Here is a 461,373-nt window from a genome sequence, read left to right as displayed (position 1 = left end):
CAATACCGTAGTTACAAGCGCAGTTGAGATACCACCAGCCATTAGTTTCGGGTCACCAGTACCAAACAGTGTAATTGCTTGGAATGTGTTGATCATACCGGTTACCGTACCAAGTAGACCTAGCAGAGGGGCAACCACTGAGATGATTTTAATCAAAGTTAGGTTGCGAGTGATTTTTGGCATTTCACGCAAAATTGCTTCACTCAATTTAAGCTCAAGCGTGTCGTAAGCAACATCAGGGTATTGGTCTTTGACTTTCATAACGCGACCCAGCGGGTTGTCGTCTTTAGCAACATCTGATTTAAGCTGGCGTTTGATTTTGGCACCAATCAGCATCAGTGAAACAAAACGCTCTAGTGCAATAAGGAGTGCTAAAGCACCAACTGCTAAAATGACATACCCAACTACACCACCTTGCTCTACCTGTTCTTTACGATTAGGTGCCTGTACTAATAAACCCAAGATAGAACCACCAGTTGGGTCTAATGCAAAGTCAACAATGCCCGAGTTTGCAGCCTGCAAGTCACCCGCACTTTGTTGGAAACGAGATACAGGTTGACGTGTCAACTCCGAAATAGTATTGGTTTCAGGGTTGTAATTTAGGTATTGTCCGTCGGCAATTAGGTTAAATGCACCAACACGTACAACTTCTTTGTTGATCTTCTCACCACCAGCTACAATGACATCCGTGTTATAGCGAGTCACTTTGCCTTGCTCGGTCATTTCACGTTGTAGTTCAAACCAAACTTTTTCAATATCTTCGATAGATGCAAGCTTAGATGTTGAGCCCATTTTCTTGGCCATTTCATCCATCACGTCGCTACGATTTGGAATTTGAGCAGACACAACAGAGGTCCTGAACTTTGAACTCGCATCACCAGAAGCTTGCTGAAGCACACCAAACAGCTCTTTTAAAGAACCCATACGCTTGGATAACGTGTCGCTTAAGTTACCCAGTTTGATTTCGTTTTCTTCAAACTGTGTTTCCATGCGCTCAGAACGGTTAAGCTGATTGTTTCGGTCTGACTTTAAGTCATTTAGCATTTGTACTTGCTGATTTTCGCGCGCTTTAAACTCAGCTTCACGTTGCTGGTTTTGTTGTGTTTGCGCAGCCTGACCAGATTCTAGCGTTTTCAACAAAGAATCTAGATCCATTGCTTCATTTGCCAGAGCTGATGCACTTAAGGCCATTGAGGATACAAGTAATGCTTTGCGACTAAATGATTTTAAAAAGCTCATTAGTTATACCTCTTTATTGAGCAGCTTGAATTGGCAGAGTTAACATATCTGGGGCTAGTTGTTTGCGCGCAATGCGAACCCCTTTATTGATTTGGCTGATGTTGGTATTAGGCAAAGCTTCGAATTGCTTTGACTCTCGGTTCCAACTACCTGCTTTTGCAGAGTCTTTAGTGACGTATAACAGCTCAAGGCGTCCGATACGCAACATATCGACTTCACGCTCTTGTCCATCAATAGTGAGTAGTGTTGAGTATGCTTCGATTGTACGTCCGTACTCTACTTCGACTTGATAGGCTTCAAGTACACGTCTGAATTTTTCACTGGATGTGATATCGGCTCTGTCCATCAGGGCTCTAAGAGAGGCGATTCGGTTTGCTCGCTCTTCAGGTAAAAATGGCACATCTAAAGCAACAAATTGCTCAAGGCCAGTGATCATGCGCAGCATTAGTGGAGTGATCTGACGTTCTATTACCGATACTTGGTCCATTGAAGCGTTGATAGCTGCCATTTCTTCAAGTTGGTTATTAACTTGCTTTTCTAATTGGCTGTTATAAACAACAAGACCTTCGATTTCCTTATTCAACGTTCTAAATTGCTGCAGACGAGACTGCATACTATCTGAAATCGCGTCGATTTTATTTTGAGAAGTTAGCGCTGAATTATTGATTGCAGAGCTAGAGTCTATTACTTGATTGAGATCGTTTGCCTGCGTACTGCTTGCTACTGCAAACGCGCCCGCTAAAAGCAATTGGTTAACGCACTTCATCTCACACACCTTTTATAATATTTGCTTGTTCCAATTTTGAAGTGTGTGCAGTTTAAATATGAAAAATGACAGCCGTGTTGCGCAAATAATACGTTAATGTTACAGCTGTAATATTATTTTAAAGGTGGGTTTGTGCTATTTAGTTCAACATTTAAAAAAGGGCTGTATTTATACAGCCCTAATATAATTATACTTTAAATTTATTCATCATGTTTTCTAATTCATCAAATTGCAATTTTAGTGTTTTGCATTCATCTAAGGTTTGCTGCAAGCTCGCACTCCCCTGAACACATAAATCACTTATGCCGTGGATATCACTATCCAATGATTGAATTACTGTATTTTGCTCTTGTGTCGCATTAGCCACCGCATGGTTCATTCCATCGATCGATTCAATTGCATGAGACACCTCTTGCATTTTTGTGCCAGCTGACTGCGCTTGCTCTGCACTCGCGCTGGAGTCTTCAATACTGAGCTTCATAACAGCAACAGCTGACGCTGAGCCTTGTTGTAACTCAGCAATGGTGTTTTCAATTTCTTGTGTAGATTCTTGGGTACGTTGTGCAAGCTGCCTAACTTCGTCGGCAACGACTGCAAATCCACGCCCAGCCTCACCAGCACGAGCAGCTTCTATCGCAGCATTGAGTGCCAATAGGTTTGTCTGCTCGCTGACTCCCTTAATAACTTCTAATACTTGTCCGATACTGGCTGTCAGTCTATCAAGACCGTCAATAGTTGACTGAGCTTCTTGCATTTTTGAACTCAACGCACCGATTTCTTCAATATTAGAGTTTAAAGCAGATTGGCTTTCATCAGACATTGTATTTGCGCCAGTTGCTAACTCAGATGCGTGCTTGGCATTGTTTGAGATTTCAATAGCACTAGAAGACAACTCATTGATTGCTGTTGCGACATTGTCGGTACGTTTAGTTTGTTCAGTATAGATATCCAATGCATCTTGAGTTTGTCTTTGCAGACCTTCCATAACATTCTCTAACGCATCTGTTGTACTTTTAACCTTGCCTATACTTTGATGAATTTTTTCTACAAACAAATTGAAGTAGTTTGAAAGCTCTCCAAATTCATCGTTATTTTCCACAACTAAGCGCCGAGTCAAATCACCCTCACCTTGAGCAATATCTTTGATCGCCTCATTGAGATGGGTCATTGGTCTCATTAGATATTTCAACAGCACTTGCATCATAACGACAATTACGACTACACCCAATAACATGTAGATCAGAGCCATATTTCTGAATGATGAAATCGAGGAATAAGCAATTTCTTTGTCGATAACAACGCCAAGGTACCACTCAACATTTTTGATACCGTGCATTTTGACAAACGATACGAGTTTTTCTGTTCCGTCGATTTCTATTTCGACAAAGTCTTCTTGCAAGTTCAGCTGCTGGCCGAATAAGTCACGCATATTTTTGTCGTTCATTTGCGTATTTGGGTGACTTAAAATGCGCCCTTCTCCATCGAGTAAGAAACCGTAACCAAAACCTAAGAAATCAATCTCATTAATGATCTGAGTAATAGTGGCCATATCTATGTCACCACCTGTTGCTCCAGACAAAACTCCGTTGCTATAAACTGGTACAACCGCAGTAATCGTCAGCTCATTGGTAGTTGCATCTGTATATGGTGTGGTAAAAGCGGTATCTCTTTTCCGCATTGCCAATTGATACCAAGGACGCGTTGTCGCATCAAAGTCGCTCGGTAATACAATAGAGGCGTCATTTAATACAAATTGGCCGTCTGGTGTACCAATAAAGGTATTTTTGAAGTGGCCAGCTTTAGCTGCTGTTTGCAGCCTTCTACGTACCTCTTCATTACTGTCTGACTTAAGGTGACCTTGTGCAACCGACTGCACGATGTCTAATCTATCATTTAGCCAATTAGCAATATTTTGCGATACGGACTGGGATATCTCTTGTAATACAAGTGTCAACTGATCTTGAGTCTGTGAACGCATCAAGACAAAGTTATTCACTGTAAATAGACTTAAAACGATAACGAGCACGACCGAAGCCGCAAGGGTAATTTTGGTGGTAAATTTAAAGGCGCTAAACATGCAGATCCTGTTTTAATTCTTATCTACTTCTAAGTAGGTTGTATCAAATCTTTAAAGCTTTGTCTTATGTTATCGGCAGTTTTTATCTTTCTATTATAAATTTATTGAATTATTTTTAATTGGCACAAAAAAAGGCAGGTATGGCCCGCCTTTTAGCTAGTAAAAAAGAACTAATATTAGAGTTTACTTTGATAATCAGACCAAGCCGTATCCAAGCTGATTTCCAGCTCAGAGGAGAAGGTTTGCCAAGTCCACTTTTTATTATCAGAGGGATCTAATTGGGCGTTTAGTTCTACCAACAAGTTAGGGTGATGATTCTCTTCTAACCAGTGCAAGAAAAATGCGGTTGTTTTATAACCTGAGTCATAATTGCCTCCGGTCTTTCTATGTGCAAAATCGACATACCCACCTTTCATTCTCACCACATCCGCAATGCCTTCAATGATAGGTCCAATCTCTTTATAATTGTGATCGTCCAATTGATAGGCATGTGCAATTTCATGGTAAAGCACGCCAATGAGCTCATCATAAAGCGCTTGCTCACTATGGTTTTCAGCAAATTTATTGAAATACTGCGCACTGATATGTATTTTTGCGCCGTTAAAGTCACCTTCTTTGTAGGCAACTCCTTTCATATCTTCAACGATGATCTCCAGTAGAGGCAGCTGAGGCGCTCGATGCTTCTGGCTATATAAAATACGCGCGACGTTGTATGAAATTTGCTTGATCAGCTTAACGTTAACATGCTGCCATACAGGCACTGCTTCTTTGCTAAAGTTACGTATTTGAACGTTGGGTAACGAAAAGTTTTGCCAGGCAATGTCTGCATCAAATTGAATCGGTTTGATGTCTGTATTGATATTCTCTAACGCTGATGCGCTGTGAGCCAATAGGCCCACAGCCACTGCAAGCGTAGTGATTGCAGTCTTAATTGTCATACTTAGTGATACTCCGACATTGAAGGCGGACGCGCGGTAATATCGCTACCCCACGCCTTATTAGGCTTGTCGCTCATAACATACTTTAATTCACCACCAGCCATGATATCGTCATGAGTCAGATAGTTACGTGTTAGCGGCTTACCATTTAAACTAACAGACTGAATATATTTGTGTGTTTTGCTCAAACCTTTTGCCGTGGTTGTAAACGTTTTACCGTTGGCAAGTTTAAGTGTTACTTTTGGCGTTTGAGGCGCACCAATTGCATAAGCTAAATCACCCGGCGCGACAGGGTAAAAGCCCATTGCAGAGAAAATATACCATGCTGACATCTGACCTACGTCATCGTTACCAGCCAAGCCATCTGGTTTATCAGAGCTCAATGTATCCATGATCTGACGAATACGTTCTTGTGTACGCCAAGGCTTACCTGCATAGTTGTATAGATATGCAATATGGTGGCTTGGTTCATTACCATGTGCATAGTTGCCGATAAGACCTGCAATATCTTCATGCTCTTTAATCATGTCAGCGGACAAGTGTGTATCAAATAGATCATCGAGGCGCTGCTCAAAGGCATCGTCACCACCCATTAAGTCAATCAGACCTGCGACATCATGTGGCACATAGAAGCTGTATTGCATTGAGTTACCTTCTGTGAATGCACCCATGTACTTTGCTTCATACGCATTGAACTCTGGATTCCAGTTACCTTTCGTATCACGACCACGCATAAACTTGGTTTGTGGGTCAAATACATTTCGATAGCTCATTGCACGTGCATAGTAATCTTTAGCCAGTTCAGTTTTACCCATGGCTTCAAACATGCGTGCAATCGCATAGTCGTCGTAGGCATATTCTAAAGTGATCGACACAGATTCTGGCAGCACATCCATAGGTACATAACCATACTTTTTGTACTCAGGTATCGCATCGTATACTTTGTTGTTCGCCGTATTGGTAATCGCTTCAACTGCTAGGTCAATGTCGTAATCTCTAATGCCTTTTAGGTAAGCGTCCGCGATAACCGATACCGCGTGGTAGCCAATCATTGTCCAAGTTTCATGAGCATGGAAAGACCAAATTGGCAGCATTTTTTCATAGCTTTGCTGGTAGTGAACCAACATGGACTGGATCATGCCCGATACACGGTCTGGGTCAATATATGTTAATAGCGGGTGCAGTGCTCTGTACGTGTCCCATAAAGAGAATAGAGTGTAGTGTTCAAACCCTTTACCTTCATGAATTTCACCATCAACGCCACGATATTGACCGTTAACATCTTGATAGATGCTCGGTGCTTGAAGTGCGTGATAAAGTGCGGTGTAGAATTGACGTTTTTCAGAAACCGTACCTTCTACGTCAACCTTGTCTAAATAATTTGCCCAAAGTTGTTTTGAGTCTGCACGCACTTTGTCAAAGTCCCAATGTGGGATCTCTGCATTTAAGTTTTCAAGGGCGTTTGAACGGCTAACAGCTGAAAGACCAACTTTTACGTAAAGAGGTTTGTCTTTTAAGCCATCGAATGATGCAACAAATTTAACCGCTTTACCTGCGGTCATTTTTACCGCTTTATTTTCAATTGTTGAATGTTTTTGCTTTGTATTTAGGCAGTTCATGCATCTGTAACGCATGTTGTCTTGATTGATAAATTGATAGTCCTCAATTGGTTGAGAGAACTGAATCGCAAAATACATTTGTCTATTTCTAGCCCAACCGTTTGTGGCGCGATACGCAACTAGGGTTCTGTCATCAACCTTGCGAATATCACTCCAAATCACTTTATTTTCAAAGTTATAAATAGAGCTAGTTAAATCAAACAGAACATGACCACTATCATGACTGTTAAAGGTGTATTTGTGCATGCCCACACGTGCTGTTGCGGTGAGTTCAGCCGTCACATTGTAGTCTTGTAGTTCGACACCATAATAACCTGGCTCTGACCACTCTTTGTCGTGAGAAAAGCGAGAGCGATAACCTGTGTCAGGTTTTTCTGCTGTACCCGCATCTAGTTTGACATCACCTGTTATAGGCATGACTAAAAGATCACCTAGGTCAGAGTGTCCAGTACCTGAGAAATGTGTATGGGAGAATCCCACAATGGTGTGATCGTCATAATGATAACCTGCACAACGTTTGTATATTTCTGGTTGTGGTGAAACGCCGCGCATCGGGTTATCGGTATCAGGGCTTAATTGCACCATACCAAATGGAACCACTGCGCCAGGGAAAGTATGACCATCTCCCCCGGTACCAATAAATGTATCAACCCACTGCGTGTTTGACCCGCTAGCGACACTTACCGACGATGCAGTGGTAAGTGACAGCATAGCTGCTGCCCAAATAGAGCGATGCATGTGCCTCTCCTTTATTCTAAATTATGATTGGATCGTTCCAACTGAGTTTAATATACAACGTCTATGAATACGTATTCAATAGTTATGAGATAGAAATTTATAAATTTAAGATGAAAAAGGCAAGTGAACACTTGCCTAATTGCAGGGGGTGCTTGAGCGCTAGGCTACTTTATCATGCCATTGTTTAGATAACTTAACGACGTTAAGTCCGTACCATGCAATAAACACATAGCACACCAGTGGTACAATAAAACTAATTTGAATATGCATGCTATCCGCCACAACACCTTGTAACAACGGAATAATTGCACCGCCAACGATAGCCAAACACAACCAGCCAGAACCCTTACTGGTCAACGAGCCTAGGCCCTCAATCGCGATTGTAAAGATAGTTGGGAACATAATGGAATTGAATAAACCAATTGCCAAAACAGCAACCATTGCGACATTCCCTTCTGTTGACATTGTTACAACCAGCAACAACATCACAAATACAGAATTAAAGATCAGTGCCTTAGATGGCGCTACATATTTTAGTGCTTGCGAACCGATAAATCGGCCTACCATGGCACCACCCCAATAGTAGCCTAGTAGCTTGGCTGCTGTAGGCGCATCCAAGCCACCGATATGCGCTTCTGCAAAGTAATTTACAATAAAACTGCCAATAGACACTTCTGCGCCTACATAACAAAAGATTGCGACAACCCCCATCATCAAATGCGGGGCTTCTTTAAGATTTTTGTCTTTAACTTTGCAGTCTACAGTTTCAACATGTGCCTCAATTGTAGGTAGCTTTAAAAATGCGAATACCACGGCAATAGCAACCAAAACCCCTGCAATAACGAGATATGGTACTTTTACCGAATCTGCACTTGCAGCTTCTACAGCCATTGCACCACCAGCGCCAAAGAGCAGCATACCGCCTGCGATTGGGCCGAGTGTTGTGCCGAGTGAATTAAGTGCTTGGGCTAAGTTTAAGCGGCTTGAGGCTGTTTTAGAGGTGCCCAGCGCTGCAACATACGGGTTGGCAGATACCTGTAAGATCACAATACCTGACGCCATTACAAACAGTGCAGTCAAGAAGATCCAGTACTGGTGTACAATCACTGCGGGGTAAAACAATAGGCAGCCACACGCGGCGACAATCAAACCAATGATTATACCTTTTTGATATCCAAATCGTTTTACTAAAGAGCCAGCTGGAAGGGAAACGACAAAATAGGCAATGAAGAAACAAAATTGAATTAACATTGCTTCGGTGTAGTTTAAGTCAAAGACACTTTTTAATCTCGGAATTAATACATCGTTAAATACAGTTATAAAACCCCATAAGAAAAACAGGGTTGTCATTGCTGCTAACGGAAAAAAAAAGTTTTTTTCGTTGTTATGGGTGCCAGCAGCAATGCTTTGATTCATGTTGATTTCACTCACTCGGATTACTCCATGTTAAAGGATGTAATGATTCTACACATTGTTACAAGAAAATCACAAATGTTTTATTGGATCGTTCCATTATTTTTTTTAAGATGCTAGAGTAAACGAATAAATGAAAAACAACGGTTGATGCACTTCCCTGAATTAACAAAGCTAAAAGAAAAACGTTTTGATTCAAAAACACGCTAAGCTTGTTAAGCATTTACCGCTACGCGATTAGAGAGTGGAGCACGAATTTATGTCGCTAGATTTTAAGAGTAGAGATTTTTTACAGCAACATATTGATAGAACGATGGATTTTTATCACCCAAGATGCGTAGACAGCCAAGGCGGGTTTTATCAATTTTTTAAAGATAGCGGTGAGGTGTATGACGCCACAACCCGACACCTAGTTTCAAGTACACGATTTGTTTTCAATTATGCAATGGCGTATATCCATACAGATAAAACCGAATATTTAGATCTAGCACGTCATGGGCTTGATTACCTTGAAAACGTACATAAACAAGAAAATGGCGGTTATGCTTGGCTAATTGAAAACGGTGTAGCCACTGACCTTACCAACCACTGCTATGGCCTTGCTTTTGTACTTTTAGCTAACGCCATTGCGCACAAAGCCGGCATAAACTCAGCAAGTGACACTATAGAGCGTGTATGGTCACTGCTAGAAGACAAATATTACGATACTCAGTTCGAGCTGTATTTAGATGAGTTTGATGCAAGCTTTGAATATGCAGATCAATATCGTGGCCAAAATGCCAATATGCACATGTGTGAAGCGCTGCTGATGTGCTTTGAAGCCACCAATGACAGTAAGTTTTTGGAAAGAGCCTATACCCTTGCCCACAATATGACGGTTCGTCAGGCTAAACTGGCAGACGGACTGATTTGGGAGCACTACAACACAGATTGGGAAATTGATTGGGATTATAATAAAGACAACCCGAAACATTTGTTCAGACCCTGGGGTTTTCAGCCAGGTCACCAAACTGAATGGACCAAACTGTTATTAATTCTCAACAGACACAAACCAGAATCTTGGATGGTAGAAAAAGCCAAGTTTTTATTCGACCAAGCACTAGATAACGCGTGGGATGAAGAACATGGCGGTATTTGCTACGGATTCGCACCGGATAAAACTATCTGTGATGGCGACAAGTACTTTTGGGTTCAAGCAGAAAGCTTTGCGGCGGCCGCACTTCTCGCTATTGAAACCAATGACGAGAAGTATTGGCAGTGGTACGACAAAATTTGGCAATACAGCTGGCAACATATGATTGATCATAAATATGGTGCGTGGTATCGAATACTAACACAAGACAATCGCTCATATAGTGATGAAAAAAGCCCCGCAGGTAAAACTGATTACCATACAATGGGCGCATGTTACGAAGTACTTAGGGCCTACAATATAAGCGAGAAAAGCCAATGAGTGTAGTTTGTTTTGGCGAAGCATTAATTGATTTCTTATCCGATGGCGGCACGCCAGAGTCATTTACAAAATACGCAGGCGGCGCCCCCGCTAACGTTTCTGTCGCGGTGGCAAAGCAAGGTGTGGACAGCGCATTTTGTGGCATGTTAGGAGATGACATGTTCGGCCATTTTCTCAAAGAAGAGTTATCTCACCAACAAGTAAACACGCAGTACGTTAAATTTACGAAAGAAGCGAAAACGGCCCTTGCGTTCGTATCATTGGATGCTGGCGGAGAGCGAAGCTTTAGCTTTTACAGACCACCAGCCGCTGACTTATTGTTTCGTGCAGAGCACTTTGAGTCTGAGATGTTCGAGCAGGGAAAGATTCTGCATGTTTGCTCAAATAGTTTGACCGAAAAGAATATTTATTTAAGTACAGTCACTGCAATGGAACAAGCTAAAAACCACGGTTTGATCAAAAGCTTTGACATGAATTTGCGAGAAAATTTATGGCCATCCATGAATCATTGCTTGGATAGAATTTGGCATATCATGACTCAGGCAGATATTGTTAAGCTTTCTAAAGAAGAATTGGAGTTTTTGAATACCCATGCGCACCCTTCACAAGATGAGCAAACAACGATAGAAGCAATTCTCAATAGTCGTGTAAAGCTGTTGCTCATTACAGATGGGGCGAATGATATCCGCTATTTTAGCAATCAATTTTCAGGTTACATCTCTCCACCAAAGGTCAACGCCGTTGATACAACAGCTGGTGGAGATGCTTTTGTCGGCGGCCTACTTGCGGAGTTGACCAGAAAGCTCGAGTCAATAGCATTCAATGAAATCGTCAATAACGAAGCACAAGTTTTAGATTTAGTTAACTTCTCGGCAAAATGTGGCGCATATGCGGTGACTAGATATGGCGCGTTTGCTTCATTGCCAACAAAACACGATATAGGCTAGAACATTTTCCTAAGTGTGAGACAGGCTCATGGAAGAGCCTATTTAAATTTAAAGATGTGCTAGATATTCACTATAAAACCAAAATACCACTGGGCTGCAAATTACCCACCCCACCAAAAACGGTTTGAAAAACCCGACCCGTTTAGCGTTGAGTTCCTCAACAATAGACTGAAACTCAGATGGCTTGTAAGGAAACACTTTTCGATACATTTTAAAGATTGCGAGCCCTATTAAAAACGGTACTATTATTAAAGCAAAGAACAACAATACAGCGTACCAAGTTTCATCTGACACTCGTTCCATAATACTCCCGTAGCGGTTTAACATTGAATAAGACAAGCTATTTCAGTCAATGTCAGAATAGAGACAGAAAGCCATAATTACAACAAGATTTGAATACCCATGATAAACAAATACCTACCATTGCCAATGTGCATCTTACTTGCTAGCTGCGCCACCCCAAACAATGTCAATCGTTTAGAGCCATCTCAAGAGATAAAATATAAGTCTACCGAAGGATACACACATCAATTTGCTAACAGCTACAAAATGCCTGAGACTTACCCCCATACCTGTGTAGAAAATTGTTACCCTAAGAGTCAATATATTGAATGTCAAAACGATATGGAAACATGTCAATACATCGGAGAAAACCCCGCTTTCTCTATCAATGAACAGCATACATTTGACGTAAAATGGTTAGGACATGCCAGCTTTTCAGTCACAACTCCCACAGGGGAAACCATTTTGATTGACCCGGTAACAGGACAATTCGATTGGCCAGTAGATTGGGCTTTTGTGCACCTAGCAGGCGGATTTTATCGCAATGAACCAACCGCGTACCAAAAACAAACTTTGAACGATGCCAAGGCAGTCGTTTATTCACATATTCACTACGATCATTTTAGTAAATCTGATATCGAAAAAATCGGTAATCAACCTACCTATCTTACTCCACTAAACTTTGCCGACTACTTTCCAACTGGCGGATACAATATTGTTGAAATGCCTTGGTATACTCAATATGACGTAGGTCAGACTGGTGTTCACTTTGTTCCAGCACACCATTTCAGCAACCGTGTAGTTGTGCCTATGATCACCAATGATGACGACGAAACTTTGTGGGGTGGATGGGTATTTAAAAGCGCTGGCAGACAACTGTTTTTCGCCGGTGATACAGGGTATTCAGGACACTTTAAAGATATTCATGCACAGTACGGCGATATGGACGTATGCCTCATTCCAATTGCGTCATACCATCATGAAACACATGGAAAATGGTATCGTAATGTCCATTTAACACCCGAAGATGCGCTTTTAGCTGCCAAAGAACTCAATTGTGGGGTAATGATCCCATGGGGTCATGGCAATATGAGCTGGAAAATGGGAGATCATTCCTCTCATTCTGCGCTATTTAGACTACTCCATATGAAAACCCAGCTAAAAAGTACAACTCCACTATATATTTTAAATGAGGGTGAGCAAGTTAAGCTATAGTTGCATATCCTATTGATAGCGAGTAATCATTACTTCGCTAGCAACAGCAGACTAATTAGGGCTTAATGGCCCATGTTTGCTACAACTAAATAAACTTTAAAAGTAAAGGCACAGCGCCAGTGCCTTTTACACGTCTACATAAATTATCCAATTAGCAGGCTTAAATTTCCCACTTTTTAAGCGCATCACCAATGATTTCTTTGCGCCAACCTTGAAAAAGGTCAGGTTTAATCATCACTTGCCGTTGTGTATCGGTAAGCTTCCAATTCCAACTTATTACCTGATTAATTTGTTTTTTGGACGCGATCACATCCACTGGTAAATTGCGCTCTTTCGCAACTTGGGTGATGTCAGATTTAATCTCTTTAGCTGCTCTTTTATACTGCGCAAAATCGATTAACCGCTTAACTTTGGACGGTAATGCATCTTCCTCAACAGCTCGACCCGCTTCAATACATGCTAAGATTTCTTTACCAGAACGGTTCACTTCCATCGCTTCAACTTCAGGAATATTGCGCATACTTGCTAATGAAGTAGGTCTTCTTTTCGCAATTTCAACCATATTGAGCTCTTTGAGTATGAAGTTTACTGAAATATTCTTTTTTTCAGCCTTATTCATACGCCATGCAGCAAGCTCTCTCAACACAGCCAGATCGCGACTGCGCAGTTGCCATACATTTTTGATGTTAAGATAAATGTATTCGTCAGGGGTTCTGAATGCACGCTTTTTAGCGATGAGTTCACTTTCAGAAATCACGATATCAAACAGTTGCTTTTGTTCTATCTGCTCAATGATTTTTTCGAAACAGGGTAATAAGTAAAATACATCAGCAGCTGCATATTCAAGTTGCTTATCCGACAGGGGCCTTTTCAACCAATCTGTACGAGACATGCTTTTATCTATCTCAATATCTAGCAATGATTTAACCATATTAGCAAAACCAACGCAGTTGCCCTCCCCTAAAAGCTGTAAGGCAAATTGAGTATCAAAAAGAGGCGCCGGTACTATACCTGCAAAGTTTTGAAATACTTCAATATCTTCCGAAGGAGAGTGGATCACTTTAATCACATCAGGTGACGTAAATAATGCCCACAACGCCGAGAAATCCATGTCTACCAAGGGGTCTATTAACGCCAAATGTTTACCATCATAGACTTGCAATAAGGCATTTTCCGGGTAAAGCGTTCTTCTTCGCATAAACTCGGTATCTATTGCCAAAATTTTACTATCCGAAATGAGGCTTACAAACTCATCTAATTCAGCTTGGTATTGAATAAACTGATACTGCACATTGACTCCTTCGCATTTAGCGAAAAAAAACCGGCTGCTGCCGGTTTTTTCTTATTTTAACGCCCTACGTAATATTTTTCCTACGTTTGTCTTTGGTAGTTCATCTCTAAACTCAACCATTTTAGGAACTTTGTAGTTTGTTAGGTTTTCACGACAATGCGCTATTATATCTTTTTCTGACAGAGATTGATCTTTTCTTACAACAAAAACTTTTACTTGCTCTCCACTTACCTCATGAGGTACGCCAATAGCGGCAACTTCAAGAACGCCATCATGGCTGGCAACGACTTCTTCAATTTCGTTCGGGAACACATTGAAGCCAGAGACTAAGATCATGTCTTTTTTACGATCAACAATATAAAAGAACCCTTCATCATCATATGTCGCAATATCTCCAGTAGCGAACCAACCATCTTGCAAGCAATCAGCTGTGGCATCAGGCCTGTTGTAATATCCAGCCATGACTTGTGGGCCTTTAACTAACAATTCACCCGGCTCACCTTTTGGTGCTTCTTCACCGTTTTCAAGCACAACTTTTAGATCCGTGCTAGGTGCAGGTAGGCCTATCGAGCCATTGTAACCTTCAAGGTCTAGCGGGCAAATCGTGACAAGCGGCGCACATTCAGTCAGGCCGTAGCCCTCAAGCAATCTAGAATTGGTGACAGATTGCCACTTTTCAGCCACAGGTCGTTGTACCGCCATGCCACCACCTAAAGACACTTTTAGATTTGAAAAGTCTAACTGTGCAAAACCTTCAGTGTTGAGTAGACCATTAAATAAGGTATTTACACCCGTAATAACGGTAAACGGATACTTAGCCAAATCTTTAACAAACCCAGCCATATCACGAGGGTTAGTGATCAAGATATTGTGACCGCCGTATTTCATAAATGTCAGGCAATTCGCAGTGAGCGCAAATATATGGTAAAGCGGTAAAGCCGTGATGACGACTTCTTTGCCCTTATCTAGAACTTTGTCCAAACAGCCTGAAACTTGCTCTAAATTCGCAACCATATTGCCATGGGTCAGCATTGCACCTTTCGAAACACCTGTAGTTCCACCAGTGTATTGCAAGAAAGCCAAATCAGTTTGGCTAACGTCTGGCTTTTTGTAGCTATTGGGATCTGCGTTTATTGCCTGAGCAAACGGAATGGCCGATGGTAAATTATACGCAGGTACCATTTTTTTAACTTTCTTGACGACAAAATTCACTAAGTGTTTTTTAACACCACCAAGCAAATCCCCAATCTGCGTCATCACTATGTGTTTCACAGGTGTCGAAGGCAAAGCCTTTTCTAGCGTACTAGCGAAGTTCGCTAGAATAAAAATCGCTTTAGCTTCTGAATCATTAAGTTGATGCTCCAACTCACGAACCGTGTACAGAGGGTTCACATTTACAACCGTGCAGCCCGCTCTGAGTACACCTAAAATGGTGATCGGCGTTTGTAGTAAATTCGGCATCATGACCGCTACTTTATCGCCTTTCCCAAGTTTCAACGTATTTTGAATATAGCTTGCAACTGCTTTAGTCGCATTGTCTATTTCTTTGTATGTCAGTGTTTTGCCCATATTTGAATAAGCGGGTAACTGAGCATAATTGGTAAAACATTCGTCTATTAGTTCTAGCAGCGAGTTGTAGTGCTCTGGATCAATCGTCGCCGGCATGCCTTCTGGATAGCGTTTTAGCCAGATTTTTTCCACTCTTAGCTCCTGTATTCTCGTTCTTTTTTTACACTTACCTTAAAGCAAATAAGGCACTTAAACAATTGAGTAATTACTCTAACTGAGGGATATTCCCATATTTAAAGCAAACTTACAATCAACTAGCCCCTTGCTTTTTCAATATGAGAGACGATCTCTTTCAATATTTCTTTTGGGTATTGCATATGGCAGTGATGCCCTCCTTGAACTTTTGAAACGCTAAGCGTATCAAAACATGGAAGAAATTGTTTCATGTTATCACGCATTTGAGCATATCCTTCATTTGGTAAGATAAGCATAGTGTCTACTGTGATTTTATCTAATAAACTCATCGCTTGTTCTTGGCCTAGCCTAATCGTAGAGGGCAATTTTAATTTAGGATCAGAGCTTAGCGTGTACCTCCCCTGCTCGCTGATTATTGTACGGGCCATTAATATCTCTGCGATATCATCACTAAACTTGCCGACTGTAGCCCGTGTTCTGACCATTGATTGTCTATCGTCAAACCAACGTTTTGGCTGAGCAGCAAGCTTTTTTCTCTCTTCAAAGGCTTTAATCAAGTTTGATTTCACATGCTCAGGACTTTGATACACGAGCCCTATACCATCCACTAAGCTCAATGACTGCACCATATTTGGGAAAGTGCTAGCCAGCAAGTTGGAAATAAACGCCCCCATTGAATGACCCACAAAATGCGCCTGCGGCAAGTTTATTGCGTCCATAAATCGGATCACGTCGTATATATAGTCAATAAAATAATATTGTGCATCCGCCGATTTCCACTTTGAACGACCATGGCCTGGTAAGTCCACCAGATACCAAGTATGCATTGCTAAGTGCTGCTCGGATAATAGCTCTGCCATGGGCTTAAAACTGTTACTGTTGTCCAGCCAACCATGCAAACACACCACTGCATTAGGACCATGACCAACTTGCTGCCACGCAAAACCATTGCAAAAATAGTCTTTCATCTCATTTTTTTTATTAATCGACATTTATTGATATTCTTCACAATCACATTTAGTTAAGATCATACGCGATAAAACTTAAGCGTTTAAGGTAATAATTATATCAATTATTACAAAACTCGTTTAAACCAAACACGGGAAATCAAAGGAAAAACTATGTCACGCAAAATTTCGGCAGTTGCAGCGGCTATCTCTCTCTTGGCAAGTAGTCAAATTTACGCTGCACCAAAAAATATCATTTATATGATTGGTGACGGTATGGGTCCGGCATACACAACTGCGTATAGATACTACAAAGACGATAAAACAACAAAAACTGTAGAACCAACTGTGTTTGACTCTATTTTAGTTGGCATGGCGCATACTTACCCAGACGACAACACGGTTGTTACGGACAGTGCAGCAGGAGCAACTGCGCTAAGCACAGCTATTAAAAGCTATAATGGTGCAATCGCGGTCGACACAAAAAAGAAGCCGTTAAAAACCATGCTGCAAATGGCAAAAGAAAACGGAAAAACCACAGCGCTAGTCGCTACCTCTCAAATAAACCATGCTACACCAGCCAGCTTTGCAGCACATAATGAATCTCGTCGTAACTACGATGAAATTGCTGACGACTATGTTGATGTAAAAGTTGCAGGTAAGCTGCCTGTTGACCTTATGCTAGGGGGTGGTACTAAGTATTTTATTCGCGAAGACCGTAATATTGTCTCTGAATTTAAACAGGCTGGCTATCAATATATTGATAATTTGAACAAGCTAAATACCATTGAATCAATTCCAGCAATTGGGCTTTTTGCAGAAAAGGGCATGCCTTACGCTATAGATGAAAGTCCTTTGCGCCTGACACATATGACAAAAAAAGCACTGTCTTTGCTGAACAAAGACAAAAACGATAAAGGCTTTTTTGTCATGATCGAAGGAAGTCAAATCGACTGGTGTGGTCATGCTAATGACATTGCCTGTGCCATGAAAGAAATGGAAGATTTCGCACAATCTATTGAACTGGCTAAGGCTTATGTTGACAACAACCCCGACACGCTACTTGTAATCACAGCTGACCACTCAACAGGCGGTTTAACTCTTGGAGCTGACGGCGATTACAAATGGGAACGAGACGTCGTAGCAAATGTAAAAAACTCTGTCAAAACAATCACGAAAAAGCTTAAAGATAGCAAAAATATTGAACGTGACTGGGTAGAGCTGACCGGATTAGAATATTCTGAAGACATAGCTAAAAAGCTCACTGAGGCAAAGCCTAACGGCGATAGAGCAATTTTTGACGTCATCAATGGATACATCAACCAAGCAAGCTATACAGGTTGGACTACTGGAGGCCACACAGCAATTGATGTGCAAGTATTTGCCCACGGAAAAGGCCGTGAACATTTTATTGGTTCGCAAAACAACACCCAAATTGCTGAAAAGCTAATTTCTTTTATTGAGTAATTAGTTTGTTTTAAATATGAAGGTTTGGCGGTACTAAAACCGCCGAACTTGACCATCTAAGTCATTTTTTAGCGGCTTTTATTGCAAGGGACAAAACACATAGTCCGCAGTTCCGTGTCTCTCAAGTGGCCGCTAAATCTTATTGAGAAACTCCTCGTAAGCTAAGCGTACTTGCTTATTATCAAACATTTTGTAGTGACCAGCCTCTTCAGATATCACTATCTGTTTATCAATACTTTGGCTTGCGTCGTATAGTCTATGTGACAAAGATACTGGTGTTTGCTTGTCTTTTGATCCGCCTATCACTAGCAGTGGACCCTGATAATAATCGCTAAGGACTTGCGCATTATTGACCGAAAAAAACACATCATCGACCTGCACATCAACCCACATTTTTTTGTACCAAGGAATGGCTTCGTCGATCCAATCAGCAACGTTTGTCGCAGAACCCTGCATTACTAGGCCATCAATTGAGTTACTTTTGGCAACTTGTGCCGCAATAAAACTACCAAGAGAAAAGCCATGAACTATTAATTTTTCAGCACCCAATTCATTTTTACTAAATTCGTAACTTAATTGTGCATCGCTGATTAAGGTTGAAATCGTTGCACTTCCATTGCTCGCACCTAAGCCTCTACGGTCAAATACAACAATATCATAATCGTACTTCACAATATCACTAAGTTCAGTACTCACTGATTTTTCAACGCTCATACCATTGCCGGGAATATATAAAATGGTGTCTTTTGTATTTGCATGGTCAAAGTGTAGACCGTGTAATACGACAGCCTCTCCATTGACTTGAATTGAGATTGGTCTAATTTCATGTTCAGGCGTCTTAGCGTTCAGCTTTTCAACAAAATCACGACTATAATAAGTGACCACCTCGTCTTGGCTAATAAAGTTTGATTCCTTAATAGACACCGAGCAACCCGTTAGCGCTGTTGCAAGCCCCAGGGCTAATATTGTCTTTTTCATCGTATTGTCCTTATTATTCTTTAGCGATGGAGTGATTAATTTAGCAGAAACTGACAAGCCATTGTCAGTCCCATCTTGTAACTAAAAATAACTGAGTTATACAAAACCCTTAGGCTAGTAGTAATTATACCCGACACTTAGTGAGTAATACGTTTCCTAATAAGGCTTTGAAAAGCACTAAATAGTGAACACACCTTTTTCGTTTTTTGGAAATCAGCAAGATACTCGTTTTAGTCCGCTCTTGCGCCATTAAATAGAAATTAAGCCGCCAGAAAACGACAATGACCAATTAGATCATTATGTGATTTTTTTGCTAACCAAAATCATGCATCAGCGACCTAACTCTTAATTCATCGGGAGTAATAGCCTGTCGAAAGATCCGCTTAGCCGGCAAGACGTGAATGCGATGCTTTTCAGTGCGTGTATTGTAACTTCTGTATAACTTACCTAATACTCGCATTGTTACCTAAGTGTCTTTCTTATCCTAGTAATACGACTCAACTTACTTTGGTTCGATGTTTGAAAATATAAGTTCAACCCACCCGGTTTGAGCCCTATAAAAAATATACGAAGATACTTCCTGTATGTGTGGGTTCCGATTCAGAATAATTTGCAAGGGTATTCTTTTCAACCCAAGTTGCCCCTCCTCTATTGCACTGTTCATGTTTCATTAATCTAGGATCTATAACGTGTATTGTTTTCCTAGTCGATGCGCATTCATGCCTTACGTGTATATCGACTAAAAATTGAAAAACACTCTAATTTGAATCGCTAAAACACTTGGAAACAAAAAAGCAACAAAAAAACAACGTTGAATTTTTCGACGTTTGAAAGTTTCAAATTTACTTACCATTTACACAGAAGAAAAATAAAAATCTGCAATTTATAGTTCATAAAATCAACCCGTTAAAAGAATGCAATATTAAATTCACAGTAAAAGCACCAACCAAGAATAAAATAAATTGAATTTTATCTCTTTCGCCCTGACCTACCTTATCAAAGCACTGCAAACGTTAAAAAATAAGAAGGTAAATCATCAAATTCGAAAAAATCAAAATAATTCACCCTCAATAGCTTTAGATAAATTATCCGACTTATAAGAAAAATCTAGTTACTTAATAAGCAAGAACAGACAAATCAAAGAGAAATTCACCCTATTGACTCCAGTTAGAGTTGTTTACTACCTTGTTATTGCGCTGATGCGCAACATTAAAAAATATCAATAAACAGGAATTTAAAATGAAAACTACTTTAAAAGCTCTTACGCTAATTGCTGGTACTTTCTTCGCGGGATCTGCTTTCTCAGCTCAAGTTGTATGTGACGTCTATGCTAAAGGTGGCGGCCATTCATGGGGTAATGGCACTCAAAATTGTATGGCGCTCGATTTTTCGTTCGGTAACTCAACGTCAGGCCGCTTTTATCTCAAAGATGTGACGAAGGATATTGAAGAGGTTCGTTGGGACGGTATTGCAAGATGTAGCGGTGGTACAAGCTGTAATGTTACTGTTAGAGCTTATTCAGGCGGCAATACGGCATCAGCACTTATTCTTTATAAAGATGGCACTTGGGAAAGAACAAATACTGCCAGAGCGTCGTACGAAACAGGCCACTAAAATTTAGGGCTTTTTAAAAACAGCAGCGCCTTGTCTAAATTTAACGGGCGCTGCAAATTGATTAGCCCCCAATAAGCTTTTGGTTTTTTAGTTATGTCTTTTGGAAAAACGACAAAGTAGGTTTAATACATAATGCCCAGAGTTAAAAATACTATTCTTACAAATATTGAGAACCCATAAAAAGTACATTACCTATCAAAAACTTAAAACCAGTCACTTACTTTCTGAGTATTAATCCCGAACCACACTAGCGATATTCGAATGACCAGTACTTTGTAAGTAGCTAACATTGTTCAGAATCGACCAAGTTCATAGAAAACAGTTTAATTACTGCTATACCGCTATACTCAACTCCATTAACTTATCGTAGTAGCCTAGTTCATACCGAGCAGGTGAAACATGGCTAATTGAAAACAGCACATGTTTATTATCAGCCTAATTTCTCACGTATTGAGCTGTATATATGACAACTTCAACTCGCACTCAAGGCTTATCCCTATTGGTGAACTGCGAATTAAATAGTCGTTTCTTGTCGCAGCAATCGCGTTTTCATGCGAATTTAGGGCATCGAATGTTGATGCTTGGCTCTCTCTTTCAGCAAAATAGTCCTGTGTACCTAATAAACAAATACTGACTGCCCCTATCGCTCAGAGTATTTGGCCCCCTTAGGTGACTTCATTTCCAAGCTGTTTGTTCTAACAAACCATACATGAAGCAAATGTGCAGAGATAACTCCTCGAATTTTTACCAAAAGAACATTCCACCCCAAGTGGATTAACCCAAATTTAACAACTACAATGTAGTTTTGGCTCATTATTAGAATTTTTCATGTTGATAAAAAGTGCATACTTAACAATAGCTTTTAGCTTAAATTTTAGCCATACAAGGTACAACTTGGCGTATTGAAGTCAGTTTCAGAGTTGCGGTTAGACCGTTCCAAGTGTAAGGTTGTTTAAAAAACACACAAGATGTAACTGATATGTTTAACTTAAGTCAATTTTATGAAATTGAAAGAGCAGTTAAACCACTTTTATGCTCTGTTTTTTAGTGCTGATGTTTAAGTGAGTTATCAGTTCAAAACAACCGTAACTAAAGACAACAAGGAACAAACATGAGTATCAAGCGATTTAAACTTTCTACAGTAGCAACCATCATGGTATCAGCTATGAGTTTTCCAACTTTGGCGGACGCCCCTGTGCTGCAAGAGCAACAACTAAAGCAGCTAAGCGCTTTTAAGTTAGAGGAAAAATCAGCAACCAACAACCGCTACATCATTAAATTTAAGAGTGAAAAAACAGCCGAAAAACGAGTCTTTAATGACTTTATTGCTATGAATTTCCTGTTTACAGCTGGTGCTGAACCATTATTCTCGCTTAATGGTCAACAAGCCATGGTTGCCGAACTAGACGAATATAGTCTGGAAACATTGCGCGGCTTGTCATCTATTGAGTCGATAGAAATTGACCCAAAGCGTTTCTTATTCGATGCCACTAAATCTGACGGCGTAATTAGCCCTTACGCACAAAGTACGCCATACGGTATCAATATGGTGCAAGGACACTTACTGTCTCAAAATAACACCTCTGCAAGAAAAGTCTGTGTAATTGACACAGGTTACAATCTAGGGCACCCAGATTTACCTTACGGTAACGTCACAGGCATTGCGAACAATAATGCCGTCGGTAGATGGAATAATGACGGAAATGGTCACGGAACGCACGTTGCCGGTACCATTGCGGCCGAAAACAACAGTCAAGGTGTGGTAGGTGTTTACCCTGGCGTAGACCTTCATATCGTTAAAATATTTAACGATAATGGTCAGTGGACACACGCGTCGAACCTCATTAATGCTATCCAGCAATGTAAAGACGCAGGATCTCATGTTGTTAATATGAGCTTAGGCGGGGGTAACTATTCGAGCAGTGAAAATACGGCGATGCAAAACTTCGTAAATGGCGGCATGATGCTTGTGGCAGCTGCAGGCAACGACGGAAATAGCTCTAAGTCTTACCCAGCATCTTACAATTCGGTCATTTCTGTTGCGTCTGTAACATCAAGCGAGTCTCGCTCTTCTTTCTCTCAATACAATGACCAAGTCGAGGTTGCAGGGCCAGGTTCGAATGTAAACTCAACTTATCCAACTAATACTTATAGAAGTCTAAGTGGTACATCTATGGCATCGCCTCATGTTGCAGGTGTAGCAGCACTAGTTTGGAGCCATCACACGCAATGTACAAACCAAGAGATCCGTGCAGCCATTAACGCTACAGCAAAAGACAAGGGCGCAGCTGGCCGTGACAATTACTATGGACATGGTATCGCCCAAGCGAAAAGTGCATCAGATTACCTTTCTGCAAATGGCTGTCAAGGTGGCGGCGATCCGGGCAACCCAGGTGATGTTAAACCAGTAAACGGGTCTTTACCAAACTTGCAAGGTAATCAAAATGGTTGGACCCACTACACATGGAATATTCCACAGGGAGTGAAAGAAATGAACTTGGCGATCACAGGAGGCACAGGTGATGCTGACCTTTACGTGAGATACAACGCTCAACCAGACGCTAACAACTATACTTGCCGTCCATGGAAAAATGGTAATGAAGAGCAGTGCTCATTTACTAATCCAAATGCGGGTACATGGCACATCAGCCTATATGGTTACAACAATTACAATGGTGTAACGTTAAACTACTCATATAAATAAACACACGTAAAGTGAGTCTCACCTCACTTTACTTTACTTTTCTCATTGAGTCGGCTGTGATTGCGTCGACTCACTTCTGAAGAAGTGAAATCAAACCCTCAATAATTAAATTAAATATAGCAACAATAAAGCAACCTGCCGCGTTATTGTTTTTAAATATATATTATCAGCTATTAACAATTTATAAATATAAAAACATCACCAATTCGAGGTATTGAGATACCATAACTCCACCATGCACCACTCAAATTCTTTTGATAAAACCAGCTAATACCTAAAAACAATTAATAGCTTTATTAATATACACTTAGGTTACTCAATCAGTAAAAAACTCTACATTGCGCATATTTCAAACCAACTACTGATTACCTATACAGCAACTTTATCCTTTGGGGTAAAACCACCTCTCCTTTTGTGCAATATTTATTCCATTGAGTAGTAATATCTTTGATAAGTTAATAAACATTGCGCTATAATGCGCCTCAACAATTGCAAAAATCCAAAGGGTTCTTCTCAATTGCGCTGCTAGCGCATAGGACTATAGCTTAAGTAAAAGAGAAGAATAAAACACATTGTTTTAAGTACACAGGATGAATGTCCTATGGAAACTCTATTTCGTGCTTAACAACGTCAAAAACCTTTTTTAACGATGATTTGGATAAACTAAAACGTGGTAATTCAACACACAATGCTGTTACAAGCTCAAAAAATGACTTTGGTCGACGAACTTTTGAGTGATTCAACAATCCGCTTGGTAAACTCGCCGATATTAAACCATCGTAATCACAATGCCCTTTGGCAATAGCATCAACTTCTAGTTAGTAATTCCTATCGATTGTACTTTACTGCATCAACTCTCAAGGTTAGTCCTAGCTTAGAATCTAACCATGTTTTGGTGTGAGAAATAAAGTCGTTCGAAGGGGCAGTTTGTTTAAGTCAAATATGCATTGAGCTGAGATTCAAGTATTTGACCTTATTAATTTTTAAATACAAAACACACGGGAAACAACACAATGAAAAACGTTCGCTTAACTAAAGTGGCCGGCGCCTTAGCATTAGCTATTGGCGTATCAGCAAGCGCATTCGCTTCTGATACATCGTCTGCAATGCGTGGTAAAATCACCACACCTAACGGAGATGCGGCAGCTAATGTTAAAGTTACAGTTATTCACGAACCAACTGGCACTATCAGCACATTTACTACCAATGAAGCGGGTGCTTTTATTGCCAAAGGCTTACGCGTAGGCGGTCCTTACCGCGTAGTGCTGGACTCTGACAAATACCTAGATGCAGAGCTTGACAATATCTTCCTTCAATTGGGCGACACGCACAGAATCAGCAATCAATTAAAGCCTCTACAAACCATTGAAAAAATTGAAGTAAGTGGTTATAAGTTGGTACAACAGGCTGGCGGATCAAGTAGCGTATTTGGTGAAGATGCAATCAATAATGTCCCTAGCTTTAACAACGATATTAAAGATGTTGCGCGCCTAAATCCAATGGCAAGCATTAACGGTAACGGCGAACTGACCATTGCTGGTAATAACCCAAGAACAAACAGTTTAACTGTAGACGGTATTGGTCAAAATGATGATTTTGGCTTGAACTTCGGTGGCTACCCTACTTCACAACCTCCTGTTGCTCTAGATGCTGTTGAGCAAATCTCAGTAGATACATCTCCGTTTTCTGCGAAAAAAGGTAACTTTGGTGGCGGTACCATTAACGCGGTTACTAAGTCTGGCTCAAATGATTACACGTTTACTGGTTTTTATGAAACCAGTACGCCTAGCCTGACAGGTAAACTAGACAATATTTCTGAAGCTAAATACAAAGAAGATGTAAAAGATGCGAATGGTGAAACGATTCACCGCGCAGGCTCGAGCATTCTTGATGAGAATGGCCATAAAACGTTTGAGATTTCTAGTACAGATCCTATCGAAACTGAGTCTCGCATGGGCTTCAGTACTGGTGGCGCAATTGTCAAAGACGAACTGTTCTATTTTGTGAACTACAACTCTTGGAAGCAAGAGATGGACATGGATTACGGCTTTGACGGTTCAGGTACTGCACATGAATTCGATATCACTGAATCTGATTACAACACATTTGTTAACACGCTAAACAACACTTACGGTATTCAAGATGAACTAGGCGGCAATCCAGAAGATAAGAGTGAAAGCTTACTAGTAAAACTGAGCTGGAATATTAGTGATTTACACCGCGCCGATTTCACTTACCAATGGCAAGATGAAAAAGACGACAGAGGTTTTGCAACTGGTGGTAACTCACTAAGCATGGCGTCTAGCCGATATGAGTACACAACTAAGTTCGACAACTTTGCAACCAAGCTATATTCTGATTGGTCTGATGAATTCTCAACAGAAATCGGTTTAGCGTACAAAAATGTTACCAATGACAGTATCACAAACTCTGATTTAGGCTCGATTGAAGTATTTATCGACGGTGGTAGAGGTGAATCATTTGAGTTTGGCCGTGACAGATACCGTCACGCAAACAAAAGTGAAACTGAGACTTTCGCGCTGACATTCGATGCTACATACTTCATGGGCGACCACGAAATCAACTTTGGTGCGCAACTAGAAAGTAAACGTCTATATAATGTTTTCGGTGAAGGCTCAATGGGTACTTGGACATTTGGTAGCCTTGAAGACTTTGCAAATAAGAAGCTGCACGTTATTAAAGACAGAAGAACCGAAGTTGAAGATTATCAGTTCTCATATACTAATGCATACACTAATAACGTAAATGACCTTGCTTATGACGCAACTCGTGAACAGATCGCATTATATATTGAAGACAAGTTCTATCTAACTGATGACCTAGAAATCACTGCGGGTGTTCGTTATGAGCGTTTGGCTTCAAGCGATGAGCCAAGACTTAACGCAGCATTCCAGAATACTTATGGCTACACAAACCAAGAAAACCTAGATGGCGCAGATATCATCCTGCCTCGTATCGGATTCAAATACTATGCGACTGACGCCTTGACTATCAACGGTGGTATTGGCCGTTTCCAAGGTGGTATTCCAAATGTTTGGTTTAACAACCCTTTCCAAAAAGACGGTTACACACAAGTAGCTGCGACGCAAGCTGCAATCAACGCACACTTTGCTGACGTTGAACAGGTGGATATTACAAAAGTACCTCAAGGGATCCAAGATTCTTTAAAACCAGGTACTGGCAGCACGGCATATACTGATCCAAACTTTGAGTTGCCTTCAAGTATTCGTGCGCAAGTAGGTTTTGAATATGAGTTCGATTCAGAACTACTAGGTGATGGCTTTAAATGGTCTGCGGAAATTGCATACCAAAATAAACAAGACGAAGCAGTATGGCGCAACACATCTATCAAGCCCCAGTTAGATGAAAGTGGAAACATTGTTCGCTCTGCAACAGGTCGTGTAATCTACGACAGCATTTACTCAGGTGATCTGCGTGATAACTACGATATCATGATGACCAACTCTGATCTTGAAGCCAAATCAATCATCATCTCAACAGCAATTGCGAAAGAGTTTGAAAACGGCCTATATATCTCTGCAAGCTACACAAACCAAGACGTTGAAGACATCGTGCCTGGCGGCGCATCGCAAGCAGATGGAAACTACAAGCATACAACTACACACAGTCGTAATGTTGACCTAGTCGGTCGTGGTCACTATGAAGTTGAGCACAGCTTCAAGCTGAACCTTCGTTACCAAACAGAATTTATTGATGGCTATGCATCTAAGTTCAATGTTTTCTTCGAACGTCGTTCAGGCCGCCCATTCAGCTACACAATGGGTTCATACAATGACAGCGACTTTGGTGATACACGCGACTTTAACCGCACGTCAGCATACCTAGCTTACATTCCAACTGGTGCCAACGATCCAAAAGTAAATTGGGATGAATCTGGCCTCAACTGGGAGCAGCTAGAGGCACTTCTTAACCGTGCAGGCATTTCTGAGCGCGGTCAGATCCTTGACAGAAATACGGGTACTCAACCTTGGGTTACAACTATGGATGTCAGCTTTAAACAAGAAATTCCAGGTTTCTATAAAGAGCACAAAGGCGAGATCTATTTCATGATCGAAAACTTTGCAAACCTACTTAATAGCGACTGGGGTATCGAGAAGAAGCTTAGCCACAGTGACCAAAAACTGTATGACTTTGGTGGTTTAGAAAATGGTCAGCTTGTGATAGATGAGCGTTACAAAGGCTCTGATGTTCGTAACTACTCTCAAATTGATAAAGGCTCGTCAGCTTGGCAAGCTAAAGTTGGTATCCGCTATACATTTTAATAGTTGAAACTAACTACATAACTTTATGATGGCCAACAATTGTTGGCCATTTTTATTTATATGGTATATCACTTATTCTTAGGTGTGCTCTATGGTAGATTAATATTTAATCTACCAGTAAGGCAACTGTTTACTTATAGATAAATTGGCTATAAAATTTAATTAGCCGGGATTTTAATCAACATAATTTTTTATTTATAACCACACACCCTCTCTAACCTAATTTTAAAATAAAGACAACCCCTACAGCGGGTTAAGCACCACAACCTTAACCTGATTATAATTAAAACAAGAAAATATAAATCACTTAAAACTCATTTGCATTAAAATATTAATATTTAAACTATATTAACAACACCTCTATATTAATTATAAAAATAGTGTACTATCTACGAGAAAATTAAAACTTCAATAAAAGGACTACAATGAACCAACGCAACTCAATATTCTTGTTAAGCTTGTTATCTTCTTCCGCATTTGCTTTTGATGCTAGTGTAATATCAATTACAGATAGCCGTTTCGGTGCAATTGCAAATGACAATATTGACGATACAGTTCAAATTCAAGCTGCTATAAATTATGCTGTAGAAAATAACAAAAGCGTATATATTCCTGCGGGTACTTTCAAAGTTTCAAATACACTTGATGTAACCCAGCGCAAAGGAAATCATAACTCTAGAATTAAAATATATGGTGAGAAACGTAACTTATCAAAATTAGAAACTTCCGCTGACATAGCTTTATTTAAAGTAGCACACGGTGTGGAATTACATAATTTATCTCTGTCTCAAACAGCAGGTTATAAAAAAGGCACTGCAATCGACATTCCGTTTGCAAGTTATAGATCAAATTTCTCAAAACTAGATATATCCGGGTTCAATACGGGTATTAATGGCAAGTGGGTAATATGGAGTCGCTTCGAAGATTTATTTATCGCCAATGTAAACCTTGGTATTCATTTACATGGTAATGGTGAAGCGCCAGCTTATTGGAATACAGAACCAAATGGCTGGTTTAATAACGTCAACATCTTTGACAATGTATATGTAGAAAAGTCAGATACTGGCATAAAGTTAGCAGCGATGGGCAGCGACATTGCAAACTCTACGGTACAAAACTCACGAGTTGGTATCGAGATCTATGGACCTGCAGATCATAGAACATGGAATAACCAAATAAGTAACTTTTATGCCGAAGGTGTAAAGACAGTATTTAAAGTGAAAAACTCCAGAACATTGGATATTAACGGCGTGTTTGCCCAAGGTGGTAAAAGCAGCGATCGAGCGTACGCTGTTATAGACGCCGAAAATGGTGGTGTAATTAATGTCAAAGGTATGACAGGTCAAGACTGGTGGACTCACAGCGTAATCCTGAAAAATACAAACTTAACTGGGCACGTTGCGGCAGTGGGAGGCACTCCAAGTATCGATGCTCAATCGGTTTACTCCAGTAAACAAACCGCTGGTATTAGCCTACCTGCCAACAGCAGCTGGGTTGCGCTTCCTAGCAGTGTCGCAGTCTCTCTCAATAGTACTTACAGAGTCACCGTTACCGGGATCCGAGATGGCTACGAGCCCGTTTTGGAGGAGTACACTATATTCAATTGGAATGGCGTAAGTCGTTATGGCAAAATCGTGCATAACTCAGGAGTTGGCCGTGTAAAGCTTAAAGTTGAAGGTGGTCGACTCTACGCACAATTAGCCTACAATGGCGGCAATGGCTTAAGCGGTGGTAAAGTTACTATCGAAAGGCTTCACTAAACATTTGTGTGAATCTGTGGGTGAGCTTATTGGCTCACCTTCAGTAAGCAATAAAACTGATTATACCACCTTGAAATACAGCAGTTTTCTATATCCCCCAAATTGCAGTGAAACAATTCCCACAAACGGGTTAATTTCATCCCCCGCTTACCCCCAACTTTCGATCCTTCATTCAAGCAGGCTCAATTGAATAACACATTTGTATCACTATACTATTGAGGTTCAACTTAACGAAAAATAATAAGCCCCGAGCGGGAGCTTATTAAGTTGTACTAATTCACTCTATATACGCTAAGAAACTATCTGTAGTATATTTTTTGAATTCTAAATTGGCCTCCCTCTGCGGTACACCTTTGGATAATGCTTCTTATCTGAGAGCTTGTATCCGCAATTTCATACCACATCATATCGCCAGAACTTGTCGCATAGCAGCCTACATGATAATACGCGAAGTCGGTAACTGACTTCGCAGACACAGGTGCTGCAGCGCCGAGTGTAATTGCCGCACTCAGAAATAAAGATGCTAATTTCATTAATTATTCTCCTTTTATAGATTAGCATCTATTTTTTATACCTAAATTTACAAAATGTAAAGAAGCTTGTCACAATTATGTTTCTTTTAATAGTGCGCTAAATCTCCTACAAAGCGGGTAAACTTTGAGCCAAGCTTAATGTTAAGCAATTCGCTAAAATAACCTTTATTGACGTCTCGTTTACGTGTATATCTTACTGTCAAACAAACATATACCAAGTTGCTCATTTAAAGATAAAACACCTAAAGCTCTGTTTATATTGGAATACCCATTTCAGAAACTGAGTGTAGATACACGTATCCAAAGAGGACTTTTTAGACGTTCTCCAAAACTCCGTCGGAATGTATTGAAATATATAAATTTGAATTGTTTAGATAAATAGCAATGCGTAATAAATGGGATCAACTTGTCTCTGCTTGACCACTAAATCGCACTTGGTTTCGACCATTACTTTTGGCTTGAAACAGGGCCATGTCTGCGTCATCAAATAAAGTTTGAAGATTTACTTCATTTGTATGGCTCCAACGGGCTCCTCCAATACTAACGGTGACAAATTCACCTTGTCCTGCACAGTGTGGTATTTTAAGTGCACTGACCGCTTTACGTATTTTTTCAGCTAAACTTTGTGCCGCTTTTTGACTTGTGTTTGGAAGAATAATGGCAAACTCCTCCCCGCCTATTCGCGCAAGTAAGCCATTTTTTACCGTTAACTTGCTCGACAACGCCTGACAAACATTTTGTAAGCAATAGTCTCCAAGTTGATGACCATAGTGGTCGTTATATTGTTTAAAATTATCTACATCGATCACTAAAAGGCAAAAATCTAAACTCGACTTTTTACTTTTTTCCAAAGTCTCCGAAAGCACATTTTCATAGACGCGGCGATTAGCTATCCCAGTTAAAGGATCCAAACTTGCAAGGCGTAGTAACTCTTCCTCTCGCGCCTTAAAATGCCTACTCGTATGATCTAATAGGTAATTGTAAGTCATGCATAACGACGCGTTGTTTGACCCATGTTCAACGTTAAGATGCTGGGGTGTATTCTCATTTTTAGCGATGTTGTCGAATTGCTCCATTAAGTCTATCAGCTCATCTTTCATGCCATGTTCGCCAAAGTTCAAGCCTATCGTTTCCGTCTGAGCGGAGACCCGCAGAGGGTGTACTTTATTTACTAACCACAAAAAAACTAAACCTATGGAGCAAACCCAGATAGCGCACGCCGCGACCCCTATCAACTGCACGATAAGCTGCTCTGAGTGAGTGTCTAGCTTTAGTTTTTCCAATGGCACAAACAATGCCACTGCGACAGTACCCCAAATACCGCCTCCCAAATGAACTGGTACTGCACTTACAACATCGTCTATTTTAAACTTCTCTAATAGATCGCCAAGCAATACGCTAATACAGCCAGAGATTGCACCAATAACAATCGCCGAAGGTAAATTTACTAAATCTGCACTGGCAGATATTGCCACCAGCCCAGCAAGTAGTCCGTTCAATACATAACGTATTCCTTGCATAGAATGTAAATTCCAAGACAATAGTAGTGCACTCACACCACCTGCACATGCTGAAAGAGCTGTATTTGAAAACACCCGAGCCAACTCAGTGCTAGGTGTATGTATGCTACCTCCATTAAACCCAAACCACCCAATAAAAAGTAAAAAAGTCCCCAGCGCTGACAGAGGTAAGTTTTGGCAATACATTTCTTTTGGTTCACCTTCTCTAGTAAACCGCCCTAACCTAGGCCCCACAACAACAAGTGCAATTAAAGCTATCCACCCACCAACAGAATGAACAACGGTTGCGCCAGCGAAATCGATAAAGCCAAGCTCAATAAGCCATCCCATTGGTGCCTGTTCGAAATGTTTACCATGCCAAATCCAATGGCCAACGATAGGAAATAATGCTGTTGCGGTTAAAAAAGAGCAGATAATGTAACCGGAAAATCGCATTCTCTCTGCCACTGCACCCGATAAAATAGTCGCCGCAGTGCCACAAAACATCATTTGGAATAAGAAATACGCTAAGATTGAGGGGTTGTCATAGCTATCCAAGGCAAATTGATTGGTACCGAAGAACCCACTTGCACTCGCGCCATACATCAACCCATACCCGACTAACCAAAAGCAAACGCCGCTAATGCAAAAATCTGCAACGTTTTTCAAAGCGACGTTAATGTTGTTTTTGCTTCGAACCAATCCACTTTCTAAGCAAGTAAACCCAGGCTGCATTAGCAGCACAAGCGCGGTGCAAAGCAACGTCCACGTAATAGATATCGTATGTGGGTCGATCTCAATATTTAGCAAAGATACCCCAAACGTTTGGTGACTCGTATAACGAGCTTAGACAAGCTCCTTATATTTCTCCACACAAGCTCACAATTCTGTTATTAAACAGTCTAGCTAGACCTGATTTTGTGCAAATTGTGCATGAACGATAGTTCAGAACTTCGCGTTTACCCACATGTTACCTATCCATATTTTAACCCAGCAAGATAAGCGCGCCGTTTTACCCAAAACTCGGCTTCCAGCCAACGTTGTTCCTGCCCATAGAAATAGTCCCTTTGCTCAAGGTAATTGACAAAGTCTTTGACGACTTTATTGCGATACTCCGTCAGCCCATTGGCGTCGCTATTTAACCAAAGCGCAATAGCCTTAGCTGCCTGTAGGCCATTTGCAAGTGCTTTGTATATACCTTGAGAGCTAATTGGATCATAGCAAGCAGCAGCATCGCCCACTGCAAGCCATCCGTTTCCAGCAGGAGGGCTCAATAAACTAGAGGGTGTTTTCCAACTATTTAGTCGATTAGGGAACGCTGAACCTTCAATTCGATTGTTGATATGTTTGCTATGTTTGAGTAATGAATACCAGTTTTCAGGCTGTTTTAACTTGAGCTTTTTTGCCACCGCAATATCCGTGGTCAAGCTAACAACCTGTAAATTGTTGGGTATTGAAGCACAATACCACCAACCTTGCTCAACCGCCTCTAACAGGGTCAGCTTATTCTCATTCAAGTGGGTGTCTTGACAGTCAAAATACGCAGCAAAACTCACCATTAAATCTTGCATACTCACCGCTGCACCAAACTTTCTCGCAACTTTTGCGGACTGCCCCGTTGCATCTACAACAAAACGGCAACAAACATCAGGGTGGTTCTCAAATGACAGCTTGATGGGGTATAGGTCATTTTTCATGACAGATAAATTGCTAAACCGTGTGTTGTCGACTAGAGCGCCAGACAAGGCTTTAAATTGTCGAGCCATAAACAAATCAAATCGGCGTCGATCTAAATGCCAGCCTGCTCCGTAAGGATTAAATAAGTTGTCATTAAATCCCAATTGGGTGCTTCCCCAGCACGAATAACTACCTAAACACGGTTCATGATGTTGCGAAGAGAAAGCATCAAATATATTCAAACGCTGGAACAGAGTTTGGGTATTTGGCGGAATACTCTCTCCTATTTTAGGCTTTGAATAGGTGCCTGCTTCAACAATAAAAACACTATCAATGCCCAAGTTCTTAAGCGCGATCCCTGTTGCTGTACCAGCAGGACCGCCACCAATAATGGCAACCTCGAAACAAAAATCGCGCATGATCTCTCCTTACTTCTTGCGAGTCGCAGTACCGCTACCACCTAACAAAGGCCATGGCTTAGGCGCTGCTAACTCAGGCTCATCTCCATGCAGCATACTTTCGACTTCGAGATAAACATGCTCTGAATACTCCCTGCCATCGTCAATGACAGTTCCTTGAACAACAACGCCAATATCATCCCATTTAGTCAACATTTCTCGGTATTCCCAAAAGCGACCAGCATTGGCTAAATCATGTTTATCAGTTGGCGTATTCTCCAGCGGGTAAGTTCCTTTTCCTCTAACGGAGTAACGCTGTGCAGGTAGATCTTTGGCATTAATATCATAGTCATGCGCAACATATACGGTTACAGGACGCTGGGCTGGCCAAGACCAATAAAGGGTTTCTGAATTCAAGTCGTTGGGAGACGTTTGGTGAATTGCACAAGAGTTGTAATCGGCATGCCAAGGCAACGCCATAAATTTAGTCGCGTCACCTGGCTCCAAACCTAAATGCTCCACATCTTCGTGTCTTGGTATCCAACCTAACCCTAAAAACGCTGTGTTGGCATTATTTATCGCAGCATAGTTAAGTAGTTTATGCTTTATCCGAAATGGACCTGCGCCAGTTTGCCAATCCTGATACATGGCTGTTTCTCTAATTATCCATGTCATATCGATTCCAGGGCTAAACCGACCCCCCAGACAGTTTTGCAATGTAGCTCGGTCGAGATACTCTCCTTCACCTAACTTTTGTGCATTGCTGTCTACATAATTGTGATTCGACCAACTATGTAAGAACTGGTATTGCGTGACCGTTGGCGTCAAAAACGGCTTTCCTCCCGCTTCGCTCGAATCCCCGAGCGATAACGGCATGAGTGGTGCACCTTCGTCAATTGACTGCGATCGCCACGTCGCCTCAGTACCGGGATTAGGTTGGCGGATATAGGCTAAACCAGCAAGAATTGTCGTGTCGGGATCATCGCTAGCGGTGATCTCATCCACAGATTTATGTGCTTGTATCGCAATTTCCGGAAGATAGGCATTCCAAAGTTGCTGCCCTGTCGCTTTAAAAATAGGCCGTATATGGTCATCAAATGCAGGTTTGTACTCTGGGTTAAAGCGACCATTGCAAAACACGTCAGGTTGCAAGTTTAGCTTTCTCACAAATGTGTCATACGCTTCGTCAAAAAGTGATACTACGTTTAACGTTTGAGGCGCATAACTCGGATCTGTCACAACGACCCAGCCGCCAAATACTTCTTCGCAAGAGCCATCTTCAAACTCAATCACAGCTGTAACTGGGCCGTCTGATGTGTCATCAAACCATTGATCATTATTAACCGGCCCATCGATAGGGACAGGGTTATCTTTGTTGTCTAACCGCCAGCCAACAGCTTTACCATACCCACCCGCCACGATTAGCCTACCGCAACTGTCTGTTAGCATGTTTCCTAAGCTGGTTATCCCCCTTGCCTCTCTACTTTTTTGAAGTGGCTTTCCGGTACATCGTTTGGTGTCTTCGCCCTTTTTTGGAATATCTAAATGGTCAAAGTGCATATAAGGAAAGGAAAATGGATAATCCGCAACACTGACTGTTTCTGTGCCTTTTAAATATGCAGCCTGTGTGTGGCTTTTGCTGTCAAACTGTGCAAGGTCACTGTTTTGATCGACCACTCTGGGCCCTGCATCAATTACCAAGCGGCGTAAACGGCTCTCATTGTATGGGTCTAAGCCTTCAGGTAAATTTCTTAATACCGGAAAGTTTCCGTTTTCATAAGCAACAACACCATGATCATCGTCGTTGACAAACCATGCCGATTTTTTATTGGCTAAGTGCACACACCATTTAATATTTTTAACCGTCTTCCCTTGGATCTGAGACCCTATCGTCACTTCTTGTTCAGCACCCTGTTCGGGGTAGCTTGGCTTATCAAGGTCGCTATATGCAAAGACTCTGAAACGCGCAGCTTGTCGCTTAAATGCACCTTGTTGATCTCTCAGCTGGCTACTTTTTATGACTTCTCCAGTGTCTGGGTCGAGCGGCAGTCCGCCCGTTGTTTTATCTTCAGGCTTTCCTGGTTGAGGCAACGCTGCGATAGACTCTGGTGCAAGGTAATATTCTTCACTGTTACCAACACGTGCAATGCCTATAGCTGGATGAACTCTAAATATTGTTTTAGACATACTCATGTTCCTTATGATTCATTGGACATCGAAAAAACGGGTAGTACACCGTTTTGCCAACATGCAGATATCGCCGCGCCATTTTTGTACATCACAGTGGCAAAGTCTTTGGGCGTGTTACCTGTGGTGAATGTTTCATTCATAATCAACAGGAACTCATTGAAGTGAGACAGTTGGATTTCCTGTAACTTTTTCTGCCGCTCGCCATAGGGTTCTATTGCAAATGTTTCTGGTAGCGGCTGCTTGAGCATATAAGTGAACTTCTCATAGTGATCCCACGTTGGCTGAACGTCATCAACACGGTTCTGATATTCAGGGGGGACATATTGTGCATCCTTGGCAACACCCTCCCCTTGATCGACGATCAGATCGATTAGGTTATTCACTTGAGGTAGTCCCTGCTCATGAGACTCAGTAATAGTCAACTGCGTATCTGGATAGAAGCGCTCAAAATGATTAACTTGTTTATGGTTACCTTGAATACATTCTCTTAATTGATGGCAACCGTTTGCTATTGCACTATACAGCTCACCAATTGAACCATACTCATCGGATACCTGTTTGCTATCAGGCACTGACCAATCCGGATACTCAATGATACACATGGTATTTAATCTTTGAATATCAAAAGCACCAATGGCTGTTGAATAAGGGTAGTAAATATCTTTGGGGTTAGGTGTATCTAAATCAAAGTCTAGATGTGGGATCTCTCCTCCATACATTGGGGCACATATTTGAAGTTCTGTACCATAGGCATTGGCGATGTTGGCGGCACTTTGCATATGCAGCATTTCTTGATTAACGATAGACTTAATAAGTCGCCCAGCTTCGGTTGACTGATCCTTTATCGAATACATTGCCGCCATATAAAACGGGATTGTATACAGTTCAACATCAACCGCCCACTGGAGGTGCTCGTGCAGAGCCTTCAATGTCCAGAGGTCATCTCGGGTCACTTTTTTGGGTTTAATGAGCTTTTTTGCCTTCAGCAAGGGCGAAGCATTGACAAGTTTTATCATGATAATTCCTTTATGGGTTTAGCTTGTCGCAAACCCACTTAATGCCATCCCCAGTCGCATCTATGGAGCAATACAAACTCTATAGGCATCGAGCGTAACTTTACGAACAAACTTTGACGGTACATAAGGAGTAAATGAGGAGCGAACTACGTTGACAAGATCAAAAATGACTGTTCAAACAACACACGAAACAACAAATAGCATACTTGTTGAGTGACACCAATTTAGCCAAAATTGTATCGAGTAAAGTAGATACGCGCCCCTCGATTGCTACTTACCTCACCGAAACCTTAGATCCGATCTATCAAAATGCCAGCCAATTAACCTTACACTTTATTACACCTGCTGACTGATTTGATGTAACAGGATGTAATACCTTAAATCAGGCGGTGCGATACGCTTGAATGGGGCTGTTCTTAGCAAGAATGGTTTGATTTGAGACACAAAGAGCAAGAGACTATGATGAAACACCGTCTAAACACATCAAGGGTCACGCTAAAGCTGGGTGCAATTTCTGTTGCATTAGTAAGCACTGTCGTTGGCTGCAACGTATTTACCAATCAAGAGAAGCCTAAAGAGTCGAATATATTTCAATTTTCGAATTCTGGGATACGTAAAATTTCACCGGATCTCTACGTCGCTTTCCCAAAAGGCGGAAGTGAGACCCCACAGCGCGTTCCGAGTATTGATCAAGATACGCTGCTGGCAGGTGGATATTCCCTAAATGAATTACTAGAGGCTGGACAAAACCAGTTTAATGTTCCTTTTGACCCTGCCAATGGCCATGGTGAAGGCGCAAAGGGACCAAGATCTAAGCAAAGGTATATATGGAATAACCGTGGTGGTACCGATAAAGACCCTGCAGCGTGGCCATTTTTAAGAGTGAATGGTCTTGATTCACAAAGCTGTTTTGAATGCCACAACACCATTGGTCAATACACTCCAAATGGCGCTAAAACAATCGCTCAGGTTAGAAAGCCAGCGGCACAAGGAGGCTCAGCTGCTGTAGCCAGTAATGCTTTTATTAATGACCAGTTTCCAGAGGAGCTCTATCAACTACTGGGGACAGATCCAAAAAACAAAGCTGTAATGACCAAGTTTGTACGCAATCCTCCTCATGTATTCGGTTCGGGTTATACCCAGCGGTTAGCGACAGAAATGACAACCGAATTACAAGCACAAGTAGAAGCCACCAAAATGGTTGCTCTATTGTATCGAAACAACACTCAGAGTATTCAATTGACATCAAAAGGCATTAAATTCGGTCGTTACTCAGTGACCTGTGCAAAGGGCGGAATTGATAACTGCGATGAAAATACTTTAGAAGTTGTGGGCGTGCAGAAAGACTTTGTTGTTCGCCCGTTCCAATGGGGTGGAATTTCCTCCACAGTCAGACATTTTGCCCGTGATGCATTAGATTTTCACTTCAGTGTGCAGGCTGTTGAGAAAGTCGGCAACAAGGATTGTGATTTAGATGGTCTTATTAATGAGATCACAGTAGGTAACGTGACCGCTCTTACGGCATATGTCAGTATGTTTAGGCCACCTATTCAGCTAGCTAACAACGACAAAGGTGCACAAAAACTACCAGGCAAAGCACTCTTTGAGCAGGTCGGCTGTATAAACTGCCACACTTCAACTTTGACAATGGACAATCCGACACTGACTATAATGACCCCCCCTGATGTGCCTGACGATAAAGCATGCCCTCCGGAAGTAGCACAACTGATCAACCCAGCAGATCAACTTTCAGGCGCCGCAAAAGAAGCTAAACTACAAGTCAAACATGCATTTCAAAACCAGTCAGTATTAGCATTGACTCGTTCTAATGAGCTAATCACCCCTGAAAAACTGTATCAAACCGCATTGCCACACCTTCACACCACTAACGTCAAACATTTAGCCGAAGGTAACTATCAAATAGATTTGAATCTCACTGGATATGCGCACAACCAAGTCCCTGATTATGTGTGGCCTAGGTTAATTAGCAAAAACGGGGCTACAACTTCAGTACCTTTATACAGTGACTTGAAACTCCATTTTATGGGTAAAAAACTGTCTGATAATTATCCACAGCCAACGGATACTGAGGGGTATGCTGCTCAACCAGGTGTCTATGTGACACGTCCACTTTGGGGAGTTGGTGACACAGCTCCTTACATGCACGATGGTCGAGCGAGGACTTTATTGGAAGCCATACAGTTGCACGGTGCCGAGGGTAGTGAGGCGAAAAAAGAATTCATCAACTTCAACAATCTATCAGCGAACGAGCAACAAGAACTCATTGAATTTTTAGAGAGCCTTAGACTCCCCATACAAGACGGTGTCTCCGAAATACAGTACGTTAATAAGTAGACACGCAATTAGTGAGTATTGCAGAAGCAAAGTGAGGTCAGATTAGACCCTGTGCCTCACTTTGTAAGTACAAGGGCTCGTGAATGAATTGTACATACACATATAGCATTACGTTGATAAAAGGCGATCCAGATGGTTTAAGATACATTACACGTAATCGATAAAGCTAGGTTAAAAAACATAGCTTCGTCTAACTTTAATAAAGTGTTTATTAAATACTTTTTTTAGTACGCTCTTTTTGTAACGCTTGCTTATGTTGATTGAAAACATTTAGTGGCTAATAAAAATAGCCACTAAATCAAGGCGATTTACTTGCCTATATCATTACTTTAAGCTGATTGACCTAAAGTTAGTTACGCCGGTGTAAATAGAACACCCATCGTAACCTGTGATAGTTACGCTTCTTCCTGACGCATATGCGGTCAGGATCATGCTCATATACCGCTCACCAGAAGCAGTAGAAGTATCTAACACATAGTCAAAATTTGTATTTGTATGGCAAGAAGATTTTTTGATTAGTGAACCTTCAACCTTTATAAATAATTTGTCACCATACACTGGCCCAGATAATATAGATGTTATTTTCCCAGTGTGACTCGGTGTCGCAAAACTCAACCCACTATATAGTGCCAATAGCACAATTAATAATCTCATATACATACCCCCTCAAAAAAGGGAGATTATATCCACAAAGAGATAAAAATCAAAATTGATTTTCATAAAGAAATTAATGGCAACTAAAAATAAATAAATTCATTTAATAACGCCTCAGCAAGAGAAGAAATAAAAAATATAATACGAGCTTATAAAGAAAAGCCAAGTTTAAAAATAGTGAGAATAGTTAGTAGCGTTTTAAGTTTATGCTAGTAATTCACAGCACTGCGTTAAATTCGCTTACCGTTTTAACTTTTTGGTCGCATCATGCGTGGAAAGATACAGCGATAGTTCTTGGCATCAACCCAGCTCACTAGTCATTTCCGTACGATTGCCATCATGAATAGTCCACACTTTAACCTTCAGAAGAAGCTCCTCTATTGAGAACACCCATTCAATTCTAACTACAAATTAACGAAGGCATCATGTTAATTCTTCTTGTAGTCTTCATAGCCTCAAGTTAATTAGTTCTAAAATTGTGCTTTCAGTTGCCGTCAATACAAACATACAAGTGCACTTTCCGAACAAAGCGTTTGTTTATTACCCATTTGGAAATTAAATCAATAAATTATGCTGTTCAATTATTTCGAATAACACACAAACGATATAAAATCCCACTTTTACTGTCTCCCCTTTAATGGAAAGGTCATTAGGTATCAATTCATGATAAAAAAAAGCTTAATCGGATTATCAATACTTGCGTCAACTACAGTAATCGCTGATGACTCTCTTGATATATGTTTAATCACAGGCGAGCCATCTTCAGATGTATCATTTGAGAAAATTCATAAAATTAAATATGGAAAAGGAACATATGGTAGTGTCTCAGATATTTTGCCGCACCTTGCAAGAAAAGCAAACGCAGTGAACGCCAATGCTGTGGTTAATTATGTTGGTTCGCAAAGATTTGGATTTTTCCCATGGCGTTTTGTCCGCCCGGTTGTAAGGGGGGAAGCTGCCAAGCTATATCTGCGTGACGGACAAACCTGTGCAAGTATTGGCGGGGCAACCGTCAGAGAGGTTATACAAACTAATCTAGAGCCTCATCTAATACAAAGGTAGCCAACTAGTTAATATACAAGCGCAGCAACTTTTAGTTGTTGCGTAACTACTAAAAGCAAAATGACTCTCTAACATCTAAACAGTAGGTGTCAGTGAAAACGCAACTCTTTTATAACTACGGTGGTATTAGAGTCCAGTATTACATAATTAAATTTGCTCTTGTTCGACGTGTCAAGCACTCTCACATTTGTCAACATCTTCTCTCTTTGATGGATGTAACTTGAACGTGGTGATCGCGTTAATTATATTGCTGTCAATTCCGTTTTTTATAAACTCCATTGAAAAACGAGACTTAAAGCGCAACCTTTGATCTTCTTCCTTGCTCAGCCTCATTACCTGTCACCGCTATTTTGGGCTCCTCAATAGAAGCATCTCGGTTTATTGTTTCTGGCTTCTTCTCAGCGGCTTGCATCCTCTTTTTTATTGCACTTTAAAAACACGCTACGCGTATCATTGAAAGTAACAATATGTAGATATTCTTCATCTAAAACAATTCGGGGTCGATTTGCCCTATTGCCATATACAAAAGCTATAGCGCCATTTACTATGTGCACCAGTACGTTAACAGAATTCTTTATCTATTTTATTATTCGATATTCACAGCTCACCTCTTTTCGCGGTTCTTACCTATTTTCGCGACTTTATTTACATACTATCAAACCTAAAACATAAATTTGGCCAAACAATTAACATGCAGTAACATCATTCAATTGAGTGGGTTTCACACAAAAATGGGAGAAAGGAATTGTTTAGTAAATGGTTTCAAAGCACTAATATAAAAGGTGCAGAAATACAAAGCTATGACGACAGAATGTTAATTGTAAGGTTGGGCCGGATATTTCATTGGCTACTAGTAAGTACCTTGGTTGTTCCGCTGTTAACCTTAGTCATTCAATGTATCTTTACATGGGATCAGCTACACTATGACCCAACTAAGCTTGAAAACTGGACAGGTGTTCACGAAACCTTTTCTTTGCCAATTGGGGTATTCACGCTATTCATCGCCCTAACCTCTTTAGTTGGGCTATATTGGCGCGGCCTTAAGATGCAAGCCCAATTAGAAGTCTCGCACAAGCAATATAACTTAGCACAAAAAAAAGAAACACTCGCTTTCTACATCGGTCATAAAAACCTATTTGGTGATCATGTCGATCATTTACTCATGCAGTATGCTAGTTATTCTAAAGAATTTGCTGCCAAAGTGACGATAAATCAGGGCAAGATGTATGAAAGAACATTTCCAAACAACTCTCACGAAAAAGTAGAAAACTTTTCGATGTCAGCCTCTGCCCCAGTACTGAATCATTCGAGAGTGCAGTCTGATATTAAAATCAGCCAGTTAAATGACTTTGGAAAAGCAACCAGTCACTTTGGTGAAATCATGGTTGTTATTTCAACCTTTATAAGCCCGACTGGGCTCATTGTAAATTCAGAGTTGGGGCAAGGTTTCGATAAAGAAGGTGAAGATGGTAAAAATACCGTGATATTGGCTCGTAAAAAAGCTTTTTTAAAAGAGTTAACCTTAGCAATGAGTATTCTCCGAGAGGTTAACCTAATCGATGAAAAAGCCTATCAATTTTTTACAGATTCGATTCAAAATGCACACCAAGACTGTTTAGTACAGGAGGCGAGCGATGCAAAAAGTAAGATAGAGTCTACACCACACGGTACCTGCTCAGTTTAACCCTTGTATTTATTGTCTAATTCACAGCAGACAAGCTTAATATTGAGAGGAAGGCGTGTTTAACGCCTTCCATATTGCTATTAAGCGCAAAGCTTTTGGTCTAATTGCTCAACGAAATTGCATTCTGTTTAGCTAGTTTGGTGAGCTCTAAAGCTATTTGACGACGTAAATTAAGTCTCCACCTGTCGACGTGTCGTTGTTTAAGTTGACAAGATCTTTTGCCAGCACAATCATTTCTTTCGGCACTTACATGCTCAAAGCTAATCTCTTTGTCATTATAAAATATCATTGAACGAAGAAGGTAGCCTTTATAATCTAGCTCAGCCTTGATAAAACCCTCACCGCTTTCTTTTATCTTCCATTGTGCTTTATTGATCCCTCTTTCAGCTGCTTTTTTTGGTTCTTTTACATAATCAGCAAGTTTAAATGGGTCATTATAAAAGGTATAGTTGTTGCCGCTAACTGAGCGTAAATTCAGATCGCCTTTAGCCATTACAACAGGACTTGTCACGAGCAGTGAAGAAATTATTATTAAATATTTTAACATGACAATCCTTTAAAGTTCACTTAATTCTTTACGAAGTTGCTCAACAAGCGAGATGTTATACTTATAATATCTACGGTGGGTATTATAGCAATATCCATCCACGAGTAACTTACATTTGTAGTCATGTACGCCACCATCATATTTTATTTGCACCGCTTTGTCGTTGTACTCGATACGATGAATGATGGCGTGCCCTTTGTAGTCCCAACGAGCAAGGATGTACCCATCCCCTTCACCTTCAAGAAGCCAAGCTGGTCCTCTTGTTTGTGACATTGCATTTAGAATAGCCCACCTTACTTTGTGCTGGTTGTCACTTGAGTGTTGAATAAGACTATAGACCGCTCGCATTCTCTTTTCAGAAACAGCCTTGGGGTGATGTTTGTATTCAAATGGCGTTGGTGCTGCGCTCGATATAGACGAGTATGACAAAACAGCCCCACCCAATAATGCAAATAAACGTTTCATTCCTTTACCTTCAGATTAAAATAGATGCAAAGGGTACATCTTTAATAGGATATAAGTCTAGCTGCATTGTAAATCCTTGTAATTTTGTCAAATTAATATTATTGAAATACGAGCGCCCCTATCAAAAAAACCTCTACACCACCAAAATCTGAGTTATTTAACCTAACTAAAGTATTCTGCTACTTTTATCTTACGTATATCTACTCTCTTAATTACTTAATTGAATAAAAAGTATGCTACATTCTCTCTAATTAAATCTATAAATAAACTTGTTGCGCCCTACATGATGAGGATTTCAGCGTTGAGGGCGCAATAGCAGGGCTTTTTATGCACTTTTTAGGGAGAATCTTGTGAAATTAGAGTCTATTGCGTTACATGAAGGTTATACATCAGAGCAAACAACTAAGTCTGCTGCCGTTCCTATTTACCAAACGACTTCATACACCTTTGATAACACCGAGCATGGCGCTGACCTTTTTAACCTTGCGGTACCAGGCAATATTTATACCCGCATTATGAATCCAACGAATGATGTATTGGAAAAACGTGTTGCTGCAATGGAAGGTGGTATAGGCGCTTTAGCTGTCTCATCTGGTATGGCAGCCATTACCTATGCGCTTCAATGCCTTACAAAAGTTGGTGACAATATTGTCAGCACCAGTCAATTGTACGGCGGTACCTACAATTTATTTGCCCATACCTTACCTAGGCAAGGTATAGAGGTCAAAATGGTTTCGTATGATGATTTTGATGGGTTTGAAGCTGCGATAGATAGAAACACTAAAGCTATTTTTTGTGAGTCTATCGGCAATCCTGCGGGCAACATTGTGGATATTTGCCGTTTAGCAAAAATAGCACATAAACACGGCGTACCTGTGATAGTTGACAATACTGTCGCAACGCCCTATCTATGCCGCCCGTTTGAACTTGGGGCGGATATTGTCGTACACTCTTTAACGAAATACATTGGTGGTCACGGCACGTCAATTGGCGGTATCATCGTTGACTCTGGTAAGTTTGACTGGATTGCCAATAAGGAGCGTTTTGCAGTTTTGAACGAACCAGACCCATCATACCACGGCGTGGTTTACACTGAAGCTTTTGGCGCGGCAGCTTATATTGGACGCTGTCGCGTTGCGCCTCTAAGAAACACCGGAGCAGCATTGTCGCCAATGAATGCCTTTCAAATTCTCCAAGGGCTTGAAACATTGGGCTTAAGGATGGATCGCCACTGTGAAAATGCAGAAAAGCTCGCCGCGTTTTTAAAGTGCCACCCAAAAGTAGAATGGGTAAACTACGCTGCGCTCAATGACAGCCCGGATAACGAGAATTGCCATAAGATAACAAGTGGCAAAGCGTCAGGTATACTCAGTTTTGGAATTAAAGGTGGTATGGAAGCATGCTCAAAGTTCATTGATGCACTCAATATGATCCTTCGTTTAGTTAATATTGGTGATGCAAAGTCATTGGCGTGTCATCCAGCATCCACAACACATAGACAGCTAAACCAAGCGGAACTTGCTTCGGCTGGTGTAAGCGAAGATCTAGTTCGTATCTCGGTTGGTATTGAGCATATCGATGATATTATTGAAGATGTTGCTCAAGCATTGGACAAGGCTTAGTAACACAACAATTGATAGTGATTTGTAAGGTTGGGCTGAATCAGTTTAATTGGTTCAGCCTAGCAAAACCTTTTTAAAATGGCTCTGCAGCCCCAGAATTTGCTGGTTGTTGATTAAATATTAGGGCTTAGGTTAACGTGATTACATACGCCTAGCTACAGGTGTCTACCAAACTGACTATTACTTTCCGTGCCATAGAAATAAACTAGCCGCGTTAACTTTAACCTTAACTAAGACACATGTAACACTTTTGTCTAATTACAAACAAAATGTAGATGCCACGCGCCCCAACCATTTTATATTGTATACAATATAAAATATATTTACATGAGGTTTTCAGCATGTTAAAGTGGCCTCGATTTTTTAAACTAAAAGGAAATTTGAAAATGAAAAAACTACTCTTAACCGCTTTTGCTTTTGCATCACTATCTTCACAAGCAGCACAACTTGAATTTGTTAGCGAATTAAGTGTTCAAGAAACTCAATCTATCAGAGAAAACTTATCCAGCGAGCAGTTATACGCATTTGATAATGCTATTAATAACCAAGCTGGAATGGCTATTCTTTACAAAGATAGAGATTATGGCAATGAATATCGTATCGTAATCGGCAATGTTAGTAACTTTAGAGATATTGGTTTTAACGACACAGTTTCTTCAATCAAGGTCATTAACTCGACTGGTGTAATTCTTTACCGCGATAGGGATTTTGGTGGTGACTACCGAATTGTACTAGGTCAAGAAAACAACTTAGTTAATATTGGTTTTAACGATGCGGCCTCTTCACTGAAGTTTTTCTAAATAATTAAGTCTGAATTAATTAGAAAATATCGATGAAAAGCTTCTTAGCACTTACGGATGTTTCCACTTACCTGTAAGTAAAACATCTGTAATCTCTAGTTATTAGCCTGGTAAACAACCAGCGACTGATAAATAGAGCCTTCATGTGTGCGTTCTTCGTTGTAATCCAAACGATAGAACCACACTATTTCTGTCAACAAATTGAATGTTTCAAACAAGTAAGCACCTCAAAATTCATGCAACCTTGAATGACACCCAGCCATAAAGGTATTGCTATTTTATAAAAACTAAAAAAGGAACAGCCCCTTTCTTTTCAAATGTTGTTTTGTAGAAAATGAGCGTCACAGCACTATCAAAAATTGCGAGAGCTCTGGAAAGGTTTAATACTCAATTACAATATAACACGCCTCTAAAACGAAAAGTACTCCCCCCATATGCGCTTCACTTACTTCCCCTCCTAAAAACCATAAGCATTAAATTAATAATAAAAATGAGGAAACCTAAAACACCTACAAAAACTGGCTGCCCGGTTTTTCAAAGAAGAGTTCCACTATAAATAAGCTTGTATATAGCACAATAAATTGAACAATATATATGACTCTATATCTTCCACAATCAGCTAATAATTTAAAGTAAAAACGTAAGCCAGTTAATCTATTACTATTGAAATTAGCAAGATTTCATATATACCACCACCCGCTACCAAGCTTATGTGTACACCCGCAAGTGCCAAAAGAAACTTATTAATAATCACCTCTCGAATAAGAAAAGCTCTAACTAAACTTAAAAAAGGTTGAACAAATAAAATTATGACCTTGCAACTTTAAAACCTAGAATTTGCTTGTTTATAACGCTATTTAAAGCCTAGAAGGGTACAAAGTTTCTATAGTCCATATTTAGTGAAAAGATATAGCGAAGAATAGTTAAAATAGTGAATTTAAAGGGCACGCTGTTTCATATTTACGGTGCCCACGATTATGTTTAATTACGCCTTTTTAGTGCTACCACACAAAAGTCCCTTGAATTGGATAACTACCAGACATTTCAATCTCACGTGAAATAGTGAACGTGTCTAGATCAATTTCAAGAATACGGCCATCATCACTGGCAGCGGTATAAAAATATCTATCATTTTTTGGATCAAAAGAAGATGTATGTGACTGAGTTTTTCGGCTTTTTGAAGAAGCTGGTGGGCTCACCTCAATGTCAGTCACTTTTTTGTGTGTAGTTAAGTCTATCACCGTCATAAAGGTATCTGTGTGATTGGTTGACACAGCTAACATGCGACCAGGGATCATTGTTGTATGACCATTTCCTTTCCCCGTTTCGATAGTTGAAACTACTTCCATAGATACACTATTGATGACAAAGGTTTTGCCCTCGTTTGATCCTAAGTAAATATGAACGCCGTCAGGGTGGAAAGAAGCATGATGTGCTCCCATTGTCCCAACATTTGTAGCAGTTGCTGGCATATGTTTGATCTGCTTTTGATACAATTTATTATCAGACAGCTCAAACGCCATAATACCTGGAGCGACACCATTTTTTGGCGAGCCTTCTAATACTGCATAGAAAACATTTTTACTCCAACCAGTTGCGTTAGGTGTCGACATAATGTGATGCACAGATGTAGGTGTCGCAAGAGTGTATTTATGCGAAATGACATGACTGCCTTGCTCAACCCCTACCTCATAGAGCTCTAACGTTCTGCGTGCTCTGTCCAAAATCAAAAACTGCTTTTCACTTACCCAAAATGGATGCCCGGTAGCAAGGCCCCCACCAAAGTCATTGACTGTTAGAGAAGTTTCGTTGCCAACTGTTGCAATCACTTCGTTGGTCTTTGTATCAATGATGCTTGTTACCGCTTTCTTGGTACCCGACACTGCCGCCAGCTTTTTACTTTTGTTATAAGTTACAGAGCGAGGAAAGTGGTTTAGAGGGATCACACCACCTATTTCTAACGTTTGGCTAGAAATTACATCCAAAGATTGCGTGTTTCTGGTAGTCACGTACACTTGTCCATCGCCAGCTTTGTCGATAGGGTATGGGCTATCCCCTATTGAGTTGATGACTTCTTTGATTTTCATCGATTGAGGCTCAAATGTCAGTACTTGGTTGTTATCTTTATCTGCATAAAACCCGGTGCTGTGCGCCATCGCCACTTGAATGTTCAACGCTGAGAGCATGGAAAGTAGTAGAGTTGTTTTTTTTCCCATTGCGATTTCCTTTCTTATTTAGATTGTTAGAGTAATTGTGGAAGTCATTGTTTAATTCAATAACTTTTCCCTTCTGGGTGTACTGTATATAATTAGCACTACTTATCAACTAATAAGAAAGTACCTTATACACATACAGATAGATAATATTAGATTTTCATCACCTACATCCACTAATTTCCGCAATAAAGGCAATAAAATGAAATTTAATCATGTTGATTATTTAGTTTTATTTATTAATGATTATTTTATTATATCTCATCACAACCTTTTAAAATCACTTAAATACAAAAGTGGCTATAGATATAACCCCGCCTTTTCAAGCCAGAATTAGTCAATACAGCATCGAAGCTTTTAGTCTTTACTTACGCGACTGTATCACTCGCTATAATAGATATATTACACCTAAGCTTGGGTCCAAAAGCATAGTTAAAGCAACGCTATGTAAATCAGTTGAGCGGGAATCATTACACAAAAATCGCACAAAAATCGGACAGGCAAATTTTAAAAAACGAGTAACATTACAACCAAACAACGCTACCGTTAGAGCTACCATATAAGCATGCGTAACAGATTTATGTTCTTTACTAGAAATAAACTCACAATTAGGAATATTTTCATATTGATAAACAAGTGAAAATTTAGGTTCGCAGAGAACGAAAACTCAAACCAATACTATCCAACACCTTTATACCAACTTACATCATTTTTAGCAGCATGTGCCTTCAGTTTTGACCGTGCACCTACAAAGTTTGCATAATGCCGACCATAGCTTTTTACCATATCCAGCCATGTTGCTTCTTTTATATTCAATAATACCAAGATATTTGAAACTTCCTTTTCTATATACCCGCTCTGCTTTAAGTAAATGTGTCGCCCAGTCCAATCAACCAGCGAGAAATAACTCAACAAAGAAAATGGCAAGGTGTTCCCTTTATTGTAGCTACCAAATGGCTTTAGCAACTTAGGTTGAGATGGGTTTCGTTCTGCTTCTCTATGTTTTTGTGGTGAACTGCCGGTTCTACTCACCTCAAATTGTTTTAATCGCTCTTGAATTGATGTGAAATCACTCTCTTCAAGCTTTTTTGCTGTATGCGCTCGTATTGGGTTCAAATCTACATAGGCCATACAGCTTAGTAGGGCAACTTCATCCAAAAGCGCTTGTGATTTATATCGCCCTTCCCAGTACTTGCCCGTACAGTCATCCTCCTTGTTTGCTTTCTTTGCAATATATTCATTGAGGTTTTTCATATACCAACTAATGTCATATAGCCTCGCACGCCACTTAGTAATCAATTCAGATACCAGCGATTGCTCTGCGTCGCTGAGCACTTGCTCTTGTAAATATTTATCAATAACTGGGCTGCCTTTGTATAATCGGTACCATCTCGTTATTACTTCATCATCTGACCAATTTATTGCTTCTTTTCTATTCACTTTTACAACCATATGATAGTGATTGCTCATGATGGCATAAGCCGCTATATCTATCGCGAATACGCTACTTAACAATTTCATCCGCTCGACCAACCACCTACGTCTATGGTCAAAGTTTTTTCCGGTATACTTATCCTCCCCACACAAAAAAGCGCGACGTACACATCTCGCTATTAAGTGATAATAAGACGTCGACGATAAATCTATTAAAGCCTTCCTTGCTCTGGTCATTCTTTTTACACCCCGCTTTAAACTGGATAAATAAACAGTAGTAGACGGAACCTGTTTGCGCAATAAGTTTGTGCCTGTCCAATGTTAGTTCATGTTATTTACCTAAGTACCCAAACTTATCCTGCCTCAGCACTATTGGGTGGTAGCCGAGTTTCAGCACATCTAGGTACTTTAAATTCATGCCTGTCCTTTCTTACATTTTCTTGCAATCCCACCATGCGCTATCTGTTATCTTGTTTTTAACGTTTAGTTTGAAAAAAAGCACTTAAAAGTTAGGGTTTGCTTTAGGTACTCAACTTCATTCAACTTATTAATCGTATGATGAGGTTTCAACTTCAAAACCCCGAGTTATCTGTTGCACTAGCGCAAATACGAGAAACTCAAAAAATAAAAGTCTCCCGGAGATAAGCTTACTCACAATTTCAATTCCTTATAAAACAGCCTGACCTTACTTAATCAAAGCAAAGGCAGACTGCTCAACATAATAAAATTACTTAGTGATTAGAACGGTATCCAGCCTAAAACCTCCTTTTTTGTCAATTACCTTCAAGACTATTTCTTCTTTTCCATCCTGATTAATATCATAACTGTAAATATCATCCGAAGAACTTGGTAACGAACGTTTAATTCGTTTAGGTCTACGCGATAACCCTCTTCTTTCATCACCAAAATAAACTTTAAGCTCATTGGTATCTGCCCTTATCAATAAATCAGTTAATCCATCACCATTGAAGTCTTCAAAGATAATACCTTTGCCAGCCCCGCTGCTTGATTCGTTCATATTCATCGTTATTTCGAAACTTTTCTTTGCAGCTGCTTTTTTCTCAAACTGATTATCGTTTGTTCCTTTAAAAATACTAATTGTACTATCAAGCGTAACGTCTTTATTTTCCATCGCAGCACTGGCAATTGAGATAATATCCATAAAGCCAATGTCAAAAGAGATCACCGCCAAATCATCCAGCCCATCACCGTCAAAGTCACTGATATTGGCAATGGCACTAGTTTCCTCCAAAGTAAGTTTAATATCTGGGCTGTCTTTGAAAACCAGTCCGTTACTCGTCTGCTCAGAAAAGAAAACCCTATGAATGCTTTCGCTGTCTAAATCCTTCTCTTCATCACCACTATCAGAGAGACTCTCTATCGTATGAATATCTGGATAACCATCATTGTTAAAATCGCTAAACTTCTCGATTTTCTGTTTACTACTTTCATCAAAAGTAATGAGCGTTTGCTGTTTTTTGCTGGGCCCTTGAGGGGTTGCCAAAAAATACTGCACCTTTTTTGGCTCATAAAACACTAAGTCATCGATGCCATCTCCATTTATGTCAGCCAAAGTAGGAGGTCGAGGCAGTGTATGACTGATCGTCAAGTTTTGATCTGACGCATGAGTAACTGTTTTAGCCTTTAATGGAAGTGTAATGCGCCTAAACTTGCCAGTATCGAGTTGGATATAAATGGTCTGCTCTTCAATGCCGGGGAAATAAAAGTCTGTTAAATCATCACCATTTGCGTCTAACGTAAACGTTTGATGTTTGAAATACGAGAAAGTGTCAGGCTGAAACAAAGTCTCAGCTTCTATCAAATTATTTATTTTATTTGCATCAGCGTGGAACACGCCCCGCTCAGTTAACACAAATGCTTGGCTCCCTTGATGATTTTTAAGTTTACCAACGCTATACATAATTGGCTTATCTGGTACAGCTAACAAAGAGACTTGTTGAGTTTTAAGATCGATTTTTTGTAAATAGGCAGATTCACCATTACCGGCTACAAAAGCTGAGTCTGTATCTGCCATGATAAGTTTGTCATCGGCTTTGTATTGTAAATCGATTGAATCATATGCGTAATTCAAGCTACTGAATAAAACAAAAGGAAGTAATCTTTTCATAGTAGAAGTCCATTAAAATATTTTTTAATTGCCTGAAAGATATAGATATAATTTACTATTACGATTTGGCTAAGCTACTTTTTACGCCTATGCTTAGCTCATGTTTTCGGTTTTTGGCCACTTCCATGCGTGCCAAATTGTCATCAAAGACAACACAACTTCCAGCCCGGTCAGATAAAGATAAAAGCCCCACACGGTTTCTAAATTGATGGATACAAGTAGCACAACAAATAAGCTAGGGATGATGAGATTCAATCTTCGATTGATATTAGGTTTTAGTGTCAAGGTTAGAAAAATCATGACACTTGGTATCGACATTAATAGCGCGACGGCAAAAAACTCAAATTGAATACCTTCCTTTTCTGCACTCACGAGCAATGCCTCGGACATGATACCAGGCACAAACACTTGAATGTAATCACCGTACACATAGCAAAACATCACTGCGACCCAAAGTGCTGAAAGCTTTAGCTTTACGTTTATTTGGTAGTCCTCAAAAGGAATGGAGATGTCCTTTATCGTATTCATATTAACTCCGTTGTTTAAATTAAGCCCTTGGGAAAGGGGTTGTTGACGAAGTTAAACGATATAACTTATAAATAGTTAGGTCGTCCGAGACTATAAGTACGGACACTTATTTATATTTGAGTCACTCAAAGAAAAGTAATAAAAGGAACAGAGTTTGGTCGACCCTATCGAAATTATTCTCACTATGATAATTGTTGGGCAAGTTTGTATCAGTGTGCCTATTCTTTTATCAAGAGTGGTGAAGTGTGCGATGAATTTGCCATTGGCGTTGTTTTTAATCGCCAGTGCTGTTTTGGCGTTAAATTCAACGATATCTTCTGTTTTACCTGATTACTATGCTTTGTACACAGCCTTTGCTTTTCCAGTGCTATTTTTACTTTCCCCATCACTATGGTTTTATGTTGAAGGACTTACAGCTGATTCACCTTGGCAATTGCATCATAAGCAGCTTGGCCACTATGTGCTATTAGCGCCAGCCTTACTGATCTCCGTGATGATTATATTTTTACCCAAAGACATTCATAATGCCATTTTCATCCTTGATGAAGAGGTAAATGATCCCTTTGTTAGCACATTACTTCTGGGAATTTTGATCATGATGACACTTTGGCTGATCCAATGTGCTTATACACTATTAAAGATTGTACGTAGATTGAATCAATATCGTAAAAAGTTAAAAGACATTTATTCCAATCATGATAAAAAAGAACTCAACTGGATGAATTGGCTACTTTTTATTTCAGTAAGCGTGTGGCTATCTTCTTTAGTGACAGTATTTTCCTCAAGCTTATTTGACCATGCCTTATTCAATAGTAATACGGAGATGAGCCTGTCTGTTCTATTAATCTGGTGCATAACCCACTTTGGCCTGCAACAAAAGCCTGCGTTCACTGATCTAGACGATGGAGATATCCAAGATATGAGCAAAGAACACGACAACCCTTCCAATGATACGCACTCCCCCTCTAAAAAATATCAGCGCTCCGCTTTAGGTCAAACACAATCAGCCCGGATTGCAATAAAAATAAACTCAGCAATGGAGCAAGACAAACTCTATTTAGACTCAAACCTATCCTTACAAAAACTGTCAAAGCACCTTAATATTTCGCCAAACTATATATCACAAACGCTGAATGAAACGTTATCCGTGAGCTTTTTCGATTTTGTTAATCAATGGCGTATTGAGGCTGCCAAACCTAAAATATTGGCCAATAATAGTACCGTGCTCGATATTGCATTGGAGGTGGGGTTTAACGCACGTTCATCCTTTTATAAAGCATTTAAACAAACAACAGGACAAACCCCCAGTGAGTTTCGAAAGGGCCACGCAAATAGTTAAGCTTTGAGCAGAACTCAACTGGCTTATTTGAGAACAGACGTCCGTTGAACTCTGCGACCTAATAAGGGCTACTCTTATCAGCCCTATATAAAGCTTAGAAAATTTAGCGTAGACGCGGATATACTTCAGGAATAACGACCTCATTTAGCGATATCATTTGATAGTAAGCCGCTATTTCTTCTTCAGTAAAGTCTCCAAGTTGTATTTCGACAAACATTTCATAGCCATGAGACTTTTGCGTACTGGGCACAGCTCCAAGCTGATAAATGTAATCCAAATAATGGACAGGGTCCACATCAGAGCCCAACAATGCGTCCTCCAGAATAATTGGAGTGATACCCGCTTCAATTAATTTATAAACAGCGTCATACAAGCCAAATTGAGAAACTACGCCAGATATAACAGCTTGAGTCTTACCTGCAGCTTTAATATCAGCAACCACTGGATCAATTTTTTTGTAGCTGACCACATTGGCATTTTTACGATATTTGGATGTATAGGGCTTTCCTTTTTCATTAACATGAAAGTTCGGCATATAGCTAAATAAAAACTCCTGCTCTAAGCCTAAAAATGTAAGTCTCGGCTCTGTCGCTAATTTGTTGTCATGCTCAGCCATCGCGAGGCTAGTGTCATCCATATTAAAATTAATCATCGCGGTTTTATGACGATCGCTTTGGTGAAGCTCATCACGTTCACCCACTGCGTAGCGTGGGCTATAGACCAATTTGTCCTTAGATTCCATTGATTCAATAATTTCACTGGCCGTTGCCAATTTTACGCCCGCTTGTTGTAAACGCTTAAAAGTGGGTCGCTCATAGATTTCGGTTGAAAACGTTGCGTCACTTGCTAAATAGACATCGAAGCCCATTTTCTTGAGCCCTAAAACGGTTTGCATAACACACACATCGGTTTCTGCACCTGCGACCACCACTCGGGAAATACCTGCATCAGACCAAGCTTCCATGGCGGCATGAATGTCAGATTCTAGTGTTGAGTTAAACGTTTGTTTGAAGAAGCTTTGTGTATTTTCATCAAGTGCTTGAGCAATACGCGTTATATAAGCCGAATAATCTAAACCTTGATCGGTGTTGGAGGCTTCGTAAGTAATGGTTGTTGGCATATTTAAATCATTGGCTTTTTGTGCCAGTTGTGCAATTCGGTCGATGCTAGCGTGCAATTGCGGGTCTACATTTTGCGCTGGTATTTGATACTCAGGGTAAAAAACTTTAACCCAGAATATATCGCTGTCCATCACATATTCTTCCTGAGCATCAATAATCAGTAAGCCCGTATTTTGGGCACTCAGATAAACCTGCTCACTCTTTTTGGTTTCTGAAGCAAATTGCAATCTGTCATCGATGTTACAAGCCGACAGTCCAAACGCCAACGAAAGTACTAATAAAGACTTTTTCATAAATCACCTGTTTAATTATCCTTGTTTCAAAGCAAATGAATTGACTGGTTATTTTTTAACCAAAGCGATATTTAAACGTTTTATTAACAAAGTCAATTGAGGATAAATCAAGCATCATACTTGCATCTATTCCTGGCTAATTTAAAAGTGATATATGGGAGTAGTCTGGGGATAATTTTCTGGGACAGGGGGATAATTTTCTGGGACAGGCACATAGTCTTAGTTCCTATAAGAAAAACCGCAAAACTCTTTTAGTGGTGTGGCTTAAAATTGATGGCAACATCAACGAAGCTTATTAAACTGAACAGAGACAAAAATGCGCCTGTCCCATATTGTCGCTCCATTAACCTTGAGCAAATACCCGCTTGGAGCCGTATTGCTCTGAAGGTTTTTTAACACGATCTATTGTGGATACACCAATGTGAAGTCCTCAGCGCATACATATCTCCACAACCCTTAACATGAGGCATGTTAAAATAAAGTGCTCTGCCATATCGAGAGTAATTACGGGAAAACCAAAAAGTGACTGTTCCAAACTAATTACAAAAAAGTGACTGTCCCAAACTAATTACAATATCAACTGACTTTATAAAACTGGGCAGGACAAAAATGTGCCTGTCCCACGCTAAGACCTCTAAATTAAGGCTAAAAAGTCCAAATAGTAGGCCTCAATGATCAACCTAGGTGGCAAAAAAGTTGTTGAAACGCTGTCAGAAATGGAAAGGTATCGCAGATGATGCATTGGCTAATATAGAGAGCAGGAGCAAAAAGCGCCAGCCTTTAACTATTTTTATCTATCAGTCAGTACGTAAGTCTTGTAACAATTGACTTAACCATCTGGGTGCAGATTTATGGCTGAGTATATAGACATGCTCAGTGTACTCTAAATTTTCAGAGCATTTTGGTAATTCAAATAACTGCCATTCTCTCACGATGTAATCAGGTAAATATGCCAATGCCAACCCACTTTTAACTAGTTGGCCAAGTACGGCATAATCATTAACCACCCACTTTATATTTCTAGCAATATTTGGTGCCAGCCAACCATCACATCCAACACCTCTTTGCTCTCCGCAAAACGGTGATGTATCAGGCGCTGCAAAAGAGTAATTGACGAGTTGTTTTAAGCCGGTGCTTGTTTGTTTGCGCAAAGGGTGACTCTGCCCCATTGCAATCTGCATCGTTAGTTTACCTAGCTCTGTTAATTGAATGTCATTTGGCAGATTTTTTACAACTTCACCGGTTACTATTGCTAAGTCCACTTCACCTGCGAGCAGTTTATGTAATGCATTTGATTCATATTGTGTGTCAAAAGTCAGTGTAATGTGCTTATTCGTGTTGGATTGACGTGCTAAAACACTTGCCCACTTGAATTGTAAAATGCTAGGAGCAGCAACAACACAGTTAATCGCTTTACTTCCCTGTTTTAACTGTGCTTTGGTATCTTCAGCTAAATTTGTCAAAGCTACAGCTCTAGGTTGCAACATCGCACCATGTTCATTTAAACGCAATGACTTTCCTACTCGGTCAAACAATTTTACTTGTAGAGAGCTTTCTAATCGTTTTAATGATTTTGATAATGCACTGGGTGATGTATCAAGGAGCGGAGCCGCTTTTTGCAAACTTTGTTGCTGCGCGATAACTAAAAATTTGCGTAAATCTGCTATTTCCATTTTGGAATCTAAAGCCACATTTTAGAAACGATTTAGAATCTAAAATAACATATTCTAGACTAACTCCACACTTTTTAATTTAATAGTTTGCTATGAAAAACACTTTTATTTTTTTACTACTTATCTGCTGTGGCTCTATTCGTGCACATGATCACTCAATAGGCTTACACGGCATGGTTCTATTTGCAATTAATGACCGTATATACGCATCCCACCTCCCGATGCCACATGGAAAACATGCCGTACAGTTCATTTTTGAAACGCAGCTGCCAAGTCAATACAAAGCGCAACTAATTCCTTTTTTAAAAGCGCATGAGCTCATAACCGTCCGACCAGAAACCTTCTCTTTAAACAAGCTAAGAGCTGGTCAACTTACAAAGTTTTCAGGAGATATCTTTATCGGTCACTTTGAACGCTCTGGCAAAATTAAGCACACAGATATCACATTTAAAGTTCAAAACACGATATTAAATAAGGACATAAACTCGTCTCAACGCAATGGGCAATTTTATACACTAGGGCTGGGCAACAACACCTGTTTGCTCGTACACAAGATTGGGAGATCACCAAGTTTTGACCAAATAGCAACGGCCAATTGTGACTATCGTGCAGGGAAAATTGCTGAACTAAACAGCTCAATGAACGGACCAGTTAAAAGATTCGAATTGACTGATATTAAAAATACTAACACCCTTTACTTAGAAACCAATGACTTTAAATAAGGACTCACCATGCCCTCACTAGAAATACTCGCGGCCTTTTCTGTCGTTTGCTTTTTACTGAGTATTACTCCAGGCCCCTCAATTTTGTACATAATAGCGCGTAGTGTTAGTCAAGGACCAAGCGCAGGTGTATCAGCAGCAAGCGGGATGGCCTTAGGATCTTTTGTATATGTTATTGCGACAGTATTAGGGTTAGCAGCCATTTTTAAATACTCCCCTATTGCTTACACAGGGTTAAAAATTGTTGGGGCTGTGTACTTGGTATATTTGGGCTGGCAGTATTTTAAACCTGCTGAACAATTGACTGGTACTCCCTCACTGAGCAACGCAAATAACTTTGCCATCATGAAACAAAGCTTTGTGGTGGAGCTCACAAACCCAAAAACAGCACTGTTCTTTTTAGCTTTCTTACCTCAGTTTGTAAATAACGAAGCAGCACAAGTATCAACGCAGCTATTCGTACTCGGGGCAATATATACCTTAATCACGCTATGCTGTGATATTTCGATTGCATTGCTCTCTGGTAAACTTGGGAGTTGGCTTAATAAAAACAATAACCAAAGTCATTGGCAAGACAGGTTAGCAGGCTGTGTAATGTTTATTTTAGCCGGGGTAATAGGCTATGAGACAATTAAATAAACGCATTAGAAAGGGTTGGTCGTTACATGCATTGAAAGCAAACCGACTATAAATTTAATCAGTTTACTAAAAAACATCAGTTCATTCCATTTAGCTAATTAGATTGTTTCAACACATGAATAACAGTTATAGCATTTTTATATAACTCGACATTTACAAAAAATGGCAGCATACATCAACCAAACCGTATTGCTTTATTTGAAAAATAAAAAAGCCGCAAAATAGCGGCTTTTTATATAATTATATTTTATTCGAGAATTATTGAGAGTTCGCGATAATACTCGACACTTTGCTATTGGAACCATATTGCCAACCTGCTGGGTTTTCAGAAACAGCATGACCATGAACATAAATCTGGTCTCCTGTTGCTTTAGCAGTTAGAACTATCGACAACATTGCAGCAGCATAATCACCTTCAGGTTTAAACCAAAAGCCTCGACAAACAGAAGAATCAGAGTTGCAAACAGCAAACTTTACAATTCCACCCTCTATTGAATACTTTTTAACTTGACCAGTATAGCCTACCGAAGCGCTCGAAAAAAATGGAATTAAAAGCAAACACAATGCTACTATTCTTAACATCATTAAGTCCCTATAAATAATAGAAAATAAAAAATGCATTGTACAATTAAACCCAACAATAAACAAGTACCCAAGAACAAAACAAAAGAAAATATTTAGAAAAAATTTACAGCTTTCCCTGAGAGTAAAGTTATTCAACTAAAATGAAAGCCATTAAAGGTTTATATATCGCTTTCCTTCCGAGCACAAAGTACTCACCTTACGCTTCAAGGTATACAGTTATTTTCTTAACACATACAAAGCTAGCTTTTCTTCTCTGTGCCGCCACCATAAAAAGCAACCCAAAACTCACCTCCTATTAACGTTCAAACAAGTTATTAAACTTTATCTAAATTAATATGAGTGCCTTTACCCCTCTATTCCCGAAGAGATGCCAATGTAAGCCAACCTATGCAACGACTATCGGGCCAGCCCAAAAACAAATTTGAAAATGGGTTAATAGTTAATGCCAGTCTGCTAAACTTACAGTACAATGGCCTTGCTAGCCTCTCCTTAAGAAGAGATTAGCAGTCAAAAGTTCTCCCTTTACTCGTCAAGCTGAATGCAGACCAGAGTATTTCTTGTTTAAAGGCAATTATGAAAAAAACATTTGAATTAACTCACCCCAAAATCAAACTAGCAAGGCGTGTAGACGCAGTTAAATATGAAATAAAAAAGTACCTTAAACGGGAGCGCAGCAAAACTTTGCCTGAAGGTGCAGATTTTTGGGACTTTGATTGTAAATTTGGTAATACTGAGGCAGAGGCTGAAGCCGTTCATGTATCTCAAATCAATAAACTCATTGATCAAACCCAACAAGAAAATCTAACTTCATTCTATGTTGAAATCTTGGCGAGAGCCGCCCACAGGCAAGCTAAACCGCAATCAGATGACGCCGATTTGAGCGACTAACTACGAAAAAGTGGGTCGGCAATGCTGACCCGGCTTTACCTACACTCAACCTATTTTATTTCCAAAGTTTCCCAACATTAAGCTGAGCAAAGCGCTTAATTTTAGTGTAATTTTCACTTTTATAGGTCAGTTATGTCGGTAGTCCAATGTTGATCCAAATGATAATCACGCGGGTAAAGTTGCATATTAATATTTCATTTCTCGCAATAGCCATTAATATCTAGACACATGCCCTGCTATTTTTAAATCAGCAAACCATCGATTGTTGATCTGACAAATTTTGACAATTCCAAAATAGTCCTTTGCTTCTAAGTACAAGCTTGGGGCACTTTTTCATTTTACAAAAGATGAAACACTCCAATAAGCATCATAAGACACCATTAAAAACCTAATTAAGATTTTTTAATAACACTCTTCAAATAAATAGAATGAGTTTATACCATATTTTCTTAGGTTGATACTTCAACACTTATAATGGTGGCTTTTTGCACAGCCTTTATAGGTAGTCTGCTGGTGTCGCCTGAGAGGCCTTAATCTAAATAGGTGCTCACTATTTACTGATGGTGATGGCTCTCACCGAGATTAGAAATACACTGAATATAACGACAGCACCTGGTTTTTCATGAATGCGTTAAAATTTATTAACTCCATTCGACACGTTGATTTTTGGTTGGCACAGTAGTCGACCGACATTGGTAAAATTAAGTTGTTTTACGTTACCTATTCGTTTCACTCTATTTTTAAACAGGTAACGCATGGCTTATACGATTAATTACTTAATCTAACCATCAGAGAAGGTGTACTTGTATCGTAGTTAGTGCAGTTATAACCATCAGGAAAGCGCAGAGTAACAGGTTTATCTTGTGCATGAGCATACATCAAAACCGACAATTTCATCTCGGTAGCGGGGTGATCATGATTTCCTACCAAGTGCCAATTTGCTCCCTCTAGATTAACCAACACCTTAGTATTCTCAACCTGAACATTAATAACTTTACGGGGTTGACAGTCAACTGCCGCAAACGAATTAATAGAAAATAATGCCATAAAAGAAATTAAAAAACCTTTGAATTTCATTTTACCTCCTAATTAAACAAAATTAACATTCTTATCACCCCTCACATTAAAACATATAAAACACAAAAACAACACAATTAAATCACATACATAATAACTTAAGTTGTTTTTTAAAAAATATATTAAAATGAAGTATATGGACACTATATTTATGTCATCTATAAACTTTAATATTTAGAACGCCACTTATAAAATGCACTTTTACCAACGCCATGTTTACGACATATTTCCGTTACAGGCACTCCAGATTCAGCTTCTTTGATCATGCCCACGATATGTGTTTCAGTGAACTTACTTTTCCGCATCTTAAATTTTCCTTCTTATATTGAAAGAAATTCTACTTATGAACTGTTTCAGTTTATTACAAGATAGATGCGACCATCTAGGTCAAATAGACGTGACCAAAAAATCGGCGAAACGCGACCAGAAACAGAAAAGCCCCAGCAAATGCTGGGGCTTAGGATTGGGTGTCATCTATATTACTATCTTACATAAATAGAATGCCCATATACATCATGTTAATTTATTAACAATCATTTATAATTCTCTAGACATGCTCTGTATATCGAAGCTATGATCAAAATTGAAGACAAAGCAAAAATAGCTTCTACTCCCCAACCAAAGTCAGTTCTCTCATAGCTTGTTGAGTGAATGCCCAGAGTGCTTACACCTAATATAAACATCCTGCTATGAAAAAGTTGCCTTAATACCTTTAAAACCACTTTGATACCTCATTACTGTTCTACTCATTACAACTCCGCTTGAGTTCACAAAAGATTGTAACACTAACCATGACACCCATTTATATTTATACCATAACCATACTTCAGTGAGTGTTAAAACAGAAACACTCGAATCCACAACCCCATATTTACTTTTTTACGTAGGAAATTTTCTCGAATTTATGCTTGTGGCAGGATTTCAGGCATGAGTAGCCTAGTAACTTTTAATTGGTTATGGTTAAAGTGGGTGTTTTAATTCGTATTACAAGCTAAGCAAGCAGTTCACTACACTTAGCCAAGTTGGCTCGTCGCTTTAATTTTAAGTGTTCACAGTATTTTTGTTTGCACCTGGCCTGCCTGCAAAGAACTTGTGTCTGTCCCATTTGGTTTCTTTTAATTTGCATTGTTATGTGGCTAGCTCAAAGTCATAACTGGTAACTAACTTATCAAGGAAAGTGCTTATCCCATTACTCGAATCACTGACAATATCTATATCACCAGTATCAGCACAGTATTGCAGTGTTACCTCAGTGTCACCGTAATTATAAACTTCAGTAAACTCTGTAAACGGTAATAATTTGGAACTGGTTTTATGCGATGCAATCTCGTTAGCAACACTTTTCAGACTCTCAAATGCCACCCAGCCATCGTAATCATTATTTTTATCTTCAATGATTACAGCTAGCAACCGACCATCTGTTTCGTACTTCCGAATGTTGATTTTCAAAATAGTCACAAAAATAAATAGGACAGACTCTTTTCTTTATTCCGTTGGCTAAGCTCTTTTTTTCAATAAAAGTGACTGCTTGTCACCCAATACTGAATCGAACATGCGTATGGCTTCGGCTTGATGCGAGCCACACAGTTTAGCATCAAAATGTTTTAGCCAATACATTGCCGTGCTCGCCATCATATGATTTGCAAAGGCACTGCCTGGACACTTTGAGTTTCCTACACCATATACAAATAGCGACGGGCGCTTGTTACTTTTTGTATGACCAAAGGCCTTGCAAAAACGTGATGGGTCAAATTTGTTTGGATCACTAAAAGTCTTCTCGTCTTGGTGGTGTATTTGCGAAATAAAACCCAACCAATGTCCCTTAGGCACGACAAATTTTTTTCCATCAGTTCCTTGAATCTTGATATTAGATTCTACCAACCTGTAAATGGGTTTATTTCCACGCAATCTAAGCACTTCTTTGATAAGGGGCAACATATCAAAACTGGGGTTCGCTCTAATTTCATTAACATAGGAGGGGTGCTGGACAAGTGTTCGATAAAACGATTGCATCGAAGGCAATATATTCGACAGCGAACCCCATAAAAAATATAGCAATACCTTTGCCTTGTCCTCTTGATTTATCATTGGGCTGCTAAACAACCCTATATTTAACGATTGTATAAGTGGAGTTTGCGCTTCAGCAAGGACTTGTTCAAACAGTAAAAGCAGCTTTTCTTTGGCGCAGCTTACGTCATTTGCAGCTTGCTTACAATCAGAAACGGTCGGTGACAAACTTTCACTAAAGCTAAAATATTCAGCAATAGCTTGGTCGCTCGCTAAAGGTTTACCAAAAAGTGAATATAGGCTTGCCTTTATCATGGTTTTAAGTTGCAGTTCGGCCAACTCAACTTCACAATAATTATGTGTATTTAAATAGCGCTCAGCAAATTTCTGACATTCAAAATTGAGTCTTTCATCATAACGTGCTTTTGTGATTGCTAACTTTTGCCCTTTTAGTGCGAGTACAAAATCTCGATTCATTTGTGCAATTTGTTGCTCATCGCAAAATACATTGTCAATTTCAAATTGACTCCTTACCTCCACAAGCTCAGGGTTAATATGCATCTTATTTTTTGCCACGACGTCACTGAACAGATCTGACTCCTGAACTAATGTGATTTTCGGCCCACCAAAAATAGACAATGTGAATATGTTTCCAAACTGAGCCACGCACGATTTAATATAATCAACCAAATTTAGGCCATTCATTTGGCTTACGTCGGTCAATGCAACATGCACTGGTTGCTCAAAACTATTTTGATTTTGTTCAAGTAGATTCACAGCTAACTCCATTACTTATATCAAGTTTTTTGGAGCACTAAGCAACAAAGCTTTTTTCAGCTACAACAAAAATTTGTGCCGAAGCATTGGTTAAAGCTGAGCCTGCCCAGTCGCCGTGCCATTCCAAAGGTACTAAGCCACACATTTCGAGCATGTGAGTTAGTTCAGAGGCATTATAGAGACGCACCTTAAACTCATAGCTATATTCTTCGCCTTCTATATTAAGCACACGATTGGTTGTTAATATTTTACTTTGTGGATCGTATTGCGTATCCAAGTCTTTAAATTGGCGCGCAATACCATTTTCACTGCCCTTTACTGCCGCTGACTCACCGTTGAGAACATTTAACAACAGACGTCCACCGGGCTTAAGTGCGGATGACATTTCTTGCATCACCTGCAAGTTAGTTTTATCGTCAAAGTAGCCAAACGAACTAAAAACGTTAAATATTCTGTCGTACTTTTCTTTAAACCTGAGATCACGCATATCTCCTTGCATAAAATTGACAGAAAGACCGGCTTCTTTTGCAAACTGTTGGGCTCGTTCAATAAACAAAGCATTGTAGTCTAATGCATCAATTTCAAACCCTTGCTCAGCCAATAACTTTGCATGACGCCCAGTACCACAGGGAATATCAAGTATTTTCATACCCTTTTCTAATGCAAGAAAGCTCTGAATTTGCTTCGCTTGTTGCTGGTTTAGCATTAGGTCAAAAGAGGCACTTTCTAAATGGCCTGTAATTAAGGGATTAAAAGCACGCTCGTAATCAAAAAGAAATTCAGACAAATTCTACTACCTCTTACAATTATCATTGCAACCAGCAATAGGCTGTACCAATGTGGCACAGCCTCATTCAATTTATTTGTTTTTTGGGCCAACACCAGGCTTTCTATCAACAAGACAAATAACGCATCCACAGAATCTTGCGCCCTTGTTACGCTCTAGGTTTTTGTTTACAAGTGAATTGATGATTTTTGATTTATTCATGATCTCTCCAAAAAATGGTTGATTAGTACTTTCTAAGGTTTTTAATATTTTGCTCAGAGTAGGTTTCTGGATATTCTTGATACCACTTGAGCAAAGTGTTTTCGCCCAGAGCATCATAAACGTACGAGTATTGAGCCTCTAGCTCAGCCTTACGCTCGCTTAAAAATACACTTTGGGCGTTATCATAGTCACTTTTCATTTGCTCTTTTTCGCGTAATGTTGTCGGACTATGATGTAAAAACTCACCAAAAAATTGAAGACAAAAAGCCTCATAATCTCGAGTAAACAGAATAAAGGTGTGCCACATTTCATCGATGATTAAAATTTCCTTATGCACATAGATTTCTGGGCCTGACTCATTTGAAGCTTGGTGCATTAACCACAGTAACTTTTTCATCTCTTCGAAAATGGCAGCGGACTCATCTCTGGACACATCGAACGATTCAGTAAATTTGTCAATAACATTGTCATTTTGATATGACATTACGTTTGAATATCGTTGTCGCTTGTCGATCGATTGAGGGAGGTTGTATAGATTATCCATGTTGTTCTGTTGTATATCCTTTCGTCTTTACGGGTCTACTCTATCATTCAAGGAGCGCGGTCACAACTGGAAAAAAATGACAGTTGTGAGAAGTAGTTAGACAAAGGCTGGCTTAATAGGTATTTGAGCACTCATGTACAAAAACAGCGCAGAAAAAATAGAGAAAAAAGAAAAAATAGGACAGGCACTTTTCTTCTTTTCTTTTTTAAAGTTAGAATTGATTTGTAGAAATGTATTTCCAGCCTAAGGTTTTCTGAGCAGCGGGATTAAAACCCGCCTTATGGTAGAAATAAATATAATTTAGGAATATATTCATTTTATTAAACAAGAAGAGTCTAGATTGATAAGCAAGGATAAAATTACTTTTTACTAACCAACTCCTTTATACCAATTCACATCATTTTTAGCGGCATGTGCTCTTAACACAGTTTGCGAACCCGCAAAATTACCGTAGTGACTGCTAAAACTTTGTATCCTATCCAGCCAAGTTTCTTCTTCAATTTTCAGTGATATTAGAATATTGGGCATGCTCTTTGGTATGTATCCTCTCTTTTTGGGGTGGACATGGCGACCCGTCCAGTCAACTAGCTCAAGATAATCTAAAAATAGAAAAATAGGACAGGCACTTTTCTTTTTTAAAGTTAGAATTGAATTGTAGAAATGTATTTCCAGCCTAAGGTTTTCTGAGCAGCGGGATTAAAATCCGCCTTATGGTAGAAATAAATATAATTTAGGAATATATTCATTTTATTAGACAAGAAGAGTCTAGATTGATAAGCAAGGATAAAATTACTTTTTACTAACCAACTCCTTTATACCAATTCACATCATTTTTAGCGGCATGTGCTCTTAACACAGTTTGCGAACCCGCAAAATTACCGTAGTGACTGCTAAAACTTTGTATCCTATCCAGCCAAGTTTCTTCTTCAATTTTCAGTGATATTAGAATATTGGGCATGCTCTTTGGTATGTATCCTCTCTTTTTGGGGTGGATATGGCGACCCGTCCAGTCAACTAGTTCAAGATAATCTAATAATGAAAAGGGCAATGTGTTTACATGCTCCCTCACACCAAACGGTTTGAGTGATTTAGGTTGTTTAGCTTGGCTCTTGGCTTCATTTAGATTTGATTTCTTTGCGTTTGATTTGGTGTTTTAAAGTGCTTTATGCGCTCTTGAATCGATGTAAAGTCGCTATTCTCAAGATTATTTGCCATGTTGGCACGAATTGGATTTAAGTCTACATAGGCCATACAACTGAGCAGCGCTGTTTCGTCGAGTAAGGCTTGAGACTTATATCGCCCTTCCCAGTATTTACCCGTGCAGTTATCTTCTTTGTTTGCTTCTTTTGCAATGTACTCATTAAGGTTTTTCATAAACCAACTAATGTCAAACAGCCTAGCTCGCCACTTTTCAACTAACTCAGATATAAGCAGTTGATCTGCCTCACTAAGCGCATCACCGTTTCGTTGCTTATCTATGATTGGACTACCCTTGTACAATTTATACCATCTAGATATTACCTCGTTATCTGACCAACTAAGTGCTTGCTGCCTATTCACTTTTACCACCAAATGATAGTGATTACTCATGATGGCATACGCTGCTATTTCAATCGCAAATACACGACTTAGCAGTTTTACTCTCTCGACTAACCATGTCCGTCTATGGTCAAAGTTTTTGCCTGTATACTTATCGTCTCCGCACAAAAAAGCACGGCGTACACACCGTGCTATCAAGTGATAATAAGACGTCGACGACAGATCTATCTGTGCTTTCCTTGCTCTTGTCATATCTATTCAACTCAAATGTAGCTGGATATTTAAACAGTAGTCAAGCAACGTAATTTATGCAAAGAATTTGTGCCTGTCCTATTTGGTTCTTCAGATATAAGCAGTTGATCTGCCTCACTTAGCGCATCACCGTTTCGTTGCTTATCTATGATTGGACTACCCTTGTACAATTTATACCATCTAGATATTACCTCGTTATCTGACCAACTAAGTGCTTGCTGCCTATTCACTTTGACCACCAAATGATAGTGATTACTCATGATGGCATATGCTGCTATTTCAATCGCAAATACACGACTTAGCAGTTTTACTCTCTCGACTAACCATGTCCGTCTATGGTCAAAGTTTTTGCCTGTATACTTATCCTCTCCGCACAAAAAAGCACGGCGTACACACCGTGCTATCAAGTGATAATAAGACGTCGACGACAGATCTATCAGTGCTTTCCTTGCTCTTGTCATATCTATTCAACTCAAATAAAGCTGGATATTTAAACAGTAGTCAAACAACGTAATTTATGCAAAGAATTTGTGCCTGTCCTATTTTGGTTTCCGTGCTATCAAGTGATAATAAGACGTCGACGACAGACCTATCAGTACTTTCCTTGCACTTGTCATATCTATTCAACTCAAATGAAGCTGGATATTTAAACAGTAGTCAAGCAACGTAATTTATGCAAAAAATTTGTGCCTGTCCTATTTGGTTTATTTAATTATTTAACCTTCTATACTAAATCTCACTCGGAAAATGTATTATGCACAACAGCCTCCAATTTATTCACACTTATATCTTCAAATAATATTTCGAACATAATTAGATTAACATAAACAATATAAAGTAGATCACTTTCATCTATACAATAGTTATACAATTCGACAAATGGAGCAGAAAGTATCCCAAAGAAATTCCATAATTCAAACTGAACTAGTGATTTTGGTATGTTTGTTTTTGCCCCCCGATTAGAGTTATTTATTATACCAAAATGTGAAGTTATACCAATTCCTCTAAAGCTATTTTTATTTTCACGAAAAATCAAACATACCTTATAATCATCTGTTAGATTTTTTGATATAATATGTACTTTTTTAGTGGATAGGCTTCGATCATAAGTAAAGCCATAAGCTTCAAGTTGAGTTTCAAAGAGCAACTTCATTACATTATCTTTACAAAACTTCTTATCATACCCTTCCAATAAAACTACTCCGCTTCTGTGAAGCATTTCCTCATATTCTATTAATGTTTTTTGATACCAGTCAGTATAGTGTTCACTCTGGCTAATAGAACGAATTTTCCTTTGTAATTCAGAAGAGACTAAATCTAATGGCTCTTTACTTTCTTTATACTTATCTTTACAGCGTAGTTCTAGTTCATTAATGTAAGGAGAAGTATATCCTCCCATAGATGCTCTAACTTTAGTATCCTCTATTTTGTATTTTTGATGAGCACTCTCATCCAGGTTAAAGTCATCAATAAGGTATTTATAGGCATCATCTAGCAACATGTAGCTAGATATTCCACGCTCTAGAAGTTGATTTTTCCTTGCCTTTGCATCATCAATTAATGGCAAAAAAAAATCTGATAATTTATGGTGATAATATAGGAGGTTATTCAAATTCATTCACATACACACTTTCATTCTAAATAATATCAAGGATAAAAGAAAAAACATTTATTACTCGACTTAAATTTACAGTCATATTATTAATTATTCTTCAACTCTTAAAATTTATGTACTAACTAAAAAATAGTGAAGGATAATAAAGTTATGTAACTAAACCATACTATCCTTCCAGAGCTTTTATAATTTTCAATTAATAACAGGGCAAGATCGGATACTACTTTGGTTACTGTCACTATTGATAGCAGGAACAGTTTTATCAACTGCTCTCTGATAGTTCAACAAATTTTGCGCTGTCATCTTATGTGCATCATAATAGAATACCCCACTGTGGTCATTCGCATACAACACTATTTCATAGTATGCATCTTCAAAAAACATTGCTCCGGCTCCCATTAATTCTGTACCAAGGAGTTCAACACCCGTACCAGCAACAAATGGGGATCCGCCTGATGTATAACTTGACAATTGCTTTTCAGCAAGGACATTCAAAGGGCCACTGGAGTAACTAATTGGCTTCAGTTCCCATACTTTATTTCCTAAAGTATAATCTGGACGACCTTTTAAAAAACTGTAGTTTTGATCATAGGAGACTGGTATACCTCGCCCCCTCAGAACACTGAATACATGTTTATGAGTAGCACTGCCAAAATGCATGGCTTTCCATTTAGCTGCTCCCCAATCCGGATCTACATACAACCCCCAAGTATCCGAAGATTGAACTGGATTTCCTAGTACATAACCATAGGTATTAACCCCACCGGCCAAGCCAATAGGATCAGACTGGATATACCGGCCAATACTTGGATCATAATCACGGAAGTAATTGTAACTGTAGCTAGACTCACCATCATGATATTGACCTGGGAACCCGAAACCTTGCTCACTTTTCACGGGTTTGTAACTTTGCCCAAATGGTAACGTATGGCTTTGCCAAGTTAATTCACCAAATACATTGGATTGTGCCATAGGAGACCCTAAATGGTCATTGTGCATGTACTCAATCACATGAGAGCCACCTATAGTTCTGATGCTGGCAACTCGTTGCTTGTTTAGATACACATATTCAACAAGAGGTTCCCCATCTGCATTTGATTCTGCTACGAGTAAATTATCTTGGTCAAAATGATAGTGTGTCGTGGTTTCCTGACCGTTAACTGCAACCAGAACTTTAGCCACTCTTTGTCCTTTAGCGTTATAGATATACTCAACGTGTGAGCCATCATTAAAGGCTATTTTACTTAGTCGATTGGCTGCATTATAAACCAAAGACTTACCCTTCAAAGTATCCAGTATTGTCTGACCATTTTCATTATAATTGAATACGCGTACAGGTTTAACGCTCGGTGCAATCAGCTGCAACTGGTTACTGTTCATCGCATACTGATAGGTTTCATCTTCAAGTACTTGTCTATCTTTTGACACCCACTTGCGATTGAGTCTGTTGCCCACTTGGTCATAGCCATAGGTCAATTGACCGTATTCGCCTTGAGCAAACGTGAGTCGACCTAAGTTGTCGTACTCAAAATGTTGAGATACCCCATCATTTTTAAGGCTAATAATATCGGTAATTTGGTCTGCTGCATTGTAAACATATTGTCTATTTAACAGACTGTCTAAACCATTAACAAGCTGGATAGATTCAAACTGACCATCCAAATCGTAAGTGTTTTGTTGACTAACACCATTGCCAAATGTGATGACTTCAGGCGCTTCCAATGCTAGATACTCTACATCTGAAACAAAAGAAGTTTTGCTGCCCTCAAATGAGTTACTAGAAATAGCATTCACACGACCAGCGTTATCATAATTATAACGAATGACCATACCACTCGGGTAAACTCGCGATTCCAACAGCCCATCATCTGCATAATTAAAATACTGAGTAAAGCGCTTACCTTGTACTTGATAGGTGTGTTCCACCAATTGACCAAGTGCATTGTATTGATATTGATTGCTACCGCTATTGTCAACGACATTTGTTAATTTCCCTATTGCGCTATGTTTAACTCTTTCTTTTGAAGTTAAATTACTGCCTTTTGAAGGCTCATCGTATCTATAATATACATTCTCGTTGGCAGCTTCAGCGTAGCTAACATGGGTAATGCGCCCAATTGCATCATATTCATAGCTAACCTCTTGTCCTGAATTGTCAACTTTTTCGATGACTAAGCCCGCAGCGTTATGTTTATACACGGTAGTACCTGTATCAGGACTTATCTGCTTAACTTTCTCACCAAAGCCATTGTATTGGTACTCTGTGGTTAATCCACGCTGGTCTGTAACTTGGGTAACTTTATCTTGTGCACCATAGTATTGATGAACTACACCACCGTCTGAGTCGATTGTTTGTACAAGCCTGTTTAAAGCATCAAACGCATGATGTGTCGTATTACCCAGACCATTTGTCGTTGAGGCCACCTGTCCATTTCCGTTGTACTGATGAGAGACTTGAGAGTTCACGCCAACTTGTGCAATTAGCTGGCTAAGTTCATTGAACTGTTGCCTCTGCTGCTTCACTAGTTCGCCGTTACGATTTAAGACATTTTTCTCAATAGGATTGCCTTCAGGATCTCTGACGTATTCAATTGTTTCACCTAGGTGATTACTCATTGTTTTGACACGATAAGCTTCATCATAAGTGTAGCGTGTTACCCCTCCATTAGGGTGTGAAATACGCTCAATCAGGCCTTGTCCTGAATTATCACCACTATGGGCATACTCATAACGCGTTGTAGCATCTACTCTTTCTCCGTCAACAAATGTAACGTTTGTTTTGCTACTGACCCAGCCACTCTCGTTATAAGTAAGCTCCGTAATAGAACCATTCGCGTGAGTAATTACTAAAGGACGCCCAGATGGATTGTGTTTAGTCACTTCAGTTTTATGTCCCAGGGCATTCGTTATTGAAATCTGGTTACCCAACTCATCATATTCGTACGTCGTAACGTCAGCAACATCCGTACGCGGCCCATCTACTTCAACAACTAAACCTCTTGAGTTGTAATCATAGTTAGTCGTACGACTCGGAAATATTTCCATCAGATTTTGCAACCAGCTTTGCTCTGCAGTTAAATCAAATATTGTATGACTCAACAGTAAACCTGAATCCGAATATTCAAACACTTGCTTAGCTTTCTCTGTTTGGATGAGTTTCTTTATCGGGTATACGTCATGCCATTCCGTTAAAGTCACGCGTTCAATATCTGTCCCTAACGCTTCCGTCCTGCTGATTTCCAGATCTCTGTCATTATACGAGTATGTGGTTACTACGCCGTTCCAATCTGTACTTTTTATGACATTTCCACGGCTATCATATTCATATTGCTGATTAGTAGACAGACAACTGGTACCACCATCTCCAGCTACATTTAATGGCTGATTACTATCATTGAATGTATAGGTCGTTTTGTAACCGAGCGAATTTGTAACAATACTCTGGTTGTTGGGCAAAAACCTGATGTTTACTTTCTCAATGTCACTGCCTAACGCACTGGAAACAGCTCTTCCATTATCATCATATCTCACTTTATGAAGAATATTCCCTTGTTCATTACTTATATGAGTGATAGCAGATCTGTAATCATAGTTTCCGTAATGATACTTTTTATAGCCACGTTCGCCACCTTGGCTGGCAGGTCGCAACGCTTTTACTAACGTTCGATTAGCTAAGTTGTACTCATATTCAAACGTACCTTCAGGCGTTTCTAACTTAGTTAGTAAACCTGCAAGATTATATTCTAGATGGATCTCTACACCCATACTGTCTGTTACTGAAGTCAACTTGCCGTTGTTGTACTTCAAAAACTGTTGATACAAGCCTATCTCGTGAACTTCAATCAAACGCCCTTGTTCATTGAAGATCTCTGTAGTCCCGTCAACTAACTTTAACGCCCAACCGCTATCGATTTGCTGTAAATGCTCTGAGCTATTGGCTGTATTCTCATAAGAATCATGTTTGTTATTTTTGCGACTAAAGGTTAGCTCTTTCTTATTTAAACCCAAGTATCTAACAAGCTGCTTATTGCCTTTGATGAACTCAAGCTTCCTGTCAAAATTGTGGCTCCAACCCATGCCTAAGCTAGATTTAGTCCTAGAATAGCTAAAGTAATATCGCTCGAACTTAAGTCGGCTATTTCCTGCTGCTTGATAGTCTCGCATGGTGAAATACTTTTCACCTGTGGAAATATTAATCGGATTTGGTGAACAAATTGAACCAGCTCTGCCATTATTGCCGCTTTTTGAGTCAAGCAAACTCCAATCCTGCACCATAGCACTCGTAAACGCTGCACTATAAGCGCCGTTAGCAAACTTGCCTCCTGTAATTTCCGAAATTGTGCCACCGACAACGGCTGATATTGCCACATTGGCAATTGGATTGGATGTAAAGCTAGAGCCGCCTACCGCAGAGTTTAAACCAGCCGCCCAAAAACCATGACCAAAATTACCCCCATTAATGTCTGCTGCAACGCCTCCTACCAAACCTTGAACTACAAAGCTACCTACAGGGCCGAAGTTTTGACCTCCCATATATGAACTCGCAGCAGAAGTTAAGCCTGCTTTAAGTGCCTGGGATGAACTCCCTCCCATTGCTCTCGTAAATTCATAATTCCATGCGGCTGCACAGGCTGATTGAGCAGGACCACAATAAGCAGTAAGCATATTCCCCACAATACTAAGCAACTCTGATCCAAGAAACTGGGCTGCTGCTCGTATCACTCTTCGACCTACGCTTTTCAATGGATTTGTGATTTTATCCCACAAATACCCACTCGGATCCGTAAACGACAGCGGATTATTCAGCACATAACTATATCGGTTATAGTTCTGCAAATTACTCGGCGCTTGTACAAACGGATCGGTTTGCATAAACCGGCCAGTATCTGCATCGTAAATCCGACCATTCATATGAATGATGCGCGTATCATCACCAAACTTAACGGGTTCGTGGCCTGTGTACGCTCTTTGGTTACTTGCTACAGTCCAAAAGAGTCCTGTTTCAAGCGCCCAATTTAGTTTGTCTATGTCATTGTTTGGCATCAAGACTTCTGATTGCTTGCCAAATACGTCATAGCTAAAACGCTTTAAGAGCTTACCACTATGGTTAACCACAGCAACAACTGAGCCTTGATGGTCTGTAAACAACCACTGTATGCTCTCTTGACCATTCTCATGGTAAGTTTTTACCGCATCGTTGCCAATATTTCGACGAATGTAAGTTTGAGCAGATAAGGCCTCTGAGCCACTTTCTTTGACTATCTCAAGTGCACCCACATAGAAAATGGTTTTATTGCGTTCAACACGTTTAAAGCGTCGGTTATTGGTATCGTAACTAAATTGAACTAACTCGCCATTGACCGTAATGTGCGTTGCCTTATTACGTGCAGAGTACACCACATCGCGTTGATAGTCAGTGCTGCCACCGTTTGTCCTCTTCGCGCTGATTTGATTACCATTTTGGTCGTATTTAAACGCTTCAACCTGACTGCCTTTCACACGGCTTGAAATTGCATGAGGCCTTGTATCTTCATAGTGCTGCGTCCAACCAGACTTCGTCGTCAGATTGCCATTTGCGGTATAGGCAAATTCAGTCTCACCATTAACTGTGGTGACGCGATTTAAGTCGTCATAGCCAAATTGGCTTATCTCAATTTGCCCACCATCTAATGAAAATGCGCGTGATGTGAGATTCCCTAAGCCATCAAATTGATAACTATGTGATTGAATATAACCATAGCTGCCTTGCACAGCCAAGTCGCTCAGGAAACCCATATCGCCATAACCAACCGACATCGCAAAGCGACCCTTGCTATAGTGAGTAACACGTCCAGCGCTATCCGCTTTCGAGAATTGGTAGTAGAGTGTGCCGTTAGTACCTTCTCTCGCTTCTTTCTTTGTGACTACTTGGCCCGCTCGATAGGTTAAATGAACTCCTTGTGCTTCTATATATTCATTTCTATGTGCGAGTCGGCGGTAGTCATCAAATTGTTGGAACACCCTGCCAAATTCATCAAACGTTGTCAGTTGAACAACACATTGGCTGCTATCGACTGATGCGAGGTCAGTGGATATTCGCACATCTTTACTTGAGGGTTCGTACCAAACATGGTCTGTGCTTTTGCACTCAAGCGCAGTGCTATCAAAGTCGGTTACCGAGGCGACATTGCGGCCAAATCCATCGTAAATATAACCTTTTGACCAGTCACGGGTATATTCGTAGGCTAACCGATGCTTTTTCTCAGTGTCATACACCCAAGTCGCAACGCGCGCTCCGTTAACATCATGAGATACTTTTCGGCCAAACACATCATAGCCAAAAGTCTGTACATTACCGTTGGCATCTGTTTGTTTTATCAAATCCCCAAAGGCGTTGTAGTCATATGTCCACGTACCGCTGTCTAGGTCGGTTTGGCTTACCTTCAAGCCAGTAAGTAAGTTATAGCTGTTTTCAATCAATACTTTGTTGTTATCAGCACTTGACTTCACTTTCACCACTTTGCCAAGCACATTGTATGTGTAAGTTAACACATTGCCAGCATTGTCGGTTTCCGTTGCTTTTTCACCGTATACGTTAAACGTTGTCGTTTGCGTTTGTGAATCACCTGGCACATTGCCTGTGACAGTACTCGTCGCCGTACGACCCGCTTTAGTCAGTGTCGTCACAAGGCCCGTTTGATTGTCTGTCACCTTCACCGGATTATCAAACACGTCATACACGGTCTCTGTGCTCTGTAACCCCGCCGGTAGCTGCTTAACCACTCGACCCCATGCATCATAATGCTGCTTTGAGTAAAGCCACTGACTGCCAGGTGTTTGCACTTTACTGCCAATTTCTCGACCGAGTTTATCTAAAAACGTCTGGCCTAACAGCTCGTGATTCTTGTAACTGTTAATTGCCACAGCACAATTGTCGACCTCAAACGGACACGCAGTGCGCACGGTGTACTGCTGAGCACCTGTTGCTGAATGACTGCCAATTGCCTCACCAAAATCGTCATATTTGGTGTATTGACGAACGCCATCCGAATTGCTTGACTCCGTGACTTGCCCGAACTTATTACGACTAATTACATTGAGCGTCGTTATATCTGCCGTAGAGTGTGAGTCTGCCTGTGATGAGGGGTCAACAATGACCTTACTTTTTACATAGCGACCATCTGCGTCATAACGCGTCTGCGTTTTTCGTGTGGTATTACCTGAGCAACCTTGCGTTTTTCCACTGGTTTCTTTACTAACCACATTGCCCACTGCATCGTAGCTGTAACTGGTTTTCAGATACTCATTACAGTTGCCTTGCGGGTTTATCACCTCTGATATCAGCATGCCATCGAGGGGGCCCCCAGCGTGGTAAGTAAACTCACTACGTTTTTCCAACTGCGCTGACCCATCGGTGCGGGTCGTTGTGACATCCACCTGATGTAAACGCCCTAACTCTAGCCAATCATCACTGGTGTAATACGTATTGTTCGTTGTCACAGACGACAACAATTGACCGCTGGTGTGACTTATAAAGTCACTGGCGTTTGCTGCATCGTATTGGTCTACCTTTATGCTTGTTACATTGGCAAACGGGTCTTGCTGGGTCGTGGTGATACTACAGTTATAACCAGAAACCCCATATTGAATCGCACCCGCGTACTTTACATCCATGCGCGCAGCGCATTCACGACTACGATGTGCATATACAGTAAAATAGCCTGGCTTCTTGTCGTTGTTGTCCGCACATGTGTCAGTTGTATTGTCACAGCCATTAACATGGTATTGATAGTCATTTTTTGCATCGCTTATCACCACATTGGTGTTATCAACCGTCATGGTTTTAAGCGTGCGGGTTGGCATACCAATCAATGGAAACGCTTGGCTGTACTCTGTTCTGGTTTTAAAGGTGATACCGTCTTTTTGCGTTGTCGTCGTCAACGCTTCAAAGCCCAATGAGCCTCTGCCACCAAATTGTATACGAGCGCCTTCGTAATGATAATCAACTGCCAAGTCGATATTTGAAGTCACGTCATCAATCGTTTGTAGCGACCCCGTTGTTACGCGCTCGACTAAAAAGGCACCGCCATATAAATCATCTACGCGTGCATTTGATTGCAGGCCAAGTGCCTCTGTTTTACTGTGCTCTCCGAGTGTATACAGGGTAGGATCTGACGCTAACCCATAGTTAATCTCGGTTTGGTTACCGTAACCTTGGGTAACCCGCTTTAATATATTCGGTGGATCAGCGCGATATAATGCCTCTTTTACCTTGAGCTGATTGCCTATACTCAATATCAGTTCTTCAACACCATCGTGGTCATAATCCAAGAAGAAAATACTATCAGTCACCGAAAGCTGTTCACCTAACTCATATACTGGCTCATGGTTGGGTATCTTGAAGGTAGAATCGGCTGGATCCCACTCGTAACGATACAAATAGTAATGTCGGGTGAGGTTATCTTTACCCACGACATACAGTTCAGGCATGCCATCTTTATCGAGATCTGCCTGAATAGGCGCTATATGCGTGTCTTCCGGTTTGATATTGGCACTCGTTGGTGATGGCAGAGTTATCTCTGTCCCCTGAGAGTAAAAAGTGCCTGAGTACGGTTTTACCAGTGAAAAAGCCCATTGTTCATCCGCATTAACATAACCATAATCAACAATCCCATCGGCGTTGACGTCCATTGGCATCAATCGGCTATGGACTAGTTGGAGCGACCGGCTATCTCCAAATTTATGTTTATCGGCACGGGTGTCATATTGATTGAAATGTACCAACACAACATCTCGTTTACCAGGTGTGCGACAACCTGAATAAGCGCAATCCGACGTCACCACATCAGCTAACCCATCAAAGTTGACGTCCATTAAATAGAACGGTTTGTCATCGTCAATATAGTCCAGTGAAACGGTTTCTTGGATAGGTGACACGTCTTTATCCGTTTGGCTCCACAGCTGTCTGTAGGTGTTGTAATTTTGCCCACCTGTGTATAGCAAGTCAGTAAATCCATCCCCGTTCAGATCACCAAGACGCAAATTATGCATGGTGAGCGTGTTGATCATCGTGCTGTTGTGCCAACGACTCCCGTCGTAACTAAAGTACTCCCACTTGTTATGTGCGTCACTTCTGCGGTTGGCTGTTCTGATCACAAGCCCTTGTCGACCATTGTCCTCTTTGTCAAACGCATACATTTCGATATTATCAGCGGTACTATTGGTATCAATCAGCGTACAGTTTTGTACAGATTGAGATTCAATAACACACAATTGATGCTGACGCGCATTGTTGGTTTGTGCCAAGCTGACAAGGGTTGCTTTGCCGTTACCTAGTAAGTCGACAAATGAGGTGCCAACCACTTTTTTGTTGGCTGGGGCACTAACAAGCGTCGTTGGGGCCAATAGCTGAGGCTGAGCAAAGCTTTGCGTATAGTCAAATGTCACTGGCTTTTTACATACTTCCAGCCTGTTGCTTGCACACTCTCTCACACTTTTTAGCAAGCGTGCGCCATTTGCTGCTGACTCAAACCCAAGGTCAATATGTCTCAGTGTTTCACTGCCTTTATTGATAGAAATATAGGTCAACTCAGCTTGTGACACCATGGTTTTATTCACCGCGGAATAGTCAAATGCGACTTGGCGAGCTGCGCCCTTTTTGTAGCCAAACTTAACGCTGTATTTTTCAGTGCCATCTTCGTTACCGCTGTATTCAATTTTACTCAGAACGGTTTCAAGATTACCTAAAACTTGCTGACTCTCCCCCCCTTTACTGTAGTGATAATGAACAATATTGGGGGCGGTGCCATCACCACGTGCTGCTATTCGGTCCATACTTTGGCGCAGCAACCAACCGTGGGATGACGTACCGCCTAACTCACTGTCAGGCGAGCCGCCGTAAATACGTTTACTGCCATCTTTACCATACACTGCAAACTGTTTAGTACCCGATAGTGCCGGTGCCTCAACCACAACTCTAATTTGTGAGTCCACTTCACTGCGATACTCTGCACCAACTTCGCCCTCAGTGACATCATTGGTCAAAATAAGTCGACTACCATCTAGGCAATACCTGTCGTTACCTACACGCCATGGTCTGATTGCTTCAAACTGACCATCGTGTAATTTTGTCTGTCTGCAACGTGTAATACTTGACCCTGTGGATAACTGCCAACCAAATGCCACCGATGACGGGCCTGACTGACTGTTATACGTTAACGCAACCTCAGGTGTTACGCCTGCAATACCTGCTGGTAGTGGTAGCGGTATTGAATAGGTTGCAGCGCCTTGTTCATTCACCCTAAAGTGACCGGTTGTGGTGGCTAAACTGTGATGCTCTGCAAGCTGATCTACATTTGGCCCGTGATAATTCGCGGCCCGATTAGGGACAGACAGTGGATGAATTTGTCCTTGAATCGTACTGTTTGAGATCTCAATAACCTGTGTGCCAGATGGGTTAGAACAAGCACGGTGAATACGGGTGTCTCCCTCAAAGGTTATTTCGCGTTCTATACACGCCTTAGCATAAAACGTATGGCTACCATTGGGGTAAGCCGAACTGGTGGTCGCTGTTTTATTACGCGCTGCCAGCACGGTTGGCCCCGTGTTATCCGCTGGGTTATGAAATTCAAAATAGTCAATATTTTTATGGTATGTCATGGACGCTGACAGCATGCCAGCCTCTACTTGACTTAAAGTCAGGGTTGGCGATTCGAGCAAACCATCTCTAGGGTCGTATACACGTGTCCCCATCACCCTTTCTATCGCGTCACTCACACCATCGCCGTCTGAGTCAGTTGTCAACTTACACTGATTAGGGTTATGACAGATACCGTAGTAATAAGATAGCGAACTTATCACAACGGGTTCATATCGCTCAGCCACTTCAATAGAGCGAACCAACTGAAGAATTAGCTCCGCTCTTGACAAGCCAGCATCCAGTTCACTGACCCACTGAGCGCGGCTTTTACCTGCAATTTCAGCCCTCACCGTGAAAAACAACATATTACTGATTGAGTCGTAAAAATAGAGGTTGATTAAACTGTCTGGATGGTTCCACTTGCCCTCTGGCGATTGCAACATTGCCTCAGCCACTTCCAACAAAGTCACATTATTGTGGCGCACTGCGTAGGTCAAAAATGACAGCTCAAAGCGACTCAATTCACGTTGTAAAATAACATAGCCGAGCCTTAACAATGGGTATGTTGCTTCATGATCAGCATTGGTCGGAACCCAACCTGCCGGGATGTCTTTATTAAAACCGTCAAGTAATGGCGAGTCTTGTAAGTCGCCCCAAAGGAGCTTATCGACCCCTGCACTGCCTCGCTTTATAACATGAAGCTGATCGCCTGCTGTAGTAACCCATATTTCATTATCACCCACCAACATGGGTTTTTGAATGGTACGTGCACCTAATTTATATACGTATTTGGTGTTACCATCTAATGCGTTAAGCGCATATAAAGCCCCATCATCAGAGCCATAAAACAGCGTGGCATCGTTTTGCGTTTTACCAACCAGTAAGCCTTCGGCTTCTATGGCACCTTGCGTGGTATTTTTCCATAGCTGCGTGCCATTTTGGCTCCAAGCATAAATGCTATGATCACGAGATCCGGCAAAAATCACATCGGTGCCAATTCCAGCAGTTGTGGCCACAGCACGAGAAGACAAAAACCCGCCCGTTGCATTACACCACTGACGGTTTTGGCCGTCAAAAGCACATAATTGATTGCCCATCCCCACATAGATTTGACCACTTTGCCCCAATGTTGGGGTGTGGTTGAGGGGGTCAATCACTTCGCCAATGTTCTCGCCAGTGCTGTATTCAGCCATTGGGCTGTTAATCAACTGGTTTTTTACACCGACTGAGATCCCACCTTGGTAGTACGCACTATCAGCTCCCTTAGGCAGCGGGAACCTTAAGGTTTGAACACCATTTGCGGCTGTTGTAAGGGACACTTCACTGGCATCTATTTGATGTGGAATTGCTGTGAGATTTTCTTGGATCGAAATTTGGCCTTGCTGATGAAAGCCAGTTCCCTGCACCTCTAAACAGCCCGCTGATGCACACATTTTAGCGAAACTAATCACTGGTGGAGCATGCTGAAGAGTTAATATGCCCCCTTTGATACACTGCTTTGATTCATCAGCAATATTCACATTACACGAGCTAATCATGTATGTTACGTTATGCGTTATCGCAGGGTTCTGAATCTGAAAAGACGTATCTTTAGAATTGGATAACAGCGTTTGCCATACATCAACTGCGATTTCTTTTTCTAACTTAAACCTTACATAGTCGCTATTTTGATCTTCAGACGTCCAAGACAAAGTATAAGGGCCACTTGGCGCCTCATCAATATTGGTAAATCTTGGCGTTAATGGTAGACCACCGCCATTGTTATTGGTGTATGTCGCGCACTGGTTTTTGATTTCATTGTAGTCAGTACTACTCTTTAAGCTCCCATTAAGCGCTACAGCACAATAAGTAAAGGTTTGGTTAAAAGTATTTGAAGCTTTTTGTACAGACTTTGTAATTGTCAGGTTATCACTACTAAAGTGAATATCCCGTAACGGAGTCCATTGCTGCGCATCATTCAGGTCATTACCTGTATTCTCGCTTGCGCGCTCAAATACTTCGTATCTGTCAGCAAAGTTTACTAGCGGCATTGTGATGGTAAAATGCCCAGGGGCATCTGCACTGGGTGTAATGCTCAGTGTAGGTGTCGATGGTGGGACTGACTCAATTTTAAAAAAATAGCTGCTTGCACTGTTGTACTCAAACTTTTTGTTATTGACTTCTATTTGCGCTCGTACATAAAAATTTTGCTCATCGCTGAGTGTGTCGCCGGGTTTCCATTGGAGAGGGAACACTCTAGCCGCCCCTTTTTCAGGTACTGAACCGGGATTAGACACGCTGGCTACCGTATGGCGTTCGCTGCCGCCTAATATTTTGTACATCTCTATAAAGTCAATTTTCGCACCTAGGTGTGAGCGGTCCAACGCACCCAATTTCACATTATATGTATATGTCGTGTTTCTATCATGAATGGTACTTTTAGGCGGATCATCTAAAAGAATACCTATCGGCACAAAAACTGTTAGGTCTAAAGTACTGGAAACCACATCATTTACATCGTTATCCTGCACCAAAATGACTACTGTATAGCTGGTTGTGCTGGTCTCCGCTGCTGGTGCTGTAAAATCAACCGAGTACTCCCCCTCTTCAGCAGAAACGCCACCTAAGCTGATTTGAGTATTGTTACCACAACTGCTAATGTCAGACTGTTTACCCGGTACAATACAGATATTGATTTTATCTTCATTTACCCCACTATTTGCGTCCATGGCTTTAAAGCGCAACGTCACTCTCTCACCCGCTGTCACCAAATCGCTGGATAAGCTAGTATCAGTAATGTTCGGTAAAGACGGTACCTTGATGCGGATAGCATTTGATGTGCCATCACCGGAAGTTGCGGTAAATGTCGTATCTTTAGTCACTGAAAAGGTTTGATAACATGAGGTTGTCCGTTTTTTAGTTCCGTTAAAACATGGAAATTCATTGGGGAAACCTGAGAATGTCAGCGTCCCCTCGCCAGCAGCATCACCGTTTATTGATGCACTGTTTGGCCAGTTTGATGACTGAATATCCGAGTCATTGATATTGATCACCGCATGCACTTCTGTTTCTGCTCTTACTACGGTGTCGTTAGCAAGCTCATCACCATTGGAATCATAAATTGTTAAAGTGATTTGTGTTGTGGTGTTTGGCTCATCTGCGCGGGCTACCGCTATGGTTTTTACTTCTTCTCTATCAAAGACATTTATTGCAACAAATGTAAAGTATCTTGGATTTTCATAGTCAACAGTCAGCGGGATCGTTTGGTTTAAGCTATCATTTGGGTCGAAGTGATTGCTATAGCCACCTCTGTTACAATCACCTGAACGATTACTTTCGCACACGTAAAATGATTTAAGTGGACTGACCGCATCCGTCGCGCTGACAGTCAAAGTCACGTTTCTTTTGTCATTGTTGTCGCGCGTTTCTCTTACACTTATAGTCGGCTTTGAATAGGGCTTAACAATGAGTGTACGAGCACAGTAAACGACGTCTTCCTCCTGGTTTATTTTCCAGCTGTGTTCAGAATTAAACTCATACCGCCCGACGCCAAATTCTCTTGTCACTCGATAAGTATGATTACCTGAGCCTGATGCAACTTGCGTTGTTTCACCACCTGATCTCATAGTCACCTTGGCAAATAAAGACGCCATTGAGGGGTTGGCTAATTCTATGGTGTGCTTTTTGGTTGTCTCATCGAGTTCAAGGGATATAGTCTGCGGTTTAGTGTAACAATAATCAGCATTACTAGCTTGAGCAGTAAAACCAATACACATTAATAAATAAAAACAGAAGGTGTTAAATTTACTCATGCTGACCTCCTGTCTGTTCGGTGTCATCAAGCACTGTGGCTGTCCATTCCACCTCCAACATAGTGTCGTTATTAGCCGATTGCTCATTAAATTCAGCAACCTCCATCTTAGAAGGTGCTCTCAATGGTACAGCTACAGAAAAAAGCACTGGCGGGTCAATCGGTCCAACAATTGGATCATCTCCAGGATCACCACCTGGGTTACCGGGATCGATGGGCTCTGCACCACCAATGTAATTTGAAAACTTAATAGAGGTTAATTTGGTCTCCTGTGAACTCGCATCTTGGTATTGGAAGTAGACTCTGCCTTCTCGGCGATTAATAGCCGGGGTGGCAATAATTGACTCCCCCAGCATAGACACAGGTAAGCTTGACGTATTACGCAACTCCACCAATTGTGGCGCATATTCAAGCACGCGCCCTTTGTGGCTAACAAATACAATACTACTGCCAACGACCCGAGGCCCTTGGTACAGGTCCATAGCAAGTGCGCCAGCTATCACGGCATCCGTTGTTGTTTTACAAGATTTACGCGTTGCGTAGCTGACATTTAACGAACACACATCTCCTGAGCCGTCAATTTTACTGACGCCAAAGTATAAGATCCCCTGCTCGACTAAGGGTTTATTGACCACTTTACCACCCAAAGGAATTGACCAAATTAGTTCGGGGGTGGTTTTTGAATAATCCACTTTATGCAGATTGTTAGCTTTGTCGACGACAAATAAATAGCGATCGCTGCCTCTAACTAAAGTGCGTGGAATAATGTCTATCCCCAAATTGCGCAGTGGCATTAAAAAGCCACTGTCATTAATGGGTGCCTCAATTTTGGCGTGTTGATATAGTAAGGTTCGCGATCGTGTTCTTACACTACCAACACCTATGGTTTGAATTGTATATTCGGTGTTATCGTTTATGCGTACGGGTACACTGCCACTCGATGGTAAATTTGTTAAATAGGTTTGGCCATTTTTTAACAGGTTAACAGTATGAGCACCGCTGCTTTTCCAGCGTATTGTTGAAGATTCCCATGGGTAGACTAAGCTTTTACTGAAAGAAAACTCTTCAATCGCATGCAGATAAGTTGACGCATGTATACGCTCCGCAATAATGCCGTCAGTACAGCCAAATTGATTACAGGGTATAACTAAATAACGCACATCCGATCTGGGGTTGGTAATTTCAATCGAACTTGAATACGATTTGTATTTTTGAATAAAAATGCTGTCAACACCACTAAACTGGCTAGCTTCGCTCATTGGTCCCTGACCAAAGCGGGCTTGATAAACGAGATCTCCTGGATATGCCTGAACGGAATATTCAGTTGCACCTTCAACTTTTGTCCAGGATATTTTATCTGTTTCACCTTTTAGATGAAATGCTAACTCACCATCAGTTAACCGAGGTTTTTGGGATGAAAACCCCAAACATGCAAAGCTAACAAGAGAAAGTAGCACAATATTTGCACACTTAAACTTTAACAACTTTCATTTCTCCATTTAATAAAAGCCGCGAGAAATTAACATAAACGCGCATATTAAAAAAATAAAAATCTCATAAAAGCCTTAAAATGAATATAATTATATTTTTAGTATCAAAGTGGACGTAAAATCAGTAATAAAGTAGTAATTAATAACATTTATTTAAATCAATTGACTGCTTAAAACTTCACCCAATCGCAATGTTAAAAATTTATGAAAGAAGCCCTTGCACTGAAACCAAGTAAAAATATTACTATTCAAGCTGCAAATATAACAACGCTTACCGCACTAGAGTACAAAACGGGCCTAAAAAGCCCTCAAGATAATACCCATGTATACTATAATTCGACTCGGATTAGCTTCAGAACAGAAACACACGGATCAATAACCCCGATTTTAATTCTCTACGCAGGAAATTTTCTCATATTTGCGCTTACGGAAGGATTTTAGACATGATTAACCTAATAACTTTAAAGACACCTTGATACTGGATTTTTAGTGCGCCTTACTGACGAAGCAAGCAGTTCACTACACTGCGCAAAGTTGGCTTGTCGTTTTAACTTTAAATGTTCACATATTAGTGATTTCATCATCTGATGATCGTTTACATCCGCAGCAATAAACATGGCGGCTTAACCCTGCCATGTCATAAGTAAATAGCGCACTGCTTTTGCTGCTTTGATTACTTCCAATACTCGATTATTTTTGACACTTTGTGACCCCTAAATTCGAATACCGATAAGTGCTTTACTATTTCCCCTTCAAATATTTCTTGCCTTTCTACAGAAACAGCATTGTGTCCGACAATCACAGCTGTAACCTTATATCGATCATTTTTACGCTGATAGTTACCTGCTTTAAGGAATTTGACATAATTATTGTAAAGGTGTTTGCGCGTATATGTTCCGCCATATACTTCATGGATATACACAAAATCTTCTGTGTAGTGGGAAAAAAGAGTGTCGACATCACTGACCTGTGAGCCCGCCATCAAGATTTTATTTTGTAGTTCATTTATGAAGTTGACAGCTTTTTTTAACTCACTTGCTGTCAAAGTTTCAGCTTCTGTAGCTTTGGCTGATATAAAGAAAAAACTTATTAAAATTAGTAACGTGTATGCTATCTTCATTTTGCTTCCTAACCTCTAGTATTTAAATAAAGCTAAACCAACGAATCGACTTTTTGTGCTAAATTGACATCAACTTCAGCTATCACACAATTTTTGTTTGGAAAACTATACATCTAAATTTATTGGCAAAGATATAGGTGGGAAAATTTGTCAGCTAAAAGTCATAAAAACCATAATATAAGCATATAAATCAAAATGTTAAATTTAATAAGTTGACTCATAAAAACCTGATTGATGTCAAAAATAAATAGCATTGCTTTAACCTACACACTTGTTCACTAATACTATGTGGTATTTGGCCTTGTACGTACATATAGACTTACGAGTGCTATTACTTCATGTACTTACCAGGTGTCGTCCCGATGATTTCTTTGAAATCACGGATCAAATGGGATTGATCCGTATAATCGAGCAGTGTGACAATGTCTTGAATATCAGCTTCTTTATTTTCTAGTACCTGCAAAACATGATGTAAGCGATACTTTCTAATTAACCATTTAGGACTTAAGCCTATATACTTGCCAAAAAGGCGTTGAATAGAGCGCTTTGAGAGGTTTGCTTTAGAGGACAACTGTTCAACAGAGAATATAGTGCCATCACTCTTAATTAGATTATATATTTCAAGTGCTTGGATTTGCGTTCTAGAGACTGGCATTACATAATCACGAAAAAACGTATGTAAAGCATCCACAATATTCGCATCATTGTGCATGAAGGACAGTGCCTGCAACTCATTATCAAGTCCAGTACTAAACACCTCAGTCAATGTGCATTCTTTATCTATATAATAATCAGGAGGGTTTTTAAGCAGTGGAGCAATCATGCCAATGTTAAATTTTGTGCCAATTATCCGCCCCTTGCCTCGCATAGTATAGGTATATACTTTACTGACAGGCCCAAGTACCTTGACCCCTTCCTTTTCGATGATCAAATGAAAGTTTGGATCAGGTAAGTTTTGTTGAGTGTGTGTTGCCAGATTGCACAAATCCCAGTCAACTATCCAAAATTGTTCAATTAAGTCGGTAAAATATGGCTCAGGAAAGTACCTCCTCAAATCATAGTTTTGCTTACTCTTTGTATGGTGTAAAACACCCGAGATCGCATTTGTATTTTCTTTCAATAGCAGCTTTCCTTTTTACAAATTGGCGCGTTTATACAATATCAATTGTATAAAGAGATGATAGTGTATGGGAAGTTTCACAATAAAAAGAGAAAAAACATGGCGATCACAGGCACTTTTCAAATTAATAATTGGCAAGAAAACGTAACCACCAACATGGAAAATAACTGCAAAATTAGCAGCGCCGCTGTTGCACAAAGTTATGATGGAGATTTGGTCGGCACTAGTCAGATACACTACCAACTTTATTATAATAGCGAAGGCAATGCGCTGTTTACAGGCTATGAAGTGATCTCTCTGTCTGAAGACCTTAGCAAAAAGATCATTTTACAACACCAAGGTAAATTCGAAGGCGGTTCTGCATCTGCCCAGTTCGAAGTTATTGAATGTAATTTTGACGCAAATTTAATTGGTAAAACCGGCAGCTTCATTTCCAAAGAAGGCGGACAAGCAGATTATAGAATTGGCTAGTAAATAGTCTACGCTTCGATTGACATACAAACCTATGCCCCCCTGATAATACTGTTCGTTGTTGAGTCAAGTACATACTTGGCTCGTCATTATCACTTAGACATAGACCTCTTGGGAATAGGCCATACACAATATGGCCTAGCAAAAGACTAAATGAAAAATAGGTATTCATATAATTTTTAACTCTCACCAGCTTTAGCGGGCTAACAATATAGATAGCGCTATCGCTGGATCATTGCTACCTCGAGGTTTTGTCTCCTGAGCCCCTTAATAACATCCATTTCTATCTCAAAATAAACTTAGAGTGCGTGCCAGATAGTTCAATTTTGCAGTGATACACGGGGCTTATAAGAATAATAAATCCGTTTAGATTGAACCTCCTCGATATTTGGAACTTACAAATGATCATGATATCGCCAAAACCTGTACTGATAGTGTTATTTGATAGAAACAAATTAATTTAAACAGTGACCTCTTTCTCATCGTTTGGGCAAACAAGCTACTGCTTGTAAAAATCAGACATACGAACTAGTGACTGAACATCAATCATAGGGTTTGCGCCTAAGTTAATAAATAGAGGGTAGAAACCGCAGACAAGCTTATCAAAGCACCTCAAAATCAAGTATTAAGGTCACAACTACACTTGGGGACCAAATTTAATAACAAAAAACAGATTCAAAAAGTCGGCATTCAATTCACCATAAAAATGGCTTCAAGCGACTCGTAATTTTTGGTAGTCAATAAATATCCTCTGGCCACCTGTAGTATATTAATTGCTGAGTTTGCCACAGTGAAATATGATTAACGCTCTCTTACTAAAAATAAAAACGACAGTTTACAGCCGTTCCAAAGCTAATGGCTGTAAATTCCTTATCAACTAAATAAAAAGTAGGACAATCATGTATAAATTATTTGGGCTACTCGTGGCATTGTGTAGTTTAAGCTCAGTGCTAGAAGCTAAAGAGTTTGCGCAAGGACGCCAAATTACCGAAATGCCAGCGGTGCTTACCTTCAAAGAACGTGTCAAACCAGTTAATAATATGGTTGCAGATAGACTCGATAATCTCCTGCCAAAACTGATGCAAGAAGCTGATTTAGACATGTGGCTAGTGATAAACAGGGAGTATGGTGAAGATAAACTTTTTTACACTCTGGTCCCTCAACCCACCTTTGCAGCGAGACGTACTACTTTACTGGTGTTTTCTAAAAACTCAGATGGCAGTGTTGAGCGCTTTAGTGTTAGCCGCTACCCAATAGGAAAACTTTACCCAACAGTATGGAAAGGTGGTAGTAACGAGCAACAATGGCAAAGGCTAGCTGAAGTCATTACAAAACGTGATCCAAAGCGCATTGGGATAAACATGAGTGAAAATTGGGCCCTCGCCGATGGTTTAAGCGTTGGACTACACAAACAACTACGCAAGTATTTACCCAATAAATATCAAAATCGATTAGTGAGCGCTGAAAACTTGGTGCTCCGTTGGCTAGAGACTAGAAGCGAAAAAGAGCTTAATGTATACCCTCAAGTAGTCACGATTGCTAGACGAGTTATTGCAGAAGCCTTTTCCAATAAAGTCATTACACCAGGTGTTACAACGACTACCGATGTTGAATGGTATCTGAGAGAACGTTTCGAAGCACTGCAATTGCGCCCTTGGTTTCAACCTTATGTCAATATTCAACGCCGTGGCGACAATCCTGCAAAGGATGAAGTCTTCATGGGTAAATACAACCGAGTCATTCTACCTGGTGACATCATTCACACAGATGTCGGGATCTGTTACCTCAGCCTTTGTACTGACACACAAGAGATGGGCTATGTATTAAAAATGAATGAAAAAGAGGTTCCCACAGGACTACAAAAAGCACTGGCCATTGGTAACCAGTGGCAAGATATTTTAACCAGCAACTTTAAATCTGGTTTAACTGGCAATCAAATCTTGGCCAACACAATAAGACAAAGTAAAGCCGCCAATATCATTAGTAGCACCTACACTCACCCGCTCGGGTTTGTTGGCCATGCTTCAGGCCCTACCATTGGAATGTGGGATAATCAGGGGCCTACCCCCATCCAAGGTGACTGGAAACTTTTCCCCAATACGGTCTATGCCATTGAAGGCAATATCAAGACTCAGCTGCCTGAGTGGGACAATCAGTGGATTCAAATAAAATTAGAACAGGATGCAGTATTTGATGGTAAAAACGTATGGTATCTAGCTGGTAGACAAACACAGTGGCATATCATCAGATAACGCCTTATGAGAAACCTGTTAAACATGAAAATGTCTAACAGGTTACTTTGAAAGCGTTGTAATAAGCGCAGCTTTACGTAACTTTTTCAGTTCCAGTTGAACTTATGTAACCCATAGATTTAAGCTCTTTTATTAAACGATACAACGTGCCTTGTTCCTGCTCGTGAGGTGCAAGTGTAGAGCTCGCAGTTTTCAAATGTTTTAGTGCGACCAGCACTGCATGACTGTTATTTTCTGAATAAATGCCATTGCTTAAGATTTCACTGAGAATATAAACAGCTAACTCTTTGATTAGAATTTCCCGTGGCATGCCTGTTTTTGTACAAACACCAAATGTACCAGCTAAAAAGTGATGCCACTGAGATTCAATGAAATTATCAAAGTTTGCGTTAAACTGTGTATCTGTGCTCCAAAAACTCTTTGCTAACAGCGCCTCTTTCACAATATAAAATTGTCTCGAAAATGATTTAAATGCTTCTTTTTCCTCTTTGAACAAACAACACTGTTTGAGCCAATCTGTATACGCTTTCGGGTAAAACTCTATCAATTCTCGTTCTTCGAATTTGCCAAAATATGAGGTGCTCGCTAGCGATATATCAAGTTTATAGGCAGGCATTGGCATCATTTTTCTAGATTGAAAATCTCTAAGTTGTATGGCTGATGTATCGCTGCTGCGTATAAGCTGGTTTTGAGTGTAAAAGTGGCCACTTAAGTAGGTGATTAGCGCCATGCTAAAGCCACCTTTATCAATCTGCTGAGTCATAACTCTCCCTTCCTAGACACATTCCGTAATCTCTGGATACATGAGCCACACGTAAACGAAAATCTTCAAACAACTCTGATTTGCCTTTTTCCTGTGCCTGTTTGTGCTCTAATTGCTCACGCCACCGTAAAATAGCTTGTTCATCTTGCCAAAAGGACAGTGACAAGAAGTAGCATGGATTTGAAACGCTAACAAACCGTTCAATAGAGATAAAACCCGGTTGCTTAGCCAACAGAGTTTTTAAACTCGCTGCGATATCTAGGTATGTGTCTTTCCCCTGTGGTTTCAAAGTGACTTCAAAGATAACCGCTATCATTTATAAAACCTCTGTAAGCTTGAGTGTTTCAACTACACCGTTTAAAAAGTAGCGTTTTTCATGCAAAATGAATTTTTCTTCCTGCGCAAATTCGAAGTTTGCTTGAGCTTGCATGTCTGCTTTTAGCCTAATGCGGTAAGCTTCATAATCGGCAAGGCTGTTAAAAGCAATCAGCCCATAGGCACGTTTATTGTCACCTTCATACGGCGTAAAATACCCAATTAACTCTCCGCCAAGACGCGGGATAATAGCGCCCCAATTTTTGGCATATTGATTGAACTGCACCAGCTTTGTTGGATCAAGTTCATATTCGATAAAACATGTCATGTACATTCGATTTGCTTCCTTTTTTGTTTTGAGGCAGTCTATCGCGCTAAAAAAATGATGCTTCGATGTACATCGAACTAAATGGAAATTATGGAACCTGATATCTCAACGGTAGCGGGGCTAATAGCCGACTCTGCTCGCTCCAAAATACTGACTGCACTTATGGGTGGTCAGGCCCTTACGGCCACAGAGTTATCTATAGAGGCTGATGTCACGCCACAAACCGCTAGCAGCCACCTAGCTAAATTACTCGAAGGGGAGCTACTACAAGTCAGAAAACAAGGACGGCATAAGTACTTTCAGTTAAAGGGTCCACATGTCGCCGCGGTTCTGGAGCAATTATTGGTGCTTACCGCATTATCGACTCCTAAAACCTCTACAGGCCCCAAAGATCCACGCTTGAAACATGCGAGGGTGTGTTACGATCATTTGGCCGGGGAGCTGGGGGTTCAGTTATACGACGCGCTGGTCAGTGCAAATATGCTTGAAGATTTTGGCGAACTAACGCGCCTGACTGAAAAAGGAAAAACCTACTTTATGAGCCTTGGGGTAGACTTTCAACAGTTTAATAAAAACAGCCGCCCCGTATGTAAATCATGCTTAGATTGGAGCGAGCGCCGGAACCATATCGCGGGCCACTTAGGAAGCTGGATACTCAATTATATCTTTGAGCAAAAATGGGCAAAACAAGATTTAGATGCACGTTCGATTACTTTTACCAGCAAAGGGCTTAAAGCATTTAATAGTACTTTTTTGATAAAACAATGAAGCAATTCAGCTTCGTAGAATGTGCCGATTAATACTAAATACAATTAATCTGGTCCAGTACTACAGCCTACCAATTAATGAAGTGGGCAATTGCGCCAATGCATATGAGAGAATTCAATAAACACTTCTACCTCTAATAGGGTTTGTTTTTGTTCCTAAAATCGTGCTACAAAATAGAAAGTAACCTATTTAATTAAATATACAAAGGATGTGTTATATGCGTTTTGGGCTTTTACTCAAACTATTTGCATTATGTGGGGTGTTGATCAGCAATAATGCAAACGCTTCTAATATAGAACTACCAACGTCTATGGGAATAAAGAACCAGCACTCCTGCTTTCATGATGTCTTTTCAGATTATGACTCTTGGTTCAAATTTGTTTATGCAAAAAATGAATCCAACTTCAAACGCAGAGGCATCAAAGACTACTCGAAGCCCCTTAAACAGTTTGAAAAAAGGTTTAATACCATGTTTCCCAAAACTGATTTTGATGCTGCAAAAAAAGCTTTGGACTGCCAACGATTTACATATAGCGTGAATGGCCAAGAAGTTGATGGCCTACTTATAGCACCAAAAAAAATGACATCAACCCAGTCAAAAGTACCAGTTGTTTTATATAACCGGGGCGGCACAAGAAATTATGGCGACTTAGTATTTGGCCATGTCGTTTACTCACTGTTCCCTGTTGCAATGCAAGGGTATGCAGTCATCGCAAGTAACTACAGAAATGACGAGCAATATGGCGCAGATAACATTGATGAAGTCACTCGTCTAATCGACATTGTTGAAAACATCCCTCAATTAGAGTCGAATAAGGTCAACGTCTATGGCGCTAGCAGGGGTGGTCTTACATCTATGCAATTGGCTCGGGAAAGGCCTAATAAAATTGCTTCAATCGTTTCTGTTGCCGGAGTAATGAATAGTGAGCTTTGGGCTCAAAACCGAGCAGGCATACGAAACAATATTTCTTTGATTGATGGATATACAAAAAATGCCAAAGCTATCCACAATAAATTATCGCCTGTTCAGTGGGTAGATGAATTGCCAAATGTGCCAGTATTATTAATGCACAGTAAAGACGACACTAAGGTGAGTGTGAAACACTCATTGCAAATGGTTGAAAAACTAAAACAGCATGACCGCCCCCACAAAGCAATTATTTTTCCAGATGGTGGACACGATATAATTGGCTATAAAGATAAAGCGCTTAATCATACTATTCAGTGGTTTAAGTCTGCCGCAATACGCAAACCTAAAAATGATTCAATTTAAGCATTACCGGTTTATCCCTAAGTAATTAATTTGCGATGGCAGTATTTCATGACCCATTCGTCAAGTCAGTTCGTGATTGTAGCTAGCTGCGATAACATGCAGGATCAGCGCGAATGGGTTTCATAGATTTATGCATAACCTTGCGTTAACTCAGCTTTTGGAATAACACTAGACACTAGGTTATGCATAAAACTGGGCACCGACTTTTAACAAGTGTCTGCTTTTCAAACTTTTCTAATTCTTTGAAAACAACACTTTAAAATTAATTACGTCATTTTCAGCCTTTTGTGATGCAAATTTAACGTTACCCGCGTATATTGCTCAGTTCTATTTATTTTGTATTAAATGATTTATGCGTACTTATTTATTCTTAGCCATCTTGGCCCCTTTTTTCGCGTATTCGACGCCAATGAAACTAGCGTTTTTGGATGAGTTTGTTGTTCCTGCTGATCTACGTGTAAATGGTGATAAAGTAGGAGGCCTGTCGAGCATTGAGTATACAGGTGACCAATATTTACTGATTGTTGATGATGCCAAAAATCCGCGATACCTTGACGCCACCATCAATATTAAAGGTAAAAAAATTGAACATGTGCGTTTTAACAAGTCAACAGCGCTTGTTAAAAAAGGCTCAAAGGCCGGTGTTGTAGATCCTGAGAGTTTAAGAGTATTACCAAAGACTAATAGTTTGGTTTGGTGCAGTGAAGGCAGTGTTAGATATAAACACCCACCGGCAATATTCCTGCAAAACGAGCAAGGTCTGGCACCATTTACACTCCCTAAAATGTTTGAGATCCAAGACAATTCTGGTCCAAGACACAATGCCGTTTTTGAAGGTATCACCGTCACTCCTTCGGGAAAAGGTGTCTGGGTATCAATGGAAGGGCCCTTAAAGCAAGATGGTAAAAAAGCCACGGTACAGCATGGTAGTATGGTGCGCATTTCATACTTCGATTTTGCCTCTAAACAGATGCAGTACCAATTTGCATATTACCTCGAACCGCTTGTCAATCGCACCGAAGCCAAACCAGATGCATTTCGTACCACCGGCCTAGTTGAAATACTGCAAATCAATGAACACCAATTCTTAACAATGGAGCGCTCATTCACTGCTGGGATCTCTGATGGCGGTAATAGCGTCAGTATTTACCTTGTAGACATGAAAGAAGCAACAGATATCAAAAATCTCGCGTCTCTAAATAAACAACAATTCCGTCCAGCCAACAAGACCTTACTGTTAGATATGGAGACAATAAAGCAACAAATTGGCTCCAAGCATATTGATAATCTCGAAGGCATTACTTTTGGACCCGTTTTAGAAAACGGCAATCAAAGTTTGTTGATGGTGTCTGACAACAATTTTAATGTGCACGGAAAGCAATTAAGTCAGATTTTACTGTTTGAAGTTATCACTGGCGGTAACGCAAGTTAATTTTGTGGGTGGCTAGTACATTAATCCTAGCCACTAAATACCCATGTCTCTATAAACGCAACTGTAGCCAAACTATTACATGTAATTTGACATTGTCACATGGCGAGTTTTGGTATTTATTTCAATTCAATTACTTTGATTTCATTATCTATACCAGTGAAATGTGTGATACCAAACACCCTACTATCTTTTAAAAGTACTTGAAACTGGAGTACATATTGGTCTGGACAATCTCGTCCAGAGTCTGTGTTTATCCACTTCATATTGACATCTAGTTGATAAATATCAGCAATGTCATTTGGCTCTATAGCATGCATGGGTTTCAATATTTTCACGATTTCATTCTTCGACTCCTTTAGGATCCCTTCAATGTCTGGGCGACAAGCAAGCGCTGGACTAATCGAACTACAAAACAAAATGAACATTACTAGGGCGCTAATATATTGCTTCACTAAAAAACACCTTTTATTAAAACCAAGCCTTAACCACACACGTTATTGATTTCACTGGTGGAGCATATAAATTAATTACAAAGAGTATCAATTTGGTTCCCACATTAGCCTGATCTATTTATCAAATTTGCGATTTTACACTTTTCAGGTACGCGTTTTTGACGCTCATCCTTGCTTGAAAACTCTGCTACTAACTCAGATCTCTCTGGCAAATGTTCTGGTAACTTGATATGAGTGACAACTCCCATGTTGCTCAGCGCATTTAAAACCCACCACCCGGGATCTGGCTCGTCTTTGTATAGACCTAGCATAGCTGAACCGGGAAATGCATGGTGATTATTGTGCCAAGCCTCCCCCATGGAAAGAAATCCGGCTAAACGGATATTATGCCCTTGCACCGCAGCGCCTTCGACTTTCCATGTCCGCTCACCGTGATTGTGAGCAAAGTAGCCAATTAACCAATGACCGCCAATCGAAACAACTACGCGTAGTGAAACGCCATACAGCACCCAACTCAACCCGCCAAACCAAAATAGCGGTATTGCTAAGACTAATTGTTGGCAAAGCCAACTAGATTCCATAAATTGATAAAAACGGTTACCCACGACACGCGACTCAATATTAAATATTGGCGGGTGATCCAGTCTCAAATCACAATTTAATTGCCACCACCCATCTTTTAGAATTTTTGATCCGTGCAGTAAAAAATCATGACACCGATTTTGCCTTTGCGCCCAATCACGCAGGTCATGTTGCTTAAGCATACCGACGGGACCAGCCATCCCAACCAAGACTCCTAGATAAACAAAAGTGTACTCCATCCACTTTGGACATTGATAAGAGCGATGAATCAGCAACCTATGCATGCCCAATGAATGGCCAAAGCACAATGTAACAGCAGTTAATACAAGAAAAGCAGCCATCGCAGACCACGAAAAGTAAAACGGCGCGACAAATAGCGCCAGGCATAAGTTGAATAAAAACCAAATTGACTTTATTGGGCTCCAAACAACGGTGCCTTTGTAGGCACTATCTGGGTGGGTTGATATAACTCTATCGCTGTTCCTCATCGCTTTTCCTTAGTGCTTCTGACTCCTAGTTATCCTATCTAACAAATGGGGCAATTGACCTCGTTGGCATAAACGCGCTTTCTTAAAATAATATGAAATCTATCAACTACAGCTTCACTAATAAATACATCTTAAAGCAATGCCTTACTGAGGCCACTTAAAATTTGCCATAGTTAATTCATGAGTGAAATCGCATCTTTTAACAACTTATCTGTTTTAGGGCCGACACTTCCAAGCAATGACGTTAGCTTGCTTTGAAACTCTCTTTGTTTGTTACCTGGCACAAACGGAGCAAGGCCTTTCAATACCAAAGCCAGATTGAACTTTCCCGAGTCTGTTGTTGAGTCATTCCACAGCGCTAATGTCGCGTTAAATATTTCAGGATCGCCTAAATCATATAAAAATTCTGCAGCATGTATATGGACCATTCTATTTTGGTCAATTGCGTGCTCTAACAAAACCTCTAGATCATCAATGGTCAATAAGCTGCTAATTTGCCGACGGTTACTTTTGTTTTTTCGCATCATCTCAGTAAGTGCAATCAACAAACCTAATCGTTTTGCTTTACTATGGGAGCCTGTTCTTAACTCAGCCATGACAGGACGCACAATAACAAGCCCCCTATCGCCCAGAGCTTTCTGCGCTCTTTGACGAATGGCGTCGCTGTCATCATCTAATAAATTAATTAAGCTCTGAATATCAAGAGTAGACATAGAGTAAGGAGCTGACTGCACTGACGCCGCGCTTTCAACAAGCAGCCTCGCTTGTGCTTGCGCAACAGCAATTTCGGTCGCAGTACTTTTTTCGTTGGTTGCCTTTGTGATCGCATCAACCACTGCAGCTCTCTTTTGTTCTCGCAAATCGTATAAATGTTTCAAAAAGCCTTCCCAGCGAATGCGTTCTTCTCCCTGATCTGAGAGATATGCGTAATATTCAGCCAATACAATTCGCTCATCGAGATTTGAACTTCGACCTTCTTCCGCTATTGAATCAAGAAACTTACGATTTAAGGTAGTGCCCGTTAACTGCGCTTCGCGCAGCGCTGTGTCTAAAGCGGCTTGTTGTTTCATCGTTTCAATTTTTACCGAAAAATACACCGTTGCGTATTGCTGTGCGAAAGGAAAAAATGCAGCAGCGATTCCTACGAGCGCGGTTCCAAGAGCTACTTTCCAAACCCCTGCCCGTATTTCGTAGCGCTTTATTTCGGCCTCAATTTGAGCCTTTTCTATATCCACTTCTTCTGGCGTCATCGTATACTCCTTATTCAGATGTATAATGTCATACCATGTACATCATCACCAATTGGAAACAATAAGCTAACAGAGTGTACGAAAAATGAAAGTATAGTGATGAGTGATCGATAAAATATAAAGTAAATGGCAGATTAAAAAATCAACTACCCAGCAGCTCAAAACATACATCTGGGCAGTTGACAATATAGGGGTACTTAAAGCTTAAATGGCAATGACGAATGGTGTAGGTTTATTTTGACGTTACCTTCTTTATCTTTGATATAAGCAAATGAATACTCTACTTTAATTTCTTCACCCTTTTTATTAGTGAAATAGTAGTTACCCATAGATATAGCCGAATCACCATCAGTGATGATCCCTTCATTTTCCCAACGCACCTTGACGTAAGGCGCTAGAGCAAAGCCTTTATCTTCAGCCAAATCTTGACCCACAAAGTAAGACAACGCTTCTTTTTTAGTGCCTCTGAATTGGTCTACCGATGCTAAAGTTGGTTTAAACAACACTTGTCCATAATCAAACGCATAAAACCTTTCCAAATGTTGAATAGCAGCTTTTCTTGGGTCTTTTGATTGGCCAATTTTAACAATCCCTTCACCCCAACCTTTTTGTGCAGCCTCTACTTCAACAGTAGAAATGGGCCCTGCATTTGCGTTTATTGAAGCCAATGAAGCAACTACCAGTGAGATTGCAGCTAACCTTTTCATACTTTTTCCCTTTAATCCAAAAATTAATTTTTCTATAAATTACTGATCTAAATAAAGTTCAATTAATTAACAGAGTCGACTTGCTCTTTCGTGATGGGTGCAAACATTACTGTCTGACTTTTAAGGCCATCAACAAAAGATATGATTACTACATCATCATTAAGTTATAAAATAATTAAGGAATTGTAAATTTATAAAGTTTCAAGTAACTTGCTAATTCGTCATTTGTCATAGCAGTGAACTAGTTGAGGCTTTAAGAGGTGATCCAGTGGGTTTCACTTTTCCTGCCGTATTAGCCTTGTATTTGCGTCTCTGCTATCTCGTTGATATTACAGCAAATAGGCTTGCGCCTTTCGCTCGCACAATCACATTCCACAAGACTCGATTTTTATAAAACAACCTAGCGGTATTGTTAAAGACAGCGCAGAGTAACCCCCTACGTTAATAAATTACACAGAACTTCTCTATCCAAAGCTCAGGCAATAGAAAAAGTTAATGGCTATAAAATGCAGGCAGTTTTGGTGGGTGAGTACATCAGCTGTTTTATTCTTCCGTCTCTTTGGTTTTTGTTGCGTCCTCTGCCTGCTGTGTAGCTCCTTTAGTCATGAACAAATAAATTGCCTCTTCAACAGGCATCGCTTTAAAGTATAGAAAACCCTGCACACACTCGATATGAGATTGTTTTACAACTTGTTCTTCGTCTGTAGTTTCCACTCCCTCTGCCACCAGCTTGAACCCCAGCTTAGAAATCATTTCAGATAAATTCGTATATAGAGAAATAGATTTACTGTTTAATTGATCAGGTAATAGACTTCGATCAAGCTTTATAGTTTCAATATTAAGCTTTGATAAAACAGACAAACAAGAGTAGCCAGTACCAAAGTCATCCATTGCACAATCAATTTTATTCTTCTTGAGCGCATCAACAATCGTCACTGTCTTATTAAAGTCTTCTATATAACTAGACTCCAATAGCTCAACTTCTACTTGACCAGGAAATTTGGCAAATGCTTTGATAATTCGTCTATAGCCTCCAGTAAGGAGGTTTTGCGGTGAAATATTAAAGCTAATTTTTGGTTTTAACCCATGCTTTGAAAATTGCTCCAGATCTATTTCCAATTGGTCAATCACATAATTATCAATGATATGTAATAGATTATGTTGCTCAAGAGTTTCTAAGAACCAAGGCCCGGATACAGTGCCATCTTTATTGGTTAGCCTTAATAAGGCTTCAAAGCCAACTACTTGTTTGTTATACGGGTTAATTTTGGGTTGATAAAACAGTGTCAATGCACCTTGATTAAGCGCCTCAGTTACTTCCTTTAAGCTATGTGCATTAATTTGCTCTTTTCTTTGTGTTGCACTAAAAGAGCCCTCTGCTCCTTCCTCAATCATACGGCCAGCTGTATAACGCTTCATTAGTACATCTAGCGCTTTTCCAGATAAATTATTGTCTCGGTTAGCCTTCAAGAACGGAAAATATATTAGGGCGTTGATCAAAACCAGTGCAACTTGTAAAAAAACTCCTTTTACGCTTTCAGTTAACAGCCAACCATTAATAAATATGGGCGTAAACCAAGGTATTTCTTCAATATATTGAATAGAAATAAAGCCACTATAAAAAGCAAAATATGCAATCGATGCATTCACTAAAGGGCATAATAAAAATGGCAATAAGATGTAAGGGTTAAATACAATTGGTAATGCATAAATCATGACCTCACTAATGTTAAACATAGCCAAAGGTGAGGAAATAATTGCTATACGCTTTTCATGTTGCCCTTTTTTTAAAAACAAAGCCGCAACGATTAAGCCCCAAATGCAACCAGTGCCACCCAAAATAACAAACCCAGTAAAAAAGTTGTAGCTGATTAAGTCCGGAAGTACGTAATAACTAGTTAATTCACTCGACACCAGAATATGGTAAGTATTATCCCCATGAACACCGATAAACCACAGCAAGTGAGATATCAATAACTGCATGGAGAGCTTTTCAAATACATTCCAGTGTGGGTTTAGAGATCTCAGCCCTTCAACTATGGTTTCAGCGGCCAAATCAATATAGGGGAATAACAGCAGCACCACACTGGTCACAATTAAGTAGGGTAAAATTAGGTTTAAATGTTTACGTAAAAATAAGCTGATTGAGCTTACGCCTACTAGGCGGAAAACTTTTAAGCGCTCTAAATAAGATAAAGAGTAACAACACACCACTGGCATTAGCAGAGAATACAAGGCACCCATTCGGTGATTAATTGCTAAGTCACTACCAGAAATTGTAATGTAACCCGTTGTAGCCGTAAAACAAGTGAAAACTAAAATAGGGCTAGCAATAGTATGAACTTTGAGGTTTTTTGATAGGTAGTAACTAAAGGACATCAAGGTGAGTACAGGGAAAATGCCCCATACTAGCGTGTTGAAGTCCTCTAAAAATTGATGCTCAACGCCTTTCATGGAGATATTGAGCCACTGATTGATTAGTGTGATAACAGAAGCAACTATGAAGAAAGGAATTAACGCAATATAGCCCTCACGCAGCGAAAGTATCACAGTGTTAGAGGAAATTTTAAATGCATATTGGTTAAATTTATTCAGCAACGTTCTTGTCACAACTCAGTTTTTCTTTTTACATTACCCCAATAAAATTAGAATACAATCGCTTATTGCAATTTTTTACTGAAAATAATTCAACCTGATCAGGCGTATATATCAACACCTATTAAAGACTGGATTTCCGAGCGGCGGCTGTCATTTTGCAAGGCTGAATAGGCTTGAACAGCTTTATTTGAGTTGAAGGAAGGTTGATCGTAAATAACCGAATTTTTATCTTGTCGAAACTGCTCTGCTAGTTTGACACCTTGCGAGCTGAACTTTATATCACTGACTTTCTGATTGTTTTCGGTTGGGCGCGAGTCGTTTTGAGTTTTTAAAACCTGAGATCTAAGCTGGTAAGTATCTCTATTTTGAACAACTTGATTAATTTGCATCACACGCGCCCATCATTGTGCCTAATTTAAGGATAGCTTTCTATTCTCTACCAGGCAACTTTTTCCACGTTACTGTGTCTCTCACATAGTGTGGTTGTGCATCTTGAGCCGAGACTGTATCACCAGTGGCAAAAGCGATATCGCCAAGTTCTAACATATAGGCTGCATTTGGCAAAGAGATTGAGTCAATGGTAGACACATTAAGTCGCTTTGCATCATCAGAATAAGTTTGCCAACCAGTTCCAACCCCTGAGACTCCATTAAAGTCTCCTGTTATTGTATCAGGCTTAATGACTATTTCATTTTGTTTCGCTACTGCATTACCTTGCGCGTCTTTGATAAAGTGCCCCAAGTAAATTTCACCCATACGCGCATCAATTGCGCTGATCACTTCATTACACCCTTTTTCCTTGATGGCCTCATGTGCCATGGCTTGAAGCGTAGATATACCAGAGAGTTTTAAACCCGCTGAATATGCTAATCCTTGAGCAACAGCAACACCAATCCGAACACCAGTAAAGCTGCCTGGTCCACGACCATATACGATCCCATCTAACTGTTGAAGCGTACAATTTGCTTTAGACAAAAGCGCATCGACAAGCGGAAGAATTTTCTGACTATGCTGTTGGGGACACACTTCAAAATGAGTAAACGTGTTGCCTTCGAAATATAGGGCAAGACTTAAGGCTTCAGTAGAAGCGTCTATTGCTAGCAAATTATGTTTCATGTTTATCGATGTTCTCTAAAAATTTCAATGCCTTCTCCAAGTCTCTTGTGCGAGTCATTGGTGGTAAGCTTTTAATAAACGTTTCACCGTATTTTCTCGTAACTAAGCGATTATCGCAAATAATTAGCACACCTTTGTCGGCTCTATCACGAATTAATCGCCCGACCCCTTGCTTCAGGGCAATCACGGCTTGAGGTAGCTGAATATCATCAAAAGGCTCTTTTCCGCTCAATTCAGCGTCTTTCATTTTGGCTTGTAGCAGCGGATCGTCTGGTGAAGTAAATGGTAATTTATCTATCACAACACAACTCAGCGCATCACCTCGGACATCAACACCTTCCCAGAAAGAGGCTGTACCAAGTAACACCGCATTACCATGACGAATAAACTGCTCCAATATAATACGTTTCGACGACTGCCCTTGCATAAATACAGGGTACTCGGTCGCAGTGCTGATCCCTTCATACACTAGATGCATAACACGGTAACTGGTGAACAGCAAAAACGTGCGCCCTTGGGCTGCATTTATTACAGATTTTGCAACCTTCACCAGTGAATGCGGCATCAACTCGTCTTTGGTTTCGGGCAAGTATCTTGGAAGGCAGAGCAGCGCTTGTTTTTGGTAATCAAACGGGCTGTCGACGATTTTGTGAAAATCAGGCTCTAAGCCCAGACTAGAATTAAAGTGTTCTAAGCGATTATCAACTGACAAAGTAGCCGAAGTAAACACAAAACCAGCTTCTGTTTTCTTGATTATTTCTCGAAATCGGTTCGACACATCCAGCGGCGTAATATGAATTGTGACAAAACGACGTGTTGTTTCAAACCAATAGCTGTATCCTGTCTGCGCTACATCAAACGCCCGTTCCATCTGGCCTTTAAATGCCATAACGCGCTCAAATGGATGTTCAATTTTGTCACTTCTATCAAGGCAAAGTTTCAATACTTTATATAAAAAGTCTAAATTACCAATAACTCTGTGAAGTGCCTCACAAATAACCTTGTCTTTAAGTGCTTCTCGCCAATCTCCGCGCGCGCCATCCCCACCAAAGACCAATCGCAGATCTGCAATACTGGTTGCTAACTTATTGAGCGTCTTGCCCAGCTGCAGCATGTCGGGCATATCACTTAGATAGATCACTCGGATGTCATTCACCAAATCATTAAGTTGTTTTGTGCTGATGGACTCACCAAAGTAGTCACTTGCAATTTCATTAACTTGATGTGCCTCATCAAAGACATAAGTATCTGCGGTAGGCATTAACTCGGCAAAACCAGAGTCTTTTACCGCCATATCCGCAAAAAACAAATGATGATTAATCACAACCAAATCCGCATCCATTGCTTTAAGTCTTGCTTTGCGAATATAGCATTCGGCAAAATCTGGACACTCTTTCCCTAAGCAATTATCAGCTGTGGAACTAACATAGGGCAGTACTTTGGCATCTTCTTCTATACCAACACAATCAGCCAAATCACCAGTTTGAGTTTCAGTTGCAAATTTTGCAACCATAGCAAGCTGGTGCATCACATCAGGATCGTCCGTTGGAACGTGCGCAACATGCTGATTAAGTCGATATGTACATAGATAGTTAGCACGCCCTTTGAGCAACGCAGTTTTGCGCCCTTTTTCGAGTGCTTTTACAAGATTTGGTAAATCACGGTGATACAGTTGCTCTTGAAGTGCTTTTGAGCCTGTAGAAATGATCACTTTTTTCTGGTTTATAAGTGCTGGAACAAGGTAAGCAAACGTCTTACCCGTGCCTGTACCCGCCTCAACCACACACTGACCGCCATTTTTGACAATTTCATCAATTGCAATAGCCATTTCAATTTGAGGCCGTCTTGGCTGGTAACCGGAAAAATGGCGTGCAAGCGGACCGGAGGACGAAAAGTACGGTTCTATAGACAAAGAAAAATATTACCTGACTAAATAAGTCAGGCAATTCTAATTTCAAATCTAAATGAGAGCAAGCCAACCCTGCACACTGTTCCGTATTTTATGCCTAGTTAACCCCGTAAACCCCCTATATATATTGAGCTTAACTGACTCAAAGCTGCCTTATTCATGCCCAAGTATCCAAATGAGATTCGTCTTCTTCACTTTTAACATCTTCCTTGTCTTCATCTTCAGGTAAATCCCGTTGATGTTTAAGTTCACTATCGACATTATTCGCTTGAGACTTGCCCTTTATTTTCTCAGCTTTGTTATCCAATACACCTACAATCTTAAATGGACCATTGTGCGCAATTTTCAAGCGAACAATCGGAGCCATGAAAGGTTTAAATACATCCATATACACACCTCCTCCAAAGTAAACTACTGACCTACATACTTATTATCGGCTGATATAAATTATTCTTTATTTATTTTTAAAAAGTACTTGCCAGCTTTGGTAATTTCATGATTATCTATAAAAAGTTAATCGAATTACAAAAAATTTTACATTACAGGTAAGAACATGTTTTTAAATCTGACAGCAGTACATCATCACCATCATACATCGGGATAGCCTGTCAGGTATTTCGCTGGTGGGTTATTCCTAAAAGGAACCTCCGGCGAATCACTCAACGTATTTAAAATTTATTTCGCCCCGAGGTTCCCTCGGGGTTTTTCGTTTTTGAATATTAGGAAATAAATTATGAATACAACTAATCGCTTACGTATCGCAATCCAAAAGTCAGGCAGACTATCAAAAGACTGCCAATCCTTGTTAAAACAACTGGGCGTCAAGCTCAATCTACGTGAGCAACGCCTCATCGCTCACTCAACCAACATGCCAATCGACGTACTACGAGTGCGCGATGACGATATTCCGGGATTGGTAATGGATGGCGTATGTGATTTAGGAATTGTTGGTGAAAATGTACTTGTCGAAACACAAGCTGAGCGCGAGCGAGTTGGTCAAGCCAACGCCGTAAAGAAGCTATCTAAACTAGATTTTGGCTATTGTAGGCTCGCACTTGCATGGCCGCAGGAGCTAGGTCAACAATCCAAAGATTGGTTTAACGGCAAGCGCATCGCTACAACCTATCCTGAAATATTAAAACAGTACCTTGCTGACGAAAATATTGACGCAAGTGTTGTCATGTTAACGGGCTCCGTTGAAGTCGCACCACGTGCAGGCCTTGCTGATGCAATTTGCGACCTAGTTTCTACTGGCGCAACTTTAGAAGCCAACGGCTTAATGCAAGGTGACACCATTTTGGAGTCTAATGCTTGCTTAATCCAAAATGCTAATCTCAACGATGACAACAAGCTTTCTCTGATCAACAAGTTACTCCCGCGTTTGAAAGGCGTTAGACAAGCGAAAGAAAGTAAATACATCATGTTACACGCCCCTAAAGCAAAACTCGAAGAAGTCTGCGCGCTGCTTCCAGGCACTGGGCAACCTACTTTGCTCTCTCTTGCTGGCAGTGAAGACTACGTGGCGCTACACATGGTAAGCAGTGAAACGCTATTTTGGGAAACCATGGAAGAGTTAAAAGCCTTAGGGGCCAACTCAATACTCGTCATGCCAATAGAAAAAATGATGGAGTAAACCATGCTCGTTTGGAATCAACTAGACCAACAAGCACAGCTCAAATTGCTCACTCGCCCTGCGGTTAGCGCAGGGGCGGGAGTGCAAATTGCTGTTGAAGGTATCATTGAGGAAGTACGCCAAAAAGGCGATAAAGCTCTATTTGAAATGGCTGAGCAGTTTGATAGTCGTCAATCGGATAGATTGCGCGTAACTGAAAACGAAATCGCGCAAAGCGAACTTCAACTCAGCAGCGAGCTAAAAAATGCAATTGACCAAGCGTACAACAATATTCGTGCCTTCCACGAGCTGCAACTGCCTGAATCAAAAATGCTTGAGACACAGTCTGGTGTTGTATGCGAATTAAAATACCAAGCCATTGATGCTGTTGGAATTTATGTACCAGGCGGAAGTGCGCCACTACCCTCTTCTGTGCTAATGCAAGGTGTATGTGCGCAGTTGAGTGGTGCAAAAACAGTCGTGCTCGCAACACCGGTTAAAGGGGATGAGCGAATCCACCCTGCTATTTTATATGCAGCTAAAAAGTGCGATATCAACATCATCGTTGAAAGTGGTGGTGCAGGCGTTATCGCCGCGATGGCACTGGGAACAGAAAGCGTCCCAAAAGTAGATAAAGTTTTTGGTCCAGGTAACGCATTTGTCACCATGGCAAAACAGTTACTGTCGCAGTCTGTGCCAGGATTCGCTATCGACATGCCAGCCGGTCCTTCCGAGGTGCTTGTTATTGCCGATGAACATGCCAACCCAGCTTTTGCGGCAGCCGATTTATTATCTCAAGCAGAACACGGTGCAGATTCTCAAGTATTGCTCCTCTGCGATAGCGCATCATTTATTAATGAAGTTGAAGCCGAGATCACTAGGCAGTTGGCGGCACTATCAAGGGCAGACATTGCCAAAAAAGCAATGGAAAATAGCGCGCTAATACTTGTTGAATCAATAGAGCAAGCGTTTGAACTTTCAGCTGAATATGGCCCAGAACATTTAATACTGCAAATACGAGATGCGCAATCCCGAATTGACTTAGTCAAAAATGCAGGCTCAGTATTTGTCGGCGACTATACACCAGAATCAGCAGGCGACTACGCATCGGGAACTAACCACGTACTACCAACGTATGGTTACAGTAAAACCTATTCCAGTTTAAATTTAATGGACTTTTTTAGAACCTACACAGTTCAATCCATTACTAAACAAGGTTTACTTGATTTGAGCAAAGCGATTTTACCTTTGGCTGAGGCTGAAGGGCTGGATGCGCACGCCAACGCCGTTGCAATCAGAATAAATGGTGGGAAATAACAATGTCTAATTCATTACTACCGCAAAATATTGCGAGCTTAAAAGCATATAGCTCTGCAAAAAGTGAGAAGCTCACAGGCAGCACTTGGCTTAACGCCAATGAAAGCCCGTTTAATAAAGCCGTTGAACTGTCACTCGATGAGTTAAATCGATATCCAGAGCCACAACCTGAAGCAGTGATAGATGCGTACAGTAATTATGCACAACTTGCTCCAACACAGGTTCTGATGACCCGAGGTGCAGACGAAGGCATTGAACTGTTAATGCGCACATTTTGTGAACCTGCAAAAGACAGCATCGCCATTTTCACGCCAACCTATGGAATGTACAAGGTATCTGCTGATACGCAAAATATCGCTATTAACGAACTTTCACAAGCACAACTGCAACGAGATCAAATCAGTGAATTGAGCGAGCGTATTGGCAGCGCTAAGTTAGTTTTTATTTGCAACCCAAATAACCCAACAGGAAGTTTAACACCTGTAGACAAAGTAGCCTCTCTGGCAAAAGCACTCGAGAACTCAGCGTTGATTGTTGTGGACGAAGCGTATATTGAATTTGCGCCGGAACAAAGTGCCGTGTCTTTGCTGCAAGACTTTAATAATGTCGTAGTCCTTAGAACTCTGTCTAAAGCATTTGCACTAGCAGGTCTACGTACCGGGTTTTTACTTGCCAATGACGCAGTATTAAATCCTGTGAGAAAAGTCATTGCTCCCTACCCTGTTTCAACTGCGGTTGCGAAAATCGCAGAGCAAGCATTGACGCCAGATGCGGTCACACAAATGCGCCGTCAGGTAAGCATTTTAAACAGCAACAAATCCAAACTGGAAGCATGGCTAAGCAAATCTCCCCTTGTCACTCAATTATTATCTGGTGAGGGCAATTTTATCACTTTGCAACTGAGCGACAAGACACTGATTAGTAACGCAATGAAAGCAGGCACCATCATGCGACCATTTACGCTATTTGGTGAAGACAACTGGCTGAGAATATCTATCGGCAGCGAGCAAGAGTTAGAACAAGTCAAACTTTGGTTAGAGCAAAGCGAGTAAGGAAGTAAAATGAGTACGCCATATCTATTCATCGACCGCGATGGCACATTAATAGAAGAACCAGTGACAGATAAACAAGTAGATAGCCTAGAAAAGCTAGCTCTACTACCCAATGTTATTCCAGCTATGCTGGCGTTGCAAAGTGCAGGATACCGTCTGGTTATGGTGTCTAATCAAGATGGATTAGGCACTGATAGCTTTCCCGAGGCAGACTTTGCCGCCCCGCACAATAAAATGATGGAGATCTTTTCATCACAGGGGATCAAGTTTGACGAAGTATTAATTTGCCCGCACTTCGACGAAGATAACTGTAATTGCCGTAAACCAAAAACTGGCCTGCTGACGTCAATTATGCGCTCCGGAAAAGTAGACTTATCTCGCTCTTATGTCATTGGTGACCGTCATACAGATATTCAGCTCGCTGAAAACTTGTGTATTCAAGGCATTCTTTATGATGGTGATTGGAACAAAATTGTCACTGAGCTAACGACACAAAATCGTCAGGCAAGTGTAATAAGAAACACCAAAGAAACACAAATCGCAGTCGCAGCTAACTTAGATCAAACAGCTAACGGCGAAATCAATACAGGCCTAGGCTTTTTTGACCACATGCTAGACCAAATCCGCACTCACGCAAATATTGGCTTGGAAATAACAGCAAAAGGTGACCTGCACATTGACGAACACCACTTGGTAGAGGATGTGGGTATCGCGCTTGGTCAAGTACTTCGTGAGGCCTTGGGCACAAAGTCCCAAATTGCACGTTATGGTTTTGCCCTACCAATGGACGAGTGTAAAGCAGAGTGCCAAATTGATTTATCTGGTCGCGCGTCTTTTGTGCTCAACGCCAACTTTAGTCGAGATAGCGTAGGTGATTTAGATGTGCAAATGGTCGAGCACTTTTTTAAATCTTTGTCAGACAATGCGCAAATAAGCCTGATTTTAAGCGTATCTGATGGCAACTGTCACCACCAAGTTGAAGGGCTATTCAAAGCATTTGCTCGTGCATTACGCATGGCAATAGCTAAAGATCTGTCTCAACTCACAGCTAGTTCAAAGGGGTGTTTATGATCGCCATAATTAATACTGGTTGCGCCAATATCAATTCCGTTCGTTTTGCGTTTGAACGCCTCGGCGTCACTCCCGAAGTGCTATCAGACCCAAGTCAGTTAAATAAATTTGATCGCGCTGTACTGCCGGGTGTTGGTCATGCCAACGTCGCAATGAAACGCCTAATTGAGCAAGGATGGCAGCAAGCTATTAATGAATATAACAAACCTCTGCTGGGCATTTGTCTCGGTATGCAGATGCTATGTGATGACAGCGAGGAAGGTAATGTCAAAGGACTAGGAATTATTGACGGCAGCATCAAGACGTTGCAAACAGGTAATTTAACGAGCCCACATATGGGGTGGAACAACATCAAAGTCAGCAAAGAACATCCTTTGACAAAGGGTATTACAAGTGACGATCAAGTTTACTTCGTACACAGCTTTGCCCATGAGGTAAATAGTACGACGTTGGCAAGCTGCGAATATGGCCAACCCTTTTCAGCAATTATCGCTAAAGACAATTACGCTGGCATGCAGTTTCACCCTGAAAAAAGCGCCAAAGTCGGTGCACAACTTTTAACTAATTTTATGCAATGGTAAGTTTAATAAGGAACGAACATGATAATCCCTGCACTCGATGTTTTAGATAGCCAAATTGTTCGCCTTTATCAGGGCAAATATGATACGGCTCAATTTTACCCTTTTGACTTGCAGTCTCGCCTTCATCAATATCAAGATGCCGGCGCCATAAAATTGCACCTAGTTGATTTAGAGGGGGCACGAGATCCAAATAAAAAACAGTGGCAACAAATTCAAAACGCTACCAGTGAATTAGACACTCCCTATCAAGTTGGCGGGGGGATCCGTGCATACGAAGACATTAAGCAATGGCTCAAAGCTGGAGCAAACCAAGTGGTAATAGGGTCTTTGGCCGTGGACCAAAAAGAGCAATTGGCCGAGTGGATCCAAGAATTTGGTGCCGAACGTTTTGTCATCGCATTAGATGTGAATAAAAGTGCCGACGGTTGGTCTGTAGCGACTCACGGTTGGCTAAGTGACTCTAGCGTTTCCTTATTTGAGCTCATTGATTTCTATTTGAACCTTGGTGTATACGACTTTTTGTGTACGGATATAAGTAAAGATGGCACTATGACGGGCCCCTCTTTTGAACTGTATCAACAAATAGTTGCACACAGTCCAGCGGCAAAAGTACAAGCTTCTGGTGGCGTCAGCTCTTTGGAAGATATAAAACAACTCATCAAGATCGGCGTAAGCGGCATAATCCTTGGTAAGTCATTATTAGATGACGCATTTACAGTTGAGGAGGCTATCGCATGTTATCGAAACGCATAATTCCATGCCTCGATGTCAAAAACGGCCAAGTCGTCAAAGGGGTGAAATTTAAACAACATGAAGTCGTTGGTGACATCATCGACCTTGCTAAGTTATACAGCGAACAAGGTGCCGATGAATTGGTATTTTATGAAATTAGTGCCAGTGTTGAGAAACGATTGCTCGACTTAAACTGGGTCAGAGATATCGCCAAAAATATCGACATCCCTTTTTGTGTAGCCGGCGGGATAAAGTCGGTTGATGATGCTGCTAAAGTACTAGAACAAGGCGCTGACAAAATATCTATCAACAGCCCAGCAATCGCCAGGCCTGAGTTGATCAAGGAATTACATGACGAGTTTGGCAAGCAGTGTGTTGTGGTAGGCATTGACAGCTTCTACGATGAACACAGTGGGGAGTACTTAGTGTATCAGTTAACTGGTGACCCTAACGCAGCGAGTCAAACTAGATACAAAACTCAAGAATGGATCCAGCGAGTACAAGATTTAGGTGCTGGTGAAATTGTTTTAAACTGTATGAACCAAGATGGTGTACGCAAAGGCTATGATTTATCACAACTGAAGCAAATGAGGGCACTGTGTGACATCCCCCTAATAGCGTCTGGCGGTGCTGGTAAAGAACAAGATTTTGTCGATGTATTTAATCAAGCCAATGTCGATGGCGCCTTAGCTGCAAGTGTCTTCCATAAACAAGTCATTGAGATACCAAAGCTAAAACAATACTTAAAAGATAATAAGGTAGCGACAAGATTATGCAATTAACACCAGAAAACCTCAGCACTGTCGACTTTGGTAAATCAGAGTTGATCCCAGCCATTGTGCAAGACTACGCGACAGGTGTGATCTTGATGCAAGGATTTATGAACCTTGAAGCACTGCAGGTGACTTTCGAAAAAAAGCTCGTCACATTTTACTCAAGATCTAAATCTAGACTGTGGACTAAAGGCGAGTCATCAAACAATGTGCTTACGCTCGTTGAAGCGCACACTGATTGTGATAAAGACAGCATCTTAATTTTAGCAACGCCCGCTGGACCGACTTGCCATTTAGGGACTGAGAGCTGCTTCGAAGGTGCAAAACCAGAGCTTGCTTTTTTAGGTACTTTACAAAAAGTCATCAGTGAGCGAAAAAATGCAGATCCAAAATCCAGCTATACCGCGTCATTATTTGCCAAAGACTTAAGCCGGAGCTGTCAAAAAGTCGGTGAGGAAGGCGTTGAAGTCGCTCTTGCAGCCATGAAACAAGATAAAGAGGAATTACTTAACGAATCTGCTGATTTAATTTACCACCTGTTAGTACTTTTACAACGAAGTGAGCTCAGTTTACCGCAAGTTGTAGAGACATTAGCCAAAAGGCACCGCTAAACTATCTCATCCGAAATGACCATGGTATGCTTAGGAAAAATTTAAAAAGGAAGCTGCCATGGTTGTTCGCCACCTATTATATTCTATCGGGTTTATAACGCTAGTTGGGTGCAATACACTCCCCAGTGACGTAGAGAAAAAAGTTGAAAACATGACTGACTGTGAAAAAGTTAATGCACTGATCACAGGGGCTGGTGACGGCTTTTCAATACTAAAAGGTAGCGAAATAAACGGCAAGCTAATGAAAAGCTGGCAACCTAAAGCCCATTTAATTGAAGATAGCTGCCAGATCAACTTATATACGAGCGGTAATACTGCGTATGAGTGCAATAAAGCGTTTTCAGGGAAAACTGCTGCTTTAGTTAGATTTGAACAAGTAAACGAAAAGCTAAAAACATGCCTAAGCCCAGATTGGGAAGAAAAACAGCATTTTGGCAAAGAAAGTAGCCGTTCAACATTTACCAGTGACCTATCAGATACGAAAGTAGCTGTGAATTTTGGTACTACCTTAGACAAACAAAAACCATGGGCCGTCAGTTTGGAAATTGTCAAATAAACGATCATAGAATTGTGTTGGTTTAGCGGTGAGAGTAGATAGTTCTCTTATAGTAAGATTTGATCTATCTACTTTTAGCTAAAATAGAAACCAATCAAGCGATAAAGTGTCGTATCAATTATATTAAACTGCCCTTTCATCAAGCGTGCCTAGATAGCAATTAAAGTTGTTCTACCCACATACTGCCAAATTGATCCTATAAGCCTTCAGTTCATTCTCTGTACCACTTTGCGACTACTAGTTCAAAAATAATCAATAGCGCAGATGTTGAAGGGAGGATAATAGCCATCAGAGTGTATGCATTTGATGGACAAGGTATCTCTTACAAATACTTTTGCTAAAACTCATTTTTTTTAAGTCCAATTTTGATATCATTCGGCACTTAAATTTGTGAAAACGATTATAGAAGGCAACTTCGAATGAAAAACGCTCAATACGACTATCTAATCGTCGGTGCTGGTTTATTTGGTGCTGTGTTTGCTCGAGAAGCTACGGATCAAGGCAAGAAAGTTTTAGTCATAGACAAACGTGACCATACCGGTGGCAATATTTATTGTGAAAACATTGAAGGAGTCAACGTTCATAAATATGGCGCACATATTTTCCATACCAGCAATCAAGAAGTGTGGGATTATGTAAATCGTTTTGTATCATTTAACCACTATGTCAACTCGCCTGTTGCTCGATATCAAGACAAGCTTTATAACCTACCTTTTAATATGAATACGTTTTATCAGTTGTGGGGAGTGACTACACCTCAAGAAGCAAAAGATAAAATCGCGCAGGAAAGAGCGCCTTATGCTGATATTGACCCTCAAAACCTTGAAGAGCAGGCTTTGTTCTTAGGCGGTCGCGATCTTTATGAAAAGCTCATCAAAGGGTATACAGAAAAGCAATGGGGACGCCCTGCTACGCAAATCCCTTCGTTTATAATTAGAAGACTGCCATTTAGATTTACCTTTGATAACAATTACTTCAATGATCTTTATCAAGGTATACCAATGGGTGGCTACAATGCATTGACAGACGCATTACTTGAAGGTGTAGAAGTGCGCACTGGTGTAAACTATTTCGACAATAGTGATGAGTACAATCAGTTAGCTGATAAAGTGCTTTACACAGGTAAAATCGACGAGTTTTTCGATTGTCAGTTCGGCAAGTTGGAATATAGAAGTTTGCATTTCGAAACTGAAGTACTCGAACAAGATAATTACCAAGGCAATGCAGTAGTAAACTATACGGAACGTGAAGTACCTTACACTCGTATTTTAGAGCACAAGCATTTTGAGTTCGGTACTCAAGAAAAAACGGTAGTGACCAAAGAGTATCCACACGAATTTAGTAAGGACAACGAACCTTACTACCCAATTAATGATGAAACGAACAACGCATTATTAGCCCGTTATCAAGAACTTGCTAAAACGGAGCCATATGCTAATAAGTTCATTTTTGGTGGCCGCCTTGCAAACTATAAATACTACGATATGGACGACACAATAGAAGCTGCTCTAGCACTAACCGATAGGGAATTAGCATAAATTATGAGTAACAAAGTTTATATTGCTCGAAACTACCGCTCAAAATTTGATGCCGCAGGAAAAGCTAAAATGGATTGTGAAACCATATTAGAAAACAACGGCTGGAAAAATATTGGGTTTAAGCAAACTTGGATTGCCAACTCTATTTTGGGCACTTTGATAAGTGCCCTAGGCGTCACTTGGGCTATTTTAAGGCTGAAATCTGGAAGCACCGTTTGTTTACAGTATCCATTCAATAAGTTTTATGGCTATTGCTTGTGGGGTGCCAAACTTAAAAATAGTAAAGTACTTACGCTTGTTCACGATTTAAAGAGCTTAAAAGGTAAATACGGTCACTCCGATAAAGAAGTTAAACTACTGAAACAGTCTGATCAGCTAATTGTTCACAACGACAAAATGGCGGCGTGGTTTCATGAGCAAAACTTTAACTCTGAAATTACAAACATAGAAGCATTTGACTATTTACATACTGATAACCCAAATGCAAAACGTACTCAAACAGACTATGAAAATATTCGCGTTGTGTTTGCCGGTAATATGGGTCCGTTTGTCTATGAACTTGATGGCCTTGAACGCGGCAACTTTAAGTTTGATTTATACGGTGTTGGATATGATGCAAAAAAAGTCAAAGACATAAACAACACCATTTTAGATTACAAAGGCTGCTTTCCATCAAACGAAGTCATTGACCATATTGATGGTGACTTTGGTCTTGTTTGGTATGGCAATACACTAGATTCGTGTGACGGTGTTACTGGTAAGTATTTAATGTTCAACAACCCACACAAGCTATCTCTGTACTTGCTGTGCGATATGCCGATCATCATCTGGGACAAGGCAGCTATGGCTGACTTAGTTGAGAAAGAAGGTATTGGATTTAGCATCAGCTCTTTGCGAGATATAAAAGATCGTTTGGCTGAACTTACACCGGCTCAAATTGAGCAAATGAAGCAAAATGTTCAACGTGTTAAAGCTGATGTTCAATCTGGACAGTTTTTAACAAAAGCATTAAACAGATTATCTTAATATATAAACTGTATTTTTTAATCATCGTAACCCCTCTTTTATGAGGGGTTACTTCTATTTTTGTCTTGCATTAATCTCGGTCAAACATTAAATATTTGCGCATTCAAATATTAGATATAAGCTCTAACCCTACCTAAAGCCCCATATCAACTGATACCTAACCATCACTACCCACCTCATACGGTGCAATAAATAATACCTGTAATCTACAAATCTAATTACGACTGTTTCAAATTACGGAGACCACATAGTTTAGATTTAGCGAGCAGCTAGAACTGATAAACTTCAAAAGAAAGAAGCCCCTATATTCAATGTAATTCCTATTTAATATGAGCTTTTACATTCTCTGTTCAATATATAACTATCCCCTTTATCGCATCAACCTTTAAGTACCCATATTGGGCACTTAAGATAAACCTATAACAATTTAGAATAAACCTTTTGTTGAAAATATGTACACAAGTGTTAAGTTGGGTTTGCACTACTCGTTTTAAGGAAAAAAGCAATGAAACTAAAAATGAAAAAACATAACCTGAAGTCTCTAAGTACTAATAATGCTTCACAGCAACTAGATAAGCAAATGACGCCTCTTGTTGCTGGTGGTAAACCAGAGCTTACCCACCCATTTGTATGTACATCTTTTGTAGGTTTTACTTGTTAAAATTAACTCTAAAAAGGAAATAGCTATGCTGAAATTAAATAAGAAAAAACTAAAAAACTTAACAGACGACAAACAGCAATTAGATAACAAGATGACGCCATTTATTGCTGGTGGTGTAACAACTAGCCGTTCATGGTGTTGGACTACTGGTCTATGTACTGACACTCAACTTTGCTAATTTTATCAAACGATAAACATGTTACTAATTGAAGGAGGTTAACCCTCCTTTTATTTAAAATTAAATAACGTCAACCTCTTCTAGATCATGCACACAGCACAAAATAAAGCCATTATCTCTTCAATATAGAGTTGATCAATCAACATGTAATATAGCGCCTAGCAATGTACCTAAAATCAACCCGCTTAGCGCCAGCCTCCAAAAAAATTTAAGCACCTTTTGTGCGTTCCGAGTAGCTGCGAAATATGTACTAGACAACATCATGTTACCTCGATTTAAGCACAGCAAAATAACAGTTCAACTGCTTGTAAATCCACCAAATTGAGATTTGTAGTTTTACAAAAAGGTCTAAAAAAATGAGAAATAGTAAAAATATCCCTCCAAAAATTTAATTTTTTACTAAGATATTTATGTGGTTGAACACAACATCACCAATCTTTGACTTTTTTTCAATTATTGTTAATTTGAGCTTAAGTTAGTGAAGATTTAATGGCATAGTGTCGTTACCAAAGTGGGTATTTACATTCTTTGAAATACCTGACGGATATAAAAATAAACAAAGAGCGTAAGGGAGAAATAATGTCCATCCAAGTAAATTTTGAACTCACTGATATCGATTTAGAACATTTCCGCACAATGATGCAATCTGCAATTGAGCGCAGCAGCCATTTAAGTGAAGAAGACATTATCAGCAAAGCTCGCGAGCTTGTGCAACAAATGGAAGGCACAAACGTCCCTGAGTTTGTTAGAACACGTATGATGTCATTGTCAGCACTGATCGACGCGGTTCAAGATGACGAGTGGCAAATGCCAGAAGATGAAAAGAAAGAAATCATGCTTTCTTTGGCATATTTCGGTGAACCAGAAGATATTGTTCCAGACAATGTCCCAGTACTTGGATACATTGATGATGCAATTATGATTGAACTTGTATTGCAAGATCTGTCATTAGACCTTAAAGCATATCGAGAGTTTTGCGGCTTTAGAGCAACAGAAGAAGCCAGACGCGGAGAACATGCAAAAGTAAATAGAGAAAGTTGGCTGGCAAGCACTCGAGCACAAATTCGCTCTTCAATGCGTAGAAATAGATCAGGCGCTAAGAGTTCGCGTTTTTTCTCTCGCATCATGTAATATCCATTTGATGAATATATAAAAAAGGGAGCTAACCAGCTCCCCTTTTTTATTGGTTATTGACTATTAGGGTGTTCAACTCCAAGCCATGCTTTATACAGATTAGCTTGGCGGCTTGAAGGAGATGATATTGCGCGGATAACTTTGCTTCTATTTGCTTTCTCGCCCAGTTGCAATTGCACTGTCATTAATTTATGTCGTCGAATAAAGCTTACTTCTACGATTTCACCCGGATTAAACAAAGCTAAGGTACTTGGTAAATCTTTGCGAACGTGATGTTTGTTGAGCGCAACGATTTTATCACCCGCAGTTAAACCGGCTTGCCAAGCATTACCGCCTCTTGCTACATGAGTCAATTCAAGCAGTTGGCCTGCATTTTTAGTGCTGCCATCAATACTTGCCACTTTCACTGTGCCTGATGGATAAACATGTTCCAACCCAACTTTTTCAACCAAGCCATCAAAATCAATGATCGCAGGATTATCAACATAGGTTTGCCACCATTTTGAATAATCGTTGCCGCTAATCTGCTTTAGGATCCGTTTTACATCGGCACTGTTAAATGAGTTGGGTAACTTATGTTGTTTATACAGCTCGCTATGCACATCTCTATAGCTAACTTTACCTTCACTTTTATCTATCAGATCGATATCCAACGCCATAGAGACTAACGCTCCCTCTGAATAGATATTGGTGCTGTAATTCTTGCCGTGATCTCCACCTTGGTTTATCCATTTATCAAAACTGGTATCTGCTACTGATTGCACTTCCCTACCAGGCGTTTGCAAATGGCGATTAAGTGTTCTGGTCAACGATTTATAAAACTCTTTGTTGGTCGTGATCCCTGCACTAAGTAAAAGATAGTCTTCCAAATAGCTGGTTGAGCCCTCTACTAGCCACAGCAAATCGCTGTAATTAATATCAACGTAGTCGTATGGAACTAACCCATCCGGGCGGTAGTTTTTTACATTCCATGTATGTATGAATTCATGTGCAGCGGTGGAGATAAAACCAATATAATCATCTCTGGAAGCAAATTTATCGCGGTGCCTTTGAATAATAGTGGAGTTTAAATGCTCAGTTGCCCCTCTTGCTCCACTGGTCGCATGTACCATAAATACATATCTATCATATGGATAATCATGCCAGATCAAGCTCCCTGTTTTAACAAGCTTTTTTAAATCTCGTAGCATTAAGTCAACGTCGTAATTTCCCTCTCCCCAAATCACCAACTCATAGTCTCGGCCATCAACCGTAAACTTGTGCAATTCATTGATACCGGTTTCAATTGGGGAGTCTAGCAATACGTCATAGTTCGCCGCTTTAAAACTATGTTTGGAATTGGCAAAGTCCATACCCGATACCGAGCGCCAATTATCCGGGACGTCTAAGCTTACTGTTACTGGTTCTTGTCGAAATGAATCGCTGAACATAAAAAAACCAGAAGCATCGATAAACGCATGGCTATCATCAATATGTCTTGATCTAAGGGCTAATTCATTGGCATATACTTGATAAGATATAGATACTTCGGTGGGTTCATTTAAATGGACTCGCCAGGTATTTTTATCTGTTTTCTGCCATTTTAACTGCTTCCCGCTTTCACTGCTTGCAGCAAAAAAGCGAATGCCATTGGCCATATCCAGTATCTCATAGCGGCCGGTACGCCAGTCAGGTAATTGAATATCAACATAAGATTGCGCAGATTTCGGAAAAGTAATTTCTACATTACCCAAATGGTGTTGTGGTTGTGTAATTGAGAGTTTGTACTCGACATCAGCGAAGGAAAATTGACTTAAAAGTGCCAAAGAGATCAGTGAGAGATTTTTTTTCATACTATAAAAAATTAAAGAGTTTTCTTAAAATTAGCAAAATTCCTTACACTTGAGTTAATAAATTCGTTGAACCTACATGATAAAAAGCCAAGTTGATAATTAAATTCTCCCACATTTTTCAGTAATTTGATGTAAACTTGCAATTGGATATAGTAAAAAAAGATGTTGGATTTTTGTGACTGATAAAACCGTACTCTTGGAAAAAAAACTCTCTCAAGCTATTTCAGCAAGAAAAACTCTTGAAGAAGCAAAAAAGACGCAAGTCTCGATGCTGTCTGACTTTGCGACAAGATTGTCTTTTAGCTGTAGAGGACAAGATGTAGCCCTAGATAATCAACTTGCGAAGTTTCGAAGTGCACTTAACAAGGGCATGGAAATAGAGCAACTTACTCCGTTGATTGAGACCACGATAGCTCAATTAAAACAGCAAGAAGCCGTTTATGAAGCTAATGAACGAGCTTTAACAACCCATATTCAGTCTGCTGGAAAACAATTACAAAAACTAAAAGGTTTACCAGATGATACCAGACGCAAACTGAGACATGTGCTTGATCATGAACTTGGTGATATCAAAGCTGTTTCGGAATTTGTTCCTTTACTCGAAAAGATTTTGCAGTTTTATATGCAAACACTGCAAGCAAAAGCAGCGCCAGAGTTTAGCTCTTCGACTCGCAATCCAGAACTGGCCATTGAACTGTTATCTTTAACAAACGAGCTGGTTTTTGAAGAGGACGTTTCAGAGCAAATCAAGCAAATCAAACAGAGCTTGTCCGCTGATGATTCGGTTGATTCATTGCTGGATAATTCAGTCAGCATTATTCGTATATTCGCCAAATCTATCGCCCGCGAGCGTCAGTCTGCTCAAGGCTTTCTAGTCTCTTTGAACCAAACACTTGAAGAGCTTCATAAATCGATTGTCGAAACCACAAATCAGTCCAAGTCGGTCAATCACGAAGTCTCAGCACTAAACAAGCGTATTGAAGAAAAGATCTCAACGCTGAATCATCAAACACAACAAGCAACTTCTATCACTGAGTTAAAGCAGCTCGTAGACAATGAACTGAAAGAGCTTAGTAAAGACTTGATTGAACGCGAAAACATTGAGCGCCGAGACAAAGAGGTTCTGCTTCAAAGCTTTGACAAGATTAATGACCGTATCAATTTACTCGAAACTAAAGTAACAAATTATAAAAAACGCTTAAACGAGCAAAAATTTAAAAGCCTGCTAGACGGCCTAACTAAATTGCCTAATCGAGCCGCTTTTGATGATAGATACAACCAAGAATTTCATCTGTTTGAAGTTCACAACAGTGATGTCACACTCGTCGTTATTGATGTTGACCACTTTAAATCAATTAATGATAAATACGGACACAGTGCCGGTGATAAAACACTGCAGGTAATTGCCAGAGCACTTAAAAAGTCAATTAGAAAAGCTGACTTTATCGCTCGATATGGTGGTGAAGAGTTCGTGCTGCTTATGCCGGGTATGCCACTGAGCTCAGCGCAGAGCCCGCTTGAAAAAATACGCAATACCGTAAAAGCAATACCGTTTAGATTTAAAGAAAAAGAAGTACAAATTACAATTTCATTAGGTGCAACACAGCTTAAAAAGGGCGATACACCGCTTACAGCATTTGATCGTGCTGATAATGCGCTGTATGACGCTAAAAACTCAGGCAGAGACAAACTTTGCATTAGAGAATAACAAGGAGAATGCCTATGCATGTACAGCTAAACCCAACTGGAGTTCTTAATTTATTATCACAATTAGAAGTCGACTTGTTACAACAGTCTTCAACTTTCGAAAGATATCAATTATTCCGAAACTGTGTGTTGGCTGTTCTGAACGTAGGTAGCCACACAGATTCAAGTTATGAGATCTACCGAAAGTTCGAGGATTTTAATGTTTCTCTGGTCGCAAGAGAACGCGGCATAAAAATTGAACTGACCAATCCGCCTGAATCTGCATTTGTTGACGGCACAATTATCAATGGTATTCACGAACATATCTTCTCAGTCATCCGGGATATTTTGTTTATTTGTCAACGGCATCAAGATACGCTGATCGAGCCTAAAGAAATTACACACATGGTTTTCGATATGCTGCGAAACGCAGGCGCTCTTGAAGTAAATACCGACCCCAATATGGTCGTTTGCTGGGGGGGCCACTCTATCAATGAGCAAGAATATAAGTATACTAAGGAAGTAGGCTATCAGCTCGGTCTTAGAGGGTTAAACATTTGTACAGGATGTGGTCCTGGTGCGATGAAAGGACCAATGAAAGGCGCAACCATAGGCCATGCCAAACAGCGTATCACTAACAATCGATATTTGGGCCTGACAGAGCCAAGCATTATCGCCGCAGAGCCACCAAATCCTATTGTCAATGAACTGGTGATCTTGCCTGACATTGAAAAACGCCTCGAAGCGTTTGTTAGAACCGCCCACGCCATTATAATCTTTCCCGGTGGTGCAGGCACTTCAGAAGAGTTGCTTTATCTACTTGGTATTTTGCTCCACCCAGAAAATGAAAAACAAGTGCTACCCGTTATATTAACCGGACCAGAGTCAAGCGCAGCTTACTTTGATGAAATATCCAAGTTTGTTGAAAAAACACTTGGTAGCGAAGCGCTTAACAAATTTGAAGTGATCATCGATGATCCTGAACGCGTCGCAAAAACCATTAAATCCGCAATGCCAAAGGTGCGAGAGTACAGAAAGTCTGAGGGAGACGCTTATTACTTCAACTGGACGCTAAAAATCGAAGAGCCGTTCCAGCAACCATTTGAGCCGACCCACGAGAATATGTCGTCTCTTGATTTACACTTAAGTCAACCTAAAGAAATACTGGCAGCAAATTTACGGCGCGCTTTTTCAGGGATTGTGGCAGGTAATGTCAAAGACAATGGCGTTAAAGCAATTAAACAACATGGTCCGTACGTGCTTTCTGGCGATAAATCACTCATGTCAGATATGGACAAACTATTGCAAGCTTTTGTTAGCCAAGGTCGTATGAAGTTACCTGGCAGTAAATATGAGCCCTGCTACAAAATCCAGTCATAAAGCAAACTACGACCGTATAACTTAGATAGTTATTTAATTAAAACAAAAGCTTTTAGGGGCGATGAACTCTCATCGCCCCTCTGTTATAATCCTCAAAAGTACCAACAAAAATTTGTTTTATATACATTTATGGCCCAATTACTGCTGATTGACGCACTTAACTTAATTCGTCGTATATACGCTGTTGATTGTGAACAATCAGGGTTGACTGATGAGCAAATCATTCAAAGCTGTTATCAACGCGTAAAGAACGCAACCCGAAAACTACTTAAAACATCCCAAGCAAGTCACGCAATTGCAGTATTTGACGGGGACAAAAGCTGGCGTTATCACCTTTACGCGCAATACAAAGCCACCAGAAAACCAATGCCACAGCAGTTAAAAGATAACCTTGAAATTGTTGCCCGAGGCTTTACTGAGCAAAATGTAAAAGCATATTTTCCAGTTCAAGATGAAGCAGATGATATATTGGCAACGCTCGCATATAAAGCGTCAAATCACGGTGTTGCGTCTACGATTGTATCTACCGACAAGGGTTTCTTGCCATTAATTGGCGAACACATTAATGTCTACGACTATTTTAAACAACAAGTTATATCATCAGATGACGTAAAGTCGAAATTTTCCTTAGATAAAAATCAGCTTCATGATTTCTGGGGATTAATGGGTGACAAAACCAATGACATTCCGGGTGTAAAGGGAGTTGGGAAAAAAACCGCGGTTGATGTATTGAGCCAATTCAGCTCAGTAGAAAATGCACTGAACAGCCCTAGCCTTCATGGAACAATTAGAAAAAAAATAGAAACTGATATTGATAACTTTATTTTGAGCAAAGCACTAGTAGCCCTTAGAACAGACATTGAAGTTGGTTTTACTCTAAAAGAGCTGCGTCTCTGATCATTGCATTAATCACAAATTACTTGTTATGGATACACGCTTCAGATAGTCTTACCGAGCTGTATTTAGGTGACTTAAATGATAAAAAAAGTTCTACAATATATATTTCTGGGCCTCGCGGTTTACGCCGGGATTGTCTATCTTGTGATCAACTTTTATAAAGACGACCCCAGAGCAATGCTCTGGAAAGACAGGGAAGCTTTTAACAAAAGGTTTATTAGTAAGCTCAAGCCAGATACAAGAATGGATTTAGATTCAGTGCTCGACAATTTAGGTAGTCCAGATCTCACCTATGTGAAATCAAATGATGATACAGTCTTTCAAATTGTCTTTTACCGCACGCAATTGATGAAACCAGACGGCATAACAACACAAGATGAGTGTACTGGTTTGTTATTCAAAAATGGTCAGCTAATTTTGTGGGGGGCTGGTGCAGTTGTGGCCTATGAGAAAGCGCTAAATAATGACGAATAAAGACATATCAAAGCAACTCTTCGAACTGGTAAATAAAACCGAGCAGACACTTAGGCTCTATTACAACAAACAAAAATGGCCTAGTATCTTTCCAACCCTAGCGGAGCTTGCTCAGTTATACACGCACACCTATCAAAGCGCCCCAAATGCACTGCATAGCTACCTAAACTTTAACTTTCAACAACTCTCCCCCACGACAAACTTGGTCGTTAAGAAATGCATTTTGGTATGTATTATTTCAGAGGGTCATGGCTATTCGAATAATATTCGTCAAGAATTACTCGTCGCTTGTTTGGCCAGTTTTTTGTGCGTAAAAAAAGAAAGTGACAAGTTACTTAAAGCACAGCCCCTGACTGAACAAGGTAAAAAAATATGGAAAATCAGGTATCAACTCGCTGTTAAGGTGCTCGAACACGGTGGCTCCGTTAATAAACAGGCAACGCGTATGATGTCTCGACTTCAACCATACTGTGAGACCTTAAAGAGTAAGCGAGTAGCTCCACTATACGACAATACCACTTTGGTTGTGGCCATTGCACAGATCATTGCAATGGCTTTGGTCAAAACTCCGACTAAGTCTAATACTTTGGCTTCTGTTGTGAAAAAGCTCTACTTATCTAGTTATGATGAGTTTACTCGAGACACCTTAAACAAGCTGTCACTACAATTCAGTCACTTTGCTGTTGGTTGTGTAACTGTATATCGCGGTCAAAAAGCGCTTCTTTTGCAAAGAAACGAGAAAAGCCAAGTGATTTGTACATTTGAAGATAATAAGGTTGATCGACTAGTCAAGACACAGAGCTCGTTTGAGTTTGAGTACAGATCTATCTCCACAGCAGACAAACACCTTCTTTTCAAAGTATGGGGACACATAGAAGCGCAAGAAATCGCCCCCACGGAAGACTCGTTTGAAGCGACTTACACTGTAATAGAAAAATTGAGCAGAAATAGTTTTGCTAGCTTTAGAGCTATTGAAAAAACAATTGAGCCGTTTCCGTACATAGAGCAAGCACTTCAGCAAGCCGCGAAGCAATACAATAGAGAAGCTCAAAAAGGTGCAAATATTCGACACTGTTTGACTATGGTCGGATTAAACACAGCAAGCTTGCTCTGTCAGAGAGTGCTTGTTGAACAGGTGATCTCTCAATTGCGTCACCCATTCGCCCTTAATATTTGGCATAAGTACCAGCAGCTTGCACAGATCTTAGCAACTTTAACCAAACAAGCTTATGGGCAAGAGTACGAGAGCATTCTTTCTCCAATCAGTGCTGTCGTTGCCTTTATGCTAAAGCATCATGATATTGATATTAAACGCTTCACTTGTGTCAGTGAACAAGCGGATTCATCAACACCTTATTCTCTTGCAAGATTATTTGGCTTTATGGAATTCAATACAACACAGCTAAACGATTATTTTTCCCACCACTTCGATAACAGCCCTCCGCACACTGCTTTCATGCAATCCGAAAAGGAAAAAGACGATTCATTGAGCGAAGAGGCCAAAACCTTTGTTGCCATTAAAGTTCTGGCAATGCAATGGAGCAGCGCCCACTTTACACCTACAGCTTGGCAACATCATGTTTTGCAAAACCAAATAAAGAAATTTGGCTGGGATAGCGAAATGCAACTGAATGACGCTATCTTAGCATTATCCTTACACAGTATGATTGAATAATATTTATTCTATAAATGCAGGATATAACAAACATAAACTAAATTTATGCCCTTTTATCATTCCTTGCTGGAATATCTATGAATAAATTGCTATAAAACGCGCTTAATTTTTCAAGCGAACACACACTTTTTATTTGATTGACTACAATAAATAGATCCTTCTTTTATGTGTGTACAATTTATTTTGATAAAGGAAAACTAAATGGCTAAGCAAACAGTTACCGTTATTCGCGGCGATGGTATTGGTCCAAGCATCATTGACTCTGCAATTGAGATTTTAAACGCAGCGGGCTGTGATTTTGAATACGAGTATGTTGACGCAGGTCTTGCAGCGTTAGAAAAAACTGGCGAACTGCTTCCACCTGAGACATTAGAAGCTATCGAGCGTAATAAGCTTACCCTGAAAGGCCCTTTAACAACACCTGTAGGTGAAGGTTTTACATCTATCAACGTTACTTTGCGTAAACAGTTTGGCCTATATGCAAACGTACGCCCAGTTAAGTCTTTCGAAGGTACTCAAGCACGCTACGACAACATTGATATCATTACTGTACGTGAAAATACACAGGGCATGTACTCTGGTCTTGGTCAAGTAACGTCTGAAGACGGTACAGAAGCTGAAGCAATGTCAAAGATCACTCGTGAAGGCGCAGAGAAGATCGTGACTTTCGCTTATGAGCTTGCACAGCGTGAAGGCCGTAAGAAGGTAACAGCGGTTCACAAAGCGAACATCCTAAAGTCAACTTCAGGTCTATTTTTGAAAGTGGCTCGTGAAGTAGGTGAGCGTTTTCCTGATATCGAGTCAGCTGAAATGATTGTAGATGCGACTTGTATGAAATTAGTTATGAACCCGGATGAGTTCGATGTCGTAGTAACAACTAACCTATTTGGTGACATCATTTCTGATCTGTGTGCTGGCTTAGTTGGTGGTTTGGGTATGGCTCCTGGCGCAAACATCGGTGAAAATGCAGCGATTTTCGAAGCTGTACATGGTAGTGCGCCTGACATTGCAGGTAAAAATCTAGCAAACCCTACGTCTGTTATTCTTGCATCTATTCAAATGCTTGAATACCTAGATATGGGTGAAACTGCTGAGCGTATCCGCAGCGCTGTTGCTGATGTTATCAAGTCTGGTGATCGTACTACTCGTGACCTAGGTGGCAACCATGGCACCACAGACTTCACACAAGCAGTGATCGAACGTCTATAATTGGTACGCAGAAAGATAGCGCAAATTGCGCTATCTTTATTCTTCATCTAAATCTCTACGCGACATCCCCTCTGTCTCCTCCACTTACAAAGTTTTTATATTTCAGACTTTTAACTTCTATTGATAGCTTTGCAATTGACAGCCCCTATTACGCTATAAACCTATTCACTATTTTGGCTTTGTGAATATTTTCCCGATACATTTATGCATAGCGCCCTATTTTTATAAATTGAAACATTACATTTCAAATTTATCAACGCCAAAAAGGGTTATATTATGCATATCTAGAGCCTAGCTTCTTGACAGAAACATCGATTGCCCTTTAAATTAAAACTGTTTAAATAATTTAGTAGATTTGAAATGAATTTAGTTAAGCTTGCAAAATTGGTTCTCGTGGTGGTCTTAGTATTAAGTCCATAGGGGCCTGTGTGAGTATACGCTTTCATCGACCCCGCAAAATGCGGGGTTTTTTTATGCCAAGATTTAACTTGGCTGAGGAATGAGGTAATGAATGAGCAATTTAATGGCTCCGAGTTAGTTGTAAAGGCGCTAAAAGATTTACAAGTACAATACATTTTTGGCTATCCGGGCGGATCTGTTTTGGATTTGTACGATGCTCTTTTTGAGCAAAGTGATATAGAACACATTCTCGTCCGACACGAGCAAGCTGCAACTCATATGGCTGATGGATATGCTCGGGCTACAGGCCAAACAGGCGTGGTGCTCGCCACTTCTGGCCCTGGCGCAACTAATTGCATTACGGGTATAGCAACGGCTTACATGGACTCTATTCCAATGGTTGTACTTTCTGGGCAAGTTCCTTCAAATTTGATTGGTGATGACGCATTTCAAGAGACTGACATCGTTGGCTGCTCAAGGCCAATTGTCAAACATAGCTTTAATTGCCGAAATGCAGAAGATATTCCAGCTATTTTGGCTAAGGCTTTTTACCTAGCAAGTTCAGGAAGACCAGGGCCGGTCGTTGTTGAATTGCCAAAAGACGTCTTAATTCCACAAACTAAATTCAATTATATTATGCCTCCGCAACTAGATATGCGGACATATAACCCAAGTACTAAAGGCCATTCGAAGCAAATCAAAAAGGCGGTAGAGGCGATTTTACAAGCTAAGAAGCTGGTCATTTATTCAGGGGGTGGAATCGTTCTGTCGAATACCTCTGACAAGCTTACTGAGCTAGTTGAAAAGCTCAATGCGCCAATTACGAACACGTTAATGGGTCTTGGCGGGATCAGCGGAAACCATCCTAATTTTATCGGCATGCTGGGAATGCATGGCTCCCTTGAAGCCAATAAAGCGATGGCTAACGCCGATACTATTTTAGCACTGGGAGCCAGATTTGATGACCGAGTGACAAATAATGTTAAGAAATTTTGTCCCAATGCTAAAATCGTTCATGTAGATGTAGACCCAACTTCCATCTCAAAAACAATTCAGGCTCATATCCCTGTAGTTGGCTGTTTAGATACAGTACTTACACAGCTATTAGAGGGTATTGATAACAGCAATATCGCCATTGACCGCAGTGCACAGGAAGCTTGGTGGAAAGACATTACTCAATGGCGAGAAAAGAAATGCTTGGACTTTGAAACCACTGGAGAAAAGATCAAACCACAGACTGTAATTAAAAAGCTCTACGACATTACTCAGGGCAACGCATATGTTTCCTCCGATGTGGGGCAACACCAAATGTTTGCAGCACAATACTACCCATTTAAAAAACCTCGTCAGTGGATAAACTCTGGCGGACTTGGCACCATGGGATTTGGATTGCCAGCAGCTATGGGCGTAAAAGTTGCTTACCCACAAGAAGAAGTCGTGTGTGTAACAGGAGATGGTTCTATTCAAATGAATATTCAAGAGCTGTCAACCTGCCTACAGTATGGTTTAAATGTGAAAGTGGTATCATTAAATAACCGCTCACTTGGCATGGTTAGGCAGTGGCAAGATATGCTTTATGACGGCCGTCACTCTAGCTCCTATATGGAGTCCTTACCTGATTTCGTCGCATTAGCTGAAAGTTATGGCCATGTTGGGATCAGAGTAGATCACCCTAACGAGCTAGAGTCAGCCCTAGAAAAAGCGTTTTCAATACAAGATCGTTTAGTGTTTTTAGATATCCGAGTTGATGAGAGCGAACATGTATACCCGATGCAAATTAAACATGGTGCCATTGACGAAATGTGGTTGAAAAAAGGAGTAAAGGTATAATGCGCCGTATATTAGCAATTCTATTAGAAAATGAACCAGGTTCACTGTCACGAATTGTTGGGCTTTTCTCTCAAAGGGCCTACAACATAGATAGCTTAACTGTAGGTACGACTGACGATAAAACTCTTTCTCGTATTACTATTACTACCCACGGAGATGATAGAGTCGTTGAGCAGATCACAAAGCAAGTTAACAAACTCGTCGATGTGTTGAAAGTATTTGACTTAACGGAAATCAATCACATAGAAAGAGAACTATTAATGGTCAAGGTGTTTACTCGAAATGAAGCGATGAGAGCGGCAGTTACCAGAGTAAGCGATGTATTTGGTGCAGCCATTGTTGACATGGGAAAACAAAGCTACACACTTCAGTTAGCCAGCAGTACAGATAAAATTGAGAGCTTTTTGGATATGCTGCGCCACGAAAGTGACTTGATTGAACTCGTTCGCTCAGGAGCTGTTGGTATAGGCCGGGGTGATAAAGCACTCAAGAGTTAAATACACTAGATTAATTATTTGGGCCTTAGCGCCCATTAATTATAATCACCCTACTGTTATTTATATATTCAAGTTTTTATACAAATAAAAAAGAGCCTTTTGGCTCTTTTTCTAGTTTATGTCCACGAGATAAATCTCACAGTCAATTATATTCGTCATTGAATTAAAGGTTTACTTGATCCTTTAAGCCTTTACCAGCTTTGAAGCTTGGAATATTTGCTGCTGGAATTTGGATTTCAGCACCAGTTTGAGGGTTGCGGCCTGTACGTGCTGCGCGCTCTTTTACAGAGAAAGTACCAAAACCAACTAGTGCTACTGAGTCACCTTCTTTTAGAGCTTCAGTTACAGCACTAGTTAAAGCGTCTAATGCACGGCCAGCTGCCGTCTTAGAGATATCAGCGTCGTTCGCGATCTTTTCAACTAGTTGAGCTTTGTTCATTTTAAAAATTCCTATATTTTTTTATTTTCTGCCGGAGCAAATTCTATGTTTATTCATTTTAAGCATGAGTGCAAGCCAAAATTCAACTATATTCGAAATTAATCTGACAAATTGTGCTTGTATCGCATATATTTAGCTAAAAGAGGAACGATTTAGCTCAATACCTCATCATTCCTTCTTACAAAGGCGTGTGCGTCAAGCCACCTCAGCACCTCAAAACCAATAAGCCATATAGCACCGTAGATAACCCAAAATAACCATAAAGGTTCTAATGTAGATAATATCCCGGCTTTCGAACCAGCATAATAACTGGCCGGTGTACATAACCAAACAATGGGCGCTCTGTACTTTATGGGGAGATGAAAAAGTTTGCTTAGTGACTCTCTAAACGAAAATAGTAACGCTAGCCATAGCAAGACTAGCCAAACCGGGAGCATGTCATCTCCATAGTCAATAACATTGACACTCACCGCAACTAACTCAATAGACAAACCAACCCACAGCCCTATAAACACAAACTTTGTATCTTGCGATTTATAAGGGCTCGAACAGAACATTAGCGCTATTGCAATGCCAACTGGCAATAACGCATCAGACTGCAAGAAAAACACGGAAAACCAAGCAAACTGGAATAGCGCAAAGTTAATAATGACAGAATGCTTTTTCATCATCACTAAAATGCCTAGGCTTTCTGGCAACTAGGTGCACTGCGCTCGTTGCTCTTTGCTTAAACCCGCCTTCACAATAACAAAGATAAAACTCCCAAAGACGATAGAATTGCTGGTCAAATTTCTTATTATCCAGTGACGGCCAAGCTTTATCGAACCTATCGCGCCAATCGTACAGAGTTTTTGCATAATGCAAGCCGATATCTTTAACCGAGTGAACAACTAAATCTGTGCTGTTGCAGATCTGCTTGCTCATTTCTGTGATCGAAGGCAGACACCCACCTGGAAAAATATATTGTTGAATAAAATCAGAGTTTTTTAAGTAATGATGGTATCTTTGGCATGCAATAGTAATTGCTTGGATCAACATAACACCATCCGGCTTTAACAGCGCGCTGCATTTTTCGAAAAAACCAGCCAAATAATCATGTCCTACCGCCTCTATCATTTCGATTGAGACTAGCTTATCAAACTTACCACCAAGCTCTCTGTAATCGTCCTTCAACAGTGTGATCTGTTCTTGTAAACCAAGTTCATTTATTCTTTGACTCACATAGGCGTATTGCTCTTCGGAGATAGTCGTTGTGGTGACCTTGCACCCATAGTTTTGCGCAGCATATATCGCAAAAGCGCCCCATCCAGTGCCAATCTCAATTACATGATCTGATTTATTTAGGTCTACTTGCTCACATATTTGTTTTAGTTTGTGCTGTTGAGCGGCTTCAAGCGTTGCGTTGTGTGTTGGATAAACAGCGCTAGAATAAAGCATTTCCTCGCTCAAAAATGCACTATACAAGTCATTACCCAAATCGTAGTGAGCAACAATGTTTTTCTTTGAACCGGCTTTAGTATTGCGATTTTTAAAGTGCGTTACTTTGTTAAACAGTCCAGAGATAAGCGCAAACTTTTTCTCGAATTGGTCTAACACGTCTTGGTTTACGACAAATATCTCTATAAGCTTGGTTAAATCTGAACAAGTCCAATGTCCTAAGATATATGATTCACCCGCCCCAACGCTGCCACCAAGCGCAAATTTGGCATACATTTGTCCAGACTGAACGTGTATTGTCGTTTTGTCTGCGCTTTTTTCGTTTCCAAATGAAAACTCTTGATCCGCGTCAATTAGCCTTATATGACCCCACGTAATTTGTGCTAGCGCTTTTATAACTAATGACTTGCACACCTTTACTAAAAAGCCGTCGCTGTTCTCACTGCTAAATGATTGTGTCGTTTTTTCCATCTTACAAACTTCCGGGATGACTGATAAAAGGAACTCGCTTAATAAAAAGCTTTAACGCGTGCCAGTAAATGCCTTTCAAAATTGAAAAAGTCATCGCTGGAAACTGCTTCAACAAATTACTGACAGCGTGTCTTTCTAGAGGTACTCGCTGCAGTCTTAATGTGGCGTCAAATAAGAGTTCACGCTCTTTTTTATTCTCGATATGGACAAAGGCATGTTGCTTAGGTGCTTTTATATGCCAATGATATTCCATATCTAAATTCATAAAAGGTGATACGTGAAAAGTCTTTTCAAAGTTCACTTTTTTTCCAAGTGGAACAAGATAATAATGGCGCTCGTTCCATGGTGTATTACTAACCTCAGCAAGCATATGCGTATATTCGTCGTCTTCCTTGGAAAAAAAATAAAAATTAACAGGGCTAAAATAATAGCCTATGCAGCGCATTTGTCCCATTAAATATACTTTGCTACCAGAAGCATCGACACCCAATTCAAGGCTTTTATTTAACGCTCGTTGCTTTAAAGGCTCCTCAGTTCCAACTAAATAATCGGCCTGTTCAAACCGAAGTAATTTTTTGCCTCTGGTGCCAAACATTGGATGAATATCATCCAGTAGGTGCAGCTCGTCCAAATCAATACACATCATGTACATTGGATATTTAAAATGATGTTCTGCGACGGCATAGCGGCGGTGCCTGACATCACCTAAATAGATGGCACTATTCAAAACTCAACTCCGAGCTGTTTAGCAACGTCTACTGCGCTTTTGACTCCGTCTTCATGAAAACCGTTGAACCAATAAGCCCCACAAAAATAAGTGCGGTTAACGCCATCTATTTCCGACTTTCTTTTTTGTGCTCGGATACTTTGCGTGTTAAATACGGGGTGATAATAAGTAAACTGATTAATTATTTTATCCTTATCTATCTGACCATCATTATTTAATGTCACACAATATTGCTGTGCAGATGAAATTCCCTGAAGTATATTCATTTGATATGTTACACTTGCAGGCCTTGTTTGACTCTCATCTAACGCATAATTCCAACTCGCCCAAGCAGCCTTGCGCTTTGGCAGTAACGATATATCTGTGTGAAGTACAACGCTATTTGGTGTATAAGGAATAGACCCCAGTACGTCCAGTTCAACATCGGATGCATCTTTCAACAAAGTCAAAGCTTGGTCAGAATGACAAGCAAAGACAATTTCATCAAAATACTCTACGCTTCCATCGTCAAATGTTACCTCAACGTGCTCATCAAAACGCGCAACCGACTTAATATGAGCGTTTAAGCGTATTTTATCTTTAAATGACTCAGTCAAAGGCGCAATATATTGTTTTGACCCGCCAGGGATAACATACCACTGAGGTCTGCCTGCAACGTCTAATAAACCATGATTGTAGAAAAACTGAATGAAGAACTGAATTTCAAAATCTAGCATGCCTTTTAAGCTGGTCGACCATATCGCTGCCCCCATAGGTAAAATATAGTGCTTTTTAAAAAATTCATCGAAGCCATGTGCATCTAGAAAGTCGCCTAAGTTCGTATGCTTTGAATAATCACCGCTATGGTATAGTGCTTTAGAAAGTCGATTAAACTTAATAATACTGTAAAGAAAACCCCAAAATTTTGGCGACAATATATTGCGTTTTTGAGCAAACAGTGAAAAAAGCGTGTGACCATTATATTCAAAATCTCGGCCTGCCGTTTTAACGCTAAAGCTCATTTGTGTCGGCTGACGGCCAACCCCTATTTTATCCAACAATTTTTCGAATAAAGGATAAGTGCGGTCGTTAAAAACAATAAAGCCAGTATCAATACCCTTTAGACCTTCTGGTGTATCAACATCAATAGTAGCTGTATGACCGCCAAGCCTATCTTCTTTTTCAAATACGGTGATATCATGTTTGTTGTTAAGCAAGTAAGCCGCACTTAATCCTGAGATACCAGACCCAATTATTGCAATATTTTTCAACGTTTTATCCTTTTAGCTATTGGCGACCAAAGTTTGAATGGAAGAAGAGAGAAAAGCTTTAAAAACAAAGTAAAGCGCTTTGGAAAATGGATTTCATCACAGCGATTTAAAACCCCGTTATAAATACGTTCTGAGGCCTGTTCGCAGCTAACTAAACAAGGCATAGGGAAATCATTTTTATCAGTTAGAGGTGTCTCTACAAAGCCGGGGTGTACCAGTGTGACATGTATATCTTGCAGCTCTACTTGCATGACACGCGTTAAATAGCTTAATGCCGCCTTAGATGCGCCATAGGCTTGCGCCCTTGGCAGCGGCAAAAAGCTCGCGCTAGAACTGACTATAACAAGTTGTCCACCTTTTTTAATCATGGGTATAAATGCTTCTAGACAGTACCCAGTGGAAATCAAGTTGGCATGGATAACCCGTTCAAATAACGCTGAATCAAATTGATTTGCGTCATCTATATATTCACATACACCAGCGTTTAAAATTACAATATCTACGTTATCAATGCTGTTTGCTGCGTCAAAAACTTGCTGCTTTGACGTTATATCAAACTTCAAAGTTTCAATGCCTTGTGTTGCGAATGAAGCGAGCTTTGACTCATTTCGGCCACATGCGATTACATTATGAGATAACGAATAGCGTTTTACCAACGCTTCACCGATACCCGAAGTTGCGCCAGTTATGACTACATGCTTTGTCTCAACAGTCATGATACAGCTCGCTTTTCAAGTGTTTTTATAACACTGCCAAGCAGTGGAATATTTCGATATAATAAAGCGCCCACATCAAAATAGTCTCGGTGATTAATCACTTTTTCACCTTTAAAGGTAAGTTGACTATGTCCTGCTACAGTAATGCTTTTCCTATTATTGAGCTTATTATGAGAAAAGTGCATATCCCAATATAAAAACCCCTTGTCGTCTATTACGTAGTGCTCTTTGATATCAAACGAGATGGAGTTAACATTGGCGTACATATTTTCAAAATACTTTGTTAAATCCTCAATGCCTTCGACTTTATGTAGTGGATCAGAAAAAACGATGCTATCGTCATAAATGCTTCGTAATAGATTTAAGTTTTTGTCCGAGAGTTGATTATATATATCAACAAAATTGCTAAGGTGCTGTTCCATTCCTATACCTTAAATGCATCAAGTGCTCTTGCTCTTGCTTCTTTATGTTCAACGATGGGCAAAATGTAGCACTGTTTCCCCACAGCTCTTATATAGTCATGAGGGAAGTGAATATATTTAGCTGGCACCCATTCTAATTCATGTACATATTTACGAATAAAAGTACCATCAGGATCAAATTTTTCGCTCTGTGTTATCGGGTTGAAAATTCTGAAGTACGGCTGTGCATCACACCCAGTGCTGGCCGCCCACTGCCAACCGCCATTATTGGCTGCCAAATCGCCGTCAATAAGCTTATTCATAAAATAAGCTTCTCCTTTACGCCAATCGATTAATAAGTGTTTTGTCAAAAAGCTTGCCACGATCATTCGAAGTCGATTATGCATCCACCCTGTTTGATTTAGTTGCCGCATTGCCGCATCAACTATGGGATACCCTGTGTTACCCTCACACCAAGCTGTAAAAGCAGTTTCGTCATCTAACCAAATAACCGCATCGTACTTCTCATTAAAGTTTTTCCCCTTGCACAGTTTAGGAAAAACATACATCAAGTGGCGGTAAAACTCTCTCCAAAGTAATTCATTGATATATACAAATGCCGAAGTTTTTGTCCTTAATAATATGTCAGGAATGCGTTGTTGTATTCTAGCAATCAAATCTGTGGCACAAATGAATCCTAGAGCTAAGTATGGACTTAACCCCGAAGTTCCTTTAATACTTGGAATATCTCTATATTCACTATAATCGTTTAATTTACTCTCTAAAAATAGCTCTACAACTTGTGACAGTGTATTGTCATCCACAGGCCACTTTTCTGATTGCCCATCAGATTTTAAAATATCGGGTGATTGCCACTTTGTGGGTGTAAAGCTTGTATGTAGATACTTACCCAGAGGGAAGGTGCGCTGTGAAAACTCTGATAGCCAAGCTTTTTTAAACGGGGTAAATACTTTAAACATCTCACCGCTTTTAGTCACTACACTCCCTGGCTGACATAAAACATCTCCATCATACAGGCGCAATTCAGCGTCAAATTCAGAGCACTGAGCATCTCGATTTAGTTCATTAATTTCATACTCCCTATTAGCGTATACGTGCGTAAATCCGTGTAATGTAATGAACTCATTGAATTTGAGTGGCAATTGTTTGAAGTCGACCGCATCTACAACATGCAGTTTGATACCAAGTTCCGCCAACTTTCTGCCCAAATAGTCAATTCGCCTCTTCAACAAATCAATTTGAATTTCACTGGTTTTGTGAATTTGCCACTGTTTTTCACAGACAAAAAACAGCGCCTCGCTGGCGCCGTTGTTCACTGCATCTTGAAGTGCTTGGTTACTCGCTAACCTAAGATCGCGCCTAAACCAAAATAGTACTTTGCTCAAATTGCAAACCTTAGTTTTAAATCATGAGGATATGGGTCGAAATATACTTGCTGCTCTAAATAGGCTTTGGGGTGCACTCGCAAGTGGTGTTTCAAAAGCGTCAAAGGCACATTTAACGGTACCAAGCCCGTTCGATATTCATCAATCGCCTCCACCATTTCTGCTTTTTCGACTTGAGACAATTCGTTTTTGAAGTAGCCTTGAAGGTGCGCTAACGTGTTTGCTTGCGCCTTGCGACTAGCTGGCTTCTTCAGCGCTTCCATAAGGCCTAGTATATACTCTTCAGCCCCCTGTTCTATCGTGTTGGCCTCTACCTCAGCAAGCAACCTACCAAGCTTGCGATAAGCTTCATAGTTATGACTCATAAGCAAGTATTTATGCTTAGCGTGAAACTCGGTCAGTTTATGCTTGCTCAGCTTTTGTTCTGTTAACTCCTGCCAGGATTTATAAACAAACACCCGCATTACGAAGTTTTCCCGCAGATGCACATCGTTCAAACGACCGTTTTCTTCGCATGGCAATAATGGATTGTGACGCATGATCTCTGCTGCAAATGCTCCGACCCCCTCAGCTGTCGCGCCTGTACCTGCGTCGTTATAAACTTTAACACGCTCCATACCGCAGCTAGGACTCTTTGCGCAAAATACAAAACCAGATAGCTCTTTCGCTTTTGTTTGAGCAATCTTTTTGCCGTACTCAGTTAGCCTAGGACCAACATCTTGAGACCCATCTGGGCGGCATACTTTTATGGTGTCACCGTAACGCACTTGCCTTATCGTTTCACGTGGTATCGGCATGCCAATCGCAACTTCTGGACAGAATTTAACGAATTCGACATATTTACTGAATTCGTCCATACAAAAATTTGAGCGCTTATGACCCTTATCAAAACGAACCTTGTCCCCGCCAAGACAAGCACTTAATCCGATTTGTATCGGTGATTTAAATTGCATACTCGACTCCCATATTAATAGATAAGATTACCAATTGGGTTTAGCAACTTGCTAAGGCCTTTATTAAAGTGCAATGCACTGTCTACTAAAGTAAAGCACAAACAACCTTCTTCTGTTTTTGGTGTGTGGTTATGCCTGCCGTCTAACATAATAAAGTCGCCAGGCACATATGAGCCGCTCTCGTCTTCGAAAGACCCATCCAGCAGTAGCGTCAATTCAAACCCAGTATGTGTATGTTCGGGGATCTCTCCGCCTGGTTTTATATGTAATAGGCTGCTCCGCAATGGGCCTTCGTCCAATTCAAAACGAGCACGAGACACCTTTCCTGCATTGATAAAACTGCCTAGCTTTAGGGCTGCAATTGCTCTGGGCAACTGAACGGATTTGTCCTGATAGTCAAACATTTGAGGAACTCGAGGCACCATTTCGCTACTCATGTCGAGCTGGGTGATATCGTTCATCATAGCTTCAAATGCCAAGTCTTCTTCTGTGCTTGATTCCGCTGCTTCTTCTGAATAGCTGCCACTATTCGTAAATGCAGCTTCAGCTTGCTTTGATTCCAACGCGTCGAGTTCCAGTTTGCATGCGCCACACAACTCTATGTGTGCAGCAATCGCTACACTCAAACCAACAGGTAGCTCACCCGCAACGTGTTTTTGCATCAACTGTTTTGAAGGGTGATATTTAATCATGCTGCTCTCCCAACTCGACTTTCAACTTTTTAAGTGCCAAGCGTAATCGTGATTTGACTGTTCCAACAGGTATACCTAAATGCTGTGCCAGCTGTTCTTGTGTCATATCCTCAAAATATACGCCAACTACAACATCGCGCTGCGCTGCGGGCAAACTCTTAATTTTTTCTTTAAGTTGGTTTGTTTGTAAATGATCTTTAAAGCTTTTCTCACAAACTTGCTCATCGTGAAACAGAGGCCAAATCTCTTCGCTGAGATTATCTTCTTTATTGCTTTTCACTTTTCTCAAAGCGTCAAAGGATGCGTTTCTCATTATCGTGTACACCCACGTGGTAGCCGCGCCTTTGTCTTGATGATAAAGTTTCGCTTTTCTCCACACCGATGTCATGGTGTCTTGAACGAGTTCCATCGCCATCGCCTCTGATCCAAACTGCTTTATGCCGAAACGCTTTATTTTCGGCGCGAAGTATGAAAACAGGTAGGCGTACGCTTTTTTGTCTGCGTTGTTTGCTACGTTCACTAATGCTGCCGTTAGCTGCTCTGAAGGGGTTTCTTGCATCCCTACGTTTTTACCTTTTATTGTACGGCAATCACTTGATTGCTCTAAACTAACCATAATTTAACGCTCTGAGTCAGTAACATAGTAGTCTATACGGGTAGGTTTGACATTTAGATCACGCTGGTTCATCAAAAATCTCAAAAAGAACGTTGGCAACAGCTTGATAAGATTGGCAGCTCTGTATTTTTTGCTTTTGCTCTAGGGTCAGCGGTAACAACTCTAACCAGCGCGCTGCTACCCAAATTGGGTCGGCATAGTTCTTTTTCTTGTACAAGTCGTTCAACTCGGTATTGATAACAAATAGATCTCTTAATAGATCAGCAAGACGCTCATGGTAAATAAAGTTGCCGTCTTGCAAATCCCACAGCGGTTCATTTATTGGCTCACACCAAGCATGTTTCAAGTTTAAATCATCGACATCAGTATCTAAAATATTCACCCTACACCTTGCGTACACATCAATTAATAGCTGCCCACCTTGGTCTTGTGAAAAGTCGACAATTTCTACATAGACACCTTCAGCAGACACTTTAGAAGGGCGCGTTTTATCACTATGGCAAAGCACAAAGCCGTTCTTCTCTTTCATCGCTACCTTCACCATATGAAGATAGCGCGGCTCAAAAATACGTAGTCGCGTGTATCCTTGCGGCAAAATATATATAGATAAAGGGAAAAGTGCTCGTTTCATATTGACTTAGTTGTGTTAATTTCTAAGTATGTTTACGCCTCCCAACTAAAATCCGATCAACTCAAAGTTTGAAATTCCCCGCCATATGTATCTTTTAAAGGTAAACGTCAGCGCCAAAGGTATTTTTTAAGTGCTACACGTCCTGAATTTATCGTGACGCCCTCAGCTTGTAGTTTTCGACTCTGAGCCTGAAACTTGTCACTATCAAGAGGAAATGAGATCTTTCCTTGGCTATTTATCACTCTATGCCAAGGCAGAGAGCTGTCCTTTGGCAACTTTTTCAGTAAATAGCCAACAGCCCTCGCATGTTTAGGTGCACCTGCCAGCTTTGCGATTTGTCCGTAAGTTGCTACATGTCCTTGGGGAATTGCACCTATTAATGTATATACATTTTGTTTAAATTCATCGTTCACTGTATTGCTTACCTAACTCTTTAAACCCAGCCCATAGATATTGAGCCACCGAACCTTGATGTGGTAAATGCCGTCTGAAAGCATGAATATCAACGGTAAACTGGTCTTGCTTATCAGTCACCCTAATTTGTTCCAAAAGCCCTTGCTGGAGCTCTTTTTCGCAGTGATTAAGCGTCACTATCGCAAAACCCATGCCCTGTAAAAGAAACATTTTAATAGTTGCAATATCATCTAACTTCATCACGCTGCGGCTTTTAGAATACTCTAGACGATCGCTATCAAATTCAAAGCCACTCTCAGTCATCGCCAAACAGGGATATTGGTTTAACTCATCAAATGTTAGCTTGTTTGGTATCAAACCCTTTTTAGCGACTAATCCAAGAGTGACTTCACCAATTGCAACCGACTCCAAATCTCCCGTTGCATGGAATAGATTAAACCATGGGCCAACTCCAATATCGGATATCCCTTGATTTACTCTATCTAAGGCGACAAAACGCTTTCCACTGGTGATCTCAAACGCTGTTGAAGGAAACTGCCTGAATGTTTTTTTTATCAGTTCATTGCAATTATAATCATAACTCATTGCCTCATAACATATATTAAATTTAGGTTCATTGCCTTGCGCAAAGTCCGCAGCCATTGCTTTGAGGTTCTCATGATGTTCAATTAATTTAACAGCCTCCTTATAAAATCGCGCTCCCTGCTCCGTTAACTTAATCCGGTACTCTTCTCTCGTAACCAAAGGAAAGCCCAGTTCTGCGCTCAACCTTTTTAGTGCCTGAGTGACAGCTGGCTGTGTTTTGAACAGTCGTTTGGCGGCATCATTGAGACTTTGAGAATGCGCCACAACGTGAAGTACTTCTAAATCCGACAACTTCATAAACTTTATTTATTAAAACCTTAATTATTTATAATTTTTATTTTAGTACTATTTTATATATCCTGCACTACATTATCTTAGGAGTCATACATTTCGGAGTAACTTAAGTGTTTAAACGCGTACTCGTATTATCATCCGCACTTTTCCTTGGTGCCTGCCAAGATGAAGTTATCCAATCACCTACTGAAGACTTGGTTAGACCTGTAAAGTTGCATACTGTGAGTGATCCAGCTGCCGCAACTCTCAGGCACTTTCCTGCTGAAGTCGTTGCCAACCAAGGGTCATACCTTGCTTTTCGCGTTAATGGCGAACTGATCGACTTCCCAATCTTAGCTGGGCAAGAAGTTAAAAAAGGGCAATTACTGGCTAAATTAGATCCCGAAGATTTTGAGTTACAGTTCCAACAACGCAAAGCACAATACGAACTTGCAGCACTGCAATTAAACAGAATTGAATCATTATTTAACAAATCGACTGCAAGTAAAGCTGAATATGATCAGGCCCTTGCAAATAAACAAGTAACTGAATCAGCATACCGAATAGCGCAAACCAATTTAGAAAATAGCGAACTTCGAGCCCCTTTTGATGGCACGGTCGCAAAAGTATTTGTAAAAAACTTTGAAAATATTGTCGCCAAGCAAAACATCTTGAGACTTGAAACCCGTGACCGCATGGATGTCGTGATTCAAGTACCTGAGAAACTTGTTGCCCGTGTAAACAAAGATCTCGACTATCATCCAACCGTTGTATTTGACGGATTTCCTGACAAGTCATATACACTCACAATCAAAGAGTGGGATACACAAGCGGATCCAGTTACTTTGACTTATAAGGTCGTATTTTCTTTACCGATCCCAGAAGACTTTAACCTGTTTGCAGGCATGACAGGCCACGTATATATTGACCCAAGCAAAGTGATGAACCTCCAAAAGAAAACGCTGTTAATTCCCAATGAAGCGGTGTTTTCTGTTCAAAATGAAAAGATCGACAACAACCATTATGTTTGGGTCTACAACTCTGAGACAAGCACTGTCACAAAACGCCATATCACGCTGGGTGAAATGAGAGAATCCAGCATTGAAGTTGTGTCCGGTCTAGAGGCAGGCGAAATTGTCGTTGCAGCTGGCGTACATTACCTTAAAGAAAACCTGAAAGTGAGACCTTGGACTAAAGAGCGAGGCTTATAATTATGAGCTTAGCAAGTTGGTCAATCGAAAATAAGGTCATCAGTGCGATGTTCGCTGTACTGCTATTTGCAGCAGGTGCAGTGTCTTACTTTGGTCTTGGACAATTAGAAGACCCTGAATTTACACTTAAAAAAGCAATGGTGATAACCGTCTACCCCGGTGCATCACCACAGCAAGTCGAAGAAGAAGTTACATACCCCATTGAAAATGCAATACAAAGCCTGCCATATGTCGATTACGTAACATCTATTTCATCTCCGGGAAAGTCGCAAATTTCTGTTGAGATGAAAAGTACTTATCGAAAGGAAGACCTCAAACAAATATGGGATGAGCTGAGACGAAAAATTAATGACCTCAGCCCGCGTTTGCCGGCGGGTGTTCAGCCCCCGACAATCATGGATGATTTTGCCGATGTATATGGCATGTTGTATGGCGTAACAGGGGCAGGCTATACCTATGACGAGCTAAAAGATTATGTCGATTTTTTACGCCGCGAATTAGTTTTAGTAGACGGTGTTAGCAAGGTCACAGTCGCAGGTGAGCAACAGGCACAAGTTATCGTTGAAATATCAACACAGAAAATGTCACAACTAGGCATATCACCTAATCATATTTTTTCCCTGCTACAAACTCAGAACACCGTGTCCAACGCAGGAAAAATTCGCGTTGGTAACGAATCTATACGCCTACACCCAACAGGTGAGTTTTCTGATGTATCTGAGCTTGAAAACCTGCTTATTTCTCAACCGGGTGCAAGAGAGCTAATCTATCTAGGTGATGTCGCAACTGTTTCAAGAGAGTATCAAGAAGTACCAAATCATATTACCCGCTTTAACAATAACAGAGCCCTGTTGGTTGGCATTTCATTTACATCAGGTGTAAACGTGGTTGATGTCGGCATAGCTATTAATAAAAGGTTAGCAGAGCTTGAATACCAAAAGCCATATGGTATCGAAATCAATAGCGTTTATAACCAACCAGCAGAAGTTAAAAAATCAGTAGATGGGTTTATCGTCAGCTTACTGGAAGCGGTCGCGATTGTTATTATTGTGCTGCTTATTTTTATGGGCGTTAAAAGTGGTATTTTAATTGGTGGTATTTTACTGCTGACCGTGCTTGGCACATTTATCTTTATGAAATTGTTTGCAATTGATTTGCAACGTATCTCACTTGGCGCACTTATTATCGCCCTTGGCATGCTAGTCGATAATGCTATCGTGATCACCGAAGGTATCCTGATCAACCTCAAGCGAGGTCAAACAAAAATTAAAGCGGCAGTGAATATTGTTGAGCAAACCAAGTGGCCACTGCTAGGGGCTACGGTAATTGGCATCACCGCGTTTGCGCCGATAGGGTTAAGCTCCGATGCCAGTGGTGAGTTTGCAGGCTCTCTGTTTTGGGTTCTCTTTATTTCACTGCTTTTAAGCTGGGTAACAGCCATCACGCTTACACCATTTTTTGCGAATATGTTGTTCAAAGAAGAAATCAAAACAGGCGAAAGTACTCAACAAAGCGATCCATACCAAGGTGCGATATTTACAGCCTACAAAGCCTTGTTGGGCTTCAGTCTGCGTTACAGGTGGACCACTGTTATCTTCATGGTTGCTTTATTAGGTAGTTCGGTTGTCGGATTCAAGTCGGTTAAACAATCGTTTTTCCCAGCATCGAATACGCCCATGTTTTATGTCGACTACTGGAATTACCAAGGCGCCGATATTCGTTCAACATCTGAAAATGTGAAGAAACTAGAAGCCTTCTTAAAGCAGCATGACGCCGTCACCGATGTTACAGCAACTGTTGGCCAAGGTGCACCAAGGTTTATGCTGACATACAGTCCTGAAAAGCAATATGACGCTTACGGTCAGCTCATTATTCGCGTAAAGACTCGCGAAGACGTTACTGACATGATTGCTAAAGTCCGCCGCTTTAGTGCTGAAAATGAGTTAGATGGTCAATTAAAAATTAAACGCATGGAGATTGGACCATCTACCGATGCCAAAATCGAAGCTAGATTTTCTGGACCGGACCCTGTCGTATTGCGTCAATTGGCCAATGAAGCGAAATCAATCTTAGCGCAAGACGCTGGTGCACATAGCATTAAGGACGACTGGCGACAACGTAGCAAGGTATTACAACCTGTTTTCAATGAGCAAAAAGCACGTCGATTAGGGATCAGCAAGTCTGATTTAGATCAGCTTCTGCTCACAAGTGTCTCTGGCAAGCAGGTTGGCTTATACAGAGACGGTACGCAAATGCTACCAATTGTTGCTCGCTCACCAGAAGCGGAGCGATACAGTGTTGAAAGCTTGCAAGATTTACAGGTGTTTAGCCCAGTATTAAACGTGTATGTACCTGTAAGCCAAATTGTCGACAAATTTGAAGTTGTGTGGGAAGACAGTTTAATCATGCGCCGGGATAGAAAACGCACCATTACTGTTATGGCAGATCACGATGTTATTGGCAATGAAACACCTGCCAAGCTCTTTGCACGCATCAAAGGGGATATTGAAGCAATTGAGCTACCCGTCGGCTATAAAATGGAATGGGGTGGCGAGTATGAGTCTTCTTCAAAAGCTCAGACTGCAATATTTGGTTCGTTACCTCTTGGCTATCTAAGTATGTTTATGATCACCGTATTACTATTCAATTCAATCAAAAAGCCTCTGGTAATATGGAGCACGGTGCCGCTGGCTATTATTGGTGTAACCGCAGGGTTAGTGGTATTCCAAGCCCCATTTAGCTTTATGGCTCTATTGGGATTGCTGAGCCTGTCAGGTATGTTAATTAAAAACGGGATTGTTTTAATGGATCAAATCAATCTTGAAGTAGATAGTGGAAAAGCGCCATATCAGGCAGTCTTTGACTCTGGCGTTAGCCGTGTAAGGCCTGTTTCAATGGCTGCTATCACCACGATACTTGGTATGATCCCATTGCTATTCGATGTGTTCTTTAAGTCTATGGCCGTAACCATCATGTTTGGACTAGGGTTTGCGACAATTTTAACGCTCATCGTTATCCCTGTAGTTTATTGCTTAGTATTTAAAATCAAAGCGCCTAAAGCTGCATAACCGAACAAATAAAATGGCCGCATTAGCGGCCATTTTTTTTGTTTAAAGACAGTGTCCCTTTCATTCGTTCAGGCTTTTTCCCCGGCTTACGCTTTCCTTTCTCAGGTCGAGTTTGCCTACTTTTATCTTTCGTTCGTTGGCTGTCTGATGAATTGCGTTTTGGAGAGAGCTTTTCTTTGGAGCCAGCTCTTTTTTTATCATCTACGGACGCTTCTTCTGTTTTTGATGAGCCTTCAATAGACGCATTAATTTCAGCCATTTCAGCCTCACTTAAATGTCGCCATTCGCCAGCCCTTAGTCCGTTCAGGTTGACACTCATGATGCGAACACGTTTAAGTGTTTGCACTTCATAGCCAAAATATTCACACATGCGACGGATTTGTCTGTTCAGCCCTTGCGTTAACGTAATGGTGAACTTCTTGGCCCCTGTTTTTTTAACAAAGCATTTTTTAGTTACGGTACCAAGTATAGGCACTCCTGAACGCATGCCATTTATAAACTTATCGTCGATGGCTTTATCAACCGTGACAATATACTCTTTCTCATGGTTATTTCCTGCGCGCAATATTTTGTTAACGATATCTCCCTCATTGGTAAGAAAGATCAATCCTTCTGAAGGCCTATCTAATCGGCCTATTGGAAAAATTCGCTCTGGGTAGTTTATCGCACTAACGATGTTGCTTTTTATCTTGCGCTCAGTCGTACATGTCACACCAACGGGCTTATTGTAGGCGATATAGACACGCTTTGGCTTGGATTTTAACGGCTTGTTGTCAACCAAAATGTTATCGGAATCAGATACTTTCAACCCCATTTCAGCAACCTGCCCATTGACAGAAACCCTGCCATCACTGATAAGTGTGTCGGCTTCTCTTCGGCTGCAAAATCCGGTCTCACTGATATACTTGTTTAATCGTTTTGGTGTATCCACGCCATTCTCAATGTTCTAAAAAACATAATTGTATAACGATTCAAGCATAAAATGAATCACATAGCTCAGACGTGCTGCACTTGAAACACCTTTACGGCAAGTATCCAAGCACTATTTGATTGTTTCCGCTCTTTGGCGCAATTGATTTGGTGAAAAATCATACTCTTTAATCTTCGTATCTAAAATACTTAAACCTCTATAGTTTACTTTTGACCAATCTGGGGTTGTGGATATCCACAAATACTCGTTCACATTGTCTTTGGTAATAGATGATAAGTTAAAGGTAATTGCACTGTTTGTAAGCCAATACGGGACGCCGTGGTGAAAGTCAAATAACGAGACGAGTGCCCAACCGCCCATCATAAAATGCCCCCCGACAGAGGCACTCAAAATATCCTCATCAATTAACGATAAACTATCAGATAACCAATCAAAACCGCCAATAGCCACCTTTTTAGAGCTATCTTTTACCAGCTGCCTAACCGCCGTTTGTGCACCCATTGCCATTAAATCTGATGCACTCCATATTAAATGGGTGTCGGGATAGCGTTTGAATAATCGCTTCGTTTTCGAATAAGCTTGTTCTTTTGACCAGCTGGCGTGCACCGTTTGTTGCAAATTGATTTTATGTTCTCGAAAGTAAGCAGCCGCTCCCTGATTTCGCTTATCTGATTCACTGCCATAGTGGCCATTTATCGCTAATCCATTGACCTGGCCTTTGTGACCACTAGCGACAACACTGAGGTGCAGTGCGCGAGCGAGGTCATAACCAGCTTGATAGTTATCAAAATACACTTCACCTAGCCAGTGTTCAAATCGCTTTTTGGGAATACCTATTTCTTCTTTTTCTAATCCGGTTATTGTTTGCTCAAGGGTGATGAACTTGATCCCGTAATTGTTGAGCATACTCAAAGTTTGTTCGGCTCCACCCGGGTAAAGCATCAAAATGACGTAGTCAGGACTTGCTCGGTAATCTAAATACTTCTTTAGCTCTGCCAGCTGTATATGCCGATTACCATCTCCATAAATTACGTCAATATTGATGTCTAGCTGCGCTGCCGCCTCTTCCGTTATTTTTTGCACTTTTCCCCAAAAGGGTTCTCCTTCTAGGGATGGGTTAACAAACAACACTGAAAAATTGCTCTTGGCCATAGGAGCCCAAGACAAGGTCATCACAAGTAACAGAAACACGACTTTAATCGGCGACATTTATGACTCTCTTTTATTTAAATAATCCTGGCAACTGGCAAACACTATCTCAGCTGGCCCTCTGATGGCGTTTCTTCGAAACCACCACACTAATGCTAATTGTAGAATAGTCAAACCAATAAAAAGCAAAAAATAGTCTGTTTGGGTAAAATTAGCTCTCCACATGGGGTATGCAAATTGGAACAGCCAAACCCCTACCACTGACTGCAATAAATACAGGGATAGCGTGTATCGACCTACAGCCGATAACATAGAGCGCCACTTTGAAATTTGTTCAGCGTGGTTCAGACCAATACATACAAGAGCAATACTAAATGGGATGGCAAACAGCCAATTAAATAAGTCAAAAATTAGGATTTTGCTTTCTGTAAATGTCAAACGAGCCCAAGCAGAGCCAAGAATTGAGAATGGTATGAGCACCAAGAGGCTAAAAGGTGTCGAAAAGCCAATATTCTCTAACCAATAAGCACGGTAAACTAGCACACCTATCACCATTAAACCAAATATATACCACACAGTGACGGTGGGTAACAGCGCCAACATGCCAATGTAGTTATAAAAATTGAATACCAGTAATTCAAAGACACCGAATGGTGCCATATCAACCTGAGGTGGTTGAGTAAAGTCGGCGCCACCACTTTGATAGATAAGCAACATAAGAATAAAGATTGGTATAAATACGGCGCAAATAGCAAGCTTTAACAGTGTGGCGCTGTCTAGCCGCAATACATATAAAAGTAATAAACCTGATATTGAATAGTTAAGTAGGATATCACCTGGCCAAAGGACAACCCCATGAACACACCCAAATGCCCCTAAAACCAATAACCTATTTCTCATTTTTGATATGCAATGAGGGCCGTACTTTTCGTAAAATAAGCACAGCGACAACCCAAAAAGAATACTAAAAATAGTTCTAAATCGACCGTGTGCCAAAACATCAGCTGCAAAGCTTAAACTGGCCCCTATTTTGTCACTGCTATCTACTACAGAGCCAGAAGTAAAATTAGCCATATACATCAAATTTGTAAGAGGCAAGCCTAATAAAGCCAGACCTCTTAGGACATCAATTGACTTTACTCTACTCATCAATAGACATGTTCACGGTACATGTCTGCCCAATTCACAGCCTGAGCATGAAATTCAGGTAAGTTTTCATCAGATATATTCAGCATAGTACAAGCTTCTTGCATCGCCCACCAGCTCCCACTCTCATATGCTTTTACTATATTCAATATATAAAACAGTGTATTAGGTTCACCTACTAGTGCATCTCTCAGTAGTTCAGGAAAGGGTAAACGTTCAACTACGACATCCATTGGTTTATCTAGAATCGCATCAAGCAACGAAAACAACCCGGTTAAAAAGCTCATACTTGTAAGAGAAGGTGCTACCTGCCGACTCAATAATTCACAAAACCGTGAACGAACAATGCTCAATCGTGTCAGCTCCGTCGGTTTTGTCTCCGCGACATGCGCTGTCATTATTAAATTCACAAATTTAATAATACGCTCATGACCTAGGTATACTAGCGCCTGCTTTAAAGATTCAATGCGGTTTTTAATTGGAAATACACCCGAATTAATTAGCCTGAGCAATTTGTAGGCTAACGCAGTATCTTGTGCAAACAGCTCTGCAATTTTGGGTATATTCATATTGGGTTTTAATGCTTCTGCGTAAATAAGCATGACTATCGCATAGTTTATTTCGATGTCATTTTGCGCAATCATCGTCGGCTTTGCGAAAAAGTATCCCTGAAAAAAGCTAAAACCCATGTTACGGGCAGTTATAAACTCTTCTTCGGTCTCTACTTTTTCAGCCAACAGCTTCAAGTTTTTTCGCTTTTTAAGCTGATTTACCAAGGGCTCAATTTGATCTAAGGGTGTTTCAACCAAATCAAACTTAACCAACCTAGCCAATTTCAAGAATGGCTCCCACTCTTTTGAATAGTTGAAGTCATCCAATGCTAAACGGTAGTTGCTATGAAAAAGTTGTCTAACTTTTTCGTAATTGGCGCTAGTAGGAGGGATAGTTTCCAATAGCTCTAAGATAACATCATCAGCGGGTAAAAACTGCGCAAGCTCTTGATTTAAAGAGTCTTCACCTATATTTATGAGTGCTTTTTTTCCAGATGTCAGATAACGAGTACCCAGGTTTAGTTGGTTATCCATAATTAACTTTGCTGTAGCAGCGTTTTCAGCGACATTAGGAAAGCTGTTTTTGGTGCCATCACGAAACAATAGCTCATAAGCTACTACGTGCTTTTTGCGATTAAAAATGGCCTGTCGGGCCACAAACACTTTCAAATCATCGCTCCTAGCTATACTGTTAAATTAACAGCACTTTTGTTCTATTCTTTTTAATTATTTTAACCCGAAATTCTGATAAATAAAATAAAACTAAAACATTAAAGTACTAGATCACAACACTAGGATGAGTAGGTTACCCTACTCATATAAATTTTCCTTGTACTGAATTGCGCTTTGGTCCCATGTAAACCTTCTTTGAGATGCGCATGTAGCAATCCTATTATACTCATCTCTATGGTGAATAAATACATCAACACAAGCTTTAAATCTATTTACTAGATTATCAACCTGCTGTTGGATATTTTCTCCACAAAATACAAAGCCGCTTTCATTGTCTGACACAGTATCAGCAAGGCCTCCAACTGCATTTACTAGGCAAGGCTGCCCGGCTCTCATAGCCAACATTTGGCTAATACCACAGGGCTCAAACGAACTTGGCATTAAGAATAGATCACCCAACTCATACATCAAATCGCCAACATCATGCCCATACCCGTTTAAGTAAAGCACATTTTCATTGCGAGCCATAACTTGAGAAAATAAATATTCCAACTCATGATCTCCAGAGCCAAGAATGATTATTCGACCCTGTTGGTCGTGTAGCGACCTTGCAATCCGATCCAGCGCCATTTCACTGCCAATCATTTGCTTTAGCAATAACACTTTCTGATCCGTTAGTCGCCCTATACTGGTAACTAGTGGGCCACTACAGGGGTTGTTTCGCCACGCGAGGATCCGTTGATGAGCAATATAGTAGACACTTTTCAATTCAGATGTTTTTGCCATCCAGTTGAAAACATTTGCCTCGGCACTGTTCATCAAGTCGTCCCAACTTGGTTCTATTGGTGTGTGTTCGTACTCACAACCGTTTAAAATTCCGAACAGTTTATTTTGACTAGCAGCAATTTGCATATCATGCTCTAGGCCTTCTCCTCCAAAAAAGCCAGCCTGATGATCACTGCTTTTCTGTACTTCCTCACGGTAAGTCGGTGAAACTAGATGCACTTTATCAACAAGGTTAATCGCAGCCCTCATTGGGTTAAAACAGTGGGGGTAAAGATGGTCGCAAATTTGCTGGCCGTCATAACTCATTGTTGGGAACCAAGCTTCTAGACTCGACTCATCTCCATTAAAAGGCCTTACTCCCTGTAGAGCGAGATTATGCACCGTAAAAACAGTTCTAATCTGTTTGAGGAGGTTAAACCTGGGACTAAATTGACGTAATACAGCAACACAAGCAGCGTGCCAATCATGCAAATGTAAGACATCTACATCACCAATAAACCCATGCTCAATCACTTCACACACAGCTGCACTAAAAAATGCAAATTTATTTGCGTCTGTGAAAAACGGCCTATCTCTATCATTACAATAGATAGCCCCACCATGCTCCGAGAAAAGAGAATGTGAGATAACGTACTGCGTAACCCCACCACTCTTTTCTACTTGCCACAAAACAGCCGTTTCTAGATGCTGTTTAAAAGGCACCGCAATGTCTGCAACAAATTGGCGATCCATAGCGGCTTGACCATAATCTGGCACTATAACGGACGTATTTATATTAATACGTGACAAAGCGTAGGGAACGTCGCGAATGACATCTGCGACCCCCCCGACCTTGCAATTTGGCAGCTTGTCATTTTCAGCTGCTACCATCACTACATGCATAACTCAACCTTAAGCGCTTTGCAAACTCGATTCTTTTGGCTTTTGACTTGCTTGCAAAGCTACAAGCATATCTCTTGTTACAAGTACAATGCCCTTGTTAGAAACTCTAAAGCCATTACTGCGGTCTTCCTCAGGATCAAAACCTATCCTCATCCCTGTTGGTATTTCACAGCTTCGATCTATGATCGCATTTTTAATTCTACAATGGCGATTTATTTTAACACCTGGGAGCACAACCGCGCCTTCAATTTCACAATAAGAGTGGACATGAACATTTGAAAATAATAGAGATTTACGTACAACCGAGCCTGAAATTATACATCCTCCTGATACTGTAGAGTCAACCGCCATACCACGTCTATTTTCATCATCAAAAATAAACTTTGCAGGAGGAAGCTGCTCTTGATACGTCCAAATTGGCCAAGACGGATCATAAAGATCAAGCTGAGGCTGAACCGACACAAGTTCCATATTAGCTTCCCAAAACGAATCTATGGTTCCCACATCTCGCCAATATGGCTGGCCTGGGTGACTGGGATCCCTAAATGGAAACGCATATACATTGTGCTCTTCAATTATAGACGGAATGATATCGTGTCCAAAATCTCTTCCTGATCCTTCCCTCTGCGCATCTCTTTTCAATTGTTCAAACAAAAACTCAGTGTTGAATACATAATTACCCATCGACGCTAAACAGGTACCTGGTTTACCAGGAATAGAAGTTGGCTCCGCGGGCTTTTCGTCAAAACGACGAACTCTTTTTCCCTCGTCAACAGTCATAACGCCAAACGTGTTTGCCGCTTCATCACAATCTACTTCGATGCAGCACACCGTCATATCAGCACCCGTTTCAACATGTTTTGCGATTAGCGCACCATAATCCATCCGATAAACATGGTCGCCTGATAAGATCATCACATATTTCGGCAGTTCATGACGTATTATGTCCATGTTTTGAAACACGGCATCAGCCGTCCCACAATACCACTCATCACCATAGCGTTGAGAAGCTGGCAGAATTTCAACGGATTCTCCTAGTTCTTTCTTAAAGTGTCCCCACGCTCTATTTACATGCCTGATCAATGAATGCGACTTGTATTGTGTAGCAATACCCACTCGGCGGATCCCAGAGTTGATACAATTAGACAAAGGAAAATCAATTATTCTGTGCTTACCACCAAAGTATACCGCTGGCTTAGCACGCCAGTCGGTTAATTCGTGCAACCGACTGCCACGCCCACCCGCAAGGATCAGAGCATACGTATCTCTTGTCAGGTTACTTATATAACGGTTTGCATAACTCGGCATTTCTTATCTCCATATTTATGTTCATGGCGGCTACTGCATTGGTTTTAATCGCCAAATCTCTTCGCTGTATTGAGAAATAGTACGGTCGCTAGAGAATGTCCCACTAGCTGCTGTATTTAGAATACTCATACGATTCCACAGTGTTTTATTTGTATAACTTTGCGCTGCTCGCTGCTGTGCTTCGAAATAGCTTTCAAAGTCTTGAGCGACCAACCAAGGATCATTTGGACAGGTAATTGAAGCGATAATATCGTTGAAAATATTAGGCTCAAATAAATTAAAATAGCCACTTTCAAGTAACTTCATTGTATTTTTGAGTGGTTCAAACCCATCTATAATAGCTTTAGGGTCGTAGTGCTGCCTTACTTGGTGAGCCTGCTCAGCGGTAACACCAAACAAAAAGAAGTTATCATCGCCAACCTGTTCGCGTATCTCAATATTGGCACCATCCAAAGTCCCAATAGTTATGGCACCATTCATCATAAATTTCATGTTTCCGGTACCGCTCGCTTCTTTACCTGCTGTAGATATTTGTTGTGAAAGATCCGTCGCAGCGCAAATGGTCTCCATCGCGGTTACATTGTAATTCGGTAAAAATGCAACCCTCAGATATGGTTTGGCTGCGCTGTCTTTGTTGACAACATTTGCGACATTATTAATAAGCTTAATGACTAACTTAGCCATGTAATACCCGGGTGCAGCCTTACCACCAAACAAAACACATCTTGGCACAATGTTTTTGACGTCACCTCGACGGATTTGGTCATACAGCGCAATAACATGAAGTATGTTGAGTAGCTGGCGCTTATATTCATGAATGCGTTTGACTTGAACATCAAACAACATGCTGGTGTCAAACTCCACATCGCATCTTGCTTTGACAAGCTCAGCTAACTTGGCTTTATTGTCTTGTTTTACATTTTGCCACTGTTTATGAAATGCTGGTTTGTCATAAAAACGTCTAATTGCGCTTATACCAGAAAAATCGGCTTGCCATCCGTCACCTATTTTTTCTGAAATTAAGTTTGCAAGGTTAGGGTTGCAATGTGCCAACCAACGCCTAGGCGTCACGCCATTGGTTTTGTTGTTGAACTTTTTCGGCCACAAATTGTAAAAGGTATTGAACAAACCTGATTTCAACAGTTCAGTATGCAGTGCTGCAACGCCATTGACTGAAAAACTGCCAACAATCGCTAAATAAGCCATCCTAATTTGTGGCTCTGGCCCTTCTTCAATCAACGATAACTGTCTTTGTTTTTCAACGTCACCTGGCCACTTAAGTGCAACTTCAGCCAAGAAACGGGCATTGATTTCATAAATGATTTCCAATACCCGAGGCAATAAACGACTAAATAAAGACACCGACCACTTCTCTAGTGCCTCTGGCAATAGAGTATGATTGGTATACGCCATCGTCGTCGTTGTTATTTCCCATGCTTGATCCCACTCGAGCTCATATTCATCGAGCAGTAAACGCATCAATTCAGCTACCGCAACACTAGGGTGTGTATCATTGAGCTGAAACACATGATATTGCGCAAAATCACTAAAGTCGGTGCCGTGTTGCTCCGTCCACTGATGCAAAATATCTTGTAAACTCGCACTAGATAGAAAGTACTGCTGACGTAACCGCAATTCCTTACCATTTTCGCTGGCATCATTGGGGTAAAGCACCATGGTAATTTGCTCAGCTAAGTTTTTCTTTGCAACTGCCTCAGAATAACTGCCTGCATTGAACTCTTTTAAGTTGAACTCGTCTGTGGCCTCAGATTTCCACAACCTAAGGGTGTTAACTACGCCATTGCGATACCCAGGAATTGGTACATCAAACGGTACGGCCAATACATCTTGAGAGTTGACCCATTGATGATGAGTGCGGCCATGTTTGTCTGTATGTATTTCTACGTTGCCAAAAAACTTAACTACTTTTGCTTGCTCCGGAGCACTGAGCTCCCATGGGTGACCTTCACGTAGCCAGTTATCGGGTTGCTCTATCTGCACGCCTTGGTCAATCGACTGGTTAAACATGCCGTACTCATAGCGGATACCATATCCAACAACCGGTAGCGCTAGCGAGGCACAACTGTCTAAAAAGCATGCCGCTAAACGCCCTAGACCTCCATTACCAAGCCCCGCATCATGCTCAGCTGATTCTAACTCTTCGAGCTGCGTGCCATATTCTTGCAAAGCCGATTGCACCTGTTCTTCTAGGTCTAAATTTAAAATTGCGTTGCCCAACGCCCGTCCCATCAAAAACTCTAGCGACAGATAGGCTGCTTTTTTAGTTTTTTGTTGTGATAAATGCTGATTTGTAGCTCTGCAACGAGCAACCAGCCTGTCTCTAATCGTCAACGCCAGCGCTTGAAACAGATAATGCTTTGATTTCCCGACTCGATCTCGACCGAGGGTATAGTAGAAGTGTCGATTTAAATCATCCGCCAATGCACTCTCATTGAGTTTTGGCGCATCCTGCCAGTGTTTAACAATACACACATTAGACTTTTTATCAGTCATTCGTGTTTTCCTCTAAGTTTGACACAAGTACCCAAGCACTTTGTCCTGTGAGACAAATGGAGATAGGAAGCACATTTCGCTCTGACTGCGACTCTGACGAAAAAACACATTCCCAGCAATTAGAAAAAGGTGGAGGTGGAAGCGTAATGGTGAATTGCTCAGTATCTGCATTTAAAATCACCATCACTGCATTTGACTTGAGCTTGTCGGCAAGCACATACATCAGCGTTTTGTTGTCTTCATCATGCCAGTCACTTTCACTCATATCTTGCGATTCTTTATTGAGCCATTGGACTGAAAAACGTTCATCTTCCGCATGCACAAAAAAAGGGTGCTCAAAAACGCTCAGATTATTTCTTAGCCTGATCAATTGAGCTATTGGTTCTATTAGTGTCTGCTGGCTACCTGTATTAGACCAGTTCAACCAACTCACCTCATTATCTTGGCAATAGGCGTTATTGTTTCCCTGCTGACTATGATTCAACTCGGTCCCCGCCGCAATCATTGGAACCCCTTTTGACATAACTAAGGTGACAAGCGCATTAACTTGCATCTTATAACGTGAAGCTAATATTTCAGGGTCGACAGTCTTGCCCTCCTGTCCACAGTTAAACGAGTAATTTTCACTGTGGCCGTCGCGATTACCCTCACCATTAGCTTCATTATGTTTGTGCTCATAACTTACCCAATCAGCTAGACTGTATCCATCATGGCTAGTCAGGAAATTAATCGAATTGAGCGGCCCACGTTGATTGTGCTCAAATAAATCATTGGAGCCATGTATCCGTTTTGCGAGCTCAGGGAGTGTTCCACTATCTCCACGCCAGAAGCGCCTAACAACATCTCTGTATTTATCATTCCATTCACGCCAAGGGGCGGGAAATGCACCTAGTTGATACCCTCCTGGGCCAACATCCCACGGCTCTGCTATTAGCTTCACTGTAGAGAGAACTGGATCTTGGTGAATTGCTTGAAAAAACGAGTGGCGACTTGAAAAACCATCCGCAGTGCGTCCAAGTATCGTTGCCAAATCAAATCTAAACCCATCTACCCCCATAACTTCAACCCAATACCTCAGGCTATCCATTACGAGCTTTAAGGTGATTGGATCATCAATATTAACGGTATTCCCACACCCAGTATCATTAATATAAACAGATTCTGGCGAGCTTAAAGTTCGATAGTAACCATTATTATGAAGCCCTTTAAAAGAAAGCATCGGACCGTCTACTCCACCCTCTGCTGTGTGGTTATATACTACGTCAATGATCACCTCTATATTGTTGTCATGGAATTGTTGAACCATATCTCTAAATTCGGTAACACTGCCATCTACGCAATACGCTTTGTGAGGAACAAAAAAGCTTAGCGTATTATAGCCCCAATAATTTTGAAGCCCTTTAGTTGTTAGGAACTGTTCACTGACAAAAGCATGGACGGGCAACAGTTCAATGGCGGTAACACCTAAATGCTTTAAATGTTGTAAAAACTGAGGCTCAACTAACGCGGCAAATTTACCTTTTTTGGTGTTATCCATTGTAGGGTGAAGTTGTGTCGTGCCTTTGACATGACACTCGTAAATAAACGAATTTTGCCAAGGTGTATTCGGTTTTTTGCCACCGAATGGAGTTGTTTTAACCACCTTGCTCTTAGGCATATCAATGGCATTGTCTAAGGTATTGAACTCACCTACCGGGAGGTGGCAATAATGGCGTTCACTCCATGTAAAATCGCCACTAAAGTCTTTCGCATATGGATCAAGCAAAAGCTTATTTATGTTGAAAAAAAGACCAGACGACAAATCATACTCTCCGTCAGTCCTGTACCCATATAGAGCACCTTCAACCAAAAACTCAACAAATATGCTCCACACACCACCCTCGTGGCTATACATTTCGACACGATGCTGCTCACATCGACCCGCGTCATCAAACAAACACAACAATACACATCGTGCATATGGTGCATACACAGCAAAGTTAACACCGGTGTCGCTCACAGTGCTGCCCAATGGCAGCACTGAGCCTTTTTGAAAACTTAACATACTTATGCCGAAATATATTTCAAATACACGGTGCTCAGAGGTGGCACTGTGATTTCGATACTATGATCTAGGCCGTGACTAGTAATCTCTTTACTTTGCACCAGCTGCTGTTTATGGGCAACGACCTTCACACCACTTCCATAAAATTGCTCATCATCTGAGTTAAAGATAACTTGATAAGCACCGCCTTTTGGTACACCTAAGCGGAAATGGTGGAACACTTGTGGCGTAAAATGACATACAACTACAACAAGCTCTGAATGTTGTTTACCGTATCTTACAAAGCTCAATATGGATTGCTCATTGTTATCACAGTCTATCCATCTAAAACCAGCAGGAGAACCGTCAACCTCATAAAGCGCAGGAGTAGAGTGATAGACCTGATTCAACGATTTGACTGAGTCAAAAATTCCTTTGTGTGCTTCGCTTTGCAAGAGCGACCAATCTAGCTGTCGATTATGATCCCACTCATCTCTTGGCGCTAACTCACTCCCCATAAAGAGTAGTTTTTTACCAGGGTGTGCAAACATAAAACCATAATATGCGCGAAGGTTTGCAAATTGCTGCCAATCATCGCCAGGCATTTTACTCAATAGAGACCCTTTTCCGTGCACAACTTCGTCATGGCTCAATGGCAATATATAATTCTCAGAAAATGCATAAGCCATTGAGAAAGTCATTTCATGATGATGAAATTTTCTATGAATTGGATCACGTTGCATATAACCTAAGCTGTCATTCATCCAGCCCATGTTCCATTTATAGCCAAATCCAAGTCCGCCATTTTCTACGCTTTGGGTAACACCCGGCCAGGCAGTTGACTCTTCTGCGACCATCATGGCGTGTGCATTATTTTTATAACAGCTTGCGTTACTCTGCTGTAAACAGTCTATCGCCCCTAAGTTCTCTCGACCACCATATTGATTTGCGATCCACTCACCATCATTACGTGAATAATCCAAATACAACATGGACGCAACAGCATCAACTCTCAACCCATCTAACTGAAACTCGGAAATCCAATAATTAGCGTTTGAAAGCAAATAGCTTTTAACTTCTGGCCTATCGTAATTGAATACACACGTATTCCAGTCTGGGTGAAACCCTTGACGTTTATCAGCATGCTCATATAGATGCGTTCCATCAAAGCGGTTGAGCCCGTGAGGATCTGTTGGAAAATGGCCGGGCACCCAGTCCAACAATAAACCAATCTCCAAGCGTCTACAGGTTTCGCTGAAATGCAAAAAGTCAGCCACTGAGCCAAAGCGACTAGAAGGAGCAAAAAGGCCTACTGGCTGGTAACCCCAAGAGCCATCAAAAGGAAACTCACTAATGGGCATAAGCTGAATATGTGAGAAGCCTAACTTTTTGACGTAGGGCACTAAATCATCCGCAAGTTCTCGGTAAGTTAAATAACGCCCCCCCTGCTCATCCCGCCTTTTCCACGACCCCAAATGTACTTCATATATTGAAATCGCCGCCTCGACGTGATTGCGCAACATCCGTGCAGTCGATTCATTACTCTCTATTGGATTCGTACGATAATTACTTTGCAAAATGCTGGCAGTTCCAGGTGCCTGCTGCATTTTCTTGGCATAAGGGTCAGACTTTTCTAACATTTCTCCATTTACAGTCGTGATGGCAAATTTATAGCACGTATCAGGTGATAGCCCTGGAACAAATAAATCCCAAACTCCACTTGCAGGATGAAACCTCATAAAATGCTGGCTTGGCTGCCAATAGTTAAACTCTCCAATAACGGAGACACTTTTCGCATTTGGTGCCCAAACACTAAATTGAACACCTTGCACACCTTCATGATTAATAAACCTCGCCCCAAAATGCTCGTAGCCATGCTCCAATGTACCTTCATTAAACAAGTACATCGCTTGTTCATCTAATGCGCTGGAAAATCGATACACGTCGTCAAAGTAAAACTCTGTATTTTCAAAAGTGACTTTTAATCTGTAACTTTTAACATCTAGCTCAGCATCAAGCTGGAGCGTAAATAGGTCGCTCCCCGAGTAACGCTCCATTTCCTTTGCGGTATTTTTAAAAATAACAGCGACAAAAAGGGCGCTAGGAATATAAACGCGTAACACCGTATAGCGCTTTGGTCCAAATTTAACTGAATGCGGACCTAAAAAGCTGAAAGGATCTGAAAACGACCCCACAGACAAAGCCGCCACCTGTTCGGTATAGTCTTCGATGTTCTCTACATTCTTATTCACGGTGTTCATGATTGCTTCCTGATAGCATTAAGTTGCTGAATAAAGTTTTGATTAAAAGTGAAAAGTTCAGACAACTCATGATTTAGTTTACGGCGCCAGTTGGGGTACTCTTTATGTGTGCCCGGAATGTTTACTGGAAATTCTTGTAGGTCCAAATCATCCAATTGTATTGCCAATAACCGACTTCCGCTCTTGGCAAGTATAAACATAACGGCTTGATAGACGTCTTGGCTTGGAGAGTTAAGGTCAATATTCGAAACCTGATGTTGGGACACCCAATTGATCAGGCGCTCTTTTTCGGTATCTCTAGCGCTCTTTGACTGCTCATATTGAGGTGTATCAATGAGCTTGTAACTCAGTTTGATATCCAAGTCTTTTCCATTCCACCAGCCATGAAACGGCGGGACATCATGATTGGCAACCATAATTAGCGCATTCTTTCTCAGCTGCTCACTGGGCTTAAAATCACCGTTGTCTGTTTTTTCAAAATAGAAAAGTGTATTGCCAAATATTGCCGAGTCTTCTAACGCACGCGTCACTTCTGGAGGCACAACCCCTAGATCTTCACCAATCACTATGGCGCTATGCAAATGTGATTCAATTTTTAGCACTGCCAATAAATATTCAAATGGATAATAAACATAGCAACCTAAATCCTGTTCATCTTTGGTGAAGCACCACCAGAGACGCCTTAGGGACATCACGTGATCGATACGCAACGCTCCGACCTGACTCAAATTTGATTTCACCAATGATCTGAAATATCTAAATTGATCTTGTTTCACCTTAACAGGGTTAAGCGCTGGCATACCCCAATTTTGCCCTTGCTCCGCCCAGGGATCTGGCGGCGCGCCAATATTGGCATTCTGACTAAAGCTTGACTGGTAGCTGTTGTATTCAAGTCCGCTTTCAGTGCACCCCACAGCTAAGTCATTCACTAAACCTATTTCCATACCTTTAGCAATACACAGCGCTTGACAGCTCGCTATTTGTTCGAACGCCAGCCACTGTAAAAACCAATCAAACTGGCTGAGTATAATCTCGCCAAGAGCCGCTTTTTTGTCGTCGATAAAGTCTTGCAAGAGGGATTCTTGATAAGGTTTTTGCCGCCAACATTCATATAGATGCCTGAACAGTTTATATTTCACATGCGACGTTTTTGTGTAATCTATAAAAGTTTCTGACATCGATATTTCTGACTGTACATCAGCTATCAACGCAAATCGTTGCACACAATCGCTTCCAACCCATTGCTCAATATCATCAAGCGCAATATACAAAGGATTGATTAAACAGCGGTGTGAAGGGCTGTAAGGACTCGCTTCCTCAGGATGCTCGGCAAAAAGCAAATGCAAAGGGTTTAACAGCACAAAATCACCACCCTGTTGCGCAAATAATTCAATTAAGTGCTTTAAATCGGTAAAGTCACCTACCCCATAATTGCGATCACTCTTGAGTGTATAGAGTTGCAGTGAGATACCCAGTGGTTTTTTGTCAGTATTATCATCATAGGGGTTAAAGCATCTTTTCGGTACCGACCACAACTCTGAAGACACCTGTCCAAACGCGCCCTCTAAGCTGAAGTTAAAATAGCCTATAGGCATAGCGCCAAGGTCTATTTCTATCGCTATATACCGATTATTGTCATGAACGTAATCACCGACTTCCGGGTACTCATTAAGTCGTACAGTTGTATCAATACCTATTTCAGGAATTTTGATACTCATTCCTGTGTATTTATGTGACTCATGAACTTTGATCACAAACTTTCCGTGTTCGCTATTGCCTAACGTCACCTCTTCAACGACTCTAGTCCATGGCGCAATATCCAATTCAAAGTTGATTTGTTCGACCTCGTGAAGATTTTGCGGGTCGACGCCGCAGCACTCTATGGCCGTTTGTCTTGTTACTTCATCAAAAACTACGTAAGAACCATCGTATTTAACGAAATCAAAACCAACTCCATGGAGGTAATATAACTGTTGTAAGCCCGTCATTGACATCTATGCCAATTTTTGTGTGTCAACGATGCTGTTTTCACTGCCAAAACCGTTGGCAGCATATCCATCAGCACAGTTATCGTTGTCCCATAAATTTCCGTCTATCAAATATCTGAAGTGATATTTTCGATCAGTTGGTAGTCTGTGTTTGAGTTTAAAGCGCTTCTCTTTCTTATTGAACCTCATACTAATAGGTTGCCAATCGTTAAATTCGGCAACTAGTTCAACTTTTTTCGCTTCAGGGTGAGAGAATTCAAATGTGATTTCGGCTTCGTTTTTCGTTTTGAAAAAACGTTTTGTTAACATTTTTGGCTCCAAAAACCTAACTTGGTTGGTGTTCCTTGCCACAAAACTATGTCGTATAATATATCGCTACACGTACACATTTTGTGAGAATAGTTTAGTACATAAAATAATCTTGTACGCCTCACAACAGTGCAATACAGCAAACTTTTGCACCAGAAAAATACATTTTTGGACAGAAGGCCCGTTTCTTTTTATTGCCCAATAGGACTGAGCAAATATTAGGCCAATGACTTAAAAAAGTAGATAAGAATCATTATCGTGTAAAGTGAAATATATTGATAATTGATCTTACTCAGTGAAAGTTAACTTATTGTCCCTAAATTAAATTGAAATAATTTTGATAATTGCACTTGTAAACAAAAGTGTGTAAAAGGTTGTCATCCCTGGCGTCAATTTGATGTATACTACAGGGACATGAAGGATCCGTTTTTCGGTTAATTGTGGATTGTCTAAGTCATGCAGAATGTATTTAAAAATTTAGCTTATGCAGTAGTGGGTTTTGTAGTAATGGGAATTGCTGCAAATCTGACTTTTGCTAAACACGTCCTGAATGCACAATCTGGATTGTTATCCCTACAAACGCAAATCACTGACGCCAATAAAATTGAAGCAACCGCGCCTTGGTATCAATTTATCTACTACGACCAAGAGTTTGTTAATTTAGAAAGCCAGACATTCGTTGTTATCGCAAAACAAAAGGCCGATTACACAATAGTACCCAGCTCTCGCATCTTTAAATTGGTGTGGTCCTCGCCGACTTTACTAATGATTCTAGTACTTGCCATTTTGTTGGTCATTGCCCAAGCAAAAGGCAACCGCAGAGAAAAAGTACAACATGAAGCGCTCAAAGCAATCAATAATGATCTAAATGCATTATTGAAAGGTTTGGATATTAAGCATAAAGAACTCCATTCTGGTGGACCTGTTGCACAAATTTGCTATGCTGTTCAATCGCTCAGTGACAACCTCCAGCGAATTAAAATCCAATCTGACAGTCACGTTTACCAAGATAAATTGACAAAGCTCATAGATAGACATGCCTATATTGAACATATCAGTGAACAACTAACTATTGCTGACCAAAATAAATCTAAATGCGGCTTGTTATTTATCGATTTAGATGGCTTTAAACAAGTCAACGACTCTTTTGGACACAGCTTCGGTGATGAAATATTAATTCAAGTTTCGGGGCGTTTAGAACAAGTTGTCAGACAGTTTAAGCTCAATGATGCGCACCCTGTCCATGGACTCGACCAGAATTTATCTCGATTAGGCGGTGACGAGTTTTCCATTTTTATCCCGAATTTAAGAGACACCAGCTTTTGTACCGAAGTTGCTCAGATGATACTGAGTGAGGTTGAGCGCGATTTTGTGCTTGGTAACAAGCTTGTCAAAATTAGTGCAAGTATCGGTATCGCAGTGTTCCCTGATAGTGCTTCAACACCGAACGCACTTTTGCAAATGTCTGATGTCGCTATGTATCGTGCAAAAACAGATGGCCGCGGTATTTTCCGAGTATACTCCCCTGAAATGGGCAATAAGATCAGGCGCTATCACTACCTGCTAGAAGAGTTGAGACTTGCTATAGCCTCTCAAAATTTTCAATTGTCTTTTCAACCAATTGTGCACGTTGAAGATTGTTCAATAGACTATTTTGAAGCGTTAACAAGGTGGCACCATCCGATTGAGGGGGTTATTCCACCATCCGAGTTTATCCCTATCGCTGAAGAGTCTAATTTAATCTTAGAGCTTGGTGACTGGATCCTTTTAGAGTCCTGTCGACAAATGTCTGCGTGGCACAACGCCGGTATGAAAAAGGTCAAAATATCCGTCAACGTGTCGGGGATCCAACTCAAGCATCGACCAGTTTACGATTGGATACTAGAAGCGTTAGAAAAGTCTGGACTGCCAGCTACTTCGCTCATGATTGAAATCACAGAGTCGACGCTTATCACTGCCAGTGATGAGATCATTGCACAATTGGAGCGCTGTAGAAGCGCAGGAATTACGATTGCGATTGACGACTTTGGCACCGGCTTTAGCTCCTTAAGTACTCTGGCTGATTTACCGATTGACGTAATTAAAATAGATAAGCTATTTATCTCACAGGCAAAAGATAACCCGAAATACTTCAAGATACTCAACTCAATCAGCGAACTCGGTGCGCAACTCGGGCTAAAAATCGTCGCAGAAGGCGTAGAACAACTCGACCAGTTTGAGCTGGTAAAGAATATGGGAATTTGCTGTGTGCAAGGTTATCTAGTTAGCCGCCCAGAAACATCACGTAATGTCGGTGATAAAGTGCTCAAAGGTAATGTCAACCACATAGCCTCTACTGGCACCAGTGTTTGGTTACCAAAAGCAAACTAGATACGGCACTATCGCTGGAACTTAGTTTCCAAAATTACAGCAGAATTGGTTCTCTCAACCCCGTCTAAATTGCCTATTTCATCGAGTAGCTGACTAAGCTGCTCTAGGCTCTGCGCCTCTACGATTGCGATCATGTCATACTCGCCACTGATTGCATATAAGGCTGCGATATTTGAAAGTTGTTTCAGTGCAATGTTAGTTTTCGCTGTCAATTTTTGTTTTACTTTAATGGAGACATGTGCAGAAACAAGGTTACCTAAATAGTCCTGCCCAAAGTCCACTTTGTAGCCTTGTATAACACCACTTTGCTCTAGCTTTTGTAGCCTTGACTGAACTGTAGTCCGTGACATGTCTAGCATTCTTGCTAGCTCAGAAATACTTGCCCGTGCATTACTGCGTAGTACAGAAATCAGTCTCTCATCTTGTTTACTTATCATTTTGTCAAAAACCCATGTCATTTTGACGAACATTTTACTCATTTTAAATAAAATTACACTGCAAATTGTCATCACATCACGCAATAATGTCAGAATAAAAATAGGCACAGTCAAATGTGCACTTGAAGTTGAAGTTATAAGAGGACGAAGTCATGCAAGTGAATCGCGAATTATTTGATGAAGTAATGGTACCTAACTACAACCCATCAGCAGTTATACCTGTTAAAGGTAAGGGTGCTCGAGTTTGGGACCAAAATGGTGATGAATACATCGACTTCGCAGGCGGTATTGCTGTAAATTGCTTGGGTCACAGTCACCCTGCACTTGTTGGTGCATTAAAAGAGCAAGGCGAAAAGATCTGGCACTTGTCAAATGTCATGACTAATGAACCGGCACTACGTTTAGCGAAAAAGCTGACTGATGCAACATTTGCTGACAAGGTTTATTTTGCAAACTCAGGCGCGGAAGCAAATGAGGCTGCTTTGAAATTAGCGCGTCGTTTTGCATTGGATAACTACAACGAAGAGAAGACACAAATCATTGCCTTCAACAAAGGCTTCCATGGTCGTACCTTCTTCACTGTGACAGTAGGCGGACAAGCAGCCTATTCTGATGGCTTCGGTCCTAAGCCGCAAGATATTACACATATTGACTACAACGACTTAGAAACTTTCGCAAAAGTTATTTCTGACAAAACCTGTGCAGTTATGATGGAGCCTTTACAAGGTGAAGGCGGGATTATTTCTCCAACTGTTGAATTTGTTCAGGGCGTAAGAGAACTGTGTGATAAGCACAATGCACTGTTGATATTTGATGAAGTTCAAACAGGTGTGGGTCGTACAGGTGATTTATACGCCTACCAAGGTTTAAATGTAACACCTGATATCCTGACAACCGCAAAAGCGCTCGGTGGCGGCTTCCCTATCGGTGCTATGATCACGACAACAGAAATTGCCAAACATCTGAAAATTGGTACTCACGGCTCTACATACGGCGGTAACCCGTTGGCATGTGCTGTTGCAGAAGCAGCTTTTGACACAGTAAATACTCCTGAAGTATTGAACGGCGTTAAAGAAAAAGAGCAAATGTTCCGCGACGGATTGAATGCTATCAACGAAAAATACAATGTATTCAGTGAAGTTCGCGGTAAAGGCTTATTGCTAGGCGGCGTGTTAAAAGGTGATTACGAAGGCAAAGCACGCGACTTTTTAGTGGCAAGTGCGAAGCACGGTCTTATGACACTTGTTGCTGGTACAAACGTGGTGAGATTTACACCTTCACTAGTGATCACTGAAGAAGAAATCAAAGCGGGACTAGCACGCTTTGAACTTGCTGTGGCAGACGTGGTAAACGCTTAACCGTTTGGGCGACACGTCGCCCTCGAAGATATTTTTATGCAAGTACTTAGACCGATCAGCAGCAATGACTTTGCTGCTTTAAAAACCATCGCAGTGGAATCTGGGCACGGGTTTACCTCGTTGCCCGTTGATGACGAGCTATTAGCGAGTAAAATCCAGCGCTCTCAAGAAAGCTTCGATAAAACATTGAGTGCACCATCTGATGAGGGTTACCTTTTTGTTCTTGAAGACCTTGAAACAGGTGAAATAAGTGGTACTACGGCGATTGAAGCTGCTGTAGGAATGCAAGTACCTTTGTACCATTACCACCAAGGTAAAACAGTCCACCATTCAAGTACTCTGAAGGTATACAATACCGTTGATATTTTATCAATGTGCAATGACTATACTGGTAGTTCAGAGATATGCACCCTATTTTTGCGGGAGCAATTCAGAAGAGGACTCGCCGGCCGTTTCTTGTCTCGGATCCGCTTTTTATTTATGGCAGAGCATACTGAACGATTCAGCGATCGCATCATTGCTGAAATGCGTGGTGTGAGTGATGAACATGGTCACAGCCCTTTCTGGCAGTGGCTGCAAGAACACTTTTTCAGTATTGAATTTCCACAAGCTGACCACTTAGTCGGCCTAGGAGACAAAGTGTTCATTTCAGAGTTAATGCCTAAATACCCGATTTACGCTAATCTGCTCAGTCCCGAAGCGCAAGCTGTTATTGGCCATGTACACGAAAAAACCAAACCCGCGCTACGCTTACTTGAAAAAGAAGGCTTTGAACACAGAGGCTATGTTGACTTATTCGATGCAGGCCCCACTGTAGAAGCGCGACTGGAAAATATTCGTACAGTGCGTGAAACCCAAAATGGCACTTTGATTATATCAGAGCAAGTTACTGAGGGAGAAAGCACTTGGGCACTGTCAAACGGACGCTTAGAAGCATTTAGAGCCACTTTTACTACATCAGTAGTATGGAATGAACAATCAAAAACATTCACTGTTGACCCAAAAACTGCACAAGCACTGCAGTTAAAAGAGGGTGATAAAGTCAGTGGGTTTGTTTTATAACAATTAATTACGTCGTGCTTTGTCGTAACATTAACACGCGGCCAAGCCGCTATATTAAGGAATTGCCATTATGCACAACAATGTAGATAGCTTATTCGAACAATTATGGAGCAACTATTTAGAAGTGACTCCATCAGCTGTAAAAGTACACGAGCTATTGGGTTCAACGCAGCAAGATGATGTCATCAATGATCATATCGCGCTACGTACATTCAATCATGAAAAAATTGGTCTCGAAAAACTAGCTGCGCATTTTAAAGCAGTTGGGTATAAAGAGTGTGGTGAATACCACTTCGAAGCGAAAAAACTATACGCAAAGCACTATGAGCACAGCGATCCAAGTAAGCCGAAGGTATTTATCTCTGAGCTATTACTTGAAAAGTGTTCTGAGGAATTACAAGCAATCGTTGCAAAAATGATTGATGGAATCGATGAAAGTGCAGTTACTGCTGAAAACTTCTTATATTCTGGTACACATTGGCAAGTAAGCCATGAAACATACAAGAAGCTACTTGAAGAAAGCGAATATGCCGCATGGATGTCTGCTTGGGGCTATCGCGCAAACCACTTTACAGTGAGCATCAATTACCTTGCTAACTTTGAAACGATTGAAGCAGTAAATCAAGCGCTGAAAGATGCTGGTTTCCCACTTAACACTTCAGGCGGAGAAGTAAAAGGTTCTCCAGAAGTATTGTTGGAGCAATCTTCTACACTGGCAGATCACCACCCAGTTGAGTTTTCTGACGGCAAGTTTGAAATTCCTAGCTGTTTCTATGAATTCGCGCTTCGTTACAACAAGCCGGATGGTGAGTTGTATACAGGATTCGTCGCTGCTTCAGCAGATAAAATCTTCGAAAGTACTAACGCAAGATAATCCTATTTGCGTTGATACTAAAAGAAGTAAAACTAACTTAAACACCCAAAGCAGCTCTTCGCTGCTTTTTTCTTGCTCAAAGTATAGAATGAAGATAAATTGAACATCAAAGTCCAAACAAAATTTGAAGAATAAACAGGCATCAGTTACGCCTACAAGGAGTGAGGTAAACGTGTACACAATTATCCCCCCACCCCCTTCACTGGCCCCCTACGTTCTTAATTTTTGGCATTCCTATTCACAAAATTTGGGCACTCAAACGCTTCATAGTGACGGGTGTATCTCTATTTTGTTTGTCATCATTGGTAACTCCGCCATTGATAATACGACGCTGAGCAACTCTGGCTACCTAGTTGGGCCACACACAAAATCTTTAAGGTGGTATTTTTCATCACAATGCCAGTACCTTCTCGGTGTGAGGTTAACCCCTTTGGGCGCAAGAAACTTCACGAAAATCCCCCTAAATGAGCTAAAGAATCAATGCATTGAGCTCCAAGACGCAGTTCCAGCATGTAAACATGTGATCCACGATTTAATAGGCCAAAGCAGTCCTATCAATGACAAAATTAGGGTCTTATTACAATGGCTAGAGACACAATTACAATCTGGTACGCATTACCTTCCCGATGCGTTTTTAAAAGTGAACAAACACATCAATTTGTCACCAAGATCAATAAAACTCTCTGAGCTTTATGACACTCTAAACATAAACAGTCGACGTGTTGAGAGAGCTTTTAGCCAAACAATGGGGATCAGCGCTAAAGAATTTGCAACGCTGATAGAGGTATCACGGGCAAGAGATCTGATAAAGGCAAATCCATCGACCCCTCTCACCGAGATTGCACATCAACTTGAGTATGCCGACCAGTCACATTTCATTCGGCAATTTAAAAAAGTTATGAATATAACACCTAAACAGTACAGAAAGAGGACCTGAATTTGAAACCAAATTCCATCAACAATCTGCAAATCAGCCCGCCTCCTTCTTTGCAAGGCATCCATGAATACCCCGCCATTGACGATAAAAAAGTTTATAAACAAGCATTAAAATACTGGCAGACGCAGCTCCTCCACGCTCAACAAGCATACTATCATCAGGGGCATAGAGCCGTTATTGTATTAGAAGGTTGGGATGCAGCAGGAAAAGGGGGCGCAATCCGCAGGGTGACTGAAAAGTTAGACCCCAGAGGCTATCAAGTTTATCCTATCGCCGCCCCTACTGAAGATGAACAAGGGAAGCATTACCTCTATCGCTTTTTCAATAAACTGCCCAGCCCCGGCACACTGACCATTTTTGATCGTTCCTATTACGGTAGAGTTTTAGTTGAGCGCATAGAGGGTTTCGCTACGACTGAACAATGGCAACGTGCATATCGTGAAATTAACGAATTTGAACAACTTTTACGCGACGATAATATTAAAGTCATAAAACTGTTTTTACATATAAGTAGTGATGAACAACTTAAAAGATTTTCTGAGCGACTCAACAATCCATACAAACAATGGAAACTGACCGAAGAAGACATCAGAAACAGACAAAAACGATGTGAGTATAAAACAGCCATTGAAGAAATGTTTAACAAAACGCATACCCAATGCGCACCATGGTCACTTGTACTTGGTGAACATAAATGGTTCGCACGGATAGAAGTGTTAAAACAAATAACTGCAGCACTCACCGCGAATGTACAGGTTGAGCCACCAGCGCTCAACCCAAAAATTGCGCAGCTTGCTGAGCAACAACTCGGAATAAAGCAACAGAGGACATAACAATGAATCGCGAAAAACAGCTCATAAACTACTTTGAGCGCCACGACGGTACTGCACCGTCCATTGACTTGAACAAACATGAAAAAATGTCCACCAGTGCTTTTCACTTTTTTCGAGGTTCAGCCCCGCTGATGTATAGCGACATTTTTGACGGAGCAATTGCTTTTCCAAAATCAGCTTACGATGTTCCCGTTACGAGTATTATGGGAGATTGCCATACGAGTAACTTTGGCTTTCTCAGCGAAGAAGGCTCCCACGGAGAGACACTCGTATTCACACCTAATGATTTTGACGATGCTTGTATCGGCCATGCTGTTTGGGATCTATTCCGTTACTTGGTGAGCCTAAACTTGGCGCAACAGGCTGGCTTTGCGACAAAGGAATTGGCTGTTTCGCTCAATGAAAAACAAAAACCGGCAGTGTCCGCACAAGAGGTGCCACAAGCCCAACTAGCCTTTTTACAACACTATGTTGCCACATGTGAAGCGTCGCTGCGAGGCGAAAACAATAGTCAAAGTGCGTTAACCGAGTTCGATAAAGACCATATCCTGCACAAACGCTGGCAAAAAGGACTGCAACGACTTGTTGGCGGTTCCGCTTTCAATGTGAAAAGCAGTTTGGCAAAAGATGTTGATTTGGCCTCAACACCTTTGCAATTTAAACCCGATCCCATGAAGTTTGAAGCGATTCACACTGATATCAAAACCAACCTGATTGCGCAGTTTAGACCCTACGTTGATGACGACATTATCGACTGTGTTGAAAGATTAGATGCGGGTACAGGTAGCAACCATTTAAAACGTTACTATTTACTGGTAGGGCCAAGTACCCAGCAAGCCCCCGAGCTTTATCAACCCGAGCTTTATCATATTGTCGAAGTCAAACAACAAGCCTTAGCTGCGCCTTTACACTACTTCAAAGATTTAAGCCCCGTGAATCGCCTGAATCACGCCCATTTGACGGTCAATTGCCAAAGAAAAATGCAGCGTCGACCAGACTTAATTATCGATGATGCGCTTTGGCAGGGTCTGCATTGGCTAGTCAGATCTCGTCATCACGCTCGCGTTGGCATTGACCCTGAGCATATTACTATAGGAAAGCGCGCTGCCCACAAAGGCGGCTTTGCGCAATATGCACAAAGCTGCGCACAAGTGCTGGCTTATGCACATATGAGAGGCGATAGACGCTCAACCAGCTTTCAACAGAGTTGCGTAGAAGTACTCCCTGATCTACTTGAGGCGCTAATAGAACAAGCAAACCTGTATGCCGACCAAGTTAACCAAGACTGGGATTTATTCAAATCACTCAGACAGTAACTGTTTGGGGATATCTAATATCAGCCCATCATTCGCAAGGACCAACGAGCCTTTGTAATAGGAGTGCGCTTCATTTTCTAGGTTTTCAAGTAAACCAGGACCATGGTAGCGCACACTAAAATGAGTCAAAACAAGTAATGGGATTTGTACGTGCTCTGCAAATTCAGCTATCCGTTTCGCATCGCTATGGCCGGTATGATGGCCCACTTTTTTTAAGTCTTTGTGCGTGAACGTTGCTTCATGGACAATCGCATCAACTCCCTCAACATAAGGTTTCAACAAGCTTGGTTTTTCGTTATCTCCACATACAATTATTTTCCGAGGCTGCCAACTTGGAAATGCATAGCGCTGCGACTGTAACACCCTCCCCTGATATTCAACATCTAGCCCTTTTTGCAATTGATTGAAGTGCTTGCCAGTGGCGATCCCGTGCTGTTGCAGCAACTTGATTCTTAGCTTATTGGGGATCTGTGTTTCCGTCACTTTAAACCCATAACTCGGCACTCGATGCTTCAATTCCATCACCTCAATTTCGCAATAGCTGAATTTTAGCACCGAGCAAGCTTCTTCTATCGCAATGGTTTTAAAGTCAAACGGTAAGGTCAAATCGGTTAAGGAAAATGTTGCATGCAAAAATTCAATGACTTTCTTGGGTGCGACCAAATACACAGCGTCACTCCTGCCTGACATTGCCATAGACGCGAGTAAACCAGGTAACCCATAGCAGTGATCGCCGTGCACATGACTAATACAAATGACACCGAGTTGATAAAGAGTAAGCTTTGATCTCAAGATTTGATGCTGCGTGCCCTCTCCACAATCAACGAGCAGCCACTGTTTTGACTTCTCAAATTTGACGGCCGTAGCTGAAACATTGCGATACGTAGTCGGACTGCCTGAAGACGTCCCCAAAAACTCCAATTGCATAACAAGCTAATATCCATAATGATAAATACTACAGCAACTAGTTTAAGTGATGTTAGACAATAGCTAAAGGAATAAACCATGTCCGAACAACCCGTTTTTCAAATTCTTGTCGTTGATATACAAGAGAGTTTTCAGCCTCATATCTCGCAGTATCAACATATTGTTGATACTGCGCACAAATTACTCAGCGCTGCTGAGCTGTTGTTAATTCCAGCTGTTGTTTTTGAACAGTACCCAAAAGGACTTGGCCATACAGATAGTTCACTACTGCAATTCAATTTAGACCGATATGAAAAAACGACATTTAGTGCCGTAGGGAGTTCTTCACCTAACCCAGCCATCAATATGGACCCAAATGTGACTAAGGTTGTTATCGGACTTGAGTCACACGTTTGCGTATACCAAACAGTACGTGATTTGTTGACGCTGGCCCAACCGGTTATTGTTATCGCCGATGCAGTAGGCTCAAGAAATACACAACACAAACAGTGGGCGATTGAGCAGCTCAGATATCAAGGCGCCGTCATCATGAGTTTAGAAACCTTACTATTTGATATCATGAAAGATGCAAAACACCCGCAGTTTAAGGCAGTTTCGAAACTGATCCGTTAGTATGTTCTGCGAGTAACATTAAGCAATAGACCCAATAATTCGGTGCGATATGAAAAATGAGCTAAGTAGTAACCTTGTCCTAAAAGTATATGAGTATATCCAACAACATGGAGAAGATTATGAGCAGGGAAAACAATGTGAGGGGCTCACAGCTTTCTCAGATCCCGATGGTTATACTATTTATCTTCAAGGCAGCGGCGTACTCTTGCGCTTTGGCTTTCACAATACCTATCAGTTTGACTATGATAAAGAGTCGCAAAAAGCCGACTTTATGAAAAAGTTACATTACATCGCGGCAATGCTTAATGACTAGAACTAGAAAACGAATAAATAGCCAATCATCACAAGAGTACATGGAGCAAGTCGTCACCTCTCTGCTGCAAGACCCCGCATTACTCGAAATCGTTAAGGCCAATTGCAACTATTATCAACAGCAACAGTTTTTAAAAAAAGGGCTGAAACGTGCGATAGAGCATCTGGAGTGGGTGCTCGCTGCTGATGACGATATTACGCGTATTTGTCAGCAAATTATGGCAGATGACCATATTGGCATGAAATTTAGACAATACCCCTTACTATTCAAAGGTGTAATTCTTGCTGGCAAAAACAAATAAATCATTCGGCATCCCCATTAAGAAATGAATAGTTGGATATTTGCGCAACCAAAACCAAGTACTTACTAACTATATATACGTACATTGTCCTTCATCAGTAATACTTGTAATTTTATCTCATTTTCACCTTGAGTTAACTTTTATAAATGACCACTGAATGAAAAAGTGATATGGTATGCCGCATTTTTTGGAACCGAGAAAACTTGCTATGTCGAATGCAGTAGAGACTAAAGCGAATAAAAGCTCTCAATCGCCAGAACAACAAAGCGGCCTATTTAATCGCTTTTTGGCAACGGTTGAGTTTTTAGGGAATATGCTTCCCCACCCAATCACTCTTTTTGCCATGCTATGTATTGTAATCGTAGTATTCAGTGGTATCGCTGATTGGATGGGTTTGAGCGCAATTGACCCTCGTCCAGAGGGAGCTAAAGGGCGTGACGCTGATGGTGTCATTGAAGTCGTAAGCTTATTAAGCGCTGAAGGCTTACAAAGAATCATGACCGGCCTTGTCACTAACTTCACTGGATTCGCACCTCTTGGTACGGTACTTGTTGCCTTATTAGGTGTAAGTGTTGCCGAGCACTCGGGTATGCTTTCCGCTGCTATGCGTGGAATGGTCATGGGTGCATCAAAACGACTAGTGACATTTATGGTTGTGTTTGCAGCTATTCTGTCAAACACTGCTTCAGAGCTGGGATATGTTGTACTGATACCGCTTGCTGCAATGATCTTCCACAGCCTAGGTAGACACCCGCTAGCAGGTTTAGCAGCGGCGTTTGCAGGGGTTTCTGGCGGATACAGTGCCAACCTATTACTAGGGACAATCGACCCTCTACTTGCTGGTATCACAACACCTGCTGCGCAAATGATCGACCCCACTTACCACGTTGGCCCTGAAGCAAACTGGTATTTCATGATGATTTCTGTTTTCTTGATTGCCATTGTTGGTACTCTCGTTACAGAAAAGATTGTTGAACCTAGACTTGGTAAATACAACCCAGATGAAGCAAGTATTGACCTATCTGAGAACAACATTGAGCACTTAACTGCGCTTGAGAAAAAAGGCTTAAAATGGGCTGGTGTGTCACTGCTTGTGGTTTGCAGTATTTTAGCTTTAACCATTGTTCCTGAAGACGGTATTCTGCGTCACCCTGAGACTGGTGCTGTTGCGGGATCTCCATTCCTAAAAGGCATTGTTGTTCTAATTTTCGTTACTTTTGCTATCCCAGGTTTTGTATACGGCCGCGTTGTTGGTACGATGAAATCAGACCGCGATGTGATTGATGCCATGAGCAAAAGCATGAGCTCTATGGGTATGTATATCGTACTTGTATTTTTCGCTGCGCAATTTGTTGCCTTCTTCAAATGGACCAACCTAGGTACTATTCTGGCGATCAACGGTGCCGCTCTATTGCAAGCGCTTAATTTAACAGGACCTGAAGTTTTCATTCTGTTCATCATGATGTGTGCAATGGTTAACCTATGTCTTGGTTCTTCGTCTGCACAATGGGCTGTAACCGCACCTATATTCGTACCTATGCTTATGCTGGTTGGCTATGCACCGGAAACAATCCAAGCAGCATACCGTATTGGTGATTCAGTCACTAACCTTATCACGCCTATGATGAGTTACTTTGGCCTTATTTTGGCCGTCGCAACTAAATACAAAAAAGATATGGGTATCGGTACCTTAGTCGCAACTATGTTGCCTTACAGCATGTTCTTCTTTGTCGGTTGGGTTGCTCTGTTTTATATTTGGGTATTTGGTTTTGGTCTTCCAGTAGGGCCGAACTCTCCAATATATTACACGCCTTAAAAAAATAATTGTGAGCATTTTTGTTAGTCAAAAATGCTCACCTCTCTATATCAATTCAAACCTACCTCATTAATTACTTTATTCATTATTTCTATAAAATGCTTTTAAAGTCGTGCACTGCATTTCCTAATTAAGGTAAAATCATTAACGGCAGAGAAATCCAAGGTTAATCCTGTTAACTTGCTTTAGACAATTTAAATTTTTGAATAAAAATACGTCATGCTATTTGTTATTATTCAAATGCTGTCCTAAAGTCCTAAAGGAATAACCGTAAAAGGAGCTTTCTCACCAATAAAAAACTTGATGATAAGGCCAGTTATGTACACTTTGTTTTATTACCCTCGCAATGCCAGTCTCGCTCCACATTTTGTTTTAGAAGCACTAAAAGTTCCATATCAATTAGAAATTGTCGACCGTAAGAAAAATGCACAAAAATCAGCGCAATATTTAAGTCTAAACCCAACTGGAAGGATCCCCACACTGGTCGATGACGAATTTGTGTTGTTTGAAAGTGGCGCTATTTGTCTTTACCTTGCTGAAAAGCACCCTGAAGGGCAATTAATTCCATCGGACCCAGTTCAAAAAGGTGTTTTCTATCAATGGCTAATGTACTTCACGACGACGATACAGGCCGAGTTAATGATTTACTTCTATCCTGAGCGCCATACCCAAAGTGCACTCATGTATGACGATATCATTAAAACACAACAAACTCGCTTAGCTGACATGTTTGCTATTGTAAACCGTCATTTATCGGGAAAAAGCTATGTCGTCAATGAACAATTTACAATATGTGACTGTTACTTATTTATGTTGTGTATATGGGCGGATGAATTAAACACACCACCATTACAATTTGAACACTTAGCAAAATACCTACGCGGGATGGCAAAACACCCTGTTATAAAAAAAGTCTGCGAAGCCGAGCAAACAGACTTGAGCCCATACAAATAAGGTTTAAATTTTAAAACTCAAGTAAGAAGGTAGATTGGGACAATACAATACTAAAGCCAATTTTACATAATATATGTTTATTTGTAATTGGCTTTAAATACTACGCATGTGAAAGACATAACTTTACGGATAATTCAATGGCTCTGTAAGCAACACGCTTTATCTCTGACCTAACAACCCGTATTATATCCACTAACTTTACCTACCGTCCCCTTTATGCATCACCTTTTAGAACAATATAACCAGCTTATTAAAAGCAACGCTTTATCCTACGACCCCAAACAACAAGACGCCATTGGCGAGTTGGATAGATTGTCAGAGCAAATTCGTTTAAGTGGCAAAGCCAAAGGGATCTACTTATTTGGCCCTGTTGGCCGTGGTAAGTCAATGTTGATGGATATGTTTTACGAATCCCTCACCATAGATACAAAGCAAAGGTTGCATTTTCATCATTTCATGCACAAAATCCACCAGCAGCTGGCTGATATTCAAGGAAAAAAAGACCCATTAAAGGTTATAGCAAAACAGTGGGCAAAACATACAAAGGTGCTATGTTTTGACGAGTTCTTCGTAAAAGACATTGGTGATGCGATGATATTAGCGGGTCTTTTAGATGCATTTTTTAAAGCAGGTATTATTTTTGTCACAACATCGAATTCTCACCCAACCGAGCTATACAAAAATGGGTTACAAAGAAACCGCTTCGAACCAACCATAGAGTTGCTGTTGGCTAATTGCCATGTTGTAAGTGTGTGTGGCGAACACGATCACAGATTTAGCAATGGATTTTCAGCCCAGTTTTACTTCGAAAATAACATTGCAGGCTTTCAATCTCTGTTTAACACTTTAGGCGGATCTTACAACCCCACAGAAATAGACATATTGAATAGGCCAGTCAATATTCTGGGGCAAGCATGCAATGCATTGCTCATTGATTTTATGTCTTTATGTACCTCACCCAGAGCAACTTCAGACTACATTGAGCTCGCCACCGACTATGACGCAATTTTCGTTCAGGACATTCCTAAAATGGGCTCTTCTCCTGTTCTTCAGAGCGTTACTCAGGGTATCGAGGAAGGCTATATAAGAGCAAAACCCCTACTTGAATCTCGCAACCTAGATGACGAAGCGAGACGTTTTATCGCTCTCGTAGATGAATTTTATGATCGAAGAAAGTTGGTCGTTATTTCATCAAGCTTTTCATTGCATGCCCTTTATGCAGGAGAGCTACTCGATTTCGAATTTGAGCGTACCCGAAGTCGATTAGCTGAAATGCAATCATGGCAATTGCCATCAAACAATTAACTTTGCTGTTAAATCCAGGCGACTGTTCAGCGAAAACGGTACTTTGCGCACTTTCGCTATCTACTTTTTGATAGCGGGCTATTAGTCCTCATTGGTGCAACGAATACAGTTTTTTGCCAAAAGCGGGTTTTGGTTACACACTCCTCAAGTCACCCACATAAAATACAACACTAAATCATTAACAAAAGCTACAGTCGCAACCCTTTCAACCCATAAATACAGCAATTTTTATCTATCTTATCAAGTTCCGTAGATAAAATATGGACAAACTATTGTATACAATATATGTTATACATGAATTATCGATGACACACCGTCTGAAATAGAGGTGATAACTCGCCTAAGGTGTCTATTGCTAATTGAAAAAACAACAATAAATCAGCATCAATAAGGAAAACTATGGACCTCTCTAAGTTCAAACTAAATCAGTTTAAAAAATCATTCATTGCATTAAGTGTTAGCTCTGTATTGCCACTGGTTCCTTCTGCTGCAATCGCGGCGGATGAGTCAGCCGATGAGATTGAACGCGTTCAAATTACAGGTTCGCGTATCCAACGTACCGATTTGGAAAGCGCGCTTCCCGTTACTGTTATCTCCTCTGTCGACATAGCCAAAACAGGCTTAAATGATATCGCAGGTGTTTTGCGACAAAGCGTCTTCAATAGCGCGGGTAGCAATATCAATACAGGTAACTCAACAGATGCAAACCACTCTGGCTCTGGGTTACGTGGCCTTGGCGCCAACAGAACATTGACCTTGATTAATGGCCGTCAAGTGGCACCGTCGTCCGCTTTGTACGGAAGTAGTACAAACTTAAATATGATCCCAATTGAAGCAGTAGAGCGAATTGAGATCTTACGCGATGGGGCTTCAGCAATTTATGGTTCCAATGCGATCGCAGGGGTCGTGAATATCATCTTGAAAAAAGATTACGATGGTTTAGGGTTTAAATTGCATGGTGCTGATACTTCGCGTGGTGGTGGTAGCGAAAACGGTTTTTCAATGAGCTTTGGTCAAGTGACCGACAAATCTTCCGTCACACTTATATACGAACACCAATATCAAGAAGGTTTAAAAGGTGGTGAGCGTGACCATATTGACGGAAAAGTAAACCCAAGAAGAATATCAACAACGACCCCATGGGGTAACTGGCGTACCCATGAGGCTGATGGAGAGTTTGGACCATGGAATCCAGGGAAGGAATGCCCTCAAGAAAATATTAGAGATGAAGGCGAGGATGGAAAACGCTGTACGTTCGACTTTTACGAAGGCAAATTGTATTACCCAGAGCGTAAAAAGGACTCAATTTTTACCAATTTTACGTACAATATCTCTGATGAGTTGGAATGGTACGCGCAATCTTTAATCTTACGTGATGTCACAGACACAGCAGCGAGTTCAATTTGGATGACTGCTGACATGGCGGCAGACAACCCAAACAACCCTACTTTTGGCACTGGTAATGCTAAAGATATCCAAGTAACACACCGCATGGTTGGTGATGCAGACCGTGCCGTGCAATTTGATACGACACTCATCGACTTTAATACCGGTTTTGAATGGGTAACTGATGCTGGCGCATTGGCCGTAAACATTGGACTAAGCCGTGAAAAATTCCACCAAGTAACAAAGCATTACGCTTTCAAAGACCGGTTCCAGGACGCGGTAAATGAAGGTGAATACAACCCGTTAGTTCCAGGTGGCAATGCAACACGCCAAACATTAGATAACATTCGTCACACTGCTTATCGCAGCGGTGAAACAACGTCAAACGGTCTATCTATTAGCTGGGCGGGCTTGTCAGGCATGGAATTAGCTGGTGGTGAAATTGGCTATGCAATTGGTGCCGAATACAGAAAAACCGAGTTGGCTGATGAAATGGATGCCCAGTCTAACGCAGGCCTCGAAAATGGAAATGTTGTCAGTTCATTTGGTGGTGACGTAATCGGTGAACGAGACTATAAAGCTGCGTATGTCGAAGTCGAATTACCTGTGCTTGAAGAACTCGTTGTTAAAGTCGCTAGCCGTTATGATGAATATAGCTTACCTGATGCAGGCGAGCTATCGAGCAGCATCAATGTGCGTTATGAAGCGTCAGACGATCTTGTTTTACGTGGCGGTTTCAGCCAAGGCTTCCGCGTGGCGGGTTTGAACCGCTTGGTCGGAGATGCAGCAACTGGTTATTATAACTTGACGGACTGTCCTGACTCGACATGTGATACACAAAATATCCCAGCGACAGCAATCGGTACGCCAAACCTAAAACCCGAGACTTCAGAGCAATTTTCTGTCGGTGCAGTCTGGAATATTGCTCAGTATACCGCGGTCACTGTCGACTATTGGAATATTGAAATCACAGATCAGATTTCTAGAATTGAGCCACAAGATGTAATCGATTTAAGCCATGCTAATGCACTCGATGGTTACAACCCTGAGCAGATATATGTGAATCGAGATGCAGATGGGAAACTTACCTCTGTGGGTTATGGTTACATCAACATGGTTGGTGCAGAAACTTCGGGTATTGATATTGCGTTCAATACACGTTTCGACTTCGAAGATATGGGTGAGATCAGATACACCTTAGATGGTAGTTATACCTTTAACTACGATAGCCGAGCTAACCCAAATCAACCAGAGTACGATCGTGTCGGCTATGTCAGTAGAGCACAATACCGTGTTAATTCTCAAGTTACCTATATTCTTGACGAGTTCAGTGCAAATATTGCCCTCAGATATCTTGACCGTTTTAAAGGCGTGACCAATGAAGATGAAGTGGCAGGCCGAGAGTATGACGACTACGCTTCGGCGACAGAAGTGGACCTTGGTTTTAACTATCAAACTGACAGCTACGGTAGCTTCACAATCGGTGCGCGTAATATCTTTGACAGAGTACCTGAAGTAAGGCTTGAAAGATTTGTTGGATTTAACACCACCAACCACAACATATATGGTAGAACGCTCTTTGCTGATTACACTATTCAGTTTTAAGTAGTACTACCTGCTTATTCTCCCAACAAGCAGCCACATGTTTTCTGTTGGCTGCTTTTTAGATCAATCGTATCAGCAATACGATTTTTGCATCCTCCCCCAACCTCTTTCACTAAACCAAATCTACCAAATTAAGGGGCGTAATTTATAAAATTGGTTTGCTGGTACTATCTTGCGCAGATAAGCTGGATAAACAACATAATTGTGCATGTACTAGATTAATTTAGCATTCAATAAGGTACGAAACTGTTTTAAATTTGGGCGTAAGCTTAAACGCCTTCTAAAAACAAAAAGCGAGCTAATCAGCTCGCTTCAAGGTAAATATCTCAGTCAGTTCGAAATTACTTGTCCAACTTAAGTTTAACGCCTTTTAAGCGGCTTCTAACTGAGCTAATTTTGCTGCGGTTTTTTACTCGTGCTTCACCGCTCGCTTGGTTGCTAGGCCTATTGGTGCGGGCTTTACGTCTTTGATGGCTAGGTTTTTTACTCAGGTTATCAATCAAGTTGTCTCGACTTGCAACTTCGTAACCTGGTAAATAGTAACGCTTAATCTTTTGACCAATTAACGCTTCGATATGCAGTAAAAACTGCTCTTCTTCTCGGCTTACGAACGATATTGCCTGGCCCGTATTACCAGCGCGGCCTGTACGACCAATCCTATGAACATAATCTTCTGGTAAATAAGGCAGGTCATAGTTTACAACTCGAGGGAGCCCCTCGATATCAATACCACGTGCAGCAACTTCGGTTGCAACAAGCACACGTACTTTGCCTTCCTTAAACTCTCGAAGAGCACGACGCCTTGCACCTTGCTTTTTATCTCCATGACAAACAGTCGCAGCAATACCGTCAAGCTCTAACTCTTCGACAATAGTGTCAGCGTCATCTTTCATGTTTACAAATACAAGGACTTGTTGCCAATTTTTCTTGCCTATCAACTCTGATAACAGCTCTTTTTTACGCTGTTGTTCAACCGGATAAACAACATGACGAACCGTTTCTGCTGTCGTATTTTCAGGTGTGGTTTGAATAAGTTTAGGTTCTTTTAAAACCTTTTTAGCGAACTGTTTTACTGCCGATGGAAAAGTAGCAGAGAACAGCAACAACTGTTTATCTTCCTTCGCGAGAGATATAACACGCTGCATCTCATCAATAAAGCCCATATCTAGCATACGATCGGCTTCATCCAGTACCAGGTGTTCAATATTCGCTAAATCAACACTACCCAGTCTGACCAGATCAAGTAATCTCCCAGGAGTGGCGGCAATAATATCAGCGCCTTGGGATAAACGTTGCGATTGCCCTTCAACATTTACACCACCAAATACAGCGACAGTGCGCAGCTCGGTGTGCTTTGTAAACGACTCGCAATTGTTAGCAATTTGCTCTGCAAGCTCTCTGGTAGGTGCTAGAAATAGAGCACGAGGTGATTTAGATGGTGTGCCTTTTAACAGGTTATGTATAACAGGCAAGGCAAACGCTGCGGTTTTTCCTGTACCAGTTTGTGCAGTTGCCAGCACATCATGACCTTTTCTGATCACAGGGATGGCCGCCTGTTGGATCGGAGTGAGCTCTTCAAAGCCAATCTCATCCAAGGCTTTTAACAACGGCTCTGGAAAACTAAAAGATTTAAAATTCATAACGACAAACCTGCGACCAATACTGAAGGGCCGCAGATTATACGCCAATTCTCAGCATTAACAAAGCTTAAGTAGTGTCTCATCGACTAAATTAGCTTTTCCACCAACAATATATTGCTCATCGAGTGCATTAATTAGCTGTTGCCCCTCAATTTGCTGTGCTTTAGTCAATGGTACATAAGGCAGCCTAAATACGGGGTTAACTGCGCCTGTCATAATAAGTGCAGTGTTAATTGCAATTGGGTTTGGTTCGCAAAACAGCCAACTCATAAGCGGTTGCAATTCTTTGTTGAGCGATTCATTAGGACTATCCATTAGCTGTCTAAACAGTCGAGGTACTATGTTTGACGTGACAGAGATCACTCCATGAGATTGAAACTTATGGCGACCGTCATGAGCTTCATCATCATTTCCCGACCAACAGGCAATTCCCTGCGCTTCATAATGGGCTATGCGCTCATTACCCGCACATTCCTTAACACCGATAAAGTGCTTATGTTTAGCCAAAGGCTCCATAATATCTGGCGTTATATCTTGTCCAGTTCTACCGGGTACATTGTAAATAAACGCAGGTCCTATTTCTAAAACACGTTCAAAGTGTTCGACCACACCAGCATCCGATGTACGGCCATAATATGGGTTGATCTGTAGCGCAGCATCCATACCTGACGCGAAACCATATTCAGTCGCTTTGATAGCTTCCCTCGTATTGTTACTTCCGGTATTACCAACAATAATAAGCTTGTCTGAAAATTTGTTAACGCTGTGGGCGATCAACATTAAATGCTCTTCCCAAGTCATTAACTGACCTTCACCCGTTGTGCCGCCAACGATGATACCATCAACACCTGCTGCGATTTGGGTTTCTACTAAAGCATCATATGCCAGAAGATCAATTTCACCTGACATTTGATATGGAGTTTTGATCGCCGTGATTAAGCTGGCTTGTTTTATTGTTTGTATACTTCGCATGCAATTTCTAGCTAGTTGTTTATATACGACATGTTTTAACACAATTGACCTTGTATGCCGAGGGTAAAAAGCTCAGTTTTATAAAATTTCTTGCTTATAAACCAAAAATCATACAAACTCAAAATAACTGTATAAATAACCAGTATCAAAAATGAGATTAACTGATTATCTAAAATCTAACTTTTATGACGCTCATGAGCTTTGTAGTTTGCTGAAGATCTCACTTGAGCAGCTACAGCTGTGGCAAGAAAGTAGCATCTTCCCTAACGCCAGTTACAGCATTGATAACCTAATCAAGTGCAGCTCTTACCTTGGATTATATGAATGTGTTGAAGTAACAGATTATTACCCCAGAGCTGCCCTAGACTGGGCACAAATGCTGATAAAACATGAGGTGCAGCACTCTAGTCATGCATATGAATTATTTCAAAATAAATACATTACTACTTTAAAAGCCTGTGCAGACAGAGGCATTGTAAGTGATGATGATAAATTTGGTGATGATTTAATTGAACATATCCAACAGGTTTGGCAGCAATATTTATGCAGCAAATATGGCGTAATAAGTCAAAATGGCGCAGTTGAAGAGGTTGTGTATATAGACCTCGGACGCTCTTTGGTAGATGCACTAACAGAAGATAGGACGAGCAACAGTGTGCCTCCTGAAGATAGAGCTTTGTTACATGAAGCACTTAAATTATTGAATAGAGCTTTGAGTCATAATGCATCTCACGAGAAACATAATTCGCTTAGGTATCAATACATCGAAAGTGTAATGCAAAAATATGACTTATCCACACGCTAGCCTCATTGTATCTAATCTATTTTTTACAGGCTGCTCTGCTAAATATTTACCCAGATAGATAAAAGCCACCTAAATTCACATTAAGTGGCTTTTATGAAATGAGTTTTTTAATACGGGTTTTGCCTAATTGACTTCACCATTTTCAGCAGATACTAACCGCTCAAAATGTGCTCTAAATATTTCAAACCCTTTTAACACTCTTAGTTTATCTTCGCACAAGCCGTCATACCAAGAATCAAATTTTTCGTCATCATCTTGCTCACTTAAAACCTGATATTGGGCCAGCAGTTCTACAATGTCACTGTGTTCGCAAGTTAGCTCGTCCAACTGCTGAGCTAGCGACGAATGATCCTCGTTTTGCAGCTGTGCAATGACACTGTTGTCTAATTGTTGTGATTCTTCGCTCACAGTGTTGTCCTCTTTCTCAATCTCGACTCTAGTTATAACAGTCTGATATTGAAGATCCAGTAACAATTTGCTTATTCGTATAATCATTAGACAAAAGTGTAAAAAAAATTTCAGACAAGCAATTGAAAACCATTCTCAAATAGAATAGTATTTGTGACGTTATCACATTTCGTAAGGTTTAATTTTACTATGAAAGCAAATATCCACCCGGATTATCAAGCTGTTGCATTTCATGACACGGCAGTAGACAAATACTTCATCGTTGGCTCAACAATCAAGTCTGACAGAACCGTTGAAATCGATGGTGTTGAGTACCCATACGTGCCAATTGATGTTTCAAGTGCATCTCACCCATTCTATACAGGTAAGCAGAAAATCGTTGCAAGCGATGGCCGTGTTGCTAAGTTCAACCGCCGTTTCAAAAACCTTTCTGCTACAACTAAGTAAGTATTGGTTATTAGTTTACATCGCAACTTTGTGTAGCGATGTAAACTCACCCAAAAGGTGTTTAAACATATTAAGGAGCATAAGTTGAAAGTTCTAAGTTCATTAAAGAGCGCGAAGAATAGACCAGGTTGTCAAGTAGTTAAGCGCCGTGGACGTGTTTACGTTATCTGTAAAACAAACCCAAGATTTAAAGCTGTTCAAGGCAAAAAGAAAAAGCGTTAATCGCTACAAAGTATTTATGAGTGCTTTGCGCGAAAAGTACTCATCACTATTTCACCTCTTACCCCCTCTAATCCCGATTACTTAAATGATTGAGCCACAGTTGCATAAAAAAAAGCGACTCTCGCCGCTTTTTATAATTTTATTTTACTTTAGCGCTTACGCCTTCTAAGGAGTGCAAGCGGTGCACTCAGTAAAGTCAGCCAGCCAAATGAACCTGAATCACCATCTTGGTCATCGTCGTCATCTCCCCTGACATCAATGAGATTAACTCTTACTTCAGTATACTCAGATACATTGCCGAACGTATCCTGAGCCCGTACACCAAATCGAATCACATTTTGGAACTCGTAATCCAGCTCACCTTGAACAATAATATCGCCATTACCAGCTATGCTGAACGGCGCACTACCTATCACCATAAAGGCGTCAACTGGTGAAGTATCAGCATCCGGGTCCATAAATTCTAGGCGGCCAATTATGGTTCCAAGCGCTGCATTCTCTCTCACTTCAAAAATCTGACCACTGGGGATATTAGGTGTTCGGTCAGGGACATCTTCGTCATTGGGGTCATCCACAACATCAATTTTCACTTCGACAAAGTTAGATTCATTCCCATCTGAATCAACGGCTTTGACGACAAAAACAAACGCTTGATGAACTTCGTAATCGACTAAGCCAGTGACCTTAATACTGCCATCAGCATCAATCTCAAATGGAACATCTCCCAAAATTGTGAATGATTCTACCGGAGACTCATCCGGATCTGGGTCTTCAAACTCGAGCATGCCAACAATCGTACCGACTTCCGAGTTTTCGCTAACTTCAAAGCTCTGCTCGTCTTTAATGACAGGTGCGACATCGTCATCACCCAGCTCATCCAATACCTCGACATTTACTTCAGTATAATCAGATGTATTGCCCATTGAGTCCATTGCGCGTACAAAGAAGCTGTATTCACTTTGCATTTCAAAATCCAGCTCTGTAGTGACAATAATTTCACCTGTAGGATTAATCATAAATGGCACTTCATCTAAGATCATAAAGCTTTCCACAGGTGATACATCCGGATCCGGGTCGGTAAACATTAACATCCCGATAGACGCGCCAGCTTCATTATTTTCCATTACTTCAAATGATTGGCCCTGATCAATCACTGGATCTCTATCAGGTGGAACTGAAATAGTCATATTAAACATTTGTTGACTTTCAAGTTCGCCATCACTTACTGTCAAAGTCATCTCGTCATCAAATGACGTATAAGGCCTTCCTGATAGCACGCCATCAATAAACGACATGCCCGGCACCGAAGGTTCTAAACTTAGGGTAAGTTCACTTCCTTCAATATCTTCTACCTTATCGTTAAAGTCTAAAACAGTCAGCTCACCTATGAATAACCCTACGTCTTCAATAGGTGCAATCACGGGTGCATCATTAACCGCATTGATAGTAATTGTTACAGCAAATTGCCCATCCGGCAGTGGGTCATTGTTTGGTGCTGTTTGACTATCAGTCATGCCCTGGAATACAAAGTTATCTTCGCCAACGTAGTTTTCGTTTGGCATGTACATCACATTTGCAAAGTCTTGCGCTAATACTTCAGTCCCCTGCTCCAATGTGTTCTCACCATTAAGCAACATACCATTGTTTGGAACCTGAATTATTTCAACTGAATCAAACGCATTAGACAAATTGTCTGCAAAGGCAGAACCAACTGCCACTTTCATGTCTTCGTCAGTAGTAAATTCTCGGTCTGATTGCGTTGAAATTGCCACTTTGTAAGCACTGCGCCCATGAGTAAAGGCAAACAGCTCGTTCCCTTTAATCGCAAGCTTAGCGATATTTGTATTCGCCAACCCTAGACCATCAGCCATCCAATTTTGGCCACCGTCAGTTGATACAAACACCCCGAGATCTGTTCCGACAAATAACCTCTGGGTATTGTTCGGATCTACTGCAATTGTCATCGCAGGAATATTTGGAAGACCGGTGTCACTGGCTTGCCAGTTTTGCCCACCATCCGTTGTTTTCCATACGTGTGTCGCATCAAAATTGGAGACGGTTGCATAAATAATTTGATTGTCTGTAGGGTCAAATGCGACAGAGCTTATCGTTACCCCTGACTGAATGGTTGCGGTTGTCCAATTCGAAGCTGTTGTAGCTTGATCTGCTTGATATGATACGTAGATAGCGCCATTATTTGTTCCCGCTGCAACCGCGGTTTCTGTATTTGGTGCGATCCCAATTGAATATACAGAGCCATCTAATGCCGCAGATGCAGCTGACCAATTCGCTGCTTGGTCATCTGTTCTCCATAATTGACTACCGCCTATCCATAAGACTTGTGGGTTTGATGGCGCCATTTCAAAACGGGTTATAAATGGAAAACCATTGTCACCAGTAATACCATTGACAGCACTGGTAAAGCTTTGTCCGCCATCTGTAGACTTTCTTAATGATAGGCGCGTAAATTCGCCAAACATAATATCAGGATTGGTCGGATCGATGGCCGTCCATCCACCATCACCACCAAGAATTTCTACCCAGCCATTAAAACCATTGTCCACTCCGACCAAAGTACCGTTATCTTGAGTTCCGCCAAAGTAACTTGTGCCATTGGGCTTGACCGTACCATGATAAAACTGAGTAACTGCATATCCATTGTTAAGCGTTGACCAGCTTACTCTTTGTGTTGGATCTGCCGTTGAATTACCGCACACTTCGCTTACCGTTAGTCGACCAGACAACGCACTGTCTGTTTTTTGGATCCCGCCATCATTGGCAACAAACATGGTGGTATTCGTTGTACCGTTATAATCTGGATGAAAAACAATTTCATGTTGATCCGCATGTGCATACTGTGGGCTTGTGGGGTTTAGCCACCAAATACTGGTCGGTACGAATGTTTGGGCACCATCGTCAGAGCGAAAGACATCTATACCACCTGTCCACACTACGTCTGGGTTAAGAGGATCAACCGCGATAATATTGTCATACCAACCCTGATTGAAAAACTGCGGCGTGCCACCAGTACATTGATCTAACAATCCAAAATACGTATTGCTGAGCAACAAGCGAGTAAACGCATCGGCAGTATCTTTGGTCACTGTTTGGGTCCAATTCACCCCCATATCTGTGGACTTGTAAACAGAGTCCATCCCATGATCATTGCGATTGGCAGCCAGCGCATAAATAATATTGTTATCTGATGGCGCAACAGCAATAGTAGTTCGGCCTTGTTCGGTGCCAGCAATGACTTGAGACCAAGTCTCTGCGGCATCAGAGCTGCGATGAACTCCGCCAGCATTAAAAGAACCACAAGCCGTCAAAAGTACATCCGTACCTGACTGGGATAATACAGTTAAATCAGTACAGCCTACTGAGGTACCTTGAGGCACAAATTTGGTTTCCCAAGAAGTACCACCATCTGTCGACTTATGCACACCCGTTCTCGTTGCGGCGTAAATCGTATTCGACTCATTTTGACTGAACTTAATCTTATTTACATATTGAAAATTAGCATTGCTTGCAGTGCTCGAAATCTGTGTCCAAGTCATCCCCGCATCTTCTGATTTAAATAAACCGTCACCGCGCAATGCGTCGAAATTAAACAGGCCTTCACCAGTACCAGCGTAGAGAATATCTGCATTACTTGGATCAAACGTTAAAGTCGTTACTGCAAGGTTTGTCGCCAGATCGCTAAGTGGCTGCCACGACGCACCCGCATCGGTTGTTTTCCATACCCCACCAGCGACACCTGCTGTATACATAATATCGTGATTTGTAGGGTGAATGATGAGAGTCCGAGTTCGACCGCCAATATTTCCCGGACCTAATTCCTGCCACTGACCAAGCTCTTGATTTTGCCCGTCAGGTGCATTTAAGTTGGGCTGAATTTCTGACAGCAATGCATTATTTGCTATTGAAAACTGCGGCATCTGTTTAATGTGCTTTAATGCGTCAGAATACTTTTCAACAGGCAGCGAGGTGGCACCTACTGGCAGCCTTTGTTGAACGTAAAATTCTTGTGCCTCTTTCGGTTTGTCGTAGCGCTTTGGCGATTGCGACTTTTTCTGTGCTTTCTTTTCTAAAAACTCAGCTTTACGCTCATAAGGTGTCAAAGCTTGATCTTGCAGCGCAACGTATGATGCACCACCAAGCGCAATGGCGACAGCAATACTCACAGGGTGGAGAAGTCTCATTGGTTTATCCCTTTTCACTTTTTAATGTTTAGAGTGCCTATCAACCTTGGAGTCGAGACTTCTTAAATATGACTACAGACAATTTGAATGACAACGCACCAAGCGCTTCACCCTAGCACGCGCAGAGTACGCTTTGTTATCTCAACACTTAACATCGTTCTCTTTTAGATAGGTATCCGACTAGAGTGTAGTAACAAACGCACATTAAACATAAAAAGTTTTTTAAGAGAGGTGAAAAAAAACAAAAGTTTGAAGATGAAGATATAGCAGCATTGACATACTGCGATGACTGAACCACAAGTTTAGTGGCTCACTCTAGCTGGGAGAATTACTTCTGTTTCTGTGAATTTTATAACCAGTCAATATACTCTATTTACCAAATAGCAGTTCCCAAACACTCGGAGGCTCATGTAATTGATGGTATTCCTCGCGAAGTGAATTAATTTCTTTAAGTGCTTTGCGTGCTCGATCTGATTGACCTTTGTTAGCCATCACAATCGCGCTCTTAGCGACAGCTATAGATTTATTCAGGCCTTCAATTGATTGGGCTTTTTTATCTGCTTGAAACCCCGCGTTTTTTGCCTGCTCGATCAACAGAATAAAGCGTTCCAAATGACTAATCATTTGTTCTCTATTCTCAGCCTTTATCGCCAGTTTATACTCGTGACCCATTTTTTTCATGATCTGGTTGAGATCGCTCGACTCTGCATATACTGAAAAGCCCAAAAACACAGCTATAACCAAAACAAACTTCATGACGCCCCCTTAAAGTTTGCGCTAGTATATATAAATAAACTTTGCAAACAAGACCAAATATACGTAATGGGAAAATTGACTGTAAGCTGTCGAGAAGTATTTGTATTCATTACTTTATTTTGCGTAAGCTACCTAAATCCAATCAGTGCTGTCGCGGCTCAAGACTCACTACCCTTAAAAGTGACATTTGTAAACCCAGGCTCAAGTGGTTTAAACCCGACAGGTAACTTTTGGCTTAACGTCTCCAAAGTAATGAATGCCGTTGCACAAGATACCAATATTGAACTCACTATTTTATACGCCGAGCGAAATCATATTTTGATGAAAGAGCTCACTAAGCAAGCGCTAGAGTCTGATGCTGATTACCTTATTTTGGTTGATGAAAAACGTGTTATTACAGAAGCCTTGCTCAACTCACCCAAAGTCCACCCAAATATTTTATTTTTATTGAACAGTCCTAATCAACTCGAAATAAACAGACTGAGCGCAAAAGGTTTTGGCATAAAAGCAGCCATCTTACCTGACAATTATCAAGCTGGAAAAGAACTTGCACGAGAGCTAGTAAAAAAGGTGCAAACAGATTTATCAGCCGATGAGTCGTTTTCTATGCTGGCGTTTCTCGGCGATATCGCAACAAACGCAGCCTTAGAGAGAGAGCAAGGACTACTGAGTTACACAAATCGTATTTCAAATGTAAAGGTTGTAGATAAAGTTGATGCCCATTGGTCTAAGCAAAGAGCCCATCAACTAGCCAGAGGGCTGTTACGGCGACATAGGAATGTGGAACTTATTTGGTGCGCGAATGATGCAATTGCGTTTGGTGTTAACCAAGCAGCAATTGAGCTTGGCGTCAGGGATAAAATAAAAATTGGCGGAGTCAATTGGGACAGTGGGCACGAGAATAAATTAGATGTATCCATTGGTGGTCACGTCTTCCTAGGAGGCTATCTGCTTATTGAGCTTAAAAAATACCAGCGTGGGTTAGTGAAGTACATCGGTACCCAAAAAGTAGCTATATTTCGCCCCTATAGCAGTACTTTCGAACCAGTTTACAAAGCTATACATGAAGATAACTTAAATCAAATAGACTTTTCACAATTCGTTGACGGAAAGAAAAGTTACACTATTATGACCTTAAACAAAGAATTAAATTTTTGACCGATTTTTAACCAAAAAATGAATTATTTAAATACCACAAAGCAATAAATGAAATTCATAATCTAAATTAAGATTTTATTATAAATTTATTAACCCCTTCTGTTTTTAGCGTATTTTTTGCACTGTTGACAGCCTCCCAAATACCTGTTTTAGTTAAATTGGTTAACAACATGTAACTAGGACAAACAAAATGAAACATAACATTCTAACAAGCACGAAACACACATTACTTGCCCTTGGCGTTGCGTCTGCGCTTGGTGCTACAACTGCACATGCAGCAGCATCTGAACGTATGATTGTCACATTAAAACAAGAATCGATGGCAAACGCACTACCAGTTGCGTTATCACAAGCTGAGATGGCTGACTTTAAATCTCAGTCTCTTGAACTTTTCGCAAATGACATCAATGCACAAGCGATTAAAACACTACCTAACATCAACGCTGTTGTTATGGAATTGACTCCTGAACAGCTTAAACAACTAGAGGCTGATGGTAATGTGGCCACTGTAGAAGTTGACCCTAAGCGTTTCGTTCCTGAAGCGATTGACGCGAGCATTGCACCTTTTGCTGAGTCAACACCTTACGGTATTACAATGGTTCAAGCTCAATTAGTCAGCGATGCTGCAGCAGCTAACCGTAAAGTATGTATCATGGACACAGGTTACCACCGTGACCATGAAGACCTTGTCAGTGTTGGTGTGACGGGTGATGACGGCTATGGTTCAAATGATACTGGCCTTTGGCACAATGATGGACACGGTCACGGTACTCACGTTGCAGGTACTATTGCAGCACTAGGCGGCAATGGTACTGGTGTTGTAGGTGTGAATGCATCTGGCAACCTAAAACTACATATTGTTAAAGTTTTCAATGATTCAGGTCGTTGGGCTTATGGTTCAGACCTCATTGAAGCAATTAATCAGTGTGAAGCAGCTGGTGCCAACGTTACAAGCATGAGCCTTGGCGGAAGCGGCAGCTCAACGGCTGAAAGAAATGCGTTTGACCAAAGCTACCAGCGCGGCATGCTACACATTGCAGCAGCAGGCAATGGTGGTAACAGTGCTCTGAGCTACCCAGCGTCCTATGACAACGTGGTTTCTGTTGCAGCTGTTGACAGCTCAGAAAACAAAGCGTCTTTCTCGCAATATAACAGCCAAGTTGAAATCGCAGGCCCAGGTGTTGGCGTAAACTCAACATGGAACAATGGTGGCTACAGAAGCATTAGTGGTACATCAATGGCTACGCCACACGTATCAGGTGTTGCAGCACTCGTTTGGAGTAACTTCCCACAGTGTTCTAACGCTCAAATTCGTGCAGCTTTAAATGCAACAGCTAAAGACAAAGGCGCTGCAGGTCGTGATACATCATACGGTCACGGTATCGTTCAAGCAAAAGCTGCGTATGATTATCTAGCACAAAGCTGTGGTGGTGGCGTTGATCCTGCACCTGTTGCAAACTTTACATTCTCAACTTCGGGCCTAACTGCAACATTCACAAATGGCTCAACCGCAGGCACGTACAACTGGACATTTGGTGACGGCAATTCAAGCTCACAGAGCTCACCAAGCCACACTTATGCTCAAGCAGGTTCGTATGACGTAACACTTAAAGTTACTAACTCTGCTGGTGACTTTGATACAGTTGTTAAGCAAGTAACAGTTGAAGATGCAGTAACACCTCCAGGATGTTCTGGCTTAAGTGCTTGGAGTGCATCAACGTTCTACCGTGTCGGTGACCGAGTGTCGTATAAAGGTTATGAGTACAAGTCAACTTGGTGGTCACGTGGTGCTCAACCAGACATCTTCAGCAATGTTTGGAACAAAGTAGGTAAATGTAATTAATTCATAACCTATTGCGAGAATAAAGCACTCGTACACAATATAACCCCAACACAGGTCCACTGAGTTGGGGTTAGCTTTTCTTTGAATACATAAACTCCGATTAAACCAGCCCCGATTATGCCAATTGCTCTTTTAAGCGCTTCTAAAATGCCAGGTTGAATGGATTGCAAAGCAATGAACTGCAATGTAACAGCTAATGAGAAACACAAAGCGGCTAATACCCACATTGCTTTGTGCTTGCTAAGTTTATCAAGTGACAATGACGGTCTAAACAAAATAGAATTGAGTACTAACACGATAAACGTGACATAGAGAATATGAAAATCCACCGGGCTATGTTGCAAAGCTTGCTTATCAAAAACGATACATAGGCCCCAACAAAACGACGTTACCAAGATATATCCGGCGCCAGGTTCTTGAACCGACAACCTTCCTCCTTGCAAGATGAATGACGCTAGTACCAATACTGCGACCGCAACCGTTTCTGTTAGACTTAACGCTTCTCCCATCCAAACCCAAGCCGCAGAGCCTGCGATCACAGGCGTCAAACATAACATAGGTAGCATAACAGCCACCTTACCTAGCGCCAAAGCCCGGATAAAACACACACTTCCCACGCCAGCCAATACACCGCTGATTGTTGCCGGATAGAAGTAGTCAAACTGTGGCAGTGTTCGGCTGAAAGACAACCAATAAACAACGTATACAGGTAACACGGTCGCGCTAAATACAACCGACATTGCTGGAGCAGAAAAAAATGCGGACAATCGTTTTCTGGCATAGTCAAATCCAACCCAGCATAAGGCACTTAATAGGGCAAACTCCATATTTGTGACTAACTTATAATTTGCTAAGCGCGAGTTGCGTTTGGGTTTTCATATATTGATTGATCTTAGGGTGTTCAGGCTTCCAACCTGCCAAAAAACGATGAAAATCGGCCCATATAAAACACCAACTTTCTCGCCACTCATTTTCCAAAAGATCAACCTCAATTGTCACGTTTTGATTTTTAATCTGCTCTCTTAACTCTGTAAAGTAGATATCTAAAAGATTTGATGCACAAGAGCTGAGTTGCTCTGAATCTAACACAGTTGTAAATAACAACATCACATCAGAGAGGCCTAATCCAATACCTGTATGTTGAAAATCGTAACCGATCACTGACGTATCATTGAACGCAAAGTTTGCCAGTTTAGCGTCGCCATGGATCAGCGTTTTAAATGTCACCGCATCGAGCTTTTCATTGATTGCATGGGCCGCACTCTTTAATGACGAAGCTGGCATCTTTTCAAATTCGTCAGGTCGAGTTTTTAAATGCCAGTAATTACCATAACCCAATAAACCAAATGAAGACTCACCTCCTCCAACACGTAGCCAATTTGCATGAAACCCCGCTAGCCATTTTAGAGTACGCTCAATATCACCACTATTTGCATCAGCCTTATTATGAAAACCTCGTTGCTCAAAATCTTCCAATAACGTGACAAAAGTCCCATCAAATTCATGTAGCTCAATTACCTTCGGTGTGTGACACGTCATAGGCAAGCTTTCGACATAATGCGTGTAAAAATACTGCTCTTTAACATAACTCCGTACTTTTCTTTGCAACGAAAAGGGAGTCTGTCGAATATTTACATGTTTGAGATCATCAGGTACCTTGCTCAGCTTAACCGCATATTTACAAGAACCAATTTGGAATTTATCCAAGAATCCACAGCCATTCCATAAGGCCTGAGCACTTTGTTCATGTGTTTGGAGAGAGTTAAGGTAGTGTGAGTAAAGAGAATGCTGCATAAAAAAACCGTTCGCTTTTTTATGCAGTTTATATGATACGCCCAATTATATAAATAATTTGGGCGTATGTTCTTATCGTTTATTGATTAACGACAGATTTAACAGAGTCTACTTCCTTTGAGTCTTGGATTAAATTTAAGTCAAAATCAAACTCATCCACTCGAATCGCTTTTTCACGCTTGCGATTATAATCTACCAACTTCACATATTCTTGCTCATTGATGATATTCGCAACAAAGGCATTGTTTAATGTATCACCGAAACTAACACCCGCCTTTATTTCACGTTTTTTAAGTGACTTCTTCACTTTAGCTAGCGACTCCAAACACCCCATCTTTGCTTTATAAGCCTGTTCATTGATATCGTGTCCGTCACCTTCAGTTGGCTTAACCAAATGCGTTAGTTGCTGTTTAAAATCAGTGTCTAATTGTGCGGCTTTTGCTAGCTCTCTGATCATATCGTCGCTAATTTTTGGCATACGATGCGAAAAGTTCATGGTCGCAATACGCATAAAACGTCTTGCAGCTTTGCTCGGGAAGTTATCCAAGAACTTATGAAGTGCCTTTTCCGCTTCCATCAATGCATACCGTGTCGCATAGTGAAAATAAGGTGCAGCTTGCGCCCTATCTTGCTGTGACACTTTTTGCTCATAGTATCGAATTGATGCCATTGCAGCGTAAACAAAGCTCATCACATCGCCAAGTCTTGCTGATAGTAATTCGGCTTGCTTTAACTTACCACCTAGAACGAGCAACGAGAAATCTGCATAAACAGCAAGTTTGGACGCCAACTGCTGTGCTGCTTTTTCATATTGAACAACTTCCGGTAAAGAAGATGAACCTGACGCCAAAAATGGAAACGCGCCAAGTTTGAATGCACGAAATCCATTGCCGATACTGTAGCCAACCGTTTTTCTTAAAATTTTATTGAATTCTTTGTCTGCATTTGCCTCTTCACTGTGGATAGACTCGACCATTGTTTGCAAATAAGGGTGGCACCGCATCACACCTTGGCCAAATATCATCAAGTTACGAGTCAAAATGTTCGCGCCTTCGACTGTAATCGCGATAGGCTGTGCAACATAACCGCTTGCCAAAGTATTTTGTGGCCCCGTTTGAATTGCCTTACCTGCAAGAATATCCATAGCAGAATCAAGCACATCACGACCCAACTCCGTCATATGATACTTGGCAATAGCTGTTACAACAGACGGTTTTAGACCCATGCCTAAGCCTTCAGTTGTTAAAACTCGCATTGATTCTTGTAAAAAAGCCTTACCAGCAATATCTGCTAACTTCTCTTGGATCCCTTCAAACTGACCAATTGCCAATCCGAATTGCTCACGTACCGCTGCATACTCAGATGCCGACTTCAATGCCACTTGGCTCGTCGAGACACCTAGTGCAGGCAACGAAATACCGCGACCAGCTCCTAAACAACTTACTAGCATTTGCCAACCACGGCCGATATTCTCTTGTCCACCGATGATGAAATCCATCGGAATAAATACTTTGTTACCACGCGTTGTACCGTTGTAGAATCGAATACCCATAGGATCGTGGCGATTGCCAAGCTCTACACCCGGGTGAGATTTAGGGATTAAAGCACAGGTGATGCCCAAGGATTCCTTGCCTCCAAGTAAGCCATTTGGATCAAACACTTTAAAGGCTAGGCCAAGTACCGTAGCTATCGGCGCGAGTGTGATATATCGCTTGTCCCAAGTTACTTCTAGACCAAGTACCTCTTTGCCTTCAAACATACCCTTTGTAACAATACCCTGATCAGGAATGCCACCCGCATCAGAACCTGCTTCTGGACTAGTCAAAGCAAAACATGGAATGTCACGGCCATTGGCAAGTCGTGGTAAATAATGCGCCTGCTGCTCAGCCGTACCATAGTGCAGCAACAACTCACCTGGACCGAGTGAATTTGGTACCATCACTGTCACAGCGACCGCAGAAGATTTGGTTGCGATCGTACCAACAATGGTTGAGTTGGCGTACGGGCTAAACTCCAGGCCGCCATACTGCTTTGGAATAATAAGAGAGAAAAAGCGCTCTTTCTTCAAAAACTCTAAGATATGTTCAGGTAAGTGCTTAGAATTTTGGATATGATTTTCATCAATCATCGCCATTAGTTCTTTAACAGGACCGTCTAAAAACGCCTGTTCGTCAGCCGACAATTTCGCTTCGGTCACAGCACGTAAAGCGGAAAAATCTGGTTTTCCTTGATAGATAGAGCCTTCTAACCATACATCCCCCGCATCTAAAGCTTCTTGCTCTGTAACTGAAATGCTTGGCAAAATTTTTCTTAGTTGTGTTCTTAAACTCATAATTAACTCATCCGACCAGATAGATATACCTACATTACGTCATAAAAATCAATTTAGATCAATTGCTCAAATGAAAAAATTAACGATATTTTTACTGCCCAAAGAGTTTTTTGCTTAAAAGCTACTGATAATTAATAGCTTACACGTGTGCGCTGAAATAATTTTTTTTGTCTCTAGGAAGATAAAATTTGAGATGTAGAAATGTCGAGACTAAAAAGAGCCAAAACTTGCCTGCGTTATAGTCATAAGTGTTTGGGGACAAATCGAGATTTCTAGTCCTCTTTTACCACCACTGACATAAATTTGCTGATGCTGCTTCGCACTTTCATGCAATATAACCGGGATTTTACGCTTATGAGCAAATGGGCTGATCCCACCAAGCAAATACCCAGTTGCACTTTGCGCCCTGTTTTTGTCAGCCATTTGCGCTTTTTTACCAGACACAGATTTCGCAAAAGACTTCAGATCTACCTGCTGTGTCGCTGGGGTTATACCAATAAATAAGTCACCATCTACCTCAATCACCAAGGTTTTAAATACTTTACACTCTTCAAGATTTAATTTGCTTGCAGCTTCTTGTGCATAGTTTGGCGATTTTGGATCATGCTTAAACTTTAAGACTTCAAACTGGACTTTACTTTTGGTCAATAAGTTAATTGCAGGTGTCATATTAAATCCTTACTAATTATGGCTTTACAAAAAAATAACGTGCTTTCAATAGAGCTTAAGTACTAAAACAACGACACGTTATTCGCAATTTATTATCCAAGATATTTTTACTATAAATTGTACTAAATTATGCTCGACAATACTGAATTGTCGACTAAAGTAGTATATACCAGCAGATTCAATCTGCGTTGGTAGTTAGAAGCGAAAACTTGCTGTAACAGCGATGTTGAGTTGTGCCATTTATTAGTAGGTGCGTCGCATGTATACAAGCTTAGCGCAAGGTATCGGTGTAACTTTGAGTATTTTGACCGTCATTTTTGTTTTACACAGTGAATACAATGCTTGGTCAGACAAGCTAGCGTGTAATGAAAAGTGCGAGCTATTAGGGTGTCATTCAGGAACACTGATTTCAGGAGAAAGCCGACCGGATTTAGTTTGTCGGTGCAACGATGATATGGATTATCTCGTAATATTAGACTGAGAGTAAAACGGCGCCATTGGCGCCGTTTTGATTTATTCTGACAGGTTAACCAAACTATTTGGTCAAATCATCAAAAAACTTCTTTACGCCATCAAAGAAACCTTGCGCTTTAGGACGGTTTTTACTGTCTCCGCTCATGCTTTCTTCAAGCTCTTTCAATAGCTCTTTTTGACGCTCATTAAGATTAACAGGCGTTTCAATTACAACCTTACAGATTAAATCGCCAACAGAGCCACTGCGTACTGACTTCACGCCTTTGCCGCGCATACGGAACATCTTTCCAGTTTGGCTCTCTGAAGGGATTTTAAGATTTGCTCTGCCATCTAAAGTCGGAACTTCAATCTCGCCGCCTAGCGCCGCGGTAGTGAAACTAATAGGTACTTCACAGTATAGATTGTTACCATCACGAACAAAGATTGGGTGTTCTCTCACGGTTACCTGAACATACAAGTCACCTGCTGGCGCGCCATGCATACCGGCTTCACCTTCACCAGATAATCGAATACGATCGCCAGTGTCAACACCTGCCGGAATTTTAACCGACAGCGTTTTGGTCTTCTCTACACGACCTTGACCATGACAGCTGTCACATGGGTCAGAAATAACCTGACCTGTACCCTGACAAGTTGGACACGTCTGCTGCACAGCGAAGAAACCTTGACGCATTTGAACTTGCCCCGCACCGTGACATGTCGAACATGTCTTAGGTTTAGAACCAGCTTTAGCACCACTGCCATCACATGGTTTACAACTTACCCAAGTAGGCACTTTAATTTCTACGTCTTTACCCTTAACAGCCTCTTCAAGCGTTAAGTCTAAGCTGTAGCGTAAATCCGCTCCACGTTGCTGTCTCGATTGACGACGGCCACCACCGCCACCAAAAATATCACCGAATACGTCCCCGAAAATATCGCCAAAGTCGGCTCCGCCTCCGAATCCGCCATGGCCTCCACCACCGTTTTGTTCAAACGCTGCATGGCCGTATTGATCATACATCTGGCGTTTCTGACTATCCGTTAGGACCTCGTACGCTTCTTTTACTTCTTTGAACTTAGCTTCTAAAGCTTCATCACCCGCTGTACGATCTGGGTGATACTTCATTGCTAGGCGCTTATAGGCCTTTTTTATATCACGTTCACCGGCGTCTTTTGTTACACCTAATACTTCGTAATAATCACGTTTGGACATAGTTATCACACTACTCTTACAAGACAACTCTCCGAAACCTACGTTCGGTTGTGAGCCAAAATTTAAAAACACGAAGGGCGCGTCAAGCGAAGTCGCCGCGCGCCCTTAACAGTCAACAATTACTTGTTGTCTTTAACTTCTTCAAACTCAGCATCAACAACATCATCGTCTGCTTTCGCTGAACTTTGTTGTGCACCTGCATCAGGACCTGGTTGCTGTGCCTGTGCATTTGCTTGTGCGATTTCCATTAGCTTTTGAGATTTCTCTGCAAGCGCCTGAGTCTTCGCATCGATGTCTTCTTTGCTGTCGCCTTTGATAGCTGCTTCAAGTTCAGTTAAAGCACCTTCAATTGCAGTCTTGTCTTCAGCTGGAAGTGCGTCACCCGCTTCTTCAACTTGCTTACGAGTAGCGTGAACAAGTGCATCAGCTTGGTTACGTGCGCCAACTAGCTCTTCGAACTTTTTGTCTTCTTCCGCATTTGCTTCTGCATCACGTACCATTTTTTCTACTTCATCGTCACTTAGACCAGAAGAAGCTTGGATAGTGATTTTCTGTTCTTTACCCGTATCCTTGTCTTTAGCAGATACGTGTAAGATACCGTCCGCATCAACATCGAAAGTAACTTCGATTTGTGGTGCACCACGTTGAGCTGGGCGAATACCTTCAAGGTTGAACTGACCAAGTGATTTGTTATCAGTTGAACGCTTACGCTCACCTTGCAGTACATGAATAGTTACCGCAGACTGGTTGTCTTCAGCTGTTGAGAACACCTGTGACTTCTTAGTCGGGATAGTTGTGTTTTTCTCGATAAGCGCCGTCATTACTTGGCCCATTGTCTCAATACCTAGAGATAATGGAATAACGTCTAGAAGAAGTACGTCTTTAACGTCACCAGAAAGTACACCACCTTGAACAGCTGCACCTAGTGCTACCGCTTCATCAGGGTTAACGTCCTTACGCGCTTCTTTACCAAAGAACTCAGCAACTTTAGACTGAACTAGTGGCATACGTGTTTGACCACCAACTAGGATGATATCATTTACGTCGCTTACAGAAAGGTCTGCATCAGCAAGTGCACGCTTTAGCGGCTCAATTGACTGATTTACTAAGTCTTCAACCAAAGACTCAAGCTTAGCACGCGTTAGTTTAACGTTCATGTGCTTAGGACCAGTTGCATCAGCAGTTACGTATGGAAGGTTAACTTCTGTTTGCTGTGCAGAAGAAAGTTCGATTTTCGCCTTTTCAGCCGCTTCTTTAACACGTTGCATCGCTAGCGGATCTGCTTTTAGGTCGATGCCTTGCTCTTTTTTGAACTCTTCAACTAGGTAGTTGATAACACGGTTATCAAAGTCTTCACCACCTAAGTGCGTGTCACCGTTTGTCGCTAGTACTTCAAATGTGTGCTCGCCGTCTACTTCGTCAATTTCAATGATTGAAATATCAAATGTACCACCACCAAGGTCATATACCGCAACAACGTTGTCACCTTGTTTTTTGTCCATACCGTAAGCAAGTGCAGCTGCTGTTGGCTCGTTAATGATACGTTTAACGTCTAGACCCGCGATACGACCCGCATCTTTAGTTGCTTGACGCTGTGAATCGTTAAAGTATGCAGGAACTGTAATTACCGCTTCAGTAACTTCTTCACCTAGGAAGTCTTCTGCTGTCTTTTTCATTTTCTTAAGAACTTCTGCAGAAATCTGTGGTGCAGCACGTTTTTCACCGCGTACTTCAACCCATGCGTCACCATTGTCAGCTTTTACAATGTTGAATGGCATGATGCTGATATCACGTTGTACTTCTTCATCTTCAAAGCGACGGCCAATTAGTCGCTTAATTGCATATAGCGTATTTGTAGGGTTAGTAACTGCCTGACGCTTTGCCGGTTGACCTACTAGCGTTTCGCCTTCTTCTGTAAATGCAATAATCGACGGGGTAGTGCGATCGCCTTCAGCGTTTTCAATAACGCGCGTATTCTCACCATCTAAAACTGCTACACAAGAGTTAGTAGTACCTAAATCGATTCCAATAATTTTACCCATGTGAATCTTCTCCGACCTCAAAAAATTCGTTGTTCTGTTAGATGACTTGATAAATAGGGGCGGCAAATTCTAATTCAACCTTAAAGTGGAAAAAAATTTCATTTTTTTTCAATTTTTTTTATTTTTAGGATGAACAGAGCAAAAAGCAGGCAAAAAATCTGTATTTATCTATTTAGAGCATATATTCTAATTGAGTAAAAATAACACATGGACCCACTATGGACTTTGATACCTTAATTTCGTCTTCTCAACTACAGGCACAAGAAAGCACGTTAAGCGTCCCAAACACTTGGAGCCAAGGCCGAACCGTTTTTGGTGGATTGAGTGCTGCGTTGATGCTAAAGCAAATGTATTTGAAACTAGATGACGTCACGAGAAAACTGCTTTCTTTCAATTGTAATTTCGTCGCGCCACTAATAACTGACACTCCATTTACGATTAACACCACGATATTAAGGCATGGCAAAAACGTTACCCAGATTGAAACTCGAATTACGCAAAATGACACTATATGCCTCATAGCTCTTGCCTGTTTCGGCACACAAAGGCAATCTAAAATACAAGTAGATTCAAATCAGCAACCCCGCATACTTAAACAAGAGCGAAAAAGCAGTCAAACTCTCAAATATGTTGAAGGTTTGTTTCCTGCGTTTATTCAAAATATCGAACTCAATATTCAAGCCGGAGCAATGCCCTTTAGTGGTTCTGACTCAACAGAAATTCATGGTTGGATGAAATTCAAACACCCCGCGAAGAGCTTGTGTCCTGAATTAAGTATCTTAGCATTGGCAGACGCATGGCCACCGACCTTATTGCAACTATGCGACAAACCGTCTCCTGCAAGTAGCGTTTCTTGGTACGTAGAGTTTCTTCAACCCTTAGATATGAACCTATCTGATTGGTTCGGTTATGAGGCAATTACACATCAAGCAAATAGCGGATACGGTATTGAAGATGCAAAAATTTTCTCCAGCAGTGGAGAGCTAGTTGCACTGAGCCGGCAAACTGTGGCGGTATTTGATAGTTGATATTCTTTGAATGCTGGAACACAATAGAGGTATATATCTCTATTGTGATTTTATATTGTGATAACTGCTTGCCAACATTGTGATTATTTAGTGTCTATCGCACACATGGACAAGCATCAAAGAGCCATATGTCCGCATTGTGGAAACACCTTGGCTCACTGTCAGGTCAACTACAACCAGAGCATAAATGCGTTTGGTTTATCATCTATTCTTTTTTTGATAGTGAGCTTGCACCCTCATTTTATTTCTTATGCACAACATGGTTTAAAACAATCCATTAGCTTGATCGAAGCAATCTCACTCCTCGCCACCAACTTTAGTACTCTACTGGCCGGGTTACTCGCTTTTACTATCTTGCTGATGCCTTTACTTGCATTAGTGCTTATTATGTTGGCTCATTCTCCGCTATGGAAACACCTAAACCCACACAATGCACGCGTCATAGTACGGCTTTTGATGCTACTAAAGCCACTTAACCTTGCTGATATTTTTCTTGTTGCTGTGCTGATCAGTGCTTTCAAATTGACTGAGTTTGCAGAAATAGAAGTTGGGCTTGGTTTTTGGTCTTATATTCTCTTCGTTTTATGCTTTATTGAAACGTTATCCTTGCTGAGTAAAGAACAGCTTTGGGAAAGAGAGCAAATAACTTATTGTCCAGATGAACAAACTTGTGCGCCCAGAGCACAACAGCAGTCCTTAAAGAAATGCCATGTTTGTGGTCAACTCAGTAATGCGGCACGTTGCCCTCGATGCACATCAAAGTTAAAATTCCGCAAAACCAACTCGCTAGAAAAAAGCGCGGCATGGATGTTAACTGCCATGGTTTTATTGATCCCTGCTTTGGCGCTTCCAATTATGGACACCATCAACCTCGGACTCCATACCAAAGCAACGATCTACAGTGGTGTTGAAGTTATGTGGCATGCTGGCTCCTACCCTGTTGCAATACTTATCTTTGTCGCCAGTATTTGTATTCCCATTATCAAAGGGATCGCCCTCTTTTATTTACTTTACCAAGTAAAAGCATGCACTCAGCCTAAATTGGCAAGCAAGCTGTATAGAGCACTTGAATTTATGGGAAAATGGTCGATGATCGATGTGTTCGTCGTTATTTTATTGGTTTCTCTGGTACAACTTGGTACTGTGTTAAGTGTTGAACCCCAATCAGGTATTGTGTTTTTCACCGCTATGGTATTATGCCAAATAATCTCTGTAAATCATTTCGACCCTAGGCTATTGTGGGATAACTTAAATAAACATGAATGAGAAAGCTTATATAGAATCCAAACCTAAATTTTCTGTCATTTGGATTGTTCCTATTATCGCTGTTTTAATAACCGGATGGATGCTCTATCAACACCAATCTAATAAAGGCCACACTATTTTCCTAAAAATGGATAATGCCGACGGCATCATTGCAGGAAAAACTGAGGTCAAAGTCAGAAGTGTACAAGTTGGCATTGTTGAGTCTCTTAAATTACAGATAGAGCAAAACGCAGTTATTGCGACCATTCGCATATTTAAAGACTATGATACTTTGCTCACTGAAGACGCCAAATTTTGGACCGTAAAACCACGGGTAGATGAAACCGGGATCTCTGGATTAAACACTTTGCTTTCAGGTGTTTACATAGAGCTTTTACCTGGTGAGCAAGGCAACTTAGCTAATCTTTTTACCATGCAAGACCAGCCAGCACTCATTGCCCCCGATATTGAAGGTGTTAGATACAAATTAAAAGCGGCAAACGCCGAAGTGCTGGACGTTGGTACTGGCATCTTTTTTAGAAATTACAAAATTGGGCAAGTTGAAACCGCCAGTTTTAATGAAAAAACACTAGAAATGGACTACGGGGTTTTTATTAACTCCCCTTATGACGAGCTCATCTCTAACAATGTGATTTTTTGGGTTAACTCAGGCGTAGAAGTCGACTTGTCCACCGAAGGGATCAAAGTTTCAACTGGTTCATTGTCAAAATTGATCAAAGGTGGGATCTCTGTGGATTACCCGCCCAACTCTGTCGCAGACTCTATCGCACAGCAGTACACTCAGTATAAATTACATAAAAACTTTGCTGTTGCATTGGAAAGGCGATTTGACTTATTTGATCTTTACCTTGTTGAATTTGAACAATCCATTAAAGGCTTGAAGCCAGGCGCGCCTGTCGAATATCGAGGAATGCGAATCGGCACTGTCGAGCAAGTACCTGCGCAGCTTGTTCGAGATGGGCAACCTTTATACTTCCAGCAAAATAATACATCGATTCCTGTGTTAATAAAGGTAGAATACGGCAGAATTTATGAAGTAGATGAGCAGGCCAAACAGTACTGGCAAGGAAACATAGAAAAATGGATTGAAAACGGGCTGCGTGCATCGCTAAAAAGTGGTAATTTATTAACCGGTGCGGTATATATAGAATTAGATTTTTATAGTGCAGCCAAGCCGGAGTCTATTGCCAAACACTCAGTCTATCCTGTATTACCTAGTGTACCGAGTGGATTTACGGCTTTATCTGAACAGGTTATGGCACTGCTTAATAAACTAAATGGTTTGCCATTAGATGCAGCTTTAGTTGAAGCCACAGACATGCTCACTGCATACAAGCAATTGGGTGCTGAAACTGAGCAGCTTATAAAAGATTTAAACAACAAAAAAGTACCAGAAAAAGTGGAAAAGAATTTAACTCAATTACAGGGCACGTTGACTCAGCTAACATCAAGCTTAAAGCAATTTGAAAAAACCCTGTCAACCTATCAGCAAGGCTCTGGCGTGATGGATCAGTTGACCGATACACTGAGTGAGCTAGAAAGCTTGTCCAACACATTAAAGCCAGTAACTAAAGGGCTAAATGAGCAGCCTAACATGCTGATTTTCGATAAAAACGCGTCCGAAGATCCTGTGCCGAGGAAGCGTTAATGAAATCGCCATTGCAAATTTGCCTTTTAGCAATGCTAATAATGGGCTGCAGCAGTAACTCAAGTGGCCACAAATACTATAAATTCTCTGATCAGACAGAGGCAATAGAAAAACAAATTCGTGCGCCAGAAACACCTATTTACTTAGATCAGGTATCTATTTTAGGCGTTTCTAACCAGCAGGCATTTGTACAGTTTACTCAACCAAATACTGTTAATATTGCGAGCTTCCACTTCTGGGCAGAACATCCAGAAAGCATGCTGACACAGCTAACTCTTAGTTATTTAAATAATCGAGGCTTGACGGTAATTCCTAGGACGTTAGCAGGCGATTTAAATACAACCCGTTACAGTTTAAAACTTGTAGTAGATGAGTACGCAGGCCACTATGAAAAAGGTGCTATTCTCAGTGGTAATCTGTATTTTTACCAGTTGCAAAACGGCAATACACATTTAGTTCAAACAAAACGATTTTCATTTGAAAACCAGCTGCAGGACGATGGTTTCGATGCTTTAGTAGCAGCTCATAAAAGCAACTGGCTACTACTGTTAAATGATGTTGAGCAAATACTTACTGGCCAACTCAGGCAAAATAATAAGTAAACAGACAATCAGCTTTGGTAGGTGACTGGCTATAAATCTTTCCGTTGCCTTCAAAGCCGAGCCTATTTAATAACTTTTTGCTGTTGTGATTTTGGACATCTGTTATCGCATGTAGCTTGGTTATGTTTAGATGTTTGCGCGCCATAGCGATAAGCTGTTCACAGGTCTCAAAAGCTAACCCTTGACCTGTAAACTCATCTAAAAACGCATAACCTAAATCAGGCTCTTGTAGATAAGGACGCTGGTAAAACCCCGCAACACCAATGGCCTGCCCAGATTGTAAATAAACAATATATGGGGCACTGAGACCTTCTTTATAAGGAGATAAAAAAGAGCGTTCGATATATTCAATCGCAGTCTGGTGGTTGTTTACTTTCTTATCACCAATATACTCAATAAAGCTCTGTTGATTGAGCAACTTTATAATAAAATCAGCATTATCAAGCGTCGCTTTTCTAATTTCACACCTTTCAGACACTGTAATTATATTTCCAGGCATCATAAACTCCCCTGACACATATTGTTATTCCATTGCAAAGCTGTAACCTCTGTTGTAGACCCTAGCTTTATATTAGTTTTGCTACCACAACATCGAAGATGTCGTAGTAGCAAATACTGGAGCTTACTCGTAACTGACTTTTTTATACAAGTCTTCTAGAGAGCTAATCTTCTTTTGATTAGGTAAGTCTGCAAATGGTTTATCGGAAAACTTATTGCCTCTCAATTGAATATTTAACCTAGGGGCGCTCTCATTTAACAGTGTGTGATGTAGATAAGATTTAATATCTTGCATTGTGATCCGTTCAGCCGCAGCGATTAATTGCTCTTTTGAGTCAAATGACAATTCATTTTTATACCAGTCCGTCAGAATAGGCTGCGCTTCCTCTGCCAAGTTCTTTGGCTCTTCCCTTAGGTTCGCAAGTGCCGACGCTTTGATTTGCTCAAACTCTGCTGCGGTTAAATTTTCCAGCTCTTTTGCATATTCCAACTTAAATGCGTCAAAACGTGCTTGCATAGACTTCACGTCTTTGACTGGTGTTTGAATAAATAGTGCTATTGCTGAGTGTTCATCAATACTGGTCGCTATAGCTCCTACGGCATAAGCCAACTGCTCTTCAGTACGCAGTATATTGAAAGCTTTTTGCCGTAAGTGCGACTTCAAGATCAATGCGGCTGCTTTCTGTGCATACCCAGGCTCCGGGTGTACCACAACATCAATAACAGCAACGTCAGCTACGTCAGTATCTTTTTGTAAGACAATCACTTCGCCTTGTTTTGGCTGCCAAAAGCCAGCCCTAACATAATCTACTTGGCTTGCCTCGCTTCCTATATGGGTCTCTAAACGAGATACAACATTAGTTATGTCTTGCTTATTGTAGTTACCGTATCCAAATACACGCACTAAGTTATTACTGAGCAATTCACCTTGCGCTTTTTTAAAGTCATTGGTAGTCATGCTTTTAGCTGCTTTAATCAAGGCCTCTGAGTCAAAACTCCCCTCTCGAGTAACCTGTCTATATGCGCCAAAAACTTGATAATATGGGATCTGTTTTGCTTTATTTTGTAGTGTGCGAACATATCGATCAATTGCTTGCTCTAGCTGTTTTTCGTTTGGAGTTACAGCTAACCCTTCAAGCGCTTTTTCTATTAACACTGGCTGCTTGTCCGTAAAACCAGAAACAGACATTACCAAACCATTAGCGTAACTAAGCTCCAAGCCCATTCCTGCAACGTGTGCTTCAGTGATCAACTTCGCTTTTTCAATTTCATAGAGATCAGCCCAAAGATTAGCGGCGACCTGCGTATTGATGTCGTTAAGTGGCAACGCGCTGTTTAAAACTATTTCTAACTTCCCTTTTGGTTGCTCACCAAAACGCTTGCTCGGTTTAAGCCACGCATGTATACGCTTGCCTTCATATACCTTTTCAACCACTTTAGATTCCGAGCTTTTTAGCTCAAAGTTTTCCGGAAGCAGTCGATTGACACTCGGTAACGATAAAGCAAACTGACTTGGCTTAGACCAAGACTCTATTTCACTTGCTCCGATAGGCTCAACCTTATATTTTCCATCATAAAAGTGAAGCTTGCTATCAACAGGTTCATCTTTACTTATGTACCAAACACGCATTGTATTCGAGTTAAGCTGTTGTAGGACTCTGTCGACTGCATTCGGGTTAAACTGTGCAAAATGATAGTTTGCATTAATAGCGTGTGTTAATGGATAGTCCTGCATATTAGCAGCCAATGTACTTACATATGAGAACTCATCACTCTTCTCCAAGAACCTAAATTGGTTATTTAATGATGTTCTTATCTCTTCGAAGTACTTACTATCAACCCCCTGCTCTTTAATGAGGTTTATGTACTGCATAATTGTTGCAACTATGGTTTCACGTTGTTGCATACCCTGATCAGTTAATTGAACATCAATTGTCAATGCACCGTAATTACCGTAGTGATTTGGCGACGCGTTTGCTGTCAACGAAGAAATTAATCCTTGCTCTTTCAACACTTGTGCTGGACTACCCTGCATCTCATTGCTCAGCAAGTAGCTTACAAAATAGTTAGGTTTGACAGCAAAATCAGACATATTATTTTCAATTATAAACTCGACATTAAGCGCTTTAACATCTTGATTCGGTCGATAATGAATACGTTTTTTGCCTACTTCACTAAAGTCTATGGTTTTAGTTACTTCTGGTTCGGCGATATTTTTATTTTTGATTGTACTAAAATGCTTTATCGCTTTTTGTTCCATCTCTGCCAATGGCATATTTGAAACCATCGCAAGCTTCATAATGTTCGATGAATAGTATTTATTATAGAAAGCGACTGTTTCTTGATGTAGGTTACTATCCTTCTTGTCACCGAGTGTTTCCAAATTACCTATCAAAAACCGATTAGACGGATGGTCACCTAAAAGTTGCCTAGCCAACTTGAACTGCCCAAAAAAATCCATCTCTCTGCGCATCGACCATTCTGCATTTACAGCATTTTTCTCTTTATCGGTATATTCAGGGTAGAGTTTTGCTGATTTAAAAAAGTCTGAAAAACGGTCTAATGCCTCGTCGTAAGCATCATTATTTATTTTAACCATATAGTTGGTCACATCTAACCAAGTATACGCGTTATTGGCTCCGCCATTATTTTGCACAAATTCCGCATACCCATCTGGATCTGGAAATTTTTCAGTACCTAAAAACAACATATGCTCTAAGTAGTGTGCCATTCCTTGCTGGGACATAGGGTCATGAAGCAAACCAACACCAACGCTAAGGGCAGCAGCTGATTTTTCAGCGCTAGGATCAGAAACAAGTACAACATCTATGCCATTTTCAAGGGTCAGTACTTTGTATGCGCGGTCGTCATTGGGACTCACCACAAGCTGGTCAGAAATAAGTTGTACGGGTTGGTTGTTGAAACTCGTCGTCGAGCACGCAGTCAAAATGCCAAGCGAGATAGCGCCTAGTGCCATTAGTTTTTTCATAAAGTTCCCAATATAAAGGGCGTATTTGCCGAGTAACAATACTCAAGGCAAATAGCCTTTGATTATCTCTTTGAATGTACTGTCATATACTGATAGTAATGTCCGATATGTACAAGCACAAGCCAAAAAAAAGTGTAACTGATTGTTAAATATAGACAAGGTAACGCTATCAAAAGTTCTTAACTAAGAATCTTTTTATCACCACTTAAAAAACCAGTCCAATCAATGAGCAGAAAAGTTAATTTTTATGATTAAAAATGTTTTTTTTAAGTCAAAAACACTCTACACTGCGTGCAAATCGCTCAGTTCTCAAACTGGCGTTACAAGGCAAGTATATAAAAATCAACAGGGGCTAAAAAATGAATGAAGAGCAAATTTGTGATTTTGGTATTCATGCAGGCGAACCATATAGCAAACTGCCCGCATGCTTTTTAAATTGGATGGTTGAAACTAACCATAAAAAACGGAGCTTTGCTAAAAACGAACTCAACAGAAGAGAAGAGGCAGTGCTAAGTTCTCGCAATACCGCAAACCACACAACTTTGTAATGTCATTTTCGTGCAATTGCTTTAAACTACGCGCATAAATAAGTTCAGATTTTTATAATAATTTATGCGCATAATTATTTCTTTGTTTTTGCTTTGTTTTTTAGCAGCATGCCAATTACTGTCAGTAAAAGACGATGCACAATATTTAACAGTCCTACATACCAATGATAACCATGGTCGATTTTGGCACAATGAGAATGGTGAATATGGTATGGCTGCACGGAAAACCCTTATCGACCAATTACGCAATGACGCTTTAGAACAAGGCCATAGTGTTATTTTGCTATCAGGTGGGGATATAAACACGGGGGTTCCCGAGTCGGATTTACAAGTAGCTGAACCCGACTTTAAAGGGATGAGTATTATTGGTTACGATGCAATGGCCATTGGTAATCACGAGTTTGACAACCCATTGAGCGTTCTAGACAAGCAAATAAAGTGGTCTAATTTCCCTTTGCTCTCTGCCAACATTATTGACAAAGAAACCAATAAGCCAGCTTATCAGGCGTACACTATTCTCGAAAAAGGGCAACTAAAAATAGCCGTTATTGGGTTGACTACAGTCGACACCGCAAAAATCGCCAATCCACAGTATATCGGCCATTTGGATTTTATCACGCCAGCAGTCGCCACACAGCCTCTGGTAGATATGATCAAATCAACGTATCAACCTGATGTAGTCGTTGCTGTGACGCACATGGGCCACTACCACGATGCCAAGCATGGAATAAATGCTCCAGGCGACGTTACTTTGGCAAGGGATCTTAGCCCGAACTCTTTAGATATGATTATTGGTGGTCACTCTCAAGAACCGATCTGCGTAGATGAAACTGGTAAGCAAGATCCTTCATTTTCACCAGGTAAAGCTTGCTGGCCAGACAGACAAAATGGCACTTGGATTATGCAAGCTCATGAGTGGGGAAAATATGTGGGAAAAGCAGTCTTTAAGATTGAGAATGGTATTAAAGAGCTACTAAGTTACGAGCTAGTTCCCGTCAACTTAAAAGATGAACAAGGCAATTTCATCACAAACGAAATAACAAAAGATACAAGCCTATATAATTTCTTACTTCCCTACCAAGAAAAAGGTGCAGAAAAACTCGCAGGGGCGGTCGGTAATGTAGATGACTTCCTCGATGGCCGCAGAGACACAGTTAGATTTACCCAGAGTAAGTTGGCAGATCTTATCATCAATGCACAAACGGAAGCTGTTGGAGCAGACTTTGGCATCATCAGTGGGGGTGGTATTCGCGCCAGCATAGAAAAAGGCGATGTAAACTACAAAGACATTTTAAAAGTCCACCCGTTTAGAAATCGCGTTGCATATATAGATTGGCAAGGGCCGGAATTAGTGGACTACATTAGTGTCGTAGGAAGCTTTCCAGCGGATGCAGGTGCTTACCTACAGTATCATAAAATCGACTTTAGTATTGAAAATGGCCTTGCCAATATTAAGACAATTAATGGTAAGCCATTTGATATCAATGGCATTTATAGAATGAGCATCAATAGTTACAATGCCGCAGGAGGCGATGGCTATCCGATTATTACCGAAAAAGAAAGCTATCAAAATACCGACAGTACGGACGCACAAGTCTTAAGAGCCTATATCGAAAAATATTCGCCAATAAAGACAGGTAACCTTTAACCTGAAACTTGAATATAAGATGAGGGCATAAAGCGACTAGCTGAATGCTCCCTCTTTACTTACCTATTATTTCTATGTCTTCTTCATTTATTTTCGTCAGAGCATAACTATGGAGTTTTGAGCGAGACCCTTCACCATGTGCTTTAGGTGGATAATACTTAGCTTTTAATTCTGGAGTTGCAGATAACAGCTCATCAAGCGCAGCCCGTATTTCACTGAGCGTTTTTTCGAGACTATTCGAAAAGTTAGGTCTTTTTCTAATTGTGTGTCCGAGTGAAACTAAACGGTGAAAATATTTGTCTGCCAAGTCCAATAACTCTTCCGGCAAGTCTTTGTTTTGATTTAGTGACGCTTCAGGATACGTCTTACAATACTCGAGCAGTGCTAGGTAAAAGCACAGGGGTTTATTTGCTAACTGCACCTTTAGTTCTGTATTAGAGGTAAGGTGTAATGTTTTGGAGTATAAATCAATTTTAAGAATTTCCAGAGTAGGTAAAATAACCTTTTTATCTTCATGGACCTGCTGTTTATACTTTATTCTCGAAATATTTTTTAGGAGTGCAAAATTAAACATTGCAAATATCAGCGGAAAGATAAGCAAAGCGTAATTGTGACTGTAGTCCGCCTTTAATAATAAGTACGTTCGACTCCCAGGCGCTACAAGCTGCTCAACACTCTCCCCTTTCGCTGGCGATATCGGTTTATTCGAGATGGCAACAAGCGTTACTCGGCTGTTTTGCTGCAATAAATAGTGGTTCACACCCTCAATATATGCCTCGAGTGCTTCTGGATCTCCTGAGTAATTCAACATAGGATCGGCTAATGGTAGCTTGTGCCTATCTAGCGAAACTCTCAGTTTAATCTCTTGCAGGTCATGATATACAACATCATCAATTGTATATTTGGACATTGTAATAAAAACAAATAGAAAGAATATTAGATATACAGAGAACACTAACGCTTTTTTCAATTCCTTCATTCGCGTTCTCCTAAAAACTCATAAGGAAACGTATTACACTGCCAATACTCATTAACACTATCAAAGTAGCTTGAGCCAGTCTCCTGGGCTACATGATGCAATAGACTTTGCAATGAACAAGCAAGCTCAGTGTTGTCACTAACCATTTTTAAATACCATTTACTACCGCTGATATTACTCCCTGTTGGAGTTATATAATTTTTTGAGAAATGGACTTCGTCGTCTTCATTCCAATATGTCGCTATAATATCTAACTCTCCCGATGAAAGCTTATCGCGCAAAATTTTATGAGACGTCACATACTGTATGTTTAGCGCGTCAATATCTATGTCTAGAGCTTTGAAGGTCTGCTTTGGCATAATATGGCCAGAGCGACTAGTCGGATAGTCTAGTAGCCCAATTTTTTTATCTAAAAAGTACGCTTTCTCCAGCTTAGGCTTTTCTCTATTAGATATAAAAAACGAAGTGTACTCGGGGTAGCCAATAACTGCCTTATAACTGTATGTGGATTCTGCCATTAAAGCCTTCATCACGTTGTCTTTTGATAACGTCAAGTCTGCTAGGCCTTTGGCAATAAAATCTATTTGCTCCGCTAGGTTGCCACTCCAATAAACATTAACCAAACCAAACTGTTTTGCTAGCACAGGATCTGAGCATAGCTTTTGAGCTAGCGCTTCTGCTAACTTTTTTACCGGGACATGCACATTGAACGACTGTGTATTTGATACAGAGCGAGTTTGACATTGAATATGTTTTTCAAGCAAATTGGGAAGCACTACCACAGAAGGGCTATTGAGCGCCTTTGCCAAGTAAAAACATGCCAAAACAGATAGAAACAAAACTGTAACAATGGTTGTATTATTGCTTAATTTAAGATTGTATTTCACATCAATTAGATTCTTTTATTTCCTACAGGCTTATTAGATCAACTTTCTTTACTTATTGCAATAGGTAATTTTACCAATAGACCGTAAACAATTGATTTTAAAACTTTATTAATAGGAAATTATGAATACTCTTGACTCCTTTTATTTTCACTAAAAACCCGGACAATTGACCTCATTAGAATACTTGGTAATTATCTGATTTACATTTAGGTGAGTAAGTGATGTTTAGAGGTTCAATTAAAGTTTTTGCACTCTCTCTTGGCTTGGTGAGTAGTTCCACTATTGCGTGGGGTCAAAATGGGCACAGAGTGATCGGTGAGTTAGCTCAGGGTTATTTAACGCCAGCTACTTCATCCCATATTCAATTGATCCTTGGTGACGACACATTGGCTGAAGTATCCACTTGGCCGGATGAAATGCGCTCTGACTCCGCACACTTTTGGAAAAAGCAATCAGGTAAATGGCATTACATCAATATTGAAAAACCTGAGCATATGCATCGCCACAGCAACCCTGCTATCTCAAACAAAGAAGAAGTAAAACACATTCTTGATGGTATCAATTTCACCACCAATGTACTTAAAAACTCTTCCTCAGATATAAAAGACAAACAATTTGCTTTAAAGTTCCTTGTACATTTAGTTGGAGACGCACACCAACCTTTTCATGCTGGACGAGCCGAAGATTTAGGCGGAAATAAAATTGATGTAGAATTTTTTGGAAAGTCTACTAATCTTCATAAAGTTTTTGACACGGAGCTAGTGGAATACCAAAAGTTATCTTTCACAGAATTTACTCGCTTCATTACTACCTCAGACAAACAGTTAATCGCTAACTATTTAAACAGCACACCTTCTGATTGGTTATTGGAATCCAATAAAATTGCTGAGGACATATACGAAAGCAATGAAACTGAAATAAGTTGGGGTTATATATATAAACACACACCGACAATTAAAATACGCCTCCAACAAGGTGGATATAGATTGGCTGGTTTGCTAAATCAAATTTTTGACAAAAACTCAAAGCCTTTAGTTAATGCGCTTGCTAATAAATAAAAGCTTTGAAAAATGATATTTAAACTAACTGATAAACCTAATAACACGGGAAACAACATAATGAAAAACGTTCGCTTAACTAAAGTAGCTGGTGCTTTAGTCTTAGCCCTAGGCGTGTCTGCTTCAGCTTTTGCTTCTGAAACATCTTCATCGATGCGAGGTAAAGTAACTACTCCTGAAGGCAATGCCGCCGCAAACGTTAAAGTAACTGTCATTCACGAACCAACTGGTACTGTTAGCCAGTTTGTTACTAACGACTCTGGTGCATTCATTGCTAAAGGTCTTCGTGTAGGCGGTCCATACAAGGTTATCCTTGACTCTGACGCTTACCGCGACTCTGAGCTAAACAACATTTACTTAGACTTAGGCCAAACTCGCCGTGTAACTTCTCAGTTAGAACCAAAAAAAATTGAGACTATCTCAATTTCAGGTTACAAAATTGTTCAGCAAGCAGGTGGTTCTTCAAGCGTGTTTGGTGAAGAAACAATTAGAAACATGCCTAGTTTCAACAACGACCTGAAAGACGTAGCTCGTTTAAACCCGCTAGCTTCTGTAAACGGCGCTGGTGAATTAACCATTGCTGGTAACAACCCAAAAACAAATAGCTTCACTGTTGACGGTATTGGTCAAAACGATGACTTCGGCCTAAGCTCTGGTGGCTACCCTACTCAACAGCCGCCTGTTGCACTAGACGCAATTGAGCAAGTTTCTGTCGACGCAGCACCGTTTTCTGCTAAAAAAGGTAACTTCGGTGGTGGCCAAATTAACGCGGTTACAAAGTCAGGTTCGAATGATTATACGTTCACTGGCTTCTACGAATTCTCGAACCCGAGCCTTGCAGGTAAATTGGATTCAATCAACGAGATTGCAGGCGAGCGAGATGAAGCTGGTCACCGTACATACGAAACAGTTTCTGATGATTCTATCCTGAACGAAAACCGTTATGGTTTTAGTACAGGTGGTGCAATCTTAAAAGATGAGCTTTTCTACTTTGTTAACTACAACTCATGGACTCAAACTAAAGAACTTTCTTATGGTTGGGAAGGTGCTGGCACAACTCATGAGCACGATATTGCTCAAGCAGATTTTGACCGCTTCAACAGCATCTTACAGAACACATATGGCTTAGATGGTGGCCTAGGTGGTGATCCAGAAAGTACAAACGATGCTCTACTTGTAAAGTTAAGCTGGAACGTCAATGATGCACACCGTGCAGACTTCACTTACCAGTGGCAAGATGACAATCAAGATCGTGAATACTCTGAAGGTGGTGATGAGGTTTTACTCGCTTCTCGTCGCTTCACTGAAGAGAAGTCATTCAATAACTTCTCAACAAAAGTTTATTCAGATTGGACTGATAGCTTCTCAACTGAAATCGGCTTCGCTTATAAAGATGTTAAAAGCGAAAGTATGAATAACTCAGACTTAGGTACTGTTGAAGTTCACATTGATGGTGGCCGCTCACCAAGCTTTAACTTTGGTCGCGATGAATTCCGTCACGCAAATATTTCTGAGACTGAAACAGCAACGTTCACTTTTGATGGTACTTACTTCTACGGTGACCATGAAATTAACTTCGGTGCTCAATTAGAAAGCCTACGCCTGTATAACTTATTCGGCGCGAACACAAAAGGTTCTTGGACATTCAACTCTCTAGATGATTTCGCTACTGGTACATTAGACGAATTCTCTTACCGTAATGCATATACAAATAATGTAAATGACTTGGCATACGACGCGACTCGTAAGCAAGTTGCTCTATATATCGAAGACAAGTTCTACCCAACTGACGATTTAGAATTAAATGTTGGTCTACGTTATGAGCGTTTATCTTCAAGCGATAAACCTACATTGAATGCAGCATTTACTGAAACGTACGGTTTCTCTAACCAAGAGAACTTAGACGGCATCGACATTATCCTTCCTCGTATTGGCTTTAAGTACTATGCAACTGAAGCACTAACAATTAATGGTGGTATTGGTCGTTTCCAAGGCGGTATTCCAAATGTTTGGTATAACAACCCTTACCAAAATGATGGTCTAACATACGTTACAGCTTCTAATGCAGTTGTTGACCAATATGTAGAAGTTAACAACAACCGTGCGCAAACAGACTCTCTAAGAGTTAACAACGCAGGCTTTGCTTCTGTTCCTGCAAGTGTACAAGAAACACTAGCTAAAGGCGCTGGCAGCACAAACTATACAGATCCTAATTTTGAACTACCTTCAAGTATCCGAGCTCAAGTAGGTTTTGACTACGAGTTTGACTCAGAGCTACTAGGCGATGGATTTAAATGGTCAGCAGAGCTTTCTTACCACATCAAAGAAAACGAAGCGATTTGGAAAAACACTGCACTTAAGTCTAACGGCACTTCTAAAGATGGTCGCGTTAAATACGAGTCAATCTACGATGGCGATGCAGCTGAAAACTTCGATATTATGATGACAAATGCATCAGAAGATGTTCGTTCTATCATTTTCAGTACATCACTAGCTAAAGAGTTTGATAACGGCCTATACGTGTCTGCAAGTTATACACATCAGGACATTGAAGATGTATCGCCAGGTTCATCATCTCGTGCGCAGAGTAACTATAAACATGCAGTCACACAAAGCCGTAACGTTGACCACGTTGCAACTGGTTACTATGAAATTGAGCACAGCTTAAAACTGAATGTTAGCTACACGACTCAGTTCTTCGACGGCTATGACTCTAAGTTTAACCTATTCTTCGAGCGTCGTTCAGGCCGTCCATATAGCTATGTTATGGGCTTCTTTAGAGATGGAGACTACGGTGATACTCGTGACTTCAACTCGAATAGCGCATACCTAGCATACATTCCATCAGGTCCTGATGATCAGAATGTAGAATATGCTGAAGGTTTCAGCTGGTCACAACTTGAAACTTTATTAAACCGCGCAGGTATCTCTGAGCGTGGCCAGATCCTTGACCGCAACACGTTCAGACAACCTTGGGTTACAACTATGGATGTCAGCTTCAAACAAGAGATCCCAGGTTTCTACAAAGACCATAAAGCGCAGTTTTATGTCATGATCGAGAACTTCGCGAACATGCTAAATAGCGACTGGGGTCAAGAAGAACGCTTGAGATTCCCTAACCAAAGTATCTACGACTTTGGTGGTCTAACTGACGACGACAGAATCATTATCGACAATAAATTCGGTGGTGCGGATGTACGTAACTACAACGAAATCGATGAAAACAAGTCAGCTTGGCGCGCTAAAATCGGTGTTCGTTACACATTCTAATATCTAACTTAAACATGTAATTAGATGTCAAGGCCAACTTTATGTTGGCCTTTTTTATTGGCTACTTACTGATTAATTATCCTTTTCTACAGACTCTATTTAAGGCCTCACATAGTAAGACGGCAGCATCTTTTAGTGTGACTTCAGTCAAACATAGAGATATTTAAAGTGTTGGCTGATTTAGCTAATCGTCCAGTAAACGGGCTGTATAAAAGGCCGTGTAGACACGTTATTCATACACAGCAAATAAATTAGGTTTGTTAAAAAAGCAGTAGAACCTTAACTCTGGTCAATGACTTTACTATCGCTATCAAGAGACAGGTGGCATCAAGGGTAGACAAAGCAGTTTAAACCAACACAGGTTTTGAGGAGGTCGTTTATGAACATGAGTCATAAAAACGCGCTTCATTTTATCTCGAAGCAATTACGATGATTGTAAAAGCAAATACGTTATCTGCCTGTCGCTTTTCTTTCAACGGACAGAGAAAGCTTTTCGATCAAGGTTTTTAAGGTAACCTTTTCACTCTCACTAAAGTTTGACAATAAAGCCTGCTCCCACTCCTTCGCCTTTGGTGTCAACATCTCGTATAAATTGATACCACTTGGTGTAGCCTGCAAAACGGTTGCGCGTTTGTCATCAGGATGTTTGTTCAACCCGATTAACCCTTTTTCTTCAAGCTGTTTTATCGCGCGCGATACGGTTGATTTGTCCATATTTGCCAGCTCACAAATCTGCCTAGCCGTTGCAAACTCTATATTAAGCACATGAGACAGTACGCGCCATTGGGCTTGTGTGAGTCCCGCTTCCTGATTATAAACTTGAGCAAAGTCTTCACTCACTTGTGCGGATAAAGATACCAACTGATAAGGTAAAAACTGGCTAATATCTAAAATAGTTGGTTTACTCACGGTGCAAAGTACCTCTCACTTTTGTAATTATTTATTTACAGTACATCTTTATCAGGATGTTTGCAATTACTCTCACATGAGAGTATCTTACAGGAAACATCAATGGAGTCTACGTAAAATGAGTACAGAATTCGACTATTTGACAGGATTTGGTAACGAATTTGAAACCGAAGCCCTGCCCGGCGCATTACCGGTTGGACAATTTTCACCTCAAAAAGTGAAATACGACCTATATGCGGAGCAATACAATACCACTGCATTTACAGCACCGCGTGCTGAAAACCGCAGAAACTGGTTCTACCGTATACGCCCATCTGTATTACAAGGTGAATACCAACCAATGGACAATGGTCTGGTAAGAACAGGTCCTATTACTGAAGTACCAACGCCACCGTCAATGCTGCGTTGGAACCCAGTAGAAATACCCGCAGAAAAAACTGACTTTATTGATGGCCTTGTGACTATGGCTGCCAATGGTAGTGCTAATGGCCAAGTTGGTATCGGCATTCACGTATACGTCGCAAACGCATCGATGGAAGGTAGATATTTCTACAACGCTGACGGCGAGTTATTGTTCGTCCCACAACAAGGCGAACTTGTACTGCACACAGAGTGTGGCAAGCTTGCTATTAAACCAGGCGAAATCGCTGTTATTCCTCGAGGTTTGAAGTTCCGTGTTGAACTAATCAGCGAACAAGTTCGTGGATATATTTGTGAAAACTACGGTCATCCATATATTTTACCTGAGCGCGGCCCTGTCGGCGCCAATGGCTACACCAACGAGCGCGATTTTCAGTATCCAGTAGCTGCTTTTGAAGACCTTGAAGGCGACTTTGAGCTTGTAGCTAAATTTAATGGTAACCTATTCCGCTGCGATATCGGACATTCACCACTAGACGTAGTTGCTTGGACAGGTAACAGCGCACCATATAAATATGACTTGTCTCGTTTTAATGTAATAAATACAGTGAGCTTCGATCACCCTGATCCATCAATCTTCACAGTATTAACGTCTCCATCAGGCCAAGAAGGTGTTGCAAATGTCGACTTTGTGATTTTCCCTCCTCGATGGATGGTTGCTGAAGACACGTTCCGCCCACCATATTACCACCGTAATATTATGAGCGAGTTTATGGGTCTTATTGAGGGTGTATATGACGCAAAAGAACACGGCTTTGTGCCTGGCGGTATGAGCTTGCACAACTGTATGTCTCCGCACGGCCCAGAAGCTGACGTATTTGAAAAAGCCTCAAATGCAGAGCTTGAACCACAGCGCTATGAAAATACATTGGCCTTTATGTTTGAATCACGCTATGTAATTTCACCAACTAAATATGCACTTGAAGGCAAAGAGCGCCAACCTAACTACTCGGATTGCTGGAAAGGCATTAAGAAGTATTTCAAGGGCGCATAATTGCATAACATGCATTAAGCAATCATATTTTATATTGGCCACTTTATTGTGGCCTTTGTCGTGAATAAGGATTTAACATGAAACTTTATACATACTTTCGCTCATCTGCTGCGTACCGCGTGAGAATTGCCCTTAATTTAAAAGGCATTGTTCATCAGCTTGAAGCCGTTAACCTATTAAAGTCGGAACAGCAACAGACGCCATATACAGCTAAAAACCCGCAGGGCTTGTTGCCAGCAATGGAGACAGAGCAAGGTACTTTGGCACAGTCTTTGGCTATTTTGGAATGGTTGGAAGAAACGCACCCAGAAACACCTCTTCTACCTTCTGATCCATGGCAAAAAGCGCAAGTTCGTAACTTTAGTTATGCCATTGCCTGTGATATCCACCCTATTGATAACTTACGTGTTCTTAAATACTTAAGCAGTGAGCTAAACGTTACTGACGAACAGAAGACAACTTGGTATCAACATTGGATCATTGAAGGGTTCAAAAAATTAGAGCCAACACTCACAGACGGCCCTTTCTGTTTTGGTGACCAACCTACACTGGCAGATTTGTGTTTGGTTCCGCAAGTATTTAACGCGTTGCGCTTCAAGGTGGATATGTCACAATTCCCTAAAATTGCAGCCGTTTATGAGCACTGTAATACTCTAGAGGCCTTTATTAAAGCGGCACCCGAAAATCAACCGGATGCAGCTTAAATACGTATTTATGTATGGGGTATTATTTTAATGCCCCATGAACTTGGTCAATATGAGCCAGTAAATCGTGTCCCAAATCTGTTAAATAACCGCCATCGGGCCTATCTATCACCCCTTTGGCAAACAACCGCTCTGCCGCAGCTAAAATACTTTGATCCGCATTGCTGTGTATTTTAAGGCCTTGGTGCAAACTACTCCTTGGAAATTTTGCCAATAGTTCCAACTCCGCCATCAACTGAGTGTCAAATGCCATACTTCCCCCTAATTACAATCAAGCTACCAATTGGGCATGACTTGTGCTTACATTTAAATATACTGGTCAGACGGTATTGCCGCTGACAATCCTTTAGAACAGCCGTTTAAGCTAGCTAAGGTAAACACTACCTTTAATGCCGATAAACGTACTTCGACCTAATAAACATTAGCCCAGACTATGAGTAATGCCATGTATAAGATCAATTTTTTATCATTTTTAATAATTTTTTTATGTTGTCTGCCGATTAATGCAAAAGAAAACTCTCCAAGAGTGTTCATTGATTCTCCGCAGCGAGTTTGTTGGTTTAATTCATCTCAGTATAGCGAAGGCGCTTTGATAAAACAGTTTGACCACATATATGTATGTAGCCATAAATATGGCAACCAGCCACAAAGCCAACTCGTATGGTTAAAGCTTGATGAGAATGGAGAGCCGAAAAGGCTAGATCTTAGAGGTAAGATACGAGTACACTAGCGCGTCGCGAAAATTAGGTTTTAAATATGAGTACACAACAACCAAATAATCCACTGCACGGTGTTAAATTACAAGACATTGTTGAAAAGCTTGAATCTGAGCTAGGTTGGGAAGAAATGGCGCAAATCGTCAATATTAATTGCTTCAAGAAAGACCCTTCCGTAAAGTCCAGTCTAAAATTTTTGCGAAAAACACCTTGGGCTAGAGAAAAGGTAGAGCAGTTGTACCTAGATACATTTCACGGGTTTGCCTGGCCATCCAACCCTCAATCTAAGAAGTAATAATTAAGGTAAGGGGAAAAGCTCCTCTTGCTGTTTTTTATTTAAACCCCAGTTGCTTATAACTGTTAACTATTTTTTTTGTCACATGAGGTGACAAGTCTTTGTTGCACGCAAAGTATAATTCCATATCCAAGTTACGCAGCGTCAAAACAGGTTCAAGCAATTCACTTACGGGCTCGTGTTTTCTTTTAAACTCAAACTGATCATCGCTTAATATCACAAGGTCAACAAATTTACGTCGTGTTGCTAGTAACTCAAAAACACGCTCAAATGAGTTGATAAGCACGAGATTATATCCCTCGATAAAGCCATTTTTCACTAAAAACTGATGGCTGTAGTTATCTTTGATAACGGCAACTTTGTATTGCTTGGCTTCTTCTATTGAATCAATCGAGATCTGAGACGACTTTAAAGCGTAAAAAGAGGTGATAAACTTACTAATGGGAAACACCCAATTGAACTTTTCGCCTCGTTGCTCATTTTTAGCCATAGAAAAGATACAGGTATTCTCATCTCGAGCAGCTGTATTGTAGGCTGTAGTCCAAGTTTCTACCGAGATCCGATAATTGATCTTTGACTTATCCAACACTGCTTTTACTTTGTCCACGGCAGTACCTACTAGCTCCCCTTCTCCATTAATATACTGAAATTGTGGGAAGTTCTCCGTAACAATATGTAAGGTATAACTTGCATGAGCAAAACTCAATGTTACTAATAAACAGCATCCAAGCATCCATCGATACAATACTTATCTCCTAACATTTCACATTTAGTAATACAAACTATAGGTAACAATTGCAGGTCTGTGAAATTACAACACGAAGAGCTGATCAGCAGCGCCTATAAGGCATTTTGTAAAGTAAGAATGGATTAAAATAAAAAGTGAAAAGGGGCTGATTAGCCCCTCTTAATATCTCAGTTATGCTTTATTCATCGCATCAATTAAGAACGCTGAAATCTTCGCACCTTCTCTCAAGGTGGTTTCTGAGCTTGATTGACCAGCAAGAGAGCTATCGGTAAATGGCGCAATTTCCATCATATCCGCGCCAGTGATCGGGAACTCTTTTGCAAGAGCTTTAAGGATTATCAAAGCCTCTTCAGGTGTTAATCCACCTGTTTCAGGCGTGCCTGTTGCCGCAGCAAATTCTTCATCCAGCGCATCAATATCAAAGCTTACATATAACTCATCGACATTGTCCACTTTAAGCTGCTCAATTACACCAGCAACGATAGCATCAGCACCTTGCTCTCGAATTTCATGGGCCCAGTGTTGCTTAACGCCAAACGTACCTTCCCAATGCTCCTTTGCTTTACCGCTTGAGCGGATCCCAAATTGGATTAAGTGATGAGGAGCTGGTAAAAACTCAAGAATATGTGTGCACCAAGAGCCAAAACATAGGTCAATACCTAGTCTTTCAACCAACAAATCTGTGTGGGCATCAAAGTGAATAATCGCAGTGCGTTTGCCTTGTGCTCTTTTCGCTTTTAAATATGCCTTTGTTAGTGGGTAGCTAATAGAGTGGTCACCACCAATACCAAACACACCTTTATCAGGGTAATGCTTGTAGAAGCCATCACACACATCTTCGGTGATCGACAAAGGCGCTACAAAATATTCGCTATTCTCGTCTTGATAAAGGGCCTTCTGACAATTAGAGATAGTCCCTTCATTTAAATACTTGTCATGTAGTAAATGAGGAATAACACGCACATCTCCTAAATCAAACGCCGCTGTTTGCGGCTGCTGTTCAATTAGTGTGCTACGTAAAAATAGTGGGCCCCAGTTTGCGCCACGTAAAATACCACCGCCACAATCAGAGCTAATACCTAAAATAGCAGCTTTATGTTCGCTGTTTTCAATATTTTGCAATGAATCTTTCCAAAGGACATCGACGCCTTCAGTTTGACCATATAGCTTTTGTCTCAGTGCTTCTTTGCGCTCCTTAGCTGTATTCACAGTGAATACACCATCACCTGGTGGGCACAGACAATTTTCTAGTTTTTCAAGGTATTGTGATTTGCTGTTGCTCATAGCGTGCTCCTCAATAATTTGCATAATCATGCTAAATTAACTCTACTTCAAAAACGTAACCCGCTAATGAAATCAGCTCACTTTTGACCAATTTGAGTTTGATTACAATAAAACCCTTACAAACAAAAATTAGCTTAATCAATAACTTAATTGATTGTAAAAATGACCTACGAGAAAATTACAATTAGAATAACGCTGATATAACATGGTAGGAATATAAGTCAACCGCTGGATGCTAATCACATAAATACACCAGCGGCTGAATATTCACAGAAGATGTCTAGTTATTCGTATCCTCTGGGCTTTTTGGTCTTGATGATCGCGATATATCCATGCCAACTGGCATAAGCAAGTAGCGGCATAATAATGATGAAACCAGCAGCGCCTGTCAAAAACCCTATTATCACCATGGTGACTATGGTCAACCCCCACACGATCATGGCTGGTACATTAGTACCAACCGCGTGAATCGATGACACTACCGCTGTCATAATATCGACTCTTCGTTCCATCATAATTTGAGGCGTAAATGCAGAGATTGCAAAAACAGCCATCATCAATACACCACCAACAATGGAGCCGAGTGTTAGAAATGCTGATAGCTGTTCAAAGTTGGGGTTTGGCACATTCGGATACAATGCATGTATCAATGCCGCTAGTCGCATCCACACTATCATGATAACCATTAGTAGAATGGCGAACCCCCATTCTCCTGCGGGGTTTCTAAACATAGACTTCAAACTGTGCATTAATGTTGGCTTGTGACCTTTTTCTAACTCCCAAGCAACATCATACAAGCCTGCTGCGAACGCGGGACCGATTAAAGCGAATGCTACTGAAGCAGGTAAAATAACGAGGTGTGTGCCAGACTGAAAAACAAGCCACATAATAAAAGCGGGGATAATACTAAATACTAACCCGTATATTAGACTCAGGATTGGTGCCCTTACAATGTCTTTGCAAGCTAATGATAACCAGTGAAAAGGGGCTAGTGCACTAATTTGATTGCTTTCCAAGCACCGTGCGAATTCTGGGGTTTTATCTACCGAGTGAGATGTTGGCATAAAGGTGTCCTCTCTACATTGCTATATTAAGGTTTAGATGAGCTGGGCCTAACATGCAAGCATTGCAATAGTACACTGTTATATTTGTTTTCAAATTCGTTAAAAATTGGTTTTGTGTTACAACTTTACCCGTAATCAAACCATGCTCGTTTTATAAGTAACCAGTCAGTTAGCTTGGTTTAGCTCAGAGGACATGTGTCCTGTACTTAAACCTCTTTAACTTTAACCATTACGTTTTAGAACATAAAAAGGTTTTTTATGGAAAAGGTATTTCACTTGGGATTAACTCAAGCAGATCTTCAAGGTGCTAAGCTAGCGATCGTTCCAGGCGATCCTGAACGCTCCAAACGAATCGCCCAGCAGTTAGACAATGCGATTTGTCTGGCACAAACGAGAGAGTTTCATGTTTACCTAGCCACAATTAAAGAGCAACCAGTGGTTGTATGCTCTACAGGAATTGGTGGCCCGTCTACTTCAATCGCTGTAGAAGAGCTCGCTCAACTCGGGATTAAAACATTTCTAAGAATTGGAACCACAGGGGCTATTCAACCACATATTGATGAAGGTGATATTCTAGTCAGTACAGCATCAGTGAGACTAGATGGTGCAAGCCAGCATTTTGCTCCTTTAGCGTATCCGGCGGTTTCGGACTTTCACAGTACTCAAGCTATGGTGCAAGCTTGTGAATTTGAGAAGGTTCCTTATCACACAGGTATTACAGCTTCGAGTGACACATTCTACCCAGGACAAGAGCGTTACGACACTTTCTCCGGTTATGTATCCAAAGCATTCCAAGGGTCATGCGAAGAATGGCAAAAGCTTAATGTCATGAACTATGAAATGGAGTCAGCGACTCTATTCACTATGTGTGCAGCTCTAGGCCTAAAAGCAGCTTGTGTAGCCGGCGTGTTAGTAAATAGAACAAGGCAAGAAATTCCTGATGTTGACCACCAGCTGGTTGAGAAGCGTGCCGTATCAGTGGTAATTAAAGCCGCCGAAATCCTTATTACTCAATCAAAGTAGGCTTGCGCCTACTTTAGATTAAAATACGTGGTACTCCAAAGGCGCAGCGCCTTGTAAGTTGGTCAATACAGCTTGTGCCACGGATTTTTGATTTTCAAAACCCGCTTTCTCTACCAATGTAATGCGCTCTACGCTGGCATCTTCTAACTTAATACCAGATAGCGCCAATTGACTTAAAACGCTGCTCATGGGTGATAGGCTAGGACTGTAAGCTGCATTTTCTGCGTATCTGCCATAAAAAGCTCGCCCATCTTTCAAAACCAGCTCTGCCGCACTCAAATTGCTTGTATAGGGCACATAAGCATGACGCAAGTGTTGCTTCAGTGCGTCGGATATAGGTAAGTTAACATCAACATCGGCCGCTTCATTTGACATCAGTGACGCACCATTACCCAAATCACTCGGACCAAAGTCACAGGGCAACAACTCAGTTAAGGTAAATCTTCCATTTGGTAGTAGTATTGACAAAGTACCAGCCGAGCTCAGCTCATTCATAAACTGACGACAAAATCCACAGGGTGCTGCGTTAATGGCAATCGAAGTGATTTCTTGCGCACCATTTATCCATGCGTTATTAATTGCAGCTTGCTCTGCATGAACTACCAAAGATAGTGCCTGACGTTTAAACTCTAAATTAGCGCCCAAATACATGCAGCCCGTAATTTTATCAAAAACCACAGCACCAACATAAAAGGAAGAGATAGGAGCTTGAGCAAATTTTGCTGCAATTGGTAACAAAGCCTGCTGAAGTTGCTCTTTGTCACAATTGAGTTGACTGATAAGTTCAGATACGACATTCGCCTTAAGTACACCATGTGTTTGCTTAGCGACATCGTAAATATATTCTTCTATTTTGCTGTCTATTATTACCATAATTTAATTATTATAGAATATGGCATGCCAGTTTACGCAGGTTTCACGCGTTACTCAACCATTCCTTTGCAGTTTTAAAACATTCAAAGTTTTCCGCATGAATACCAAATCTTTTTACTTTTTGTAAAAATAAGTCGTGCATATAACCTTCAAAACCAACGACACGAGCGATTTGCATATTAGTCAGGTAATGAGCAACCTTAGGCATTACATTGACAATATCAATGGCAGCAAATTTATGCTCTAACTCCGATACGTCAATGAGCACTTTTTTACTACCGTGTTGCTCTGAATACGCCTTGGCTGCTTTATACGCATTGACCACATCTTCTGCTCCGGCTTTACCACGCACTGTCATTAAAATTAAAGACGTTGTTTGGTCATAAGTAATACTGGTTGATAGTACTGACATATAGAACTCTAAAAAGATACCGACATAGAAATTAATAAAGAGGGCAAGGATTTTAGTTTAAAGCGTGGCGCTGTCAACAAAATAGGATTTAAAAATGAGTAAAAAATAAAAAACCAACCCTTTATGATTGGTTTTTTATTTCATCGCGTTATAAAAATGTATTTTAAAATTACATTTTAGCACATAAGTATTAGCCAGTATTACGTAATCCTGCGGCGATCCCCATCATAGTGATCATCAGTGCACTATCTAGATTTTGATCATCTGCAGCACGGGTACGTTTTAATAGCTCTACTTGCAATAGGTTCAGAGGATCAGTGTAGGGGTTACGTAACGCAATTGACTCTTTTATCCAGGGCTGTGCAGACAATAAACTCCCCTTGGGTGCAAGTCGCAATACTTCATCCATAGTCTCTTTCAGCTCAGATCTGAGTTTTTCCCCAATAATCTGAAGCTCTTTAGGCACTAGGCGTTCGTCATAATACTCCGTTAGCCATAAATCAGCTTTGCAAAACACCATTTCTAGCATTTCAATTCTAGTTCTAAAAAAAGGCCACAGCTCGCTCATTTCTTCAATTAGTGATTCGCCACCTAAGTTGAGTACGGCTTTAATCCCCTCATTGGCTCCAAGCCAAGCAGGCAGCATCAAGCGATTTTGACTCCACGCAAATATCCATGGTATTGCGCGTAAGCTTTCAATACCCCCTTTTGGATTACGCTTAGCTGGACGAGATCCGAGTGGCAACTTAGCTAACTCTATTTCTGGTGTTGCACTTCTAAAGTATGAAACAAAATCTGGCGTATTGCGGACGTATTGGCGATATCGTTCACATGATGCTTCACTGAGCATATCCATAGCCTCACGCCATTGTGACTTTGGTTTAGGCGGTGGGAACAAATTATTCTCGATGATCGCACTGGCGTATAACGAAAGGCTTTGAATTGCGACCGGAGAAAGTCCAAATTTAAATCGGATCATCTCCCCTTGCTCCGTCACACGTAAACCGTGTTTAAGCGAACCTGGTGGTTGCGAACGTAATGCTTGACGCGCTGGAGCGCCACCGCGACCAATGGTCCCACCTCGACCATGAAATAGCTTCATTTTAATTCCGTGTTTATCTCCTAATTCAATCAGAGACTCCATGGCTCGGTATTGCGCCCAACCAGCCGCCATCATTCCCGCATCTTTTGCCGAGTCTGAATAGCCAATCATGACATACTGTTGATGTGACAAGTGGCCTTTGTACCAACTTGAGCTGAAAAGTTCAGTCATCACTTTATCTGCTCGATTTAAATCGTCGAGCGTTTCGAATAATGGTGCGACAGGGAAATTAAAACCGACGCCACTTTCTTTGAGCAATAGTTGAACAGCCAATACATCAGATGCATATTGCGCCATAGATATAATATAAATCCCCAAAGCCGCGCTATCCTGTTGTGCAATCACATCAAATGTATCAATCACCTCTTTTACTGATTCGTTTGGACGCCAGTGCTTTGGTATAATCGGCCTCCTTGAGCTTAGCTCAGACAACAAAAATGCCTGTTTGTCTTGCTCAGACCACTGTGCGTAGTCGCCGACGCCCAGATATCGAGTAAGCTCAGATAGCACCTCTGTATGGCGGGCAGAATCTTGACGAATATCTAATTGGCATAAATTCACACCAAAACAATTCAAGCGGCGAAGCACATCTAGCAGCAAACCATTGGCTACAACTTCCATCCCCAGCTCATTGAGAGAATTGAAGCAAACTAACAGAGGCTCTCGTAGCTGTGCTGTGAATTTAATTTTATCGCGGCAAGATGTTGGTGTCCCTTTGATTTTACTCTCCAAAAAGTCAATGGTTTCACGCACTTCTAGTTTGAGATTTTTCAATAACGTACGATATGGCTCACTCGTTTCACCTGTTTGCGCTAATAACACCTTATTTGCACCACTCATAGATAACTCTGCACTTAACTTATCCAGGTCTCGGTAATACAAGTCAAGCGCCATCCAACGACCGTGATCGAGCACGCTTTGTGTTACCGTTGCGGTTACATTGGGATTACCATCTCTATCTCCGCCCATCCATGAGGCAAGCTTCACTGGTGAAAAGCTCTGAGGTAGCTGAATACCCAGATACTGCTGTGCCATCTTGCCTAGTTCACCAACAAATTGTGGAATTGCGTGCCACAAGCTGTTTTCCACCACGGCAAATCCCCATTTTGCTTCTTCTAAAGGTGTCGGTCGCTTATCTCTAATTTCATTGGTATGCCAAGCCTGACAAATCAGCTGTGCTATCCGGGCTAAAATGGTATCTCTTTCTACGCCTGTACACTCAAGGCTCTCTAGTTCTTTAAGGCAATCACTTAATTCAACGTGTTTGCTGATTATTGTGCGGCGAGTTACTTCCGTTGGGTGTGCCGTGAGCACTAATTCTATTTGCAAAGTGGACAGCGCCTGTATTGCATCCTCTTGAGAGCACTCTTCTTTTGCAACGCGATCGGCGAGATCTTTGATGGTGTTTTCAATCGTTTCGAAGGCTCCCTCTGGTGAGCCTGCTTTGGAAGTCGTATGATACTGCTCTGCAACGTTTGCCAAATTCAGAAAGTGGTTAAACGCTCTACAGACAGGCAAAAGTTCTTCGTTGCTAAGTGCCTTTAGCGTATTAATTAGGGCCTCTCTCGCTTGATGATCTCCGCTTCTAGAGGCTTTGGCAAGATGTCTGATCTGCTCTACTTTTTCAAGTAGGTCTGAACCCAGTGCATGCTCGATGGTTGCCCCCAAACACTCACCTAAAAGACTTACGTTGCGACGTAGATTTGTATATTGCTGGTCCATACACTTTCCTTTGAATACAATTTATCCAAACCAATATACTGTTAAACATACATAAATGAAAAGACCATTTCGTTACACTTTTTTAATCTTAGCCTCGTCCATTTTTGTCATTTTAAAGCAAAATGTCCTTAAATTGAGGTGATCCAAACTCCGCTCAGTGTCGTTTATATCTAAATTATTTTCACAGCAAAAAGTCTTTATGGTGCAAAAAACAGCCGTGGTGATCGGTGCCAATGGCGCGATCGGTAAAGCACTTGTCAATCAGTACTTGCGCCTAAACTATCAGGTCGTTGCAATAAGCTCAGTTAAGTTAAACGTGGCGCATCCCATGTTGAACAAATTTATAACTGATTACTCAAGAGACAACATACAGGACCTGTCTAATCGTATAGCGCGAATATATCCTGGTACCGCATATATTACGGTGTGTAATGGTCTTTTACACACCAAGAACAATATGCCCGAAAAGAAAATCGAAACATTTGACGAGGCTTATTTCAGTGCGCTTTTGCAAGCCAATGCAATGACGCCTTTTTTATGGCTGCAAGCATTCATGCCTCACCTGCTCTCAACCAAGACACCGTGTGTGTTCACCGCATTGAGTGCCCGCGTTGGCAGTATTTCTGACAATCAGCTCGGTGGCTGGTATAGCTACAGGGCATCCAAAGCAGCGCTCAACATGCTATTTAAAACAGCCAGTATTGAACTGCAAAGGCGTCGATGCAATGTTAAGTTAATGCTTTTCCACCCTGGTACTACCGACTCCGCACTGTCAAAACCTTTTCAAAATAATGTTCCAATAGACAAATTATTCAAACCAGAATTTGTCGCACAGCAACTACACGAGCTTCAAACTAATCGGGTGTTTGATGGTGATGTTGACTATATCGATTGGCAAGGCGAAAGCATAGAATGGTGATCTCATGATATTTAATACTCAAGATTTACTTAACTTTCCAGATAGGTATCGCGCACATTTTATTAATAGCCTGTCTGGCTATAAGAGCGCAAACCTTGTTGGCACACGAAGTCCAAATGGCGAAGAGAACTTATCAATTGTGAGTTCGGTATTCCATTTAGGCGCACATCCGCCGTTAATGGGTGTCATTTTTAGACCGCATAGTGTCAGGCGAGATACATTAGAAAATATACTGCAAACAAAAACATACACAATCAATCACGTTAACTCTTTAATTTGGAAAGAAGCCCACCAGACTTCTGCGCGATACGATGAACATCAGTCAGAGTTTGACGCAACGGGCCTAACGCCCTATTACCACGATAATTTTGGTGCCCCATTTGTTGCACAAAGCCAACTAAAAATAGGCCTGGAATTATGCCAGCATCAAACCATTGAGTTGAATAAAACCGTACTTGTCATTGGCAAAATTGTGCATGTAGAGGTTGACGACAATGCCGTTGCAGAAGATGGGTTTATCAACTTGGAACAACTTGATACCATTGCCGTCTCCGGTTTAGATTGCTATCACACGACAAGCAAGATAGCGAGGCTTGAATACGCTAAACCAAACAAGCCCGCAACAACAAAAGCGTGATGGTCAAATATACTGCAAGGTGAAAGTATAACTTCAATGTTCATAAAAACGGTGCTGAGTTGTTTTACAGTTTGGCGCCGTTAAACTCTGCCAGTATATATTCCAAGTCTTTTAGATAATCGACAAACGCGGCTTGTTGATCGGTAGAGAGTGTACTTCTCAGACTTATCAACAAATCAATTTGATTCACAATGCGTTGAACTCTTTGCTGTTCAATGTGAGCTGGTAAATCATTTGGAGAGTTAACAATATACCTTGTCAGTTCTTCCATTTCTGCCTCAGTGAGCAGTCTTCTTTGGAGCAGTGCTTCTATTTTCGAAAGCCGTTTTTGATTGTGTAGTACCTGCACTTCTCTGTAAAACGCAACGTTATCGTAATGGCGACTGATCATTGCTTTCTGCTGGATATTTAGTTTCCCTAAAGCGTCTTCAAATCGCTCAAGCGAATTCTCGATTCGCTCATTTCGACTTTTGTACTTTCCCATTTCACCTTTGATATTTGATATAAGCTGTTTTCTTTGTTTTTGGTCAAGTGAAACCAATAAAGGAACAAGTACGGGCCCAGCGTCTTGTATCAAGTCATACCAATGCCCCCTCACTTGCTGACTGAGCTTGAAAATCTGCTTTTTATCCATCGTTAACCAGTCAGCTTCAATGGTTTTAAGCCAGCTAGAGTACATTGGTAAATATTGAGCTTGATGCCGCAACTGCAGCTGATGAAAGCCTTTTAAAAACACTTCTTCTTGAGAACGAGTTAATGTAACAAAATCTTCAAGTTTATTGAGTACAAGCCTGTCTGCATTTTTATAAATTGTCTCATACATACAAGCAGTTAAGGATAATATTAACAACAAGACAGTAACTATTTTTGACATAAAGCCACCATAAACGCAATTAATTATCATTTGCAGTTGACAATCACGCCACAGTAATTGATAATTATTCTCAATGAAGCGAACTAGTTGATTATACGCACAATGAATGCTCGCTTCATATAGTGAATTACTACTCGACCCAGTAATTTCACACACTCATTTACTTGCTACATTGCTCATATCGGTGACGGTAGATATGAAAATTAAAAAGCCCGAAAGGGCTTTTTTTATTTCCCTTCATAAACTTATAGTCTAAACTGCGTTATTAAACTAGGTGCATTAAGCTAAACACACTCCCCTGTAACATAAGGAGAAATAATAATGCGGAAAATAACTCAAATACTTCTATTATCGGGCCTCATAGCATACTCAACTCCCTCTATCGCAGGATTGGAAGAAGGCATCGCGGCTGCGAATGCTGGCCAGTTTGATGTTGCTCTAAAGGAGTTTCAATACTTAGTCGATATGGGTTTCGCCCCAGGTATGTACGAGCTTGCAAAAATGCATGAAGGTGGATACGGCGTCCCGAAAAACCCTAGAAAAGCAGCTGAATTATTGCAACGCGCAGTAAAATTAGGTAGTGCTGATGCTATGTTCGCACTTGCCGTTTTGTACCAAGATGGCAGAGGTGTGAAACTAGATAAACAAAAAGCTGTGGATCTTTTCACTCAAGCGGCAAAAAAGAGTCTTCCAGCAGCCCAATTTAATCTAGGTGTTATGCATGCAAATGGAGATGGTGTTGTACAAGACTACTCCCAAGCACGCTTTTGGTATGAGCGCGCCGCTGCCAATAATTACACGCTTGCAATGTACAACTTGGCGTTATTGTACTACCAAGGTTTAGGTGTACAAAAGAATGTTGAGCGCTCATATATTTGGAACTTACTCGCTGAATTTAACGGTTACGCACAAGCCGCAGAAAGCAGACAGCTTGATGAGCAAAGCCTGTCTCGCTCGCAATTGGAGCGTGGACAACGCATAGCAAATGAGATCTATCATAAAATTCAGGCCAAAACCTATATCGCAGGTAGTGGATTTGCCGAATAGCTGAGCAAATCTAACGTAAATATAGCCATGTCAAAACATGTTTTATGATATGGCTATAACGGTCAAACAGCTGACTACGCCATATTTTATCGCTAGATTTGAAAATAGACTTACCGTGGCTCAATGCAATAAAGCCTTCTTTTGCATGATACTGCCCCATCCCCGAACTACCCAAACCACCAAAGGGTAAATCAACTACGGCAACGTGTAACAACATATCGTTGATACACAATGATCCTGCTTGCAAACTACGACGAAGCATGGCCTCAGACTTTTCGCTGTTTGTATATAAATAACATGCTAAAGGTGTGCCAAGAGATTGCACTACACGCTTGGCATGTTCAAGGTCTTGGACCTTTAATACAGTAACAATAGGTCCAAATACTTCTTCTTGCATTACGCGAGCTTTCAGTGAGGGCTCGATGATTATGTGAATCCCAAACTCTTTGGCCGTCAAACTTTCTAGCGGCTTAGAGGAATACACTTCAGTCCCCTGACCTTGTGCATCACTTATCAGCGACATTAATCTGTGGGCATGATGCTGGTTCACAATACCCGTGTGACCTTTTGAATGGCTACTTTCTCGTACCTTATTTTTAAGCTTTTCAATAAACTCATCAAATATAGACTCAGTAACAAGCACATAATCTGGTGCCACACAGATCTGCCCCGCATTCATTGTTTTCGCATGTATAATATCTAATATCGCTTTGTCTTGATTAGCATCATCTAACACCACCATGGGTGATTTGCCACCTAGCTCTAACGTTACAGGGACCAAATTTTTTGCAGCCGCTGCGTAAACCTGTTTGCCAATATGAGTTGAGCCGGTGAAAAATAAGTGATCAAAAGCTTGTTGGCTGAATTCAGACGCGACATACGCGTCTCCTTCTATAACCACACAGTCTCCTTCCAACGGTTCCAACACATCTTTAATTACTTGATTGATAGTCGGCGTAAGTTCACTGAGTTTAAGCATTACTTTATTACCAGCTGCAATTGCCGTGGCGAGCGGAACAAGCGCTAGCTGTATAGGATAATTCCAAGGAGCGATAACACCAATAACGCCTTTTGGCACGTACTCTATCCACACTTTAGAAGGTAAGAATTGCCAGCCCGCTGATCTGCTGTGAGGTTTCATCCATGAGTCAAGGTGCTTAGATAAATACTTGATATGACTAATAGTTGGTATGATATCAGCCACTAGGGAATCATAATCAGAACGCATACTGAAGTCAGCCTTAGCCGCGTCTACAAGGCGTGATTTATTTTCAATAATTGCTGAACTCAATTTTTTAAGTTGCTGTTTTCGTAACTCGTTCGACGGATATGGCGTCGCCAAATATGCAGCCTTGAGTGTAGCAAGTTTATCTCTAATGGAGCTATTGAGCGCTTCTGTCACATTTGCTTCCTTAACTATTCGCAATGACCATTACCACATTATACGTATTTTTAACCACTAGTTAAAAATAAATTAAAAAAACAACACCAAGCCGAGACCCCAACCACGACTTTTGAATATAATTAATATCAAACTTCGATTAACTATAACGCATCATTTACATTCAATAGCCAACAGTATCAATTTTCAGATCGCCATTATAAAATAAATTAATCATACAACATTCATTGACAGAAACGATTTAAAATCCACCACCTTAGTTTAAAAAACAAATAAATCATGTTTCTAATAAACAGCAAAAACCATAACACACTGATATAAATGCCTATATTTCACTCAAAACTAGAGCGAACGCACTCACCTGTTTACTATCATTTACAAAAAAAACACTTAACTTAATCATTGTTATATTAGGAAAAAATAACAATTTGGATATTAAACAAACAAAATCCAAGCAGTTATTTTACCCGATATGAATATTTTCCTATTCTTTTATGTTTTAATTTCGCCCGATAACTAAGTGATAAAATTAATACAGGAAGATATTAATGTTTAAATATTCAAAAGTCGCACTTGGCTTAGCTACTTGTTTCGCTCTAACAGGCTGTTTAAAAGTTGAAGATGATGGTAACAAAGAAATTTCAGACCAGCTGAATAGTCAAAATGAGCTATTACAAACACAAGTTAACTTGTTAACAGAGCAACAAGAAAACGCTAAGGCACCAGCAGCAATTAAAGGTACAGTGGTATCTGTATCTGAAGGCGTTTCTGCTGCTGACGCACAAGTAAGCGTTTTTGTTGATAATGCATGGACGGAAGCTGTCGCAGTTGCTGAAGATGGCTCATTCAATATTGGAAACCTACCAGCTCATCGCAGTATCGTTATTAAAGTTTCGAGTGAAAGCGGCGTATTTCTAACTCGTCACTTCACAGCGAGAACAACAGGTAATGTTGCCAACGGTGTTCAAACTGCTGATCTGTTTAACCTTGAAGTATCTCAGGGTTATACCAAAGAAATTAAAGTTCTTGACTCAGAATCCAATGAAGCAATTAAAGACCTAACTATTTGGGCTGAAGACGTTATTGGTATAGATCGTTACTGGAATGCTGATAACTTCAACAAAATGGTTAAAGACAACTATGCGACTAAAGCTGTATATAACGAAGAGAAAGATGTCTACGAAATTCAATTAGCTAAAGATTTGCCTGTTGACTTATACTTTAACCCAGATCTAAATGGTGACGGTAATAATAACTACGTTCCTGAGTCGGGTAGCTACTCAGGTATTGATGGCGGAATTCAGCTTTCAGAAGCCAACTTGATTGAATCAATAGATGTCATGTACATGAAAGCGGTTAACACCCACGAATTTACCATTGCACTTACGGTACTTGACGAAGAAGGTAATGCAGTTGAAGTTAAGCGCGTATTTGCAAATGACAATGATCGTGGTGAGAAGTATGCAACTTACAACGAAGACACAAAGCAGTATGAGCTCGATGCCAACTTCTTTTATAGCTTAAATATCGTTATTCCAGGTTTTCAAAAAGATGACCTAGTTTACGGCAGCGCAAACGTTGGAATTAACTACAACACGGCTCTTTCTGCGTACAACGTGGATAACGGTAATAACTTTTCTATAGTTGAGCTATCGAATAACACATTAAATCTAGTTGTTCACCTACAAGGCGAAGAAGTGAGCGAATCAACAGTATCAACCATTGCAACTGTTGATGCAAAAGACACTGTTGACAATGACGTACAGTTATACTTAAACGTACCAGTTGAAGTGGCAGCAGCCAACGTTCAAGCAGTAGCTGTAAATCACGTTTTAGAGTCAAAAGATGGCTTTACAACATTGAACACTGTTGAGACTAATGTTGAACATGACATTACGCTAGATTTGGACAACACTCGTATCACCGTCGCACCAAAAGCAGAAGTGACAACAAACTATAGATACCGAGTTTCTATCGATGAGGTTGTCAATACTATCTCAGGTGAAACTGAGCAGCTAAGCTTCAACAAAGAGTATAACTTACCAGTTAGCAACGCTGTTTTTGATATCAATGAAATTACAGCTGATAACCTTAACCATACTACAAATGGTCAGCCAATTGTCGCTAAAAACTCAGCTGGCGTCGACGATACTTGGGCATGGGATCATGATGGTTACATTAGTTTCATTTTACCAAAACACATGCACTTGGTTGAAAAGTTCAGCTTCGAAATTGTTAAATATACGCGTAACAATGAAGAAACTGTGATCAACGATCCTAATACGAGAACAGTTATTGGCGATACTTGGAATAACTATTCTACAGATTTCTTTGCAAAAATAGCACGTAATGAAAACTGGAGTGGTAATTTCACTACGGGTAGTGCTGTAGACAGTGGTTATCACTCAATAACCACCAACAACGTAGCTCTATATTTAAACGACGACAAAGAAGGCTTTAAGAACACAGTTACTATTAACTACAGCTACCAGCTGAAAGACAGTAAAGATGTGATCACAGGCACTCTAGAGTTACCAATTCAATAAATTTGAAGTATTTAAAAAGGGCTTGGTGTTAACCAAGCCCTTTTTTTTGAGAATAATTTCAGTGCTGATGTCTAACGACGATACATACGATGTGCTGGTATCGAGATAAAGACGATAACCAAAATACACTCCTTCTAATAAAGCTTCTTGAACCCGCTCATATTACTAACAATTCGCGTGACAGATGTAACTCGTTTTCATCTTTTATAGCGCATTCAATCCCACTCGCGCTGCCTAGTGATTGGGCAACTCTCTTATAAGTGACTGGCACCTCCTTGTTCGTAGCATTATGTGACCAACGAATTATATCAGCTGGCCTCATTAACCCCATATTCACGAGGTATTTATCAAAGCTTTATTGCCGCAGCCCCACCACTATGGTTTGCAGATCGAGCACATCACGTCCATCTATATCAACTGTTGTTATCGCAATTAAATAGCTCGACTAATAATTAACGACTTTGCCTGTATCAACAGCGCCCAAAAATGTTGTCGTACAAACCAAGATACATTAAGCAATTTGGTATTTATTATGGCAGGTAACAGGTAATCTTCGCTGATGCATTTCGCAAGGGGAAAAGGACATGGAGGGTTTTATGATTTAAATAGAAACGCCAAGCTCCCCAAAACTGAACAGCTTGGCACATGATTTAGTTAACTAGAATACAAACACCCAACGAGCAACGGTTAATGTCAGAATGCTCAGTATTGCTATTGCTATAAGGTTCATTACAAATCCAGCTTTGATCATATCTTTAATTTTGATCTCTCCAGAACCAAAAACAATCGCATTAGGCGGTGTAGCAACTGGCATCATAAAGGCACAACTGGCCGCCATAGCAGCAGGGATTATCCATATTAAAGGCGTACCGGTAACCTGCTCTGCAACAGGACCAAGCAATGGTAAAAAGCCTGCCGCGGTTGCTGTATTACTGGTTAATTCAGTTAAAAAAGTGATTAGAGCAGCGACCGCAATAACACTTAATACCAGTGGAATTGCGCTGGCACCCGCAAGCAAATTGGCAATATACTCAGCCAGCCCTGAGCCCTTAATTTGACTGGCTAAGGTTAGACCGCCACCAAAGAGTAATAAGATCCCCCAAGGTACTTCTTTTGCGGCTGGCCAATCCATTACCTTTTGCTCACCTTGTTTGTCAGCTGGCAACACAAACAACAGGATTGAGGCAGCAACCGCAATCCCGGTATCTGTGATATTTAAACCAGTCCAAGTTTGCAAGTAGGGTCTTAACAACCAACCAAATACTGCAAACAAAAATACATACATGACATTCTTTTCAGCGATTGACATCGACCCTTGATCGCTCAACTGAGCAGAGAATATCTCAGTCATTTCAGTATTGTTTTGCTGTGGTGCAAGTTTAAATGCAAACTTTGTAAGCCATAACCAACATAAGATAATCATCCCAAATGTAAATGGCACAGCCACAATCATCCATTGACCAAAGCCAATTTGTATTTGATGGTTGTCCCATAAATACGCAACCATTAACGCATTGGGCGCAGTGCCTATAATAGTTCCAACCCCACCTAGGCTGGCACTATAAGCAATAGCCAATAGCAAAGCTTTTGCGTAGTTATCACAGTGCGCACCATTTTTTTGTAAAACGTGGATAACAGATAATGCAATGGGTAACAACATCAAAGTTGTGGCAGTGTTATTGATCCACATAGACAAAAAACCACTGACTAACATCATTGCGAGCACTTGATACTTGGGATTTGTACCACTTTTCAACATGGTTTGCAGTGCAATTCGTTTATGTAACTGAGACTTTTCCATCGCAATGGAAATTAGAAAGCCACCTAAGAACAGAAATATAAGCGGGTGAGCATACGCTGATGAGGTACTTTTTATATCATTGATACCCGCCAAAGGCACTGCTAGTAGAGGCACTAGTGAAGTTACTGGAATTGGCACCGTTTCGCTCACCCACCAAACCGCCAGCCACATGGCAAGACCAGCAGTACGCCAACCTTGTTCTGACAAACCTTCAGGGCTTTGAGTGAAGCATGTTAGTAGAAAAAGAAAAGGGCCTAAAAATAGCCACAACTTATTGTATAGGGAACTGCCTTTAACCATTGTATCCGTCATTTATCAATTTTTTGTAATTATGAATGCTAATTAAGGAGGCAGTATGAATGAGCATGCTGTAATCTACAAGACACCAAAAGCCTTAGGCAACACAAAAGCAAGCTTTTGCTCACTATATAGTTATACCAGTAATCAAAAATAGACCGCTGTGCTCTATGAATACAGCGGCCTAGGCTTACATTTTTAGTTAGCAGTAATATTAAGCGTTACGCCAGATGCCTGCGTATAACCACGCAAGTCAAAGTACCAGGTTCCCGCCTCTGGCAATGACAATGTGCAAACTTCATTGTTTCCATAACGATATGGACGACAGCGATATTGGGATGTCGTTGATTGACTACCAAAGTTCACATACAGATCGGCATCGCCGGAACCACCTGAAATGGTCACTTTGAGCTCTTTGTAGCCACTACCGATTGGTAAATTAGTACGCCACCATTGCCCAGACTCAACACTCACATCGGTAAATGTTTTTTGTATTGGTGTTGGATCTGTAGGTGGAGGAGGTGTACTGCCTGCGGTTTTTGCCAGCTCAGCAACATAGGCACTGGCCAACTTGGCAAAATTTAAAGAGTGCTCCGCATTGTATTCCGTATCATTTGAAGAGTGGATCAAACGATTTGACTCTCTCATTCGAGACTCAAAAGGAAATGACGCAGGAAACCCTTGTTGATACCAAGATGCATGATCTGAGCAACCATAGCCACACCTATCATAGCCATAGCTAATGGTGCTCAAGTATGTATCTATTAGCTGGCTCATAAATGTATTTTGGGCACTGTTGGTATAGTCAGTGATGAGTACAATGTCATATTGACCACCTTTGTGGCCAGACATATCAAATTGTGCCATGCCAACGACATTTTTCCCTGATGACTTGTAATCCTGTGCAATTGCTTTTGACCCCCTCAATCCCACTTCTTCCGCAGCGTACCCCATAATTTGCACGGTTCGCTTGGGTTTATAGTTGGTCTCTACTATCGCTTTGAGCACCTCACTTAGTACAGCTATACCAGACGCATTATCATCTGCACCTGGCGCACGCCCCCCACTCGGGTTAGAGCCATTGATTGAATCTAAATGTCCGCCAATAACCACGATTTCATCAATTAACTCACTGCCAGGGATAGTGACAATAACAGATGGCTGAGCCCACGAATGGCCGTAGGACTCTACGGTGATATCAGCTCTTGAACGAGCCAAATCAGTCCAATGCTGTTTGACCCAGTTGGAGGCATCGACACCTGACTGCTGAGTGTAATATCGGTTATAAAAGGCCGTCATTGCACTTACAGTGCTATCCAGCCCAGTTGATGAAACCTTACTCATCAGAGCTTGCACGGTTTGTGGGTTGTCTATGGTATAAGCTAGCTCAGGCTGATTTGCGTGAGCATGTGCCAAAGCGCTCAAGTATGATTTGGCTTCTTGCTCACTTTCATGAGCGACAAAACCACCACATCGATGATAGTTTTCGTGCATAAAATGACTGACATTAACATGCTCTGCTTCATCAAGTAGCAATAAGTTCACCTCGGCATTATTCGTGGTGGACTGTGGGTATACTCGCCCTTTAATAGAGTTTTCTAATTGGTAATGCTGACTTGCTGGTGCGCCTAACGTTATCCATTTTTTTTCAGATGGTTCGCTTGAGAAACTAGGCTGTGAGAGGCACGCCAACAAACACATAAATGCTTTTGTACGCATAATGTCTCCTTTACATGACTTCGAGAAAAGGCGACACGAGGTCGCCTATCATTAAGAACTAACTAGTTGGCTTTGATATTTAGAGTTACACCGCTTGCGCTTGTATAACCACGTAAATCTATGTGCCAAGTCCCTGCCTGAGGGTTAGTAAATGAACATGACTCACTATTGCCATTTTTGTATGGGCGACATTGATATGTTGAAGTGGAAGAGGCTGAGCCAAAGTTAACATACAAATCTGCATCTCCGCTGCCACCAGAAATTGTAACGGTAAGATTTGAATAACCCGCATTCAAAGATTGGGTATACCTTGCCCACTGACCACTAGAAACTGATATATTACTTTCAGTTCTATCAATTGGAGGCGTTGACCCGCCGCCTGTTGAATAACTACCTGTCAGCGTCACACCAGAGATTTGGTTCCACGCTTCCACCATCACATAGTAAGTACCAGCTTGAATTGTATTAATGGCACAAGTCTCGTTACTCGTTGACGAAGTACTCTTACAGTCGAAGCTTTGTAATGTGGGTCTGCTACCAAACTTGACGTATAAGTCAGCATCACCGGTGCCACCAGCAGTTTCGAATTTTAAGTTAGTCGCATCAGCAGGTACATTCAGCACAAAAAATTGCTGTGCCTTCGCTGCCCCACTGATGCCGGTGCGAGGTACGCCATTGCTTATTTCCTCGTCCGTTGGGGGAGTGCCACAATTGCTGCCTGAACTCAGTTGAGAATTTACACCGACTTGTGCCAGAGCAGCTTTAACGTCGTCAGGGCTGTAACCTAAATCACATGCAGCATCCATTACCCCATTACCAGCCAGATCCCAGTCGGTGCTCGCCGTCCAATACATCTGATTTGCCTTAGCCATTACAAGAAATGCTTTCTTTGTATCCCAACCCGTTGTGGTAGCTAAGTGATAGAAAGCTTTATTAAAAACACCTGACGAATGGTGTACATCCATACCTGAAGTAAAGTTGTTTTGATGATCAATTGAACGGCCATCTTTCGTCGGGTCGTTCATATACCTAAGCGCACCAGTCGCTTTGAAAATATCTTGCCCAACTAGCCAGTCATTAGTGCCTTTCATGTAAAATTCAGCGGCCTCACCGGCCATATCTGAAAAGGCTTCATTCAGTCCACCAGACTTATTGCGGTATACAAGGCCCGAATTCTGCTCCGTGAACCCGTGACTGACCTCATGCGCCGACACATCAAGGCTGACTAAAGGATAAAATCTATCCTTGCCATCACCAAACGTCATCGAACGCCCATCCCAAAATGCGTTTTCGTAATTATTGCTATAATGCACTCGCATTTGTAGTTGAAATGAGAGTGGCGCAGTGCCTAGCCAATCGTTGTACATATTGAAGACGACGTTACCAAAATAGTGCGCATCATTAAGCGGCGAATATGCACCATTAATTTCTTTCACAGTATTTTCTGGGCAAGTAAAGGAGTGGGCACTAGAACCACTGCTACCATGGTTAAGGTGAATAGTCTTAACGTTGGCATTGTTCATTGTACAGGTATTGCCTGATTGACTGACGTCTAAATGACCGTAGTCTGTGCCATAGTTGTATCGCCCAGTTTTTTGGTTTCCACCAGGGCCTGTTGCATTTGCATGCTGAATATTATCATAGCTAACCAATAACTCCCCCGTATTAGCATCAATGATCTGATACGGTCTAGATGGCGATTCCCCATAAGTTACATAAGACACCTCATACACTAATCGAGCCTGATTGTTCTTGTCTATCCAAACTCCGAGTTGGTCTGCTTCGTGGAACTTTTGCAGTGCTTCTTGTGTACTTGATTGATTCGCATGTAGCATTGTTTTTGCTTGCGCTAGCTGTAAGCTTGGCTTAACAGAAGACAAATCTCCTTCAATACCATATACCGCTGCACCGTGAGCATGCTTGAACAATCCCTGCTCATCAAACGTCAAGCTCACAGTATCACCAATGACTGGGAGTCCTTGATACATTTGCTGATAACGATGTGTAACAGCCCCATTTTTGTGTTTAAACGTTTTTAGTACTTTTAGAGAGTCAGTTGCCGAGAGCCCTATCAATTGAGCAGCAGGTGTTGACAACACGCTCGGTGAGCCCGATTGCAACATAACATTCAAATTGTTCTGAATATTTAAATACTGCTTTTGCGCAGCGCCTGCTGTACAGCTTAATACAGCCAATGTGGCGAGAGTTAATTTAGTTATTTTAGGTAGTTTCACTTTATGCTCCTTGATTGTGTGTGTTTTGTATTCGGAACTAATCCGAATGTGCACCATTTCATGGGTGCACAATTGAGCCTAGCCAAACGGAACAAAAAATAAACCATTAATTTACATATGTTAAACCTTTGCGCTAACTCAATTTTTAATCAAAAGTTTCAGGTGGTTATAAAAAATCAATTTAGCTACACGGCTTGAATACGCCTTAAATGTAAACAAATTACTACAAATAGAGTAAATTATTGTTAAACTTGTGAGTGTTTAGAGTACAAATTGCCTTCGAAAGAAAAAGTAAAACCAATTAAATAAGGGAATAAGTCAGAAATAAACTTAGCGCAATTACATGCTACGTAATGTTGATGACAATTTTACATGCGCGTTTAAACATAGTGGGGGGCAATATTAACTAGGTAAAATGAGTTTAAAATTCCTAGATTTGCTTGTGGACGAGTTGATTTCTTACCTGAAATATCAGTCAGACTCGCAGCCTTTATTTAGTGAGGACCGTATATTTCAACTTAATTTGGTGAGATATACTCAACAATCTTCAAAACAAGACTTGTGCATCCGCTTTCGTATAATCGAACATATCTCTAATTGGTATAAGCCCAAGGTCTGGGCGGAAGGTCAATCAAAATATACACCTACTCCGTACTGCAACACGAAGGTTATGAAAACATGCACAACGCTAAGTTAGAATTCGTAAGTATATCTCAGTCTTATTTGCCTTCCTCTTTGGGGTACCCTGCCGTCATACCTCCTTGGGTCAAACGCATCAGTGGACTTGTCAAAGATATTTTGTACCTGTAGAGCGACGCCTTGCTCGCTATCTACTTTCCAGCTAATAGTCGCACCTAACAACCAATGACTTGGCTGATTGTACGACGAAAACTCGGGATCATCTGGCAGAACTTCCGGTACTACTACAACGCCATCTCTCCATATGCCGTTTAGAGAGTACTGCATGTCACCTCGAGTATAGTTAAACACAACAGAGCCAAACTTTTTGTAACTCGGGTTAAAAGGTAGATCAATATACTGCGTAAATGTAGTCGACAGCCATGCGGTTTCACTAATATGCAAAGTGCCACTGAATTCATAGCCTTGCATACTTGTTTCAAAAACATTATCAAACGTAAAGCGTGATTGCGCCTCATCAACAGGAATAAGGTTGATGAAATCTTCTAATTCATTGTCAAAAATAACTAAGTCAAATTGCCAGTTGTCATCTTTTGCATGCCATACTAATTCAGTTGTTTTTAAGTACTCAGCTTTCAACTCGGGGTTACCCAAGGTCACTTCATCATTAGAGTTGAGCTCATTACTGACCGGTACTCTAAACGCTTCGCCGTACTGTAACTTAAAAGTGTGAACCGGGTTGAATTGATATATAACCGCGAGCCTCGGTGAAAGTTTGCGATCGATGTCAATTACATCATCATATCTCAACCCAGTAAACATAGTGATAGATTCAGACAGAGTATATTTTACTTGGGTGTACACTGCATATGAATCAAAATCAGCCTCAAGTGATTTAAATGGCTGATAATCGTTTATTACTTGGAATCCACCTAGATAATATGGTTCATCTACGAATACCTCTCCGGTTTGAGGATTATAGTAGTTGGTATAGACGTCCGCACGAGATTGCTCTTCCCATGAATACTCTGCGCCAATAATAATGTTTAGCGCTTCGTTGTACTCATAAATTGTTTCACTATTTAGAGTGATATCTCTTGATTGCCATCGCGGACCAACAAAAAAATCATGCGCTAATTGCAACTCTTCTGCACTGGCTATAAGGCCTGCATTTTTAATATCGTGTTTAATAAAATCGAGTCGAGTTGTATTTTTTATCGAGTCTTGCCAGGTTGAGTGAACTTCCAACTGTACACCTAAGTTTCTGCTCGTGTGTTCATTATCGCTAGATTCACCGGATAGGTTAATAAACTCATTCAACCGAGTCTCAGTATTATGCACAGCTAGTCGCCAATTTCGCCAATTGAGCTCTACTTCAACAAACCGGCCATCAATTGGGTCTCGAATTTCACTGTCAAAATACTTTTGTCCGTCATCTCGATACAATGACGTATTTGCCTGCAAAGTTAAACCATTTTCAAAGACATGATGCGCACTTAACGCTGCTTGATACATGCTGTTATTGCCCACAGCCGCCATCAATTGATTGTCATTTTTTTTGGTTACTATGTTCATCACGCCCAAAAATGCATTACTGCCATAAAGCGCAGAACCAGGACCTCGAATAAACTCCACTCTATCTACGACCTCAATTGGAATAAACGGTGCGTAAACAGAAGCCTTACCAAATGATGCGTCATTGAGTCTCTGACCGTTGAGCATGACCAATACATTACCACTATCTAAATATATGCCTCTCGCGTGCTCTTTTGGCACAGCACCAACCCAATCACCACGGGTAGACTGCATTCCAGGTACAAAATTCATTAATTCATACACGTTTGCCACACCGAGCAATTGAATATGTTGGCGATTAAAAACGGTCGTACTAGAGGGAACTGTGGTGGGTGTTTCTACGGTTTTAGTGGCGAGAGTGATATTTACATCCAGTAGCTCTTCAAAGCTCAGTTCAAACAGCTCTTCTTGCGAAGCGATTGCATTTAAACTGTAAAACGAGATAAAAATAAGCGGGACTGTTTTTTTCATATTGAGCCTGACTACTGATACCGCAACAAGCTCAATTTAAGTGAACTAATTCACCAAATATTGCTTACACAGTTACCGTTCATACAACTAAATAATACGCATGAAATGTAACTGTGCAAGTTTTTACTTAAGTTTTATGCCGCCTGTAACTTCTTTGCCTTGAAATACTTATACAATCCAATCATGGAAGCCGCTATCCAGAATAGCTCGATCACAAAGCTCGCCAAGTTAAAGTTGTAGCATAAACTTATAAGTAACAATATTGCACCAGAAAGGTTCATGAGGTTATATTTGAGGCCATCTGGTGTGACTTTTTCTAATTGCAGTAAGAAAAATGCACCAACTACAAGAAAAGTACCTGTCATACCAATTACGTCAAATAAAATATCAATCATGTTTTTGTCCATATATTTTGTGGATACTCACCCAAACACGCTGGCCCTTTTCCATGGGTAGGGTGACTTTCAATCGTTGAAACAGCACAAACTCTGTAATTATCTTAAAAACATGCTTGCGGTTACAGGATAATTGTCCTTAGTTTGGCAGTCGCTATTTAAAGGTTACTTTATTGCCAACAATTTTAAGTGCTGGTGCGCCTCTGATGAGTGTTTTTCTGGAAAATTCTTGCTCACATTGAGGGCAATGGGTTTGATTAGTTGTGTGGTCTACACTAATTCGCTCTACAAAACACTTTATCAGACTGCCTTTGCCTCCTTTTCTATACTTAAACAATTTCGCTTTACACTTCGCACAGAAAATATCTACGGTTCTGGTAGGCCCTTTCTTATTTGGCTTAGCCACCTAGTTTAAACTCCCAATAACAAACCCAATTAGCGTAAATTGTAACGTGTGATACCCTGCATTCACCATAAATAATTTAAGCGGTCTTTGCTCAAACAAATAGCTAATACCAAAAGAGGTTGCAACAAATATAACCCCTATTGATAATCCAAGCACCATGGTATCCAGCACGGATGGGCCTTTCCCAACCACTACAGCCATCCCTATAGAAGCAACAATACAAAGCAGGAAAGATCCAAAAAAAATGACTTTATGATTCGCACTTTTTAAATCGAGCTCAGTTAGCCCAGCACCTTCTAACCAAGCCTGTTGAAACATCAAAGGCGAGTACCACAACCCTCCTAATAAAAAGGAGCTTAATGCAGCTAACACTACTGCCACTATGTTGACTTCGAATACATACATTAGCTGTTGTCCCATTGTTCCACTAATTTCAATTTAGTTAAAATCTATCAATAGAGCAATGTCTAGCCCCACCCGCTACTTTGAGACAGGTCGTTTTTGCAACTTTCGCTGTAGCGTTCTTCTGTGCATATTGAGCTGACGAGCGGTCTCTGAGACGTTGCCGTCATTAGCTTGAAGCGTTTGTTGAATATGCTCCCACTCCAATCGCTCTGGAGACATTGTCGACTCAAACGCGTTTTCCAGTTCCACATCTTCACCGCGTAGTTTTTTCGCTATCAACTTGGTATCGGCGGGTTTGGTTAAATAGTCATCAGCGCCAAGCTTGATTGCTTCAACGGCTGTCGCGATACTGGCAAAGCCTGTCAATAACACGAGTTTACAATTAGGCAAAGCAGCTCTTATTTGTTTGATGTGCTGCAACCCCGAAGAGTGCTCCAGCTTCATATCTAGCAATACATACTGAGGTGAAAACGCATTGCATGTGTCCAATATAAACTGCTCTTGATTAACGCATTGACATTCGAACCCCATTTTAGACATACGGCGAGCGAGCGTATTCGAAAATGCCACATCATCCTCAATGATCAATAATTTCATAGTTCACCTATTATTGGTAATACAACGGTAGACAAAACGCCCCCCTCATCTAAGTTCTCTAATTGCAGCTCTCCATCTACTCTTTCAAGGGTTGCATTTGTCAACAGTAATGCCATACCAAATCCGGTATCACTCTCGACCACGAATTTTCCCAAGTTTTCCAATTTTTGCTGAGCTATCCCTTTGCCTTGATCTTTAATCAGCAAATGCCAATTTCCTCGCTGGGCATATGCTGTTAGCTCAATTTTGCATTTGCCAGCTCGTTCATTCGCCTTAGCTGCATTTACAATAAGATTGAGTAAAGCTGGTACAAGCATAGGATCGCCATTGACAACAACTGGCGAGGTTTGTTCAGAAATCGTGAGTGACTGCTCCGGGTATTGCAGCGTCATCAACTCCTCTAGTTGCTCCAAAACATAACTTGACGACTGAGACTGCTCCTGACGTTTTAACTTGAGCAACTCAGTCTGTGCCCTAAAGCCCTCTAACTGCACCCGACATTGAGATATTGGTGAATTCATTTCTGCAACAGCTGGGTGTTCAGGGAAATCTTCTTGAAGCTCTTCCAAAAGTAAGTTCAAATGCGCGATTGGCGTCGCTAACTGGTGTGTTACTTGAGCGGCAGCGCTGCCCAGCGCCAATAGTTGCTCTTGTTGTAATTGCTTTTCTCTTGTTTTTGCAAGTAAAGCCTCTCGCTCTCGTATCCTTTTAACCAAGATAGCGACAACACCAACGGTTACCACAACCATGAATACAAAGTTCACAAACATACCCAGTAAATGCTCTCCCATGTGCATACCATGGTGATGCATTGGCATAGTCACTGCCACATACAAATATCCGTATGCCAACAAAGCACTACTAGATACAAACAGCACATAACCTATAGACACTGTGACCGCAGCGATTATACAAGGCAGGAGTAACAATGAGACAAACGCATTACTCGCCCCCCCCAAAAAGGAGAGCAATAATGATAAGAAGACAATATCGGCCACCAACTGGAGAGTCATTGCTCGCTCAGATATTTCTCTATTGCGGCGGTACATTATAATACTGAACAGCTGAAACAATGATTCTAAAGCAATAATTGTAAATACGGGTTGGTGCGGGATATTCTTATCCAGTAAAACTATCGAAATTAGTACCAAAATGAGTTGTAAAACTATCGCAATAGAGCGCAATAACAACAGTTGGCCGAGTGCCGATTGGGGAGAAAACGCTAAAACCATTGAGTCAGCCTAATTACAAATGATGCGTACTTTACCCTATAGATGAACCAACTGAAAGAACGTTTACATCAATCAATGTTTAGTCGTATTTCAGCACGAATTCAGGGCTAGGTGTCCCTTGATGAAATAGTAACTGCCAACCAGAAACATTTTGCCGCCAAAGAGACATCCGCAATGAGAATTGCAAATTACTATAGGCGTTTCTTCTATAGGCAGCTTGATAGGTTAACTGAGCTAATGTGTCACTGAGCATTTGTCCGCGGAAGTCCTGATTATAGAATTGCGGTACCTTTTCACTGGGCAATCGAGACAGAACATGCCGCTTATCAAACAGTAAGCCATTAGCCGATATTTCGTAAAAATCGTCATCCAACAACATAGATAGCCTTTCTTTTGACTCTCTCACATGCGGCTCGAGCAGCAGTCGCTCCAACGCGATAAGTTCATCAAGTAGTTCCTGAGTGATTTTTCGAATCATAAACAGCTGATATCTGACCTGTTTCTCACTTAATTCTAGTCAATTGCACTAAATCAACAAGGTATTCTTTGTGTGTAAATCAATAGTTTGTTATAAATATGCAACTCACCAAGTGGTCGGATTTGATAAAGAGACACTATGATATATGCAAAAATTACAGGTTGGGGAAAAGCGATACCACCTGCTTCTATCAGCAATGACGAAATCAGTAACATTGTTGATACCAATGACGAATGGGTCACTACAAGGACAGGTATAAAGTCCCGTCGCGTTAGCCATGTTAGTACAGCCGAGCTTGCGACCATAGCCAGTAAACAAGCGCTAGCCTGTGCTGGTGTCGATGGAAAAGACATTGATTTAGTATTACTTGCTACTTGCACCCCCTCAACCATGGTGGCAAACACCGCATCATTAGTGCAAAAGAATATTGGCGCTTCTGGAGCCGCAGCCTGTGATACCAACGCAGCATGTTCAGGTTTCCTTTATGCATTACAAAATGCGACCGCGCAGATACAAGCCGGCATGATCAAAAAAGCTGTTGTAGTTGCAGCAGAGCGCATGACTTGGTATGTAAATTGGGCAAAACGAGACAGTGCCGTTTTATTTGGCGACGGCGCAGGCGCAGTAATTTTAGAAGCGAGCGATGAGCCAAGCGGTCTAATGGGCACTAAAACAGGCTGTGACACTGAAGATCGAGATATTTTACATATTACCAACTATGGTACCGACTTAAATAAGTATGAAGCAGTTGGCCCTTCCGATCTACTATTCGAAGGTAGAGAAATATTCAAGCGTGCTGTCACTGGTATGAGCATTGCCTGTGATGATGTAATGCTGAAGGCAAATTTAAATCTTGACGATATTGACGTACTTATTCCGCACCAAGCTAACTTAAGGATCATTCAGGCGATTCAAAAAAAGCTGGATATTGAAGATGAAAGGGTCATGGTCAATATCAATCACTACGGGAATACATCAGCAGCCACTATTGCTATAGCCCTGTGTGAAGCAGTGGAACAAGGTATGATAAAACCACATGCAAATATTATGTCTGCGGCGTTTGGAGCTGGACTTACTTGGGCTGCCAGCTATATTCGCTGGGGTGAGCGAGTCACACCAATCGCAACATCTGACTATACCTTTCCAAACTGCGAGAAAACCGGCCTAGAGCTAGTCAAAGACGCAGTGCTAGCTTGCCAAAATATTGATTAACCAAGCCTAATAAGCAGCAACCCAGGGTTGCTGCTCGATATACCCCTAAATAGCTGTTAAAATACAACGAATACAGCAAAAATGTGTGTTCGTTAAAAACATGTCACAGATCTCTGAAAACCATCAGAAATAATGCCTATCTAACTAATTTTAAAGATGAGTACTCGTCTTAACAATTGTAAAATGCATTTGACTCATTCAAGATCACAGCTGTGACAAAGCAACTGATATTTGCTACCAACATTAAATTACTGACAACAAACGAGTTAATTAGGGGAATATGGTGTTTAAACCTCATTCAGAGATAAGCCAACTTGAACCACAAGTCGTATGGAAATTTTTTGATCAAATTTGTTCAATTCCACACCCATCAAAGCATGAAGAAGCGTTAGCACAATTTATCGTTAACTGGGCAACATCCCAAAATCTAGCAGTTCGCAGGGATAAAACAGGTAACGTATTTATCAAAAAGCCAGCGACATCTGGCATGGAAAACAGAAAGCCAGTTGTACTGCAAGCACATATTGACATGGTGCCACAGAAAAATGACGATACTGACCATGACTTCGTCACCGATCCTATCAAACCATATGTTGACGGCGAGTGGGTAACCGCTGACGGTACAACGCTGGGTGCGGACAACGGAATTGGTATGGCATCTTGTCTAGCTGTGTTGGCTTCAAATGATGTGGCTCATGGGCCACTTGAAGTCATATTAACTGTCGATGAAGAAGCTGGCATGACAGGTGCCTTTGGTTTGGAAGCTGGATGGTTGGAAGGAGAAATCCTGCTAAATACAGATTCAGAGCAAGAAGGCGAGATTTACATGGGCTGCGCTGGTGGTATCGATGCAAGCCTTACAATAGACATTCAAAGGCAGCCTGCATTGGCTGAACAAGTATATTTAGAGATCTCTTTAAAAGGCTTAAAAGGTGGACACTCTGGTGTAGATATTCACACTGGGCGTGCAAATGCCAACAAACTGCTTGCTCGTACTTTAAAACACCACCTCAATGGCATTGACTTTCAAATTGTTGAATTTAGAGGCGGTTCATTGAGAAATGCAATTCCTCGTGAGGCGTATACCACTATTGCAATTAATGATGCTGATGTTAATAAAGTCGCTGAGTGTATCGAGCATGTGCAGACTCTTATAAGCCAAGAGCTATCCGCGATTGAAACGGGCCTCACATTTACAACAACACAAATTCAACACCCCCTTTCACCTTTGACATCTGCATGTACTCAACAGCTACTCTCACTCCTTAATGCCTGCCCGAACGGTGTGGTTCGCATGAGCGATGATATTAAAGGTGTCGTTGAAACATCGTTGAATCTAGGCGTGATCACCACTGACAAAGACAGTGTTGAAGTTCTCTGTTTGATCCGCTCATTGATAGATTCAGGAAGAAAAGACGTCGAAGGAACTTTAGCATCTCTAGCTGAGCTAGCTGGCGCTAAAATTGAATTTTCAGGTGCGTACCCGGGTTGGAAACCTGAGCCAGAATCAGAACTAATACATATCTTCAGAGACATGTATGAAGGGATTTATGGCAAGAAACCGGATATCATGGTGATCCATGCGGGGTTAGAATGTGGCTTATTCAAAGAGCCTTATCCAGAAATGGATATGATTTCATTCGGCCCAACAATTAAGTTCCCTCATTCCCCAGATGAAAAGGTACACATCGAGTCAGTTGGCTTATATTGGCAGCAAATGAAAGCCTTGCTGTCAAATATTCCGTTAAAAGCTGCTGAATAATACATTAAAAAACGGCTCTAAAAGAGCCGTTTTTTGCTTTCAGTTATCCAAATCGTTTTTGCAAGTAAGAGAAGGTTGCCCTCAATCCAAGGCCTTCACCACCTACTGGTCTGCCCGGCAAATGGCGAACATTCCACGCCATCACATCAAAGTGAAGCCAAGGTGTTGTTTCTGGTTCTACAAACTCTTTTAAATACAAGGCTGCGGTGATTGAACCACCAAAAGGTGTCGAACCGCAATTTGCGATATCAGCAATATCGCTTTTAAACAGCGCTTTGTATTGGTCAAACAATGGTAATTGCCAAACAGGGTCATTGAGCTCGAGACCTTCAGCAATGATGTCACTGGCAATTTGCTGGTCAGTACTATAAAAACCTGGCAATTCAGTACCTAGTGCAATACGACAAGCACCCGTCAAGGTTGCAAAGTCAATCAATAAATCTGGCTGCTCTGCTTGAGCTTCGGCCAATGCATCACATAAAACTAAACGTCCTTCAGCATCAGTGTTGTCGATTTCTACTGTAATACCTTTGCGCGTTACAATCACATCGCCAGGTCTAAAGGCATTTTTTGACACCGCATTTTCAACAGCCGGAACCAATACACGTAATCTAACAGGTAAATTTGCCGCCATGATCATATGCGCAAGACCAAGCACATGTGCCGCACCACCCATGTCTTTTTTCATATTACGCATCCCAGCAGCTGGTTTTAGGTCCAAGCCGCCCGAATCGAAACATACACCTTTACCGACCAATGTTAATTTAGGCGCATTTTCATCACCCCAAGTTAGGTCTAACAGCCTAGGCTTATTGTCACTTGCTCGTCCAACCATATGGATCGTCGGGTAGTTATGCTCAAGTAACTCATCACCGATAAATTGCTTAAACTCACCACCAAACTGTTCACTAAGCTCAATAAATGTTTCCGCCAAATGTTGCGGCATCATGTCAGCCGCGGGCGTATTTACCAAGTCTCGAACTAGGTAAATACCAGCGGTAATATCTGAAACTTTTTTATATAACTTTGGAGCAGAAATGGCTAATTTAGCTTGAATGGGCGCTGTCTTTTTGTAAGCGCTATACTTATATGCGCCAAGGATATAACTAGTCGCAGCCCTTTCAATCAATGCTTCGTCGCCGATAAATTGATACACTCCTTGTGGTAGCTGCTTGGCTAAATCACCAGCTAGCCATTGATCATCAAGCGAATCAACTACACAGACAACACTTGATAGCGCTCCACTGGTCAAGTCCGGTATCAACAACACATTTTGACCTTCTTGGCGTGTCGCTAACACAAAGCTCTTCGTTGTTTGTGCATTTTCCGACAGCCAACCATCTAGTTGCGGTTCAGTGGTTAAATGAATTGGTGTTCCTTCTTGGGAGTGAACGAGTAAAGTACTCATACGTGCCTCTTGTTCTAAGTTGTATTGCCTCAAGGATAACAATAACGCGCGCACAATTCACTGTCATAAGGGTAAGTTTTTTCTGTATTTTTGTAAACGTAATGTCAAAAATTAACTGCCTGATAGCAAAGCACTTAATGGGACCAAGCAAGGGTTGTACTATTTCTTTCGAGACTCTTTTTTATCAGTAAATGAACTCGGTAAAACCTCAACACCAAACTTGTTACCAAGTGCGATAATTAGCGGGATCGTAATAGGGGCAAAAGGTAATATAGCAAAAACCCCTAAACCCAAGCCTTTGAGCACATCTACAAATTGCTTGTTGGCAATTTTTAACTCTGATTTAGACGCATTCCCTAGCGTGTACCTTTTATAGATATCAAGCATTTCCTCTGTCTCTTGCTTCTCTTGAGCAAGCGCCCCTTTTAAAGCAATCAGCGTACGCCTTATTTTAAGCCTCTGCCTTCTTCTGCTAATCCGTGCAACTCGAATTGGCGCTTTGTGAACGACTTTTATTAATCGCATCGATATCCGAAATTAACTTATTTTTTGTCATTCTAGCAAAGTTCTATATAAAAAGCGTGTTGATATTTGGTCCAAAATACCGCTCAAACATACCCCACAAAGCCATTTACATTGTATTATCAAATTAATAATATCCCGGCCTTTTTGTGTTATAAAATCCCGCTATAATCAATATTTATATTGAATGTTCAGACAGTCTCCCCGCCTCACATTTAACAAAAATTACAAAATATACCCATCCAAGAAACAACACCGCTCAATTTACAGGCTAAAAAGACCTAAAATCGTCACAAATCAGAAATAAATGCAATTAAATCAAACAAAAGATTGAACTTAGCAAATTGGCTGCTATTTTTATAAATGTGTTAATCATTTGAATAAGTTCTTGAGAAAGCACGTTATTGCATATTGCAATTTAGTTTACAAAAAAAGTTTAGAAAAACTGGGGAAACAGGATGAAACTACAGAGATGCAAACTAAGAAATGCAATTCGATTTGCGATTTCTACAACTGCAGCAACCACAGCTTTACTTGCATTTGGCGTTCAAGCAGATGCCAGAGAAGAAGGAGCTAACAAAGACATTGAAAAAATAGCCGTGGTAGGTTCTAGGGCCGCACCGAGATCCGTCGGTGAATCACCAGTCCCGATTGATATCATTGGCGGTGATGAACTAAGCAAAGCTGGCGGTGACGATATGCTTGAGCTGTTGAAAGGCTCTGTACCATCGCTCAACGTCCATGCAAACCCTATCAGTGATGCTGCTAGCTTAGTTAGGCCAGCCAACTTAAGGGGTCTGCCAGCAGATTCAACTTTAATACTGCTCAACGGTAAGCGTAGACACCGTTCTTCTGTCATTGCGTTTTTAGGTGGTGGTATTAACGATGGTGCACAAGGGCCCGATATTTCAGTTATTCCAAGCGTTGCATTAAAACAGGTAGAAGTACTTCGTGACGGTGCAGCAGCGCAATATGGTTCTGACGCCATTGCTGGTGTTTTGAACTTTGTATTGAAAGACGCGTCAGAAGGCGGAAGCTTCTCTGTCAAACAGGGTGAGTATTACGAAGGTGATGGTGATACCACCACCTTTGAAGGTAATGTTGGTTTACCATTTACCGATCAAGGGTTTGCTAATTTAAGTTTCCAATACAAAGAAGCAGATGCCACTAGTAGAAGTGTCCAACGACCAGATGCTCAAGCATATGCAGATGCCAATGTAGAAGGTATTAGAGACCCTGCACAAATTTGGGGTGCTCCAGAAATTAAAGACGACATTACGCTGTTTGGTAATGTCGGCCTTGAGCTCAGCAATAGTTCTGAGTTTTACATGTTTGGTAACTACTCAGAAAGAGATGTAAAGGGTGGTTTCTATTATCGTAACCCTCAAACTCGTCCTCAAGTTTATTCCAATGACGGCGGCAATACGCTGCTTGTAGCTGACTTAGATGGCGTAGGTACAGGCATTGGCTGTCCAACTATTAACCTTAAAGACGCTGATGGCAATCGCATTCAAAATGTTGCAACCATTGCTGCATATCAACAAATTGCAGCAGATACGGAACTAGGCCGTAACTGTTTTGCCTTTAACGAGATACTGCCAGGTGGTTTTACTCCCAACTTTGGCGGCAATATCACTGACACGTCTTTAACCATAGGTACCAGAGGTGACTTCACTGAAGGCTTCATGGAAGGCGGTTTTTATGACATCAGTGGCTCTGTAGGACGTAACGAATCACGCTACTTCATCACTAACACAGTGAACGCATCACTTGGTGCTGAAACACCAATGGAGTTTAGTCCTGGTAAATACATTCAATTAGAGAAAAACTTTAACTTAGATGTTTCTAAAGGATTCGATTTTGGCCTCGCATACGATGTGAACGTTGCTACAGGCCTTGAATGGCATGAAGAAACATTTGAAGTTATAGCCGGTGACGAAGCCTCCTTTATTGCAGGTCCATTGACTCAACAAGGCTTTGGTATTGGCTCTAATGGCTTCCCAGGTTTCCAACCTTCAGCCGCAGGTGAATATTCTCGTCGTAACTACGCTGCATACATTGATATAGAGACGCCATTCACCGATGATTTTTTAATGGGTTGGGCACTTAGATTTGAGGATTATGACTCATTTGGTTCTACAACCAACTTTAAGATTATGGGTCAATATCAACTGACCGACGACTTATCAGTGCGAGGCTCTGTCAGTACAGGTTTCAGAGCTCCAACAGTTGGTCAAGCAAATGTGAGTAATGTTCAAACAAACTTAAGTAGTGGCGTACTAGTTGACTCGGCATTATTACCACCGACAAACCCAGTTTCAGAAATACTTGGTGGTACAGAATTACAGCCTGAAGAATCAGAAAGTTACACATTAGGTTTTGTTTATCAGACTGGAGATTTATTCTTAACGATCGACTACTACAACATCCAAGTAGAAGACAGACTTAGTCAATCTGAAAAAATCAACCTGACACCAGCACAAAAAGAAGCTCTAAAAGCTGATGGTGTGCCTAATGTGGATAGCATTGCTCAAGTGTCGTTCTTTACCAATGACTTTGATACCACAACACAAGGTGTGGATGTGGTTGCAAACTACTCAATGGATTTACTTGGTGGATTTGCCACGTTTAGCATGGCATACAACTGGAATGAGACCGAAGTTGATAAGTTCTCTGCAATCACTGGCGAATTTAAGGTAAAACGTTTAGAAAATGATTTACCTCAACATCGCGCAACTTACACTTGGACTCAACAGTGGGAAGACTTCTCAGGCTTTATCCGCTACAACTACTTCGGAGAGTATCAAGGTGTGCACGTCGACTATGATGCTACTGCAATCATGGCTGACCCAACATTCACAATTGATGCCGAGCTAACCTACTATGCGACTGAAAATATCAGTCTCACAGCGGGCGCTAACAACATCTTCGACCAAGATGCTGAAAAAGTTATCAACTTTGCTGAAGACGGTGCAACAGAGTTAACGCCTTCTAACAATTGGGGCGGGGTATATTATGAGACATCGCCATTTGGTATTAATGGTGGATTCTACTACGTCAAAGCAACTTATACGTTCTAAACTTTATCTGTAACCCAGAAGCAAAAGAGGAATTAGCGATGGCTTTTTCCTCTTTTTATTTTTATCATGAAAATAAACAGCTTAATACCATGTTACTTTTAGACCGCGCCACAGAGCTACTCTTAGAAAATAGGCTTAGAGAAGCTGAGTTTATGTTCAAGCAAGTGCTTAAACAAAACCCTAAAAATGGCAAAGCTTTATTTGGCTTAGGGCGCATATGTATGCGCTTAGAGCAGTACGACAATGCCATATATTACTTAAAAAGAGCATGTGAACACCTGCCAAAAATGCTCGACCCACTGTATGCTTTGGCTGATGCTTTTATTGCTGTAGGCTCCCCAGTAGATGCCAAGACTGTATTAGAATATGCGCTCAGCGTAGCCAGACACAATGCGCAAGTTCATTACCACTTAGGACAATTTTATTTAGACCATGGCTTTATCGACAATGCGTATCAGGTTTTTCAAAAAGGATTAGAATGCCCTTCTACTGGGGTTTCTATATTCATTATATTCGAGCTGATGCAGTTGGCACCAACCAACGAAATCCCAGCATTAATGGAAAAGCTAACTGAATTTGAGGGAAAATACGAACACCCAAAATTTCAAATTATCGCTTATCATGCTTTTGCCACCGCACACCAAGCGTTGGGAGAATATAAAGAAGCATTTGAGTTTTACGATCAGGCTAACAAACTGCAACTCGAACAGTGTGAATTTAAAACAGCAGACATGGTTCCTTTTTTCAATCGTCTACTTGAAACTTGTAACAGCGACTTTTTTGACAAGCCAATAGACAAAGTGAAATCGACGTTTACGCCTGTCTTCATCGTTGGACTGCCTAGGACGGGGTCAACACTACTTGAACAAATACTTACACAGCACTCTCAAGTAGGCTCAATAGGAGAAAGTATCATAATCAGCGACAAGATAGTCCCCTACCTTGAAATGCGAACTGAGCGTGATTTTCCTGAATGTATATATGAAACAACAACATCTATGCTGGACTATTGTCGCAGTGTATATGTAGATGAAGTGAAAAAAAACAGAGTGCAAGAAGAGGCGGTAATAAACAAGCTACCAGCCAATTTTCAAAATATAGGGCTAATATACAAAATATTCCCAAATGCGCGATTCATACACTTAACACGCGACTTTAGAGCTAATGCGTGGTCTGTGTACAGCAATCATTTCGCAGAAAATGAACCTTACTTTTGTTCGTTAACTGAATTCCAGCTCTATGCAGACATTGAGCAGCAAGTTATGGAGCATTTTTCTTCTCATCTTAACAAAAGCATTTTTCATGTTAGTTATGAGACCTTGATCGATGACCCAGAGCGTACAATCCAAAAGCTTTTAAACTTTATTTATTTAAAATATGAACCTGAATGCATGGACTTTTACAAAAGCCGAAGCAAAGTTTCCACGTTGAGTAAAACTCAGGTGCGGCAACCTATCCACAGCCGTTCCCTAACACGCTGGCAAGCTTTTGAAACATACATTGAAAAAGAGTTGGGGCAACTCACCCCCAAGAAAAATTAACGTTATTAAATCAGCGTTGATGATCCCGAAACCAATTTAGCACGTCTTGAAATTGCTCTGTTACTGCATTTGGGTGCGTCAACATATCAATATGGCCATAATTATGTGTATGGCCATACTTTTTACCATATATATTTAGCGCTTGAGTGCCTATACCAGATTCTTTCATAAACATTTTTATATCAATTGGTTGGGCCAGAGCTTTATCGTTCACTCCTGCAATGTGTAAAGTCGGTGGCAGCTTTTTGTCACTTAATTCATAGGCGTAATCAAAAGCATCATCACTATCTACCCAAGGGCTTATTTTTGCCCACTCAGCGCTTTGCCTATGTGATTTTGCGGTTTCACTATCGGAACCCCAACGCAGCTTTTTAGCTGGTAAATAACCATGCTTTTTTGTGTAGTAGTACGCAAGCCGATACCACATTACATTAGCCTTTAGCAGCTTCTCCGGATGATTGTTGTATAGACTGCGTTTTGAGCCAAAGTATGCACATGCATCAACGTATTTTATTTCTTCCGGAAAACGCGCAAATACACTATTCATAATTACGCCCCCCCACGAGTGTGCAACCCAGAATTGGGGGCGCTCACCGAGCTGATTTGAAATAAACTCTACGGCAGTAGGCACATCTTCAACAATGGACTCAGTTTGACCATAATCATGGCCTCTGGAGATTGGCGGTACGCTTTCCCCTCTTCCACGTAAGTCTAATACAAAGCACCTGTAGCCATGAGTCGCTAAAAATGGCGCCAGCCCCTTATTATTGTGAGTATAAAAAATCTTACCATTCTCCACCGCACCATGTAGAAGCAAAACAATCGGTCCCGTCTTCTCGGTGTTGTGTATATACCTCAAGTGCAAAGATGTTCCTGCATCAGCTAACGGCACTTGCATTGATTCTTGATTTATCATTGTATATCCAAGGCTTTTTACTCATCGTACCAGTTGCAAGTTAAAAAAGTAACCCCAATAGTGAAGACATTGAATTTAGGGTATAATTCTTACTAGTCATTCTGTGAGACACAATTTCAAACATGCACCCTAGAAACAAACACGCCTCAGGCTATGATCTTCCTGGACTAACAAAAGTAGTTCCTGAACTTGCAAATTATCTAGTTACAAAACAAAACGGTGAAGATACTGTCGACTTCTCTGATCCTAAGGCGGTGATACTCCTTAACAAAGCATTACTTTTTAAACATTACGGTATTGCTTTTTGGGATTTGCCTGACCAATTTTTGTGTCCCCCAGTTCCCGGCAGAGCTGATTACATTCATGCACTTGCCGACCTACTTGCCGAAGAACACAATGACATTGTACCTACAGGTAAAAAGGTAAAGTGCCTAGATATTGGCACAGGCGCCAATTTGATTTACCCGATCATAGGTCAATCTGAATACAAATGGCAGTTTGTAGGGAGTGATATAAACCCAATTGCAGTAAAAGTTAGTCAAAGTATTGTCAAAGCGAATAAGCTGCCTATAAAAGTAAAGCATCAACCTAATAGCGATGCATTTTTTACAGGGATCATTGGTAAAAGCGACTATTTTGATATCACCATGTGTAATCCGCCATTCCACGCAAGTGAGCAAGAAGCAAAAAAAGGCACTGACAGAAAGTGGAAAAACCTAGGTGTTGCCAAAACATCACAGCACCTTAATTTTGGCGGCCACGCGCCCGAACTTTGGTGTAAAGGCGGCGAGCTGGCATTTATTCGGGGCATGATTAATGAAAGTGCACAATTTAGAGACCAAGTAGGCTGGTTTACAAGCTTAGTCTCCAAAAAAGATAATTTGCCGGCTTTGACCAAATGCCTATCGAAAATCGGTGTTAAGCAACATAAGGTCGTAAAAATGGTACAAGGCAACAAACAAAGCCGCTTTATTGCTTGGCGCTTTGACTAATCAACCTGCTATTGAGCTAATCTGCGTAGTTTTTTAACACACCATATAAATTTCTCAAATCTACGGGTTTGCCGATATGAGCGACAAACCCCTGAGCTAAATACTTTTTCACGTCACCTGTCATGACATTGGCAGTCAGCGCAATAACTGGCATACTTGCACAATGTTTGTTGATTATTTTTTGTGCTTCTACGCCATCCATTTCTGGCATATGAATATCCATTAGAACCAAGTCATAAAGATCATTTTGACAAGCTTCAACAGCTTCTACGCCATTTTCTACGAGCATCAACTCAGCATAAGTATCTTTGAGCATTGTTTTTATCAAAATTTGATTTATTTTATTATCTTCCGCAATCAGTATTTTTTTCCCTGCTAGATTTGGTGGTGATAAAGATCTGCACTGTTTGAGATTAGATTCTTGAGATGACTTATCCAATGGTAGCCAAAGATCGATGCTTGTACCTTTTCCTTGTTGGCTCGTTAGTTCAATTTTCCCTTTCATTAGCTGCACTAAACTTGCCGTAATAGACATACCTAAACCTGTACCTCCATACTTTCTGGTAGTTGAAGTGTCAGCTTGGGAAAACCGGTCGAATATACACTTTTGAGCCTCTTCACTCATACCTATACCAGTGTCTGTAATCTGTAAATTAACAGCTTCTTTTTCATCATAATTACCAGATCTGACCGTTATTTTTACTGAGCCTTTGTCGGTAAACTTTACCGCATTTGAGGTAAGGTTTAATAAGATCTGCTTTACTCTAACTAAATCACCAAGCCACCTGTCGTCGAAGCTGTCCTCTATCGTGACAATAAACCCAATTCCTTTATTACTAATGACTGAGTCTAAGTCATACTTAACAGACTCTATTATTTCTTTGAAAGATAGTGGCGCTTTTTCTAGCTCCAGTTTATTTGACTCTATTTTGGAATAATCCAAAATATCATTAATGATTGTGAGTAAACTTTGCGCGGAAAAAGATGCGTTTGACAGTATTTGTCTAAAATCTTTACTTAATTCAGCGGTTTCAAGCAACTGTAGTCCGCCCAATATGGCATTCATAGGGGTGCGTATTTCGTGGCTCATATTTGCGACAAAATCGCTTTTGGCTTTGGCTGAATTTTCTGCTTCAGTTTTTGCCGCGGCCAGCTTTTCTATCACATTGACTTTATCAGTAACATCATAGTTAACCCCGATAACCTTGATTGCTCTACCTATTTCATCTTTTATAACTTCGGCACTTGCTTTCATTGTCCGAACCACGCCATTAGGGTGCACAACTCTAAATTCAGGTTCGTACACGCCCTCTCCTTTTACAGCTGCTTCCAACTTCGCACTCGCGAAACCAATGTCATCAGGGTGAACGCTATTAACCCATGCTTCATAGACACCAGAGAATTGACCTTTAGTTACGCCATATAGCTTAAACATCCAGTCATCCCAAATTAACTCATTTGAAACAAGATCCCATTCCCATACACCTATCTCCGCAGAGTCATTCGCTAATTGCATGCGAATCGCAAAAGAATCCGCAGCTTCTTTTGCTTTTTGTATTTGTGCTTCAATCGCTTTTTGTTGTGTCGTGTCTTGTACCACGGACCATATAAAGTCCTCGCCGTCACTGTCTGTGATTTTTATTCCTGACAGTAAAACGGGAAAAGTACTCCCCGCTTTATGTATGTACTCTTTAGCGTAAGGACCATATCGGCCTTGTTGTTTTAAGTCATCCAGCTGCTTGTACTCTTGCTCTTCATATTTACGCGGAGTTAGCTGCCAATAATCCATATTATTCAGCTCTTCTACTGAATACCCTGTCATATTGCTAAACTCATGATTAACGTATTGAAAGCTGCCGTCCTTCATATAATTAATAGCTATTCCCACCGGCGCTAGATTAACAAAATGCTCAAACTTTTCTTTTTCCCTTTGATATGCTTTTTTATAGCGTTTCAAATCTGAGTGGGCTTCATCTAGCTGCTTCTGAGTTCTGACAATTTCGGTGATATCTCGGCCTATTGCCAAGATCAAATCCTCGCCATGCGATTGAATCGCCGTAAGTGACACTAAACAAGGAAAAGTCGACCCATCGAGGCGATTATGTGTCCATTGAAATAGCTGCGCTCCTTCATCACGCGCTTTTGTAATAAACCCTTTAGCCAAGGATTCTGATAGCTGGCCACAAGGTTGATACTTAGGCGAAATATCTGCAGGACCAAGCTGTAAGAACTTGTCCTTATTCTGAACACCGTGCATTTCAACTGCTGCCGCATTGCATTCGATAAACTTTCCGGACTTTAGATCGATAATGGATAATGCATCCCCCGATGCATCAAAGAGGTTTTTGTATTTGTCTCTTTCAGATGTGACCTTTTCAAGCGCTAATTTTAATTTCTTATTTTCGCTTTCTAAGTCGGTGCTGCTGTTTTGTGACATTATGACTTCCTGTGCTCAACAGAGTTAACCATTTTAGCTTGCCTAATTGAATATAGAATATGATCTTCCGCAATGAAATAAAAATGGCTCGAGGCCAATTGAAAAACGCCCAGTAATGCAGAGAGTTAGCTTCGAATCAATGATTTATTAAGAGCTTTTCAGCTTGTTTTTACTGGAATACGGATTTCAAAACAACTCCCTTTACCCAACTCAGACGTCGCGATTAACTCTCCATGATGATTTTTAATTAGCATCAAGGCAATGGTAAGTCCTAAGCCAACGTTCTGCCCCACGGGCTTACTTGAATAAAAGGGATCGAAAATGTGGCTCAATTTTGTAGGCTCTATACCAACCCCTTGATCTTTAAAAGAGATAGACACGTTTCCCCTACCCAAGCGTACTTTTACTGAAATATCACGTGGCAGAGCGCCAGATTCAATTGCATTGGTATGTAAAATATCAAAGACTTTTAAAAGCTGCTCTCTACAGCAAAGCAGCGTGATGTCACTATTAGGCTCATTATCAAAAACGATTTGTGTACTAAGATTACTGACAAAACATGTGAATATTTCTGTTAAATTATGCAACTGCGCCCGTTCATCTGATACTCCATTAAATACGGACAATGCAGCTACTATTTGCTCAATTCTATTTAAGTCAATTTCATTGTCTTCAAGCAGCTCAAATATATCTATTAAATCACCGTTAAGTGACTCATTGTTTAGCACACTAATATGGTGGCTGAGACCTTTAATATAATCCTTTAGGACCGTAAAGTTACATTTCATTGCACCCAGCGGGTTATTAATTTCATGCGCCATACCCGACGCCAAATAACCAACAGATGCCATTTTCTCCGATTGAAGTAGTGAATTTTGCTGCTCTAAGATTTTTTCATTTGCAGCAATAAGAGATTGATTCAGCTGTGTTAACTCGGCGGTCCTTACTGCAACTTTGGCTTCAAGATTATCATTGAGGTCCTTCAACTCTGAGGCCAGCTTAGACTGCTTTTTAATATCACAATATGCCCTTAACGCACTTGTCATGGTGATGTATAACTTCGATTTCGTTAGATCAACTTTGTTTTTATAGTCATTGATATCGTACTTCAACATGACTTCATGTTCTGGGATCGTACTCGGTTGCCCTGTTCTTAAAATAATCCTCACATCATGGTTTTTGAGTTCTTGTCGTATTTGATGAACGCACTCCAACCCAGCATTATCTGTTTCCATAATAACATCGAGTAACACAACACAAATATCTTGCTCATCAAGCATGTATTTAATAGCTTCTGATTTCGAGTAGGCATGAATGAATGACAACTCCCTATCTTCATAGGCAAACCTAGATAACGCCATTTTGGTGACATTGTGAATCTCAGGCTCATCATCAACAATTAAAACCTTCCATGGAGACAACTTCGTCCTCTCCACATTTTGTGAAGATTCACTTGCAAGAAAAGAAAAAGGTGAGTTAGGCATGGCTACCAAATTTGTCTAATGATAGCCTTAAGCATGGCAAAAAATGTTAAAATTACAACCTATTAAGTTCTGTTTTATAGTGTTTTCTGCATACTGAAACGTAGCGGTCATTACCACCAATTTCCACTTGATCGCCATCGGCGATGGCATTACCCTGCTCATCCAATCTCAAGACATGGTTGGCTTTACGACCACAATGGCAAACTGTTTTCAATTCAATCAGTTTGTCGGCCCATGCCAGTAGGTATTGCGCCCCCTCAAACAACTCGCCTCTAAAGTCTGTTCTAAGGCCATAACACAAAACGGGAATACCGAGTGAATCGACAACATCCGTTAATTGAGAAACTTGATCCTTTGATAAAAATTGACTTTCATCCACTAAAATACAATCTAACTTGTGTCGATTATGTTCATCCTGAACCAATTGAAACACATTGGTTGTAGGTTCAAACGTACTCGCATCGGCCTCGAGACCTATTCGTGACGCAACTTTGCCAACACCTGAGCGGTTATCTATAGCAGCGGTTAAAATAAATGGGGTCATACCTCGTTCTCGATAATTAAACGCGGACTGAAGTAAGGTCGTGGATTTACCAGCGTTCATCGCCGAATAGTAAAAATAAAGTTGTGCCATAATAACGATAGGATATTCTAGAGTGCACGCTAGTCTACAGAAACTTCTGCATACTGACCATATTCAATATCTGGGAATTTTATGTTCAACAGGGTTTTTGATGTAATCTAAGTAATATTCATGCAATGGCATAGCACCCAACCCTCGCCACAAAGTTTGTGCTACTTCAGGATTTTGCTGCAAAAAAGCCTCTGATAAGGCCAAATAACCATAGCTTATATCTATCGGGGGGAAAATAGGGTCGAGCGTTTCACTATATGGAAACCCCGCAACTTGCTCATCGTACACTTGGCACAAACCAAGTGAGCCATCAACTAACCCCTTCAACACGAGCTGGTAAGCATCATCTTGCGAATCAGTTTGAATGACACGGTATAAGTCTTGTTGAAGCACATGTAAAACAGAGTATCCCCTTGGGATGGCCAAGCTTAATGGGTAGTTGTTATTTGCAACGTCTTGCCCTAACCCTTGCTGCCCAACTAAGCATGTCCCTAGCATACTAATTGCTAAACTTTCATCGACACTCCCTTGAGCATTTCTTGGAAAGTTTAAAAACTTATCTCTTTCAGAACGGTATGAAGCAATGACTGCGTCAACCTTGTTTTTTTGAATATCGTTTAAACACCTCTGCCAAGGCTTGCGAACAAATTTAAACCGTACCGTACGTACATTGCTTTGTAGCTTACGTAAAATTTCGATTGTCGCACCAGGGCGCTTATCAGGTACTTCGAAGCCATTTCCGAGAAAAAATGGCGGAATATTTTTGTCTTCATAGCACAAAGTCATATAAGTGGTGGCACAGGCCATGGATGACCACAATATTATAAGTAAAAATGCTAATAGACGCATATAGTTCACAACAAGATTAAGAGTGCGCATTGATGTTAAATGCTTGGCTATAAATATACTATAGCTTACAGCTGAACGAATGTCCTTGGAAACGAGTTTTTACGGGGTATTACTGAAAGAGAGACGATTTTCGTGCTTTTGGTACCTAAAGTACCTCATAAGTATATAAGGTACTTAAACCTAGATTCAGGTTATTTTGCTTCTAGATAACGTCGTTCAACCTCAGTCCAGTTGATTACGTTATAAAATGCAGCAATATATTCAGGACGACGGTTTTGATATTTAAGATAATACGCGTGCTCCCAAACATCTAATCCTAGAATTGGTGTTTGGTTATTCATCAAAGGGCTGTCTTGATTTAACGAGCTTGTTACTTTCAACTCGCCTTCAGCATCAACCACTAGCCAAGCCCAGCCACTTCCGAAACGACTAACTGCCGCTGCGGTAAACTGCTCTTTAAAAGCGTCAAAGCTGCCAAAAGTATTAGTAATTGCTTTTGCAAGCTCACCGTCATGTAGATTACCACCGTCAGACGACATGATAGTCCAAAACAGACTGTGATTGTGGTGGCCACCTACGTGATCTCTAACCGCGCCTTTAAGACTATCTGGTAGTGACTCAATATTTGCAAGTAGCTCTTCGACACCGCGATCTGCAAACTCAGTTCCCTCTAGCGCAGCATTTGCCTTACTAACATATGTTTGGTGGTGAAGAGTATGGTGGATCTCCATTGTTCTAGTATCAATATGTGGCTCTAGAGCATCATAAGCGTACGGTAGTTGTGGCAATGTAAAAGCCATGGTCTTTCCTCATTTACTTTAATGGACGATATGTGGACGGGTAAATCCCCCCTCCATCGCGGCGTTGACTTTCTCTATCAGCTCAGGAAGATGGGGGTGGCATGAAGCAAAATTAATCAACTCCTGCCTCGTTTTGTGTAAGTGGTGACAAGCAATCTCCACAATTTCAATAGATGCGTTTTCGACCAAGTTAAGAATAACCAAATGCACTTCTATTAACTGCCTACAAGCACGCTCAGGGTTAGACAAAGCAAGAAAACAATCAGCCAAATTGTGCGCAGCAACCACCAAAGCAGGACAGCAATGTTCAATTGCTGTTAGCTGTTCATCGCAAGGTTTGCTTTTTACAAATTGCTCTAATAAATGACCTGCTAAATTTAATGCACTTTGATACTTGTCACGGGCTGAATCAAACTTACCACTCTGAAATGCATGATTACCTGTTTTTATTGCGTATTGCCATGGTGCTAGGGCGTACTCTAAAGGAGTATCCACTGAAGTTTCCGGTTGTTCTACTAGGGCCATTACGCTCCCCTTAGATTGCTTTACACCTGACAACTATAAACAAAACAAACACCTTAATGCAAATTGTTTTTATTTGCATTATTGTAATTATTACTATGGATTACATATGAAATCCCAATCTTGAATTGCTCAGTAGAACATAGAGAACAAAATTCAAGCAGTGCTAAAAGCATAAAAGACAACGATAATGAGAATAAGAATCAATTGTTAAACCACTGATTTTAAAGGATTTTTATTGACAATCTTTTTCCTAAAGATAGAATACCTTCTAAAGTCAGAGTTTGAGGAACCTCCTATGAAAGGTAAACAAAAAATCATTGATGCATTTAATGCGCTGCTGGCAAATGAACTTGCTGCAATCGATCAGTATTTCATCCACTCTCGCATGTATGAAGACATGGGTTTAACAAAGCTATATGAGCGTCTCAACCATGAAATGGAAGAAGAAACGACCCATGCAGATTGGCTTATTAAACGCATTTTATTCCTAGAAGGCGTGCCGAATATGACCAAACGTCGTGACCTGCTGATCGGTCAAGATGTGAAATCAATGATGGAAAATGACCTGACATTAGAGCTTGAAGTTGTTGCATGCGTAAAAGACGCAATCAAAGCCTGTGAAGAAGAGCAGGACTACCAATCTCGTGCAGTATTAGAAAAGTTATTGTTCGATACAGAAGAAGATCACGTTTATTGGTTAGAGCAACAAATTGGTCTTATTGAAAAGATTGGTATTCAAAACTATCTACAATCGCAACTAGCATAGGATTAGAAGCATATGAAAGGTAATAGAGAAGTTATCGTAGCCTTGAATAAGGTACTTGCTAACGAGCTCGTTGGGATAAACCAGTATTTTTTGCATGCTCGCATGTTCAAGGATTTTGGTTTTATGAAACTAGATAAAGCAGATTACAAAGTGTCTATTCAAAAAATGAAGAACGCGGACAGGCTTATCGAGCGCATTTTATTTTTAGAAGGGCTGCCAAATTTACAAGATCTAGGTCGTTTAAACATAGGTGAAAACGTAGCTGAAATGATTGCCGCAAATATGACATTCGAGCAAACATCATTGCAAGATCTACAAAACGCAATTGCTTTATGCGAGCAAAAACAAGATTACATTAGCCGTGAGGCGCTTGATAACATCCAAAACGAGCAAGAAGAACAAATTGACTGGCTAGAAACTCAGCAGCAGTTGCTCAAAACCATGGGTCAAGAAAACTATCTTCAATCACAGATGTGATTTCATCCATTAAAAAAGGGCGTTTATAAGACGCCCTTTTTTACAAACCTTGATTAGCTATGCAACTTGTTCAGTCACATCAACGATGTCGATTAGCTTTTCGTTTAATATTTTTTTGGTGCAGTTACAGCATTTACCGCATTGAGTGCCTACACCCAGCTCTTTACTTAGATCTCTCATAGATCTTGCACCGTCATCTATCGTCTGCGCTATTTTTTTATCTGTTATTCCATGGCAGATACAAATATACATGAATGAAAACCAATCTCAATTACATCAACTGAGAGTAGTTTAATCTAAACAAAAATAGTTATCAACTAACTTACACATAAAAATGCGAATAGTTACTAATAACATTGATAGATAAAGAATTTTATTTTTTAGGTACTCGCTCCCATTCACCTTATAAATGACTTTACCTACTTTGTTTTTCCATTCTGTTGCGCAAAGTGCAACTCATGCCATCGTGTTAAACGTTCAAACAACTCTGCGGACTCTATGGGTTTTGCAATAAAGTCGTCCATTCCTGCTTGGAGACATTTAGCACGATCTTCACTAAAGGCATTGGCGGTGATCGCCATTATATATGGTCGCCCATATTCTTCCGGGTGGCGCCTAATCGACCTAGTGCATTCAAACCCATCCATATTAGGCATCTGACAATCCATTAGAACGATATCATATTGCTGTGTCTTCAGCGCATCTAGCGCCTGTAATCCATCATTAGCTTTACTTATTTCTCCACCTGTTTTAGCTAATATCTGCATTGCTACAATTTGATTTATTGGGTTATCTTCTACCAGAAGTAGCTTACAGTGCTGCAAGTTTGGAATACCAACACGCGCTTGGGGCACCACAACTCGACCGCCAACCTTCGCAGGGATTTTAACCACGAACTCGCTGCCAACATGCTCTTGAGACGTGAATGTAAGCTCCCCTTCCATCAAAGATACCAACCTCTTACAAATTGTGAGACCTAAACCTGTACCGCCGAATTTTCGTGTTGTTGATAAATCGGCTTGAGTAAATTCATCAAATAAGTCCTTTTGCGCGAGCTCTGATATACCCACTCCGGTATCTTTTATTACGAACTTTAGTTGCTCATTTTGATAATAGATATCAAATTGTATTTCTCCCCGTTCTGTGAACTTTCCTGCATTGCTCAACAAGTTATTTATAACTTGTCCTACCCTTAGATCATCTAACTCCAGCACTTCAGGGACATCGTCTGCAAGATTAAATGTAAAATTCACCGCTGGCTTTTGGATCGACTTTTCAAACGCCCTCGACAGTGATATCACGAATTTCTTAACATCCGTGTCTTGAACTGAAAGTTGCAAGGCGCCAGCTTCGATTTTAGAGTAATCCAAAATATCATTCAAAATCAGCAACAGTTTATGGGCTGATTGATAAATAATATCTAGTTGCTCCTTGGTTTTAATGTCTGGTTCAGCCTGAATAAGCGCTTCAGACATCCCTATGATACCGTTCAACGGTGTTCGAATTTCATGACTCATATTTGCCAAAAACTGACTTTTAGCGGAGCTTGCTCTGTTGGCACTTTCAAGTGCACCTATCAGCTCTTCCGTTTTTTGCCGAACTTCTAACTCTAAGGTTTTATTGAAGTCTTGTAGTTTTCGATTGAGTTGTTCATTTTCATCATTTGCAGTATTTAGCTTGGTGAAACTCATTGATAATTTGAATGCCAATTGAGAAAACTGCTGTTGTAGAATGATCACTTCCAAACAACTGCCTTCCGTGGTGTTGTTCACTTCTGACATTTTTTTGCTCGGATCAAAAGAGTTAATGCTATGACTCAGGTCGACAATTGGCTTAGTGAACACTCTTGTCATTCTATTAACCAAGAAGCTACTAATTGCAATGATAAACAGTGCCAATATAAAAGACTGGATCCAAGCGGAGGCTACGGCCAAATTGACATGTTTACGTTCAATTAAACTGATAACACGCCACTGAAATATATCTGACTGTACACTCTGTTTGTAATAAACATCACGGTTATTACTAATATAAATTTGATCGGTTGACTCTGTGAGCTCTTTCAACTGCAGATCGGCAACATTATCCAAAATATTAAAATCGGACTTGAGAGAGCTATAAACAATGTTGTTCTCATGATCTAAAATCAACAAATGCCCTTTTTGAGCCAATACTTTTGGAATAAATTGCTCAAACGATTCGAAAAATAGGGAGCTCTCCACAATGCCTTTAAACTCACCGTCATCGTATAGAGGGGCCGAAATAGCCACAACAGGGTCATTTCCAAACCCTCTTCCTTGAAAAATACCCGACACGTAACCGTTAGGATAATATGGCGCTTGAATGAAGTATTCGCGATCAGCCACGGAGGGAACTTCACCAATTAAACTCACTTTGAGAGCTTTTGGGTAATAATGCGTAACCAACGCCCCCTGATCTGCCACTATTGACGTGCGGAAGTTTGGGTAAGTTTCGACAAGGCGTTTAATTACCTGTTGCTTTTTCACACCTGATTGAATGTCTTGGGCTGCGACCATAATAGCCCTTCGATAGCTTTGCAGAAAGTCATCTATTTGCTTGAGAGCGCTATTTGATGCATCTTGTAATTGTGCCGTTACCTCGTATTCAATGCGCTTGTAATGACTATTTGTTAATACAATAGTTGTGATCAATACAACCAGAATAATCAACTGGCTAATCATGTAATTCAGTATTTGATAAAGTGACTTTGCTTGCCACACCCGCTTGAACAAAAACAGAGAAATCAAATCAACAATTGCTAAGTATACCGCTGCATTAATCATATACTTAGCTAATGCAGTAAAGATAACCAGCAAAGTTAAGCCAAGTACAAATTTTCCAACGATAAACAAAATGGGAACGCCGAACAACACCCAAAACCCGAGCCCTCTTATGAATAGAGGTTTGTTGGCCCGAATACAGAACAATTGCAGCCAGAGGATCTCAAACAAAAATACCAGTGAAGCCCAACAATGACCCCAGCGGTAAAGTAAAAACAGCGCACCAACACCAACCGCGATAATCGCATATCGCCAGCCTAACGCGAGCAGACATAAAATCACAAACAGCTGCCCAAACAAGAATTCAGAACTGTCCAAGAACCAAATAGGGAGTAAGTTCGCTATCCCGCCAACCACGCCTAAAAAAAGTGCAATAATTACTTTGGGTAATTTAACGAATTGATTTAGCAACACCAGCTCCTCTTTATATTCTATTAAAAAATAAAGGAAAGCTGGTAATTTGCCAAGTTTAATGGTGGGGACAATCGTGACTTTCTATTTGTAGAACACACTTTTCGACGGAAAAAAGCTGTTTTAGTCGCGCTTCGACTTGGAAACGACAGGCATCATCATGCATTTCAATTGTACAATGGTGCTTTAGCACAATGTGCGCGCCAACAATCAAGATATTATCCGAATTTGACACAGTGACATTGTGAACACTTTCAACATGCTCTGTTGCGATTATTGCTTGCTCAACGCCTTCCACATCAGGCAAAGAAAGCCCTTTATCAAGTAAGCCTGATAAACACGTTTTAATGACCTTAAAACCGGTAAACAAAACAAAGCTTGAAATCAGCATACTTGACAGTACATCAATGATATTCCAGCCCGTTAAGTGGATCAGGACACCTGCAATGAACGTTGAAATCGTTGATAGAAGATCAAAAAACGAATGCAGAAATACCGCATAAACATTAATGCTATCTTTTCGTCCTTTATACAACACCCAGGCCGCAACGCCGTGAAACAAAAAGCCAACTCCAGCAATGGTTGACATCACAAATGTATTCACTTCATGAGTATGCCCCTGAGAGTGCAGTTCAATCCGCTCGGTGGCTTCTAGTAAAATAACAATTGCGATAGAAACGTATAAAACACCATTGATCAATCCACCTGTATATTCGGCTTTCTTATAACCTTCATTAAAGCTATTCGCTAATTTGACTGCAATAGTTGAAGCGATTAGAGCGATGAGCAAAGAGCTATTGTGAACAAATAAATGCCCTGCGTCGGCTAGTACAGCTAAAGAATTGGCAAAGTAAGCGCCAATAACCTGTATAACCATAAACGTGCACGTTAATGCAAGCGCAATGAGTAAGCGCTTCCGAGAAGCCTCATGAGTTGTAAGATCGGTCATTCGAAACTTGAGAAACCTTTGTAACTATAAATTAGAGGGTGCCTTGTGATAAAGGACGGTGATTGTAACCTTATTTCATTTCAGACGCATCAAAAATAACAATATTTAGCAAATAAATAGAATCTTTTGCCCACGCCTTAGGAACTCTTAACTCGCAATTTGATGAGATGCCTCTAGTGCATGACTTTGCGAGTACAATCGCTGCTCGAAGTAGCGTAACTGCTCATAGCTAAAAATAAACTGTGTGTACCGCATGACTTCAAACGCTACTTGTTCAATTTCAAAGCAGTTGACGGGCTTGCCTGGATAAAATTGGCATCCGTTATTAAATGTGACAAGGTATTTGACGCCACTTTTCGCTCCAACACACTCGGCAAGCTTACTCGCTCGTATTTTCACGGCATTTAATGGGTTTAAAAAATACTGAGCGCCGCCTTCGCGTGTTACATGCCACATTTCACTATCCAAGTTTGCTTCAATCTCTCCAGTATAAGGACACGAGACAAAAACGAATAACCCAAAAGGAGACAATGCAACGCCATCAATATCAAGCTCTTCAAGCAGCGGGCTCATACTGCGATGCACAACAATATACTTTTTGTTGTCCAATTTGCTGGTCAATGCATGATATGCTGCTTTAAAACTTCTTTTATTATCGTTTACTGTACTGTTACTGCGACTCATACGCTTGACAAGTTCTATGAAGAGATAGCCACACAGTACAATGCCCAACCAAAAACCAAATCGAGAAAAGTGGCCATCGCTTTTATTTAGGGCAATGTCGGTATTGAATTGAAAAGACGTATCATCTCGCTCAGGCGAGACACTAGAAGCAGTCGTTGTTTCTTTAGATGTCTCAATGCTTATACGCTCTAGCTCAGAACGCCTATTGCGTTCCTTGGCTTCTTTTTGTTCATCAAGGCGGCTTTCGAATGCTTGTCTTTGTTTTGCAACCATTTCTGCACACTTTACTGCGCTTTGAAAGTTTTGCTCTCCATGGTGGCAGATTGCAGGTTTTTGGAAAAAAGCTTGCCACTGAGCGTAAATTTCAGGGTCACTATAGTGCGCATGGCCAAAAACACTTTGCCGTTCACGTGCTTCAACTGGGGGCTTTCTTGCCACCGTTGGAGATTCGCAATAGTGCTCTATTCGTTCAATCAAGCGTGTTATACGAGCTTGATCCGATCGCTTCATCTCAGTGTTTTGCTGCAAAAAGACCAATTCGGCCGCGTACCTATCACATTGATACACGTCGAGCTGCACTGATTCAGCCGAGCTTGTGCCCACAAAAAGGAGTAAAAACAAAATCCATCTGTTCATTGTACATTACCTATAACCTTATTAATCTGCTGGCTAGGTACACCACTGCGTTACCGTCGATTGGCCAACATATTTAATGCCCACTCTTCTAGTAGCCCATCACTACTTAGCGTTACTAGCTTTTCTTTGCTTGGCGCATACATATCAACTATGGTTGCACCTGAATTCACCGTATTAATTTGCCAAGTACCTAGCTCATTGCCACTTTTGGTATCCCATATAGTCAACTGAGATTTAGATGAAGACGTAGCCAACAATCTACTTTGCTCAATAAACAGCGCTTTTCTAAACACTTTGAAACGCGCCATATATTTAAGCTCACTTTTATCTGCACCATCTATAAGTGAAGCGATAACCTGGTTATCAAGCGCATCAGATACAAAAAACTCTGAAAAATCGTTTCTGACCGCCAAACTTGTCACTCTATGATTAAACTCTTTTGTGAATACAGGCTCTGGCGAGCCAAATCGCCATAACGCCAGCTTCCCATCTTGCGCCGCAGTTAGAAAAAGCTCCCCCTTGTCATCCCACTCAACGTGCATAACAGGTCTGCTATGCGGCGCAAACTGGTTGTTCACTTGAGTATGCAAATGCGCCATATTCACTGTACCGTCCGACATAGCGACAACAATCTTGTCCATCGCCGGAGATAACGCCACGGAAGAAATATATCCGTATCCACTGACTCCAGTAAAATTGACTTTAGTTACCAGTTTTTTGCTTGTTAATGACCAAAACCTGAGTTGATTATCACCGACAACTATTAACATATTGTTGTCTTTAGACAGTACAACCTCTCTAACCATATCTGGCATTTTATCTTGAGGCACAGTAAATTCTGGTGCCCGTGTATCACTATTCCATACAGAGAGAGAATTTGAACTATCTACAGTGACCAGCTTAGTGCCATCTTGTGAAAAATGACCTATCAGAATGCCCTTGTCGCCCAATTGATTAACCGTGCCATTGCTCAACGAGATATCGTCTTCACAGCCAGCTAAAATCAGCACGATAATAATTGGAAATAGTCTGTACAACATGATTCAAGATCTCTAAATTAAAGGGCAATAAATAAGCGATGCACATAGTATAGTCTTTTAACGTTTTGTACAGCGCATTATTACCTGTTATTGATGCAGCCCCACCTACTGCACCGTAAGTACGCAAAATAAGCAAAGTTTGCGCCATTAGCGGTTCATTTTTAATAAGGCGTTGATATCCCAATGTTCAACAATTCCGTCGCTATTCAAAGTAGTCAACATATTTTGCTTGTTTATATGCATATCCAATATTAACGCCGTTGTACTTGCCGCTTTCATGGCAAAAGCGCCAATTTCTTGCCCATTGCTGGCATGCCACAATGTCCACCAAAATTTACTAGAGCCCGTCGCTAGATACTGACCGTCAGGACTGATTGCTGCGGCCCGAAACCATCTGAAGCGCTCTTTATATTTTAACTTTGTTACTGCTAGCTCAGCGGCAAACGGATTTATCAAAATCTGATCATTTAATGCATCAGATATAAACAACACATTGTGCTGAAAATTATGCGCTAGGCTAGTTACCCTTTTTGACATGCGATACTGATAGGTCGATGCCAATGTATTGGCATCATGCAAACTAACCAACCCATCGTGACCGGCACTTATAATGAGCTGTCGATGTGAACCAAGTGCAAGAAAACTTATTCTTGCGTCATGATACTTAACTTGCTTAGTCAAACTATTTTCAAAATCCAGTAGGTTCAACGTACCATCAGTCATGCCAACCAATAACTTAAGAGGTTTTGCATAAAGCGCAATGTGTGAAATCTTCGCGAATTCAGAACTGCCAACCACGTTAAACTTGCCTAACTCTGCGCCGTTAATTAAATTCCACACCACAATGAACTTTTCAAAACTAACCGCAAGTAGCGTACTGTCTTGTGAAATTGCAAGGCCCGTAACCTTACTGCCACCGATTTCAAATTGGTGAAGAATACCGGTGCCATCAGCTTTGCTTACGGTTAGCACTCCCTGCGATACGAATGTTGCCAGCGTTGCGTCAGAGGAAAATACGCCAAACTCAATGGGTGTTTTACTCAGCCGATAAAACGCAGTCTGTGGGTTTTTAGCCACTTCCCCGCAACTGGTTATAGTCAACGCGAACAAGCAGCTCGTCAATAATTTAATCACGTATCTACACATTTGATGCTCTCCGAATACCGCACTCCTTTTTGCATTAACCTCGACAATTCACGTTTTGTTTGTTTTTTATTCTACACCCTTACTTTATCGGATAATAATCTTATTTATTTAGAAAATTAAACGACAACTCAACCTTAAAGTACTATAATATTCGCATAGTAGCGGGCGCAAAACACTTAGCAAAAGTATGGAATTTGCGTCGGTTAAGCGGAGTTATTCGTTCTTTTTAGTGACTTGTAGTTAGAGGTTGTAATGTGTAGCGCACCTAAAGCAAGAGCAGCGAAAGGAAAAGTCGTCGATTATCATGATTCGATGAATCAAAACTTAAGTCCGGAAAAACGTTCTGCATTTGCAAAAAAAGCCAATGCAGCTTATGAAAAGCGCCATCCAAATGAGGAGTTTAAAATGCCTTTTAAGGACCAAAAAAAACACAAAAAAACAAAATCTCTTGTACACAGGGTCGAAGTGATTCTACTCCTCATCGTCTTCGCAGCTATTGCAATTAGAGTTATATTTTTATCCGAGTAAAACGTTAGTCATTTCCGGCTTTCCTTCAGCATACTAAGAGCACCATTGCTCACCGACCCAAGCCACTAACAGTCAACTGTTAAAAATTGGCTCAACTGAGGTTTTTCTGTCCAATCCCATGTGAACAACGTCATGACCCCCTTGGGGTACAAAATTGCATAATTGTTTAAATTGCTGCTTGCACCACGGACACGTTATAGTATAACATATTTTCAAATTGTTATTTTATAACATCTCAAATGCAAGGTATCTTCGGAATTACACCTGCATATTTATTACTCTAATAATTGAAAGAAATATGAAACACGCATACAAATTACTCTCCGTTGCAGTTGCAACAGCATTACTAACGGCTTGTGGTGATACTAAAACTACCATTGTTGAACATGCACCAGTCGTTGAGCCTGTTAAAAAGGAAGATGGACATGACGAGCATGATCATGACCATGGTTCGGTGAGTGAAGCTGGTCGTCTATTGGTGACTTCTCCTGAGTCTAACTCAATCCACCTATTAGACATTGAACATAAAGAAGTTGCCGCAGAGCTGGCTTCAAGTAACTATGCGAGTAGAGTATATGCAACTGAGCACAGCCGTTATGCCGTACTTGTTCAATCTGACAACGGGCGAGTAGAGTTTGTTGATGGTGGCATTTGGCAAGAAGATCATGGCGATCATATGCACCCTTATCAAGAGGCGCCAAAATTAAGTGACGTTTCTTTTGACCATGTAAAACCAGCGCACGTTACAAATGGCGAGCATAACACAGCGATCTTCTTTGATGGCAACGGTGAAGATGCAATCAATGCTCAAGTGGCCGTTTTCTCTGAAGCTTACCTTGGTGGCGAAAAAGACAAACTAGCAGAGATCCACTATGACACCAACATGCACGGTGCAGCACAATCTCGTGGTGAATACACTTTAAGTACCATTCGCGACCCTGAAACGGCTTCTACATTACCTACTCAAATCGGGTTGTTCCATAAACATGGTGACCACTTTGACCAAGACAAAGTATTTGAACAGAGCTGTCCAGCCCTTCACGGAAGCGCTCAAAACCATGAGCACATTTCTTTTGCTTGTGGTGATGGTGTTGTGATCATCACAGAAGAAAACGGTGAATTCACAGCGAAGAAAATCGCAAATCCAGAAAGCTTTGCTGAAAAGCAACGTATCGGCGTGTTAAGAGGTCACGAAAATAGCCACCAATTCATCGGTATTGCCGGCACTGAACTGGTTGTAGTGGACGCTGAGCACGACGAAATTGAAAAAATTGAGTGGACCATAACAAAAGACCATAGCATTGCAGGTGGTGACTTTAACTATGATGGCTCTCACGCTGCTGTATTAGACTCAGCTGGTGTTCTAACCATCTTTGAACAACATGCCGAAGGTGATGAGCATCACTGGGAAGTCGCACACACTGTGAAAGTTCATGACCATGAACTAACTGCTTTGCCTGAAAATGTTACTTTTAGGCTCGCCTTCTCTGGTGCAGAAAACATCGTCTACGTTACAGACTCGGACGCAAAACACGTATTGGGTTATGACCTTGAAACCGCTGAAGTAAAGGTTGAAATTGAACTAGATTTCACACCAGACAGACTAGTTTGGTTAGGTATTGAAAAAGGAGGCGAACACGCACATTAATACTCCCGGGTATCACGTGTATGTCTCTTGATTGTGAGCCAAAGTGCCTTTTTTAAGGCACTTTTTTCATTTTTACTACCCCGGTTTACTCACTTTTGCCAAACAAAGTATAAAAGCGACTTGCCACACCATTTGTCCAACCAAACCCTTGCTGCACAATATACTCACCACCCTCGGCCTTTTTATTTGGCTCAATGACATTGTATTTCTCCAAAAGGCACTGGTTGACCTCAAAGCTAGATTCAAGTGTTTTTAACCATTTACTTGCGACCTCTTTAGCTTCTTGCGTAAAGCCATAGTTCAATAAACCTTTAACACCAAACCACTGTAAAGGGGCCCAGCCGTTAGGACTATCCCATTGCTGGGGGGTTGCTGCCAGTGTGGTTACAAGCCCACCCGCTTTACAAAAATCGGACATCATTTTTTGTGACACCTGATGTGCACGAGCACAATCTTCCACTAAGTTGAAAAACAACGCCGTTGCCCCTGCCATAGTTACAATATTGCGTTTGCAGTTGAGTTCAATGTCAAAATCGACATACCAATTGGCTTGTTCGTCCCACATATATTGATTGATCAAAGCTGCGCGTCGTTTTGCGGCCCTTTCCATTCTATGTGACTCTTTGCTGTTACTGGTAGCTTGGTAGCAGCGAGACAACTGGGTTTCCAAAAAATAAAGTAGCGCATTTAAATCAACTGGCGCTATATGCGTTGTTATAATGGTTTTTAAATTATCCGGTTCTTGCAGCCAGCGGCTACTAAAATCCCAGCCAGATTCGCATGCTGCACGAATGTTTCTGTAAAAATGCGCTTTCTCATCGTTAGTGAAATGTTCTGCATCTTCAATATCTTCTTTATAAGACTCAGGTCTAGGCGACGGGTCGTTATCCCAATATCGATTTAATATACCGCCACAGGGCATCATTACCACACGGTCAAAGTGTAAAAGATCAGAGCTAAGCTTGTCGCTGCCTTTCATCCAAAAGTCGTACTCTCTTTGCAATGATGATGTAACGCTTGTAAGCCAATTTTCATCATCTTTTTTTGTTTCCCAAAGCAAGTCGACCATCATTGCAGTAACTGGGGGTTGGGAACGCGTTGCATAATAGCTTCGATTTCCATTAGGCACATGTCCTAGCGACTCAATTAGACTACAAAAGTTCTCTAACATGTCTTCCACGAGCTTTCCACGACCTGAGTCCATCAAACCTAGCGCCGTAAAATAACTATCCCAATAATAAATCTCATTAAATCTACCGCCTGGGACAATGTATGGCTTAGGCAATGCTAATAAAGAGCTGGTGTTTTGCTCACTTCCTTGCCTTGCCAGCCGATCCCAAAGTCGTTCTATGTAATCAGGAACAGTTCTGACATCATTCAGCGCTTGTAATTCAGGGGCTTCTGCAAATTCGAAATGTGTTGCAACAAAGGTTTCTAAGTCGGCCGGTTGTGTTTTGTCATACTCGGCGCATGCTACTGGCCACGACTGTTTTGGAATAGCATCAGAAAAAACTTTGCTATCCGAGAACATCCCTGACAACTGAACATCCTTAAATAAGCGACTGTGCTCAAACTTCATTATTAATCCTCAACTTATACTGCTGACGAGCACGCTACTTGTTGAGCACGCTTTTTAAATAGAAATAAGGTAACTACAATAACCCCCATCGGGACCAGTGACATATAAAATGCGTGTTGGCCACTCATATACTCAAATACAAATCCTGTGATCAAAGATCCTGTTGTTCCACCTAAAGCAGAAAAGACAACAATAAGTCCTGTCATTGCCGCGTGGCGGTGCTTCTCCAAGCTACTTAACATAATCGAATTAATTACTGGATAAATTGGTGCCATAAGTAACCCAATCAATGGCATAAAATAGGCAGCCAATGGTGCATTGAATACGCTAGTTACCGCGTTTTGGGGTATATTTTTAGTCATCGGGAGAGTGAGTAAAACCAAAATAGCCATACCGAAAAGGCAGACATTTAAGAATATATACCAGTCGACTTTTTTGAGAATTTGCCCTGCTGCCAATCTGCCAAGCGCCAAGCTCGCTGCAAAAATACTGCTGAGCTGAACACTGACATCGACGGGTAAATTGAGCACCTGATTATTAAACGTCGGCAGCCACGTACCAACGCCTTGTTCAATGAGAACATATAAAAAAGCACTGATAATAAACACCAGCACTAATGGTTGATAGGTTAAGCGCAGCATAGCAATAAAATCGCCGCTGGCACTATTTGAGCTCGGCGTTGTTGACGTGCTTTTTTCGATTTTCGCAAACCAAACTAAAAACAGCGTAACTACGGAGAACCCAGCCAATAAATAATAGACGTTTAGCCAGTTATTTGACGAAATATCCTCACTCAAAAATGCAGCAAACACCCAGTAGCCACTCAATACCCCAACCATAAATATCCCTTCAATGGTGTTCAATAAACTAGAGTGAGATTTCGTTGAATCCGTAACTTGTCCTATGAGGGCATAAACTGAGACTTTAACAATTGCAAACGCACAACCAACCGCAGCAAAAAGTGCTTTGAGGGCCCAAAAATTGCCGACCAATGGAGTGACTAGGCACATAATAGTGACTAAGGAAAGGCCACCAAGTAAGGCAATTTTGTATCCTATTCTAGGAATGAAAGAGGCGACCAAGAAAGAAACTATAGCAATGGGTATATCTTTAAACCCCTCTAGACTTGCCGCTTGCGCTTTAGATACACCAAATGTATTGATCGCTTGCAAAATAACTGTACCAACACTATTGAGCAATATGGCAAATAAAAAGTAACAGGCCCCCATGGCCAAAATGGTTCGCATATTGTGCATTGAAAGACTCGTAAATACTGTAAGTGTAATTCAGTCTAGCGCTCCAAAGTTAATTTTGCAAACGTTTGCATTTAAGATTTTAATAACAGACATTAACACGGCTATAGCGACATCATTCAGAATTGGTAGCTGCTGCTACCTCCTCTATTAGCTCGATTGGCGCTCAATTAAGGCAATCTCTAGTTGGCTAGACGATACTTTTTGACCACTGAGTTGAGCCAAGAGCTTTTTCACCAGCAATTCTCCCGCCTGTCTAGTATCTTGCCTTATTGTAGTCAACGAAGGAAAGCTGATATCGGCCATTGCAATATCGTCGAATCCAACCACTTGAACATCGTTCGGAATACTGACATAACGTTCTTTTAACGCCTTCATTGCGCCGAGTGCGACCATATCACTACACGCAAAAATACCATCAAAATCGAGGCCATCATTACGTAACTTGTGATTGATCGCGTCGTAAGCAGCTTGGCTTGTAATATCAATTTTTAAAAGCTGTGTCGCAGTTACGCCTGCTCGCTCAGCGCCAGCACAAAACCCATCATAGCGCTCTGAGAGTTCAGCATGCGCAGGATCTCCCAAAAACATGGGGTTTTTAGACCCTTTAGCAATCAGGTGCTCTGCTGCGAGTTCACCACCTAAGAAATTATCACTTCCAACCACGACGTAATCGGCATCGGTCTTTGGATCGCCCCAAACTACAAGAGGCATGCCAGCTTTTGCGGCTTTATCTATCAGCGCTTGTTGCTTACCTTGACCCACTACAATCACACCATCAGCTCGGCGACCATCGATAAAGTATCCATACCAATCAGTTCCAGCCATAAAAGAGTTGGATAGCAGTAACTCATAACCTTGCCGATTCACAGCAAGGTTAATATCACTGACAACTTTCAGTAAAAATGGATCATCAATAGACTGCTCTGTTTCTGAGTCAAGATTAATGAGCACCGCTATTACTTTGGTTTTCTGTAAACGCAAACGGCTCGCGGCAGCATTGAGGCTAAAGTTATGTTCTTTAGCTAACTTTTGAACTCGCTCTCGAGTTTCTTTCTTTATCAATGGGTTATCATTCAAAGCTCGAGAAGCTGTCGATGTTGATACGCCCGCCAATTTGGCTAAATCTGCCAATTTCAATTTTTTATGTGGCATTACTCATTCACTGCGTCAGAAAACATCTATGATGTTTGGGCATCACTCAAAGGGTTACAATCCCCCTAAATTTGAGCCACTAGATTAAACTACTCAAGATAATTCATCCACACTGAATTACCCTCTATACCTTTGTAATGCCAATTAAGCGCTACTTTATTAACTCTTTGTTTTTATTATTCCCATACCACAGGCTAAGTTATCAAAAAGCATGCACTTGCCGTAATAGGTAAATCCAAAGTAAAAAAATATCGCAAACGCCTATTGCAAACGTTTGCATAAAGTTCTATTTTAAAATAACGCCCAGTGCAATCCAACTAAAATTATGCAGAGTTAGCAAATTAAAATAACTCAGAGTTGAGGCGATAAGCGATGCCGACGTGCAAGTCGGTCATTATGACAACACATATGACACAACCAAGGGAGCAGCTCCTGTGAACTTAGGCAAGAAGTATTCTGCACTTGCAGCAGCGGTTATGGCCGCGATAACTTATTCTAACGTGGCCAATGCTGAGCAAAAAAATAACGCCAAAGAAAAACTAGAAACCATTGTAATTTCTGGTACTCCAGGCGGTATGGGGATCCGAAAAGTGGATGCCGCCTATGCCGTTACAAATGTTGACGAATCCTTAATTGAACGACTCGCACCTAAAAGCACAGCCGACTTATTCAAGGCCATTCCTGGAGTTTGGGTAGAAAGCTCAGGGGGCGAATCTGGCGCCAATATCAATGTTAGAGGGTTTACATCAAGTGGCGACGCACCATTTTTAACCGTCAGCCTAGATGGTTCACCAGTCTACCCTGCTCCTACACTCTCATTTTTAGAAAACTCGTCAATTTTTCGCCTTGACGAAACCATCTCAATGATGGAAGGCCTTAGAGGCGGCCCTAACCCAGTGTTGTCTAATGGCCAGCCTGGGCTGACAACCAACTTTAGATTAAAAAGAGGCCAAGAAGACACTGAAGGCACATTTAAATATACGACTTCAGACTACGGCCTGCAGCGTGTAGATGGCGTCTTAAGCGGTGAGCTCAGTGAAGACCTCTATTACATGGTGGGTGGGTATATTAAACGTTCATCAGGGATCCGAGATGCTGGTTTTACATCTGAAAAAGGTCATCAATTTACGATTAAGTTGACCAAAGAACTGGAAAATGGCGAAATCAATGTTTATTCACGCCAAACAGATGACACTGGCGCTTGGTATTTACCTACACCACTCAATGAGACCGGTGTAGATGCTGAGTTTACGCAACTAGGTACTTTAAACCGCCAAGCAACCATACATGCAGGTAACGGTAAAGTTGATATTGACCTAGCAGAAGGGCGCGGCTGGGATGGCCATGTCTCAGGGGGAAGTATCTCATTAGAACTGGCTAATGGATGGCACTTTATCGATCGTTTTAGCTTAACTCAGGGTAACGCAAACACATATGGCTTGGTACCTGCTGGCAATGCCGTTAATTTGTCAGAAGTAGCGGACAATGGCATTAGTGCAACAGGTGCTGTTACTGGAAAAGAGTATGATGCCGATACACGTGTACAGGATTATGGCCGTTGGGTTGTACACAAAGATATTGAAGCATTTACGAATGATCTCGCTGTCAGTAAAGACTTTGGCACTATCAACAGCGCATTTGGTGTTTATACAGCAACGACATCTGCTAAAGATTGGTGGAGCTTAGGGAATACCGCATATCACGTTTTAGCTCAAGGCGGTGAAATGCTGACCGGTATCGCATGTAATGATTCAATTGAGGGCTGCGGCTTTAACTATGATATTAATAGCAACGGTGACGCCACAACACTTGCGTTTTACACCACTCACAGTTACCAAGCAACTGACAGCCTGACGTTAGATTTAGGCCTTCGTAGTGAACGTCATGAAGTTGACTACTCAGTCGATGAGGGACTCGATGGTATCATCACTAAATCCGTCGATTTTAGCGCTCGTAAAACTTCTTGGACCCTAGGTGCGGATTATAAACTAGATCAACAAAGCGGCGTATTTGTGCGCTTTAACAAAGGCTTTAAAATGCCTTACTTTGACGATTTTAGAGATAACTTTGATGCATATTCGGCGGGAGATCAGTTAATCAAGGAAGTGGCTCAAAGCGAAGTTGGTTACAAGTTCATGGGAGAAAACATGGACTTTTTCGCAACCATTTTTGCCAACGAAGTAAAAGGTGAATCATTCTCTGTTCGCCCTGATTTACCTGCTCAGCGTTTCACAACCGAAGCACAGGGTATTGAGGTTGATTTCAACTACAACCACGATTCAGGTTTTAGTGTGAACCTCAACGGTACATTACAAAACAGTGAAGTGGCTCAAAGCCCTGATGCCAGCTTAACTGGTAATAAATCACAACGTATCCCAGACTGGCAGCTACGTATCACACCAAGCTATGAATTTGAGTTAGGTGATATGTTCGCAACAGTCTATGGTACTTTCTCTGCGGTAGATTCTCGTTTCAGCGACATTCAAAACACCCCGAGTGCGGTGCTTGATGGCTACGAAAAAGTTGATATTGGCCTCACTTTGGAGCCTTCTGAGCAAGTACAATTGCAAATTGCCATTGACAATCTAACAGATGAGCAAGGTTTAACAGAAGGCGACCCACGTAACCCAGCAGCAGCCAACGGACGCTATATCTTGCCTCGAAGCGTTAAATTTAGCGTGGCATACAGCTTCTAATCCCAAATTTAGCCCACACATTTTGGGCACCATGAAAACTAACGACCAAAGCCCAACGAGGATCACCTTATATGTTGGGCTTTTTTCTGTGTCCTTCTACACTTTAAAAGGACTTCATCATCTTTTTTACATAATCTCGCTTTTTAAAATGTAACAAAGCTGGTGAGTCGTTTCGAATGATACTCTTTGCAAATATTAATGACTTTTCACTTGTTAGCGATAATACAAAGTTGCTGAATACGTAAGCTGCGCAGGTGCTGGAGTGAAATAATGAACATTGAAGAAATTCAAAAAGGCGAATGGCTTGAATACCAAGACCATCCAGTTGAGGTTTTAATCGTAGATAGACGCAATCAAGTTGTCACAGTTTGGGACGAAAAAAGTCAACGGAAGATAGATTTACATGCAGACTTACTTAAAGCAGATCCACAATGTCACTGTGACTCATTTCTCTATTACTAGCTAGCGCCCAAAGCAACTTCATGCTTTGGGCTTATTCACTCTTACGGCTTGATTATCTGCCACTGCGCATTTTTGTTATGTGCTTCGCCTTTTCGAGATAAATGCACTTGTCCCGTGCTAACATCGGCCCAAACATATTGTTGCCAATAGCTGTTTTTGAGATTGAAATTTGTGCCGTATGGCTCGATGTTAAATGACGCTTTGTCTGGCGTTGTCCACAACATAGCGTCTCCAGTAAAGTTGTTTTTATAGCTTAAGAACAGCTCCGCGTTATTTCTGGTTCTAAAATAAACCTCTTCGCCACCGCCATTGATTAATAAAAACTCAACAGCTTTGACGCCATTGGCATTTAACAATGCATTTTTTTCTTCGCCAGATTGAGCGCCTAGCGCCTTACCAGTCGCCACATTATGAATATGAACAGCCTCTCCTGTGTCCGCATCAAGTTGCTGCGGCTGCCACTGTTCTGGTGGTGTTTTCCATGTTAATGACTTCCACTTCCAGTTGTATGGCATATTGATAAGGGGATCATTTACATCGCTATACCCTGTTTCTGCTTCGATATTGTACAAACAATGCCGGCGCTCTTCTTCTAATTGTGCAACTCGCTCAAGCTGATCGGTTGTACCGACATTTAACTCAGCCATGCATTGCAATAATGATTTTCCTTTTCCACGCTCCCCTGGGGCCAATACATAGGTATGATCACGTTTTTCTTCGTCGTTGTACCAGCTCAGCATAGCTTGCTCATCAAAAGACAACCAATTATCAACCAATTGCCTTGCCTCCTGCTCCGCTTTCAATTTACGCTCCTCTACAGGCAAAGCCATGGTGCGAATAAAAGCAGCCCACAGATCTTTACTGGCTTCGAGAGAAACTAATGCAACAGGTTTTATATTGCTCGGTTTGTAGGCTTGCCAGCCACTTTGTCCCCGAGACTCGGGCTTCCAAATTACATCTCCACTTTGGAAGTTAATGGCTTCTTTTGTATCGTGCGTATGTTGCTCTGCACCTTCTGAACATAAATACGCTTTTACCTGCCAGATTTTTTCGTAGTTGTCGGCAGCTAGGCGCACAGTATGTTCTGGGCTGAATGAATCTTGAAATAAGTGAACTGCCCTACCAAATAAAAAATAGTTGTGATCGACCTCAACCGCTTTGGCATACCCTCCCCCATCCCAAACTTTGATCTTTTTTGACTCTGCAATGGCAGCGTTTACAAAGTGAGAAATGAAGCGCTGTTGTGCGCGTTTTGCAGCATTCACACCTCCTATTCCACCAATATCATCATAGCGACGCATAAAGTGATCTTGCTGCAAGTCTGCTGGCTCCTGCGCCACAGCATTGAAACAGTTAGGACCTGTCGGATCGGTACTCGCCGAAGTGACATTGAACCCGGCAATATCCACCCACCTTTCACCAATAATGGCTGCAAAGACTGCGTCATATTCTGACCAATAGGTCCCATCTTCGTTTGCTTTTGATAAGATCCTTTCCACTTCGTGTTGAGCTACATTGAGTTCTGTGGACTTCGCTAGGCCGTTTTGCCAAGTAAGTCTTGGATCTTGTGGATCACTGACCCGAGTATCTTGCCCCATTAGCTCAAGCGCTGCCGTTCGTGTAAGCCACTCATGACCAATTGGCATTACACCAGCCCCGCCTAATTGCGTAAATGCCATTGCAGATGAACTTGTAACCACTGCAGCTACAACACATGAAAGATATTTTAATTTCATAATTACTCCTTTTAAAACGAGTAAATTTTTACACAAAATTAAAATAAAAGCTCTAGTTTATGAATTTTTTATTACTTTAAGTAAAAATAATAACATAAAGCATTCCCTCGAATTACCAAGTTGGAACTCTTTAATCAGTTATTTACTGAGGCGGTTACGGCGCTTTTTGCGTGCAAAATTGCGGTGTCATAAAGTGCAACCGATGTATCATCTTCATTTACCAACAAGGCAATTTCAGTACAGCCCAAAATTATCGCTTCGGCACCTTTTGCTTGCAACTGCTCGATAATGTTTAAGTAGGCTTGCTTTGACTCCCTTTTTATTTGACCTAAACACAATTCATTATAAATAATGTCGTGGACCACTTTCTGAGCATTTTCATCGGGTACAATTACGTCAATATCAAATTTATTTTTAAGCCTATCTTTATAAAATGACTCTGCCATAGTGAATTGAGTACCCAGCAAGCCAACTTTCTTTTTTCCATCTTTAACGATTTGCTCACCAGTCGGGTCGGCAATATGGATTAAAGGCACGCTTACCGCAGCTTGCACTTCATCAAACACTAAATGCATGGTGTTGGTGCAAATCAGAATAAAATCAGCACCAGCTCGTTCAATATCTTTGAGATCTTGGCCGAGCATTTGAGCCATAGTCTCCCATTGTTGCGCCTTTTGAAGTTGGGCAATAGGAGCAAAATCTATACTTTTCATCATGATTTTTGCTGAGTGCAACCCACCCAAACAACCCTTAACCCCCTGATTAATATGCTTATAATAATTTGCAGTAGACTCCCAACTCATTCCACCAAGTAGACCTATCGTTTTCATATTTAATTCCTTAGTACGACACTATTAACACTGTTCTGATAACCGAAAAAAGTAGTAATACCATAATAAATATTGGGATGATATGCGATTATTTTAACTAGATATTAGACAAGCAAAAACTGTCGATTCACTAATGCACCGCTGGATTAAAACCAAATCACTACAATCATAATTTATACACGTCACGGTATAGTAATACGCATCAATACATCTTGATTTAAACTTTCTACACTACACATGAATGAACTATATTAAGCGGTATGATGGCTAAGCACCCAATGTTCCGAAGATGAGAAACAAAAGTAAATGGCTATGTATAACTAAAAATACGATATTCCAAAGCCTATTACTTTATAGCTCCATCAGATTTATCAGCGTAAAGAACCCAAACTTTGTACTATTGGTACTAGGGCTCAAGTATTTTCATGACTCAAGCCAAATCATAATCTGTTTTCTTCAAATGCGACTTTAAAAGTGATAACGGTAAACTAAGCCTAAGCGGTCGATACCTTGTCCATTATGGTATTTCCATGTCAAACTCGATACGCCCAGATGCGCCGTTAAACCCAGCTCAGCCCAAGCTCCATCATCATTTTTAGCCTGCTCTGGGTCAAAATATTCATAACCAAGCCTAGCAAATGCAGAAAAGTATTGATTGAAACTATGTTCATACTCGGTGTAGAACCGATAAAACTCACCATCTCTTGTTCGGTCTTCAAGGGTGAAGCTCATTTCTCCCAAGGCGCCACCAACAGAAAATCGCCCGTTTTGTGTTTCATAGGCAATATAACCGAGCTCCAACATGTTTTCGTCCAAATCCACATCTAGTTGATAATTGGGTCGCTCTATAGTATCTCCTTGTCTTTTGGCATTAAATCCAGCATAAAGCCCATTTTCAAACTCGTACCCAAAGCCAAACTGAATACCACTTGGCTGCGGGCTATTTCTATTTCCCATATCACTTTGTGAATAGCCAAACTCAAAATATGTTTTATTTAAATCTGTCGCTTGCACATTAAAGCCAATCGCCGTTAATACGATAAAAAGCATTTTGTTTTTCATTTCTTAAACCTTTAATTTAACTGATGAAAAAATGGTACATGAGTCAAAAAAAGAGGTCTGTATCAAAGTGTCTCAATATGCAGCAATCTTTATCTAGTGGTAGCAAATACTAGTTACTTTTATTGTATTTCTGGTTTGATTGGCGAGGTAACTTAATTTTTAAAGTAAAAAGGGAGTAGCAGAAAAAACGCAGGTCCAAAGGTTGACCTGCGAGTTGATTAGGTCTTAAAAGGAGTATCGATATGCAAATGCTAATTGTTCCGCCACTTCCCCTCTAGAAATCCGCCACGAAAAGCTAGATGATCCCAAATGCAAACGAATACCGGCTTGCGCCCAAAAGCCATCCTCTTTCGTTGAGTTATCTCCGTCGATAGACTCGTATCCGGCCTTCGCAAAAGCAGAAAAGTATTTATTAAAGCCATGGTCATACTCAGTGTACAATCGATATATATTTGCATCACTATTATTATCTTTAACAGCGATTTCCATTTCACCGATATAAGCACCTATAGAAAGCCGCCCCTTTTCAGTTTGATTTAGGACATACCCTAATTCAAAGAGGTTTTCATCATAATCAACATCTTGATCAATTAAATATATTATGAATGTATCCCTATGTCGTTTAATATGTAAACCACTATAAAAGCCATTTTCAAACTCATAACTTAAGCTCATTTGATGGCCAATCAAATCCAAATCTGTTTTGTTGTCAAAGTAAGTATTATCTGTGAATTCTGTTGTTGAATACCCAATCTCTAAGTAAGATTTACTTAAATTAGCAGCTTGCGCTTGCGTTGCACATAAAGCCAATGCGGCCGTTAATAGTTGTTTTTTCATCAAAAGTACCTCCAAGAATGTCATGCAGATAATACTAGTGACAGGGTTAAGCTAAATCCGTATGAATGTGTTCAATGACATAGTAAATATCAGTCAAATATGAGTAAAATCCGGACCACATGTTTACATCCATTTACAGTAATAAGTGAAAATAACACGCAAGACTTTGAGTGAAAAAAAATAATAACTTTAAGTATCAAGGAAATATGATTTTTCTGTGTCAGAAAGTTGTGTACCTTGTAACATGAACAAAGCACGCAAAAGAGTGATGTACGACTGGTTATGTCTGTTTCACCGAGCAAGGAAGTCAGCCCTTAAAGCACACTTAGGCCGCAATAAATGTTATTTGATTGTACTCGCCTAAACAAATGTACATTTGCATACATCAGCATGGTTTAAACCGAAAAGTTGCATTTTAATGTCGCGTGAAACAACAGAGTGCTTCAGGGACTGTTCAATCAAAATATACACGCCTTAAGGCCTTGCATTTACGTCATTTGTACTATGCTTAAACAAAGTATTTTTAAAGGAAGTGAACATAGCCATGAGCAGTCAGTCCATGACACGACGGTTTGTTCTCCCGCTCGGGTTAATGATGGTCGCTGTCGCCATCCTAGTCGCAACTACACTCCCCGCTATTATAAAATCAACCATGTTACAGATCACCTCGGACGACGCAATTGTAACTGTTAATCAGTTTAAAACTCTAAGAGGTTATTACACCAAAAATGTGATCTCAAAAGCAAAAGCATTTGGTATGTCACCACATTTTGAACACCGCAATGACAATAATGCGATTCCGCTGCCTGCAACGCTCATCCATGAGTTGAGTGAGCTCCTATCTCGGTCAGGCACCAAAATACAGCTTTATAGTGAATACCCATTTCCAAATCGTAAACACAGGCAACTTGACGAGTTTCAAAAAGAGGCATGGAACTACCTTACCTCCAACCCTAAAGAAGTTTATTCAAAAATAATTGAGTCAAATAACAATCAATACTTACGGATTGCTGTGGCGGACACCATGCAAGCACAAGCCTGCGTAAATTGCCACAATACGCACCCTTTGACACCAAAAGTTGGCTGGAAACAAGGAGATGTGAGAGGCGTCCTCGAAGTAACCAAACCATTGGAAAATGTAACTGCTCTAACTTCGAATATTCGAAATTATATTTTGTTGGGTTCCCTTTTGGTTTTAATACTGCTCATCGTCACTTTGGTTATGATGTTTGAGCGATTTGTACTGCGTCGAACCAAAAAGCTAGAAGATTCACTTGCCAACTTGGCATCTGGTCAAAGTGATTTAACCAAATTTATAGAAGTTGATGATGACGATGAGATCGGCAGTGTTGCCATTCAATTTAATCACTTTCAAGGGAAGTTTAAGTCCTTGATTGAGTCTATCGTGCAAACAGCAAATCACCTTGAAGTGTCTGTCAATAATGTTAGAAACGCGACAAGCAATATACATTCAAAAATACAAGAGCAGGAGCTACAAACGCAGTCGATTGCTTCGGCCATAAATCAAGTTACTGTCAGTATCAAAGACATTTCTAGCAATGCAGATCATGCTGCACAAAGTACCAATGAAACGGATAAAAATTTGGTATCTGCCAGTGAGCAAATGCGGCACTCAGTAGAAAACATTGACTCTTTATCAAGTGAGATGTCAGAACTAGTCAGTGTTATTACAAGCCTAAGTTCAGAGAGTAAGGAAATAGGGGTCGTATTAGATGTGATTAAATCAATCGCCGAACAAACTAATCTTTTGGCGTTAAATGCAGCAATTGAGGCTGCAAGGGCCGGCGAACAAGGCAGAGGCTTTGCTGTTGTAGCTGACGAAGTAAGGGCTTTGGCTCACAGAACTCAACAGTCCATAGACCAAATTCAAGGGACAGTTAATGCGCTACAACGTATCGGTAGTGAAGCAGTCGAAAAAGTCGAAAATGGCAATAAGTTGACCGATGAAACCCGAGATGAAGTCAGAGATGTATCAGAGCAATTAAACAAGGCTATGGAACTGGAGCACGATGCAAACGCAGCGGTAGATAATATTGCTCAAGCTATGGTCCAGCAGTCTGACGCTTCGTTAGAGATGGACTCAAATATCATACGACTTCGAGACTTGGCAGGCGACTCAATTGCGGAATTGGACAAAGTCATACGCATGTTAGAAACAGTAAACAAAGATAGCCATCAACTCACCGAAGAGCTTGGCAGGTTTAAACTGTAATGTGAGTTGCTCAAGCTTGGAATAAAAGGAAATAAACTAACACACAGCTTGGTTTATAGAAAATGGGCCTTGTATTAGATACACGGCCCTCAATTATCCTAGGCAATGCCTTTTCAATCAAAAAATAATGGCTTTTCAATTAAGCTAAATTTGCTTTTGCAACATCAATAAAATTGTCAATATCACTTTTATCAATACCTGAATGCGTCACTAACCGCATTCCCTGATATCCTGGCGTCATATTTATGCCTTTGTCATACATAGCTTTGGTAAATGCTTGTATATCAATGCTGCTATCAACATTCAAAAACACCAAGTTGGTTTGCACTTCATATGGCGTGCTATCAAACCCTGGTAGTTCATTAATCCTGCTGGCCAAATAGCGAGCATGCTCATGGTCTTGCTCCAACCGTTCAACATTATTCTTAAGTGCGTACAAACCACCTGCGGCGAGAATACCCGCTTGACGCATGCCGCCACCAAGCATTTTCCTGAGCCGCCTCGCCTTTTCGATGAATTCGAAGCTGCCCATTAGTAACGAGCCAACAGGCGCTCCCAAACCTTTAGACAAGCACACAGTCATTGAGTCAAAGTGTTGGCTGATCTCTTTGATATCAACACCCAAAGCAACAGCAGCATTGTACACACGCGCCCCGTCTAAATGATGCTGAAGTCCATACTTTTTAGTCAAAGAACGAGCTTCACTTAAGTATGCTAAACTCAACACCTTACCGCCAATGGTGTTTTCCAAACTCAACATTTTAGTTCTCGCAAAGTGGAAATCGTTTGGTTTAATCGCCGCGACAATCTTCTCTAAACAGATTTCTCCATTGGGCAGATTTTCCAAGGGTTGAGGTTGCACAGAACCCAGAACTGCGGCCCCACCCGCTTCGTATTTATAATTATGTGCACCTTGGCCACAAATATACTCATCACCTCGTTCACAATGCGCGAGAATTGCCAATAAATTGGCCTGTGTACCTGAAGTTACGAATATAGATGCATCAAAGCCATGTTTCACTGAGCTATAGTGCTCAAGCTCATTTACGGTAGGGTCATCTCCGTATACATCATCACCAACCATAGCATTACTCATTAACCGCCTCATATTTTTGCAAGGCTGGGTGACCGTATCCGAGCGAAAGTCTATCATGGGAGTTCCTCATTGCGATTGAATAAAAATATAATATGGACAAAGCCCCATGTTTTCAATTCACCAGAAAATTACCTGCATACGAATTTGGTGTATCCCTGTAGAATATAAACAAGCGCCAGCCTTCGGATTAGCGGCGACACAACCGTTTTCTGTGACTGTTTGATACTCTGATTGACACAAAAAATCCAACTTGCCATCTACTATTGTTCAACCCGGTATTGCATAAAATGGACAAAGTTGAGCTTTACGAGCAAGTATCATTAAAAAAGAAATAAATAAAACACCACGAAAAATAGGCATATATCAATGTTGGGGGCATACACACTCGCCCACAGGTTAAACCGCTGCATACATCCTCAAAAAGAGCAATATTTCAGCTGATGAGCGGTCATAATGTTTGTTAGCGAGCAAGTTCTGGTGACAAATATCTAGATAAGAAGTTCATTAAACTCTCCATCTGGATTGGCTTGGTAATGTAGTCATTCATCCCTGCGTCAATGCAAGCCTCTCTGTCCCCTTTCATGGCATTTGCTGTAAGTGCCAATATTGGAATGTCTAAAAAGGCCTCACCCGCTTCCCCATTTCGGATCCGGCGCGTTGCTTCAAACCCATCCATAAACGGCATCTGACAATCCATTAAGACCAACTGGTAGTCATGTTCCTGTTCTTGGAGTTTATCAATTGCTTCTTGTCCATGGCTCGCCAGCTCTACAATCAAACCGATAGAATCTAGCATTTTTTTTGCTACGAGTTGGTTAACGGGGTTATCTTCGACCAATAAAACGGTTTGATGAGAAAATGAACGTTCAAGAGGAGAATCATTATCTGTAGTTGTGATTTCAGTTGAGTTCATAGATGCAAGTGTACTCTCAAGCTCTTTTTGGGTAAACGGCTTGTTTACACGACTTGAAAACCCGAGCTTTTTAAAATACCCACTACTGTGTGTATCACTGAGTAAAGTTAAAACAATTGCCGTAGTTGTGGAGCTAACTTTCCACTTTTTTAACCAATTGTCGGTCTTTTTTCCTGCCACATACCGACTCAAAAGGAGCAACTCGGTGTCTTCTCGTAAGCTTGACTGTGCATCCTTGAAATTAGTCTCCACAACCACTTCATGCGCAAACGGACAAAACATCTTTTTGAGTAATTCAGCCGAGGCTTCTGAACTGTCGACAATCAACACCGACTGTATTCGAGCTTCGGGAACTAGATCTAACTTTTTCACCGGTTCCAGTATAATTTCAAAGCTAAACACACTGCCGACACCCACTTCGCTTTGCAACGACGTGTTGCCCCCCATCAACTGACATAAAGTTTTTACAATTGCAAGACCTAGGCCCGTTCCGCCAAATCTTCTGGTGGTTGTAGAATCGACTTGAGAAAAGGACTGGAATAATTTTTCTTGTTTATCTAACTCTATACCTATCCCAGTATCTTTAACATGCCCGATCAACTTTACCTTATCGTTGTGTAACACAGTAACTAATGTCACTGTTACTTCTCCTTGGCTCGTAAACTTCAGCGCATTCCCCACCAAGTTTCCCAAGACTTGTTTAAAACGAATGGGGTCTCCTTTTACCCAGCGAGAAGTCACACCTAATGTATCAAGTACTAGTTCTAGTCCTTTGCCGTGAGCTGCGTGAGCATGCGCCTGCACAAGTGAAGCACTATGTTCAATGATATCAAACTCAACATGCTCAATTTCAAGCCGGCCTGCTTCTATTTTAGAAAAATCCAGAATATCATTAATTACAACCATCAAAGCATCTGCACTAGATTTTGCAGTCATTACATAATTGTGCTGAACCTCACTCAGCCCTTCTTTTTCCACCAGTTCCAACATTCCAATAACACCGTTCATGGGGGTGCGGATCTCATGGCTCATATTAGCCAAAAACTCAGATTTGTGCCTTGATGCTTCTTCTGCCCGCTTTTTCGCAATAGCTAGTTCATGGTTAGTGTTAAGTAGCGCTTGTTGGGCCCGCTTATTTGCAAAATTATGCAACTCCCCAACCATAATGGCAAAACCAAAATTAAACACTAACTGTGCAATCATGATGGTGATAAAAAACAGCTGAATATAGATACTCGTATCTGTCAAAATGCTAGTTGAACCTTCGCTAATTGGAGCACTTATCCGAAAAATACCAGCCGTGTTTAAGCACCCAAGCCCCAACACAACGAGTGCTCCGGAAACTTCAAACCTATTGCGACGATGTTCAACTAAAATGGCGACTATCCAGATTGAGGTACATAAAACTGTCAAAACAGACAACTTTAGCCGCAAACCGTATGAGTCATGCCAATAAGTAAAAATGCCCAAGCATATTAGAAACACGCCCAGATATACCCCAAATATTCGCCAAGGCGGGCGTCTTTGAACCGCATAATACAAGCCAACCAGCATCATGATTAAAGACAACTGACCACAAAAATTAGAAACAATGTGTTTAAAAAAATAGGGAAGTGAATTTTGAGCCGCGAAAAGGCAAAAGTTGGCAACCAGTAGCCACGGGCCGACAGCCCAAAACGCAGTAGCTTTAATGTCTCTATTAGCCATCCATAAAAAAGTAAGGGCAGTTGCTGACGCAACAATACCAACTGCACACATAAGCAATATTGTTTGCGTTGACAATGTCAGCATTAACATTGCCCCCCTATTTGTCGCATAAACAAGCCTTTTAGTTTCTACTACTAAAAAAGTAGGAGAGGGTTGCTTTAAAGTAAAGTGCGCAAGCCAGATGCTTCAACAAAACTCACCTCTTCCGGTACTGGACACAAACAAGTCGATAAACAACATATATACCAACAGCAAATACCGCGTTATCTAAAATAATTAAATGTTACAAAAGAGAATTTAAATTGTAATCTTGGCGTGTTAAATTGGGTTCGTTTTCAAATTAACCTCAGAAATACAGTTTATAAATTAGAGGTTGACTGAAAATATAAAAATGAAAATATAAAAAAGGAAATTTAAAATGAAGTATATAAAATTGGCCATCGTGGCTGCTGCAATGTCTGTTGGCGCTTCGGCTTATGCAGACTCAAGTTTAGGTGTTAATATTACCGAACAGCCGCGTCCTGGTGTACCACAAGCCAGATGGACATATGTCAACATCACTGACAGCTATGGCCAAAATCAAAATGCTAAGTTCAATTATAGCATTTCTAACTATACAATTAACTTTGATTGGACAACCAATGAGGGCGCCACAGGCGGTTGTATGATCTATTATGATGTAAATAAAGATAGTTCAGGTGCTTGGGATGATCAGGTTGCTAAGCGTCGCTACGATACAACTAAGTTAATCCTGTCTAACTTAAAACCTGGCGATCAGCTATTCGTACAATCGGCATTTGGTAAAAACTCTTCGCCATGCGAAGTGACTGTTAAACATAGCATTGGCTTGAAATAACAGAACTTTTGAGGGGGCTTCCCCCTCAATTAGACTCATCACAACCACTAACCCGCTTTTTAAAGTGCAAAACTCTGCATTGCTGTCTATCTTTGTTTATATTGCAATAAAGTCGGTAATGCCATGGAATTGATTGAGCTTATTTATATTAGCACGGTGACCACCCCACTGTGTGATGAAGAATTAGAGTCCCTACGCAGGCAGTGCGCCGCAGCCAATCAACTTCGAGGTATATCGGGAATGCTACTTTACGATGGCCACCATTTTATGCAAGTTATTGAAGGAGAAAGACCTAAAGTAGAGCAACTGTTTGAGCATATCAAACAGGATAAAAGACATATTAATGTCGAAGCGCTGATTTGTAACCCAATTAAAAAGCGCAATTTTCGCAAATGGGCTATGGGACTAATCGATCTTGATAAAAACCCCTCATACCGAGAAGTCAAAAAGTCCAGGCCTCATAGACGCCTTCCCTTAAGCTATAAATTACTCAAATCTTTTCGCAACCACGAGTTTGAAATTGACGAACATATCGAACGCTCATTTGGTAATTAACATCTCTAAAATTGCATTTAAATCATGAATCTTGTTCAGCCTGTGAACTGTTCTGTAATTGACTGTAATGTAAATAACCGCTTAATGGACAAAAAACACATATTTCGTCCATTTTTTTGTATTTAAATTCAATCCGTACTTTTCTCAACTGTTTTTCTTTTATGAACAATATTTATTTAAGCATAGCAATTATTATTGCAGCAATGAGCATCATTGCACTCGTAAGGACTAATCGACTCCATAAAAAGGATTTAAAAGTCTTAAATGAACTAAAAAAAGCAAAAGAAGCGCTAAGTAAGTCAGTGTTGTATCACGGCACTAGCGACATCCCTAATTATTTGTTTTTTATGCAGAAATTAATGAAAGTAGATAGAAAGTTTTCTAAGTTTCACGTCTCTTTAATTAAGCTAGGAAGAACACCCGTTTTTGATTCTATCGAAAACAATCAAGATACACTTACTCAACTGTTTAAAGAGGTAGGTAAGTCTTGCCAGCCATTTGCCTTAGCGCTGCACGATTCTGATTATATGGTCATGGCATTTGTTACCCATGATACAGAATCCAACCAAAAAGAAGCTGAAGCAAAACAAAAAGAAATCTTAGAAAAGCTGCCCAAACAAGTTTGGGTAAATAACACACAAGTTCCGATTGACTATGCAATTTCTTCTATGAGCTTGACGGGACAGTCTTCTCTGTATGGTATAGACAAAGTACAACGCAGACTGACATTTTCAATGAAATACGCACTGGAATCACCAACAGGTACGTTTTTTCACAATGAGAAAATATATCAAGCAGAGATGTATAGAAAACACGTGCTACTCAAGTTGATGAACAGCATCTCATTTAACCAAGATGATTTTTACCTTGTTTTTCAACCTATTTTCAAAACATCTAATATAGATAGACCTCGACGCTACGAGGCGCTTATTCGATGGCGTAATACCAAAAATCTGGGCCCGAAAGCCTTCATGCCGATGATAGAGGACAAACCTGAGCTACATAGTGAGCTAACAAAAATAGTCATCAACCAGATTTACTCTATGCTAAAAATAAAGCTTGAAGCCCGTGAAAGGCTAAAGCCTATCCATATGAACATTTCGGCGCAACTATTAGAGGATGAAAGCCTAATAAACTATCTCAAAAAGGTTATTCGAGATACGCCATCAATTGCTGCATTTATCACTTTTGAAATAGCTGAAGGTAACGATTTGAAGCTCAGTGATAATGCGATCAACACATTGAGGAAAATGTCTAATCTTGGTTTTAGTTTTGCGATAGATGATTTTGGTAAAGAAAACAGAAATAGTGACTTATTGAACAGTCGTTACTTCAATTCAGTTAAAGTTGATAAAACGTATATTGCGCATATCCAGGATAAAGAAGCACAAGCTCCAAGACTAGACGCCATTATAAAATCAGCACAAAACAGTAATAAAACGATTATTGTTGAAGGGGTTGAAAATAGATTTCAATACCAGTATATGACGCGCTTTCCAAATGTATACATTCAAGGATACTTTGCATCTGTACCGCTCACAATGAATGAATTCTTATCTCAAGAACAAGAAGAAGTAGCTTAGCTCAGTGCAATCACCTTTCGATTTGTCGGTTTCTTTTACGACCACTGAAACCGACAATCTTTGTTTCAAACCTTAAGCCAAAACAAACTTCCCTCTACTGAGCGCCAAGCTTTCGCCCCCCCTTTACCTAGGTATTCAGTCAACGCATCAGATATTTGGTTGGTTTCTCTTTGAGAATCGGCTTCAGTTAAGGTAATAAAGTCTGGAAACTTTTGTTTAATAGCACTTTTTAACTCTTGAGCTTTTTGACTATTACCGTTTTGGGCGTATTCACATAGTAATTGAGTTGCACAATCTGAAAGACTACAAGAGTTAAACTTATCAATAAGCTCACTCACACTCGACCATTTTTTTTGTTTAATATAGCAGTTATATAGCTGATATCGATTTTTATAATAGTCACTTGGGGCAAGCTCCAATAACTCTTCTAAAACACACTGGGCTATATCAATTTCATCTAAATTAAAATGGATCTGCGCTTTTCTCGTTTTCAATATAAAATAAGGCTGTGCTTCATGGAGGTTTTCAATCTCCTCCCTGAACTGCTCTATAAAGTTTACAGTGATAAGCTCTCGTTCAATAACGGTGATAAGTTCATCAATTAATCTAAGTGTGGCTTGACTATCTTTATTCAGAATATCATTTAGATGGCTTTCTATTTGGTCACGATTAAAACCCGGTAGCGAGCTAGTTTCTTCAGCTTCCTGAATACACTGCTCTGAAAACCGCATTTCATAAGCGGTTTCTTTTATACACAGTACCAAGTCATTATGAGCCAATAATGTTTGCTCACGAAAGTCGCAGTTTCTTCCGAAAGTGTTTTGTGCATTTAAATAACTCTTCATGCCACTCAACACTTGTCTTAACTTTTCAAGTTGACTACATTGAGCAGGGCTAAGGCTATTTTGCTCAATAAAAGATAAGGACAGTAGCATGCCCATACAATAGTTTGGCAATGGCATGTCGTTTCGAAGTGCCACTTGCAGGTCCAATTTCGACAATGAGCACTCAATGGGTAGTGTTAAATTACCTTCCATCACTCTATCCATATAGACATGATAAAAGTCCATTAACGATCTTAAATGCATTTCATCATCAGGAGTATCGTCACCAAACAGTTTAGGGATCCAGACACTTGGTAAAACTGTTTGTGGCGTTAATCCTAACCCAACTATGTACCCTTCTATAAAAAATGGGTCAGGCTGCTTTTCAGATAAAAAAGACAGCTCATCTTTAATTTTATTAATGCTTTGCAATCCTTCAAGCCATTTAACATTTATGTTTATATTAATATGATACATGACTGACAAAGTTATTTACACATAAAAATAACCTGCAGTTTCCATTTTAGCTAAATCACAAAATATAACCCCATAAAAAAGTGCAATAAAAATCAGAGAAAATGAGTCGTCTGTATTTAAATGTTAAAACTGCTTTCTCAACCTAGCGAGGCAGGATGTAACGATACAAGCACCTGTGAGCTACATCGAAGCACTTGTTTTTTCGATGATAACTGTCGAATATCTAGTGTTATTTAGTTTTAATTAAATTCTATTTTTATGTGCACACTAAGTATAAACGATGACAAAACCTAAAAATAACACTGATTTAGATTAAAATATATTTAAATTCCCCTTCACATCAATATTAACTTTTTCATTGACATTATCAAAATAAATCCCTCAGTTTATTCCCTCTGCAATTCAAACACTTTAAGCTCGCTAACCGCAGCCTGGTGACCACCAGATGCAGCTGCTTTCAACCACATTTGAACTTCAATTGTAAATTGATTGCGATTTTGCTTTTTGAGTAACATTGCCAACTTGTACATACCATCGGGGGCTTTTTCATCCGCAGCTAACTTCAGCCATTTAACGGCTTTGCGCATGGACTCTTCATTGGCATCATGGCTAGCGTAATAATCACCCAATAAGATATAGCTTTTAACAAATTGTTTCTCCGCCGCTCGCTGCAACCATTCAAGTCCGTCTTTTTCTTTGTTTTGAGACAAATTTAATGCACCTAAGTTATGCATCGCATCTGGCACCCCCAAATGTGCTGAGCGTTCAAAGTAGTCTTTTGCAAGCTCAGTATCTACAGCGACACGTAAACCATCGCGATAGATCACACCAAGTGAATTCAACGCAACACCATCGTTTTGTTGCGCCGCTTTCATAAAATAATATCTGGCTTTGTTTAAATCTATATCGACGTTAACACCATGATAGAAATGCTCTCCTACAAATGAAGCGACATTAAAGTTTTTGGCCTTCGCTAATTGAGAAATTGCTTCTACAGCATCGTCTTCACTTTTATCCACCCCTTTCCCAGCCCAATAAAACTCCGCAATTTTATTAAGCGCATCTACTTCCCCCAAGGTAACTGAGGTTCTGTACCAGTTGAAAGCAAGGGCCAGATCCTGAGATTTAATACCTCCACTTTCATATAAGCTAGCAAGTTTATATGCAGCAGCTGCATTGCCGGCCTGCGCTGCATTTTGCAGCATACCAAACGCCTCTAGTTGTGATTTACCCTCTATCTGTTTGTTCAAAATCAACTCGGCCTGTTTTACAACACATAAACTACAATCTTGTCCCCGACTATCTTCAAGTAACTGGTACGCTGATTTAATATCACCGGTTTGCTCAACAACACAACGACTATGCCTTACGGCCGCCCGTTTGGCGCCTAACTCATATGCTTTTTTGAATAGGGCACATGCCTTTAACTGAAAATCACGCGAGCCATAGTCTAAATAAATATCGCCGAGATTGATTAGAGCAGCGGTATTATGGAGTTCAGCAGCTTCTTGATATAACGCTACCGCCTTAGTTCTATCCTTTTTAACAACCACGCCATTTAAGTAAAAAGTTGCGAGGTAATTCTTTCCTAGTGCTGAACCTAATTCAGCTGCTTTTTGATAAAAAGAGGCCGCGGTATCTAAGTTTTGCTCGACTAAATCACCTTGTTCGTACAAAAAGCCTAAATTTGCAAACGCATTTACTGCGCCTAGTTCTGCTGCTTTTAAATAAAAAGCTTGTGCCTTTTCAAAGCTTCTAAATAAACCAAATTCACCAAATTGATAAATGTGACCAAGCATTTCATTCGCAAAAGCGACATCGCGATTAGCAAATGCTTTTAATAACCCTACAATGGGTATATCTTGCTCTTTGTTAGCACGCAAACCTTTCACTAAGCTTTTCAGACAAGCTTCCTGTCCAAGTTTGGCGCCTTCATGGAAGTATGACCTTGCCAGTGTCCAACTATCTTTTAAAGCAACCTCTGCGGCTTGACAAAATGCCGGCGCATATCCTGCCCTAGCTGAGACTAGGTAATACTCCAGTGCTAACTCATCATTTTGTTCTTTACCATCAGCATAATAGTACGCATTGGCTAAGTTAAAAGCGGAAAATCGATTACCTAAATCGGCAGCCTGCTCAAACAGAGATAGTGCCTTTTCTCGGTTCTTTTCTACTCCACTCCCTAAGCTGTATAAAGTACCCAAATTGTGCATTGACTGGGCATCTTGCCTATCTACGCCTTTTTGATACCAATAGACCGCTTTATCATAATCCTGCTCTACGCCTTTGCCCAACTCATATAAACTGCCTAAATTACCAAAACTCAGTCTACTACCTAGTTCAACAGCTTGCTCAAAGTAGCTTTTTGCACGACTATAGTCGATATCTACACCGTCGCCATTGTTGTACATCATGCCTAAATTATTAAGTGCATCTCGCGACCCGTTTTTTGCCGCAACTTGATACCATCGCAATGCTTGCTGTGTATTGGGTTTGCTTCTGTGATAAAGGTATCCAAGTTCAAATGCACACTCTTTGTAACCTCTCACATAACTCACTTGAAAATAGTCTGCGGCTTTCTCTAAATCTTTTAGTTTCTTTGACTCTCGGTAAACAATACCCAAGCCACATAACGCTTTAACATCGCCATGATATGCTGCGTTAGCGAACAGCTGCTGTGCTGTTTCATAGCCTTTTTCTTCTCGCCAATGCCTTATAAATATGTACCCCAATTCTGTAGCAGCTGAATAGTCTCCCAATTCAATGGCACGAGCATATAAGTTCATTGCTTCCTTAAGGTCTACATCGACGCCATCCCCACCATAGCGATACCATTGCGCCAGAAACAATATTGCGGGCGTATAATCTCGCTCAGCAGCCTTCGTTGCCCATTCAAGAGGGGTTCCGTGTACATATTCTTTACCGTGCCCTTTTAACAGCTTTTTGGCGATTTCTAGTTGAGCAGGCCCGTATTCGTAGTCAGCTAATTCATTCAGTAATTCAAACTCATAGTCATAATCTTTTAGTCGGTAGGCCTCTTGAGATAGTAATAGGTAACTTTGAGCCACCAGAGCATCGGTTGATACATCATTTGGCTGGTGAAATAGCAGATGAGGAGCAACAGGTTTTGGGATCGAGTTACAACCAGACAAAAAGGTAAATAAAACAACAAATACAATGAGTTTCATACAAAAATCTAATCAAGAGACGTCAAATCCAAGACTGCCAGCAAAGAGCTGCGCTTGCAAGCCACTGCTTGTAATTTTAGCCAAGGTTCAAATATTTGGCAGTTATTTGTGCTTCATCTTCCACACCTATATGTCCACAGGGTTATAAGTGCAAAAACATGAATTGCGGGGCAAGCCCACAATGACGATGGAGATAAAGGCTGAACTCTGCGCCACCTGCTTTGCCCGCTAAATATTGATTCATCTACCAAAGAAACTTCCAATAAAGTGAGATTTTTATCCTTAAAACGATTTAGATTAACGCTTTTCATGGAGCGAAATATGCAGTCAAGTGTATACATTCTTGCGTCAAAGCCGCGTGGAACTCTTTATATTGGAGTGACGAAAAACTTAAAAACTAGAATTTATCAGCACAAAAACAATTTAGTGAAAGGATTTACAAGCTCTTACAGCGTGCATACTTTAGTCTATTTCGAATGTTGTGATTCAATAATTTCGGCGATCAATCGAGAAAAGCAGCTAAAAAACTGGAAAAGGGCATGGAAGATCGAATTAATTGAACAGAGTAATCCTCACTGGCATGATCTTTACAATCATATTTAGTGTTTAGATCCAACCTCATCCCCCGCCCAGGCCCGTCACCCTGAGCTTGACTCAGGGTCCATCTCAAACGGCGCTCTGCACTAAAACATGGATTGCGGGGCTAGCCCACAATGAAGATGGAGATAAAGGCTGAGCCCTACGCCACCTTCCATAACTCTATATCAGTCCTTTAAACCAGCTCCAACCTCGTCACTACCCCGATCTCATCACCCGCCTCAGGCCCGTCACCCTGAGCTTGACTCTGGGTCCATCTCAAACGGCGCTCTGCACTAAAACATGGATTGCGGGGCAAGCCCACAATGACGATGGAGATAAAGGCAGAGCCCTACGCTACCTTCCATAACTCTATATCAGTCCTTTAACCCAGCTCCAACCTCACAACCGCCCAACCCCTTCACCCTGAGCTTGACTCAGGGTCCATCTCAAACGGCACTCTGCACTAAAACATGGATTGCGGGGCAAGCCCACAATGACGATGGAGATAAAGGCTGAGCCCTACGTTACCTTCCATAACCCTATATCAGTCCTTTAACCCAGCTCCAACCTCGCAACCACCCCGATCTCATCACCCATCCAACCCCGTCACCCCGAGCTTGACTCAGGGTCCATCTCAAACGGCACTCTGCACTAAAACATGGATTGCGGGGCAAGCCCACAATGACGATGGAGATAAAGGCTGAGCCCTATGCTACCTTCCATAACCTTATATCAGTCCTTTAACCCAGCTCCAACCTCGCAACCACCCCGATCTCATCATCCGCCCAAACCCGTCACCTGAGCTTGTCTCAGGGTCCATCTCAAACGGCGCTCTACACTAAAACATGGATTGCGGGGCAAGCTCATAATGACGCTAGGGCAAATATACAACAACAGTGACGTTATATTTTTGATAGCAAAACCAAGTCAATAAACTCAGTCGCATCTAAGTCTCGGACATCTTTTCAAACAGCAATGTCTTAACCTTAAAAATCCTCGGTTAACAGGCCTCTATCCCGTTTAACTCAGCAACAATCCAATCACGAAACGCTTTGAATTTAGCCCATTCAAAATGGTTTTCTGGCGCAACCAAATGGTAACCGTACTCGCATAACCAAGCGAAGTCAGGATAGATCTCTAACTGCCCCATTTCTAGGGATTGCTCCACCATGCGTTTACGCAGTAAAGAGAACCCTTGCCCGGCAACCGTCGCTTGTTGTACAAGCGCTGCATTGTCAATTTTCAAATTGCTCAATGTATGACCTTCTAAGTCAAGTTGCGAGCTCAATGCTTGCCAAGCCAATTCATTGTCACGCCCTTCATCGTAAATGAAGTTGAGCTTAGACAGCTGTGCGCGCAAAGGTTTGCGCGGATCTATAAGGCCGGGGCGGTATGCAATAACTAATTCGTCTTTTGCAATTAACTCACTTTTTAATCCTTGATAGTCGCCCAAGCCAAAACGGATCCCAATATCGATATCTTCATGATTAAAGTCAGCCAGCTGCTCGGTAGGATCTATCCGAAGCTGGTAACTTGGCAAAGCTTTGTTAAAGCTCGTCAGCCTTGGTAGCAGCCAACACGTAGCAAATGAGGGTAAAACAGACAAACTGATGGTATTTGGATTGGGGTCTGATTTTAACATCGATAGACCCATTTCAACTTGCCCAAATGCCTTGTGCAAATATGGCAATAAATCTTGCCCTTGTTGAGTTAGATTTACCTTTCTAGTCTGTCTTTCAAACAAAGTACATCCTAGCTGTTGTTCTAAAATTCGGATCTGTTGACTTACAGCTGCTTGTGTCACAAATAGCGCTTCTGCGGCTTGTTTAAAGCTGCCTAGCTCTGCTGCTGTTTTAAAGTACCAAAGACCTTTAAATGGTGGTGCTTTCATAACTTTTTCACTTAATTAAAACTTAACTATGAAACAAAATTTCTCGTTTGTCAGTTTTTTCAATGCGCCTAATACTTAGCCATGAAACCAGAGATATAGGGACTTTTTATCATGAAATATGCAATTATACTCGCAATTCCGTTCGTCGCTTTTACATCAGTGGCTCAGCAGGTACAGGTTGAAAGAATTTTCACCAACGCAGGCTACCCCTACAAAAACTTAATTATGAAAGCAGAAAAAGTGGAACTTGTTTACACCGATAAACAAGACAAAACAACCTGTCGAGTAAAGGTCTACAAAGGCGATACTTTACATCAAGGTGAGCAAGTAGAAATTTCCTCAAAAGCGTTTTCGAATAACCCGGTAAAAAGTTGTTTAGCCCGTAAAAACGCTAAACAGATTTTAAGTTTACTTTAGTAAAGTGTTGTCACGCTTTTGCAGTTTCTTAGCTCAAGAATTTTTGATCTAAGAAACTGTTCACAGATAGGGAAATGGCTGACCACATCAAACAACCCGATATAGGCCCTCATGGCGCTTGGCCTAAAATGGCGCTTCATGCGTCGTTGCTCTTTGCTGTTAAACTACTGTTTTAAGTTCAGGTAGTATTCAAACTGCTGTTTTAAGCTTTAATGGTCAATGTGGCTTCGATATAAGACCTTCTTGGGTGTAAAGGTGTTACCGATAATAGTCGCGGCTTGACAACTCAGTGACATAGTAAACCCTGAGACCATTGAAGATAGTAGAGTAAAAAGTGCACCAGTATCCCCGGCCGGTAAATAGTGTTTAATATAGGTAAAGAGACTAAAAAGAGTGTCCACCAGCCGAACCCGGTGATTGTCGTCGACTAGTCATGTTTATGCATCCCTTATAGACCCTTATACACTCCTTTCGAGATGTTTTTGCCGCTATACGGCGCAGTTAATTTCCATTTTTAAAACAATTAACAACCACTAAAACAGATGGCAACCAACATTTTTCGCGACAACGCTGCACAATACAACCCCACCAGACAAGCTCATCACTTTCTATCCGATGGACTTCTCAACAAAGAGTTACAAACAGAAGTATCTACAAGGTAGCGATATGCAATTTCAACCTTATTGAATTCAGAGTGATTTGCATGTACCAAGCAGCGACCATCTTGCGATCTGGTTACCGTTGTACATTTAGTCCGAGAGACTGCATATAGCCCCAGATTAAAACTTACACTTTGCTTTTGAATCACGAACAGGAGTGAGCTGCACTCAATTCACCCACCGCCCTTTACCATATTCACTTAAAAATTTACCACTCCAATATATCAAGTAATAAAGAGTTACAACGCACTATTCACAAGCGCTGCGTTTTAATTGGAAGATTCAAATATGTTTGAAAAGCCGCTACCAACTTGGGCTGCTTACTTGCCAATATGCCCTTAAGCTGTTTCGCAGAGAGTGAGCTACACGGCTCTGATTGCTCTTGCAACAAAATATCTTTGAGTGTCTGACGCCCCGAGTTTGATGACATTAAAAAGTGAACAAATGCCCAACTGCTTTTGTAGAGAGATTCTGCTCGTTCAGTTTTCCAAAGGTGCTCAGCACTTACTAGATTCAAAGGGGTTACAATATTACCCCGAATGCGACCATGCTTATCAAGGAAGTATTGGGGTTTTATTTTAGCGTGCTGCATGTTTACCTGTATGGCTTCAAAGTACTCGGCCAGCCCTTCATTTAACCATCGTGGCGAGTAACCTATTACAGCTTGATTGATTGCATGCAATGCTTCATGGACAGCCGTTCGCATAGTTTCTTCATAGGACCTTTGCACTATCAATGCCTTGTTTTTATTGCCAAAATAAATCCCAGCTGTATTTGCGCCAACACCACCGTAAGATTTCACTACGCGCTCATACTCATGCCTGTTTGGCAGCACCTCTATGCTAAGTGTGACCTTTCGCATGGCTTTCAGCCCAATAACACGGGTATAGCTTCTGAATATTGCGTTTAGTCGCGCAATGAGCGCATTTTTAAAAGAATGAGTAACCGTTTTCCCTGTGATTGTTAGCTCAAAGTAATCCAAAACTCGATTACTTTTTGGTTGATACAAAGCTGCATGATGCTTAGGTTTTTGATCCGAATAATTGGTTATTCCCTTGCTATCAACCCAGGTGTAAATACCGTTTTCGACTCGGTACTTAATACTTTCTCCAAGTGTTGGTTCACACCGCCCAAAACGACGTAGGTTAGTTTGATGGTCTACAATTTCTCTCAGTTTAACTGTATTTTTTCCATTGAGTTCACTCTGAATGTCAACGTCAACCACTGAGAGTTCAGCTTCGGTATCCCTTGGTTTATTTGAATCATTTGCAAACTCTGAGCTCGCTTGAAAAAACCAAAACTGCCTGTCATCAAAAAATAGATAAAGCGATATCGACAAAACAATAATGCATATCTTGTTGATAGGATCCTTCCATGTGTACATTTTTTCCGTTCATCCTTACATTAGGTCATGTGGTGCATATCCATCAAGCACCAATATTCAATCGTACCTAACTACAATAGGTACAAATAGTTATCTCCACTTTCTTACCTGTAACACAGTGTAATACTTATATATTGGCGTTTAGTTGTATGCTTTTTTGCAATAGTTTTAAACACTCACAATCAAGCAAACAAAAGGAAGACGACTATGAGTCATCACGATTGCCACGAATGCGCCCAGTGCGCATGCCACAACCCTCTTTGGTCCTCGTTTGAAAATCAGCCAAGCTTAGACAAAATAAAAACCAGTATTAACCAAGCTTATGCCAATAAGCAAGAAACGGATCAAGAAGCTTTGAAAAAGTTGGTCATGTATTCCGGTGGAACAATTCGCCCAATGATAAATGGCTCAACAGAGCAAGTAGATGCCGTTGGCTTTGCCGGCGACACTGTAGTCGCTGTGGGTGACTTGGATTCAGTCAGCACAAAAATGCATGCGCTGGGTATGCTAGACAAAGATCACATTGAACTCGCTCCACAACAAACCCTTTTACCGGGATTGATTGAGCCACATGTGCATATTGTCCCAACAGCAATGACTATGAGCTGGGCACCGCTTGGACCTTATAATGATAAGCCATATGATAGCCAGCGTTTGAAAGAAGACTATAGCCCAGAAACAATTTTCGAGGCAGCCCTTGAAGCTGAAAAACACTTAAAAGAGGGCGAATGGCTGCTTGGAGTCGATGTTGATCCATCTCTGATGCCTTTTGTTGATAATCAACTACAAGTGATTGACATAAAATGGCTAGACCAAAAGTTTCCTGATCGCGCTGTATTTTGGCTAGCAGCATCATTACACACGGCTTACATCAACACAATTGCATTAAATGAGATCGTAAGTAAATTCCCCGAAAGTGAACGTGATGAGTTTACCAAATTGGTTCAGAAACAAGGTGCCTTACAAGAGCTGGATCAAATGGGCTACGGTTTTGACGCTATCCCACTGTCACAAAAAGCCCAAATTATTGAAGACTTGCCAAAGAATATCAGCAGTATATTTAAAACTGCCAATGAGCGTGGTGTCACCATGATGCTTGAAGCTGGTATGCAGCCCATTATGGAAGACGTGCTCATAGCTTATCAAGCTCTCACCCCACAACGTGCACGCGTCGGCTACGCAAAATTGTGCTCCAACGTGCAAAATACCGAAGACGATATCCATCCCTTTAAGCCACTTGAACGAGTCGACTTGAACCAACCATTTCAAGCAGCCGTTAAACTGGTGTCAGATGGCTCCAATCAGGGACTTACTGGGTATCAAGTTGATCAATATAGCTGTAACCCAGAGGGTAACTACGGTATTTTTAATTTTAGTGTATCGCCTACAACCGAAGGGGTTGCAGATCCACATACTGAAGTGATTGCCACTGTGACAGAGCGACAAACCAAGAAGGTTTCCGCTGTTATAGATCCACATGCCAAGGTGACAGCCACTGTGACAGATCAGCAAACCGAGGAGGTTGCCATTGTGACCACACCACCAGCTGATCAAGAGCCGCAAAAGCCAAACTTCCAAACAATGGTTGATAATATTATCGCGAAGGGTTGGCCAATGCTTATCCACGCCAATGGTGACCACGCCATAGAAATAACCTTAGACGTTTATGAAAATGCGCTCAATGGACAATCGGGACTGGAGAGTCGCCACCGTATTGAACACTGTTCACTGTTAAGTGATAAGAACGCTAAACGAATGCAACAATTGGGGATTTCCCCGAGCTTTTTAATCGGTCATGTAGGCTATTGGGGATATGCTTTTGAGCAAGTGATCTTTAAGAAAAAAGCGCAACTGTTAGATCGCTGTCAGACCATGCTAGACCTTGACGCACGGATCACATTACACAGTGACTTGTCAGTAAGTCCACTGGGGCCGCTGCGCATGATGGAACAAGCGGTAACCCGAATTATGGAAAGATCTCCTGAGGGCGCTGTTCTCAATAAAGCCGAATGCATTACTCGTGACCAAGCATTGCGCGCCATCACCTATGATGCCGCATGGCAATGCCATACCGACCAATGGCTTGGTAGCCTTGAAGAAGGCAAACTGGCGGACTATGTGATTTTAGAGCAAGATCCATTAAGCATTAAAGATCCAAAAGAAATTCGCGATATACCAGTGCTGCAAACCTGGGTTGGTGGCAAGTTACGATATCAAAACAAAAATGAGTTATAAAAAGGTCTGTTTTACTTTTTAATCTCGATTAACGATGCGTTTCGGCTTTGTCGGAACTCATCGTTAACGCCCTTTTATGCCAAAGCCAACATAACATCAAACTCAATGCACCACTAGCATACGTGATCAATAAAGGTAATTGCGTAGCTGCATCCTCAGCGTACATAAATACACTAGATAAAATCCACGCTGCAACCGCCCCAACTATAAGCCAAACAGATGCTGATATTAGCTTATGTTTTGGCGCAGAGGCATACCCAGAAAACACCACACATGCAGCCGCCACACCGCCAATCATCGGCTTTTTCCAAACCCCTGCGATATCGGCGAGTACCCCAGCAAGAGTTGCAGAGACAACAAACACGACAATGACAATGGTTATGGAAAATAAAAAACGTACCAATAGATTCATCCTCTCTCCTTCAACGAAGTGGTCGAAACGAAGTGGTCGCAACGACATTGTGACAGCCACACTGCCAAATGTATCAATCAGGTGGTGATCTCAAGTGGCGAGCGTAATTCAAAATACGCGCCCATTGGTTTTGCTCAATGCCCGGGCCATCATCCTCAACGATTAATAAACATGAATTTTCAACGAGTAGCAAACACACGTTTATCTTGTTATTGGCAAAATGCGAGGCATTTGACGTTAAGTTGTTCAATGCTCGCAGTAATGCTCGAAGGTCCAAAAACAGCTGACTTTTTGCCAATACCTTGTCTACAGTATAGTCAATTTCTAGATTGCTAAGCTGCTGGCGGAGCTGTTCTAATTCGCGTTCAATTTGCCCGCAAGGTGGCACTTCGCAAAGTGGGTGATGTCCATTGCCCGGTTATATCGAGATAACGCCAATGTTTGGCTAATTAAATTGTCCAGATCGTCAAAGCCCGTTAACCAACACCCCGAATGCAGGAGGTAGTGAAGGCGTTGGCTATTTTTGGTTTCTTGAACATGAACATATCCACCTTAATGGCGGAGATCCCGGCGTGTTTAGCTATTTTGCCATAAATAAAACTAATAAGTCGGCAGTTATATTGGCCTCGAATGGTGATGAAACCCATCCAGAATTTGAATCTCAAATACAGATACTTGGCAATGCCGCTTTGGGGCTATATTTATACTCAGGAGTAAAATTGCTTCAATCGAGGAGCCTGCACCGAGCACATGCCTGCAAGACTCCTCATCCCTGTCACCTTGAGATTGTTTCAGGGCCTATTTATACAGACTATACTATATGCGCTTAAGCAGCTTAGAGACAAACCTTGTCCAACGACTTCCACACACAGCGCGAGCACGGCATTGACCTTTTAAGCTCGTTGTTAATTCAACTTATTGACCTCTTAACTTACACTTGTTAGTTTAAGTACCGATAATAAAAAAATAAAGGAATTGAAAATGAAAGTTAAGTTAAATAAAAAGCCACTAAAAAAACTATCAAAAAATAAAACAGCATTACCGGTTGAGGCTACACCTCAAATAGCCGGTGGTAGCACTACTTACCAACCGACTGACCCATTTTATCAGACTGTGCAATAATACGCTTAAGCAGTATAGAGAGAATACTTGTTCTATCATAATATAGTTATAAGTATTGGATTGAGGCCAAGAGATGCATACTTGGCCTTTTTCGATAGTATTAAACCATTTAAACCGACCTCTACCGCTTGTACTTCATCATACTAAACAAACCTATTATATAGGCTATCAGCAACAGGATTTAAGTCGCAACACCTTCAGCATACAGAAGTACACTTGATAAAAACACGCCAATCCTCCTCCGTCACCCAGAACTTGTTTCAGGGTCATTAACCAACGAAATAGATTGCGGGGCAAGCCAGCAATGACGAGGGAGACAAAATCGCTTACTTTTAAACTTTGCAAATACTGACTGTTTAAGCTCTATAATTAAGAACAAAGACTACTTCTTTTTATTCCGTAACCAAAATAAACTCCCCTCAACGCTTAGCCATGCTTTTTTACCGCCCATTTCAATATAGGTGATAACTTCTTCTTTAGAACCAAGTGTGTAACCTAACACATCGTGAAGTCTAACTTTTTCTTGTCCTGTTAAAATTTTTACAAAGTGTTTGTTTGCTTTAATCAAGCTTTGTTTGATTGCATTTAGCTCAGCAGACTCTCCATCTAAAGCAAATCGCATCAAAACATCGGCAGCGCGCATAAAAACCCCGCCTTCTTCATATTCGCTCAACAACACCTTTAACTTATCCCATTGTTTTAGCAAGACTAAACAGTTTGCGTACAAATAGCGGCAAGCTTGATTATCATTCGGGTTAAGTTTTAACAATGCCTCTAACTCAGTGCATGCTTTCTGGAACTGATTACTTTCAAACAGTAACCTAGCTTTGTGAAAACGCACAGCCATATAAGGCCGAGTCTCATGAATAAGCCAGAAATGCCCTTCGTTTTGTTGTTTGAACGCAGGAGTTATAAAAACTTGCTCTTCTACATTAAGAAATTCATCAAGTAAGTGCAGAGAGTCAACATCATCTAGTTGAAGCAAGAAACTGACGGTATCATCTTTGGCTTCTAGCTCTTCATCACTAAACTCATTGTAATCAACTCCCTTAAATTCTGAATCTGCAAAGTCATCAAGATCAAACGGCAGCATACTTAACGTATCGGAAAGAGCATGTATTGTTGAAGCCAACCTTCTTGTTGCCAATAAAGCTTCTTGCTCAAAAGTTCGAGTCGGCTCAGAGTAAGAAAACGTCAGCTTTGCCCTCTCAAGGCTAGTAAACCCAGCAAACAAAGCTTGTGTTTCGACAATCGCCTCTTTGTGCTCGGCAGACAGTTTTAAATCATTTAATACAGTACTCAGGCCTGCTATAAAGCCAGTGCAAAACTTAGGTAAAGGCGCCTCTTCATCTAAAGACGTTGCAATATCTTTTTTCGATAGCGTGCACTGTTCTGGCAACTTATAAGTTGCTTTAGCCACAGTCACCTTACACAGCTCACAGAGCTCCATTAAAGCTTCCAGTTGGTACCTATTAATTGATTGGTAGTCACCAAATATGTTAACTAACCATTCATCAACCCGAACCTCGATGCCTAGGGTTGCAAGTCCAACCAAAAACCCTTCAATGTAATTATAATCAGGCTGGTGCTGTGTATTTTGTGAAAAAGCGAAGATAGTTTTACGGGCCATTGAGTGTATCAAAAGAAGTCCCTTTTATATTGGATAATGATAGCTACTAAACGTTACTCTTTTACCCATTGATACGCAATGCCGAACTCAGGAGGCGCATACAATCGTTATCATTCTTTTTGCACAGAAAGGATTAGCACTTATTTGTGTACTTCCTGGCCCACTCATTAAAAAAACGATAAGATAATCGCGCTATCAACTAGTTAGAATAAAAACAACAGGATTTGGCCGTGCAGCAAATTGGCATTTATGAGCAGCTTATTACCCAAGTGGTCGAGCAAAACTTAAACCGCGAACAGTTTTATATTGGTGAACGTCAGCTTGAATCAAGCGAAGCCTCTGTGTGGCTATCACGCTTTCTCTCAAAACTAGTCGCCCATGCCATTGATGCCATCCCAAATAGTGATGACAACCGTATCACCAAGCAAATTGAGCTGGCCAACAAGCTGGTATTTTGGTTAAAAGATCACATCAGAGACGATCAATTAATCAGTGAAAACCTTATTGATTCGCAAGGTCGTATCCTCACCGCCCTGTTTGATAAGCAAAACCCAATTTCGAGTGACCTACCTAGTTATAGCAAAGACATATTTCCACAAACGGGACTGAGCCAAAGCGAGCTATTTTCAGGAGCAAATGCAGGTATTTCTCTTGAGAGCGAAATCAAAAGAGAAATCTTATCCAGCGACACCATTTACTGGTTGGTGTCATTTATACGCTGGACAGGCCTACGTATCTTTAAAGAAGAACTAAAACGCTATGTTGAAAGTGGTAAACAGTTAAAAGTAATCACCACTTCATACATGGGCGCTACTGAGCAACGAGCCATCGACTTTTTAGCCAGCTTGCCAAACACCCAAGTAAAAATCAGCTACAACAATGATAGCCAACGCCTTCATGCCAAATCCTATCTGTTTTTGCGAGATAACGGTTTTCACACCGGCTATATTGGCTCGTCCAACTTATCAAAAGCCGCATTGTCTAACGGCTTAGAGTGGAACTTAAAAGTCACCAATCAAGAGATCCCGCATATTATTCAAAAAGCATTGAGCACCTTTGAAACCTATTGGGAATCTGATGAATTTGAGCACTACACAGGTAAAGCACCTTGCCAAAACAAATTAACGCAAGCGCTGAATGTCGCAAAGAGTCAACAAGCGGATACCTCACACTTTTATTTAGATATTCAACCAAAATCGCATCAAAAAGCCATGCTTGAAAAGCTCAGTGCTGAACGAAGCGTACACGGTCGATATAAAAACCTAGTCGTTGCAGCCACAGGCACTGGTAAAACCTTGATCTCCGCGTTCGACTTTGCGCGATTTTTAAAGCAAAACCCACAAGCAAAATTACTTTTTGTGGCCCATCGAGAAGAGATACTAAAACAAGCGCGTTCAGCATATCGTGCTGTGCTCAAAAACAACCAATTTGGTGAGCTTTGGGTAGGTCAACATAAGCCAAGCAGCTTTAACCACCTGTTTGCGTCAATCCAAACGCTCAATAATCAATTAGAGTCGCTTAACCTCACCGCCGACTTTTATGATTACATTGTCATTGATGAAGTACATCATCTCGCAGCAAACAGCTATCGAGGTGTGATCAATTATTTTGCACCCAGCATCTTACTCGGTTTAACTGCAACGCCCGAAAGGCAAGACGGCGGCAACATTCTAAGTGATTTTGATGATGTCATTGCCGCAGAGCTACGATTACCTGAAGCCATAAACAATCGCTATTTGATCCCATTTCAATACTTTGCCATTGATGATGACACCGACCTCAGCCGTGTTTCTTGGCAACGTGGCCGCTACGATATTGGTGCGCTTACGCACGTATTTACGCAAAACGACCATCGCGCCTTAAAAATCATGCAAAGCCTAGCGGATATCGTCGCGAATGTGCACGCTATCAAGGCATTGGCATTTTGTGTTAGTAAGCAGCATGCCATATTTATGGCCGAGCAATTTAACTTAAAAGGCATTAGCAGTGATGTACTAACCAGTGACAATGCCAATGAAAGACACAATAAGCAGCAAGCCCTAAGGCAAGGCGATATTCAAATATTGTGTGTGGTGGATATTTTTAATGAAGGTGTGGATATTCCAGAGGTCGACACCCTACTATTTTTACGTCCAACAGAAAGCTTAACTTTATTTTTGCAACAGCTAGGTCGTGGCCTGCGCCTAACCCAAGACAAAGAATGCTGCACCGTTTTAGATTTTGTGGGCAATGCGCGGCCTGAATATGACTTTGCCAGCAAGTTTAGAGCACTGATCGGTAAAACCAATACGTCAATCAGCCAAGAGATTGAAAGCGGGTTTGCACATCTGCCTTTAGGTTGTCGCATTGAGTTACAAAAACAAAGTAAAGACATCATTCTTAAAAATATTAAAGGTGCCATAAACAACAAGCGTCGACTGCAAGCACTGCTCAACCGATACCATCAAGACACCAACTTACCGCTCACACTCGCTAACTTCTTACAAGTTAACCCAAGTGTGACTTTAGAAGATGTATATAAGCTCTCTCAAGGTAAATCAGGTGGATGGCATTGGCTAATCAGTCAAAGTGACTCAATGACGGAGCTTGAGCAAGCTCAAATACAAGCCTATTACCGCGCTATCAATACCCAGTTAATTACATGCAACTCACTAAGCTATTTGCAGTTTTTACAGTCTTTGTGTAAACACAATTTTGATTTGGCTCAGCTTAAGAGCACGCCAAACAGCGCTGCTTTTGCTTTAATGACGCACTACAACTTTTGGGAAAAATCCGGTAAGCAAACAGGGCATAGAGACATTACCACCAGCTTAAAAGCGCTTGCCAATAAGCAACTACAAGCTGAGTTCAGCGACGTGCTCAACATTTTAATAAACCGTATTCATCATCAAGAGCAATCACTATTGGGCTTACCAAATACAGCCTTACAGTTACATAGCAGATATTCCCGTGAGCAAATACTCGCGGCGATTGGCGCAAGCACCTTTGAGCAAAAATCACCAGCACGTGAAGGCGTTTTAGAGCTCAAAAGCCACAATATCGAGCTGTTATTTGTTACCCTCACTAAATGCGAGAAAACCTATTCTCCAACCACGCTATACAAAGACTTTGCCATCAGCCCCACTCGCTTTCATTGGCAATCACAAAACAGCGCAAGGCCTGAGCGAGGTAAAGGCTTGAGCTATATAACCCACCAAAAAACTGGCAAGCGCATCTACTTATTTGTACGAGAGCAAAACAAAGACGAGAACGGCCGCACCATGGGCTTTGTGAATTTCGGTGAGGTGCAATATGTGACGCATACAGGCAGTCAGCCAATGGATATTACGTGGGACTTACTTCACCCCATACCAAGTGAGTTATGGCATGGGGCTGGGAAGTTAGCGGTTGGATAGCACGGCATAAGGTAGACTACTTCGGTTTTTTCTTTTCAGAGTTTTCTATCATGGACTGAGCTGCACTTCCTAAAATAAAGAATAAAATTGAAGCCACTACAAAAAGAAACACCTGTGCATAGATTACAAAACTAGATTTACCTTCACTAATTAAAATCAAAGTGAGTGTAGTGAGTGAAGGTATCAGACCAAAAACCAAAATGAGAGCTATCAACAATGATACTCTCTGCCAAATTACTTTTTGATGAATCAGTGAGCCTGAAACTAACTTGACTAGCAATTGGCCAAATAGAATTGCAGCTGCAAAACTCCAATCAGGTGCCTCTATAAAGCCACGAAAGTCTGCGGAGTAAGTTTTGACTATTCCTATAACGATAAACGGTAACAAGATAAATAAATACTCAGTAAGTATAATTACCCAAGCATCTATATGATTATTACTATTCATTATCTAACTCTAACTGTTGAAAGTTCAGGTCAACTTTATGATGAACTCTCGATATCTGATACTTAACATCAATTATTTCACCTTTTTTATCGTAGAAAATTAATGTTAAAAGATCACAATACAGAGCATCCCCAGGAGCTATAATCACTCTTCTCTGGTGAAACTTATTTAACCAAGTCGGATCAAGAAGCTTAGCTGAAATAGACCTCTTGTCTTTCATAAAATCCCACATAGAATTGCCAAGTAAATCAGGCTTTTTAACGATTAAAGTTTCTGTAGAGCTAGCCTCTTCAATACGATCAACAACAAGCGATTGAAGATCTTCGTCCGAGAGGTAAAAGTTTTTGTTGATTTTTTTAATCGTCGTGTGGCTTTTTAAATAGGCCTCGTCGATAGTATTAAGCGAATTAGTTGCCTTTCCTATCTCTGAGTAACCTTTAAGTAATCGGTGCTTATCCAGAGAGAATACGTTTGGAAATTCTTCCAAATCCATTTCATGCGCCATACTCGAAATACTTTGCTCCAGCGAGTCTATTTCGTCGATGCTTTTTATAGTTTCTTTATCATAAATAAACTCCAAAACTAACTCGGTGCACCTATTTAAATAGTCTGCCAAACGCCTCTTCTTATCACTGGTAACATCTCCTTTGATTCTTAAAGATAACCAAGATTCTAGAGAACCCTCTTTAACATTAGACAGTAAAAACTCTGACTGTGTTTCCACCGCAACAGAGTTTAGAAAACATAAATGGAACAACTCAATCGAAGAAATCAAATGACTCATTGAATCAAAAACTCTTTGCGGATGATGGGAGTTATGCTCAAAGTCAATTTTAATACAAATATCTTTAAACTCTATTTCTTCAACACTCATAAAACACCTCGTATAAAAATTACAACTGTCTCAACCGCGCAAACGTTACAAACTCATCACTGGCTTCCATGGCTGCATACTCTGGGTTTCTTGCCACAAGCAAGTAAGTTACTTCACCTTGCGCATTTATTTGTTTTTGTACATCGCGTAATAAAAATTGCTCATCGCCTGCACTATCAAAGCGCTCTATGGCAATGGTGGTATTGGTGTTCGAGCCTGCATTATCGGGTGTGATGCGCTCAAGTAGGAGTAGATCACCGTCTAAAATCGGGTGTTTGCCGCCGTTCATGGAATTGCCGCTGGCGTGTGCCAAAAAGTGTTTTTGGGGGTCGACTTTACCGCAGCCGTCAGGGGCTGGCATGGTTGCCATATCACTGGTGTCGCCCGTTTTAAAATGACCGCACGCGATTTTTAAATTCGGGAAGTATGGCAGCTGAACAATATCGGCTTCATCCGCTGAATTATCTTGTGGTGGGGTACTATCCTCTGAGGTCAATTCAGCGCCTATTGAGCTGTCGTTTTTACCCTCAACCACTTGATGATTGGCGTTGTTAGCTCGCTGCTGTTCAAGGACGGCTAACTTATCACTTTTACTTTTGAGGTAATTAGCTAGTCGATATTGGCTTAGCTCAAGTATGCAGTCATACAACTGCGCTACATCTTGCTCATCAACCTCAATGTTGAGCTTAAATAACGCATCCTCAATGGGTGTATTTACAGGTTGCTCAACCACAAACCAATGATGGTCTTTGCGCTTGTGTACTGGTTTAGCAATGTCAGTAAACGCATTTATCGGATTGATTAACCAATACTTAAACCAAGCGGCACTGCCTTTGGTTTTACTTTGATCTTTTTTTGCAATGTCTATAGCACGCAGCTGCGGGTAGTGCATCAGCACATCATAACTTTTATCGGCCAATACCTTTAAGCTGGGGGGATTTGAAAACCCGTCCAATGCAACAAACGCTTCCAGCAAAATAGCTTTAAAGCATTTGGTCATCGGTGTTTGCTCAACGCCTTTATGTAAGAATGCTTGGAAAGGTGCAAGCCAATGTGAGGTGATGGTTTTGCTGAGACCTGCATTTGCTACCAGCTCAAACCAACTGCCCTGCTGTTTGGCTTTTTTAATATCGCCATATTCATGGAAAAACTCACTGGCACTGGGGCCATGACCGAGTAGTTCGGCGAGGTTTTGATAGTCTTCAAGTGCATTGGTGCGCTGCGCTTTAGCAAGTTTTTGCCAAAAGTCAGTAATGGCCAAATCGTAATTAATAAAACAGCCATAGGGTAATGCGCTGTTCTGCTCGTTGTGCTTTAGTTTTGTCGCCAATTCCTTGGGTGAATGTGCGCCAAGCAAAGCATAGGGTTTGTTTAAAAAGCTGTGGTGATTACCAATAAAATCCATCACCACTAAATGGGTTTTATCCTTATGCGTTCTCAGCCCTCTGCCAAGCTGCTGCAAAAACAAAATTTTAGACTCGCTGGGCCTGAGCATCATCACGGTATCTATGCTCGGTATATCGGTGCCCTCGTTGAATAGATCGACACTGAATATGACCTTTAGCTTGCCAGATTCCAACTGAGCGAGCGCTTCACAGCGTTTTACTTTTGAGTCACCGTGTACGGACGCTGCGCGGATCCCCGCCTGATTAAAGTACTCAGCCATATGATCGGCATGCACTCTGGAAATACAAAACGCCAGCGTGCGCGTTTGTGCAAGCTTGTTGTAGTGCTGTAGTGCATGCTTGGCTCTTTGCTCTGTGGCAAAGTGGTTATCTAAGCTCTTTGGGTCAAACTTGCCGTTTCGCCATGGTATGGCGGTGTAGTCTACGCTTTCATCCCAAATACCGTAGTAATGGAATGGCGCGAGCGTTTTCGCATCTATGCCTTGCACCATGTTACGCTCATACACGAGGTTATTGTCACACAAGCCTAAAATATCAGCTTGGTCGGTGCGCTCTGGCGTCGCGGTTAAGCCCAGCAAAAACTGCGGGGTAAAATACGACAAAACATTGCGGTACATTTTACTGCTCGCATGATGAAATTCATCAATGATGATGTAATCAAAATGCGCTGCAGAGAAGTTAGCTAAATTACTGGTTTTACCGAGTGTTTGTACTGATGCAAACAAGCAATCTGACTCGATGTTTTTAGACTTTGCGTTGTAAAAACCAACTGTGCAGCCAAGTAGATGAGTAAAGGTTTTAGCGGCTTGTGTAAGGATCTCGTCACGATGCGCAACAAACAAGATTTTTTTAGCTTTTATCTTCTGTGCATCCAGTGCCGCGAGCCAAGTTTTCCCCATGCCTGTTGCCAGTACCACAAGGCCGCGTTTATAGCCATTGGCTCTGGTTTGGGTGAGCTTTTTTAGTGCAGCTTCCTGCTCTGGCCTTGGGGGGGACACCTCAAATGGTTCTTCATTGGTATCTGTACTCACAGCGCGAAATTCAGGTTTAACTCTGCGCTTTTGATAGTCGTCAATCCACTGCTCAGTTAGGTGAGTCACTTGTGGATGGTTAAATACTGCCTCAAACGCCCGTTTAAATTCAAAAAAGGCATCATCGTTTGTGCTTGGTGACACAGGAGAATAGTCATGCCGAAAAGCCCATTCGAGTCCGCTTGTCAGCGCCACCTTGCTAATATTGTTCGAGCCAACAAACGCGCTACCCTCATATATCTGCCCGTTTTCACCCTTTATTTTGGTAAAAATGTACGACTTCATATGAAAGCTATCTTGAGGTTTAGTCTCAAATACCCTCAGCTCTGCCCCTAAGCTTTGTAGAGATATAAGCGCTTTTAGTGCCTGTGGACAGGTATACCCTAAGTAATCAGAGGTAAGTAGTTTTAGGCTGGTGTCATTGCTTAACGCGGTATACAGGGCATCAAACAGTAAATTCAGCCCTGAACGCTGAATAAAAGAGACGGAAATCTCTATTTCGTCTGCGTGTTCGATGGCTTGCAGCAGCGCAGGAAGGAGCGGGTCATCTCCTCCGGTATAGAGCTGTTTTTGGGTGTTTAGTTGATGTGTTCTTCCTTGGTTAAAACTATTCACTTAATTAATCCTTCCTAAGTAAACAATTTAACCAAAGTTCGTTCTCTCGCCCGGGCCGCCTATCTTCAGTCACCCATACTTTTATGGCATCCATTGAGGGTAGCCCTTCAAGTAACTGCGCTAAGCCTTCTTCATCGAGATCTGAGAAGTGCCGCTCGCCGTGCATTCGTTCACCTTGCCCATGTTTAAAGGAGGCATACATGACCCCCTTGGGCTTGAGTGCTTGTTCAAGGTTTTGCATGACGCTTGGTAAGTTGCGATGTTCAACATGCAATAAACTGGCACACGCCCAAATACCATCGAACTCTGCAACGTGATTGAATGATTCAAAGCGTGCGTGTTGCACTGGTTGGTTTAGCAGGTTGGAAGCAATTTCAACGAACTCAGGACAGGCATCCATCGCGCTTACCTGAAAACCTTGCTTTTTGAATGCCAATGCATCACGGCCACTGCCACATCCTGCATCGAGAATATGCTGCTGCGAATTGGGTTTATCTTGCAGTGCTTGTAAGAAAGGCGTGTACAGTGGCTGCATATCTACATTCAGAGTAGCATCTGCAAATTCTTGGGCATGTTGACTGTAATAATGGAAAGTAGACTCGGACATCGCTCACCTTAAAAAATAATACTCTGCGGTGGCACGTATAGACTACTACTGACATTGATAGGTCCTGCTATACGCGATTTAAAAGTCCTTTAACCGCTTACTTCTAACTAATTGCTATTAACAAATAACTTTGTATTAAATAATTTATAGCTAGCCATCATTTAACACGATTTCCCACACTATTTATAGTGTTTTAGCTCGGTTATTGAGAACTTTTATGGATAAATTATGGCTGTATCAAAAACAAATAATCAATAAAACCCTTTAAATTAGCAACTTTTATGTTCTACGTCTATTACACCTAATTACAGCAATTCTATGATTTGCACTTATCTTTTGGGTAATATATTTATTCTGTGTAATTGAATAATATGCGGCTATATCTGAAACAAGTAGACCTTGAAATGTCTGAAAAATAAAAGTTACTTAGAGTCTAGGATAAATGGATCCTGACTTTCGTCAGGATGACGAGGTTTGAGTTCAAGATGACAGGGGTTGAGTTCAGGGTAACGATTGAGAGTAGCGAATATTCGCGTAAACTGGACAGTTTGAGATTAGCTTTCATTCTACACACTCGTCATTGTGGGCTTGCCCCGCAATCTATTCTTTTTTCAATCTGAATCATGAGCACTTTGAGTGTAAAACAAATGGATCCTGACTTTCGTCAGGATGACGGGGTTTGAGTTCGGACGACGGGGTCTAAGTTCGAGGTGACGATTGAGAGTAGCGAATATTCGCGTAAACTGGACAGTTTGAGATTAGCTTTCATTCTACACACTCGTCATTGTGGGCTTGCCCCGCAATCCATTTTTTTAAAAGGCTGAAGACCGGTACTTTGAAACTGAAAATGGATCCTGACTTTCGTCAGGATGACGAGGTTTGAGTTCGGATGACGGGGTTTGAGTTCGGACGACGGGGGTTGAGTTCTGGACGACGGGGTCTAAGTTCGAGGTGACGAGGTTTTAGCTCTGAATCACGACTTTTAATTCACAATACCACCATATTATTCAAACACTCCAACCAAAAAAGCCCACAATTGTGGGCTTTGGTTTAACATCTAATTGCCAGATTAGATTAATCACATGAAATGATATTGCCGTCTTTGTTGTAGCACTGCTGGCTTTGACCGATTTGCCAAACGCAAGTATAAGCTATGTTGTTTTCCATACAGTGTGTGTATGTACCGTACATGCCATTGCCAGGATTAAACGACACTTTCCACTCGTAATATGACCATGGCGTTGTTGCGCGATTGTCTAACCAACGATAAAACACCATTGATGAAACAATGTCGTATAAGGCATGGGGCTTTTGATTTTCTTTATAGCTACGCCAGCCATTTTTAAAGCCAGTGTGGGAGCCGTCCATTTCTACTACGGCATCTGCTGCGTCAAAATACGGATTATCGAAGTTACTGCGTTTATCCACTTTTGAAAGAAGGCCTTGATAATCATCTACCCAAGTTGTGCCTTCGCATTTATCTAGTAAGAACATACCTTTGTCATTGCCCTGACCGCACGAACCTTGTGGGGCACTGTCGCCAGTCCAAATGTAGTCGCCGTTTTTGCCGCCTTCAATTTTGGCATCATACCCCGTTGAAAGGGCAATGATCACATCATTACCCTTGCCACCTTCTTGATCAGAGAACTCGCCGTTGGTTACGATAATATCATCGCCATCATTACCCCACGCTTTGTGCCAGCGTTTATTATTCGAATTGCCGTCGCCATCTTCAAATAACGCATCATCTCCGTCGCCTCCATGCAAGCGGTCTTCACGGCCCTCATTACCCGCAAGGTAATCGTTGCCATCATCACCATATAAGGTATCACTGCCTTTACCGCCACTCAGTACATCGTGGCCATTGCCTCCGTAGAGTTTGTCTGCGCCATCTTTGCTGTGATCACAGTGCGGCGCATCGTAAATGTCACCGCCATTGGCATTTTCAAGTACACAGCCACCGCCGATGTAATCATTGTCATCGCCGCCGTACAGCCGGTCTTCACCTTGCCCACCCATGATCAGGTCGCCGCCGCTATCGCCTAAAATCTTATCGTTGTTATGAGCACCCATCAGTTTATCGTGGCCAGCTCCACCGCGAATGTAGTCGTTACCATAACCACCATCCACTTCGTCATTACCGTTGTCACCCAATATGGTGTCGTTGCCGCTGTTACCAAAAATCGTATCGTTATTATTTCCACCGCGAATATAGTCGCTCTGACGACCTGTAGTGATGTGATCGTTACCATCGCCGCCATACACCTTTTGAATGACATTTACATCCTTGCCATTGTATGTATCGTTACCACTGTTTAAGGATGCGTAAATATTGTCAATTTGGCTCAAATAGAATGTATCGCAGCTACTGCTGTTGCCAACTTTTCTGGTTACTTTTAAGTTGTCGCCAGACACACTCAACGTAAACTTTTCACTGCTATTCGTGCCATTAATTTTTAATGTATCGCCGTCAATGTAAGCGCTTGCGCCGTCACTTAAACCACCGCAGCCCGCCAACGCATAATTCGACAGGCCTATAGTTAAAGCAGCGCAGATTGCTCTTTTTTTAAATGTCATTTTGTATCCCCAAAGTAATTGATAAAAAGGCCTTTTATTCCTTTATTTGACCACTTTGAGGAGCCTAGAAAGCAAATAAGTAAGAAAAGTGAAGATATTCCGCCGGGGTGCTTTATGGCACATTTGGCGAGTAGTTTGGCAGAAATTGCCAGTAACAAATTGCAAAACAGCTTTGCTTTTCGCAAATTGACTTAACAAACCTTTATTTTCGCATTTTGATAAAAATCTCCGCCTTGTACCATATTTGCAAAATGCAAATATGGTACCAAAACCAGTTTAAGAAAAGCTCAGCACTTATCGTTACCTTCTGTTTTCAATGAATAAAGTATCTTAGACAACACATACGAAATAATATGGAGCCATTCTTGCTTGTAAGTAACTAAGTGTAACGACTGATTTGGATTTGCATGACAACACTAGAAGCAAATAACACCATCGTATTACTCGAAAAAAAATTGCAGCGTGCGCTGGCTGGCAAAGCACACGCTGAGGATTTGCTCGAGTCAAAGTCGCGCAGTTTGTATAAGGCAAACGAAGAGTTGTGTGCGGCGCTCGATGCGCTGAAAAAACAAGAAGAGCAATTGATCCAGCAAGAAAAAATGGCATCTCTGGGCCAACTTTCTGCGGGTGTGGCACATGAGCTCAATACACCTACTGGCTATGCAAGGTCCAATATCGAAACGCTAAAAATGTACTTGGTCACCCTGTTAGCTTACCAAGATGACCTTGAAAAAATGGTTCCCAATGAGCAGCAAATGCTGACGCTAAAGTCCAGTTATGATGTGGCCATTATCCAAGATGATATTCCTGATCTGATGGATGAGTCATTGTGTGGGTTAAACAAAATTGCTTCTATCGTCACTGAGCTGAGAAACTACACACACGTTGACAATGAAGAGATGGCACCTGAAGATCTTAACTTGGTGTTAGATCAAGCTATCAATTTGGCGCAAAGCAGCTTTAAACATCATGCGACATTAAACACACAACTTGGTCAATTACCCAAGCTCAGTTGCAGCGGAAATAGGCTGTGCCAAGTGTTTTTAAACCTCTTAATTAATGCCGGGCAAGCAATCGAAAAGCTCGGTAAGATAGACATTACAAGTAGTTTCGATGACAAAAACATTTATGTCACTATCGCGGACAATGGCATTGGGATCTCAGCACAAAACTTACGTAATATCTTTGATCCATTTTTTACCACAAAACCCGTTGGAAAAGGTACAGGCCTAGGACTATCTATTTCATACAAAATAATTCAACAACATAGGGGCCGTATTGCAGTTGAAAGTACAGAGGGAAAAGGGACAGTTTTTACCATTAGTCTGCCGCTTACACAGGAGCCCATATCATGAAAGGACATATATTTATCTTACTCGAAGAGTTTGTCAGTGAAGTCGCCGGTGAAGAATTATTATATGACGCATTGGAGGCTTGTTCGTTTGACACCAGTACAGGTTTTGTCCGCACGGAAAACTACCCAGACGAACAACTCATCGAATTGGTCGACATTGTGATCGAAAAAGCAGGGATCAGCCTAGAGCAGGCGCATTTTGGTTTTGGAAAGTGGTTATATCCTCGTCTGTCAGGCTTGTTACCAAAGCAATTTACAGACTACGCACACCCGGCTTATGTTTTAAAACAATTGGACGACTTGCATCACGTAGAATTAAAAAAGCTCTATCCTGACGCACAACCTCCTAGATTTCAATATGATGCACTTTCTCCCATCGAAGCTAACTTGATATACACATCGTCGAGGAGAATGTTCGATTTGGTTGAGGGCGTACTTGCTGGAATGGCACAGTTCTATGGAGTGCCATTGCATGTCACTAAACAAATTGGTTGGCAAGACAACCAGAACTGTGCCAAATACTCGATTGTTTATGCAAAAGAGGTTGCAGTTTAATACTATTCAGTCAGTACTCGCCTTTTCGTAGCTTTAAATCAGCGATAAACAAACGAAGTGGCAAGTACAATATCGCCAAACAACAGACAATGTAATGAACCGCTGATACTTGGCGATAGGCGGCCAACAAAATGTCATTTTCCAAATAACCGCGTAATATAAACTGAGCAAAAAACATTGTAATGTTGCAGGTGCTGCTATAGAAAACTACGCGGGTAGATTGAGAAAAACTGATATTTCGCAGTCTGTGAAGCGTGTATATACAAAGCATAAATGCGGTTAAAAAGCACATTTTAGTAAAATAAAATAGCCGCCTTCGAACCAAATAATCCATATCAGCATCAAGGATTGCTTGGTTCACATACCCATCTGTCATATACAACATAACTATGGTCCAAACAGTGATGCTCCAAGAAATCAAACTTTTCTCAGAGTCTGTTTTTACAGCTTGATTTCTATCATAGAAGAATCTCGCGCCTTTCTTTTTTATCATGTAAATCAGGTACATAAAAACAACAGGCACGACCACTTGATAGGTTCTTACTGCGATCCAGTTGTACAACTCGGGTTCTAAAGACTGTGCCACAGCATAGCCTCAGTCGGTTTAACACTCTTCTTGGTCATTTTTTCGACCTCTTATATATCGCTTGTAATCGGCAAATAGTTGTATTGCTAAGTATATAAATATTGCAACAAAATAACATATCTGGACACTCACCATGACCATTACAATCCAAGGCCGTAAAGCCTCTGATTCCAAGTAGCCCCTAAAAATCAATTGCATAAAATTCATGGTAGCGCTAGGTATAAACAAATACATAGACAGTCTAGAAAGGCGAGAGAATGTGCACCCTCTTAGTGTATGCAGTGCTATGATGATAAAGATAAAAAACAAGGCCAAGGACAATTTTATCACGTAAAATAATCTTCGTCTCAATAGATAATCCATCTCGAGCCCAATCAATGAGAAGTGGAGTACATGGTCAATCCATTGCAGAACAAACATGACTGAAATAGTTATTCCCCATGAAACTAGATCTTTATCTGACGTATCTGTTAATTTTAAACGCTTATCATAAAATATTGCGATGCCACGCCTGTAAGCTTGTAAAATAAAATAAAAGAATGCCGTATATACTGCAGTTCTGTAGCCCCAATATGCTATTGTTGCAAGTTCTATTTGGTCCGGTCGTGTCATAGATGAATTCTCAGTATATCTCTTTTCATTGCGGGCTTTATATTACCGTAATGACCTTATTTTGCTGTTTTTCAGTACTGGGTAGTTGAACTTAAAATCCAGTTGAAAGCAGTTTTGAGTCTTTAATCAACTTTTTTTCTTGCCGTATACCAACGTCGGTAAAGCCGTGATATGGGTAAAGTCAGTATTGTTATAGTCAGGTATAGATAACATAGAGATGCATTCGCTCGATACAATGGGCTTAGAATATTGGTTTCCATATACCCTCTTAAGATAAACTGCAAAAAGTGTACTGTTATCAGCAGTAAGTAAATGTAGTAAATAAACCTTGTTGCTTGAGAAAATGAGCACCCTCTTAAGGCATGCAGAGCATAGATTGCAAAAAAGATTACCAAGCCTGTACAAATTTTAAGTAGATAAAAGAGTCTACGCCTCAAAATGTAGTCCATATCCAAACCTATAATAGCGATATGCATAGGGTTATCAATAAACTGCATAATATAAACAACACAAAATGTTATTCCCCAAGAGACTAGATCTTTATCATCATCACTTTTTAACTCTCTAGACTTATCGTAAAACATAGATACGTCATGACGCTTTATTTCATAAATAAAATAGAACAAAGTAACAGTCATGATGACTTGAAAGGTTCTAAAAGGAACTGCAGGGTAGTTTTCAAATATGTACTGGAACACTGTTAATTTTCTCTTTCTACCAAATACCAAGCTACGCTCAGTCAACAAATAATCAGGACACTGCGATATCACACCTAGTCACACATTTAACCAACTCGAATTCGATAAGATTGATACAGTTCCTTTGCAGGGTATGACAGTAAAGTTATAGAAATTAAAACATTGTGAATTGCATTAAACACCCTATAGGCGGGCATTAAGATATCCGTATGTAAGTACCCTCTCAAAATAAACTGCACAAAGCTCAATGTCGCAATGGATATATAAATATAAAAAATCAACCGCGTTGACTGTGAAAAAGGGCAACCCCTGAGTGAATGTAGTACGTATATAGATGTCAAAAACATCAGTACAATCCACACTTTTACTAGATAGAAAAGTCGTCTTCTAAAAATATAATCCAAATCTGCGGTAATAATTGCATAGTTAATTTTATCGAAACCTATGAGAAGTACAAAAATCACCCCGAATGTAATCCAGTATGATACTAAACTTATATTGTCGTCATAATTTAGCTTAAAGCGCTTGTCATACAAAAACACGATTCCTTTTCGCTTTGCTACAAAAACAAAATATATAGCAATGCAAAAAACGCTAAGGTGAAGCCCTTTGAGCGCGATAAAATCGTATAATTCCATTTCTGGCATTTGGGACACGAAAACACTCCCTTCCTACATTTGGACTTGGTAAATCACTATGTGTTATCAATAGATATGGACAAGGTAAAATTTAAGTAGGGTCTATCTCTTAACTCCGGGTTGTATGCCAATCAAAATGCAAGTCTATAATAGGCTCAAATAGATGTAAAAACCACAATAAAATACACCAACAATAGCACCAAAACAACTCAATACCCTCAGGAAGATCAAGAACACTATATTCAACTTCCGCTATTAAACAGTCTTATTCTTACCATATTTTTGTTATTTACGCATTGAGTTAACATTAAAAACTGGCGAATACAGAAAAAATGCGTTCTGTTCTCACGTGGTCATTTAAAATCGTTGGTTATCATATTTGAACATAGAAAGCACCATCAAAGCTTAAGTCGCTCGAATTCGATAAGATTGATAGATCTCCTTTACAGGGTAAGACAATAAAGTAATAGAAAGAAAAAAGTAGTGAACCGCATTAAACCCCCGATAAACAGGGCTTAAGATGTCCGTGTGTAGATACCCTCTCAAAATAAATTGTGCAAAGCTAATTGTCGCAACAAGCATAGAAAGATAATAAACCAATCGCGTTGTATGTGAAAACGGACAGCCTCTGAGCGAATGTAGTGCGTATACAGATGTCAAAAACATCAGTACAATCCACACTCTAACTAGATAGAAAAGCCGCCTCCTAAATATATAGTCGATGTCTGCGGTAATAATTGCATAGTTAATTTGCTCATCACCAAGGTGAAGCACAAAAATCACCCCAAATGTGATCCAATAGGATACTAGTTTAATGCTGTAGTCAGAATTTAGTTTAAAGCGCTTGTCATACAAAAACGCGATGCCTTTTTTCTTTGCTACAAAAGCAAAGTATATAGCAATGCTAAACACACAAACTTGAAACCCTCTGAGCGCAATGAGATTATACAACTCTAATTCTGGCATTGGCGGCACGGAAACACTCTCTTTCTACGTTTTGGACCTAGTACAAACAATATTCAGCAACAATTAGGGAACGATAAAAACACTCGGAATTTAGGTTTTTTATCAAGCAGCGCGAGAAAAATCACCAGATGACACACCTGTAATAAGTGTGAAATTCACAATAAAATACAGCAACACACGCGCCAAAACAACTGGGAATTTCGCCTAGCAAAGCTTGGATAAAATAAATTATCTTTAAAGATAAATGAGATTGCTCAGAGCAGGGGTTAGTTCAAAGAGTAAAACTTGAAATCAACTGTCACTACCTCCTTTCGTCATTGTGGGCTCGCCCCGCAATCCATAGTCATAGCTGGTTGAATGATTGACGCTAAGACTGGAAATAGATGGACCCTGAAGACGGGATTTAGTTCAGAGACACGGGAGATTTAGTTCATGGAGATGGAATAGGGGTAGCTGGTGCTATTTCAAAGGGTAAAACTTGAAATCAACTGTCACTATCTCCTTTCGTCATTGTGGGCTCGCCCCGCAATCCATAGTCGTAGCTGGTTGAATGATTGACGCTAAGATTGGAAATAGATGGACCCTGAAACGATATATGGACTCCACCACATCTCACATACAGTGTATTGTGGTGTCGACCAAAACAAAGGAGTCCATATATGAATAATCGTAACGTGATTGCGCTCGAGTACGAATTACCATCCCGTTATGATTTAAAAAACATCTTCAAAAGAGTTCGACAACAATGTAATTAAAACGGTAAGACCAACCTTCTGAAAACCTGTCTGAACTTGAAGTGATAATACACTAGCGAAACGTTTAGGACAGAAGGTGCGAATAAATCAAAGGTTAGAGAGTCGCGCTCTCAAAAGAAACCGCATATACGCAAGCATCTTTAATTTTAAAAACATGTTGTCAAACAAGTAGAGTCCATATACAAGTTCAGGATGACGAGGTTTAGTTCAGGGATGCGGGTTTTAGTTCAGAGACACGAGAGGTTTAGTTCATGGAGATGGATTAAGGGTAGCTAGTGCTATTTCAAAGGGTAAAACTTGAAATCAACTGTTACTATCCCCTTTCGTCATTGTGGGCTCGCCCCGCAATCCATATTCGTAGCTGGTTGAATGATTGACGCTAAGGTTGGAAATAGATGGACCCTGAAACAAATTTAGGGTGATAAGGCTAAGTTAAAAGTAATCTCGTCACGCGCATCAAGGATGCCTGTTCGATAGGATAAGTTTTATATGGGCAAATAAAAAACATGCCCAATAATTAATAATGTATTCAAAGATAAAAATTAAAGGCATATAAAAAATTAAAAAACAACACACACCCAAACCAATCATTATTGCACTAAATCGATTTAACACCTTTTAACTTTACCAAAGCCACCAATTCACAGCTGACAATGTACAAATATAAGGCGCATATTATTTACAATTTCAAAAAACAAAACCACAAAGGCATCCATTTAAAATGCGAGGAAATATGAGTAAAAACATCTAAAAATTATGAGTTAACCTACAGGATGAAGAGGAACTTTACAAACCAAGCGCTTTAACAGATGTAAAAACTCTGATAATGTAAATATTGAACACTTGATTCAACAAGGAAATATAAAGTGAAATTAAAAATAAATAAAAAAGCAATTAAGTCACTATCAAAAGACAGCAAAGCGCTTCCTGTTATGCAAACGCCTAATGTAGCAGGTGGAGGTGGTAACCCTTTCCCAGCAACGGTTTTTGAAAAAGGCTGTCGTTGGTTTACACACATGCAAGTTGGAACATGTAAACACCCACTATAACCTGGTTAAAAACATGATGAATAGCTCAAGGTATTTAACTTGGGCTTTCTAATTCAAAATCAGCCCCTCCCTTTTAATATCTTCTAAATATTGATAATGCCATATCACACGTTATGCTCACTCTTGATTGCATAATCTTTCGAGAGAGTTTATCAGCTTGATTATCATTTACATATTACTCGGATCGTTTATTTCAGGCTTGCTATCCGTTTAAGTCTTAAAGGATAACAATAAACAGACAAGTGAACTTAACTGAAAAAGAAGCCACGTCCATGTGACTCTGCTTGCTTGGAAGGTATTAAAATCGACTTTATTTTCTATTACTCCAAGCATATCGTCAGAATATGCAAAAAAAATGGAGAGACACTGTTGGTAATGTTCGAACATATAAAGAATGGCTGCTATATAACCCAGCCATTCTCGCTAATTTCATGATTTTATCTTTTTGAGATTGGTGATAAAAGAAGAGGATTGCTTTTTCTTCATCAACCAATAACAACTAGGCACAAAGAAAAATGATAGAACAGTTGTCAGCACAGTGCCCCCAGCAATCGCAATTGCAAATGGAGGCCAAAAACTACCACCAGCAAGGATCAAAGGCAAAAAGCCACCAACCGTTGTGATAGTCGTAGACGTAATATGCCTAGCACACGTCATTACACCCGACACAATCTCGTCTATGGTACTGGCTTTACTCGCTCTCAACTCTGACAAAATAACTATCGCAGCATTGATCGCAAGTCCCATGAGACCTAGTAACCCTATGATGACTGTAAACCCAAATGGATAACCAGCAATGTAAACACTTAAAATGCCCAACATCGCTGATTGAAAGGCAGTTATCAATATTAAACCTGTTGTCGTGAAGGAATTAAATGTCAACACAAGCACAGTTATCAGCAAGACAAAAATTACGCCAACTTTACCCAGTAAACTCCCAACAGCTTGATCTCGCTGTTGAGATTCACCGCCAATTTCCAACCGATAGCCTACAGGCAGCACAAATTGCTCTTTTTCTAATTGCACCTGTATCTCTTTTAAAACTTTTGCAGGCAAGACATCAGTTTGCAAGAATGCCTCCACCACATTAAGTCGCTCTCCATTTCGGCGATGGATCGTACTTTGTTCAGGCACAATACGACTTGTAGCAAATGCAGATAAGAGCAAAGGCTGATCACCCATCACTTCCACATTAGCTAAACCATCCAACCCATCACGATACTGATTATCAAACCGTAAGCTTACCGGCACTGTTTCCGTATCTTCCAAAATACTAGCCACTGTCACGCCTTGTGATTGTGCCTGAAGCTGAGCTGCTACACGTTGTGCTTGAGCACCAGCATGGATCAACTGGGGTTCTTGTGCAACTAACTCAACTTTCGCCGCGCCAGATTGTAATGTTGTTCGCGTATGCGTCACATCAGGATGCGCAATCACAGTCTGCTTTACACGTTGACCTAACTCAGCCAACTTATCGAGCTCTGGACCAAATATTCTAATTTCAATTGGGGCATTGAATGGTGGCCCCTGTTCAAGCTTTCTAACCAGAGTTTGTGCTTCAGGAAATGCCCTATCTAATTCACTTTGCAAGGTTTTTATCAGTGTATTAGCTCGTTCAAAGTCAGTGACTTTAACCATCGCCTGAGCGTAATTTCGCGCTCCTTTGTCCCTTTGCATTAAGTTGTAGTAAAAAATCGGGATATTACGCCCGACCATCCAATCAAGACGCTCAATACCTTCATGTTTAAGAATATGTTCGTCCATTCTTTTAACTAATGCATTGGTTGCATGAATACTGGCATTGTCCGATAGCCGGACTTCGATATGGAACATATCTCTATCTGCAGGTGGAAAAAACTGTTCGGTTAATTGGCCTGCTGAAATAAACCCTAAAATAGGCAATACCATGACACATGATGTAGTGAGTAATGGCGTTTTTAAAGAGCGCTTTAACATCTTCTCAAAAGCCTCACTTAGCGCGCCAAGCCGGATCCCTTGAACTAAGAATCCATTGCCTTTTGTATTGTCAGTTTGAACATATTTTCCTGCGAATACAGCAATTAAGGAATGAGAGATAGCATAGGATCCCACTAAAGCAAAAATCACGCTTAAAGCGATACCACCTACAAACTCACCTGAAGGCCCAGGCATTAATACGATGGGCATAAATGCCAAAATGGTCGTTAAGGTTGAGCTCAGAAGTGGTAGCCAAAAATGATTAACCGCTTTAGATACGGCTTTCATTACCGTTAACCCTTGTTGTCGATATCTTTGAATCGCGTCGGTAATTACAATGGCATTGTCGACCATGATACCCAGAGCCACTACCAAACCGGTCACGGAGATCTGATGAATTGGTAACCCGTACATATTCATACATGCCAGTGTAAACATCACAGTAAGTGGCAGAGCGAGGCCAACAATTATCGCAGCCCTGAGCCCCAAAGTAACGAATAGAACCACAAGGATTAGCGCAAAACCGAGCAAAATATTGTCTAATAAACTACCGAGTCGCTCTTCGGTGTAACCTTTTTGGTCGAACAAGCTGTGTAGTTGAATATTATTGGGGAGCGTATGCTTGAACTCGTTAAGTAAAGTGTCTATCTGCGCTGAGAATTTATCAATACGTACGTCTGGCAGCATGCGTATTCCTAAATAGGCCCCGGGCATACCATCCACCCAAGCAACCTCTTGCTGCGGTTCAACCAGCATGCGCTCGACTTTCGCAATATCACTGAGCTGTATCTGACCATAACGACTATCACTTTGGATAGGAATAGCTGCAATTCGAGCAATGTTAGTAAACTCGCCAGAGAGCTCTACTTGCATTTGAACTTGTGAGTTGGTGATCATACCCGCAGATATTTTTGCATCTGCATTTTTTACCGCTTGCGCGACTTGCTCAAATGACAAATTGGCCAATTTTAACTTAGTGGGGTCTAAGGTAATTCTCACCTCTTCATTTGCGACTCCAAATAAATGAACCACTTCAACGCCAGTTTGATTTCTTAATCGATTGCGAAGCTCTTTGGTATATCGGTTCACTGCTATTTGCTTTGTCTGTTGCAGCGACGATGATGCCGATCGGTCGGGCTCAATGGTTAACGCGACAATTTTGGTATACGCATAACCCCGGTCATCTTCTAACAAGGGAGATGATGCCTCTTCGGGCAGCTCAATTTGCACATCGTCAAGCAAGTCTCTCAACCTTGACCACACCGGGTTGCTATCGATGACCGCATCTTCTAGCTCGATACTCAGTACACTGATCCCCGAGCGGGACATCGCTATCAAGTTTTTTATTTCTGCTTGTTGTTTTAACTTTTGCTCTATTTTTTCAGTAACCTGCGCTTCTACTCGCGCTGCTGATGCACCGGGTAAGTAGGTAGTCACAAATGCAAAGCGATTGATTATCCGTGGATCTTCGGTGCGAGGTAAACTACTTAAAGCCGCAAAACCCGACACTAACAGTAAGGCGATGAGTAGGACTTGAAAACGCGCATTATTCAACAAAAAAGCAATCATTGCTGCTCACCTCGAGTAGCAACCGATTGGACAATATCTACTTTAATATGCGCTGCAACTTTGTGAGTCCCATTGGCTAAGATTTCTGTGCCATTTTGCAAATCCCCGTCTATATAAGCGTATTGACCATCGCTATGCAGCACTTCAACTGCTGTAGGCTGTAAATGGCCTTGCTCAATTTGGTATATTTGCCAAGTACCGCGAGTACCGTTAGTGAGTGCACTAATAGGTACCCAATACCCTTTTTTCTGCTGTTTCTTTGCGATTGTCATCGATGCCATTTGCCCTGAAAAAACAACCGCATCATGCGGTAATGCAAAGCGCAATTGAACTGTGCGAGATACGGGGTCTAAATTTGTACCACCGGAACGCTTTTCAGCTTGATATACATGTCCACCCACACTAATGGGCATAGTTTGTTGGATGTTTATCAACAAGTTTTGTGGCACACCTATGCGCACTTCTGAATTACCCTGTTCCAGTACACGCAGTGCAGTTTGCCCCGGTCCCACCACTTCACCAAGAGACACATTTCGCGAAGCAATAACACCATCGAAAGGAGCCTTTAAATGGGCTTTACCAAGTCGAATATCAATACCTTTAATCTTGACCTTCAACACTTGTAATTCCGCGTTGAGTACGGCGATTTGTGAGCGGTTTTGATCTAACTGTTGTTGTGCCGAATAGTTTGATTTACTGAGTTTTAAGAGTCGTTCGCTATCTTGCTGTGCGAGTGTCAGCTGGGCTTTGACTTTATCTAGGTTGGCAAGGTGTTCAAGTTTTTCAACCTCGAGTAACTGGGTATCTTGCTTCGCAAGCAATTGCCCTTTTTCAATCACATCGCCTTGATCAGCATAAAGTGCTTCAAGCACGCCATTAAATTCAAACCCGATTTCCGCTTCTTGATGTTTGACTACCTGACCGGTGACTTGGCGAAACTGATAAAAGCCTGTCGCTTCTTGCACACTGTAGGCCGCCACGGGCAGCCCTTGATTTTGCGCCTTGTCATCCTCCGCGACACAAAAGTGTGCGTTAAGTAACAACATCAAGCTTAATAAAACTCTCATATATGATCCTTGCGAACTTCTTTACTGTTTATACTTGCCCTGTAGACCTTCAGTTTAGTGTATTGCGCCAAAACTCTGTAGAGTCAGGCAAAGTAAAGTAATTTAAAAACCAAAAGCGAGCCAACTTCGCTCGCTTAAGTAACCCTGTATAAACGGTCACATTAGAATAAAAATACTAAACTTACCTTCATTGTACCGCTGTTTGATTTTTATACTAGATGTACCGATAACATTTAAGTACTAATCTCGTGAATAAATCCATACTCACCCGCAGATTCTTAGCCTTGTTTTCTCAACGCATTTAGGACCCATCTCCATTTAACCAAACAAAGTGACTGTTTGAACAAGGTGAGATGCTCCTTGGTTGGATATGAAAAGTAACTACCAGCATGTGCTTGATTTTGAGCATCAGCTTGTTGATGTTTAAGCGTACGCATTACCTCTCCATATAGTTGTGGAAAATGATTACTTACCTGTCTATCAATATCTAATAGGCACTCAGCTTTTGGCACTTTAATCATGCGTTGTGCGATGATAGGGCCAGCATCAATCTCTTTATTTTCTACCCAATGGGCTGAGATCCCGTATCTCTGCTGGTTGTATAGGTAGCTGAACATAATGGGAAACAAGCCTCTGCACTGAGGCAAAAAAGCAGGGTGAAAATTAACCACGCCTTGTTTTGGAATGCCAATGACTTCGTCGTGTAAAATCTGATCAAAGTAATAAATGGTCAACAGGTCTATTTGTTTATCCTTGAGTAGATTAACCACCTCAGGAGAATTTACATCTTTGACTTTGATGTGTGTGATCCCAAGATCTTCACAGCGCTGCTTAATACTGGGAAAAACGTCCATTCCGAAGCGTTTTAATATAGGACGGATAAGCGTCGCAAGTACCATTTTAACGAACAGGTACTCTGTAAAGCTATAACCTCGGTTACGCATATTTTTATAGGCTTGTTTTATAAAACCACCATTTTTCTTTGAGTATGGATCGCTGGTGATCACTAACTTGATGTCATCCTTGTGCGTTTCCAAAACCTTAAGAATTGCCGGCAAGGTCGCCATATTTTCAATATTGCACAGCGCTAAACGCATTACACCATCTCCAACTCTTGGCCATCAAAATATTGATTCAGGGGTCCATACATCGCGTGTTTAGCAGGCGGATGGAAGTTAAATGCATGGATAACTTGGGCTATTGTCGCGAAATAGCCTGTATTGATATAGTTAATACCGCCGACCAAACTCAGTATATTTTGGGTCACATCAGCAAGCACATCTTGCAAGTGATATCGGACACTCAATACTTGGGCAAGGGTATCTTGAGTTTGGTCGTTCATATCACTCGCGATTGCTTTAAGTGATAGTGCACATGCCTCTAGTTGAATATGCACCTTTGCTTTGTCTGAATCTTGTAACCTACCCAATTCACAGGCACGTTCGACTAAACCACATACCATGCCTAAATAAGAAGCGCAGGTGATCAGCTCAAACCATACAAACCCAGCAACATGCGATTGATATGCCGATTTTTCATCAACATTGACCAACATTGAGTGCGGTACAAACACATTCTCCAGCACCACGGCTTCGCTTTGGCTCGCTTTTAAAAACGGTGCTTGCCAAAACTTTTCTACAGAAATGCCTTCGCACGCTTTGTGTATCATTGCCACAGCAAAATACGGCTCACCGGATTTTGGTTCAACTTGAACGCTTGCCGTTAATAAGTCCATACAATGGGCTAAGCTACACGGCTTTTTCACACCTGATATGACGTATCCTTTATCAATTTCTTTAGCAATAATTTGGCTCTTCAAAATGCTTTTGCCAATTTGTCCCTCACTAAACGCCGAGGAGACAAGTAAGTTTGAGCGAGAGATCCCTTCTAACATCAGTGACTCTAATCCGTTCCCAATTTTGGCCATTTCTTGCAGTGTCGCAATTGAGAATTGATGCATACCCGCGGCAATCGCCAAAGACGGAGAAGCGCCCCCAATTGCCATTTGTAATTGCACAGCCTGCCATGCACTGAGCCCTTTGCCACCGTATTTCTCTTTAACTAAAGTGGACGCACCGCCAGCTGCTTTGAATATATTAATTGCTTGGCTTTGCTCCCCTTCAAGCTCATCAAAATGGGATTCTCTCAAGTGACTTGCCAATTCAGGTAATGTGTCGCGCAGCAATTGCTGCGCTTTTTGGTAGGTACTCATGCAACGGCCTCTGTTTGGCTTGCAAATAACTCACTCAACATTTGTTCGACATTTTGCTTGATTGCGGACTCTGCTATCGGTTCAAGAATGTCTGCAAGTGTTGGGATCCCCATACAAAAACGAGCATCGAATGCGATGGTACACTGCGCGTCATTTAGTGCTTCGATACGCCAACACCCCTCAAAGATGTCTGCGTCTCCTTCTATTTGCGTAAACTCAATTTTTAGATTGGTTTTGTCAAATATATCGCGCTCTCGCCAAGACATTTTGCCGTCATGAAAATGCACTAGCCATGCAGACTCAGACTCATGTTCGCTAACTTCTGTGACTTCCACAGAGATCACAGCTTGGCAATGACTTTCAAACGATTTGAAGTCGGCAATCTTATCGAACGCTTGTTGTGCTGAAGCGTTAACAGTTTGAATGTATTTTACGTCTCTCATGGTCTTTCCTTAAATCTTTTCAATTGCGATGGTGAATGCGCTGTACAACTGTGCTAACTGATCGTCGGTTAAAAATGCGCAAGGGGTAAGGCGCACAGTTGAAGCATTACTTAATGAATGGCTGGTAAGAATATTTTGGTTGAGCAGTGACAGTGTCAGCTGGCCAGCTCGGGCTGGCGTGCCTACATCAATACCAATTAACAGCCCCTCTCCTCGTATGATAATTTGCTCCTCGTGTTGCGCATTTTTAGCGTGCACGATGTCGTTGAGTTTATCGAGGATCTGTTGCCCCAGACGAGCCGCGCGTTGCGCTACTTGCTCACTGAGCAAAACATCAATGGTCGCCTCTGCCGCCGCCAGTGCAATGGGCGAGCCTCCAAAGGTACTTGAATGCAACATAAAATCTTGATTCAAGGGTGCAAATGCTTTTTCTGTCGCGACTACAGCGGCACAGGGCACGACGCCGCCGCTGAGACCTTTGCCAACTAACATCACATCGGGCACGATATTGTGTTTATCTATCGCCCACATAGCGCCTGTGCGTGCCAAACCAGATTGGATCTCATCACAAATAAACAAACCGCCAGACTGGTCACATAATTGCTTTGCGGTATGTAAAAATTCATAACTCAAGGCATAAACACCGCCTTCACCTTGTACTGGCTCTGCGATAAATGCAACAGGCTCGCTGTGCTTTGCAAATGCCGACTTTAAAGCAGCGATGTTATCGCGCTCAACAAACTCAACATTGTCAAATAAAGGAGAAAAAGGTGCTCGAAATTCATCGCGATGCGTTACAGACAGCGCACCCAATGATTTACCGTGATAGCTACCGGTGAGCGCAATAATGTGCTTGCAACCGTTGGCTCTAGCAAGCTTTAATCCCAACTCCGTTGACTCAGCACCAGAATTGGTGAAAAAAGCGTATTGGATGGCATCAGGGCATATATCTACCAGCTTTTTACTCGCGGTCGCCAAATTAGGACTCACTAATGTACGTGAACTCATTGGCATCATATCAATTTGGGATTTAACCGCCTCAACAACTTTGGGGTGTTTATGACCTAAAATAAAAACACCAAAACCACCAAAATCTAAATAAACTTTACCTTTCTCATCGAGAATTTCCGCCGATTGAGCACTTTGTTCAATCGGCAAATTCATCAAGTTGGATAAACGTGCTTTTGAGCGATTACTGTGCGTCTTAAGTAGACCAAGTATATGTTCTCTCACGTTAATCTGCTCCTGACAATTCAGTGATCAGCGGGTGAGTTTGATCATAAGCAACCAAGTTTTTAGCCAGAGTGTGGCGCACATCAAATTCATAACATTCGCCTGCAACTTCCGCCAGCTTGGGCACATCAGATTGAAACCCTTCAGACATATCTAGGTATTTTAAGTAAATAGAGGTTTCTTCAAACATACGTTTAAAACGTTTTGGCAGTGCAGGCATAAAGACTGGCTTAACCAATCGCTCAAAGGTGGTTGGGCTCATCAGTTTTGGAGCTTTAAAGCCGATTGGATATTGTGAGGTGATCTCCTCATCCTCTCCGAGTGTTAACAAGTCCCCTAATGTTTTGGCAAGACCACCTGCCGTTAACCAAAACTCACCCGTCAGCTTTTTATCAACAATGGTTAAAATGCACTTGGCCACAATATCTCTTGGGATTACATCAACCAGAGTATTGGCGTCCCCCGGTACTATTGGAATAACTTCTTTCGTCGCAAGCTTGAGCATGTTGTGGATCCCCTGTTTTTTGGGCATCAATCCGAGCGTACTGTCACCAACAATCACTGACGGACGCACAACAGTAATATGTTCACTCAGACACGCCTCAGCTTCACGCTTACTTTGCTCATAATTATTAAAATCATGACCATTTCGACCTTTTACAAATGCAGTGCTAATGTGGATAAGCGGTACATTGAGCTGTTCGGATAATTGAATGGCATGCTGCAGCCCCGCCACGTTAATGCCAGCCAACACATCTGGATCGGCAGTAAAGTCAGTTAGTGCCGCACTGTGCACGATACACTCTACCCCTGCTAGCTGTGCTATTTGTTCTTCACTTAAACCAAAATTGGCCTTGCGTATATCACCCTGAATTTGCTGACTAACCCCCTGAGGTAAGTCACTAAAAGATCGTTGATTAACTAGAATAACAATCTCATCATTTGGGGATAAAAGCTCTAATATTGAGAGCCCCACGACGCCTGTCGCGCCGGTTAATAGAAATCTACGAGACATAATTACTCCTTAATCATATTGTGTGTAAAAAGCACGCTAAACCACAAAGTCCCCTTTACGGGTAATAATGATAATGATTTTCAATTTCAGATCAAACAAATATTTTACTAAATTTTAACCTTTGAAATTCGTTTACCTTTATCACGCAAAAAATAAAGTGAAGTTGCAGCAACCAATTATTGAAGTATCAAGGAAATGTGCAAAAAATATTGAGACGGGAATATGAGCGTTAAATATTCAAAGTGGACCTGCCTTAGCGGTCTAGGTCCACTATTGATTGTGAGCTAAGTTGACTACACCTTACTTATTTACTACTAACGTATAGTCACCAGCACCTTCGTAAGAATAAACAATAATACGGTAGTAACCGCTTGTCGCATTGTAAGAGATCGACTCTACCGACGTGGGCGTTTCAGATACTGCGACTCTTTGCCAACTACCACCTTGCCAGCGTTCTAATTTCAAATCAAAGTCCGCATTGCTTGGGCCATTTAGATCAAGCTTGATGACACCACCTGCATACTGAAACCAGCTGCCATTAGGTTGGATCTGTTGGGCTTTATTCGCGAGTGTTCCGCGATAAGTCTCACCTTTTGGAGGTTCAACAACAGACGAATCCAAATCAAATGAGATGGTTTGTGCGGGATCTGAGATACCTGATATAGATAGCCCAGAGTCAGACCCATTCCACCACAATGCATTTGTGCCTCGTGACGACAAACTATTTGGCAGGACGCTGCTAAATTCACCGCTGGCCCCATACAAGTCCGTGCTGTCACCGCGATTTACTTTATTTTCAGGGTCACGATTACCATCAGCATGCTCCATTTGAATGTATGGGTACCACTCATTGGAGTTACTTCCCTTGGAGTCTACGTGCCAGATAGCTAAACCTTGGCTGGGTTGCTCTTTATTTTGGCCTGACTTATGAATTGCTTCGATATAGAACGCTTCATTTCGATTGCTCGGATTGGTCCACTTATAAGATGTATGGCTGCCTGATGTATGACTTAAGCGACCAGTCGGTGCATTAGCATCTACAGCTGGATTAAGTTCAGTTACTGTATCCCATCCAGCAATCGCTCTAAAATGCGCGACAGGTGGTGTCGGCCTAAACTTATTAGTAGTGCCAATTGCACCGAAGCCCATTACCCCGTAACTGGCCACAGATCCGTGAGAGCTGCCATCGTAATCATAGAGATCAGGCCAATTTGTAATTAGATGCCCTGATTCATGTACAAAGGTACCTATTGAAAGGCTCGCACGCATATCCGTAATTTGATATCGATCTGTACACACTCCATCAGCGCAAAATCTCGGGCTCAACCTTGCCATATGAGGCCATAGCCCCTTAGACCATGCACTGTCAGAATTGCCAGCATAAAAGATGTTTAATCCGCGAATTTGATTGCTGCTATTGGTAGATAAAGTGGAAAAATCAAAACCTTGTTGATACTCTAACCAATCGAGCGCCTCTTTAATCAGCTCTTGCGAACGCACCGTTGAACTCAAGCTAGAATCAGCATAATAGGCTTTGTTCTTTTTCGCTGTGTAATAAGCAGTGACCGTGTTGGTGTAGTCAAGCTTGTTATTCGATACTTCTAAAAAGTAACCACGTACTGATTGTGCATTCCCAAACTCAGTGTAGTTTTGATTATTTAAAAAGCGCTCTACTTGAGATTTTGAAATAGTCCCTCGCTCATCAGGGAAGTCGATTATTATGGTTAACCCTTTGATTTGACCGGTCACCTGTGCCGTCACATCTGTGCTTTGCGTACGGACAAGTAGTGGACTTTCAAGAGCTGGTAACAATTCACTTTGCTTTTGCTCTACTAATGCCTGAATAGCTTCTTTAGATAACCCAACTTCTGGGCCAGAGGCAATGCTAACTATCCCACTCTTTGCCTCATCTAGATCTGAAACTAATACCCCTGTCGAGACAAGGCCTGTTCCTGCCTTGTTCACTGATGCATAAGCCATCCCGTTGAGTTTTTCATCAAATACAACCAATTTGCCAGAGCGCGTTCTTTGCTCTGCATAATAGGTATTACCCTGTAAAAAGACAGAGACAACTTCACCATTGGGCTGAGTAAATTGATATTCTTCATTTTGATAGGGAATAGCGGCTATAGATAGCGTCGGCAAAAGGATTGATGACAACGCAACAATGTTTCTTACTAATTTCATTATAGTTTCCTTTACAAGTTTTCCTGATACGGAAACTAAAGTATTGACCTTTTTTTAACCAAATTCAATTCTTATTAACGGTCAGAGAAGTATTTTTTTGCAATGATCCGCGAAGAGCATAGCCTTTCAAGCTTAACTTTTTTTCCACTTGGAGACTTTATACGTTTGATATCTGGAGTTTTTTTAAGTTGCTCTTGCAATGCCTGAGCTAAATCTTCGTGCTGAAAAAGCTTTGAATAAAACTGGAGAGACGGCCCTAGTTCACTCTTGAGCAATATTGGTATTGATTCAATTAATGTGTGCACTCTATCATTCGAGAGAGCAACACCTGAATTAATGTACTCGTACAAGTACTTTTGCCACATAAAAAACAATTTGAAAGCGGGTTGACCACTTTGTTCTACTTCTAAAGCAACTGAGCTTCGAAATCGCGTAAAGCTATTCCAGTCATCTAAAAAAATTTGCGTGTTGAGTAAATTTAACCCAGTCCCAGCAGCATAAGCGGATTGCCCCACTTCAGAATGAAAACGAAATGCGCGAATATACATCAGTTGAGCATGACGATACTTTTCTTGATCGAAATAGATGTTACCCAGATTATTCTTGATATTCGCTATTATTTCTCTGTCTTCGGCCAACATTAAAGACTCTTTTAGGATGTTTGCCGCTTTTTGTGGCTGACCACTATACCGATATACGACAGCCATATTGTTAGCCACTCGACTAAACTCTTTAGGGTCGACCGCATACGAAATAGCACATTCGTTCAATATCTCTGCATAACTGTAGTCGTGAATACGCCGATGATAAATTGCCACTGCTGTTGCAATGTCCAGCTCTGTGCCTTCTATTGCACTTTGCCAACTATCACGTTCAAATATGGACACAACATGCTGTACGATTGCAGCATCATTGGCTCTAACACCTGACTCCAAGCCGACAAGGTAAAGCTCTAATAACCCTCGGCTGGGCTTTTTAGGTAATCTGGATTGTATCGAGCTAAATACATGTGCGGCCTGTTGCGGGTTTTGACTATTGAGCTCTTTTATTTTATTGAGAGTCATGAACATTTCGCTTGGTGACATCACAACCACTACCGATAACAAACCTGCTATAAACATAATGCCACTACTTTCTTGGTACCCTGTCTAAGCATGGTATAGAACATAATGAAAACCAAGCTTGGGTTAAGAATTTCTCAATTGACCTGAATTCACCAAATTACTTTCATTTCATCAAACCACAAGTTCGCCCGCAATGAGTACAAGAAAATTTGTTTGGAATACGCATCAAGAAAACATTTATTTAACATTTCGGGATAAATAAAACATATGAAAAAATTCATTCAATTTTATTAATTTTAAAAATCAATATCTTAACAACAAAAAGAAAGTACCCGATAAAACTACTAAAATCAACAATAGAAATTCAAGAAACATACAACATTGTAAATATTGAACTTTTTCAACTCATATGAAAAAACGCATAAAAATACAACAAATAAAAACAAAAGACGCATTTAAGTTACATATGAAGTTTTTCATCATAAACAGTTTACATTTTGAAAACATCCATGTAGGATGAAGTTGTTCCTTTGGAGACACCACTTAATTAATTAAGTAACTCCTAGAACTCCCGAGAAGTAGAGCTTACTGATAAGGATGTTGGTTTATTGGGTATTTCCTTGGCAAAGATTATTGCTATTGGAGATTGGGCAGGCGATAGCCTGCCTTTTTTTTGTATTGTAAATGGACCCAAACTCTCCCTTGTATACGTATCACTTGGTATAATAATCTGGTACCTATATCCATGGAAAAAGAAATGCTACGCCAACCGTTTTCTGTTCTTGTCGTTATATACAATCAAAATAAACAGTTTCTATTGCTGCAAAGGAAAGACGACCCCGAGTTTTGGCAATCAGTTACCGGAGGGATAGATAGAGGTGAAGCTCCATTAGCCACTGCCTATCGTGAGTTAAAGGAAGAAACCGGCATAGATGCTCATGTCCTAGGCCTCGAAATAAGATCTCATGACGTAATTAATCAATATGAAATTCGCCCTCAATGGCGACATCGTTATGAAAGCAGTGCAAAAATCAATTCAGAGCACGTTTTTAGCATTTGTGTTCCAAACGATATTGCAGTCAAGTTATGCGCTGAAGAGCATACAGACTACATCTGGCTAGACCAAAAGGATGCAGCAAATACAGCATGGTCTGCAAGTAACAAAAAAGAAATCCTCGCCTTGTAATGATGCGCCCTTGATTTAGATGCTAAAAAGCCAATTCATATTGGCTTAAACAGCATTGTTTGCCAAGTTGTGTGGGCACGCCCCTGCGCATCCTGTTCTTTATCCGTAATAAGTTCCAAACTTAAATCAGCACTTTGTGCCATAGTTACAAGCGTTTCGGTATCAAAATTAGTGAGACCTCGGAGCTCAAGGTGCTGCTCGTCAGTACAGTGTCGCAATTTGATGACTAATAACCCCTGCGGTTTAAGCAATTGCCTTATTGTTAGGAGAGCTTGAATACAAGCATGGCTATCAAGATAATTAAACACTCCACTTACCAATATAATGTCAAAAGTGTCGTACTGCTTTTTCACTTTAACAAGACGCGGTAACTCATCGCGAAACCAAATAATCGGCAGCTCTCGTGTGTAAGCCTGACCTAATCGGTTAATAGAACTAACAGGCTCAACGGCGACCACTTCTGCGCTTCTATTTTGCTCAACAATAAACTTAGCATCCCTGCCTGCACCGGCACCAATGTCCAAGAAGCTCAAATGCTCTTTCACTAGATAGGGTTTAAGATGAGTAAGCCAATTTGCGTGTAATGATTCAAAGCAGTCTGTCTGGTATATCTGTGCTAATTTCAATGCGTTTTGTTCGTAGTACTGCGCGGTCATGGTACAAAGGCCCCAATTGATTGTATCTGCTTTTAGTATCTATGATAGGTAACCTGTATAACAAAATAATGACAATCAGCCACTAGTTGAAATCGTGAAACCGTTTAAACATAGATCAATAATGACGTTAGCAACACTAAAAAAGAGCTATTTTTACTCTTAACAACATCATGCTATTGTAAAGGCTCTAGCAATAAAAGGACTCAAATCTTATGGACCCAGTTACAACGATACTGAACTTTCTTTTTACCATTGAAGCCGTTTTACTTATTTTTGTTATTGTACTTTTAAAAGGCTCAATTAAATTTGTCCCGCAAAATCGCGCCTGGATAATTGAACGTTTTGGTAAATACCAATCAACAAAAGAAGCGGGTTTAAATTTTATAATTCCCTTTATTGACCAAGTAGCGGCCGATAGGAGCTTGAAAGAGCAAGCAACCGATGTACCTTCTCAATCCGCGATTACTCGCGACAATATTTCTTTAGTCGTAGATGGAGTCTTGTATTTCAGAGTACTCGACCCGTATAAAGCAACGTATGGTGTTGATGACTATGTGTTCGCGGTCACACAATTGGCTCAAACCACCATGCGTAGTGAACTGGGCAAAATGGAACTGGACAAGACCTTTGAAGAGCGTGATATGTTAAACACCAATATTGTGACTGCGATTAACGCTGCATCAGAGCCGTGGGGTATTCAAGTATTACGCTACGAAATCAAAGATATTGTGCCACCTAATTCAGTCATGGAAGCTATGGAAGCACAAATGAAAGCTGAGCGTGTTAAACGTGCTCAAATTTTAGAATCTGAGGGCGATCGTCAGGCCGAAATTAATGTTGCCGAAGGTAAAAAACAGGCTCAGGTTTTAGCGGCAGAAGCTGAAAAAGCAGAGCAAATATTAAAGGCCGAAGGTGAGGCAAAAGCCATCATTGCTGTTGCAGAGGCTCAAGCAGATGCATTGAGAAAAGTGGGTGAAGCAGCTAATACACAAGAAGGCCAAAAAGCCATTCAACTCGATTTGGCAACCAAGGCAATTGCTGCAAAAGAAGCGATTGCTAAAGAATCGTCAGTTGTACTGCTACCAGACAATGGAACGGATGCCAGTTCACTCGTTGCTCAGGGCATGTCGATAATTAACACCTTAAACAGTCAAAAGAATGGGTAATGTATGGCCTATCTCACAGAAAACTTACCACAAGCATTAATTATTTTTGGTTTGTTAGCACTCAGTATTGAAGTGATTATTCTCGGGTTTTCAACATTTGTGTTGTTTTTTCTAGGCCTGTCACTTGTAGCCAGTGGTACATTCATGTATTTCGGACTGGTCGAACCAAACTTACTCAACGCGGCATGGATAAACGGTATCTTAACTGCGGTGCTAGCGCTACTATTATGGAAACCACTCAAAGCAATGCAAGCACAGCAAGATACCAAACCCGTAGAAAGTGATTTTGCTGAAATTAGTTTTACATTAGAACAGGACTTGACCGAATCAAACCAAGTCCATTACCAATACTCTGGTATTCAATGGCAAATTAAAAGTAAATCTGACTTACCTAAAGGCACGCATGTCAAAGTTGTCGAAAAATCAGTGGGCATACTTTGGGTTACGCCTGTGGAATAAGCCACCAATTGAAAAGCGCAAGCCCACTGCGCTTTCTCCTAATTTTTCTATATTGCTAAATGACTTAACAGAGCTTGGTAATAGTCGTTCCACACATTGAACCGACACTACTATCTTCTCCAAACTATCAGCTTAAAAACCCGCATGCTCACAACTTAATTTGTTCATATTTCAGACACACCGACTTCATCTTCGGCCCATAACATAGTGAATGACGCAGCAGTTATAAGCCATAGTCTAAGCAAGGAATAACCATGCACGACAATTGTAAACTAAGCTTGTTGGTGGTTCTGACACTGTTGCTGATAAGCCAAGCTCATTCAGCCCAACTATTTAAGGCTCAAGACAATAAAGAAACAGGCTATAGCTATGCTAGAGAGCCGGGCGAACTTGTATCTAACAGCACTATCTACCGAGATTCACCTAAGAAAAGCATAGGTGCTTTATGAGTGCGAATTTTAGGTCAACGGGTTGAAAAATAGATGTTCCATTTGAAATCAGGCATAAATTAAGCGTACTGAATCCATATTTTTACCCAAATTAGTCTCTAAATATCGTGTATCTCGTGAAGTGTAATATTACTGTGACGCACGTTCATACAAGGCTCTAAGGTGGTTCAATGAACTCAATGGCTGTTGAATCGCTGTATCGCTTTAAGGGCATTCTCTTGATATTGCTCATTAATTAAGTCAGCAAATAAAAGGTGTTGCTCACCAATCACGCCGGTGAGCCCTTTTTTACTGGCATAAAACTGACCTGATGTTAGCTGTTTATCAAAAATAGCGGACAAATACCGCCCAGCTCCTACTTCAACTCGGTGCACCTTACCCAACCATAACATTACTTGCATCATACCTTTCATTGCGTATTGCTTGATCACAGGTAAAGTATTAAACCCTTCAGTCCCAGTCGTAGCCCCAGGGCTCATGGTGATAAATTTGATGTGTGGGTTGCGTCTAGCCATGGCAGACATCCAAAGCGCCCCCATATACTTTATTGGCCCATAATGTGCGGTCGCATCTTGGTTTTTGGTAAATGCCGAGCCATCACAAATGGTCGTAAACTCCTCCACTGACGAGGTAGTTAGATTGGGACGTGGCATACCCATTTCAGTCACGCCACGAGCAGCTTCCGAGCCCGCATATACAGCAACTTGGGTCAGCTTGCCATATTTTAGCAATTCTTCCGTTAGCACACTGTGCCCTAATAAGTTCACAGCAAATATCTGCGTAACACCGTCACTGTTTAGCTTCGAGAAGTCCCTTCCGCCTGTACCACCAGCATTCATGATTAATGCGTCCACACTATGAGGCAATGACTCAACAGCGCGTTTAACAGAGCTGGTGTCGCTGACATCAATTTCAACAATTTTAAAAATGCTGCGCCCTGTTAATTGCTCTAGTTCTTGCTGCGCAATAAAGGCTTTTTCTCGATTTCGACATCCTAAATAGACAACTTCAACCTCAGGGCGAGCCGCGAGCTGCTTCGCTGCTTCTTTACCTAAACCTGCATTTGCTCCTGTAATTAATACGCGCTTGATCATGATGTAACCTTTCACTTAATGATGATGTAATGTTCAATACGACTAGATTAATCGATGCACTAAGCGATTTTTTGATATTTCTTGCTGTCTTGTTTCTTGAGCAAAAAAAAAAGCCTGACGGATCAGGCTTTGGGCTTTATTGGAATGTTCAAGTAGATTTTGTTATTGGGGTCGGCATCATTGAAGTTAGCGGGCAGTAATTCAAAGTCCGGTTTATCTGCATATTCATAGCTGCTTTTAGGTAGCCAACTTCCCCAAATATAGCGCAGTGTTTCTTCTAGTTTAGCAATGGGCCCTATATGAGTGAACCGAGCATACGTCTGGGCTTCAAGCTCACGCGTGATAAGGCCTTCAGGCACATCGTCGAAGTTTTCAACTTGTGCTGAGCATATATAAACAAACCGCGTGGTATCTTCAGATTCTTCATAGTTTTCATATATGCCAAAAAAGTCACTGCCGACACGGTTTGGTATTTTATCTCTGTATGGTCTAAAGCCCGACCACAACTTCGGCAAACTTAAATCACCGTCATCATATTGATTTGCAATACCGACAATTTTCATTGCTGGTTGCTCAATAATTTCGGGCTCCATGCTGATATTATTCTGTAAAAATGCCAAGTCATCTTGGCTGACTGGTTTTTTATACAACAACCTAAACGGTTCGTTGATCTTTCTATATTGTGCAGGCGTCATATCAAACAACGCCTTAAATGCACGAGTAAACGCTTCTTGAGATTCAAATTGGCATTCAATTGCCAGCTCTAAAATCCCAACCTCTTCTGTTAGCAAACGTTTTGCCGCAAATGTTAAGCGCCTCTTACGCAAGTATTCTTTAGGTGTATCTCCAACCAATGCTTTAAACACCCTACTGTAATGATAAGTTGAATAATGTGAGGCTGTCGCAATTTCATGCACACTGATTTTTTCAAATAAGTGTGACTCAATATATTCAATGCTCTTAAAAAACCGCTCCATCTCATAATCCTCAAAGTTCTTTACTAAATTGCTCAAGCACGTGCCATGTCTGACATTAGCACATTTTCTTCAGCATATTTTTTCAATCCAGTGAGCAGTTTGCCAAATGCAATCGGAAATACCAATCTCAACAGTGGATAAAATGGGTAAGCAAACAGCTTCAGCTGAGGAGAGGCAACCCAAGTTACCTCTGATTTATTGTGGCCGATTGAACGCACTGACATATGAACATGGTTTTGCTTAATAGGCACAATTTTAGGGTTGTTGACAGGTAAGACATCAAATGCCAAATATCTACCTTGCTCACTGTATTCTGTGATCACCTCTTTGACCTTAGCGCCATTGGGGTCAGAATTTAAGTCGCAGATACGCCCTTCCATTGGCGCTCCAGACAACCCTTTACCAGCCCCCAGAGCCACTGAATTTGGGATAGGGCCCATCCATAAATGTGCCTTATCAAATTCGTGGGCGATTAAATGCCAGACTTGCTCTGCGGGTTTATTGATGATGATTTTTTTAGTTACTTTCATAAGTACACCTGTGTGTGTTGTGTTGATAGGTGTACTTTAGAAAATATCCAAAGCGCGTTTTTGATATTTCTTGCTATCTCAATAAAAAGTTTCTCAAGGCAATGCAATTCACCTTATTTTGGGCGGCTCAGTAGTTGAATTTAAAGCCGCCCTAACGGAACTTTTTCAGTTCTGAGAAACGCTGACTATTCCTGCTTGGACAGTATACAAGTGTGCTCAGCGGCAAAGTTATTAAATGAAGTCTCGAGTGGTTAAACCCACCAATTGCAAAACGCTAATTAATGGGTTTAACAGGCAGATTAAGCCTTTAGTTCAACAAATTATGGCTTCGAATAAATACCGACAACTTATTTGCAATATCGGTATGCTCAGCTGTTGTTGGATGCCAAATACACCCTTCCAGTGGTGAAGAGAAAGTGTGAGAGTACAGCTTATCTATTCCCTGCTCTTCTAGTTTTGCTTTTGCCTCTAATGTTGCCGGAATAATAAAGTCATATGGATATGCAGGTCTTGGCATAAAAACAATTGGTGCGTTGGGGAAGCGATAGCGCACAGTGTTAACAAACTCTACCATGGTCGAAACCCAGTCTGCTTTCACGTCCTCAATCGTCTCCCAAGGCTCGTGTGGCTGAGGATCTGTACTGAAATCGTTCGTACCCACTTCTATCACTACCAAATTAGGATGTGTATCTTCATAAGCTTTATTGTCACCAAACACAGCCGTTACTTTGTCAAAGTAAGTACGCAAATTGTGGTGAGGATCATTGCCGCTCCAATTGCGGATCAAACCTAGGCCCGAATAAGACACTTGAGTAAAACTGGCCTCCAACAGAGACGCCGTTAGATAAGGAAACGCCACTCTGGCATTGCTGGTATCTACAATTTCGTTCCAAGTGCACTGGCGCTTAGTTGACTCACTGCCAAAGCCCGCACTAATAGAGTCACCGATAAATAAAATATGGGGTTGCTGCTGCCAAATTCCCTCTAATCGACCATCAGTCGTAAAGCTTAAAATTTTGGTGTTATTACTGTAGTTTTCCCAGCGTTTAACGATTTCAATGTCTACCGTTTTTACATCCTGTTGGGCAAATACGACATGCTCCTCAAAGTTGCCATTTTGCCCTGTGACAATTTTCTTGTGCAGTACCCCATCTACTAAGACATCAAACTGATCACCATATCCAGCCATTGTAACTTTAAGTGATTTCCCAACTAGCTTGGTTTTGAGCTGTGTTCCCGGCCAGTTAAACTCTACTTGGCCTTTATTGTAATGTTTACTAACTCGCCCTTCATATACGATGGCATGATGGGTCGCCTTATAACTCTTCGCAAATACGGCACTGGAAAAGAGCCCTCCGACGCAGCTGAGCACAAATGCCAGTAGCGACAATTTGATAGATATTAACCTTAACATGTGTCATTCCTTAAATGAGTTTGTATCCGAGACTGTATTCCAATGTTACCTATTGCCTCGTGATATACCCCAATGCTGGTTAACCCCTTCAGTCATTGGGAATTTGATCAAATACAACTCACTCCATTTGAAAAAAACTCATACAGCGCACGTCTGTTTACTATCCGACCTTGTCGCTATTGTATACACAGGCACAATAATCTTAAAATACAATCATTCTCATTTTAGAAGACACAAATCTGTGAACAACCGTATTTTAGTCGTAGAAGACGACATTACTCTCAATCAACAAGTCTGTGTGCTACTTAGCAACAGGGGCTATCAGGTAGACTGTCTTCACGATGGCGAACAAGGACTTAGTCAGGCGCTGGCTATCGATTATGACCTCATCATTTTGGATATTCGCTTACCAAGTATGGAAGGCTACGAAATCTTGGCTCAGCTTAGAAAAATAAAACACACACCTGTCTTGATTTTATCTGCATGTGGTGCTGAACAAGAGCGCATTAAGGGTCTAAGCTTGGGCGCGGATGATTACCTGTCTAAACCTTTTAACCTTGATGAGCTGGTACTGCGTATAGAAGCAATTTTAAGGCGTGTCCACGCAAGTCATACCCAAGCACAAACGCCATTTGAGATTGTCTTGGCTGACTTGCACTTGGATAGACAAAAGCAGCTTGCCGCCTATAACAAAGAGACACTAGATATCACTGCAATTCAATTTAAGTTGCTGTGGCAGTTAGCCCACAATCACAAGGAAACCCTTAGCAAAGCATTCCTTTACCAGAGCGTACTTGAACGCCAATTTAGCCGGTATGACCGCAGTTTAGACATGCACTTGAGTCGACTTCGAAAAAAACTAGTCGCGGTAGGGCTAAGCCCTGAGTCGATTACAACCGTACATGGCAAAGGGTACCGTCTGCATGTTCAACCTTAAAGCCTCTTATTTCTTACGCTTGTGCGCGCTGGTCATAGCGGGCTCAATCATATTGTTCGGTGTGATCGATTACTTGGTCAACCACACCGAATTCAGAATGAGTCAAATCAAAGTAGAACATCAAGAAGAGCTAATTGCACTTGGCCAACACGCAGAGCAATTGTTCTTAAAAGGCGATATGGCAGCTTTGAGTGCATACGTAAAAAACATAGAGCAAGAGCACAATACTTGGGCTGCGGTCGTACAGCGTGAGCTGACCCCACTGGCAGATACCCAACTTCAGCAATACTACCTCGATGAGTTTACACTGGGCCGAAATGTACGCTGGAAAATCCATTTATATTTCCCCCGTAACCCAGTAATGGATATTCCCTTTGCTGATGACAGGACTCACTTTTTAATTCAGCTTCCCAGCCATATGCGTCCAGGCAATTACTGGAAAGTCACTTACATTGTACTGCAATTTTTCGTACCATTTTTGGTTCTAGCGGGCATTTGCTGGCTGCTATATCGCGCCATCATGAAGCCTCTAAAACAACTTGAACAAACAACACGCGCCTTCGCCGATGGAGATTTAGACAGCCGTGTGGGAGACAGAATTTCGAGCCGAGATACGGAGTTCAAACAAATTGCAGCGACATTTGACAAAATGGCCCACTGCACCGCCAACACCATTCGCGCACAAAGGCAGTTTATCGCTGACTTTTCGCATGAAATTAGAACGCCAATTACGCGTATAGAAACCGCTTTGGAATGCCACAAATCCGGGTTAGACCAACAAGATATGCTTTCTCGCGTGGCCAAGAACACCCACACCATGAGAGAGCTTGCCGAAAATACACTCACATTAACATGGCTCGAAAACGAACGTTTTTGTCCACATACTGACACAGCAAATAGTCCGTTTGATCTCGTCGACTTAATCGATTGCATTGCTGAAGAAGTTAAGTTTGAAGCCCCACATTTACACTTTCAGCTGAACATGCCAGAAACTCAGCAGCACAATAGTGACGCCCGAGTGCTTGGTCAGGTCATAGAGAATGTGCTCAGAAACGCCAGCCGGTATGCCACAAAGCATATCTCCGTGGTACTTGATAAGCACACAATTCAAATATTAGATGATGGGCCCGGTGTCGCTGAGAGTGAGCTAGAAGATATATTTCAACCGTTTTATCGCAGTCATGGTTATTCGCATACGCAACCTGATAGTCACTCGTTTGGTTTGGGTCTAGCACTGTGTAAAAGGCAGATGGAGCGCCTAAACGGACATATCTACGCACAAAATACACCCAAATCCGGATTATGTATCGTCATTGAGCTCTAAAGCCAACCGTAGTCACATAAATTAGCACCAAATGTCACTGCAAATGTAACAGTTGTAAAAGTGCTTTGTTTTGGGACAGAACCATGAATAATACACGGCGTATTGATAACTATTTTCATTTAAGATAAAGGAACACACCAATGCAGTTTGGTTTTTCTCGCTCATCTATCGCCCTTGCTGTGGCAGTTGCAACTTTTGGTTCACCTGTTACTTTAGCCGACAACAAACAACAAAAGATTGAAATCATCGAAGTTCACGGCAAAGTTTCTGACGCCGATATGATCATCGACCAAACTGATCTGACTCAACTACAAGCGAATGACCTGTCAGATATATTCAGATCACTTCCACAAGTATCGGTAGGTGGTTCGAACCCTGTCGCACAAAAGATTTATGTTCGCGGTCTAGAAGACACCATGCTTAATGTCAGTATTGATGGCGCGTTGCAAGCTGGCTATTTGTTTCACCATCAAGGTCGTTTATCAATTGAGCCTGAACTGCTCAAGCAAGTAGACGTGGTGGCAGGTGCGGGGGACGCCACATCTGGCTCGGGCGCGCTAGGTGGTGCACTGAGATTTAAAACTAAGAGTGCCTCAGACTTGCTTGCACCAGATGAAAATTTTGGCGCCTTATTCAAGCTAGGTTATTACGGCAACAGTGAAGGCTTCAAAGCAAGCTCTACCGTATATGGTCGAGTCACTGACGATATTGATGCATTGGTATCACTGATCAAGCGCGACACAGAGAACATGGAAGATGGAAACGGTGATGAAATCCCTTACTCTCAGTCAGAGCAAGAAGTTGGCTTTGCTAAAATTAGTGGTGATATAACTGACACACAATCATTTAGCCTAAGTCACGATGTGCGCCACGATGACGGCACACGCTTACTGCGTGCCCATTGGCACCCAAGCCGTAAAAACTTACCACTGCCGCAAGAAAGCGAGCGTACAACAAATACACTAAATTATTTTTACGCACCGCATGATGATCTCATTGATGTCGCTTTTTCAGCGTACCAAACTAAAAACTCTATCACGCACGCACACCCTAAAGGTGAAAATAGAGCGGGTATTGTTGTTCAAAACACTTATTTCGCCGAGTATGACTCACAAGGTTTTGATATCAAGAATATTGCGCTCTATAACACTCACAAAATTGTGGCTGGATTTGACTACAGAGACGACGAAGCGATATTAGAAGACATTGGATCAAACTATGAGCTGTCCGGTGTTGAGAAAGGCAAAGTGCTGGGTATCTATATTCAAGATTACTTCCAAGTGACAGAACAATTTCAGATCAGCACAGGTGTAAGATACGACAACTACGAACTTGACGATGACAACGGTCACAATTTTGACTCTAGCGGCTTTAGCCCTAATGTGAACCTTACTTATGAGCTTACGCCTGAGTTATCGGTTAATACTGGTTACGCAAAGGCTGTTCGAGGTCAAAAAGTAAAAGAGCTATTTGTCCTTGGTTATTATGATAATGACGTAAACTTGCGCAAAGAAGTTGCTGAAAACATCGAAGTCGGATTTAAATATCTCGGTGACAACCTCGTTGTGCAAGCTGACGTATTTGTATCGACGATTGATGATGCTGTTTCTACCGCAAAGAACCTCGAAACACAGGCCGCCCACATACTGAGCAACGTCGGTGATTTAGAGAATAAAGGGCTAAACATCAATGCTCGCTATAGCTTTGAGAAAGTATCTTTGTCTCTGGCATTTAATAGCAGCAGCCCTGAGTGGAAAACGCATATAAACCCGGCGCTGGCAGGAACCCCTATCTCCGATCAAGACTGGTCTATTGGTACCTCTGTTGGTGATACTTTAACCTTGGGCGCTGACTACTCACTCACCGATTCAATAGAGTTGGCTTGGCAAGCACGTCTGGTTAAACGCCTTGATGATGCTGGCACCTATGTCTGGGACAATACCCAATTACCAGAAAAGGTAGGCTATGGCGTTCATGACTTAAAAGCGACGTGGTATATCACGGACAACGAAAACTTAAAACTGGATGTCGCCATCAAGAATGTGTTCGACAAGTTTTATTATGACCATGCAACCTATGCAGCACTTGGCCCAATTGATACAGGTGTTGCGGAGCCAGGACGCGATATTCGCGCCACCATTACATGGCAACTGTAATAACAAAATTCTAGTCAGCTGAACAAAGAGGCCTGAAATAAGGCCTCTTTTTTCTTTTAGCACTGGCTAACTTTATTTCAGTCCAAGTTTCTCCAACTTGCTTTCAACGTCTTTATACCTCAATAAACTGCAACTACCAAAGCCCGACCTTTGCCTAAATTTGTTTGCTGTTGACATGGGTGTGGTCATACCCGTTAAGAAGCGCACTAAAATGGCTGGTGTTGCTTCCACCCCGACTTGTGTTAAATGGTTTTTAAGTCCATAGATGTCATCTCTTAGCTGTTGCTCATCAGGAAAAGTAGGTTCTTGGCTATAGTGCAGGTGTGCAGCAGTTCCTCTACAGACACTGCAATGGCCGCAGTTTTGTGGTACTTGTTCATCATCAAAATATCGCGCTAAATTATTAGATAAGCAGTTTTGCAATTCAAAAAAGCGCAGCATTGCGGCTATTCGCTTGACTTCACTTTGCTCTTTGTCGGCGAAATAAGTACTTAGCTTTGTAGCCAGATCTGGCGCGACTAATTTTTCCGTATCAACTTGATATACTTGCATCATGCGTTTCGACTCGAGCAGGATCATACCCTGCTCATGCAAATAATCGAGAGCCGCTACCACTCGACTTCGGTCTAGACCTTGGTTCACTAGAGCAGTCATATCTACCGTCCCCCACACTTTTTTAAAGTGAGTTTGGGAAAGTACCTGCTGAATAAAGCTTTGTCGATTGGCGTCAAACGAACTCAGCACTTTGCTTTCTGTGTGTAACCATTTAAAGCGAAAGTCGGCGTAAAATGCATATTTTGCTTCTAAGACGCCAAACAGCTCGAGCTGAACCAAGGCTGTTTTCAATGCCAGCAATCGAATATTGGTGGTTTTAGATACGCTCAGCTCTTGCATTTCCCACAGGCCTTGCTCTGTAGATGTACTAATTTCATTGATCAGTAATTCAATATTGCCAAGCTCTGGTGTGTCTGCGTAAACAAAGTTTTCAAGTGTTGAGACACCATCGAGATTTGCCAAAGTAATACATTGTGATGGCTCTCCATCTCGCCCTGCTCGACCGATTTCCTGACTGTAGTTTTCGATAGATTTTGGTAAATCATAGTGGATCACGAATCGAATATCCGACTTATCAATCCCCATACCAAAAGCAATAGTTGCAACAATTATACGCTTTTCATTGCGCATAAATTGTTGCTGAATTTGCTGCCTTAGTTCGTCTTTTAATCCGGCATGATAGGCCACGGCATCAAAGCCTGAAGCTTGTAATTGTTTTGCCAGTTGCTCTGCTGTTTGTTGCAGTGTGACATAGATAATTCCGCTATCTCGTCTGTTGGATAAAAAAGATAAAATAGTTGGTAGCTTGTCACTTTCAGTACTACCGTGAATACTGAGGTCTAAATTTGAGCGATAAAAGCCAGTTTGCACAATATGCGCTTCGCTAATGGCAAACCTTTGTGCCATATCACGTTTAACCTTTTTTGTTGCGGTTGCTGTTAATAACAGCACTAACGGAATATTAAGCTCACTGCGAATTTGCGGTAACTTCAAATAGTCGGGTCTAAAATTATGCCCCCACTCAGAAATACAATGCGCTTCATCAACCACTAACATAGAAATCGGTATCTGCTTGATAAAACCTCTAAACCGCTCATTTTTAAAGCGCTCTACGGACACCATAAGGATCTTGATCTGACCTTCTCTTACACCTTGCATTACGTTTTGAGACTGTTCAAATGATTGTGTCGAGTCTAAGCTCGCAGCTGCTATACCTTTTTTATTCAAAAACTCGATTTGGTCTTGCATTAAAGCAAGAAGAGGAGACACCACTAGAGTCACGTGTGGCAAATGCAATGCAGTGAGCTGATAACAAAGCGACTTGCCAGATCCAGTAGGAAAAATAGCCAAGCTTGATTGCCCATTGATCAGCTGCTCAATTGTTTGTGCTTGTCCAGCTCTAAAAGAGGGGAACCCAAAGTGTGCTTGTAAGCTTTGTTGTATATCTGCTAGTTGCATTTATTTATCTCATTAAAAACGGCGGGTTTATTCACCTGCTCAGACATTCAAGGCCGATCAGGCTATTATTCGGTACCGCTGCATATCATACCAGCAATGACGGCAGCTTGTTTCACATATCATTAAATTCATAAAATCCATATGTTCTGCCGCTACACATCAAGAAGCAGCAGCAATTAGATATTTTCCAATTGAAATCATAGCGCTTTTTCTAATATCCTCTCGCACTAAGCAACAGCAATAGAAGACGTCAGCTACAATGGACAAGGAGTATTTCATGGCACATGTACGCACGGCCAAAATGACAGACATACAACAAATTCACTACTTATCCAATTTTTTGGGTTACGAAAGTGCTTCAATGGAACAAGCCCAACTGCGGCTTGAGTATTTACTTGAATCAAGCAATGACGATGTATGGGTTTTTGACCAAAACGGTCGAGTCGGTGGTTGGATACACGCCTTCAAAGCCCACCGTGTCGCATCCAAAATGGTATATGAAATCGGTGGTTTGGTGGTCGACCCTCAAATAAGAAACCAGGGCATAGGTAAACATTTGGTCGAGCACGTCTATCAAGTGGCGATTGAACAAAACACCGAGCTCAGGGTCAGATGCAACTCAAAGCGCATTGAAACACATCATTTTTATCGAAAGTTGGGGTTTGGAGAGTCTAAAACGCAACATATATTCACTAAAAATTAGTTTGATTACAATGAAACCAGAAATACACGGTAGGAGTGTGTAATGGGTTGAAAGATACATTTTAGTTCGGGCATACTAAACTGGCTTTGTTTATCATAGAAAGGAACAATGCATGTCTAAATTACAAAAATCGGCCCATTTGGGTACCCATAATCACCTTGTTCGTTTAGCAGTGCTATCATCAAGTATGCTACTTTTAGCCGCCTGTACTTCTACTTCGGTAACAACGCAGGAAGTAGCTCAGTCTGCCACTTCATGTGTTGGCAATATAGACAACCACCCCGGTCTTACTGCTGTCCCAGACGCTTCGATACCAAAAGGTGTTGTATTACCAGCGGAACAAGGTGGACTATGCAAAGGTCAAGTTTTTGTAACTACAAAAGAAATAACTATTTGGCGTGCTTGGAATAGCGAATACTCAGGCTCAAAACTCGGTAAATGGTGGACATTTGACAAGCCGAAAGGCTCCATTTCCAAATATCGTAGAGACAATGTAATTTGTCCGAGTTACTCACCACTCGACATGCTCGTTAGCTGTAAAATCAAAGTCGGTACCCAAGTGGTTATTGGTCCAGGACAAAGCGCAAAATGTAGTAGCTATTTCAGCTACCCTGCTTCAAAAACCAATCAAATATACTTAGCGGACGCTCAGAGCTCGACCGCAGAGTGTCAATCTTATGATGGTCGCTTCTCTTGGCGTTCAGAGCCCAAGCAAATCGTTAAAGCAGCCGAATCATTATGACATATGAGTATATAGGGTGAAGCGTGCCGTACACGCCTCATCCCATGCAAATATCGCTACTACCTATTTAAATAACCAATACGGTTTAGCTCATCCGCTTTATGTTTTAAAGGGTCTTGCACTCTGCACTGCCCTTGCCCATTTTCAATGAACTTTGTCAAACCCTCATGCCCTTCAAGCTCTGCGACATCTATACAGCTGTTGGCGATAAGGCGAGATTTTAATAGTTGAGGGTCAAAAGAAGTGCTATCCGTCTCAGACATTAATTTCGCCTGCTCATAAAGCGCATAAGACGTAGCAACCGGAGTTGTCCAAGAAGACCCAAAAGGTGACATCTCGGCTTGGTATCTCATCCCTAAAATATCAGGATCGAACTTTGGAGTACTGTTTGTTGCATGACTGCCAGTGCCATTTTCGGGCACATATCCAACATTGATATATAAGTCGATACTTTCATTGCCATTAAAACTGTCTTCATTATCAACGAATACTTGTTGCCAACCAGATAACCCACCTTCAGTTATACTCGTGTCTTTATCACCTGTGGAGTATTGAGAAACACGCACTCTATTAGAGTAGTTGATCAGGTCCAGCTCATCTTGGCTTTGCGTAGCAAACTCGTTCCCAGCATGAAATGCCAACGTATTTGGCGATTCAAATAACGCGTCATAGACAGGTTTTATTGCATTTAAAAATTGCACGCGCTGCTCTGTATCAAGCGCATCACTACATCCGTTGCCACTCAAAGCATTGCCAACACTATCCAGAGTAAAGCCGCCAGAGTAATTTATATATTCAACTTCATGGCTGTCGATAATATCTGCTTTGAGCGAGCTCGCAGCACTTTGCATATGCGCCAAAAACGCATTCAAGTCAGCGGAACACAGCTCATCTTTGTGCTGTGTAAAGGGGGTAAATGAAGACGTGTCAATTAGGACAAATTCAGCTTGTGGATTGTGCTGTGCTAAATAACCAAACACTTTAGTACCATGACTAAAAAACGCTCTATTGGTTACTCTGTCAAATCGGTCATCGGGGACCACTTCTCTATATTTGGCTGCCAAATCTGATAGCCAACTCGCTGGCAAAAATGCGTCTTGAGGCTTGGCGAACTTCTCATCGGTGAAGGTAAAACTGTTAATGTCTTGGAGCAGTTTTACACCCAATTTAGATAAGCTAATCTGTGGGTTGTCAGTAATAAATGTCTTAGTTTGAGGATCATATTTATAAGTCGCTTTAACTCGGGGGCGATAACGCAATGCCGAAAGAAAGTCCATTTCATAGTCTAAAACAAGTATTGTTTGTGTTTTTTTTGTACGGTCTTGATTAAATTGTCCATCGCTAAACTTCACCGTTTGGACTTCACACAATTCATGGTTTTGTGGCACTGTCGTACAGTCAATGCCCTGTTCATCTATCCAAGCAATAGAATCAGTCACAAATTGTTTTCCTTGTGTCTCTATCACGTCCATAAACACAGTGGGATCAGGTTCTGGTTCAGGCTCCGGTTCAGGTTCTGGTTCCGGTTCTGGCTCTGGTTCAGGCTCCGGTTCTGGTTCAGGTTCCGGTTCCGGTTCCGGCTCTGGAGTGGGTTCAGGATCAGGTTTAGGATCAGGCTGTACAGCCACAGGGGGAGGATCGATTGGTGCAGGCTCAGTGCTATCACTCCCTCCACCACAACCTGTGATAAGCAGCGACAGCGACCCCACTAACAAAGCGCCTGTTTTCTTAAACATATAACTCTCCTTAGAATAAAAATCTTTGCTTTGCTGTTCCTCGAAAGCAAAAATCACCTTTTATAAACACTTAATTAACAATTTAAGGTGTAACTATATCATGAATAATCAAACAGGCACTACGCGATTACAATTTAATACAAAATGATTTCTCTGTGATTATTTTAAATATCCCTGCTGGTTAAGTGTATCCAAACGATACTTTAACGGATCTTGCAAACGGCAATGTCCATTTCCTGCATATATAAAGTCAGATAATGCGAAGTTTATGAAATGTCCGCCATTATCATAACAATCTTGTGAAATTAAAGTTCGCTTCAAATATGCTGGATCAAAACCCCACTCCATTTGGCTCTGAATTGCGATTGCATAAGATGTAGCAATAGGAGCAGCCCACGAAGATGAAGGGAATTCCCAATCTGCGCCATATCTCATCCCGTAAACATCAGAAGCCATTTTAGGTGTACTATTTGTCTCCCAAAAAGCGCTTCTGCCATAGCCAAAATTGATATACATGTCTATATATTTGTGTCCGTCAAACTCAGACGTGTGATTAACAAATACATCCTGCCAACCAGTCTTTGCATCCTGTGAAATCTGAGTATCTACAGAGCCAGTTGTATAAGACATCACGCGAATGCGATTTTGATAATCAATTACATCAAGTGGGTTTTCACTACTTGTCGCCGAAGCAGCCCCTGCATGGATCCCAAGAACACCATAGGTACTAAACAATTTGTCATATACAGGTCTAATGCTCTGAACGAATCTTTTCGCCCTGCTATTACTTAAACTGCCACTACATTTATTACTTTCCCAAGCGGTCTGTACATCTCTTCTTTCAAACCCACCTGAGTAGTTTATATACTCAATGTCATTTACTTCAATGATATCTCTCAATAATGAACCCGCAGCGCGTTCCATTTTCACATAGAACGCATCTATATTACGGCTGCAAATGTCATCTTTGTGCATGATAAAAGGAGAAAATGTACTGGTATCTATGATCACAAACTCTGCGTCAGGGTTGTGTTGTGCCAAATAGCCAAACACCTTAGTGCCATGACTAAAGTGCGGAGCACCTGTTTCATGATCGTACTTGTCCTGACTTGCTGCTCCCACATACTTGGCAGCCAAGTCTCCTAGCCATGCGGCAGGTAAAAAACCAGGTTTGACAGCACCAGTATCTTGATCTGTATATGTAAAGCCATCGATGTCACTTAATACTTTTTGACCAAGTCGAGAGATCGAAACAGATGGGTTATCTGCCACAAATGTCTGAGTGTCCGGATCATATTTGTAGGCTGATTTTATACGGCTGCGGTAGCGCAATACGGTCTGAAGATCCATTCCATAATCCATTACCAGTATAGTTTGTTTGGAACTCGTTCTGGATGGGTCAAACTCACCGTCATCAAAGTACACCTTTACAGTGTCACACATTGGGTGCGAATTGGTATTTTGCTCGCAACTTATTCCCTGCTCATCAATCCAAGCTATAGAGTCTGCAATATGTTGTTGCGCATGAACTTTTAATGGGTGAGGTTGTGGTGTTGTCGCATGCGCTGCAAATGCACTTAACAAACCCAGCGCGGGCAAAAACTTATATGTGTTACTCATTTCAAATTTCTCCTTTTGAAACATACGAGTAGGCTATTCGAGTTAATTTAGCTTACGAAAGTTAAGACTGTTTCTTAAACAGCTTTTGTACTATCTCAATTGTTTCATCTACACTTTTTTCGCGACTGATAATCGAACCAAATTGGTTCGCATATATTTTTCTAACGTCATTGTGAAAGTCATCGAAATAACCAAGTTCCATCATCACCATTTCAGGCGATGCAATCACTTGCTCATCATCGTAAGTAGAGATGGACGCGTATACTAAATCCTCAAGATCAAGATCTCTGCGCTTTTCAATTTCTCCACCATTTGCCAGCTGCTCGCTCAAATTGCTCGCTAACTGGCCTGTCGCTTCGTAAAGAGGACCCGGTTCACCAGCTTTCGCTAGTTGATCTAGCAAACGAATTGAAAATACTCTGACTAAAGCTTGTTGTTCACCAAATGCAGCTTCGGCATGTTTAAAATCAATCAAACTTTTTTGCGCAATTTCGATCATTTCAGGGTTATGCAATAAATCTTGCATTTCTTCGTTAATAAACGATGCAGAATTAAATTTACCGACAGACAGTTGCATCCGTTGAAAAGCGGTTAGAAGCTGCTCTTCTGTTGTTGCAACCTTGGGGTCCGCTTTTGGTATTTTTGTGTCAATATCTGATGTAAGTTTTTTATCTAGTTCATCTAGCTTGTTAGTGTTTACTGTATTTTTATTATCGTGCTGTACTACATTTGCGACGCTGCTTGTATTAGTCTCACCATCTGCAAAATTGTCACTCCAGCCTAGCCAGAATAATGTAGCGGCAACAGCAGCGACTCCAGCAAAAATGACGCCCTTCTTCATAATATGTAACCTCCTAAACAGCAATTTTTATTCAAACCCTGAGCCATAAGTAAAATTGCGTTTATTGTATTGCGTGTTCGTTAATGCTTTATCTGCCAAAACGGCAAACACCAGCAAGTTGTTCTGTAAATAAATCAATTACTGGATAATAACCATTGTAGCGACCCCACAAACCCGCATTGTTTGAAATTTTTCCATTCAATATTGCCCAATCAATTCTTTCATAAAGTGGGTTAGGATCAGGACGATAGGCGCAGCGTCCACCCATATCGGAACGCTCAGCTAAAAGCTTATACTTCTCCAGTGTCGCAGCTGAGCTCGGCGTCACTTCATAACTACAGATTGAAAAAATTGATTTATCGTAATAATCAATAACCGGGTAATACTTAAATTGTTTCCCCCAATCAGCCGCATCAGCAGTTATTACGCCTTCGCTACGAGCCCAATCTATTCTTTGCCTAGCTGATGACTCAGAAGGCTTACTCACACACCTGTTGTATAACGCATTATCAAAATAGGCCTGATAACGATAGTTTGCAGTATCTATAGCAGCTTGAGCTGACATCGAAGATAGAAAAACTGCTGTTCCAAGCAATACAGGAATTGATTTCATGGCATTTATTCCAACTTAATATGATTGAAAATAGAAATGATTAATATAAAAAAGGAAGGCCTGAATGGCCCTCCCTATGCATCAATAAATTATTGACGAACGATAACTTGACCTAGCTCAGCTTGAAGCTGGTTTTGCCAAGTTAAATCACCAACTAGGATGTCGTTAGCGATGATGATGTGGTTAACAGCTTCAGCACCACTTGTCTCAAAGTTGTAAACATCTTGGTTAGTCGCTTCACGAGTGATAGCAGCAACTGATAGCTCAACGCCGTCTGCACGAAGCATAGTTTGACCAGCTTCTACATCTTTAGCAGCTACCATAGTACCGTCACCTAAAAGCATACCGTGGTGTTGAGTTACTTTAAGCTCAGAACCATCTTCAAGAGTGAATACATATAGTTTTGATTCTTCAGAACCTTGAGTACGTGCTTTCATTTCAAATGTTTCAGTTGAAAGCGCGCTTAGAGAAGCATCTTTAGAAAGAGCTACTAAGCCATATGAATTGTCAACGTCTTTCGCTTCAACATCGACTACTTTACCGCCTTTAGTTACACGGATAAGCGTACTAGCTTCGAAACAACCACATTTACAAACAGCACCAACTGTTCTGTCATAAAAATCAACAACTGGGTAGAAACCATTCGCTTTACCCCACTCACCAGCGCGAGCAGTGATATAACCTTCACGAACAGCCCAATCGATACGCTGTACACACTCTGTAGCATTAACTGCTTTTTTCGCACAACGGCCATGAGCAGCATTATCTGTTGTTGCTTGGCTCTGATATGCAGCTATGTCCATTGCAGCTTCAGATTTAGCAGCGAAAAACGCAAGCGCAGCAGCAAAAAGAATTGTCAAAGTTCTCATAAAAAGGATTTCCTTGTAATTGATTTTAACTAAAGTTTATTTTTCAGCATCAGCTTTTAGAGTGACATTGTTAAATGCACTATAACCATAAGCTGATATGTACCAAGTGCCGCTTGCCGGGTTGGCAACAACACATGATTCGTTTGATGTACCAGGGTTTTCAGAAGCGCAATCGTTGTCGATTGGGTAAGGTGTTTGACCATGCTTGATATATAAATCAGCATCACCAGAACCACCTGACAAGCTTGCTACTAACTTCGTTGTACCTGCTGGCACATTGAATGCGAACGTTCTAAAGTCACCAGAGTTGCCACTGACCACTTCAACTAGACCATCACTAGGGCCACCATCAAGTTTTGCGTAAACTAGCTTGTTTGGTGAGCCTGCAACATTAGAGATTTTATTCGCAGATGCATTGTTGTTGATCGCTGCTGTAACTTGAGCAGGATTTAGATTAGGCGTTTTAGCTAGGTGTAAAGCTGCTACACCAGCAACGTGCGGAGATGCCATTGAAGTACCGCTGATTGTTCTTGTCGCTGTATTAGAGCCAATCCACGCCGATTTGATTGATGAACCTGGAGCGAAGACGTCGATACACTTACCATAGTTTGAGAAGCTTGATCTTGCATCATTGACATCTGTAGAAGCAACAGTAATTGCTGAAGGTGCACTAGCTGGTGATTTTGAGCACGCATCGCCTCTGTCGTTACCCGCAGCAACAACAAACGTAACACCGCGATTAACTGCCGTTTCTACCGCATTATTAACTGCTGTAGATTTACCGCCGCCTAAACTCATGTTAGCAACAGATGGACCCCTAGCATTTGATGCAACCCAGTCGATACCAGCGATAACACCAGCATATGAACCTGAACCTCGGCAATCTAGAACACGAACGCCAACTAGGTCTACCGCCTTAGCTACACCATATTCAGTACCACCAATAGTACCTGCAACGTGCGTACCGTGACCATTACAGTCTTGTGCTGTCGCATCGTTGTCAATGAAATCGTAACCGTTTCTAGCGCGGCCACCAAAATCGTTGTGGCTGTTTTGAATACCGGTATCAAGTACGTAAGCAGTTACACCCTGACCATTGTTTGCACCAACATATTTTCTATCAAGTGGCAAATCTCTTTGGTCGATACGGTCCAGACCCCAAGTCGGGTTGTTTTGAAGTGCACTAACATCTGAAATCTTTGGATCGATTGTGAATGTCGCATTTTGCTCTACAAACTTCACATCAGGGTGTGAAAGTAGTTTTACTAGCTGATCAGAGTTTGCTTTGATGGCAACACCTGACAAATTATCATATTGATACTCAACTTCGACACCTAATTCAGCGCTTAGTTTTGACGTCAAAGAAGTAGTGAATGCAGCTCTTGCTGATACATCAGCATTAATAAAAGTTGAAGGGGTATTATACACAACAATATAGCTATCTTTCACAGCTTTAGTACCAGCTGAGTTGCTATAAAATTCTGCTGCTTGGGCTGTAGAACCAAGTGCAAGACTCAATAAAAGCGGTGTTACTTTCCTTCTAATCATGATTTTTCCTTATTATTTAAATGAAGTTAATTAGAAATCACATCAACTAAAAAACTAAGAAATAATAGAATGCACACTACTATCAAACTTCAGACATACATACGTTCAGCTCTTAGAGACGCTATAGTTACATACAAAAAAACAAAATAACAAAAAACAAGAGCGTCCAAAAAAACATCAAACACAATCCTATTTTGCAAAACAATTATTTTTTATTAGCTTATTTATCAGCAACTTAATGTTCAAAAAAGGAAAAACCCAAGAACTAGGATAAAAACACCAATGTAAACAAATCAAATAACACACCATTCACAAAATGATAATATACAAATAATCACCACAATTACTTTATCTAAGTTCCATAACCTTGCAAAAAAGCTAATTAAATCCAAATAAAGGGGTACAATAGGCGGATAAAAATTCGTTAGTGAACTATGCTGAATAAAACTTATTACTCTGAATATGAATTTATACATAACAAATAATTATAAAAAAAATACCCACAATATAGGTTGTATAATTTGATTCAGCCTATGCGAGGTTTTTGGCTCTATTTAACAGTGATTTCCTACAAAAATTTGTACCTAATTTGTATAATCTGGGGTTTAAAAATTTAGAGCAAATTAGGTATAGTGCGAGCGACCGTTATCACCAAGACCCGTTTAAGGTACAATCAGTGCGTTTTTGATTACACTGGTGTTAATAATGTAATCCTGTGGGGGGGCATAAAAATGAGGTAATAACGCCATGAATTGTACACAGCGCACCGCCCATCGCTGTCACTCTGGCCACTGTAATTGAGATTAACACTTTGGGAGAGATGGCTAACACAATGATTCTAGATAGAACTTTGCGAGCTAGGCTCACTTTTCGCTGCCAAAAAAGAGAGATTAAGTCTAACTAAAGCTAAAGAATAAAAATGACGCCACTTTTAATAGATAAAACATCATTATTTTGAATAGTATAACTATTAACCTATGAGTTTAAACATAAACCCCGCATTTTGTCATATGCTTAATAATCAGGAAATAAGCATAAATATTTCAGCTTAACTAACCAAACTCAGCCCCATCACATTATATATTCCCTGAACACACACCTACGAACCCAATACAGGTCCTTTATGAAATTAATAAGGTAATTACTAAATATGCGCTTAGAGCGTATTACAGGCCGAATTAAAGACCATTTATACAACCTTTCCAGGCAGAAATGATCAATAACTGGCACATGAAACTACCAGAAGCCCCACAGGCTCAAGTAAAGGTACTAAACAACTTTGCTTCTTCACTGGCAAATACTTTTGTCTAAATGGTGGCTTACTTTACTTCTGCGTTATTTCTTTCCTAACTTATAAAAACTAGGGCAAACCCACAGGACGCAAGGTCAATGCTTTAAAATTCATGATGCCTTCAATGATTTATTTGCTAACACCGTACTTTGAGCAGTTTGTGCTACAAACTTTAGGAAGCTATCTGTTGTCGTACTGGTCAATGCCACTCAGGCTTTTTTGCCAGCTAGCTCACCTGTTGGATTTTCCATTTCTTTCTCACCGAGTTGGACAAAAACAACTAGGCGACCTTTCACGTCAGTAGAAAATTTTCAATGCTTTTTGACTAATTCTGGTTGCTTAACCTGAATCTATGACATCACTGGACAATCATACCTGCGACTTTAAAGAGTTGACCTTCTAAAGGCAGTTCGAGCATTGCCTCTATAAATTTATGCATAGATTTTTCGTCGTCCAAACCTATTTTAAGGAAATGCCGAATTGTATAAGACTTCATAACTAAGCTAACGCCCTGAGTTTGCTCGATGTTTGTGACTTACATCAGCTTCAACTCTGTTTCTGCGCCTTATGACGTAACTGTTTTTAATGTGGAAGTTTTTATCATCTCAATAGACATCACGTAGCACTTTTCAAGCATAAAGCAATGACTTGTTTATCCGAGACTTTTCGCAGCCTACCGTTCCAATTAAGCTGCGCTCACAGCTGAGATTCAGACACCTCTGAATTTGAGGGGCAAACTATAATATGCCGTTATACCATACTAAAATGGTCAATATGGATGCAACCAGCCTTCTTTCGATTCACCTTGAGGTTGATAATCACGCCAGCTCCTCACCGGCCACAATTGCACAGCTCTTTATGAATGTATCACCATATAAGTCATGCTTTTCGCTAATATCTGGGCAGCTTTTTCAACAACAGCTAAGTATTCGAACAAACTCATCGGTAGAACCCAACCATCGCAAGGATCTTCTTTAATCATAAATCAGGACGAAGTGCTACTCCGCCCCAATGAAAAGAGTACAAGTAGCCGTTTTGAGTTTAACTCAAGCGAGTCAACTGTTTACTCATACTCGGCGCAAAATACGACACCCTAATTGCCAGATAGAAGTTCTACTTTTACATCTATCCAAGCACGCTCGGTCCCGTCTACACCCCCCTTAGCCGTAGGAGTAATTCTAAAGCCCCCCCAGTGATCGGTATAACTTTTGCCAATTACTAACTCAGAATCAGTTTGGTCATCCCCCCACCACCCCGGCGTTTTTGAGCCCGGCGTCATGTCTAGTAAATAAGAGGTGGTTTTCCAAAAACGAGCATCTTTTTCATTTTCGAAGTAACCCTGTAAGTTGATTAGAATACCGTCTTTTGTATTCGGGTAGTTTTGGTTGGTTGTACGATACTCAAGCCAATACGTATAAAGTCCGTTTCCAGATTTCAACCTGAGTCCAATATAGCCAAGGTCATTTCTAGCATGGTCAAACGCATAAATACGATACGTACCCGAAGAATTTATAATAGGCACATCGCTGTCCGTTAACCAACGAAAATAATGCTTATATAGCAAGTTGTATGATTGCAAAGAGTGTGCCCCCATACCCATCATGCTATAGACATTTCCATAATTTAGGCTTTCCTTATCATAGTCATGATCGCCAATAACTCGCCCAGCACCCGCTTCAATCGCTTTTGCATGTCTAAGACCAAGTGCGTGACCAAGCTCGTGCGCGATAACGCCAGGAGTATGATGGTACAAACTAATCGAAGGCGGTGCTGCGCTCGAGTTGAAATTGCCGACTTGCGGCGCAACCATCATAACAACAGTTGCTTTACCTGGATTATCTGGGTCAACTCCGCGATTTTTCACTTCAGCTTGCCATGCCGCACGCCATGCAAAAAAGTCATTGTCAAAGTCTCGCTTGGGACGGTTAATCGTGATCACAGGTTCAGATACATCATAATAAACCGAAAATTTTCCATACGATTGTTCTGTATAGTACTGGACCGTTTTTTCCAAGTCCGCCTGCATGGTGCCCCACTCCAACGGCGTATCACTAAATTGGAAACGAAAGACTTTTAAGTTCACATAGTCATACTCATAACGATCATCTCTATCAGGAGGAGTAGTACTGTCTACAGTTCGACAAGAAGTTGCCCCCAAGTCAACGACCAATGAAGCACCTTCGCTAGCGCCATCAATGGCTATATAACTCCAGTAATTGCTTGGATTGCTAATAACAATACATTCGCCATTGCCCGCTTTCACGGAACTGGGGTCACTGCCATCTAACTTTGGCCAAGCGCCATTTTTAGCGTACAAGTTAAGATCCCCACTTCCATAACCTGTTGTGATCGCATAGCTATCTACATTACTTGTGTTACCGATACTCAAATAAGTACGGGATTTGTTTGGTAAGCAAACTGTTTGACCATTTAGAACTGTTCTACCTAAAAATGGGTCTTGATTTTGGCATGCATTGTCTAGATTTGCGGCCAAAGCGGCACCTTGATTTGTGGCACAATACACCGCTAACACAGCGCCATACTTCCATAAATTTACCTTCATTGTTGTATCCTTTGCTTTAGTTACTGACACGGCTCTGTGCCAGCAATTAAAACATAGAACAAATTTTATACAATATGTAATATATTTTATTCATTTTTTGAAAGATAAATTAACACTCTTATCTCTACTTGTTTGGTTCTACTTCCATTACAATGTTGAGGATTCAAAATTGTGATTTACACTTAATACAAAGCGCTATGTAACTTTGCGAAAGGTATTCTTATTCTCAAACTAAAAGAACGCTTTGGCGCGCTCACCAAAGCACAACCCATATTAATTAACCGATACCCTACCTATGCTGCTTATTTATTTATAGTTACAGCAGCTGTTCTGATCTATTACCCAATACGCTATGCACTTGATCATAGGTATGGTTTAGCAATTGCAGTGGTCATTGTTATTGCTGCATTGCTATTCACAGCAGTGCGATTGTTTCAAGGCCGCTTGAGCGTTTTAAAGTGTTTACTACTGAGCACCGTACTTGGCAGTACGCTCATTTATTTTTCATTTCAGTCTCCGATTATTACAGTGATATGGCTCCCTGCATTTTTAGTTGGGGTATTTATGGTGTTTCCATTTAAAATTGCCTGCTTAACCAATATCACTTTTTGGCTGATCATTACCTATCTCAACTTTATCCATCTACATATTGAAATCGCGTTAAGATCTGCTATGTCGTCAGGCTTAATCATGTTGCTCACTGCCGTGATAGTGAAAACATATAACGAAGCCATTCATGCCGCAGAAAGCGTTGCAACAAAAGATCCGCTAACAGGCGCATTGAATAGACGTACTTTAATTGAAAACATTGAACTGGAGTCTGAACGTGTCACACGCTACGGGCAAACCTGCTCTATCATCATGATAGATTTAGATAATTTTAAAACGTTGAATGATAAATTGGGGCATGGGGTCGGCGACGAAATGTTGGTTAATTTTGTAAAGCTTATAAGTCAGTACACTCGAAAAAATGACAAACTGTTTCGCTTAGGTGGCGATGAATTTATGCTCCTTATACCCGGTATGGATGCACAAACCGCACAAACTTTTATTGCTCGCATTCAAAACCTTGTTCCAGCTCAGCTTACCGTTGAGCATGTGGCACTGGGAATGAGCTTTGGTGTATGCGAAATAACAGCTGATACAGCGGTAGAGCAACTATTGGAACTTGCTGATCAAGCACTTTACCAAAATAAAGCCCAAAGAAAGAAAAAACAAAAAGATAGTTGAAACCTTCTGATTTACATACTTTTATTCTTAAACAAATTTAAAATATGAATAATAAAACCTGAAAACAAAAACTTTTTGTTTACTTTTTGTCATCAAGTAAATAGCATGAATTGGCAGTTTATCTCAAATAAGGAAATAAAAAATGAAAGTACAATTAAAAAAGAAAAATTTAAAAACACTAAATGAGAGTAACCAACTGGCGCACAATGCAACACCACAAGTTGCGGGTGGAGAATACTCAGTTTACCCACAATGCCGCCCATCAAACCCTGTTATTTGCTATACATATGGCGGATGGCAAGGTTGTGTACCTAAGTAATAAAAGCACACTCTAGCGCTTTTTATACTTTGAAATAATACTGTCGGACTCATTGTCACTGTTCAATGGAACTGGCAGTATTTTTATTATTGTTTAACAATCAAGAGAATTTGACTCCAGAATATTCTGTGTATTGGTTTATAACCGGACTATGAAGGAGGTAAGGTCCTTTTAGGTATTGATATATAGAAATAAATTAAGCTCATGCAGTCCAAGTAACTAAGTACTTCCCTCCAAATTAAAGTTATCACATATTTGAACCTGCTATTCATAATTATCGAACAAATAACAAAGCCAAACTTGCTTTCGGAGTAAAGGAAGGTTTTAAGTATTTATACATAAACATATTAACCTAGCTACTTCCTTTGTTAGGATGACCCCCGTATTAGAAATTAACATATTTACAAACCCCATATCTCCAAGTACCTTATTTAGAGAATAAGTTAATTAAGTTATTAAGGAGAATAAAATGAAACTTGCCATCTCTAAAAAAAAGATCAAACTTTTGAGCATAGATAAAAGTACACTGGAAAACTCAGTAACCGCCCAAGTTGCAGGTGGATATACCAATGGTTCTGGCTGCTCCGGCCTTCTTTTTTGCGGTACAAGCCGTTGCCCATCACAACACATTGAGTGTGAAACTATGATCTATTGTTAAACTTTCTTAATGGGTAACGCTAATTAACACGCTTGATAACTGTGGTGGTTTTAAATTTGCTGCCATTTTAACTGGCTGAGTTAATCAGCACAGGAGCAACTGCACAAATACACTGTAGCACGGCCCCCTATTTATGTTGCCCACATCACGCTTCACATGGCTGACCCCTTATGAAGCGCCTGTTCAAATTTCGTTTTACACCAGCTCTATCTCTAAACACCCCAACAGCCGAATAGCCTCGAAACGATCGAACTTCGCTTTTTTAAGATTATTGTTAAATATATCAATATCAAAATCGGTTGCATGTGAAAAGTCTGCTCCAGATAAGTTTGTGTCGTAAAATACGGACCCTTTCAGATCTGAGTGAGAAAACTGAGCATTACTAAAATCTCCATCCCTAAAATCAACATTCCGAGCTACACAGCTATCTAAGACAAAGTCCTGTAGTGACAAACCATAGAACGAGCTATCATTGATCATGCAATCGTAAAATTTAATTGGCGAACTAAATACAAGCCTAGGCCACGCAACTTTAGTCCAATCAACACCAATTACTTTTGAATCACGAATTACAACATCAGAGAATTTACTGTACTCCAGCCATAGCATGCTTAAATTGCATTTTGAAAATTCACAGTCAATAAAAGTACATCGGTTAAAAGCCGCCTCAGAAAAGTTACAACTTAAAAACTTACATCCCTCGAACGTCTTTGAAACTATCTTTTCTCCCGAAAAGTCCGCTTGTTCAAAGGTTGTATCCCAGTATTCATTCTCTTCACTAATACTCAAAGTCCTTCCTCCATATTCAATGATGTCTAATTTTAAATTAGCTCCGTATGATTTGATACAAAGTGTAGTAACCATCATACCCGTTGATATGACGAGATAAGTTATCACTTTTGGGTGGCTAACTATTTAAGGATGCAATGTCCATTTGTAAACATTATCTGCACTCTATTCACCAGTGTGAAAATAGGACCATTGCTACAATGGCTTTTTAATACACTTGGCTCTGTCATAACCTCAATAGGCCAATGCATAAAAATCATATTTATGCCGCTGACGCGAATATATTTCAATTCCCAGCGCACAACATACTCTCTGTGAGAAATGAAGCAAGTCAATAAGGTATCATCTCAATAATTTCATACAGATACCCCCTAACTCTTGCTATTTTTGCGCTGCCCTTTTCAAAGTCTCTCTTTGTATTGAAGTGACGACAACGGCATGCTTTGTGAATGAGTAACATAGCCCTTGATATCTTTTAATCCTAAATGGATAACAGGGTCGCTCTTTTGCCAGTCAATTTCAATGAACCCATAATTCACTTGCGACGTGCTCTCACCAACGCGGTGTTTATTTGGGCTGACATCTTTCCACTTTTGAGTTAACCCTGAGCTCGTTACCTCCCATAAAGGATAACCCAGTTTTGTTTGATATTTTGATAGTTCACCCCAGTGGGTGTCACCACTTATCATGATCACACCACCTATTTGATGCGTTTCTATAAAATCAAATAGCCTTTTTCGATCAGCTGGAAAATTTGCCCAACTCTCCCACCCTGTAAAATCTGGGATCAACTGCAAACTAGAGGAAATTATTTTCACCTTAGCCGGCTTTAAAAGCTCTTGCTCTAGCCATTGCCACTGCTGCTCTCCTAGCATAGATGTAGTATCGTCAACAGGCCTATAAGGTCCTTTATTGTTGAATAAGCTTCCAACCCAGTAACTCAATGTACCTACCGAGTTGAGCTGTGGTCGATTCCAACGTAGATCGGGCATGATAACTTGAACACTTTGCTCACCTTCTCCAAACAAGTATGAAGTATAAATTCCTGAATCACGTGTGCGCCTCTGGCTTTCTTTTGGCTCTTGCCAAAAATCCAGCATTATCTGTCGCGATTCCTCCTTAAGTGGGTACTCTTCTCCTGCATCATTTTCGCCGTAGTCATGGTCGTCCCACATGGCGATGACAGGAGTACGCTTTCGCAGTGCCTGAAACCCAGGTTTGCGCGCCAACTTTTGATACTTGGCTTTTAACTCATTCATGTTTTCGGTGTCGCCGTATATATTATCTCCCAAGAATATAAATAGGTCAGCTTGTTCTTGATTGATGGCGTCAAAAATTGGAATCGCTTTATCTTGATGGCTGCATGACCCAAAAAGAATTTTATCGAATGAGCTAGCCGCGTAGAGACAACTAGAAAAGCAACTTATTGCGAAGATAAAAAAGTGAAGAAAGCGTTTTATATTCATCATTATAAAATTTCTTGTGGTTTTATGCTTCATAACTTCATATCCCACAGCAAACACATTAGCTGTTTACCATAAAAATAAAGAAGTCAGCAGATATTGTCGTCAATTGAACGAATAATCTATGGCATCGAGAAGAAGATGAGCTACACGGATTATCGTATAGCTCAGAAGTTTGTTGCGCAGCATAGTATTTAAGGCGAGTTATGTAACATGGTCCGTGCTTTCGCGGTGTACACAACAAAATCAAACCTATCGACTAATAAAAACATCCGTTTCAACTGCACAACATTGAGATTTGTGATTGGTGGTGTTTTACAACACCACACCCACTCTCTTTAAAAACGTGTTTGGAAGTTAATTGCAGCAGTTCGAGGCGCACCTATCCAACCACCCCAACCACCAGCAACACTGCCTATGTAGCTCTTATCAAACAAGTTGTTTACTGTAAGTCTGATAGAAGCCCCCTTTAAGGCTGAATCAAAATTTTCTAAGTCAACAGCAATATATAAGTCGCTTACCGCATAAGCGTCAATACGCTGAGTATTGTCTGCATCCATCCAGCGCTCACCGATCCATTTGGTTGAAAGCCCGGCTGAGTATATGTCTGACTGCCAATCTAAAGACAACACAGCCATATCTTCAACTGAACCAAACACCGTATTACCTGCTTTAATATCTACCGTACCATCTGTGTACTCTGAATCATTGCTGGTATAAGACAGGTATACCGATAGAGCTTGGTTGGGGTAATAAGTCAGTGACGCCTCAACTCCTGAGGACTCAATCCCCCCAGTGTTGATGTACTGGCCACTAGTACCGACAAGATAGTCATTACCTGAAGCAGATTCAGGCGCTACGAATGTTAATCGGTTTTCAAAATCAATGCTGTAAAGTGTGATACTCGCATCAAAGTCTTGGTTGTCATAACGAATACCCAAGTCCATGTTTTCAGCTGTTTCAGGTTCAATATTGCCTAATGCCGACGCATCCGCTTCTAACACCTGATCTTTTATCGCCGCAAAGTTTTCCGCGTAACCAGCAAATACTTCTAAGCCTTCAACAGGCGTATACCAGACAGCACCAGCTGATAACAGCGTGTCGGAGTCTGAATTTACCGATTTATCAACGCTAGTGAATTTATCGTGGCTGTCTAAATCTACTAAGTACTTTTTAACGCCAGCGCGCACTGTCACACTTTCCATCTCTACTGAGTCTTCAAGGTACAACATCGTTGTGGTAACTGGATAAGTACGGTCATACTGGATCCAATACGGTGTGTGGTCAAAATCAAAACTGCTCTTCGAATCGATGATTTTGTGCCAGTCTCGGTACTCTGAACGCTCATAGTCTTCGTACCAAATTCCACCACGTACTATGTTGGTGTACTCTCCAATTTGCGTTTCCCACGTAAGGTCGGCATTTATGCCGAAACGCTCTTTTTCGTAATGGCTGTTGCGATATGATCCAACAGGGCGTGCGCTTGAATCGTAACAGTTAGGATCATACTCTGCATCTGCACCACCATAAGGGAAAGTAATAGAGCTCTCACATCCTTTGGCTGGCGTCAGGGATTTACCATCAGCACCTACAAAATAAATTTTACCTAATGAACTGCCGCCTTGATATGTCGTACCAGACACCAATTCGCTGTGGCCATTGGCACCGTCGTGATTAACATCAACGATATAAGGTGGTACCCAGTCACCACGGCCTTCATTTTTGTGGAAATACGCATTGGCCGTTACCTCAACCTCACCGATCATTGTGTCAACCTCAACATAGCCAAATAGGTTTTCGCGCAGCGTAGACCAACCACGGCGATACACTTGATCAATATAAGGAATACCTGTCCACTCACCGGTTAGTCCATCGGACTCAGGGTTCTGTTTAAAGCTCTCTAACGACACTCGTTGATAGTTATCTTCATGCACGTCGTCGTACGAAAGGTAGGCTGTGATCTCTAAATTACTGTCCATGCCTTTGACAAATTTAGATGCAAAGTGATCGCGTTTATTCTCGGCAGTTCCCGTTATCCAGTCACTGTTGCTCGAGTTTGAATAGCTAAACCAGCCATAGGTATCATCCATAACCTCGCCTGTTTCAACACGCATATAGTATTTTTGCGCGTCAAAATTAGCCAGTGACAGGCTAGCTACAATGCCTTTTTCCGTTCCTGGGTTGATAGTTGTAAAGTTTAGGGTACCGCCCAGCGCTTCATTTGAGCGTGAACCGATATCAGCAGTACCTTGAGAAACTTCTACAGCCATTAAATTTTCAGTGTCGATATAACGGTTTGCCTTAGCACCACCACCGTAATTCGAGTTACCATTTGAGATACCGTCAATGGTAATACCGACTTGTTGTTCATCTAGACTTAACTGAAAGCCTCGAATAGACACAGTTGTTGACCAATCATCAGAGCCAAATGTATCACCTTCGTTGATAAGTACACCAGGCAAATTATCGATCATCGCCATCGCACTGGTCATGGAAGACTGTTGTTTAAACATCTCTTCAGACGTTGCATTATTAGCGTAAGAAACACTCTTTCCAACGACCATGATCTCTTCGATCTGTTGATCTGCTTTAGCCTGATCATCTTCTGCCAACACAGGAGCCGACAATGCTGTTGCCACAGCCATTGCGAGCATAGATATTTTTGTAGAGCCTGTAGAGTATAAAGTTTTCATTATAATTCCCGAAAGTGATTGGTACATACCAAAAATACGAACGGGCGAAATCTTAGTGCGAGTGCATTACAATGGTTTTACAGATTTATGTAATATTTAAATAATTGGTATGTACCAAAATATCTAAATCTATAAACATGGCTTGTTGAGTGCTTTGTAATGTGATAACAATAAATTAATAAAATACAGATAAAAAACTGATAACTTATGAGCAACGTTTGTTTCGCCTATGTACATGTGCGTGAAGCCATTAGCCAACAGATCATTGAACAACACCTCACAGGTAGCTTACCTTCGGAGCGAGAGCTCTGTGCGACCTATGACGTTGCTCGTTCTACACTGCGCCAAGCCCTTGGGCAACTTGAACATATGGGGTTAATATATAGAAAAAACCGCAGTGGTTGGTTTGTGTGTCCACGCAAACTGAAATATGACCCAATGCAACATACTTCATTTTTGCAATACACTACTGCTCAAGGGTTCCAACCCAGTACTAAATTAGTTGAACAAAAAAAGCAAAAGCCCTGTAAAGAAATAGCCGCAGCACTTGAGTTAGATGCCCGCACGAGTTTGACAAGTATTCTGCGCGTACGCTCAGTCGACGGGAGGGCCGTAGTCGTTGAAAACCTCAATTTTAGCAACAAACACCTACCTGATATTGACAAGCACGACTTGTCATTGTCCATCAGCATTTTACTCAAGAATACCTATCATCAACACGATGTTTTATATGATGTGACAGTCGAGTCATGCTGTTTATTTAACCCGATCGCACAATTATTAGATACCTATGACGGAGCGCTTGGACTCAAAGTCACCCGGATCGTCAGAGACAAAGATGGCATAGCTTTTGAGTTTGATCGTGAATTTTGGCGTCACGATGCACTAATGATAGAAAACAAGGCCAAGCTACATTTTTAGAATTTGGAGTTTTGTAAAACAACTGACATAAAGTCAATTTACACTTTCCAAATTCGAAACAGCCCACCAATTGGTACATACCAAAAAGGGGCGTACCAATTAGAGTGTCTAATGTTCAGTCACTTGGGCAAGCAAATTCGTACCCATATTGATTCTAGTACAGTACTATTTTGTATCTATACAATCATTGCTGCGTGCAGTACTTATGCCTTTATGTATGGGTTCAGAAAACCCGTTGCTGTGGGCTTATTTCAAAGCGCAACCTGGCTAGGCTTATCACTAAAATCCTTATATCTGACAGCTCAAATCTTGGGCTATGCACTGTCCAAGTTCATTGGAATAAAAGTGATTTCTGAGCTACGAAATCAAGGCCGTGCCAAAACCATCATTTTCCTAGTTTTAGTCGCTTGGCTTGCACTGCTGGGGTTTGCTATTGCACCTGCGCCATGGAATGCATTGTTTATGGTGCTGAATGGCCTACCTTTGGGCATGGTTTGGGGGGTAATTTTTAGCTATTTGGAAGGTCGAAGAGTAACAGAAATATTGGCTGCGGGGCTGTGCGCTAGTTTAATTATTGCGTCCGGTTTAGTAAAAAGCCTCGCCAGTATTCTTATTTTAGACTTCGGTATTACCGAGTTTTGGATGCCATTTGTTACTGCAACCCTCTTTTTACCACTGCTATGCTTCACAGTATGGATGCTCGACCAAATCCCGCCTCCCAATCAAGATGATATTGCCGCGCGATGCGCCCGTGTGCCAATGACTAAAGCCGATCGTATAGCACTGCTAAAACTGCTGGGTTTTGGTCTTACGATGTTGATTATCGGCTATATTCTATTAACTATTTTACGAGATCTACGAGATAGTTTTGCCGCCGACGTGTTCAAAGCAACCGGTCACGAAGGTTCGCCAGCGCTATTTACTATGACTGAGCTCCCAATTGCGTTAGTTGTTCTGGTGATTATAGCGCTATCAAAGCTCGTTAGATGTAACCACACTGCTATGATCATCAACCACTTACTGATCTTTATTGGCTTTATAATTACGTTACTAAGCTCAGTTGCATACCAAGCTAGCAATTTGAGCACTGTCAGCTGGATGATTTTAAATGGCATTGGTTTGTACTTAGCGTATGTACCATTCACAACCACCTTGTTTGAGAGACTTATCGCAACGTTTAATCGCCCTGCTAATGTCGGTTTTCTGACCTACTTAGCTGATTCATTTGGTTATTTAGGTACCGTTGCAGTGATGGTTTATCACGGTTTAAACAGCAACGCTTCAGACTGGAATACTATTTTGCGTGAACTGGGAGTTTTAACCGGAGCAATAGGCTCGCTATTGACACTTATTTCACTAGGTTACTTTACTTACAAAGAAAAAGCCCTTAAACACAGTGTGCAAATTACACAAGCTCAAACCTATAAATAAGCTGAGCTCACCAATAATTTATGTTTACCCTCGCTTCGATTAAATGGCTCTAGGAAGCATTATATAGGGTTTTTGAACTATATTCTGATAACCTTACCAATCCAGAATGATATATATCGTGTTCTAATCAACCAATTTGATATTGTTTCAATCACGCACTTTTCAAAAAATGATAGAAACTTTAAAACCACAAAAACGTAAAAATTAGTTTAATTCGCCCTTAAGACCCTAATTGTCACTGCTAAAAAAACAAAAGGCTAAATTTAATCAAATAGTAGAGTTAAAGCGTTATTAAATACAAAACACGCCAATCACAATGCGGAATGCATACACAAACCGCATTATAGAAATGAGCCTTTAATTTACCTGGAAATATAGTGGAGGATTAAATGAATTAAGTGCGCGGTCCTCAATAATTTGCCCACTCTTAAGGTTTCTATTTGCTGTCGATAGCCACGACTGTACGACACCATTTATTTTTACAGCGACCGCAACGTCATTGCCTAAAGCGCCAACATCAGTACATAATTTAACTTGCAGTCTCTCATCTTCCCCCTGCCAAGCGCACTGCAGTAACACCTCTTCAACCCCGTCCACAATCCGCTTTTTAGGGTAAGGTCTAAAATAAATAGGATCTGTATCACACGCGGTTGAAGACGGCGCTTCAACCACCGCATTCCCGTCACCAAACAAGTCTAGCGCACTACTATTAAAGTACATTGCACACTGGTTGGAACCACTGGCTTGTATTTTCGTGGCTACCGGGTGGTTGACTAATTGGCCTTTAATATCTTTGCAATACAAACGATGAAAGTTACTTTCCCCTTTTTCCCATTTGCACTCTAAGAGTGTTTCCTCTATGCCATCAACAAGCTGTGTTTGGGGTGCCGGTTGAAAGGTAGCTGAATAACTATAACAAGCTGATTTTGATCCTGAGACCTGAATACTTCCCTTCAATTCCGTTCGATAACCGTCATACCAACTTATGGTACAAAGATTATGACTGGGTATATTCACTCGATTTGCGATTAGTATATCTGGTTTACTTGCATCCACTGGATTGCTGCAAAGTTGGCTTTCCCATGTGCCCAATTCATTTTGATTATCAAGCTGCCAGTAGCAAGATAACGGAGCACTCTGTGCAAATGCAGATCCAGCACTAGCGCCAATTATCCATGCTGATACTTTTAAAAAACGGCTTAAGTTAATTTTCATTCTAATTGTCCTTTTCGATGAAGTTTATTTTATGTGTAGAGTGTTAACTTGGATGCATACTAACAGCGAAAAACTTGAATAGATACAAGCGACAACAGTTATTTACAATCAATAACGTGACACTACAGACGACAAACTTCTTTTACTAAAAAAGAGCTTTAAATACCTATTATTCATAATTTATACAGGTTGGAGGTGGGGGGATGTAGCAAGAACCGTTACAACTGAAAATAATTAGAGAGTCTATCCAAAAAAGTCAGGGATGAACCTTCCTTCCAAACTTGTATATCAGCTATCTTGAAGTTTTTTCCATTAGACAAAATGTTTTGTGAAGCTTGTCACTTTGCTCTGCGTTATTGCTTGAAGACGCACAAGCTTTTCCAGTCGTCTATGGACAAGCCTACCCAATATATGGGGTAATCTCAAAATATCGCCAGAGACAACTCCGGGCCTCAAGCGTTTAGCGCGGATTTAAGTACTATAGAACTAGCTGGGGGCTAGCGAAAACCCAACCCCCTGTATTGACTCCATGCCAGCAAATGAAGCCACTAGCCAATGTTAACCCTATGCTCTTTGGCTTTTCGAGCGTCTAATAAAACTTTTAGGTTAAACAGTGCTTGCTCACCTGCACGTTTACCATTTTCATGCAGCCGTGCTTTTTGAGCCTCAGTTAAATCAAAATCTAATGTGCCACATTGTTTGTCTTCCACAGGCTCTGCTAGCAATTCATCTAGCATACTTTGCAGTTCATTTATTGATTGATCTATCGCATCGATATGTTGGTTAAAAAGCGTCGCATCACTATCACCTTGTGGCAGTGCATTAAACTTATTGATAAGCTGATTTTTTACTGAATCAAGGATCGCTATCTCTTTATCCAACTCAGCCTTTTGTTCAGCAAGTTTAATACGTTTTTGCTGAACTAGTTCAGGATCATCAATCTGCATTGTTAAACTGATGTCATTCACAACCAGTTTGTTACGCAGATAGTGTTCCATAAACTTATCGTGTGCATCGGTTAAGGTATTTACATGAGCCAGTATGAAAGGCAATATCCGCTGACTTCTTGCAACCAAATGTGACTCTTCCCCAAGCTTAAAACCACAAATTGGAATATCATCATCGTCGTCAATGAAAGACGCAACTGGGAAATTAGATAACATACCGCCATCGACTAACTGGTGTAGTTCATTTGTTTGTGGGTTTTCTAGTAAAACCGTTTGAAAAACAAGCGGAATACTCATACTTGCTCTTATCGCTTCAGCCACTGAGAAGTCCATGTAAAAATGCTCTTTTTCTGGGTTATCCTGATAGCCATAATCCAACAAGTCTTCAGGAAAACGAACCAGACGATTCGCTGAGATGTCCGCAGCCATCACGTGCAACTCTAGCGGCAGCTCACCAAAAGTTACTGGATTATTTAAGTCTTTGTTTTCTTCTGTGCGTAACTTATTCTGTAAGAGTGTTTCCATCTCGTGAATAAATGCCTTACCTTCAAACAAGCCACCGTGATAATACAGGCTTAAAAAAGAAGACAATAAGTTATCTTCGTTCCCTTCATTTTCTAACTTCTCAAGAATAAATTCAGGTAGGTCTTTTTTCCTTAGTAACCCCAGAATTAGCTCACGCAGCGCAACTCGCACCTCCTTTTTTCCAGGCTCACCTTGGCTATCAAAATAGCCGGTTCCTTTAAAGAACAACAGCATATGGATATTTTCGGTCAATGCTTCTTCATCAATATCAAATTGGCTTTGAACCGTTTTGGCTATTTGATTGGCTATTATTTTGGTAAACCAATACGTTTTCATATTAACTTCAATCGGCAGGTCGATTGCTGACTGTTGGTGTTCGCTTAGCTCATTGAATATTGCGTGGTACTTTTTCTTGAATGCAAGCTCTTCTTCAGAGCACAGCATCAGAGGATCGACTTTTAGTAGTAGCTGAGTGCCTAGATCTACATTTAAACAATCTATCCAACGCGTCACCCCTTGTTGAACATCCTCTAACTTCGCAATGTCCATGAGCTTTATCATGTCCAGATTGCCAACCACGTCTTTAAGCTCATTTCCTCTATAACCAGCGGCAAGGAGTCCAGCCGTAATCGCGCCAGCCGATGTGCCAGCGACCCCAGCCCAATCATATTCAGAGTCGATTGCCTGAACTGCGCCAGAAAAGGCTGCGCCTTTTGCGCCGCCACCATTAAAAACACCATATACCTTATCTCTCATATCTCTATCTCCATATTTCAATGACGTACGCCAGAAAGCACAGATAGCCAATGACTACCCACATACACCTTCAAAAGCGCACTGTTGAGTGTGATTTGATCTCCACTAATGTATTTCCACATAATTTAGAAATTAGCACTCGGTAAAACGGCCCGCCATTACGGTGAATAACATCGTTTTGGCTATGAACTCTGCCACAATTGAATAGCCTAGACTGAATCGAAAAAGTCTCCAATAAAGCAAGTTTTCTCTTTAAGGTTAAACTCTGAAAGTGGGATATCTGGCCTAATCAACTTATTTTTACGTCGTCGTGGCAAAAGAGGTTTTAAGACAGTGCATCATTGTAGATTGGCTTTCCATAGCACTGAACAAGTATCAAAAATGAGCAAATCGAGCAATGGTTACTATTACCTATCGCGCTATTGGTTTTTTAACGGGTGAAGAGTGCACCCATGATGTCACATGAATTCACGAGTCCAAGGTAGGCGTGTATTTTCAATACAAAAATGAAGTTATCAGCTCACATAATGGGTAGACTATTTTCCAAGCTAAGCGTCGCAGCCTTGCGGCCAATTCAGAGCCCCCTTTGAAGTATCGGTGTCACCAAGTTCAACGGCACCTTAATTAAAATTACATAAGAAAATACTTGTGTAAAATGAGCAACAAACACAAACTTTCAATATTTACTAAACATTCTATATGTTCTAATTATTATATTGACAAGCAGATCCTGAATGGAATATATTACCGCGGTGAGCGACTTTCTATGATCTGTATCAATCCTAAGTAAAGGAAAATAAGATCTACATGAAATTGTCAAAGTTCTCAGTTTTAGCATCCTTCGAGATGTGGAGCCGTAAGAGTTCCACATAATCAAGCATAACTGGATACTAAAAAGCAGCCCTGTGGCATCGCTCCTCATTGTAGAAATTAATACGTAATAGCATGGAGATGTGCGATGGAGCATTGGTCAGATTCTTTCCCTTATATTTTTATGGCAGTCAAAGTCATTGCACTTGGCATAGCTGGCTTTTTTGCCGTTAAGTGGCACTTTGACCAAGACAAAAAACTGAAAGAAAAAGAGTCAAAAGAAAGCTAAAACTAGAAGTCGGTGAGGAAGGCACTTTATCAAGCCCTTTAAAGCGTGGGCATGTTCAATTTGGATTAGGTGCCTCCCAATACTTTTCAAAAGATAGCAACAAAGTTCCCAGCTCAAACACTTAGAATTGTGTTATTGCTGTTGCCATATTTCTATTGTTTCGACCACATCCCCACTGGCAAAGGCGCTATCAAAATTTTTCAAAGTAAATTCAGGCAAAAAGTGCTGTAACTCGGACATGACCTGCCATACACCTTTTGCACGCCCGTCAATAACTAGCTTATTGCCTCGGCTATCCACCAACTCCCAAATAGCAACAAATCCAACAACTGCATGATAGTGATAACTTATTTTAGTTAACTCCGATATTTCTAGACTTTCAACGACAAATTGATACTTTTTGCAAAACCTGCCGTCTTTTAAAAACACCTTTTCTCGTCGATATATCCATACAAGCCATGTAATTAGAATGATGGCAGCAGCTATAAAAGCCCAATACACAATTAAATCAATCAATGATCCACCCATAAACTTTCTACATTATCAGACAGCAAGCAAAGCTTTCAGTGTGTTCTCACAACTGTCAAAGTCACTATTAAATACAATCTACACAGCCTAAATCAATAAATTTACGAATAACGACGTGGCACTCTTGAGTTTCGATTGTGAATACAAGACAATTTGACAGTCAATTGATAATGATTATTAATTGCAAAACCATTAAAAGGAGATAAATGGGAATGTCGAAAATATCTAATTTAATCAGTCGTACTTGGCCTTTGCTAGGGTTAGCCTGCCTCAGTGGGTTTTCAATTAACGTATTTGCGGTTCAAACTGATGTTCAAATAAGCACTGAAGAACGCGCGTGTATGTCACTACGCTTTGATGATTTTGCCAAATTGGAACGCGGAGAAGCAGCAACCAATGTCATTGAGTCACGCTTTGTGAAAGGGTATGAAATGAGCCCGAGCGAATCCGAATGGGCATATAAGCACAGCCGGCTTATGGGCGCACCAATTCCTAAGCTTCATAAAACGCTGCCAGACCATTGCCTTGTGCGCGGTTACGTCACACCAACTATTCGCTTTGAGCTTCGCTTACCGGCGCGTGAATTATGGAACCAAAAATATTTACTTAACGCCTGTATGGGCTTTTGTGGCGATGTCAGCCCCTACCCTCCCATGGCTGGCATAGTTAGACATTACGCCACAATGAGCCATGACGGAGGCCACACTGCATACGGCTTTGATGGTAAATGGGCGAGAAATAATCAACAGCTCAAAATTGACTTTGCTTATCGAGCTAATCATGTTGTTGCAGTTGCTGCCAAGGCCATCATTGAAAAATACTACCACGCGCAACCGCAATATTCGTTTATAACCGGATGCTCAAAAGGTGGTCATGCAGGTGTTATGGCAGCCAAACGCTACCCGAATGACTTTGACGGAGTCATTGCCAGAGGCCCAACGATAAACTATACCGACGTCAATCTTATTAACTGTATGGACAATGCTCGTGCTATTTTGAACCACAGAGATAAACCCATTCTATCTCCCCAAGACATTCCTTTGATAGCCAATGCAGTTATGACAGCCTGTGACGGTAAAGATGGGCTAGAGGACGGTATTATCAGTGACCCTAGATTATGCGATTTTGACCCCCAAACACTGACTTGCCCGCACGGACAAGTAAGTGGGTGTTTGTCCCAGCAACAAGTTGACGCTGTAAAAGCCTTGTATGCACCATCTAAAAATGCTCAGGGGGATATCATTTATGGTGGATTACCTTACGGCTCTGAACCTGAATGGATGGGATGGGTTGCCCCGCAATTATCGCAGCTGATGCCTTTTCACTACTATGCTGCAACCGAATATTTAAAGTATATTGCCTATCCAACAGCGCTTGATGTCGATTACAACTGGCGTGATTTTTCATATCAAGATGAAAAAGAGAATCTGTCCCAAATCAGTAAATTGATAGATGCCGACGATCCAGACTTACGAGCATTCAAAGACCGTGGCGGAAAAATGTTGGTTATACACGGTTGGTCGGACGCTGCTATTCCAGCCTATGCGACGATAGATTGGTACGAAGATGTTGATGAGTTTATGCAAAGCCACAATCAAAAAGTCCGGGATTTTGCCCGGTTGTTCCTATTGCCCGGCGTGCTCCACTGTGGTGTCGATGGCCCTGGTAACGCCACATTTGATGCTATCAGTGCATTAGAGTCTTGGATAATTGGCGGTGTCGTACCAGATAGCTTGCTGACGCAAAAAGAAGATTCACAGGGTAACGTGATCAAAGAGCAGCCTGCCTATCCCTTTCCATTGCAAGCAATATATGATGGGAAGGGAGATCCAAATAAAGCGACCAGTTACCTTCCGGGGTTCTTAAAGTAATCTATTAAATAACAAATAACGACGCAGATGCGTCGTTATTTGTTATTACTTGCAAGAAACTATTTTTCAATATGTAGAGGCTGCATGTTGCTAAATATATGGCTCACCTTAAATGCCTCTCTCGGTTTTCCTTGAACCTTCTTAACATTGTGACATCCAAAGCAATTAACAGGGCCATCACTCTTTTTTGGAGGGGGTGGAGCCTGATGAAACGTTTCCATCGTGGCATTAGATAATGACAATGAACCACGGAAAATATTGTCTTTCGGATCTGCTGGGGTTTCATCATTTTCAGGAATTTGACCAGTAGCGGTCCAAATACTGCCAACTTGAAAGTAATTCGCACGTACATCACCCACCCCTTTCAGCAAAGGCAAAATTGAATGGTTCAATGAGATTAAATCGGTATTGCTCCTTAAAACATTGTTGCTCGAACTAATGGGTGCACTACCCCAAGGATTCTGCCGGATAACATTATTCTCTTGAATCACATTGGCTGTTGCAACGATATCACCTTTTTTGCATCTTTGATTGACACCGCATTTGAGCTTATCAGAGCGTTCTTTAGCGACAACCTGAAACTCTTGAATTTCTGTACTGGCCCTTGTATTTATTTTCGCAAATGTCCAATCACCAGAAGCGTCGAACCCTTGCTTTACAAGCTTCCCTTTGTCATTTAAATAATAAAACTTCTGATCTGGCGCGTTATCTAAATGTTCAAATGTCGCCCAAACCATTTCAGGGTGGCCTGTCACAGTGCCGACAACATGCATACCTACAAGAGCCAATCTCTTAACCATGGCATCTTTTTGTAAGGCCCATTTGGTTGTGCTTTTTCTATCGTAACTAGGGACCTTTGCATCAATAACTAAATATCGACTCGCGTCGACAGTACTGGCATCCACCCATGATGTTTTAATCTCCATCGCTAAAGTGTGACCATCTTTAAACCTGCGGCCTGCAAAGTTTTCAACTCGCCTTAATCCTTGAATTGTATTTGGGAATTCATATGCAATTTCAGTCCCTTTAAACTTGCCTTGATCTTGACCTGTTCTGTAATAAGCAAACACGTCGTTGACATTAATCCCATAGTAAGTCAATGATGCCTGCTGGGAAAGCAGCACACCATCACCTCCAGCTTGACCTGTGCTGCCAATTGGATCGTCCTGCTTTAAAGAACGAACGGAATAGCTATTGTTATCTTTATTCAAGGTGTTATTGACAAGCTGAAAATCACTTCCGACTTGAACAACATCAAAAAATGATGGCCCATCAAACACATAAGAACTCCCTACAGGAGAGGAAAGCCACAAAAACATTTGTGCTCCCCATTTATAAAAATCACAACGCTTATTGTTGTAATAATCACCGAAAACAGGGTTTAAACTATTAGCAGGATCAACGAATCCACTCTTTGAGATATTACCTTTTGCAAACCATTGACTTAGATCTGTTTTCGAAACTACACAGGTTTGTTTGACATCTGCCGGAATTTTCGTTTCAGCATGGCTGACTACACTTGCCAATGTTAGCCCTGAATACAGCGCACAAAGCGCTGGTTTAAATAGTTGTTTCTTCATTTACTTGCTCCTTGTATCACAAATGAGTACTCACATAACTTTGTAATACTATACCCACAGTTTATTGAGCCACATTACATATCGGGTTTGCTCACCCCTCATTTTCTTAGCTCAGTTTTCCGACCCAAACTGAGCATAAACCTCATTCCAAAGTAAAAGTATTACAGGGTGTTACAGTGAGAAACAAGCAAAGGTGGGTAAATTTAGACGAATCATTTAAGACAAATTTCGATAAATAAAGCTAGATATCCAATTTTCGTAGCAAAACACGCTGTAGTCAGCAAAAAATACGCGCACTCTAATTTGAGTACGCGTCATTTTATATATTAATCTGTTTAAAGCTTGCTCACATCGACCGTAAGCGATGTTAAGTGCTGACTAATTTTAGGGTTCACCGAGACCGATTTATTGCCACCTAAGTGCTTAGCGAAAAACGCCTCCATAGCAACGATAGATGCAAGCTTATTGTCTTGCTGTCTAAACCCATGTCCTTCATCTTTAGCTAAAATATACTCAACTGGACGATTAGTTTTATACAGCTTTTTTGCAATCGTATCCGATTGGTATTGAGGGATCCTCGGGTCATTTGCACCTTGGATCAACATAATTGGTGTCCTTATTTGGTCAACAAAATTAATCGGAGAGCGCGACTCCATATCTAGTCGATCTGAATCGATAAGAGGATCACCAACACTGGCAAAAACAGTTCCCATGTAAGGCCTATAATGCTCTGGAAAAGACTCTACCATGGCTGTGATACTTGAAGGGCCAACATAAGATATAACAGCACTGTAAATATCAGGCGTAAACGTCGCTCCCGCCAATGCCGCATAACCACCGTAAGACGCGCCCATTATCCCCACTCGCTTTTTATCCGCAATGCCCTGAGATACCAAATAGTTAACACCATCTGTCAAATCTTGTTGCATGGCACCTGTACCCCAGTTTCGATTGCCCAACTCAATAAACTTCTTGCCAAAACCAGTCGAACTCCTAAAGTTTGGCTGCAATACCGCGTACCCACGATTTGCAAAGAAGTGCGCAATCGGCACAAAGTAATCGCTCGAATAACCCCATTCATCTCTTGCCCATGGCCCCCCGTGGGGCAATACAATAGTAGGCAGATTCTTTTTAGCATGTTGTGGCAGCGTCAAGTAGGCTTGAATTTCGAGGCCATCCGTTGCTTTGTAAGTAATAGACTTCCTTTCGCCCAACAAGTTTGGATCAAAAGTCGGTGCTTGATTCAGCAAATCAGTCAAAGTATCTGTGCTGGTGTTATATACAAACTTTTCGTCCGGTTTGTTGGCATAAGACACTGTTAAATACCACTGATTTTTATCGTGCTCTATTTTTTCAACTAAAACATCAAATTCGCCATCTAAATGGCCTTTGATTTTATTCAATGTTTTAGACGATTTACCATCAATCGGATAATTGCGCAGTCGTCCACCATAATACGAAACAATCATAGGTTGACCCTTTTTATCAAAGACAACATGATGTAAATCTGATTGGTCTTGCGGATCTTTATGCGCTGTTTTTAATTTGTTTGTGGCAAGATCTAGCTCTAATAGCTCTTTTTTGTCTCTGCCTTGGACACTGCCAGAAATAAATGCACGGTTATTACTGTGGTCGTAACTAATAACACTGACGTTTTCGCCAACCTCCGATTGAAATACTTTCGACCACCCCTCATTAGCTCGTTTGTAGACAGTAACCGAATTGTCTGGGTTAAGCTTTGCAGCGACAGCCGCATAGCCATTATCGTCAAGCTCCGCAGTATAAAACGAAATATCATTTTTTTGCACCAATTGTACAGCTTGAGTTTTAATATCCACATGGAATACATCCATTTGACTACTAATGTGGTTTGCCAGTACCGCGATTTTGCTCGGGTTGTTCTTTACTTGTGCAATGAATGTATAATCAACGTCGTCATTGTGCGTCAGTCGAGTAACTTCTGGTTTAGCTTGTAGGTTATTTGGCGTAAAGCGCAGCGTAAATATTTGGTCATTTTCATTTCCTTCAAAGTCTTTGTTAAACAGTATCTCATTGTCGTTATCTGACCACACGAATCCATCGACACCATCTTCAAATGAAGTCAGTGTCACTGCACTTGCAAGTCCTTCACCTTGGCGAACCAGATGAATATTTTTTCCTCCATTGTTCATTTGTAAGAAAGCTATCCACTGTCCATCATTTGATAAAGAGACGTGGCTGATCTGCTCAGAACTAAACAAACTTTCTAGCTCGACCAGCTCTTGGGCCTGCTGTGTTTGAACAGCATTCGTTTGATCAAACACATTGGTAAATTGACATCCCGCAAGTAAAAAACTTGAGCTGATTGCTGCGCTGATTAGCGCGCTTTTAAATAGCGATTGATTCTTTTGCATAATTAGGTGCTCCTCGGTAACTTTGAAAATATCATTACATGAAATAAAATTATTGTAAAACGATAATTTTTTACTTTTTTTCAGAAATTAATTTATGTGTGATATGATTCACCTCAGATAACGAGATAAACCGTGGAGCATTCATGTCCCAAACAATCGAAAAAATTCAGAGAAGAAGTGGCGCTATTCGCCTAGCTGTTATTGCAATCACGCTTTTGGTTTTGGCATTCAACTTGTACCAAATTGTGGTAAATAATCAGGTCAATTATTTCGATAGTGAACTGTTTATGGTGATGTGGAAGTCTGAGAACATCAGCCAACTCGTCTTGTTTTTACTGAGCTCACCGATATTAATTTTTATCGTTGCGTCCATTTATTGGGTATGCAAGTTACTTTCGCTATTTGAGCAAGGGCAGTTTTTTAATCACGAGTGTTTTCGCTGTTTTATTAATTTTATCTTGCTGAAAATTGCCTCAACCATTTACTACATTGCGCTGACTTTAGGGATCGGATTTTGGCATAGAGCAGTATTTGGTGACGCCGAAGTCGTATTGACGATTGATTTTGGAGAGCTAATTACGCTGGGTTTATTGGCAATCGTGGCCTACTTGCTCAAAGCAGCAAAAGAAATCGAAGATGAGAACAAGGAGTTTGTCTAACTATGGAGATCATCGTTAACCTTGACGTAGTGATGGCAATGCGTAAAGTTTCATCAAAAGAATTGGCCAAAGCTATTGGCATCACAGAAGCAAATTTATCTTTGTTAAAGCGGGGTAAGGTCAAAGGAGTGAGGTTTGAAACTCTTGCACAGATCTGCAATTACCTCGATTGTCAGCCCGGCGATATATTGGTTTTCAACAAGCAAGATGAAGTCTAGCCCTCTACAACGCTGAGCTGCTGCGGCTTTGCACATGTTGTGAATGTTTTTTATTCGTGACTTATTGGAGCTGAATTCGAACGCCAAAGAGCACTTGTTAGTCTTTGCTAAACTGCTGTCCTTTGGCGAGAACCTACGCAGGCTAATACCGCCGCACCTTAATATCGCTCGATAGTTTCACATCTAGCCCTTTTACGGCGTCACCAATTCGTTTGTGGCCGAGTACCCCTCTCTTTTTACAAGATTGCGCGCCGAATCATATTTGTAAAGATACTTAGCAACCCCCCGATTGTTCTGTGAAATTTTCATTTGGGTATCATAGTATGTAATCGATTCCCGTTGGTTATATCGATCATATTTGGCGACAGCATAAGCGGCGTATTTACTCACTAACTTATCTTTTTCATCATAGAGTGAAATTTTGTGCCAATTTCCAGAATCATCAATGTTTTCATAGACAATTTTGGCAAAAAAACCGCTTGGTCCCAACACTAAATTTTCCTTCGCATCTCGGAATTCTTCTTTTAAAAATGTGCCGTTTTCATCAAACCAAAAATAGGCTGTCGCATATCCATTTGGTCCCTCCATGATACGCCCATTTTTATCATAGCCCTTGCGATATGTGGCGTAGTCATTGTTATCAAAAGCAAACCTAGCTTCATAAAACCCGTTGTGCTCAGGCACCACGGTTCCCTCCATATTGAGCCTAACCTCACTGACTCGCCGGCCTTTGGAATCCCTTTTAAAACGGTATTGTGCTACCCCTAACGAGCTCTCAGTCAATTTACCTTGTTTGTTTAGATGCTGGCGCAAGCTTGGGTATTGCCTCCCCTCAAAAAGGTATTTTACCGTGTATATACCTTCACGGTTGACAACTTGCTCCCCAGCGACATTGAAAAATGACCGTGTTACTGCTAAATCACTGTAAGAAAAGCGTATACAATGTGCACCAAAATTTGATTTATCACTCGGTTTCGAAAAAGCATAAAAACAGACGCTCGACGGCTTACCATTTTCTACCGCCACCTTGTATACCTTGAAATTAGCTATCTCTTTTTCATCAATGGGGTAAACAGGGCGAATTTCTCGTTCAGTATGGTCACTATCCCATTTTAAAAAATAGCCAGGTGTGAGTGGTTTAGCTGATACCAAAGGCATAAAAAAGAAAAATAGCAGCGTTATCACAAACTTCATATAGTTCCCTTTAGTTTTTTATTATTCTGATTATCTGAATTTTAAAGCTAAAAACCCCATATTAGTGGTAAAAAGCTGTCCAGTTAGCTCCGTTCTGATTGCATAGCTAGGTATGTGGAGGTTTCTAAATTTTATCTAGTTTACTTCATGTTGCTCTTTTGAAGCGACTAAGCGCGATGGCAATACCAGCTCCAACGGCAATGCCGACGCCCACACTATCAAAAATCACATCGCCAAAAATAATGCCGACACCTGCCCCCATCGCAATTGCTAGTCCCATATTGCTCGGTTTAATCGCTTTGTTATTTTCATTTTCAGCCATTTAAATATCCTTACTGCAAGTAACACAACAATGTATAAAACTTTATAACGCTTTACTGAGTGGAAAACAAGCTACAAAACGAACGATTTATAATCGCATAGTGCTTATTTTTGCAATTGTTATCAGCGAGCGAATTGAAAGGAGCTTTGAGAGTAATACCTCCTTAATACACAGAAAAAACCCGGCCAGTAACTCCAGTTGGAGCAGTGTAATAAGTAGCTCCACTTGTCTTCATTCGTCTGTGTTCGTCGTCTCTGCGTTACGACATAATTTATCTCTGTAGTTATTAAAATCTTGCTCGACATTTTGCACAGACGCTATGTGCTCTTTAAATTCGTCCCGAAGTGTCTGTTCAATAGCGGTGTTTTACGCAAGCAGCTAGCGTACACAAAGCACATTTAACCATTTGATTATTATATTTACTTGATAATTACTCAGCCATCGATATGTTATTGCGCACTCCAATTGAGTGTAATGGGCAATTTGGTGCTCAGAGCGTGTATTACTCACCTTGTCTTCTAACGTCCAGTGCAGCTTTAAGCTGAAGAGCCATAAAGACCACAACGCCCGTGATTAAAATAGAAAGTCGATAACTTACAATGGAAAATGTATCATCGGGTACAATTTTCATATATACGTCTTCCCCCTCCAATGCGGTTAAATTCACCGGAAGAAAATCTACCAAAAATAAACACACGCCCAATACGATCAAAAATACGCTTACCATGCGCAGCGCTTTTACCATTTTTATCACTCCTGAAATATTAAATCGCGCTACACAGTCATCTTTTCTTACTTCAAATCACTTTTAGCGCCTAGGATAATAACAGCAATGTAGAAGCCGGACCTGCAAACGGAAATACCACCTAAATAGACTAAGCGAGAACTCTAATGTAAGTTTGAACCTCGGTAAATGGCGCTTTCGGTATACCTAAACTGACTTAGCCAAACCGTATTAAACAATTTGCTTGCATGATGATTGCTAACCTTGAGTACCTTGTATTGTACATTTGTAGACGGTACTGGTGCTCGCATGCTTGAGCATTTGCTGGTTAAAACGCAAAGCATAGTCAACAGCTTGTTCAACCATTTGAGGATGGTTTGTACATATGCTACTGTCAGCCCCAACCCAAAGTGTCTTCCACTTGGTATCTAGTATCAGGCACTTAGACAAGGCTATACGTGCAAATCCAGGGCGTTCAGGGACAAAACCAGTTGCTACTGCAATGAACATCACGCCATCACGTTCATAACTAGCAGTCGCATCACTTTTCGCAGACTCTACATTATAGTTTTTTTGGTGTTTTTCAAATGAGCAATCAAGTGCAAATGCGAAGTTTGAAAAAGTTAAAATGAATAACACGCCTCGAAACCCAACACTTAGATAGCACAAATAGCGGACAATCATTTTTAACATAGAAGACCTTAATATAAGCAAAGGCTACGGTAACTCAATAGTTTGAGAAAAGCATGAGCCATATGTTATCTGCACATACTTACGCGGTGAAAACGATGATGAAGCCGCTACGTAAACAAAAAGCTCTTCATCACTATGAAAAGCCTGCTCAAGCGCAAGAGGCGCTAACAGTTGCCAACCAACTTTATCGCCTACAAGTAACAAAGCACTACTTGCCACATATGCATCAAACTTAGCAGGAAAAGTAACCGTGTAACTAGTTTGACTTTTGCCATAATTACTGGCTTTTAGGCTTAATATCTGATGATCAACCTTAGACAGCTCCTGCTCTGCTGTAGGACAACTAATATCCAAACTGAAAGCTGACAGTGGCCAAAGCGACAATGCAAAAATTAAAAACCTAACCATAAATTCCTTCGCGGTCTTTTACACGCTCGACAAATATCAAAAAGTGCCAAACACAGTATTCGCATCTGTATTCAGCGGCTTGCTTTGTGGTGGCTAAGCAACAACAGCTCATTTACTTTGGAGATATACTCCTGAGGTAAATCAATCAGCCCAGCTACATGCTTACCTCGGATCTCCCATAGCTGCTTCTCGCTGTTTGCACTAGCATACAGTGTTTGTGCCATATGAAACGGTACAATCTTATCATTCGAGCTATGAACAATTAACATTGGTATCTCAATGTCAGAAATTAAATCCGCTGCAATATATGGTTCAGTAAAAATAGCCCGAATCAAAGGCCTCACAATCCAGGGGGATGAATAGGCAGCTTCATCACTAAATGAAGTAAAGGTGCCTTCTGTAATTAGCGCATCGACCAACTCTGAGTGTTGATGGGCAACATAAATTGCGACCTGTCCACCGTATGATTGACCCAAGACCAAAACAGGTCGGTTTGACACGTCGCTTCGGCTTACCAAGTATGCCAATGCGTTGCTCGCATCTTGTGCAACGAGTGAGTGTTCAGCTGTGCCCTGAGAGTCACCAAATCCACGATAATCCATCATAAAAACCTGATACCCGTCATCAACAAGTGGCTTTATTACTTTATACCAATTAACCACTTTTGAACCGCTTCCTTGAAACGCAAAAATTGTCGCCTTATGCTCTGTTTCAGGCTTAAATAGATAATGTTTGATTTTGGCGCCATCCGATGCAGTCAATGATATTGCTTCAAATCTTCCAATATTCTGCTCATCGGGCCTATTATCAATTGGAAAGAATATTCCACTAAATGAGCACCCAGATAGTAATAACAAAAATACTAAGACTGAAAAATTTTTAGTCATGAAATTATTGCTCCCTGCTCTTTTTGCGCTCAGCCAGTGCGCTTAAAGTTGTAATTTAAATTCCTGCTTAGTTGCTTTTTATGGCACAAACTTCGCTAACGTAGAGTCTTCGTCATGCATTACGTTGCCAATAGTGGTAGAAATAACTTTGCGGCCACCCCATTGTTGTTGCGTTTACACGTTCACGGTTGCTTTTTTATGCACGTTCCGTAAAAACGTAGCACTCGTATATGAACCTAATTTATCTTTGCAGCCTTTTTCTGTAAATGCGACTGCATCGAAAGCTTCTGGGGATTTATTTTTAGTGCTTTTTGCAACTCACACCCCACGCTACAAGATCAAGTACATCACCGTTCACTTCTTTCACAGTGCTTCTCTATGCACCGAACGCACCCTAGCTTTTAATTAGCATGGCTAAATTACGGGTTTAAAACCCTAGGGTACTGTGTAGCCTAAACGATATGCATGCTCTAAATTGGCACTTGGGCAAAATTGTATAATACACAACTCGCAGCACCTACCAAATTACCAATACAAGCCTGTGTGTCAAGTGACTTAGAGTTGCGGACCAAAGTTAGCGTCTGTTTATAATAAATACACAACTATGCGCAAATAGATATGCTGATGGGTAGAAAAATTCGTCCGGTGGTTTACCTGTTTCAAACAAATAGTGAACCAATAAATCAGCAGCAATCCATTACATCCAGCACCTAATTTGCGCTCAAAATATAATAATGGATACTGCTTTTCTCTTTCCCTACATTTTGCACTAGGGAATAGAGTTAACCTTTATCAAACACTTACAGGTTTTTCTATTTGATTTTATCAAAATCTAAATTGTGTAATGACAGCTCATTACCCGTATAGATAATCACTTCTCTAGCACCAGCTCCGACACAGAGTTCGCGAAAGGCACGCTCCTCTACGGAACTCAATCCACCTTCAGTTTTCTCCATAGGTTGAAATATAATCCTTGGTGCCGGAGAAATACGCTGGCTTGTGTGCATTTCTTTCACGACGTGCTGAAGTACCTTTTCTGCGATGTAAAAGTCTGCCAACAAGACCCGTGGGTGAGAAAATGGATTAGCGACTATATATTTCTTTTTATCCAAATTTTTGCAGGCACTGCCTATCGCTACAACTTGTTTCGCGCCATTGGGTTTAACTTCAACCGCCAGTAAAGGCTCTTGATCATACACCTCTTTAGATTGAATGTTGCTGACTTTAATTCTATTTTCCCAAACTTGAATATAAAGGTCGTTTGAGAGCTTTCCTCTAATAAATGTAAATATACTCATACTTCAATATAAATCTAATGATTAAAGCGGATGTATTAAATATCGCAAGCGTAATTCACTTAATCATGAACCATCAAAAATTTAAAGATCGGGTATCGATTTCGCCAATAGTTAATCAACTAAAGCGCAGTGGTTCACTTTTAAAATGTGGCTTGATGATAAGACATCTCAAATAATACACGCCAACCTTTTGCCAGCCTTTCTTTTTCTAGTCACCTAACTGACTCTACTTTAAGGGTAAAACACTAGGGCTATAATAAGGAATTACGAACTAACCACATTCGATAGCAGCCTAACTAAGATTGGACTCGCGAAAAAGGCGATGATAACGATGTGCACTATATTTGTGAAGGCATGAACTCATAAAAAGCCAACAAAAGAGCAATGTTTGAGATGTGCCGACAAACTCTGTGTTCAAAATCACATGCGGCTATCATTGATGCGCGAGCTCGCCACTTGCTTTGTGGGATTTTATTGGAAATATACTCTTTGTTGCTTTTGGTGATAAAGACATCAGTTGCGTTGATTATATATAAAGTGTCACCTTGAAATTGGAGCTCAACAGCAAGTTCAGTTGAATTTGGTTGTCACCTTTTTATAACTTTGTACTGAGCCAGATGGCAAACTCCGTAGATTTCTTAACAACCCAAAATATAGGTCTATATATATTCGAGTTGGAGCCCTGAGAGCGACCAAAGTCCCGGTGTTCCTGTTCATCAACTTTGATACTTAAAACAGCCTCATGAACTTCTTGGTCATGCTTTTCTAAAAAATCTAGCTGCCACTCAAGATGGTGCAATACTGTAGATTCAATCGAGTCTGTACAAACCCAAATAGCATTTCTGCCAGCTAAAGCGGTTAGAAAGCCAAGAGTAGCGCCCCCAAATGCCCAAAAAGATAATGCGTAGCAATGTCTAATATTCCGACTACTTAGGATCCGATCAAAGGTGTCAAAGTGCGTTTTCTCGTGGCTTAGCATTTCTTCAAGTATTGGTACAATATCTTGGTACAAATGGCGTGCAATAAATAACTGAGAGCGATAGATATTTATAGCTGCAAACTCACCTGCATGATCTACTCTCAGTATTCTATCTACTTCTTTCATTTTTAACCCGGCTTAATTACATAATTTAGGCAGAGGCAAAGCTCTGATGCACTTTCGCTTAATTAATACAGGAAACATATTGAATTGATACCAAACCCCAAGCATTAAGATAGCGGTGTTTGGTATCAAGCTATTTGTTCTACCGTGGAACAATGTAAATAGCACCAGTAAACTCAATTTTGACGCCATGGTGTATTGCAAATCAGCTAATTATTGCGATTTCTTCTTAGCAACGAAAGTTTTATTAATGATACGCCATTCATTTTGGCGCTTATACATGACCAAATAATCAACGTAATGTGTTTTAGGTGTATGAAAATCAAGTTTTACCATAGCCATTTGGTCGTCAACAATGTCAACAGACAAAATATTAGCTTCCCACTTGTCTTTGGTCGCTTTTTTGAAGTAGCCCGAAAACTCGTCTAACGGTACCGATTTGATGCTTTCTTTGCCTGATTCTTTACTCTTTGTAATCATTTTTACATGCCCAAACTCTTGGTCAAATGCTTTGGCAAGCAGCTTTTGATCTCCATTTGCAGCGCCATTGAAGTAATTATAAGCCGTTTCGACAACAGCCTGATATTCTTTGCCTGTTATTGGTTCTGCATAACTAGCTGTAGATGCAACAAATGTTAAAGCAGCAACAGCCACGGAAAGTAATTTTATCATTTTAATTTCCCTATCAATTTATAGGAGTTTGTAATTGGTAAGCTAACGGATAAAACACCGCTATATTACCGTATTCGTTAATTTTCATGCTATCAAACAGGTGCATTTTTCACTTTCAATATAACCAGAAACTCCCACAAAAAATGGAAGAATAAAATACCTACTCGTGCTTGTTATATCTATCCGTGTTTGATTTTTCGCCTTTAATTAGACTTAATTATTCTTGCAGTAATGTCAAAGGAATCAGATAAAGCCCCGCTTTTCCCGGTCAAACGTTAGCTTATTGCTCTTCGGATTTATGCTACAACCAAAAGTGGAATATTGAGCTGTTAGCGGGTTATAAAGGGTTTATTGGTTGCCACTGTTGCAAGTCATCTTATGTAATTCGCTTATTCGCTTTCTAAAACGGAAAAAACAGGAGGGTACCTAGAGATGAAATTGCCCAGCTAAAAAGCTAGGCAATGCGGTAAGTTAGAATAAAGTCTTCACTTTATAGATAAGTTATTTCTGTAGTCCAGTGTTGATCTAAGTGATAGTCACATGGATAAAGCTGGATATTCACGTTTGACTTGCCGTCATAGCCTCTAATATCTAGACACATACCCTGCTGTTTATTAACCAGTCTACCGTCAGTCTTCATTTGCCATTGTTGATCAGGCAGGTTTTGGCAATCCCAAAATTGTACATTGGCCTTTTTGCCACCTGAATAGCCCGACGCATCTAAGCACAAGCTTGGCGCGCTTTTGCCTTCAACGATATAAGTTGGGCGAAGTTCAAACCAAAGCTCATTGCCAGAAGTATCATACTGTGGCACTTTACCTGTTTTGCCAATCTCTCGTTCACCTAAAGGTCTGCCATTACGCCAAAGTTCAAATACTTGATCTGGTCCGCCATCACAGAAAAATGACTGAACATTTTGGTCTTTCCAAGCTCTCGTTGTTGAACCTTCACCGTCAATACACACTTTTTTGTCGTCTGCTGACCCATATGGTTTAGCTTTATTCACAAATCTAACTCTGGTTGAAAGGTTTCGATTAGAATCAATGGCTTCATACACTAAGCTTTTTGTTGTTTTAGATGTCCAGCCATACTGGTAGTACACTTGAGAATAAATTTTACCGTGCTTTTCCATCAAGCCTTCATATTCGACGTGAAGGTAGCTTGGGTAGTTAGATTCTGTGCTTCCCGTATTGATTGGCTTTTTCGCTTCAAACTCATGTGTTTGGATATATTGGCCATCCATCGTAAATTCTAAAATGACGTTTTTGTAGTCATTGTCATAATTGTGCAGACCACCTAGCTGAACATACACTTTGCCATTTGCAATTTCGGCACCTTGTACATATTGATTACGACTATATATAGCCGGAACCTTAAACGCACTGATAGGTTGTATTGTGCTGCTATTTGAATTTAACGACTTAGTGTTGAACGGGTAAACAAATACATGTAAATAGTTTTTAGTATTTGACTGATAACTACCACTTTGTAAATTTGGAAATGATACTGTAATAGCGTGATTTCCATCCGTTGCACCTGCCCATGTGTGCCAACCTGAAAATGACTGCCCATTTGTATCAATCTTGATATTGCCAGAAGAGCGAGTTGGCTGAACTAAGTTAAATACTTTGTTCGCATTCATTTTCCCAGTAGCGCAAGGTGAGTGGGTACAATCATGAAATGCATGGATTCTATTTGAGAACGCAAAATAGTAACCATCTGCATAGTCCCAACCTTGCTTTATTGTTGAGGTTTTATTTAGAGAGTAATCATTGTCTCCGCTCATAGACCAAAGCGAAACTGTAGAAGTATTATCTACTTGTCTAAACACCACGGTTCTATTCAATCGCGAGTTCCACACAACATCCTGTGTTTGCTCGTCTTTTGAAGGAACATGCCATTTGTGCAATACATCCCATGTTGCCGAATGAGATAGCATAGGCACTGCAAGCAATGCCGGCAGTATCGGTATTAATTTTTTCATTTGTTAAATCCTTTATTATTATATATGCCGCATGTATTCAGAGTTTATTTGATTGCGGCACCTTATTTAACTTAATAACACCAAAAAACACAACAAATTTAACAAATAAATTAACTTTAAAGATCAAATTTCAACCAGGACACCTCCCTATTAAAATAAAACAATGAAAATTCATATCACATACCTCCTACTTTTGGCTGGACCTATACCGGGGGTATATTCAATTACAATTAATAAGATCAGGCTTGCTATGACGCTTAAAGTAGTAGCGATAGTGAGTTCCAGCACAATGAATCCATAACATACCTTGCGCTAAGCAATTCGCTCTAATTTAAATCTAAAGATCATGGATTAAAAAACAGTTAAGGCGGGCGTGTTCGACTGAGTAATCGTGGTGGCTTCAATGCGACTGTATTAAATGCGCAACAATCTGAAAATCCGCAAATAACACTCAACGGGTTCTACCTAAACATACAGCTGTTTTATTAATCCTTTTTATTTAATAAGCTCTCTAACTGTTTTGAATTCTTATAACATATAAGCTCAAAACGCTCTTGGTTATCAAACTCAATAATGACAACTTCAAAGCCAAAGTAGTTTCTGTGCTTAGCTCTTTTAATTTCAGTTAAGCTCTTGATTGCGCTATAGCCAGTCAACTTATTACAAACTTTGATGTCAGTATCACTTACTTCGACAACTTCAGCTTCTCTTGCTCGTAAATAAGCTGGTGGAAAACCCCCTTTGTGTATCCAAAAAAATACGGATATAAAAGTTGTGATACCAACCAAAATAAAATACAAGCCCAGTAAGAAATCTAAAACACCTGTAATTAAAAACCTATTGGATGGGCAACCTGATATTTAGCTCTATCGAACTTAAATTTCACTTTTACCTCACCCGCAGAGCCTTGCACCTTTTAAGCTGTGGATCACGTTCGCAATTGTTAGGCACTTCACTTACTCGCACTGCTATGTATTTTTTGCCAACGCTCATACTGCTTCTTAAGAACATCTTCAACCAAGGGAGTGGCTTTTGTTGATAACCCTAATGTCTCAAATTCATTGTATTCAATGAATGATATCGCGATTGCATTCTCTACTTCTGGACAAACATCTGTACGGCTTAGCACTGATTCTAGAAAACAAAAAACCTCGGTAGCACTTATAGTTTGGTTTCTTAATCCATCAGCTAAAATCGCCATGCAATTATGTACTTCGTCTTGCCACTCAGGAAGCTCTGGCTCGACTACAGACCAATTCGATATAGCATCTTTACAAAAAGCATTTGCCCCATACACTTGCTGTTGGCCCATTTCCCCTCCGCTATTTCTCCAAAAGTAGATTGGCTTAGACTCCCCCACTTTAACCAAATATCACACAAAAATTCGGCCTTCAGCGCAAAACCCTACTGCATTAGACAGATTGCCTCATTTATCTCATCATCAGCTCCAACTAAGTTAGCATATCGACAATACACGGCCAGACAAACTTAGTTTAAGCCAATATGTTTATACATATCAAATAGTTATATCACACCATCAATGGTTTATTGTATATATTAACAAAGTAATAGGTGATTTACTTTGTCCAATATATCGAAACATTGAAAGAGCGGCAGGCAATACTGGCTTAAAAAACCCACGAAATAATGTCATTAACGCACCAATCTAGTTTTGAGCAATAAATGGAAGAGCCTAAATATCAAGAACGTTCAATGACCTAAACGGGAACGTATCGTTCAAATCAGCTTACGGTTCTCAAACCGCATTTTAAAAACCAATGCACTGAAATTCAGGTTAATTTCAAGATAGTTAATGCAATCAACCATTTTTTCGTATTCCTTACATCTGCAAATAAGTCGCTTCCAGGGGAGAATTTGAGTATCAGGGCCATTCAAAAATCACAGTGATCTTTCTACTTCCAAGCAACTTGTTTACAAAAAACATCTTAATGATCCCCTAATTGTTAACAAGGAAGTTAATTACCCTTACTTTGTTGTATAATTGCATTTTCTGTATGGAGCTTGTAAATGAAAAAAAACATAATAACTTTACTGGTGTTACTTCTTAACTTTCCCTTAATGGTGAAAGCACAAACCACATGGATACCTATTTCAAATGGTGGCATATTTTTTGTAATTCCATTTATACCTTCAGTGCCTTTTCCTCCGGCTACGAATTTCAACACGAATATTGTTTCTGGTGTTACGTACGTGACTTGGGCAGATATCGAGCATGCAAGTAAATACCAAATTCAAGTTTTAAATAGTCAAGGCCAGTGGGTCGACCTATTTGTTGTGAATGAGAACAAGTTTCTTCTTAGTAAGTTAAGTGGTAATTATGAGTTCAGGGTCATCGCCTGCAACATAAATACCTGTAAAAACACAGGCCAAGCTTCCATTAGCTTCGCACCTAGAAAAAAAGTGACTTTCATTCACACAGATTTATTAGGCAGCCCAGTTGCAGAGACCCAAGAGTAGTAAAATTATGAAAATAATAAAAAAAGTTAGTTCGTTAGCCTTTTTTTTAGCTTCAAGTTCGGTGTTAGCGGATACGGGTCACTTACCAGGTAATGGTAGTGGCGAGGACAACAGCGATTTTTCTTCTGTATTTAAAAATTACTATAGCGATTTGCCTTCTGAAAGTATAAGTATTCAGGATTTAAAGCTAACTCACTCATTTAACATAAAAACGATCCCTGCTGCAAATGGAAGTACCCTTTCTGTCGGATATGAAGTGAAAGGTTTTAAAGGCGGTGCAGTAAACATCTTTAAAAAGTTTAATGGCCATAGACTCGGGGTATCATTGACGGGAACCGCAGTTACTGGAGGAGACAGGACGACAAGAACCTTTGGGTGTTTAGGTCGTTTATCCGGTCTTGAATTCAATCAACTCGGCTTAGGCTTACCACAACAGTCGAAACCCTTAGGGTTTAACAGCAGTAATATGCCTTCAGGCACACTTGCATTATTTCATGATCACACCGTATTAAAATGTGAGTCATCCAAGCCTGTGGTTGTTTTTAATGATGGAACAAAAATCAAATTTGGAACTCGGAAAACTGTACGAAGCAATCAATATTCGTGGAGCCCCGTTTCTATAGAAGATAAATATGGATTAAAAATTGATTTAACTCAGCAGAACATTATCTTTAACGGAGTTCAAGTAAGAGAAGTTAATAGTTCTCAAACTAAACAATTAATTGTTGATGATAATAATGAAACCTATATAACCACATTTAATTTTAATTCTAAGGGTGAAATAAGTACAGTTATTGACCCGGAGCAGCGGATTACCACTTTCACTCATACTGGTGCTTTTAGCGGTGCATTAACCTCTATCGCTAGTATTACTTTTCCTTCTGACTTGAAAGTTGAGTATACATATCAAGGCTATTGGGAAGGAAGTAGAAATAGCCTCACTGTAAGCTCTAAAAAGATTACTGGGCCAAATATTCAAGAAAGGCGTTTTCAATATACATTAACTTCACCAGAATTAAATTATCCAGGCTTTCGTGGACATAAGTCAATCTCTTATGAGTATGACGTAGATGGCAATTCACATGCTTTGACTCAAGTCAACTATATTCATTCTCCTACGGACTATGGCGCTCGCATCTACAAACAGGAGATATACAAAGGGCCTTATTTAAATGTAGGTTGGGTGCATAATAAACGATGGGAAGAAGGTGAATTGCTCGCCAAAAGAGAAACTCAATGGGAGCACTATTATCTTGGCAGTAGCGGATGTTATAAGCAACTTATAGGTCCATACTTTTTAGTTACACCAACTAGTTGTACAAGTGTGCGTAAATCAAAGCAATATACGAGTTACAAGGTAAACGATGGTTACGATACATTCTTCACTGACTACTTGACATATGGTACATACAGCGGATTAACAAAGCAAAAAGAAGTCTTTTCAAGCTCTTCAACTTTGCCTGCAAATCGAATTGATTCACAAGCTTTTTCTGGTGCTACCAAGTATACAAAAAGTTCGTACTCTCACAATAAAACTAATTGGATAATAAATAGTCTTAATAAAAAGGAATATTCAAGTAGTGATAGTGGTTATGTTGCAGAGACTCAATTTACCCTTGATCCAAATACGCTAGACATTAAACATAAATATAGCTTTGGACAACTGAAAGAAAGTTATTCTTATCATGCAGCAGGCAGCTCAAAGGGGGCATTCAAAAGTAAAACGCTGAATCACTACCGCTTATCTGGTAGCGGAAAAATAACAACTACTTACAGTGCAGATTACAATGCGAACGTACCAAGGACAACTACTTCATACAAAGCTACTTCTGATAGTACTGTCCAAGAGATTAAATTGGCAGATTCATTTGGTAATGTTTTAGAACATACCGATAAAAAAGGTACTAAGTCTCAATACAAATATGACAAATTAGGGAGGCTGATTTCTGAGAAGACAGAAAATGATACGAGTTATGGGCGTATATGGCTAGGGACCCTTTATAGTTGGGATGATACAAATAATAAGAAGACAATAACACATTGTACATTAAACAACTCGATGTCTGGTTGTGCTGCAAACTCCGAGCTACAAATCGAAGAGACATATAATGCATATGGTCAAATTATTCTGAAAAAGTATCGAGATTTAAAATACCCAACAGCACTTAACAATACACGTTACAAAGTCTTTAGCTATGATAAATTTGGGCGTCTGGCATTTGAATCAATAATGAGTGACAGCCAAACAGAAACGATTGGTACAAGGTATCATTACGACTTTTTAAATCGCCGTATCAGAACTGAACAATCTGGCTTAGGAACAGTTTACTATCGCTATTTGTCAGGCCATAGAATGGAAGAGACTGATGGCAAAGGTAATAAAACGACTAAAACTTTCCTAAGCTATCACGGGCCCAATTATAAGAATGTTATACAAGTTGCCTCACCTGAGTCGATTTTAACAACTTTACAAAGAGACGTTGGTGGCTTTATTAAATCGATTACTCAATCTAATGAAGCGCCAACAAACCCAGGAGGGGGAACCGGAGGTGGCAATGGAGGTGGTGACGATGGTGGAGTTGAGCCAGATCCACCAATTTGTGACATTATAGAGCCTTTGGGTTGTCATGATCCTCGTGTTATTAACCCAAGCAACGTTTATTCTGCAAGTTCTGCAAATAAAGTTTTAAAACAAACAGAAACTCGTATATATGACTCAAACAAACAACTATGCTTAATAAAGCGAGCAGATGTTGGCAACACTGTCATGAAGTACAATGCACTAGGCCAATTAGCATGGAAGAAAGAGGGCACTAGTTATAATGCATGTTTAACGTCTGCTCCCGCAGGAAGTGTACACTTCACCTATAATAATTTAGGTTTACTACATAAGACTAACTACTCAGGAACGGCTTTAGATCTAGAACAGGGGTATGACAATAATGGAAATTTAACCGCACTCATTAAGTCTAATGTTACTCAAATTTATACATATAATAACAAGAACTTGATAGAAACTGAGATTATAACTATCTCTGATCAGACTCCTGTCTCACTGCAATATGATTATGATTCTGTGGCAAATATTAATGCTATTACTTATCCAGATGGATCAAAAGTTAAATATATGCCAAACGCATACGGCGAGGCACAGTCGGTCGCTGCTTATAATAGTAACAACATACTACAGCAGAGCTTTGTTAAAAATGTAAATTATTACCCCAATGGTATGGCTAAGAGCTATGAGTTCAGCAATGGCGTAAAACATAACCTTGAGCTATACACGGATAGTAACTTACCTAAAAGGATAACTGATTTAAAGACGGGTATTAACGCTTTAGATTTAACATATAGCTTCGATAATAATGGAAACGTTAAATCTATATTAAATGGCATTGATTCAGGCTATTCTATAACAAGCATGCAATATGATGGTGTTGATAGACTCACCAAAGTAACCGCTGGTAGTAAAATAGGCAATAGTGATATCGATTATGATGTACTGGGCAATATTACAAGCTATTCAAGTAAAAACAGAAATCTTGCATATACCTACAATGCAGATAACAATCGACTCACTTCTGTTTCAGGAGTAAGTGGTAAATATAGCAATATCGGCTATGACAGCAGAGGAAATATCACAAACAATGGAAAGTACTCATTAAGCTTTAATGATGCAAACCAAGTAACAACAGCGAATGGTAATAATTATTTATATGATGGTTTTAATCGCAGAGTCAAAAAAGTAGAAAGCGGTAAGACCGAATATAGCATATTTAATCAAAGCGGCCGGCTTTTATTCAACCAAACAGGTGCACTCACAGGGAATGGTATTAACTATATTTATTTAGGCACCAAGTTGATTGCAAAGTACGGCAACGTACCAACTGTTTCCTTAGCCAACAGTAAACAACATTATCGACCTTTCGGTGAAAGTATTGAAGGGGCTAGAGATACTATTGGTTACACAGGCCATGAGTATGATGAAAACCTCGGTTTAAACTATATGCAGGCACGATACTATGATCCAGTCATAGGTCGGTTCTACTCGAATGATCCGGTTGGTACTTTAGGGCATTTCAGCCAAGGTAATATTCACGGGTTTAACCGTTATGCTTACGCAAACAACAACCCATACAAATATACTGATCCAGATGGTAAATTCGCTATTCTTGCACCGCTTGTCCCACCAGCTTTGACAGCACTTGGGAAAGCTCTTGGTTTTGTTGGTACTGCTGCCGTCGCAGGGTACGCTGGCTCTGAAGCGCTGAATGCCTATAATGAGTCGGCAGATCCTGTGGAAGGTGTCTTAGAAGGGGCTAGCGCTGGCGAAAAAACAAAAGGTCGTACCAAGAACTTTGATAAGCCAGGGGGAATGGACCAAGCAAATAGTGATTTTGATGATATCGTAGACCCAGATAGTATAGAAACTATAACTGATGGAAAGGGAGGAAAAGGAAGACGCGGGACTGTCAATGATGGGAGTGGTCGAAAAGTTAATGTCAGACCCAATAGTTCTGATGGAAGACCAACAGTTGAAATTCAAGACGGTAAAAATAAGACTAAAATTAGATATGATAAAGAGAAAAGCTAGCATATGAGCATAAACATTTATTCTATATGGCAACCGATGTCAGAACTTAAAGGTAGGGTTATCATTGATAAGGTTGAAGATACAGATGAAGGCTTAGCTATCTATATCCACAATAGTGAATCGAAAAAGAATTTTAAGATCTTATTTGATCCATACGTCGCATATAGAAATATGGATGAAAGTTACCGAGCAAGAACTTTTTCAGAGACTGGCGGTTTTGAGAATAGTTTAAATACAGTTAATAATTCTTCTTGGTTAGAGTGGTTTCATGCTGAAAGCCAAGGTTACTATCAGGGGGAAGATATTATTCACTATTCGATAATAACAGATGCTGATTGTATCGATGTGTTGTCTGAATTTGAGCCAGATATAGTGGTAATCGAATAGAGACATCTTTAATCCAAAGCCCCGCACTAGCGGGGCTTTTTGCTGTTTTTCAGTTCAGGTATCAAGATAATTTTGTTTAGTAAAAGTGGTTAGCTATCAACTTGTGATTACGCCAAAACCGCTTGGTAATCACACTAATTCAGAGAATAAAACGATGAAAGACATAAAAATAGGCGCTGCATCCAATGCGTTTTGGCTGATTGGTATGAACCTAGATGTAGCAAACGGCTATATTGTTGCATCTCTAGGAGAGTCACCAGATTCTGAAAAAGTTGCTTATATTCTCTTTTTCGATGAATTGGTAGACGTTGAGATCGTATACTTTGATGAAAGTGTCAGCGATTATCTTTCAAGCTTTCTGGGTTTAGTTGGAGATGACTGTGGGAAATATGTTTTTACTACAGATACCTTTGAGATTTCTTTTAATGCACAAAAATTTTCTCTAGAGGAAAAGTAAGTTAGTAGCCACTTTAAAATTAAACGTCCGCTTATAGCAATAAGCGGACTGTCAGTTTTGTGTTATATCTTAACTTCTCTTACACAATGATTTGTTTGCCTGCCTTCTTCTACGGTAAATTCAAATGAATCTTCAGCTTGATTTATAATAACGCCAACTTCTTCACTTAAGAGGTGTTTTTTAAAATCTTCTACAGCTGCAGCACCAAATATTTCCTTACCTTTTACAACTTCTAAATCCACATTGTTTGGCACAACTTTTATGTTCACACCGTCAACAAAAAGCAGACCAGCTTCAACTGTTTTCAATTCTATTTTTGGGATTGCATTTATTCCTGTTGGCACCACTATATGGCCACGACGAGTAAATTTAGTTTCATCTTTATCGACGACAAGTAAGAATGATGAGTCTATCTTAGCTGGGAGCTCAGTTTCAGTTGTGGCGCTACAACTCCATGAACCAGATAACTGCCCTTTTGCAGAAACAAAATTAGAATATAGACTTATTACAATAGTTAAAATAATTACTTTAAACACAATACCCTCTGATAAAAAATTCTTTTTACTTACTCATGCTTATTACTGGCTGTTCAATTTATGCAATCATTACCGGCTTTAAACACTTAATGACCATTATTTTAAACCTTCTTCAAGGTTGACTAAATTAACGACGACCGAATTCAAGCAAACTCGATTTTGCAATTGTTAAACAGTGTGTACATTCAACTACCACTTAGCACTCTCCTTTAAAGCCTGTGTGATAGATTTTGCAATTTCCCAGCGTGGAGTATTACTTGAATTGGTAAGTAGGATCAACGCATTTTTGCTATCTGGGTAAGTAAGAACAAGTGATTTATAACCTCGTATACTGCCTGGGTGTCTAGCAATTTGGCCATCCGCACTTTTATATACTTGCCAACCCAACCCCATATATATTTCTCCCCATGAAGTTTTAACTTGAGGCTGCAACATCTCTTTGTATGTTTGCTTCTTCAAAATAAGTGGCTCATCGGTAAGCGTTAATTTAAGCCATTGACTTAAGTCGTGTACATTAGAAATTAGCCCTTCACTTGGATTAAACGATGGGTCATAAGGCCTCTGTTTTGACTTATCTATTAACTTACCTTTGTATGTGGGTTTCGTTTCAAAAATATATGAGTTTTTACCATTAAAGTAGCCACTTTTATCCATGTTAGCTGGCATTAAAATATTCTTCTGTACGTACTGCTCATAACTTTCTCCAGAAACAGCACTGATTAGCGCACCTAAGATATTATAATTGGCATCACTGTATTCGAAATTTTTACTTTCAACATCTATTTGTAATGATTGTTTAACTATACCTAAGTATGAACTTACTGTTCTCATCTTTTCAAAGTTTACTGGTTTGACTTTGTCATTTATACCTGATGAATGAGTAAGTAGCTGCTTAATTGTAATACCGCTTTGTGCAAAGCTTGGTAAATATCGACCGACTTGATCATTTAAATCTATTTTCTTTTTTTCTGCCAACTGCATGATAGCTTGAGCAGTAAATAGCTTAGAAACCGAAGCTATACGGTACAGTGACTTTGAGTCTGTTGGTTTTGTCTTCTCTTCATCAAGAAACCCGAAACCTTTAATATAGGTTACTTCACCAGATGTAATGATTGCGACAGACATGGATGGAATATCATTTTTGACACGAATAGTCTCAAGAGCCTCTGTCAACTCGTCATAAGTATTCACTTTATTAGCGAGTACATTAAAAGACATGAATAAAAACAGTATTAAGATTAATGGATACACTCATCCTCCTTATGGAACATTCTCCAATATACCCGGTGTAATATAGTCAGGTTATTACGATCGGTAATTAAGCCACAAACATGCTCTAGCCTTTTTATGATGGCACCCAAATCTTCAGAGGCATCCCAGCAATGGCCATGTGATCTTAGCTTTTGGATATTTAAATTAATATTGTCGCTATTCCATTATCCCGTCAAGTACGAACTATCGAGCCTATAGACACTCGTAACAGTGAGGTTACCGATATAACAACCATATCAAACTTGTTGGCTGTTGATACATGAAGCACTAATTGATTCTGAGTTGAGATACAACAATTCATAAGAAGGCAGGGCACACTTGGTCAGGCTTCAGAATTGCTGCGCAGCCAACCTCTTGCAGTCTTATATAAAAAAGGCGATTATTTTCAATGCACTACCATTTATTCTCAATACCGGATATAGGCGCGTTAGGCTGGCTAAAGTTTGTAAGACACAAGCGACGCCCCCTGTTTTTATGTTACTGCTTATTTCAACTTAAAAGGTAAACGAAATACAAAACTTAATTCCTGAGATTACGTGTCACAAGTTATATGCTCTGGCTTTTTAGTAATGCGTTTATATTGTGTTTTTTAAATCATTTCCTCTACAACTTTTAGCAATAGACCTTCTGGGTAAAATTCAATTATTTTAATGTTGCTAACTTTAAAATGGTCGATATCAGCCTGAAAAGAGAAAAACCAGTCCGCTCTGGCAAAGTATATGACTTATCAAAATTTAGCATCGTTTGCTTATCCTCCGCCTCTTCACTACAAGGCCTACACGCCAGTGAGAGCGAGCTAAAAAGTAGCAAACACACTAATATTATTCTTTTTTTTTAAACATAACATTTATTTCAAAACGCTCTTAGGTATCATTTCGTGTTGTGTTCAACTAACTCTAACTGCTCTGACTTCGAACCTAATACCCTAGCTCTTTGAATACTTCCTTTTCGTTTATTTCTCATCTTGGCTCCAACCTGTAAAGAACTCTAACCTTTGACTCAGTTGTCACACCGATGGCGGCTACCTAGAGCCACTAATTGGCTTTACATACAAACCAGCCCTAGCAATAGCCCCACCGCGCAGAAGCACTAACTCCCGATCACATACCTAAAGGCTTTTTGAAAACCAAAGCTGCGCTTGCTCTATGGACTCCATTACTTCAGGCTCCTGATCATAGAAACTGAATTGATGATAAGGGCTTTCTAGCTCTGTCTCAATCCAGTGCAAAGATTTGTCGTCAGCTGCGATATTTTCAAAGAATTGCTTGGTATATTGTGGCAATACAGCACCATCGGAATGAATCATCAAGGTTGGCGTTTCCAAATTTTTTGCCACTGGCATTGGGTCTAGTGTTAGCCAGTCTTCCCAAGTCATCACCGCAAACTTGTCTGCGCTCCATTGGGGCACAGCACCACGTTTTGGGTTTAGATAGTAATCATAAGGACCATACATTGCCGCCGATTCATCAGTAGTAGATATGCTAGGGATATACTCTACCTCACCCGTTTCAACGTACTTCTTTTTTGCAACCTTAGCCGCGTTAATTTTTGCCTGTACACCTTCTTCACCACCATAAAATAGCTTCACAGCCTTTGCATCGTGTAGCCATGATGCCGCAGTGACCACTGACTTGATACGCTTATCTTCCGCGGCAGCCATTAAGGTATACATCGCTCCTGCACAGATACCTAACGCACCAATTTTATTACCATCCACTTCTGGTAGGCTTTGTAGATAGGTAACTGCATTAACAATGTCTTCGACCTTTTGTGATGGATTTTCATAGAAACGTGTTTTACCGCCGCTTTCACCAAAGTTTCTGGGATCATAAGCAAGTGTAATAAACCCCTTTTCGGCAAGCTTTTTGCCATATAGTCCCGACATCTGCTCCTTAACCGTTGTCCAGCTACCAGATACGATCACTGCTGGGTACTTATTAGCTGGGTCATAGTGCTTGGGTAAATAAAGATTGCCAACCACCCTATCCCCTTCACTCTCAAACTGTATTTTTCTGATGGTATTTTCGCTGCTCTGTTGGGATGTACTTTGATTCATTTTAGTCACCTCATTTAAAAAGTTTAAATTGCCTTTCTGTCCATGCATATGCAGCGTCATTGAGACGATTTTCCAACGCCCATCAATTTTCTTAAGCTTGTGATGATAACGACCATAAGCATCCCAATAATCAATGCCTTCGGCTTGGTGACTGGCATAAACGTGAGAAAAGGAATCCGCACTATCACCTTCAATGGAGATAGCAAAATTACTCAACTGATGCAGTGTGTCGACCTTTGCCAGTAACTTTTTCCAGCCAAGCAATAAATCAGCAGCTTTGGTTTTACTCCCTTGTAGTCCTGTCAGGCTAGAATAATCAACGAAAACTTCATTGGCGAACTGAGTCAATGCGCTATCCCACTTTTTGCTATCAATCGCATTGACCATGGTCACAATACTGCTTTTAACCTGTTCGTTAGCTGTGCTTTGCTGAGAAGCAGTTTCAGCGGAATTCATCATATTTTCTTTAGTAATCGCCGGCTGGGATGCCAATAACGCACCGAGAGCGCACAGTACAGTAGGCAATACCACCTTTTGTTTATTTTTCATAAGTTTATCCTGCATTATCAGTTAAGATAGATATAGGATAGCGACAAAAAACGTTAGAAGATTGCAAATTACTGCTCTAGGTTTTGTACTTTATTGCTTAACCGTTTTGTTTCTAAATTGCCCTGGTGCCATACCAAACTGTTTTTTAAACGAACGGGTGAAATGCGATTGGTCATTAAACCCCAGATCAAGGCCAATTGATGCGATATCATTTTTTTGTGAGGAGGATAAACGTCGTTTTGCCTCTTCCAAACGCTTGTTCATCAGGTATTGGTATGGCGTAATACCCATAAACTTTTTGAATTCCCGAAGAAAGTAGAACTTGCTGCAATATAACAAGTCCGCCATCTCATCGACGGTAATGGGCTTATTGATATTATCTGCTATGTAAATATCGACTTTGTCAATTTGCTGCTGGTCGAAATTCGACGCTGTAGCACGTGCATTTTGTAAATCAGTAAAGTTGGAATAGTTCTGGATATAATGGGTTGCCAGAAGGGAAACTAAGTTCTTCAAATACGCATAACCGTTTTTTCCGCCCGACTTAGCTTCGAGCAAAAATAACTCCATGATGCCCTTAATGGTTTCGTCATGCACATTGTAATTATTCAAAAATTGGAGTGCCTTATCGTTGATACTCAAAGTGCAGCTTTCAATAAATACATCTCTTTCTATCGCCAAAATGACAAAATAACAAGGCTCATCTATTGTGTGAGAAAAAGGACTTTCAGGCGGGTTAATCCAAATGTCACCCGGTGTTGTCTTAAGTGCCATCATGCCATCAACCGCTGTTTTTACATTCCAGTGCAAGTCATGCTCCAGACCTAACGCAAAGTAAAAATAAGGGGTATAAACATTGTTGGGATAAAAGTGTGGCGAGCTGCCTTTCTCTAGTAAAACCCCTGGCCAGTGAAGTGATTTACTTGAAAACTCAATATCTAAAACTTGACCACAATTCGATGGAGTATCGCTATCATAATTGAAGAACTTAAGGGTGGATTTCATTTCTACATTTCCATAAGTATGATTCGTTAGCAAGGGGGCAAAATAGGTGGCTTTAGTAGCCTATGTGATGTGGCATCCCTCCAAGAGCATGCGTCTATTTTTCCATTCGAAATATGCAAGAACAATCACAAATATACCCTCCATACATATAAACGCTAGCCCAATAAGACTTGCCGTTTGGAAATAATGAAAAATGATTGCGACACATACCACCGCCCATATGATATTTGCCGTTACCAATAAAGAGATAGATGCAGAGTTTCTCCTATTAGAAAAAGCAAGCGTTAGAGCATATACGCCATAACAAACATTTGCCGTTGCCAAAAAAAGAACTGTAGAATCAGGTAAGCGATACAAGCTGGCAACCCAATCTTGTAAGAGAAACAACAGCAAGCCCACCGTTAACCCAGCGCTGCCGTCTAAGTGCAAAACATTTAGCTTATTCATAATATTCATCTGTGACGTCTAACGTTAAGCGGTAACTTGCCTCGATGTAGGAGCGAAAGTTGAGCAGCCGCTAGCGGTATGTTAAGCACTTTACTTGAACCTTTTGCTGTTCAGTAACTGCTTGGCAATATTCCTAAGCTTTTTGTTACTGCCGTATTCAGAGAGCCAATTTATATGTTCAGACTTCAGATCACTTCGGCCAATAATGTATTTTTGGATGTGGCTATCTTCACATGCTTTTATTTCTTCAAAACAATCGCTGATGGAGCTTTTTTCAATTTTACGAGTAAGCCGTTCTCTTAAGTACCTTTTCTGAATCGGCCTTTCTGACACTTCCGGGTATTTAGTAATCCAATCGAGTTGAGCATCAGTAAGAATATTAGAGTCTATCAGCTGAATAATACGATTTTCGCTTAGATCGCATTTGTCAGGCCCATTGTCTGTTAATTCAAAAATACCGGCCACTTCATTATCAGTTAATGAATTTTTAGCGCTTAAAAAGTCGCAAAACCCACTATTTCGGTAGTGCTCTGCGTTTTTATCTTCAGAAGATTCAATTTCTTCATATTGAGATACAAGATTCTCTTCTGTGATAACCCCGAGAGATAACCAGGCTTGTGTGTATCCAAGCCTGTGAAGTGCTTTATATTTACTTGTGAAACTCAATTTATAGTTCACTTCTTTTCAATCTCGCTAAATCTGGTTTTGTACTCACCGGGAGACATATCAAAGGTTTTTTTAAACTCGCGATAAAAGGTGTTTTTGTTGTTAAACCCGGCGTCTAAATAAAGATCTGACACTTTTGTCTTCTTGCAAGCGAGTTGTAACATTTGTGCGGCTGCTTGAACCCGGTATTTATTAACGAACTCATAAAAGTTGGTACCTAAATGGTCATTAAGTAACTCGGATGTTTGATTATTAGTCAAATCCAACTCTTTAGCCAAGCCGTTTAACGACAGCTCATTATTCAAGTGAAGCTGTTCTTTTTCAAATAAATCGAACAGTCGTTTTTTTTGTTGATTTGCCAAATCAGGCCCAAGCTCCAGCACTCTGGTTGGCTTTGCCTGCTTTATTTTTACAGTGTCTATAAACCCTTTAGAGAGCATTAAAATATATATAAAAGTCAGTGTATTGCTAAGGTCCCAAAGTAATCGTAAGTAATCAGACCCCATTTTATGCAGTGTTACTTGAGCAAAATAGGCACTAGAAACTATCAGAAAAAACACCGCGATCGCTTTTTGACTGATCAAATGCTGAGTGCGTTTATTCACAGTTTCACCTTTATCGAACCAAATCGTTTTAACCAACAAAAATTGATAAAAGAGAACATGTAGGCAATACAGTATGGCTAAAAGTATCGGGATCTCCTGTTGCTCAACCAATCTTCCTGTGTAAAAGATCACAAATGGGAACAGATGGAGCAACGATTTAGCAAAATCAAAATGCGCTTCTGGTTGATACGTTATGTAAAAATAAATTGCAGGACCGAGTAAAAGCAAAGATGAATGCACAAATGCAATAAATGGATATGGCATATAATTAAAAGCAAGACCTATGTATTCCAGCATTGGTGTGGAAAGCAGCAACCAAAAAATAAATAATGCGATTTTTTGTTCTACTGCTAATCGTCCTTGGATCAATACCAGTGCAATAGTTATAAACACAACGTAAGCAGCTGAAACAATGTATAGTATTTTGAGTGACTCTGCTATCACGTTAATCCCTTAATGAGTAAAATGAGGGCCTAAATTCAACACACTAACGTACATTAAAGGAAAGTAAAAGGTTGCAAAGGTGATGGTTTCTAATATTTACCGTACATAGTTTCAAAAAAGGAAAATGTTTTGAGTATGCGTTTGTTGTGATATCAAGTAACAAGGCAATAGTACTTGGCAGTAATTAGGAAATAGCCTCTGATTAACAAAGGCTAAGTGCACAATAAGTTGAACTACAGACGTCGTCAATCATTTAGTCGGCGTAACCAATCCTCGAGAGCCCGGCCTATCGCGTCTGGCTGATCTTCTGGAAGGTAATGCAGCCCTTGTCCAACATACGCGGTCTCTAGCTCATCAATATTTTCCACGTACCACTTGAGTACTTGAGGCGAATTATCAACACTAGGTGAACCATAAATATATAAAATCGGCATATCAGTTTTGCCCATAAAGCGTTTAATACCGCGCATTAAGCGGTCGGTTTGAGCGGGCTCACGAGCTATTGGTAGCTGATTTGGCCAAGCAAGTAACGGCTTTCTAGACTCAGGAACAAGATAAGGTGCACGATAAGCTTCCATCGCCTGCTCGCCCAGTGTGCGGTTGACAGAGGCAGGCAAGGCCTGTTCAATCCACATATTTTGCTCAATGATCAACATTGGCCCAACCACGGGGTCTCTCAGTGTTCTAAAAAAATCAGCTACAGAGCCTAGATCTTCATAGCTTTCAGCGGGAAACTGTGGAGGTAAGACACCTTCCATAAAGGCAAGCCCGTCCACTTTATCTGGATTCTTTTTCGCATAGAGCCATGCTATTGCCGCCCCCCAGTCATGGCCAACCAAAATCACTTCATCAAGATTTAGTCTGTTTATAAAACGATTGAAGTACTGATATTGTTGCTTAAATGTGTATTCTATGTCTGGCTTGCCAGAATCTCCCATGCCGATCAAATCAACTGCAATGGCCCTATGAGTATCAGAAATATAAGGCATTACGTTACGCCAAGAATAAGATGATGTTGGGTTACCATGAACAAAAACCACAGCTTTGCCTTCACCTTGCTCTAAGTAAGCCATCTTACTACCTTTTACTGCGATCGAGTGCTGCTCAATATCATGTGTTTCTGCTATCACGGGCAGCGGCAGCTTAACATTACTTGTTGCCATAGACGGAGTTGACACTCCTAAAAGTGTTAACAGTAAGATGCGTGCATAAGTCATATTTTACTCCTTTAATTTTAAAATTGCTTATAGCGCTCACCCAATTTATATGACGTTAAAAGCGAACCTTTCTCTTTAGTGCAAAATGAAGGAAAAAAATATATTAGTATATTTTTCTTAGAGTTAACTTTGTCACTTTGATTGGAATGACTATTTGATTAGATGTTCACAATAAACCTGTATTCAATTTAACCCTTTTCAATTTGCAATAAAGGCGATGCAATATTGGTTGTGAGGAGAGCTTCAACAAAGTGATAACCAATAGCCTAAAACTAAGCTATTTCTAACTAAATTGAGGGGGAAAATCGTTCACATCATTACCTATGGGGCGGTCAACTACGCTGGCTGAGATTATTGAATATGGACGTCTGTTGTCAGCGCATTGAACGGCTAGAAAGGGATAGCGGTGCGCACTGCTATCTCCAAAACTAATCGTTGCAATTCGAAGATAACATTCAGCCCAGAAGGCAATCGCTCCTAGCACACTCCACCTAATGAAAAACACATATTTCTGTGTAATAGCATGTAATAACCTAAAAGAGACTTGCTGATACACTTAAAAACCAGCCGAAAAATCAATCAACCGTCAATTTATGTACAGCAAGGAAAGTAAATCATGAGTAAGCAAGATCCTATTGCGCAATTGCAAGTTGAAATCGCGCAACTTCAGTCTGCATTTGAAGACCTTAATAAACAATGCAATGCAGCAAGTGAGCACAATACTATTTTACGTTGCGCTACCTGTATTCCTCAACAGTTTGAGCACTGTACAGATAAAGCAACTAATCCGCAGCAGCCACAGTTTGTCCCAGATTTTAATGTGCCGCTGATTGCTGCTGGTGGCGGCGATCAAAGGTGTGACATTCTTGAAAAGCTCGGCCCCATAGCTGGGCTAATTGGTACTTGGATCAGTACCCGTTATGGAGGGTTTAATGTCATGCCCATCCCACAAGATAACGCCCCCAATGGCTTTATCTTAAAAAACTTCCCCTATTACGAAGTCATGACATTTAGTGCTATTCAGGGAAAAGTTGCCAACCGAGCGGGCAATTATGAGCAAGATGCTTACAGTATTTTTTATTCACAGCGGGTATTTTTTGCCGATGGCCCTGAAAAAGATACGCTTGTGCATGCTGAAAACGGTAGCTGGCTACATCAAGTGATTGCACCTCAAGGGCAAGGTACACTGAATAAAGAGCCATGGGTCCCAGATACCCCCAACCCCCTACCAAAACAAGAGCAGGACCGAACTATAGTAAAGCAGGTTTCAATTCCGCATGGTAACTCTATTTTAGCGCTCGGTCATCACGACTGTTTTAGAAGTGCGCCAAGCATTCCTGTTGCCAATGCCTTGCCAGCTGCTGGCGGGAATAGCTTCAAAGCCCCATATGGGTCTGATATTCCAGAAAACCCTAATGTTAACCCCAATATTGTACTGCAAGTTGCCTTAGATAGCCTATATCAACAAGGCATAGGAACAATCGACACCACTGTGCTAGATGTAGATACCGAAACAGATGGCAACATTGCCAATACACCATTTATGAAAGCACATTCAGATGTGCCTCGATTCAAAACTACTCTTTGGCTACAGCGATTATCAAATGGTCTAGAAATGCTGCAATACACTCAAGATATTACTTTGGACTTTAGTTTGGCAAATGGTAAGGACCAGAGTAAACGCAGCCGCTATAAGTTTCCACACATTACAGCCAATACCCTATTTAAAGTGCAATAAAGGCGTTATTGCAATGTGACGAATATGTCTGCTCAAGACATTATGATTGCCACCTGTGAAACACATTCGGCAAGCAACAAACCAAAGTCGTTTTTGGTACGCGGTACCAAATAACTCAATTAAATGAAACTTTAAGGAAAGTAATATGAGTGAACAAGCAATAAAAGAACTCCAATTACAAGTGACGGAACTCACTTCTAAAGTCAAAGCGCTGGAAGCATGTTGTAACCCGCCAAGAATCGTAGACTGTGCCGTATGTTATTACTGCACACCGTGTGCCCCTTGTTACACCCCTACAATTCTGTGTGCCCCGTGCACAACTACGCTATGTGCTACTTGCGCACCGGTTGGAACTAGCTATCAACCTTTAGGCCCTCCGACACCATGTGTCGCTTGCGTTCAATGTGATGCCAACTACAAGTGCATAACATGTGAGCCTGTCGCTAACTGTGTCACTTGTTACCCTTGCATTGTTAATTTCTGTGCATTGTGTCAGCAGGGCCAAAACTTACAATGTCAGCAATGCACACACGTCACCAAATGTGATACTTGCTACCCTTGTTTTGTTAACTTTTGTCAGCAGTGTGCACCTATTACCAAGTGCGAGAATTGCCGCCCATGCGCAGTCAACTTCTGTCAGCAATGTGGGCCTGTCACTCATTGTGACACCTGTTACCCGTGCACTGTGAATTTTTGCGCTTTATGTCAAACGGAGCAAAAGGCACATTGCCAGCAGTGTGCACATATTACCAAATGTGATACCTGCACCCCTTGTGCTGTGAATTTCTGTGCACAGTGTTATCAGTGTGCACCTCAATGTGTGCAGTGTTCACACCAATGTCTGCAGTGCTCACACCAATGTCTGCAGTGCTCACACCAATGTCTGCAGTGTTCACACCAGTGTGTTCAGTGTTATCAATGTGCTCCGCAATGTTTTCAGTGTGTAACTTGCATACCGTGTAGTACTGGCGGTTAGCGCGCAGTTATTGACATTCTCTGGCCTCAACTCAGGGAATGTCCTTAAAAAATGGATGTTTAATTTATGAAAAAGCTAAGGTTAACCCCAGCTGCGAGCATGGTTCCCAACAGCTGCGGTGTGTTATTAAGTTCAGATTTGGGAGACTTTCAAGTTCACGGTCGAGATACATCAGACTTTGTTGAAAAAATATTACCTCTCTTAGAAGGTGAGCTCACTCAAGCTGAAATCTGCACGCGTTTGCCCGAATATAGCGATACGAGTATTCAAACCGTCCTGCAAATGCTTAGCCAATATGGTCTATTGGAAGAGGTCTCTGAACAACTAGAGTTTCAGCCTCCAGGGATAGTGCAAACACGTTTTTTACGCCCGTGGCATCAGGCAAACCAAATGCCACATAGCCAAGACCAAGTTTACTCTCTCACCCCTTGCAGAGTTTTAGTTGTTGGCCTTGAGCCTTGGGCTGTTACTTTGTTAGAAGAGTTAGGCACAGCAGGCGTAGGCCAGGTTCATTTATTAGATAAAGAAAAAGTCTCCAGTGATGACTTAACATGTCACCGTTTTCTCTCAGCTGAAGATGTTGGCAAACCAAGATCACAGGTGTTTAAATCTATGTTACAACACCGTAATCCTTGGATGCAGATCAGCGACTCCGAACTCACTTCTGATCTCCACAATTTAGGTAGCCCCTCAAATGACTGGGATTTAGCCATAATCACTCTGGGAAAAGATGCACACTTTTGGTCACATAAAGTGTCTGAATACCTGCATCAACATGCGATTAAAGCCATTTATGGTCACTTGGATGGCCTAGAAAGCTGGATAGGCCCTGCTATCAATATAAATGAAGCCGCCTCCAGTTCATGTTGGAACTGTTTAAGACTCAGAAAACTAAGCACAGAGCACCACGGTGAGCTAGCGCACGAATTAGAAAAAAGCCATAAAAAAAATCGTGACGGACGTGCCCGCAGTATGTTGACCCCCATGTCTGCAATCACAGGTCAACAACTTGCTATGGAAGCATTAAAAATCCTTTGGGGCTTTACCGAAAGTGAGCTGTCATCCCATGTTTTTGTTCAAAACCTAATCACATACCAATCAAAAAAGCATGCGATTATTCCTATTCCTTGGTGTGAAGTGTGCGGTTTTGATCACAGTCATGCGAAGACTCACGCACTATCTATGCATCACAATTCAAAACCAGCTGAAAACCCCCTCAATCAGCTGCAGGATGTTGAGCAATTTAAATCTCTATTTGAAGGTTGGGTAGATCCGAAAACTGGGATTGTACGCCAGCTCACCGGGCATGCACCACACTTACCTGATTTTCCTATCACAGCGTCGGCTGGGGTATCCTCATTTACGGAAGGTGAGTTTGATCCTAGAGCTTCAGGTCAAGTGGGCTCAGGTAAAGGATTGGATCATATTTCTGCACATATCAGTGCGGTAGGTGAGGCACTGGAACGCTACTCAGCGGCGCGATACCAATTGAGCGATTTTAAATATGCGTCAATTAGCCAGTTACAAGGTGATTACGTCAATCCAGACACATTAGTTTTATATTCGAATAAGCAATACAGCACACCTAATTTCCCATTTCACAAATGGCACAAAAAGCAAAAGATACACTGGTGTCGAGGTAGCTGGTTAGCAACCGAGAAACCGGTTTGGGTTCCAGCGTTGGTTAGCTACTTTAATTTTGCTTGCCCCTATAAAGAGCAATTCAGTCAGGTATCGTCAAATGGTTTAGCCGCTGGACAAGACAATGACGATGCAGCGCTCAGAGCCTGTTATGAATTAATTGAACGCGATGCAATGATGCTTACTTGGTATGCCCAGTTACCCTGTGAACGGCTCAGCTACGAGGCACTTAACCAAGGTAAAATGCAGGTTATGATAGATGACTTAATCAAGCTAGGCGTAGAGCTTGAGTGCTACCTGCTTGATGTAGGACTACATGTACCAACTGTGGTATGCCTAGCAATAGGAGATGGCTATCGCACCCCCGCAGCATCAGTGGCACTGGCCACCCACGGCGATATTAAGGTTGCTATGCGTAAAGCGCTATTAGAGCAAGGTCATGTGATGCCCTACCTCTGCCAACTTATGCGTTCTGGACATAAGGTTCCTCATCATGTCAGTGACGTTACAAGCCTAGAAGATCACGCCGCCTATTATTTTAGCAAGGACAAACTCGACGCATTTGATTTTATGCGCCGCCCTCTAACTGAGGCGAAAACACTGGATGATTGGCCTTATGAAGTGATCACCCAAATAACCCAACTCAAACAGCGCCTAGATTCAGCAGGTGTAGAAGTTGCTATTGTGGATGTCACCTCTCCAGATATGGCGTTAAGTCCATTTAGAGTTGCACGGGCCATCGGAGTCCATATGCAACCTATTCACTTTGGTGAGCAATTTAAAAGAGTAGACAACCCAAGGTTACGCAAACTATTACAAGGACGTCCGGTTAACAAAGAGCCACATCCTATTGCTTAAAAAAGGAAAACATTATGAAAGTACTCGTGTGCGGTACCCACTATGGTTCCACCTACATTCGCGCATTAACTCACTTTTCGCAACATAGCTTGTCATGTGTCGGCGTCTTATCAAAAGGCAGTGAGCACTCTCAACAAATTGCCAAGCAAATTGGGGTACCATACTATACGGATGTTGCCGCTATACCGGCTGACAATATTGATATTGCTTGTGTTGCAATATCTGGGGATGCAGGAAAAACAATTGTCTTGTCTTTGTTAAAAATGGGAGTGTCAGTATTATGTGAGCATCCCGTTGATCAAGCCTTTGTGAAAGAAGCTCTCGCACTTGCCAAGCAACACCAAGCATATTTTCATGTCAACGGGCACTTTGCCGATCTCTATGCGCCGCAAGCATTTTTACAGTCAGTACTTGCAGCATATCAACAGGGGGCTGGCTGTATGCACTATGCCATAGGTGCCAATTTAAGAACTTTATATTCGGCACTGGATCTTTTGGGTCGTGCACTAGGTGGATTTGAAGGATTGGAGATAATTAAATACAATGGCGAACCGATGGCATTTCAGCCTGTGATGCTTAAAAATAATAGCCTCTCCGTGTCTGTTTTATGTCAAAACTTTTCGTCCGCTGAAGATGACGGCAGCGCCACTTTTTTGAACCACCAGTTCTCTGCGCTATTTTCTCATGGCACTTTGACTCTCAGTGAAACTACAGGCCCTTTAAGTTGGTTTCCTTCAAGTCATAGCTTACCCGCTGAATCATGGAAAACCTACATGCCCATTGAGCTTGCACCTATGGATCAACAACAGTTAATGCACCACAGAGACCAATGCAACCTCGCAGCTATTGCAACACTCGCCGCCACTATCCAAGGGGAAGCACAGCCTGTTTACCAGCAACCACATTACTTGTTAGGGTTGAGTGGGTTATGGCAAACTGTATTGATGGAGTTACAACCATCAGCTAAAGAGAATTGTGCGGCGTAACGATGACTTTTTACACCTAGTGCATTTGATGGTGCTAGGTGTAAGGTTCCTCAGCTCAAAGATATCGGTAGCAATGAGCTCCCTTAAGTGCCTTGAAAGGACATGGCTAACCAAGCGCTCCTAAATTTTTTTTATGAACTATTTCCCAATCACTTTTTGACGAAAACCCTCGCATATTTTTAATCTCATTCTCCGTAAATTTGATTAGCTCTTCATTGGATAATTCTAAATTTACAGCAAACTTACATGGCTGATTAACATACCACGGTGTATCTGTGAAAATTTCAAATCTATTGTTTTCGGGATCATAAAAATAGATAGACCAAGTTGTACCATGAGATACCGCTTGTAAACGAATTCCAGAAACCGACTTTAACGATGAATTAAAAAGCTTCAATTCATCAATATTTTTCACTCTAAAAGAGATGTGATCAATTGGACTTTCAAGAGTCCTGCGTGATTGCATTGGACTTAAAACAATTTGATGGTGCTCTTGCGGGCTACGGCTTAAAAAAACCATACCGTTTTGACCTTCACCTCGGTCAGTGACAACAAAACCTAATTTACTCGTATAGAAGGTTTCCATCTTAGCTAGATCTTGGACATATAACTCAATATGACTCAACTGCATGTTAGGAAATACAACTTCATCCTTAGTTTCCATTTTCATCCTTATATTTTAGCGCTCTGTTAAAAGACAGAATTTAGTTGGCCATAATGTAGAATTAGGGAGTAGCTTAAACATGAAAGTGTTAAGACCAATAATTATCCGCTTAAAGATCGCCACCATGGAACTGAACAGTTTTTAATACAACTCGTTAGTAGAATTCTGCAAGCTAAACTAAGCGAAGAATAAACGCAAGCCAAACTTTTTGCGTCTTTGATCCTGTAACAGGTTCTGAGTAATTCCATTAAAGTCATCGATATTATTTCCGATGAATTCACTTCCTGTGATAGCTTCTTAGCAGACATAAACCGTCCGAATTCCATAGCTACTCCCTACTATGCTGCTTTTTTCGTGAACACTAGCTACACTCAAGACTATAACTGACGATTGCCCCTTTCTTAGCTAGACCACAACTTCCATAGCACCTATCGATTTTAATATTCTCTCTTAAGTATTTTATCTCCAACTCACCTTCCTCTGATGAGTAAAACATATTGGATTCTAGACTTTCCCTCAAGGACTGAAACTCTTGAGGTGATATTTTCAACACTCCCTGCTCAATATAGACACCACCCTGAATTGATATCTCTTCGATGGCTTTTATTTGCCTTTCTATTTCAATTACATTCTGGGAAAGTCGAAAATTACATGCGTCAGAAGCCGCTTCCACAACCGAATACTCTTCACTGCTGCACGAAGCCAGTATAAAACTAAATATAAGGGGTAGTACTCTATTCATTGTGATACTCATAACTCGGTTTCAACCAGCCTAATGTAGCTGAGAAAATAAAACGGACAGGCACAAGTTAAAAGAGTCTATTTTCTACTGTTCCACATTTGCCGCATTTTTGACTACGTACTTTCAGCGTATACCCTATCAGTTTCCTTGCATGATAGCTCCACAAGATTAGACAGGTTTACTTCTTTTTGAATCAAAAGTTCTTTTATTGACTTGGGCGTATATATCCATTCCGCCGATTTTATTTCGCATAGATTCGTTTTTGCAAACTGTTCTAATTTTTGCTGAGACTGTCCAGACTTGATATACAGTACAACTGAGGTTCCACGATTAACACAGCAACCTACATACTTTTCCATATGCTCATAATTGAAATAGACTAAGTCATAACCAAGGACTTTTATATTCCTAATTGGAAAATAGTAACTTGTATAATCTACCCTCTGAGTTGGTTCAATATGAAAGTATCCGTTACGAACCATTTCACTAACAATAAAACTACCATCTACAACGCTTTTTTTAGAATAAAGATCAATTGTTAAAGATGACTCTATCGTGGATTTACTATACACAAGTGATGGGAAAATAAATAATAAAACTTGTATTAAAGTTATTAAACGCAAAGCCTATCCTTAGTAATCTAACGTTGTTAAATGGGAGTTTATAGTTTACCCATAATAAGCGAGGAACGACCATAAGCCAAATATAATGTATTCGCCATCAATGACTTTGCAATAAACTCTAACGTTTTAGCCACCACTGGCTTTTAATATCTTGATTAAAAAGCCTTCGATATAGCTTTCGCAGTGTAGGTACTGCATATTCTACTTTTTGCGTATGCTGACATTTTTTACACTTTATCGAGATATACATGGCTCTGAGAAGGGGGCTTTGTCTTGAATCGAAATACTCCCACGGGTCTTCACTAAATTCAATCGAATGAGCTGTATTACTGCATTTCGAGCAGCCTTCCTCGTCACTTAGAATTTTTTTAGCTAAAAATTCTCTCGCTTCAATTTCATATGCAGTTGCTGTCGCGCTTGTACCGCAGTGTGCGCAAAACTCTGTTCTTTCAGAGTTATCATGTTCGCAATATAAGCAAAGCCATCTATACTTGGGCATATTCACCTTGTACGTATAACGCCTCAAATAAGAGGCACAAAAAACTAGATTAAACCTAGCAATATAGAAGCACAGACCTACTGTCTAGCTCCCATTGCTAAATTCGTTTGTTATATTTCATTGATAATTCTATCTATGCAGTTAGGCAAGGACCGAAAGTCCATTTTACCGCAAATAATATTGGCTCCGGCTTGAATCAAGAGGCTATTTCCTCTTTCATGTGACGAGGCCGCGATGATAGGAACAGTTGCACTTAACTCTCTGATATACGAAACCACTTCAGTGCCTTTCCCATCATCTAAATCATAGTCACACAACACCAAGTGATAGGAATCATTAAACATAGCTTTGGCTGAATTGATATCAGGCGCTACTTCAACATCATGGTCAGATAAAAATTCTCTTTTTACCGCAGATATAAAAGCCTTGTGATTTTCGACATAAAGTATTTTCAACAGTAACCTTCTACATATAACAACGATGCGTTAAGCTGCTTGGCAGCTCTTTTCTTATCAAACATTCTAAGCTTCTCACCAAAACTGCCATAGCGACTTATTTTTAGTCACTCTTGCACGGAACCAAAATATCCACAGTTTGATCCGGTGCATATGTTAGCTTTATACAAGTCAGGCGCCACGAATTACCAGCCTTTTGAGACGCTTTAAACTCAATCACACCAGAACCTCTCTGCCCTTCTATGTCGTATAGCATATGTACAGTATTTGGAGGTAGCTCATGCTCAGGCACAGAATCTACTGTCTGGACTTCATGTTTAGTACCTTTTATAAAACTTATTTCGTATGGCATACCTATGTTTTTCTGAAAGCTTTGGGCTTGTTCCGCCGTATTCAGTGCTAATTTGGTTGCTTCTGATTCTTTAAAAGAAGAGAACACATTAAGTTGCACAAGGCTTAGAAACACAAAGCTGACTCCGACTATCAATATGGATGCAACAGACCATCTTCTTTGTGACTTTTTAAATTCCTCGACGCTGTTCCAATGATTGTTTTGCCAAGCCCACTCATTACCTTTTAGTCCCAACACAAAAGGCATAACCAAGTTAACAAATGGCACGAAAACCCATAAAGCACGGTATGTTTTAAAGCGAATTCCCCAAATTACGTTCAAGAAAAACGCTCCCCAATTCCAGCCTTTAAGTTCCGCAGGTATTTCTTTTTTTTCAATCGTCAATTGGATCAACCTCTTTATGACATATAAGATCGCCGTAAGCGGGTGAAAATAGTTGCCTATAGTCGCAGCCAACTATGCTTTTTTCATCTCCAACAGCGTGTTATGTAACGGCCTGGACCGAGATGCTATTGATGTAATCCCTTAAAGTATTACTGTAAAACCTCATTGTCAAAAACATGCAGCATTTTGCATCAGTTTTGATTAACTTCGCGAAATACATTTTCCCTAGTTATAAAAAGAAACAACAAGTGAACAGGCATATCAAGCTGGAATTTGGACAAGTTTACGGCTTTGTTGTGTGATTTATTCAATCAACTGGTCTAGCCTTTTACCAAACTCGTCCCAAAGCTTTTTGTTTTCATTTATATACTTTTCAACATTACGTTGATTCGATTGACCTGACAGTAGAAATAATTGATGTCTTTTTTCTAAAATACTCTTTCCGATTGGGCTTCTTAGAAAGTCCCTTAACCCCAATAACTCTTGTTCTGTGTATGTATTTTCATATGCGTTAATAATGTTAGCCTTATAAACATCCCAAGACAGGTACTTCTCTTTTAATTTTTCTTGTTTATTTTTAAACTCAGTTTCTAGATCTTGAAGCTGATAATTTCCATCTGCATCACATGTTCCAAAATCGAAGCTTCTCATCATAAATGAATTTTGCTCAATGACTTTGTTATACTCAGCTTCCCCGCCCTCTAATTGAAGGATTTCCTCTACAATTTCATTTGCACTAATTGAAATTGAAAATAACATTGAAAAAGCAATAAATAATTTCTTCATAAGAACTCGTATATAACCACACTAAAAAGCTCAAAATAGTAGGAAAAACTTACAAAAACACGCACAAAACCTGATATTTTTGCCCATCTTAAATACTCTGTAGTAAAAAATTAAGCTGATTTATTAATTAATTTTAGCAACTTACTAGCTAAACTTTGTGTTATCAACACCCTAACCTCCTGTAAACAACGAGAGGTGATTTCTAAATATCTCAATCAACATTGTTAGAGCCTGTAAGGCTAGATCTGAAAAAAGACGCCATAGTACCAAAACTGACCGCTCCTATCTATTTTGGATGAATTCCTAGATTTTGTTTAAGGATAAATAGGGTAACGTCGTCGTAGACAAACCTAAATTTGAAGAGGTGCTATTTTACGCGCCCTACTCAATGTCATGCATACAAGCTCTCTTACCTTTCCAGACTTACACAATTGGATATTGTATACAATTGTGTGTTGCGATATAGTTAGCTTGTACCACAAACGTCAATGTTCTTACTGCCAAAGGCTACGTTGAGTCTTTTAGATATAATAAATACTGAACATTTGGAGTGCAGATAAATTGATATAAAAAGTAAGGAGTATGGTCAATGTCACAAAGCAAAAGTGTAGCTTTAATGGCAGCTGTCAGCCTTTTAGCTGCATGTCAAAGCAACTTGAACTCTACTAATATAGAGCCGATAGAAAAGTTAAGTATACGAGACTCTGATTATCAAAGAGCGGAACAGTTTTTACCGCAAAATTTAATACCATTGGTAAAGAATACTAAGCTAGCCCCCAACTGGATTGGTGAGGGGAATGCTTTTTGGTTTAAACAGAAAAATCACCAAGGATACAAATATATCTATGTCGACCCGCTAAATAACCTACAAAAACCGTTATTTGATCATAAAAAACTAGCAAGTGCTTTGCTTCACTCCGGGGTTGAAAATGCAGAGAAAGACCCACTCTCTTTGGAATCTTTGAACGTAGAACTGCCATTAATTAGCTTTACTATCCACGACAAAAAATTTCAGTGTGATATCAAACTATATATCTGCTCACCAAATAAAAATGCCAGCTTAGCGAAAGAGCCAGGAACATCCCCCGATGGCCAATGGAAACTGACCGTTGAACAATATAACCTAGTGTTGACGAGTCTAAAAACTGGCTCAAAAACACAGCTGACGACTGATGGAACCGAAGGCTTTCCCTATGGGCTTATGCACCCAAACCCTGCAAATGACCTTCGCGATGATAAGCCATATCAACCTAAACAAGTTTATGCCAATTGGTCCGAAGATAGTCAATATGTAATGACCTATCAGCTTGACCGCCGTAACACAGGTAAATATGCACTCGTTCGGGCATCTCACCAACGAGGAAAACGGCCAGAAACCACTGAGTTCTATTACCCATCAGCGGCCGAAGAGCAGCTACCCTCCGCGCACTTGATGCTGATCAATGCTGAAGACAAAACGGTTACACGCTTAAAGGCTCCCCCTGTCATGCAAACCTACTATGGTGCAGCCCTATGGGGGTGGTGGCAAGAAGACGGTAAGTTTGTCTACCACAACCGATTTAGAGGAAACCGTCAGTACTTCATGCGTGAAGTTAACCCTAAAACAGCCAAAGTGCGTGTGCTGGTTGAAGAGCGCGATGATAAATACGTCGATCCTTGGGTACAGCAATATTGGGCACTACCAGAGCTAAACGCTTTTATTTGGAGCTCACAAAGAGATGGCTATCAACATTTATATCTGTACAACTCTGTTGATGGCAAGCTGAAAAATGCGATTACCAAAGGGAATATGACGGTTCGCGTTATACGTGGTGTAGATACCAAAAAGCAGCAAGTCTACTTTGAGGCGTCTGGCAGAGAAACAGATAGAGATCCTTACCTTCGTCATCTTTACAGGGTGGATCTAGATGGTCGCAACTTAACATTACTGACTCCTGAAGTTGCCGAGCATGACACTCGAATATCGCCTGACTTTAAGTACTTTATAGATACCTATTCGACCACCACACAAGCCCCTATTTCAATATTACGTAGCACCCAAAATGGTAAAGTTATTCGAACATTACAAAAAGCCGATACTAGCGCGCTATTCGCGTTGGGATGGCAACCACCTAAGCCATTTTCAGTCCTTGCAGGTGATGGTAAAACGCCTTTATATGGCTTGATGTATTTACCCTCGAACTTTGACCCCAATAAAAAGTACCCGGTAATTGATGACATATATACCGGACCACACAACTTTTTTACGCCTAAATCATTTGTAACCTATCGCAGCCAAGCGAATGCACTCGCTGAACTTGGGTTTGTAGTCATAAAAATGGATGGCCGAGGCACTAACAAGCGCGGCCGTGAGTTCCATGAATACTCTTTTAAAAATTTAAGTGGTGGCAGTGATGATCACGTTACTGCAATTAAACAGCTTGGCAAACGCTTTGACTTTCTGGATCTTAACAGAGTAGGCATTTTTGGCTTTAGTGCCGGTGGTTACGATACAGCGCATGCGATGTTTAAGTATCCAGACTTTTTCAAAGTGGGCGTATCAGCATCAGGTAATCATGACTTTAGAGTGGACAAGGCTGGTTGGAATGAAATGTGGATGGGCTACCCAGAAACACCGGAGTGGGAAGCACAATCAAACTTAAACTGGGCTAAACATTTACAAGGTAAATTACTTATTGCTCATGGCGAGTTGGACACCAATGTGCATCCAGCAGCAACTTTACAACTGGCTGACGCTCTAATGAAAGCCAACAAGGACTTTGACTTGATGATTTACCCTAATATGGGGCACGTACTTGATAAAAACCCATATTTTGTTAGGCAGCGTTGGGATTATTTTGTGCGTCATTTATTAGGAGCAGAGCCGCCCAAGTCCTATGTGATCAGTAAATAGCTTTTGCAGATTTTAATTAAACAAATCTCAAAGCGCGTTACAACTAAATTTAAAAAGCCCCGGAGTTTCACTGGGGCTATTATGTAAATTTAAAGGTGTATCCTAGGTGAGGAAATTGACGCGTTTGTGCCTCCTAGATATTCGCGGAATTTATGCTGACCGCGTCGAAATAGCTATCGTTAATGGGAACAAAGGACATCCCAGTTTCCCGTCTGGCGGATTCACGATAAACATCACCCGCTAGGCTAACTCAGTAACAAGAAGACCGATACAAAGGCCTTCTTGTTATGACTCACACTGCTAAATAGTATCTACCTTGCGTTTAGCACGCTAAGTTAGAGCATTTTATGTTCTATCAAGTTTTGTAAACTCAATGAACCACCCAAAACCAACATTTCCTCAGCCTGACTAACTAGTTTAATTGCCACAAATGATATCGAAGTAACGCTGATTAAATGTTTGGGGCTCCACATTGATTGCTATGGTTTGTTTTGGTGCTGTAGCCCATTCATCAATTGGAAAAACTCTATTTGAACCTTTAAATAAAGTATGTCCTTTTGCTGGCCCTTCGGTTATGACTCGTATGTGCCCTTGCTTTGTTGTAAAAATTTCAGGTGAGACCAAATACATGATTGCTGAAGAGTCATGTACATAAAATCCATCTAAACCAAGGTCATCATTGTAAAACTTTGCATAAAAACGTGTAATGTCATAAATAAACTGACCGTACTTTTCGCTGTGCGTCCTTACTTTCTCTAAATACGCATTTGACATCTGGGTTTGCTGCGTAACATCTAACCCAACAATGGTGACAGGCCAATCTGCATTGATAACAATATCTGCGGCAAGCGGATCTCCGTACACATTCGCTTCGGCAAACGGTGTCAGATTACCCGTATGACCGTTATGTCCAAAAGCCCCACCCATAATGATGACTTCTTTTACTAACTTGCCGATTTCAGGAGCTTTTTCAATTGCCAGCGCTAAATTTGTAAGTCTACCTACCGCAACTAACGTAATTTCTCCCGGTTGCTTTTTTAGTGTTTCAACAATGTAATCATGTGCAATGAGTGGAGATAGAGGTGTATTGATTTGATCAGGTAATTCAATATTGCCTAAGCCATTATCACCATGAACAAGGGTTGCAGGCTCTGTTTTCACTTGATCGAGTGGTGTATTTACTCCCTTAGCGACCTCAGCATGCATACCAAATTTTTGCTTTAAATAAAGCGCATTACGCGTAGTGTTTTCTATACTTGCATTGCCAAAAGTGGTCGTAATACCGACCACTTCAATATCTTGACAAGCATGTGCTAGCAGTAGCGCCATCGCGTCGTCAATTCCAGGATCCGTATCAAATATTATTTTTTTCATTTAACTTCTCATACACTTGGAACGATATAAAAATCATATCACGACATATATCGACACTTCACTAGCATTCGTTCAATTTTAAGCAAAGGCATTAATCAACGTATGATTTTACGTTAACTTCACCCATGTAAATTCTGCTGCAATAAACCTCCCTGAAACCCATCTTTCGCGGTCTACATTGGCTAAATTTTGAAGATGTGTCAGGTAATATCTATAAAGAGATATGCACAAAGCTGATTATGGCTAATTAACAGCTTTACTCCTTTTTATGGAAGGTTCTAATTCACTTTTGCCGCTACTGAATTCACCGACACTATTTGTATACCAGCAAAAATAGTGCCCTTATTTAAAATTCTGCCACCATATTGCCACTTAAAAGCAAGTCGTTAATTTATATAAATTTCTCAAGGAAAGTCTGAGCATTTTGTATGGCTTTATAGAGCATTATGAGGTGAAATGTGCAAATACTGTGAAAGTTGCTGTTGGGGCTTTGCGGTTATTGTGCTTTTAAGCTAACTTGCTTTAACAGGCTTAAAATAGCAAACCTTTTGAAAGAAAGGGACGCAAAGCTTCCGGTCTAAGGTGAAAACTAAGATAGCGGGGTTGCTGAATGCCAACGCTTATATTGCTGACAATGTGCATACTTTTGGCTCGTATGCGCGTTGCGTAGCCGATCGGTATTCACGCCTATGACATATCATGTCATACCCCCAGTCCATGGTTTTTCACTATACCTGATTATTGCGCTAGCTATTGACGCCTGTGAGATCTGGTCGTTCGCTTATTCAGCGATGAGCAGCAAGGAATAACATGTCAAATGGCAATGTTTCGGGGAATTTTCATGAGACAACATAGATACAATAGCAAGCATCGCCGATTTTTAAAAATCGGTCTCTGCTTAATGGTTTTGGGACATCCCACACACGGCTTGGCTGCGCAATGCGAGTTCAAGGTTAAAAATGAGTGGCAAAGTGGCTATACCGCCGAAATTACCGTATATAACAATACTGACTCCGCCATCAATGGCTGGGAAGTAGGGTTGGAATTTAATCACGGTGAGTCAATCAATAATGCTTGGCGAGCTCAACTGAGTGGTAACAGCCCATATCAATTCAAAAACCTGAGCTGGAATAATACTATCAATCCAAGCTCGTCCAAGTCGTTTGGCTTTAACGTCAAAAAAAGTGATGGACAGGACGCTACTACACCAAGGTTATTTGGTATTTGTGAGGGAAGCTCACAAAATGATGACGTTAAGGTTGTAGTGTCAGCGTCTGAAAATCAAGGCACAGCCCCCGCAACAATCAACTTTACCAGCGAAGCGACAAATTTACCGTCAGATAATGTGAGTTATCGCTGGGATTTTGGTGATGGGCACGACTCAAATGACATTAACCCGCAGCATATCTTTGAGCAAGCAGGATCTTATTCAGTTTCCTTAACCATCAATGATGGTACAAATGACTACCCTGCTGCCCCAATACAGGTCACGATTAGTGACCCTCAGCCAGAGTCGGCGCAATGTACTTTTGAAGTTGAACAAGAGTGGATCTCAGGCTTTCGTGGCAAAGTCACTATCACCAATACTGAAGCGGTTGCCATTTCAAACTGGAAAGTACTCATGGCTTTTTCAGATAACACCAAGTTGACAGGGGTTTGGCATGGTCGCCACAGTGGAAATAACCCTTATGAAATCATTAATGAAAATTACAATGGCACAATAAACCCTGGTCAGAGTTTAAATTTTGGCTTCAATGCCCAAAAAGCACAAGAAAATGACACTCCAGCAATTCCTTCTCTTGGCGGTTTATGCTCATTAGACGGTGATATTAATCACGCACCATTAGCAGTTGCTTCAGCCTCTACCACATCAGGTGAATACCCATTATCGGTGGCCTTTGATAGCAGTGAATCCTCAGACTTAGACGGTGACACCCTTACTTATAGCTGGGACTTTGGCAACGGACATACTTCAAGCGAGCCAAACCCTACTTATATTTTTGAAGAAGAAGGTGTATTTTCTGTCACGCTGATGGTCAACGACGGGGTAATAAGCACGGTGAGTGACCCTATTAGTATTCAAGTATCAAAGCCTGAGGCTCCACCTGTAAGCGGGCCATTTGTATTAAGCCCTCAAAGCTCCCAGCTTTATTTTGTCTCGACTAAAAAACAGCACCTCGTTGAGTCACACACGTTTCACAATATCAGCGGCAGTATTACACCTGAGGGGATAGCAAGGTTATCTATTGATTTGACCAGTGTTGATACCAATAACGATACCCGTGATGGCAGAATGAAAGAATTTTTATTCGATACCGAGTCATTCCCAACCGCCGAAGCCCTGCTCTCCATTGACTATGCAGCGTTAGTTGCACTCCCCATTGGTAGCACTGAAAAGCAATCCATCTCAGCCACACTCAACCTCACAGGCGTTATAAAAGAAGTAAACGCCGAAGTTGTAACCCGACGTCTTGCGAATAATAAAATTTTGGTGCAAAGCCTAACACCAATCGTATTAGACGCAACAAACTTTGGCTTGGAGCCAGGCATTGAAACGCTTAAAACACTGGCGAGTTTGTCTGTGATCAGTTATGCAGTGCCCGTGAGCTTTAATCTCATTTTTGAAGCACAGCAATAGGAGGGAAAGAAGATGAAACGCAATAATTTAACACACTTTTTTACCCTGACTGATGCTTGGCTTAGCACGCCTAAAATTGCTAAGTTCGCTGCTTGTGTCAGTCTACTCACCAGTGCCTCTTTTGTTCACGCAGCACAATGCTCTTTCACTATTCCAGACAATTGGAACAATGGCTTTAAAACTGAGATCGTCATTGAAAATCAGTCAGATCAAAACGTTAATGATTGGTCTCTCGAGCTCACGTGGAATCAAGGTGTGTCGCTGCAAAATAGCTGGAATGGTAATTTCGACTGCAATAACACAGGTTGTACCATTACGTCGCAAGGCCATACGGTACATGCCAATCAGTCATTTGGCTTGGGTTTTGTCGCCAATAAAAATGGTTTAACCGATATTGTGACCCTGACTTTAAGTGGCGATATTTGCACAAACTCAGAACCTCCAACACCACCCGATGATGTGACAGAAACGGGTTTATGGCAACTCGATGGCACAGCCTCTTTACTGAGCTATGTATCAATTAAAAAAGATCACGTTGCAGAGCTCAATCAATTCGTTACGCAAAATGATGACTCTCCAGCGCTGTCTGGCAGTATCGACGCCGATGGTAAAGTAAAGCTGGCCGTTGATCTAAGTACCATTTCGACTGGTGTGGATATCAGAAACAGTCGAATTTTAGACTTACTCTTTGAGACAGATTTACTGCCCGTCGCTTACTTCAGTGCTCAAATAGACAATGCATTGTTAAGTAATTTAGAAATTGGCCAGCCAGTTATTCAAAATGTGACTGGTGAAATGAGCTTACATGGGGTTAATCAACAGATAAGTCTTGATGTGTTGGTTGTCAAACTTGCTACTGGCAAGGTCAATATCAGCACGCTTTCACCCATGATTATCGACAGTAAAAGTTTTGAAATGGATTACGGTATAGAAGCTTTACGTGTTGTCGCTAACCTCTCCAGCATTGGTGAATCTGTACCTGTCTACTTCAACCTCACTTATTTGTCTGCCGAGCAAGATAGCTTTCAACCTGTTGCAATGGCAGAAAAGCCAGCGGCTCCCACAGAGCTCAATGCAAGTGTGCTATCAATCGATGGCAAAGCGCAATTGAATTGGCGCGACAACAGCAATAACGAGACCGATTATCTGGTTCGTTTTAAAAGTCTTGATGGCCGCTGGCAAACCGCTGCCGAGCTGGCATCTAACTCAAACTTTTTCGAATCCGGTTTACCTGAGTCTGGCGAGTTTGATTACAAAGTCATTGCACTCAACAACTCAGTACCTTCAGAGCCAAGTAATATCGAGCGTGTGGTTGTCACCCAAACCGATCCCGTTGCCCGAGGCATGCAACTATATCAATCAGGGTGTGCAGGTTGTCACGGCTCAGAAGCTGGTGGCTTGGGCTCATTCCCAGCCCTTGATACTGAGCGAGATATACAAACCATGATTGATACCATTGTCACCACTATGCCTTATGGCACACCTAGTGCGTGTGATGAGCAATGTGCAGCAGATATCGCTGCGTATCTACAAACACTTTGGCCAGCACCTTTGACTTGTGATGTAGGCGTTGCACCTGTGGCATATGGGGCAAGACAGCTGAAGATACTAACGCAAACTGAGTACCAAAATACGGTCGAGGACTTGCTAGGTGTAGACTTTACTGTGTCTGATGGTTTATCCCCAGATTCTCAAGTCGGCTTTTTCATCAACAATACCCATGCCAGTGTGCAACCATCCAACTACAGTAATTACTTATTAGTGGCTGAAGAGCTATCAGAATGGGTGGCTGAGAATAATTTCTCACCCGCATTAAGCTGTTCAGCAATTAATGAAGACTGTGCCAACAGTCTGGTTGACGAGCTTGCACCTCAAATCTTCCGCCGTCCATTAACGCAAGATGAGTCACAAAATTACAAAATGATAGCCACTGGATTTTTCCACAGCGGAGATGTTGAAGCTGGCATGAAGCTCGCTTTGGAAGGACTACTCTCCTCACCACAATTCATCTATCGACACGAACTAGGTGAGCCAAACCCCGATAACTCAGAGCTAGATGCGGATGCTTTCGAGCTTACTTCATGGGAAATGGCGACCTTCTTATCTTATACATTCACTGGTTCAACGCCAGATCAACAACTTTGGCAGGCAGCTGAACGTGATGAGTTGCGTGATGAAGCCAATATTATTGCCCACGCTAACCGTCTTGCTGATAGCTCCAAATCTGTACTTGGGGACTTTGTTGGTAGCTGGTTAGGCACAGGTAATTTAGAAGTCGCAACCAAAGATCAAAACTTCTACCCGGGTTTTGCTGCACTGGTGCCGGCAATGAAGGCCGAGATGAGTGAAACCTTTTCATACATCATGACCCAGCCTGATGAAAGTTTCAGCTCCCTTTATACCGCTAACTACACGTTTGTAAATCAGTTATTGGCAGAGCACTACAATATAGCGGGTGTCACTGGTGACGAGTTGCAAAAGGTAGATACCACAGAGCGTGGTGGCATATTAGCCAATGGTGCATTTATGTCCCGCTGGGCTGAAGTTGCCGAGTCACACCCGATATTGCGCTCAGTGCGCGTACGCCGCCGTATGCTGTGTCAGGATCAACCCGATCCACCAGCGGGGACTTTTGAAGCCCGAGAGCAAAGGCTGGCTGAACTGTCCGATATGCTGCAAGACCCTGCAACCACGAACAAACTTAAGTATCACAGCTTAACAGAAGGCCAACCTTGCTCAGCTTGTCACGAAAAGTATATCAACCCGATGGGATTCGGAATGGAAGACTTTGACGCTGTGGGCAAAGTGAGAAGTGCAGATAATAATGGTAATACGATAGATGCGTCTGGCACCCTTTTCGCGCCTGAGAAATACGCAGAAGTCAGTGAGTCAATTCCATTTAATGGCACAAAGCAATTAGGTGCAGTGATCGCTGATCTATCTTCCGCTCAAAGCTGCCTACCACAGCAAATGTTCCGCTACGTTATGGGAGTTGGTCACGATTCAGTCGACCCAACCAGCGAAGAAGATAGGCGCCTATCTGAAACAGAACAAATAGGCTACATGTGCGAAATAGATACACTCAAAGACGCCATGATGCAAAACAGCCCAAGAGCCATGTTAGAGAAATTTGGCTCATTAAAGTCTGTGCGTTATCGCAAGGCTTGGTCAAGAAATGAATAGTGTAGGCCACAATACAGAAGGTTAATAAAATGAAAGATGAACATTTAAATAACATGATGATGTCGCGCCGTAGACTATTAAAAGTGTTTATGGCATCAGGGATTTCTACCGCCCTGATCCGCACTTCTCCATTGGTATCAGGTTTGCTATATGCAAGAGATGCAGATGCACAAAGTGCTGGACTACCAAATAAGACGGTTTCGATTTATATACCTGGTGGATCGATATCATCACTTTGGAACCCTACGGGAAGCGGCGATAGCATGCAACTGGGCGTGATGTCTGCCGGCTATGAGCCGGTCAAAACCGAATGTAACTTTATGGTCAATATGTCACACTCCAACGCAGGTCATGGCCGAATGCCAATCCTGCTTGCTCAAAATTGGGGGAGTGATAGTTATGACGTCACAATGGGCAATGCGTTAGGTCCAAACCTACCATTTCGTTATCTTAACTTAGGCGTTCACAGCAATGGTCAAGGACAGTTAACTAAAGACAACCGTAATCATTTGCCATTCCAAGAGAACCCTTTCACCGTCTTTAAAATGGTGTTCGGCAGTTCACAAGGCAGCAATAGTAAAACGCCTATTATGAATGCGCACATGTCGGCTGCCAATGCGATTAAAAACAGGCTCGCAGGTTATGAAGTTCAAAGGATGAATGATCATCTCGATGCAATTTCCGATACCCAGCGCCGCTTAGATGACCTATATGGCGGTGTGTCTTGTGGTATTGCTCCAGATAATACTGAATTCCCTTTGACCTTTGATACATTCAGTCAACAAGCACGCTTACAGGCAGATATTGCCGTGGCAGCTTTGCAATGCAATTTGACCAGTTCTATATCTCTGGCGTTTGGTAACCACCAAGCGGAATTCCGTATCCCTGAGTTGAACTTCCAAGGCCACTATCACAATGCAATACATGGCGGGAGCAACGGCCAACCTAACTACCCCTATTACACCGAAATGCGCAGCCATCTAGGCAGCTTAAGTGCGTACTTGATCCAAAAGCTAAAAGCGGCAGGCATACTGGATAGTACCGTAGTGCTAGAAACATCGGATATGGGACACGCAGATAAACACTCTGCAAACCCATGTTCATACCTCATTGCCGGTGGCGGTGCTCGCATAAACCGAGGTGTAGTCAGTAATATGGGCTCAGGTTACAACCAGCATGATGTGCTGCATACGGCAGCTAAAGCCTGTGGCGTTGACCTTGGGTTTGGCAAGGAGATCCCTGGGATTATTGTTTAGGGGATGGACTCCGTAAAAGCCCCTTTCCTTTATAAAGGGGCTTATAATTTTGCTTTAGTGAAATCACTTTTAAAGCAACCACATGCAGCTGTTCTTCCTGACCTCCACACAACATTCGTTTGGAAAAGCAGGAAATTAAAGCAGCAATATAATCATCAAGTCGAAGTGAAAAATAATACGCTAATAGAAGGCAATAAATGTGTTAGCTCAATAGTGAAACGTGATAATAGTCAACTCGTTTTTCTTGCTTGAACAGGGCTGTGCTAAACACAACTTATACGAAAGAAAATCAAAAACATCGCATGATCAATGTCCGCCTTTGGGTCCATCATTTCAATACCATCAGATACTTCACACTTCGGGTGTTGTGACTTAGCAAAGTTCTTAATAACCTCCATGCGCCTATTTTCTGGATAGAAAGGATTTACGGTATTTAACTCAAACATGCACAAATGTCGGTTGATACTTTTATTAGGCCATGCTGGCTCTTCAAAACAAGCGCTACCAACATTTTAATGCCTGTGCTTTGCTTTTCTTGGGCACTCGACACTATCAAATACAGAGCTAGTGATAGAATAAAAAATTTCACTATAGTTCAACCATTTTGTTCACTTGAATGTAAATATAAATGGCCTTTTCGCGTGTCCACAACGCACTCTAAAGGAAGCTACTAGGAGCTTTATTATTCAATTTGATTAATATGGCCAGCAATTTTATAAATGGCAATACAGCCCACCAAATAAGGGATGGTCAATATAAAAAGAAATATACTCTCCGCTAATACAACCCTTTCAGTTGAAGGTTCCAAAAAGAAGTCGATAATTACCCACTCCGCAACTGAAAGCCCAACGGAAACTAATAAGGAGTAAAGCAATACATTTCCCCATGGTAATTGCTTAACCTTGCTAAACTTGTATGCTGCTACGAAGGCAATTACAATACTTGCTACACCTATTACACCCGCAGCTCCGTGAAAAACAGAGTAAATGATAAAAAAAGCGTTACTTTCTTCCATGAAAAAACTCCTGTAGCCAATCAATTTTCTAGCCGTATATGCTGGGGAAAATAACCTGAATAAATACCAAAAGAACAGAATAAATTACAAGTCCTAATAATCACATGGGCTCGATCGTTTGTAAACATTCATTTGATGTATCCAATATACATTATGGCTTCGCCAAACTGAAACAATGGGTTTTAACGCTTTCAAACGGCCAACCCAGACGTATAAATAGGTGAAAATAAAACCGCTGACGGTTATTTTCTATGCGGCACCTTGATTATCTAAACATTGGTATTCCCGCCGTGATATCAACGACTCTGACCCCTTTGATACTGAGCAAAACGAAAAAGCCTGCGAGTTTTCATCCCAATTTAATTGCTTGTTAGTTTACAACTTTGGGTCAATCTTACTAGTACCTGAAGGCCACTCAACGACAGCACCATTACATTTATTTGCCAAAGATTGAATTGCTTCTTCCAGTATTTTGAACCCTAATTCATCGGCACCAATCGGCTCTAAAGAAAGAACATAACCATGCATTAAACCTGGGATCAACTTTAACGCTTGAGCCGTAGGCTTTTCAATATCATCAAGCTTTTCGAGTACAATCTGCCAGTCCATTTTAGGGCTTGAATATACGTACGACGTGAAATCATCCCACGTTTCAATATTCCAGTCATCTGGGTGCGGAAGGTCTGCGGGTAAAGTTGCGAGGCAAGTAACTCAAACGGCTACATCCATACTCATATATTTCTCCTTGTAAACCGACGCTTGCCGTAAACGGCACAAAAAGCACGAACTTTTTGTCCACGTTTACGACTTTGTAAGCGCTAAATTTCACTGATTGGACAGTTTTTAAGATATTCAATATCAGTTGGGTTTCTGCTTGTAGTAAAGTCCAAACGAACGGAGGTTAAAACAGGTGCACTATCCTTATTTTTTTCAGTAGCTTTCCATTTCCACTTGAATAGGGCCGCCGCTGCATGATCATCAAATACGCCTTTAGGATATGAAGAGCGGACTTTATAACCTTTGACTTTTCCGTTTTGGCCAATGCCAACAATCAAATCAACACAGCCAGATATATTATTTTTAGCTGCTGAAATCGGATACCTTGGTTCAACTCTTTTAAGAATAGTCCAGTATTCTTCAACAAGTTTAACTTGCTCTTTTGATGACAGGTCTAGATAATTCGCTTGAACTTCTTCAATGTCAGGTGCTGATGTACACGCAGTCAAAAAAAGTGTCAGTGGTATCAATATATTGGTTTTATTCATAGCTCTTTCCTTAGCTCTAGTGCCCGCTACTAATGTAAACCAAATGCAGGCGGGCGATTTACTCAGCAAATGGTATGACCGCTTTTGTGAACCTTAATTTAGCGGCTTGTTGGCTGCTTCTATTAGCAACTTTCTTCTATTTAACCTTACTTAATTCAGCTTATTTGCAATTTTATTAGGGTTTTACGAAAAAATATACACAGTCAAGTTAACGACTCTTCGAGAGGTTTTACCGCAAAAACTGAATAGGCGTATTGTTATTGACTGTAATACCATTTCGAAAGGAAACCTTAATATATCTTGATCCATAAAATGAATCACCCTCAGAGATTTGTTGGATATGCCTCTTGGGTATTTCGCTTGGATATTCTTCTAGTTTGAGTATTAAAAACTAACCCCCTTTTATCATCCGCTATTATTTTTTGGTACAACAATCTACTGGTGATAATGAAAAACAGAATAAACCACGACATGAAACATTAGCCATATTCCAAAGCTCCCAAAGATATGCCTCCAATATAAGCTTTCCAAAAAGCTGAAGTCTTTATTGTTAATAATTCAACCAATTCACATACACTAATAGGAAACTAACGCTTTACTACTGGGCGCAAATATACTTTGCTACAATGAGCTGAAAAGAAACACAAGCCAGCTGGTTTTGTTTTCTTGTTTAGTAGTAACCTGTCAAACAAGATTTGAATACAGTGTCTCGTCTGTTGATTGGTGCCATATTGGATCATTCGCCCTGAACAACCCCACGGCGAGTTTGTCATAAAGCAATATAACTTCTTCATTGGAAAGAAACTCACCATTATGTTCAATTGAGTCGCCAGAAAAATACAATCAGGAAAGAACTATGTAATCGACAATCACTCTTGGCAAAGAAGTTAGACGGCGAAAGTACTACGTGATGATGGAAGTTAGTCACCCCCTGCCATACGTGCGCTTACAAAATCTGATTAGAAGACCCTTTATGATAGGTTCCCCAAGCGCATCAACAAAAGTCAAATACCTTTGCTCTGCCTGAGTGACTTGTTATGTACTAGGTTTGTTTTTACTAAGAAAAATGTAAACTATTCCACATAATGAACCACCGAAAATTAGTAGGTCAGAAACCCAAGAGTTAAATTCATAATTATCATGCCCCATAAATGCAACATGCAGAATACCATGCACTACGAGAAACATAGACAGCCAAAACTTAGTTTTAAATCTCACGTTGTCGTTTGGGCTTGCAATCAAAGCCACTAAAATCGCAAACAACGGTATATGAGTTAGGACAAAAGTCAGTTCGGCTATATCAGGGGGTAACCAACTAACAATTGGTAAAACCAGCCATTCATTGTTTCTCATGGCATCTAATTCATGTGTAAAAAGAAAGCCAACCCCCAAGTAGAAAGCTCCGTCTCTCATTCGTCCTCCATGGTACATAACAACATCTTAGCGTGAATTCACGGATACCTCTTTTAACTACAATTGAGATATACACCATATCAAGCAAACTTTGTTTATTACTTTTAGTAACTTAATAACAACTACACCCCGTATTTTCAACGCCAAAACAGCCTGCAAAAATCGAGAATTGACGATTATTTGTATTACATCACTGAAACGACATAATTATTGATATTCCCGCGCTGAAATCAACGACTCTGACCCTATTGATAGTGGCTTGTCAGCTTTTCTTTATTTACTCAAAATCTACTTTTTTAGTCCTGACGTTACATAAGCAGCAAGAGCGCCTACAGCAGTTGAAGATAGAGCCAAAACACCTTCCGAAATGTTTGGCTCTTTGCTAAAAATTAAGGCTATAGCAGAAGCGACTGGTGATATTATTGCTACAAGCGCCAACGCCCAAATTACCCAGCGAAAATTCCACCTGTTTTCTGATGCAGGCCTCAACTTGCGTATCTCATCCAATAGGACTTTCTTGTGTTCCAGATCTAATTTGGGATCTTCTAATACTTTTAGATAGAGCTTTGATATTTCAGTATCAAGCACCGTATTTTCGCTATCTGTAGCCATTTTCATCCTCTTTGAAAGCTAAAACCTGAATAAACGACGTAAAATAGCAAGCAAAATTAACAACGAAGGTATATTAGCCAGCTATTTTAAGTTCAATGTTTAATTGACTCGTTAAGTCTAAAAATTTAATTTGGTAAGTGTCCAGAAGACAGCCCAGTCGCACCGCAAAGACAAAACAACGGGCTAATTATGTTTAACCATCTATCTTCCAAATGCGTATTTCCGCGTAAATTAATCCACTCAAGTCAAACAAATGAAATTAGACACTCTACAAGGTCTAGTATATTCCTAAACATTCATTTTTATAGTAACCACAATAAAATTTATAGTTTCAATGAATCCGATTGGTACGCTTAACGCAACGTTTAACCTCTGATAATGGAGGTACTCGTGGCAATCGGCTGCACCTCATGTTATACAGCTAAAACTTTTTCCATTAAAAGCGCTTTTTCGCCATAGCTTGAACATACACTGACACCTTTAACTTCTTGGAACCCTATTGTCGACCAAAAGCTTTCCGAGCCCTGTACCGCAACTAGCACTACTTTATTCATTCCTTTATTTTTTGCTATTTCAAATAGTTTTAAGGCTGCTGCACGACCAACTCCTCTCCCCTTTGATTGAGGGCTTATAGCCATATCATGAAGATATAAATACTCACAGTGTGTGATGTTTGGTAATGGTTCAAACAGCTTTGGAGGGTAAACTCCATTCCATGGGTGGGCTAATAAGTACCCGACTACCCCTCCGCTTTTTGACACGCATACAAAGCAAGTGTCAGGAGCAACCGCATTTTTACTTTTGAGTACATCTAATTCTTCAGTGCCAACCTCTTGATAAGACTCATCCTGAATTTCTAAAATCCTATTCCAATGTATTTCTTCTATTTTTTTAAATATCATACGATTCCTCGAACGTATAACGCCGCCATCAGCCGATGATTTTCAGAGTGTTCTAGGGGTTGGACTGACGCAATCAAGTGCCAAACCCAAAGAGGTCGGTTGGATGACGTCGTTATGCAACTATTACGACTACCAAAGTATTGGAACTAATCCAAAAACCAACAAGCTGCAGGCAATAAGTGATAGCAGAGACCCTGTACGTACCATAATCTTAACCGTAAGTTCGGTTATTACGGTAGCTGAAAACCCAGCGCCAGCGATTGGCAGTGCTTTACTCGCACCAGCCACAGACGCAATAGTTATCCCTAGCCAAATAAGTATGAAGCCCAATGCGCAGCCATAAGCCACAAAAATGTCTAAAGATTGAGGCAACTCAACCAGAGACCAGATAACACCAAAAATAACCAGCGCCATTGCGCATTGGACCGCAGTTAAGTGACCAGAAAGAGCCATCCGGGAATTTTTCACGGACGGTATCAGGGCTCCTTGCATTAAACCGACAAGAAAAAAGACGGTTCCAATAAAGATGAGTTGTGCACCTATTTGTGTCAGTTCCATCATGACGCTCCATACTTATACATGACACTAGCCTCATTGTCGCAACTTGCATTCCAGACGTGTCGAATGTATGGCTGGCAATTTTGCCTCTGTTGGTATCTAAATTTTTGAAAGGTATTCACTGTTCATCTCCTCCATAGAAAAAACACATGGTAAACAGCGAAATACTAAAGTTCATTCACCTAGATTCATTTTTTAATTTACTCAATGTTTGGGGGGCGATACCAAGATAAGAAGCGATGTGATATGACTTAACTTGATTAAATATAAATGGGTATTCATCAAGTAAACGATCATATCTTTGGGCAGCAGTCTCTGACATAAGAGACAGAACACGTTTATATGTTGCCGAATAGTAGGTGTTATGCATCCATATTCTTGCTAAACGCCCCCATTTTTTATCTTGTGATATAAACTTATCAAGCGCTTCCAAAGGCGCAACATAAAAAACCGAATCTTCAAGAGTCTCAAAATTGAGCATTGATCCTGTTTTTTCATAAAAACTGACACTATCGTCCATAAAGTGGTTTAAACCGTGTTTGCTTTTACCACGAAAATAGAGCTGCCAAGTATGTTCTTTGCCATTCATGTCATTTAAATATGATCTCGCTAATCCACTTTTAATAAACCATATCTCACTAAATACTTCACCAGCGTGATGTACCTGAGTTCCTTTTTTGACATGTTTTATGTCAAATATTGCACACGCATCGGCCCACTCATCATCATTGATAGGGATATAATGCTCAATCATTTTTTTAAAGTATTTCATAAAGCTATAGTTTTTAAAAAACGTCCACTGGTTTATTATATTCGTTGTCAACTATGTTTATACAGTTCGATAAAGAGCGAAACGCCATTTGCTACAAATCAGCTCCCCCTGTCATGAAGTGAGATTACGATGATCTAATTAATTGCACAATATCTAGTTATAAGTATCGTAAAATATAGCTTTGCCGAATTCGCTGCAAAACACTTCCAAGAACAACCCTCTAAATTCAACAACCTAATAAGAGTTAAAGATATCTTATTCCTGGTATAGGGCTGTGATTTATTGGGCTTGCTCGTAGCATGATAGAGATGAAATAGTCGTATAGGAAATCACCTCAACACTTAAAGTCGAAGGTAACTTTTTCAGCAAATCTGAAAAAGTAGCCAGTGCCATCAAATCCGGGAAGTAATGCGATTTTCACCTTAACTTGAACGCCTTAATAATTGACAAGTCTTTGTAAATCGATTTTTGAGTTCGAAGAAACGTAGCACAACGCCTCCTGTTAAATTTACTACTAATCAATTTGTTAGGGCTTATTTATACTTCTTTTGTGGAAAACAACATGAGGCACAAGAGAATTGCCAAAGTCCTTGGGCGAGTATGTTTAGCACCTAACCTAGACAATTCACAAGTGTTATTTCAGTTTTAGCGGCAACAGTTATTTTTCACTGGTTTCTCGCTTTAAATCAATCCATTCGACCATGGTTTCTATTGCACTAGGAGAAAAATGCTTCTTTTTTATAGAAAATAGAGCATCTAGTGGTAAATCAGGTCTCAGCAAGCCATGTGTGGCATTACGGATCGTCACCTGCTCTAGACTGGCATGCTGTTGACTTGAGCTTGCAAAAGCATGCGCAAATTCAATTTGGCTATGTTCAATGTCGACATGCACGTCACTGTCGCCATATATGGCTAGCATGGGAAGATTAAGTTTACTAAAGCCTTCAAAGACATCTGCATCAATGTTTTTTCTAACAAAGTTAAATCGCGCTTCATCTTTTATCGGCTCAGGCATGTAAGGGTCCTGATGCAGTGGGGCTGCGAGGTAATGGTCATACCCAGCTTTTATTAGCTGATACTCTTTGGCGGTTAGCTGATTAATACGCTCGATTGCAGCTAGGTCGTCAGCGCTAATTGTTCCTTCATCCACCAAACGGATCCACATACTATATTGGCTCTGAGACAACCAATTAGCCGCACCGCCAACAAGCACCATAAAATCGAGTTGCGATTCATTGTGCAAGTTTGCAAATACCCAACTTGCTTGGCTAAAACCAAGTAAACCAATCTGGCTTTGTTGGTAACCCGCTACACGAAGATATTGAATCGCATCTTGTACTTCAGTAGCTCTCTCTTTCATAGATTGCGATAACCAATTGCCTTGTGATTCGCCAACCCCCGGTTTGTTCCAAGAAAAAGTAGCAATATTTTTAGCGGCTAATGATTCGGTTATCGGGAGGTAAAAGCTCTTAGCTGTGCTGTCCATAGCACCATCACCGTGAACGAAAATGACAATTGGATCAAATGCCGTGTGATGTTTTGGTTTATAAAGACGGCCAACGAGTTGATGGTTGAGTGAATCGAAGGTATGCGTTGTATATTGGAGATCATTTTGCGACTGATTGTTGTTACAAGCAGATAATAAAGAGACGAAAATAAATACGACTAATAATACCCAAAAATTATACTTTTTCATGATGAGCTGTTTCCTTAGCAAATAAAGTCAGTGAAACTATAAATGCTTTTAATGTGAGAAACTGTGAGCAGTCGTAACGCTTTATCTAGCTGGGTCGTCACATTTGCCGCGGCTCCCTTTGCTGAAAAACCTTAGCGATGCTTGTGGTGATGCAATCTAAAAAGTTAAAAAACTCACTCAAGTGAAAGAAGTGTTCAGCATTGACGGTTGAGTCGTAACGAAGGACGCACACATGACAGTCTTGGCGATCTGACACCTGCTGTATATCGAGCAAAACTGGACAACTCTAATTTAAATATTTGTCATTGAAGAGGAGGTAAAAATGGAAAGTAAAGTGTTTACTACAATAATGCGATGCCAAACCCTATAAACCTGATTTTAAAGGCCTTATTAGTCCTTATCCTCAATTACTAGCTGTATCGCTTGTTGTGTGCCTTCATATCATGACTGACGTTCATGAACTGATTGAATTGCTGCCACGATGTCATTGCAGAAATTAGGTAACAACTTTTCAGTTGCCAAGAAGTTTTTCCACACGATGGTACTTGGAAATTCAATGCCAAACCCTCCAAATAAGCAATCATCAAAACTTTGGAAACACTGACCAAAGTACCCTTCTGCTCCATTAACCATCTCGCCAATCAGGCAGAAGAAATCAAGCGGCTCATTAATGAGTTCACCGTCGATTTCAATGACTCTATTCGCCATACTCTCAATGATAAAGGATTCATCATGAAAGAACCTATCGCATGTGCTCTGAAGCCACAGTTCTTTGCCGCCAGTAGAAAGCTCACGCCAGCATCCTAACTCATTTAATGGACTTTTTTTCATCTTATTCCTAACAATCGATACTTGGTAAGAAAGGCAATCAGTATTGGCCGATACTTTTGCTATTGTGTGTAAAAATCGAGACAGCTGCTTTGTGCCTTATAATTTGATTTTATTACACATATGCGTACATTAGCTTTTCGAATTCTTTCGGAATTTTAAAGATTCGAAATAGGTCAGAATCAACATATTCAAGCTTTTTCTTACGTCGATGAACTAAACTTAACGAGGTGAGATGATTGTTTATCGGAGGTAAGTCTTTTTGCTCAAAGTGACAATCATCAAGTGGACAGCAAATACTAAACATTGCCATAATTCTCTCCGTCTTTATAAAGCGCTATCAATCTACTAAAGGAGCAGTATGCAGGAGTTGAGCGAAGCAAAAAGCTCTCTCATTTTAACAAGCTCCCCCTCAGTTCTACACCACCCTCCTTGTAAAGTCACTATATCGTGTATCGCAGAAAGAACAAATAACCAATCGGATATGAGCGCTCTATATGCTCGCCCACAATGCTCGCATAACAGCGCCCAGATTCGTTATTCCTATCGCCAAAGTGAAACCATTAACGCCAATAATGCTTTAACCATTTTTAAAGTAGTATCATACCAACAATACTTTACACGCTGGTCAAAAATGCCTAAGTAATTAGGACACAAAATAAATCACTGCGACATTTAGTAATAGCCCTATAAATGAAGAGCCAAAGCCATAAGCGAAAAGTCGGAAAGTCGAGGAAGCAGTCTCATCTTGTGTAATAAAACCAATCGCAAATGCGCCAACTAAAATTCCAGGGCAAGAGAAGATATAAAATAACCAAATCATCGGCTCCGAATTTTTTGCCAAGAAATAAAATACACATAAATAAATGAGCATTATTAGTGAGGCCCCAGCAATAAGCTCAGTTTTCATTTTAGCCGATGCCAATACAACTAAAACTATCGCTTGCGGCCCCCAAAAAAAGGTAAAATTTCCAAAGAAATATTTATCGAATGGCGACAATAAAATGGAAATTACCACACCTAGAACAATCACACCGCAGGCTAATTGATTATTTTTATACTGGACCAAAAGATCACACCTCAATAAATATATTACGGTTTATATAGGGCGTATCGAACATTGCTAAAATTAGCAAATAAGAAGCTGTAACCAACTGTTTTACGTCCCTTGGTTACAACTACTTTTCATCTTCGTCATAGATAATTGATGCAAGAGCAGGACGGACAATCGCAAGAATTAGAGCAATAATTACGAGTCCCCCAATAACCAACTTAACTAGTTTAAAGAACCATGCGCTTTGCCATATTTTAACAGCTTCTTCTTCTAATTTTTTTTGCTTGATAAATGCATCATAAGCTTTATTCAGATCAGTATGTTTAGTGATTTCCGGATATTCAATGACATAACCAATTTTAGCCAGTGAGACTCGAGCTAGCTCTGACTGTTCTTGATTGACATAAAGCATATGGTTTTTAACATCGGTATAATAGTAAATGCGTTCCTGATCTAAGACATCTGCAATTTTAACCGAATCAACCAAACGCATATCTTGAATTAGTGGTCTATAAACTAGGTTATCTTCATTTGCCCACTTAACAATAAAAATTGCAAGCAACACTGACATACTCAATACGAATAGTAATTTGTGTTCTTTCGTAAGTAGTTTACTCATTTTATTTCTCCCCATGATGCCGAGATTACGAGTAATTATGGCGTTTTATGCAAACCGTATAAAATAACAGAACAAATGAGTACAACCTTTATCAGCTTTCCATTAGTACATTGTTTTTCTGCTCAAACCAAAAAAACATTGTTAAAACAGTTATTAACCAAGTGGCTACTCCTCTATTTGAAATATTATATTAAGCACATTAGGTACGATTCGGAGAAATCCCCAGATACGTGTATTACCCTCATCAATTCTGAAATTGGATAGTGGAGTACCTAGATTCGACAAAATGATAAAAAAGGCTGGTTCTGGCTCAAACAAGTGAATTGTAAAGTCACTTATCAATCTAAAAACAGCGAGGACTGTTCAGCCTAACATAGGCTTTATCCACCGTTCACTCATCCGTGGCGCTACGTTGGTGAAATAATACATTCCGAAAAGGTCCAATCAACGGCCTCCTGCATTTATATAATGCCAAGCATTAAAATGAAGTGAAGCGTATAACCAGCCTTCTGAACTTTACATTATTAAACAGTTTGTTATACATTTGATTTGCTGTTTAATATTTTATCAAATAACGCCGGTAAACAGTCAGGCTTGAATGAATCCATACCCGCCTGGTCCATTTCTTTCCGCGACCACCATTTCCATTTTTGGATTGTAGACTTTTCTTCTTCAGTCCACTGGGCTGCAAACACCTTACAGTTAGACGCACACCCTACCAAATAGTACTTTTCTTGCCATTTTGCTGGGGTAGATCGCGCAACGGCAAAAATATCTTCACGCTCCATAAGTAGCTCGCCGATCTCATTGGTTAAGCCGGTCTCTTCATACAGCTCTCTTTTGGCTGCGTCTAAATAGGATTCACCTTCTTTCAATTCTCCACCAGCTGTGGCCCAAAATGGTTCGCTTTTATGTTCATCCTTGTATTGAAACAACAGTAATTCATCTTGACCATTCACTATCATTAACCTTGAGCATTGTCTTGTTTTCAAATTTTTACTCCAATGTTTCCAAGTTCATAATTGTACACTAGCGTGAATTTCCGGAGTTTTCATTTATTCAAAACCAACATCTGCTGCCAATAAAATTAAATTTATTTAATAATTTTAGTACCTTAACAGCTTTAATTTGAATATTTAACGCCCCAATAACCGCTAACAGCGTAATTTACGTTGGTTCGAAACCAAGCTGCATCTCCTTTTGGCTATTCTCGGTGCATGCTTAATCCCTCGCACAGCTGTCGGCTTATCATCTGTCAATGGATAGAGCCATATACTGTGAATTTCTACAAATATTGTGTTGACTCGAAATTATCGCATGCTCCCTAGCAAGCTGAATGTGAAGTCATAACCTCTGAGTATGTAAAGAATAAATGCTTGTACGCCAGGTTAAATCAATAAGCCAACTGTATAGGGAGCATGCTGAAGAACGATAAAAATCAGCGTTGCCTCTTACATTCTGATTGTTTAGCGCGTCTAGCTGCATTTGCTCTTTTATTTAGTTCACAAACTAAAGGGTTTACAGAAAAAAGCTTAGGATTCGTATCTGACATAAATAGGCACTCCGTTTTTGATGCTCCTTCGGCACGTACTTCAAGCCGTATTAAATACCTATGCCACATTTCATGCCTTACTTTGACTATCTCTTTTAGTTCTACCCGTCGCTGTTTATTATTGTTTATGAACAATAAAGCATCTCCATCATCATACACAGTATCAGGCACGTCCAAACGACAAAATTTAAATAAGGTAAACCCATAAACTATTGTGAAAATTGGCGCAAATATGAGGCTCATTGATCCATTAAATAAGAATCCTGATGTAAAAACAGCTGGAATTAAGACAAAAAACACAAACATAATCATGATGTATATAGCATTGTTGTGATATGTGCAAGATGAGATTTTTTTCATGTGTGCATATGGGTTAGACTCTTCTATTTCAGCAATCAACCTATCGATTTCCTTTGCCCTTTCAGGGTACTTATCGCGATCAATTGCCTGAGCAGACAGATACAAATCATTAAGAGAGTAGGTAGAAAAGTCTATTTTTCGAGCCATATGTATTACTCCCCACAAGCGGCTGAATATGCGCGACAGCGGCCAAAAACCTTACTAGTCGACATATTTTAGCGTGCCTAAAACCATGCCAATTTTACTTTTTTATTTCAATATTGGCAATTAAATTCATCTCGTAACCAGCCCGTACCTGTAGGCGCTATCAAAAAGTGAAGAGTAGAACCTTGTTATTTGCGACAAGAGTTGCTGTCATGGCACTTGTTGGGCAAGCTGGTTTGCTCAGTCTGGGAAAAGCGTTCAAGATTATTTGGTGCGCAATAAAGTTTATTGAAACGAGATTAAAATTAACGGTAGTGGAGTAAATGCATGATAGGTGAAAGATTTTGTCGATCCAATTAGTTCAGCAGACACAGATAAAAGAACAGTAACTAGCTACATCGAGTATTTTGATTTATTAACTTTAATTATGGATTATTGTGAAGAAAGTATGCATATTAACTTGGAACTATTGAAAATTTTAGCTAGTAAGTATGTGTGCCGTGTATGAATAAAGAAGAAAAGTATGAAAATAGTCTAACCCGAGCACATTTACCCGATACGGCCTGACATCAAGTTGTCATAGAGGGGTAAAGGGAATTGAATATAAATCATGTTCAATTCCCACAGGGTAATTTGGTTACAGAATTCATTTTTCAGATTTAAACTGAATAGGTTGGCGTATTTTCAGATTGAAGTAATTTTCACTATCAAGTAAAAACTTACCCGGTCACCACCTTCTCTTTTACTTTTAAATCAACTTATTAGTTTGTAAAAACACCAATAAAGTTTGCTCCGCCACACTCGTTGTTGGAGTAATTGTGTATTCTAACTTTTTTGCCACTCATTGACGCTGCTAATGCAATTGAAAAAGCTTGATTATAGGATTGCTCTGACTGCGACTTATTTGCAGGAAACTCCACCGAACCATTAGCGCATGGGCCAGTGCCTCCACTAAGCTTCACATAAAAAACATCTTTATTGCCACTAGAACTAGCAACCTCAGTAATTACAGCATCCCTAACCAATTCTCCTGCACCACTATAGAATGGTAAAATAAACAAACTCAAACAAAGCATTTTTTTCATAAGTCCCTCCAATAAATCAACTTATTTCCCTGCAAAGAAACTGCACATTTAAAAATTTAAAATTTATATTTAAAAACCATAGTAACAAATTAATATAAATTTAAAATATAGCAATTTGATTTTACAAAAAAATTAACCACGAAGACTTAACCTCTTCGTGAACTACTAGTAACTAATCATGAATACCGTGTGTTGCTTATAATCAAGGCACTAACTCAAGATCACTTCTTATGATCTTACCCACCAACTGAAGTCCTTTTAATTATCAATTAAATTAATCTAGATGGCACTATGAGAAGTTCGCACATTGAAGTTTTAAATTCTTTTTGTACCATGTATATGGCCTATTAAACAAATTGTGAATCCAGCTGTGCTGTAAAAGTAAAATAATCAGTATTTTTTTAACTTCATTACTGATTGACGCGTTTCAGCGTTTTTTATTTTGTTTAACTCTCCTATTGAAGGTCTAAAACTCCCACTTAGTAAACTCAATCAGATTGTTTTAATTGCGCCTTCAGTTCAGACTTGAAGTTGTATTACGTGGTCTATCCCACACATTTTCAAATACCTAAATACGAACTTCCCTTACTTGTTTGATTCTAAACTGGTAACGGAATAAAAAATGAGTGAAAGGTAGAGATAAAAAGCACCACCTAATCGCAATTAAGTGGTACTCAGTAGGTTGATTTTGAAACCAGCTAGAGGGTTATATTCCAAGGTGCAAAAACTTGAGTATATCTTTAGCCAGCTCTAAGCAAAAAGCATTGCATTTGCATAAAAAATGGCTTTTGTACTACTTTTCTAAACTTATTCCGTTTAGAGCTATTTGACCTAAGCTTAATATGACAGTGTTTAAATCAAGCGATTGTAAGAACGTTTTCATAATATTTATCGCGTACACTGAATACTAAATTGGTGTAAGTTTTTTAGTATCCTTTTAAAAACAACCAACTAAATTTCATTTCTTTGTGACTGTCTAAGCTCATGATTTAGTTGTTCAAAGCCAATTTTGCTGATTTTTAATACTAAACTTTGACGTTTTACACTTAACTGCGATACCTGTCGAGAAACCACATCATAAACTCGCCATTGACCTTGTGGGTCTTGCTTAAATTTGAAAATCAATTGCGAACGTTCGCTATTGGCTTTCTCTATTTCAACTGCTGCTTCGGCAAACTTGCGACCCTGATTGGTTTGCAAGGTCTTTAACGCAACATCAGCCCCTTTATAATCAATAAGCACCTGCGCATACATGTTTACTAACTGAGATTCTATCAATTTGGTGAACTCTGCAGTTTGCTGCCTATCTAGTCCCCTAACATGTTTGCCAAGTAGCTTTAAGGACGAAAACTCTAAGTCGAGATGAGGAACGAGCTGTGCGTTAACCAGTTGTTTCGCCCTTTGATCTCGCTCTACGTCAGGAAGTGCAGCCAATTGTTGTGTCGCATCCATAAACTGTAAGCTCAAATCACGGGCCAAAGTATCAAGCTGCGCGTGCGACGCCACACTTTGTTGGCTATGCGCTGATATGCTCAAACTCATTGCCAGTCCAAGTATGAAAGTAAGTGCTTTTAACCAGTCGTTAGTCATGATTTTCTCTTTCGTCGTTAAGGTGCGATTAAGGTAATTGTACACCCCCTTTACTGATAAATATGTCAACAAAAATTCAAATGATTGATGCCATAACGGCACAAATTGAAAATATCAAATAAAATCAAACGACTATCAAAATGATGCCAATAGCGCACCAATTAGATGCTTTTTTACTTCTATTTAGACACAAAAAGAACGCGCAAAATACATCAAAATGGTTATCGAGAAGTACTCTATGAAACACATACCTAGCCTTCTTTTTTCTTTAGCCTTGTCGACTTCGGCAATGGCCGGTACATCCCACGGTTATGGCATACATTACATTCATGGTGAGGGTGATGTTCGAGGTGTTAAGCTTGCATATCAATATCATACCAATGACTGGCTACCAGAGAGCTGGCACCTCGTTAATATGTATTTTGAATCAAGCGTGAACTTTTGGCGGTTTGGCGACAGCGGTAAGTATGATCAAAATTTTGTATTGGCCGTCTCCCCTGTTATCCAATACCCCATAGCTACCGTTTACAACAAGCCTTTATCTATTGAATTTGGCATTGGTGTAGCGTTATTAGAAGATACACAATTTGCAGGCAAAAACGTCAGCACTCACTATCAATTTGAAGACAGACTTGGCTTTGTCTATGACTTAGGAGATGCCAATATTGCGATGCGGTACATTCATTATTCTAACGCGGGGTTTAAAAGCCCCAACCCTGGGCTGGACTTTTTATCTTTATCGTATTCAGCAAAATTCTAAACGAAAAAGCCACAACCTAGGTTGTGGCTTTTTATTATACGTGTTCTATTTTTATCACTGGTCGCTTTTGACACGAGGAGGTGAGCAAACACGACAAAGTATCTTTGACGGCTTGAGCACTAAACTCTATGAGCTCTATGTCAGGCACTTTAAGCTGCCCTGACTTCACATCCGCTAGTAGCTTTTGACCCATAAAGCATAAGTGCTGTTGCGCACATAAGTTGTTTGCCAGCCAAGCTCCGCCGATTGACACCACCCCAATATTTGGCGCTTTCTCAAACAGCAGCTCTTCTGGAATATGACCAAAACCATTTAAACAGGCAATACGACCACAAAAACGCAAATGTCTCAGGTCTTCGATAAAAGAATCTCCACCTGATGTATTTAGAATACAATCGAATCCTTCAGGACCTATTTCACGTTTAATCTGATCACAAACGCTCTCTGACTCACAGTCAAAGGCAAAATCTGCACCGAGCTTACGCAGCCTTTTGTGATGTTCCTTTTGTGCAAACGCAAACACTTGTGCGCCTTTTTGCTTTGCATACTGAATTGCAAAATGCGCCACCGCCCCTTGTGCGCTATTAATTGCCAATGAGTCGCCTTCTGTAAGCTTTAACTTTTCGATCGCAAGTAGCGCAGCCATACCAGCATTAGGTAGGATAACTGCTACCTCAGGGCTGATACCCGTTGGCAATTCAGACACCGCGTGGTTTGGCACTACGGCAAATTCCTTTAGCATCCCTTTTTGGGCCAAATTGGCATTAAATAAAACCCGCGCCCCCGCTTTAGGAAATACCCCTTTGCCTGCTTGGACCACAGTGCCAACGGCATCAAGGCCCAAAATATGCGGATAGTCCCATTGGCTAAACCCATCTCTTGCCATTCTCGCATCTAAGTGATTGAGTGCCACATATTCAATGGCTACCAGTAGCTCATTGCTACTTGGTTCTGGCATCGCCTGCTCACTCATGACTAAATCAAAGTCGAGCCCATGTGAGCGAAGCTCCAAGGCCTTCATCTTAGTTTGTTCGGTAGACATAGTTGCTTGTTTCTCCAAAAGTGGCGCGTTTGCGAGCATTAAATGCTCGCAACTAAAGCCTTAGACCATTGTCCGTTTAATTCACCATATACACTTACCGACGAACTAAGTAGCATATTTCTCATGGCCATTTGCGATTGTTGCGCTATTAAAACATCTTGTCGCGCATCCAACAACTCAAGATAACCCAATTGTCCCTCTTTATATCCCGCTGTTGCTTGCAAATACGCATTTTCTGCCGCTACAACTTGCTCATGTGCATAATTTAGCTGCACTTTTGCTTGAGATAAAGCCCGGAGTGAATACTCAGCTTGCGCAAGTACATTGGTAAGCTTTTGGCGATAGTCATAATAGCTGGCCTGTGTGATCGCCTCTTGTCTATCTAGCTGAGCCAGTAGTTGTGGATAGCTAAACAGCGACCAACTCAGGGTTGGAGATACCTGCCAATTAGATTGAGTATCCGTAAAATTTAAAGCCGTTGGGTTCAATACCCCCGCAAACGCAGAAAAACTAATATCTGGGTATAAAGCACGCTCAGCACTTTGCGACAAATAGTTTTGTTGCTTTAACGTTGCGATAGCACTTTGCACATCACCACGTTGTAATAACGCATCTGAGGCAGAGCTCAAACTCACAGTAATCGCGAGATGTTCGTAGCGCGATTTACTAAGTGCATGTAGGCCTAAGTTGTCTGTCGATTTATTGGTTAACACAGCCAACGTTTGCTCAACCTCCGCAAGCTCAGTCGCTATTTGTGGCAGCCGCTGTTTATGCTCAAAATATTGTGACTTGGTACGATTAAGCTCAAGCTCGGTCGCCACGCCCTCTTTAACACGGATCTCAATGATCGCAATGGATTCTTCCAACGCTTTCAGCTGTGCCTCTGTTAATTGCTGAGTCTGCTGCAGTGCTTGCCATTGTAAATAACTTTGAATACTGGTTGTCACTAACTCGCCCGCTAAGGCTTGGTATTGCCCTTGCTGTGATTCAGCTGCCGCTGACGCCGCGTTGGCAAGCTTCGTAATGCGCCCTGATAAATCAACATCCCATGTCAGCGTTCCACCACCGTTTAGTGACTCAGTAACACTACTTTGCGTACCATTTGGAAGTAAAGTCGTGCCTCTTTGCGCAGCAATATTCACATTGCCTTGCGGTAAACGTGCACGCTGCGCTTCACTTAACCCCGCCATTGCAGCGCGCAAGCGCGCTGCAGAAGCCTTAAGGTTTTGATTGGCTGACATCACATCAGCCACCAATTGGTTTAAATTATTGTCATCTAATTGCTGCCACCAGTTGGCTTCATCAGACATAGTCACTGCTGCCAGTGCCTGCGTGTTTTCAACTTTGGTGTTAAACGTCTGCTGACTTGCCGCTACATCTTGCTCATACGATGTGCTAGTACACCCAACCACAGAAGCCACAGCAAGACTTATAATAGACAGTTTAATTGCTCGCATGTTTATTGCTCCTTAGGCGTTACTAGACGATAAAACACTGGGGTAAATAGCAAGCCAAACACCGTGACACCTATCATGCCGAAGAATACCGCGTTACCCATGGCTTGACGCATCTCTGCACCCGCTCCTGATGCCAATACTAGCGGTACAACACCTGCGGTAAAGGCGATAGATGTCATCAAAATTGGACGTAATCTTAAACGACATGCTTCAATAATTGCCTCTAAATGCGTCGCGCCCTGAACATGTTTGTCTCTGGCAAACTCCACCATCAATATGGCGTTTTTCGATGCCAGCGCAACTAATACAATCAATGCAATTTGCGTGAAGATGTTGTTGTCACCGCCTAGCATATATACACCTGCTAGCGCTGAGAATATTGTCATAGGTACGATTAAGATGATCGCCAGTGGCAAGCGTAAACTCTCGTATTGCGCTGCTAGAACCATAAATACCAGTACTACAACCAAGGGGAATACGTACACCATAGTATTACCAGCCAAGATCTGCTGATACGTCACTTCTGTCCATTCAAAAGCCATGCCTTCAGGCAGTGTGTTTTCAAGCACTTTTTCAATCGCTTGCTGCGCCTGATCCGAGCTGTAACCCGGCGCTGGACTACCGTTAAGCTCAGCGGTCACGTACCCATTGTAGTGCATCACACGATCTGGACCCGTCGTCGCTTCTACAGTCACAACAGAACCTAGAGGTACCATGTTGCCAGCAGCGTTACGTACTTTAAGATTATTTATTTGCTCCTTCTTGGCTCTAAACTCAGCGTCAGCTTGTGCTTTCACTTGGTAAGTACGGCCAAATAAGTTGAAATCGTTTACGTATACAGAACCGAGGTATACTTGCAATGCATCAAATACTTCCTGCAATGGAATACCTTGAATAAGCGCCTGCTCACGGTCGATATTAATGTCCATTTGCGGTACCTGTACTCTAAAGCTTGAGTAAAGCCCGGTTAGTGCTGGGTCTTGCTGAGCAGCACCAATGGTCGCTTGCAGCGCAGCAAAAAGCGCTTCAAACCCTTGGTTAGCTCGGTCCTGAATTTGTAGTTTAAAACCACCCGTTGTGCCTAAACCTAAAATTGGCGGCGGCGGAAATACTGCCACAAAGGCTTCATCAATGGCTGCAAAACGCATATTGAGCTGCATCGCAATTGCCTGTGCTGACAAACTCGGGTCGTTTCTATCGGCAAAATCATCTAAAGGCGTAAACACAATGCCGCTGTTAGTGCTATTGGTAAAGCCATTTACAGATAGACCCGGGAAAGCAACCGTATGGGCAACACCTGGCACTTCAAGTGCAATTTCTTGCATCTGCTTAATTACTTCTTCTGTACGCTCTAAGCTCGCAGCATCAGGTAATTGCGCAACGGCAACGAGGTACTGCTTGTCTTGTTGTGGAATAAACCCACCTGGCACCGACTGGAACAAACCAATAGTAGAGCCAACCAATGCGAGATATACCACGCCCACAACCACACTCATACGGATCAGCTTTTTAACGACGGCTTCGTAGCCTTTTGCACCTTTATCAAATAAACGGTTGAACGGCTTGAATAACCACGCTCCAAATAGCTTGTCCAAAATACGGGTTAGTCGGTCTTTTGGCGCATCATGCGACTTTAACAAAATAGCTGACAGCGCTGGCGACAACGTCAGTGAGTTAAATGCTGAAATTAGCGTGGAAATAGTAATAGTTAATGCAAACTGCTTATAGAACTGACCAGACAAGCCTGTGATAAATGCTGTTGGGATAAATACCGCACACAATACAAATGCGATGGCAATAATTGGGCCTGTAACTTCGGTCATGGCAATTTTAGTTGCCTCATACGGACTGTGACCGTCGGCAATATTACGTTCGACGTTTTCAACCACAACAATGGCGTCATCAACAACAATACCGATTGCCAATACCAGACCGAATAAAGATAAGGTATTAATAGAGACACCTAACATTTGCATCACAGCAAACGTACCAATCAATGATACTGGTACGGCGATCAGAGGGATGATAGACGCACGCCAAGTTTGTAAAAACACCACCACCACGACTACAACTAGTAGGATCGCTTCCATTAACGTCATGATTACGGCATCAATTGAGCCACGCACAAACACAGTTGGATCATAGGCAATTTCGTATGTCATACCCGCTGGGAACGTTTTCTCAAGACGCGACATGGTTTCGCGCACATCGTCCGACAATTCAATTGCATTGGTACCCGGACGTTGGAAAATCGGCATCGCCAATGCTGGCTGATTATCTAACATGGCACGCAGTGCATAGTTTTCTTGGCCAAGTTCAACTCGAGCGATGTCTTTTAAGCGAGTTAGTGCGCCATTCTCGCCCACTTTAATTACAACACTTTCAAATTCTTCAATGCTGCCTAGACGACCTTTTACATTTAATAAGATCTGGAATTGGTTTTCTTCAGGCGTCGGTTGTGCACCCAATGAGCCTGCAGCAACCTGCTGGTTTTGAGTACGCAGTGCAGTGACTACATCTGAAGCCGTTAGGTTACGTGCTGCAAGGGCATCTGGGTTCAACCACACGCGCATCGAATATTTAGCGCCACCAAATAGCTGTAAGTCACCGACACCCGGTAAGCGTTTTAATTCATCTTTGATATACAAATCAGCATAGTTAGCCATATACGCGGTGTCTTGCTCACCATTTGGCGAAACCAAATGTACAACCAATGCTAGGTTAGGTGATGACTTTTGAGCGGTTACACCTAAACGCTGCACTTCTTGTGGCAATCGCGGCAACGCATTGTTTACACGGTTTTGTACCTGTACTTGCGCTTGGTCAAGATCGGTACCCAGTGCAAAGGTTACAGTCAGCGTTAAGCGACCGTCACTGGTAGCTTGCGAGCCGTGATACAACATATTTTCAAGGCCATTTAGCTCCTGCTCAAGGGGCGTAGCCACCGTCTCTGCAATAACCTTAGGGTTTGCGCCAGGGTATGTTGCGTTGACAACCACGGTTGGAGGTACAACTTCTGGGTATTCACTGACCGGCAACTGGAACAGAGAAATAGCCCCTGTGATGATAAAAATCATCGACAGCATGGCCGCAAAAATAGGCCGGTTTATAAAAAAGTGTGAAAATTTCATAATGCTCTCTTAGTTTGCCGCACTGAGTAAAACAGGTGTTGATTCAGACTGCTTTAAGACAAACTGAGTATTTTCAAATGCTAAGCTGACTGAATTTGGTGTAATTGGCATACCCGGCCCAACTCGCGCTGGACCATTTACCGCAATGCGATCGCCCGCTTCTAAGCCCGATTTAATTGCGCGGAATGCGCCATAGCGCTCACCCAGCTCAACCAAGCGATATTGCAATACATTGTTTTCATCAATGGTTAATACAAATCGGTTTTTTAAATCTGTACCAATTGCGCGTTCTGGGACGATAGCCATTTGCTGTGCATTTTGTGCACCGATTGATACACGCGCAA

At 40.9% G+C, this 461,373-nt stretch carries 364 protein-coding genes, 2 pseudogenes and 1 riboswitch (2 of these 367 only partly in view); of the genes and pseudogenes, 136 read left to right on the top strand and 230 right to left on the bottom strand.

Translation table 11 applies throughout. The features are described from left to right. The 6 genes from J8M00_RS02425 to J8M00_RS02400 form a co-directional block, all read right to left on the bottom strand. Positions 1-1,191, bottom strand: the 5' portion of a protein-coding gene (locus J8M00_RS02425; RefSeq protein ID WP_432652258.1) for a MotA/TolQ/ExbB proton channel family protein. The gene continues 129 nt to the left of window position 1, outside the view; only the first 1,191 of its 1,320 coding nucleotides appear in the window; it begins with the start codon at positions 1,189-1,191; its stop codon lies off the left edge, out of view. A 61-nt stretch (positions 1,192-1,252) separates the two neighbouring features. After that, positions 1,253-2,005 carry a DUF3450 domain-containing protein gene (locus J8M00_RS02420; protein WP_211008772.1) on the bottom strand — a complete coding sequence of 251 codons (753 nt, stop codon included), beginning with the start codon at positions 2,003-2,005 and terminating at the stop codon, positions 1,253-1,255. Positions 2,006-2,192: 187 nt separating this feature from the next. Next, entirely contained in the window at positions 2,193-4,082 is a 1,890-nt protein-coding gene (locus J8M00_RS02415; protein WP_211008771.1) for a methyl-accepting chemotaxis protein, read from the bottom strand. A 176-nt stretch (positions 4,083-4,258) separates the two neighbouring features. Further along, a complete protein-coding gene (locus tag J8M00_RS02410; protein ID WP_211008770.1) occupies positions 4,259-5,020 on the bottom strand; it encodes a basic secretory protein-like protein in 762 nt (253 codons plus the stop codon). 2 nt (positions 5,021-5,022) lie between these two features. Then, positions 5,023-7,350, bottom strand: a complete 2,328-nt coding sequence (locus J8M00_RS02405) for a GH92 family glycosyl hydrolase (protein ID WP_247687206.1) — start codon at positions 7,348-7,350, stop codon at positions 5,023-5,025. Positions 7,351-7,536: 186 nt separating this feature from the next. Continuing rightward, positions 7,537-8,808, bottom strand: a complete 1,272-nt coding sequence (locus J8M00_RS02400; RefSeq protein ID WP_417714822.1) for a sugar MFS transporter — start codon at positions 8,806-8,808, stop codon at positions 7,537-7,539. Between the two features lie 241 nt (positions 8,809-9,049). On the opposite strand from J8M00_RS02400, the gene J8M00_RS02395 reads away from it, so the two are divergent. The 3 genes from J8M00_RS02395 (at position 9,050) to J8M00_RS02385 (ending at position 12,687) form a co-directional block, all read left to right on the top strand. Beyond that, positions 9,050-10,243 (top strand): AGE family epimerase/isomerase, encoded by a 1,194-nt coding sequence (locus J8M00_RS02395; protein WP_211008768.1) that lies wholly within the window; start codon positions 9,050-9,052, stop codon positions 10,241-10,243. Beyond that, positions 10,240-11,190 (top strand): carbohydrate kinase family protein, encoded by a 951-nt coding sequence (locus J8M00_RS02390; RefSeq protein WP_211008767.1) that lies wholly within the window; start codon positions 10,240-10,242, stop codon positions 11,188-11,190. The genes J8M00_RS02395 and J8M00_RS02390 overlap by 4 nt, the downstream gene beginning before the upstream one ends. A gap of 402 nt (positions 11,191-11,592) precedes the next feature. Then, positions 11,593-12,687, top strand: coding sequence for an MBL fold metallo-hydrolase (locus J8M00_RS02385; protein ID WP_211008766.1), 1,095 nt, complete (start codon positions 11,593-11,595; stop codon positions 12,685-12,687). A gap of 160 nt (positions 12,688-12,847) precedes the next feature. Here J8M00_RS02385 and rnd read toward each other — a convergent pair whose 3' ends face one another. The 3 genes from rnd to J8M00_RS02370 form a co-directional block, all read right to left on the bottom strand. Beyond that, complete coding sequence (gene rnd, locus J8M00_RS02380) at positions 12,848-13,978, bottom strand: ribonuclease D (RefSeq protein WP_211008765.1); 1,131 nt, start codon at positions 13,976-13,978, stop codon at positions 12,848-12,850. A gap of 51 nt (positions 13,979-14,029) precedes the next feature. Beyond that, the gene (gene fadD / locus J8M00_RS02375) at positions 14,030-15,679 is read right to left on the bottom strand and encodes a long-chain-fatty-acid--CoA ligase FadD (RefSeq protein WP_211008764.1); all 1,650 of its coding nucleotides are present in this window, start codon (positions 15,677-15,679) and stop codon (positions 14,030-14,032) included. 122 nt (positions 15,680-15,801) lie between these two features. After that, positions 15,802-16,674: an alpha/beta fold hydrolase gene (locus J8M00_RS02370; protein WP_211008763.1), complete on the bottom strand. Its 873-nt coding sequence runs from the start codon at positions 16,672-16,674 to the stop codon at positions 15,802-15,804. A gap of 129 nt (positions 16,675-16,803) precedes the next feature. On the opposite strand from J8M00_RS02370, the gene J8M00_RS02365 reads away from it, so the two are divergent. Then, on the top strand, positions 16,804-18,096 hold the full coding sequence (locus tag J8M00_RS02365) for an alkaline phosphatase (protein WP_211008762.1): 1,293 nt from the start codon (positions 16,804-16,806) through the stop codon (positions 18,094-18,096). A 132-nt stretch (positions 18,097-18,228) separates the two neighbouring features. Here J8M00_RS02365 and J8M00_RS02360 read toward each other — a convergent pair whose 3' ends face one another. After that, positions 18,229-19,074: an alpha/beta hydrolase gene (locus tag J8M00_RS02360; protein WP_211008761.1), complete on the bottom strand. Its 846-nt coding sequence runs from the start codon at positions 19,072-19,074 to the stop codon at positions 18,229-18,231. Between the two features lie 1,239 nt (positions 19,075-20,313). Between J8M00_RS02360 and J8M00_RS02355 the strand changes: the two genes are divergently transcribed. The 4 genes from J8M00_RS02355 (at position 20,314) to J8M00_RS02340 (ending at position 29,456) form a co-directional block, all read left to right on the top strand. After that, positions 20,314-20,688 (top strand): hypothetical protein, encoded by a 375-nt coding sequence (locus J8M00_RS02355; protein WP_211008760.1) that lies wholly within the window; start codon positions 20,314-20,316, stop codon positions 20,686-20,688. Positions 20,689-21,799: 1,111 nt separating this feature from the next. Beyond that, on the top strand, positions 21,800-23,392 hold the full coding sequence (locus J8M00_RS02350) for a S8 family serine peptidase (RefSeq protein ID WP_211008759.1): 1,593 nt from the start codon (positions 21,800-21,802) through the stop codon (positions 23,390-23,392). A 1,013-nt stretch (positions 23,393-24,405) separates the two neighbouring features. After that, complete coding sequence (locus tag J8M00_RS02345; protein ID WP_211008758.1) at positions 24,406-27,696, top strand: TonB-dependent receptor; 3,291 nt, start codon at positions 24,406-24,408, stop codon at positions 27,694-27,696. Positions 27,697-28,121: 425 nt separating this feature from the next. Next, complete coding sequence (locus J8M00_RS02340) at positions 28,122-29,456, top strand: glycosyl hydrolase family 28-related protein (protein ID WP_211008757.1); 1,335 nt, start codon at positions 28,122-28,124, stop codon at positions 29,454-29,456. 299 nt (positions 29,457-29,755) lie between these two features. Here the strand turns inward: J8M00_RS02340 and J8M00_RS02335 are convergent, their stop codons facing one another. The 5 genes from J8M00_RS02335 to J8M00_RS02315 form a co-directional block, all read right to left on the bottom strand. Beyond that, positions 29,756-29,989: a hypothetical protein gene (locus J8M00_RS02335; RefSeq protein ID WP_211008756.1), complete on the bottom strand. Its 234-nt coding sequence runs from the start codon at positions 29,987-29,989 to the stop codon at positions 29,756-29,758. 401 nt (positions 29,990-30,390) lie between these two features. Then, on the bottom strand, positions 30,391-32,298 hold the full coding sequence (gene amt, locus J8M00_RS02330; protein WP_211008755.1) for an ammonium transporter: 1,908 nt from the start codon (positions 32,296-32,298) through the stop codon (positions 30,391-30,393). A gap of 164 nt (positions 32,299-32,462) precedes the next feature. Beyond that, on the bottom strand, positions 32,463-33,584 hold the full coding sequence (locus tag J8M00_RS02325) for an NAD(P)/FAD-dependent oxidoreductase (protein ID WP_211008754.1): 1,122 nt from the start codon (positions 33,582-33,584) through the stop codon (positions 32,463-32,465). Positions 33,585-33,593: 9 nt separating this feature from the next. Further along, positions 33,594-35,750: a LodA/GoxA family CTQ-dependent oxidase gene (locus J8M00_RS02320; protein WP_211008753.1), complete on the bottom strand. Its 2,157-nt coding sequence runs from the start codon at positions 35,748-35,750 to the stop codon at positions 33,594-33,596. Between the two features lie 11 nt (positions 35,751-35,761). Beyond that, positions 35,762-36,769, bottom strand: a complete 1,008-nt coding sequence (locus tag J8M00_RS02315; RefSeq protein WP_211008752.1) for a ferritin-like protein — start codon at positions 36,767-36,769, stop codon at positions 35,762-35,764. Between the two features lie 459 nt (positions 36,770-37,228). Between J8M00_RS02315 and J8M00_RS02310 the strand changes: the two genes are divergently transcribed. Beyond that, entirely contained in the window at positions 37,229-39,124 is a 1,896-nt protein-coding gene (locus J8M00_RS02310; protein WP_211008751.1) for a di-heme oxidoredictase family protein, read from the top strand. Positions 39,125-39,448: 324 nt separating this feature from the next. Here J8M00_RS02310 and J8M00_RS02305 read toward each other — a convergent pair whose 3' ends face one another. Further along, positions 39,449-39,778 (bottom strand): hypothetical protein, encoded by a 330-nt coding sequence (locus tag J8M00_RS02305; protein ID WP_211008750.1) that lies wholly within the window; start codon positions 39,776-39,778, stop codon positions 39,449-39,451. Positions 39,779-40,441: 663 nt separating this feature from the next. On the opposite strand from J8M00_RS02305, the gene J8M00_RS02300 reads away from it, so the two are divergent. Next, positions 40,442-40,840, top strand: a complete 399-nt coding sequence (locus tag J8M00_RS02300) for a hypothetical protein (protein ID WP_211008749.1) — start codon at positions 40,442-40,444, stop codon at positions 40,838-40,840. Between the two features lie 745 nt (positions 40,841-41,585). Continuing rightward, positions 41,586-42,524: a hypothetical protein gene (locus J8M00_RS02295; protein WP_211008748.1), complete on the top strand. Its 939-nt coding sequence runs from the start codon at positions 41,586-41,588 to the stop codon at positions 42,522-42,524. Positions 42,525-42,624: 100 nt separating this feature from the next. Here the strand turns inward: J8M00_RS02295 and J8M00_RS02290 are convergent, their stop codons facing one another. Both J8M00_RS02290 and J8M00_RS02285 read right to left on the bottom strand, forming a co-directional pair. After that, entirely contained in the window at positions 42,625-43,071 is a 447-nt protein-coding gene (locus tag J8M00_RS02290) for a hypothetical protein (protein ID WP_211008747.1), read from the bottom strand. Positions 43,072-43,080: 9 nt separating this feature from the next. Further along, positions 43,081-43,536 carry a hypothetical protein gene (locus tag J8M00_RS02285; RefSeq protein WP_211008746.1) on the bottom strand — a complete coding sequence of 152 codons (456 nt, stop codon included), beginning with the start codon at positions 43,534-43,536 and terminating at the stop codon, positions 43,081-43,083. 350 nt (positions 43,537-43,886) lie between these two features. Between J8M00_RS02285 and J8M00_RS02280 the strand changes: the two genes are divergently transcribed. Both J8M00_RS02280 and J8M00_RS02275 read left to right on the top strand, forming a co-directional pair. Then, the gene (locus tag J8M00_RS02280) at positions 43,887-45,158 is read left to right on the top strand and encodes an O-acetylhomoserine aminocarboxypropyltransferase/cysteine synthase family protein (protein ID WP_211008745.1); all 1,272 of its coding nucleotides are present in this window, start codon (positions 43,887-43,889) and stop codon (positions 45,156-45,158) included. Between the two features lie 386 nt (positions 45,159-45,544). Further along, the gene (locus J8M00_RS02275; RefSeq protein WP_211008744.1) at positions 45,545-45,958 is read left to right on the top strand and encodes a hypothetical protein; all 414 of its coding nucleotides are present in this window, start codon (positions 45,545-45,547) and stop codon (positions 45,956-45,958) included. A 1,001-nt stretch (positions 45,959-46,959) separates the two neighbouring features. Here J8M00_RS02275 and J8M00_RS02270 read toward each other — a convergent pair. The 4 genes from J8M00_RS02270 to J8M00_RS02255 form a co-directional block, all read right to left on the bottom strand. After that, positions 46,960-48,174, bottom strand: a complete 1,215-nt coding sequence (locus J8M00_RS02270) for a YncE family protein (RefSeq protein WP_211008743.1) — start codon at positions 48,172-48,174, stop codon at positions 46,960-46,962. 675 nt (positions 48,175-48,849) lie between these two features. Continuing rightward, positions 48,850-49,842: a transposase gene (locus J8M00_RS02265; protein WP_211008742.1), complete on the bottom strand. Its 993-nt coding sequence runs from the start codon at positions 49,840-49,842 to the stop codon at positions 48,850-48,852. A gap of 490 nt (positions 49,843-50,332) precedes the next feature. After that, a complete protein-coding gene (locus J8M00_RS02260) occupies positions 50,333-51,733 on the bottom strand; it encodes an FG-GAP repeat domain-containing protein (RefSeq protein ID WP_211008741.1) in 1,401 nt (466 codons plus the stop codon). Positions 51,734-51,826: 93 nt separating this feature from the next. Further along, positions 51,827-52,261 carry a DUF6326 family protein gene (locus J8M00_RS02255; protein WP_211008740.1) on the bottom strand — a complete coding sequence of 145 codons (435 nt, stop codon included), beginning with the start codon at positions 52,259-52,261 and terminating at the stop codon, positions 51,827-51,829. 250 nt (positions 52,262-52,511) lie between these two features. On the opposite strand from J8M00_RS02255, the gene J8M00_RS02250 reads away from it, so the two are divergent. Then, positions 52,512-53,600 carry a helix-turn-helix domain-containing protein gene (locus tag J8M00_RS02250; protein ID WP_211008739.1) on the top strand — a complete coding sequence of 363 codons (1,089 nt, stop codon included), beginning with the start codon at positions 52,512-52,514 and terminating at the stop codon, positions 53,598-53,600. 103 nt (positions 53,601-53,703) lie between these two features. Here J8M00_RS02250 and J8M00_RS02245 read toward each other — a convergent pair whose 3' ends face one another. Next, positions 53,704-55,014 carry a cysteine hydrolase family protein gene (locus J8M00_RS02245; RefSeq protein WP_211008738.1) on the bottom strand — a complete coding sequence of 437 codons (1,311 nt, stop codon included), beginning with the start codon at positions 55,012-55,014 and terminating at the stop codon, positions 53,704-53,706. Positions 55,015-55,811: 797 nt separating this feature from the next. Next, positions 55,812-56,687, bottom strand: coding sequence for a LysR family transcriptional regulator (locus J8M00_RS02240; RefSeq protein WP_211008737.1), 876 nt, complete (start codon positions 56,685-56,687; stop codon positions 55,812-55,814). A gap of 92 nt (positions 56,688-56,779) precedes the next feature. Here J8M00_RS02240 and J8M00_RS02235 point away from each other — a divergent pair, with 92 nt between their 5' ends. Both J8M00_RS02235 and J8M00_RS02230 read left to right on the top strand, forming a co-directional pair. Beyond that, complete coding sequence (locus J8M00_RS02235) at positions 56,780-57,409, top strand: hypothetical protein (protein WP_211008736.1); 630 nt, start codon at positions 56,780-56,782, stop codon at positions 57,407-57,409. 9 nt (positions 57,410-57,418) lie between these two features. Next, positions 57,419-58,048 (top strand): LysE family translocator, encoded by a 630-nt coding sequence (locus J8M00_RS02230; protein ID WP_211008735.1) that lies wholly within the window; start codon positions 57,419-57,421, stop codon positions 58,046-58,048. A 258-nt stretch (positions 58,049-58,306) separates the two neighbouring features. Here the strand turns inward: J8M00_RS02230 and J8M00_RS02225 are convergent, their stop codons facing one another. After that, complete coding sequence (locus J8M00_RS02225; RefSeq protein WP_211008734.1) at positions 58,307-58,633, bottom strand: hypothetical protein; 327 nt, start codon at positions 58,631-58,633, stop codon at positions 58,307-58,309. 573 nt (positions 58,634-59,206) lie between these two features. Between J8M00_RS02225 and J8M00_RS02220 the strand changes: the two genes are divergently transcribed. Further along, a complete protein-coding gene (locus J8M00_RS02220; protein WP_211008733.1) occupies positions 59,207-59,521 on the top strand; it encodes a DUF6172 family protein in 315 nt (104 codons plus the stop codon). A 768-nt stretch (positions 59,522-60,289) separates the two neighbouring features. Here J8M00_RS02220 and J8M00_RS02215 read toward each other — a convergent pair. The 13 genes and pseudogenes from J8M00_RS02215 to J8M00_RS02155 form a co-directional block, all read right to left on the bottom strand. Next, the gene (locus J8M00_RS02215) at positions 60,290-60,598 is read right to left on the bottom strand and encodes a hypothetical protein (protein ID WP_211008732.1); all 309 of its coding nucleotides are present in this window, start codon (positions 60,596-60,598) and stop codon (positions 60,290-60,292) included. A 170-nt stretch (positions 60,599-60,768) separates the two neighbouring features. Then, positions 60,769-60,903, bottom strand: a pseudogene (locus tag J8M00_RS02210) (transposase); the annotation flags it as partial. 823 nt (positions 60,904-61,726) lie between these two features. Further along, positions 61,727-62,047: a hypothetical protein gene (locus J8M00_RS02205; RefSeq protein ID WP_211008730.1), complete on the bottom strand. Its 321-nt coding sequence runs from the start codon at positions 62,045-62,047 to the stop codon at positions 61,727-61,729. A 48-nt stretch (positions 62,048-62,095) separates the two neighbouring features. Then, positions 62,096-63,382: a cytochrome P450 gene (locus tag J8M00_RS28590; protein ID WP_211008729.1), complete on the bottom strand. Its 1,287-nt coding sequence runs from the start codon at positions 63,380-63,382 to the stop codon at positions 62,096-62,098. Between the two features lie 37 nt (positions 63,383-63,419). Next, a complete protein-coding gene (locus J8M00_RS02195) occupies positions 63,420-64,169 on the bottom strand; it encodes an SAM-dependent methyltransferase (protein WP_211008728.1) in 750 nt (249 codons plus the stop codon). Between the two features lie 223 nt (positions 64,170-64,392). Further along, positions 64,393-64,914, bottom strand: a complete 522-nt coding sequence (locus J8M00_RS02190) for a glycine-rich domain-containing protein (protein WP_211008727.1) — start codon at positions 64,912-64,914, stop codon at positions 64,393-64,395. A gap of 799 nt (positions 64,915-65,713) precedes the next feature. After that, a pseudogene (locus J8M00_RS28670) lies at positions 65,714-66,621 on the bottom strand (transposase). Positions 66,622-66,734: 113 nt separating this feature from the next. Further along, positions 66,735-67,166, bottom strand: a complete 432-nt coding sequence (locus J8M00_RS02180; RefSeq protein WP_211008726.1) for a transposase — start codon at positions 67,164-67,166, stop codon at positions 66,735-66,737. Between the two features lie 275 nt (positions 67,167-67,441). Continuing rightward, complete coding sequence (locus tag J8M00_RS02175) at positions 67,442-68,323, bottom strand: hypothetical protein (protein WP_211008725.1); 882 nt, start codon at positions 68,321-68,323, stop codon at positions 67,442-67,444. Between the two features lie 189 nt (positions 68,324-68,512). Next, complete coding sequence (locus J8M00_RS02170; RefSeq protein WP_211008724.1) at positions 68,513-82,729, bottom strand: RHS repeat-associated core domain-containing protein; 14,217 nt, start codon at positions 82,727-82,729, stop codon at positions 68,513-68,515. Continuing rightward, on the bottom strand, positions 82,722-84,212 hold the full coding sequence (locus J8M00_RS02165; protein ID WP_211008723.1) for a hypothetical protein: 1,491 nt from the start codon (positions 84,210-84,212) through the stop codon (positions 82,722-82,724). Before J8M00_RS02165 ends, J8M00_RS02170 begins: the two co-directional genes overlap by 8 nt. A 679-nt stretch (positions 84,213-84,891) precedes the next feature. Then, a complete protein-coding gene (locus J8M00_RS02160) occupies positions 84,892-85,338 on the bottom strand; it encodes a hypothetical protein (RefSeq protein WP_211008722.1) in 447 nt (148 codons plus the stop codon). A gap of 331 nt (positions 85,339-85,669) precedes the next feature. Continuing rightward, positions 85,670-86,458: a helix-turn-helix transcriptional regulator gene (locus tag J8M00_RS02155; protein ID WP_211008721.1), complete on the bottom strand. Its 789-nt coding sequence runs from the start codon at positions 86,456-86,458 to the stop codon at positions 85,670-85,672. Between the two features lie 99 nt (positions 86,459-86,557). Here J8M00_RS02155 and J8M00_RS02150 point away from each other — a divergent pair, with 99 nt between their 5' ends. Together J8M00_RS02150 and J8M00_RS02145 are read left to right on the top strand one after the other, a co-directional pair. Next, on the top strand, positions 86,558-86,929 hold the full coding sequence (locus tag J8M00_RS02150) for a DUF3224 domain-containing protein (protein ID WP_211008720.1): 372 nt from the start codon (positions 86,558-86,560) through the stop codon (positions 86,927-86,929). 899 nt (positions 86,930-87,828) lie between these two features. Then, entirely contained in the window at positions 87,829-89,181 is a 1,353-nt protein-coding gene (locus J8M00_RS02145; protein WP_211008719.1) for a M24 family metallopeptidase, read from the top strand. A 73-nt stretch (positions 89,182-89,254) separates the two neighbouring features. On the opposite strand, the gene J8M00_RS02140 is transcribed toward J8M00_RS02145, so the two are convergent. From J8M00_RS02140 to J8M00_RS02130, 3 genes are read right to left on the bottom strand one after another with little or no spacing between them, the layout of a single operon-like run. Further along, the gene (locus J8M00_RS02140) at positions 89,255-89,944 is read right to left on the bottom strand and encodes a DUF6058 family natural product biosynthesis protein (protein ID WP_211008718.1); all 690 of its coding nucleotides are present in this window, start codon (positions 89,942-89,944) and stop codon (positions 89,255-89,257) included. Further along, entirely contained in the window at positions 89,928-90,260 is a 333-nt protein-coding gene (locus J8M00_RS02135) for an antibiotic biosynthesis monooxygenase family protein (RefSeq protein WP_211008717.1), read from the bottom strand. Before J8M00_RS02135 ends, J8M00_RS02140 begins: the two co-directional genes overlap by 17 nt. Further along, positions 90,261-90,593: an NIPSNAP family protein gene (locus J8M00_RS02130; RefSeq protein WP_211008716.1), complete on the bottom strand. Its 333-nt coding sequence runs from the start codon at positions 90,591-90,593 to the stop codon at positions 90,261-90,263. It abuts the gene before it with no gap. An 84-nt stretch (positions 90,594-90,677) separates the two neighbouring features. Between J8M00_RS02130 and J8M00_RS02125 the strand changes: the two genes are divergently transcribed. The 3 genes from J8M00_RS02125 to J8M00_RS02115 all read left to right on the top strand — a co-directional run bounded on the left by J8M00_RS02125 (position 90,678) and on the right by J8M00_RS02115 (position 94,060). Next, a complete protein-coding gene (locus J8M00_RS02125; protein ID WP_211008715.1) occupies positions 90,678-91,355 on the top strand; it encodes an ArsR/SmtB family transcription factor in 678 nt (225 codons plus the stop codon). A gap of 217 nt (positions 91,356-91,572) precedes the next feature. Next, entirely contained in the window at positions 91,573-92,628 is a 1,056-nt protein-coding gene (locus J8M00_RS02120) for an alpha/beta hydrolase family protein (protein WP_211008714.1), read from the top strand. Between the two features lie 409 nt (positions 92,629-93,037). After that, positions 93,038-94,060, top strand: coding sequence for an esterase-like activity of phytase family protein (locus tag J8M00_RS02115; RefSeq protein WP_211008713.1), 1,023 nt, complete (start codon positions 93,038-93,040; stop codon positions 94,058-94,060). A 116-nt stretch (positions 94,061-94,176) separates the two neighbouring features. Here the strand turns inward: J8M00_RS02115 and J8M00_RS02110 are convergent, their stop codons facing one another. The 9 genes from J8M00_RS02110 to J8M00_RS02070 all read right to left on the bottom strand — a co-directional run bounded on the left by J8M00_RS02110 (position 94,177) and on the right by J8M00_RS02070 (position 103,550). Continuing rightward, a complete protein-coding gene (locus J8M00_RS02110) occupies positions 94,177-94,512 on the bottom strand; it encodes a hypothetical protein (RefSeq protein WP_211008712.1) in 336 nt (111 codons plus the stop codon). Positions 94,513-94,616: 104 nt separating this feature from the next. Next, a complete protein-coding gene (locus J8M00_RS02105; RefSeq protein ID WP_211008711.1) occupies positions 94,617-95,582 on the bottom strand; it encodes an acyl-CoA desaturase in 966 nt (321 codons plus the stop codon). Positions 95,583-95,755: 173 nt separating this feature from the next. Next, positions 95,756-96,832 (bottom strand): hypothetical protein, encoded by a 1,077-nt coding sequence (locus J8M00_RS02100; protein WP_211008710.1) that lies wholly within the window; start codon positions 96,830-96,832, stop codon positions 95,756-95,758. A gap of 197 nt (positions 96,833-97,029) precedes the next feature. Then, the gene (locus J8M00_RS02095; protein ID WP_211008709.1) at positions 97,030-97,539 is read right to left on the bottom strand and encodes a phosphoribosyl-AMP cyclohydrolase; all 510 of its coding nucleotides are present in this window, start codon (positions 97,537-97,539) and stop codon (positions 97,030-97,032) included. 543 nt (positions 97,540-98,082) lie between these two features. After that, positions 98,083-100,149, bottom strand: a complete 2,067-nt coding sequence (locus J8M00_RS02090) for an EAL domain-containing protein (protein ID WP_284138293.1) — start codon at positions 100,147-100,149, stop codon at positions 98,083-98,085. An 86-nt stretch (positions 100,150-100,235) separates the two neighbouring features. Then, a complete protein-coding gene (locus tag J8M00_RS02085; RefSeq protein WP_211008708.1) occupies positions 100,236-100,526 on the bottom strand; it encodes a hypothetical protein in 291 nt (96 codons plus the stop codon). A gap of 40 nt (positions 100,527-100,566) precedes the next feature. Continuing rightward, entirely contained in the window at positions 100,567-101,253 is a 687-nt protein-coding gene (tsaB, locus tag J8M00_RS02080) for a tRNA (adenosine(37)-N6)-threonylcarbamoyltransferase complex dimerization subunit type 1 TsaB (RefSeq protein ID WP_211008707.1), read from the bottom strand. Next, positions 101,243-103,081, bottom strand: coding sequence for an ATP-dependent DNA helicase (locus J8M00_RS02075; protein ID WP_247687201.1), 1,839 nt, complete (start codon positions 103,079-103,081; stop codon positions 101,243-101,245). Before J8M00_RS02075 ends, tsaB begins: the two co-directional genes overlap by 11 nt. Positions 103,082-103,319: 238 nt before the next feature. Further along, entirely contained in the window at positions 103,320-103,550 is a 231-nt protein-coding gene (locus tag J8M00_RS02070; protein ID WP_211008705.1) for a hypothetical protein, read from the bottom strand. Between the two features lie 345 nt (positions 103,551-103,895). Between J8M00_RS02070 and hisG the strand changes: the two genes are divergently transcribed. The 14 genes from hisG to J8M00_RS02000 all read left to right on the top strand — a co-directional run bounded on the left by hisG (position 103,896) and on the right by J8M00_RS02000 (position 116,001). Next, positions 103,896-104,795, top strand: a complete 900-nt coding sequence (gene hisG, locus J8M00_RS02065; protein ID WP_023397774.1) for an ATP phosphoribosyltransferase — start codon at positions 103,896-103,898, stop codon at positions 104,793-104,795. Positions 104,796-104,798: 3 nt separating this feature from the next. Further along, positions 104,799-106,091 carry a histidinol dehydrogenase gene (hisD, locus tag J8M00_RS02060; RefSeq protein WP_211008704.1) on the top strand — a complete coding sequence of 431 codons (1,293 nt, stop codon included), beginning with the start codon at positions 104,799-104,801 and terminating at the stop codon, positions 106,089-106,091. A gap of 2 nt (positions 106,092-106,093) precedes the next feature. After that, positions 106,094-107,143 carry a histidinol-phosphate transaminase gene (gene hisC / locus J8M00_RS02055; RefSeq protein WP_211008703.1) on the top strand — a complete coding sequence of 350 codons (1,050 nt, stop codon included), beginning with the start codon at positions 106,094-106,096 and terminating at the stop codon, positions 107,141-107,143. A 9-nt stretch (positions 107,144-107,152) separates the two neighbouring features. Continuing rightward, positions 107,153-108,214, top strand: coding sequence for a bifunctional histidinol-phosphatase/imidazoleglycerol-phosphate dehydratase HisB (gene hisB, locus J8M00_RS02050; RefSeq protein WP_211008702.1), 1,062 nt, complete (start codon positions 107,153-107,155; stop codon positions 108,212-108,214). Further along, positions 108,211-108,795: an imidazole glycerol phosphate synthase subunit HisH gene (gene hisH / locus J8M00_RS02045; protein WP_211008701.1), complete on the top strand. Its 585-nt coding sequence runs from the start codon at positions 108,211-108,213 to the stop codon at positions 108,793-108,795. Before hisB ends, hisH begins: the two co-directional genes overlap by 4 nt. Positions 108,796-108,813: 18 nt before the next feature. Continuing rightward, on the top strand, positions 108,814-109,548 hold the full coding sequence (gene hisA, locus J8M00_RS02040) for a 1-(5-phosphoribosyl)-5-[(5-phosphoribosylamino)methylideneamino]imidazole-4-carboxamide isomerase (protein WP_211008700.1): 735 nt from the start codon (positions 108,814-108,816) through the stop codon (positions 109,546-109,548). Beyond that, positions 109,530-110,309, top strand: coding sequence for an imidazole glycerol phosphate synthase subunit HisF (gene hisF, locus J8M00_RS02035; protein WP_211008699.1), 780 nt, complete (start codon positions 109,530-109,532; stop codon positions 110,307-110,309). Before hisA ends, hisF begins: the two co-directional genes overlap by 19 nt. After that, positions 110,300-110,911: a bifunctional phosphoribosyl-AMP cyclohydrolase/phosphoribosyl-ATP diphosphatase HisIE gene (gene hisIE / locus J8M00_RS02030; protein ID WP_211008698.1), complete on the top strand. Its 612-nt coding sequence runs from the start codon at positions 110,300-110,302 to the stop codon at positions 110,909-110,911. The genes hisF and hisIE overlap by 10 nt, the downstream gene beginning before the upstream one ends. 58 nt (positions 110,912-110,969) lie before the next feature. After that, positions 110,970-111,467, top strand: a complete 498-nt coding sequence (locus J8M00_RS02025; protein WP_023397782.1) for a hypothetical protein — start codon at positions 110,970-110,972, stop codon at positions 111,465-111,467. Positions 111,468-111,886: 419 nt separating this feature from the next. Continuing rightward, positions 111,887-113,005, top strand: a complete 1,119-nt coding sequence (glf, locus tag J8M00_RS02020) for a UDP-galactopyranose mutase (protein WP_211008697.1) — start codon at positions 111,887-111,889, stop codon at positions 113,003-113,005. Positions 113,006-113,008: 3 nt separating this feature from the next. After that, positions 113,009-114,031 carry a hypothetical protein gene (locus tag J8M00_RS02015; protein ID WP_211008696.1) on the top strand — a complete coding sequence of 341 codons (1,023 nt, stop codon included), beginning with the start codon at positions 113,009-113,011 and terminating at the stop codon, positions 114,029-114,031. A gap of 505 nt (positions 114,032-114,536) precedes the next feature. After that, entirely contained in the window at positions 114,537-114,692 is a 156-nt protein-coding gene (locus J8M00_RS02010) for a hypothetical protein (protein ID WP_211008695.1), read from the top strand. 25 nt (positions 114,693-114,717) lie between these two features. Beyond that, complete coding sequence (locus J8M00_RS02005; protein ID WP_211008694.1) at positions 114,718-114,870, top strand: hypothetical protein; 153 nt, start codon at positions 114,718-114,720, stop codon at positions 114,868-114,870. Positions 114,871-115,449: 579 nt separating this feature from the next. Further along, positions 115,450-116,001 carry a YkvA family protein gene (locus J8M00_RS02000; RefSeq protein ID WP_023397787.1) on the top strand — a complete coding sequence of 184 codons (552 nt, stop codon included), beginning with the start codon at positions 115,450-115,452 and terminating at the stop codon, positions 115,999-116,001. 56 nt (positions 116,002-116,057) lie between these two features. On the opposite strand, the gene J8M00_RS01995 is transcribed toward J8M00_RS02000, so the two are convergent. Beyond that, the gene (locus J8M00_RS01995) at positions 116,058-117,836 is read right to left on the bottom strand and encodes a M61 family metallopeptidase (RefSeq protein ID WP_211008693.1); all 1,779 of its coding nucleotides are present in this window, start codon (positions 117,834-117,836) and stop codon (positions 116,058-116,060) included. Positions 117,837-118,011: 175 nt separating this feature from the next. Between J8M00_RS01995 and J8M00_RS01990 the strand changes: the two genes are divergently transcribed. From J8M00_RS01990 to ilvN, 8 genes are all read left to right on the top strand, one after another. After that, a complete protein-coding gene (locus J8M00_RS01990; protein WP_211008692.1) occupies positions 118,012-119,544 on the top strand; it encodes a GGDEF domain-containing protein in 1,533 nt (510 codons plus the stop codon). A gap of 14 nt (positions 119,545-119,558) precedes the next feature. Next, positions 119,559-120,902, top strand: coding sequence for a nucleotide 5'-monophosphate nucleosidase PpnN (gene ppnN, locus J8M00_RS01985; protein ID WP_211008691.1), 1,344 nt, complete (start codon positions 119,559-119,561; stop codon positions 120,900-120,902). 129 nt (positions 120,903-121,031) lie between these two features. Next, a complete protein-coding gene (xni, locus tag J8M00_RS01980) occupies positions 121,032-121,799 on the top strand; it encodes a flap endonuclease Xni (RefSeq protein ID WP_211008690.1) in 768 nt (255 codons plus the stop codon). 78 nt (positions 121,800-121,877) lie between these two features. Further along, entirely contained in the window at positions 121,878-122,273 is a 396-nt protein-coding gene (locus J8M00_RS01975; protein WP_211008689.1) for a DUF3192 domain-containing protein, read from the top strand. After that, on the top strand, positions 122,263-123,948 hold the full coding sequence (locus J8M00_RS01970) for a hypothetical protein (RefSeq protein ID WP_211008688.1): 1,686 nt from the start codon (positions 122,263-122,265) through the stop codon (positions 123,946-123,948). Before J8M00_RS01975 ends, J8M00_RS01970 begins: the two co-directional genes overlap by 11 nt. Before the next feature lie 201 nt (positions 123,949-124,149). Further along, positions 124,150-125,157 carry an isocitrate dehydrogenase gene (locus J8M00_RS01965; protein WP_211008687.1) on the top strand — a complete coding sequence of 336 codons (1,008 nt, stop codon included), beginning with the start codon at positions 124,150-124,152 and terminating at the stop codon, positions 125,155-125,157. A gap of 507 nt (positions 125,158-125,664) precedes the next feature. Further along, a complete protein-coding gene (locus J8M00_RS01960; RefSeq protein WP_211008686.1) occupies positions 125,665-127,386 on the top strand; it encodes an acetolactate synthase 3 large subunit in 1,722 nt (573 codons plus the stop codon). Beyond that, positions 127,386-127,883: an acetolactate synthase small subunit gene (gene ilvN, locus J8M00_RS01955; RefSeq protein ID WP_023397796.1), complete on the top strand. Its 498-nt coding sequence runs from the start codon at positions 127,386-127,388 to the stop codon at positions 127,881-127,883. The genes J8M00_RS01960 and ilvN overlap by 1 nt, the downstream gene beginning before the upstream one ends. A 163-nt stretch (positions 127,884-128,046) precedes the next feature. On the opposite strand, the gene hupB is transcribed toward ilvN, so the two are convergent. From hupB to J8M00_RS01885, 14 genes are all read right to left on the bottom strand, one after another. After that, a complete protein-coding gene (gene hupB, locus J8M00_RS01950; protein WP_023397797.1) occupies positions 128,047-128,322 on the bottom strand; it encodes a nucleoid-associated protein HU-beta in 276 nt (91 codons plus the stop codon). Positions 128,323-128,474: 152 nt separating this feature from the next. After that, entirely contained in the window at positions 128,475-128,993 is a 519-nt protein-coding gene (locus tag J8M00_RS01945; protein WP_211008685.1) for a DUF2878 family protein, read from the bottom strand. Further along, complete coding sequence (locus tag J8M00_RS01940; protein ID WP_211008684.1) at positions 128,965-130,230, bottom strand: SAM-dependent methyltransferase; 1,266 nt, start codon at positions 130,228-130,230, stop codon at positions 128,965-128,967. Before J8M00_RS01940 ends, J8M00_RS01945 begins: the two co-directional genes overlap by 29 nt. Before the next feature lies 1 nt (position 130,231). Beyond that, a complete protein-coding gene (locus J8M00_RS01935; protein ID WP_211008683.1) occupies positions 130,232-130,957 on the bottom strand; it encodes a DUF1365 domain-containing protein in 726 nt (241 codons plus the stop codon). After that, a complete protein-coding gene (locus J8M00_RS01930; protein ID WP_211008682.1) occupies positions 130,954-132,207 on the bottom strand; it encodes an NAD(P)/FAD-dependent oxidoreductase in 1,254 nt (417 codons plus the stop codon). The genes J8M00_RS01935 and J8M00_RS01930 overlap by 4 nt, the downstream gene beginning before the upstream one ends. Continuing rightward, positions 132,204-132,923: an SDR family NAD(P)-dependent oxidoreductase gene (locus tag J8M00_RS01925; RefSeq protein WP_211008681.1), complete on the bottom strand. Its 720-nt coding sequence runs from the start codon at positions 132,921-132,923 to the stop codon at positions 132,204-132,206. Before J8M00_RS01925 ends, J8M00_RS01930 begins: the two co-directional genes overlap by 4 nt. Next, entirely contained in the window at positions 132,920-133,345 is a 426-nt protein-coding gene (locus J8M00_RS01920; protein ID WP_211008680.1) for a nuclear transport factor 2 family protein, read from the bottom strand. Before J8M00_RS01920 ends, J8M00_RS01925 begins: the two co-directional genes overlap by 4 nt. Before the next feature lie 2 nt (positions 133,346-133,347). Beyond that, positions 133,348-134,730, bottom strand: coding sequence for a deoxyribodipyrimidine photo-lyase (gene phrB, locus J8M00_RS01915; RefSeq protein ID WP_211008679.1), 1,383 nt, complete (start codon positions 134,728-134,730; stop codon positions 133,348-133,350). Then, complete coding sequence (locus tag J8M00_RS01910; RefSeq protein WP_211008678.1) at positions 134,727-135,683, bottom strand: YbgA family protein; 957 nt, start codon at positions 135,681-135,683, stop codon at positions 134,727-134,729. The genes phrB and J8M00_RS01910 overlap by 4 nt, the downstream gene beginning before the upstream one ends. A 14-nt stretch (positions 135,684-135,697) precedes the next feature. Next, positions 135,698-136,375 (bottom strand): ChrR family anti-sigma-E factor, encoded by a 678-nt coding sequence (locus tag J8M00_RS01905; RefSeq protein ID WP_211008677.1) that lies wholly within the window; start codon positions 136,373-136,375, stop codon positions 135,698-135,700. Next, positions 136,368-136,991, bottom strand: a complete 624-nt coding sequence (locus tag J8M00_RS01900) for a sigma-70 family RNA polymerase sigma factor (RefSeq protein WP_211008676.1) — start codon at positions 136,989-136,991, stop codon at positions 136,368-136,370. The genes J8M00_RS01905 and J8M00_RS01900 overlap by 8 nt, the downstream gene beginning before the upstream one ends. A gap of 58 nt (positions 136,992-137,049) precedes the next feature. Then, positions 137,050-137,622: an LON peptidase substrate-binding domain-containing protein gene (locus tag J8M00_RS01895; protein WP_211008675.1), complete on the bottom strand. Its 573-nt coding sequence runs from the start codon at positions 137,620-137,622 to the stop codon at positions 137,050-137,052. Between the two features lie 107 nt (positions 137,623-137,729). Then, positions 137,730-138,035 carry an MGMT family protein gene (locus J8M00_RS01890; RefSeq protein WP_211008674.1) on the bottom strand — a complete coding sequence of 102 codons (306 nt, stop codon included), beginning with the start codon at positions 138,033-138,035 and terminating at the stop codon, positions 137,730-137,732. Next, positions 138,025-138,918: a LysR family transcriptional regulator gene (locus J8M00_RS01885; RefSeq protein WP_211008673.1), complete on the bottom strand. Its 894-nt coding sequence runs from the start codon at positions 138,916-138,918 to the stop codon at positions 138,025-138,027. The genes J8M00_RS01890 and J8M00_RS01885 overlap by 11 nt, the downstream gene beginning before the upstream one ends. Before the next feature lie 107 nt (positions 138,919-139,025). Here J8M00_RS01885 and J8M00_RS01880 point away from each other — a divergent pair, with 107 nt between their 5' ends. Then, positions 139,026-140,105, top strand: a complete 1,080-nt coding sequence (locus J8M00_RS01880; RefSeq protein WP_211008672.1) for an efflux RND transporter periplasmic adaptor subunit — start codon at positions 139,026-139,028, stop codon at positions 140,103-140,105. Between the two features lie 2 nt (positions 140,106-140,107). Continuing rightward, complete coding sequence (locus J8M00_RS01875) at positions 140,108-143,173, top strand: efflux RND transporter permease subunit (protein ID WP_211008671.1); 3,066 nt, start codon at positions 140,108-140,110, stop codon at positions 143,171-143,173. Positions 143,174-143,195: 22 nt separating this feature from the next. Here the strand turns inward: J8M00_RS01875 and rluF are convergent, their stop codons facing one another. From rluF to J8M00_RS01820, 11 genes are all read right to left on the bottom strand, one after another. After that, the gene (gene rluF, locus J8M00_RS01870) at positions 143,196-144,104 is read right to left on the bottom strand and encodes a 23S rRNA pseudouridine(2604) synthase RluF (protein WP_211008670.1); all 909 of its coding nucleotides are present in this window, start codon (positions 144,102-144,104) and stop codon (positions 143,196-143,198) included. Between the two features lie 111 nt (positions 144,105-144,215). After that, on the bottom strand, positions 144,216-145,313 hold the full coding sequence (locus tag J8M00_RS01865) for an ABC transporter substrate-binding protein (RefSeq protein ID WP_211008669.1): 1,098 nt from the start codon (positions 145,311-145,313) through the stop codon (positions 144,216-144,218). Beyond that, a complete protein-coding gene (locus J8M00_RS01860) occupies positions 145,314-146,327 on the bottom strand; it encodes a DUF418 domain-containing protein (RefSeq protein ID WP_211008668.1) in 1,014 nt (337 codons plus the stop codon). 74 nt (positions 146,328-146,401) lie between these two features. After that, positions 146,402-147,619, bottom strand: coding sequence for an EAL and HDOD domain-containing protein (locus J8M00_RS01855; protein WP_211008667.1), 1,218 nt, complete (start codon positions 147,617-147,619; stop codon positions 146,402-146,404). Between the two features lie 141 nt (positions 147,620-147,760). Continuing rightward, positions 147,761-149,290, bottom strand: coding sequence for a glycogen synthase (locus J8M00_RS01850; RefSeq protein ID WP_211008666.1), 1,530 nt, complete (start codon positions 149,288-149,290; stop codon positions 147,761-147,763). Positions 149,291-149,299: 9 nt separating this feature from the next. Beyond that, positions 149,300-150,598 carry a glucose-1-phosphate adenylyltransferase gene (gene glgC / locus J8M00_RS01845; RefSeq protein WP_023397818.1) on the bottom strand — a complete coding sequence of 433 codons (1,299 nt, stop codon included), beginning with the start codon at positions 150,596-150,598 and terminating at the stop codon, positions 149,300-149,302. 30 nt (positions 150,599-150,628) lie between these two features. Then, positions 150,629-153,112, bottom strand: a complete 2,484-nt coding sequence (locus J8M00_RS01840; RefSeq protein WP_211008665.1) for a glycogen/starch/alpha-glucan phosphorylase — start codon at positions 153,110-153,112, stop codon at positions 150,629-150,631. Further along, positions 153,105-155,156: a glycogen debranching protein GlgX gene (gene glgX, locus J8M00_RS01835; RefSeq protein ID WP_211008664.1), complete on the bottom strand. Its 2,052-nt coding sequence runs from the start codon at positions 155,154-155,156 to the stop codon at positions 153,105-153,107. The genes J8M00_RS01840 and glgX overlap by 8 nt, the downstream gene beginning before the upstream one ends. A 2-nt stretch (positions 155,157-155,158) precedes the next feature. Next, the gene (gene glgB, locus J8M00_RS01830; protein ID WP_211008663.1) at positions 155,159-157,396 is read right to left on the bottom strand and encodes a 1,4-alpha-glucan branching protein GlgB; all 2,238 of its coding nucleotides are present in this window, start codon (positions 157,394-157,396) and stop codon (positions 155,159-155,161) included. After that, entirely contained in the window at positions 157,393-159,384 is a 1,992-nt protein-coding gene (gene malQ, locus J8M00_RS01825; protein ID WP_211008662.1) for a 4-alpha-glucanotransferase, read from the bottom strand. Before malQ ends, glgB begins: the two co-directional genes overlap by 4 nt. A gap of 6 nt (positions 159,385-159,390) precedes the next feature. After that, positions 159,391-159,693 carry an isoamylase early set domain-containing protein gene (locus tag J8M00_RS01820; protein ID WP_211008661.1) on the bottom strand — a complete coding sequence of 101 codons (303 nt, stop codon included), beginning with the start codon at positions 159,691-159,693 and terminating at the stop codon, positions 159,391-159,393. 456 nt (positions 159,694-160,149) lie between these two features. On the opposite strand from J8M00_RS01820, the gene J8M00_RS01815 reads away from it, so the two are divergent. Next, a complete protein-coding gene (locus J8M00_RS01815; protein ID WP_211008660.1) occupies positions 160,150-162,063 on the top strand; it encodes a putative bifunctional diguanylate cyclase/phosphodiesterase in 1,914 nt (637 codons plus the stop codon). Positions 162,064-162,071: 8 nt separating this feature from the next. Here the strand turns inward: J8M00_RS01815 and J8M00_RS01810 are convergent, their stop codons facing one another. After that, on the bottom strand, positions 162,072-162,500 hold the full coding sequence (locus J8M00_RS01810; RefSeq protein ID WP_211008659.1) for an Lrp/AsnC family transcriptional regulator: 429 nt from the start codon (positions 162,498-162,500) through the stop codon (positions 162,072-162,074). A gap of 152 nt (positions 162,501-162,652) precedes the next feature. On the opposite strand from J8M00_RS01810, the gene J8M00_RS01805 reads away from it, so the two are divergent. The 6 genes from J8M00_RS01805 (at position 162,653) to J8M00_RS01780 (ending at position 168,880) form a co-directional block, all read left to right on the top strand. After that, the gene (locus tag J8M00_RS01805; protein ID WP_211008658.1) at positions 162,653-163,858 is read left to right on the top strand and encodes an aspartate aminotransferase family protein; all 1,206 of its coding nucleotides are present in this window, start codon (positions 162,653-162,655) and stop codon (positions 163,856-163,858) included. Between the two features lie 36 nt (positions 163,859-163,894). Then, complete coding sequence (gene astA / locus J8M00_RS01800; protein ID WP_211008657.1) at positions 163,895-164,920, top strand: arginine N-succinyltransferase; 1,026 nt, start codon at positions 163,895-163,897, stop codon at positions 164,918-164,920. A 70-nt stretch (positions 164,921-164,990) separates the two neighbouring features. Beyond that, a complete protein-coding gene (locus tag J8M00_RS01795; protein ID WP_211008656.1) occupies positions 164,991-165,794 on the top strand; it encodes a DUF1338 domain-containing protein in 804 nt (267 codons plus the stop codon). A gap of 172 nt (positions 165,795-165,966) precedes the next feature. Next, the gene (locus J8M00_RS28585) at positions 165,967-166,731 is read left to right on the top strand and encodes an AraC family transcriptional regulator (protein WP_211008655.1); all 765 of its coding nucleotides are present in this window, start codon (positions 165,967-165,969) and stop codon (positions 166,729-166,731) included. Between the two features lie 2 nt (positions 166,732-166,733). Continuing rightward, positions 166,734-167,564 (top strand): polyphosphate kinase 2 family protein, encoded by an 831-nt coding sequence (locus tag J8M00_RS01785; protein WP_247687180.1) that lies wholly within the window; start codon positions 166,734-166,736, stop codon positions 167,562-167,564. Between the two features lie 2 nt (positions 167,565-167,566). Beyond that, positions 167,567-168,880 (top strand): DUF2252 family protein, encoded by a 1,314-nt coding sequence (locus tag J8M00_RS01780; protein WP_211008654.1) that lies wholly within the window; start codon positions 167,567-167,569, stop codon positions 168,878-168,880. On the opposite strand, the gene J8M00_RS01775 is transcribed toward J8M00_RS01780, so the two are convergent. Continuing rightward, complete coding sequence (locus J8M00_RS01775) at positions 168,866-169,807, bottom strand: ribonuclease Z (protein WP_211008653.1); 942 nt, start codon at positions 169,805-169,807, stop codon at positions 168,866-168,868. The genes J8M00_RS01780 and J8M00_RS01775 overlap by 15 nt on opposite strands. A 78-nt stretch (positions 169,808-169,885) precedes the next feature. Here J8M00_RS01775 and J8M00_RS01770 point away from each other — a divergent pair, with 78 nt between their 5' ends. The 7 genes from J8M00_RS01770 (at position 169,886) to J8M00_RS01740 (ending at position 178,099) form a co-directional block, all read left to right on the top strand. Beyond that, entirely contained in the window at positions 169,886-170,419 is a 534-nt protein-coding gene (locus J8M00_RS01770; protein ID WP_211008652.1) for an isochorismatase family protein, read from the top strand. 49 nt (positions 170,420-170,468) lie between these two features. After that, positions 170,469-170,732 carry a DUF3081 domain-containing protein gene (locus J8M00_RS01765; RefSeq protein ID WP_211008651.1) on the top strand — a complete coding sequence of 88 codons (264 nt, stop codon included), beginning with the start codon at positions 170,469-170,471 and terminating at the stop codon, positions 170,730-170,732. Continuing rightward, complete coding sequence (locus tag J8M00_RS01760) at positions 170,725-171,033, top strand: hypothetical protein (RefSeq protein ID WP_211008650.1); 309 nt, start codon at positions 170,725-170,727, stop codon at positions 171,031-171,033. Before J8M00_RS01765 ends, J8M00_RS01760 begins: the two co-directional genes overlap by 8 nt. Positions 171,034-171,241: 208 nt before the next feature. Beyond that, on the top strand, positions 171,242-172,849 hold the full coding sequence (locus tag J8M00_RS01755) for an AbgT family transporter (RefSeq protein WP_023397836.1): 1,608 nt from the start codon (positions 171,242-171,244) through the stop codon (positions 172,847-172,849). A gap of 318 nt (positions 172,850-173,167) precedes the next feature. Next, positions 173,168-173,803 (top strand): glutathione S-transferase family protein, encoded by a 636-nt coding sequence (locus J8M00_RS01750; RefSeq protein WP_211008649.1) that lies wholly within the window; start codon positions 173,168-173,170, stop codon positions 173,801-173,803. Positions 173,804-174,019: 216 nt separating this feature from the next. Then, positions 174,020-175,108, top strand: coding sequence for a cell division protein ZapE (zapE, locus tag J8M00_RS01745; protein ID WP_211008648.1), 1,089 nt, complete (start codon positions 174,020-174,022; stop codon positions 175,106-175,108). A 399-nt stretch (positions 175,109-175,507) separates the two neighbouring features. Further along, positions 175,508-178,099 carry a TonB-dependent receptor plug domain-containing protein gene (locus tag J8M00_RS01740; protein WP_211008647.1) on the top strand — a complete coding sequence of 864 codons (2,592 nt, stop codon included), beginning with the start codon at positions 175,508-175,510 and terminating at the stop codon, positions 178,097-178,099. Between the two features lie 341 nt (positions 178,100-178,440). Here the strand turns inward: J8M00_RS01740 and J8M00_RS01735 are convergent, their stop codons facing one another. Both J8M00_RS01735 and dapA read right to left on the bottom strand, forming a co-directional pair. Then, positions 178,441-179,739: a DEAD/DEAH box helicase gene (locus J8M00_RS01735; RefSeq protein ID WP_211008646.1), complete on the bottom strand. Its 1,299-nt coding sequence runs from the start codon at positions 179,737-179,739 to the stop codon at positions 178,441-178,443. A 57-nt stretch (positions 179,740-179,796) separates the two neighbouring features. Then, positions 179,797-180,711 (bottom strand): 4-hydroxy-tetrahydrodipicolinate synthase, encoded by a 915-nt coding sequence (gene dapA, locus J8M00_RS01730; RefSeq protein ID WP_211008645.1) that lies wholly within the window; start codon positions 180,709-180,711, stop codon positions 179,797-179,799. Positions 180,712-180,862: 151 nt separating this feature from the next. Here dapA and J8M00_RS01725 point away from each other — a divergent pair, with 151 nt between their 5' ends. Continuing rightward, positions 180,863-181,516: a DUF6058 family natural product biosynthesis protein gene (locus tag J8M00_RS01725; protein ID WP_211008644.1), complete on the top strand. Its 654-nt coding sequence runs from the start codon at positions 180,863-180,865 to the stop codon at positions 181,514-181,516. Positions 181,517-181,639: 123 nt separating this feature from the next. Here the strand turns inward: J8M00_RS01725 and J8M00_RS01720 are convergent, their stop codons facing one another. Continuing rightward, a complete protein-coding gene (locus J8M00_RS01720; protein ID WP_211008643.1) occupies positions 181,640-181,924 on the bottom strand; it encodes a hypothetical protein in 285 nt (94 codons plus the stop codon). Between the two features lie 189 nt (positions 181,925-182,113). Between J8M00_RS01720 and J8M00_RS01715 the strand changes: the two genes are divergently transcribed. Both J8M00_RS01715 and ykgO read left to right on the top strand, forming a co-directional pair. Then, positions 182,114-182,371: a type B 50S ribosomal protein L31 gene (locus J8M00_RS01715; RefSeq protein ID WP_023397844.1), complete on the top strand. Its 258-nt coding sequence runs from the start codon at positions 182,114-182,116 to the stop codon at positions 182,369-182,371. Positions 182,372-182,455: 84 nt separating this feature from the next. Continuing rightward, positions 182,456-182,593: a type B 50S ribosomal protein L36 gene (ykgO, locus tag J8M00_RS01710; RefSeq protein WP_080672543.1), complete on the top strand. Its 138-nt coding sequence runs from the start codon at positions 182,456-182,458 to the stop codon at positions 182,591-182,593. 149 nt (positions 182,594-182,742) lie between these two features. On the opposite strand, the gene J8M00_RS01705 is transcribed toward ykgO, so the two are convergent. Beyond that, complete coding sequence (locus J8M00_RS01705; protein ID WP_211008642.1) at positions 182,743-186,792, bottom strand: rhombosortase-dependent cadherin domain-containing protein; 4,050 nt, start codon at positions 186,790-186,792, stop codon at positions 182,743-182,745. Positions 186,793-187,161: 369 nt separating this feature from the next. After that, on the bottom strand, positions 187,162-187,548 hold the full coding sequence (locus J8M00_RS01700) for a cytochrome b562 (RefSeq protein WP_211008641.1): 387 nt from the start codon (positions 187,546-187,548) through the stop codon (positions 187,162-187,164). A 66-nt stretch (positions 187,549-187,614) separates the two neighbouring features. Here J8M00_RS01700 and J8M00_RS01695 point away from each other — a divergent pair, with 66 nt between their 5' ends. Together J8M00_RS01695 and J8M00_RS01690 are read left to right on the top strand one after the other, a co-directional pair. Then, a complete protein-coding gene (locus J8M00_RS01695) occupies positions 187,615-188,706 on the top strand; it encodes an ABC transporter substrate-binding protein (RefSeq protein WP_211008640.1) in 1,092 nt (363 codons plus the stop codon). Positions 188,707-188,896: 190 nt separating this feature from the next. Next, a complete protein-coding gene (locus tag J8M00_RS01690; RefSeq protein ID WP_211008639.1) occupies positions 188,897-190,549 on the top strand; it encodes a S8 family serine peptidase in 1,653 nt (550 codons plus the stop codon). Between the two features lie 8 nt (positions 190,550-190,557). On the opposite strand, the gene J8M00_RS01685 is transcribed toward J8M00_RS01690, so the two are convergent. The 4 genes from J8M00_RS01685 to ybaK form a co-directional block, all read right to left on the bottom strand. Further along, a complete protein-coding gene (locus J8M00_RS01685; RefSeq protein ID WP_211008638.1) occupies positions 190,558-191,376 on the bottom strand; it encodes an EamA family transporter in 819 nt (272 codons plus the stop codon). Between the two features lie 13 nt (positions 191,377-191,389). Continuing rightward, the gene (locus J8M00_RS01680; protein ID WP_211008637.1) at positions 191,390-192,343 is read right to left on the bottom strand and encodes a phosphotransferase; all 954 of its coding nucleotides are present in this window, start codon (positions 192,341-192,343) and stop codon (positions 191,390-191,392) included. Positions 192,344-192,422: 79 nt separating this feature from the next. After that, complete coding sequence (locus tag J8M00_RS01675; protein WP_211008636.1) at positions 192,423-194,675, bottom strand: acyl-CoA dehydrogenase; 2,253 nt, start codon at positions 194,673-194,675, stop codon at positions 192,423-192,425. Between the two features lie 210 nt (positions 194,676-194,885). Further along, positions 194,886-195,344: a Cys-tRNA(Pro) deacylase gene (gene ybaK, locus J8M00_RS01670; protein WP_211008635.1), complete on the bottom strand. Its 459-nt coding sequence runs from the start codon at positions 195,342-195,344 to the stop codon at positions 194,886-194,888. A gap of 259 nt (positions 195,345-195,603) precedes the next feature. Here ybaK and J8M00_RS01665 point away from each other — a divergent pair, with 259 nt between their 5' ends. After that, positions 195,604-195,825: a hypothetical protein gene (locus tag J8M00_RS01665; protein WP_211008634.1), complete on the top strand. Its 222-nt coding sequence runs from the start codon at positions 195,604-195,606 to the stop codon at positions 195,823-195,825. Positions 195,826-195,879: 54 nt separating this feature from the next. On the opposite strand, the gene dnaJ is transcribed toward J8M00_RS01665, so the two are convergent. Together dnaJ and dnaK are read right to left on the bottom strand one after the other, a co-directional pair. After that, positions 195,880-197,013 (bottom strand): molecular chaperone DnaJ, encoded by a 1,134-nt coding sequence (gene dnaJ / locus J8M00_RS01660; RefSeq protein WP_211008633.1) that lies wholly within the window; start codon positions 197,011-197,013, stop codon positions 195,880-195,882. 119 nt (positions 197,014-197,132) lie between these two features. After that, complete coding sequence (dnaK, locus tag J8M00_RS01655; RefSeq protein ID WP_211008632.1) at positions 197,133-199,055, bottom strand: molecular chaperone DnaK; 1,923 nt, start codon at positions 199,053-199,055, stop codon at positions 197,133-197,135. 218 nt (positions 199,056-199,273) lie between these two features. Here dnaK and J8M00_RS01650 point away from each other — a divergent pair, with 218 nt between their 5' ends. The 4 genes from J8M00_RS01650 to J8M00_RS01635 are packed head-to-tail and all read left to right on the top strand — an operon-like array spanning position 199,274 to position 203,599. After that, positions 199,274-200,083, top strand: a complete 810-nt coding sequence (locus J8M00_RS01650) for an acyl-CoA thioesterase (RefSeq protein ID WP_211008631.1) — start codon at positions 199,274-199,276, stop codon at positions 200,081-200,083. 57 nt (positions 200,084-200,140) lie between these two features. After that, a complete protein-coding gene (locus J8M00_RS01645) occupies positions 200,141-201,349 on the top strand; it encodes a paraquat-inducible protein A (RefSeq protein ID WP_211008630.1) in 1,209 nt (402 codons plus the stop codon). Continuing rightward, positions 201,342-202,997 (top strand): intermembrane transport protein PqiB, encoded by a 1,656-nt coding sequence (gene pqiB, locus J8M00_RS01640; protein WP_211008629.1) that lies wholly within the window; start codon positions 201,342-201,344, stop codon positions 202,995-202,997. The genes J8M00_RS01645 and pqiB overlap by 8 nt, the downstream gene beginning before the upstream one ends. Further along, entirely contained in the window at positions 202,997-203,599 is a 603-nt protein-coding gene (locus J8M00_RS01635; RefSeq protein ID WP_211008628.1) for a PqiC family protein, read from the top strand. Before pqiB ends, J8M00_RS01635 begins: the two co-directional genes overlap by 1 nt. Here J8M00_RS01635 and J8M00_RS01630 read toward each other — a convergent pair. Both J8M00_RS01630 and J8M00_RS01625 read right to left on the bottom strand, forming a co-directional pair. Beyond that, positions 203,580-204,101: a GNAT family N-acetyltransferase gene (locus J8M00_RS01630; RefSeq protein WP_211008627.1), complete on the bottom strand. Its 522-nt coding sequence runs from the start codon at positions 204,099-204,101 to the stop codon at positions 203,580-203,582. The two genes, J8M00_RS01635 and J8M00_RS01630, sit on opposite strands and share 20 nt — an antisense overlap. Before the next feature lie 120 nt (positions 204,102-204,221). After that, a complete protein-coding gene (locus J8M00_RS01625; RefSeq protein ID WP_211008626.1) occupies positions 204,222-207,086 on the bottom strand; it encodes an insulinase family protein in 2,865 nt (954 codons plus the stop codon). A 359-nt stretch (positions 207,087-207,445) separates the two neighbouring features. Here J8M00_RS01625 and J8M00_RS01620 point away from each other — a divergent pair, with 359 nt between their 5' ends. After that, positions 207,446-207,634, top strand: coding sequence for a hypothetical protein (locus J8M00_RS01620; protein WP_211008625.1), 189 nt, complete (start codon positions 207,446-207,448; stop codon positions 207,632-207,634). Between the two features lie 64 nt (positions 207,635-207,698). Then, entirely contained in the window at positions 207,699-209,282 is a 1,584-nt protein-coding gene (gene ushA, locus J8M00_RS01615; protein WP_211008624.1) for a bifunctional UDP-sugar hydrolase/5'-nucleotidase UshA, read from the top strand. 55 nt (positions 209,283-209,337) lie between these two features. On the opposite strand, the gene J8M00_RS01610 is transcribed toward ushA, so the two are convergent. Beyond that, on the bottom strand, positions 209,338-210,261 hold the full coding sequence (locus J8M00_RS01610) for a hypothetical protein (RefSeq protein ID WP_211008623.1): 924 nt from the start codon (positions 210,259-210,261) through the stop codon (positions 209,338-209,340). Next, on the bottom strand, positions 210,258-211,148 hold the full coding sequence (locus tag J8M00_RS01605; protein ID WP_284138246.1) for a hypothetical protein: 891 nt from the start codon (positions 211,146-211,148) through the stop codon (positions 210,258-210,260). Before J8M00_RS01605 ends, J8M00_RS01610 begins: the two co-directional genes overlap by 4 nt. 221 nt (positions 211,149-211,369) lie before the next feature. Between J8M00_RS01605 and J8M00_RS01600 the strand changes: the two genes are divergently transcribed. Next, positions 211,370-212,206 (top strand): S1/P1 nuclease, encoded by an 837-nt coding sequence (locus J8M00_RS01600; protein WP_211008622.1) that lies wholly within the window; start codon positions 211,370-211,372, stop codon positions 212,204-212,206. Between the two features lie 60 nt (positions 212,207-212,266). Continuing rightward, positions 212,267-215,476 (top strand): TonB-dependent receptor, encoded by a 3,210-nt coding sequence (locus J8M00_RS01595; protein ID WP_211008621.1) that lies wholly within the window; start codon positions 212,267-212,269, stop codon positions 215,474-215,476. Positions 215,477-215,926: 450 nt separating this feature from the next. On the opposite strand, the gene J8M00_RS01590 is transcribed toward J8M00_RS01595, so the two are convergent. Next, positions 215,927-216,385 carry a MarR family winged helix-turn-helix transcriptional regulator gene (locus tag J8M00_RS01590; RefSeq protein WP_211008620.1) on the bottom strand — a complete coding sequence of 153 codons (459 nt, stop codon included), beginning with the start codon at positions 216,383-216,385 and terminating at the stop codon, positions 215,927-215,929. Between the two features lie 118 nt (positions 216,386-216,503). Between J8M00_RS01590 and hmgA the strand changes: the two genes are divergently transcribed. Together hmgA and maiA are read left to right on the top strand one after the other, a co-directional pair. Next, positions 216,504-217,799 (top strand): homogentisate 1,2-dioxygenase, encoded by a 1,296-nt coding sequence (hmgA, locus tag J8M00_RS01585; protein ID WP_211008619.1) that lies wholly within the window; start codon positions 216,504-216,506, stop codon positions 217,797-217,799. Between the two features lie 77 nt (positions 217,800-217,876). Continuing rightward, positions 217,877-218,503, top strand: a complete 627-nt coding sequence (maiA, locus tag J8M00_RS01580) for a maleylacetoacetate isomerase (RefSeq protein WP_211008618.1) — start codon at positions 217,877-217,879, stop codon at positions 218,501-218,503. Positions 218,504-218,525: 22 nt separating this feature from the next. On the opposite strand, the gene J8M00_RS01575 is transcribed toward maiA, so the two are convergent. Beyond that, entirely contained in the window at positions 218,526-218,756 is a 231-nt protein-coding gene (locus tag J8M00_RS01575; protein WP_211008617.1) for a TIGR02647 family protein, read from the bottom strand. Between the two features lie 180 nt (positions 218,757-218,936). On the opposite strand from J8M00_RS01575, the gene J8M00_RS28665 reads away from it, so the two are divergent. Next, positions 218,937-219,233, top strand: a complete 297-nt coding sequence (locus J8M00_RS28665) for a DUF1496 domain-containing protein (protein WP_432652257.1) — start codon at positions 218,937-218,939, stop codon at positions 219,231-219,233. A 26-nt stretch (positions 219,234-219,259) separates the two neighbouring features. Continuing rightward, entirely contained in the window at positions 219,260-219,514 is a 255-nt protein-coding gene (locus tag J8M00_RS01565; protein ID WP_211008615.1) for a VF530 family DNA-binding protein, read from the top strand. Positions 219,515-219,551: 37 nt separating this feature from the next. Here the strand turns inward: J8M00_RS01565 and J8M00_RS01560 are convergent, their stop codons facing one another. From J8M00_RS01560 to J8M00_RS01550, 3 genes are all read right to left on the bottom strand, one after another. Then, positions 219,552-220,259: a transporter substrate-binding domain-containing protein gene (locus J8M00_RS01560; RefSeq protein WP_247687179.1), complete on the bottom strand. Its 708-nt coding sequence runs from the start codon at positions 220,257-220,259 to the stop codon at positions 219,552-219,554. Positions 220,260-220,433: 174 nt separating this feature from the next. Next, entirely contained in the window at positions 220,434-221,546 is a 1,113-nt protein-coding gene (locus J8M00_RS01555; protein ID WP_211008614.1) for an arginase family protein, read from the bottom strand. Positions 221,547-221,830: 284 nt separating this feature from the next. Continuing rightward, on the bottom strand, positions 221,831-222,610 hold the full coding sequence (locus J8M00_RS01550) for a DUF2189 domain-containing protein (RefSeq protein WP_023397877.1): 780 nt from the start codon (positions 222,608-222,610) through the stop codon (positions 221,831-221,833). A 258-nt stretch (positions 222,611-222,868) separates the two neighbouring features. On the opposite strand from J8M00_RS01550, the gene udp reads away from it, so the two are divergent. Then, the gene (gene udp / locus J8M00_RS01545) at positions 222,869-223,633 is read left to right on the top strand and encodes a uridine phosphorylase (protein WP_211008613.1); all 765 of its coding nucleotides are present in this window, start codon (positions 222,869-222,871) and stop codon (positions 223,631-223,633) included. 18 nt (positions 223,634-223,651) lie between these two features. Here udp and cdd read toward each other — a convergent pair whose 3' ends face one another. The 3 genes from cdd to ppc all read right to left on the bottom strand — a co-directional run bounded on the left by cdd (position 223,652) and on the right by ppc (position 227,742). Continuing rightward, positions 223,652-224,506, bottom strand: a complete 855-nt coding sequence (gene cdd / locus J8M00_RS01540; protein ID WP_211008612.1) for a cytidine deaminase — start codon at positions 224,504-224,506, stop codon at positions 223,652-223,654. 43 nt (positions 224,507-224,549) lie between these two features. Continuing rightward, positions 224,550-224,918, bottom strand: a complete 369-nt coding sequence (locus J8M00_RS01535) for a hypothetical protein (protein ID WP_211008611.1) — start codon at positions 224,916-224,918, stop codon at positions 224,550-224,552. 190 nt (positions 224,919-225,108) lie between these two features. Beyond that, complete coding sequence (gene ppc, locus J8M00_RS01530) at positions 225,109-227,742, bottom strand: phosphoenolpyruvate carboxylase (protein ID WP_211008610.1); 2,634 nt, start codon at positions 227,740-227,742, stop codon at positions 225,109-225,111. Between the two features lie 199 nt (positions 227,743-227,941). On the opposite strand from ppc, the gene J8M00_RS01525 reads away from it, so the two are divergent. Continuing rightward, positions 227,942-228,661, top strand: a complete 720-nt coding sequence (locus tag J8M00_RS01525) for an SDR family NAD(P)-dependent oxidoreductase (protein WP_211008609.1) — start codon at positions 227,942-227,944, stop codon at positions 228,659-228,661. Positions 228,662-228,665: 4 nt separating this feature from the next. Beyond that, a complete protein-coding gene (locus J8M00_RS01520) occupies positions 228,666-229,298 on the top strand; it encodes a flavin reductase family protein (protein WP_211008608.1) in 633 nt (210 codons plus the stop codon). A gap of 64 nt (positions 229,299-229,362) precedes the next feature. Here the strand turns inward: J8M00_RS01520 and J8M00_RS01515 are convergent, their stop codons facing one another. Beyond that, positions 229,363-230,172 (bottom strand): DUF6279 family lipoprotein, encoded by an 810-nt coding sequence (locus J8M00_RS01515; protein ID WP_211008607.1) that lies wholly within the window; start codon positions 230,170-230,172, stop codon positions 229,363-229,365. A 321-nt stretch (positions 230,173-230,493) separates the two neighbouring features. Here J8M00_RS01515 and J8M00_RS01510 point away from each other — a divergent pair, with 321 nt between their 5' ends. Next, the gene (locus tag J8M00_RS01510) at positions 230,494-231,219 is read left to right on the top strand and encodes a tetratricopeptide repeat protein (RefSeq protein ID WP_211008606.1); all 726 of its coding nucleotides are present in this window, start codon (positions 230,494-230,496) and stop codon (positions 231,217-231,219) included. A 10-nt stretch (positions 231,220-231,229) separates the two neighbouring features. On the opposite strand, the gene J8M00_RS01505 is transcribed toward J8M00_RS01510, so the two are convergent. Beyond that, complete coding sequence (locus J8M00_RS01505) at positions 231,230-232,621, bottom strand: aldehyde dehydrogenase family protein (RefSeq protein ID WP_211008605.1); 1,392 nt, start codon at positions 232,619-232,621, stop codon at positions 231,230-231,232. Positions 232,622-233,169: 548 nt separating this feature from the next. On the opposite strand from J8M00_RS01505, the gene J8M00_RS01500 reads away from it, so the two are divergent. After that, on the top strand, positions 233,170-235,167 hold the full coding sequence (locus tag J8M00_RS01500) for a hypothetical protein (RefSeq protein ID WP_211008604.1): 1,998 nt from the start codon (positions 233,170-233,172) through the stop codon (positions 235,165-235,167). Between the two features lie 658 nt (positions 235,168-235,825). On the opposite strand, the gene J8M00_RS01495 is transcribed toward J8M00_RS01500, so the two are convergent. The 10 genes from J8M00_RS01495 to J8M00_RS01455 form a co-directional block, all read right to left on the bottom strand. Beyond that, positions 235,826-237,280 carry an SLC13 family permease gene (locus J8M00_RS01495; RefSeq protein ID WP_023397888.1) on the bottom strand — a complete coding sequence of 485 codons (1,455 nt, stop codon included), beginning with the start codon at positions 237,278-237,280 and terminating at the stop codon, positions 235,826-235,828. A 183-nt stretch (positions 237,281-237,463) separates the two neighbouring features. Next, positions 237,464-238,984 carry a M28 family metallopeptidase gene (locus J8M00_RS01490; RefSeq protein ID WP_211008603.1) on the bottom strand — a complete coding sequence of 507 codons (1,521 nt, stop codon included), beginning with the start codon at positions 238,982-238,984 and terminating at the stop codon, positions 237,464-237,466. Positions 238,985-239,046: 62 nt separating this feature from the next. After that, positions 239,047-241,218, bottom strand: coding sequence for a M4 family metallopeptidase (locus J8M00_RS01485; RefSeq protein WP_348772538.1), 2,172 nt, complete (start codon positions 241,216-241,218; stop codon positions 239,047-239,049). A 693-nt stretch (positions 241,219-241,911) separates the two neighbouring features. Beyond that, positions 241,912-243,903 carry a TonB-dependent receptor plug domain-containing protein gene (locus J8M00_RS01480; RefSeq protein WP_211008601.1) on the bottom strand — a complete coding sequence of 664 codons (1,992 nt, stop codon included), beginning with the start codon at positions 243,901-243,903 and terminating at the stop codon, positions 241,912-241,914. A 134-nt stretch (positions 243,904-244,037) separates the two neighbouring features. After that, on the bottom strand, positions 244,038-244,298 hold the full coding sequence (locus tag J8M00_RS01475) for a CBU_0592 family membrane protein (RefSeq protein WP_023397893.1): 261 nt from the start codon (positions 244,296-244,298) through the stop codon (positions 244,038-244,040). 154 nt (positions 244,299-244,452) lie between these two features. Then, complete coding sequence (locus tag J8M00_RS28160; RefSeq protein WP_284138233.1) at positions 244,453-244,704, bottom strand: hypothetical protein; 252 nt, start codon at positions 244,702-244,704, stop codon at positions 244,453-244,455. Beyond that, entirely contained in the window at positions 244,705-245,124 is a 420-nt protein-coding gene (locus tag J8M00_RS01470) for a DUF1761 domain-containing protein (protein WP_247687178.1), read from the bottom strand. It lies immediately after the preceding gene. 60 nt (positions 245,125-245,184) lie between these two features. Then, complete coding sequence (locus J8M00_RS01465; RefSeq protein WP_211008600.1) at positions 245,185-245,706, bottom strand: response regulator transcription factor; 522 nt, start codon at positions 245,704-245,706, stop codon at positions 245,185-245,187. Continuing rightward, complete coding sequence (locus J8M00_RS01460) at positions 245,703-246,938, bottom strand: sensor histidine kinase (protein ID WP_211008599.1); 1,236 nt, start codon at positions 246,936-246,938, stop codon at positions 245,703-245,705. Before J8M00_RS01460 ends, J8M00_RS01465 begins: the two co-directional genes overlap by 4 nt. Before the next feature lie 79 nt (positions 246,939-247,017). Next, positions 247,018-247,416 carry a DUF4440 domain-containing protein gene (locus tag J8M00_RS01455; RefSeq protein WP_211008598.1) on the bottom strand — a complete coding sequence of 133 codons (399 nt, stop codon included), beginning with the start codon at positions 247,414-247,416 and terminating at the stop codon, positions 247,018-247,020. A gap of 138 nt (positions 247,417-247,554) precedes the next feature. Here J8M00_RS01455 and J8M00_RS01450 point away from each other — a divergent pair, with 138 nt between their 5' ends. After that, entirely contained in the window at positions 247,555-248,628 is a 1,074-nt protein-coding gene (locus J8M00_RS01450; protein ID WP_211008597.1) for a ketoacyl-ACP synthase III, read from the top strand. Positions 248,629-248,911: 283 nt separating this feature from the next. Next, positions 248,912-250,390, top strand: coding sequence for an aminoacyl-histidine dipeptidase (locus J8M00_RS01445; RefSeq protein WP_211008870.1), 1,479 nt, complete (start codon positions 248,912-248,914; stop codon positions 250,388-250,390). 43 nt (positions 250,391-250,433) lie between these two features. On the opposite strand, the gene J8M00_RS01440 is transcribed toward J8M00_RS01445, so the two are convergent. Next, on the bottom strand, positions 250,434-251,798 hold the full coding sequence (locus J8M00_RS01440; protein WP_211008596.1) for a leucyl aminopeptidase family protein: 1,365 nt from the start codon (positions 251,796-251,798) through the stop codon (positions 250,434-250,436). A gap of 159 nt (positions 251,799-251,957) precedes the next feature. Continuing rightward, positions 251,958-252,323: a hypothetical protein gene (locus J8M00_RS01435; RefSeq protein WP_211008595.1), complete on the bottom strand. Its 366-nt coding sequence runs from the start codon at positions 252,321-252,323 to the stop codon at positions 251,958-251,960. Between the two features lie 455 nt (positions 252,324-252,778). On the opposite strand from J8M00_RS01435, the gene J8M00_RS01430 reads away from it, so the two are divergent. Then, positions 252,779-255,400 (top strand): TonB-dependent receptor plug domain-containing protein, encoded by a 2,622-nt coding sequence (locus J8M00_RS01430; RefSeq protein WP_211008594.1) that lies wholly within the window; start codon positions 252,779-252,781, stop codon positions 255,398-255,400. 38 nt (positions 255,401-255,438) lie between these two features. After that, on the top strand, positions 255,439-256,941 hold the full coding sequence (locus J8M00_RS01425; RefSeq protein WP_247687176.1) for a tetratricopeptide repeat-containing sulfotransferase family protein: 1,503 nt from the start codon (positions 255,439-255,441) through the stop codon (positions 256,939-256,941). A gap of 10 nt (positions 256,942-256,951) precedes the next feature. Here the strand turns inward: J8M00_RS01425 and J8M00_RS01420 are convergent, their stop codons facing one another. Continuing rightward, complete coding sequence (locus J8M00_RS01420; RefSeq protein ID WP_211008593.1) at positions 256,952-257,857, bottom strand: alpha/beta fold hydrolase; 906 nt, start codon at positions 257,855-257,857, stop codon at positions 256,952-256,954. Positions 257,858-257,979: 122 nt separating this feature from the next. On the opposite strand from J8M00_RS01420, the gene rlmF reads away from it, so the two are divergent. Then, positions 257,980-258,849, top strand: coding sequence for a 23S rRNA (adenine(1618)-N(6))-methyltransferase RlmF (gene rlmF / locus J8M00_RS01415; protein WP_211008592.1), 870 nt, complete (start codon positions 257,980-257,982; stop codon positions 258,847-258,849). A 16-nt stretch (positions 258,850-258,865) separates the two neighbouring features. Here the strand turns inward: rlmF and J8M00_RS01410 are convergent, their stop codons facing one another. The 6 genes from J8M00_RS01410 to J8M00_RS01385 all read right to left on the bottom strand — a co-directional run bounded on the left by J8M00_RS01410 (position 258,866) and on the right by J8M00_RS01385 (position 265,578). Further along, positions 258,866-261,286, bottom strand: coding sequence for a PAS domain-containing hybrid sensor histidine kinase/response regulator (locus J8M00_RS01410; RefSeq protein WP_211008591.1), 2,421 nt, complete (start codon positions 261,284-261,286; stop codon positions 258,866-258,868). A gap of 158 nt (positions 261,287-261,444) precedes the next feature. Continuing rightward, positions 261,445-262,707, bottom strand: coding sequence for an ATP-binding protein (locus J8M00_RS01405; RefSeq protein WP_211008590.1), 1,263 nt, complete (start codon positions 262,705-262,707; stop codon positions 261,445-261,447). A gap of 115 nt (positions 262,708-262,822) precedes the next feature. Further along, on the bottom strand, positions 262,823-263,404 hold the full coding sequence (locus J8M00_RS01400) for a thymidine kinase (RefSeq protein WP_211008589.1): 582 nt from the start codon (positions 263,402-263,404) through the stop codon (positions 262,823-262,825). Between the two features lie 63 nt (positions 263,405-263,467). Beyond that, positions 263,468-264,211 carry a transporter substrate-binding domain-containing protein gene (locus J8M00_RS01395; protein ID WP_211008588.1) on the bottom strand — a complete coding sequence of 248 codons (744 nt, stop codon included), beginning with the start codon at positions 264,209-264,211 and terminating at the stop codon, positions 263,468-263,470. Between the two features lie 233 nt (positions 264,212-264,444). Then, on the bottom strand, positions 264,445-265,053 hold the full coding sequence (locus tag J8M00_RS01390; RefSeq protein ID WP_211008587.1) for a superoxide dismutase: 609 nt from the start codon (positions 265,051-265,053) through the stop codon (positions 264,445-264,447). Between the two features lie 18 nt (positions 265,054-265,071). Next, complete coding sequence (locus J8M00_RS01385) at positions 265,072-265,578, bottom strand: hypothetical protein (protein ID WP_211008586.1); 507 nt, start codon at positions 265,576-265,578, stop codon at positions 265,072-265,074. Between the two features lie 295 nt (positions 265,579-265,873). Here J8M00_RS01385 and bfr (J8M00_RS01380) point away from each other — a divergent pair, with 295 nt between their 5' ends. Beyond that, positions 265,874-266,344 (top strand): bacterioferritin, encoded by a 471-nt coding sequence (gene bfr, locus J8M00_RS01380; RefSeq protein WP_036975144.1) that lies wholly within the window; start codon positions 265,874-265,876, stop codon positions 266,342-266,344. A 12-nt stretch (positions 266,345-266,356) separates the two neighbouring features. Next, on the top strand, positions 266,357-266,821 hold the full coding sequence (bfr, locus tag J8M00_RS01375) for a bacterioferritin (RefSeq protein WP_211008585.1): 465 nt from the start codon (positions 266,357-266,359) through the stop codon (positions 266,819-266,821). Positions 266,822-266,878: 57 nt separating this feature from the next. Here bfr (J8M00_RS01375) and J8M00_RS01370 read toward each other — a convergent pair whose 3' ends face one another. The 6 genes from J8M00_RS01370 to J8M00_RS01345 all read right to left on the bottom strand — a co-directional run bounded on the left by J8M00_RS01370 (position 266,879) and on the right by J8M00_RS01345 (position 274,488). Further along, a complete protein-coding gene (locus J8M00_RS01370) occupies positions 266,879-267,073 on the bottom strand; it encodes a (2Fe-2S)-binding protein (RefSeq protein WP_023397915.1) in 195 nt (64 codons plus the stop codon). A gap of 167 nt (positions 267,074-267,240) precedes the next feature. Further along, a complete protein-coding gene (locus J8M00_RS01365) occupies positions 267,241-270,033 on the bottom strand; it encodes a response regulator (RefSeq protein ID WP_211008584.1) in 2,793 nt (930 codons plus the stop codon). Positions 270,034-270,091: 58 nt separating this feature from the next. After that, a complete protein-coding gene (locus tag J8M00_RS01360) occupies positions 270,092-270,982 on the bottom strand; it encodes a cation diffusion facilitator family transporter (protein WP_211008583.1) in 891 nt (296 codons plus the stop codon). A gap of 147 nt (positions 270,983-271,129) precedes the next feature. Then, entirely contained in the window at positions 271,130-272,302 is a 1,173-nt protein-coding gene (locus J8M00_RS01355; protein ID WP_211008582.1) for an NERD domain-containing protein, read from the bottom strand. A 50-nt stretch (positions 272,303-272,352) separates the two neighbouring features. Beyond that, a complete protein-coding gene (locus J8M00_RS01350) occupies positions 272,353-273,342 on the bottom strand; it encodes a WD40 repeat domain-containing protein (protein WP_211008581.1) in 990 nt (329 codons plus the stop codon). Positions 273,343-273,489: 147 nt separating this feature from the next. Then, positions 273,490-274,488, bottom strand: coding sequence for a WD40 repeat domain-containing protein (locus J8M00_RS01345; protein WP_211008580.1), 999 nt, complete (start codon positions 274,486-274,488; stop codon positions 273,490-273,492). A gap of 252 nt (positions 274,489-274,740) precedes the next feature. Between J8M00_RS01345 and J8M00_RS01340 the strand changes: the two genes are divergently transcribed. Then, positions 274,741-275,016: a hypothetical protein gene (locus J8M00_RS01340; RefSeq protein WP_211008579.1), complete on the top strand. Its 276-nt coding sequence runs from the start codon at positions 274,741-274,743 to the stop codon at positions 275,014-275,016. A 298-nt stretch (positions 275,017-275,314) separates the two neighbouring features. Then, on the top strand, positions 275,315-276,664 hold the full coding sequence (locus J8M00_RS01335) for a hypothetical protein (RefSeq protein ID WP_211008578.1): 1,350 nt from the start codon (positions 275,315-275,317) through the stop codon (positions 276,662-276,664). A gap of 85 nt (positions 276,665-276,749) precedes the next feature. Here J8M00_RS01335 and J8M00_RS01330 read toward each other — a convergent pair whose 3' ends face one another. The 3 genes from J8M00_RS01330 to J8M00_RS01320 form a co-directional block, all read right to left on the bottom strand. Further along, positions 276,750-278,243, bottom strand: a complete 1,494-nt coding sequence (locus J8M00_RS01330) for a trehalase family glycosidase (protein WP_211008577.1) — start codon at positions 278,241-278,243, stop codon at positions 276,750-276,752. Between the two features lie 14 nt (positions 278,244-278,257). Next, positions 278,258-279,499: an MFS transporter gene (locus J8M00_RS01325; RefSeq protein WP_211008576.1), complete on the bottom strand. Its 1,242-nt coding sequence runs from the start codon at positions 279,497-279,499 to the stop codon at positions 278,258-278,260. A gap of 147 nt (positions 279,500-279,646) precedes the next feature. Then, the gene (locus J8M00_RS01320) at positions 279,647-280,651 is read right to left on the bottom strand and encodes a LacI family DNA-binding transcriptional regulator (RefSeq protein ID WP_211008575.1); all 1,005 of its coding nucleotides are present in this window, start codon (positions 280,649-280,651) and stop codon (positions 279,647-279,649) included. Positions 280,652-281,127: 476 nt separating this feature from the next. Here J8M00_RS01320 and J8M00_RS01315 point away from each other — a divergent pair, with 476 nt between their 5' ends. Both J8M00_RS01315 and J8M00_RS01310 read left to right on the top strand, forming a co-directional pair. Beyond that, positions 281,128-283,347: a TonB-dependent receptor gene (locus tag J8M00_RS01315; RefSeq protein ID WP_211008868.1), complete on the top strand. Its 2,220-nt coding sequence runs from the start codon at positions 281,128-281,130 to the stop codon at positions 283,345-283,347. 270 nt (positions 283,348-283,617) lie between these two features. Then, entirely contained in the window at positions 283,618-283,809 is a 192-nt protein-coding gene (locus tag J8M00_RS01310) for a hypothetical protein (RefSeq protein WP_023397928.1), read from the top strand. Positions 283,810-283,850: 41 nt separating this feature from the next. On the opposite strand, the gene J8M00_RS01305 is transcribed toward J8M00_RS01310, so the two are convergent. The 4 genes from J8M00_RS01305 to J8M00_RS01290 form a co-directional block, all read right to left on the bottom strand. Further along, positions 283,851-285,545: a hemolysin D gene (locus J8M00_RS01305; RefSeq protein WP_211008574.1), complete on the bottom strand. Its 1,695-nt coding sequence runs from the start codon at positions 285,543-285,545 to the stop codon at positions 283,851-283,853. Positions 285,546-285,679: 134 nt separating this feature from the next. Continuing rightward, complete coding sequence (locus J8M00_RS01300; RefSeq protein WP_211008573.1) at positions 285,680-286,375, bottom strand: aspartate/glutamate racemase family protein; 696 nt, start codon at positions 286,373-286,375, stop codon at positions 285,680-285,682. A gap of 468 nt (positions 286,376-286,843) precedes the next feature. Continuing rightward, complete coding sequence (locus J8M00_RS01295; protein WP_211008572.1) at positions 286,844-287,437, bottom strand: hypothetical protein; 594 nt, start codon at positions 287,435-287,437, stop codon at positions 286,844-286,846. Positions 287,438-287,662: 225 nt separating this feature from the next. Then, the gene (locus J8M00_RS01290) at positions 287,663-288,274 is read right to left on the bottom strand and encodes a hypothetical protein (RefSeq protein WP_211008571.1); all 612 of its coding nucleotides are present in this window, start codon (positions 288,272-288,274) and stop codon (positions 287,663-287,665) included. A 559-nt stretch (positions 288,275-288,833) separates the two neighbouring features. Between J8M00_RS01290 and J8M00_RS01285 the strand changes: the two genes are divergently transcribed. Then, positions 288,834-290,507 carry a methyl-accepting chemotaxis protein gene (locus tag J8M00_RS01285; RefSeq protein ID WP_211008570.1) on the top strand — a complete coding sequence of 558 codons (1,674 nt, stop codon included), beginning with the start codon at positions 288,834-288,836 and terminating at the stop codon, positions 290,505-290,507. 139 nt (positions 290,508-290,646) lie between these two features. On the opposite strand, the gene ltaE is transcribed toward J8M00_RS01285, so the two are convergent. Continuing rightward, on the bottom strand, positions 290,647-291,660 hold the full coding sequence (ltaE, locus tag J8M00_RS01280) for a low-specificity L-threonine aldolase (protein WP_211008569.1): 1,014 nt from the start codon (positions 291,658-291,660) through the stop codon (positions 290,647-290,649). Positions 291,661-292,063: 403 nt separating this feature from the next. After that, complete coding sequence (locus tag J8M00_RS01275) at positions 292,064-294,313, bottom strand: response regulator (RefSeq protein WP_211008568.1); 2,250 nt, start codon at positions 294,311-294,313, stop codon at positions 292,064-292,066. Positions 294,314-294,641: 328 nt separating this feature from the next. Between J8M00_RS01275 and J8M00_RS01270 the strand changes: the two genes are divergently transcribed. The 3 genes from J8M00_RS01270 to J8M00_RS01260 all read left to right on the top strand — a co-directional run bounded on the left by J8M00_RS01270 (position 294,642) and on the right by J8M00_RS01260 (position 297,217). Then, complete coding sequence (locus J8M00_RS01270; RefSeq protein WP_247687175.1) at positions 294,642-295,079, top strand: hypothetical protein; 438 nt, start codon at positions 294,642-294,644, stop codon at positions 295,077-295,079. 123 nt (positions 295,080-295,202) lie between these two features. Further along, positions 295,203-295,634: a BLUF domain-containing protein gene (locus J8M00_RS01265; RefSeq protein ID WP_211008567.1), complete on the top strand. Its 432-nt coding sequence runs from the start codon at positions 295,203-295,205 to the stop codon at positions 295,632-295,634. A gap of 359 nt (positions 295,635-295,993) precedes the next feature. Further along, positions 295,994-297,217, top strand: coding sequence for an EAL domain-containing protein (locus J8M00_RS01260; RefSeq protein WP_211008566.1), 1,224 nt, complete (start codon positions 295,994-295,996; stop codon positions 297,215-297,217). 65 nt (positions 297,218-297,282) lie between these two features. Here the strand turns inward: J8M00_RS01260 and J8M00_RS01255 are convergent, their stop codons facing one another. Together J8M00_RS01255 and J8M00_RS01250 are read right to left on the bottom strand one after the other, a co-directional pair. Further along, the gene (locus J8M00_RS01255) at positions 297,283-298,473 is read right to left on the bottom strand and encodes a hypothetical protein (RefSeq protein WP_211008565.1); all 1,191 of its coding nucleotides are present in this window, start codon (positions 298,471-298,473) and stop codon (positions 297,283-297,285) included. Positions 298,474-298,904: 431 nt separating this feature from the next. Beyond that, entirely contained in the window at positions 298,905-301,706 is a 2,802-nt protein-coding gene (locus J8M00_RS01250; RefSeq protein WP_211008564.1) for a tetratricopeptide repeat protein, read from the bottom strand. 309 nt (positions 301,707-302,015) lie between these two features. On the opposite strand from J8M00_RS01250, the gene J8M00_RS01245 reads away from it, so the two are divergent. Beyond that, positions 302,016-302,309, top strand: coding sequence for a GIY-YIG nuclease family protein (locus tag J8M00_RS01245; RefSeq protein ID WP_348772537.1), 294 nt, complete (start codon positions 302,016-302,018; stop codon positions 302,307-302,309). A gap of 976 nt (positions 302,310-303,285) precedes the next feature. On the opposite strand, the gene J8M00_RS01240 is transcribed toward J8M00_RS01245, so the two are convergent. After that, entirely contained in the window at positions 303,286-304,176 is an 891-nt protein-coding gene (locus J8M00_RS01240) for a LysR substrate-binding domain-containing protein (protein WP_211008562.1), read from the bottom strand. A 111-nt stretch (positions 304,177-304,287) separates the two neighbouring features. Between J8M00_RS01240 and J8M00_RS01235 the strand changes: the two genes are divergently transcribed. Next, positions 304,288-304,593 (top strand): hypothetical protein, encoded by a 306-nt coding sequence (locus tag J8M00_RS01235; RefSeq protein ID WP_211008561.1) that lies wholly within the window; start codon positions 304,288-304,290, stop codon positions 304,591-304,593. A 912-nt stretch (positions 304,594-305,505) separates the two neighbouring features. Here J8M00_RS01235 and J8M00_RS01230 read toward each other — a convergent pair. Then, the gene (locus J8M00_RS01230; RefSeq protein WP_211008560.1) at positions 305,506-306,636 is read right to left on the bottom strand and encodes a DUF1570 domain-containing protein; all 1,131 of its coding nucleotides are present in this window, start codon (positions 306,634-306,636) and stop codon (positions 305,506-305,508) included. 207 nt (positions 306,637-306,843) lie between these two features. Between J8M00_RS01230 and J8M00_RS01225 the strand changes: the two genes are divergently transcribed. After that, positions 306,844-308,871 carry an amidohydrolase gene (locus J8M00_RS01225; protein WP_211008559.1) on the top strand — a complete coding sequence of 676 codons (2,028 nt, stop codon included), beginning with the start codon at positions 306,844-306,846 and terminating at the stop codon, positions 308,869-308,871. A gap of 28 nt (positions 308,872-308,899) precedes the next feature. Here the strand turns inward: J8M00_RS01225 and J8M00_RS01220 are convergent, their stop codons facing one another. Continuing rightward, positions 308,900-309,283 (bottom strand): hypothetical protein, encoded by a 384-nt coding sequence (locus tag J8M00_RS01220; RefSeq protein WP_211008558.1) that lies wholly within the window; start codon positions 309,281-309,283, stop codon positions 308,900-308,902. Positions 309,284-310,264: 981 nt separating this feature from the next. Here J8M00_RS01220 and J8M00_RS01215 point away from each other — a divergent pair. Beyond that, positions 310,265-310,405 carry a hypothetical protein gene (locus J8M00_RS01215; protein WP_023397949.1) on the top strand — a complete coding sequence of 47 codons (141 nt, stop codon included), beginning with the start codon at positions 310,265-310,267 and terminating at the stop codon, positions 310,403-310,405. Positions 310,406-310,787: 382 nt separating this feature from the next. Here the strand turns inward: J8M00_RS01215 and J8M00_RS01210 are convergent, their stop codons facing one another. Beyond that, a complete protein-coding gene (locus tag J8M00_RS01210) occupies positions 310,788-312,035 on the bottom strand; it encodes a UPF0149 family protein (protein WP_211008557.1) in 1,248 nt (415 codons plus the stop codon). A 230-nt stretch (positions 312,036-312,265) separates the two neighbouring features. On the opposite strand from J8M00_RS01210, the gene J8M00_RS01205 reads away from it, so the two are divergent. After that, positions 312,266-315,430: a DUF3427 domain-containing protein gene (locus J8M00_RS01205; RefSeq protein ID WP_211008556.1), complete on the top strand. Its 3,165-nt coding sequence runs from the start codon at positions 312,266-312,268 to the stop codon at positions 315,428-315,430. A gap of 16 nt (positions 315,431-315,446) precedes the next feature. Here the strand turns inward: J8M00_RS01205 and J8M00_RS01200 are convergent, their stop codons facing one another. The 5 genes from J8M00_RS01200 to J8M00_RS01180 all read right to left on the bottom strand — a co-directional run bounded on the left by J8M00_RS01200 (position 315,447) and on the right by J8M00_RS01180 (position 322,988). Continuing rightward, a complete protein-coding gene (locus tag J8M00_RS01200) occupies positions 315,447-315,878 on the bottom strand; it encodes a hypothetical protein (protein ID WP_211008555.1) in 432 nt (143 codons plus the stop codon). Then, positions 315,871-316,752 (bottom strand): hypothetical protein, encoded by an 882-nt coding sequence (locus J8M00_RS01195; protein ID WP_211008554.1) that lies wholly within the window; start codon positions 316,750-316,752, stop codon positions 315,871-315,873. Before J8M00_RS01195 ends, J8M00_RS01200 begins: the two co-directional genes overlap by 8 nt. Positions 316,753-316,771: 19 nt before the next feature. Continuing rightward, positions 316,772-319,804, bottom strand: a complete 3,033-nt coding sequence (locus J8M00_RS01190; RefSeq protein WP_211008553.1) for a DEAD/DEAH box helicase family protein — start codon at positions 319,802-319,804, stop codon at positions 316,772-316,774. Positions 319,805-319,808: 4 nt separating this feature from the next. Next, complete coding sequence (locus J8M00_RS01185; protein WP_211008552.1) at positions 319,809-320,411, bottom strand: class I SAM-dependent DNA methyltransferase; 603 nt, start codon at positions 320,409-320,411, stop codon at positions 319,809-319,811. Between the two features lie 1,074 nt (positions 320,412-321,485). Then, entirely contained in the window at positions 321,486-322,988 is a 1,503-nt protein-coding gene (locus tag J8M00_RS01180) for a calcium-binding protein (protein WP_211008551.1), read from the bottom strand. 407 nt (positions 322,989-323,395) lie between these two features. Here J8M00_RS01180 and J8M00_RS01175 point away from each other — a divergent pair, with 407 nt between their 5' ends. Together J8M00_RS01175 and J8M00_RS01170 are read left to right on the top strand one after the other, a co-directional pair. Continuing rightward, complete coding sequence (locus J8M00_RS01175) at positions 323,396-324,343, top strand: sensor histidine kinase (protein ID WP_211008550.1); 948 nt, start codon at positions 323,396-323,398, stop codon at positions 324,341-324,343. Next, the gene (locus J8M00_RS01170; protein ID WP_211008549.1) at positions 324,340-324,897 is read left to right on the top strand and encodes a heme NO-binding domain-containing protein; all 558 of its coding nucleotides are present in this window, start codon (positions 324,340-324,342) and stop codon (positions 324,895-324,897) included. Before J8M00_RS01175 ends, J8M00_RS01170 begins: the two co-directional genes overlap by 4 nt. Before the next feature lie 10 nt (positions 324,898-324,907). On the opposite strand, the gene J8M00_RS01165 is transcribed toward J8M00_RS01170, so the two are convergent. The 3 genes from J8M00_RS01165 to J8M00_RS01155 all read right to left on the bottom strand — a co-directional run bounded on the left by J8M00_RS01165 (position 324,908) and on the right by J8M00_RS01155 (position 328,397). Beyond that, on the bottom strand, positions 324,908-325,483 hold the full coding sequence (locus J8M00_RS01165; RefSeq protein ID WP_211008548.1) for a hypothetical protein: 576 nt from the start codon (positions 325,481-325,483) through the stop codon (positions 324,908-324,910). A 734-nt stretch (positions 325,484-326,217) separates the two neighbouring features. Next, complete coding sequence (locus tag J8M00_RS01160; RefSeq protein WP_211008547.1) at positions 326,218-326,793, bottom strand: hypothetical protein; 576 nt, start codon at positions 326,791-326,793, stop codon at positions 326,218-326,220. 1,043 nt (positions 326,794-327,836) lie between these two features. Next, positions 327,837-328,397 (bottom strand): hypothetical protein, encoded by a 561-nt coding sequence (locus J8M00_RS01155; RefSeq protein ID WP_211008546.1) that lies wholly within the window; start codon positions 328,395-328,397, stop codon positions 327,837-327,839. A gap of 1,621 nt (positions 328,398-330,018) precedes the next feature. Here J8M00_RS01155 and J8M00_RS01150 point away from each other — a divergent pair. After that, positions 330,019-330,201, top strand: a complete 183-nt coding sequence (locus tag J8M00_RS01150) for a hypothetical protein (protein WP_211008545.1) — start codon at positions 330,019-330,021, stop codon at positions 330,199-330,201. 429 nt (positions 330,202-330,630) lie between these two features. Here J8M00_RS01150 and J8M00_RS01145 read toward each other — a convergent pair whose 3' ends face one another. From J8M00_RS01145 to J8M00_RS01105, 9 genes are all read right to left on the bottom strand, one after another. Continuing rightward, positions 330,631-333,726, bottom strand: a complete 3,096-nt coding sequence (locus tag J8M00_RS01145) for an efflux RND transporter permease subunit (protein WP_211008544.1) — start codon at positions 333,724-333,726, stop codon at positions 330,631-330,633. Then, entirely contained in the window at positions 333,723-334,793 is a 1,071-nt protein-coding gene (locus tag J8M00_RS01140; protein ID WP_211008543.1) for an efflux RND transporter periplasmic adaptor subunit, read from the bottom strand. The genes J8M00_RS01145 and J8M00_RS01140 overlap by 4 nt, the downstream gene beginning before the upstream one ends. A 278-nt stretch (positions 334,794-335,071) precedes the next feature. Next, positions 335,072-335,890: a formyltransferase family protein gene (locus J8M00_RS01135; RefSeq protein ID WP_211008542.1), complete on the bottom strand. Its 819-nt coding sequence runs from the start codon at positions 335,888-335,890 to the stop codon at positions 335,072-335,074. After that, on the bottom strand, positions 335,890-337,005 hold the full coding sequence (locus J8M00_RS01130; RefSeq protein WP_211008541.1) for an acyl-CoA dehydrogenase family protein: 1,116 nt from the start codon (positions 337,003-337,005) through the stop codon (positions 335,890-335,892). Before J8M00_RS01130 ends, J8M00_RS01135 begins: the two co-directional genes overlap by 1 nt. Beyond that, on the bottom strand, positions 337,002-337,448 hold the full coding sequence (locus J8M00_RS01125) for a type II toxin-antitoxin system RatA family toxin (protein ID WP_211008540.1): 447 nt from the start codon (positions 337,446-337,448) through the stop codon (positions 337,002-337,004). Before J8M00_RS01125 ends, J8M00_RS01130 begins: the two co-directional genes overlap by 4 nt. A 9-nt stretch (positions 337,449-337,457) precedes the next feature. Next, positions 337,458-338,681: an aspartate aminotransferase family protein gene (locus J8M00_RS01120; RefSeq protein WP_211008539.1), complete on the bottom strand. Its 1,224-nt coding sequence runs from the start codon at positions 338,679-338,681 to the stop codon at positions 337,458-337,460. 1 nt (position 338,682) lies between these two features. After that, complete coding sequence (locus J8M00_RS01115) at positions 338,683-339,696, bottom strand: SDR family oxidoreductase (RefSeq protein ID WP_211008538.1); 1,014 nt, start codon at positions 339,694-339,696, stop codon at positions 338,683-338,685. A 300-nt stretch (positions 339,697-339,996) separates the two neighbouring features. Beyond that, positions 339,997-341,883, bottom strand: coding sequence for a M6 family metalloprotease domain-containing protein (locus J8M00_RS01110; RefSeq protein ID WP_211008537.1), 1,887 nt, complete (start codon positions 341,881-341,883; stop codon positions 339,997-339,999). Between the two features lie 74 nt (positions 341,884-341,957). Beyond that, entirely contained in the window at positions 341,958-343,004 is a 1,047-nt protein-coding gene (locus J8M00_RS01105; protein ID WP_211008536.1) for a tetratricopeptide repeat protein, read from the bottom strand. 688 nt (positions 343,005-343,692) lie between these two features. Between J8M00_RS01105 and nudB the strand changes: the two genes are divergently transcribed. Next, a complete protein-coding gene (nudB, locus tag J8M00_RS01100; protein ID WP_247687173.1) occupies positions 343,693-344,133 on the top strand; it encodes a dihydroneopterin triphosphate diphosphatase in 441 nt (146 codons plus the stop codon). 35 nt (positions 344,134-344,168) lie between these two features. On the opposite strand, the gene J8M00_RS01095 is transcribed toward nudB, so the two are convergent. Beyond that, positions 344,169-344,789: a class I SAM-dependent methyltransferase gene (locus tag J8M00_RS01095; RefSeq protein ID WP_211008535.1), complete on the bottom strand. Its 621-nt coding sequence runs from the start codon at positions 344,787-344,789 to the stop codon at positions 344,169-344,171. 212 nt (positions 344,790-345,001) lie between these two features. Between J8M00_RS01095 and J8M00_RS01090 the strand changes: the two genes are divergently transcribed. The 3 genes from J8M00_RS01090 to J8M00_RS01080 all read left to right on the top strand — a co-directional run bounded on the left by J8M00_RS01090 (position 345,002) and on the right by J8M00_RS01080 (position 346,863). Then, a complete protein-coding gene (locus J8M00_RS01090; protein ID WP_023397976.1) occupies positions 345,002-345,955 on the top strand; it encodes an SPFH domain-containing protein in 954 nt (317 codons plus the stop codon). A 3-nt stretch (positions 345,956-345,958) separates the two neighbouring features. Further along, positions 345,959-346,414 carry an NfeD family protein gene (locus J8M00_RS01085; protein ID WP_211008534.1) on the top strand — a complete coding sequence of 152 codons (456 nt, stop codon included), beginning with the start codon at positions 345,959-345,961 and terminating at the stop codon, positions 346,412-346,414. A gap of 254 nt (positions 346,415-346,668) precedes the next feature. Beyond that, positions 346,669-346,863, top strand: a complete 195-nt coding sequence (locus J8M00_RS01080) for a hypothetical protein (RefSeq protein WP_211008533.1) — start codon at positions 346,669-346,671, stop codon at positions 346,861-346,863. Between the two features lie 176 nt (positions 346,864-347,039). Here J8M00_RS01080 and J8M00_RS01075 read toward each other — a convergent pair whose 3' ends face one another. From J8M00_RS01075 to J8M00_RS01060, 4 genes are all read right to left on the bottom strand, one after another. Next, a complete protein-coding gene (locus J8M00_RS01075) occupies positions 347,040-347,957 on the bottom strand; it encodes an SDR family NAD(P)-dependent oxidoreductase (RefSeq protein ID WP_211008532.1) in 918 nt (305 codons plus the stop codon). 122 nt (positions 347,958-348,079) lie between these two features. Next, positions 348,080-348,934 carry an AraC family transcriptional regulator gene (locus J8M00_RS01070; protein WP_211008531.1) on the bottom strand — a complete coding sequence of 285 codons (855 nt, stop codon included), beginning with the start codon at positions 348,932-348,934 and terminating at the stop codon, positions 348,080-348,082. 32 nt (positions 348,935-348,966) lie between these two features. Continuing rightward, positions 348,967-349,464: an SRPBCC family protein gene (locus tag J8M00_RS01065; protein ID WP_211008530.1), complete on the bottom strand. Its 498-nt coding sequence runs from the start codon at positions 349,462-349,464 to the stop codon at positions 348,967-348,969. 307 nt (positions 349,465-349,771) lie between these two features. Next, complete coding sequence (locus J8M00_RS01060; RefSeq protein WP_211008529.1) at positions 349,772-350,878, bottom strand: SGNH/GDSL hydrolase family protein; 1,107 nt, start codon at positions 350,876-350,878, stop codon at positions 349,772-349,774. Between the two features lie 241 nt (positions 350,879-351,119). Here J8M00_RS01060 and J8M00_RS01055 point away from each other — a divergent pair, with 241 nt between their 5' ends. From J8M00_RS01055 to J8M00_RS01045, 3 genes are all read left to right on the top strand, one after another. After that, positions 351,120-351,815: a response regulator transcription factor gene (locus J8M00_RS01055; RefSeq protein WP_284138180.1), complete on the top strand. Its 696-nt coding sequence runs from the start codon at positions 351,120-351,122 to the stop codon at positions 351,813-351,815. Then, positions 351,802-353,139 carry a HAMP domain-containing sensor histidine kinase gene (locus J8M00_RS01050; RefSeq protein ID WP_211008528.1) on the top strand — a complete coding sequence of 446 codons (1,338 nt, stop codon included), beginning with the start codon at positions 351,802-351,804 and terminating at the stop codon, positions 353,137-353,139. The genes J8M00_RS01055 and J8M00_RS01050 overlap by 14 nt, the downstream gene beginning before the upstream one ends. Before the next feature lie 140 nt (positions 353,140-353,279). Further along, on the top strand, positions 353,280-355,295 hold the full coding sequence (locus J8M00_RS01045) for a TonB-dependent receptor domain-containing protein (protein ID WP_211008527.1): 2,016 nt from the start codon (positions 353,280-353,282) through the stop codon (positions 355,293-355,295). 72 nt (positions 355,296-355,367) lie between these two features. Here J8M00_RS01045 and J8M00_RS01040 read toward each other — a convergent pair whose 3' ends face one another. Continuing rightward, positions 355,368-357,308: a RecQ family ATP-dependent DNA helicase gene (locus tag J8M00_RS01040; RefSeq protein ID WP_211008526.1), complete on the bottom strand. Its 1,941-nt coding sequence runs from the start codon at positions 357,306-357,308 to the stop codon at positions 355,368-355,370. 277 nt (positions 357,309-357,585) lie between these two features. On the opposite strand from J8M00_RS01040, the gene J8M00_RS01035 reads away from it, so the two are divergent. Together J8M00_RS01035 and J8M00_RS01030 are read left to right on the top strand one after the other, a co-directional pair. Further along, a complete protein-coding gene (locus J8M00_RS01035; RefSeq protein ID WP_211008525.1) occupies positions 357,586-358,011 on the top strand; it encodes a GNAT family N-acetyltransferase in 426 nt (141 codons plus the stop codon). 112 nt (positions 358,012-358,123) lie between these two features. Next, on the top strand, positions 358,124-358,753 hold the full coding sequence (locus tag J8M00_RS01030; protein ID WP_211008524.1) for a hypothetical protein: 630 nt from the start codon (positions 358,124-358,126) through the stop codon (positions 358,751-358,753). A gap of 59 nt (positions 358,754-358,812) precedes the next feature. On the opposite strand, the gene J8M00_RS01025 is transcribed toward J8M00_RS01030, so the two are convergent. From J8M00_RS01025 to J8M00_RS00995, 7 genes are all read right to left on the bottom strand, one after another. After that, entirely contained in the window at positions 358,813-360,489 is a 1,677-nt protein-coding gene (locus J8M00_RS01025; protein WP_211008523.1) for a hypothetical protein, read from the bottom strand. A 159-nt stretch (positions 360,490-360,648) separates the two neighbouring features. Further along, on the bottom strand, positions 360,649-362,109 hold the full coding sequence (locus J8M00_RS01020; RefSeq protein WP_211008522.1) for a hypothetical protein: 1,461 nt from the start codon (positions 362,107-362,109) through the stop codon (positions 360,649-360,651). A gap of 61 nt (positions 362,110-362,170) precedes the next feature. Further along, on the bottom strand, positions 362,171-362,950 hold the full coding sequence (locus J8M00_RS01015; RefSeq protein ID WP_211008521.1) for a hypothetical protein: 780 nt from the start codon (positions 362,948-362,950) through the stop codon (positions 362,171-362,173). Between the two features lie 88 nt (positions 362,951-363,038). Continuing rightward, entirely contained in the window at positions 363,039-363,563 is a 525-nt protein-coding gene (locus J8M00_RS01010; RefSeq protein WP_211008520.1) for a hypothetical protein, read from the bottom strand. An 89-nt stretch (positions 363,564-363,652) separates the two neighbouring features. Further along, the gene (locus J8M00_RS01005; protein ID WP_211008519.1) at positions 363,653-364,432 is read right to left on the bottom strand and encodes a Hint domain-containing protein; all 780 of its coding nucleotides are present in this window, start codon (positions 364,430-364,432) and stop codon (positions 363,653-363,655) included. A 36-nt stretch (positions 364,433-364,468) separates the two neighbouring features. Then, the gene (locus J8M00_RS01000; protein WP_211008518.1) at positions 364,469-365,980 is read right to left on the bottom strand and encodes a S8 family peptidase; all 1,512 of its coding nucleotides are present in this window, start codon (positions 365,978-365,980) and stop codon (positions 364,469-364,471) included. 2,384 nt (positions 365,981-368,364) lie between these two features. Beyond that, positions 368,365-369,834, bottom strand: coding sequence for a PPC domain-containing protein (locus J8M00_RS00995; RefSeq protein WP_211008517.1), 1,470 nt, complete (start codon positions 369,832-369,834; stop codon positions 368,365-368,367). Between the two features lie 387 nt (positions 369,835-370,221). Between J8M00_RS00995 and J8M00_RS28580 the strand changes: the two genes are divergently transcribed. From J8M00_RS28580 to J8M00_RS00980, 3 genes are all read left to right on the top strand, one after another. After that, complete coding sequence (locus J8M00_RS28580) at positions 370,222-371,064, top strand: GGDEF domain-containing protein (RefSeq protein ID WP_211008516.1); 843 nt, start codon at positions 370,222-370,224, stop codon at positions 371,062-371,064. A gap of 142 nt (positions 371,065-371,206) precedes the next feature. Beyond that, entirely contained in the window at positions 371,207-371,383 is a 177-nt protein-coding gene (locus tag J8M00_RS00985) for a hypothetical protein (RefSeq protein WP_211008515.1), read from the top strand. 469 nt (positions 371,384-371,852) lie between these two features. Beyond that, on the top strand, positions 371,853-372,041 hold the full coding sequence (locus J8M00_RS00980) for a hypothetical protein (RefSeq protein WP_211008514.1): 189 nt from the start codon (positions 371,853-371,855) through the stop codon (positions 372,039-372,041). Between the two features lie 195 nt (positions 372,042-372,236). Here the strand turns inward: J8M00_RS00980 and J8M00_RS00975 are convergent, their stop codons facing one another. The 3 genes from J8M00_RS00975 to J8M00_RS00965 all read right to left on the bottom strand — a co-directional run bounded on the left by J8M00_RS00975 (position 372,237) and on the right by J8M00_RS00965 (position 376,986). Beyond that, entirely contained in the window at positions 372,237-372,830 is a 594-nt protein-coding gene (locus J8M00_RS00975) for a pentapeptide repeat-containing protein (RefSeq protein ID WP_211008513.1), read from the bottom strand. A gap of 401 nt (positions 372,831-373,231) precedes the next feature. Then, entirely contained in the window at positions 373,232-374,299 is a 1,068-nt protein-coding gene (locus J8M00_RS00970; protein WP_211008512.1) for an alkaline phosphatase D family protein, read from the bottom strand. Positions 374,300-374,631: 332 nt separating this feature from the next. Continuing rightward, positions 374,632-376,986 carry a TonB-dependent receptor gene (locus J8M00_RS00965; RefSeq protein ID WP_211008511.1) on the bottom strand — a complete coding sequence of 785 codons (2,355 nt, stop codon included), beginning with the start codon at positions 376,984-376,986 and terminating at the stop codon, positions 374,632-374,634. Between the two features lie 207 nt (positions 376,987-377,193). Here J8M00_RS00965 and J8M00_RS00960 point away from each other — a divergent pair, with 207 nt between their 5' ends. Then, the gene (locus J8M00_RS00960) at positions 377,194-377,907 is read left to right on the top strand and encodes a UTRA domain-containing protein (RefSeq protein ID WP_211008510.1); all 714 of its coding nucleotides are present in this window, start codon (positions 377,194-377,196) and stop codon (positions 377,905-377,907) included. Between the two features lie 111 nt (positions 377,908-378,018). Then, positions 378,019-379,338, top strand: a complete 1,320-nt coding sequence (locus J8M00_RS00955; RefSeq protein ID WP_211008509.1) for a DUF5690 family protein — start codon at positions 378,019-378,021, stop codon at positions 379,336-379,338. A gap of 357 nt (positions 379,339-379,695) precedes the next feature. On the opposite strand, the gene J8M00_RS00950 is transcribed toward J8M00_RS00955, so the two are convergent. After that, entirely contained in the window at positions 379,696-380,553 is an 858-nt protein-coding gene (locus J8M00_RS00950) for a hypothetical protein (protein ID WP_211008508.1), read from the bottom strand. 548 nt (positions 380,554-381,101) lie between these two features. Then, positions 381,102-382,781 (bottom strand): patatin-like phospholipase family protein, encoded by a 1,680-nt coding sequence (locus tag J8M00_RS00945; protein WP_211008507.1) that lies wholly within the window; start codon positions 382,779-382,781, stop codon positions 381,102-381,104. A 958-nt stretch (positions 382,782-383,739) separates the two neighbouring features. Here J8M00_RS00945 and J8M00_RS00940 point away from each other — a divergent pair. Further along, positions 383,740-383,880, top strand: coding sequence for a hypothetical protein (locus J8M00_RS00940; RefSeq protein WP_023398012.1), 141 nt, complete (start codon positions 383,740-383,742; stop codon positions 383,878-383,880). A 132-nt stretch (positions 383,881-384,012) separates the two neighbouring features. On the opposite strand, the gene J8M00_RS00935 is transcribed toward J8M00_RS00940, so the two are convergent. After that, on the bottom strand, positions 384,013-384,396 hold the full coding sequence (locus J8M00_RS00935) for a hypothetical protein (protein ID WP_211008506.1): 384 nt from the start codon (positions 384,394-384,396) through the stop codon (positions 384,013-384,015). A gap of 224 nt (positions 384,397-384,620) precedes the next feature. On the opposite strand from J8M00_RS00935, the gene J8M00_RS00930 reads away from it, so the two are divergent. After that, positions 384,621-386,279 (top strand): tannase/feruloyl esterase family alpha/beta hydrolase, encoded by a 1,659-nt coding sequence (locus J8M00_RS00930; RefSeq protein WP_211008505.1) that lies wholly within the window; start codon positions 384,621-384,623, stop codon positions 386,277-386,279. Positions 386,280-386,338: 59 nt separating this feature from the next. Here J8M00_RS00930 and J8M00_RS00925 read toward each other — a convergent pair whose 3' ends face one another. Both J8M00_RS00925 and J8M00_RS00920 read right to left on the bottom strand, forming a co-directional pair. Then, positions 386,339-387,859: a hypothetical protein gene (locus J8M00_RS00925; protein ID WP_211008504.1), complete on the bottom strand. Its 1,521-nt coding sequence runs from the start codon at positions 387,857-387,859 to the stop codon at positions 386,339-386,341. A gap of 335 nt (positions 387,860-388,194) precedes the next feature. Beyond that, complete coding sequence (locus J8M00_RS00920) at positions 388,195-390,252, bottom strand: S9 family peptidase (protein ID WP_211008503.1); 2,058 nt, start codon at positions 390,250-390,252, stop codon at positions 388,195-388,197. 143 nt (positions 390,253-390,395) lie between these two features. Between J8M00_RS00920 and J8M00_RS00915 the strand changes: the two genes are divergently transcribed. Both J8M00_RS00915 and J8M00_RS00910 read left to right on the top strand, forming a co-directional pair. After that, on the top strand, positions 390,396-390,911 hold the full coding sequence (locus J8M00_RS00915; RefSeq protein ID WP_211008502.1) for a DUF2975 domain-containing protein: 516 nt from the start codon (positions 390,396-390,398) through the stop codon (positions 390,909-390,911). 2 nt (positions 390,912-390,913) lie between these two features. Then, complete coding sequence (locus J8M00_RS00910; protein ID WP_211008501.1) at positions 390,914-391,129, top strand: helix-turn-helix domain-containing protein; 216 nt, start codon at positions 390,914-390,916, stop codon at positions 391,127-391,129. Between the two features lie 192 nt (positions 391,130-391,321). Here J8M00_RS00910 and J8M00_RS00905 read toward each other — a convergent pair whose 3' ends face one another. The 12 genes from J8M00_RS00905 to J8M00_RS00850 all read right to left on the bottom strand — a co-directional run bounded on the left by J8M00_RS00905 (position 391,322) and on the right by J8M00_RS00850 (position 401,725). Further along, the gene (locus J8M00_RS00905; protein WP_211008500.1) at positions 391,322-392,323 is read right to left on the bottom strand and encodes a hypothetical protein; all 1,002 of its coding nucleotides are present in this window, start codon (positions 392,321-392,323) and stop codon (positions 391,322-391,324) included. Positions 392,324-392,468: 145 nt separating this feature from the next. Beyond that, positions 392,469-392,645: a hypothetical protein gene (locus J8M00_RS00900; protein ID WP_023398020.1), complete on the bottom strand. Its 177-nt coding sequence runs from the start codon at positions 392,643-392,645 to the stop codon at positions 392,469-392,471. A gap of 502 nt (positions 392,646-393,147) precedes the next feature. Next, the gene (locus J8M00_RS00895) at positions 393,148-393,390 is read right to left on the bottom strand and encodes a hypothetical protein (RefSeq protein WP_211008499.1); all 243 of its coding nucleotides are present in this window, start codon (positions 393,388-393,390) and stop codon (positions 393,148-393,150) included. A 237-nt stretch (positions 393,391-393,627) separates the two neighbouring features. Beyond that, positions 393,628-394,062: a hypothetical protein gene (locus J8M00_RS00890; protein ID WP_211008498.1), complete on the bottom strand. Its 435-nt coding sequence runs from the start codon at positions 394,060-394,062 to the stop codon at positions 393,628-393,630. A 24-nt stretch (positions 394,063-394,086) separates the two neighbouring features. Continuing rightward, entirely contained in the window at positions 394,087-394,470 is a 384-nt protein-coding gene (locus J8M00_RS00885) for a hypothetical protein (protein WP_211008497.1), read from the bottom strand. A gap of 71 nt (positions 394,471-394,541) precedes the next feature. Then, a complete protein-coding gene (locus J8M00_RS00880; RefSeq protein ID WP_211008496.1) occupies positions 394,542-395,357 on the bottom strand; it encodes an alpha/beta hydrolase in 816 nt (271 codons plus the stop codon). Between the two features lie 812 nt (positions 395,358-396,169). After that, a complete protein-coding gene (locus J8M00_RS00875) occupies positions 396,170-396,655 on the bottom strand; it encodes a rod shape-determining protein (RefSeq protein WP_211008495.1) in 486 nt (161 codons plus the stop codon). Positions 396,656-397,250: 595 nt separating this feature from the next. Then, on the bottom strand, positions 397,251-397,760 hold the full coding sequence (locus J8M00_RS00870; RefSeq protein ID WP_211008494.1) for a demethoxyubiquinone hydroxylase family protein: 510 nt from the start codon (positions 397,758-397,760) through the stop codon (positions 397,251-397,253). A gap of 210 nt (positions 397,761-397,970) precedes the next feature. Continuing rightward, positions 397,971-398,429: a nuclear transport factor 2 family protein gene (locus J8M00_RS00865; RefSeq protein WP_211008493.1), complete on the bottom strand. Its 459-nt coding sequence runs from the start codon at positions 398,427-398,429 to the stop codon at positions 397,971-397,973. Between the two features lie 490 nt (positions 398,430-398,919). Continuing rightward, the gene (locus J8M00_RS00860; protein ID WP_211008492.1) at positions 398,920-400,413 is read right to left on the bottom strand and encodes an RICIN domain-containing protein; all 1,494 of its coding nucleotides are present in this window, start codon (positions 400,411-400,413) and stop codon (positions 398,920-398,922) included. A 485-nt stretch (positions 400,414-400,898) separates the two neighbouring features. Then, complete coding sequence (locus J8M00_RS00855) at positions 400,899-401,201, bottom strand: hypothetical protein (protein ID WP_211008491.1); 303 nt, start codon at positions 401,199-401,201, stop codon at positions 400,899-400,901. 164 nt (positions 401,202-401,365) lie between these two features. After that, positions 401,366-401,725 (bottom strand): hypothetical protein, encoded by a 360-nt coding sequence (locus J8M00_RS00850; protein ID WP_211008490.1) that lies wholly within the window; start codon positions 401,723-401,725, stop codon positions 401,366-401,368. Between the two features lie 716 nt (positions 401,726-402,441). Here J8M00_RS00850 and J8M00_RS00845 point away from each other — a divergent pair. The 4 genes from J8M00_RS00845 (at position 402,442) to J8M00_RS00830 (ending at position 408,329) form a co-directional block, all read left to right on the top strand. Continuing rightward, on the top strand, positions 402,442-402,891 hold the full coding sequence (locus J8M00_RS00845) for a hypothetical protein (RefSeq protein WP_211008489.1): 450 nt from the start codon (positions 402,442-402,444) through the stop codon (positions 402,889-402,891). A gap of 7 nt (positions 402,892-402,898) precedes the next feature. After that, positions 402,899-407,485, top strand: a complete 4,587-nt coding sequence (locus J8M00_RS00840; protein WP_211008488.1) for an RHS repeat domain-containing protein — start codon at positions 402,899-402,901, stop codon at positions 407,483-407,485. A gap of 36 nt (positions 407,486-407,521) precedes the next feature. Further along, positions 407,522-407,872: a hypothetical protein gene (locus J8M00_RS00835; protein ID WP_211008487.1), complete on the top strand. Its 351-nt coding sequence runs from the start codon at positions 407,522-407,524 to the stop codon at positions 407,870-407,872. 154 nt (positions 407,873-408,026) lie between these two features. After that, entirely contained in the window at positions 408,027-408,329 is a 303-nt protein-coding gene (locus J8M00_RS00830; protein WP_211008486.1) for a hypothetical protein, read from the top strand. 62 nt (positions 408,330-408,391) lie between these two features. Here the strand turns inward: J8M00_RS00830 and J8M00_RS00825 are convergent, their stop codons facing one another. The 8 genes from J8M00_RS00825 to J8M00_RS00790 all read right to left on the bottom strand — a co-directional run bounded on the left by J8M00_RS00825 (position 408,392) and on the right by J8M00_RS00790 (position 417,126). After that, positions 408,392-408,865, bottom strand: a complete 474-nt coding sequence (locus tag J8M00_RS00825; RefSeq protein ID WP_211008485.1) for a hypothetical protein — start codon at positions 408,863-408,865, stop codon at positions 408,392-408,394. A gap of 189 nt (positions 408,866-409,054) precedes the next feature. Next, complete coding sequence (locus J8M00_RS00820) at positions 409,055-410,116, bottom strand: serine hydrolase domain-containing protein (RefSeq protein ID WP_211008484.1); 1,062 nt, start codon at positions 410,114-410,116, stop codon at positions 409,055-409,057. A gap of 1,129 nt (positions 410,117-411,245) precedes the next feature. Next, the gene (locus tag J8M00_RS00815) at positions 411,246-412,742 is read right to left on the bottom strand and encodes an alpha/beta fold hydrolase (protein WP_211008483.1); all 1,497 of its coding nucleotides are present in this window, start codon (positions 412,740-412,742) and stop codon (positions 411,246-411,248) included. Positions 412,743-412,832: 90 nt separating this feature from the next. Further along, positions 412,833-413,747, bottom strand: coding sequence for a helix-turn-helix transcriptional regulator (locus J8M00_RS00810; RefSeq protein ID WP_211008482.1), 915 nt, complete (start codon positions 413,745-413,747; stop codon positions 412,833-412,835). A gap of 60 nt (positions 413,748-413,807) precedes the next feature. Continuing rightward, positions 413,808-414,194 carry a hypothetical protein gene (locus tag J8M00_RS00805; RefSeq protein WP_211008481.1) on the bottom strand — a complete coding sequence of 129 codons (387 nt, stop codon included), beginning with the start codon at positions 414,192-414,194 and terminating at the stop codon, positions 413,808-413,810. A 90-nt stretch (positions 414,195-414,284) separates the two neighbouring features. Next, positions 414,285-414,872, bottom strand: coding sequence for a hypothetical protein (locus J8M00_RS00800; protein ID WP_211008480.1), 588 nt, complete (start codon positions 414,870-414,872; stop codon positions 414,285-414,287). Beyond that, entirely contained in the window at positions 414,869-415,909 is a 1,041-nt protein-coding gene (locus J8M00_RS28575; protein WP_211008479.1) for an AraC family transcriptional regulator, read from the bottom strand. Before J8M00_RS28575 ends, J8M00_RS00800 begins: the two co-directional genes overlap by 4 nt. 245 nt (positions 415,910-416,154) lie before the next feature. Further along, positions 416,155-417,126 carry a haloalkane dehalogenase gene (locus J8M00_RS00790; protein WP_211008478.1) on the bottom strand — a complete coding sequence of 324 codons (972 nt, stop codon included), beginning with the start codon at positions 417,124-417,126 and terminating at the stop codon, positions 416,155-416,157. A gap of 616 nt (positions 417,127-417,742) precedes the next feature. On the opposite strand from J8M00_RS00790, the gene J8M00_RS00785 reads away from it, so the two are divergent. Beyond that, on the top strand, positions 417,743-418,864 hold the full coding sequence (locus J8M00_RS00785) for a heme-binding protein (RefSeq protein ID WP_211008477.1): 1,122 nt from the start codon (positions 417,743-417,745) through the stop codon (positions 418,862-418,864). Positions 418,865-419,372: 508 nt separating this feature from the next. On the opposite strand, the gene J8M00_RS00780 is transcribed toward J8M00_RS00785, so the two are convergent. After that, entirely contained in the window at positions 419,373-419,525 is a 153-nt protein-coding gene (locus J8M00_RS00780) for a hypothetical protein (protein ID WP_211008476.1), read from the bottom strand. 381 nt (positions 419,526-419,906) lie between these two features. On the opposite strand from J8M00_RS00780, the gene J8M00_RS00775 reads away from it, so the two are divergent. Then, positions 419,907-422,339: a TOMM precursor leader peptide-binding protein gene (locus J8M00_RS00775; RefSeq protein WP_211008475.1), complete on the top strand. Its 2,433-nt coding sequence runs from the start codon at positions 419,907-419,909 to the stop codon at positions 422,337-422,339. 14 nt (positions 422,340-422,353) lie between these two features. Further along, positions 422,354-423,325 carry a Gfo/Idh/MocA family oxidoreductase gene (locus tag J8M00_RS00770; RefSeq protein WP_211008474.1) on the top strand — a complete coding sequence of 324 codons (972 nt, stop codon included), beginning with the start codon at positions 422,354-422,356 and terminating at the stop codon, positions 423,323-423,325. Between the two features lie 106 nt (positions 423,326-423,431). Here J8M00_RS00770 and J8M00_RS00765 read toward each other — a convergent pair whose 3' ends face one another. The 6 genes from J8M00_RS00765 to J8M00_RS00740 form a co-directional block, all read right to left on the bottom strand. Next, positions 423,432-423,989 (bottom strand): VOC family protein, encoded by a 558-nt coding sequence (locus J8M00_RS00765; protein WP_211008473.1) that lies wholly within the window; start codon positions 423,987-423,989, stop codon positions 423,432-423,434. A gap of 361 nt (positions 423,990-424,350) precedes the next feature. After that, the gene (locus J8M00_RS00760; RefSeq protein WP_211008472.1) at positions 424,351-424,731 is read right to left on the bottom strand and encodes a hypothetical protein; all 381 of its coding nucleotides are present in this window, start codon (positions 424,729-424,731) and stop codon (positions 424,351-424,353) included. Between the two features lie 113 nt (positions 424,732-424,844). After that, on the bottom strand, positions 424,845-425,354 hold the full coding sequence (locus J8M00_RS00755) for a hypothetical protein (RefSeq protein ID WP_211008471.1): 510 nt from the start codon (positions 425,352-425,354) through the stop codon (positions 424,845-424,847). A gap of 609 nt (positions 425,355-425,963) precedes the next feature. Next, entirely contained in the window at positions 425,964-426,308 is a 345-nt protein-coding gene (locus tag J8M00_RS00750; RefSeq protein ID WP_211008470.1) for a response regulator, read from the bottom strand. Positions 426,309-426,411: 103 nt separating this feature from the next. Then, the gene (locus J8M00_RS00745; RefSeq protein WP_211008469.1) at positions 426,412-427,044 is read right to left on the bottom strand and encodes a cytochrome c oxidase assembly factor Coa1 family protein; all 633 of its coding nucleotides are present in this window, start codon (positions 427,042-427,044) and stop codon (positions 426,412-426,414) included. 303 nt (positions 427,045-427,347) lie between these two features. Further along, complete coding sequence (locus J8M00_RS00740; RefSeq protein WP_211008468.1) at positions 427,348-427,830, bottom strand: DUF2059 domain-containing protein; 483 nt, start codon at positions 427,828-427,830, stop codon at positions 427,348-427,350. A gap of 589 nt (positions 427,831-428,419) precedes the next feature. Here J8M00_RS00740 and J8M00_RS00735 point away from each other — a divergent pair. After that, positions 428,420-430,723: a S9 family peptidase gene (locus J8M00_RS00735; protein ID WP_211008467.1), complete on the top strand. Its 2,304-nt coding sequence runs from the start codon at positions 428,420-428,422 to the stop codon at positions 430,721-430,723. 417 nt (positions 430,724-431,140) lie between these two features. Here the strand turns inward: J8M00_RS00735 and J8M00_RS00730 are convergent, their stop codons facing one another. Further along, positions 431,141-432,097, bottom strand: coding sequence for a nucleoside hydrolase (locus J8M00_RS00730; protein WP_211008466.1), 957 nt, complete (start codon positions 432,095-432,097; stop codon positions 431,141-431,143). 528 nt (positions 432,098-432,625) lie between these two features. Continuing rightward, positions 432,626-432,708, top strand: a riboswitch (cyclic di-GMP riboswitch). Between the two features lie 230 nt (positions 432,709-432,938). Between J8M00_RS00730 and J8M00_RS00725 the strand changes: the two genes are divergently transcribed. Genes J8M00_RS00725 through J8M00_RS00715 form a run of 3 tightly spaced genes read left to right on the top strand, consistent with a single transcriptional unit; the run spans position 432,939 to position 439,174 of the window. Continuing rightward, positions 432,939-434,735: a cellulose binding domain-containing protein gene (locus J8M00_RS00725; RefSeq protein ID WP_211008465.1), complete on the top strand. Its 1,797-nt coding sequence runs from the start codon at positions 432,939-432,941 to the stop codon at positions 434,733-434,735. Between the two features lie 12 nt (positions 434,736-434,747). Then, positions 434,748-437,918: a DUF1592 domain-containing protein gene (locus tag J8M00_RS00720; protein WP_211008464.1), complete on the top strand. Its 3,171-nt coding sequence runs from the start codon at positions 434,748-434,750 to the stop codon at positions 437,916-437,918. Positions 437,919-437,947: 29 nt separating this feature from the next. Beyond that, the gene (locus J8M00_RS00715) at positions 437,948-439,174 is read left to right on the top strand and encodes a DUF1552 domain-containing protein (protein WP_211008463.1); all 1,227 of its coding nucleotides are present in this window, start codon (positions 437,948-437,950) and stop codon (positions 439,172-439,174) included. Between the two features lie 682 nt (positions 439,175-439,856). Here J8M00_RS00715 and J8M00_RS00710 read toward each other — a convergent pair. The 17 genes from J8M00_RS00710 to J8M00_RS00630 form a co-directional block, all read right to left on the bottom strand. Then, entirely contained in the window at positions 439,857-440,189 is a 333-nt protein-coding gene (locus tag J8M00_RS00710) for a hypothetical protein (protein ID WP_211008462.1), read from the bottom strand. A gap of 375 nt (positions 440,190-440,564) precedes the next feature. Further along, complete coding sequence (locus J8M00_RS00705) at positions 440,565-440,798, bottom strand: hypothetical protein (protein ID WP_211008461.1); 234 nt, start codon at positions 440,796-440,798, stop codon at positions 440,565-440,567. Between the two features lie 209 nt (positions 440,799-441,007). Continuing rightward, a complete protein-coding gene (locus J8M00_RS00700; protein ID WP_211008460.1) occupies positions 441,008-441,454 on the bottom strand; it encodes an energy transducer TonB in 447 nt (148 codons plus the stop codon). A 1,035-nt stretch (positions 441,455-442,489) separates the two neighbouring features. Further along, positions 442,490-442,867, bottom strand: a complete 378-nt coding sequence (locus J8M00_RS00695; RefSeq protein ID WP_211008459.1) for a DUF6713 family protein — start codon at positions 442,865-442,867, stop codon at positions 442,490-442,492. Between the two features lie 288 nt (positions 442,868-443,155). Beyond that, on the bottom strand, positions 443,156-443,479 hold the full coding sequence (locus J8M00_RS00690; RefSeq protein WP_211008458.1) for a hypothetical protein: 324 nt from the start codon (positions 443,477-443,479) through the stop codon (positions 443,156-443,158). A 413-nt stretch (positions 443,480-443,892) separates the two neighbouring features. Continuing rightward, positions 443,893-444,381 carry a GNAT family N-acetyltransferase gene (locus J8M00_RS00685; protein WP_211008457.1) on the bottom strand — a complete coding sequence of 163 codons (489 nt, stop codon included), beginning with the start codon at positions 444,379-444,381 and terminating at the stop codon, positions 443,893-443,895. Positions 444,382-444,510: 129 nt separating this feature from the next. After that, positions 444,511-444,942: a hydrogenase gene (locus J8M00_RS00680; protein ID WP_211008456.1), complete on the bottom strand. Its 432-nt coding sequence runs from the start codon at positions 444,940-444,942 to the stop codon at positions 444,511-444,513. A gap of 175 nt (positions 444,943-445,117) precedes the next feature. Further along, positions 445,118-445,711 carry a Crp/Fnr family transcriptional regulator gene (locus J8M00_RS00675; RefSeq protein ID WP_211008455.1) on the bottom strand — a complete coding sequence of 198 codons (594 nt, stop codon included), beginning with the start codon at positions 445,709-445,711 and terminating at the stop codon, positions 445,118-445,120. A gap of 658 nt (positions 445,712-446,369) precedes the next feature. Next, complete coding sequence (locus J8M00_RS00670; protein WP_211008454.1) at positions 446,370-447,407, bottom strand: alpha/beta hydrolase family protein; 1,038 nt, start codon at positions 447,405-447,407, stop codon at positions 446,370-446,372. Between the two features lie 441 nt (positions 447,408-447,848). Beyond that, the gene (locus tag J8M00_RS00665; RefSeq protein ID WP_211008453.1) at positions 447,849-448,238 is read right to left on the bottom strand and encodes a barstar family protein; all 390 of its coding nucleotides are present in this window, start codon (positions 448,236-448,238) and stop codon (positions 447,849-447,851) included. Positions 448,239-448,350: 112 nt separating this feature from the next. Then, on the bottom strand, positions 448,351-448,548 hold the full coding sequence (locus tag J8M00_RS00660) for a hypothetical protein (RefSeq protein ID WP_211008452.1): 198 nt from the start codon (positions 448,546-448,548) through the stop codon (positions 448,351-448,353). Positions 448,549-448,881: 333 nt separating this feature from the next. Then, entirely contained in the window at positions 448,882-449,304 is a 423-nt protein-coding gene (locus tag J8M00_RS00655; RefSeq protein WP_211008451.1) for a hypothetical protein, read from the bottom strand. Between the two features lie 109 nt (positions 449,305-449,413). Continuing rightward, positions 449,414-449,908: a hypothetical protein gene (locus J8M00_RS00650; RefSeq protein WP_211008450.1), complete on the bottom strand. Its 495-nt coding sequence runs from the start codon at positions 449,906-449,908 to the stop codon at positions 449,414-449,416. Positions 449,909-450,444: 536 nt separating this feature from the next. Continuing rightward, positions 450,445-450,900, bottom strand: coding sequence for an NUDIX hydrolase (locus tag J8M00_RS00645; protein ID WP_211008449.1), 456 nt, complete (start codon positions 450,898-450,900; stop codon positions 450,445-450,447). Between the two features lie 446 nt (positions 450,901-451,346). Continuing rightward, positions 451,347-451,967, bottom strand: a complete 621-nt coding sequence (locus tag J8M00_RS28145; RefSeq protein WP_247687172.1) for a hypothetical protein — start codon at positions 451,965-451,967, stop codon at positions 451,347-451,349. Between the two features lie 758 nt (positions 451,968-452,725). Next, entirely contained in the window at positions 452,726-453,049 is a 324-nt protein-coding gene (locus J8M00_RS00635; protein WP_211008448.1) for a DUF5992 family protein, read from the bottom strand. Positions 453,050-454,000: 951 nt separating this feature from the next. Beyond that, a complete protein-coding gene (locus tag J8M00_RS00630; RefSeq protein ID WP_211008447.1) occupies positions 454,001-454,639 on the bottom strand; it encodes an ABC transporter substrate-binding protein in 639 nt (212 codons plus the stop codon). A 238-nt stretch (positions 454,640-454,877) separates the two neighbouring features. Between J8M00_RS00630 and J8M00_RS00625 the strand changes: the two genes are divergently transcribed. Continuing rightward, entirely contained in the window at positions 454,878-455,399 is a 522-nt protein-coding gene (locus J8M00_RS00625) for an acyloxyacyl hydrolase (protein ID WP_247687171.1), read from the top strand. Positions 455,400-455,433: 34 nt separating this feature from the next. Here J8M00_RS00625 and J8M00_RS00620 read toward each other — a convergent pair whose 3' ends face one another. The 4 genes in view from J8M00_RS00620 to J8M00_RS00605 are tightly spaced (at most 38 nt apart) and all read right to left on the bottom strand, a layout consistent with a single transcriptional unit that may run on beyond the window. After that, positions 455,434-456,441, bottom strand: a complete 1,008-nt coding sequence (locus tag J8M00_RS00620; protein ID WP_211008445.1) for a zinc-binding dehydrogenase — start codon at positions 456,439-456,441, stop codon at positions 455,434-455,436. Positions 456,442-456,479: 38 nt separating this feature from the next. Next, a complete protein-coding gene (locus tag J8M00_RS00615) occupies positions 456,480-457,898 on the bottom strand; it encodes a TolC family protein (protein WP_211008444.1) in 1,419 nt (472 codons plus the stop codon). Positions 457,899-457,900: 2 nt separating this feature from the next. Then, positions 457,901-461,029 carry an efflux RND transporter permease subunit gene (locus tag J8M00_RS00610; protein WP_211008443.1) on the bottom strand — a complete coding sequence of 1,043 codons (3,129 nt, stop codon included), beginning with the start codon at positions 461,027-461,029 and terminating at the stop codon, positions 457,901-457,903. Between the two features lie 9 nt (positions 461,030-461,038). Then, positions 461,039-461,373, bottom strand: the end of a protein-coding gene (locus J8M00_RS00605) for an efflux RND transporter periplasmic adaptor subunit (RefSeq protein ID WP_211008442.1). The gene runs 838 nt beyond the window's last position; the window shows 335 of its 1,173 coding nt (coding positions 839-1,173); the start codon falls outside the window, past its right edge; its stop codon occupies positions 461,039-461,041.

It is taken from the genome of Pseudoalteromonas luteoviolacea, assembly GCF_018100925.1.
Taxonomy (GTDB): Bacteria; Pseudomonadota; Gammaproteobacteria; order Enterobacterales; family Alteromonadaceae; genus Pseudoalteromonas; species Pseudoalteromonas obscura.
Note: the sequence above shows the minus strand (reverse complement) of the source record. Positions and strands in the feature narration are given on the sequence as shown.

What these genes read in the sequence shown, in the direction of transcription:
- J8M00_RS02140 (WP_211008718.1), bottom strand. Translation starts at nt 89,944, where the DNA reads ATGACTCAGCAGATTGATAAAGGTGGCTTTAGCATGGCGCTAATCACC.
- J8M00_RS00840 (WP_211008488.1), top strand. Translation starts at nt 402,899, where the DNA reads ATGAAAATAATAAAAAAAGTTAGTTCGTTAGCCTTTTTTTTAGCTTCA.
- J8M00_RS01015 (WP_211008521.1), bottom strand. Translation starts at nt 362,950, where the DNA reads ATGAAGAAGGGCGTCATTTTTGCTGGAGTCGCTGCTGTTGCCGCTACA.
- J8M00_RS00870 (WP_211008494.1), bottom strand. Translation starts at nt 397,760, where the DNA reads ATGAAAGAAGTAGATAGAATACTGAGAGTAGATCATGCAGGTGAGTTT.
- J8M00_RS01550 (WP_023397877.1), bottom strand. Translation starts at nt 222,610, where the DNA reads ATGCCAACATCTCACTCGGTAGATAAAACCCCAGAATTCGCACGGTGC.
- dnaJ (WP_211008633.1), bottom strand. Translation starts at nt 197,013, where the DNA reads ATGTCCAAACGTGATTATTACGAAGTATTAGGTGTAACAAAAGACGCC.
- ppc (WP_211008610.1), bottom strand. Translation starts at nt 227,742, where the DNA reads ATGGACCAGCAATATACAAATCTACGTCGCAACGTAAGTCTTTTAGGT.
- J8M00_RS01725 (WP_211008644.1), top strand. Translation starts at nt 180,863, where the DNA reads ATGAGATTAACTGATTATCTAAAATCTAACTTTTATGACGCTCATGAG.
- ushA (WP_211008624.1), top strand. Translation starts at nt 207,699, where the DNA reads ATGCGCATAATTATTTCTTTGTTTTTGCTTTGTTTTTTAGCAGCATGC.
- dnaK (WP_211008632.1), bottom strand. Translation starts at nt 199,055, where the DNA reads ATGGGTAAAATTATTGGAATCGATTTAGGTACTACTAACTCTTGTGTA.
- J8M00_RS01135 (WP_211008542.1), bottom strand. Translation starts at nt 335,890, where the DNA reads ATGCGTTTAGCGCTGTGCAATATTGAAAATATGGCGACCTTGCCGGCA.
- J8M00_RS01105 (WP_211008536.1), bottom strand. Translation starts at nt 343,004, where the DNA reads ATGTTTATAGCAGGTTTGTTATCGGTAGTGGTTGTGATGTCACCAAGC.
- J8M00_RS00770 (WP_211008474.1), top strand. Translation starts at nt 422,354, where the DNA reads ATGAAAGTACTCGTGTGCGGTACCCACTATGGTTCCACCTACATTCGC.
- J8M00_RS02405 (WP_247687206.1), bottom strand. Translation starts at nt 7,350, where the DNA reads ATGCTGTCACTTACCACTGCATCGTCGGTAAGTGTCGCTAGCGGGTCA.
- J8M00_RS00860 (WP_211008492.1), bottom strand. Translation starts at nt 400,413, where the DNA reads ATGAAAAAATTAATACCGATACTGCCGGCATTGCTTGCAGTGCCTATG.
- J8M00_RS01330 (WP_211008577.1), bottom strand. Translation starts at nt 278,243, where the DNA reads ATGAAGTTTGAGCACAGTCGCTTATTTAAGGATGTTCAGTTGTCAGGG.
- astA (WP_211008657.1), top strand. Translation starts at nt 163,895, where the DNA reads ATGCAAGTACTTAGACCGATCAGCAGCAATGACTTTGCTGCTTTAAAA.
- J8M00_RS01965 (WP_211008687.1), top strand. Translation starts at nt 124,150, where the DNA reads ATGGCTAAGCAAACAGTTACCGTTATTCGCGGCGATGGTATTGGTCCA.
- J8M00_RS01520 (WP_211008608.1), top strand. Translation starts at nt 228,666, where the DNA reads ATGATATTTAATACTCAAGATTTACTTAACTTTCCAGATAGGTATCGC.
- J8M00_RS01275 (WP_211008568.1), bottom strand. Translation starts at nt 294,313, where the DNA reads ATGTTAATGCTGACATTGTCAACGCAAACAATATTGCTTATGTGTGCA.
- J8M00_RS01925 (WP_211008681.1), bottom strand. Translation starts at nt 132,923, where the DNA reads ATGACTGTTGAGACAAAGCATGTAGTCATAACTGGCGCAACTTCGGGT.
- J8M00_RS00690 (WP_211008458.1), bottom strand. Translation starts at nt 443,479, where the DNA reads ATGGCTACAGATAGCGAAAATACGGTGCTTGATACTGAAATATCAAAG.
- J8M00_RS01095 (WP_211008535.1), bottom strand. Translation starts at nt 344,789, where the DNA reads ATGACCGCGCAGTACTACGAACAAAACGCATTGAAATTAGCACAGATA.
- cdd (WP_211008612.1), bottom strand. Translation starts at nt 224,506, where the DNA reads ATGGTAATAATAGACAGCAAAATAGAAGAATATATTTACGATGTCGCT.
- rlmF (WP_211008592.1), top strand. Translation starts at nt 257,980, where the DNA reads ATGCACCCTAGAAACAAACACGCCTCAGGCTATGATCTTCCTGGACTA.
- J8M00_RS02245 (WP_211008738.1), bottom strand. Translation starts at nt 55,014, where the DNA reads ATGAAAAAGTCTTTATTAGTACTTTCGTTGGCGTTTGGACTGTCGGCT.
- J8M00_RS01060 (WP_211008529.1), bottom strand. Translation starts at nt 350,878, where the DNA reads ATGTTAAGGTTAATATCTATCAAATTGTCGCTACTGGCATTTGTGCTC.
- J8M00_RS01155 (WP_211008546.1), bottom strand. Translation starts at nt 328,397, where the DNA reads ATGCCAGAATTAGAGTTGTATAATCTCATTGCGCTCAGAGGGTTTCAA.
- J8M00_RS02310 (WP_211008751.1), top strand. Translation starts at nt 37,229, where the DNA reads ATGATGAAACACCGTCTAAACACATCAAGGGTCACGCTAAAGCTGGGT.
- J8M00_RS01390 (WP_211008587.1), bottom strand. Translation starts at nt 265,053, where the DNA reads ATGGCTTTTACATTGCCACAACTACCGTACGCTTATGATGCTCTAGAG.
- J8M00_RS01010 (WP_211008520.1), bottom strand. Translation starts at nt 363,563, where the DNA reads ATGAAATCAATTCCTGTATTGCTTGGAACAGCAGTTTTTCTATCTTCG.
- J8M00_RS01490 (WP_211008603.1), bottom strand. Translation starts at nt 238,984, where the DNA reads ATGCGTACAAAAGCATTTATGTGTTTGTTGGCGTGCCTCTCACAGCCT.
- J8M00_RS02290 (WP_211008747.1), bottom strand. Translation starts at nt 43,071, where the DNA reads ATGTTAAAATATTTAATAATAATTTCTTCACTGCTCGTGACAAGTCCT.
- J8M00_RS01225 (WP_211008559.1), top strand. Translation starts at nt 306,844, where the DNA reads ATGAGTCATCACGATTGCCACGAATGCGCCCAGTGCGCATGCCACAAC.
- J8M00_RS01215 (WP_023397949.1), top strand. Translation starts at nt 310,265, where the DNA reads ATGAAAGTTAAGTTAAATAAAAAGCCACTAAAAAAACTATCAAAAAAT.
- J8M00_RS00650 (WP_211008450.1), bottom strand. Translation starts at nt 449,908, where the DNA reads ATGAGTAAACTACTTACGAAAGAACACAAATTACTATTCGTATTGAGT.
- J8M00_RS01755 (WP_023397836.1), top strand. Translation starts at nt 171,242, where the DNA reads ATGTCGAATGCAGTAGAGACTAAAGCGAATAAAAGCTCTCAATCGCCA.
- J8M00_RS01410 (WP_211008591.1), bottom strand. Translation starts at nt 261,286, where the DNA reads ATGTCACAAAACAGCAGCACCGACTTAGAAAGCGAAAATAAGAAATTA.
- J8M00_RS01090 (WP_023397976.1), top strand. Translation starts at nt 345,002, where the DNA reads ATGGACCCAGTTACAACGATACTGAACTTTCTTTTTACCATTGAAGCC.
- J8M00_RS01000 (WP_211008518.1), bottom strand. Translation starts at nt 365,980, where the DNA reads ATGATTAGAAGGAAAGTAACACCGCTTTTATTGAGTCTTGCACTTGGT.
- J8M00_RS00660 (WP_211008452.1), bottom strand. Translation starts at nt 448,548, where the DNA reads ATGGCAATGTTTAGTATTTGCTGTCCACTTGATGATTGTCACTTTGAG.
- J8M00_RS00955 (WP_211008509.1), top strand. Translation starts at nt 378,019, where the DNA reads ATGTTCAGTCACTTGGGCAAGCAAATTCGTACCCATATTGATTCTAGT.
- J8M00_RS02005 (WP_211008694.1), top strand. Translation starts at nt 114,718, where the DNA reads ATGCTGAAATTAAATAAGAAAAAACTAAAAAACTTAACAGACGACAAA.
- J8M00_RS00895 (WP_211008499.1), bottom strand. Translation starts at nt 393,390, where the DNA reads ATGGTAAAAGCGCTGCGCATGGTAAGCGTATTTTTGATCGTATTGGGC.
- J8M00_RS01515 (WP_211008607.1), bottom strand. Translation starts at nt 230,172, where the DNA reads ATGTCAAAAATAGTTACTGTCTTGTTGTTAATATTATCCTTAACTGCT.
- J8M00_RS01310 (WP_023397928.1), top strand. Translation starts at nt 283,618, where the DNA reads ATGAACATTGAAGAAATTCAAAAAGGCGAATGGCTTGAATACCAAGAC.
- J8M00_RS01185 (WP_211008552.1), bottom strand. Translation starts at nt 320,411, where the DNA reads ATGTCCGAGTCTACTTTCCATTATTACAGTCAACATGCCCAAGAATTT.
- J8M00_RS01440 (WP_211008596.1), bottom strand. Translation starts at nt 251,798, where the DNA reads ATGAGTACTTTACTCGTTCACTCCCAAGAAGGAACACCAATTCATTTA.
- J8M00_RS02105 (WP_211008711.1), bottom strand. Translation starts at nt 95,582, where the DNA reads ATGAGGAACAGCGATAGAGTTATATCAACCCACCCAGATAGTGCCTAC.
- J8M00_RS00760 (WP_211008472.1), bottom strand. Translation starts at nt 424,731, where the DNA reads ATGAATAGAGTACTACCCCTTATATTTAGTTTTATACTGGCTTCGTGC.
- J8M00_RS02145 (WP_211008719.1), top strand. Translation starts at nt 87,829, where the DNA reads ATGTATAAATTATTTGGGCTACTCGTGGCATTGTGTAGTTTAAGCTCA.
- J8M00_RS00925 (WP_211008504.1), bottom strand. Translation starts at nt 387,859, where the DNA reads ATGAAGAAACAACTATTTAAACCAGCGCTTTGTGCGCTGTATTCAGGG.
- J8M00_RS02010 (WP_211008695.1), top strand. Translation starts at nt 114,537, where the DNA reads ATGAAACTAAAAATGAAAAAACATAACCTGAAGTCTCTAAGTACTAAT.
- J8M00_RS02255 (WP_211008740.1), bottom strand. Translation starts at nt 52,261, where the DNA reads ATGAATACGATAAAGGACATCTCCATTCCTTTTGAGGACTACCAAATA.
- J8M00_RS01050 (WP_211008528.1), top strand. Translation starts at nt 351,802, where the DNA reads ATGTTCAACCTTAAAGCCTCTTATTTCTTACGCTTGTGCGCGCTGGTC.
- J8M00_RS01875 (WP_211008671.1), top strand. Translation starts at nt 140,108, where the DNA reads ATGAGCTTAGCAAGTTGGTCAATCGAAAATAAGGTCATCAGTGCGATG.
- J8M00_RS01420 (WP_211008593.1), bottom strand. Translation starts at nt 257,857, where the DNA reads ATGATAAATCAAGAATCAATGCAAGTGCCGTTAGCTGATGCAGGAACA.
- J8M00_RS01960 (WP_211008686.1), top strand. Translation starts at nt 125,665, where the DNA reads ATGAATGAGCAATTTAATGGCTCCGAGTTAGTTGTAAAGGCGCTAAAA.
- J8M00_RS01750 (WP_211008649.1), top strand. Translation starts at nt 173,168, where the DNA reads ATGTACACTTTGTTTTATTACCCTCGCAATGCCAGTCTCGCTCCACAT.
- J8M00_RS00790 (WP_211008478.1), bottom strand. Translation starts at nt 417,126, where the DNA reads ATGACTTATGCACGCATCTTACTGTTAACACTTTTAGGAGTGTCAACT.
- J8M00_RS01970 (WP_211008688.1), top strand. Translation starts at nt 122,263, where the DNA reads ATGACGAATAAAGACATATCAAAGCAACTCTTCGAACTGGTAAATAAA.
- J8M00_RS00945 (WP_211008507.1), bottom strand. Translation starts at nt 382,781, where the DNA reads ATGAGAGATAAGGTATATGGTGTTTTTAATGGTGGCGGCGCAAAAGGC.
- J8M00_RS01230 (WP_211008560.1), bottom strand. Translation starts at nt 306,636, where the DNA reads ATGTACACATGGAAGGATCCTATCAACAAGATATGCATTATTGTTTTG.
- J8M00_RS00675 (WP_211008455.1), bottom strand. Translation starts at nt 445,711, where the DNA reads ATGAAATACTTTAAAAAAATGATTGAGCATTATATCCCTATCAATGAT.
- ltaE (WP_211008569.1), bottom strand. Translation starts at nt 291,660, where the DNA reads ATGATAGACTTTCGCTCGGATACGGTCACCCAGCCTTGCAAAAATATG.
- J8M00_RS01610 (WP_211008623.1), bottom strand. Translation starts at nt 210,261, where the DNA reads ATGAAGGAATTGAAAAAAGCGTTAGTGTTCTCTGTATATCTAATATTC.
- J8M00_RS02250 (WP_211008739.1), top strand. Translation starts at nt 52,512, where the DNA reads ATGAATTTGCCATTGGCGTTGTTTTTAATCGCCAGTGCTGTTTTGGCG.
- J8M00_RS02025 (WP_023397782.1), top strand. Translation starts at nt 110,970, where the DNA reads ATGGTTGTTCGCCACCTATTATATTCTATCGGGTTTATAACGCTAGTT.
- J8M00_RS02320 (WP_211008753.1), bottom strand. Translation starts at nt 35,750, where the DNA reads ATGTCTAAAACAATATTTAGAGTTCATCCAGCTATAGGCATTGCACGT.
- J8M00_RS00705 (WP_211008461.1), bottom strand. Translation starts at nt 440,798, where the DNA reads ATGGACTGGCAGATTGTACTCGAAAAGCTTGATGATATTGAAAAGCCT.
- J8M00_RS01865 (WP_211008669.1), bottom strand. Translation starts at nt 145,313, where the DNA reads ATGTCGCCGATTAAAGTCGTGTTTCTGTTACTTGTGATGACCTTGTCT.
- J8M00_RS01245 (WP_348772537.1), top strand. Translation starts at nt 302,016, where the DNA reads ATGGAGCGAAATATGCAGTCAAGTGTATACATTCTTGCGTCAAAGCCG.
- J8M00_RS01470 (WP_247687178.1), bottom strand. Translation starts at nt 245,124, where the DNA reads ATGGGACAACAGCTAATGTATGTATTCGAAGTCAACATAGTGGCAGTA.
- J8M00_RS00735 (WP_211008467.1), top strand. Translation starts at nt 428,420, where the DNA reads ATGTCACAAAGCAAAAGTGTAGCTTTAATGGCAGCTGTCAGCCTTTTA.
- J8M00_RS01705 (WP_211008642.1), bottom strand. Translation starts at nt 186,792, where the DNA reads ATGAGACTTCTCCACCCTGTGAGTATTGCTGTCGCCATTGCGCTTGGT.
- J8M00_RS01625 (WP_211008626.1), bottom strand. Translation starts at nt 207,086, where the DNA reads ATGAAAAAACTAATGGCACTAGGCGCTATCTCGCTTGGCATTTTGACT.
- J8M00_RS01335 (WP_211008578.1), top strand. Translation starts at nt 275,315, where the DNA reads ATGAAACACGCATACAAATTACTCTCCGTTGCAGTTGCAACAGCATTA.
- J8M00_RS01555 (WP_211008614.1), bottom strand. Translation starts at nt 221,546, where the DNA reads ATGAGCAACAGCAAATCACAATACCTTGAAAAACTAGAAAATTGTCTG.
- J8M00_RS01840 (WP_211008665.1), bottom strand. Translation starts at nt 153,112, where the DNA reads ATGACTGATAAAAAGTCTAATGTGTGTATTGTTAAACACTGGCAGGAT.
- J8M00_RS02125 (WP_211008715.1), top strand. Translation starts at nt 90,678, where the DNA reads ATGGAACCTGATATCTCAACGGTAGCGGGGCTAATAGCCGACTCTGCT.
- J8M00_RS02260 (WP_211008741.1), bottom strand. Translation starts at nt 51,733, where the DNA reads ATGAAAAGATTACTTCCTTTTGTTTTATTCAGTAGCTTGAATTACGCA.
- J8M00_RS00635 (WP_211008448.1), bottom strand. Translation starts at nt 453,049, where the DNA reads ATGAAAAAAATGCTTTGTTTGAGTTTGTTTATTTTACCATTCTATAGT.
- J8M00_RS02220 (WP_211008733.1), top strand. Translation starts at nt 59,207, where the DNA reads ATGAAAAAAACATTTGAATTAACTCACCCCAAAATCAAACTAGCAAGG.
- J8M00_RS02115 (WP_211008713.1), top strand. Translation starts at nt 93,038, where the DNA reads ATGAAACTAGCGTTTTTGGATGAGTTTGTTGTTCCTGCTGATCTACGT.
- J8M00_RS01600 (WP_211008622.1), top strand. Translation starts at nt 211,370, where the DNA reads ATGTTTAGAGGTTCAATTAAAGTTTTTGCACTCTCTCTTGGCTTGGTG.
- J8M00_RS01860 (WP_211008668.1), bottom strand. Translation starts at nt 146,327, where the DNA reads ATGGCTAATTTTACTTCTGGCTCTGTAGTAGATAGCAGTGACAAAATA.
- J8M00_RS01675 (WP_211008636.1), bottom strand. Translation starts at nt 194,675, where the DNA reads ATGAGTTTAAGAACACAACTAAGAAAAATTTTGCCAAGCATTTCAGTT.
- J8M00_RS00905 (WP_211008500.1), bottom strand. Translation starts at nt 392,323, where the DNA reads ATGAAGTTTGTGATAACGCTGCTATTTTTCTTTTTTATGCCTTTGGTA.
- hisB (WP_211008702.1), top strand. Translation starts at nt 107,153, where the DNA reads ATGAGTACGCCATATCTATTCATCGACCGCGATGGCACATTAATAGAA.
- hmgA (WP_211008619.1), top strand. Translation starts at nt 216,504, where the DNA reads ATGAGTACAGAATTCGACTATTTGACAGGATTTGGTAACGAATTTGAA.
- J8M00_RS01850 (WP_211008666.1), bottom strand. Translation starts at nt 149,290, where the DNA reads ATGCATGTAGTGATGGTAGCAGCTGAAAATGACAAGCTGCCAAATTGC.
- J8M00_RS02395 (WP_211008768.1), top strand. Translation starts at nt 9,050, where the DNA reads ATGTCGCTAGATTTTAAGAGTAGAGATTTTTTACAGCAACATATTGAT.
- J8M00_RS01065 (WP_211008530.1), bottom strand. Translation starts at nt 349,464, where the DNA reads ATGAAAGTAACTAAAAAAATCATCATCAATAAACCCGCAGAGCAAGTC.
- udp (WP_211008613.1), top strand. Translation starts at nt 222,869, where the DNA reads ATGGAAAAGGTATTTCACTTGGGATTAACTCAAGCAGATCTTCAAGGT.
- J8M00_RS01905 (WP_211008677.1), bottom strand. Translation starts at nt 136,375, where the DNA reads ATGATTAAATATCACCCTTCAAAACAGTTGATGCAAAAACACGTTGCG.
- J8M00_RS01895 (WP_211008675.1), bottom strand. Translation starts at nt 137,622, where the DNA reads ATGAAACGAGCACTTTTCCCTTTATCTATATATATTTTGCCGCAAGGA.
- J8M00_RS00940 (WP_023398012.1), top strand. Translation starts at nt 383,740, where the DNA reads ATGGAGCATTGGTCAGATTCTTTCCCTTATATTTTTATGGCAGTCAAA.
- J8M00_RS01395 (WP_211008588.1), bottom strand. Translation starts at nt 264,211, where the DNA reads ATGGCCTGTGCCACCACTTATATGACTTTGTGCTATGAAGACAAAAAT.
- J8M00_RS02340 (WP_211008757.1), top strand. Translation starts at nt 28,122, where the DNA reads ATGAACCAACGCAACTCAATATTCTTGTTAAGCTTGTTATCTTCTTCC.
- J8M00_RS00785 (WP_211008477.1), top strand. Translation starts at nt 417,743, where the DNA reads ATGAGTAAGCAAGATCCTATTGCGCAATTGCAAGTTGAAATCGCGCAA.
- J8M00_RS00765 (WP_211008473.1), bottom strand. Translation starts at nt 423,989, where the DNA reads ATGGAAACTAAGGATGAAGTTGTATTTCCTAACATGCAGTTGAGTCAT.
- J8M00_RS02270 (WP_211008743.1), bottom strand. Translation starts at nt 48,174, where the DNA reads ATGGGAAAAAAAACAACTCTACTACTTTCCATGCTCTCAGCGTTGAAC.
- J8M00_RS01430 (WP_211008594.1), top strand. Translation starts at nt 252,779, where the DNA reads ATGAAACTACAGAGATGCAAACTAAGAAATGCAATTCGATTTGCGATT.
- J8M00_RS01765 (WP_211008651.1), top strand. Translation starts at nt 170,469, where the DNA reads ATGAAAAATGAGCTAAGTAGTAACCTTGTCCTAAAAGTATATGAGTAT.
- J8M00_RS02130 (WP_211008716.1), bottom strand. Translation starts at nt 90,593, where the DNA reads ATGTACATGACATGTTTTATCGAATATGAACTTGATCCAACAAAGCTG.
- J8M00_RS01195 (WP_211008554.1), bottom strand. Translation starts at nt 316,752, where the DNA reads ATGAGTGTTGAAGAAATAGAGTTTAAAGATATTTGTATTAAAATTGAC.
- hisH (WP_211008701.1), top strand. Translation starts at nt 108,211, where the DNA reads ATGATCGCCATAATTAATACTGGTTGCGCCAATATCAATTCCGTTCGT.
- J8M00_RS01180 (WP_211008551.1), bottom strand. Translation starts at nt 322,988, where the DNA reads ATGACATTTAAAAAAAGAGCAATCTGCGCTGCTTTAACTATAGGCCTG.
- J8M00_RS01360 (WP_211008583.1), bottom strand. Translation starts at nt 270,982, where the DNA reads ATGACCGATCTTACAACTCATGAGGCTTCTCGGAAGCGCTTACTCATT.
- pqiB (WP_211008629.1), top strand. Translation starts at nt 201,342, where the DNA reads ATGAATGAGAAAGCTTATATAGAATCCAAACCTAAATTTTCTGTCATT.
- J8M00_RS02415 (WP_211008771.1), bottom strand. Translation starts at nt 4,082, where the DNA reads ATGTTTAGCGCCTTTAAATTTACCACCAAAATTACCCTTGCGGCTTCG.
- J8M00_RS01510 (WP_211008606.1), top strand. Translation starts at nt 230,494, where the DNA reads ATGCGGAAAATAACTCAAATACTTCTATTATCGGGCCTCATAGCATAC.
- ybaK (WP_211008635.1), bottom strand. Translation starts at nt 195,344, where the DNA reads ATGACACCTGCAATTAACTTATTGACCAAAAGTAAAGTCCAGTTTGAA.
- J8M00_RS02230 (WP_211008735.1), top strand. Translation starts at nt 57,419, where the DNA reads ATGCCCTCACTAGAAATACTCGCGGCCTTTTCTGTCGTTTGCTTTTTA.
- J8M00_RS01975 (WP_211008689.1), top strand. Translation starts at nt 121,878, where the DNA reads ATGATAAAAAAAGTTCTACAATATATATTTCTGGGCCTCGCGGTTTAC.
- ppnN (WP_211008691.1), top strand. Translation starts at nt 119,559, where the DNA reads ATGCATGTACAGCTAAACCCAACTGGAGTTCTTAATTTATTATCACAA.
- J8M00_RS01475 (WP_023397893.1), bottom strand. Translation starts at nt 244,298, where the DNA reads ATGATTGATATTTTATTTGACGTAATTGGTATGACAGGTACTTTTCTT.
- J8M00_RS01340 (WP_211008579.1), top strand. Translation starts at nt 274,741, where the DNA reads ATGTGTAGCGCACCTAAAGCAAGAGCAGCGAAAGGAAAAGTCGTCGAT.
- J8M00_RS01695 (WP_211008640.1), top strand. Translation starts at nt 187,615, where the DNA reads ATGGGAAAATTGACTGTAAGCTGTCGAGAAGTATTTGTATTCATTACT.
- J8M00_RS00950 (WP_211008508.1), bottom strand. Translation starts at nt 380,553, where the DNA reads ATGAAAATTAACTTAAGCCGTTTTTTAAAAGTATCAGCATGGATAATT.
- J8M00_RS01400 (WP_211008589.1), bottom strand. Translation starts at nt 263,404, where the DNA reads ATGGCACAACTTTATTTTTACTATTCGGCGATGAACGCTGGTAAATCC.
- J8M00_RS01025 (WP_211008523.1), bottom strand. Translation starts at nt 360,489, where the DNA reads ATGTTTAAGAAAACAGGCGCTTTGTTAGTGGGGTCGCTGTCGCTGCTT.
- J8M00_RS02075 (WP_247687201.1), bottom strand. Translation starts at nt 103,081, where the DNA reads ATGGCTATTGCAATTGATGAAATTGTCAAAAATGGCGGTCAGTGTGTG.
- J8M00_RS00730 (WP_211008466.1), bottom strand. Translation starts at nt 432,097, where the DNA reads ATGAAAAAAATAATATTTGATACGGATCCTGGAATTGACGACGCGATG.
- hisC (WP_211008703.1), top strand. Translation starts at nt 106,094, where the DNA reads ATGTCTAATTCATTACTACCGCAAAATATTGCGAGCTTAAAAGCATAT.
- J8M00_RS01285 (WP_211008570.1), top strand. Translation starts at nt 288,834, where the DNA reads ATGACACGACGGTTTGTTCTCCCGCTCGGGTTAATGATGGTCGCTGTC.
- zapE (WP_211008648.1), top strand. Translation starts at nt 174,020, where the DNA reads ATGCATCACCTTTTAGAACAATATAACCAGCTTATTAAAAGCAACGCT.
- J8M00_RS01820 (WP_211008661.1), bottom strand. Translation starts at nt 159,693, where the DNA reads ATGTTAACAAAACGTTTTTTCAAAACGAAAAACGAAGCCGAAATCACA.
- xni (WP_211008690.1), top strand. Translation starts at nt 121,032, where the DNA reads ATGGCCCAATTACTGCTGATTGACGCACTTAACTTAATTCGTCGTATA.
- glgB (WP_211008663.1), bottom strand. Translation starts at nt 157,396, where the DNA reads ATGAACACCGTGAATAAGAATGTAGAGAACATCGAAGACTATACCGAA.
- J8M00_RS01290 (WP_211008571.1), bottom strand. Translation starts at nt 288,274, where the DNA reads ATGAAAAAACAACTATTAACGGCCGCATTGGCTTTATGTGCAACGCAA.
- J8M00_RS01740 (WP_211008647.1), top strand. Translation starts at nt 175,508, where the DNA reads ATGGACCTCTCTAAGTTCAAACTAAATCAGTTTAAAAAATCATTCATT.
- J8M00_RS00725 (WP_211008465.1), top strand. Translation starts at nt 432,939, where the DNA reads ATGAGACAACATAGATACAATAGCAAGCATCGCCGATTTTTAAAAATC.
- J8M00_RS01425 (WP_247687176.1), top strand. Translation starts at nt 255,439, where the DNA reads ATGGCTTTTTCCTCTTTTTATTTTTATCATGAAAATAAACAGCTTAAT.
- J8M00_RS01235 (WP_211008561.1), top strand. Translation starts at nt 304,288, where the DNA reads ATGAAATATGCAATTATACTCGCAATTCCGTTCGTCGCTTTTACATCA.
- maiA (WP_211008618.1), top strand. Translation starts at nt 217,877, where the DNA reads ATGAAACTTTATACATACTTTCGCTCATCTGCTGCGTACCGCGTGAGA.
- J8M00_RS02240 (WP_211008737.1), bottom strand. Translation starts at nt 56,687, where the DNA reads ATGGAAATAGCAGATTTACGCAAATTTTTAGTTATCGCGCAGCAACAA.
- glgC (WP_023397818.1), bottom strand. Translation starts at nt 150,598, where the DNA reads ATGCCGAGTTATGCAAACCGTTATATAAGTAACCTGACAAGAGATACG.
- J8M00_RS01700 (WP_211008641.1), bottom strand. Translation starts at nt 187,548, where the DNA reads ATGAAGTTTGTTTTGGTTATAGCTGTGTTTTTGGGCTTTTCAGTATAT.
- J8M00_RS01620 (WP_211008625.1), top strand. Translation starts at nt 207,446, where the DNA reads ATGAATGAAGAGCAAATTTGTGATTTTGGTATTCATGCAGGCGAACCA.
- J8M00_RS00850 (WP_211008490.1), bottom strand. Translation starts at nt 401,725, where the DNA reads ATGGGCCAACAGCAAGTGTATGGGGCAAATGCTTTTTGTAAAGATGCT.
- hisA (WP_211008700.1), top strand. Translation starts at nt 108,814, where the DNA reads ATGATAATCCCTGCACTCGATGTTTTAGATAGCCAAATTGTTCGCCTT.
- J8M00_RS00845 (WP_211008489.1), top strand. Translation starts at nt 402,442, where the DNA reads ATGAAAAAAAACATAATAACTTTACTGGTGTTACTTCTTAACTTTCCC.
- J8M00_RS01495 (WP_023397888.1), bottom strand. Translation starts at nt 237,280, where the DNA reads ATGACGGATACAATGGTTAAAGGCAGTTCCCTATACAATAAGTTGTGG.
- bfr (WP_036975144.1), top strand. Translation starts at nt 265,874, where the DNA reads ATGAAAGGTAAACAAAAAATCATTGATGCATTTAATGCGCTGCTGGCA.
- glf (WP_211008697.1), top strand. Translation starts at nt 111,887, where the DNA reads ATGAAAAACGCTCAATACGACTATCTAATCGTCGGTGCTGGTTTATTT.
- J8M00_RS00720 (WP_211008464.1), top strand. Translation starts at nt 434,748, where the DNA reads ATGAAACGCAATAATTTAACACACTTTTTTACCCTGACTGATGCTTGG.
- J8M00_RS01780 (WP_211008654.1), top strand. Translation starts at nt 167,567, where the DNA reads ATGAATCGCGAAAAACAGCTCATAAACTACTTTGAGCGCCACGACGGT.
- J8M00_RS01270 (WP_247687175.1), top strand. Translation starts at nt 294,642, where the DNA reads ATGAAGTATATAAAATTGGCCATCGTGGCTGCTGCAATGTCTGTTGGC.
- J8M00_RS02325 (WP_211008754.1), bottom strand. Translation starts at nt 33,584, where the DNA reads ATGCGCGATTTTTGTTTCGAGGTTGCCATTATTGGTGGCGGTCCTGCT.
- J8M00_RS02390 (WP_211008767.1), top strand. Translation starts at nt 10,240, where the DNA reads ATGAGTGTAGTTTGTTTTGGCGAAGCATTAATTGATTTCTTATCCGAT.
- J8M00_RS00985 (WP_211008515.1), top strand. Translation starts at nt 371,207, where the DNA reads ATGAAAGTACAATTAAAAAAGAAAAATTTAAAAACACTAAATGAGAGT.
- J8M00_RS00680 (WP_211008456.1), bottom strand. Translation starts at nt 444,942, where the DNA reads ATGATGGAACTGACACAAATAGGTGCACAACTCATCTTTATTGGAACC.
- J8M00_RS00885 (WP_211008497.1), bottom strand. Translation starts at nt 394,470, where the DNA reads ATGGTTAGGTTTTTAATTTTTGCATTGTCGCTTTGGCCACTGTCAGCT.
- J8M00_RS02160 (WP_211008722.1), bottom strand. Translation starts at nt 85,338, where the DNA reads ATGAAGATAGCATACACGTTACTAATTTTAATAAGTTTTTTCTTTATA.
- J8M00_RS01295 (WP_211008572.1), bottom strand. Translation starts at nt 287,437, where the DNA reads ATGAAAAACAAAATGCTTTTTATCGTATTAACGGCGATTGGCTTTAAT.
- J8M00_RS02120 (WP_211008714.1), top strand. Translation starts at nt 91,573, where the DNA reads ATGCGTTTTGGGCTTTTACTCAAACTATTTGCATTATGTGGGGTGTTG.
- J8M00_RS01575 (WP_211008617.1), bottom strand. Translation starts at nt 218,756, where the DNA reads ATGGCATTTGACACTCAGTTGATGGCGGAGTTGGAACTATTGGCAAAA.
- hisG (WP_023397774.1), top strand. Translation starts at nt 103,896, where the DNA reads ATGAATACAACTAATCGCTTACGTATCGCAATCCAAAAGTCAGGCAGA.
- J8M00_RS01735 (WP_211008646.1), bottom strand. Translation starts at nt 179,739, where the DNA reads ATGAATTTTAAATCTTTTAGTTTTCCAGAGCCGTTGTTAAAAGCCTTG.
- J8M00_RS01760 (WP_211008650.1), top strand. Translation starts at nt 170,725, where the DNA reads ATGACTAGAACTAGAAAACGAATAAATAGCCAATCATCACAAGAGTAC.
- J8M00_RS02335 (WP_211008756.1), bottom strand. Translation starts at nt 29,989, where the DNA reads ATGAAATTAGCATCTTTATTTCTGAGTGCGGCAATTACACTCGGCGCT.
- J8M00_RS01920 (WP_211008680.1), bottom strand. Translation starts at nt 133,345, where the DNA reads ATGGAACAGCACCTTAGCAATTTTGTTGATATATATAATCAACTCTCG.
- J8M00_RS01260 (WP_211008566.1), top strand. Translation starts at nt 295,994, where the DNA reads ATGAAAGTAGATAGAAAGTTTTCTAAGTTTCACGTCTCTTTAATTAAG.
- J8M00_RS01385 (WP_211008586.1), bottom strand. Translation starts at nt 265,578, where the DNA reads ATGGCCCTAGTAGAACAACCGGAAACTTCAGTGGATACTCCTTTAGAG.
- J8M00_RS01325 (WP_211008576.1), bottom strand. Translation starts at nt 279,499, where the DNA reads ATGCACAATATGCGAACCATTTTGGCCATGGGGGCCTGTTACTTTTTA.
- J8M00_RS02345 (WP_211008758.1), top strand. Translation starts at nt 24,406, where the DNA reads ATGAAAAACGTTCGCTTAACTAAAGTGGCCGGCGCCTTAGCATTAGCT.
- J8M00_RS01795 (WP_211008656.1), top strand. Translation starts at nt 164,991, where the DNA reads ATGCACAACAATGTAGATAGCTTATTCGAACAATTATGGAGCAACTAT.
- J8M00_RS01665 (WP_211008634.1), top strand. Translation starts at nt 195,604, where the DNA reads ATGTATACAAGCTTAGCGCAAGGTATCGGTGTAACTTTGAGTATTTTG.
- J8M00_RS00780 (WP_211008476.1), bottom strand. Translation starts at nt 419,525, where the DNA reads ATGAGTGACAGGCCCACATTGCTGACAGAAGTTGACTGCGCATGGGCG.
- J8M00_RS00620 (WP_211008445.1), bottom strand. Translation starts at nt 456,441, where the DNA reads ATGTCTACCGAACAAACTAAGATGAAGGCCTTGGAGCTTCGCTCACAT.
- J8M00_RS02135 (WP_211008717.1), bottom strand. Translation starts at nt 90,260, where the DNA reads ATGATAGCGGTTATCTTTGAAGTCACTTTGAAACCACAGGGGAAAGAC.
- J8M00_RS01020 (WP_211008522.1), bottom strand. Translation starts at nt 362,109, where the DNA reads ATGAGTAACACATATAAGTTTTTGCCCGCGCTGGGTTTGTTAAGTGCA.
- J8M00_RS01900 (WP_211008676.1), bottom strand. Translation starts at nt 136,991, where the DNA reads ATGGTTAGTTTAGAGCAATCAAGTGATTGCCGTACAATAAAAGGTAAA.
- J8M00_RS01075 (WP_211008532.1), bottom strand. Translation starts at nt 347,957, where the DNA reads ATGATCAAGCGCGTATTAATTACAGGAGCAAATGCAGGTTTAGGTAAA.
- J8M00_RS28145 (WP_247687172.1), bottom strand. Translation starts at nt 451,967, where the DNA reads ATGGCTCGAAAAATAGACTTTTCTACCTACTCTCTTAATGATTTGTAT.
- J8M00_RS01085 (WP_211008534.1), top strand. Translation starts at nt 345,959, where the DNA reads ATGGCCTATCTCACAGAAAACTTACCACAAGCATTAATTATTTTTGGT.
- J8M00_RS01680 (WP_211008637.1), bottom strand. Translation starts at nt 192,343, where the DNA reads ATGCAGCATTCTCTTTACTCACACTACCTTAACTCTCTCCAAACACAT.
- J8M00_RS02190 (WP_211008727.1), bottom strand. Translation starts at nt 64,914, where the DNA reads ATGGATAATCTATACAACCTCCCTCAATCGATCGACAAGCGACAACGA.
- J8M00_RS02285 (WP_211008746.1), bottom strand. Translation starts at nt 43,536, where the DNA reads ATGAAACGTTTATTTGCATTATTGGGTGGGGCTGTTTTGTCATACTCG.
- J8M00_RS02355 (WP_211008760.1), top strand. Translation starts at nt 20,314, where the DNA reads ATGAAAACTACTTTAAAAGCTCTTACGCTAATTGCTGGTACTTTCTTC.
- J8M00_RS02180 (WP_211008726.1), bottom strand. Translation starts at nt 67,166, where the DNA reads ATGACAAGAGCAAGGAAAGCACTGATAGATCTGTCGTCGACGTCTTAT.
- J8M00_RS02420 (WP_211008772.1), bottom strand. Translation starts at nt 2,005, where the DNA reads ATGAAGTGCGTTAACCAATTGCTTTTAGCGGGCGCGTTTGCAGTAGCA.
- J8M00_RS01815 (WP_211008660.1), top strand. Translation starts at nt 160,150, where the DNA reads ATGCAGAATGTATTTAAAAATTTAGCTTATGCAGTAGTGGGTTTTGTA.
- malQ (WP_211008662.1), bottom strand. Translation starts at nt 159,384, where the DNA reads ATGACGGGCTTACAACAGTTATATTACCTCCATGGAGTTGGTTTTGAT.
- J8M00_RS00980 (WP_211008514.1), top strand. Translation starts at nt 371,853, where the DNA reads ATGAAACTTGCCATCTCTAAAAAAAAGATCAAACTTTTGAGCATAGAT.
- bfr (WP_211008585.1), top strand. Translation starts at nt 266,357, where the DNA reads ATGAAAGGTAATAGAGAAGTTATCGTAGCCTTGAATAAGGTACTTGCT.
- J8M00_RS01350 (WP_211008581.1), bottom strand. Translation starts at nt 273,342, where the DNA reads ATGTTGTACAGACTATTTCCAATTATTATCGTGCTGATTTTAGCTGGC.
- J8M00_RS00875 (WP_211008495.1), bottom strand. Translation starts at nt 396,655, where the DNA reads ATGAGTATATTTACATTTATTAGAGGAAAGCTCTCAAACGACCTTTAT.
- J8M00_RS00965 (WP_211008511.1), bottom strand. Translation starts at nt 376,986, where the DNA reads ATGAAAACTTTATACTCTACAGGCTCTACAAAAATATCTATGCTCGCA.
- J8M00_RS02410 (WP_211008770.1), bottom strand. Translation starts at nt 5,020, where the DNA reads ATGACAATTAAGACTGCAATCACTACGCTTGCAGTGGCTGTGGGCCTA.
- J8M00_RS00700 (WP_211008460.1), bottom strand. Translation starts at nt 441,454, where the DNA reads ATGAATAAAACCAATATATTGATACCACTGACACTTTTTTTGACTGCG.
- J8M00_RS00970 (WP_211008512.1), bottom strand. Translation starts at nt 374,299, where the DNA reads ATGATGAATATAAAACGCTTTCTTCACTTTTTTATCTTCGCAATAAGT.
- J8M00_RS02150 (WP_211008720.1), top strand. Translation starts at nt 86,558, where the DNA reads ATGGCGATCACAGGCACTTTTCAAATTAATAATTGGCAAGAAAACGTA.
- dapA (WP_211008645.1), bottom strand. Translation starts at nt 180,711, where the DNA reads ATGCGAAGTATACAAACAATAAAACAAGCCAGCTTAATCACGGCGATC.
- J8M00_RS01315 (WP_211008868.1), top strand. Translation starts at nt 281,128, where the DNA reads ATGGCCGCGATAACTTATTCTAACGTGGCCAATGCTGAGCAAAAAAAT.
- J8M00_RS01305 (WP_211008574.1), bottom strand. Translation starts at nt 285,545, where the DNA reads ATGAAATTAAAATATCTTTCATGTGTTGTAGCTGCAGTGGTTACAAGT.
- J8M00_RS00880 (WP_211008496.1), bottom strand. Translation starts at nt 395,357, where the DNA reads ATGACTAAAAATTTTTCAGTCTTAGTATTTTTGTTATTACTATCTGGG.
- J8M00_RS01210 (WP_211008557.1), bottom strand. Translation starts at nt 312,035, where the DNA reads ATGGCCCGTAAAACTATCTTCGCTTTTTCACAAAATACACAGCACCAG.
- J8M00_RS01320 (WP_211008575.1), bottom strand. Translation starts at nt 280,651, where the DNA reads ATGCCACATAAAAAATTGAAATTGGCAGATTTAGCCAAATTGGCGGGC.
- J8M00_RS00670 (WP_211008454.1), bottom strand. Translation starts at nt 447,407, where the DNA reads ATGAAAAAGTATAATTTTTGGGTATTATTAGTCGTATTTATTTTCGTC.
- J8M00_RS01300 (WP_211008573.1), bottom strand. Translation starts at nt 286,375, where the DNA reads ATGAAAACGATAGGTCTACTTGGTGGAATGAGTTGGGAGTCTACTGCA.
- J8M00_RS02100 (WP_211008710.1), bottom strand. Translation starts at nt 96,832, where the DNA reads ATGACGCCAGAAGAAGTGGATATAGAAAAGGCTCAAATTGAGGCCGAA.
- J8M00_RS01995 (WP_211008693.1), bottom strand. Translation starts at nt 117,836, where the DNA reads ATGAAAAAAAATCTCTCACTGATCTCTTTGGCACTTTTAAGTCAATTT.
- J8M00_RS00830 (WP_211008486.1), top strand. Translation starts at nt 408,027, where the DNA reads ATGAAAGACATAAAAATAGGCGCTGCATCCAATGCGTTTTGGCTGATT.
- glgX (WP_211008664.1), bottom strand. Translation starts at nt 155,156, where the DNA reads ATGTTAAGTTTTCAAAAAGGCTCAGTGCTGCCATTGGGCAGCACTGTG.
- J8M00_RS02000 (WP_023397787.1), top strand. Translation starts at nt 115,450, where the DNA reads ATGTCCATCCAAGTAAATTTTGAACTCACTGATATCGATTTAGAACAT.
- J8M00_RS01460 (WP_211008599.1), bottom strand. Translation starts at nt 246,938, where the DNA reads ATGGTTTTAGCGTTTTCTCCCCAATCGGCACTCGGCCAACTGTTGTTA.
- J8M00_RS00805 (WP_211008481.1), bottom strand. Translation starts at nt 414,194, where the DNA reads ATGAATAAGCTAAATGTTTTGCACTTAGACGGCAGCGCTGGGTTAACG.
- J8M00_RS00920 (WP_211008503.1), bottom strand. Translation starts at nt 390,252, where the DNA reads ATGCAAAAGAATCAATCGCTATTTAAAAGCGCGCTAATCAGCGCAGCA.
- J8M00_RS00815 (WP_211008483.1), bottom strand. Translation starts at nt 412,742, where the DNA reads ATGAAAAATAAACAAAAGGTGGTATTGCCTACTGTACTGTGCGCTCTC.
- hisIE (WP_211008698.1), top strand. Translation starts at nt 110,300, where the DNA reads ATGCAATTAACACCAGAAAACCTCAGCACTGTCGACTTTGGTAAATCA.
- J8M00_RS01030 (WP_211008524.1), top strand. Translation starts at nt 358,124, where the DNA reads ATGTCTAAATTACAAAAATCGGCCCATTTGGGTACCCATAATCACCTT.
- J8M00_RS02305 (WP_211008750.1), bottom strand. Translation starts at nt 39,778, where the DNA reads ATGAGATTATTAATTGTGCTATTGGCACTATATAGTGGGTTGAGTTTT.
- J8M00_RS02225 (WP_211008734.1), bottom strand. Translation starts at nt 58,633, where the DNA reads ATGATGTTAAGAATAGTAGCATTGTGTTTGCTTTTAATTCCATTTTTT.
- J8M00_RS00960 (WP_211008510.1), top strand. Translation starts at nt 377,194, where the DNA reads ATGAGCAACGTTTGTTTCGCCTATGTACATGTGCGTGAAGCCATTAGC.
- J8M00_RS01690 (WP_211008639.1), top strand. Translation starts at nt 188,897, where the DNA reads ATGAAACATAACATTCTAACAAGCACGAAACACACATTACTTGCCCTT.
- J8M00_RS01250 (WP_211008564.1), bottom strand. Translation starts at nt 301,706, where the DNA reads ATGAAACTCATTGTATTTGTTGTTTTATTTACCTTTTTGTCTGGTTGT.
- J8M00_RS01005 (WP_211008519.1), bottom strand. Translation starts at nt 364,432, where the DNA reads ATGAGAACTTTGACAATTCTTTTTGCTGCTGCGCTTGCGTTTTTCGCT.
- J8M00_RS01650 (WP_211008631.1), top strand. Translation starts at nt 199,274, where the DNA reads ATGGACTTTGATACCTTAATTTCGTCTTCTCAACTACAGGCACAAGAA.
- J8M00_RS01265 (WP_211008567.1), top strand. Translation starts at nt 295,203, where the DNA reads ATGGAATTGATTGAGCTTATTTATATTAGCACGGTGACCACCCCACTG.
- J8M00_RS00810 (WP_211008482.1), bottom strand. Translation starts at nt 413,747, where the DNA reads ATGAAATCCACCCTTAAGTTCTTCAATTATGATAGCGATACTCCATCG.
- J8M00_RS01345 (WP_211008580.1), bottom strand. Translation starts at nt 274,488, where the DNA reads ATGTGTAGATACGTGATTAAATTATTGACGAGCTGCTTGTTCGCGTTG.
- J8M00_RS01775 (WP_211008653.1), bottom strand. Translation starts at nt 169,807, where the DNA reads ATGCAATTGGAGTTTTTGGGGACGTCTTCAGGCAGTCCGACTACGTAT.
- J8M00_RS01535 (WP_211008611.1), bottom strand. Translation starts at nt 224,918, where the DNA reads ATGTCAGTACTATCAACCAGTATTACTTATGACCAAACAACGTCTTTA.
- J8M00_RS02085 (WP_211008708.1), bottom strand. Translation starts at nt 100,526, where the DNA reads ATGCAAATTAATCAAGTTGTTCAAAATAGAGATACTTACCAGCTTAGA.
- J8M00_RS01465 (WP_211008600.1), bottom strand. Translation starts at nt 245,706, where the DNA reads ATGAAATTATTGATCATTGAGGATGATGTGGCATTTTCGAATACGCTC.
- J8M00_RS01125 (WP_211008540.1), bottom strand. Translation starts at nt 337,448, where the DNA reads ATGAGAGACGTAAAATACATTCAAACTGTTAACGCTTCAGCACAACAA.
- J8M00_RS00915 (WP_211008502.1), top strand. Translation starts at nt 390,396, where the DNA reads ATGTCCCAAACAATCGAAAAAATTCAGAGAAGAAGTGGCGCTATTCGC.
- J8M00_RS02215 (WP_211008732.1), bottom strand. Translation starts at nt 60,598, where the DNA reads ATGAAATTCAAAGGTTTTTTAATTTCTTTTATGGCATTATTTTCTATT.
- J8M00_RS02235 (WP_211008736.1), top strand. Translation starts at nt 56,780, where the DNA reads ATGAAAAACACTTTTATTTTTTTACTACTTATCTGCTGTGGCTCTATT.
- J8M00_RS01435 (WP_211008595.1), bottom strand. Translation starts at nt 252,323, where the DNA reads ATGCGATTAATAAAAGTCGTTCACAAAGCGCCAATTCGAGTTGCACGG.
- J8M00_RS01805 (WP_211008658.1), top strand. Translation starts at nt 162,653, where the DNA reads ATGCAAGTGAATCGCGAATTATTTGATGAAGTAATGGTACCTAACTAC.
- J8M00_RS01175 (WP_211008550.1), top strand. Translation starts at nt 323,396, where the DNA reads ATGACAACACTAGAAGCAAATAACACCATCGTATTACTCGAAAAAAAA.
- J8M00_RS00710 (WP_211008462.1), bottom strand. Translation starts at nt 440,189, where the DNA reads ATGGAAGAAAGTAACGCTTTTTTTATCATTTACTCTGTTTTTCACGGA.
- hisD (WP_211008704.1), top strand. Translation starts at nt 104,799, where the DNA reads ATGCTCGTTTGGAATCAACTAGACCAACAAGCACAGCTCAAATTGCTC.
- J8M00_RS00775 (WP_211008475.1), top strand. Translation starts at nt 419,907, where the DNA reads ATGAAAAAGCTAAGGTTAACCCCAGCTGCGAGCATGGTTCCCAACAGC.
- J8M00_RS02350 (WP_211008759.1), top strand. Translation starts at nt 21,800, where the DNA reads ATGAGTATCAAGCGATTTAAACTTTCTACAGTAGCAACCATCATGGTA.
- J8M00_RS01040 (WP_211008526.1), bottom strand. Translation starts at nt 357,308, where the DNA reads ATGCAACTAGCAGATATACAACAAAGCTTACAAGCACACTTTGGGTTC.
- J8M00_RS01080 (WP_211008533.1), top strand. Translation starts at nt 346,669, where the DNA reads ATGCACGACAATTGTAAACTAAGCTTGTTGGTGGTTCTGACACTGTTG.
- J8M00_RS02015 (WP_211008696.1), top strand. Translation starts at nt 113,009, where the DNA reads ATGAGTAACAAAGTTTATATTGCTCGAAACTACCGCTCAAAATTTGAT.
- J8M00_RS00715 (WP_211008463.1), top strand. Translation starts at nt 437,948, where the DNA reads ATGAAAGATGAACATTTAAATAACATGATGATGTCGCGCCGTAGACTA.
- J8M00_RS00685 (WP_211008457.1), bottom strand. Translation starts at nt 444,381, where the DNA reads ATGATATTTAAAAAAATAGAAGAAATACATTGGAATAGGATTTTAGAA.
- hupB (WP_023397797.1), bottom strand. Translation starts at nt 128,322, where the DNA reads ATGAACAAAGCTCAACTAGTTGAAAAGATCGCGAACGACGCTGATATC.
- J8M00_RS02265 (WP_211008742.1), bottom strand. Translation starts at nt 49,842, where the DNA reads ATGACCAGAGCAAGGAAGGCTTTAATAGATTTATCGTCGACGTCTTAT.
- J8M00_RS01455 (WP_211008598.1), bottom strand. Translation starts at nt 247,416, where the DNA reads ATGATTCGAAAAATCACTCAGGAACTACTTGATGAACTTATCGCGTTG.
- hisF (WP_211008699.1), top strand. Translation starts at nt 109,530, where the DNA reads ATGTTATCGAAACGCATAATTCCATGCCTCGATGTCAAAAACGGCCAA.
- J8M00_RS02170 (WP_211008724.1), bottom strand. Translation starts at nt 82,729, where the DNA reads ATGAGTAAATTTAACACCTTCTGTTTTTATTTATTAATGTGTATTGGT.
- J8M00_RS02385 (WP_211008766.1), top strand. Translation starts at nt 11,593, where the DNA reads ATGATAAACAAATACCTACCATTGCCAATGTGCATCTTACTTGCTAGC.
- J8M00_RS02175 (WP_211008725.1), bottom strand. Translation starts at nt 68,323, where the DNA reads ATGAATTTGAATAACCTCCTATATTATCACCATAAATTATCAGATTTT.
- J8M00_RS01355 (WP_211008582.1), bottom strand. Translation starts at nt 272,302, where the DNA reads ATGAACAGATGGATTTTGTTTTTACTCCTTTTTGTGGGCACAAGCTCG.
- J8M00_RS00630 (WP_211008447.1), bottom strand. Translation starts at nt 454,639, where the DNA reads ATGACTAACGACTGGTTAAAAGCACTTACTTTCATACTTGGACTGGCA.
- J8M00_RS01525 (WP_211008609.1), top strand. Translation starts at nt 227,942, where the DNA reads ATGGTGCAAAAAACAGCCGTGGTGATCGGTGCCAATGGCGCGATCGGT.
- J8M00_RS01480 (WP_211008601.1), bottom strand. Translation starts at nt 243,903, where the DNA reads ATGAAAAAAACAGTCCCGCTTATTTTTATCTCGTTTTACAGTTTAAAT.
- J8M00_RS00890 (WP_211008498.1), bottom strand. Translation starts at nt 394,062, where the DNA reads ATGTTAAAAATGATTGTCCGCTATTTGTGCTATCTAAGTGTTGGGTTT.
- J8M00_RS01500 (WP_211008604.1), top strand. Translation starts at nt 233,170, where the DNA reads ATGTTTAAATATTCAAAAGTCGCACTTGGCTTAGCTACTTGTTTCGCT.
- J8M00_RS00865 (WP_211008493.1), bottom strand. Translation starts at nt 398,429, where the DNA reads ATGATAAAATTACTTTCCGTGGCTGTTGCTGCTTTAACATTTGTTGCA.
- J8M00_RS28665 (WP_432652257.1), top strand. Translation starts at nt 218,937, where the DNA reads ATGAGTAATGCCATGTATAAGATCAATTTTTTATCATTTTTAATAATT.
- J8M00_RS02365 (WP_211008762.1), top strand. Translation starts at nt 16,804, where the DNA reads ATGTCACGCAAAATTTCGGCAGTTGCAGCGGCTATCTCTCTCTTGGCA.
- J8M00_RS01045 (WP_211008527.1), top strand. Translation starts at nt 353,280, where the DNA reads ATGCAGTTTGGTTTTTCTCGCTCATCTATCGCCCTTGCTGTGGCAGTT.
- J8M00_RS01940 (WP_211008684.1), bottom strand. Translation starts at nt 130,230, where the DNA reads ATGGAAAAAACGACACAATCATTTAGCAGTGAGAACAGCGACGGCTTT.
- J8M00_RS01110 (WP_211008537.1), bottom strand. Translation starts at nt 341,883, where the DNA reads ATGAAATTAGTAAGAAACATTGTTGCGTTGTCATCAATCCTTTTGCCG.
- J8M00_RS01770 (WP_211008652.1), top strand. Translation starts at nt 169,886, where the DNA reads ATGTCCGAACAACCCGTTTTTCAAATTCTTGTCGTTGATATACAAGAG.
- J8M00_RS01140 (WP_211008543.1), bottom strand. Translation starts at nt 334,793, where the DNA reads ATGAGAGTTTTATTAAGCTTGATGTTGTTACTTAACGCACACTTTTGT.
- J8M00_RS01200 (WP_211008555.1), bottom strand. Translation starts at nt 315,878, where the DNA reads ATGAATAGTAATAATCATATAGATGCTTGGGTAATTATACTTACTGAG.
- J8M00_RS01910 (WP_211008678.1), bottom strand. Translation starts at nt 135,683, where the DNA reads ATGCAATTTAAATCACCGATACAAATCGGATTAAGTGCTTGTCTTGGC.
- J8M00_RS00695 (WP_211008459.1), bottom strand. Translation starts at nt 442,867, where the DNA reads ATGAGAGACGGAGCTTTCTACTTGGGGGTTGGCTTTCTTTTTACACAT.
- J8M00_RS01595 (WP_211008621.1), top strand. Translation starts at nt 212,267, where the DNA reads ATGAAAAACGTTCGCTTAACTAAAGTAGCTGGTGCTTTAGTCTTAGCC.
- J8M00_RS01810 (WP_211008659.1), bottom strand. Translation starts at nt 162,500, where the DNA reads ATGATAAGTAAACAAGATGAGAGACTGATTTCTGTACTACGCAGTAAT.
- J8M00_RS01370 (WP_023397915.1), bottom strand. Translation starts at nt 267,073, where the DNA reads ATGTATATTTGTATCTGCCATGGAATAACAGATAAAAAAATAGCGCAG.
- J8M00_RS02315 (WP_211008752.1), bottom strand. Translation starts at nt 36,769, where the DNA reads ATGATAAAACTTGTCAATGCTTCGCCCTTGCTGAAGGCAAAAAAGCTC.
- J8M00_RS00930 (WP_211008505.1), top strand. Translation starts at nt 384,621, where the DNA reads ATGTCGAAAATATCTAATTTAATCAGTCGTACTTGGCCTTTGCTAGGG.
- J8M00_RS01630 (WP_211008627.1), bottom strand. Translation starts at nt 204,101, where the DNA reads ATGATGCCTGGAAATATAATTACAGTGTCTGAAAGGTGTGAAATTAGA.
- J8M00_RS01145 (WP_211008544.1), bottom strand. Translation starts at nt 333,726, where the DNA reads ATGATTGCTTTTTTGTTGAATAATGCGCGTTTTCAAGTCCTACTCATC.
- J8M00_RS01565 (WP_211008615.1), top strand. Translation starts at nt 219,260, where the DNA reads ATGAGTACACAACAACCAAATAATCCACTGCACGGTGTTAAATTACAA.
- J8M00_RS00995 (WP_211008517.1), bottom strand. Translation starts at nt 369,834, where the DNA reads ATGAAGGTAAATTTATGGAAGTATGGCGCTGTGTTAGCGGTGTATTGT.
- J8M00_RS00610 (WP_211008443.1), bottom strand. Translation starts at nt 461,029, where the DNA reads ATGAAATTTTCACACTTTTTTATAAACCGGCCTATTTTTGCGGCCATG.
- tsaB (WP_211008707.1), bottom strand. Translation starts at nt 101,253, where the DNA reads ATGAAACATAATTTGCTAGCAATAGACGCTTCTACTGAAGCCTTAAGT.
- J8M00_RS01115 (WP_211008538.1), bottom strand. Translation starts at nt 339,696, where the DNA reads ATGTCTCGTAGATTTCTATTAACCGGCGCGACAGGCGTCGTGGGGCTC.
- J8M00_RS01685 (WP_211008638.1), bottom strand. Translation starts at nt 191,376, where the DNA reads ATGGAGTTTGCCCTATTAAGTGCCTTATGCTGGGTTGGATTTGACTAT.
- ilvN (WP_023397796.1), top strand. Translation starts at nt 127,386, where the DNA reads ATGCGCCGTATATTAGCAATTCTATTAGAAAATGAACCAGGTTCACTG.
- J8M00_RS01070 (WP_211008531.1), bottom strand. Translation starts at nt 348,934, where the DNA reads ATGGAGCGGTTTTTTAAGAGCATTGAATATATTGAGTCACACTTATTT.
- J8M00_RS02070 (WP_211008705.1), bottom strand. Translation starts at nt 103,550, where the DNA reads ATGGATGTATTTAAACCTTTCATGGCTCCGATTGTTCGCTTGAAAATT.
- J8M00_RS00665 (WP_211008453.1), bottom strand. Translation starts at nt 448,238, where the DNA reads ATGAAAAAAAGTCCATTAAATGAGTTAGGATGCTGGCGTGAGCTTTCT.
- J8M00_RS00740 (WP_211008468.1), bottom strand. Translation starts at nt 427,830, where the DNA reads ATGAAGAAATTATTTATTGCTTTTTCAATGTTATTTTCAATTTCAATT.
- J8M00_RS02370 (WP_211008763.1), bottom strand. Translation starts at nt 16,674, where the DNA reads ATGTCGATTAATAAAAAAAATGAGATGAAAGACTATTTTTGCAATGGT.
- J8M00_RS01240 (WP_211008562.1), bottom strand. Translation starts at nt 304,176, where the DNA reads ATGAAAGCACCACCATTTAAAGGTCTTTGGTACTTTAAAACAGCAGCA.
- J8M00_RS00900 (WP_023398020.1), bottom strand. Translation starts at nt 392,645, where the DNA reads ATGGCTGAAAATGAAAATAACAAAGCGATTAAACCGAGCAATATGGGA.
- J8M00_RS01130 (WP_211008541.1), bottom strand. Translation starts at nt 337,005, where the DNA reads ATGAGTACCTACCAAAAAGCGCAGCAATTGCTGCGCGACACATTACCT.
- J8M00_RS01035 (WP_211008525.1), top strand. Translation starts at nt 357,586, where the DNA reads ATGGCACATGTACGCACGGCCAAAATGACAGACATACAACAAATTCAC.
- J8M00_RS01945 (WP_211008685.1), bottom strand. Translation starts at nt 128,993, where the DNA reads ATGATGAAAAAGCATTCTGTCATTATTAACTTTGCGCTATTCCAGTTT.
- J8M00_RS00615 (WP_211008444.1), bottom strand. Translation starts at nt 457,898, where the DNA reads ATGCGAGCAATTAAACTGTCTATTATAAGTCTTGCTGTGGCTTCTGTG.
- J8M00_RS02360 (WP_211008761.1), bottom strand. Translation starts at nt 19,074, where the DNA reads ATGAAAAAGACAATATTAGCCCTGGGGCTTGCAACAGCGCTAACGGGT.
- J8M00_RS00910 (WP_211008501.1), top strand. Translation starts at nt 390,914, where the DNA reads ATGGAGATCATCGTTAACCTTGACGTAGTGATGGCAATGCGTAAAGTT.
- nudB (WP_247687173.1), top strand. Translation starts at nt 343,693, where the DNA reads ATGGAAAAAGAAATGCTACGCCAACCGTTTTCTGTTCTTGTCGTTATA.
- J8M00_RS01715 (WP_023397844.1), top strand. Translation starts at nt 182,114, where the DNA reads ATGAAAGCAAATATCCACCCGGATTATCAAGCTGTTGCATTTCATGAC.
- J8M00_RS02275 (WP_211008744.1), top strand. Translation starts at nt 45,545, where the DNA reads ATGAAAAAACTACTCTTAACCGCTTTTGCTTTTGCATCACTATCTTCA.
- J8M00_RS01885 (WP_211008673.1), bottom strand. Translation starts at nt 138,918, where the DNA reads ATGAAGTTGTCGGATTTAGAAGTACTTCACGTTGTGGCGCATTCTCAA.
- J8M00_RS01170 (WP_211008549.1), top strand. Translation starts at nt 324,340, where the DNA reads ATGAAAGGACATATATTTATCTTACTCGAAGAGTTTGTCAGTGAAGTC.
- J8M00_RS01450 (WP_211008597.1), top strand. Translation starts at nt 247,555, where the DNA reads ATGATATATGCAAAAATTACAGGTTGGGGAAAAGCGATACCACCTGCT.
- J8M00_RS00835 (WP_211008487.1), top strand. Translation starts at nt 407,522, where the DNA reads ATGTCAGAACTTAAAGGTAGGGTTATCATTGATAAGGTTGAAGATACA.
- J8M00_RS01635 (WP_211008628.1), top strand. Translation starts at nt 202,997, where the DNA reads ATGAAATCGCCATTGCAAATTTGCCTTTTAGCAATGCTAATAATGGGC.
- J8M00_RS00625 (WP_247687171.1), top strand. Translation starts at nt 454,878, where the DNA reads ATGAAACACATACCTAGCCTTCTTTTTTCTTTAGCCTTGTCGACTTCG.
- J8M00_RS01220 (WP_211008558.1), bottom strand. Translation starts at nt 309,283, where the DNA reads ATGAATCTATTGGTACGTTTTTTATTTTCCATAACCATTGTCATTGTC.
- J8M00_RS02300 (WP_211008749.1), top strand. Translation starts at nt 40,442, where the DNA reads ATGATAAAAAAAAGCTTAATCGGATTATCAATACTTGCGTCAACTACA.
- J8M00_RS02095 (WP_211008709.1), bottom strand. Translation starts at nt 97,539, where the DNA reads ATGAAAAGGTTAGCTGCAATCTCACTGGTAGTTGCTTCATTGGCTTCA.